Here is a 458,186-nt window from a genome sequence, read left to right on the forward strand (position 1 = left end):
CCATCCCAGGCCGAAAAACTTTCCACCACCAACCATGCGGTCAGAGGTCCTATTGGTATTAGCCCCGGTTTCCCGGGGTTATCCCAAAGCCTAGGGCAGGTTGCTCACGTGTTACTCACCCGTTCGCCGCTCGAGTACCCCGAAGGGCCTTTCCGCTCGACTTGCATGTGTTAAGCACGCCGCCAGCGTTCGTCCTGAGCCAGGATCAAACTCTCCAACAAAAACTTGTTGAAAAACTGTCCCGACAACAAAAAGTGTTGCCAAAGGAATCCAAGACCAACAAACCACCGAAACAGTCTGCCAGCCAAGGGGTATAAATCAATTTGGCACTGGCTTATCAAGCACCCTGTTGAGTTCTCAAAGAACAACCACACACCGCCCGGAAACCCCACATTGTGGAGCCCCCGACCCGGGGCATTTCGTTCACGTCCCCGCCGCTTCCCGCGCCGGGCACTTTTACTACGTTACCCGGTGATTTCCGCCGTGTCAAACCGCTTCGCAGCGATCCGCACCACTTCAATCCCATTTCCGGGCACCACCCGACAACGGCTCGCGCCGTTGGCGACAGTGGATTCCGACAGGCCGGCCGCCACGGTCTCCCGCGAACTCGCCCGGTTCCCTACCGGCGGTGAACCATACCCGGTCGGTTCCGCCTCGCCAAATCCGCCTCCCGGCGGATCCGGGGCACCGCCCGGTCCGGACGCCGACGAGTCATCACACCGCCGGTCCCGAAGCTCGTTGCCGCGCCCGGCCTCCGGTGTGTTTGCCCCGGTTCGTCCGTTCCGCGCTGGCAGAGAGAAAGTTACGCCCCCGGCGGATCGATCGTCAAATCCGCCGGGGGCGTCCCGCGTCACACGTTCCTTCGTACGGTCAGCCGCGCAGCTCGACCCCGGCGAACGACCGCTTGCCGCGGCGCAGCACCAGGTACCGGCCGTGCAGCAGGTCCCCGGGGCCCACGATGGCGTCGGTCTCGGTGACCCGGGTGTTGTTCACGTAGGCGCCGCCCTCGGCGATCACCCGCCGTGCCTCCTTGAGGCTCGGCACCAGCCCGGCGTCGCGCAGCAGCCCGGCGACGTCGGGCAGCTCGTCGACGTGGACCAGGCCGGCCTCGGTCAGCGCGGCCCGCAGCGTCGCCGGCGCCAGCTCGTCCAGCGAGCCCCGACCGAAGAGCGCCTGGCTCGCGGCCACCACCTGCGCCATCTCGCGCTCGCCGTGCACGAGGGTGGTCAGCTCCTCGGCGAGCGCCCGCTGCGCCGCCCGGGCCGCGGGCCGCTCGGCGGTCTCCTTCTCCAACGCCTCCAACTCCTCGCGGGAACGGAAGCTGAAGTAGCGCAGGTAGCGGCTCACGTCCCGGTCGTCGATGTTGACCCAGAACTGGTAGAAGGCGTACGGGCTGGTCATCTCGGGGTCGAGCCAGATGGCGCCGCCCTCGGTCTTGCCGAACTTCGTACCGTCGGACTTCGTCACCAGCGGCGTGGTGAACGCCTGCACCGGGCCGGCGCCACGCCGGCGGATGTAGTCGACGCCGGCGGTGATGTTGCCCCACTGGTCCGAGCCGCCGAACTGGAGCTGGCAGCCGTGCCGGCGGTGCAGCTCGAAGAAGTCGTTGGCCTGGAGCAGCTGGTAGCTGAACTCGGTGAAGCTGATGCCGCTCTCCAGCCGCGCCCGGACCACCTCCCGGGCCAGCATCTTGTTGACCGGGAAGTGCTTGCCGACGTCGCGGAGGAACTCGACCACCGACATCTCGCCGGTCCAGTCCAGGTTGTTGACCAGCTGGGCCGCGTTCCCCCCCTCGTACGAGACGAAGGGGGCGAGCTGGTCGCGGATCCGGGCCACCCAGCCGGCGACCACCTCCGGTGGGTTGAGGGTGCGCTCGGCGCTCTCCTTCGGGTCACCGATCTGACCGGTGGCGCCGCCGACGAGCAGCAGCGGGCGGTGCCCGGCGAGCTGGAGCCGACGCGCCGTGGCGACCTGCACGAGGTGGCCGACGTGCAGGCTCGGCGCCGTCGGGTCGAAGCCCACGTAATAGACGGCGGCATCTCCGTCGAGCAGCGTACGCAGCTCGTCGAGGTCGGTGGAGTCCTGGATCAGGCCCCGCCACTGCAGGTCATCGGTCAGGGAGTCCCGCCTGGGCGGCGGGAGGCTGCTGTCGGTCACGGTCACCGATTCTCCCCCATGACCGGGGACGCGACGTAGCGGGTTTGCCGGGCGACCCGGCGGCGTAGGCTGGCGGCGCCGTGATCGAGGAGGGAAACGCCGTGGACATGCCGGATCTGACGGGTGGCTTCGTCGCCCTGCTCGGCCTCGAACTCGACGAGGTGGGCCGCGACCGGGTGGTGATCCGTTGGCAGGTCCGGCCCGAGCTGCACCAGCCGTTCGGGATCCAGCACGGCGGCGTCTACTGCTCGGTGGCCGAGACCGCCGCCAGCATCGGCGGGGCGCTGTGGCTGGGCGAGCGGGGACGCGTCGTGGGTGTGTCGAACCAGACCGACTTCCTGCGCGCGGTGCACGACGGCGAGCTGACCGCCGTGGGCACGCCCGTGCACCGGGGGCGCAGCCAGCAGCTCTGGCAGGTGGAGATCACCGATGCCGACGCCCGGCTCGTGGCCCGGGGACAGGTCCGGTTGCAGAACCTCTATCCGGCCTGACCGTTCAGCTGCGGGCCTCGTCCAGCACGGCCTCGGTGTCGTCGTCGGGCACCGGCTCGGCGCGCCGGCGCAGTCGTACCCCGGTGATGGCCCGGTGGTCGATGCGGGCGACCTCCAGCTCCCAGCTGTCGACGACGACGCTCTCCCCCGCCACGGTGGGGATGTGGCCGAGGCAGGCGAGCACGAGGCCGGCGATGGTGGTGTAGTCGCCGCCGGGACGGCCGGGCAGCTCGACGCCGACGTCGGCCAGGTCGTGCACGGGGAAGGTGCCGGGGAGCCACATCGTGCCGTCCGGCTCGGTGCGTACGGAACGCACGTCCCGGTCGGTCTCGTCGTAGATCTCCCCGACGATCTCCTCCAGGATGTCCTCCAGGGTGACGATCCCGTCGACCGCGCCCCGCTCGTCCACCACCAGGGCGATGTGCTGGCGTTCGGCCTTGAACTGCCGCAGCGCGTCCACCACCGGCAGGGAGTCCGGCAACAGCATCGGCGGGCGGGCGCACTCGTCGACCGGCCGGTCCTCGGGGACGCCGACCAGGTCACGCAGGTGGATCACGCCGACCGCGTCGTCGAGGCCGCCGTGGCGCACCACCGGCGCCCGGGAGTGGCCGGTGGCCGCCAGCAGCAGCCGCGCGGCCTCCGCCGTGGTCCCGCTGTCGAGCGTGAAGACCTGCAACCGGGGTACGAGCACCGCCCGCAGCTGCCGGTCGGCGATCTCCACGGCGCCGGCGATGATGGTGCGCTGCTCCTTGGTGAAGCCGTGGTTGCCGGAGACGATGTCCCGCAACTCGTCGGGGCCGATCTCGTCGGGCTCGTGCTTGGGATTGAGGCCGACCAGGCGTACGACCAGGTCGCTGGTGGCGCCGAGCGCCCAGACGGCCGGCCGGGTCACGGAGGCGAGCAGGTCCAGCGGACGGGCCACCAGCAGCGCCCACCGCTCGGCCGCCTGCATGGCGATCCGCTTCGGGGCCAGCTCGCCGAAGACCAGGGTGACGAAGGTCAACGCGAGGGTGACCACCACGATCGCGACGGTCTCGGCGGCGCCGCCGAGCGCGCTGAGCAGCGGCACCAGGGGCTTGGCCAGCGACACCGCCGCCGCGGCCGACGCCAGGAAGCCGGCGAGGGTGATGCCGATCTGGATGGTGGCCAGGAAGCGGTTCGGGTCCTTGGCGAGGCGGGCCAGCACCCGGCCGGCCCGGCTGGTGCGTTCCAACCGCTGGATCTGGCTGTCCCGCAGCGAGACCAGCGCCATCTCGCTGCCGGCGAACACCGCGTTGAGGACGACCAGGACACCGACCAGGGCCAGTTGGGTCCAGATGCTCTGCACTCCCGGCTCTCCTCACGCGGGACCGGTGCCCGCCGGCACGACGGGCACCGCCGGCCGAAAGGTCACGGCCGGCGTAGGCCAGTCTGTGCCCACCGGGCCGGCCGGCGAACCCTCCTGCGGCGCGCGATGTGATCAGGCGCGCCCGGCGACCGGCGGGGCGGGCAGGTCGAGGACGTACGAGCGGCCCTCGGGGCGGAAGCCGAGCCGGTGGTAGTACGGGGCGACCATGCCGGGCGGGGTGACGACCCGGCGGAACCCGCGATCGGTGAAGAGGCTGCTGCGCCGGTAGACGAACTCGCCCGGGGTGAAGTCCCGGAACCGCCGGGTGACGTAGTCGAGGTCGACCTGCGCCACGCCGTCCGCCGCGGCGTGCGACAGCACCACGCCGACCACCTCGTCGGCGCGCACCACCAGGAAAGCGGAGCGTTCGGCGGCGCTGCCGGGGGGCCAGCGGAAGCCGGGGTTGAACCGGGCGATGTCGGCGGCGTGCACCTTCAGGGTGTGGGCCAGGAACTGGTCGTCGACCCCGACCTCCACCACCTGGTAGGTGGCCTCGTCGTGGCGGGTGGCGAGCATGGTCCGCAGGTACCAGACGTTGATCACGGCGAGTACGACGTTCAGCCCCACCATGGGCCAGACCTGCACGGCGGCGTTGTAGCCGATCAGGATCAGGCAGCCGACCAGGTTCAGGGCACGCAGCCGGAGGATGCGCGTCTGCAGCAGCGACCAGACCAGCAGCGCCGAGCCGGTCCAGCCGATCAGTTCCAGCCAGTTCACGCCGCGAGAGTAGTGGGCGCCCCGAGCCGGCGGCCCGGCGGGCGGCGGGTCAGTCCGCGGGAAGCTCCAGCACCCACTCCTCCACCTCGGCGCCCCGGCCGTCGGCGTACCCCTTGTCCTCGCCGATGACGACGAAGCCGCACTTGCGCAGCACGGCGAGCGAGGCCCGGTTGTCCTTGGCGGCGCGGGCGTGCACGGGCCGCCGGGGCAGCTCGCGCAGCAGCGCGGTGAGCGCGGCGGTGGCGTAGCCCCGGCCCCAGCGGCCCGGGTCGATCCAGTAGCTGACCTCGGTGCGCTCGTCGACGGGGAAGGCGACCACGTGGCCCACGACCTCGCCGTCGACGACCGCCGTGCGGGCGACGATGCGCTCGTCGGCGCGCACGCGGCGCCAGTGCGCGTCGAAGCGCTCCCGGTCGGTCGGGTCCTTCGGCCCGAAGGCCGCCATCCAGTTGGCCTCGACGTCCTGCTCGTGGGCGAAGAAGGCGGGCAGGTCGTCGTCGCGGACGGGACGCAGGCGCAGGTCGGCGGTCACCGCCCGAGGATAGGGCCCGGGTACGACACGTCCGGGACCTCCGGCCCGGTCGGTGTCCCTTCCGGCCCTGTCGTGGGTGGCTGCCGCGTTGCTACCAACGAGGAGGGACGAGGTTCCCGGCGGAAGCGGAGGAGGCCGGCACCATGGCGAAGTACGTCTACGACTTCATCGAGGGCGACCGGAGCAGGGCAGACCTGCTCGGCGGCAAGGGCGCCAACCTGGCCGAGATGACCCGGCTGGGGCTGCCGGTGCCGCCCGGGTTCACGGTGACCACCGAGGCGTGCCGGGCGTACCTGGCCGACGACCGGCCGCCGGTGGGGCTCTTCGACGAGGTCAACGCACACCTGCGGGAGGTCGAGGCACGCCTTGATCGCCGGCTCGGGGACCCGCACGACCCGCTGCTGCTGGCGGTCCGCTCCGGTGGGCGGTACTCCATGCCGGGGATGATGGAGACGATCCTGGACATCGGGCTCAACGACACGACGGTGGCGGGGCTGGCCGCGCAGAGCGGAGACCCGCGCTTCGCGTGGGACTCCTACCGTCGGCTGATCCAGATGTTCGGCCGGACCGTGTACGGGGTGCCGGCCGAGGAGTTCGAGCGGGAGCTGGCGGCGGTGCGCGCCGCGGCGGGGCCGGCCGGACCCGACGCGGCACAGCTGCGCGCGCTGGTCGAGACGTACAAGAAGGTGTTCGCGGCGCAGGTGGGGCACGACTTCCCGCAGGCCCCGCACGAGCAGCTCTACCTGGCGATCCGCGCGGTGTTCGAGTCGTGGAACGCCGAGCGGGCGGTGCTCTACCGCCGGCAGGAGCACATCCCGGGCGACCTGGGCACAGCGGTCACCGTGATGGCGATGGTCTTCGGCAACCTGGGCCCGGACTCCGGCACCGGCGTGGCGTTCACCCGTGACCCGGCGACCGGGCAACCCGGCGTGTACGGCGACTACCTCGCCGACGCACAGGGCGAGGACGTGGTGGCCGGCGTCCGCAACACCGTCGCGCTGCCGGAGCTGGAGCGGATCGACCCGACCAGCTACCGCCGGCTGACGGAGATCATGGCGACGCTGGAGCGGCACTACCGGGACCTCTGCGACGTCGAGTTCACCGTCGAGCGTGGCCGGCTGTGGATGCTGCAGACGCGGGTCGGCAAGCGGACCCCGGCGGCGGCGTTCGTGATCGCCGCGCAGCTCGTCGACGAAGGGCTGATCACCCTGGACGAGGCGCTGCACCGGGTCACCGGTGCGCAGCTGGCCCAGCTGATGTTCCCCGCCTTCGACCTCGCCGCCGCGCCGGCACCGCTGGTCACCGGAGTGGGCGCCTCGCCGGGCGCGGCGGTGGGCACGGTGGTCTTCGACTCGGTGGCCGCCGCGGCGGCCACCGGGCCGGTGATCCTGGTTCGCCCGGAGACCAACCCGGACGACCTGCCCGGCATGATCGCCGCCCAGGGGGTGCTCACCTCCCGTGGCGGGAAGACCTCGCACGCGGCCGTGGTCGCCCGCGGCATGGGCCGGACCTGCGTCTGCGGGGCCGACGCGCTGCGGATCGACGCGGAGCGCGGCGAGTTCACCGTCGGCGACCGGGTGGTACGCACCGGCGACCTGATCTCCATCGACGGCACCACCGGCCGGGTCTACCCCGGGCGGGTGCCGATGCAGCCCTCCCCCGTCGCCCGCTACCTAGCCGGCGAGGTGACGCCGGAGGGCGACCGCCTCGTCGCCGCCGTGGACCGGCTGCTCTCGCACGCCGACGCGGTGCGCCGGCTGGGCGTACGCGCCAACGCGGACACCCCGGAGGACGCACGGCGGGCGCGCGGGCTGGGGGCCGCCGGGATCGGGCTCTGCCGCACCGAGCACATGTTCCTCGGCACGCGCCGGGAGCTGGTGGAGCGGCTCATCCTGGCCGAGGACCCGGCCGAGCGGGACGCCGCCCTGGACGCGCTGCTGCCGTTGCAGCGGGCGGACTTCGTGGGAATCCTCGCCGCGATGGACGGGCTACCGGTCACCATCCGGCTGCTCGACCCGCCGCTGCACGAGTTCCTGCCCCCGCTGCACGAGCTGACGGCCCGGGTGGCCCGCGCCGAGGCCTTGGGCGAGAACCCGGGCCACGACGCCACGCTGCTGGCCGCGGTGCGCCGGATGCACGAGACCAACCCGATGCTCGGCCTGCGCGGAGTGCGGCTCGGCCTGGTGGTGCCCGGCCTGTTCGCCATGCAGGTACGGGCCGTGGCCGAGGCGACGGCGCAGCGGGCGCGCGACGGCGGCGACCCCCGCCCGGAGATCATGGTGCCGCTGGTCGGCGACGTCCGGGAGTTGGCCGCGGTGCGCGCCGAGGCGGAGGCGGTGCTGGCCGGGGTGCCGGGTATCCCGCCGATCCCGGTCGGCACCATGATCGAGACACCGCGCGCCGCGCTGACCGCCGGCGAGATCGCCGCCGAGGCGCACTTCTTCTCCTTCGGCACCAACGACCTGACGCAGACCACCTGGGCCTTCTCCCGCGACGACGTGGAGGGCTCGTTCTTCGGCACCTACCTGGAGCGTGGGGTGTTCGGCGTCTCCCCGTTCGAGACCGTCGACGCCAAGGGGGTCGGCCGGTTGGTGCGGCTGGCCGTGGCCGAGGGGCGGGTCACCCGCCCGGAGCTGACCGTCGGCGTCTGCGGGGAACACGGAGGTGACCCCGACTCGATCGGCTTCTTCGCCGACGCCGGTCTGGACTACGTCTCCTGCTCGCCGTACCGGGTGCCGATCGCCCGGCTGGCGGCCGGGCAGGCCACCACCGGGGGCGGCGCCGTCCCCGATTCCCGCTAGGAGGTGCCCGCGATGACCGCCATCCTCAACCCCACCGGCCCCCCGTTCGCGCCGTCGGTGCGTCCGGCCGACCTACCTGCCCGCAGCGCCACGCCCGCGCCCGGGCGGCCACCGGCGCCCCCCGTGCCGATGGGACCGGTGTTGGAGCTGCCGGGCACGCCCACGGCCGCGCTGGTGCCGGTGACTCACCGGGGCCGCCCGGTCGGCGCGTTCGTCCTGCACGACGGCCGGGTCCGCTACCGTCCCGTGTTCGACCCGGACCGCCTGCTCGGCGCGACCGTCGGGGTGCTCGCCGTCGGTCTGGCCGCCGCCGCGGTGGCGGCGCGGGGCCGGCGCCGGCCGCCGGCGATCGGCGCGCTCACCATGGGACCGGGCGGATGGGTCAGCCTCAGGGGCCTGCCCGCCCCGACGCCACGCGCCCCCCGTCCGTGGTGGGCCCGCGTCCTGCGCGCCCGCCGGCTGGTGATCGAACACTGAGCCCGGCGGGCGACCTGTCGACAGGGGTCGGAGGTCCCGGGCCGGGACGGTCCTGAGCCTCTGCCCGGCCCCGGCCCCGGTCGGCACGATGGTGGGTGGAAGCGAGACAAGAGCTGGGAGGCCCCCGATGCGAGCCACGGTCGTCACCGCGTTCGATCGTCCGCTGGAGATCTTCGACGTGCCGGTGCCGGAGCCCGGCCCCGGCCAGGTACTGGTCCGGATCGAGGCCAGCGGGCTGTGCCACACCGACATCCACGCCGCCCGCGGCGACTGGCCGGTCAAGCCGAACCCGCCCTTCGTCCCCGGCCACGAGGGGGTCGGCATCGTCGAGCGGGTCGGCCCCGACGTCACCGAGCACGCCGTCGGCGACCGGGTCGCGCTGCCCTGGCTCGGCTGGGCCTGCGGCACCTGCGAGTACTGCGTCAGCGGCTGGGAGACGCTGTGCGAGTCGCAGCGCAACACCGGCTACGCGATCGACGGCGCGCACGCCGAGTACGCCCTCGCGTCGGCCCGCTACGCCGTCCGCGTGCCGGCCGGCGTCGACCCGGTGGAGGCGGCCCCGCTGACCTGCGCGGGCGTGACCACGTACAAGGCGGTCCGGGTGGCCGGGGTGCGGCCCGGCGAGCGGGTGGCGATCTTCGGCATCGGCGGGCTCGGGCACCTCGCGCAGCAGTACGCCCAGCTGCACGGCGCCGAGACCGTGGCCGTGGACGTCACCGGGGAGAAGCTGGACCTGGCCACCTCCCTCGGCGCGACGCACACGGTCGACGCGTCCCGGGTCGACCCGGTCGAGGCGATCACCGCCCTCGGCGGCGTCGACGTGGCGGTCGTGCTGGCCGCCAGCCCGACCGTGATCGCGCAGGCGCACGCCTGCCTGCGTCGCGGCGGCCGGCTGGTGCTGGTCTCGCTGCCGAAGGACAACACGATGAGCCTGCCGGTCTTCGAGACCGTCCTCAAGGGGATCACCGTGATCGGCTCGATCGTCGGCACCCGCGCCGACCTGGCGGAGGTGTTCCGCCTGCACTCGGCCGGCCGTACCCGGGTCGTCCACGAGGTGCGCAAGCTCGACGAGATCAACGAGGCGATGGAGGACGTGCTCGCCGGGCGGGTCGCCGCCCGGCTGGTGCTCCAGCCCTGACCCGCCCGCCCGGCCGCCGTGGTCACGGCGGCCGGGCCCCACCCACCGGCGCTCGGAAGGGACCGATCATGGCCGCGAACCAGCACCTGGACCCGTGGCGGGGCTTCGCCGCCGGCACCTGGCGGGAGTCCGTCGACGTGGCGGACTTCATCCGGCGCCACCACGAGCCGTACACCGGGGACGGATCGTTCCTCGTCGGACCGACCGACCGGACCCTGGCGGTCTGGGGGGCGTTGCAGGAGCTCTTCGTCGCCGAGCGCCGCCGGGGAGTGCTCGACGTGGACGCCGCCACCCCGTCGACGATCACGTCGCACGGTCCCGGGTACATCGACCGGGAGAGGGAACTGATCGTCGGCCTCCAGACCGACGCGCCGCTGCGGCGGGCGATCATGCCCGCCGGCGGGCTCCGGATGGTGGAGGCCGCCCTCGAGGCGTACGGCTTCACGCCGGACCCCGTCGTGCACCGGATCTTCACCACGTACCGCAAGACCCACAACGACGCGGTCTTCGACGCGTACCCGGCCGACGTGCTGGCGGCCCGCCGCTCGCACGTCATCACCGGGCTGCCGGACGCGTACGGTCGCGGGCGGATCATCGGCGACTACCGGCGGGTGGCCCTGTACGGGGTGGACCGGCTCGTCGCCGAGCGCCGGGCGCTGAAGGCGGCGCTGGACGCGCGGCCGTCGACCGACGACGTGATCCGGGAGCGGGAGGAGCTGGCCGAGCAGGCCCGGGCCCTCGGCGAGCTGAAGGAGATGGCCGCCGGCTACGGCTTCGACGTCTCCGTGCCCGCCGCCACCGCCCGGCAGGCCGTGCAGTGGTTGTACTTCGCGTACCTGGCGGCCACGAAGGAGCAGAACGGGGCCGCGATGTCGCTGGGGCGCACCGCGACCTTCCTCGACGTCTACCTGCGGCGGGACCTGGCCGAGGGCCGGCTGACGGAGACGACCGCCCAGGAGCTGGTCGACGACTTCGTGATCAAGCTGCGGATCATCCGGTTCCTGCGCACCCCCGAGTACGACCAGCTCTTCTCCGGCGACCCGACGTGGGTGACCGAGTCGCTGGGCGGGATGGGCGCCGACGGCCGGCCGCTGGTGACCCGGACCAGCTTCCGCTACCTGCAGACCCTGTACAACCTGGGCCCGGCGCCGGAGCCGAACCTGACCGTGCTCTGGTCGCCGCGGCTGCCGAAGGGGTTCAAGCGGTTCTGCGCGCAGGTGTCGCTGGACACCAGCGCCATCCAGTACGAGAACGACGACCTGATCCGCCCGGCGTACGACGACGACACCGCGATCGCCTGCTGCGTGTCGGCGATGCGGGTGGGCCGCGACATGCAGTTCTTCGGCGCGCGTGCCAACCTCGCCAAGGCGCTGCTCTACGCGATCAACGGCGGCCGCGACGAGCTGACCGGCGAGCAGGTGGCGCCGGCCGCGCCGCCGGTCGGCGGGGAGGTCCTCGACCACGCCGAGGTGCTGGCCGCGTACGACCGGACGCTGGACTGGCTGGCCGAGACGTACGTGGACGCGCTGAACGTCATCCACCACATGCACGACCGGTACGCGTACGAGCGGCTGGAGATGGCCCTGCACGACCACCCGGTGCGCCGGTTCATGGCCACCGGCATCGCCGGCCTGTCGGTCGCGGTGGACAGCCTCGCGGCGATCCGGTACGGCCGGGTGAAGGTGCTGCGCGACGCCACCGGCCTGGCCGTCGACTACGTCGTCGAGGGCGATCCCCCCACCTTCGGCAACAACGACGACCGGGCCGACGAGATCGCCGTGTGGCTCGTGGAGACGTTCACGGAGAAGCTGCGCCGGCAGCGCACCTACCGTGACGCCGAGCTGACGCTGTCGGTGCTGACCATCACCTCCAACGTGGTGTACGGCCGGCACACCGGTGGCACCCCCGACGGGCGGCGTGCCGGCGAGCCGTTCGCCCCCGGCGCGAACCCGATGAACGGGCGGGACACGCACGGCCTCGTCGCGGCGGCGCTGTCGGTGGCGAAGCTGCCGTACGACGCCGCCCGCGACGGCATCTCGCTGACCGGCACGGTCACCCCGGACGGGCTGGGCCACACCCGCGAGGAGCGGATCACCAACCTGGCGGGGGTGCTCGACGGGTACGCCGACGCGGGCGGGTTCCACCTCAACGTCAACGTGCTCGACCGGGCGACGCTGCTCGACGCGATGGCCCACCCCGAGCGGTATCCGCAGCTGACCGTCCGGGTGTCCGGCTACGCGGTCAACTTCGTCCGGCTCACCCCCGAGCAGCAGCGCGACGTGGTGTCCCGCACGTTCCACGGCGCGCTGTGAGCACCGCCGAGCGGGAGCTGACCGGGGCCGTGCACTCCTTCGACCTGTCGATCGGGGTGGACGGCCCCGGCACCCGGTTCGTGGCGTTCCTCGCCGGGTGCCCGCTGCGCTGCCGCTACTGCCACAGCCCGGACACCTGGTACCGGCGCAGCGGCCAGCGCCGGAGCGTCGACGAACTGGTCGCCGAGATCGAGCGGTACCGGCGGTTCATCACGGTCGCCGGCGGCGGGGTGACGCTCAGCGGCGGGGAACCGTTGCAGCAGCCCCGGTTCACCGGGGAGGTGCTGCGCCGCTGCCACGAGCTGGGCCTGCACACCGCCCTGGACACGTCCGGCTTCCTGGGCGAGCGCGCCGACGACGCCCTGCTCGACGCCACCGACCTGGTGCTGCTGGACGTCAAGTCGTGGGACCCGGCGACGTACCGGGCCGTGACCGGCACGGGCGAGGTCGCGCCGACGCTACGGTTCGGCCGCCGGCTGGCGGACCGGGGCACCCCCATCTGGATCCGCTTCGTGCTGGTGCCGGGGCTCACCGACGCCGTGCCCAACGTCGCCGGGGTGGCGGACTTCGCGGCCTCGCTCGCCACCGTCGAGCGGGTGGAGGTGCTGCCGTTCCACCGCCTCGGCGCGCACAAGTACGCGGAGCTGGGGCTGCGGTTCCCCCTCGCCGACACCGAGCCGCCCACGCCGGAACTGCTGGAGCGGGTCCGTGGGCAGTTCGCGGCGCGCGGCCTGACCGTCTGCTGAGGCGGGGCGCGCGGCCCCACGGTGTGCCCCGCCGGGGCGACGGGAGCGCCGGCGCGGGCCCGGCGGGTCAGCCGGCGGGCGGGGCGTCCACCGGGTAGCCGTACAGGTCGAGCAGCCGGCCCCGGGCCGCGTGCAGCCGGTCGACCACCACGCTCATGAAGCGGGTGGTGAGCTGTCGGCCGAGCGCGTCGTCGGACTCCATCAGGCGGCGCACCCCCTCGGCGGTGAACTCCACCGCCGTGCTGCGCTGGGCGGCCACCGCCCCGAACTGCCAGCGGTACGGCGGGAACAGCCACGACCAGCCCAGCACCCCGCCCGGGCCGATGGTCTCGATCTCCACGTCGCCCCGGCCGGGCACCGCGAAGTCGAGCGCCACCCGACCGTCGCGGACCAGCCAGAAGCGCTCGGCGGGCCGGTCGACCCGGAACAGCCGGTAGCCGGGGTGCCAGACCACCGGCCGGGCGTGGCCGGCGAGCCGGGGCAGCCACGGCTCGGGCAGCCCGGCGAGGAACGGGTGCTCGCGCAGCACGTCCAGGGTGGTCATGCGGTGCCCCTTTCGTCGGGCGGGGCCGGCGGTCACCGGTGCCCGCGACGGGTCGTTCCGGCTCCCCATTGGACCGCGCGGCGGGTGCGGGCGGCAGGGCCGTTGGTCCCGGGTCGCGCGGGCGCAACTCCCCTGGCGGGTGCCGCACGAGAGGGGCGAGGGTGGAATCGGCAGGGTGCGCCGCGACGGCGCCACGGCAGGGTGGAGGACGATGTGGGACAGTCCGGACGGCGGCGAACCACGGGGCGTACCGGTGCCCGCTGACACCTCGACCAGGCCGGCGGCCGGGCTCAGCGCGGCGGAGGCCGCCGCGCGGCTGCGCGCGGACGGGCCGAACGCTGCGGTCGCGCCGCCCCGCCGGCACCTGGGCGGCCGGGTCCTGCACCAGCTCACCGATCCGCTGGTGGCGTTGCTGCTGGCCGCCGCCGTGGTCACCGCCGTGCTGCGCGACTACCCGGACACCGCGGTGATCGTGCTGGTGGTGCTGGTGAACACCGCCATCGGGGTGGTGCAGGAGGTCCGCGCGGACCGGGCGATCGCCGCGTTGGACCAGCTCGCCGCGCCTACGGCCCGGGTCGTACGGGACGGCCGCGACATGGTCCTGCCCGCCGCCGACCTCGTCCGTGGCGACCTGGTGCGCGTCGAGGCGGGCGACGTGGTCCCCGCCGACCTGCTGCTCGACGAGGCGGCGCGGCTGAGCGTCGACGAGTCGGCGCTGACCGGCGAGTCGGTGCCGGTGGCGCGCAGCGCGGGCGAGGAGGCCAGCGCGGGGACGGTGGTCACCACCGGGCGGGCCACCGGCACGGTGGTACGCACGGGCGCCGCCAGCGCGCTCGGCCGGATCACCGCCCTGGTGGCGTCCACCCGGCCCGCCGCCACCCCGTTGCAGCGCCGCCTCGCGGGGCTCGGCCGGATGCTCGGCTTCGCCGCGGTGGTGCTCTCGGGACTGGTCTTCGTCATCGGCGTCGTCGGCGGGCGGCCGGTGGTCGACATGGCGGTCACCGCGGTGAGCCTGGTGGTGGCGGCCGTGCCGGAGTCGCTGCCGGCGGTCGTCACCCTCGCCCTGGCCCTCGGCGCGCGCCGGATGGCCGGGGCGCGGGCGATCCCCCGCCGGCTGCACGCGGTCGAGACGCTCGGTTCCGTCACCGTCATCGCCTCGGACAAGACCGGCACGCTGACCGAGGGCCGGATGGCGGTGCAGCACGCCGTCACCGGCGACGGTTCCCGCTACGGCGTCACCGGCAGCGGCTACGCGCCGCATGGCGGGGTGCACCAGCGGGGCGCGCCGGTGGCCGTACCGGACGACCTGCGCCGCCTGGCGCGGGCCGGGCTGCTCTGCAACGACGCGACCCTGGCGCCGCCCACCGACGAGCGGCCGGAGTGGACGGCCGTCGGGGACCCGCTGGAGGCGGCGTTGGTCGCCTTCGCCGCCCGGTGCGGGCTCGACCCGGAGCGCACCCGGTCGGCGTGGCCGCGCGTCGCCGAGCATCCCTTCGACCAGGAGCTGCGCCGGATGACCACCGTGCACCGCTCCTGCGACCAGCGGTACCTGGTGGTGTGCAAGGGCGCCCCGGAGAACGTACTGGCCGCGCCGCTGGTCGACGCCTCCGCCGAGGAGATCGCCGAGCTGACCGCCGCCGCGCACCGGCTGGCCGCCGAGGGGCTGCGGGTGCTGGCGGTCGCGTCCACCGTGGTGGACGCGCCGCCGGCCGACCCCGCCCGGCCGGTCGGGCTGCGGCCCGTGGGGCTGGTCGCCGTCGGCGACCCGTTGCGAACGGGCGCGGCCGACATCGCGGGCAGCTTCGACGACGCCGGGGTCCGGCTGGTGCTGATCACCGGCGACCACCCCGCCACCGCCGCGGCGATCGGCGGCCAGCTCGGGCTCTGGCGCGAGGGCGACCCGGTCGTACGCGGGGACGACGGCGACCCGGCGCGGGCGCACCCACAGGTACGGGTGTTCGCGCGGACCCAGCCGGAACAGAAGCTCGACATCATCGCCGGCCTCCAGTCGCGGGGGCACGTGGTGGCGATGACCGGCGACGGGGTGAACGACGCTCCGGCGCTGCGCCGGGCCGACATCGGGGTGGCGATGGGCGGCGGCACGGAGGTCGCCCGGCAGGCCGCCGACCTGGTGCTCGTCGACGACGACCTGTCCACCGTCGCCGCCGCGATCGGCGAGGGCCGCCGCATCTACGACAACATCCGCCGGTTCCTGCGCTACGCGCTCTCCGGCGGGGTCGCCGAGATCGCGGTGATGCTGCTCGGTCCGCTGTTCGGGCTGGCCGTGCCGCTGCTGCCGGCGCAGATCCTCTGGGTGAACCTGCTCACCCACGGCGTGCCGGGGGTGGCGCTGGGCGCGGAGCCGGCGGAGCCGGGCACGCTGCGTCGGGCACCGCGCTCCCCGTCCGAGTCGGTGCTCGGTGCCGGCCTGGGCCGCGACGTGCTGGTCACCGGCGCGCTGATCGCCGCCGTGGTGCTCGGCGCCGGGGTGCTCGCCGCGCACTGGGACCGGCCCTGGCAGTCGGTGGTCTTCGTGGTGCTCGGCCTGGCCCAGCTCGGGGTGGCGCTCGCGGTACGGGCGCCGCGACCACGCGGCGCCCGGCACGGCAACTGGGCGCTGCCGGTCGCGGTGGCGGTCTCCGCGCTGCTCCAGGTCGCCGGGGTGCTGCTGCCTCCGCTGCGGGAGCTGCTCGGCACCGAGCCGCTCGGCGCGTCGGAGCTGCTGGCCTGCGCCGCCGTCAGTGTGCTGCCCGGGCTGGTGCTGCGGCTGGCCCGCCGGCCGGCCGGCGGCACCCCGACGGGCGTGGGGACGGACGCCGCCGGGACGGACGCCGCCGGGACGGGCGCGGGGACGGAGGCCGCCGATGCCCGCTGGCCTGCGATTCGGGACCAAGGTCCCACCGGTCGGGACGCCCGACCCTGACCGGTAGCGTTCGGAGGGAGCAGGCTGGAGTCGGACAGAAGGAGGAGTCGATGACCATCAAGACCGGTGCCCCCGTCGTGGTGGGTGTGGACGGTTCGGCCGCCGCACTGGACGCGGTCCGGGTGGCGGCGCGGGAGGCGGCCGACCGGCAGCGTCCGCTGCGGGTCGTACACGCCTTCATCTGGCCCCTGACGCGCGCCCCGCTCGGCGCCGCGGAGGGCGCGCCGGCCGGCGCCGGCCTGCGCAACCAGGCCGAGCGGTTCGTCGCCGAGGCCATCGCCGAGGCCAACAAGACCGCCCCGGACGTGCCGGTGACCGGCGTGGTGGTCGACGGCGCGGCGACTCCCGTCCTGCTCGCCGAGTCCCGGGACGCCGCCCTGCTGGTGCTGGGCCACCGGGGCCTGGGCGGTTTCGCCGGGCTGCTGCTCGGCTCCGTCACCGTGCAGGTCGCCGCCCACGCGGAGGTCCCCGTCCTGGTGGTGCGCGGCGAGCAGCGCGCCGACGGCCCGGTCGTGGTGGGCGTCGACGGCTCCGAGTGCTCCCTCGAGGCCGTCGCGTTCGCCTTCGAGGAGGCGAGCCGCCGGGGCGCCCCGCTGGTCGCGGTGCAGGCCTGGCTCTACCCGACGCCGGTCGGCCCGGGCGACATCCTGCCCCTGGTCTACGACCTGGACGCCCTCGCCGCGGACGAGGAGCGCGCCCTCGCGGAGGCTCTCGCCGGCTTCGCCGAGCGCTACCCCGACGTGCCGGCGCAGCACCGGCTGGTCCGCGGCTCCCCCGGCGGCGTACTGGTCGAGGAGTCGAAGAAGGCCCAGCTGGTGGTCGTGGGCGCGCGCGGGCGGGGCGCGCTGGGCGGGCTGCTGCTCGGCTCGGTCAGCCACGCGGTCCTGCACCACGCGCACTGCCCGCTGGTGATCGTGCGGCACCCCAAGCAGGTCGACGCGTCCTGACCCGGCCACCGCACCACGACGCCGTCGCGTCGGCCGCTCCCCCGGCCGGCGCGACGGCGTCGGCGCAAATGCCGGCGCCCCGGCGGTGCCGCGTCGACAATGACCTGATCGACCTCTGGGAGGGCTCATGAACCGACCCGTGGTGGCGGGTGTGGACGGATCCCCGGCGAGCCTGCTGGCGGCGGAGCACGCCGCGCGGGCCGCCGTGCTGCGGTCGCGCCCCCTGCACCTGGTGCACGGCTACCTGCACCCGCTCGGCTACGGCGTGCCGATCAACCCGTACGACGTGGGGTTGCCGGCGCCGACCGAGGAGGCGCAGAAGATGTTGGAACACACGGCCGTCGACCTCGAGGGGCGTTGTCCGGGGCTGACCGTCGAGGTGCGCCAGGTGGCGGGCGGGCCGGGGGCGACCTTGGTCGAGGAGTCCCGACGGGCCGAGCTGGTGGTGGTGGGCAGCCGGGGGCTGGGCGGCTTCGCCGGGCTGCTGCTCGGCTCGGTCGGCACGCAGGTGGCCGCACACGCGCACTGCCCGGTGCTGGTGGTGCGCCCCGCCGAGGAGCCGATCCCCGTCGCCGGGCCGGTGCTGGTCGGGGTGGACGGGTCGGAGTCCGCCGAGCTGGCGGTGGGGTACGCGGCCGACGAGGCGACCCGCCGCGGTGACGGGCTGGTGCTGGTGCACGTCCAGCCGCCCGACGGGGACGGCCCGGCGGACGGGGGGCCCCGGACGCCGGACGCGGAGTCCGCCGAGCTGCTGGCCACCGCCGAGGCGGCCGTGCGGGGCAGCCACCCGGGGCTGGCCGTCGAGGCGCGGGTGCTCCGGGCGCCGAAGGCCGAGCAGGCGCTCGTCGAGGCCAGCGCGGACGCGGCGCTGGTGGTGGTCGGCTCACGGGGCCGGGGCGGCTTCGCCGGGCTGCTGCTCGGGTCGGTCAGCCAGGCCCTCGTGCAGCACGCGCGCTGCCCGGTGCTGGTGGCCCGCCCGTACGCTCACGCCCGCTGACGTGCCCCGGCCCGCCGGCCCCGGGTGGGGTCGGCGGGCCGGCGGCCCTCAGCGGTCCCGGCCGCCGAGCAGCTCGTCGAAGCTGGTGGTGAGCGCGAACGGGTCGGCGGGACCGGCGGACGCCGGCCGCCGGTGGACCTGCTCGGCCAGCTCGTTGCCGGCGCGGACGATCCGCGCCCGCAGCGCGCCGTCGGCGACCCCGACGGACCAGTCCTCCGGGGCGGCGAAGACGGCGGTGGGCACCACGATCGAGCGCAGGTGGGCGAACATCGGCCGGACGGCGTGCTCCAGCGCCAGCGAGTGCCGGGCCGTTCCGCCGGTGGCCCCGGCCAGCACCGGCCGGTCCGCCAGCGCGCCGGGCCCGACCAGGTCGAAGAACGACTTGAACAGCCCGTTGTACGAGGCGTGGAAGATCGGCGTGACGGCGATCAGCCCGTCCGCGCCGGTGACCGTGTCGAGCACCTGGCGCAGTGCGGGCGACGGGAAGCCGGTCAGCAGGTGGTTGACGACGTCGTGGGCGTGCTCGCGCAGCTCCACGGGGCGTACGTCGACGTCGTCGCCGCGCCGGGCCAGCTCGTCGCGGGTGGCTGCGGCGAGCTGGTCGGCGAGCAGCCGGGTCGACGAGGGCTGCCCCAGCCCGGCCGACACCACGGCGAGGGTACGGCTGCTCATCGGCCGGCCTCCGCCCCGGCCCGCTCGGCGTCCCGCAGCGCCGCGTGGGTGGGCGCGGCGGGCACGTGCGCCGGGCGCAGCGACTCGAACTCCTTGCGCAGCACGGGCACGACCTCCTCGCCGAGCAGGTCGAGCTGCTCCAGCACGGTCTTCAGCGGCAGGCCGGCGTGGTCCATGAGGAACAGTTGGCGCTGGTAGTCGCCGACGTAGTCGCGGAAGCCCAGCGTGCGGTCGATGACCTGCTGCGGGCTGCCCACGGTCAGCGGCGTCTGGGCGGTGAACTCCTCCAGCGAAGGGCCGTGGCCGTAGACGGGCGCGTTGTCGAAGTACGGCCGGAACTCCCGCACCGCGTCCTGCGAGTTGCGCCGCATGAACACCTGCCCGCCGAGGCCCACGATGGCCTGGTCGGCGGAGCCGTGGCCGTAGTGGGCGTAGCGCTGCCGGTAGAGCTCGACCATCCGCTGCGTGTGCTCCGGGGGCCAGAAGATGTGGTTGGCGAAGAAGCCGTCGCCGTAGTAGGCGGCCTGCTCGGCGATCTCCGGGCTGCGGATCGAGCCGTGCCAGACGAACGGTGGCACGCCGTCGAGCGGACGCGGCGTCGACGTGAACGACTGCAACGGGGTGCGGAAGCGGCCCTTCCAGTCGACGACGTCCTCACGCCAGAGCCGGTGCAGCAGGTCGTAGTTCTCGATGGCGAGGGGGATGCCGTTGCGGATGTCCTGGCCGAACCACGGGTAGACGGGCCCGGTGTTGCCGCGCCCCATCATCAGGTCCACCCGGCCGTCCGAGAGGTGCTGGAGCATCGCGTAGTCCTCGGCGATCTTCACCGGGTCGTTGGTGGTGATCAGCGTGGTGGAGGTGGAGAGCAGCAGGCGCTCGGTGCGGGCGGCGATGAAGCCCAGCATGGTGGTGGGTGACGACGGCACGAACGGCGGGTTGTGGTGCTCACCGGTGGCGAAGACGTCGAGGCCGACCTCCTCGGCCTTGAGCGCGATGGCGACCATCGCCTTGATCCGCTCATGCTCGGTCGGCTCGCGACCGGTGGTCGGGTCGACCGTGACGTCGCCGACGGTGAAGACTCCGAACTGCATGACCAGCTCCTCGTGTCGTCCCTGGCCGGGGCCCGTACGGCTCCCGGACGCACGGCACAACATATTTGACGAGTCAACTATTCCGCCGGCGGAGGCGCCGCCGGTGGCCGCCGTCACGCCGCCCGCGCCGATCGCGCGGCAGGCGCCCCGGGCAGGTCAGCGGCTGCGCGGCACGTGCCGGCGGTAGGCGCTCACGGTGGCATCGCCGGCGATCCAGAACCGCCACGGCACGTCGTGCGCGCCGGTCACGCCCACCCGGGGCCCGGCCGCGACCGCCTCCGCGGGCACCGGGGCGTCGGCCGGGCGCAGCCGGACGGGGCCGTCGCCGAGCAGCCAGCGGCCGTAGGCGCCCTTGTCGATACCCAGCGCCGCACAGAGCCGGGCGGGCCCGCGCGCCAGGTCGACGTCCCGGCGTACGGCGGGGCGCCGGGCGCGGGCCGCCTCGACGCCGTCGACCACCTCGCCGGCGCGCAGCAGCACCGCCGAGGCCTCCCCGTCCGGCCCGGTGACGACGTTCATGCACCAGTGCATGCCGTAGGTGAAGTAGACGTAGGCGTGCCCCGCCGGCCCGAACATGACGGCGTTGCGCGGGGTGCGGCCCCGGTGCGCGTGCGACGCCGGGTCGCCGGCCGTCCCGGCGTACGCCTCGACCTCGGTGACGCGGACGGTGACGCCGCCGGCGGTGAGTCGGCAGCCCAGCAGGCCGCGCGCCGCCGGCACCACGTCCCCGGCGAGCAGGTCGGCCAGCCCCGCGAGGTCGGCGGGGCGACGGTCGGAGTACGCCACCACGGCAACGACCCTATCCCCCGGCGGCGGCCGGCGCCGACCGCGTATCAACATCTCGTTGACAACGAATCATTGGCATGCTGGAGTGTGGGGATGACCGACTCCTTCACCCCGCCCGACGCCGGCGCGTCCCGGGCGCACCGCACGTACGCCGCGCTGCACCGCATCAGCGAGCGGCACGCCGACACCGAGGCGCGCCGCCGCCGGCACACCAACCCCTACCTGCCGGACACCTACGAGGCGGTCGCGCTGGTCACCGCCCTGGCCGCCGGCGGGGCCGCGGTCGAGCCCGGCGAGGAGCCGGTCGACGACGCGGACCTCGTCGCGGCGCTCACCCTCGTGCCGCACCTGCGTGCCGAGGTCGACACGATGGAGGCGGGCCTGCTGACGCTGGCCCGCAGCCGCGGGCTGACCTGGCAGCAGATCGCGTACGGGCTCGGGCTGGGCAGCGCGCAGGCCGCCAAACAGCGCTACGAACGACTCTCCGCCCGCACCGCCACCACCGACTGACCCCGCCGATGGGCGAGACTGGGCCCGGGAGCGGTGTCGAGGAGGACGCGATGACGCGCGAGGAGATGCTGGCGTACTGCCTGGGCAAGCCGGGCGCCCGGCTGGACCAGCCGTGGGAGGACGACGAGGTGGTGAAGGTCGGCAGCCGGATCTTCGCCTTCCTGGGCTCCTCCGGGGCCGACGACCCGACGGTCGGGGTGAAGTGCGGGCCGAGCCGGGAGGTGGCCGACGAGTGGCTGCACCGGCACCCGGGCGACGCACGGCCGTCGCCGTACATCGGACGCTCCGGCTGGAACAGGCTGCGCCTGGCCGGCGGGATCGACGACGAGGAGCTGATCGAGGCGGTCGACGCCTCGTACGACGCCGTGGTGGCGAAACTGCCGAAGCGCGAACGCCCGGCGGGCTGAACCCCGCGCGGCGCCACCCGGCGCCGCGCGGGGTCGGCGACTCAGCGCGGTACGACCCGCTCGGCGGCCCACTCCCGCCAGCCGACGAGCTGGTCGGCCGCGGTGGCGAGTTGGTCGGCGACCGGCCCGGGGCCGGTCGAGCCGGGCGTGATCCGGGCGGCGAGCGCCGAGCGGACCGAGAGCACGTCGCGCACCGACGGGTCGAGGTGCTCGCTGACCGCCGCGAGGTCGTCGTCGCTGACCTCGTCGAGGGCGCAGTCCCGGGCCACACAGAGCGCCACCAGCTTGCCGGTGATCTCGTGCGCGTCGCGGAACGGCACGTTGCGGCGGACCAGCCAGTCGGCCACCTCGGTGGCGAGGGAGAAGCCCACCGGCGCTGCCGCGACGAGGCGGTCGGCGCGTACGGTCATCGTGGAGATCATCCCGGCGAGTGCGGGCAGCAGCAGCTCCAGGGTGTCGACCGCGTCGAAGGCCGGCTCCTTGTCCTCCTGCATGTCCCGGTCGTAGGTCATCGGCAGGCCCTTGAGCATGGTCAGCACGCTCATCAGCCCGCCGACGAGCCGACCGGACTTGCCCCGGGCCAGCTCGGCGATGTCCGCGTTCTTCTTCTGCGGCATGATCGACGAGCCGGTGGCGAACGCGTCGTCCAGCTCCACCCAGCCGAACTCCTGCGACGTCCAGAGCACCACCTCCTCGCCGAGGCGGGACAGGTGCACCCCGGTCATCGCGGTGACGAAGAGGAACTCCGCGACGAAGTCCCGGTCGGCCACGGCGTCCATCGAGTTGGCGAAGGACGTGCGGAAGCCCAGCTCCTTGGAGACGGCCACCGGGTCCAGCGGCAGGCCGGAGCCGGCGAGCGCGCCCGCGCCGAGCGGGCTGACCGCCGTGCGGTGGTCCCAGTCACGCAACCGCTCCAGGTCACGCAGCAGCGGCTGCACGTGCGCCAGCAGCCAGTGCCCGAAGGTGACCGGCTGGGCGTGCTGCAGGTGCGTCATGCCGGGCGCGGCCGTCTCCACGTGCCGCTCGGCCTGCTCCACCAGGGCCTCGGCCAGCTCGACCAGCCGGCCGGCCACGCCCCGGGCGTGGTCGCGCAGGTAGAGCCGCAGGTCGGTGGCGACCTGGTCGTTGCGGGAGCGGCCGGCGCGCAGCTTGCCGCCGAGGCTGCCGAGCCGCTCCAGCAGCCCGCGCTCCAGGGCGGTGTGCACGTCCTCGTCGTCGACCGTGGGACGGAACTGCCCGGAGGCGCAGGCCGCCTCCAGGTCGTCCAGGGCGGCGAGGATGCGGCCCAGCTCCTCCGGGTCGAGCAGGCCGGCCCCCGCGAGCACGCGGGCGTGCGCGCGGGACGCCGCGATGTCGTACGGGGCCAGTCGCCAGTCGAACTGCACGCTCACCGACAGGCGGGCCAGGGCCTCGGCGGGGCCGCCGGCGAACCGGCCACCCCACAGGCTCGTGCGGTTGGTCGCGGCGCTGTTCTCGGTCAGGCTCTTGTCGTCCACGCCGCCCATTGTGGTGCCCATGCTCAGCAGCCTCCCAGCCGGGCGTCCCGCGCGGCGGCCAGCTTGCTCGGCAGGCCCCAGAGCTGCACGAAGCCCTTGGCCAGGGACTGGTCGAAGGTGTCGCCGGTGTCGTAGGTGGCCATGCCGAAGTCGTACAGGCTGGCCTCCGAGCGGCGCCCGGAGACGGTGGCCCGACCGCCGTGCAGGACCAGCCGTACCTCGCCGGTGACGTGGCGCTGCGCGTCGTCGATGAACGCGTCCAGGGAGCGCTTCAGCGGGGAGAACCACAGGCCGTCGTAGACCAACTCGCCCCAGCGCTGGTCGACGCCGCGCTTGAACCGGGCCAGGTCCCGCTCCACGGTCACCGCCTCCAACTCCTGGTGGGCGGTGACCAGCGCGATCGCGCCGGGCGCCTCGTACACCTCGCGGCTCTTGATGCCCACGAGGCGGTCCTCGACCATGTCGAGCCGGCCGACGCCCTGGGCGCCCGCGCGCCGGTTGAGCTCCAGGATCGCCTGGTACGGGGTGACGGTCTCGCCGTCGATCGCCACCGGGACGCCGGCGTCGAAGGTGATCACGACCTCGTCGGGGTCGCGCTCCTGCGCCGGGTCGCAGGTGTACGCGTACAGCTCCTCGACGGGTGCGTTCCAGATGTCCTCCAGGAAGCCCGTCTCGACGGCGCGGCCCCACAGGTTCTGGTCGACGGAGTACGGCGACTTCGCCGACACGTCGATCGGCAGCCCCTTCTCCTCGGCGAAGGCGATCGCCTTGTCCCGGGTCCACGCGAAGTCCCGGGCCGGCGCGACGATCCTCAGGTCGGGCGCGAGCGCGCCGAGGCCGACCTCGAAGCGGACCTGGTCGTTGCCCTTGCCGGTGCAGCCGTGCGACACGATGGTGCCGCCGTGCCTGCGGGCCGCGGCCACCAGGTGCTTGACGATCAGCGGCCGGGACAGCGCGGAGACCAGCGGGTAGCGGTCCATGTAGAGCGCGTTCGCGCGGATGGCCGGCAGGCAGTACCCGGCGGCGAACTCGTCGCGCGCGTCGATGACCTCGGACTCCACGGCGCCGCAGTCCAGCGCGCGCCGCCGGATGGCGTCGAGGTCCTCGCCGCCCTGCCCGACGTCGACCGCCACCGCGATCACCTCGGCGCCGGTCCGGTCGGCCAGGTAGGGAATGGCGACGGAGGTGTCCAGCCCTCCCGAATAGGCGAGTACGACCCGCTCGGTCATGGTGTGGCGTTCCCTTCCACGTTCTCCTCCCGGCGGGCCCACCCGGTGAGCTTGTCGCCGAGCGCGGCGCCGCCGACGGCCTCGCGGGCCACGACGAGGATGGTGTCGTCGCCGGCGATGGTGCCGACGATCTCGGGCAGGCCCGCCCGGTCCAACGCGCTGGCCAGGTAGTGGGCTGCGCCCGGCGGGGTGCGCAGCACGGCGATGTTGCCGCTGGCGTCGACCCCGTTGAGCAGCTCGCGCAGCAGCCGGACCAGCCGGGCCGGCGCCGCCTCCGCGTCGCGCAGCGGCCGGTGGCCGTCCTCGGGGATCAGGTAGACGGCCCGCCCGTCGCCGCCGCGCGCGGTGACCGCGCCCAACTCCTTGAGGTCCCGGGAGAGCGTGGCCTGGGTGACCTGGATGCCGTCGCCGGAGAGCAGGTCGGCCAGCTCGGTCTGCGAGTGGATCGCCTTGTCGCGGATCAGCTCGACGATGCGGGCGTGCCGGGCGGCGCGGGTCAGCGGGGCGGTCATGGTGTCTCCCTGGTGGCGGCGACGCCCGGCCCTGCTGCGTCCGGGGCGGCGGGCGCGGCCCCGAGGAGGAACGTCAGCAGCGCCTTCTGGGCGTGCAGTCGATTCTCCGCCTGGTCGAACACCACGCTCTGCGGGCCGTCGAGCACCTCGTCGGTGATCTCCTCGCCCCGGTGCGCGGGCAGGCAGTGCAGCACGACGGCGCCGGGCGCGGCGTGCCCGAGCAGCGCGGCGTTGACCTGGTACGGCAGGAACGGGGTGATCCGGTCCAGCCCGTCGTCCTCCTGGCCCATCGAGGTCCAGGTGTCCGTGGCGACCACGTCGGCGCCGGCCACCGCCGCCACCGGATCGGTCAGCGCCCGCACCGAGCCCCCCGTCCCGTCGGCGATCTTGGCAGCCCGGTCGACCACCTCCGGGTCGGGGCCGAAGCCGACCGGCCCGGCGACCCGGACGTGCATGCCGGCCATCGCCCCGGCCAGCAGGTACGAGTGGGCCAGGTTGTTCGCGGCGTCCCCCACGTACGCCAGCGTCCGCCCGACGGTGCCGCCGCAGTGCTCGCGGACGGTGAGCAGGTCGGCCAGGAGCTGACAGGGGTGGAAGCCGTCGGTCAGCGCGTTGACCACCGGCACGGACGCGCCGTCGGCGACCTCGGCGATCCGGTCGTCGCCGTGGGTACGCAGCACGATCGCCGCCACGTAGCGGGACAGCACCCGGCCGGCGTCGGCGAGGGTCTCGCCCCGCCCGAAGTGGGTGACCTGGGTGTCCACCACGAGCGGATGCCCGCCCAGCTCCGCGATGCCGACGTCGAACGAGAACCGGGTACGCAGGCTCTGCTTGTCGAAGAGCACCGCCACCGACCGGGGCCCGGCCAGCGGCCGGTGACCGAACCGGTCGGCCTTCATCCGCGCCGCGAGGTCGAGCACGGCCGACTGCTCGGCGGGGGTCAGGTCGTCGTCGCGCAGGAAGTGCCGGATCACGCGCTCGCCTCCGTAGCGTTCGGCATCGCCGCTACGGTCGGCGCGGTCGGCGTCGAGATCTTGGTAGGTTCCGGCCCCTCCAGGGGCCGATTCGTACCAAGATCTGAAACGGGATCGGGGGTGGCGGCAGGGGTCGGGACGGGGCCGGCGGTCGGGACGGAGCCGGCGGTCGGGACGGAGCCGGCGGTCGGGACGGGGCCGGCGGTCGGGACGGAGCCGGCGGCGGCGGGGGTTGCGGCGTCCAGGGCGGCGGGGAGGGCGGCCAGGAGGGCGTCGGCCTGGGCGACGGTGAGGATCAGCGGCGGGGCGAGCCGTACCACGCCGGGCTGCACCGGGTTGACCAGGAAGCCGGCCTCGCGCAGCGCCTCGGCGAGCACCTTCGCGACGGGCGCGGCCAGCACCACACCGAGCAGCAGGCCGGCGCCGCGTACGCCGTCGACCAGCGGGTGGCCCAGCGCCTCGATCCCCCGGCGCAGCCGCTCGCCGACCCGCTTGACGTGGTCGAGCAGCCCTTCGCTGGCGATGGTCGACACCACCGCGAGGGCGGCGGCGCAACTCACCGGGTTGCCGCCGAAGGTGGTGCCGTGGGAGCCGGGGGCGAGCAGTTCGGCGGCGCGGCCGAAGGCCAGGCAGGCGCCGATCGGCAGCCCGCCGCCGAGCCCCTTGGCCAGGGTCACCACGTCGGGCTCGACACCATCGGCCTGGTGCGCGAACCAGTGGCCCGTACGCCCGACGCCGGTCTGCACCTCGTCGAGCACCAGCAGCGCGCCGTGCCGGGCGGTGATCCGCCGCGCGGCGGCCAGGTAGCCGGCCGGCGGGACCACCACGCCGTTCTCCCCCTGCACCGGCTCCAGGATCAGCATGGCGGTGGCGTCGCTGACCGCCGCCTCCAGGGCGGCCACGTCGCCGTAGTCGACGTGCGTCACCTCGCCGGGCAGCGGGCGGAACGGGTCGGCCTTGGCCGGCTGGCCGGTGAGGGCGAGCGCGCCCATGGTGCGCCCGTGGAAGCCGCCCCGGGTGGCGACCACGTGCGAGCGGCCGGTGAGCCGCGACAGCTTGAACGCCGCCTCGTTGGCCTCCGCGCCTGAGTTGGCGAAGAAGACCCGTCCGGGCCGCCCGGCCAGGGCCAGCAGCAGCTCGGCGAGGGCCACCGGCGGCTCGGCGACGTACAGGTTGGAGACGTGCCCGAGGGTGGCTACCTGCTTCGACACGGCCGCCACCACCGCCGGATGGGCGTGCCCGAGCGCGTTGACCGCGATGCCGCCGACGAAGTCGACGTACTCCCGGCCGGCGTCGTCGACCACGACGGCGCCGGAGCCGGAGACGAGGGCGAGCGGCGGCGTACCGTAGTTGTCCATCATGGACTGCGCCCAACGCTCGACGAGCGTGCTCATCCGGCGGCCCTGCCTTCCTGGTTGACGACCGCGGGGCCCGCGGATCCACTGCTCGCGCTCACGGCGCCTGCGTCGTTCCCGACTGCGGGGCTCGCAAGCTCACTCCTCGCGCTCACCACACCGCCCTCGTTCCCGACTGCGGGGCTCGCAAGCTCACTCCTCGCGCTCACCACACCGCCCTCGTTCCCGACTGCGGGGCTCGCAAGCTCACTCCTCGCGCTCACCACACCGCCCTCGTTCCCGACTGCGGGGCTCGCAAGCTCACTCCTCGCGCTCACCACCATGGTGCCGAATCCTTCGGAGGTGAAGACCTCCAGCAGCGTGGAGTGGGCGACCCGGCCGTCGACGACGTGCGCGGCCGGAACCCCCTGTTGCACCGCCCGCAGGCACGCCTCCATCTTGGGGACCATGCCGCTGGACAGGGACGGCAGCAGCGCCGCCAGTTCGTCCACGGTGATCTCGCTGACCAGGCTGTCGGTGTCGGGCCAGTCGGCGTAGAGGCCGGGCACGTCGGTGAGGACGACCAGCTTGCGGGCGTCGAGGGCGACGGCGAGGGCGGCGGCGGCCGTGTCGGCGTTCAGGTTGTGCAGCACCCCGTCGGCGTCGGGCGCCACCGTGGAGATCACCGGGATGCGGCCGGCCGCGATCAGGTCGGTGACCGCCGAGGCGTCGACCGACTCCACGTCGCCGACCTGCCCCACGTCGACCGCCTCCCCATCGACGTACGCGGGCCGCCGCACGGCGGTGAACAGGCCGGCGTCCTCGCCGGAGAGGCCCACCGCGAACGGCCCGTGGGCGTTGATCAGCCCGACGAGCTCCCGGCCGACCTGGCCGACGAGGACCATCCGGACCACGTCCATCGCCTCCGGGGTGGTGACCCGCAGGCCGCCCCGGAACTCGCTGGCGATGCCCAGCCGACCGAGCATGGCGGAGATCTGCGGGCCGCCGCCGTGCACCACGACCGGCCGGAGGCCGGCGTAGCGCAGGAAGACCATGTCGGCGGCGAAGGCCCGCTGGAGCTCGGGGTCGATCATGGCGTTGCCGCCGTACTTGACCACGACGGTCGAGCCGGAGAAGCGGGCCAGCCAGGGCAGCGCCTCGATCAGCGTGGCCGCCTTGACCTGGGCGCGGGCGAGATCGGTGGAGAGGCTCATGTCGAGTAGGCCGAGTTCTCGTGCACGTACGCGTGGGACAGGTCGTTGGTCCAGATCGTCGCCTCGGCGGCGCCGGCGTGCAGGTCGATGCGGATGGTGACGTCCCGTCCGCTCAGGTCGACCTTCGACCGGTCCTCGGCGGCGGCGCCGGAGCGGCACACCCACACGCCGTTGACCGCGACGTCGACCCCGTCGGGCTCGAACGCGGCGGCGGTGGTGCCGACGGCGGCGAGGATCCGCCCCCAGTTCGGGTCGTTGCCGAACAGCGCGGTCTTGACCAGGTTGTTGCGCGCCACCGACCGCCCCACCTCGACGGCGTCGTCCTCGCTGGCCGCCCCGACCACGTCGATGGCGATCTGCTTGGTGGCGCCCTCGGCGTCGGCGATGAGCTGCTGGGCCAGGTCGTGGGCGGCGGCGGTGACGGCGGCCGCCAGCTCGGCGGGGGTCGGCGCGATGCCGCTCGCGCCGCTGGCCAGCAGCAGCACCGTGTCGTTGGTCGACATGCAGCCGTCGGAGTCGATCCGGTCGAAGGTGACCCGGCACGCCTCGCGCAGGGCGGCGTCGAGGGCCTCCGGCCCGGCCACCGCGTCGGTGGTCAGCACGCAGAGCATGGTGGCCATCGCCGGGGCGAGCATGCCGGCGCCCTTGGCCATGCCGCCGACGGTCCAGCCGCTGCCCCGGGCGACCGTGGTCTTGGGCCGGGTGTCCGTGGTCATGATGGCCTCGGCGGCCGCCGCGCCGCCGTCGCGCGACAGCCGGCGGATCGCCGAGCGTACGCCGGGGAGCAGCTTCTGCATGGGCAGCCGCTCGCCGATCAGGCCGGTCGAGCAGACCGCCACGTCGGCGGCGCCGAGCATCAGCCGGGAGCTGGCCGAGGTGAGCGCGGCGGCGGTGTGCTCGGCGGTGGCGTGGGTGTCCTGGAAGCCGGCCGGCCCCGTGCAGGCGTTGGCGCCGCCGGAGTTGAGCACCACGGCCCGGGCGACCCCGCCGCGCACCACCTGCTGCGTCCAGAGCACCGGCGCGGCCTTGACCCGGTTGGCGGTGAACACGCCGGCGACGCCGGCGTCCGGGCCGTCGTTGACGACCAGCGCGACGTCGCTCGCGCCGCTTGTCTTGAGCCCGGCGGCCACCCCGGCCGCCCGGAACCCCCGCGGAGTCGTGACGCTCACCGCGCTCCCCCTTCGTCCGCGACCGCCCGGCCGCGCCGCGCCGCGCTCACAGCTACTGCTCCCTCGTTCACGACCGCCCGGATCCGCCGCGTCGCGTTCCTCGCGCCCGCAGGTACCGCTCCCTCGCTCGCGTACGCCGGGCTGCGCCGCGTCGTGCTCCGCGCGCTCACGGTGCGACGCCCCAGACGGACAGGCCCGTGGTCTCCGGCAGGCCGCACATGAGGTTGGCGTTCTGCACCGCCTGGCCGGCGGCGCCCTTGCCGAGGTTGTCCAGCGTGCTCAGCACGATCATCCGCCGGGAGTCGACGTCGACGGTGGCCTGGAGGTGGCAGGAGTTGGAGCCGAGGGTGGCGGCGGTGTGCGGCCAGGCCCCCTCCGGCAGGACGTGCACGAAGGGCGCGTCCGCGTACGCCTCGGCGAGCACCGCCCGCGGGTCGACCCCCCGGGCCGGCACGGCCGTCACCGTGGCGAGGATGCCCCGGGGCATCGGCGCGAGCACCGGCGTCAGCGACAGGCCGGTCGCGCCGGTGGCCTGCTTGATCTCCGGTACGTGCTGGTGGGTGCCCACGCGGTAGGGCGACAGGTCGCCCATCACCTCGCTGCCGAGCAGGTGCGGCTTGGCCGCCTTGCCCGCGCCGGAGGTGCCCGAGGCGGCGACGACCACCACGTCGGCCGGGGCGGCGGCGCCGGCGGCGACCAGCGGGGCGAGGGCCAGGATGATCGCGGCGGCGTAGCAGCCCGTGTTGGCGACCCGGGTGGCACCGGCGATCAGCTCCCGCTGGCCGGGCAGCTCGGGCAGGCCGTAGGTCCACGGGCCGGCGTGGGTGCCGCCGTAGTAGTTGGCCCAGGCGTAGGGGTCGGCGAGCCGGTGGTCGGCGCCCAGGTCGACGACGCGCACCTCGGGCGGGAGCTGGGCCGCCAGGGCCGCCGACTGCCCGTGCGGCAGGGCCAGGAAGACCAGGTCCGCGTCGGCCAGCGTCGCCGCGTCCGTCTCGCCGAGGATCAGGTCCAGGCCGGCGAGCTGCGGATGTACGACGTCGAGCCGGTGCCCCGCCTGGCTGTGCGCGGTGGCGGCGACCAGCTCGAACTCCGGGTGCCCGGCGACCAGGCGGATCAGCTCGCCCCCGGCGTAGCCGCTCGCCCCGGCAATCGCAACCCGGATACCCATTCCCACCTCCGCATGACTATGCAGGAAGCCTAGCAATGACGGACCGCCCTCTGCAAGTTCATGCAATTGACCGTATGGCAATGAGAGACGTGACCCCCGTCATGGCGGAGGCCCGCGCCGCGGTGCGCGGACACGGGCCTCGAACCGGCGGGGGACCGTTCAGAGGCGGCCCTCCTCGACCGCACGGGTCACCCACGGGATCACCTCGTCGAGCATCTCGTCCAACGAGGTGCTCGCCGTGAAGCCCAGCACCTCACGGGACTTGGTCACGTCCGGCACCCGCTTCTGCACGTCGTACCGGTAGGGCTCGTCGGAGACGTACTGGAAGGGAACGTGCTCGCCCTTGATCTTGCGCCAGATCAGCTCGGCCAGCTCCAGGACCGTGGTCGACTCGGCCGTGGAGAGGTTGAAGTCCTCGTTGCGCGCCGCCGGGTGCTCGATCGCCGTGGCGATGCCCCGGGCCAGGTCACCGCCGTAGGTGTAGTGCCGGACCTGGTTGCCCTCGCCGAGGATGTGCAGCGGGTCCTGCCCCTTCACGATCTTCTGCACCAGATCGGGCACGACGTGCGACATGGCCAGCTTGACGTTGCCGGAGAGCACCTCGGCCTGCCCCAGCGCCCGCCCCTCCCCCACGCCGACGCAGTTGAACGGCCGCACGATCGTGTACGGCAGCTGGTACTGCTCCCAGGCCGCCCGGGCGTAGTACTCCACGGCCAGCTTCTGGAAGCCGTACGACGACAGCGGCGGCGGGATGCGGCGCTCGTCGCCCTCCCGGCTGGGCCAGTGCCCGGTGGACTCGAAGACCATCGAGGAGGAGAGGTAGGTGACCTTCGCCAGGCGGCCGTCGCGGTGGGCGCGGATCGCCGCGTCGCAGGTGGCCGCCATGATCCGCTCGTTCGTGGCGAGCAGGTCGTAGGCGTACGCGTGGAAGTAGGAGATGCCGCCGATCATCGCCGCACCGGCGACCAGGTGGTCGCAGCCGTCCAGCAGCTCGGTGAGCAGGTCCGCGTCCCGGGCGTCGCCCTCGACGAACCGGAACCGGGGGTGCTGGTCGTAGCTGTGGGTGACCGGGCCGTACTTGGAGAAGTCGTCCACACCGACGACCTCGTGGCCCCGGTCCAACAACTCGGAGACGAGATAGCCGCCGATGAAGCCGGCCGAACCAGTTACCAGGACCTTCGCCACGTGCGCTCCTATGCGGTCGTCTCGAACTCGGTGCTGTCCTGCGGGTCGCGCTGGGCCGGCACGGCCCCGCTCGGGGCGGCGCGGCCGGCCAGTCTCTCCCGGCTCAGCCGTCGACCGTAGGCGAAGAAGTACCAGCGCAGGTAGCCGGGGAGGAAGCGACCGAGGTCGAAGTGGGACTCCCCCAGCGGCCGGTCGAGCCAGATGGTCGGGATCTCGGCCACGGGCAGCCGCAGCCGGGTCGCCTTCGCGGTCAGCTCCAGCCCGATCTCGAAGCCGGTCCGCGACTCGATCCCCACCTCCCGCACGAACGCGGTGTCGTACGCCTTGAAGCTGTTCGTGGCGTCGCGGGTGCCGACGCGGGCGAGGGTGTAGAGGCTGCGTCCCGCCCAGCGCGACATGATCCGCTTCAGCCGGGGCCCGCCGACCTGCTGGCCCCCGGGCATGTAGCGGGAGGCGGCCGCGACCACCACCCCCCGGTCGACCAGCCGGGCCAGCTCGTCGATCTGGCGGGGATCGTCACAGCCGTCGGCCATGGTCACGACCACCACCGGGGCGAGCGCCGCGTCGATGCCGAACCGGATCGCGTTGGCCGGACCGCGACCGTAGGTGTTGAGCACCGCCCGCACCCGCGGGTCCGTGCGGGCGACCTGCTCGACGTACGGCACGGTGGTGTCCTCGGGCATGTCGTGTACGACCAGCACCTCGGCGGGCAGCAGCATCTCGCGCAGCATCCGCTCGAGGCAGCGCAGGATCGCCTCGCCCTCGTTGTAGACCGGCACGATCACCGAGACCCGGGGCTTCACACCCGCACCCCCTGCCCGGTCAGGCCCCACATGTCGATGATCGGCTTGTCGGTCTCCAGGCGGGCGTACTGCTCGTGCGGGGCGGCGATCACCAACAGGTCGGCCCGGCGCAGCACCTCGTCCAGGTCGACGAACCGCTCGTCGACCACGTGGGGGTCCGTGCAGAGCGTCTCGCGGGTCTTCAGCGCCAGGATCTTGCGCAGCTTGTACGCCAGGCTCTCCCGGGGATCGTCGCTTCCGCCCTTGAAGGCCATCCCGAGGATGCCCACGGTCAGCTCGGACAGGTCGAAGCGGTCCTCCAGGCGGGACACCAGGTAGAGCGGCAGTCCCTCGTTGATCAACATGGCGGAGTGGCCGAGCACGAAGTTGTTCCGGTTGAACGCGGCCAGCTGCATGGTGTCCTTGAACAGGCACGGCCCGGCCGCGAACCCGGGCATCGGCAGGTCCGCCGCGCGCGGGTAGTCGTGCGCCACGGCGTGCCGGATCCGGGCGAAGTCCAGACCGAAGTCGTTGGCCATCATCCAGAACTGGTTGGCGGTGGCGAACTTGATGTAGCGCCACGTGTTGGTGAACAGCTTCGCCAGCTCGGCCTCCTCGGGCTCGAGCGGCACGATCTGGCTGGTGAGGTGCCGGAACAACTTCTCGGCGCGGGCGAGCGCCCCCGGCGTACGGGCGGCGACGATCTGCGGCAGCGTGAACAGCTCCGTCATCGCCCGCCCCTCGGCGATGCGCTCCGGACAGAACGCCACGTCGGCGCGGATGCCCTTGCCGGCGAGCAGCTTCTCGGTCAGCGCGGTGACCCCGGGGTAGACGGTGCTGCGCAGCACGACGAGCTGCCCGTCGCGCAGGTGCTCGGCGCAGCGCTCCAGGGCCCGGGGCACGGCGCCCAGGTCCGGGTTGAGGTGCTCGTCGACCGGGGTGCCGACCACCACGACGAGGTGCTCGGAGGCGCCGACGCTGGCCGGGTCGGTGCTGGCGCGCAGCCGGCCGGCGGCCACCGCCTCCGCGAGCGCCTCGGCCGCGCCGGGCTCCGCGAAGGGCAGCCTGGCCGCGTTGACGGTGTCGACCGCGTCGGCGTTGATGTCGTACAGCACGACGGAGAGGCCGCGCGAGGCGAAGGCGATGCCCAGCGGCAGCCCCACCCGCCCGCAGCCGCCCACGATGCAGACATCGACGGTGGTGATCGGCGGATCCTCGGACATGACTCGACTCCCGTGGGGGCGGCGGGGGTGTGACTCCGGCTACACCTGGAATCAAAGCAGGTTAACCGCTCGGATGTGACTGGCGGGTAGCCAAAAATTTCGAGGCCCCTGACCTTTCAGCCGATACGTCGGAGGTGATCTTGGACAGCAGCGCGGGCTGGCGGGCGGCCACACGAGTCCGGCCAGGCACGTACCGTGACACCCGGTCAGGCTCGCTCCTCGAGGAGCAGGATCTCCGGGTGCATGACGAATGCCCCTCCCGCGTCGGCGGAAGGGGCATTCGCCGTCACTCAGGCGCCGCGCAGGGTGGCGCCGAAGCGCTCCGCGGCGCGGGCGACCGCCGCGTCCCGGGCGGCCACCGCCTCCTCCACGGTCAACGTCCGGTCCGGCGCCCGGAAGGTGAGCTTGTACGCCAGCGACCTGCGGTCCGCCCCGAGCTGCTCCGAGGCGTACACGTCGAACAGGCGCACGCCCTCCAGCAGGCCGCCGGCACCCTCGACGAGGGCCTGCTGCACCTGCGCCGCCGGCACCGAGGAGTCGACGACCAGCGCCACGTCGATCAGCGCCGGGGGGAAGCCCGACACGACCGGCGCGGACGCCACCGGGGCGGCCGGCAGCGCGTCCAGGTCGAGCTCCATGGCGCTGGTGCGCCGGGGCAGCTCCAGCGCCGCCAGGACCGCCGGGTGCAGTTCGCCGGCGTACCCGACCACGGTGCCGTCGACCAGCAGCTCGGCGCACCGGCCGGGGTGCCAGGGGGCGTGCTCGGCGGCCTGGACCTCGATCCGCTCAGCGGGGACCTCGGCGGCGTCCAGTACGTCCCGGCCGGCCTGCACGGCGTCGGCCCAGCCGGCCGGGCGGCCCGCGCCCCACCAGCCCGCCGGCTCCACGTCGCCGGTCAGGACGACGGCGACGTGCCGGGGCTGCTCGGGCACCACCGCGTCGGCGGCGGCGAACTCCTCGTCGGTGGGGCGCCGGTCCACGCCCATCGCCGGCGGGCTGCCAGCGCCGGTACGCGGGTGGAACACCGCGCCGATCTCGTAGAGGGCGAGGTCGCGCTGGCCCCGGCCGAGGTTGCGCTTGACGATGCCGAGCAGCGGGCCCAGCAGCGTGGTGCGCAGCAGCGGCTCCTCCTCCGACAGCGGGTTGGCCAGCCGCACCGCGCGCCGACGCGGGTCGTCGGCCGGCAGGCCGAGCTGGTCGGCCAGCCCGGGGGCGACGAACGGGTGCGCGAGCACCTCGACGTACCCCCGCTCGGCCAGCGCCCGGGCCACGGCCCGGCGGCGCCGCTGCTGCCAGGTCAGGCCGCGTCCGGGCGGCGCGGTCGGCAGCACCGACGGCACCCGGTCGTACCCGTCGAGGCGGACCACCTCCTCGACCAGGTCGGCCGGGTCGGTCAGGTCGGGCCGCCAGGTCGGCGGGGTGACGCTGAGCGCGTCGTCGGCACCGGCGGTCACGCCGACCTCGCCCGGGTCCTCGGTCAGCCGGTCTGCGCCCCGCGCGACGGTGCAGCCGACCTGCTCCAGCAGGGCGACCACCCGCGCCGGCGGGTAGTGCACGCCGACCCGCTGGCTCGGCAGGTCGACCGGCAGCACGACGGGGGTACGCGGACGCACGTGGTCGATGTCGAGGATCTCGTCCCCGGCCGCGCCACCGGCGTGCTCGGTGAGCAGCCCGACCGCCCGCGCGATGGCGACCAGCGGCAGGGCCGGGTCGACGCCCCGCTCCCACCGCTTCGCCGCCTCGCTGAACAGCTTGTGCCGGCGGGCGGTGCGCCCGACCATCACCGGGTCCCAGTGGGCGGCCTCGAAGAGCACGTTCGTCGTCTGGGCGACGACCTCGCTGGTCTCGCCACCCATCACGGCGGCCAGCGAGATCGGGCCGGTGTCGTCGCAGATCACCATGTCCTCGGGCGCGAGGGCGCGGGTGACCCCGTCCAGGGTCGTCAGCTTCTCCCCCGCCTCGGATCGCCGGACCACCAGCGGCCCGGCGATCCGGTCGGCGTCGAAGGCGTGCATCGGCTGGCCCAGTTCGAGCATCACGTAGTTGGTGATGTCGACCGGCAGCGAGATGCAGCGGATGCCGGCGGCGGTGAGCCGCCGCTGCATCCAGCCGGGGGTGGGCGCCGCCGGGTCGACGCCGCGCACGAGGCGGGCGGCGAACCGGTCGCAGCCGACGGTGTCGCGCACCTCGACCGGGTACGCGGGCGTGTCGGTGCCGCCGGGCGCGGGCGCCAGGCCCGGGTCGCGGAACGGCACGCCGAGGGCGTGCGACAGCTCCCGGGCCAGGCCGCGCACGCTCATCGCGTACCCCCGGTCGGGGGTGATCTCCAACTCGACCACGACGTCGTCGAGCCCGACGACGGGCCGCGCGTCGTCGCCCGGCTTGGCCGGTACGTCCCCGGGCAGCACGATGATGCCGTCGTGGTCGTCGCCCAGGCCCAGCTCCCGCGCGGAGCAGATCATGCCGTTGGAGTTGCGCCCGTACGTCTTGCGCGCGCCGATGGCGAAGCCGCCGGGCAGCACGCCACCGGGCAGGATCACCACGACCCGGTCGCCGGGGGCGAAGTTGCGCGCCCCGCAGACGATCTCCTGCGGCTCGCCGGTGCCGTTGGCGTCGCCGACGTCGACCCGGCAGAACCGGATCGGCTTCTTGAAGCCGGTCAGCTCCTCGATCTCGCGGACCTCACCGACGACCAGCGCACCGGTGACGGTCTCCCGCAGGTCCACCACGGACTCGACCTCGACGCCGAGGTCGACCAGGGCCTGCTCCAGGTCGGCCGTGGGCAGGTCGGCGGGGAGGTCGACGTACTCCCGCAGCCAACTGACAGAAACTCGCATGACTCAGACCACCGTCTCCGTGACTCGTACCCGCATCGCCTACGCCCCGACCCCGAACGCGCGGGTGAACCGCACGTCGCCCTCGGCCATGTCCCGCATGTCGCTGACCCCGTGCCGGAACATCACCGTCCGGTCGATGCCCATGCCGAACGCGAATCCGGAGTAGACCTCGGGGTCGATGCCGCAGGCGCGCAGCACCCGCGGGTTGACCATGCCGCAGCCGCCCCACTCGACCCAGCGCGGGCCGTCGCGGTGCTCGGGGAACCAGACGTCGAACTCGGCGGACGGCTCGGTGAACGGGAAGTAGTGCGGCCGGAAGCGGGTCTTCGCGCCCGCGCCGAACATCGCCCGGGCGAAGTGGTCCAGGGTGCCGCGCAGGTGCGCCATGGTGATGCCCCGGTCGACCACGAGGCCCTCCACCTGGTGGAAGACCGGCGCGTGGGTGGCGTCCAGCTCGTCGGTGCGGTAGACCCGGCCCGGCACGATCACGTAGATCGGCGGCTTGCGGGTCAGCATGGTGCGCGCCTGCACCGGCGAGGTGTGCGTACGCAGCACCAGGCCGGAGCCCTCCGTGCCCTCCGGCGGCGCGACGTGGAAGGTGTCCATCAGGCCGCGCGCCGGGTGGTCGGCGGGGATGTTGAGGGCGTCGAAGTTGGTCCACTCCAACTCGACCTCGGGCCCCTCGGCCACCTCGTAGCCCATGCCGACGAACAGGTCGCTGACCTGCTCCATCAGCGTGCTGATCGGGTGCCGGGCACCGCGGGGCCGCCGGTCGTTCGGCAGCGTCACGTCGACGCGCTCCTCCACCAGCACCCGCTGCGCCTGCTCCCGGTCCAGCACCTCCTGGCGGGCGGCGTACGCGGCCTCGACGGCGCGGCGGGCCTCGTTGACCCGCTTGCCGGCGTCGGACTTCGCGGCCGGCGGCAGCGCGCCGATCTCGCGGCGGGCCAGCGAGATCGGCGACCGGTCGCCGAGGTGCGCCGGGCGCAGCGCGGTCAGCGCGTCGGGGTCGGCGGCCTCGGCGAACGCCTTCTCGGCGGCGGCGACGGCCTCGGCCAGGGCGGCCGGGTCGAGCAGGGCGACCTGCTTCGGATCGTACGGATCGTTGCGGTAGCTCATGACGTACGGGCACTCCCTCACGGCGGCGCCAGCCCTCACTCAGGCGGCGAAGCGAGTCTACGGACGCGCGGCTGTGCCGCAGCCCGCCGGTGGGAGTTGTGCGGGGAGCAGGTCAGGCCCGCCGCCCGCCGACACCGGCGGGCTGGCTAAACGAACGCCGTGGCGCGTTCATGGGCGGACGCTCTCCTCTGCTGGACGGCTCGCGGGACCGGCGACCGGTCACCGCTGCGCTCTCGCTGAAGCGTACAGGCAGACCGCGGCGGCCGCAGCCAGGTTCAGGCTCTCGGCGCGCCCGTGCAGGGGTACCCGGACCCGGGCGTCGGCGGCGGCGGTGAGCGCCTCGGGCAGGCCGTGCGCCTCGGAGCCGAAGAGCCACGCGGTGGGGGCGGCCAGCCGCCCCTCGTCGGCCAGGTCGTCGAGGTCGTCCTCGCCGTAGCCGGTGGTGGCGAGGACGGTGAGCCCGGCGGCGCGCAGCGCCGCGACGACCTCCACCGGGTCGGGGGCGCGGACCACGTCGACGTGGAAGAGGCTGCCGGCCGAGGCCCGCACGCACTTGCCGTTGTACGGGTCGACGGCCTCACCGGCGAAGACGACCGCGCTGGCGCCCGCGGCGTCGGCGGTGCGCAGCACGGTGCCGGCATTGCCCGGGTCACGGATCCCGGCGAGCACCGCCACCAGGCGGGGCCCGTCGGCCAGGGCCCGCTCCAGGGGCACGTCGAGGTGCCGGCAGACGGCGACGAGGCCCTGCGGGGCCACGGTCTCGGCCAGCGCGGCGAGCGCCTCGTCGGTCGCCTCGGAGACGGGCACGTCGGCGCGGGCCGCGACGGCGGCCAGGTCGGCGTGGCGGTCCAGGGCGGCGGGCGTACCGAAGAGTTCGGTGACCACCCCCGGGCGGGCCAGGGCCTCGCGGACCGCCTGCGGCCCCTCGGCCAGGAAGCGGCCGGCGGCCTCGCGGTCCCGGCGGCGCTGCAACCGTCGGGCGGCGACCACCCGCGGCGTACGCGGGGTGAAGGGGCCGGAGACAGCGTCGAGGCGTCTCCCGCGCGATGGTGACTGCATGGGAGACGCCTCGATCTGCTGGTGCGCGGGGATCAGGCGGCCTGGGCCGCCGCGCCGCCGGTGCCCTCGGCCGCGACCGCGGCCCGGGCCAGCTCGACGATCGCCGCGAAGGCGGCAGCGTCGTTGACGGCCAGGTCGGCCAGGATCTTGCGGTCGACCTCGATGCCGGCCAGGCGCAGGCCCTGGATCAGGCGGTTGTAGGTCATCCCGTTGGCGCGGGCGCCCGCGTTGATCCGCTGGATCCACAGCTGCCGGAAGTCGCCCTTGCGGTCGCGACGGTCCCGGTAGGCGTACTGCATCGAGTGCAGCACCTGCTCCTTGGCCTTGCGGTAGAGGCGGGAGCGCTGACCGCGGTAGCCGCTCGCGGTCTCCAGCAGGGTACGGCGCTTCTTCTGGGCGTTCACAGCCCGCTTGACGCGTGCCATCTCAACTCCTAGTTACGTAAGGTGGCGCGCGTCAGCGGCCGAGCAGCTTCTTGATGCGCTTGACGTCGGCCTTGGCCAGCACCACGGTGCCGGTCAGCCGACGGGTCTGGGTGGAGGGCTTCTTCTCCAGGTTGTGCCGGAGGCCGGCCTGCTGGGCAACGATCTTGCCCTTGCCGGTCACCTTGACCCGCTTGCCCATCCCCGTGTGGCTCTTCATCTTCGGCATGTGGAACGTCTCTCCCCTGTTACTCGCCGCTGTTGTCGGCGACTGTGCCGGTGTCACCGGCCGCTGCGGGCTCGCCGGCCGGGGCGCCCTCGGCGTCCCGCTCCCTCGGCCCGCCTCGGGTGGCCGTGGCGGCGACCGCTGCGGCCTTGGTGGCGCGGTGCGGCGCGAGCACCATGATCATGTTTCGACCGTCCTGCTTGGGAGCGGCCTCGACGTACCCCAGCTCCGAGATCTCCGACTCGAGCCGGCGCAGGAGCCGGTAACCCAGCTCCGGGCGGCTCTGCTCGCGACCGCGGAACATGATCGTCACCTTGACCTTGTCGCCGGCCTTCAGGAACCGCACCACGTGACCCTTCTTGGTCTCGTAGTCGTGCGGGTCGATCTTCGGCCGGAGCTTCATCTCCTTGATGACGGTCTGCTGCTGGTTACGCCGCGCTTCGCGCGCCTTGAGTGCGCTCTCGTACTTGAACTTGCCGAAGTCCATGAGCTTGCACACCGGCGGGCGCGCCATCGGCGCAACCTCGACCAGGTCCAGGTCGACGTCCGCGGCCAGCTGAAGGGCGCGCTCCAGCGGGACGATGCCCACCTGCTCACCCTCGGGGCCGACCAGTCGGACCTCACGTGCCCGGATCTGCTCGTTCACGCGTGGTTCGACGCTGATGGGGCCTCCTCGAGTCAAAATCTCTGCGTGGCCGACCCCGCGGCTCCCGGGTGGGAGCCGACCTGGAAAGCAGAAGGCCCCGGCGCATGCCAGGGCCCGCTCGACCGGTCGGCACGATCACATGATCGCGCATCCGGTGCCGGGACGTGCCCGGAACCGGTGACCGGACCCGGCCACCGTGGTGGCGACTCGGGTGGGAGCAGGCGCTCCTCTTTCAAGGCTGTCGTGCATGGCGCGACTGCGCACACGCGGGACAGCCTGGTCGACTTGCCCACACTACACCCTCACCGGGGCGAGCACCCACCCGGCACCCGGTCAGCGGCCGGTGGCGCCCTCGGCGAGCCGGGCCTGGTGCGCCTGGTGCAGCCGGCGCAGGGCGCGGACCCCTTCCACGGCCCGCTCCTTGTCGGCGGCCTGGAGTGCGACAATCGGCAGCAGGTCGTCGTCGTGCAGCTCCAGGCTGGCCCACGGCGCGCCCCGGTCGAAGCGGACGCCCCGGACGACCTCCCACGGCAGCTCGTACGAGCCGACGAGATTGCGGACACGCACGCCCCGCGCGGTCGCGTCGACCCGGGGGCGGGTGAAGATCAGGAGGGCGAGCGCGCCCAGGATGCCGAGCCCGACCATCGCGATCTGGTCGCCGCGCTGGAAGCTGCCGTAGCCGTTGCCGGTCGCGCCGCTCAGCGTCGTCGCCAACAGGCTGAACACCACGAACAGCACGGCTGCGGAGACCCAGCAGACCAGCCGGACGCGGTGCGGACGGAGGTGGACGGACTCGGTTTCGCTCACCCCACCAGTCTGCCACCCGCACCCGGCCGCTCCCGCGCCGCCACACGTTCCACAGGCGGGGCGGCCTTCCCGGGACCCCGCCGACCGCGCCCCCGGCCGGCGACCAGGGCCGCCGTCAGGGTGAGCAGCGCCCCGGCGAGCACCGGCAGCCGCAGGCCGGGGCCGCCCGGCAGCAGCGCGTCCAGCAGCAGGGCGCCGCCCAGCTGGCCGGCGACCAGGGCGAGCCCGGTCCGCAGCACGCCGACCACCGGGACCCCGACCAGCAGGGCCGCCACGATGACGACGCCGAGCAGGCCGCCGGTGTAGAGGTACCAGTCGCCCGGCCAGGTCGGGCGCGGCCCGGTGAGGGCCCCGGCCAGCGCCGCGACCAGCAGTACGACGGGCGTGGCCGTAGCGAAGTTGACCACCATCCCGGCGGCGGCAGAGCTGGCGGCGGAGACGCGTGCGTTCAGCGCGGACTGGAGCGCGACGCCCAGCCCGCCGGCCACGGCGAGCAGGACCAGACCGAGGGCGAGGTCGCCGACGGGCTGGCCGAGCTGGGCCAGCGTCACGGCCGCCACGCCGAGCAGCGCCCCGGCCACCCGTGCCCGGGTGAGCGCCAGCCGTCCCACGGGTGCCAGCCCGGCCCGGTCGACGGCCAGCCCGCCGAGGCTGCCGCCGGCGACCTGGGCGATGGTGAAGACCGCCACCCCGAGCACCGGCACGATGTACGCGCCGGCCAGCACGATCGCCGCCCCGCCGAGCCCGCCCAGGTACGTCCACCAGGGCAGCCGGGCCCGGCGTAGCGCGGCGAGGCCGGTGCGGGCCGACGGCAACGCCAGCACCCCGAGGCCCACCAGCAGGGCCCCGCCGAGGTTGTTGACCACCGCGCCGAGGGTCGCGTTGCCGGCCCGCTCGCCCAGCTCGGCGTTGGCCGCGCCCTGGGCCGCCGAGGCGACGCCGGCGAGGGTGACCAGGGTCAGCGCCGCCCACGGCGGCAGGGCGCGCGACACCGCCGACGGCGCCGCGGCGCCCGCCGCCGTGGGCGGGTGGCTCACAGCCGGCAGGCGTGGATGTTGGTGACCAGGATCGCGCGGGCGCCGAGCTCGTACAGCTCGTCCATGATCCGGTGCACGTCGTCGCGGAGCACCATCGCCTGCACCGCCACCCAGCCCTCGCGGTGCAGCGGCGAGACGGTCGGCGACTCGATGCCCGGGGTCAGCGAGCTGGCCCGGTCGAGCAGGCCGGCGGGCACGTCGTAGGCGAGCATCACGTAGCGGCGGGCGACCAGCACCCCGTGCAGCCGGCGCAGCAGCTGCGCGGACTGCGGGTGGCTCTCGGCGGCGGCGCGGCGCACCAGCACCGCCGACGAGCGCAGCAGCGGCTCGCCGAAGACCACCAGGCCGGCCTGGCGCAGCGTGGCGCCCGTCTCCACCACGTCCGCGACCACGTCGGCGACGCCGAGGCGTACGGCGTTCTCCACCGCGCCGTCGAGGCGGATCACCTCGGCCTCGAGCCCCAGCTCCGTGAGGTGCCGCTCGACCAGCCCCGGGTACGCGGTGGCGATGCGGTGCCCGCCCAGCTCCCGCACCGAGGCGATGTCGTCGGGGCGGGCGGCGAAGCGGAAGGTGGCCCGGCCGAAGGCGAGGTCGACGACCTCCTCGGCGGGGGCGCCGGAGTCGATCAGCAGGTCCCGGCCGGTGATGCCCAGGTCCAGGTCGCCGGAGCCGACGTAGGTAGCGATGTCCTTCGGGCGCAGGTAGAAGAACTCGACGTCGTTCGCCTCGTCGCGGCAGACGAGGTCCTTCGGGTCGGTGCGCTGACGGTAGCCCGCCTCGCGCAGCATCTGGGCGGCCGGCTCGGCCAGGGTGCCCTTGTTGGGGATGGCGACACGCAGCATGACGGAGTGCTCCTTCGATCGAAACTGATCAACGACGGGGCGCACTCACAGATGTCGGTAGACGTCCTTCAGGTCGAGACCGCTGGCCAGCATCAGCACCTGGACCTGGTAGAGCAGCTGGGAGATCTCCTCCGCCGTACGCTCCGGTCCCTCGTGCTCGGCGGCCATCCACGACTCGGCCGCCTCCTCGACGACCTTCTTGCCGATGAAGTGCACGCCCTTCTCGAGCGCGGCGACCGTGCCCGAGCCGGGGGTGCCCGCAGCGGCCTTGGCCTGCAGCTCGGCGAACAACTCCTCGAACGTCTTCACGCCGCGATTCTTCCAGCCGCCCCGACGACCCCGGTGCGCCGGGTAGGGGCCCCGTTCACCGACCGGGAACGCCGCACGGCGGTGCGTCCCCGGTCGGGCGCGGGATCAGCCGCCGAAGCCGACCCGGTGGCCGTTGCCGGCGAGGTCGCGGATCGTCAGCGCGGCGTCCAGGGCGGCGACGGTGGCCGACCAGCCCTTGTCCTCCGCCGAGCCGGGCAGCCCGGCGCGGTCCCGGGCCTGCGCGAGGGTGTCGACGGTCAGCACGCCGTGCGCGACCGGCTTGCCCTCGTCCAGCGCCACCCGGGTCAGCCCGTCCGTCACGGACCGGCAGACGTAGTCGAAGTGGGCCGTGGCGCCCCGCACCACCACACCGAGGGCGACCACGACGTCGCAGCGCCGCGCGAGGGCCTGGGCCACCACCGGCAGCTCGACCGAGCCGGCCACCCGTGCGGTGACCGCCCGGGCCCCGCACGCCTCGGCGGCGGCGACCGCCCGGTCGAGCATGTGGTCGGTCAGCTCGCCGTGCCAGCGGGCCGCGACCACGCCGACGGTCATCCCGGCGGCGTCGACCGCCGTCACTCCCGGTTCACCGAAACCCGCCACGCCTACGCTCCGATCTCGTCGCCGAGGACGGGGCGGCCCATGGGTGCCTCGGTCACCTCGTCCAGCTCGTCCAGCAGGTGTCCCATCCGGTCCCGCTTGGTGCGCAGGTAGCGCACGTTCTCCGGGTGCGGGCGCACCGGCAGCCCCTCGCGGCCGGTGACGGTCAGCCCGTAGCCCTCCAGCCCGGCGCGCTTGGCCGGGTTGTTGGTGAGCAACCGCATCGAGCGCACCCCGATGTCGTAGAGGATCTGCGCGCCGGTGCCGTAGTCGCGGGCGTCGGCCGGCAGGCCCAGGTCGAGGTTGGCGTCGACCGTGTCGCGGCCCTGGTCCTGGAGCTGGTACGCCTGGAGCTTGTGCAGCAGGCCGATGCCGCGCCCCTCGTGGCCGCGTACGTAGAGCACCACGCCCCGCCCTTCCCGGGCGACCCGGTCCAGGGCGGCGTCGAGCTGCGGGCCGCAGTCGCAGCGCACCGAGCCGAACACGTCGCCGGTGAGGCACTCGGAGTGCACCCGCACCAGCACGTCGCGCCCGTCGCCGATCTCACCCGCGACCAGGGCGACGTGCTCGGCCGAGTCGTGCTCGCTGCGGTAACCCAGGGCCCGGAACACGCCGTGGCGGGTGGGCATCCGGGCGTCGGCGACCAGCTCGACCTGCTTCTCGGTGCGCCGCCGGTACGCGACGAGGTCGGCGATCGTGATCAGGGTCAGCGAGTGCTCGGCGCAGAACTTCTCCAGGTCCGGCACCCGCATCATGGTGCCGTCGTCGTTGACCAGCTCGCAGAGCACGCCGGCGGGGCGCAGCCCGGCCAGCCGGGTCAGGTCGACGGCGGCCTCGGTGTGCCCGGGCCGGCGCAGCACGCCGCCCTCGCGGGCCCGCAGCGGCACCACGTGCCCGGGGCGGGCCAGGTCGGCCGGGCCGGTGCCGGGGTCGGCGAGCAGCCGGATGGTGTGCGCCCGGTCGGCGGCGGAGATGCCGGTGCTGACGCCCTCGCGGGCGTCGACGGTCACCGTGTAGGCGGTGCCGCGCCGGTCCTGGTTGGTGTGGTGCTGCGGCGGCAGGTCCAGCCGGTCGCACTCGCTCTCGGTCAGCGGCGCGCAGATGTAGCCCGACGTGTGGCGCACCATGAACGCGAGCAGCTCCGTCGTCGCCAGCTCGGCGGCGAAGATCAGGTCGCCCTCGTTCTCCCGGTCGGCGTCGTCGACCACGACGACGGGCCGGCCGGCGGCGATGTCGGCCACCGCCTGCTCGATGCTCGCGAAGATGGTCATGCCGGCACTCCGCTCCGCCGCGTGCCGCCGTGAGGCAGCACCGCCCCGTGCCCGATGATTCGCTCGCTCATGCCACGGCCTCCGAGTAGGTCGACGGGATCGGGGCGGGCGCCGGGCGGGCGACCCGAGAGGTGCGCCACCAGGCCACCAGGCCCCAGGCGCAGAAGGCGCCGTAGACGAGGTACATGGCCGCCGAGGGGTAGAAGCCGCCGCGCAGCAGCAGCGGCACGCCGACCGCGTCGACGGCGATCCAGATGAGCCAGAAGTCCACCCAGCCGCGCGCCATCCCGTACGTGGCGAGCAGGCTGCCGGTGAGGATCCAGGCGTCCGGCAGCGGCCCCCAGGAGCCGAGGGCGGCGAGCACCGGGTACGCCGCGGCGGTGCCGATCACGGCCGCGAGCAGCAGGCCCAGCCGTTCCCGGCCGGTGGCCCAGCGGGGCGCCACCGCGCTCCGGTCGCCGTCGACGCCCCGGCGGCGGTGCTGCGACCAACGCCACCAGCCGTAGACGCTGACCGAGAAGAAGAAGACCTGCCGGCCGGCCTGCCCGTAGAGGTCGTGCGCCTGCGGGGTGGCGAAGACGCCGCCCAGGAAGACGGTGAACAGCAACGCGTTGCCGATCATGCCGACGGGCCAGGCCCAGACCAGCCGGCGCAGGCCGAACACCGCCGAAGCCAGCCCGAAGCCGTTGCCGACGATCTCGCGGACCAGCACCGGCGAGCCGGCGACGTCGACCTGCGCGTCGAGCAGCCAGCCGAGCGGGCCCATCAGGCCGCTCCGCCCGGCAGCCCGGCGACCGGCAGCCCGCCGGGCGGGTCGGCGTCGGGGACGGCGGGCCCGGCCAGCCGGGCGCCCAGCAGTCGCTCGACGTACTTGGCGAGCACGTCCACCTCGAGGTTGACCGGGTCGCCGACACGGCGGGCGCCGAGGGTGGTCAGCTTCAGCGTGGTGGGGATCAGCCCGACCGCGAACCAGTCCTCCCCGACCCCGGCGACGGTCAGCGAGACGCCGTCGACCGTGATCGAGCCCTTCTCCACCACGTACCGGGACAGGGCGGCAGGCAGCCGGAACCGGACGGTCTCCCACTGCGCGGCCGGCTCGCGGGCGACGACCTCGCCGACGCCGTCGACGTGCCCCTGCACGAGGTGCCCGCCGAGGCGGCTGCCCAGCGCGGCGGCCCGCTCCAGGTTGACCGGGTCGCCGGCGCGCAGCGCGCCCAGCGCGCTGCGGCGCAGGGTCTCCCCCATCACGTCCGCGGTGAAGGTCCCGTTCTCGACGTCGACCACGGTCAGGCAGACGCCGTTGACCGCGATCGAATCGCCGTGCCGGGCGTCCGAGGTGACCAGCGGGCCGCGGACGGCGACCAGCGCCGAGTCCCCCGCCGTCTCGGTGACGCGGACGACCTCACCCAACTCCTCGACGATGCCGGTGAACATGTCAGCCCTCCCTCTTCCGGGGCAGCGCGGTGATCCGCAGGTCGGGTCCGACCTGCGTGACGTCGACGTACTCCAGGTCGATGGCCTCGGCGATGGTGGTCACGCCGGCGTCGACGAGGGCGGTCGGGCCGGCGCCGAGCAGCCGGGGCGCCACGTAGCCGACGATCTTGTCGACGAGGCCTGCGGCCAGGAAGGCGCCGGCCAGCTTCGGACCGCCCTCCAGCAGCGCGGCGCGGACCCCGCGCCCGTGCAGCGCGGCGAGCAGCGCCGGCAGGTCGACGCGGCCGTCGGGGCCGGCGCCGACCTCCGCGGCGGTGGCGATCCAGGTGCGGGCCGCGCCGTCGCGGACCCGGGCGTCGGCCGGCGTACGCCCCTCGGTGTCCACCACCACCCGCAGCGGCTGCCGGATGGCGAGCGTGCCGTCGCGCAGGTTGCGGGCGGTGAGCCGGGGGTCGTCGGCGAGGACCGTGCCCACCCCGGCGAGGACCGCGTCGACGGTGCCGCGCAGCGCGTGCACGTCCATCCGGGCGGCCTCGGAGGTGATCCACATGCTGGTGCCGTCGGCCGCCGCCGACCTGCCGTCCAGCGTCGCGGCGAACTTCCAGATGACGTACGGCCAGCCGCGGCGCATCGAGGTGAGCCAGGCGATGTTGCCGGCCTCCGCCTCGCAGGCGCGTACCCCCGTGTCGACCTGGACCCCGGCGGCGCGCAGCGTGGCGGCGCCCCCGGTGGCCAGCGGGTTGGGGTCGGGCACGGCGATGACGACGCGGGCCACGCCGGCCCGCACGAGCGCGGTGCTGCAGGGGCCGGTGCGGCCGGTGTGGTCGCAGGGTTCCAGGGTGACCACGGCGGTGCCGCCGCGGGCCCGCTCCCCGGCCTGGGCGAGCGCGACGATCTCGGCGTGCGGCCCGCCGGCGTAGGCGTGGAACCCCTCGCCGACCACCTGCCCGTCCGCGTCGAGCAGCACGCAGCCGACCACCGGGTTGGGGCTGGTCGTGCCGAGACCGCGCGCGGCGAGTTCCACCGCGCGACGCATCGCCTCGTCGACGGAGACGCCGGCCATGCCCTGCCCTCTCACTCGCCGGTCGACGCGCGGGCGGTGACGGGAGGCAACGGCATGGGGCCGCGAGCGTGCGGCGGCGGAGATCCGGGTACGGCGGAGCCGCCCCGGGGGGCGCGCACGGCACGCTGAACTCAGCGGCCGGGCAGGCCCGTCCGTCCCGCGCGCTGTCTCCCATCCGGACTGTCTGGGGGCGGGGGTTGCCCGCTCCCAACCGTCGGCCCCGGATTCTCACCAGGTCCACCGGGCGGCACGAGGCCGACCGGGTCGCGGGCTTACCACGGTCACGCCGTGGATCACCGCCGGTTCGGAATTACACCGAGTCCCGCCAGCGCGTGGTGGGTACACGGGAAGTGTTACACGCCGCACGGGGGGTCGCGCCACCCGGGCGGTGCACTTCACAGCAACAGCGCACGAATCAGGTAACGCCGCGCCGCCGGTCCACCGCCACGTACGAGCCGGGCTGGCTCTTGGCCACGGTCTTCATCTCGGAGGCGACGGCGATCGCCTCCAGCGGGTTGGTGAAGCGCTTGCCGGAGTCGGAGAGGCAGACGCCGATCGAGAGGGTGACCAGGGCGGCCCGCCGGATGTTGCCCCGGCGGTCCTTCAGCTCCACGTAGCCGCGCGCGGCGTCCACGGGGTCGTAGAGCGAGTCGGCGGCCTTCTCGAAGTCGGTGGAGACCCGGGAGGTGAGCGGCCGGACCTGCTCCGGCGCGCAGACGATGACGAAGTCGTCCCCGCCGACGTGCCCGAGGAAGGCCGGCGGCAGCCCCACCGAGACCACCGCCCGGTGCAGGCTGCGGGCCAGGGCGGAGATGAAGTCGTCGCCCCGGACGAAGCCGTAGCGGTCGTTGACGCTCTTGAACCGGTCGATGTCGATGTAGCCGACGGCGTAGTCGACCCCGCTGCGGACCCGGTCGGAGATCTCCCGGCGGATCCGGCTGTTTCCGGGCAGCCCGGTCAGCGGCGAGACCTCGCGGAACTCCTTGTTGCGGCGCAGCGTGGAGCTGACCCGGGCGACCAGCTCGGCGGTGTCGAAGGGCTTGACCAGGTAGTCGTCGGCGCCGGCGCTGAGCCCGTGCACCTTGTCCACCGTCATGCCCTTGGCGGTCAGCATGATCACCGGCAGTGCCGAGGTCATCGGGTCGGCCCGCAGCCGCCGGGTCAGCTCCAACCCGTCGATGCGCGGCATCATCAGGTCGACCACCGCCAGGTCGGGGCGCTGGCGCTCGATGACCTCGAGCGCCTCCTGCCCGTCGCTGGCGTGGATCACCTCGAAGCCGTGCAGGCGGAGGTTGAACTCGACGAAGCGCGCGATGTCCTCGTCGTCGTCGACGACGAGGATCACGTCCTGGCGGTCGTCGGCGGGTTCCACCTCAGGCCCCGGAGGCGGCGCGTTCCGCGAGCGCCCGCAGCTTCCGCACGGCCTCGGCCGGGTCGTCGGCGCCGTAGACCGCGGTGCCGGCGACGAAGGCGTCGGCCCCCGCCTCGGACGCCTGGGCGATGGTGTCGGCGGCGATGCCGCCGTCGACCTCGATGCGCAGTTCGAGGTGGCCGGCGTCGACGTGCCGGCGGGCCGTACGCACCTTGTCGAGCAGTTGCGGGATGAACCGCTGCCCGCCGAAGCCGGCCTTGATCGTCATGATCAGCAGCGTGTCGAAGCTCGGCAGCAGCTCCAGGTAGGGCTCGATCGGGGTGTCCCGGTCGATCGCCAGCCCGGCCTTGGCACCGGCCGAGCGCAGGTCCTTGGCCAGGGCCACCGGGTCGTCGCACGCCTCGGCGTGGAACGTCACGTTGTACGCCCCGGCGTCGGCGTACCCGGGCGCCCACCGGCGCGGATCCTCGATCATCAGGTGCACGTCGAAGGGCAGCTCGGTGGCGGCCCGCAGGCTCTGCACCACGGGCAGCCCGATGGTCAGGTTGGGCACGAAGTGGTTGTCCATGACATCCACGTGCAGCCAGTCCGCGGCGTTCTCGACGGCGCGGACCTCTTCGGCGAGACGGGCGAAATCGGCGGCGAGGATGCTGGGCGCGACGATCGGCGGCGGTACGGTCACCGGGCCAGTGTACGAACGCGGCCGACGGCCGCCCGCAGCGCGCCACCACCCGGGACACCCGGTGACCCGACGGTGACCAGTGGTGCAGAATTGGCCCTCCCGGTGCGGCGAAACCGGACGAAGGGCCATCCGTGACTGGCCGAACGACGGAAACGCGGCAAGACTCCATCAGGGACGGTGACGTGAGCCGCACGCCCGCGCGGTGCCCCGGCGGCGGTCGACGCGTCAGCTCCCGGAAAGGGCGGACGATGCGACGGTGGCTCGCGGCGCTGGCGCTGGCCGGCACCCTGACGGTCCTGCTGTCCGGGTGCGTACGACCGGGCGGCTCCGACGGCGACCTCACCGACGACTGGCCGGCGCTGCGGGCGCCGCAGCTGTTCGTGCCGGCCACGGACGCCTGCCTGCCCCGGATCACCGCCGTCGTGCAGGCGCGCACCTACGAGGCGGTGGACTGCTCCCGCAGCCACCTGGCCGAGACCGTGCACGTCGGCAGGTTCGCCGGGCCGACCGCCGACGGCGACCGGCCCGAACCGGGATCCGCCGCCCTGCGTCCCGCCCGCGCCGAGTGCGACCAGCGCGCCCGCGAGGTGCTCGGCGGCGACTGGCACGCCGCCCGCATCACCCTGACGGTCGCGCTGCCCGCCACCTCGGCCTGGCGCGGGGGCGCCCGCTGGTTCCGGTGCGACCTGAGCGAGACCGGCAGCATCGACAACACCCGGCCGGTGAACCGCACGGGCAGCCTGCGGGGCGCGATGATCGGCGACTCCCCGCTGCTGCACCGCTGCTTCGACCCCAAGCTGATCGGCGACAACCTGAACTACATGGCCCCGGTGCTGTGCACCGAGCCGCACCGCGCCGAGTTCGTCGGCGTCTACGTGGAGCGGGACATGAGCTGGGCCGAGTTCGGCCGGTCCCACCAGCGGGCGCACACCCGCTGCATGGCGCTCATCGCCGCCTTCGCCGAGGTGCCCAACAACAGCGACCTGCCGTACCGGGCCGGTTCGATCTTCTATCCGCCCTCGCGGCGGGAGTGGCAGGAGGGCGACCGCGGGGTGCGGTGCTTCCTGTGGAGCGACGACCGGAAGCTGACCCGCTCCATGCGGGGCGCGGGTCCGCAAGGGTTGCCCGCGAGCTGAGCGGGGGTGCCGTATGCTGCCGCACCGTGGCGTGTCCGGCCGCCCGCGCGCCGGTGGGACCGCCGCGACGGCCGCCGCCGGGTGCGGCCCACGGACGGCGGGAGGTCGGGATGCGACGGTGGTGGACGGCGGCCACGGTCGGCGCGGTGGCGGCCCTGGCGCTCACGGCCTGCGCCACCCCGGCCGGCACCGACCGTGACCTGACCGACGACTGGCCGGCGCCGGCCGCGCCGCAGGCGTTCGTCCCCGCCGCCGGGGTCTGCCACTCCGGTGTGCAGGACGTCGGCTACCTCTCCGCCTACCGCCCCGTCGACTGCGCGCTGCCGCACCGCACGGAGACCGTGCACGTCGGCACGCTGACCGGCGCGGGAGCCGAGCGCGCCACGCCCCCGCCGGCCGGCTCGGCCGGCGTGCGGGCCGCCCGCGCCGAGTGCGACACGAAGGTCAGGGCGGTGCTCGGCGGCGACTGGCGCTCCGGGCGGCTCGGGCTCACCGTGGTGCTGCCGTCGCCGCAGGCGTGGGGTGGCGGCGCCCGCTGGTTCCGCTGCGACCTGAGCGAACAGACCAGCCTCGACGAGGCCGGCGCGAAGGACCGGACGGGCAGCCTGAAGGGCGCGCTGACCGGCGCCGCCCCCCTCGCCCACCGCTGCTTCAACCCGAAGACGCGCGGCGACGAGGTCCGCGAGATGGTGCCGGTGGCCTGCACCAGCAGGCACCGTGCCGAGTTCGTCGGCGTCTGGCAGGCCCCCGACACCAGCTACGACGCCTTCAGCCGCGACACCCGCAAGGTGCACCGGGCGTGCCGGACGCTGATCGCGAAGTACGCCAGGGTGCCGGACAACGGCGACCTCCAGTACCGGGCCGGCTCGATCTACTACCACCCCTTCGAACGGGAGTGGCGCAACGGCAACCGGGGCGTGCAGTGCTTCCTGTGGGTCAGCGACCGCCACCTCACCAGGTCGGTCAAGGGCGCCGGCACGAAGGGCCTGCCGGTCACCTGAGCGGGGCGGTCAGCGTCGCCGACCGCCCCGACCCCTGTGGTGGTCAGCTCGCCTGGAGCGTCACGTCGTCGATGACGAAGCTGGTCTGCAACGAGGCGTCCTCGGTGCCGGTGAACTTCAGCGTCACCGTCTGCCCCGCGTACCCCGCCACGTTGAACGACCGCTGGGTGTAACCCGCCGCCGCGTTCAGGTTCGAGTACGTCGCCAGGGTGGCCGTGCCCACCTGCACCACCAACCGGTCGTACGCGGTGCTCGTGGTCGTCTCCGCCGTGTCGACGTGCAGCCAGAAGGACAGCGTGTAGCTCGCGCAGCCCGCCGGGATCGTCACCGACTGCGACAACGTGTCGGTGCGCGTCGAGCCGTACCCCACCAGCCACGCCTTGTACGAGCCGGTCCGCGCCGGCTGGTCGGCGTCGTTGGTGATGACGCCCGACGACGCCGTCCACGGCGACGACCCGCTCTCGAACCCGCCGTTGCCGATGAGCTGCCCACCGGCGCACCCGCCGCCGCCACCGACGGTCAGGGTGTAGCTGGCCGAACGCGAGACGCCGCCGGAGCCTGCGCCCCTGACCGTGACGGAGTAGGTGCCCACCGCGGCCGAGGCCGACGCGCTCAGCGTCATGGTGGCGGAGCCGCCGGAGGTGACCGAGGACGGGCTGAACGACGCGGTGACGCCCGCCGGAAGGCCGGTCGCCGACAGGCCGACCGTCTGGGCCGTGCCGGCGGTGGTGGCCGTGGAGACCGTCGCCGTGGTCGACGCGCCGCGCTGCACCGAGCCCGACGCCGGGCTCACCGCGACGGAGAAGTCGTTGGTCGCCGAGCCCACGGCGGTCTGCCAGATGGCGTACGCGATCCCGTCGGCGCTGCGGTTGAGCACCGTGGCGCTGACGTTCGAGGTGGTGTCGCAGGAGCGGTGGTAGCACGGGTCGTACGCCGAGCCGGAGGTGCCACCCCACTTGGCGGCCTGCGCCGAGGTCTTGCGGGCGCTGGCGCCCGCGGCGTACCCGGAGGTCTGGATGCCGGCCTGCGCGAACGGGTAGTCGTCGGAACGGCCCTGGCCCTCGACGTTCTCCTCCGGCTGGATGTTCAGCGAGTCCCAGTACGCCTTCAGCGGAGCGGCCGTGGCGGAGGTGATCCGGTTGATGAAGTAACCGCCGTTGACGGAGCCGATCATGTCGAAGTTGTAGTAGCCCTTGATGTAGCCCCGCTGGGTGGCGCTCAGCGAGCGGACGTAGAAGTCCGAACCGTTGAGGCCCTGCTCCTCGTCGGTCCACCAGGCGAACCGGACCCGCTTGGTCATCGTCGGGTTCTGCTGGGCCAGCACCAGCGCGTTCTCCAGCAGCGCCGACGAGCCGGTGGCGTTGTCGTTGATGCCCGGGCCGGCGGAGACGCCGTCGAGGTGCGAGCCGAACATGACGACCTGGTCGGCGGGCCCGCCCGGCCACTCGGCGATCAGGTTGTTCGACCGGTAGGTGCAGTCGGTGCAGACCTGCTCCGTCACCGTGTAGCCGGCGGCCTGGAGCCTCGTCTTGACGTACGCCACGGAGGCCGTGTAGCCGGCGCTGCCGGCACGCCGGTTGCCGCCGTTCTGGGTGGCGATGGTCTGGAACTGCGCAAGGTGGGCCTGAACGTTGGCCACCGCGATGTCCGGCGCGGCCAGGGCCTGCGCGGCGGGCGCGAGCACGCCGGCGGCCGGGGCCGCCGACGCCGGCGCGACAGCCGTCGCCACGCCGCCGGTGAGGACGGCGAGCGCTAGCCCAGCGGTCAGGATTCTTCGCTTCATGGACACTCCTCGATAAGTGGTGGCCTGATCATGCCATCGAGGAGTGCGAATGGGCGATAGGCCCGGGCGGGCAGATCCGAGTCCACCCGCCCGGGCGCCACCCGCGAAGGGCCGGCCCTGAGCCGCCCGCTCAGGTGCGACGCAGCATCGCCAGGAACATCGCGTCGGTGCCGTGCCGGTGCGGCCACAACTGCACCGTCGGCCCGTCGCCGAGACCGGGCATCCCCGCCGGCAGCAGCGGCCGGGCGTCGACGAAGTCGACGGGCACCCCGGAGCGGCGGGCCGCCTCGGTCACCGTCACGTGCGTCTCCACCGTGTGCGGGGAGCACGTCACGTAGGCGACCAGCCCGCCCGGACGGGCCGCGCGCAGCGCCGCGGCCAGCAGCTCGCGCTGCAACCGGGTCAGCGGCGGCAGGTCCGAGGGCTGGCGCCGCCACCGGGACTCCGGCCGGCGGCGCAGCGACCCCAGCCCCGTGCAGGGCGCGTCGACGAGCACCCGGTCGAAGTGTCCCTCCGGCAGCTTCGGGTCCGCGCCGACGGTGCGGCCGTCGGTGTGCAGCACGGTCACCGGCAGGCCCCGGGTGGCCTGCTCGACCAGCCGGGCCCGGTGCTCGGAGACCTCGACCGCGGTCAGTCGCGCGTCGCGCTGGGCGGCGAGGGCGCCGAGCAGGCCGGACTTGCCGCCCGGGCCGGCGCACAGGTCCAGCCAGCGCCCGTCCGGGCCGTCGAGCGGAGCCACCGCGAGGGCGTTGGCCACCAGTTGGGAGCCCTCGTCCTGCACGTGGGCACGGCCCTGCGCGAGCGCCGGCACGTCGCCGGGCGCCCCGCCGGAGAGATAGACGGCGTACGGCGAGAAGGCCCCCGGTGCGCCGCCGACCTCGTCGGCCAGCTCCGCCGGGTCGGCCAGCCCGGGCCGCGCGCACAGGTGCACGGGCGGACGCTCGTTGTCCTCGATCAGCAGCCGGGTCGTCTCGCCGAGGTCGCCACCGAGCGCCTCGGCGAAGGCCCGCACGATCCACTGCGGATGGCTGTACGTCAGGGCGAGGTGCCCGATCGGATCGCTCTCGGCCGACGGGGCCAGCTTGGCCACCCAGGCGTCGGCGTCCCGGCCGGCGACCTCGCGCAGCACCGCGTTGGCGAAGCCCGTCGCGCCGGCACCCACCGACTTGACCAGGTCGACGGTCGAGGAGACCGCGGCGTGCGCCGGCACCCGCGTGTGCAGGAGCTGGTAGGCACCCAGCCGCAGCGCGTCGCGTACCGGCGGGTCGATGCGCTGCACGTCGCGCCCGGCGGCGTCGCCGAGGATGGCGTCGAGGGTGCCGAGGCGGCGCAGCGTGCCGTAGGTCAGCTCGGTGGCGAAGGCGGCGTCGCGGCCGACCAGTCCCGCGTCGCGCAGCAGCGACGGGAGCACCAGGTTGGCGTACGCGTCGTCGCGGTGCACCGCCGCGACCGCCTCGTAGGCCACCTGGCGCGGCAGGTCCACCGTCGGCCGGGCCATGGGGCGCCGGCCGCCGTCACGGCGGTCACCGCCGGACCGGGCGCCCCACGGGCCGCCCCGCGCCGGCCGCTCGCCACGCTGGCCGCCCGAGGGACGCTGGTCGCGCCCGCCGGACCGCTCGTCGCGTCGTCCACCGTCGAAGCGCTCGTCGCGTCGCTCGGCGGCGAAGCGGTCACCCGAGGGCCGTTCCGATGGGCCGGTCACGCGAGCTCCTCCCCCGCGGCGACCCGGACGCCCCGCGCCCAGTCGGTCGCCGGCATCGCCCGCTTGCCCGCCGCCCGGACCTCGCCGAGCCGCACCGGGGTGGTCGCCGTGCCGGCCAGCACCCGCGACTTCTCCACCAGCAGCTCACCCGGCTTCAGCTCCGGGCCGTCGGGCACCGGGGTGACCGGGCCCAGCTTGACGCGCTCGCCCCGGAACGTCGTCCACGGGCCGGGCGCCGGGGTGCAGGCCCGCACCCGCCGGTCGACCGCGAAGGCGGGGTCGGACCAGCGCACCCGGGCATCCTCCACGGTCAGCTTCGGCGCCAGCGACACCCCGTCGGCGGGCTGCGGCTCGGCCCGGGCGGTGCCGTCGTCGATCGCGTCGAGGACAGCCACCAGCAGGCCGGCGCCGGAGTGCGCCAGCCGCTCCAGCAGGTCGCCGGACGTGTCGGCGGGACGGATCTCGTCCGTCAGCGTGCCGTAGACCGGGCCGGTGTCCAGCCCCTCCTCCAGTTGGAACACGCTCGCCCCGGTCAGCTCGTCGCCGTGCAGCACGGCGTGCTGCACGGGCGCGGCACCGCGCCAGGCGGGCAGCAGCGAGAAGTGCAGGTTGATCCACCCGTGGCGGGGGATCTCCAGGGCCGCCGGCGGCACCAGCGCACCGTAGGCGACCACGGGGACGCAGTCGGGGGCCAGCTCGCGCAGCCGGTCCTGGAACTCCGGCTCGCGCGGCCGGGCGGGGGTCAGCACCTCGACCCCGTGCTCGTCGGCCCACGCCCCCACCGGGGAACGGGCCAGCCCGCGACCGCGCCCCGCGGGGGCGTCCGGCCGGGTGACCACGGCGACGAGTTCGTGCCGGGAGGCCGCCACGGCGGCCAGGGCGGGGACGGCGACGGCCGGCGTGCCGGCGAAGATCACGCGCACGGGCTCACCGACCCAGGCCGAAGGGGCTGCCGGAGGCGTGCGGGTTGAGCTTGACCGTCGGCGGGGCGCCCGGGTCGTACCACTCCGCCTGGCGGATCGCCTTCATCGCCTCCTTGCGTCCGGCCGGGTCCAGCCGGTCCACGAAGAGCACCCCGTCGAGGTGGTCGGTCTCGTGCTGCACGCAGCGCGCCATCAGGCCGGTGCCGACGATCTGCATCGGGTCGCCGTAGCCGTTGAAGCCCTTGGCGACCACGTTCTGCCGGCGCTTGGTGTCGAAGTAGAGCCCGGGGATGGACAGGCAGCCCTCGGGGCCGTCCTGCTCCTCGGCGTCGGGAAACTCCAGCACCGGGTTGACCAGGTGGCCGACCACGTCGTCGACGTCGAAGGTGAACACCCGCAGGCCCACACCGAGCTGCGGCGCGGCGAGGCCGGCGCCGTTCTGCTCACGCATCGTGTCGGTCAGGTCGGCGATGAGCTTGCGCAGCTCGACGTCGAAGTCGACCACCGGGTCGGCCGGCGTGCGCAGCACCGGATCTCCGAACAGACGGATGGGCTGGACGGTCACTCGGCATTGCTCCTTCGGCGGGCGGACTGCTGCCGTACCAGTCTACGGAGTGCCGCCGGCCGCCCCGGCCGGCGTACCGTCACGCGGCGCGGGCGGCGGGGTGTCGATGGTCACCGGCAGGCTCTCGTAGCCGCGCAGGACCAGCCTGGACCGGTGCCGCGGCGGGGCGACGAGGGCCAGCCCGGGCAGCCGGCGCAGCAGCTGTGGGAAGGCGACCTGCGCCTCCAGCCGGGCGAGGCCGGCGCCGAGGCAGAAGTGCGGGCCGGCGCCGAAGGACAGCGGGTGGCTCTGGGCCCGCCACGGGTCGAAGCGCTCCGGCTCGGGGTAGCGCCGGGGGTCCCGGTTGGCGGCGGCGAGCAGCAGCAGCACCCAGCCGTCGGTGGGCACCTCGACGCCGCCCACGGTGACCGGCGCGCTGGCCAGCCGGGTGGTGAGCTGCACCGGCGGGTCGTAGCGGAGCAGCTCCTCGACGTACGCCGGGGCGAGCTGCGGGTGCCCGCGCAACGCGTCGGCCGCGCGCGGGTGCGCCAGCAGCACCGCCAGGCCGTTGCCGAGCAGGTTGGTGGTCGTCTCGAAGCCGGCGACCAGCAGCACCACCAGGTTGGCCAGCAGCTCGTCGCCGGAGAGCCGCTCGCCGTCGGTGTCGTGCACCCGCACCAGCGCGGTGGTCAGGTCGTCGGCCGGGGCGCGCCGACGGGCCGCGACCAGCTCGGCGAAGTAGTCGCGCAGCTCGACCGCGCCCCGGTCGGCCACGGCCAGCTCCTCCGGCGTGATCACCGGCTCCAGCACCCCGGTCAGGTCGGCCGCCCAGCGCCGGAACAGCGGCCGGTCTGCCGCCGGTACGCCGAGCAGCGCGCAGATCACCCCGACCGGCAGCGGGTAGGCGAACTCGGCCAGGAAGTCGACGGGCTCGCCGCCGTCGCCCCGCCGCAGCATGGCGTCGATCAGCTCGTCGGCCTGGGCCGCCACCACGTCGCGCATCGCGGCGATCCGGCGCGGGGTGAAGGCGCCCGCCGCGAGCCGGCGCATCCGGCTGTGGTCGGGCGGGTTGGTGCGCAGCATCGACCGGGAGATCGACGCGATGGCGGGGCTGTCCCGCCAGCCAGGCAGGAACCGGTCGCGCAGCGCGTCGTCGAGCACCCCGAGCCGGGGATCGCGGAGCAACTCGTCGGCCTCGGCGTAACCGGTCACCGCGAACATGGCCGGGCCGGCCTGGACCACCGGCCCGAAGGCGCGCAGCCGCTCGTACGCCGGGTAGGGGTCGATCCGGCCCTGCGGCGACATGAGCAGCGCGACGGTGTCGGCGGCGTCCATGGTCGGCCTCCCGTCCGTAGCCGAGAGACCCATCATGCCCCCGACGGCCGCATCCGGCTGTCCTGTGCGGCGCGGGCGGGGCACGGGCGCCGGCACCCACCTCCCCACCCGGGGCGGCGCGGGGTGGCGCGGGGTGGCGCGGGGGCTCAGACGCCGGTGCCCGGCTCCCCGGCCAGGACCGCGTCGCCGCCGAGCAGGGCGTGCTCGGGCAGCGGCAGCTCGATGGAGTGGGCGGCCTCCCAGTCGTGGATCAGGCCGGGGCGCGCCTGGGCGGCGAAGTAGTCCACCGCGCTCATCCCGCCGACCACCGGCTCGTCCACCTCGGCGACGAGCAGCGCCGGCACCAGGTGGAAGCCGCTCTGCAGGGCGGCGCTGAGGCGGCGGTGCCCGTCGACGACGAAGAAGTACTCGCCGGTGTAGCCGATCCGCAGGGGATCCAGCGCCTCGTCGCCGGCGGCGGCCACCTCGCCGACGAACTCCGAGTCCCACAGGTCGCGCAGGTGGGCGATGTCCTCGGTCGGGTAGACGCGGGCCGGGTCGAGCAGCAGCAGCGGCGGCGCGTCGCGCAGCACGTCCGCGCACAGCCGGCCCTCGTACGCGTCGATGATGTGCTCGATGACCTCGGCGGCCGAGGCACGGGTGGTGTCGCAGACCAGGTCGTAGTTGCGCAGCCGGGCCTTGTCCACGCCGTAGCGGACGATGAACCGGCCCCGCTCGCTCTCGCTGCGCTCGCGCAGCTTGGCCTTGGCCTCCTCCATCGAGGCGTAGCTCTCGGCCGGGCCGGAGGGGCGGTCCAGCACCCGGCGGGCCGCCTCGCCCGGCTCGGTGATCATGTGCACCTTGAGCGCGTCGGTGAAGAAGTGCCAGGCCAGCCGGGAGTCCATGACCAGCCGCTCGCCCGAGGCCGCGATGTCGCGCTGGAGCTGGTCGACGTAGCCGTCGACGGCCTGGTCCAGCTCCGCGTGCAGGTTGAGCTGGAGGGCGGTCATCTGCCGCTCCTGCGCCATCTGCCGGTAGAGGTCGCCGACGCTGACCCGGCGCAGGCCGAGCCGCTCGGCGATCTTCACGGAGACGGTGCTCTTGCCGCTGCCGAGGTCACCATTGAAGACGATCGACTGACGAACGGTCACGACTGGTCCACCCCTGCTCACCGGCTGTTTGGCATCATCGACATCGCGCCGGACCGACGCGCTCCCGCCATCGTCGCGCGAGCCCGCGACGGCCCCGGCTCGGCACCTGCGGCGCCGCGCCGCGACCTGGAGCCGTCGTACGCCCGGGCATGACGGGCGATGCTATCACCCGCGCGGCGACGCCCCGCCGGACACGGCGTGCGACGACGGGCCAGGTCGGGCGGTCGGGCACCGCGTCCACCGGTCAGAAGAGGGCCAGCGGATCGACCTGGAGACGGACCGGGTCGACGGCCTTGCGGGCGGCCCGCACCCCGGCCGCCGAGTGCAGCGCGTCGGCCAGCGCGGCGGCCCAGGCCCGGGGCACCCGCACCAGCATCCGCTCCCGTTCCCCGTCGGCCGGCACCGGCCCGAGCAGCTCCGCCTCCGCCGGCAGCCGGGCCTCGGCCAGCAGGTCGGCCACCGCGGCGGGCGCGCCGGTCACGCTCGCCATCCGCACCGCCGGCGGGAAGCCCAGCTCGCGCCGTTCGGCCAGCTCCCGGGCGGCGAACCAGCCCGCGTCCCAGCGCAGCAGCGCCTGCACGGGGGCCAGCGCCCCGTCGGCGACCACCACGACCCGGCCGCCGGCGGCGGCGGGGCGGGCCAGCGCGGCGGCCGCCAGCCAGCGGCGCAGCGCCTCCTCACCCGCCCGCAGGTCGGCCCTGGTGAGCAGGGCCCACGAGTCGAGCAGCAGCACCGCCCCGAAGCCGCCCTCGGCGACCGGTTCGGCGCCGGGGGTGGCGATGACCAGGCCGGCGCCGCCCGGGACCGTGGCCAGCACCTCCTCCCGCCCGGAGGTGCGCACCGGCACGCCGGGAAAGGCCCGGCCCAGTTCCTCGGCCGTGCGCCGGGCGCCGGTGACGGAGGCGCGCAGCCGCCGCCCGCCGCACTCCGGGCAGGCGTACGCGGCGGCGACCCGCCCGCACCAGCGGCAGGCGGGGGTGCCCTCGGCCGACGGCAGCGCGAGCGGCCCGGCGCAGTGCGGGCACCGCGCCGGGGTGCGGCACTCGGCGCAGGCCACCGAGGGCAGGTAGCCGCGGCGGGGCACCTGGACCAGCACCGGCAGGTCGGCCCGCAGCGCCTCCCGGGCGGTGGTCCAGGCCAGGCTGGGCAGCCGGGCGGTGGCCGCCCCGGGGTCCCGGGCCAGTTGCGGGTCGTCGCCGGTGGGTGCGATCGCCGGCATCCGGGCCCGTACGGTCGCCCGGTCGGCCACCACCTCGCGGGCCCAGCCGGTCTCCACCAGCAGCTGCGCCTCGGCGGTGCGGGTGTACCCGCCGACGATGGCGGCGGCGTCGGCGAGCTGGGCGCGGGTGAGCAGCACCTCCCGGGCGTGCGGGTACGGGGCCCGGGGCTCGGCGTGCAGGTCGTCGCCGTCGTCCCAGATCGCCACCAGCCCGAGGCGGGCGACCGGGGCGAACATCGCGGCCCTGGTGCCGACGACCACCGCCACGTCGCCGCGCCGGGCGGCCAGGAAGGCCCGGTAGCGCCGGGCGGGACCGAGCGCGGCGGAGAGGCTGACGTGCCGCCCGGGGCCCAGGGCGTCGTGCAGGGCGGCGTCGAGGCGGTCCAGGTCGCGGTTGTCGGCGACGACCAGCACCGCGCCCCGGCCGCCGGCCACGGTGGCGGCGACGGCCTCGGCGTACCGGGCGGGCCAGTCCTCCCCGGGCAGCGCCGACCAGACCGCCCGGGGTGCCCGCCCGTCGGCGAGCGCCCGGAGCAGGGCCGGCCCGGCGGGATAGTCCGGCCACCCGTCGGCACCGGGCCCGTCCGGCGCGTCGGGACCGGGGCCGTCTGCGGCGGCGCGGGCGCGCACGTCCTTCTCCACCCGGGCGTGCCGGGGCGGGACGGCGAGGCGGAGCACGTCGGCGAGGCTGCCGGCGTAGCGGTCCGCAACCGTCCGGGCCAGCCGGGCGACCTCCGGCGCGAGGACCGGCTCGGGCGAGACGACCTTCTCCAGGTACGCCAGCCGGCCGGTGTGCCCCGAGTCGTCGGCCCGCTCCAGCAGCCAGCCGTCGACGAGCTGACCGGCGAAGCGGACCTTCACGCGCACGCCGGGGACGGCGTCGGCGTCCAGCTCGGCCGGCACGAGGTAGTCGAAGGGGCGGTCCAGGTGGGCCAGGGGGACGTCGACGCAGACACGAGCGACCGGCGACCCGTCCGCGGGTCGCCGGTCGCTGCGCCTGGTGCCGGTCAGGCTCCCGCGGCCGACTTGAGGTCGGCGGCCCGGTCGGTGCTCTCCCAGGTCAGCTCCGGCAGCTCCCGGCCGAAGTGGCCGTAGGCGGCGGTCTGCTGGTAGATCGGGCGGAGCAGGTTGAGGTCCCGGATGATGGCGGCCGGGCGCAGGTCGAAGACCTCGGAGACGGCCTTCTCGATCGAGGCGACCGGCACGGTCTCGGTGCCGAACGTCTCGACGAAGAGGCTGACCGGGTGGGCCTTGCCGATCGCGTACGCGACCTGCACCTCGCACCGCTCGGCCAGGCCGGCGGCGACCACGTTCTTGGCCACCCAGCGCGTCGCGTACGCCGCCGAGCGGTCCACCTTCGACGGGTCCTTGCCGGAGAACGCGCCGCCGCCGTGCCGGGCGTAGCCGCCGTAGGTGTCAACGATGATCTTGCGGCCGGTCAGGCCGGCGTCGCCCATCGGCCCGCCGATCTCGAACCGGCCGGTCGGGTTGACCAGCAGCCGGTAGCCCTCGGTGTCGAGCCCGAGGCCCTCCAGCTCGGGGCCGATGACGTGCTCGCGCACGTCGGGGGTGAGCAGCGAGTCCAGCGAGATGTCGGCGGCGTGCTGGCTGGAGACGACCACCGTGTTGAGCCGGACGGGGCGCAGTCCCTCGTACTCGATCGTGACCTGGGTCTTGCCGTCGGGGCGCAGGTACGGGATCGTGCCGTCCTTGCGGACCTGGGACAGCCGCCGGGCCAGCCGGTGCGCGAGGGCGATCGGCAGCGGCATCAGCTCCGGCGTCTCGGAGCAGGCGAAGCCGAACATCATGCCCTGGTCGCCGGCGCCCTGCGCGTCCAGCGCGCTCTCGGACGCACCGGTACGCAGCTCGAAGGCGTTGTCGACGCCCTGCGCGATGTCCTCCGACTGGGCGCCGATGGAGACGCTGACGCCGCACGAGGCGCCGTCGAAGCCCTTCTTCGACGAGTCGTAGCCGATGTCGAGGATGGTCCGCCGGACGATGGTCGGGATGTCGGCGTACGCCTTGGTGGTCACCTCGCCCGCGATGTGCACCTGACCGGTGGTGATCAGGGTCTCCACGGCGACGCGGCTGCGCGGATCCTCGGCGAGCAGGGCATCGAGGATGCCGTCGCTGATCTGGTCAGCGATCTTGTCCGGGTGGCCTTCCGTGACCGATTCGGAAGTGAAGAGGCGGCGTGTCACGGCACTCCTAAATTGTGGAAGTCGTTCCGCGGCAGTGTAGTCATCCGCGGCAGAGCCTGGCCCCCTCGGTCACGTCCGGTTCCAGCCGTCAGGAACGGCCGGGCAACCGGGCGACCACGAGGTCCCAGACACCGTCGGCGAGGTCCTCCTTGGACCGCTCGGGCATCCGGCTGACCGAACCGTCCGCGCCGATGACCGTCGCCGCGTTGGTCTCGGCGCCGAAGACCTTGTCGGACCCGACCTCGTTGATCACGACGAGGTCCGCCCGCTTGCGGGCGAGCTTGGCCCGGCCGTTGGCCTCGGCGTCGCCGGTCTCTGCGGCGAACACCACCAGCACCTGTTCCGGGCGCCGGCGTCGGCCCAGCTCGGCCGCGATGTCCGGGTTGGTGACGAGCTCGATGGTGGGCGCGCTGCCGTCGTCCGACTTCTTGATTTTGCCAGTCGCGTACGTCGCGGGACGGAAATCGGCCGGAGCCGCCGCCATCACCACCGCGTCGGCCTCGGCCGCCGCCGCCAGCGTCGCGTCGCGCAGCTCGCCGGTGGTGCCGACCCGGACCAGGTCGACGCCGGCGGGATCGGGCAGCGAGACGTTGGCCGAGATCAGGGTGACCCGGGCGCCCCGGGCCACCGCGCAGCGGGCGAACGCGTAGCCCTGCTTGCCCGAGGAGCGGTTACCCAGGAAGCGGACCGGGTCGAGGGGCTCGCGGGTGCCGCCGGCGGTCACCACCACGTGCCGTCCGGCCAGGTCGGCGGGGGCTCCGACGCCCCTGGCGAGGGCCCGGCGGGCGACCGCGAAGATCTCCGCCGGGTCGGGCAGCCGGCCCTTGCCGGTGTCGGCCCCGGTGAGCCGGCCGACGGCGGGCTCGACGACGCGTATGCCCCGGGCGCGCAGGGTCGCGACGTTGGCGACGGTGGCCGGGTGCTCCCACATCTCGGTGTGCATGGCCGGGGCCAGCACGACCGGGCAGCGGGCCGTCAGCAGCGTGTTGGTGAGCAGGTCGTCGGCGAGGCCGTGGGCGGCCTTGGCCAGCAGGTCGGCGGTGGCCGGCGCGACCACCACCAGGTCGGCCTGCTGACCGAGCCGGACGTGCGGCACCTCGTGCACGTCCGACCAGACGTCGTCGGCGACGGGCTGGCCGGAGAGCGCCGCCCAGGTCGGGGCGCCGACGAAGCGCAACGCCGAGGCGGTCGGCACGACCCGGACCTGGTGGCCCGACTCGGTGAAGAGTCGCAGCAGCTCACACGCCTTGTAGGCCGCGATGCCACCGCCGACCCCGAGGACGATCCGGGGGGACATCGACGCGCGGCGGGTTACGGCTGGTCGGTCGGCTCGGCGGTGAGCAGGCCCGCGTTGATCTCACGCATGGCGATGGAGAGGGGCTTCTCCTGCGGCGTGGTCTCGACCAGGGGGCCGACGTATTCCAGCAGGCCCTCGCCGAGCTGGCTGTAGTAGGCGTTGACCTGGCGCGCACGCTTGGCGGCGAAGATCACCAGCGCGTACTTCGAGGTCGTCTTCTCGAGAAGCTCGTCGATCGGCGGGTTGGTGATGCCTTCGGGGTTTGCGATGGATCCCACGAATTAACCTCTGCGTCTATCGCACCGCGCGCGGCGGTGCTGGCGGTCCACCCCGTACGGGCGGTGGCGCCGGAGCCAGGAAAGAAGAACCGGACAAGCCTACCAGCTCGTCGACGACCCGCCCGGTGAGGTCGTGCGCGAGGGTGTGTTCGAAGGCGGCCGGCGTGGCCTGCGCGGGGATGTTCCCCGGCGGGTGCAGCAGCACCAGCCGGGCGTCGGGCAGTACCGCCCGGACCAGCAGCGCGCCGGGGAGGTCGAGGCCGATCAGCACCGGTTGCCCGGCGGCGAGCCGCGACCGCAGCGGCGCGAGGGGGGTGCCACGCCGGTGGGGCCCGGCCCGGCTCCACTCCAGCAGCTCCCCGGCGGCGACCATCCGGTCGAACTCGGCGGGGGTCAGGAAGAGCCGGTCGACGCCGTCCAGCTCGCGCTCCCGGCGCGGGCGCGTGGTGGCCGGCACCGGGACCCAGACGGATGGAGAACGCGCCCGGACGCGCTCGACGACACTCTCCGTGCCGGAGCCCGAAGGCCCCGTCAGGACAGTGAGCCGAGCCGCCGGGCGCGCCTCGTCATCCGTGCTCACTGCTTGTTTCTACACGCAGCCAGCCTCAGTTGGCGGCGAACTCCCCAAGCAGTGCCTTGCGCTGCTGCTCGCCGAGGCCACGCAGGCGACGGCTGTCGGCGATCTTGAGCTTCTCCATGATCTGGGTGGCCCGGATCTTGCCGATACCCGGCATCGCCTGCAGTACGGCGGAGACCTTGAGCTTGCCGACGACGTCGTCGGACTCGGCACGCTCGAGGACGGCTCCGAGGGTGGTCTTGCCCTGCTTGAGCTGCTCCTTCAGCTCAGCACGGGCCTTGCGGATCTCCGCGGCCTTCTCCAGCGCGGCAGCACGCTGTTCGGGGGTCAGTGACGGGAGCGGCACCAGTTCTCCTCAGGTCCCTATAGCGACGGGCGGGACGCACCGCCGCATCTGTGAAACGTGGTGTCGCTGTGAACCAAGGGGTCCGTGGTTCCCAGCGCGGGGAAAACTAGCGTTCGTCGGCGCATTCGGCAACGTGGACGCGCGATGATCTTTACAAAGGTGACCGAGCCGTCAGTCAGTCACCAGTGGCGAGGGCGGCCCGACAGTCGGTCAGCGCCCGGTCGGCGGCGGCGCGCAGCGCGTCCGGATCCGGGCCCGCGCCCAGCACCTCGCGCGAGTACGAGGGCAGCACCGCGGGCAGGGCGGAGCCGAAGACGACGCGCAGATCCGCCGCGGTCGCGCCCTGCGCCCCGAGGCCCGGGGCGAGCAGTGGACCGTTCACTGCGGAGAGGTCGTGACCGGTGTCACCGATGGTCGCGCCGACCACCAATCCGACGCTGCCGAGCGGCTGCGCACCCGCGTTGAGCTGGGAAATCTCGTCGATGACGGTCTGCGCGACGGTGCGCCCGTCGGCGGTGCGGGCGCGCTGCACGGCGGCGCCCTCGGGGTTGGAGGTGAGCGCCAGCACGAAGACCCCGCCGCCGTGCTCGGCAGCCAGTTCGAACATCGGCGCGAGCGCGCCGACACCGAGGTACGGGCTCGCGGTCACCGCGTCCACATGGACCGGGCTGGATGGATCGAGGTACGCGGAGGCGTACGCGGCGACCGTCGAGCCGATGTCACCGCGCTTGACGTCAAGCAGAACGAGCGAGCCGGCCTCGCGTAACTGTCGGATAGTTGACTCAAGAATCTCCATGCCCTTCGAGCCGAACCGCTCGAAAAAGGCCGACTGGGGCTTGACCACCGCGACCCGGTCACCAAGGGCTTCCGTGACCGTCCGGGCGAACCGGTCAAGGCCCCGGACGTCGTCATCGAGCCCCCAACGGGCCAGCAGCCCTGGGTGCGGGTCGATGCCGACGCAGAGCGGTCCCCGCTCGGTGACGGCCCGGTGCAGGCGGGCGCCGAAGCTCTCCATCCGGTTCTCTCCCTCTCCTCGGCGCCCCGGGGCGTCCGCCGCCGGGGCACGCTCCTGTCGCGGGCGGCGCGCGCCGTCCGCGTACGGCCGCCGGACCGTGACCGGCGGCTCAGCCGGCGCGCACCGCGGCGGCGACCCCGGCGGCGATCCGGGCCAGGTCGGCGTCGTCGGTGACGTACGGCGGCATGGTGTAGACCAGGTCGCGGAACGGCCGCAGCCAGACCCCCCGGGCGACCGCGGCGGCGGTGGCGGCGGGCAGGTCCACCTCGTGGTCGAGCTGGACGACGCCGATCGCGCCGAGCACCCGGACGTCGGCCACCCCCGGCGCGCCGCGCAACGGCTCCAGGCCGGCCCGCAGGCCCGCCCCCACCCTCGCCACCTGCCCCGCCCAGTCCCCGGCCCGCAGCAGGCCGAGGGAGGCGTTGGCGACCGCGCACGCCAGCGGGTTGCCCATGAACGTCGGGCCGTGCGCCAGCACGCCGTCGGCGGAGATGCCCCGGGCGACCTCCGCCGTGCAGAGCGCGGCGGCCAGCGTCAGGTACCCGCCGGTGAGCGCCTTGCCGACGCACATCACGTCGGGCACGACCCCGGCGTGCTCCGCGGCGAACATGGTGCCCGTGCGGCCGAAGCCGGTGGCGATCTCGTCGAAGATCAGCAGCACCCCGTGCGCCCGGGTCACCTCGCGCAGCACCCGCAGGTAGTGCGGGTGGTGGAAGCGCATGCCACCGGCGCCCTGGACCACCGGCTCCACGATCACGGCGGCCAGCTCGTGGGCGTGCCGCTCGACCGCCTCGACCAGGGCGGCCTCGTAGGCCGCGTCGGGCGGGGTGTCGAAACCGCCGGGCGGCACGGGGGCGAAGACCTGCCGGGGCAGCACGTCGCCCCAGAGGTGGTGCATGCCGCCCTCGGGGTCGCAGACGCTCATCGGGTGGAACGTGTCGCCGTGGTAGCCGCCCCGCCAGGTGCCCAGCCGGCGCCGCTGCGGCCGGCCGGTGGCGCGCTGGTACTGCAGGCACATCTTGACCGCCACCTCGACGGCGACCGAGCCGGAGTCGGCCAGGAAGACGTGCTCCAGCCCCTCCGGGGCCAGCTCGACCAGGGTGCTCGCCAGGCGGACCGCGGGGGCGTGGGTGAGCCCGCCGAACATCACGTGGCTCATCCGGCCGAGCTGGTCGGTCACCGCCGCATCGAGCACCGGGTGCCGGTAGCCGTGGATCGCCGCCCACCACGACGACATCCCGTCGACCAGCTCCCGGCCGTCGGCCAGCCGCAGCCGCACGCCCCGGGCGCCCTCGACCACGTAGGGCGCGCTGGCCGGCGGCAGGGCCGCGTACGGGTGCCAGACGTGCGCCCGGTCGGCGGCCAGGATCTCCTCGGGTGTCACCCGTTCGACCCCGCGGCGCGGGCGGCGGCGCGGACCAGGGCCGGGCCGCGGTAGATGAAGCCGGTGTAGAGCTGCACCAGGGCGGCGCCGGCGTCGAACATCCGGGCCGCCGCGTCCGGGTCCACGATGCCCCCGACGCCGATCACCGGCAGCCGGCCGCCGGCCTCGCGATGCACGAAGGCGACCACCTGGCGGGCACGGTCGGCGAGCGGGCGACCGGACAGCCCGCCGGTCTCCGCGCCGCGCGCCCGGTCCGCCGGGGCGAGACCGTCGCGGGCCAGCGTGGTGTTGGTGGCGATCACCCCGGCGGCGCCCCGGGCCAGGCAGACCTCCAGCAGCTCGGCGATCGCCGGCTCGGTGAGGTCCGGGGCGATCTTCACCAGCACCGGCTTCTCCCCCACCAGCGCCGCCAGGATGGCGTCCAGGTGCGCCCGGTCCTGCAACGAGCGCAGGCCCGGGGTGTTCGGCGAGGAGACGTTGACCGCGAAGTAGTCGCCGTGCGCGCGCAGCGCCCGGTACGAGGCGAGGTAGTCCTGCACCGCCTCGTCCAGCGGGGTCACCTTTGACTTGCCCAGCGAGATGCCCAGCGGCACCCCGAGCGGGCGGGGCAGCGCCGCCAGCCGCGCCGCCAGGGCCTGCGCGCCGGCGTTGTTGAAGCCCATCCGGTTCACCACGGCCTCGCTGTCGCGCAGCCGGAACAGCCGGGGTCGGGGGTTGCCCGGCTGCGGGTGCGCGGTGACCGTGCCGACCTCGACGAAGCCGAAGCCCAGCGCCGGCCAGGCCGGCAGGGCCGCGCCGTCCTTGTCCATCCCGGCGGCGAGCCCGACCGGATTGGGGAACTCGACGCCGAACACGGTGCGCGGCGCCCGGACGGCGTAGCGGGCCCGCAGCACCGCCAGCGCCGCCGGCCGGCGGGACAGCCCCGCCAGCCGACGCAGCGTCCACTCGTGCGCGGCCTCGGCGTCGCCGCCTGCGATCCGGAACAGCCCCGGCCGCACGGCACGCTCGAACATCACGACCGACCACCCCCGTCGATCATGAAGTCGTCGCCGCGACCCGCCGTGCCGGCCGACAACAACCTCATGATCGACGCGTACGGGCGGGGGCGGCCGGTCACTGCGCGGCCCGCAGGGCGGCGTGCAGTTCCTGGAGCGGACGCACCTGCATGTCGCCCCGCATCCGCGCCTCGATGCCCATCACCGCCGCCGCCGCGCCCGGCACCGTGGTGATGCACGGGATGTCCGCCGTGACGGCGGCGCTGCGGATCTCGTAGCCGTCGGAGCGGGCGCTCGCCCCCGAGCCCTGCGGGGTGTTGATCACCAGCGCCACGTCGCCGCCCAGGATCAGCGACACCGCGTCCTCGCCCCCGCCGGACTCGTAGTGCTTGCGGATCTGCTCGCAGGCGATGCCGTGCCTGCGCAGCACCTCCGCCGTGCCGGTGGTCGCCACGATCTCGAAGCCGAGGTCGGCCAGGCGCATGATCGGGAAGATCATGCCGCGCTTGTCGCGGTTGGCGACCGAGACGAAGATCTTCCCGCTGGTCGGCAGCGAGCCGTACGCGGCCGACTGCGACTTGGCGAAGGCGTGCCCGAAGGCGGTGTCGATGCCCATCACCTCGCCGGTGGACTTCATCTCCGGGCCGAGCAGCGAGTCCACGCCCTTGCCGGTGGGCGTGCGGAAGCGCTTGAACGGCAGCACCGCCTCCTTGACCGCGATCGGGACGCCGGCCGGCAGCGAACCGCCGTCCCCGCTCGCCGGGAGCAGCCCCTCGGCGCGCAGCTCGGCGATGGTGGCGCCCAGCGCGATGCGGGCCGCCGCCTTCGCCAGCGGCACCGCCGTGGCCTTGGAGACGAAGGGCACCGTGCGGGACGCGCGGGGGTTCGCCTCCAGCACGTAGAGCATGTCGTCCTTCAGGGCGTACTGCACGTTGAGCAGGCCGCGCACCCCGACGCCCCGGGCGATGGCCTCCGTGTAGCGGCGCACCTGGGCCACGTGCGAGCCCGCCAGGGTGATCGGCGGCAGCGCGCAGGACGAGTCGCCGGAGTGGATGCCGGCCTCCTCGATGTGCTCCATCACCCCGCCGAGGTAGACCTCGCCGTCGGCGTCGCAGAGCGCGTCCACGTCGATCTCGATGGCGTCGTCGAGGAAGCGGTCGACCAGCACCGGGTGGTCCGGGGAGATCTCGGTGGCCCGCCCGATGTAGTCGCGCAGCGTGGCGTCGTCGTAGACGATCTCCATGCCCCGCCCGCCGAGCACGTACGACGGACGCACCAGCACCGGGTAGCCGATCTCGTCGGCGATGGCCTTCGCCTCGTCGTACGAGGTCGCCATGCCGTGCGCCGGGGCGCGCAGCCCGGCCCGGGCCAGCACCGCGCCGAACGCGCCCCGCTCCTCGGCCAGGTGGATCGACTCCGGGGAGGTGCCGACGACCGGCACGCCCGCGTCCTTCAGCCGCTGCGCCAGGCCCAGCGGCGTCTGCCCGCCGAGCTGCACGATCACCCCGACCACGCCCGGCCCGCCGGCCGCCCGGCCGGAGGAGTCCTCGGCGTGCCAGACCTCCAGCACGTCCTCGAAGGTGAGCGGCTCGAAGTAGAGCCGGTCGGCGGTGTCGTAGTCGGTGGAGACGGTCTCCGGGTTGCAGTTGACCATCACCGTCTCGTAGCCGGCCCCGCCCGCCCCACCGAGCGGCGCGCTTCGCAGCGCCTGTACCGCGTGCACGCAGGAGTAGTCGAACTCGATGCCCTGGCCGATCCGGTTCGGCCCCGAGCCCAGGATGATCACCTTCGGCCGGGCCGACGGCACGACCTCCGTCTCCTGGTCGTACGTCGAGTAGTGGTAGGGCGTGGTCGCCTCGAACTCGGCGGCACAGGTGTCCACCGTCTTGTAGACCGGGCGGACGTCGAGGCGGTGCCGCAGCGTCCGTACGCCGTCCTCGGCGGCCAGCTCCGGGCGCAGCGCGGCCAGCTGCCGGTCCGACACGCCGGCCCGCTTGGCCCGGCGCAGCAGCTCGGCGTCGAGCACCGGGGCGTCCACGATCTCGGCGCGCAGCTCGACGAGGGCGGCGATCTGGTCCAGGAACCAGGGGTCGATCCCGCCCGACGCGGCGGTCACCTCGGCGATCGAGGCGCCGAGACGCAGCGCCCGCTCGACGGTGTAGAGCCGTCCGTCGTGCGGCATCCGCAGCGCGTCGAGGGTATTCTCCTTCGTCGCGCCGGCCGGGTCGGGCAGCGTCCAGAACCCGCCCGCCTTCGTCTCCAGCGAGCGCATCGCCTTGTTCAGCGCCTCGCTGAAGTTGCGGCCCAGGCTCATCGCCTCGCCGACGGACTTCATCGTGGTGGTCAGCTCCGGGTCGGCGCCCGGGAACTTCTCGAACGCGAACCGGGGGATCTTCACCACCACGTAGTCCAGGGTCGGCTCGAACGCCGCCGGGGTCTTCAGGGTGATGTCGTTGGGGATCTCGTCGAGGGTGTAGCCGATAGCCAGCTTCGCGGCGATCTTCGCGATCGGGAAGCCGGTGGCCTTCGAGGCCAACGCCGACGACCGGGACACCCGGGGGTTCATCTCGATCACCACGATCCGGCCGTCTGCCGGGTTGACGGCGAACTGGATGTTGCAGCCGCCGGTGTCCACCCCGACCTCGCGCAGCACCGCGATGCCCAGGTCGCGCAGCCGCTGGTACTCGCGGTCGGTCAGCGTCATCGCCGGGGCGACGGTGACGCTGTCGCCGGTGTGCACGCCCATCGGGTCGACGTTCTCGATCGAGCAGACCACCACGACGTTGTCGTGCCGGTCGCGCATCAGCTCGAGCTCGTACTCCTTCCAGCCGAGCACGCTCTCCTCGATGAGCACCTCGTGCACGGGGCTGGCGGCCAGCCCGTCGCCGGCGATGCGGGCCAGGTCCTCCGGGGTGTGCGCCATGCCGGAGCCGAGGCCGCCCATGGTGAACGACGGCCGGATCACCACCGGCAGGCCCAGCTCGGCGACCGTCGCCTCGACCTCCGCCATCGAGTGGCAGACCCGGGAGCGGGGCACCAGGCCCGCCGGGTCGTCGAGCCCCAGGCGTACGCCGGCCTTGGCGACGATGTCCTTGAACAGCTGCCGGTCCTCGCCGCGGTTGATCGCCTCGATGTTGGCGCCGATCAGCTCCACGCCGTACTTCTCCAGCACGCCCGCCTCGTGCAGGGCGACGGCGGTGTTCAGCGCGGTCTGCCCGCCGAGGGTGGGCAGGATCGCGTCGGGGCGCTCCTTGGCGATCACCAGCTCGACGAACTCCGGGGTGATCGGCTCGACGTACGTGGCGTCGGCGAACTCCGGGTCCGTCATGATCGTCGCCGGGTTCGAGTTGACCAGGCTGACCCGGATCCCCTCGCTGCGCAGCACCCGGCAGGCCTGGGTGCCGGAGTAGTCGAACTCGCAGGCCTGCCCGATCACGATCGGCCCGGAGCCGATGACCAGGATGTGCTTCAGATCGGTCCGCTTAGGCATGTGTGCGCCCCTCGCTGTGGGTCCGGCCCTCGATGAGCTCCGCGAAGCGGTCGAAGAGGTAGTCCGCGTCGTGCGGACCGGCCGCCGCCTCCGGGTGGTACTGGACGGTGAAGGCGGGCACGTCCTTCGCCCGCAGCCCCTCGACCACGTTGTCATTGAGGCAGACGTGACTGACCTGGACGCCGCCGAACTCGGTCTCGATCACCGCATCGGGTACGACCGCGCCGTGGCGCGCGCCGGGGACCTCGACCGCGAAGCCGTGGTTGTGGCTGGTCACCTCGACCTTGCCGGTGACCCGGTCGAGCACCGGCTGGTTGATCCCCCGGTGGCCGTAGCCGAGCTTGTAGGTGCCGAAGCCCAGCGCCCGGCCGAGGATCTGGCTGCCGAAGCAGATGCCGAACAGCGGCACCTCGCGGCGCAGCACCTCCCGCGCCAGGGCCACCGGCCCGTCGGCGGTGGCCGGGTCACCCGGCCCGGGCGAGAGGAAGACCGCGTCCGCGCCGGTGGCGAGCAGGTCGTCGATGGTGGAGCCGGCCGGGAGCACGTGGGTGGTGACCCCACGGGCGGCGAGCCGGCGCGGCACGTTGCGCTTGATGCCCAGGTCCAGCGCGGCGACCGTGAAGCGGTGCTCGCCCTCGGCCGCCACCACGTACGGCTGCGCCGTGGTGACCTCGGCGGACAGGTCCGCGCCGACCATCTCGGGGGCCTGCCGCACCCGGGCCAGCAACGCCCGGGGGTCGGTCTCGACGCTGGAGATGCCGACCCGCATCGCGCCGCGCTCGCGCAGGTGCCGGGTCAGCGCCCGGGTGTCCACGCCGCTGATGCCGACGACGCCCTCGGCGGACAGCCGCTCCTCCAGCCCGCCCGTGGCCCGCCAGTTCGAGCCGATGCGGGCCGGGTCGCGGACCACGTAGCCGGCGACCCAGATCCGGCCCGACTCGTCGTCCTCGTCGTTGACGCCGGTGTTGCCGATGTGCGGGGCGGTCTGCACCACCACCTGACGGTGGTAGGACGGGTCGGTCAGCGTCTCCTGGTAGCCGGTCATGCCGGTGTTGAAGACCGCCTCGCCGAAGGTCTCCCCGACACTGCCGTACGCCTCGCCGTGGAACGTCCGCCCGTCCTCCAGGACGAGGATCGCGGAATGTCTGCGGGTCATGCTGTGTCTCCTTCGATCCGGACTGCGGGGCTCCGCTCCGCTGCACTCCTCGCTCGGATCACTTGAGGGCCTTTCCGTCCAGGACCGTCGGCTCGCCGCGCAGGAAGGTCGCCACGATGCGACCCGGCAGCGTCATGCGGGCGTACGGGGTGTTGCGGCTACGGCTGGCCAGCTCCGCCGGCTCGATGGTGCGGCGGGCGGCCGGGTCGACCAGGGTGAGGTTCGCCGGCACGCCGGGCGCCGGGTCGAGGCCGTGCTCCTCCAGCCCGGCGATGCGGGCCGGGGCGCGCGACATCCGCTCGGCGATCAGGTCCCACTGCGGGCCGAGCACGTCGAGGGCGATCGACAGCGCCGTCTCCAGGCCGAGCATGCCCGGCCGGGCGTACGCCCACTCGCACTCCTTGTCCTCCACGGCGTGCGGGGCGTGGTCGGTGGCGACGACGTCGATCACGCCGTCGACCAGGGCCGCCCGCAGCGCGGCGATGTCGGTCGCGGTGCGCAGCGGCGGGTTGACCTTGTAGACCGGGTCGTAGGTCTCGGCACGCTCGTCGGTCAGCAGCAGGTGGTGCGGAGTCACCTCCGCGGTGACCCGGATGCCGCGCGCCTTGGCCTGGCGCAGCACCTCGACGCTGCCGGCGGTGGAGACGTGGCACACGTGCAGGCGGCTGCCGACGTGCTCGGCGAGCAGCACGTCCCGGGCGATGATCGCCTCCTCGGCGACCGCCGGCCAGCCGGTCAGGCCGAGGCGGGTCGAGACCTCGCCCTCGTGCATCTGCGCGCCCTCGGTGAGCCGGGGCTCCTCGGCGTGCTGGGCGATGATCCCGTCGAACGCCTTCACGTACTCCAGCGCCCGGCGCATCAGCCTCGGGTCGGCCACGCAGTGCCCGTCGTCGGAGAAGATCCGCACCCGGGCCGCCGAGTCCGCCATCGCGCCCAGCTCGGCGAGGTGCTCGCCGGCCAGGCCGACGGTGACCGCGCCGATCGGCTGCACGTCCACCAGCCCGGCCTCCCGGCCGAGCCGCCAGACCTGCTCGACCACGCCGGCGGTGTCGGCCACCGGCGAGGTGTTGGCCATCGCGCAGACCGCCGTGTAGCCGCCGAGCGCCGCCGCCCGGGAGCCCGACTCGACAGTCTCGGCGTCCTCCCGGCCGGGCTCGCGCAGGTGGGTGTGCAGGTCGACCAGGCCGGGCAGGGCGACCAGCCCGGTGCCGTCGACGACGGTCGCCTCCGGGGCGGTCAGCCCGGCGCCGACGGCCGCGACGACGCCGTCGCGGATCAGCACGTCGGTCGGCGCGGCGCCGACGACGCTGACGTTGGAGATCAGGTACGAGCTCACCGGTTGTTCCCCCCGAGCAGCAGGTAGAGGACGGCCATCCGCACGGAGACCCCGTTGGCGACCTGTTCGACGATGGTGGAGCGGGGCGAGTCGGCCACCTCGGGCGTGATCTCCATCCCCCGGTTCATCGGGCCGGGATGCATGACGATCGCGTGCTCGGGCAGCCGGCGCATCCGCGGGCCGTCCAGGCCGTAGCGGCGGGCGTACTCGCGGGCGGACGGGAAGTAGGAGTCGTTCATCCGCTCGCGCTGCACCCGCAGCATCATCACCACGTCCGACTGCGGCAGCACCGCGTCGAGGTCGTAGGAGACGTCGGTGCCGGGCGCGAGGGCCTGCGCGATGTGCACGGGGATCAGCGTCGGCGGCCCGACCAGGGTCACCTTCGCGCCGAGCGTGGACAACAGCAGGACGTTGGAGCGGGCCACCCGGCTGTGCAGGACGTCCCCGACCACCGCGACCGACAGGCCGGCCAGCCGCCCCAGCCGGGAGCGCATCGTGTACGCGTCGAGCAGCGCCTGGGTGGGGTGCTCGTGGGTGCCGTCGCCGGCGTTGACCACCGAGCCGTCGACCCAGTCCGCCAGCCGGTGCGGGGCGCCCGAGGCGGGGTGCCGGACGACCACCGCGTCGGCCCCCATCGCCTGAAGTGTCAGCGCGGTGTCCTTCAGGCTCTCGCCCTTGGTCACGCTGGACCCCTTGGCCGAAAAGTTGATCACGTCGGCGCTGAGCCGCTTCGCCGCCGCCTCGAACGAGATCCGGGTCCGGGTGGAGTCCTCGTAGAAGAGGTTGACCACGGTGCGTCCGCGCAGCGCGGGGAGCTTCTTGACCTCCCGGCCGGCGACGGTGGCCATCTCGGCGGCCGTGTCGAGGATCTCGGTGGCGGTGGTGGCGTCCAAATCGGCGCCGGAGAGCAGGTGCCGGATCACGAGCGCTGCCGCCTTTCGTTCGCGACTGCGGGGCTCCGCTGCGCTGCACTCCTCGCGCTCACCGGTGTCCCCCGTACAACTTGACCTCGTCGGTGCCGTCGGTCTCCGCGAGGGTGACCTTCACGCTCTCCGCGAGGGACGTCGGGATGTTCTTGCCGACGTAGTCGGCGCGGATCGGCAGCTCGCGGTGGCCGCGGTCGACCAGGACCGCGAGCTGGACCGACGCCGGGCGCCCGACGTCGTTGAGCGCGTCGAGCGCGGCCCGCACCGTGCGGCCGGAGAAGAGCACGTCGTCGACGAGGACGACCCGCTTGCCGTCGATGCCACCGGGTGGCACCTGGGTCGGGCCGACCGCGCGGGTGGCGTGCCGGCGCAGGTCGTCGCGGTAGAGGGTGATGTCGAGCACGCCCACCGGGACGGTCACGTCCTCGAAGGTGCTGATCCGGGCGGCGAGCCGCCTCGCGAGGGGGGCGCCCCGGGTGGGGATGCCCAGCAGCACCGTGTTCTCGGCGCCCTGGGTCTTCTCCAGGATCTGGTGGGCGATGCGGTCGACCACGCGCTGGACGTCGGCGCTGGCGAGGATCACCTTCACCGAGGGTTGTCGCGGCGGCGGCAACTGGGCAGCCGGTGGGTAGGCCACGGCGGACCTCCTTCCCCGCCTCACGGGACGGGTCGTTAAAGGACGTCGGATGCCGGTACCGGGACGCGAGCGGCCCGGACCGGGGCTTCACGCCACGTTACCAGTGGTCACCGCGCTGAGCGCCGCCGGCCACTGACCCCCTGGTCAGCCCGGCGAAATGGGGACAACTCCCCCGGTGATCCCAACGGTAAGGTCACGACCACTTGACCAGTTGTGCCAATCCCCGTACCGTCACGCTCCGTAGCGATCGCTGGGAGAACCCCGAGCAGCACTGGGAGTGTTTAATGCCCTCTGAATACGCCAAGTCTCTGGGCGCCCGCCTGCGCTCCATCCGCCAGCAGCAGGGCCTCTCCCTGCAGGGTGTGGAGGAGAAGTCGAACGGGCGGTGGAAGGCGGTGGTGGTCGGCTCCTACGAGCGCGGCGACCGCGCCGTCACGGTGTCGCGCCTGGCGGAGCTGGCCGACTTCTACCGTGTCCCCGTCTCGGAGCTGCTGCCCGACGGCAGCGGGGTTCGCCACGAGCCCACCAGCAAGATCGTCCTCGACCTGGAGCGGCTCTACGACGAGGCCTCCGAGGACCTGGCCTACGTCGCCCGGTACGCGCGGGCCATCCAGCAGCAGCGCGGCGACTACAACGGCCGCGTGCTCTCCATCCGCGCCGACGACCTGCGCGCGCTCGCGATCGTCTACGACGCCTCGCCGTCCGGGCTGATCGAGCGGCTCACCGAGCACGGTGTGCTGGTCGCCGACCCGCGGGCGTTCTTCGCCAGCTGACCGCGACCACGCGAAAGGGCCCGTGCCGTCCGGCACGGGCCCTTTCTGTCGTACGTGTCGCGTTCCCCGTCCGCACCCGCGCCGCCGTCACCCGCAGGGTGTGACGCACGTCGGCGTGTGACGTGCGCCGCGTCAGCGCGTGGCGTACTCGGCGATACGGCCGAGGATGCCGTTGAGGAAGCGCGGCGAGTCGTCGGTCGACATCTGCCGGGCCAGCTCGACGGCCTCACTGATGGCCACCGCGTCGTCGATCTCGTCGACGTAGAGCAACTCGTAGACCGCGATCCGGGCGAGGTTACGGTCGACCGCCGGCATGCGGTCCAGCGTCCACCCCTCGGCGTAGCTCGCGATCACCTCGTCGATCCGGTCGAGGTGGGCGGCGACGCCCTCGACCAGGCTCACCGCGTATCCCAGGTGCTCGGGTCGGGGCTTCTCGATCCGCTCGATGTAGCCGGCGAGCACCTCGACCGGCGGGCGGTCCCGCAGGTCGGCCTCGAAGAGCACGTCCAGCGCCCGCTTGCGCGCCTTGCGGCGCGCTGGCATCTGCTGCTTGGGACCCTCGGCCATCAGGCGCGGCCGAGGTAACGGCCGTCGCGGGTGTCGACCTTGATCTTCTCGCCGGTGGTGACGAAGAGCGGCACCTGCACGGTCGCGCCGGTCTCGACGGTGGCCGGCTTGTTGCCGCCGGTCGACCGGTCGCCCTGCAGGCCCGGCTCGGTGTAGGTGACCTCCAGCACGACGCTGGTGGGCAGCTCGATGTAGAGCGGCACACCTTCGTGGGTGGCCACGGTCGCCTCGGCCTCGGGCAGCAGGTAGTTCGCCGCGTCGCCGACCGTGGCGTTCGGCACGGTGATCTGGTCGAACGTCTCCAGATCCATGAAGACGTAGTCCTCGCCGTCGGCGTAGAGGTACTGCATGGTGCGCTTGTCCACGGTCGCGGTCTCGACCTTGGTGCCCGCGTTGAAGGTCTTGTCGACCACCTTGCCGGACAGCACGTTCTTCAGCGTGGTACGCACGAACGCACCACCCTTACCGGGCTTGACGTGCTGGAACTCGACGACGGCCCAAAGCTCTCCGTCGAGGTTGAGTACCAGGCCGTTCTTCAGGTCGTTGGTGGTGGCCATTTCCTGCCTTGATCATCAATTGGCGGACAGACCTGGCAAGTCTACTAGTTGCGCCGAACGCCGCTGCCCGGCGCTGCCCGCGCCCCGCTCGATGCCGCCCGACACCGCCCCCGCTCCCCCGCCGGACGCGGCGCTCCCACCTGCACACTGCGCGCCGCCACCCGCCCGCGAGGCGTCGCGCCGCTGCCCCGGCGCTCCCCGGTGGGCCGGCAACGCGGTTCCCGCGGCGACAGCACACGCCGGGGCGTCACCCTCCGCATCCGCCCACCCCCTTGAGGGGATGACCACTCCCGCCCTTTGCTCTGCAGCCACCGACGCACCACTAACCGTCGGTGACATTCCGAGCTGGCGACGATTTCCCTGACGACAGGAAAACCGCAGGTCAATCCGATGGTGCGAATTCGTATGCAGAGCAAAGCGTCTGAAGGGCAGGATGGGTGAGGCGTCCGGACAACTACAGTGGGTAGCGCAGAGGGGTGTGACTCAGTGTCATTGGCAGCCGCGCGGCGCAGTCGCCCTGGCGGCAGACAGGCCCAGGTGACGGCGGCGGCACCCACGGCCGCCGTCCCGCGACCGCCGTCTCAAGGGGGAGCGCCACCCTGAGCCACCGTTCCGCGGCAGCCGATCTGGACGCCGTTGCACGGCCGGTGCCCTGGGTCGCCGTTGCACAGTCGCCGCAGTTACCGAATCGCCGCTCCCGCAGGGCCCGCGGCTCGCGCGCAGCACTCGCCTTCGCACGCGGTGGACAGGCGGCGGGGCGGGGCGTCAGGCGCTGCGGGCGGCCAGGTGGTGCAGGGCCAGGCGGTAGCCGTCCACCCCGAGTCCGCAGATCACCCCGGTGGCCACGGCCGACACCACCGAGTGGTGCCGGAAATCCTCGCGGGCGTGGATGTTGGAGATGTGCACCTCGACCAGCGGCCCGCGCAGCATGGCGCAGGCGTCCCGGACCGCGTACGAGTAGTGCGACCAGGCGGCGGGATTGAGCACCACGGCGGCGCCCTCGTCGGCGGCGGCGTGCAGCCAGCCCAGCAGCTCGTGCTCGGCGTCGGTCTGCCGGACCGTCACGTCCAGGCCGAGTTCCCGCCCGGTCGATTCGCAGAGCGTCACCAGGTCCGCGTAGCTGGTCGCCCCGTAGACGTCCGGCTGCCGGATGCCGAGCCGGCCGAGGTTGGGGCCGTTGAGCACGTAGACCTTCACGCGGCCACCTGGCGGTAGGCCGCCTCCAGCAGCTCGTCGTCCGGCCCCTCCAGGATCGCGGGCCGGGCCAGCCCCTCCAGCACCACGAAGCGCAGCTGGTTGCCCCGGGTCTTCTTGTCCACCCGCATCGTGGCCAGCAACCCCGGCCAGGCCCCCGCCGGATAGCCGGTGGGCAGGCCGAGCGCCGCCACGACCCGCCGGTGCCGCTCGGCGGTGGGGGCGTCCAGCCGGCCGGCCAGCCGGGCCAGCTCACCGGCGTAGACGAGGCCGACCGACACCGCGTGGCCGTGCCGCCAGCGGTAGCCCTCCGCCTTCTCGATGGCGTGGGCCAGGGTGTGGCCGTAGTTGAGCACCTCCCGTACGCCCGACTCGCGCAGGTCGCCCGAGACCACGTCGGACTTCACCCGGATCGCACGTTCGATCAGCTCACGGGTCACCGGGCCCGCCGGGTCGGTGGCCGCCGCCCGGTCCCGTTCCACCAGGTCGAGAATCACCGGGTCGGCGATGAAGCCGCACTTGACCACCTCGGCCAGGCCCGCGGTCAGGTCGGCCGGCGGGAGGCTGTCCAGCGTCGCCAGGTCGGCGAGGACGCCGACCGGCGGGTGGAACGCCCCCACCAGGTTCTTGCCGGCGGCGGTGTTGATCCCGGTCTTGCCGCCCACCGCCGCGTCGACCATGCCCAGCAGCGACGTCGCCACCGGCACCCAGCGCACCCCCCGCAGCCAGCAGGCCGCGACGAAGCCGGCCAGGTCGGTCACCGCGCCGCCGCCGACGCCCACCACCGCGTCGGTACGGGTGAACCCGGCCTCTCCCAGCCGGTCCCAGCAGGTCGCCGCGACGTCGATGCGCTTGCCCGCCTCGGCGTCCGGCACCTCGATCAGCAGCGGCGTGACGCCGGTCGCGCGCAGCCGCCCACCGATCGCGTCGGCCAGTTCCTTCAGCGGGTGCGCGTGCAGCACCGCCACCCGCGTCGCGTCCGGCAGCAGCCCGGGCAGCGCGTCGAGCAGGTCGCGTCCCACCAGCACGTCGTACGGGCGCTCGCCGCCGACCGGGATCCGGGTCACCTCGTCCATCGCCGGCAGCCTAGTGCAGCCGCCCGATCGCCGGCGGGAACTGTCCACTTCGTGGCCACCCGATCGCGTGCCCGGGCAGGGCCGCGCGGGCCGCCCTCCGGGCGGAATCACCCGGGCACGCGGGCCGCCCAGGCGGCCAGACTCCGGGCGTGCGCGGCGACCTCGGCGCGCAGCGCCTCGGGGCCTACGACGGTGAACGGCCAGCCCAGCCCCGCGAGCATCTGGGCCATCCCGGCCAGGTTCTCCGCGCGGGCGCGCAGCAGCACGCCGCCGTCGGTCGCGCTCAGTTCGGCCACGGTGGGCGGTAGGCGGCGTCGGGCGGCGGCCAGGTCGGCCTCCAGCAGCACCTCGACGTCGTGGGCGTACGGGACGCGGGCCAGCGATCGGGTCACCTGGGCGACCGGGTCGAAGCCGCCGGGGACGGTGAAGGTCTCCTCCCCCGGCAGCACCTCCCCCATCCGGTCCAGCCGGAACGTGCGCACCTCCCCGCGCAGGTGGTCGTGGCCCGTGACGTACCAGCGGCCGGAGTGGAAGACCAGCCCGTACGGGTCGAGCTCCCGGCGGGTGACCGCGCCGGAGGAGGAACGGTGCTCCAGCCGTACCCGGCTCCGGTGCCGGGCGGCGGCGCCGAGGGTGAGCAGCGTCCCGGTCGCCGGCCGGGCCTGCGGCGCCGATCGCCGCAGGGTGAAGCCGAGGTGCTCCTGCACCGCCGCGAGGCGGTCACCCAGCGTGGGCGGGAGCACCCTGCGGATCTTGGCCAGCGCGGTCGCGGTCGCCGGCTCCTCGGTGCCCAGCCCGAGCCGCTCGGCGGCGACCAGACCGAGCAGCACGGCGACGGCCTCGTCGTCGGTGAGCATCAGCGGCGGCAGCTTGTAGCCGGGACTCAGCCGGTAGCCGCCGTGGCGGCCCCGCTCGGCGGCGACCGGGATGCCCAGCTCGGCCAGGGTCGCGGCGTAGCGGCGCACCGTGCGCCCGTCCACCCCCAGCCGGCGGGCCAGCTCCGCCCCGGTGAGCCGGTGGTGGCTCTGGAGCAGTTCGAGCATGCCGAGCACCCGGGCGGCGGGATGCGACACGGACCACTCCTTCGAAAGCGGGCGGAAAGCGTCCGGATTCGATCGTACGGTGGTCGCGGACGACGAGAGAGGGAGGCCGTGATGGCGACGTTCGTACTGGTGCCGGGGTTCTGGCTGGGCGGTTGGGCGTGGCGCGACGTGACCGCGGCGCTGCGCGGGCAGGGCCACGAGGTCCACCCGGTGACGCTGACCGGGGTGGCCGAGCGTGCCCACCTCGCCGGCCCGGAGGTCGGCCTGGAGACACACACGACCGACATCGTCCGGCTGATCGAGGTGGAGGACCTGCACGACGTCGTGCTGGTGGGCCACTCCGGCGGCGGGCTGCCGGTGACCCAGGCGGCGGACCGCGTCGGAGAGCGGATCGCCCGGGTGGTCTACGTGGAGAGCGGGCCGATGCCCGACGGCATGTCGCAGTTCGACAGCAACCCGCCCGAGGAGCAGGAGCGGCTGCGCGTCGAGATCGGCGACGGGCACCTGCTGCCGCCGCCCGCGTTCGACCCGGCCCAGGACCCGCAGAACCTGGCCGGGCTGGACCCCGCCGCGCTCGCGCTGCTGCGGCGGCGGGCCACCGCCCACCCACTGCGCGCCGCCACCGACCCGGTCCGCCGCACGGGTGGGCGCGCGGTGCCGACGGCCCTGGTGGCGAGCACCTTCCCGCTCGAGGTGGTCGAGGACATGATCGCGCAGGGCCACCCGTTCTTCGCCGGGCTGGCCGGCGGCCGGCTGTACGCGCTGCCCACCGGCCACTGGCCGATGCTCAGCGAGCCGAAGGGCCTGGCCGACGTGCTCGACCGGATCGCCCGCGACTGACGGCCGCCGTCAGCGATTGAGCAGCGCGGCGATCTCGGCGGCGATCTCCGCCGGTTCCCGCCCGTCGGTGACGACCGTGGCGGTGGCCACCTCGGCGTAGAGCGGGCGGCGCTGATCCAGCAGGTACTTCAGCGTCGCCCGCGGGTTGATCGCCAGCAGTGGGCGGCCCGCGCCGAGCCCGACCCGCTTCACCGCGTCCGACAGCTCGACGGAGAGGTACACCACGGGGTGCCCGACCAGGGCGGCGCGGTTCTCCTCGGCGAGGACCGCGCCGCCGCCGAGGGCGAGCACGCCCTCGCACGAGGCCAGGCCCGCCGCCACCGCCGCCCGTTCGAGGGTACGGAAGTGCTCCTCGCCCTCGTCGATGAAGATCTCGGGGATCGGCTTGCCGGCCAGCCGCACGATGTCGAGGTCGGTGTCGCGGAACTCCACGCCGAGCAGCTCCGCCACCAGCAGCCCGACGGTGGTCTTGCCGGAGCCGGGCGCCCCGACCAGTACGCAGACCGGCGCCATCAGCGGCACCGCCGGCCGACCGTGCGCCCCGCCCGCCGTCGCGCGCTCACCGGATCACCAGCGCGTCGAGGTAGCCGGCCAGGTTGCGGCGGATCTCGGCGACCGAGTCGCCGCCGAACTTCTCGGTGGCGGCCTCGGCCAGCACCAGCGCCACCATCGCCTCGGCGACGACGGCGGCGGCGGGCACGGCGCAGACGTCCGAGCGCTGGTTGATCGCCGTGGCCGGCTCGCCCGTGGTGACGTCCACGGTGGCCAGGGCCCGGTTCAGCGACGAGATCGGCTTCATGGCGGCCTTCACCCGCAGCGGCTCGCCGGTGGTGATGCCGCCCTCCAGCCCGCCGGCCCGGTCGGTGACCCGACGCACGCCGGTGGCGGTGGGGATGATCTCGTCGTGCGCCTCGGAGCCCCGGGAGCGCGCCTGCTGCCAGCCGTCCCCGATCTCCACGCCCTTGATGGCCTGAATGGACATCAGTGCGGTGGCGAGCCGGGCGTCGAGCTTGCGGTCCCACTGCACGTGGCTGCCCAGGCCCGGCGGCACCCCGTACGCCAGCACCTCGACCACGCCGCCCAGGGTGTCGGCGGCCTTCTTCGCGGCGTCGACCTCGGCGACCATCCGGGCGCTGGCCTCCGGGTCGAGGCAGCGCAAGGGGTCGGCGTCGATGCGCTCGGCGTCGGCGGGCGCCGGGCGGAGGCCGGGCTTCGCGGCGACCGGGCCCAGCTCCACGACGTGCGAGACGATCTCGACGCCGAGGGCCTGCCGAAGCAGCGCCTTGGCGACCGTGCCGACGGCGACGCGGGCGGCGGTCTCCCGCGCGCTGGCCCGTTCCAGGATCGGCCGGGCGTCGGTGTGGCCGTACTTCTGCATGCCGGCCAGGTCGGCGTGGCCCGGACGGGGGCGGGTCAGCGGCGCGTTGCGGGCCTGGCTGGCGAGCTCCTCCGCGTCGACGGGGTCGGCCGCCATGACCGTGCGCCACTTGGGCCACTCGGAGTTGCCGACGCGGATCGCGACGGGGCTGCCGAGGGTCACCCCGTGCCGGAGCCCGCCGATGACCTCGACCTCGTCCTGCTCGAACGACATCCGGGCACCCCGGCCGTAGCCGAGCCGGCGCCGGGCCAGCTCACCGGCGATCTCCCCGGTGGTCACCTCGACGCCGGCGGGTACGCCCTCCAGCATCGCGACGAGGGCGGGTCCGTGCGATTCCCCTGCAGTCAACCAGCGCAACACAGCGGTCAGTCTGTCACGCCCGGTGGCCGCCGCCGTGCGGTGCCCGCCGTGTCCCGCCCTGCGGACGCCACGGTCGGCGGGAAACCGTACGATCAGCGCGGTGCGCCGGGAAGTCTGGTCGGCAGTGACTTCGTCGACCCCGATTCCTGGGAGCCCCGGTGCTGCTCTTCGCGTTCGCCGCCGCCCTGCTGCTGGCGGTCCTGCTCTCGAGCCTGGCCCACCGCACGATCCTGTCCACCGCCGTGCTCTTCCTGGTCGTGGGTTTCCTGTTGGGTCCGGAGACCACCGGCGTGCTGGACATCACCGCCGACTCGCCGATCGTGGCGACGCTGGCCGAACTGGCCCTGTTCACCGTGCTGTTCACCGACGGCATGCGGGTGGGCTGGGCGGACCTGCGCTCGGCGTGGCGGCTGCCCGGTCGGGCGCTGGGGTGGGGCCTGCCGCTGACGCTGCTGATCACCGCGCTGCTGGCGCACTACGTGGTCGGGCTGGGCTGGCCGGAGTCGCTGCTGCTCGGGGCGGTCCTCGCGCCCACGGATCCGGTGTTCGCCTCGGCGCTGGTCGGCAACGACCGGGTGCCTGGCAGGCTGCGGCACCTGCTCAACGTCGAGTCCGGGATCAACGACGGCCTGGCGCTGCCCTTCGTCATCCTGTTCCTGGCCGTCGCGGCCGGCTCGGACGACCTGCACCTGGACGAGCTGGGCCTGGAACTGCTGCTGGGGGTGGTCATCGGGGTCGGGGTGCCGTGGTTGGCGCTGCGTCTGGAGAAGACCCGCTTCTTCTCGGCCTCCACCCAGTACGAGCCGCTGAACGGCGTGGCGATCGGCCTGCTGGTGCTGGCCCTGGGCCAGGTCACCCACGCCAACCTCTTCCTCGCGGCGTTCGCCGCCGGCATCACCGTGGCCACCTTCGGCGAGCGGCAGCGGGAGAGCTTCGAGCACTTCGGCGAGCTGATCGCCGAGGTGTTCAAGCTCGCCGCGTTGCTGGTCTTCGGCGCGCTCATCTCGATCGAGTTCCTCGGCGAGATCTCCTGGCCCGGTTGGGTGTTCGCGGTACTCGCCATCGTGGTGGCCCGTCCGGTGGCGCTGGCCGTCTCGTTCCTCGGCTCCCGGCTGAGCCGCACCGAGCAGTTCGCCGCGATGTGGTTCGGGCCGAAGGGCTTCGCCTCGGTGGTCTACGGCCTGCTGGTGCTCCAGGCAGGCATCCCGGCCGGTGACGAGATCTTCCACCTGGTGGCGTTGACCATCGTGCTGTCGATCCTGGCGCACTCCTCCACCGACATCGTGATCGCCCGGATCTTCGATCCGGACACGACTCCGGCCTGGTACGAGAAGCTGCGACAGGCTTCGGCCGATCGCCGGGGGCGGCGCGAACGCCGGGTGACCGGCCGCCCCGACACGACCCGCCGTTAGGGTTCCCGCGCCCGAGGCCTGGCCGGTCCACGCCGGCCAGTGCCCCGGGCGGCGCCGGCTCAGATGCCCCGGCCGCGCTTGTGCAGGGTGCGCAGCACCGCGTCGGCGCGGACCATCCGCCCGGCGACGGCGAGGGCCAGGTACGCCCGCGGCTCGCGCGGGTTGCGTCGGATGGTGTGCCGGGCCCAGCGCATCGCGCCCCGCCGGTCACCGGACGCGGCGCGGGCGAAGGCGATCTGCCCGGTGACCCGCGCCTCGCCGGCCGGCTGCGTGCCGAACTCGGGGTAGCGCTCCAGCAGCCACTGCAACGCCTCGGAGATGGTGTCCCAGCGCTGCGCGAAGTAGGACCGCTTGTGCCAGCGCACCAGCACGTACGGCGTGCGCAGGTTGACCAGCGGCGCGCTGCGGGCGGCCCGCAGCAGGAACTCGTAGTCCTCCGCGTAGCTGCCCGGGATCTCCTCGTCGACCAGCCCGAACCCGTCACGCAGCGCGGCGGCGCGGATCAGGAAGGTCGACGGGTGCAGCTCCGTCATCCGGTCGCGCAGCAGGTCGGCCAGGGTGACCGAGTCCTTCGGCAGCGCCCGGTCGACGGTGTGCCCGTCGTAGCTGACCCGGATGCCGCAGCTGACGAACTCCGCGTCGGGGTGGGCGGCGAGCGCCTCGACCTGGGCGCGCAGCTTGCCGGGCAGCCACTCGTCGTCGTCGTCGCAGAACGCGACGAGCTCACCGGTGGCAGCCAGGACGCCGCTGTTGCGGGCGCCGGCCAGACCGGGGGCGCGCTCGTTGCGGATCACCCGGACCAGCCGGCCCGGGCGGGACAGCTCGGCCAGTGCGGCGTCCGGCTCGGACTGGTCGTAGACCACCACCACCTCGACCGGGCCGGGGTGGTCCTGGTCGAGGATGGCGCGCACGGCGGCCCGGAGCAGCTCCGGACGGTCCCGGGTGGGGACCACCGCGCTCACGCTCGGGTGTTCGGTCATCGCCGCTCTCCGTTCCGGCCCGACCGCGCCCACGGCCGCCACCTCGTCCCCTGCCGTCGTCCGGTCGACGCGGCCACCAGGTCCTCCACGATCCGCCCCACCCGCTCGACCGCCGCGCGGCGCGCCTCGGACGCGTCCGGGTCGGCCGCGACGGCGTACCGGGACGGGTCGGCGAGGCCGGCGGTGAGCGCCTCGAACAGCGCCTCCCGGGTCTCGGCGAGCGCCACCATGCCGGCCGCGCCCAGGCGGCGGGCGAACAGCTGCTGGTGGTCGTCGACGTGCTCGCCCCGGGTCGGGTCCCGGGGCACGACGATCGGCAGGTGGCCGTGGCGGCGGGCCTCCAGGATGGTGGCCGGGCCGCCGTGGCAGACCACGAGGTCGGCCTCGGCCATCGCGGCCTGCAGCTCTTCGTGGCCGAGGAAGGGCACCGCCCCGGGCACCCCGGGGGCCCGGGTGTGTCCGTGCTGGACGGTCAGCTCGACGTTCTCGCCGACCGTGGGGTGCCACTCCGCCAGCCAGCCGACCAGCCGGTCGAACGGGTGCTTGTCGGTGCCGACGGCGACCAGCAGCCGGGACCGGGCGAGGTCGCCGGGGTCGCGGGGCCGGGGCACCCGGTTGGCGGGCGCCGGCCGGGGGCGACCGGGGGCGACCCGGTGCGCGGGGGCGGTTCCGGTGCTCTCGACGTTCACAGCAGGGTCCCCACGACGGTGGCCTCCGGGTACTGCCGGCGCTGCTCGTCCCACTGCACGAGCATCGCGGAGAGGAACGGCCGGCAGAGCCGGGCGGTCAGGGTCGGGGTGTCGATGCGGTCGTACACCTCGATGTAGACGGTCGGCACGCGCCGGAGCCGGGCGAGCACCACGAACGGGACGGCCACCCCGGCGCCGGTGGTCACCACGGCGGCGACCCGCCGCGAGCGCAGCACCCGCCAGGCCAGGACGGCGTTGCGCAGCAGGTTCGGCACGTTGCGGGTGGTCGGGTGGTGCGCCGGGACGAGTTCCTCGCCGTCGAGCAGCGACAGCGCCTCGGGTGTGTCGAAGGTGACCCAGCACCGTCGCCAGCGTTCGTACCACGGGCGCAGGGCGAGCAGCTGGGCCAGGTGACCGCCGCTGGAGCCCACCAGGAGCAGGACTCCGGGCTCGCCGGCATCCTCGGTTGTCGTTTCCACGCGACTCCCCACACGTTCGCTTGGATGTTCGGTGGTCGCCACGCGACAGCAGATCACAGGTCCCCCGGCTGGTGAAATAGGGTGACCGGGCGACAAGTCGATCTCCGCGGGTGGCGGATCTGGTGCGCCGTACCGATCGCCGACATCGACGATCGTGACGACCTGGAGTTTCTCCGTCACCGTCCGGAGTCGGCGGCGCGCCGCTGGCTCCGGCGATTTCGGCGGATCAGCCGCTATGTCGTTTCTCGATGACGTCCAGCAGGGCGGGATGCAGCGCCGCGTTCCAGCCGGCGCCGGCGTCGGCCAGCCGCCAGGTGCGCAACCACATCTCCAGCAGGTAGGCGTCGGCCACCAGCCGCCCGGTCGCCGACCCGAGCCCCAGCCCGGCGCCGTGCCGGTCGAGCTGGGCGTCGACGGCCCGCGCCGCCACGGCGGCCGGCTCGCCCCGCAGCACCAGGGCCCGCTGGAACGCGTCGTGCGCCAGGTCGAAGCCGAGCGGCACGTCCGGCCCGCTGTGCTCCCAGTCCCAGGCGACGAGGCGGCCGGCGTGCACGCCGAGGTTCCAGGGCACCCAGTCGCCGTGCCAGTGCCCGAACTCGACGGCGGTGCCGCCGTGCCGGTCGGCCAGGGCGGCGACCGCGGCGACCGCCCGGGCCCCGTCCGGCGTGCCGACGGCGGCGCGCCCGGCCTCGGCGGTGAGCCGGGCCAGGAACGCCGACGCCGCCAGCGGGCGCGGCGGCGCTGGCGGGTCACCCCGGCGGGCCACGGCCAGCAGGGCCGCGATCCGCGGCGGGTCGTCGACCGGCACCCCCCGCACGTCCGGCGGCAGCGGCTCGACCAGCGCGACGACCTGCCCGGCGGCCGTGGTCTCGGCCAGCAGGCGGGGCGCCGCCGGATGGTCGGGCGTGCCGGTCACCGCCGGCAGCTCGCGCAGGGCCGCCGCCTCGGTGGTCACCAGCGCCCGGGTGGCGCCGTTCCAGCCGATCTTCGCGTAGCCGAGGGCCCGGCCGTCCGGGGCGAACAGTTGCAGGGTGGGCTTGTGGTTCGGGTCCGGCGGGCGGACCCCGCAGGCCGCGAGCACCGACGGCGCGCCGAGTGCGGCACCCAGCCGCCCGGCCAACAGCGCCTCGTCGACCGCGACCGGATCGGGCAGCGACACCGTCAGCCGGGGGAACGGGGCCAGGTCGACGGCGCCGACCCGCGCCAGCACGCCGAGCGCGGCCCGCACCGCCCGCACCTTCGGCGGACGCAGCGCGTTGTACGCCAGCAGCGAGGCGGCCGTGGCGCGGGGCGCGCCGAGCGGCAGCAGGAACCGGGCCCGGGCGAGCGACGGGACGACCGCGTACCGGGCGACCTCACGGTGCCCGGGCGGCGGCGGGGCGCCCACGGTCAGGGCGATCCGCTCGTCGCCGAACACGGCCCGGGTGACCCAGCCCAGCCCGTCGGTACGGGAGCGGGGGTCGGCGGCGTCGGTCGTACGCGCCGTCACGCGGCCCGGTCCGGCCAGTCGAGTTCCAGCCCCAGCCGCTGCCGCAACGCGTCGTTGTACGGGCGGTAGTACTCGGTCAGCTCGGCGCGTACGGCCGGCTCCAGCGGCGCCGAGCGGCGGTCGTTGTAGACCTTGAAGTCGGGCAGGTCGTGCGGCGGCAGGCCGAGGAAGTCCAGCGTCCGGCGGTAGGTGGACCGGGCGTCGCGGTAGAGGTCCTCACTGGGCAGGAAGAGGATCTGCTCCCGGTCGAAGCGCTCCAGCCAGGGTTCCAGGTGCTCCAGGTAGCGCCCCCGGGCCCGGTAGGTGTACCAGTCGTACGGCTCGCTGAAGTACTCCGGCTCGGCGATCAGCCGTTCCCGCTCCCCCGCCGTACGCTCGCCCTCGGCGGCCAGCGCGGCGGCGAAGTCGAGCGGCTCGATGCCGTGCGTGCGCCGCTCCTTCCAGTGCGAGTACGCCCGCTCCACCGGGTCGCGCAGCAGGACGATGAGCCGCACCGACGGCATCAGCGCGGCGACCCGCTGCGCCGCGAGGGGATGGAACATGTAGAGCGGCGCCGCCTCGCCGACGCGTACCGGCCCGCCGTGCCGCTTCTCCAGCGCCTCCCGGTGACGCTGGGTGGGAAAGTGCGAGCGGTACCAGGCCTCGCCGCGACGCCAGTGCTCCTCGAAGTAGTGCGAGGACTTGGTGTTCCAGGCCGGGAAGAGCCGGGGCACCAGCGGGTGCTGGATGAGGTAGTTCCACAGCGAGGTGGTGCCGCCCCGCTTGGTGCCGATGATGAGGAAGTCCGGCAGCGGTCGCCGGTCGCTGGTCCGCACCCCGTAGTCGACGAGTGACTCGCGCACCCGCTCCGTCACCTGGGTCGGTACGAGCTGCTTCACCCGGTCTCGGATGGACGGCACGACGACCTCACCTGCCCTTCGTATCCTCCGGGGCGGGCCCGGTGGCGGCCGGGGCCGCCTCCTGCCGCCCACGGACCTGCACCATGGTCACCCGGATGCGGTGCCGCACCCGGGGCAACGTCAACAAGCCGACGCAGCCGGCGGCCAGCACGCCCAGGGCCACGGCCAGGCCGCCGATCCCCCGGCCGCCGGCCAGCACCCCGATCCCCGCCGCGGCCCCGACCCCGGCGACGGTGGCCGCCCCGGCGCGCAGCATCGCCGCGTCGACCAGGGGCTGGCCGATGACGGCCCGGGCGCAGGCCACGGCGGTGAGGTTCTCGGTGGCGATGCCGAGCGCCCAGGCCAGCGCCGCCCCCGTCGCGCCGTGCGCCGGGATCAGCCACAGGCCGAGCGAGACGGTGACCAGCAGCCCGGCCAGCGTGGCGGCCAGGTGCAGCCCGCTGCGCCCGCCCATCAGCAGCAGGCTCTGCACGTTGCCGACCCCGGTGTTGACCAGCATGGCCAGCGCGAGCACGGTCATCGCGGTGGCGCCGGCGGTGAACTCGGGCCCGAAGAGCTGAAGGAAGGCCAGCCCGAAGACGGCCAGCAGCAGGTAGACCGGCCAGGACAGCACCAGCCCCCAGGTGGTCAACTGCCGGTGCACGGCCGCCGCCGCGGCCCGGTCGCCCCGCCCGAGCAGCCGGGACAGCTGCGGCGACACCGCCACCCGCAGCCCCTGCATGGCCAGCTGGCCGGCGAGGATGTAGCGCCCGACCGCGCCGAAGACGCCGGCATCGGCCGGCCCGGCGAGCACCGACGTGAGCAGCACGCCCACCCACATGTTGCCGGCGTCGATGGCTGCCGACGCGGCCCGGGGCAGCGCGAAGCGCCAGAACGCCGACCAGTCGCCCGGCGCGGGTCGCAGCGCCGCGCCCCGGCCGACGCCGAGCGGGCCGGCCACCAGCGTCAGGCACGCCAGCAGGGCGAGCGCCGCCGGCACCAGCCAGCCGGTCATGCCGGCCAGCAGACCCCCGCCGGCCAGGGCCGCCGCGCCGACCAGCACCGGCCGGGCCACCGGCAGCAGGAAGAACTGCACCCCGACGTACGCCCGGATCGGGCGTACGCAGCGCAGCGCGGCGAGCAGCAGCGTCATGGCCACCACCACCGGCACCGCGGCGAAGCTGACCGTCAGCAGGGCCGTACCGTCGACGCCGGAGCCGCCGAGCAGGCGCGGGGCGAGCGCGTCGGCGGCGAGCACCCCGCCCACGGCGACGACCACCGCCACCAGCAGCGGCGGGACCAGCGCCACCGGGAGCACCCGGGCGGCGTCGCCCCGGGCACCGAGGCGCCGGCGCGGCAGCGCCCACATCAGCCCGGTCTCCGCGCCGAGGGTGCACACGGCGGTGGCGACGGTGACCACCCCGATCGCGGCGAAGAACGCCCCGGAGCCGACCGTGCCGTAGCCGCGCGTGATGACGACCGCGAGCAGGAAGCCGAAGAGCCCGCTGGTGGCCGCGCCGACCAGCCCGGCGACGCCGCTGCGGACGCTGCGCCGGGTCTCCGTGTCGTCGGCGGGCGGCGCTGCGCCCGGGCCCGACGCGGCGGGTGCGGAGACCGGGTGGGGGCCGGACGGCCCTCGGGTGGTGGCGGTCATGCGGGCACCGCTTCCGGGCGCAGGGGTCGGGGGCGGTGGAGCCGGGCCGAGGTCTCGCGTTCGGTGAGCGCCATCGCGAAGGCGACCGCGAAGAAGGCGACCGCGAGGTTCTGGTTGGCCATGCCGTAGAAGGGGATCTGCACCAGGCAGACGACCGGCACCACGGCCAGCCACTGCCCGGCGGCGGACGTGGCGCGGGCGCAGATCAGCGCGGCGACCACGAACCAGGCCAGGAAGCACAGCAGCGCGGGGACGCCGTGGCTGAACAGCACCATCCACAGCTGCCCCTGGGTGCCGATCGGCGCCTGGGCGCTGACGGTGTCGACGTTCACCGGCGCGCCGTAGCCGAGCCAGGGCGACTCCCGTACCCGCCTGATCACCTCGACGTAGAGGGAGAGCCGGTCGGTGTTGGTGTCGCTGGACTCCACCCGGTTGCCGATCAGCTCGGTGACCGGGATGAACAGGGTGGTGAGGCCCCCGATGACCACCACCCCCACGATCGACGCGGCCACCCGGACGTTGCCGCGCAGGGCGGCCCGGACGCCGAGCACCGCCAGCCCGGTGCCGAGGCTGAGGAACATCGCCCGGTTGAGCGTGAGGAAGGCCGGCGCCAGCGACAGCGGCAGCGACGCCAGCAGCGCCCAGCGCAGCACGCCGCGCCGCCGCAGCATGGTGAAGGCCACCACGCAGGGCAGGGTCATCGCGTACGCGCTGCCGTAGTTGTTGGTGTACGCGAACGGCGCGGCCGGCCGGTAGATCGGGTTCAGCGACCGGGCGCTGTATTCAGCGGTGGTCAGATGGACCATGTCCTGGATGAACGGGGTGTTGGCCACCCCGCCGGGCAGCAGCACCTCCACCGGGGTGGTCAGCGCGAAGCGGGGCGCCAGCACGCCCAGCCAGCCCAGCGCGACCAGCGCGAACCAGAAGGCGCAGAGCGGTACGAGGACCGCCGCCTGGTCGGGGCGCTCGCGGGCGACCGCGTAGACGTAGACGCCGACCACGAGCGCGGTGAGGTAGAAGGCGAGCCGCAGCGCGAACGTCAGCACCGAGGCCGGCGTCTGCAACTGGGTGGCGCTGACCACCACGACGGCCAGGAACAGCAGCCAGATCCCGGCGGCCGGGGGCAGCGGCACGCGGCCCCGGATGACCAGCAGCGCGAACAGCAGCGCCCCGAGCAGCGGCCACCCCAGGTAGAACGCGCCGGCCAGCCACCACACCGGCACCATGCCGAACATCAACGCCAGCGGCCAGACCGGCAGCCGCGGCGGGGGTGGCGGCAGGGGCAGCGACGCGGCGCCGCCCGGGCCACCGGCGGGCTCGGTCGTCGCCGGGGCGCGGGTGACCGGCACGGTTCAGCCTCGGCCGCTACGGGTCAACACGAAGCCGAGCGGGGTGACCCCAGCGGCGCGCAGCCGCTCCACGAGCCGGCGCAGGTCGCCCTGCCGGGTGCGGTCCTGCTCGACCACCACGACCGCCGTGCCCTGCCGGGCGACGGCGACGCCGCGCTCGTCGGACTCGGCGGGCGGCGCGTTGAACAGCACCAGGGTGTGGTCGGCGCCCTGCCGCCACGTGCCGAACCGGACACTGCCCGCGCCCACGGACACCGGGTCGGTGCTGGTCACCTTGCCGTTTACGGCGCTCGCCGACGAGGTGACGCGGGGCAGGGTCAGCGTGGCGTCCGGGTCGGTGGACGGCCGGGCGCCGATCGGGTGCGGCGACGGGCGGCGGGCCGCTGCCGGCTCCGGCGTGCCGTCGCTCTTGCCCTCCGTCGTCGAGCCGGCGGGGCGGGGCTTCGGGACGAGCGGGCGGGACGGGTCGGCCGCGGCGGGCAGCCGCTCCCGGTCACCGAGCACGGTGGTCCGCAGCCGCTCGGCGCGCCCGCTGTCGTCGGCGACGAAGACCTCCCGGCCGACGGCGGCCAGCGCCACCGCCAGGCCGGCGGTGATGGCCGTGGGGTCCTCTTCCCGGGCGGTCAGAAGCGACACCCGGGCGGGCTGGCGCACCCGCTCGGCGATGGCCATCGCCACGTACCGGATGTCGGCGTCGACCGCCTCCTTGCCGCCGCGCCACCGGCGGCTGCGGACCGTGCCGAGCAGCGGCAGCCCGGTGGCGTCCCGGCCGTCGTCGACCGACCGGATCCGCCGGTCCATCGACTCCCAGGCGTACGCGAGCACAACCCCGAGCAGCGTCCCGCCGAGCAGGCCGGCGAGCAGGTAGAGCGGGCCGTTGCCGGCGGTGGAGGCCAGGGCCCGCTCGGCGCTCTGGGTGACCCAGCCGGGGTTGACGTCGACGGCGGCGATCTCGGTGCGGGCGGCGTTGAGCTGGGTGAGCTGGTTGTTGATGCCGGTCAGCTCGGTCACCGCGGCGTCGACGGTGCCCTCGCGGGCGTTGTTGACCCGCTTCTGGAGGGCGGCCTGTTGGGCGGCGACCTTGGCGATGCTCTCGTCGTACGAGCGCAGCATCTCCTCGCGCTGCTTCTCGTACATCGTCCGGCGCACGTCCAGGTAGGCCTGGGCGGCGAGGTTGACGCCCTCGACGGCCTGCTCGGCGGTGGGCGCCTGGTAGACGAAGCGCAGGATCTGCCCGCCGGTGGGCACCTCGACCTCGAGGGCGTCGCGCACCTCGCGCGGGTCCATGTCGCCCGAGTCGGCCAGCCGCTGCACCACGTCGGTGCCCGTGGCGATGCCGCTCTCCACGTTCATGTTCACCGCCCGGTCGGCGGCGGCCCCGCTGGGCGTGAACGCGTCGGTGACGACGGGACGCACCGCCACGACCGCGCTGGCGGTGACGGCGGCGGGGACGAGCACCACGTAGCCGATCGCGGCGAGCAGGCCGACCGCGGCGACGGCCCCGACGAGTCGGATGCGGTGCAGCGGTACGCGCAGCAGGTCGGTCAGCGTGACGGTGCGGCCCGGTGTGCCGCCACCGGCGGGGACGTCCGAGGGCCAGGAACCGGGGGATGCGTCAGTCATGGAACTTCTTCACCGTCTGTTGTGGATTTCCGGCGACCACGACCCGCGGCGGCACGTCCGTACGGACGACCGTGGCGGCGCCCACGACACTGTCCCGGCCGATCCGCACGCCCTTCATCACGAGGGCGTGCGCCCCGACCCACACGTTGTCCTCGATCGTGATCGGGGCGCGGGTGGCCGGGACGGGCGGGTCGTGCCGCTGCTCGGGTGGCAGGTTGTGGAAGTCGTTGTCCAGCAGCTCGCAGTCCGAGAGCAGGCACCGGTCGCCGATCGTGACCGACGTCCAGGTGCCGATCCAGGTGGCGTTCAACAGGCAGTCGGCGCCGACCCGCACCTCGCCGGGCCCGGCGAAGCGGACCAGCTTGTTGATCCGCGTGCGGTCGCCGATGCTCACCCGTACGCCCCGGCGCAACCGGATCCGGCCGCGGATCTCCACGCCCCGACCCAGCGTCAGCCGGGGATAGCGCAGCGTGTACCAGCCGCGCTTGACCGCGAAGACGGCCCGCACCGCGAGCCCTCTGCGGTTGCCACCCGCGCCGACCAACGACCCTCCCCACGTCGTGCGGGCCGGCGACGGCTGATCCGTCGCCGGCCCAACGTGAACAATCTACCGATGTTCCGTTACGAACAGTCGACCGTCACTGCACGGAGAAGAAGGTCGACGGCGTTGACCACGTCACGCCGGCGGCCGCCGGGACCACCGTCGCCGTCGTTCCGTCGACCGCCGGGGCGGCCGTCGGGTCGAACGGCACGCTGCGCAGCGTTCCGTCGGTGGCACCGTACACGATCCGGCCGGCGACCCAGGCCATGCCCCGCACGGTCGACCAGGTCACCCCGGTGGTGGGCAGCGTGAACTCGGTGGCGCCGAGGTAGTTGCCGTCGATCTCGAAGTAGCGGTAGTAGAGGCCGCTGGCGCCCGAGCGGGTGTAGTAGAGGCGCCCGTCGAGGTAGAACGCGCCGGTCATCAGCGCCGGGTTGAACCAGTCGTTGTAGCCGGAGGCCTCCCACGGCGCGCCGATCGCGCCGCCGTTGAACAGCGAGATGTCGATCCGGCTGCCCGTGGGGGTGCCGGCGACGGTGTGCGACCAGTAGATCCGGTCGGCCACCCGCCAGGTCGCGCCGGCCGCCGTGTAGTTGGGCTGGCTGACCGTGGTCGGGGTGCCCAGGCTGGCCCCGTCGAACGGCACCTTGGCCAGCTCGCCCGCGCCGGTGCCGACGTAGAGGTTGCCGGTGGCCGAGGTCGGCGCGTTCTTCGGGGTGATGGTGCGCCCGCCGGTCAGCGGGAACATCCCGAGCCGGCCGTGGTACTCGTTGCCCATGCCGTCGGAGTTGTGGCCGAAGTAGAGCCCGTCGCTGCCGCGCCAGAGCACCGGCACGGAGGAGCCCCAGTTGCTGGTGCCGGCCGGCATCGACGCGCTGCCGCTGCGGCGGGGGTTCCAGTTGACCGGCATGCCGGTGGCCGGGGTGACCGCCGCGATGCCGAGCCGGTCGATCGCGCCCTTGCCGGCGGTGTCGCTGGCGTTCGGGTTGTTCAGCCAGCGGAAGTGCCCGCCGAGGTAGATGACGTTGTCGGCGACCTCGACGGAGGTGATGGTGTCGTTGCCGGTGTAGTCGACCCAGGTGCCGAGCTGCCCGGCGCCCCGGGCGGCGGTCTCGAAGCGCACCAGCGCGTCGCAGTAGGCGGCCGGCCAGCCCGAGCCGCCGTTGGTGCCGACGACGAACCAGCTGCCGTCGCCGCCGAACTTGACGTCCTGCACGTAGTGCACGAAGGTCGCCGGCGACGCGCACGGCGGCACGAACTTCTCCGTGCTCCAGTCCAGCACCGTCGGGGTGCCGGTGACGTCGACCAACGCCATCTGGTTGCGCGGCAGGTCGTTGACGAGCGTGAAGTTGCCGCCGACGGCCAGGGTGCCGCCGTCCGGGGAGACGTCGATGGTCCACACGTACGAGGTGGTCTGGTGACGCCCGACGGTGGCGTTGACGTTGAAGGTCGGGTCGATCGCGCCGGTCGTGGCGTTGAGCCGGCCGAGCCCGGCGTGCGCGGTGCCGTTGAGCCAGTTGAACGCCCCGGCCACGTAGAGCCAGTTGCCGTGCAGCGCCAGGTCGCGCACGGTGCCGCCGTCGGAGCGGCCGACCCAGCTGTCGACGATCTCGCCGGTGGCGGGGTCGAGCGCCACCAGGTTCTTGCGGGAGACGCCGTTGACGTTCTTGAAGGTGCCGCCGACGATCAGCGTGCCGCCGGGCCCGGCGACCAGCGTGTTGACCGCGCCGTCCAGCACCGGCAGGAAGCTGGTGGAGATGGTGCCGGTGGCCCGGTCGTACGCGAAGAGGTAGCGCTGGGTGGTCCACGCCGCGCTGGCGGTCTGCCGGATCTGGGTGAAGCTGCCGCCGACGAACACCGTGGAGCCGACCTGCGCGAAGGCGCGGGTCTCGCCGTCCCTGGCGTGCGGTGTGGCGTCGGCCGGGTTGGCCGAGACCAGGGTCGCCGGTTCGGGCGCCGGCACCAGGGCGGCGGACGTCCCGGTCGGGACGGCCAGCACGGCGGCGGCGGTCACGAGGGCGATCACCGCCGTCCGGGTGCGGAATCCGGCGGATCGCCGAGAGAGCGGGATGTCGGGCACGCTACGCCTCCATGTCGGGAGAGAACCCGCGTAGCGTGCCTGGTCGACCCTGTCTGGCGATATCCGCCGATTGGGCGGTCACTGCATCGGCAACATGACACCGCACACAGCAGGTCGGATGTCCGACTCGCCCGTATCACTCCCGGTCAGATTGTGAACGCGTGACGTCAGCGGGCGCCCCCGGTGGGCTGCCTCAGGTAGCTGTCGCGCCCGGCGCGGGCGAAGCCCGCCACCGACGAGGCGTCGTGGTTCATGGTCATGTCGCAGGTGCTCGACCGGCGGGTCATCCCCGGGGAGTTGAAGTAGATCGCCGCCTTGATCTTCGGGTGCGCCTTGAGCGCCGCCGGGAACTCCTCGAACCAGCGCCGCTTCGCGTCCGGGTCGGCCGCGTCGAAGTTGGTGCCGAACTCCGCGAGCATCCGCGGCTTGCCGACCCCGAGACGGTTCTCGTCCAGCCAGCGGTAGAAGCCGCCGATCGTGGTGGCCGGGCTCTTCCAGACCTTGCTGCCGTTGCAGACGTGGAAGTTGTACGGGTCGTAGCCGACCCAGTCGACGTACCGGTCACCCGGGTAGAGGCCGGTGTAGCGGTCGTAGTGGCCCGACCAGCCCATCATCGTCCACACCCAGACCGCGTTGTCGGCGCCCGCCGCGGCGAACCGGTCGTGCACGTGCCGCCAGGCGCGGACGAAGTCGGCGTCGCTGCCCTTGGCCGGCTCGTCCTCCGGCTCGTGGTCGAAGCCCATGAACACCGGCACGCCGGTGTCGCGGATCCGCCCGGCGACCGCGTCGATGGTGGCGTCGTAGCGGCCACTGTAGACGTCCTGCCAGGTCAGCACCGTGCCGGAGGAGAAGATCCGCGACTCCCAGGCGAAGAACATCAGCCGACCCTCGCGCATCTGCTGCCGCTGGTAGGCGTCGGGGAAGGCGCCGTTGCTGCCGGCGTTGGAGAAGTCGTGGTAGCGGTGCACGATGTCGAACTTCCGCCCGACCTGCGCCTCCACCTCGGCGACCGCCGCGCCGTGGTCCCACCCGTCGCCGGCGCTCGACGGGGAGTACATCCCCCACCAGGCGCCGCAGGAGGGCACCAGCCTGCTCGACACCGCGCCGCACCGATCCGTCCCGCCCGACGGGCTCGCCGACGGGCTCGGGGTGGCGCGGGTGGGGCTCGTGCTGGGCGTCGGCCTCGGCGTGGGGCTGGGCGCGACCGTCCGGCTCGGCGACGGAGCGGCGCTGGTCACCACCGGGGTGGGTCGGGTGCCGACGTCGTAGCTGATCTCCAGGCGCGGCCGCAGGTCGGGGTTGCGGTTCTCCGTCGACGCCCAGTAGATCCTCGTCTCGAGGCCGGTCTGCGCCAGCGACACCGTCCAGGTGCCGTTGCCCTTCACCAGGGCCGAGACGTCCCACTCGTTGAAGCCCTTCGCCACCTTCGAGACGGTGTCCAGGGCCGCCCCCGGCAGCGCCGGTGTCGGCCGGGCCGCGCGGGCGTCCACCACGCTGGAGTGCGCGCTCACGGTCGCCGCGAACTCCTGCCACGCGTGCACCCGCAGCGTGGCCCGCACGTTGACCGCCGTCGCCGGCAGGGTGGTCACGGCGAACTGGACGACCGCCTCCCGGCCGCCCCGGGGGTTGCCGTCGCAGCGGGTCGCGCAGGTCGCCAGCGTCGTCTTCGCCCCGTTGTCGCCGTCCTGCGTCACCATGGTCGCCGTGGTGTCGGCGGTCGCCCGGATCGACAGGTCGTCGGCGGCCAGCAGCGGCATGGTGGTGGCCGCGATGCCGACCACCACCGTGGCCCCGGCCACGCCGAGGACGACGGCCTTGCGTCGCGGGCCGGGGTGCCGGGTGAGGCGGTGCAGTCCGTGCCGAGCCAAGGTGAACTCCCTGTGTGTCGGGCGGTGACGGTCAGCAGCGTAACCACGGCCGCAGCGTGACGTGGGGACGACAGCCGGACCTAAGCGCGTCTTAACCGTCGCCTAAGGATGCACCGGATGGCCACAGGGGACACATCCGTCCCGTCTGAGCGCTCAGATCGCGCGGGCGGCGGCGAGCGCCGCGGCCATCGCCGCCCGGGGCGCCGCGACGCCCGTGAAGTGCTCGAACTGGCCCACCGCCTGGGCCAGCAGCAGGTCGAGGCCGGAGACGATCCGGCAGCCGGCCGCCTCGGCCGACGCGGCCAGCGGCGTCGGCCACGGGTCGTAGAGCGCGTCGAAGAGCACCGTCTCCGGCCGCCAGGCCACCGTGTCGGCGAGCGGATCCGCCACACCCTTCGGCACCGTGGAGACCACCAGGTCGGCGCGGCAGCGGTCGGCCGCGTCGGTCCAGGGCGCGCCGGTCATCGGCACACCGACCGCGCGGGCCACCGGGCGCAGTTCGTCGACCGCCGCCGGGCGGCGGGCCACCACGGTCACCGCGTCGGCGTCGAGCCGCCCCGCCGCGGCAACCGCCGCGCGGGCCGTGCCGCCCGCGCCCAGCACCGTCACCGTCGCCCCCGGGCGCACCCCGGCGTCGGTGAGCACCTCGACCATGCCGACCACGTCGGTGTTGTCGGCGTACCAGGAGCCGTCCGGTCGGCGTACCAGCGTGTTGGCGGCGCCGACGGCGGCGGCGAGCGGCGAGACCTCGGCGGCCACCGCGAGCGCCGCTTCCTTGCCGGGCATGGTCACCGACAGCCCGGCCCACTCCGGGCCGAGGCCGGCGACCACGTCCGGCAGCTCCGCCGCCGCGCACTCGATCCGGGTGTACGACCACCCGGTCAGCCCCGCCGCCGCGTAGCCGGCGTTGTGGATCACCGGGGAGAGGGAGTGCGCGATCGGCGTGCCGAGCACTCCCGCCCGCCGTGCGGTCGTCATCAGATGATCCCGGCCTCCTTGGCCTTGACCTTGTTCCGCTCGTGCTCCTCGATAGTCTCGGCGAAGGCGGAGTGTCCCTCCTTGTCGATCGCCACGAAGAAGAGCCACTTGCCGGCCGGCGGGTCCATCGCGCCCTCCATGGCCTCCTTCCCCGGGTTGTTGATCGGGGTGGGCACCAGGCCGCGCAGCTTGCGGCTGTACGGGTTCTTGGTGTCGAGCAGCTCCTCCTCGGTCATCTGCCCGGACGTCTTGGTCTTCTGTCCGGTCAGCTCCAGGTAGTAGTTGACCGTGACGTCCATCTCCAGGCAGTTGCACGGGAACTCGCCGAAGACCCGGTTGTACGCCACCCGGGCGACCTTGCCCAGGTCGTCCTTGTTCCCCGCCTCGGCCTGTGCCAGCGACGCGACGATCAGCGCCTCGTACGGGCTGATCTTGCGCTCCTTCTGCACCCGGTCGGCGAACTGCATCTCGCTGGTCACGCTGAGGAAGTTCTCGACCATCTGCTCGATGATCGTCTCGGCGGTCGCCTTCGGCGGGATCTCGTAGGTGTCCGGGTAGAGGAAGCCCTCGATCGACGGCTTGACCTTCTTGTTGTCGGTGCGCTTGAACCACCAGTCCGGTACGCCCCGCGCGATCGGGTCCTTCGCCGCCGCCTCGAAGTCCTTCACCGGGATCTTGGTTTCCTTGGAGAGCAGCTGGTAGACGTTCTTCGCGGTCCGGCCCTCCGGGATCGTGACCCCGTTGACGATCCGGTTCTTCAGGTCGAGCATCGCGGTGACCGCGCTCTCGCCGCTCATCTGCTTGCGCAGCTTGTAGGTGCCCGGCTGGATGTTCTTGCTGCGGGCGTTCGCCTCGGCGGCCTCGATGAACGCCTTGGCGCTCTTCACCACGTCGGCGGCGACCAGCGCGTTGGCCATGTCGGCGATCAGCGCGCCCTGCTTGATCTCGACCGTCACCTCGCCGGTGCCCGCACCGTCGTAGTCGGGCGTCACGAAGTAGCTCTGGACGCGGTCGAAGCCGTAGAAGGCGCCGCCGCCGATCGTGCCCAGCAGGACGAAGGCGAGCAGCAGGGCCAGGGCGGTCTTGCCCCGGCCGCCACCACCGCCGGAGCCGCCCTTGCGCTTGCGCACCGCGCCGCGCCGGTGCTTGCCCTTCTCCCCCCGGTCCTGCTCGTCGAACCCGAGGTCAAGATCGTCCATCATCGCGTCCGCCTCCGCTGCGCGTCCAGCCAGCTCTGCAGAATCTCCACCGCGGCAGCCTGGTCGACCACCGCACGTTGCCGTTTCCCTCGGACACCACGCTCGGCAAGCCTACGAGACGCCACGACCGTGGACATCCTCTCGTCGGTGAGCGCCACCGGAACGGGCGCTATTACATCGGCCAGTCGGTCAGCGTACGCCTTCACGTGTACGGCGGCCGGACCGTGCTTGCCGACGAGATTGACCGGTAGGCCGACGACGACCTCGACCGCCTCGTGCTCGGCCACCAGCGCGCCGAGCGCGGCGATGTCGGCCGGCACCGCGTCCGGGGCGGCCGTGAGGTCGCGGGTGAGCGTCACCAGCGGGGTGGCCAGCACGCCGTGCGGGTCCGAGCGGGACACCCCCACCCGGACCTGCCCGACGTCCACCCCGAGCCGGACGCCTCGGGACAATTCGCTCACGGTCGGTGACTCCCCCTGAAACGGCGAACCAGGGCGGACCACGCGGGTCCGCCCTGGCCGCTGCGAGCACGTATCACGCGTCGGCGATCGCCTTCTCGACCGTGCGGAGCAGGTTCGGCGCCTCGGCGGCCGGCAGGCCGCCACCCTGGGCGAGGTCGGGGCTGCCGCCACCGCGACCGGAGAAGGCCGCCTTGACCAGGTCGGACGCGGCCAGGCCCCGGCTACGCGCGGCCGAATTCACCGCGACGACCAGCGACGCCTTGCCTCCCGCCCGCGCCGCCACCGCGACGACCGCCGGCCGCGCCGGGTCGATCTTGCCGCGGACCTCCTGGGCGAGGGTCCGCACGTCGTTGCCGGCCGCGCCCTCCGGCGCCTCGGTGCCCACGTACGCGACACCGCGCACGTCCTTCGCCTGCGCCGCGAGCGCCGCCGCGCCACCGAGCACCAGCTGGGCCCGCAGCTTCTCCAGCTCCTTCTCGGCGTCGCGCAGCTGCGTCACGGTCTGCTCGACCCGATCGGCGACCTGGTCGTTGGGCACCCGGTACAGCTCGGCGAGGCGGGACACCAGCAGGTGCTCCCGGGCCAGGAAGTTGAAGGCGTCCATGCCGACCAGGGCCTCGACCCGGCGCACCCCGGAGCCGATCGACGACTCGTTGAGGATCTTCACCAGGCCGAGCTGGCCGGAGCGGGAGACGTGGGTGCCGCCGCACAGCTCGCGGGCGTAGTCGCCGACCTCGACGACCCGCACCTCCTCGCCGTACTTCTCGCCGAACAGCGCCATCGCCCCGATGCGCCGCGCCTCCTCCAGCGAGGTGATGAAGGCGTGCACCTCCAGGTCGGCGAGGAGCACCTCGTTGACCTGCTGCTCGACGTCGCGCAGCACGCTCGGCGCCACCCCCGTCGGGGTGTTGAAGTCGAACCGCAGCCGCCCCGGGGCGTTCAGCGAACCCGCCTGGGTGGCGGACTCGCCGAGGAAGTTGCGCATCGTCTGGTGCACCAGGTGCGTCGCGGTGTGCGACCGGGAGATCGCCCGCCGGCGGGTGGTGTCGATCTCGGCGTAGCCGGTCTCCCCCGCCCGCACCTCGCCCCGCAGCACCCGGGCGCGGTGCACGATCAGGCCGGGCACCGGCTGCTGCACGTCGAGCACCTCGACCTGGCCGCCGCCGACGGTGATCATGCCCAGGTCGGGCTGCTGCCCGCCGCCCTCGGCGTAGAACGGGGTGGCGTCGAGGACCAGCTCGATCGTGTCGCCCTCGACCGCCGCCTGGCGGGGGCCGTCGACGCCGAGCACGGCCCGCACCGTCGACTCCCGGGACACCTCGCTGTAGCCGGTGAACGTCACCGGGCCGCCCGAGTCGAGCACCGACCGGTACGCCGACAGGTCCGTGTGCCCGGTCTTGCGCGCCTGGGCGTCGGCCTTGGCGCGGGCCCGCTGGTCGGCCATCAGCCGGCGGAAACCCTCCGCGTCGACCGCCAGGCCCTGCTCGGCCGCGATCTCCAGCGTCAGGTCGATCGGGAAGCCGTACGTGTCGTGCAGCTGGAACGCCTTCTCGCCCGACAGCGCCGGCTTGCCGGCGGTGCGGGTCTCGGCGATCGCCGTGTCCAGGATCGTGGTGCCGGCCCGCAGGGTGGACAGGAAGGCGTCCTCCTCCGCGTACGCGTAGTCGGCGATCCGGTCGAAGTCGGCGGCCAGCTCCGGGTACGACGGGGACATGCAGTCGCGGGCCACCGGCAGCAGCTCGGGCAGCGCCCGCTCCTGCCAGCCCAGCAGCCGCACCGACCGGATCGCCCGGCGCATGATGCGACGCAGCACGTAGCCGCGCCCCTCGTTGCTCGGGGTGACGCCGTCGCCGATCAGCATCAGCGCCGTACGCACGTGGTCGGCGATCACCCGCAGCCGCACGTCGTCCGGGTGCGACTCGCTGGCGACCTGGCCGGACCGGGCGCCGTAGCGCTTGTCGGTCAGCTCGGCGGCCCGGTCGAGGATCGGCCGGACCTCGTCGATCTCGTAGAGGTTGTCGACGCCCTGGAGGATGGACGCCATCCGCTCCAGGCCCATGCCGGTGTCGATGTTCTTCGCCGGCAGGTCACCGAGGATCGGGTAGTCCTGCTTGCCGGTGCCCGGGCCGCGCTCGAACTGCATGAAGACGAGGTTCCAGAACTCCATGTAGCGGTCCTCGTCGACCGCCGGGCCGCCCTCGCGGCCATACTCCGGGCCACGGTCGTAGAACAGCTCGGAGCACGGGCCGCACGGGCCGGGGATGCCCATCGACCAGAAGTTGTCCGCCTTGCCCCGGCGCACGATCCGCTCGGTCGGCACGCCGACCGCGCGCCAGATCTCGAACGCCTCGTCGTCGTCGAGGTAGACCGTCGGCCAGATCCGCTCCGGGTCGAGGCCGAACCCGCCCTGCTCCTGGGACTTGGTGACCAGGTCCCAGGCGAGCGGGATCGCCCCGTCCTTGAAGTAGTCACCGAAGGAGAAGTTGCCGTTCATCTGGAAGAACGTGCCGTGCCGGCTGGTCTTGCCGACCTCGTCGATGTCGGGCGTACGGATGCACTTCTGCACGCTGACCGCCCGCCGGTACGGCGGGGTCTGCTGCCCCAGGAAGTAGGGCACGAACTGCACCATGCCGGCGTTGACGAACAGCAGGTTCGGGTCGCTGATGGCGGGCAGCGGAGCGGACGGCACCACGGTGTGGCCGTTCGCCTCGAAGTGGGCGAGGTACCGCCGCTTGATCTCCGCCGTCTTCATCGCTGGTGGTCCTCCGGAAAGATCTCTCGGTCGCCGATGCGCGGGTCCTCCCGCAGCTCGGCAAACTGGTCGTCGAACGCCTCGCCATGGGCGAACGCCTCGTGGATCTCCTGCTCGCGCTCGGCCATCGCGATCCGGACGTCCTCCACGAAGCTACGCAGCGACTCCGCCAGCCCGCCAGCGGATTCGGTCACCGTGCTGGCGATGCCGGCCGGGGTGTACGCCTGTGCGGTGCGGGTGGCCTTGCGGACCACCACCACGCCGACGGCCAGCCCGATGCCGAGCCAGAACAACCGCCTCATCTCCGAGCTCCTCCTGGTCGTGCCGGATCAGCGGTTGCCGCGCTTGGCGGCCCGCCGCTGCTGCTTGATGGTGTCGCGCACCTCACGCTCGGTCTCGGCGTGCCGCCGCGCGGAGGCGGCCTTGCGGACGCCGTAGCCGAAGGCGGCCACCTTGACCAACGGGTTGGCGGCGGCGGCGGAGACGACGGTCGCCAGGTTCGCGACGTTGGCGGTGACGTTCTGCGCGTGGCTGGTCATGGTGTCGACCTTGGCGAGCTGGAGGTTGACCCCGTCCAGGGAGGTCTGCACCTGCTCCAGGGCGGTGTTGACGTTCTTCACCGTGGTGTTCACGTCGCCGAGCAGCGGCGCGGTCCGGTCGTTGAGGTCGTTGATCATCCGGGTGGTGGCGTCCACGGTGTGCCGCAGCCGCAGGATGGGCAGCGTCAGGATCAACACCAGCATCGCGAACGCGATCGCCGCGATCAGCGCCGCGACCTCGAAAAAGCCCACGCCTGTCCTCCTCAAGCAGAGTTCCGGGAACCCGACGTCCCCGCAACGCGCGACCGTCCTACCCACACCGCCGCTCGGCGACCCGGAGGGGTCGGACGGGGGCTGGCGGTCCGCCAGCCCCAGACCCTACCGTCCGTGATGGAAACCGGCTCAGGACGGTGAGGGTGTCGGTGTCGCGAGCGGATCCTCGGTGAGCGTCGGGAAGGGGTCCTCCCCGGTGAGTGACGGGTCGGTGGTGGGCTGGGGCCGGGTCCGCTCGTCGTCGATCGCGTTACGGACCTTCACCGACACCAACGAGCCGGAGCACTCCTGCGCAGCGGTCGCCGGGTCGGGCGACGGCACAACGGCCGGCTCCCCGTCCACCGGCGGCGGCACGCAGGCGGGCTCGCGTACCCACAGGTCGAGGGTGAGCTCGTCCCGGCGCCAGCACGTGTAGCTGCCCTTGGCCGGCTGCTCCGGGCAGCGACTCACCTTCCACGGCCGCCAGCCGTCGTCGGTCAGCGCCCGCTCGTAGACCTGGGCCGTCTCCGCGGGCGACCGCTCGGACGTGGCCGTACGTTCGCGCAGTCGGCAGTCGAGCAGGCACCACCGGCTGCCACTGACGTCGTCGACGGGCTGGACCGCCGCCCAGCCCGGCACGTCCAGCTCGTCGAGGGTGTCGAAGACCGGATCGCGGCTGAGCGTACGGATGCCGAAGTAGAGCGGGATGGCGCCGAGCAGCACGACGCTGACCAGGGCGAGGATGCCCATCCGCAGCCGGCGCCGCTCGCGCATCTGGCGGCGCAGTTCGGATCGGGCGCCGCGCAGCCCGCCGGGGCCGGCCGCGTCGTCGTCCGGCGACTCCGGCTCCGCGGGCCGGCGCAGCGCCGGTCCGTCGGTCGGCTCGGCAGGCGGTACGACCGCCGCGGCGGCCCGCGCCACCACGGGTTCGCCCGCCGGCGGCGGTACGGGCGCGACACCCGACGGCTCCAGCCGCCCGGGCTCACGATGCGGCGGGAGGGCCCGCCCGGCGGCGCGGTCCTCGGGCCCGGGGCGGGGCGCCGGGGCGGCTGCCCGGGCCACCCCGGGCGGACCAACGGGGCGGGGGCCCGCGCCGGACGTCGGCTCGGGTCGGTCCCGCCCGGCGACGGGGGGTCGGACGGCGCCGGGGACCGCACCAGGGCCGGCCGGAGCCGGCGCGGTGGCGGCGGGGCGGACCGGGCCGGTCTGGTCGGTCCGGCCCGGTCCGGGCGCGTTCCTTCCCGGACCGGGGGGTCCCGACGGGGCCTCGGGGCCGTGCGGGTCGGCCGGGCCGGGGCGGCGCGGACCGGGCGGCGCGCCCGGTCCGGCGGCGGGCGGCGGCACGGCGGCGGTGCCGGGCCGCGGCGCGACGGCCCGCGCGGCACCGGACGGACCGGCGTCGGGACGCGCGGCACCCCGGGCAGGACCCGCCGGACCGGCGTCGGGACGCGCGGCACCCCGGGCAGGACCCGCCGGACCGGCGTCCGGGCGCGCGGCACCCCGGGCAGGGCCCGCCGGGGCCGCGTCGGGACGCGCGGGGTCGACCGGGGCCGCGCCGGGGCGGGCCCGACCGGCCGGGGTCGGGGCGCCAGCCGGCGGCGGTGGGCCGGCCGGCGCGGGGCGCGCGGCACCCCGGGCGGGCGGGCCGGGATGAAGCTCGGCGCCGGGTCGGCCCCGGTCTGCCGGGGGCCCGGCCTCGACGGCGTCGTCGGGTCGCGGCGGCTGCGCGCCGGGCCGCGCCCGGCCCGCGGGGACCGCGCCGGTCTCGACGCCGCGCTGCGCCGGGCCGGGCGGCACCGCCGCCGGAGCACCCGGAACAGGCGGTACCGGCCGCTTGACCGTCGGCAGGGCCGGATCGGTGTGGTGGGCACGGCCCGCCTGCCGCAGCCAGTCGGCCGGGCGCTCCGGTCGACCGGCGCGGGACTCACCGGGCTGACGCCGGCGCCCCGACTCCCCGTCGACGGGACGCGGCCCGTGCGCGGGCTCCTCCGCCACGCCCGGTTCCGCCGGGCGGGGCGTCCCGTCGGGCGTACGGTGCGCGGGCGGCGGACCGCCCACCGTGGCGCGTCCGGCCCGGCCGGAGGTCTCGTCGTCGCCGGCCGCCCGCCGGCCCCGGCCCGCGATCTCGCCGTCGGGCACGGCACGCCGGCCCGCGATCTCGCCGTCGGGCACGGCACGCCGGCCTCGGGCGGCGGGGCCGGCGGGCGGGGTGGCCCCGGCGCCGGGCGGTGCGGCGGGCACACCGGGCGCGGGTGGTGCGATGCCGGGAGGCGGCAGCGGCGGGGCGTTGCCCGAAGCCGGTACGGGCGGCGCGTTGCCCGAGAGCGGCACCGGCGGCGCGTTGCCGGAGCGGGGCACCGCAGGGGCCGCTTCCTCGGTGGCACGGCGCCGACCGGTCGGCGGCGCGGGGCGTCGCTCCCGGTCGGCCCCCGCACCGCCCGGCACGGCGCCGGGCACCGGCGGGGTGACCATCGGCAGGGATCCGGTGCCGTCGGCCGGCGCGGGTGCGCCGCTGTCGGCCGGACCTCGCCGCATCCGGCCGGAGCGGGGGTCACGGCCCTCGGCCGACGCCCCGCGCAGCTCGCCGGTCGGCGGACCGGCCGGCGGTTGGGCAGCGCCGGGAGGCGGGACGCCGACCCGGGCGGCGCCCACGGCACCGCCCGGCCGCGCGGCGGCCGGCGGCGGCGTGCCGTCCGGCACCGCCGCCCGCCCGTCGGGACGTCGGCCCGGGGGCGCCCCGGCGGGGTGCGGCGCGTCCGGCGTCTCCGGGTACGGGGGCACCGCCGCACCGGGGCGGGGTCCGCCCGGCACACCGGCGTGGGGGTGCGGGGGCGTGCCGGGCTGCGATCCGACGGCCGGTCCGGGCTGCGGCCGAGTCCGGGGGTCGGCCTGTGGGTACGCCGGGAAGCCACGCGGATCCGGCGCGACTCCCTGCGGACCGGCCGGGGCGACCGGCTGCGGGCCCGTCGGGGCGCCGGCCGGCGGGGGCGACGAGGCTGCGGCCTGCGGCCCCGTCGGGGCGCCGGGGGTGGGGCGCGGCCGCCGGTCCGGGCCGTCCGGACCGGGTTGGGGGCGGCCGGCGGCCGGGGGCCGAGGGCCGGGCTGGTGCGTCGGGACCGGCCCGGCGGCTGCGGGGCCGGCCGGCCGGGGCGGTTCCGGCGCGCCCGGCCAGGGCCCGTCCACCGGGCGGGGGCGCGGCGGCTCGACCTCGCCGCGGCGTACCGGGGGCGTGGCGGTCGGGCCGGGGCCACGGTGGGGTGCGGGCCCGGCCGGGCCCGCCGTCGTCGGCTCACCCGGGCGGGGGCCGGGAGGCGAGGCGGGCTCCACCCCGTCGGGGCCCAGCTCGGTGCGCTGCTGCTTGGCCGAGCGCAGGTCGTCGATCCAGCCGAACTCCTCGCCGCTGATCGGCTCCTCGGGCTCGGCCTCGGCCTTGCCCCGCCCCCAGCGGCGCCCCTTGGCGCGGGAGTCGCGCCGCTCGTCCGGGCCGTCCTCCGGTCGCTCCGAACCACGCGATCTCACTGGTGACCCTCCCCGGCGGCGTCGCTGCCGCCCTCTCGCGTCGCGTCGGCGCCGCCCGTTTCCGTCTGTCGGCGGCCGTTGCCGGCCGATCCGCCTCCGACCGCCACCGGTGTCTCCGGGGGCGCGGCCGGTGCGGGCAGCCCCCGGACGATACGGCGCAGCAGCGGCAGCCGGGTGGCGACCGCGCGCTCCGCGCCGTGCTGGCTGGGCCGGTAGTAGTCGGTGCCGGCGAGGTCGTCGGGGGCGTACTGCTGGGTGACCACGCCGCGCTGGTCGTCGTGGGGGTAGCGGTAGCCGGTCCCGTGCCCCAGCCCCTTGGCGCCCGAGTAGTGCGCGTCGCGCAGCCCGCGCGGAACCGGCCCGCCCCGGCCGGCGCGTACGTCGGCGATGGCCGCGCCGATGGCGGTGGTCGCCGAGTTGGACTTCGGGGCGGTCGCCAGGTGGATCACGGCCTGGGCGAGGTTGAGCTGCACCTCGGGCAGCCCGACGTACTCCACGGCGTGGGCGGCGGCGGTGGCCACGCTCAGCGCCGTCGGGTCGGCCATGCCGACGTCCTCGCTGGCGAAGATGACCAGGCGACGGGCGATGAACCGGGCGTCCTCGCCGGCGACCAGCATCCGGGCCAGCCAGTGCAGCGCGGCGTCCACGTCGGAGCCGCGCATGCTCTTGATGAAGGCGCTGGTGACGTCGTAGTGGGCGTCGCCGGCCCGGTCGTAGCGCACGGCCGCCACGTCGACCGCCTGCTCGGCGGTGGCGAGGTCGATCCGCCCGGCGCCGAGGGCCGTGGCGGAGGCCGCCGCCGCCTCCAGTGCCGTCAGCGCCTTGCGCACGTCACCGGCCGCGAGGCGTACGAGATGGTCCTCGGCCTCGGTCTCCAGGGTGAGCGCGCCGCCGAGCCCGCGCTCGTCGGTGACCGCGCGGCGCAGCAGGTCGCGCACCGCCGCGTCGTCCAGCGGCTGGAGGGTGAGCAGCACGCACCGCGACAGCAGGGGCGAGATGACCGAGAAGTACGGGTTTTCGGTGGTGGCCGCGAGCAGCGTGACCGTGCGGTCCTCGACGGCGGCGAGCAGCGAATCCTGTTGGGTCTTGCTGAACCGGTGCACCTCGTCGATGAAGAGCACCGTCTGCGGGCCGCCGGAGCGGCGCTGACGGCGGGCGGTGTCGATCACCGCGCGCACGTCCTTGACCCCGGCGGTCAGGGCCGACATCGCCACGAACCGGCGGTCCGTGGAACGGGCCACCAGGTGCGCGATGGTCGTCTTGCCGCTGCCGGGCGGGCCCCAGAGGATGACCGACATCGGCGCGGTGGCCGAGACCAGTTGACGCAGCGGGGCGCCGGGCGCGAGCAGGTGGTCCTGCCCGACCAGCTCGTCGATGCTGCGCGGGCGCATCCGGACGGGCAGCGGCGAATCCTCCCCCACCGCCGTGAACCCGTCCACGCCGACGGAACCCGCGGGCGCGGGGGGCGCCGCGGCGGGCTCACCGAGGGAGAAGAGGGCGTCGGACTCCATCACGGGAACAGTACCGGGCCCGGCCGACGGCGCGGGAAGCGCGCCGTCGGGCCGGGCCCGTGATGATCGGTTGCGGTCAGCCGCGACCGGGGCGCCGGCCCCGGTACCACCGGCCGCCGCCCCCGCCGCCCCCGCCGCGCGGGCCCCGGCCGACCCCGGCCAGGTACAGGGAGAGCAGCAGCAGGCCGATGAGCACGAGGGTGTTCCAGTTGAACAGGTCCGGGGCACCGAAGTTGGTGTCCAGCAGGTCGATGAGCAGGGCGAAGCCGAAAACGACCGCCGCGAGAATGGCGAGCATGACGTTCCTCCGGTGGGGGTTACCAGTGGGTCGGCGCGGGATGTACCCAATCGGTCCGCTCGTCAATCTCCAGGGTGGAGCGACCCGCTCTCCGGGCGGCCCTGCCGACGGCCGGGGGCCGGGGTACGCCCGCCGCCTGCCCCCGGCGCCTCCTAGGCTGGAGGCATGATCATCGCCGACCAGGCCCTGGAGGGGCGCGACGCCATCCTGACGGCCGCCGGCCACCACCCGTACGCCCGGCACGCGCTCACCCGCGGCGAGGTGCCACGCGGCTGGCGGCGCGGCGAGGCGGTGGGCTGGCTGCTGCCGGCGGAGCACGGCCCGCGCGGCGGCGCGCTCGGCGCCCCCGGGCCGGCGGTCGAGCTCTTCGCCAACCTGCTCGCGCGCGGCGCCCTGCGGCCGGGTCAGTGGCTGCACCTGCCGCGGCTCGACCCGGCGGCGCTGCCCGGCCGGCTGGCCGTGGCCCGCCACGACGAGTGGGACTTCCTCTGGACCACCCAGGCGTCGCCGCGCCAGCCCGACGAGGAGCGGGTGGTCCGGCTCACCGAGGCCGACCATCCGGCGCTGACCGCCCTGATCGACGAGGCGTTCCCCACCACCACCTCCCGCCCGGGCGACCCGAGGATCGTCGACTGGTACGGCATCCGCGACGGCGACCGGATCGTCGCCTGCGGCGCCGACCGCAGCCGGGGCGACATCGGCTTCCTCGCGGGCCTGGCCGTCGCCCCCGACCGGCGGGGCCGAGGTCTGGGCGCGGCGCTGACCGCCGCGATGACCCGGGCCCTGCTCGCCCGCCACGACACCGTGGCGCTCGGCGTCTACAGCGTCAACGTCGGGGCGATCCGGCTCTACCGGCGGCTCGGCTTCGCCGCGAGCCTGGCCCGCAGCTCGGTGCAGCTGGCCTGAGCGCCCGGCACGGTCAGCCGCCGCGCGGCGCGGCGGCGGACGCCGGGTCGGAGACGGGGCCCGATCCGGTACGGGCACCCGGAGCCGCACCGGCCGCCGAGACCGCATCGGCTGCCGGGGCGCGGTGGCGGGCCCGCCAGGCCGGCAGGTAGAGCGGCGCGGCGAGGGCCAGCACCACGGCGCCGACCAGCATCGCGACGCTGACACTGACCGTGTCGGCGAGCGCCGTCAGCACGATGGCGCCGACCGCGAAACCCGGCTGGCCCATCATCGAGTTCAAAGAGATCACACTGGTCCGGTAGGGGCCGTCGACCTGCCGGTGCAGCAGCCCCATGTGCAGCGGGTTGGACGCCCCGTGCACCGTGTAGCAGGCGAGGTAGGCGACCAGCACCCCGACCGGGCCGGCCAGCAGGCCCATCCCGACGATCGTCGCGCCCTGCACGATCCGCAGCAGGGCGGCGCTCGGCGCGGCACCCAGCCAACGCAGCAGCAGCGGGGTGAGCGCCGCGCCGGCCCCACCGGCGAGCCAGGCCGCCGAGCTGGCGGGCCCCAGCAGCGCCGCCGCCCGGTCCGGACCGCCGACCACCTCGGCCAGCCGGACCGGCAGCAGCGACTCGAAGGTGACCATCCCGAAGCCCCAGAACAACTCCACGCAGACAAGGGCGAGCAGCACCCGGGAGCGGCGCAGCAGCCCGAACGCCTGCCGGACCATCCGGGGCGCCTCGGCGACCGACGCCCGCAGCGCGCCGGCGCCCCGGGCCGGGCCGACCTCCCGCAGCAGCACCAGCAGGGCAACCAGGGCCACCGTCTGGAGGGCGATCGCGACCAGCACCGGCACGGCCAACGCGCTGACCGGCCCGATCGGACCCAGCGCGACCAGGCCGCCACCGAGCAGGGCGCCGGCGGCCATGGCGACGCCGATGACGGTGCCGGCGTGGCCGAGGCCCGGCTCGTAGGAGGCGTCCGGGTCAGCGGCGAGGGTGGCGTCGACGTACCAGGCTTCCATCGGGCCGCTGTCGAGCGCCCGGAAGACGCCCTGCAAAGCCCAGACCAGGAAGAACAGCGCGAACGAGTCGGCCACGGCGAAGAGCGCGAGCGAGACGAGGTTGACCAGCCAGGCCACCACCAGGACGGGACGGCGCCCGAGGGCGTCGGCGAGGCCGCCGGTGGGCAGTTCCAGGGCCAGCACGACCAGGCCCTGGGCGACCGTCACAAAGCCGATCTGCGACAACGTCAGGCCGCGCTCCTGCATGAGCAGGATCATCACGGGGACCATCAGGCCGGTGGGCAGCCAGCGCAGGCCGTGCAGCAGCAGGAACCGGCGCCGGACCTGGCGTACGGACAACGTGCTCACCGTTTTCCCTCCACCCGGGGGAAGGCGGCCAGGAAGACGAGCACCGACTCCGCCTCGGGCTCGTCTGGCACCTGCTCGTCGCGGTAGCGCTCGAGCAACTGCCACAGCTCGTCGTTGAGTGCCCGCAGGCGCGCCGGGCCGAGCGTCAGCAGGACGTCGCTCATGCCGGCGGCGTCGCGCCACTGCCGGGAGTAGCCGTGCTCGGCGGCCATCCAGCGCTCGGCCAGCTCGGCCAGCAGCCGCACCTGGTCGGCCTGGATCCACTGCACGGCGGCCCGGGCGTCCGGGTCGTCGTCGAAGTCGGTCGGCTCGAAGTTGCTGATGTCGTGCGCCGCCCGCCACCACCGCTGCCGGCCGGTGCCCCGGTCGAGGTCCTCCGTCACCAGGCCCACCTCGGCGAGCTGGCGCAGGTGGTAGCTGGTCGCCCCGGTGTTGGTGTCCAACTTGTCGGCCAGCGTGGTCGCGGTTGCGGGACCGTCCGCACGCAACGTGCCGAGCAGCCGCATCCGCAGCGGATGGGCGAGGGTGCGCACCTGCCGGGCGTCCAGGTGGACCGTGCGCGGGGCAGCCGGTCGTTCATTCTGCATGGGTGCACAATAGCTCTGCACACTTCCTATGCACAATAGCCGTGCATAGGAAGTGTGCGTCGACCGAGCCAGCCCCCGGGCGGATCAGCGGGTGAGCAGTTCGCGCACCCCGCGCAGGCGGGTGCGGAGCAGCCCGGCGGCGCGGGTCGAGTCGAGGCGCACCTCCGCGGGGCGGAGCACGCCGGTGGCGACGCCGGTGGTGGTCTTCATGCCGGCCGGGTCGATGCCGGAGTGCGCGGCGACCAGCAGGCCCAGTTCCGCGCGGCTGACCGCGTCCGGACCGGCCACGTTGAGCGGGCCGGCGTAGTCGGTGCCGAGCAGTTCCAGCACGGCGGCGGCCAGGTCGGTGACGTCGATCGGACAGCGCAGTTCGTCGGTGAACAGGCTCGCCCGGCCGGCGAGCGCGTCGTGGCAGAGCTGGATCTGCTTGCTCCCCTCCCCGACGATCAGGGAGGTACGCACCAGCGCCGCGCCCGGGTCGAGCACGCGCACCGCGGTCTCGGCGGCCGCCTTGGCCGCCCCGTACGGGAACACCGGGCTGGGTGGCTCGTCGTCGGCGTACGGCTCGGGGCGGCCGGCGTGCAGCGCGTCGCTGGAGATGTGCACCAGCCGGGCTCCCGCCTCGGCGGCGGCGCATGCGACGTGCGCCGCGCCGTCCGCGGTGACCGCCCAGTCGCCGTACCGGTAGGGGGTGCCGACGACCGCGTCCGGGCGCACCTCGGCGACCAGCGCGCGGACCGCGGCGCCGTCGGTCACGTCCAGTCGGCGCGCCGCCACCCCCGGCGTCGCGATCGCCCCCGAGTGGTACGTCCCCACCACGGCCCACCCGGCACCCACCGCCTGCCGGCACACCTGGGCGCCCAGAAACCCACTACCCCCCACCACGAGCAGCCTCATCCCGCCCCACCTCCAGAGTTGACCATGAAGTTGTTGTCGCGACACGCCGGGGAGCAACGCAACAACTTCATGATCAACCCAAGGAGGTCGGCGGTGGGCCGGATCAGGTGGGGTCGGCGACCGGGGCGGCCGGGCCGGCCGTGCCGGTGTGCGGCGCCGCGGCCGGCTTCGGCTTGGCGTCGATGCCGGCCTCGGTGCGCTGCTGGGCGGTGATCGGCGTCGGCGCGCCGGTCAGCGGGTCGAAGCCGCCCCGGGTCTTCGGGAAGGCGATGACCTCGCGGATCGAGTCGGCGCCGGCGAGCAGCATGCAGACCCGGTCCCAGCCGAACGCGATGCCGCCGTGCGGCGGGGCGCCGTACTTGAACGCCTCCAGCAGGAAGCCGAACTTGTCCTGCGCCTCCTCGGGGGTGATGCCGAGCAGGTCGAAGACCCGCTTCTGCACGTCGCCCCGGTGGATACGGATGGAGCCGCCGCCGATCTCGTTGCCGTTGCAGACGATGTCGTAGGCGTAGGCCAGCGCCCGGTCCGGCGCCTCCTCGAACCGGTCGACCCACTCGGCGTTCGGCGAGGTGAACGGGTGGTGCACGGCCGTCCAGCCGCCCTCGTCGGTCTTCTCGAACATCGGCGCGTCGACCACCCAGCAGAACGCCCAGGCGCTCTCGTCGACCAGCCCGGCCCGCTTGGCGATCTCGATGCGGGCCGCGCCCAGCAATTCCTGCGCCTCACGGGCGTTGGCGCTGGCGGCGAAGAAGACCGCGTCGCCCGGCTTGGCGCCGACCGCGTCGGCGAGCCCGCCCAGGTGCTCGGCGGAGAGGTTCTTCGCCACCGGCCCGCGCGCCTCGCCGGTCTCGGCGTCGAGCACCACGTACGCCAGGCCGCGCGCGCCGCGCGCCTTCGCCCAGTCCTGCCAGCCGTCGAGCTCCTTGCGGCTCTGCGCCGCGCCACCCGGCATGACGACCGCGCCGACGTAGCCGCCCGCGTCGATCGCACCGGCGAAGACCCGGAACGCGGTGCCGCGCAGGTAGTCGGTCAGCTCGGTCAGCTCGACGCCGTAGCGCAGGTCGGGCTTGTCGGAGCCGTAGCGGGCCATCGCGTCGTGCCAGGTGATGCGCGGGATCGGCCGGGAGATCTCGTGGCCGGCCAGGTCCTTCCAGAGCGCCGAGACGATCGCCTCACCGAGGTCGATGACGTCGTCCTCGGTGACGAAGGACATCTCGATGTCGAGCTGCGTGAACTCCGGCTGCCGGTCGGCGCGGAAGTCCTCGTCGCGGTAGCAGCGGGCGATCTGGTAGTACCGCTCCATGCCGCCGACCATCAGCAGCTGCTTGAACAGCTGCGGCGACTGCGGCAGCGCGTACCAGCTGCCGGGCTGCAGGCGCACCGGCACCAGGAAATCACGGGCGCCCTCCGGGGTGGACCGCGTCAGCGTCGGGGTCTCGATCTCCAGGAAGTCCCGCTCGTGCAGCACCGTGCGGGCGAGCTGGTTGGCCCGCGAACGCAGCCGCATCGCCTTCGCCGGCCCGCTGCGGCGCAGGTCGAGGTAGCGGTAGCGCAGCCGGATGTCGTCGCCGGCCTCGACCTGGTCGTCCACCGGCAGGGGCAGCGGCGCGGCCTCCGAGAGCACCTCCAGCTCGGCGGCGGTCACCTCGATCTCGCCGGTCGGCAGCTCCGGGTTCTCGTTGCCCTCGGGGCGGCGGGTCACCTCGCCGGTCACCCGGACGCAGAACTCGTTGCGCAGCGCGTGCGCGTCCTCCTCGCGGAACACCACCTGGACCACGCCGGAGGCGTCGCGCAGGTCGACGAAGATCACGCCGCCGTGGTCGCGCCGGCGGGCCACCCACCCGGCGAGCGTCACCGTGGTGCCGGCGTCCGTCGCGCGCAGGCTGCCGGCGTCATGGGTACGGATCACGACTAGCGTCTCCTCATCTGCGGTACACCGTTACCCCTGGCATTCTGTCAGCCCTGCCGTGCGTGGGTCCGCGCCACCCGTCGAGGGTCATGCTCCGCGTCGAGTGGCCCGTCGGCTCCGCCGACGACGGCGGTGCGCCCGCAGCCTCAGTCCTCCGGGATGTTCCATGCGGTGGCCCGGAGGACGACCGAGCGCTCGTTGCTGATCGAGACGACCTCGATCAGCACCATCCGCCAGTCGTCGCGCCGCTCCCGGGCCTTGGCGTAGCTGGTGCTGACGCAGAGCCAACTGCCCTTGCGCAGCGGCACCTCCGCGTTCTCGGCGATCGGCGCGGCGCGGATCGCGTCCGCGCACTCCTGCGGCCGCATGCCGGCGCGCGCCATCTCGCTGCCGTCCACGCCCGCGCCCAACTGCACGTACGGCGCCCCCGCCTGGCAGTCCGGACTGAACGTCAGATCGGAGCTGCCGAGGCCGACGTTCGCCCGCGGCTCGTCGAGGTCGACGTACATCTCGGCGAAGCACTTCGCCGGGTTGAGCGTCAGACTCTGCGCCTCGTACTTCTCCTGGTAGACGGTCCGCTCGTTGAGCACCGGAGGCTGCCCCGGCGAGCGCGGCGCCTCCGCCGGCCCGGTTCCGCCGTCAGGTGTGACTGCCGGATCACTCGGCGACGGAAGGGAAGACGACTCGGAACCGGCGGGTGTGGCGGTGGGCACGACGATCGGCGAGCGGGCCGACGCGATGTCCCGCGCCGTGCGTGCCTGGTCGAGCGCCCGCCAGGAGACGACGGCGGAACCGAACGACGCCAGCAGGGCCAGCACCGCGATGCCGAGCACCACCGCGCCGAACCGGTTGCGCCGGGAACCGCCCGGCGAGGGCGCGGACGGGGGACGCGTCGCGCTCGACGCCCACGGCTGCGGGACCTCGGTGCCGCCGACAGGCGGGGAGGGAGGCGTCGTGCCGGGCTGGTGCGGCGTCGCCGGAGAATTCGCGGATGACTCCTGCGGGGGGTCGGACTGGTTCACACCTACCACCTCCTGCAATGGCAGAGGTCGATTCGACATCGCCGGGCCGCCAGTGCTCACCGGCTTGAGCCCGCACGTTATCAGGAATGCGTGACACCTCGGGCGGAGTAATCTTCGACAGCGCGAAGGTGACAATACTCCGACAGACATCTGCGTTGGACCGACACGGCCACGGCCATGGCGAAGGGACGATGCGAGGCATGGAAGACTCGGGCCAGCGCCGGGCGGCGAGCCCCTTCGTGCGGGTGACCCTGATATTCACCGCGCTGGGCGTGCTGTTCACCGCGCTCACTCTCGCGCGGGACGTCTCCGGCTGGGACCTCGGGTGGGGAAAGGCAGACCGCTCCGCCGCACCGACACGTACGCCGGAGGCCGGCCCGGTGAACCCGCCCGGCTCCGGGCCCGCCAAGGTCGCGCCGGCCGGATCGCCGACCGCGGTCCGACTGGACACGCTGCCGGTCGAGGCCGGTGCGGCCAATCTCGTGAAACTGCCACGGCAACTGGTCGGCCGCCCGGAATACGATCGGTCGATCGTCATCAATTGCCCGAGAAACACCGGATCGGACAAGCAGCGGGAAGTCACGTACCGGTTGCAGCGACGCTTTCTCGACCTGACCGCGACCGTCCGGCCGTATTTCCCGTCACCGGACGACCGCGACGGCGCGGTGCTCGTCTACGCGCAGGTGACGATCCACGAGAAGGACGACACCGTCACCCGCGTCGTACGGGGGCAGCAGTTCGAGGCACGGATGGACGCCCCCCGCGACCTCGTCGCGGACGTGGAGGGCGCCGACGAACTCGTACTGCGGATCCAGTGTGAGTTCCCGGATGGTGCGGTCGTGTTCACCGGCGCGAGCGTCACCGCCGGCTGACGCGGGGTCAGTCGCGTGGGTCGGCCGGCAGGAGGTGGTTCACCACCATCTCCCCGACGGTCGGCCCCCGGGCCCGCTCCTCGACCCCCCGGTCGGCACCGGTGAGCCGGCCGCCGTGCTGGCGCAGGTGCTCCGCCCAGGATGGCACCTGGTAGACTTCGACGTAGCCGTCCGCCCGTTCCCCCGTGCGGAACAGGTCCCAGCGCATCGCCCCCGTACGCCGTCGGGACCTGCCCACCAGGCACATCGCCGCGACGAACTCCGCCTGCCGCTCCGGCGGCACCGTGCAGGAGACGGTCACCAGCACCCGGCCCGGTTTGCGGGTCCGCCGGCAGCGTCAGGCACGGCTCGGGCCACCAGACCGCCGGGTCCCGGTCGAGGCCCCGGGTCTCCCGCAGCGGCCAGAGCGGCACGCTCGCCACGCCGACGGCCTGCATCCAGGTGCCCACGTTGCTGGCCAGCACCGCCAGCCAGAAACTGCGGAACGCGGCGAGCCGCAGCGGGGCCCAGGCGGGCGGGGGCGTCGGCGGCGGGCGGCGTCGCGGAGGCGCTCACCGGCCGGAACCTGCGGGGTCCAGTCCGGCGAACCGCTCCGGGCACGCGGACGGGCCGCCGGGATCACCCGACGGCCCGCTGCGGTGCGTTCGATCAGAAGATGCTGACGCCGTAGCGGCTCAGCGCCTCGCCGACCGGCTGGAAGTAGGTCGTGCCGCCGGTGCGGCAGTTGCCGCTGCCACCGGAGGTCAGGCCCAGGGCGGTCGAGCCGCTGAACAGCGAGCCGCCGCTGTCGCCCGGCTCGGCGCAGACGTTGGTGCGGATCAGGCCGGAGACCGAGCCCTCGGCGTAGTTCACCGTGGCGTTGAGCGCGGTCACCCGACCGCTGCGCAGGCCGGTGGTGCTGCCGGAGCGCTGCACCGACTGGTTGACGTAGGCGTTGCCGGCCGCGGTGATGTCGCGGTAGCTGCCGTTGTAGAGGTAGACGTTGCCGGCGGCGTTGGCGGAGTTGTTGTGCCGCACGATGCCGTAGTCGTTGCCCGGGAAGCTGCTGCCGGCGCGGCTGCCCAGCAGGTTGGTCTGGGCGGAGTTGCTGTACCAGCTCGACGAGATGTTGGTGCAGTGCCCGGCGGTCAGGAAGTAGTAGGTGCTGCCGCTGCGGACGTTGAAGCCGAGGGAGCAGCGACCGCCGCCACCGGCGTAGATGGCCTGGCCGCCGGAGATCCGGGTGCTGAGCACGCCGGCCTCGGACTCGATGCGGATCGCGCCGTTCATCCGCTCGGCGGCGGCCTTGACGCGCTCCAGCTTGGCGCCGGTGACGGTGCTGTCGACGGAGACGACGACCTGGTTGGTGGCCGGGTCGGTCCACCACGCGGTGCCGGGGATCTTGGCGGAGCGGTCCAGCTCCGAGGTGGCCCGGGCCAGCTCGCTGGCGCCCCGCTTGACCAGCTTCGGGGTGGCGCCGGCGGCGCTGACCTGGCGGGCGGCGAGCGCGTCGGTCACGGTGACGACCATCTTGCCGCTGGCGTCGGCGTACGTGCCGGCGGAGCGGTCGCCGAGGCGCTCGGCCAGGCCGGCGGCGGCGTCGGGGGAGGCGAACGAGGGTGCGGCCTGGGCGGGCGCGCCGATCAGCGAGCCGGCGACCATGGCACCGGCCGCGGCGACGACGGCGGCACGACGGAGCGAGGACCTCGTGGGTCGCATGTAACAAACCTCCAGGGAGGGGTCTCGGGCCCTCGTCGGGGCGACAAGGGCCTGGATCAGCCCGTCCGGCCTGGGGGAACCAGGCGGGCTGAGTGAAGTATTCACATACTTGAGTGAGTAGGCAAGACCCGGCTTTGTCCTTTTCGCCCCGGCTACGGCGGCCACTGGCCCGAAACATTGTGGACACTGACGTGTGTCTATACGCTCGACCCACCGTCCCACCATCCGGTACGCGCGATCCGGAGGCCACCATGAAGTCCGCCCGACGACTCCTCGCTCCCCTCGCCGCCCTCACCGCCCTCGTCCTGCTGGCCGCCAGCCCGGCCGCCGCCGACCCCGGCCCGCCCCCGAACTCGATGGCCAGCCTCGGTGACTCGATCACCCGCGGGTTCAACGCCTGCGGCTGGTTCGCCGACTGCACCTCCCGGTCCTTCAGCACCGGCGGCGACTCCACGGTGAACAGCCAGTACCTGCGCATCCGCGCGACCAACCCCGCCATCGACGGGCGCAACCACAACGACGCGCGCAGCGGCGCGAAGTCCGCCGACATGTACGGTCAGGCCGGCACCGCCGTCAGCCAGGGCGTCGACTACGTCACCATGCTGATCGGCGCCAACGACGCCTGCACCAGCACGGAGGCGGCGATGACGCCGGTGGCCACCTACCGCGCCAACATCGACGCCGCGCTCGGTCGCCTCAAGGCCGGGCTGCCCACGGCCCGGGTCCAGCTGATCAGCGTGCCGGACATCCACCGGCTCTGGGCCGTCGGCAAGGACAGCGGCAGCGCCCGCACCGCCTGGTCGCTGTTCGGCATCTGCCAGTCGATGCTGGCCAACCCGACCTCCACGGCGCAGGCGGACGTGGACCGGCGCAGCCGCGTACGCCAGCGGGTCGTCGACTACAACGCCCAGCTCGCCCAGGCCTGCGCCGCGTACGGGCCGAACTGCGACTTCGACGACAACGCCGTGTTCGGCTACCCGTTCACCCTCGGCCAGCTCTCCAGCTGGGACTACTTCCACCCGAACGCCTCGGGGCAGCGGGTGCTGGCGAGCGTCTCGTACGCCGCCGGGTTCGGCTGGTAGCGGGCCCGACCGACGCGCGGGCGGCGACCGCCGTCCGCGCGTCGCGGCACGGGCCCGCCGGCGGTTCAGCCGGCGCGGCGGCGCGCCCCGGGCCCCGGTCGCGGCACCACGTCGCGCGGCCGGGCGATCTCGTGCCCGCGCTCGCAGCGCAGCTCGACGCGGACCTCGGCGCCGCAGTCGCGGTGCGCGACCGTCAACGGCGACCCCTCCGGGTCGGCCAGGTAGCGGTCCCCCCAGCCGAGGACGGCGACCAGCACCGGCCACAGGTCGAGCCCCATCTCGGTCAGCCGGTACTCGTGGCGCTCGCGGCTGCCGGGCTCCCGGTAGGGCTCGCGCCGCAGGACGCCGCGTTCCACCAGCATCGCCAGCCGGTTGGCCAGCACCTGCCGGGGTACGCCGGTGCGCACCCGCATGTCGTCGAAGCGGCGGACGCCGTTGAAGACCTCGCGCAGGACCACGAGGGTCCACCGCTCGCCGAGGATCTCCATCGCGCGGGCGATGGTGCAGTTCTCCACCGACCAGTCCAGTGCCGCGGGTCTCATGCGCCCCAGGCTAGGTCTGATTGACAGACTCAGCAACGCGCTGCCAGGCTGAATCCATGACACAGACGCAGGATCCGGCGCGCAGCCGTACCTTCTCGTGGTCCGACCCGGGCATCAACGCCGCGCACGTCGGCCGGCGCGGCGGCCTGGAACTGCTCCGCGCGATGATCGCCGGCGAGCTGGCGGCGCCGCCCATCATGCACCTGGTCGACATGTCCCGCATGGAGGCCGACGAGGGGTGGGTGGCCGTCGAACTCGTCCCGCAGGAGTTCCACTACAACCCGCTCGGCACCGTGCACGGCGGGGTCATCTCCACCCTGCTGGACACCGCCGCGGCGTGCGCGGTGCACACCACCCTGCCGGCCGGGGTCGGCTACACCTCGCTGGACCTGAACGTGAAGTTCCTCCGCCCGGTCACCGTCGCGAGCGGCACCCTGCGCTGCGAGGGCACCGTCCTGCAGAGCGGCCGCCGCACGGCCCTGGCCGAGGCGAAGCTGCTCGACGCGAAGTCGCGCCTGGTCGCCCACGCCACCTCGACCTGCCTCCTCTTCCCCCTCGACCCCCCGCCCACCGAGTAGTCGATCACGCAGTTGTGGTGCCGGGATCCTGGTGGCTCAGGCGTTCCGTCCCCCGCCACGACTGCATGCTCGTCGGCTCTGGCGCCGGGCCGGGGTCAGCGGGAGGCGAGGCGGGCGGCGCGGGCGTCGCGCTTCTCCTCGAAGCGGGACGCGGCGCGCTCCAGGTCGTCCAGGTGCGCCGCGATCTGGTCGCGGGCGGCCTCGCCGTCGGCGTCGAGGCCGGTCACGTCGAAGACGTCCCACTGGCGCAGCACCGGGGCCACCACGTCGTCGCGGTGCTGGCGCAGGTCGTAGATGCCGGCGAGGGCGATCGCCACGGACTTGCGGGCGAAGCCGTCGATGCCGTTGCCGGGCATCTGGAAGTCGGCCACCACGTCGGCGACCGCGCGCATCGCCTGGCTCGGCGCCAGCTCGAAGGCCGCCGCCAGCAGGTTGCGGTAAAAGACCATGTGCAGGTTCTCGTCGGCCGCGACCCGGGCCAGCAGCGCCTCGCACGCCGGATCCCCGGTGACCCGACCGGTGTTGCGGTGCGAGATGCGGGTGGCCAACTCCTGGAACGAGACGTACGCCAGGGAGTGCAGGACCTCGTCGTCGTGCACGTTGGCGTAGCCGGCGGACATGTGCGTCATCCGGGCCCGCTCCAGCGCCACCGGGTCCACCGCCCGGGTGACGGTCAGGTAGTCGCGGATGGCGGTGCCGTGGCGCCCCTCCTCGGCGGTCCACCGGTGCACCCACGTGCCCCAGGCGCCGTCGCGGCCGAACAGGGTGGCGATCTCGTGGTGGTACGAGGGCAGGTTGTCCTCGGTCAGCAGGTTGACGATCAGCGCGGTACGGGCCACGTCGGGGATCGTCGAGTCGGACTCCGACCACGCCTCGCCGCCCAGCGGCCCGTCGAAGGTGCGCCCCTCGCTCCACGGCACGTACTCGTGCGGGAACCACTCCTTGGCGACGGCCAGGTGCCGGTCGAGGTTCTTCTCGACGACGGGTTCCAGCTCCCGGAGAAGGGCGGTCTGGCTGAGTGCGGTCACGACGATCTCCTTACGGTGGCGTAACTTACGCCACCGTAGGTCCGATCGCGCGTACGCGCCAGTAATGTCTCAGCTGACCAGCGGCCGCAGGTCCGCCCGGGGCGGCGTCCACTCCCCCGCCGCCGCGGCGACCTGCTCGCCGGAACGGATGTCCTTCACCTCGTCGGCCGCGCCGTCCGCCCCCGGGAACCACACGTACGGGATGCCCCGCCGCTCGGCGTAGCGGATCTGCTTGCCGAACTTCGCCGCGCTCGGCGACACCTCGGTCGATACGCCCCGCGAGCGCAGCGCCTCGGCCACCCGGTTGCTGGCGGCACGCCGCTCCTCGCTGGTCACCGCGACGAGGACGCAGGTCGGCACGTCGCGCGACACCGACAGCGCCCCGGCGCCGAAGAGCAGCCCGAGCAGCCGGGTCACCCCGATCGAGATGCCCACCCCCGGGAAGCGGGTGGCGCCGGCGCTGGCCAGGTTGTCGTACCGGCCGCCGGAGCAGATCGAGCCGAAGCGCTCGTAGCCGACCAGCTGCGTCTCGTAGACGGTGCCGGTGTAGTAGTCCAGGCCACGGGCGATGCGCAGGTCGGCCACGCACAGCCCCGGCGAGTGCGCGGCGGCCGTCTCGACGACCCGGACCAGCTCCTCGACGCCCTCGTCGAGCAGCGGGTCACTGACGCCCAGGGCGCGTACGGCGTCGGCGAAGGAGGCGTCCGGCGCGGAGATCTCCGCCAGCGCCAGACACGCCTTCGCCTGCGCCTCGCTCGCCCCGGCGGTCTGCGCCAGCAGCTCGGCCACCTTCGCCGGGCCGATCTTGTCGAGCTTGTCCACCGCGCGCAGGGCCGCCTCGGGGTCGGTCAGCCCGATGCCCCGGTAGAAGCCCTCGCAGATCTTGCGGTTGTTGACCTGGATCCGCACCGGCGGGATCGGCAGCGAACGCAGCGCGTCGCCGATCACCAGCGGCATCTCGGCCTCGTGGTGCGCCGCGAGGGTGTCCCGGTCGACGATGTCGATGTCGGCCTGGAGGAACTCGCGGTAGCGCCCCTCCTGCGGCCGCTCGCCCCGCCACACCTTCTGGATCTGGTAGCGGCGGAACGGGAACTGGAGCTTGCCGGCGTTCTCCAGCACGTAGCGGGCGAACGGCACGGTCAGGTCGAAGTGCAGGCCGAGCGCGTCGTCGCCGGCCGGGCCGTCGGTGTCGGCCTGAAGGCGCCGGATCAGGTAGACCTCCTTGGAGGTCTCCCCCTTGCGCAGCAACTGGTCCAGCGGCTCCACCGCGCGGGTCTCCAGCGGGGCGAAGCCGTACAGCTCGAAGGTGTCGCGGATCCTGTCGAGGACGTACTGCTCGATCATCCGCTGCGCGGGCGTCCACTCCGGGAAGCCGGAGATGGGCGTGGGCTTGCTCATGATGCTCCGTTCGCGGTCCCGCGCGGTCGGCGCGGGCGAAGAGTCGGCGCGGCCGGCCACGGCCGCGGGAGTCGGTGCGGCCGGTCAGAGGCCGCGGGCGGGGGCCGCCGGTCGCGCGCCGCCGCCCGCCACCTCGACGAGGTACGGGTTGGTCGCGCGCTCGCGGCCGATGGTGGTCGCGGGGCCGTGGCCGGGCAGCACGACGGTGTCGTCGGCCAGCGGGAGGATCTTGTCCCGGAGGCTGGTGACCATCCTCGTCATGCTGCCGCCCGGCAGGTCGGTGCGGCCGATGGAGCCGGCGAACAGGACGTCGCCGGAGAGGCAGAGCTGATCCGCCTCCCACGACGAGCCGGCGGCCGGCAGTCGGAAGAGCACCGACCCGCCGGTATGGCCCGGGGCGTGGTCGACGGTGATCTCCAGCCCGGCGAGGGCGAGCGTGGCGCCGTCGGTCAGCTCGGCCACGTCCTCCGGCTCGGTGTACGGCAGCCGCCCGCCGAAGAGCGCCCTGAGGTCCGCCGACAGCCCCTTGGCCGGGTCGGCGAGCATCTCCCGGTCGCCGGGGTGCACGTACGCGGTGATGCCGCGCGCGCCGCAGACCGGCGCCACCGAGAACGTGTGGTCGAGGTGGCCGTGGGTGAGCAGGACGGCGGCCGGGTGCAGCCGATGCTCGGCCAGCAGGGCGTCGAGCCGGTCGAGCACCCCGATGCCGGGGTCGACCACCACGCACTGCTCCCCCGGCGCGGCGGCCACCACGTAGCAGTTGGTGCCGAAGGCGTCCGCGGGAAAGCCGGCCACGAGCACGTCCGCTCCCCTTCCGTCGAATCCGTTGCCTGTCAGCAGCCTATCGGGCGGGGCGACCGGGTTCTGCGCGTGCGTCCGGGGCGTCCCGAGTGGCACCGGTCGCGTGCGTCCCGTGGGCCCGACCGGGCGCAGTGACGCGTTCCGATAAACCCGGCCCGGACCTCGTACACCACTTTCCCAGCCGGTAGCCGTACACTCTGGCGGGCGTGTGGCGTGGCGCACCCGCCGTCGAACGGGCGCAGGACGCCCGACCACCGGTGACGACCAGGGTAGAGGAAGGGGAGCACGGGTGGCTTCCAGCAGGGACCGGCAGCGCAAACTGGCGCGGGCCAAGCTCGACCGGCAACTCGCCCGCCGGGCCGCCGCAGTCAGACGCCGCCGGCAGATCCAGGCCGGTGTCGGCGTCGCCGTCGTACTCGTGCTCATCGTGGCCGGCTCGGCGTGGGCGCTGGGCGCCTTCGACGACGAGCCGAAGGAGAACACGGCCACCGAGGACGTCTGCCTGTGGACCCCGCAGGACGCCACCGCGAACACCAACCTCAAGGACGTCGGCACCCCGGCCACCCAGGGGCTGCCCACCGACGGCGTACGCCCGATGACCGTCACCACCAACCAGGGCGCGCCCATCACCGTCGAGCTGGACCTGGCCGGCGCCCCCTGCGCGGCGGCGAGCATCGCCCACCTGGCCAGCCGGTCGTTCTACGACAACACCAAGTGCCACGAGATCACCGCCGAGGGCGCGGTGCGCTGCGGCGACCCCAGCGGCACCGGGCTCGGCGGCCCCACCTACTCGTTCTACGACGAGAACGTCCCCACCGCGCCGTCGGCGAGCCCCGCGGCCGGCCAGCCCGCGACCTACCCGAAGGGCACGGTCGCGATGGTCGCCAACCCGCCGGGCGCCAACGGCAGCCAGTTCCTGATGTTCTTCAAGGACTTCACGACCGCCGACCCGAAGTACCCGATCATCGGCCGGGTCACCGGCGGGATCGACGTGGTGGCGAAGATCGGTGCCAAGCCGACCGTGGACAATGGGACCGGGGCCAAGGTCAAGCCCAAGGACGACGACGTGGTCGTGCAGAGCCTGACCATCGGTGAGCCCGTGGCGCAGGCGACCTCGGCGCCGACGCCGCCCGCCTCGGGCGCTCCGGCGGCCAGCCCGAGCGCCGGCTGACCCGGCCGCCCCACCAACCTCAGCGGCACCGACCGCGCCACAGACAGCCCAGGAGGATCCAGGCGTGACGTCCACCAGAGAGCGGCAGCGCGCGGCGGCGCGCGCCCGGCTCGAGAAGGAGATGGCCGAGCGCGCGGCCAGGGCCCGCAAGCGCCGGCAGACCCAGGCGATCGTGGGGGCCGCCTCGGTCCTGGTCCTCGTCGTCGCCGGCACGGTCTGGCTCGTCACCGCCCTCGGTGACGACGACAAGACCGACACCGCCGGCCCGGCGGCCGGCAACGTGCAGTGCGCCTGGACCGAGGTCCCCAAAGACCAGCGGTCCCCGCAGATCAAGGACGTCGGGCTGCCGCCCGTGCAGCAGTCGGCCACGGGCACCCAGACGATGACGATCGACACCGACCTGGGCCCGATCACCGCTACGATCGACCGGACGGCGGTGCCCTGCACCGCGGGCAGCTTCACCCACCTGGCGGAGAAGAACTTCTTCGACAACAGCAAGTGCCACCGGCTGGTGACCGAGGGCATCAAGGTGCTCCAGTGCGGTGACCCGAGCGCGACCGGCAAGGGCTGGCGCCAGACCGACGGCACCGGCGGCCCGAGCTACCGGCTCGCCGAGGAGAACCTGCCCACCGACAAGCGGCCCCCGTACCCGGAGGGCGTGATCGCGATGGCCAACTCCGGCCAGCCGGGCAGCACGGGCAGCCAGTTCTTCATCGTCTACGGCGACTCGCCGCTGGAGCCGAAGTACACCGTCCTGGGCACCATCACGGGCGGCATGGACCTCGTCAAGCAGATCGCGGCGGCGGGCGACGACAAGGCGTTCGCGAAGCAGGCCGGTGGCGGCCACCCGAAGAAGGAAGTCACCATCAAGAAGCTCACCATGAGCGCCCCCCAGGGCTGAGCCACAATCCTGACGTACGACGAGCGCCCGCCGGCAGTGCCGGCGGGCGCTTTCATCCGTCCTGGCCGGGCCGGCCGACGACCCCAGTCAGTGGGGCCGGTGGAGGCCGACCTCCGCCCGCTCCACGGCGGCGAAGGGGCTGACGTCGAGCCACTGCGGCAACGCGCGGCAGGCTGCGGTGTCGCCGGCGACGGTCAGAAGGCCGTCCCGCAGGGCTGCGGCCCAACTCATGTCCCCCATCCAGACCCGGGTGAGGGTGGGCACGTCGGTCTCCACCCACACGCTGACCGCAAAACCGGGGTCGGTGTCGCAGGCGTCAAGGCCACCGGAGCGGGACAACACCAGCCACCACCGCTGCTGACCGCTCCGCGCGTCCCGGAAGTAGAGCTGAACGGCGGTCGCCGTCTCCGGTAGGCGGCTGGACCGGGCCTCCCGTTTCATGTCGATCAGCAACATCGCCGGATCGAAGTCGTCCGACCGCAGGTCGTGGATCCAGCGCACGCCCCACGCGCCCATCTGCTCCAGCACCGGCCGCAACTCCAGCCCCGCCTGCGTGAGCCGGTAGCGGGGCTCGTCGTCATCCATGTCACGCCGGAGAAGGCCCGCCCGTTGCAGCTCGCGCAACCGGGTCGCGAGCAGCGACGGCGACATCCGGGGCACCCCGCGGGCGATGCCGTTGAACCGCTCCTCGCCCCAGAGCAACTCACGAAGGACGAGCAGCGTCCACCGTTCGGCGAGGATCTCCGCGGCCCGGGCCACCGGGCAGTACTGGTCGTAGTGCTTCGCCAACTCGCACCTCCGCCGGACCGAGCGCTACAGAAAACGTAGCGGGCGCACGGTCTGCGGTCACTCATCCTGGCGGACGACTAGCAATTTCGACGAGGAGGAGCGAGATGTCCGGACGAGCGGTTGTCAGCCTTACCACCGGCCTGGAGGACCCCGAGAAAGTCACCGTGGCGTTCCTGGTGGCCGTCGGCGCGGCCGAGCAGGGCCGGCCCACGCTGATGTTCCTGACCAAGGAGGCGGTCCGGCTCGCGACCGGCAGCGTCGCCACCGGGGTCGCCTGCTTCGGCTGCCCACCCCTGCCCGATCTGGTCCGGCGGTACCAGGACGCGGGCGGGACGTTCCTGGTCTGCTCGGTGTGCTTCACCGCCAAGGGCCTGGACGAGTCCCAGCTGATCAGCGCCGCCGAGATCGGCGGCACCGTCCAGTTGTGGCAGTGGATCGGCGACGGGGCGACAACGTTCAGCTACTGACGTCCGACCGGCGGCTCCCGGGTCGTCGACGCCGCCGGTACGGGCGGGCCGACGACCCGGAGTTGCCTCAGGCGCCGGAGGTGACGCGGTAGGCGTCGAAGACGCCGTCGACCTTGCGGACCGCGGCCAGCAGGTGGCCCAGGTGCTTCGGGTCGGCCATCTCGAAGCTGAACCGGCTCACCGCCACCCGGTCGCGCGTGGTGGTGACCGTGGCGGAGAGGATGTTCACCCGCTCCTCGGAGAGCACCCGGGTCACGTCGGCCAGCAGCTTGTGCCGGTCCAGCGCCTCGACCTGGATGGCGACCAGGAAGGTCGACGCCGAGGTGAGCTTCCAGCTGACCTCGACCACCCGCTCGGCCTGCGCCCGCAGGTCCTCGGCGTTGGCGCAGTCGTCGCGGTGCACGCTGACCCCGCCGGAGCGGGTGACGAAGCCGAAGACCGAGTCCGGCGGCACCGGCGTGCAGCAGCGCGCCAGCTTGATCCAGACGTCGCTGACCCCGCGCACCACCACGCCCGGATCGGCGCTGCTCTGCCGGCTGCGCGGCGGCCGGGTGGCGACGGCGGTCTCGGCGATGTCCTCCGCCGCGCCCTCCTCACCGCCGTACGCGGCCATCAGCTTCTGCACCACCGACTGGGCGGAGACCTGGCTGTCGCCGACGGCGGCGTAGAGCGAGGCGACGTCGGCGAGGTGCAGGTCGCGGGCGATCGCCATCAGCGCGTCGGAGGTGAGCATCCGCTGCAACGGCATGCCCTGCTTGCGCATCGCCTTGACGATCGCGTCCTTGCCGGCCTCGATCGCCTCCTCGCGCCGTTCCTTGTTGAAGTACTGCCGGATCTTCGTACGGGCGCGCGGGCTCTTGACGAAGCCCAGCCAGTCCTGCGTCGGGCCGGCCGTGTCGGACTTCGAGGTGAAGATCTCGATCACGTCGCCGTTGGACAGCGTCGACTCCAGCGGCACCAACTTGCCGTTGACCCGCGCCCCGATGCACTTGTGCCCGACCTCGGTGTGCACCGCGTACGCGAAGTCCACCGGCGTCGAACCCGTCGGCAGCGGGATGACGTCGCCCTTCGGGGTGAAGACGTACACCTCCTGGCTGGACAGGTCGAAGCGCAGCGCGTCGAGGAACTCGCTCGGGTCGGCCGCCTCCCGCTGCCAGTCCAGCAGCTGGCGCAGCCACGTCATCTCGTCGATGTGCGCCGGCGGGCCGACGATCTGGGTGCCCTTGTGCTCCTTGTACTTCCAGTGCGCGGCGATGCCGAACTCGGCGGTGCGGTGCATCGCGTACGTGCGGATCTGCATCTCGACCGGCTTGCCGGTGGGCCCGATGACCGTCGTGTGCAACGACTGGTACATGTTGAACTTGGGCATCGCGATGTAGTCCTTGAACCGGCCCGGCACCGGCTGCCAGTTGGCGTGGATCACGCCCAGCGCCGCGTAGCAGTCGCGCACCGTGTCGACCAGGATCCGCACCCCGACCAGGTCGTAGATGTCGTTGAAGTCGCGACCCCGCACGATCATCTTCTGGTAGATCGAGTAGAGGTGCTTCGGCCGCCCGGTCGTCTCCGCCTTGATCTTGGCGGCCTTCAGGTCCGTCTGCACCTTCTGGGTGACCTGGCGCAGCAGCGCCTCGCGCTGCGGCTGGTGCTCCCCGATGAGGCGGTTGATCTCCTCGTAGCGCTTCGGGAAGAGCGTGCCGAACGCGAGATCCTCCAGCTCCCACTTGATCGTGTTCATGCCCAGCCGGTGGGCCAGCGGAGCCAGGATCTCCAGCGTCTCCTTCGCCTTCTGCTCCTGCTTCGGGCGGGGCAGGAAGGTGAGGGTACGCATGTTGTGCAGCCGGTCGGCCAGCTTGATCACCAGCACCCGCGGGTCCTTGGCCATCGCGACGACCATCTTGCGGATGGTCTCGGCCTTGGCCGCGTCGCCCAGCTTGACCTTGTCGAGCTTGGTCACCCCGTCGACCAGCAGCGCCACCTCGCCGCCGAAGTCGGCGCGCATCTGGTCGAGGGTGTATTCCGTGTCCTCGATCGTGTCGTGCAGCAGCGCGGCGACCAGGGTGGTGGTGTCCATGCCCAGGTTGGCCAGGATCGTGGCGACCGCGAGCGGGTGGGTGATGTAGGGGTCGCCGGACTTGCGGTACTGCCCGGAGTGCCAGCGGGCCGCCGTGTCGAAGGCGCGCTGGAGCAGCCGCGCGTCCGCCTTGGGGTGGGCATCGCGGTGGGTCGAGATCAGCGGCTCCAGCACCTCGCTGACCTGCGAGGACTGCCAGGGCGCGTTGAACCGCGCCAGCCGCGCCCGGACCCGGCGGCCGGTGGGCGCGGTGGAGAGCGCGAAGCCGGCGCTCGGGATGTGGTCGCCGATGACGTCGGCGGGGAACGGGAGCACGACCCCCTCGGTCGCCGCGCCCGCGTCGCCGCCCGCCGCGAGCGGCGTGTCCGGGCGTACGGGATCGACCGCGCCGGTCGCACCGGACGTCTTCTCCGGGGCCTGCGCGTCACCGTTCCGTGCGGTCACCGAGCCGTCCGCGTCGCCTGTCGGGTGCACCGTGCCCTCCACCGGAGGGGCGACATCGTGGGACACCGGCCTCCTCACCGCTCGCCGGGAAGTCACCGACCGTGAGCCGGCCGGCCTGGTCTCGCGCCGCCCGGACGGGTCCCGCCCGGTCAGCAAAGGGCAATGCTACCCGCACGCACGGTGCCCCGCCGCTCCGCCGGACGGTCCGCGCCGGGTCGGCCCGACGGTCGGCCGCGTCAAACGGTCAGCAGGGCATGCACCGGACGCGGCGCCAGCCGCTCCCGGCCGCCGAGGAAGGCGAGTTCCAGCAGTACGGTGAAGCCGGACACGGTCCCGCCGGCCCGCTCCACCAGATCCAGCGTCGCCTCGGCCGTACCGCCCGTGGCCAGCACGTCGTCGACCACCAGCACCCGGTGCCCGGCCGTGAAGGCGTCCTCGTGCACCTCCAGCGTGGCCTCGCCGTACTCCAGGGCGTAGGAGGCCGAGTAGGCCGGACGGGGGAGCTTGCCGGCCTTGCGCACGGGCACGACGCCGACCCCGGTCGCGTACGCGATGGCCGCCGCGACCACGAACCCGCGCGCCTCGATGCCGACGACGACGTCGAACGAGTCCCGCCCGTGGTACGCCACGATCCCGTCGATCACCTCGCGGAACACGTCGCCGTCGGCGAACAGCGGCATCAGGTCCTTGAACATGACGCCGGGCTTCGGGAAGTCGGGCACGTCGAGCACCCGGCTGGCGACCAGCGCGGCAGTGCCCGGGCCGCTGTCTCCGCGTACCCCGGTGCTGTGGGTCTCCGTCACGGCAGTTCCGCTTCCCTTCACGACGACGGCGTCCTTCATGCTGTGCGCACAGCATGAAGGACGCCGTCGGATCGGTTCCTACCGGGTCTGCCCGGCCCGGCTCAGCGCCGCTTGCCGCCACCAGGGCGGTTGCCACCGCCGCCGGCCGGCCGGCCGCCCCGGGCGCCGGTCGGGCGCTTCCCGGCGGGTCGGGCGCCCACTCGCGGCGCGGCGCCGGCCAGCGCGGCCGACTCCGGGTCGACCGACTCGTCGTCGGAATCGTCGGTACGGGGAGCGGCACCCTTCGGGGTGACCTCGCCACGGGCGACGGCGCCCCGGCGGGCCAGCACCCGCTTGTTGTGCGCCTGGATGCGCGGCTCGTAGTTCTTGAGCAGCACCAGCAGCGGCGTGGCCAGCAGGATCGAGGTCAGGAACGCCACCGCCATACCGACGAAGAGCACCAGGCCGAGGTCCTTCAGGGTGCCCGCGCCGAGCAGGCCGGCACCGATGAAGAGCAGACCGCCCACCGGCAGCAGCGCGACCACCGAGGTGTTCAGCGACCGCATGAGGCTCTGGTTGATGGCCAGGTTGGCCGCCTCGCCGTACGTCTGGTTGTTGTTGGCGGTGATGCCGCGCGTGTTCTCCTGCACCTTGTCGAAGACCACCACCACGTCGTAGAGCGCGAAGCCCAGGATCGTGAGGAAGCCGATGACCGTCGACGGGGTGACCTCGAAGCCGACCAGCGAGTAGATGCCGGCGGTGAGGATCAGGTTCATGATCAGCGAGGTGACGGCGGCGACCGCCATCCGCCACTCGAAGCGCAGGATCAGATAGATCATCACCACCGCGATGAAGATGACCAGACCGAGCAGCGCCCGGGAGGTGACCTGGCTGCCCCACGCCTCGCTGACCTGGTTGCCGCTGATGGTGGTGGCGTCGATGCCGAACTCGTCGGCGATCTCGGTCTTGACGGCGTTGGCCTGCTCGGTGTCGAGCTGGGTGGTCCGCACCTCGTAGAACTCGCCGCCGGTGCCGCCGACCTTCTGCGTGGTGACGACCTTGGCGTCGTCGCCGGCCGCGGCCAGGGCCTCCTGGACCTTCACCTCGGTCTGCTCCAGCGTGCCAACGCTGGCCGGGATCTGGAACGAGTTGCCGCCGGCGAACTCGATGCCGAGGCTGAAACCGCGCAGCCCGAAGCTGAGTAGCGCCAGCAGGACCAGGGCGAGCGCCGCGCCGAACCAGACCTTGCGCCGGCCGATGATGTCGAGGCCGGCCTCGCCGCGGTAGAGGCGGCTCGCGAGACCATTCTTTGCCATCTCAGGCCTCCTTCACACGCTGGTTGCGCGGCTTGGCCGGCTCGGCCGTCCGCGGCGGGAGCGCCCGACCGAGGCCGCTGACCCGTGGGGACAGGAACGCGGAGGTGCGGGCGAACATCGTCATGATCGGGTGCCGGAAGAGGAAGACCACGACCAGGTCCAGCACCGTGGCCAGGCCGAGGGCGAAGGCGAAGCCCTTCACCGCGCCGACCGAGACCACGTAGAGCACCACCGCCGACATCAGCGTGATCGCGTTGGCCGAGATGATCGTGCGGCGGGCCCGGATCCAGGCGCGCGGCACCGCGCTGCGCGGGCTGCGGCCCTCCCGGATCTCGTCCTTGAGCCGCTCGAAGTAGATGACGAACGAGTCCGCCGCCACACCTAGCGAGACGATCATGCCGGCGATGCCGGCGAGGGTGAGGGTGAAGCCGATCTGCCGGCCGAGCACCACCAGCGCGCCGAAGACCAGCAGCGCCGAGAGGATCAGGCTCAGGAAGATGACCGAGCCGAGCAGGCGGTAGTAGAAGAACGAGTAGATGATGACCAGCGCCATGCCGATGCCCGCCGCGAGCAGGCCGGCCCGCAGGTGGCTGGCGCCCAGGGTGGCGGTGACGTTCTGCTGCTCCTGCGGCTCGAAGGTCACCGGCAGCGCGCCGTAGCGCAGCTGGCCGGCCAGGGCGCTGGCGTCCTTCTGGGTGAAGTTGCCGGTGATCTGCGAGTTGCCCGTCAGCACGCCCTGGATCTCGGGCGAGGAGACGATCTCGTTGTCGAGCACGACGGCGACGCGGCACTTGCCGTCCTGGCCGAGGGCGGTGGCGTCGCAGGCCTGGCCCGTGTTGTTGAACGCCTCGCGGGTCAGGTTGGTCCACTTGTCCTGGCCGGGACCGGAGAAGTCGAGGCTGACGACCCACTGGCTGGTCTGGTCCAGCACCGCGCTGGCGTCCTCGACGTCGGTGCCGAGCACCTTCGCCTGGTCGAGCAGGTACTTCGCGGCGCCGTCCTCGCAGGCCACCACCTGCTGGTCGGGGGCGGAGATGGAGGCCGGCGGGCGCTTGTCGAGCTGGGCGCAGCCGATCTGCGGCACGTTGAACTGCATCGCCGCCGGCAGCACCGCGACCTCACGCGCGTCGAGGCCCGCGAACGGCTTGAGCTTCTCCGCCAGCGACGGGTCGGCGGACAGGTCGGCCGGGGCCTGGAGACCGCTCGCGGCGGCCCAGGCGGCGGCGCCGACCTTCTGCTCGACGGCCTTGCGCTGCTCCTCGACGCTCTGCGGCACCGGCTCGGCGCTGGCGCTCGGCGTCGGGGTGGCGGCCGACGGGGTGGCGCTCGGCGCGGCCGACGCGCTGGCGCTCGGGGCCGGGGCCATGCCGCCCTGGCCGCCGCTCGGCGACGCGGTCGCCTTCGGCGCGGCGCTGCCCGACGGGGCGGCGCTGCCGGAGGGCTTCGCGCTGCCCGACGGGGCCGGGGTCGCGCTGCCGGAGGGGGCCGGGGTGGCGGCGGGCGGCGGGGCGGTGGCCGCGCCGCTGCCGTCGGCGGCCTTGAGGACCTTGCGGAAGCGCAGCTCGGCGGCGCTGCCCACCTCGGTCAAGTCGCGGTTCTCACCGGGCAGGGAGATCACGATGTTGCGGTTGCCCTCGGTGACCACCTCGGCCTCGGCGACGCCGAAGGCGTTGACGCGGCTCTCGATGATCTGGCGGGCCTCTTCGAGGTTCTCCGCCGTGGGGGGCCGGCCGTCGACGCTGTTGGTCGCCTCCAGCGTCAGCCGGGTGCCGCCGACGAGGTCCAGGCCGAGCTTGGGCTCGAGCCGGTCCTTCAAGCCGCCGCTGGCGCCGCCCGCGAAGAACACCAAAAGATAGAGGACGACGAAGATGAGCCCGAGCACGGCCAGTTGCCGTCCGGGGCGCATCTGTCCCTGAGGTGGTGCCACGGCTGTCCTGTCTCCCTGTACGGTCGCGCCGCTGGTGCGGCGGGTGTCGGCCGGTCCGGCCGGCGGGTCCGACGGGCCGGCGTCGGAGGCCGGCATCCGGCTCCGGGGCTCGGCGCGGGGGCGCCGGGCGGAACGGGACGAGCCGGCTTCCGGCGTCGGGCCCACTATCCAGTTTTCTCGTCGCCTCCGCTGCCCCGTCGGGGGAAGTCGTCACCGGAGTGCGGCGACCACCACCCCGTGCGGGCGGGAGCGACCGTCACTCCTTGACGACGTCCGCGTCCTCGGTGACCGGCTCGTCAGCCGGGCGCTCCGCCTGGCTGACCACCCGGGCGATGGCCGGACGGGCGTAGCGGGTCTGCACACCGGGCGCGACCTCGAGCAGGACGGTGTCGTCGTCCACGCCGGTGACCGTGCCGTAGAGCCCACCGATCGTGACCACCTCGTCGCCGGGGGCGAGGGCGGACTGCATGGACTCCGCCTCACGGCGGCGCTTCTGCTGGGGGCGGATCATCATGAAGTACATGACGCCGAAGAGCAGAGCGATCATGAGGATCGGCGTCAGGCTGCCGGCACCCCCGCCGCCCTCTGCTGCGTAAAGCACGGTGAAAGACCTTCCCATTGGCCGCCGTCCCGGCGCGGGCGCGCCGGAGCGGAGGCGGATTCTCACGTCCTGTACAGACCGGCGCGAGTCTAATCCCTGCACCTGGGAACGCCGAATGCGGCACAGATCACGTTCACATCACGGCTGATCGGCGTCCACCGAGAACAGATCGGGCACGGGAGGGGCATCCGTGCCGAATGTACCATTCGGGGGCGTACGGCCCAGGTGCCGCCAGGCGGCCTCGGTGGCGACCCGGCCCCGGGGCGTACGGGCCAGCAGGCCGGCCCGGACCAGGAACGGCTCGCAGACCTCCTCCACCGTGTCGGGCTGCTCGCCCACCGCCACCGCCAGGGTGGACAGGCCGACCGGCCCGCCCCGGAACGAGTCGACCAGCGCGGTCAGCACCGCCCGGTCCAGCCGGTCCAGCCCCAGCGCGTCGACGTCGTACACCGTGAGGGCGGCCCGGGCGGTCTCCAGGGTGACCACGCCGTCGGCCCGGACCTCGGCGAAGTCGCGGACCCGCCGCAGCAGCCGGTTGGCGATGCGGGGCGTGCCCCGGGAGCGGCCGGCCACCTCGGCGGCGCCGTCGTCGGTGATCGGCACGCCGAGGATCCGGGCCGAGCGGCGCAGCAGCACCTCCAGGTCGGCCGGCGAATAGAAGTCGAGGTGCGCGACGAAGCCGAACCGGTCGCGCATCGGGCCGGTGAGCAGGCCGGAGCGGGTGGTCGCGCCGACCAGCGTGAACGGCTCGACGTCCAGCGGGATCGCCGTCGCGCCCGGACCCTTGCCGACGATCACGTCGACCCGGAAGTCCTCCATCGCGCTGTAGAGCAGTTCCTCGGCCGGCTTGGCGATGCGGTGGATCTCGTCGATGAAGAGGACGTCGCCCTCCGCGAGACTGGTCAGGATCGCCGCCAGGTCGCCCGAGCGCTCGATCGCCGGGCCGCTGGTCACCCGGATGCCCGAGCCCAGCTCGGCGGCGACGATGTTGGCCAGGGTCGTGTTGTGGACGACGAGGTCGTTCACGGTGAAGGTGTGGTCGCCGTCGACCGTGAGGCATCGGCATTCGTGCAGGCCCGCGGGCTCTACGGAAGCGACGCGATCGGCGGCGAGCCGCTCCTCGAAGCGATCGCGTCGAGGGGCCCACTCCGCAAGCCTCAGGCCTCGCTCGCCGATCACCGTGACGCGCTGCACGAACCTGGCGACGTCGTCCTGGCTCGTGATGCTCAGCCGCCACGACTCGTGCGGTCTGCCCTGGTAGCGGCCCCGCTTGAGTTTCAGACGTGACTGGACGCCGATGCGCAGCAGGAGGTGCTGGACATCCGCGAGCAGGTCCCGCGAGACGCTGTAATATTCGACGACCAGGTCGTAGCGGTCGCGGCCGCGTCGGCTGACCGTTCCGTCGCAGGCGAAGTAGGCACCGAGAAACGCCGCCACCTGCCACGTGTCACCGCGGTAGACGAACTCGGGCACGCGCTTCTGCCAGGCGTTCTTGTCCAGCAGACCGTGCTCGGCCAACCAGGGCCGCAGGCCCGAGACGCGGACGAGCGAGCTCCGGGCGCTGTTGGGCCTGGTGTGGTGGACCAGGCCCAACCGATCACAGGTCGAGCGGAAGTCGGCGAGGACGTCCTCGTCGCCGCCGGTGAAGGTGACCTGGTTGGTCGTGCAGCCGTCCCCGACGAGGTAGCCCGCGAGCTTGTGCTCGCTGGTGTCCTCGGTACCGTCGGCGACCAGGTCGGGACGGAGCACGTTGGCGAGGAAGTCGTTCCCGGTGAGGTCCCCGGCCTTCGTCCACCCTTCGGTGGTCCAGAAGGGGTGGTCCGGAGCGGCGACGACCTCCCGGCCGCTGGTCGTCCGGATCCGGACCGAGTCCAACTCGCCCTGCTCGTGGACGGCGGTCACCGTCGCCCCCTCGCCGGTGCGGGTGATGACCCGGTCACCGACGACGATGTCGCCCAGGCGGCGTCGAGAGCCATCCTCCAGCAGCACCAGGGCGTCGACGGACACCGGCTTACCCAAGCCGGGCGGCCCCGACAGGAGGATGTGGTCGGGCGGGGAGCCGCGCCGCATCGCGCCCTGGAGCAGCAGGTCGAGCTGGTCGCGCACGCGGTGCTGGGCGATGAACTCCTCCAGCCGCTTCGGCCGTACGGTGGCCTCCGCGTCCAGGTCGGCGTCGTGCACGTAGGCGGAGACCAGCCCGCCGTCGGGGCCCGTCACCGGGTGCGACCCAGCAGCCGGATGGCCTGCTTGAGCAGGACCGGCACCGGCGGGACGTCACCGTCGACGGTCTCCGCCACCGCGGCCACCGCCTGGTCGGCCTGCCCGGCCGTCCAGCCGAGCCCGACCAGCGCCTGCCGGACCTGCTCGGGCCAGGCCCCACCGGTGACCCCGGCCGCGCCGTCGGCGCCGACCGGCACCGGGCCGACACGGTCACGCAGCTCCAGCACCAGGCGCTCCGCGCCCTTCTTGCCGATGCCGGGCACCCGGGTCAGCGCGGCGGTGTCGGCGTTGGCGATCGCCTTGCGCACCGCGTCCGGGGTGTGCACGGCGAGCACCGCCTGGGCCAGCCGGGGGCCGACGCCGCTGGCGGTCTGGAGCAGCTCGAACAGCTGCTTGGCGTCGTCGTCGGCGAAGCCGTAGAGGGTCAGCGAGTCCTCCCGCACGACCAGGCTGGTGGCCAGCCGGGCGGGCTGGCCGATCCGCAGGTCGGCGAGGGTGCCGGGGGCGCACTGCACCGCCAGGCCCACCCCGCCGACCTCCACCACGGCGTGGTCCGGACCGGTCGCGGTCACCACCCCGCGCACGCTGGCGATCATCTGGCTCCTCCTCGTCGTACCCGGTCGGCCGCGGCGGCCAGCTTGGAGCGCGTCCCGCCGCGCCACACGTGACAGATGGCCAGGGCGAGGGCGTCGGCGGCGTCGGCCGGCTTCGGCGGCTCGGCCAGCCGCAGCAGCCGGGTCACCATGGCGGTCATCTGCGCCTTGTCGGCCTGACCGGAACCGGTCACGGCCGCCTTCACCTCGCTGGGCGTGTAGGTCTGCACGGGCAGCCCGGCGCGGGCGCCGGCGAGCACGGCGATCCCGCTGGCCTGGGCGGTGCCCATCACCGTACGGACGTTGTGCTGGCTGAAGACCCGCTCCACCGCGACGCTGTCGGGCCGGTGCTCGGCGACCAGGTCGGTGAGCGAGCGGTCCAGGTGCAGCAGGCGCAGCGGCAGCTCGTCGGCCGGGTCGGTGTAGACGACGTAGTAGGCGACCAGCGTGCAGGGCCGCCCCGGCACTCCCTCGACCACGCCGACCCCGCACCGGGTCAGCCCCGGGTCGACGCCCAGCACCCGCACGCCGCCTCCTCCCCCAGCCGTCAGCAGTACGTGTGTTCGACACCCTACCGAGCCGGGCGACACCCCGCCGCCGGGGACACGCCGGGCGTGCCGACACGCCGCCCGGGGAGCGCGGCAGCCACACACTCCGGCCGCCGAGTATGTGTCGTCGGCCCATGTGCGCCCGCATACACAGCTCGTAACTTCATGCGCCATGACGGCAGAACCCGTGGCGGTCCCCCACGTCGTACACGTCGACCTCGCTGGTCGTACCGCCCTGGTGACCGGGGGCGGCAGCGGCATCGGCCGGGCGTGCGCCCTGCGGCTGGCCGCCGCCGGCGCCGACGTCCTGGTGGTGGACCGCAACATCGAGGCGGCCAAGGCGGTGGCGGCGGAGGCCGGCGGGCGGGCCGAGGGCGTGGACCTGGCCGACCCGGACGCGGTGGACCGGCTCGACGCCGACGTGGACATCGTGGTGAACAACGCGGGCCTGCAACACGTGGCGCCGGTGCAGGAGTTCCCGGCGGAGCGCTTCGCCCACCTGCACCGGGTGATGGTGGAGGCGCCGTTCCTGATCATCCGCCGGGCCCTGCCGCACATGTACGCCCAGGGCTGGGGCCGGATCGTGAACATCTCCTCTGTGCACGGGCTGCGCGCCTCGCCGTACAAGTCGGCGTACGTCTCCGCCAAGCACGCGCTGGAAGGGCTGTCGAAGGTGGTCGCGCTGGAGGGCGCCCCGCACGGTGTCACCGCCAACTGCGTCAATCCGGCGTACGTGCGCACGGCGCTGGTGGAGAGCCAGATCGCCGACCAGGCCGCCAGCCACGGCATCCCCGAGGCCGAGGTGGTCGAGAAGATCATGCTGGCGCGGGCGGCGATCAAGCGGCTGATCGAGCCGGAGGAGGTGTCCGAGCTGGTGGCGTACCTCTGCTCCCCGCCGGCGGCGTTCATCACGGGCGCGTCCATCGCGCTCGACGGGGGCTGGACGGCCAACTAGTGGCAAGCCGCACAATGTCGGTCATGTCGTCACCGGTGGAATTCCTGGAGCTGCTCGCCCGCGAGGCCGCCGCGGTGGAGTTCGAGGGGCCGCTCATCGCCGCGCGCGCCGCCGGCGTGCCGCCGGAGCGGCTCGCCGAGCTGGAGCAGGCCAAGACGGTGGCGCTGCGGGTCCGCGCGCTGCTGGAGCGTCGCCGCCGCCGGGAGGTCGAGCTCTCCGGGCTGTACGACACGGTCAGCGACCTGGCCGGGCTGCGCGACCTGGACGACGTGCTGCGCGCGATCGTGCACCGGGCGCGCAACCTGCTCGGCGCGGACGTGGCCTACATGACCCTCGACGACGACGAACGCGGCGACACCTACATGCGGGTCACCGACGGCTCGGTCTCCGCCCGCTTCCAGCAGCTGCGGCTGCCGATGGGCGCCGGCCTCGGCGGCCTGGTGGCCCAGTCCGGCGCCCCGTACGTCACCGCGAACTACCCGGAGGACGACCGCTTCCACCACACCGGCGAGATCGACGCCGGGGTGGGCGAGGAGGGCCTGGTGGCCATCCTCGGGGTGCCGCTGCGGCTCGGCTCGACCTCGATCGGGGTGCTCTACGCGGCCAACCGCTCCGCCCGGCCGTTCGTCCGGGAGGAGGTGGCGCTGCTGGTGTCCCTCGCCGCGCACGCGGCGGTGGCGATCGACACCGCGCGGCTGCTCGCGGAGACGCGGGCGGCGCTGGAGGAGCTGTCGGCGGCGAACACCACGATCCGCGCGCACAGCAGCTCGGTGGAGCGGGCCGCGGCGGCGCACGACCGGATGACCGCGCTGGTGCTGCGCGGCGGCGGCGTGGAGGACGTCGCCTCAGCGGTCACCGACGTGCTCGGCGGGGCGCTGCTGGCGCTCGACGCGGAGGGCCGGCTGCTGGCCCGGGTCGGCGAGATCGAGGAGCCGGACCGGGCGGACATGGTGGAGGCGGTGGCCGCGTCGCGTACGGAGGGCCGCAGCGTGCGCCGGGGCCGGCTCTGGTACGCGGCCGTGGTGGCCGGTGCGGAGAACCTGGGCGCGCTGGTGCTGCGCCCCGACGACGAGCTGGTCGACGCCGACCAGCGGATCCTGGAGCGGGCGTCGCTGGTGACGGCGCTGCTGCTGCTGTTCCGGCGTACCGTCGCCGAGGCGGAGGGGCGGGTCCGGGGCGAGCTGCTCGACGACCTGATCGCCCGGCCGCTGCGGGACACGGACGCGCTGCGCAGCCGGGCCCGCCGCCTCGGGGTGGACCTGGACGCCCCGCACGTGCTGGTGGCGGTCGGCGACGACGCGATCGCCGCGACCGGCTCGGCCCGGCAGCGGGTGCTCTCCTGGGCCACCACGTACGCCTCGACGCGCGGCGGGCTGGCGGCGGCCCGCGACGGGCGGGTGGTGCTGATGCTGCCCGGGCGGGACGCGGGCGGCAGCGCGCGGGCGGTGGCCCGGGACCTGTCGCGGGTGACCGGGCGGCCGGTGACCGCCGGGGCGAGCGGCCCGTCGACGGGTCCGGCGTCGCTGGCCGCGACGTTCGCCGAGGCGGAGCGGTGCCTGACCGCCCTCGGTGCGCTGGGCCGCTCGGGGCAGGGGGCGAGCACGGCCGAGCTGGGCTTCGTCGGGCTGCTGCTGGGCGCGGTCGGTGACGGGGGCGACAAGGACGTGAACCGGTTCCTGACCGCCACCGTCGGGCCGGTCGTCGACTACGACGCCCGGCGGGGCACCGCGTTGGTGAAGACGCTGGAGGCGTACTTCGGGGTGGGCGGCAGCCTGGCGCGCGCCGCCGAGCTGCTGCACGTGCACGTCAACACCGTCACCCAGCGGCTGGAGCGGGTCGGGCAGCTGCTCGGCGCGGACTGGCAGAAGCCGGAGCGGGCGCTGGAGGTGCAGCTGGCCCTGCGCCTGCACCGCCTGCGTACGCCCGCCGCCTGAACACCCGCCGACGGCACCTGGCCGCCGGCCGGGCCGTGTCCCCGGGCGACCGCCGGGCCGCCGCGCCGCGCGGCGGCCCGTCAGTGGGCGCGGATGCCGTCCAGTACGCCGTCGACGATGCGCTGCGGCAGGGTCGGCTCGTCGAGGTCGGGGTGCCACCGCATGACGCGCTGCACCAGCATCGGGCCGGTCAGCATCGCCATGACCACCTCGACGTCGAGATCGGCGCGCAGCTCGCCGCGGCGCACGCCGCGCCGCAGCACCTCGCGCATCATCTCGCGCCGGGGCTCGATGATGTTCTGGTAGAGCTGGTACTGCTCGGGGCTGCGGTTGACCTCCGGCACCAGGCAGGGCATGATCCGCGCCGCCCGTGGGTCGATGTGGTGCCCGACCGCCCCGACCAGCAGGATCAGGTCGTCGCGCACCGAGTGGCCGGCAGGCTCCGGCGGGGTGCCCTTGAGCCTCCGCAGGGCGTCGCGCAGCAGCGCTTCCTTGCCGGGCCAGCGGCGGTAGATGGTGGCCTTGCCGACCCCGGCGCGGGCGGCGATCGCCTCGATCGAGATCGCCTCGATCGTGCTGCCGTCGGCGAGCAGGTCGAGGGTGGCCTCGACGATCGCCTCGTCCGCGCGGACGCTCCTCGGCCGCCCGGGGGGCCGGGGAGCGTCGGCGGGGGAAGTCATGTCGGACATTGTGGCGAGGCTAGGCGGTGCCGGCCAACTCGGCCTCCCCCACCGGCGCCGGCTCCCCCGGTCGCGCGGCGGGACGGCCGGGCATCCAGCGCAGCACCACCACGATGCCGAGGGCGGCGGTCGCGGCGGCGAGGCCCGCCGCCCAGTGCATCGCGGCCAGGAAGGCGTCGTCGGCGACCGCGATCAGCTGCGGGCCCGCCGGCCCGAGCTGACCCGCGGCGGCGTACGCGCCGGAGATGGACTCGCCGGCCGCCTCGCCCGCACCGGCGGGCAGGTCCCGCAGGGCGGAGTCGACGTCGGCCCGGTAGACCGCGGAGAGCACCGACCCGAGCACCGCCACGCCGAGCGCGCCGGCCACCTGCCGGATCGTGTTGCTGACCGCCGAACCGACGCCGGCCTTCTCCCGGGGCAGCGCGGACATGATCGATTCCGTGGCCGGGGGCATGATGTTGGCCATCCCGGTGCCCTGGAGGAAGAAGACGACCAGCACCACCCAGATCGGAGTGGTCGCGTCGACGAAGGCGAACACGCCGAGCGCGGTCACGGTCAGCGCCAGCCCCACCGTCGCGACCGCCCGGCCGCCGTAGCGGCGGACCATCGCCGCGCTGCTCGGGGCGAAGATGAGCTGGGCCGCGGCGAAGGGCAGGTAGAGCAGGCCGGTCTCCAGAGGGCTGAACCCGCGCACCAGTTGCAGGTAGAACGAGCTGAAGAACATGACGCCCGTCGCGGCGAAGAAGATCAGCCCGACGATGGCCACCGGAGCGGCGAAGCGGGGCACCCGGAACAGCCGTACGTCCAACGACGGGTGGTCGCTGCGCCGCTCGTACGCCACGAACCAGGCCAGCACCGCCAGCCCGCCGACGATCGCGGCCCAGACCACCGGGCGGCCGAAGCCGTGCTCGCCGCCGTCGATGATGCCGTACGTCAACGCCACGAGCCCGACCACCGACAGCAGTACGCCGACGACGTCGACGCGGCCCGGATCCGGGTCCCGCGACTCCGGCACGAGCAGCGCCACCAGCACCACGCCGAGCACCACCACCGGCGCGTTGATCAGGAACACCGAGCCCCACCAGTAGTGCTCCAGCAGGGCGCCGCCGAGGATCGGGCCGATGGCCACGGCCAGGCCGACCGCGCCGGCCCAGACGCCGATCGCCCGGCCCCGCTCGCGGGGGTCGAACACGTTGGAGATGATCGAGAGCGTGACCGGCATGATGGCCGCACCGCCGACACCCATCAGCGCGCGGGCCGCGATCAGTTGCGCGGGGCTCTGCGCGTACGCCGACAGCACCGACGCCAGCCCGAAGAGCACCAGGCCGATCAGCAGGAAGCGCTTGCGCCCGGCGCGGTCGCCGAGGACGCCGAAGGTGAACAGCAGGCCGGCGAAGACCAGCGTGTAGGAGTTGATCGACCACTCCAACTCGCCCTGGCTCGCGCCGAGGCCGTGCACCGGGTCGGCGAGCGTACGCAGCGCGACGTTGAGGATCGTGTTGTCCAGGACGACCACGAGCAGGCTGATCACCAGCACCCCGAGGATCGCCCACCTCCTCGGGTGTCCCGTGTGCTCGTGCGGCGGCATCAGCGTTCTCCCCCCGGCCCCGTTTCGATACGGGCCAGACTCGTAATCCGGGTGTGAGCGTAGGCGGGCGATTATCGATACGGAACCGGTTCGTATCTTATGTGACCGCGGTCACCCCTGTCCTCTTCACGGTTGCGCTACGCCGCTCGGCTGGGTTGCGCGGGCGCGCGTCGAGAGGTGCGCCTACGCCCGTGTCGGCGAGTGTGGCGTCGGACCGCTGCGCCGGGTCCGGGTCGGGGTCGGGGCCGGGGTCGGGGTCGGGGTCGGGGTCGGGGAGATCTTGGTAAGAACGTGCCCCTCCAGGGGCCGGTATCTACCAAGATCTGCTGCCGAGGCGTCGCCGCATCCGACTGCGTGGGGTGTCCGGTGTCGTGGCGGGTGTCCGGATGGCTTGGTCGGGTCTGCGGCGGCAGGTTTCGGATCGTGGGCGGTGTCCGGTTTGGGGGTGTGGTCGGGGGCACCGCCCGCCCCGACGGGGTGGCGAGCCGGCCCCGACGGGCAAGCGCCAAGGCGATGCCGCCCCGCCGGGATGGCGGGACCGCCCCGACGGGGTGGCGGGACCGGGGTCCCGGAATGTTGGCGGGCCGGTGGTCGTTACACATGGTCCGGCCGACGTGAGGGCAACCCCCGCCCCCGCGAAACAGTCCGGGTCCTTCCGACCCGCACAGGTCGGACATCCGGCCGACACGGCCGATCTGATCTTTCCTCCAGCGCGACGCGGGAGACCTTTCCTCCGGTACGACGCCGGAGAAATCTCCCCCGGTTCGACTGGAGATCCCCTGAGTTCCTTGGGCGCCGGACGGTGCTTGCACCCGCGTGAAGCCGATCCCCCTCGGCATTGTGGGTGCCGACCCCCGAATGGAGCATCTGCGATGAACACGATCATTCGTAACAGCGTTCTCGGTATCGCCGGTCTCGCGTTCGCCGGTGGTGTGGCCGCCGGTCCGATGACCGACACCGCCCACACCAGCGCCCCGAGCGTGGACACGACGGCTGTCGCCGTCGCCGCGGTGCAGGCCGACAAGCCCGACATGGGCAAGCTGGTGCCGCATGGTTTGCAGGGCGCCCAGTCGCGTATCGACCTGTCCGATGAGCAGGTCGGCAACGTGAAGGCGATCATCGCGGCGACGAAGAAGGCCGGCATGGACGAGCGGGCCGCGGTGGTGTCGATCGCGACGGCGTTGCAGGAGTCGAAGTTGGAGAACCTGGGTCACCTGGGTGACCGCAACGACCATGATTCGCAGGGCCTGTTCCAGCAGCGTCCGTCCAGTGGTTGGGGCACGGTGGAGCAGATCACCGACCCGGAGTACTCGACGACGGCGTTCCTGAAGGGTCTGAAGCAGGTCGACGGGTGGCAGGACATGCCCCTGACGAAGGCCGCGCAGACGGTGCAGGTGTCGGCGTACCCGGACCACTACGCCCAGTGGGAGCAGCAGGCCGCCGACCTGGTCGCCGAGCACTGGAACAGCTGACACACACGCACACAGACTTTCCACCACAAGGGGGATCGCTGGCCGGCACCCGAACCCGGGGTGCCGGCCAGCGGCACATCCATCCCCCGATCTCCGGAGTCCAGGCTGCCGATCGACTCCGCCGCCTGTTCAGCGGCCGTCCGGCCGTACCCGTGGAATAGGACCGGGGCAGCGACGGCGCGCAGCGGTCAGGGCAGAAGCGGCGCGGAGCAGGCGGCGACGGCGGCGGGCAGCGCCGACAGTCGGGTCGCCGGGTCGCCGAGCGGCTCGATCCAGCCCGGGCCGGCGCCGTACACCTGGATCGCCGGGAAGTCGCGGGCGAAGCGCACCAGGCGGTACGCGCGCCCGGTGACCGGCGTCTGCGCCCAGAGCACGACGATGCGCGGCCGGACGCGGCGGGCGGCGCTGGCGAGCGCCGTCCACGGCAGGGCCGGTCCGAGCAGCAGGCTGCCCCGCGTGCGCTCGCGCAGCGCGGCGGCGAGGGCGTGCAGGCCGAGGCAGTGCGTCTCCTGCTCGGCTCCGGCCAGCAGCACGCCGCCGGTGGGCAGGGGGCGGCCCGGTACGCGCCGGAACACGTCCAGGCCGACGCGCACGCCCTCGGCAAGGGCGTGCTCGACGGCGACCTCGATGGCGGTGTGCCCGGGCAACGCGGCCAGCATCGGCACGCAGACCTGCTCCCACAGCGCCGCCGCGCCCCACTCGTCGGCCGCCTCGACGACGAGCGCGGCGATCCGGTTGGCGTCGAGGTCCTCGGCGGCCAGGGAGAGATGCTTGCGCGCGGTCTCGACGGCTTCGACCGGCATGGGATCTGTCAGCACCAGACGTACCCCCGGGTAGACCTTCACTACCAGGGGGTTCGTCGGGAGGGTCGCGAATGGATGCGCCCGGGTGCGACTAACGGCGGCGGGACGCCGACCAGCGCGTCGCGAGGGCCGCGGCGCTGCCCCAGATGCCGCGCCGGAACACGAGTACGACGAGGACGAAGATGCCGCCGGTGACCAGGCCGATCGCCTCGAACCCGGAGAACGACAGCCAGTCCTCCAGGCGGACCAGGATGCCCGCGCCGAGCACCCCGCCCCAGAGGGTGCCGATGCCACCGAGCACCACCACGATGACCGCCTTGCCCGAGGTGGTCCAGTGCAGCACGTCGAGGGAGACGAAGCGGTGGCCGACGGCGAACAGCCCGCCGCCGAGCCCGGCGATGAAGCCCGACAGCACGAACGCGGTCAGCTTGTAGCGGTGCACCGGGTAGCCGAGCGCGCGGGCGCGGGCCGGGTTGTCGCGGATGCCGACCAGCACCCGGCCGAACGGCGAGTGCACGATCCGCCAGGCGGCGGCCAGTCCGAGCAGCACGATCGGCAGGATCGCGTAGTAGAAGTAGTAGTCGTCGGTCAGGTCCAGCCCGAACAGCTCGCGCGGCACGCCCTGGAGGCCGTTCTCGCCGCGGGTGACGGAGCGCCACTCGTTGGCCACGTAGTAGACCAGCTGCGCGAACGCCAGGGTGACCATGGCGAAGTAGATGCCCGTCCGCTTCACCGCCAGGTAGCCGATCGGCACCGCGAGCAGGGCGGCGGCGAGCGCCCCGGCCAGCACGGCCGCCGGGAACGGCAGGCCGAGGTGGATGGCCGTCAGCCCGGTGACGTACGCGGAGGCGCCCCAGAACGCCGCGTGCCCGAAGGACATCAGCCCGGTGAAGCCGAGCAGCAGGTCCACGGCGACGGCGAACAGCGCCCAGCAGAGGATGTCCACCGCCACCGCCGGGTAGAGCCCGTTGGGCAGCCAGAACGCCACCAGCAGCCCGACGGCGAGCAGCGCGTACCGGAGCCAGGCGGGGGCCCGGGTCACGGCGACCAGCCCGGACCTCGGCGCCGGTCGGCCGGCGTCGGTCGCGGTGTCGACGGTGCTCGTCATGCCGGTGCCTCCTCACGGCCGAACAGCCCGGCCGGGCGCCAGAGCAGCACGACGGCCATCACGATGAAGACGATCGTCTGCGACACGATCGGGACGTCGGACAGGTACGCCTCGCCCCACGCCTGTACGAGGCCGATGCCGAAGCCGGCGGCGACGGACCCGAAGATCGAGCCCAGCCCGCCGATCACCACCACCGCGAAGACCACGATGATCAGGTCGGCGCCCATCAGCGGGTTCACGGCCCGCATCGGCGCGGCCAGCACCCCGGCGAGACCGGCGAGGCCGATGCCGAAGCCGAAGACCGGGGTGACCCAGCGCCCGACGTCGATGCCGAAGGCCCGGGTCAGTTCGGGCCGCTCGGTCGACGCCCGGACCACCATGCCGATCCGGGTGCGGGTGAGCACCCACCAGACGCCGACGCAGACGGCGACCGCGAAGCCGAGGATGAAGACCCGGTAGGTGGGGAAGTCGAAGAGCCCGAAGTCGACCGACCCGGCGAGCGCGGACGGGGTCTCGTACGGGCTGGACTGCACACCGTAGCGGAGCTTAACCAGGTCCTGGAGGATGAGCGTCAGGCCGAAGGTGAGCAGGAAGTTGTAGAGCGGGTCGAGCCGGGTGAGCCGGTGGATGAGGGCCCGCTCCAGGGCCATGCCGACCAGGGCCAGCCCCACCGGCATGATCACCAACGCCGCCCAGAACGGCACGCCCGCCTCGGTGAGCAGCACGTACGCGCCGAAGGCACCCAGCATGTAGAACGCCCCGTGGGCGAAGTTGACGACTCTCAGCATGCCGAAGATGACGGCGAGCCCGAGGGCGAGCAGGGCGTAGAACGCCCCGCTCACCAGCCCGTTGAACGTGTTCTGCAGGAAGCCGGTCATGCCCTGGTCACATCTTGCAGTCCGCCGACGGGGCGCGGAACGCCTCGGCGGCGGGGATGGTCTTGAGGACCTTGACGTAGTCCCACGGCTCACTCACCTCGGACTGCGGCTTCACCTGGGCGAGGTAGGCGTCGTGGACGACCCGGTGGTCCTCGGCGCGGAACTTGCCGTTGCGCAGGAAGACGTCGTCGACCTCCTTGCCCTCCAGCTCCTTGACGATCGCGTCGGCGTCGTCGGTGCCGGCGGTCTGCGCGGCCTCCAGGTACTGCGTCGCGGCGGAGTAGTTGGCCGCGTGCGCGAAGGACGGCCGGGTACCGGTCTCGGACTGGAACCGGTCGGCGAACTCGCGGTTCTTCGCGTCGAAGTTCCAGTACCAGGCGTCGGTGTAGGTGGTACCGGCGAGCGCGGCCGGGGTGAGCGAGTGGATGTCGGTGATGAACATCAGGCCGACGGCCAGCCCGACGCCCTTGTCCCGCAGCTTGAACTCGTTGTACTGCTTGACCACGTTGACCAGCTCGGCGCCCGCCTGCATGGTGCCGAGCACCTGCGGCTTCGGATTGAGCGTCGGCGCCTTGAGCAGGAAGGTGGAGAAGTCGCCGCTGGTGTTCGGGAACGGCGCCCCGTCCTTGCCGACGACCTGCCCGCCGGCGGCGGTGATGGCGGTGGAGAAGCTCTTCTCCATGTCCTGGCCGAAGGCGTAGTTCGGGTAGAGGATGTACCAGTTCCTGCCGACCTGCTCGGTGGTGACCTTGCCCGTTCCGTTGGCCAGCATGTAGGTGTCGTACGCGTAGTGGAACGTGTACCTGTTGCAGCTCTTGCCGGTCAGGTCGGTGGTCGCGGCGCCGATGTTGAAGTAGAGCTTCTTCTTCTCCTTCGCCACGTCGGCCACCCGCAGCGCCGCCGACGAGGTGGGCACGTCGAGGATCAGGTCGACGCCCTGGCGGTCGTACATCTCCTGGGCCTTGCTGTTGGCGATGTCGGGCTTGTTCTGGTGGTCGGCGGTCTCCACGGTGATGTCGCCGGTCACCGCCTTGTCGCCGTGCCTGGCCTTGAAGTCGGCGATGGCCATCTGCACGGCCTTGACCGAGTTCTTGCCGGACAGCTCGGAGTACGCGCCGGACTGGTCGTTGAGCACGCCCAGCACGATCCTGCCGCCGGTCAGCTTCTGGTCGCCGCCCGACCGGGGACCACCGCCGCCGCAGCCCGCGACCAGCACCACCGCCGCCGAAGCGGCGGCCACACCCACCGTCCTACGCATGCCCATCCCTCCACCCCGCGCGCCGCGCGGGTCGTCGAATCGGAATTCAGATGCCGAGGTACGACAGCAGCTCCCGCTCCCGGGAGCGCACCTCGGAGTTGTCCATCGCCTCCACGACGCGTCCCTCGGCCAGCAGGTAGTGCCGGTCGGCGACGCCGGTCGCGAAGTGCAGGTTCTGCTCGACCAGCAGCACGGTCACCCCGTGCCGCTTGGCCTCGCGCAGCAGGTCACCGACCTGCCGCACGAGCAGCGGGGAGAGCCCTTCGGTCGGTTCGTCGCAGAGCAGCAGCCGGGCGCCCATCCGCAGGACCCGGGCCAGCGCGAGCATCTGCTGCTCGCCGCCGGAGAGCATGGTGGCCGCCGAGTCGCGCCGCTGGTGCAGGGCGGGGAACGCCTCGTACACGCGCTCCAGCGACCACGGGTCGGGGCCGACCCTCGGCGGCAGGGTGAGGTTCTCCGTCACGCTCAGCGTGGCGTAGCTGCCCCGGTCGTCGGGGACCCAGCCGAGCCCCAGCCGCGCCCGCCGGTACGCGGGCAGCCTCCCGACGTCGCGCCCGTCCAGCTCCACCGTGCCGCGCTGGCCGGCGTGCAGGCCCATCACGCAACGCAGCAGGGTGGACTTGCCGGCGCCGTTGCGCCCGACGAGGGTGACCACCTCGCCTGCGGCGACGTCGAGGCTGACCTCCCGCAGCACCTGCGCCTCGCCGTACCAGGCGGACAGGTTCTCAATGCGCAGCATCGGCGGCTCCCAGGTAGGCGGTGATGACGCGCTCGTCGGCGCGCACCTGCTCGTACGGGCCCTCGACGAGGACCTTGCCGGCCTGTAGGACGGTGACGGTGTCGGCGAGCCGCCCGACGACGCTCATGTTGTGCTCGACCAGCACCACCGTCCGGCCCCGCCGCACCCGCGCGACCAGCTCGACGGTGCGGTCGACGTCCTCCAGGCCCATCCCGGCGGTCGGCTCGTCGAGCAGCAGCACCTTCGGGTCCAGGGCGAGGGCGATGGCCAGCTCCAGCGCCCGCTTGCGCCCGTACGCCAACGCCTCGGCGGGGGCCTCGGACAGCTCGGCCAGGCCGACCATGTCGAGCAGCTCGCCGGCCCGGTCCGTGTAGCGGCGCATGAGCTTCGCCGAGCGCCAGAACCGCCAGCCCAGCCCGCTGCGGCTCTGCAACGCCAGCTCGACGTGCTCCCGGGCGCAGAGCTGCGGGAAGAGGCTGGTGATCTGGAACGACCGGGCCACGCCCAGCCGGGCGACCCGCTCCGGGGGCAGCCCGGTGATGTCGCGGCCGTCCAGCTCGATCCGTCCGCCGCTGGGCCGCAGGAAGCCGGTGAGCAGATTGAAGAGGGTGGTCTTCCCGGCGCCGTTCGGGCCGACGAGCGCGTGGACGCTCTCCGCCGCGATGTCGAGGTCGACCCCGTCCACCGCCCGGAAGCCCCGGAAGTCACGGGTCAGCCCGCGGGCCGACAGGAGCGCTCGCCCGGCCATCGCCTACTCCTTCGTAGGTCCGGCGACGACCGGAACGGTGACCGCGGTCACATGGCCGTCGCGTGCTGGAAACCTACGGCGGCGCCGGGATGTCGAACTATGTCGATGGCAGCCACATTCCGGTGCGTCGGGCCGTGCGGAACCTCCACGCCGCATCCCAGCTGCGCTTCACCTTGACCGGTGCCCCTAGGGTGATGGGCCCCCTCCCGCGAAAGGTGCCGAGCGAATGCCCTTCGGCTTCACTGTTGCGATCATCTTCACCGTCGGTCTGGCGATCTCCGGCCTGCTCGCCCTCGCCGCCCCGAGCAGGCCCACCAAGCGCACCGCCACCCTGGCGGCACTCGGCTGCCTCGTCGGCGCGGTCGTGTTCATCGTCGGCTCCAGCGCCCACTCCGTGCCGATCCGCTCGGTCGGCATCGTCACCAGCTTCAACAAGCCGACGGGCAAGGTCACCGGCTCGGGCCTGAAGTGGGTCGCCCCCTGGCACAAGGTCGGCGAGTGGGACGCGGGCCGGCAGAAGTACGACCACATCGGCGGCGAGGACTGCGTCCGGGTCCGCACCGGCACGCTCGCCGACGCCTGCGTCGAGGTGCTCGTGGAGTGGCAGGTCAAGCCGGAGAACGCGCCGAAGCAGTTCATGGACTACAAGGGCGACTTCGACAGCTTCCGGGGCCAGCGGGTGGGCGTGCAGCTCGACAGCGCCGTCAACGACGCCTTCGCGACGTACAACCCGCTGGAGAAGATCGACGCGAACACCGGCAACCTGAACGTGGACCTGAAGCCCTTCGCCGAGAGCATCAAGTCCAGCGCGGAGACGCGGCTCTCCAGCGACGTCGACATCCTGTCGGTCACGATCACCCGGGTCAACCACGACGACAAGACCGAGGGCAACATCAAGGCGTTCCAGGACAAGCTCGCCCAGACCCGCAACCTGGAGCAGGACCGCAAGAACGCCGCCATCCAGAAGCAGATCACCGAGACGAACGCGAAGGTCGACAAGGTGTCGCGGTGCCTGGAGATCGCCGAGCGCAACGGCAGCAACCCCGGCCTCTGCATCAACCCGGGGATCGTCACCGGCGCCAAGTGACCACCGGCCGGCGTCGACCCGCCCCGGAGGAGCCCCGGTTCAGCCGGTGAGCGCGTCCAGGGCGAGGTCGACGTCGTCCTCGGTGGAGTAGACGTGGAAGGACGCCCGCACCCGGCCGGCGCGCACGGCCGCCCGCACGCCCGCCCGCTCCAGCCGCTGCGCCGCGTCGGGCACCTCGACCGCGACGATGGCGCTCTCCCCCGGCGGCCGGCCCAGCCCGGCGAGGAACCGGTTGGCCAGCGCCACGTCGTGCGCGTGCACGGCCGGCACGCCGATCTCGGCGACCAACTCCAGGGCGGGCGCCGTGCCGACCCAGCTGAACCAGGCCGGCGAGATGTCGAACCGGCGGGCGTCGGCGGCCAGGCGCAGCGGCGGGCCGTAGTAGGAGGCGTGCGGGTCCTCCCCCGCGTACCAGCCGGCGGCGTCGGGGCGCAGCCGCTCCCGCAGCGCGGGCGCCAGGTAGGCGAACGCGGAGCCGCGCGGGGACATCAGCCACTTGTAGGCCCCGACCGCGACCACGTCGGCCAGGCCCGCGTCGAACGGCAGCCAGCCGCACGCCTGGGTGGCGTCGACCGCGACGAGGGCGCCGTGCGCCCGGGCCGCCGCGACGATCTCGGCGTACGCGGCGACCGCGCCGTCGGCCGACTGCACCAGACTGAACGCGACCAGGTCCGTGTCGGCGTCGATCGCGTCGACGAGCCCGGCCAGCGGCACGGTACGCACCCGCACGCCCCGCTCTGCCTGCACCAGCCACGGGAAGAGGTTGGAGGTGAACTCGACCTCCGGCACCACGACGGTCGCGCCGGCGGGCAGGGCGGCGGCGACCGGGGCCAGCAACTGCGAGACCGTGCTGCCGACCGTGACGTCGGCGGCCGGCACCCCGACCAGCCCGGCGAAGGCGGTTCGCGACCGCTCGGTGGCCCGGCCCCAGCCCTCCCACGACGTACGCCCGGCCCGCCAGTCGACCATCGCCTCCTGCACTGCGTCCCACGCCGGTTCGGGCGGGAGCCCGTAGCTGGCGGTGTTCAGCCAACCCGGCTGCGGCTGCCACAACTTCTGCGCCTGTGCGATCTCCACGCCGTCGACGCTAGCCACCCGCGCCGCGGACCGGGACGGCCAATCCGGCGCTCGCGGCTCCGGGTGCTGCCTTCCCGCCTCCCGCCCGTGCAGCCGCTCCAGGACACCTTCGAGATCGCCCACCCCGAGCAGGCCCAAGGACGGCAGGGGCGGGCGCAGGTGCGCGCCCGACCCGTCCGCGTCCTCGGGCCCGCCGGCGTCAGCTGACGTTGGCGGGGCCGAGGACGCTCTTCAGGTCGCCCATCAGCGCGGTGGTGGCCGCCACCCGGAACGGCCCCAGCCGCAGAGTGGTGGTCCGCCCGCCGTTGAGCAGCTTGACGTGCACCTCGGTGTCGCCCGGGTGCAGCACCAGGGTCTCCTTGAGCCGTTCCACCAGCGGCGGGGTGCACCGGTGCACCGGGATGGTCAGGGTGATCGGCTTGCTCCCCGGGGTGCTGCTGACGTCCGGCATGGACATGTCCATCGCCATGATCCGGGGCGTGTCGTCGCGCCGGTCGACCCGCCCCTTGACCACCACGATGGCGTCCTCGGCGATGTACTGCCCGATCACCTCGTAGGTGTTGGGGAAGAAGAGGGCCTCCACGCCGCCGGCGAGGTCCTCCAGGGTGGCCGAGGCCCAGGCCCGGCCCTGCTTGGTGACCCGCCGCTGCACTCCGGAGAGGATGCCGGCGAGGGTGACCACGGCCCCGTCCGGGACGGTGCCCTCCTCCGACAGGGCGGCGATGGTGCAGTCCGCCGCCGCGCCGAGGACGTGCTCCAGGCCGAACAGCGGATGGTCGGAGACGTAGAGGCCGAGCATCTCGCGCTCGAAGGCGAGCTTGTCGCGCTTGTCCCACTCCCCGTCGCCGATCACGGGCATCACCGTGGTGCTGTTGGTCTCCGCGTCGCCGAAGCCGGCGCCGAAGAGGTCGTACTGGCCGACGGCCTCCTTGCGCTTGACGTCGGCGTACGCGTCGATCGCCTCCGCGTGCACCGTGAGCAGCGCCTTGCGGGAGTGCTTGAGCGAGTCGAACGCCCCGGCCTTGATCAGCGATTCGATGGTCTTCTTGTTGCAGACCACCGCGTCGACCTTCGACAGGAAGTCGTAGAAGTCGGCGTACTCGCCCTTCTCGTCGCGGCAGCGCATGATCGCGGCGACGACGTTGGCGCCGACGTTGCGTACCGCGCCGAGGCCGAAGCGGATCTCCTTGCCGACCGGGGTGAACGGCCCGGCGGAGGTGTTCACGTCCGGGGGCAGCACCTGGATGCGCATCCGCCGGCACTCCGACAGGTAGAGCGCCATCTTGTCCTTGTCGTCGCCGACGGAGGTGAGCAGCGCCGCCATGTACTCGGCCGGGTAGTGGGCCTTCAGGTACGCCGTCCAGTACGACACGAGCCCGTACGCCGCCGAGTGCGCCTTGTTGAAGGCGTAGCCGGCGAACGGGACCAGCACGTCCCAGACCTTCTGGATCGCCTCGTCGGAGTAGCCCCGCTCGCGGCAGCCGTCGCGGAACGGGATGAACTCCTTGTCGAGGATCTCCTTCTTCTTCTTACCCATCGCGCGGCGCAGCAGGTCGGCCTGGCCGAGGGTGTAGCCGGCGAGGATCTGCGCGGCGCGCTGCACCTGCTCCTGGTAGACGATCAGGCCGTAGGTGGGCGCGAGGATCTCCCGCAGCGGCTCCTCCAGCTCCGGGTGGATCGGGGTGATCTCCTGGAGGCCGTTCTTGCGCAGCGCGTAGTTGGTGTGCGAGTCGACGCCCATCGGGCCGGGCCGGTAGAGCGCGAGGACGGCGGAGATGTCCTCGAAGTTGTCGGGCTTCATCATCCGCAGCAGCGAGCGCATCGGCCCGCCGTCGAGCTGGAAGACGCCGAGGGTGTCGCCCCGGGCCAGCAGCTCGTACGCGGGCTTGTCGTCCAGCGGCAGGGCCAGCAGGTCCAGCTCCTTGCCGTGGTTGAGCTGGATGTTCTTCACCGCGTCGTCGATGATCGTCAGGTTGCGCAGGCCGAGGAAGTCCATCTTCAACAGCCCGAGCGACTCGCACGTCGGGTAGTCGAACTGGGTGATGATGACCCCATCGGAGTCCCGGCGCATCAGCGGGATGTGGTCGACGATCGGCTCGGCGGACATGATGACGCCGGCGGCGTGCACGCCGGTCTGCCGGATCAGCCCCTCGATGCCCCGGGCCGTGTCGATGACCTTCTTGACGTCCGACTCGGCCTCGTACATGCCCCGCAGCTCGCCGGCCTCGGCGTAGCGGGGGTGCTTGGGGTCGAAGATCCCCTCCAGCGGGATGTCCTTGCCCATCACCGCCGGGGGCATCGCCTTGGTGATCCGGTCGCCGACCGCGTACGGGTAGCCGAGCACCCGGGCCGAGTCCTTGATCGCGGCCTTCGCCTTGATCGTGCCGAAGGTGGCGATCTGGGCGACCTTGTCCTCGCCCCACTTGTCGGTGACGTACTTGATGACCTCGCCGCGGCGGCGCTCGTCGAAGTCGATGTCGACGTCCGGCATCGAGACGCGCTCGGGGTTGAGGAAGCGCTCGAAGATCAGCCCGTGCTGGATCGGGTCGAGGTCGGTGATGCCCAGCGCGTACGCCACGAGCGAGCCGGCGGCCGAGCCACGGCCGGGGCCCACCGCGATGCCCTGGTTCTTGGCCCACTGGATGAAGTCGGCGACCACGAGGAAGTACGACGGGAAGCCCATCTGGGTGATGACGCCCAGCTCGTACTCGGCCTGCCTGACGTGCTCCTCCGGGATGCCGCCGGGGTAGCGCCGGTTCAGCCCGGCGAAGGTCTCCTTGCGGAACCAGGAATCCTCGGTCTCCCCCTCGGGAACGGGGAAGCGGGGCATCAGGTTGTGGAACTCGAACATCCCGGCGGGGTCGACCTTCTCGGCCACCAGCAGGGTGTTGCGGCAGCCCTCCAGCCAGAGGTCGGAGTTGTCGACGGCGCGCATCTCGTCGGCGGACTTGATGTAGTAGCCGCTGCCGTCGAACCGGAACCGGTTGGGGTCGGCGACGTTCGCCGCCGTCTGCACGCAGAGCAGCACGTCGTGTGCCTCGGCCTGGGCCTCGTGCGTGTAGTGCGAGTCGTTGGTCACCACCGGCGGGATGTCCAGCTTGCGCGAGATGTCGTGCAGCTCCTGGCGGACCCGGCGCTCGATGCTGATGCCGTGGTCCATGACCTCCAGGAAGTAGTTCTCCTTGCCGAAGATCTCCTGGTATCTCGCGGCGGCCTTGAGCGCCTCGTCGTACTGGCCCAGGCGCAGCCGGGTCTGCACCTCTCCGGAGGGACAGCCCGTCGTGGCCATCAACCCCTCGGAGTTGTCGGCCAGCAGCTCCGCGTCCATCCGCGGCCACTTGACGAAGAACCCCTCGGTGTACGACCGGCTGGTGAGCTTGAAGAGGTTGTGCAGCCCGGTCTTGTTCTTCGCCCAGATCGTCATGTGCGTGTAGCCGCCGCTGCCGGAGACGTCGTCGCTCTTCTGCTCCGGGCGACCCCAGCGCACCCGCTGCTTGTGGAAACGCGACTCGGGCGCCACGTACGCCTCGATGCCGAGGATCGGGGTGACGCCGGCGGCCATCGCCTGCTTGTAGAAGTCGTTCGCGCCGTGCATGTTGCCGTGGTCGGTCATCGCCACCGCCGGCATGCCCTGCCGCTTGACCTCGGCGAAGAGGTCCTTCAACCGGGCCGCCCCGTCGAGCATCGAGTACTCAGTGTGCACGTGCAGATGCGCGAACGAATCGCCCATGCGTGGCGCCCCCCGGGTCGGATCATGGGTTGGTCGAGCTCGGACGGCCTACCCTATCGCCGCCGCCGAACGCGGCTCCAGACGCCGCGCGGACCGGCCCCGGCCGGGGTGGCGCGGGTCTCTCCGGCCGCCCCGGGCGCGGGCCGCCGGCGGCCGACCGGGCTGCCCGGCGGCCTCCGACAGTCGGTTCCCGGACTCGTGACGCCGGGTGCGGCGGCGCCGGCCGTAGCCTGGGCGGACGGTATCCGGCGAGCATTGGACGACCTGATGCCCCTCCCGGACGGTGTCGAGGAGCTGGCCGCCTCGGCGTCGCGCGGCGACCCCGCCGCGCTGGACGCCCTGCTGGTCGCGGTGCGCCCCGAGGTGCTGCGCCTCTGCGCCCGCCTGCTGCCGCACCGGGAGGACGCCGAGGAGGCGTGCCAGGACACGCTGCTCGCGCTGGCCCGGGGCATCGGCCGGTTCGAGGGCCGCTCGTCGTTGCACACCTGGCTGTACCGGCTGGCGGCCAACCGGTCCCGCTCCACGTACCGGGTGCTGCGCCGGCGCTGGCTGGTGGAGGCGGGCGGCGTGCCGCTGCCGGAGCCGGTGGACCCGCGTCGCACGAGCGTGGTCGCCGGCACCCGGCTGGACCTGCTCGACGCGCTCGACGCGCTCCGTGGCGACCTGGCCGAGGCGGTCGCCCTGCGCGACGTCCTCGGGCTGGGCTACCGGGAGATCGCCGGCCTGCTCGGCGTGCCCGAGGGCACCGTCAAGTCACGCATCCACGAGGCCCGCCGGCAGCTGCGTCACCGGCTCTCCGGCGAGCCCGCCGCCGAGCGGGGGCGGCGGTGACGGCGCGGCGGTGCGGCGGGGGCGCGGTCGTCGCCCTGGTCGTGGCCGTAGCGGTGGCGGGGTGCGGCGGCGGGGACGCGCCCGTCTCGCCCCTGCCCTTGCAGGCGCCGGCCGCGCCGACAGCGCCGGCCGCCCACTCCCCCGGCCCGCCGTCGGCCGCCGCGTCGTCGGCGTCGCCGCCGCGACCGGGCGCCCCCGGCACGTCGGCCGTCGTCCCCCCGGCCCGCCGGCCCCCGCCGGCCGCGCGCCCCACGACCGCCGCCGGGCGTACGCCGAGCGCGACGGCGTCGCCGAGCGGACCGCCCGGCACCTGCCTCGGGGCGGTACGCCACGACGTGGTGCTGGCCGAGACCGAGCTGGCGCTGCTCACCTCGCTCTGCTTCGCCACCGGCGGGGTGCTGCGGCTCATCGGCATCGGCCCGGGCGAGGTGGGCGTGGACCGGGAGGACCTGGTCTCCCGCAGCTACGAGGCCGGGGTGGTCGACATCCGGTTCGTGCGCCCCGGCACCGTGGCCGTGCTGATCCCGCAGGGCGGCACGACGCACACGGTCACCGTGGTGGTGCGGTGACGGGCGGGCTCACCGCGCCCGCACCCCGGCCAGCAGGGTGTCGACGAAGTCGGCCCGACCGTTGGCCGGGGGCGTGACCTGCACGTAGATCAGGCCGGCGCGGCCGGGGGCGAGCCCGGCGGCCTCCACGATCTCGGGTCGCCCCTCGTCGCAGGTGAACCGGGCCACCACCCACTCGACGCCCGCCTGGCGGGTGCGGCGTACCGGCCAGGCGGCGCACGCCGCGTGCGGACGCCCGGCGACGAATCCGGCCGGGGTGCTGCGTGCCGCGATGTCGGCCGACAGCCCGACGAAGGCGCCCGGCACGCTCGGGTCGGCCGCCCACCGGTGCGGGTCGGGCGACATCACCAGCGCCGGTTCGAGCCGGCCGTCGGCACCGTACCGACCCGCCCAGCCGGTGCCGGCGGCCCGCCAGCCGGGCGGCAGCGCGACGGTCAACGCTCCGCTCGTCGCACTCCCGGCGTCACGCCCACCGGTCGTGTCGTCCCCGCCCGTGGCCCCGGCTGCGACGAACGCCAGCACGGCCAGCGCCAGTACGCCGAGGCGGCCGCGGATGACCGGCCGTCCCCGCGCGCGCACCCGTCGGGGCGGGGAGCCGGCCGGCGCGGGGGCGGCTCGCGGGTTGCCCGGTGACGCTCCGACGACGGCCCGGCCGGGCGACGGTCCGCCCGGCCCGGCTGCCGACGCCACGGGGACGGAACGGTCGGGCGCGGTGACGGCGTGCCGCAGGGCGAGGCGGAAGGCGGCGGCGTCCGGGTACCGGTCGGCGGGTCGGTGCGCGGTGGCCCGGCGCAGCACGGCGACCACCTCCGGCGGGACGCCCCTCCCCCGCCCCCCGACGCGCTCCCCGTCGCCGCCCCCAGTCGGGTCGGCGGCCGGGGCGAGGAGTCGCAGGCCGAGGCGGCCCAGGCCGTACACGTCGGCGCGGGTGCCCACGACGGCGAGCGGGTCGTCCTGCTCGGGGGCCATGTAGCCGGGGGTGCCGGCCCGGGCGGTGAGGCCGGAGGCGGCGGCGAGGGCCTTGGCCAGCCCGAGATCGGCGATGAGCACCCGCTCGCCGTCCGGGCCGGAGCGGAACAGGACGTTGCCCGGCGTCAGGTCGCGGTGCACCACGCCGTGGCGGTGCAGGACGGCCACCCCGGCGGCGATCTCGGCCAGCAGGTCCAGGGCGACGGGCGGAGGTATCGGGCCGGTCGCCAGCCGCTCGTGCAAGCTGCCGCCGTCGGCCCAGGCCATCACCGAGTACGGCCGGCCGTCGGGCAGCTCGCCGGCGGCGTGGACGCGGATCAGCCGCTCGTCGTCGAGCCGGCGCAGCAGGCGGGCCTCGTCGAGGAACCGCTCCCGCACCCGCAGGTCGTGGTGCCAGTTCTCGGCCAGCACCTTGATCGCCACCCGGGAGTCGAGCACCGGGTCGTGGGCCAGCCAGACCGTCGCGAACGACCCCGTGCCCAGCAGCCGCTCGATCCGGTAGGGCCCGATCCGCTCCGGACTGGTCACCGCACCACCCCCGACACCGGCACCGCCGGCCGCCGTTCCGCCTCGACAGTAGACGGCGCGTCGGTTCGGCGGCAGCCCTCGGCGGCGCGGCCGGCGCACACCAGGAGGCGTGTCGGTCGGGAACCCGACGAACCGATCGCGTCGGCGGGGAGACCAAGAGGACAAGGACATCCGCACCGTCGAGGAGGAGATCCCCGTGCACCGTCTCTCGTACACCGTCGCCACCGCCCTGCTGGCCACGGCCGGGCTCGTGCCGATCACCCTGGCGGCCCCGGCCGCCGCCGCACCCCTGCCGTCGGTCGCCGCCGGGCACCCGACGGACCGTCCCGGCAGTGACGCCGCCGCCGACCGGGACGAGGTCCGGATCATCAGTGTCCGGGGCGCCGGACCGTTCCGGATCGGGGCCGACCTGGCCCGCCTCTCGGCGGCCGGCCTCATCGACTCGATCGCGCCGGGCTGCGCCGGCACGGTCCACACCGGCGTCACCGGGGCCTGGGCGGGCAAGATCCTGCTGACCTTCCGCGACGGGCGGCTGGTCGAGGTGGGCACCGCCACCGCGCCGCCGCGTACGCCCGCCGGGGCGGGGGTGGGCATGTCCTTCGCCGCCCTGGAGGAGATCTACGGCCCGCGCGGCTCGATGATCCGCAACGACGCGGGCGACGCGTCGGCCTACCTCGTGCGGGTCGGTTCCCGGGTGGAGCTGTTCACCGGGCACCCGATCCGGCCCGGGGTCGGCTACCTCCAGGTCGGGCCGGCCTACGTCGTCGAGCGCGGTTTCCGGGAGGACCGGTCCTGCTAGCGACCGACACCATGGCGGCGGATCCGTTGGGGTCCGCCGCCGCCCGTTTCGCCCGAACACACTGTTGGTGGAGCGCACGATGTTATGGCGCTGGACGATAGTGTGTGCCACACAGTATCGTGTGACGCATGGTGAGCGATGAGATCCTGCGAACGCACCTCCAGGAGTTGCGTCGGGGAACCGTGGTGGTGGCGAGCCTCGTCGCGCTGCGCCGCCCCGACTACGGTTACGCGTTGCTGCAACGCCTCTCCGACCACGGTTTCCCGGTCGACGCCAACACGCTCTACCCGCTGCTGCGGCGCCTGGAGGAGCAGGGGCTGCTGACCAGCGAGTGGAACACCGAGGAGAGCCGGCCGCGCAAGTTCTACCGGACCAGCGAGGAGGGCGAGTCGGTGCTGGGCCGACTTCTCACCGACCTCGCCACAGTGCAGACTTCCCTGACCGGGCTGATCGAAGGAGCCGACCGATGACCACCCTGACCGACCGATACCTCGCCGCGACCCTGCGCTCGGTGCCGGTCGCGCGCCGCGCGGAGATCGCCACCGAGCTGCGCGCCTCGATCGACGACATGGTCGAGGGCCGTGCGGCCGGCGGGCAGGACGCGGCCACCGCCGAGCGGGAGGTGCTCACGGAGCTGGGCGACCCGGACAAGCTCGCCGCCCGCTACGCCGACCGCCGGTTGCAGCTCATCGGCCCGGCCTACTACCTGGCCTGGTCGCGACTGATGAAGCTGCTGCTCAGCTTCATTCCGGCCCTGGCCGGTGTGCTGGTCGGGCTGCTGCAGACCGCCGACGGCGGCGACGTCGGTGACGCGATCGGCGGGGGCATCTCCGCCGCCTTCCAGGTGGCCGTCCAGATCGCCTTCTGGGTGACCGTGGTCTTCGCGGTGCTGGAACGCACCAAGACGCCTCTGCACCTGCCCGAGTGGAGCGTCGACCAACTCCCGGAGGACACGACCGACCGGCAGATCACCCTGAGCGACATCGCCGCCTCGGTCACCTTCCTGGTGCTGATCATCGCCTACCTGCCGATGCAGCACTTCCGCTCGTTCGTGCCCACCGACGGCGGCGAGAACCTGCCGATCCTCGACCCCGCGCTGTGGAGCTTCTGGCTGCCGTTCCTGATCGCGGTGCTGGTGGCCACGATCGGCCTGGAGGTCGCCAAGTACCGCACGGGTCGCTGGACCTGGCCGCTGGTCGCGGTCAACGCGGTGCTCGGCCTGGCGTTCGCGGCGCCGGTGGCCTGGCTGATGTCGACCGACCGGCTGCTCAACCCCGAGTTCGTGGCCCGCTTCGAGTGGCTCGGCGAGGGCGACAACCTGAACCTGGTGGCGACGGCCGTGATCGCCGGCACCGTGCTCGTGACGCTCTGGGACATCCTCGACAGCGCCGTCAAGACGTGGCGCAACCGCACCTGATCCCGTCCACACCACCACCACGGCCCGGCAGGCCCCACGGCTGCCGGGCCGTGGCGCGTGCCGGCCTCTGGTGCCCGTGGGCACGGGCGTACGACCTCACCGCCGGGACGCAGCGCGCCGGTGCGGGCGCCGCCGCCCGGTGGCCCGAGCCGTCCCGGTCGGGTGCCGGACCGGCGGCGGCCGGCGGGATGAGATCCTGACCTGGATGAACAGCGAAGCCGACGAGGACTGGCAGCGGCCGGGGCCCACCCCCGAGCAGCGCCGGCTGGACGTCTACACCGGGCTGGCCGCCGCCGTCCTGGCGCTGTTCAGCCTGACCCTGGCCCGCAGCGCCGGGGCGTTCCTGCTCGGGCCGCCGCCCTCGGGGCCGGAGCAGATCTTCTGGACCGTCGCGGTGACCCTGCCGCTGATCTGGCGACGCCGGTTCCCCGCCGCCGTCACGCTGGTGGTCTCGGTCGCGTTCATCGCCGCGCAGGCCCGCTCCGCCCCGGAGACGCAGATCGCCTCGTGGGCGCTGTTCGCCGCCCTCTACACGCTGGGCGCGTGGGGCCGGGACCGGCGGCTGTCCCGGCGACTGCGGATCGGCGTCATCGCCACCATGTTCCTGTGGCTCGGGATCTACTACGCGACCACCTACACCACCATTCCCGCCGACGCGTTCGCCCGCGCGGTCGGGCCCGTGCCCCCGTTGCTCGCGGCGATGGTGAACGGGGTGCTGGTCAACGGCCTCTACTTCGGGTTCGCGTACTTCTTCGGGGAGACCGCGTGGCTGGCCGCCCGGCGTCAGCACGAGGTGCAGGCGCGGGCCGAGGAGCTGCGCCGCTCGCAGGCCGAGGTCCGCGAGCACGCCGTGGTGGGCGAGCGGGTCCGCATCGCCCGCGAGCTGCACGACGTGGTCGCCCACCACGTGTCGGTGATGGGGGTGCAGGCTTCCGCGGCCCGCCGGGTGTTCGACAAGGACCCGGTGAAGGCCCGCGCCGCGCTGAGCGCCATCGAGGAGACGGCCCGCACCGCCGTCGACGAGCTGCGCCGGATGCTCGGCCTGCTCCGCGCCCGCGACGGCGGCCCGGAGCGCGAGAACCAGCCGGGACCGGCCGGCATCGACCAGGTCGAGGCCCTGGTCGAGCGCGCCCGCGAGGCCGGGCTGCGGGCCACCCTCGGGGTGTACGGGGATCCGGGGCCGCTGCCGGAGTCGGTCTCGCAGGCCGCGTACCGGGTGGTCCAGGAGGCCGTGACGAACGCGCTCAAGCACGCCGCCGGGGCGACCGCGCTCGACGTGCGGATCCGCTACCTGGCCCAGGAGGTGGAGGTCGACGTGACCGATGACGGACGGGCCACCGGCCCGGCGAACGCCGACGGGCTCGGCCTGGTCGGGATGCGCGAGCGGGTCGCCACCCACGGCGGCGCGCTGGAGATCGGCCCGCGCGCGGGCGGCGGCTGGCGGGTGCGGGCCCGGTTCCCGCTGCCGCTGCCGGTGGGGCGGCCCGCGTGAGCGCCGACCACGAGGCGCCCGGGACCGACCGGCCGATCCGGGTGCTGCTCGCCGACGACCAGCACCTCGTGCGTACCGGCTTCCGGGTCATCCTCGAGGTGGAGGACGACATCGAGGTCGTCGGGGAGGCCGCCGACGGGGAGCGGGCCGCCAGCATGGCGCGGGCGCTGCGCCCCGACGTGGTGCTGATGGACGTGGAGATGCCCGGGGTCGACGGGCTGGAGGCCACCCGGCGGATCACCGCCGAGGACGACGGGCCGGGCGGACCGGCCGTGCTGATCCTCACCACCTTCGACCGGGACGACTACCTGTTCGCCGCGCTGCGCGCCGGGGCCAGCGGCTTCCTGCTCAAGAACGGCACCCCGGAGGACCTGATCGAGGCGATCCGGGTGCTGGCCCGGGGCGACGGCCTGCTCGCCCCGGAACTCACCCGGCGGGTGATCGCCACCTTCGCCCGGCCCGGCGGATCCGTCACACCGGGCGGCCCGCGCACCACTCCCGAGGCGGCGCTGCGCGACCTGACCCCCCGCGAGCGGGAGGTCCTGGTCCTGGTCGCCGGCGGCGCCAGCAACGGCGAGATCGCCGCCGCGCTGCACCTGGGCGAGGCGACGGTGAAGACGCACGTCAGCCGGGTGCTCGCCAAGCTGGGCCTGCGCGACCGGGTGCAGGCGGTGGTCTTCGCGTACGAGCACGGGGTGGTGCGCCCCGGCGGCTGACCGGTCTCCGCCACGAGGGGGACGGCACGCTCGATCTCGGGACGGACGGCGCGCCGCGCCCGACGATCTAGCGTGGACGCCGTGACCAATGTGCTCCGCCTCGACGGCGTCGACCGCAGCTTCGGCGACCGGCGGGTGCTCCAGAACGTGTCCTTCGACGTGGCCGCCGGCCGGATGACCGGCTTCGTGGGCGGCAACGGCGCCGGCAAGACCACCACCATGCGGATCATCCTCGGGGTGCTCGCAGCGGACGCCGGTGAGGTGACCTGGCGGGGTGCGCCGCTGACCCGCGAGGCCCGCCGACGCTTCGGCTACATGCCGGAGGAGCGCGGCCTCTACCCGAAGATGAGCGTCCGGGACCAGATCGCCTACCTGGGCCGGCTGCACGGCATGACCGCCGCCGCGGCGGGCCGCAGCACCGACGCGCTGCTGGAGCGGGTCGGCCTCGCCGAGCGCGGCGACGACCTGCTGGAGACGCTGTCGCTGGGCAACCAGCAGCGCGCGCAGATCGCCGCCGCCCTGGTGCACGACCCCGAGGTGCTGGTGCTCGACGAGCCGTTCTCCGGCCTCGACCCGCTGGCCGTGGACACGGTCGTCGCCGTCCTGCGCGAACGGGCGGCCACCGGGGTGCCGGTGCTCTTCTCCAGCCACCAGCTCGACGTCGTCGAGCGGCTCTGCGACGACCTGGTGATCATCGCCGACGGCGTGATCCGGGCCGCCGGCAGCCGGGAGCAGCTGCGCGCGACGTACACCTCACCCCGCTACGAGCTGGTGGTGCAGACCGACGCCGGCTGGCTGCGCGACGAGCCCGGGGTGACCCTCGTCGACCTCGACGGCGCGCGCGCCGTGTTCGACCTCGCGCCCGGCGCGGACGAGCAGCCGGTGCTGCACGCGGCGCTGGCCCGGGGCCCGGTGCGCGCGTTCCGCCCGGTCAGCCCGTCCCTCACCGAGATCTTCCGAGAGGTCGCACAGTGAACACCACGCAGGCCACCCGGCTGGTCGCCGCCCGGGAGATCCGGGTCAAGCTGCGCGACCGCACCTTCCTGTTCAGCACCCTGTTCTTCCTGCTGATCGCCGCCGCCGCGACCATCCTGCCGCCGCTGCTCTCCGGCGGCCCGTCGAGCGTGGCGGTGACCGAGGCGGCGGCCGGCCCGCTGCGCGAGGCGGGGCTCGAGGTGCGTACGGTCCCCGACGACCGCGCCGCCGAGCAGGCCGTACGCGCCGGCGACGCCGACGCCGCCGTGGTCTCCGGGCCGGCGGTGCTGGCCATGGACGAGGCCCCCGACGACGTGGTGGCGGCGCTGAGCACCCAGCCCGCGGTCCGGCTGCTGGACCCCGACGCGGTGGACCCGGTGGTGGCCTTCCTGGTGCCGTTCGCCTTCGCGTTCATCTTCTTCATCACCTCGCAGACCTTCGGCGTGCAGATCGCGCAGAGCATCGTCGAGGAGAAGCAGACCCGGATCGTGGAGATCCTGGTGGCCGCGGTGCCGGTACGGGCGTTGCTGGCCGGCAAGATGATCGCCGGAACCGTACTGGCGCTCGGGCAGATCGCCCTGGTCGCCCTGGTGGCCGTGATCGGGGTGCAGTTCGGCGACAGCGGCGGACTGCTCTCGCTGCTGGCCCCGGCGATCGGCTGGTTCCTGCCGTTCTTCCTGCTCGGCTTCGTGCTGGTCGCCGCGATGTGGGCGGCGGCCGGGGCGCTGGTCAACCGTCAGGAGGACATCGCCGGCGTGTCGACGCCGGTGCAACTGGCGGTCATGCTGCCGTTCTTCGCGGTGGTCTTCCTGAACGACAACGCGACGGCCATGCGGGTGCTGTCCTACCTGCCGTTCTCCGCGCCGACGGCCATGCCGCTGCGGCTGTTCACCGGCGACGCGGCCGGCTGGGAGCCGCTGGTGTCCCTGGCGCTGCTGCTGGTCGCCGCCGCCGCGTTCGTGGCCGCCGGCGCCCGGGTCTACGAGGGTTCGCTGCTGCGCACCAACGGCCGTACCTCGGTGCGGGCGGCGTGGCGCTCGCGCGAGACGCTGGGCTGAGCGACGTCGCGCCCGGCACGCCCCGGCGTGCCGGGCGCCGTCGCGTCCCCGATGGCGTGGCAGCCGGAGCACACCTCCCCGCGCCCACCACCAGACTGCCCGTCATCCACGTGTAGCGCTGCCTCTGTGAAGCCTCGGGCAACACAGAGCGCCCGAAGATCATCAATCATGCCCTGCTTGGACAGGTTGCGATCGTCGGACGCCCTGGACAGCCGAACGTACAGGCTTGCGCGCGGTGGGTTGCTCCTGCTCATGGCAGGAGACCAGACACCCTCAGGCGAGTTGTTCGACTATCTCGTCGGAGACGTCGAAGTTCGCGTAGACGTTCTGCACGTCGTCGCAGTCCTCCAGGACGTCGATCAGCTTGAAGATCTTGCGGGCGCCCTCCTCGTCGAGGGGGACGTTGACGCTCGGGATCAGCGACGACTCGGCCGACTCGTACTCGATGCCGGCGTCCTGGAGCGCGGTGCGGACCGCGATCAGGTCGGTCGGCTCGGAGACCACCTCGAACGCCTCGCCCAGGTCGTTGACCTCCTCGGCGCCGGCGTCGAGGACCGCCATCATCACGTCGTCCTCGGTCGTGCCGGCCTTGGGGACGAGCACGACACCCTTGCGGGAGAACATGTAGGACACCGAGCCCGCGTCGGCGAGCGAGCCGCCGTTGCGGGTCAGCGCGGTGCGTACCTCGGTGGCCGCGCGGTTGCGGTTGTCGGTGAGGCACTCGATGAGCATCGCCACGCCGCTCGGGCCGTAGCCCTCGTACATGATGGTCTGCCAGTCGGCGCCGCCGGCCTCCAGGCCCGAGCCGCGCTTGACGGCGCGGTCGATGTTGTCGTTGGGGACCGAGTTCTTCTTCGCCTTCTGGATGGCGTCGTAGAGCGTCGGGTTGCCGGCCGGGTCACCGCCGCCGGTGCGCGCGGCGACCTCGACGTTCTTGATCAGCTTGGCGAACATCTTGCCGCGCTTGGCGTCGATGACCGCCTTCTTGTGCTTGGTCGTCGCCCACTTTGAGTGGCCGGACATCTGCTACCTCCGTTGCTACCCGCCGTCTGCATCGACCGACCGCGCACGCCCCGCTCCCGCCGGCGCACGCGGTGGTGCCGGTCAGCCCTGCGGGAAAGCCGTGACGGGCAGCTGGCCCCGCCGAATCTCGGCAATCCTACCGACGACCGGCGGGTGGCTGTCACGCGCGGCACGGCGGCGGCCCGCCCCGAACCGTCCGGACGCCGACGACGGGGGCAGCCGGGCACCCGTGCCCGGAGGCCGGGTGAACGGCGCGGGCGGGGCCCCTCCCGAGGGAGGCGACCCCGCCCGACGTGCCACGGGAGCGCTCAGCGGGCGGCGCGGACCAGTTCGACGAAGTACGCGTGCACCCGCGCGTCGCCGGTCAGCTCCGGGTGGAACGAGGTGGCCAGCAGGTTGCCCTGCCGTACCGCCACGATCCGGCCGGCGGCCGGGCCCTCGGTCACCGTGCCGAGCACCTGCACGCCGTCGCCGACCCGCTCGACCCACGGCGCCCGGATGAACACGGCGTGGAACGGCCCGCCCTCGACGCCGGTGATCCCCACGGGCGCCTCGAACGAGTCGACCTGCCGGCCGAACGCGTTGCGCCGCACGGTCATCTCGATGCCGGCGAACCCGCGCTGGTCGGGGCGGCCGTCGAGGACCTCGGTGGCCAGCATGATCATGCCGGCGCAGGAGCCGTAGACCGGCATGCCGTCGGCGACGCGCTTGTCGATCGGCTCGCGCAGCTCGAAGATGTCGGCGAGCTTGCTGATCGTGGTGGACTCGCCGCCGGGGATCACCAGCCCGTCCACCTCGTCCAACTCCCGCGCGCGGCGCACCGGTCGGGCGTCCGCGCCGGCCGCCGCGAGCGCGGCGACGTGCTCGCGTACGTCGCCCTGGAGGGCGAGTACGCCGATGACGGGTGCGTCGCTCATGTCACCGTTCCTTCCGTCGTCGACCTGCGCATAGCTCCGCGGCGGTGGCCCCTCCGCCGCCCGGGGCGCGCGGACGGGGCCGTTGCTCACCAGGCGCGCTCGGCCAGCCGGTGCGGCTGCGGGATGTCGTCGACGTTGATGCCGACCATCGCCTCGCCGAGGCCCCGGGAGACCTTCGCCAGGACGTCGGGGTCGTCGTGGAACGTGGTGGCCTTCACGATCGCGGCGGCGCGCTGCGCGGGGTTGCCCGACTTGAAGATGCCGGAGCCCACGAAGACGCCCTCGGCGCCGAGCTGCATCATCATCGCGGCGTCGGCCGGGGTAGCGATCCCACCGGCGGTGAACAGCACCACCGGCAGCTTGCCGGCCTCGGCGACCTCCTTGACCAGCTCGTACGGGGCCTGCAGCTCCTTGGCCGCCACGTACAGCTCGTCGGTCGGCAGCGACTGCAGCCGGCGGATCTCCTGGCGGATCTTGCGCATGTGGGTGGTGGCGTTGGAGACGTCACCGGTGCCGGCCTCGCCCTTGGAGCGGATCATGGCCGCGCCCTCGGTGATCCGGCGCAGGGCCTCGCCGAGGTTGGTCGCCCCGCAGACGAAGGGGACGGTGAACGCCCACTTGTCGATGTGGTTGGCGTAGTCGGCCGGGGTCAGCACCTCGGACTCGTCGACGTAGTCCACGCCGAGCGACTGGAGGATCTGGGCCTCGACGAAGTGGCCGATGCGGGCCTTGGCCATGACCGGGATGGAGACGGCGTTGATGATGCCGTCGATCATGTCGGGGTCGCTCATCCGGGACACCCCGCCCTGGGCGCGGATGTCGGCGGGCACCCGCTCGAGCGCCATCACCGCGACGGCACCGGCGTCCTCGGCGATCTTGGCCTGCTCGGCGTTGACCACGTCCATGATCACGCCGCCCTTGAGCATCTCGGCCATGCCGCGCTTGACGCGGGCGGTGCCGGTGACGGGGCTGGCGCTAGCGTTCTGGGCAGTGGTTTCGGGCACGGGTCATCGCTCCTCGAACATGCTCGGGGGGTGGCTGCGGAAATGCTACGACGGTCCCAACACCGATCCGACAGCCAATCAGGCCCACGGTGGCCTGCACTGTGGCAGCCGTCACCGCCCCGCGTGCGCCCCGTCCGGTGATCAGGACGCCATCGACCTGAACGGGGCCGGATGACGTCCCTGGGGTCCTGATCACGCTGCGCCCGGCCTGCGGCGCCTGCGTCAGTTGGCGGGGACGTCGGCCGGGACGGCGAGCGTGGGGTCGTCGATGTCGAAGTAGCGCGGCCAGGGGCGGCGGCGCCCCATCCGCAACAGGCGCACCAGTGGGCGGCCACGCGCCGAGCGGGCGTCGCGTACCAGGTCGGTGTGCACCTGGCGGGCCAGGGCCAGCCGCCGGCTCGCGCCGATCACCGCCTCACAGTCCGGGTCCCCCGGGTCCAGGTCCACCGCCCGCAGCTGGCGGGTGAGGTCGTTCTCCGCCGCCTCCCGCTCGTCGGGCTCGGCGTCCAGGGCGATGCGCGCCGCCGCGTACAGCTCGACGCCGTAGCGGCGCTCGGCCAGGACGGCGGCGGCCGCCGCCCGGCGCAGCAGATGGGCCTCCAGGGCGCGGGCCGCCAGCTCGGCCCGCGCGTGCAGCCGGGCGACCCGGCCGGCGGTCCAGACGAGGTACGCCACGACCAGCCCGACGACCAGAGCCGCGAGCACCCACCAGAAGCGCGACATCGTCAGTCCAGCCCCACCCATTCGGTGTCCATGACCCGCCCGTCGGTGGCCTCGATCGCCGCCGCGTACACCTCCAGCACCCGCCGGGCGACCACGGGCCAGTCGAAGGTGGCCACCACCTGGTCGCCGCAGGCGGTCAGCGCGGTCCGGGCGTCGGGGTCGTCGAGCAGGTCGGCCAGGGCGGTACGCAGCGCCGCCGCGTCCCCGGTCGGGAACAGCCGGCCGGCCCGGCCGCCGTCGAGCACCCGGCGGAACGCGTCGAGGTCGCTGGCCACGACGGTCGTGCCCGCCGCGAGCGCCTCGGTGAGGATCATGCCGAAGGACTCGCCGCCGGTGTTCGGCGCCACGTAGAGGTGCACGCTGCGCAACATCCGCGCCTTGTCCTCCTCGGAGACCAGCCCGAGGAACGTCACCCGGTCACGCAGGTCGGCCGGAAACCGCCCGAACAGGTCGTCGGCGTCGCCGGGGCCGGCCACCAGCAGCCGCAGGCCGGGACGCTGCCGGGCCAACTCCACGAAGGCGTCGCGCAGGATCGGGAAGCCCTTGCGGGCCTCGGTGAACCGGCCGAGAAACCCGATCGCCCCGTCGTGGCCCGGCCGGCACTGCCCCGGCCAGCCCGGCAGCGGCTGCGCGTGACTGAACTTCGCCACGGCCACCCCGTTGGGGATCTCCACCGCGCCGCCGTCCATGTGCTCGACCTGCACCTTGCGCGCCAGCGCGCTGACCGCGATCCGGGCGGTGATCCGCTCCAGCACGATCTGGAGCACGCCCTGCGCGGCGGCCAACGCCCGCGACCGGGTCATCGCGGTGTGGAAGGTGGCCACCACCGGGCCACGGGCGGATAGCACGGCCAGCAGCGACAGGCTCAGGGTCAGCGGCTCGTGCACGTGCAGCACGTCGAACTCGCCCCGGATGATCCACCGTCGCACCCGGGCGGTGGAGACCGGGCCGAAGGCGATCCGGGCCACCGAGCCGTTGTACGGCAGGGGCACGGCCCGCCCCGCCGGCACCACGTACGGCGGCAGCGGGGAGTCCTCGTCGGCCGGGGCGAGCACGCTCACCTCGTGCCCGAGCCCGATCAGCGCCTCGGCGAGGTCCATGACGTGGTTCTGCACCCCACCGGGCACGTCGAAGGAGTACGGGCACACGATGCCGATGCGCACGCCTCAACGCCTCCCTTACGCCTGTCCGGCGGCCGGGGAGGGCAGGGTCGGGCCGCCACCCCTGCCGTGCTGGTCCAGCCACATCCGCTGCAACATGTGCCAGTCTTCCGGATGCCGGGCGATGCCCGCCGCCAGACCGTCGGCGATCCGCTGGGTCAGCGACCGGACCCGCTGGTCGAGCGGCCCCTCCTCCGGGCCGGGCAGCGGCAGCGGGCCCTCGATCGACGCGCACGCCGCGTCCGCTTCATACCACATCGAGGCGACGTAGAGGGGCGCCTGCGTACGCAGCGCGAGCAGGGCCGGGCCCGGAGGCATCCGGGTGCGGTGGCCGAAGAACTCGACCTCCACGCCCCGCGCGGAGAGGTCGCGGTCGGCCAGCAGGGGCACCACCGTGCCGGCCCGGACCCGGTCGACCAGCACGTCGAACGCGTTGCGCTCCCCGCCGTGGGTGGGCAGGATCTCCATGCCCAGGCTCCGGCGGAAGGCGAGGAACCGCTGGTAGACGCCCTCGGGCTTGAGCCGCTCGGCGACGGTGGTGATCGGCCAGCCGGTCGCCGCGACCCAGGCGCCGGCGGCGTCCCAGTTGCCGGCGTGCGGCAGCGCCACCACCGCGCCCCGGCCGGCCGCCACGTCGGCGGCGAGCTTCTCCTCGCCGTCGAGCCGGAAGCCGGCCAGGATCTCCGCCCGGCTGAGCGCGGGCAGCCGGAACGCCTCCAGCCAGTACCGGGCGTACGAGCGCAGGCCACGGCGCACCAGCTCGTCGAGCTCGGCCTCCGGCAGGTCGGGGCCGACCACCCGGCGCAGGTTCGCGCGCAGTCGGGCCGTACCGCCGCCGCCGCGACGGTGGGCGCGGTCGGCACCCGCCCGGAACGCCGCCGCCGCGACGGACCGGGGCAGCGCGCGGATGACGCGCCACCCGGCGAAGTAGCCGAGCTCGGTGAGGTTCACCGGCGCCGGCCCCCCGGCCACGGCCGACCGGCGCGTGTCGCGCTCACCCCTGTCCGCCCGGGGTGTGCACCCGCTGGGCCTGGCGGTAGACGTGCGCCATCCGCTGGCCGACGGTGAAGATCGACACGGCGGCGAGCAGCCACAGCGCGATCTCCAGCGCGGGGTCGACGTTGAAGCCGGTGAGCAGCCCGCCGACGCCGACGATGAGCAGCCGCTCGGTGCGCTCGGCGAAGCCCACGTTGCAGGTCATGCCGAGCCCCTCGGCGCGGGCCTTGACGTAGGAGACCAGCCCGCCGGCGGCCAGGCAGAGCAGCGCGGCGGCCACGCCGGAGTACTGGTGCTGGGTGGCCAGCCAGTACGCAACGGCGCCGAAGACGGCGCTGTCGGCCACCCGGTCCATGCTCGAGTCGAGGAACGCCCCGAACTTCGTGGCGCCCCCGCTCATCCGGGCCATCGTCCCGTCGAGCAGGTCGGTGAGCGCGAAGAAGGTGACTATCAGGGCCCCGGCGACCAGATGACCGCGGGCACCGAAGCCGAGCGCGCCGACGAGCACCCCGAGGGTGCCCGCCACGGTGACCGCGTTGGGAGTTACGCCCGCTCGGAGCAGGCGGCGTGCGACCGGCTCGACGACGCGGGTCATCCCCGCGCGGGCCGACACTTGGAAGATCTTCGCCATGGCGGTCCCACGATAACGGTCGGCGTGTCAGCAGCGGTACGGCCGGTCCGGCGACCCGCGGAAACGGAGCCTTGTGCCGGCCCCGGATCGGGTGTGAGATCGAGCCAGGGACGTGAGCCAGCTCACCCGCCCGCCCGTTGATTACCCGCAACCCGGCACCGCACCGGAGGATGTCGCCGCGGAACCCGACCGGGCCGCTTCCCCGTCGCGCGCGGCGGTCGCCACCAACCACGGCTGAGGGAGGTGCGCCCCATGGCGCAGAAGAGTCAGGAGAAGGGGGCCGCCGGCGACGCGCCGGTGGCGACCGAGCCCGGCAGGATCCGCAACGTGGTGCTCGTCGGGCACTCCGGCGCGGGCAAGACCACGCTGGTGGAGGCGCTGCTCGCCGCGAGCGGCACCATCGCCCGGGCCGGCGACGTCGCCGCCGGCACCACCGTCTGCGACCACGACCCCGCAGCCGTACGCCAGCAGCGCTCGGTCAGCCTGGCCTGCGCTCCGCTGCTGCACGACGGGATCAAGGTCAACCTGCTCGACACCCCCGGCTACGCCGACTTCGTGGGCGAACTGCGGGCGGGGCTGCGGGCCGCCGACGCGGCGCTGTTCGTGGTCTCCGCCGTCGACGGCATGGATGCCGCCACCGCCGCCCTCTGGGAGGAGTGCGCGGCCGTCGACATGCCCCGGGCGGTCGCCGTGGCCCGGCTGGACCACCCACGCGCCGACTTCGACGAGGCCGTGGCGCTGTGCCAGCGCGTCTTCGGCGACAACGTGCTTCCGCTCTACCTGCCGATGCTCGGCGACGACGGGGTCTCCACCGTCGGCCTGCTCGGCCTGATCACCCGCCGGGTCTTCGACTACACCGCCGGCCTGCCGGCGCAGGTGCGCGAGCCGGACCCGGAGCACCTGCCCGCCATCGTCGAGTCCCGCGACGAGCTGATCGAGGGGATCATCGCCGAGAGCGAGGACGAGTCCCTGATGGACCGCTACCTCTCGGGCGAGGAGATCGGCACCGACGTGCTCGTCGAGGACCTGGAGAAGGCGGTCGCCCGCGGCCACTTCTATCCGGTGGTGCCGGTCTGCGCCGCGACCGGCGTGGGGCTGGACGCGCTGCTGGAGGTGCTCACCGCCGGCTTCCCCTCGCCGCTGGAGCACGAGCTGCCCGCCGTCGCCGGGGTGGACGGCTCCCCCCGGCCGCCGCTGACCTGCGACCCCGACGGCCCGCTGGTCGCCGAGGTGGTCAAGACGACCGTGGACCGCCACGTCGGCCGGGTGTCCCTGGTGCGGGTCTTCTCCGGCACGCTGCGGCCCGAGCAGACCGTGCACGTCTCCGGGCACGGGATGGCCGAGCGGGGCCACCCCGACCACGACGCCGACGAGCGGGTCGGCCACGTCTACACGCCGCTGGGCGCGAGCCTGCGCGAGGTGGGCGCCTGCGTTGCCGGCGACATCTGCGCGCTCACCAAGTCGGGCAGCGCGGAGACCGGCGACACCATCTCCGCCAAGGACGACCCGCTGCTGATCGCCCCCTGGGAGATGCCCGAGCCGCTGCTGCCGGTGGCCGTCGTGGCCCACAGCCGCGCCGACGAGGACGCCCTGGCGCGCAACCTGGCCCGCCTCGTCGCCGCCGACCCGACCCTGCGGCTGGAGCGCAACCCGGAGACCCACCAGCTGGTGCTCTGGTGCATGGGCGAGGCACACGCCGACGTGGTGCTGGAGCGCCTGCGCGCCGGCGGGGTGCAGCTCGACACCGAGCCGGTCAAGATCGCGCTGCGCGAGACGCTGACCGTACCGGCCACGGGACACGGCCGGCACGTCAAGCAGTCCGGCGGCCACGGCCAGTACGCCGTCTGCGACATCGAGGTCGAGCCGCTGCCGCCCGGCGCCGGCTTCGAGTTCGTCGACCGGGTCGTCGGCGGGGCGGTGCCGCACAACTACGTCCCCTCCGTCGAGAAGGGCGTACGCGCCCAGATGGCGCGCGGCCTCGTCGCCGGCCACCCGGTGGTGGACCTGCGGGTGACCCTCGTCGACGGCAAGGCGCACAGCGTCGACTCCTCCGACGCGGCCTTCCAGACCGCCGGGGCGCTCGCCCTGCGCGACGCCGCCGAGAAGGGCCAGCCGGCGCTGCTGGAGCCGGTCGACGAGGTGCTGGTCCGGGTGCCCGACTCCTCGGTGGGCGCCGTGATGGGCGACCTGTCCGGCCGACGCGGCCGGGTGCTCGGCACCGAAGCCGACGCCGAGGCGGAGGGGCGCACCGTGGTCCGCGCCGAGGTACCCGCCACGGAACTGCTCCGCTACGCAGCCGAGCTGCGCTCGATGACCTCGGGCACCGGCACGTTCCGCCGCCACTTCGTCCGCTACGACCCGATGCCCGCCCACCTCGCCGACCAGCTCCGCACCACCCTCACCCACCCCTAGGTGTACTGCCCAGGCAGGTTGGTTGGGGCGTGTCTCGGAAGCGGTGGGGCCGATCGCAGTCCTAACGGCGTGACGCTGACTGAACCACCGCCACGAGAACGCTGATACCTGGGGGGCATAAAAATACCTCTGTGGTGTCGGGGCTAGGGACCACACCGCCGGCCGTCGAGGTCCGGCGTAGCCAGTCACGGTCGTGCCCCGCGGTTGTGTTCCGGGTGGGGCATACCGACCCGACACCCCCGTCAGGGGCGGGCGGTGGGCAGCGTCGGGGTCGGCCAGTGGGGGCGGTCGGCGTCGCGGAGGGCGGCCGAGCGCAGCGCGGCCAGCTGGCGCTCCACCTCGGCGAACTGGTCGGCGGGCAGCGGGCCTCGGTGCAGAGCGCCGGCGTTCTCCGCCACCTGGGCCACGGTGCGGCAGCCGGGAATCGGGACCGTACGGGCGCTACGCGCCCAGAGCCACCCGAGTGCGCCCTGCGCCAGGGTCCGCCCGTCGGCGGTCAGCGCGGCGCGCACGGCGGCCACGCGGCGCAGCCACTCCGGCGCCGGCCGCCCGCCCCGGAACCACTCCAACCAGCCGGGGGCGGCTCCACGTACGTCGTCCCGGGGCAGCGTGGTGCCGGCCGCGTACTTGCCGGAGAGCAGCCCCATGCCCAGCGGTGCCCGGTTGACGCTTGCGAGGTCGTACTTGTCGCAGACGGCGAGCAGTTCGGGGGCGTCCCGGAGCACCGACAGCGTGTGCTGCACGGCGGTGGCGTGCCGGGCGCCCTGGCCGAACGCGGCGGCCCGGTCGGGGCGGTCGGTGCTCCAGCCGTACGCCCGGATCAGACCTTCGGTGACCAGGTCCTCCAGGGTTCCCACGAGCGCCTCGGCGCGGGGCACCGGCAGGTCCGCGAGGTGCAGCTGGTAGAGGTCGATCCGGTCGGTGCCCAGCCGGCGCAGCGAGTGCGCGACGGCCTGCCGCAGGTACGCCGGGGAGGCGTCCTCGCCGGTGGCCTGGCGGGCGGCCTCGTCGAAGGTGTAGCCCCACTTGGTGGCGACGACAGCCTCGTCGCGTCGGCCGGCGAGGGCCCGGCCGAGCACCCGCTCCCCGTGCCCGGCCCCGTAGGTGTCGGCGGTGTCGAAGAGCGTCACCCCGAGGTCGAGTGCGTGCCGGACCGCCCGGACCGACTCGTCGTCGTCGACCGCGCCCCAGCCCAGCGGACGGGCGCCCTCGGCCCAGGGGCCGCCGATCGCCCAGCACCCCATGCCGAGGGCGCTGACCTCGATGCCGCTGCGGCCCAACGTCCGCGTCGTCACTGCCATCGCCAGATCGTGCCACCTCGCGCCCCGCCCCGGGGTGAGAAGTTCACCGCCGCCCCGACCGTCCACGTCGGCCGGGCGGGCCGGTCAGGTCGGCCAGGCCCGGGTGAACAGGTCGCGGGTGTCGGTGAGCAGTTGGGGCAGCACCTTCGTCCGCCCGATGACGGGCATGAAGTTGGCGTCCCCGCCCCAGCGGGGCACCACGTGCTGGTGCAGGTGTGCGGCGATGCCCGCGCCGGCCACGCCACCCTGGTTCATGCCCAGGTTGAAGCCGTGCGCGTTGCTGACCTTGCGCACCACCCGCATGGCGGTCTGGGTGAACGCCGCCAGCTCGGTGGTCTCGGCCAGGTCCAGCTCGGTGTAGTCGGCTACGTGCCGGTAGGGGCAGACCAGCAGGTGCCCGGGGTTGTAGGGATAGAGGTTGAGCACCGCGAAGACGTGCTCGCCCCGGGCCACCACCAGGCTCTCCTGCGCCGCGAGCCCGGGCGCCCGGCAGAACGGGCAGCCGGCGGGCCGCTCGTAGCCGCCCTCGGGCCGGTCCTCCCCGGAGATGTAGGTCATCCGGTGCGGAGTCCAGAGCCGCTCCAGGCCGTCGGCCATGCCGCTGTCCGCGTGCCGTTCCACCCCAGTCACGCCACCGATCCTACGTTCCCGGCGGGTGCCGCTCCCGATGCCGTACGCGGGCCCGCGTCCCGACCCCGACGACCTCTGGGGGTCGGGGTGCGTTCAGGGGGACGGATAGGGGGTGAAAGTTCTTGACCAAATGATGGACGTGAATGAAGAATCCATCCGCATACATCATCCCCCGTCGATGGGAGACACCGTGAGAACCGCACTCCGCCGGATCGGCCGGGCGTTCGCCGCCTGCACCCTCGCCGCGGTCACCACCCTCGTCGGGGTCGTGGCGACGAGCAGCGCCGCGCAGGCCGACGGCTGCTACACCTGGGGACGGGTCCTGACACAGGGCGCGACGGGCGAGGACGTCCGGCAGCTCCAGATCCGGCTCGCCGGCTATCCGGGATACGGCGGGGTGCTCGCCCTCGACGGGTCGTTCGGCCCGGCCACCCGCTCGGCCGTCATCCGCTTCCAGCAGGCGTACGGCCTGAGCGCGGACGGCGCGGCCGGCCCGCAGACCTTCAACCAGCTCTACGCGTTGCAGGACAACGACTGCACCCCGGTCAACTTCAGCTACGCGGAGCTGAACCGGTGCAACAGCACCTGGTCCGGTGGCGCGGTCTCCGCGAGCACCGCCCGGTTCAACGCCCTCGTGTCGATGTGGAAGCTCCAGGCCATGCGCAAGGCCCTCGGCAGCGTGTCGATCAACATCAGCAGCGGCTTCCGCAGCTACTCCTGCAACAGCGCGGTCGGCGGAGCCTCCAACAGCCGGCACCTCTACGGCGACGGCGTCGACCTCGTCGGGTCGCCCTCGTTCTGCCGGCTCGCCCAGCAGGCCCGCTACCACGGCTTCGGCAACATCCTCGGCCCCGGCTACCCGGGTCACAACGACCACACCCACGTCGGGGCGGTCGGCGGCTGGTCCGCGCCGACCTGCGGAATCTGACGCCCGACGACAGTCGACGAAGGCCCCCCGCGCGGGGGGCCTTCGGTGCGTGGCGGGTCAGGCGGCGGACGGCCCGGCGTTCGTCCGGGAGCCGACCACGTCCAGCACGTGGGCCACGGCGTCGGCGACCGGCACCCCGTTGCGCTGCGAGCCGTCCCGGTAGCGGAACGAGACGGTGCCCGCGGCCACGTCGTCGTCGCCGGCGATGACCATGAACGGGACCTTCTGCTGCTGGGCGGTGCGGATCTTCTTCTGCATCCGGTCGTCGCCCGCGTCGACCTGGGCGCGGACGCCCTCGGCCCGCAGGGTGGCGACGAAGTCGTGCAGGTAGTCGGTGTGGTCCTCGCGGATCGGGATGCCGACCACCTGCACCGGGGCCAGCCAGGCCGGGAACGCGCCCGCGTAGTGCTCGGTGAGCACGCCGACGAAGCGCTCGATCGAGCCGAACTTCGCGCAGTGGATCATGACCGGCTGCTGCCGGGTGCCGTCCGCCGCCTGGTACTCCAGCCCGAAGCCCTTGGGCTGGTTGAAGTCGTACTGGATGGTGGACATCTGCCAGGTGCGGCCGATCGCGTCCTTCGCCTGCACGGAGATCTTCGGGCCGTAGAAGGCCGCGCCGCCCGGGTCCGGCACGAGGTCCAGCCCGGTCTCCCGGGCGCACTCCTCCAGCACGGCGGTCGCCGTCGCCCAGTCCTCCTCGGTGCCGACGAACTTCTCCGGCTTGGACTCGTCGCGCGTCGACAGCTCCAGGTAGAAGTCGTCGATGCCGAAGTCCTTCAGCAGGCCGAGCACGAAGTTCAGCAGGTGCTTCACCTCGCCCGGCGCCTGCTCCTTCGTGCAGTACGAGTGCGAGTCGTCCTGGGTGAAGCCGCGCACCCGGGTCAGGCCGTGGATGACGCCGGACTTCTCGTACCGGTACACCGACCCGAACTCGAACAGCCGCATCGGCAGCTCCCGGTAGGAGCGCCCGCGCGAGCGGAAGATCAGGTTGTGCATCGGGCAGTTCATCGCCTTGAGGTAGTAGTCGGCGCCCTCGAACTCGATGGGCGGGAACATCCCGTCGGCGTAGTACGGCAGGTGACCCGAGGTGTGGAAGAGACCTTCCTTCGAGATGTGCGGGGTCCCGACGTACTGGAAGCCCTCCTCGATGTGGCGGGCCCGGACGTAGTCCTCCATCTCCCGCTTGATCACACCGCCCTTGGGGTGGAAGACCGGCAGGCCCGAGCCGATCTCGTCGGGGAAGCTGAACAGGTCCAGGTCCGCGCCGAGCTTGCGGTGGTCGCGCCGCGCGGCCTCCTCGAGCAGCTTCAGGTACGCCTTCAGCTCGTCGCGGGTCGGCCAGGCGGTGCCGTAGACCCGCTGGAGCTGCGGGTTCTTCTCCGAACCCCGCCAGTACGCGGCGGCCGAGCGCATCAGCTTGAACGCGCCGATGAGCCGGGTGTTCGGCAGGTGCGGGCCCCGGCACAGGTCCGACCAGCAGACCTTGTCCTCGTTGGCGGCGAGGTTGTCGTAGATGGTCAGCTCGCCGCCGCCCACCTCCATCACCTCGGAGGTGTCCAGCCCTTCGCCCTTGACGTCGATGAGCTCCAGCTTGAACGGTTCGGCGGCCAGCTCGGCCTTCGCCTCGTCGAGGCTGCCGAAGCGACGGCGGCGGAACCGCTGGCCGGACTTGACGATCTCCTGCATCCGCTTCTCGAGCTTGCCGAGGTCGTCCGGCTGGAACGGCTTGTCGACGGCGAAGTCGTAGTAGAAGCCGTTCTCGATGGGCGGGCCGATGCCGAGCTTGGCATCGGGGAAGACGTCCTGCACGGCCTGGGCGAGCACGTGCGCGGTCGAGTGGCGCAGCACGTCGAGCCCGTCCGGCGAGTCGAGGCTGACCGGCTCGACCTCGGTGTCGACCTGCGGGGCCCAGTCGAGGTCGCGCAGCTGGCCCTGCGGGTCGCGGACCACCACGACCGCCTTCGGGCCGGACGCGGGCAGACCGGCCGCGGCCACCGCGTCGGCCGCCGTGGTCCCGGCGGCGACGACGACGGGGTCGGCCACGGCGGGGGTACGGGGTGCGGACACGGTGACTCCTCCAGCAGACGGCACGGATGACGCCGAACGTTCGGCTCCTGCGATGCTATCGGTCGCCTCCGTCGCCACGGTGGCCGACGCCACCGCCCCGGGATCCGTGGGACGGGCGGCACCCCGTCGACGTCGGGCCCGGGCGGGTCGGGCGGTCGCGTTGAACCTTTCCGCCGCCGCATCCGAACTACCGGGTGTGGCCGGAGCCGATGCCGGCCCCGTGGAGACGGATGGGACCGACGATGGCGACGATGCACGGCACGCGCTCCCGCCGCCGGGCGGCGACGGTGGCGGTCCTGGTGGCGGCCGGGGTGCTGATCTGGCCCGCCCCGGCGTACGCGGCCGACGTGACGACCAGCCCGACACAGGCGCGCCAGGGCGGTTCGGTGAAGCTGGAGTTCGTGGTGCCCGACGAGCTGCCGGGCGCCCGCGCCGAGCGCATCGAGATCCGGCTGCCGGCCGACGCCCCGATCGCCGAGGTCTACCCGATGTCGGTGACCGGTTGGGCGCCCCGGATCACCTCCCGCAGGCTCGACCAGCCCCTCGCCGGCATCCACTCCGCCCGCGTCGACGAGGTCGCCAGCGCGGTGACCTGGATCCGGATGCCCGACGCGGCCCCCGGTCCGGCCCGGCTCACCCTCTCCATGGGGCCGCTGCCGCAGGCCGACCGGCTCACCTTCGAGGTGATCCGGACGTACGCCGACGGCACGGTCGTGCGCTGGGCCGGGCCGAGCGGGGCCCGCCGGGCGCCGGCGCTCACCCTGCTGCCGGCGGCCCCCGGCGCGGCGGCCGGACACGACGGACACGGCGCCGGTCCGGGGGCCGGAACGACCGGACACGGCGGCGGCCCGGCGGCCGGAACGCCGGCCGGCGGGGCTGACGGTGTACCGGGGGCGGCCGGCGGGGCTGGCGGCGTGCCGGGGACGGCGGCCGGGGGCGGGAACGCGGACGCGATGCTGGCCGCCGGGCTGCTCGCCGGCCTCGGCGGGGGCGCGGCGGTCGGCTGGCTGGTCAGCCGCTGGCGTCGCCGCGAGCCGGCCGACCCGGCCGACCTGTCGGTGCTGCGGGAGGTGCCGGCGGCTCCCGCCGACGCCGGGGCGCGATCCCCGGGCGGGCCGGCCGCCGCACACTGAGCGCGGCACGCGGCGTCGGCCGGTCGGTGCCGGACGCGGCGCGCGTCAGCCGGTCCAGTCCGGCAGGGGTTCGCGGGCGGCCAGCCAGTCGGTCGGCACCCCGCCCGGGGTACCGACCCCGGTGTGCGCGGCCACCACCGACCCGACGATCGCGGCGGTGGTGTCGACGTCCCCGCCGGCCTCGACGCAGGCGCGGATCGCCGCCGGGTAGTCGTCGAGGTGCACGGCGGCGACCCAGCAGGTGAAGGCGACGGTGTCCTGGGCGGTGACCCGGGAGCCGTTGCCGAGCACGTCGGCGGCCTCGGGGACCGACCGGTCGAGCAGGCCGGCCGCCCGGCGTACGCCCCGGTGCACCTCGGTGGTCGGGTCCAGCGCGGCGGTCACGCCGGCCAGCAGCCGGGCCGGGGCGGGCCGATGGCCGTCGAGGCGGGCGCGGGCGGCCAGCGACGCGGCCACCGCGACCGCCACCGCGCCGGCGACGCCCTCGGGGTGCGCGTGGGTCACCTCGGCCGACGCCCGGGCCTGCGCCGCCGCCCGTGGCGTGGAGTCGGCGAACCACGCGCCCAGCGGGCCGACCCGCATGGCCGCGCCGTTGCCGCAGGAACCCTGTCCGTCGAAGGCCGAGGCGGCCGCCACCGGCCACGGCGTGCCGGTGCGGATCAGCCGCAGGATGGTCACGGCGCCCGGCCCGTACCCCCGGTAGGGCTCGCAGCGCTCGGCGAAGGCCGTGGCGAGGGCGTCGGAGTCGATGCGGCCGCTGTCGGCGAGGGCGGCGACGACGGAGCAGGCCATCTCGGTGTCGTCGGTCCACTGCCACGGCGGCGGGGGCAGCTTCCCGGCGGCCAGGTCGCCGGGGTGCCGGCCGGGGACGAAGAACTGTGAGCCGAGCGCGTCGCCGACCGACAGGCCGGCGAGCGAGTCCCGGGCGAGCGCGAGACGGGTGTCGGGAAAGAGCGTGAAGGACATCGTTGTACCAGCTTGCGCCCTTGCCCCGTGCGCCGCAAACGCGATCGACTTGCCACCACGAGTACGGTCTTGCTGTGGCCACCGTGCTCCTGGTCGAAGACGATCACGTCGTACGCGGCGCGATGCTGCGATCCCTCGCCGACCGGGGGCACGCCGTGCACGCCGTCGGCACGGCGCTGGACGCGCTGCGCCGGGTGGCGGCCGAGACCCCCGACCTCGTGGTGCTCGACCTCGGGCTACCCGACCTCGACGGCTCGGACGCGCTGCGGATGCTGCGCGGCATCACCGACGTGCCGATCATCATCGCCACCGCCCGCGACGACGAGCAGTCGGTGGTCCGCCTACTGCGCGCCGGGGCCGACGACTACATGGTCAAGCCGTTCACCGGCGCGCACCTCGACGCGCGGATCACCACCGTGCTGCGCCGGGCCGGGCGGGCCAGCCGGACGGTGCAGCCGGCCGTGCACAGCGTCGGCGGACTGCGGGTGGACGTCGGCGAGCGCAGCGCCCACCTCGACGGTGAGCCGCTGGCGCTGACCCGCAAGGAATTCGACCTGCTGGCCTATCTCGCCGCCCGGCCGGGCCGGGTAGTGTCCCGCCGGGAACTTCTGGAGGAGGTATGGCGGCAGCCATCGGTCGGCGAGGACCAGACCATCGACGTTCACCTGTACTGGCTGCGCCGCAAAATGGGCGAGTCCGCGGCGAAGCCGCGCTACCTGCGCACCGTGCGGGGGGTCGGCTTCCGGCTGGTGGCGCCGGACTGAGGCCGTCGCTGGCCCTGCTCACGGCCGGCATGTGCACCCTGGTCGCGCTCGCGTTCCTCGTCCCGCTCGCCGTCGGTCTCGGTGACCGGGCGCGCGAGGAGGCCATCGCGGACGCGGCCCGGCGCAGCGCGCTGGTGACGGGCGCGCTCGCCGTCAGCACCGACCCCGCCGTGGTGCGGCGCGCCGTGGCGGCCAGCGGCGACGACCCGGCCACCCGGCCCGTCGTGCACGGGCTGGGGGTGGACGAGCCCACGGCCCGGGCCGACGCCGCGAGCCTGGCGCGGGCGCGGGCCGAGCGACGCTCCGTGGTCGTCGACGTCGAGGGTGGCGTGCTCCGGCTGGACCCGGTGGTGCTCGGCGACACCACGGCCGTGGTCGAGGTCTTCGTGCCCGAGTCGGCGCTGGCCGGCAACAGCCGGTGGCTGCTGCTGCTCGGGGTGGCCGCCGCCCTGGTGGGCGCCACGGTGCTGGTGGTCGACCGGGTCGCCGCCCGCGCGGTCGACTCGGCCCGGGGCCTGGTCCGCGCGGCGCTCGCGATCGGCGACGGCGACCAGGGCGTACGCGTCGACCCGAGCGGCCCGCGGGAGCTGGCCGAGGCCGGGCACGCCTTCAACAGGATGGCCGACCGGCTGGACGCGGCCCGTACCGACGAGCGGGAACTGGTCGCCGACCTGTCGCACCGCCTGCGTACCCCGCTGACGGTGCTGCGGCTCGACGCCGAGGCGCTGGAGTCCGACGACACCAGCGTGGGCTCGTTCAGCGAGGCGGAGCTGGACCGCCGCCGGGGCATCCGGCGGATCCGGCAGGCGATCGTCACCCTCGAGGGCGAGATCGACGTGCTGATCAAGACCACCCGCAAGGCCGTCGCGCACGAGGCCGGGCCGGCGATGTGCGACGTCAGCGAGGTGGTACGCGACCGGATGGTGTTCTGGGCCGCCCTGGCCGGCGACCAGAACCGCCCGCACCGGGTCAGCGGCGCCCAGCTGCGCATCCCCGCGCCGGTGCCCCGGGCCGAGCTGGCCGCCGCGCTGGACGCGGTGATCGGCAACGTCTTCCGCTACACCCCGCAGGGCACCGCGTTCGAGGTGGCGGTCTCCCGCCGCGACGGGTACGTGGCCATCCGGATCGACGACGCCGGCCCGGGGATCGCCAACCCGGACCGGGCCCTGCGCCGGGGCGCCAGCGACCAGGGCTCGACGGGGCTGGGGCTCGACATCGCCAAGCGGGTGTCGTTGCAGGCGAACGGCTCGGTGAGCATCGACCGGGCGCGGCTGGGCGGGGCGAGCGTGGTGATGCTGCTCGCCGACCCGGAGGCGACGCCCCGGCAGGTCAGCCGCTTCGGGCTGGTCGGCCGGCTGGCCCGGGAGCAGAAGACCGGCAGCCGCCGCTGGCCCCGGCAGCGGCCCACCGACGACTGACGCGGCGGCCCGCACGTCGGTCGGCTTTCCCGTCCCGGTTGTGCGGCGGCGCAAGTCTTCCTTAGATCGGAATTAACCGCGCTGCCGTGGCGTGCCGGCGCTGACAGGATCGAATCCGAACCCATCAGTTCCACCGGCCAATGCCTCGGGGCACCCCACCGGTCGGTGGAGCCGGGCGCGCGGCGGGAGACTCGGTCCCCCCACACCTCCTCCCGCCGCGCGCCGTCCCCTCTCCGCGCTCAGCGGGTGGCGGCCAGGTGGGCGTCGATCTCGGCGGTGATCCGCCGCTTCCCCGCCGGATCCAGGAACGAGGCGGTCACCGCGTCGCGGGCCAGCGCGGCCAGCCCCGCCGGCCCCGCGTCGAGCAGCCGGGCCGCGACGGCGTACTCGTCGTTGAGGGTGGTGCCGAACATCGGCGGGTCGTCGGAGTTGATGGTGACCAGCAGGCCGGCGTCGACCAGCTGCCGCAGCGGGTGCTCCTCGATGGCGGCGACCGCCCGGGTACGCACGTTGGAGGTCGGGCAGACCTCCATGCCGATGCGGTGCTCGGCGAGGTACGCCAGCAGCTCCGGATCCCGGGCGGCGGAGATGCCGTGCCCGATCCGCTCGGCGCCGAGCTCGCGCAGCGCGTCCCAGACGGTCTCGGGACCGGTGGTCTCGCCGGCGTGCGGCACCGAGCGCAGCCCGGCCGCCCGGGCCCGGTCGAAGTACGGCTTGAACTGCGGCCGGGGCACCCCGATCTCGGGGCCGCCGAGGCCGAAGCTGATCAGCCCGTCCGGGCGCTGCTCCAGGGAGATGCGCAGCGTCTCCTCGGCAGCCGCCAGGCCGGCCTCGCCGGGGATGTCGAAGCACCAGCGCAGCTCGATGCCGAAGTCGGCCTCGGCCCGCTTGCGGGCGTCCTCGATCGCCTCGCAGAAGGCGGGCGCGGGGATCCCCCGGTGCACGTGCGAGTAGGGCGTGACGGTCAGCTCGGCGTAGCGGACCTGCTGGCGGGCCAGCTCGCGGGCGACCTCGTGGGTGAGCAGCCAGACGTCGTCGGGGTCGCGGATGAGGTCCACGACGCTCAGGTAGACCTCGATGAAGTGCGCGAAGTCGCGGAAGGCGAAGTAGTCGGCGAGCGCGGCCGGGTCGGCGGGCACGGGGCTGCGGCCCTCGTGGCGGGCCGCCAGCTCGGCGACGATCCGGGGCGAGGCGGAGCCGACGTGGTGCACGTGCAGCTCCACCTTGGGCAGTCCGGCAATGAAGGTTTGCAGGTCGGTCACAGGTTCTCCTCTGCGCGGGCGCCGGTGCGGGCGACGAAGAAGACGCGGCGGAACGGGAAGTGCACCTGAGCGTGCCGCACCGGGTACGCCTCGGCGAGGCGTACGCCCAGCTCGGCCCGGAAGTCGGACCAGCGGTCGGCGTCCAGGGCCGCCCGGATTGGCCGCAGCGCGGTGCCCTCCAGCCAGCTCAACACGGGATGGTCCGCGTCGGCGCGGGCCGGCAGCAGGTGCACGTAGGTAGTCTCCCAGGCGTCCACCACGCAGCCGGCACCGGTCACAAGCTCCGCGTAGCCGACGGCGGTGTCGTCGGCCGGGGGCCGGCGCAGCAGGGGCGCCACGTCGGCGCGCCACGCCGGCCGATCGGCGACCTCGCGCAGCGCCCGGTGCGAGGGCGCGTCGAAGTTGCCCGGCACCTGCACGGCCAGCCGGGCGCCGGCGGGCAGTTCCCGGACCCAGCGGGTCAGCAGTTCCCGGTGCCCGGGCACCCACTGGAGCACGGCGTTGCTGACCACCACGTCCACGTCGGACGCGGGGCGCCAGTGCCGCACGTCGCCCACGGCGAAGCGGATCCCGGGGGCGGTGGCGGCGGCCCGGTCGATCATCTCGGGCGAGGAGTCGAGGCCGGCGACCCGGCTGTCCGGCCACCGCTGGGCGAGGGTGGCGGTCAGGTTGCCCGGGCCGCAGCCGAGGTCGACCACCGCGCGCGGTCGCTGCGCCGGGACCCGGGCGAGCAGGTCGTGGAAGGGCCGGGAGCGCTCGTCGCCGTAGCGCAGGTACGTCGTCGGATCCCACATCGTCGCCTCCCAAACCGTACGTCCGTCTTGTTAACCGTACGGGCCGACGCGCGGCACGACAAGGCGATCACTAGGCTCAGTCCCATGCAGCAGCGCACCTTCCCCCGGCTGGGGCGGCACGTCGGGGTGATCGGGCTGGGCGCCTGGCAGCTCGGCGCGGACTGGGGCGCGGTCAGCGAGGCCGACGCCACCGCCGTGCTGAGCACCGCCGTCGAGTCGGGGGTCACCTTCCTCGACACGGCGGACGTCTACGGCGACGGGCGCAGCGAGCAGCTCATCGGGCGGTTCCTGCGCAGCCGGCCCGACGCCGCGCTGACCGTGGCCACCAAGATGGGCCGCCGGGTCGCGCAGACGCCCGAGGCGTACACCGTGGCGCACTTCCGCGAGTGGACCGACCGGTCCCGGCGCAACCTCGGCACCGACATCCTGGACCTGGTGCAGCTGCACTGCCCGCCCTCCGCCGTCGTCGCCGACGACGCCGTCTTCGACGCGCTGGACACCCTGGTCGCCGAGGAGCGGATCGCCGGCTACGGGGTGAGCGTGGAGACCTGCGACCAGGCGCTCACCGCCATCGCCCGACCGGGCGTGGCCAGCGTCCAGATCATCCTCAACGCGCTGCGGCACAAGCCCCTCGACCGGGTGCTCCCGGCCGCTGCCGCCGCCGGGGTCGGCATCGTCGCCCGGGTCCCGCTGGCCAGCGGGCTGCTCTCCGGCCGGTACGACGAGCACACCACCTTCGCCGCCGACGACCACCGCACCTACAACCGGCACGGCGAGGCGTTCGACGTCGGCGAGACCTTCTCCGGCGTGGACTTCACGCTCGGCCTGGCCGCCGTACGCCGGCTGGCGCCGCTGGTCGGCGACGGGCGCACCATGGCCCAGTTCGCGCTGCGCTGGGTCGTCGACCAGCCCGGGGTCACCGTGGTCATTCCCGGCGCCCGGGACGCCACCCAGGCCCGGGGCAACGCCGCCGTGGCCGGTCAGGCGCCGTTGACGCGACGGGAACTGGCGGCGGTGGCGGAGGTCTACGACGAACTCGTCCGCCCCCGGGTGCACGACCGGTGGTGAGCCGGGCGACCGGGATCCGGACCGACGGAGGGGGAACGCGATGAAGGGCTGGCTGCCGCTGACCCTCGGACTGCTCGCCGTTGTCGGCGGTGCGTTGTGGACGGTGCAGGGCCTCGGCTACGTCGAGGGCAGCGTCATGACCGACCGGCGGTTCTGGGCCGCCCTCGGGCCGCTCGTCGTCCTGGTCGGACTCGTCGTGCTCTGGTTCGGACTGCGCGCCCGCAGGCGCCGCTGAGCGCCCCCACAGCCGCCCCACCGGTCCGGCGTCCTGGTACGCGGAAAGCCCCGCATCCCGGCCGGAATACGGGGCTTCGCTGTGATCCGGGCGCCGGATCACCACTGGCCGGCGGCTGCCGACCGGCACTGCTCAGATGGGGCGGACCTGCTCGGCCTGCGGACCCTTCTGACCCTGGGCGATCTCGAACTCCACCCGCTGGTTCTCCTCCAGCGTGCGGTAGCCGCTGGTCTGGATGGCCGAGAAGTGGACGAACACGTCAGCACCCCCGCCGTCGACGGTGATGAAGCCGAAGCCCTTGTCTGCGTTGAACCACTTCACGGTTCCCTGCGCCATGTGTATCTCCTTCTAAAACTGGCGGCCGAGCACGCCGTGCGGCCGATTGGCCGTTTTCGAGCAGCGGTGCCTGAGGCGGCCCCCACGAAGGAGACTTCACTCAACCCACGCCATCTCTCAACAGCGTGGAACAGCAAACCACGTAGCGAAAACTCTGCACAGACTACCGGACGAAATTCTTCGACATGTGACCTGACGGATGCCGAAGATCCGCTGGGTGGGCCCTTGCCCCCGTGCGAAAAGACCCCCGCACCATCGCGCCGGTGCGGGGATCCTTTTCGTCGTCTTCCGGTCAGTCCGGCCAGCTTCCGGTGAACCGGCGTACGCCCACCGCGCCACCCCGGTCGACGGCGGCCCGGACGACCGCGAAGATCGCGCCCTGCAACGCCGCCGCCGCCAGGACCTCGCCCCAGCCGCGGTCCTCGTCGGTGGCGCTGGGCGCCTCGCCGTCGCCCGCCGTCATCTTCCACACCTGCCGGAAGATCGCGCCCGCGACCGTACCGGCGGCGATGCCCATCAGCACGCCGACCGGCTTGTACGCGGCCTTCCCGATACCCCTGCTCACCGCTGCCTCCCCCGAACGATCACCAACACGATCACCGCGGCCACCGCCCCGGCCGCGAGGGCGACGAACGGCGTCGGGTTACGCCGTACGACCGCGCCCGTCTCCTGCGCCTGGCCCCGCGCGAGCTGCGCCTTCTGCGTCGCCTGCCCGCGCACCCGGGCCACGGTCTGCGCGGCCTGGTCCCGCACCCGCTCCTTCGCCTGGTCGGCGGAGGACCTCAGGCGCGCCTTGACGTCGGCCTTGGCCGCCAACGCCTCCATCGTCTCGCCCAGCTCGACCCGGGTCCGCCGGATCTCCTCCCGCAGCGCCTCGGTGTCGCCGGTGCCCCGGCCGTTGCCCGTCGTCATGCCCGTCCCCTGTCCTTCACGGCGGCGGCGACCGTGTCCACGTCCGCCCGGACGCTACGGACCGCGGCCTGCGGCACCGGTGGGACCGCCTGGCTGACCTGCTTCTTGCCCACCAGGGCCAGGATGCCGGCCATCGCGAAGAGCACCACCGCGACGATCAGGGCCGCCGCCCAGGCCGGCAGCACCAGGTCGAGCAGCAGGATCGCGGTGGCGACCAGGGCGCCCAGGCCGTAGAGCGCCAGCGCCCCGCCACCACCGAAGAGACCGATACCGATACCGGCGTGCTTGCCCTTCTCGGTCAGCTCCGCCCGGGCCAGGGCCAGTTCGTCGCGGACCAGGCGGGAGACCTGCTCCGTGGCCCGCTGCACCAGCTCGGCGGTGGACGGCTCGCTCCCGTCGCGGGATGTGCGGGCGTTCGCCACGTCAGCCATGCTGTCCTCCTTTCATCATCACCGCGCTGTATGCCCGGAGTCGTCGCCCGTCAATCCTTCGCCGGTGCACCCGGACCGCCGGGCCCCCGAGCCGCCGCACGGTGCACGGCGCGGAAGAAGGTGCAGAAGCGTCGCGCAGCAGGTCCCCACGAAACGCCCGGTCAAACTTCCCGAGCCAACCCACTCCGCCCGGTCACCCCAGGAGGCACAACCCCACCCACACCTCCAACCACCCCCGCCCCCCACAGGTCACGCCCAATCCGCCCGACCGAGGTGGGGGTGGGGATCGGCCGAGGTGGGGGTGGGGTGGGTCAGCGGCGGGCGTCGGCGGGTTCGTCGGGGCCGACGAAGGCCTCGCTGCGGGCGTCGCCGTCGTCGCTGCCGCCGAAGACCCGCGCGTCGTCGGGTACGTCGGCGTCGGTGCGGCGGCGCACCGGCCGGCGGGGGCGTACCCACTGCCACGGCAGGTTGCTCTCCACGTCCCCGATCTCGGTACGCATCCGGGGCATGGCGGTCGGCCGGTGGTCCCGGATCCAGGCGACCAGGTGCTCGCGCACCAGGCAGCGCAGGTCCCACAGGCTGCCGGCGTCGGCGGCGCTGACCAGGGCGCGCACCTTGACCGTTCCGCCGGTCGCGTCGGTCACCTGGAGTACGCAGACCCGGCCGTCCCACAGCTCGGTGCCCTCGGCGAGGCGGCGCAGCTCCTCCCGCATGGCCTGCACCGGGATCGCCCAGTCGACGTCGAACTCGGCGGTGCCCAGCACCGCCGCCTCGGTGCGGGTCCAGTTCTGGAACGGCTTGCTGGTGAAGTACGAGGTGGGCAGGATCAGCCGCCGGTCGTCCCAGATCTGCACGACCACGTAGCTGAGCGTCAACTCCTCGATGCGGCCCCACTCCCCCTCGACCACCACCACGTCGTCGAGGCGGACCGCGTCGCTGAAGGCGAGCTGGAGGCCGGCGAAGACGTTGCCCAGCAGGCTCTGCGCGGCCAGCGCGGCGACCACACCGACCACACCGGCGCTGGTCAGCACGCCGGCGCCGATGCCGCGTACGGCCGGGAAGGTCATCAGCATCACGCCGACCGCCAGCACCACGATGACCGCGATCGTCAGCCGGCGCAGCATGACCACCTGGGTCCGTACGCGCCGCGCGTGCCGGTTGTCCGGCACGTCGACCCGGAAGCGGGCCAGGGCGGTGTCCTCGGCCACGACGAGCAGCGAGGCGACCAGCCAGGCGACGCTGGCGATCACGCCGAGCACCAGCAGGTGCAGCAGCACCTGCCGCCACTGGTCGCCGACCGCGTAGCCGGTGCTGAACCGCACGGCGAACTGGACGGCGACGACGGTGGCGGCCACCTGGATCGAGCGGTGCGCGTGATCCGTCAGCTCGGTCAGCAGCAGCGAACGCCGGCCGACCCGCCGGATCACGCGGTGCGCGACCTCGACCGCGAACAGGGCGATCGCCGCCGCGGCGAGCGCGGCGACGATCGTCCCGAGGTAGCTCTGCACAGGTTCTTTCCTCCCCCTGACGCCGGATGCCCGTTTCGGGCAAAGGCCCAATGGTGCCCGGCGACACCGGAATCGACCAGGTCTCAGACCTTGCGATACCGGGACTGGAGGAAGCAGAAGACGCCGAAGGCGGCGATACCGAGCGCCACCAGGGTGAGCAGGATCTGGCCGTACGCCTGGTCGCGCAGCGTGCGCAGGGCCGCGTCCAGACCGCGGGCCTTCTCGGGGTCGTAGTTGACGGCGGCCAGGATGATCAGCAGGCCGGAGATGCCGTACGCGACGCCCTTGGCGATGTAGCCGGCCATGCCCAGCCGGCGGGTGAGCTGACGCGTCTTGGCGTTCATCTCGCCGGTCTTGAGGTGCTTCTCGAACCGCTTGATCAGCCCGTAGATCACCAGGCCGACGCCGATCGCGGCGAGGCCGAGCCCGGCCAGGCCGACCAGCCAGCGGCCACCGGAGGACTCCATGAGCTTGCCGGTCAGCGCCTCCTGCTGGTCGGCGCTGTTGGAGCCGGCGTCCTTGAAGACCTTGAAGGCCGTCCAGGCGAAGTAGAGGTAGACGATGGTCCGCCCCAGGGAGGCGAGCCGCTCCCAGACGCGCTCCTTGCCGCGCTCGGCGCGGTGCCCGACGGCCGCCTCCAGCGCCTGCCAGATCGCCATGGCGAGCAGGCCGACCGCGATGGTGATGACGAGGAACTTGCCCAGCGGCTGGGCGGCGAGGGTGCGCAGCGCGCCGGACTGGTCGCCGTCGTCGCCGGCCTTGCCGAACGCGATCTGCAACGCCAGCCAGGCGAACAGGAGGTGCACGATGCCATAGCCGATGAAACCGACTCTGGCCAACAGTTCGAGCCACCTGCTGTTCGCCGTGCGGGAGGCGGTGGCTTCGGCGTTCCGGGTGAGTGACATGGCGCCACAATCACCGAATACGAAGATTTCCAAACGTCGGGCCACCGCCGCCCCGGCCAGGTCAGTTGCCGGGGTTCTTCGACACCCTGATCTTGACTTCCTGGTCGGTGACGCTGTCCAGCGTCACCGCGAAGCCGCCGACCTCGGTGGCCTGCTGGCCCATCGTCAGCGACAGCTGCTCGCCGGCGACCTCGACGGTCACCTGGTCGTCCTGTGCGCCGATGAGCTTGGCCTCCACGCCGAGGATGTTGGCGCTGGCGTTCACGCCCCGGTCGAAGGTGACCGTGCAGGCGTCCAGGCCGCAGTCGGTGCTGGCGCCCTCGGAGCTGCAACCGGCGAGCACGGCGACGCCGAGCGCGAGCCCGGCCAGCAGGCCGGCAGCCCGGCGGGTGGGGGTCAGCGGGAAGGCAACACGTCGTCTCGTCACCCCGCCAAGGGTACGAGACGTCGGCCACTGCGGCAGCGCGTGATCATCCGCCGAGGTGAGGGGCCCGCGGCGGGGCGTTAGGGTCCCCGGCATGCCGTTCGACATCGCCCGCACCCGGGCCGCCTACCCCGCCCTCGCCGAGGGCTTCGTCCACCTCGACGGGGCCGGGGGCACCCAGACCGCCGCCGGAGTCGTCGACGCGGTCACCGCCGCCATGCGGGCGGCGGTGGGCAACCGCAGCGCCGCCTTCGCGCCCGGCCGGCGGTCGCTGGAGATGGTGGCCGCCGCCCGCTCGGCGGTGGCCGACCTGCTCGGTGCCGAGCCCGACGGCGTGGTGCTGGGGCCGAGCGCGACGGCGCTGACGTACACCCTGGCCCGGACCCTGGGCGCCGGGTGGCGGCCCGGCGACGAGGTCGTGGTGTCGCGGCTGGACCACGACGCGAACGTACGCCCCTGGGTGCAGGCCGCCGAGGCGGCCGGCGCGACGGTGCGCTGGGCCGAGTTCGACCGGGACACCGCGGAGCTGCCGGCGGCCCGCTACGCCGAACTGGTCGGCGAGCGGACCCGGCTGGTCGCGGTGACCGCGGGCAGCAACGCGACCGGCACCGTCCCGGACGTGGCGGCGATCGCCGCGACCGCGCACGCCGCCGGCGCGCTGGTCTGCGTCGACGGGGTGCACTCGGTGCCGCACGGCCCCACCGACGTCGCCGCCCTGGGCGCCGACTTCCTGGTCACCAGCGCCTACAAGTGGTCGGGGCCGCACCTGGCCGCGATGGTGGCCGCGCCCGCGACGTGGGAGCGGCTGCGTCCGGCGAAGCTGCTGCCCTCCTCCGACGCGGTGCCGGACCGCTTCGAGTACGGCACCCCGAGCTTCCCCCTGCTGGCCGGCGTGGCCGCCGCCGTGGACCACCTGGCGGGCCTGGACCCGACGGCCACCGGCAGCCGGCGCGAACGGCTGCTCGCCGGGCTGGGCGCCGCGCAGGCGTACGAGGAGGCGCTGCTTCAGCGGCTGCTCGCCGGGCTGGCCGCGCTGCCCGGCGTCACGGTGCTCGGCTCCCCCGTCCGGCGCTGCCCGACGGTGTCCTTCCGGCTGGCCGGGCTCTCGCCGCAGCGGACCCAGGAGGAGCTGGGCGCGGCCGGGTTCTGTCTCTCCGCCGGCGACTACTACGCGTACGAGTACTTCCAGGCGATGGGGCTGCGCGACAGCGGCGGGGCGGTGCGGGCCAGCCTCTACCACTACAACACGGCCGACGAGGTGGACCGGTTGCTCGGCGAACTGGACCGGCTCGCCGCCGGCGGGGGCAGAATGGCCGGGTGAGCACCCTGGTCGAGGACAACCCCGCCAAGCACCGGTTCGAGATCCTGGTCGACGACGCGCTGGCCGGGTTCACCGCGTACCTGCCGCGCGGCGAGGTGCTGGTCTTCACCCACACCGAGATCGACCCGAGGTTCCAGAACATGGGCGTCGGCGCGGCCCTGGTTCGGGGCACCCTCGACCAGGTGCGCAAGCGCGGCACGACGGTGGTGCCGCGCTGCCCGTTCATGGCGGCCTTCATCGACCGTCACCTCGAATACGCCGACCTGGTCACCCCCGAGCCGTAACCGGGGGCGCCGGGATGCTCCGGCGCCCCTCGACGGCGGGGGACGCCGGGGCACCGCCGCAACGGTCCGAGGAGGCGCGGGAGCGGTCAGCGGCCCGCCAGCAGGCCGGCGGCCGCGTGGGCGGCGGCCCGGGTGGCGCCGTGGGTGGCGACGTGCACCGCCCCGGTGACCAGCTCGGGAACGCCCAGCTCGACCACGACCGCGTCCGGGCGGGCCGCCAGCGCGCGGGTCACCGAGGCCCGCATCCAGTCGTGCCGGTGCAGGTCGCGGACCACCAGCACCACACACCGGCCGGCCGCCCCGGCGGTCGGGTCGGCGGGCACGTCGGCCTCGGCGTAGCGGACGGTGGTGGTGCCGGCGATCAGGTCGGCCAGCGGGGCGGCGACTCCCCACGGGGTCTCCGGACCGATCGCGATGTTGCGCGGCGGCTCGAACTCGACCACGTGCGCGGGGCCGGCCAGCGGCAGGGCGCCGACGCCGGCGGGCGCGGTGGTGACCCGCAGCGCCCGGCGGGCGGCGGCCAGCCCGACGGCCGAACCGGCGGCGGTGGGGCGGTGCCGGGGTGGCCGCTCGGCCCGGGCCGCGACGGTCCAGGCGGCGAGCTGCCCCACCCGCTTGGCCGCCTCGGTGAGCCGTTCCTCCGGCAGCTCGCCGGAGACGACCGCCGCGACGATGGCGTCGCGCAGCAGCCGGGCCGACTCCTCGTCGGCGCGTTCCCCGCCCACGCAGATCGCGTCGGCGCCGGCCGCGAGGGCGCGTACCGCCGCGCCCGCGAAGCCGTACCGGTCGGCGACCGCCCGCATCTCCACCGCGTCGGTGACGACGACGCCGGAGAAACCCAGCTCGTCGCGGAGCAGCCCGCCGAGGATCCGGCCGCTGAGGGTGGCCGGCAGCTCCGGGTCCAGCGCCGGCACCAGCAGGTGGCCGGTCATCACGGCCTGCACCCCGGCCGCCACGGCGGCCCGGAACGGGGCCAGCTCCACGGCGTCGAGGCGGGCCCGGTCGGCGGTGATGCGGGGCAGGTCGTGGTGCGAGTCGACCTTGGTGTCGCCGTGCCCGGGGAAGTGCTTGGCGCAGGCGGCGACCCCGCCCGCCTGGAGGCCGCGTACCCAGGCGGCGGTGTGCCGGGCGACCAGCGCGGGCTCGGCGCCGAAGGCGCGTACGCCGATGACCGGGTTCGCGGGGTTGGAGTTGACGTCGGCGTCGGGGGCGTAGTTGAGGGTGACGCCCAGCGCGGCGAGGTCGGCGCCCAGGTCGTGGGCGACCTCCTCGGTCAGGGCCGGGTCGTCCACCGCGCCGAGGGCAAAGTTGCCGGGCCGGGAGCTGCCCCGGGCAGACTCGATGCGGGTCACGTCGCCGGCCTCCTCGTCGATGGCGACGACGACGTCGGGGCGTTCGGCGCGCAGGGTGGCGGTGAGCGCGGCCACCTGCTCCGGATGGACCACGTTGCGGGCGAAGAGCACCACGGAGCCCAGGCCCTCGCCGAGCCAGCGGCAGATCCAGGGCGGCGGTGTGGTGCCGACGAACCCCGGTTGCAGGACGGCCGCGGCCAGGGCCGCCAGGCTCTCGTCGCGCCCGCTCACGCCGGCCCGCCCGCGTGGTGGCTGTTGTGTCGCTCGCTCATGCGGTCGTCGTACCCCCGTCTTCTCCGCGCCCGGCGGCCCGCCACCTGCGGCGGTGCTGACATGGTCACACCGCGCGAAAAAATAGTCAATAAACCTTACAGTTGCCGTCCGGCGCGGAGCTGGGGACAGTTCGGGGATGGATCCCCTGCTGCTGGCCGACGCGACGAGCCCGGCCGACATCCCCGGCGTACGCCTGCTCGGCCTGGTCGTCGGCGGCCTGCTGCTGCTCGCCGCGATCCGCGCGATGTTCCGGCGCTGAGGCGCCACCCGGCGCCGGCGCCCGCGGTTCGACGGCGGCCGTCGGGGTACCGCCTGCCTCGTTGGACCGGTAGGAAACCGCGAGGGGGAACGATGAGGATCGGGTACTTTCTGTCCACCGAGGAGTACACGCCGGCCGAGCTGCTCGAACAGGCGCGCGGAGCGGAGCGGGCCGGCTTCGAGGCGCTCTGGATCTCCGACCACTACCACCCGTGGACGGACGCGCAGGGCCAGAGCCCCTTCGTCTGGTCGGTCATCGGCGCGCTCAGCCAGGTCTGCCAGCTCCCGGTCACCACCGCCGTCACCTGCCCGACCGTGCGCATCCACCCGGCCGTCGTGGCGCAGGCGGCGGCCACCAGCGCGGTCATGCACTCCGGTCGGTTCGTGCTCGGCGTGGGCAGCGGCGAGGCGCTCAACGAGCACATCCTCGGCGACGCCTGGCCGCAGACCGACGTGCGGCTGGAGATGCTGGAGGAGGCCGTCGAGGTGATGCGCGAGCTGTGGCGGGGCGGCTTCGTCAACCACCACGGCAAGCACTACACCGTCGAGCACGCCCGGATCTACACCCTGCCCGAGACTCCCCCGTCGGTGTACGTCTCGGGCTTCGGCCCCAAGGCCGTCGACCTGGCCGCGCGCATCGGCGACGGCTTCGTCAACACCTCGCCCGACGCCGAACTCGTCCGGCGGTTCCGGGAGAACGGCGGCGGCGACAAGCCGTGCCAGGCCGGCTTCAAGGCGGCGTACGCGCCGACCGAGGAGGAGGGCGTGCGGATCGCGTACGAGCGCTGGCCCAACGCCGGGGTGCCGGGCGAGCTGTCCCAGGTGCTGCCCTCGCCGCGGCACTTCGAGCAGGCCGCCGAGCTGGTCCGGCCGGAGATGATGAAGGACGCGTTCGTCTGCGGGCGGGACACCGACGCGCACCTGGCGAAGATCGAGGAGTACGCCAAGGCCGGCTTCGACGAGGTCTACGTGGCCAACACGGGCCCGAACTGGCAGGGCCTGCTCGACCTCTACCAGCGCGAGGTCCTCCCCCGCGTACGCTGACCGCGACGCCTGCCGGGGCGCCCGGAGCAGGACCGGGCGCCCGCCGGCGGGCCGCCCGCGCGGCGGCGTCGGGAGGGCGGGACGCGTCACGTCGGCGGGCGGTTTCGCCGCTGATCACGGCGGGTACCTCCGGCCCTCGATGAAACTGTCCACGCACTCGACGACACTGCGCCGCGCGGCGAAGAGCCTCTTCGGCTGGACCGCACTGCGGCCCCACCAACTGGCCGCCATGCGGGCGGTGATGAAGCGCCGTGACGCCCTGGTGGTGCTGCCCACCGGTGCCGGCAAGTCGGCGATCTACCAGATCCCGGCCAGCCTGATCCCCGGCCCGACCGTGGTGATCTCCCCGCTGCTCGCCCTCCAGCAGGACCAGATCGCGGCGCTCAACGAGCGGCAGCGGCCGGAGTTGCGCGCCGTGCGGATCAGCTCGAACGAGTCGGCCGCCCAGCAGGCGGAGGCGATCGCCGAGATCCGCGACGGGCGGGCCGAGTTCCTCTTCATCACCCCGGAGCAGCTCGCCAACCCCGACCGGATGGCCGAGGTCAGGTCGCTGAAGCCGGCGCTGGTGGCGATCGACGAGGCGCACTGCATCTCGGCCTGGGGGCACGACTTCCGCCCCGACTACCTGGCGCTGGGCCACCTCATCGACGGCATCGGCCGGCCGCCGGTGGTGGCGCTGACGGCCACCGCCTCCCCGCCCGTACGTGACGACATCATCGCCCGGCTGCGGCTGACCGAGCCCGAGGTGGTGGTCTCCGGGCTGGACCGGCCCAACCTGTTCCTCGAGGTGGCGCACTGCCCGACGGAGGACTACCGGTGGCGGCGGCTGATCACCCTGCTGAGCGACGACACCCGGCCCGGCATCATCTACGTGCCCACCCGGCGCTCCGCCGAGGAGCTGGCGGCCCGGCTCACCGACGCCGGCTTCCCGGCCCAGTACTACCACGGCGGGATGGCGGCCGGGGCCCGCGCCGAGCTGCACGAGGCGTTCCTCGCCGACCAGGTGCCGATCATGGTGGCCACCTCGGCGTTCGGCATGGGCATCGACAAGCCGAACATCGCCTGGGTGGTGCACATGGCGCTGCCGGACTCGCCCGACAGCTACTTCCAGGAGATCGGGCGGGCCGGCCGCGACGGCGCCCCGGCCCGGGTGCTGCTGCTGTGGCAGGCCGAGGACGTCGGGTTGCAACGCTTCTTCAGCGGCGGCCTGCCGGACCCCGACGAGCTGCGCGACCTGTCCGCGCTGCTGCGCAAGAAGGCGCGCAACAAGAAGGAGCTGCGCGAGGTCACCGGCCTGGGCCCCCGCAAGCTCGGCCAGTACCTGGCCCTGCTGGAGCAGGTGGGCGCCGCCGAGCCGAGGGCGAAGCAGCGCATCGGCGCCCCCCGCTACTCCCCCGCGCCCGTGGACGCCGCCGCCGCGGCCCTCGCGGAGGCCGAGCGGCAGCAGACCGTGACCCGCTCGCGTACGGACATGATGCGGGCCTTCGCCGAGACCACCGCCTGCCGGGGGCAGACGCTGCTGGCGTACTTCGGCGAGCAGATGACCGAGGTCTGCGGGCACTGCGACAACTGCCACGCCGGCACCAGCACCCCCGACGACGGCTCGGTGGGGCCCTTCCCCGTGCACAGCCAGGTCCGGCACCCGGAGTGGGGGCACGGCCTGGTGCTGAGCTACGAGGAGGACCGGATGACGGTTCTCTTCGACGAGGTGGGGTACAAGACGTTGTCCGTCAGCGTGGTGTCCGAACAGGGCCTGCTGACCCTCGACTAGCCTGAGCCGGGCTCCCCCTGTGGGCCGCGGACGACGAGCGACATCAGTACGGAAGGGGCGTTGCCGTGATCGAGCAGCCGGCGTACACCGGGTTCGGTTTCTCCGACGAGGAGTGGGGGCTGCTGGTCGGCCTGCCGCAGTCGGTGCTGACCGCGGCGAGCGCCGCCGAGTCCGACGGCACCCGCCGCACCATGGCCGAGAACGCGGCCGGGCTGGAGACCATCGCCGCCGGCCGGGAGTCGGCCAGCCCGCTGGTCGCGGCCGTGGCCGGCGAGATCGTCTCGCGGGTCGGCGACCCGGAGGCGGGCGAGGAACTGCCGGTCATCGCGCCGTCCGACCCGCGCGCCTACCTCGAGGACGTGCTGGGCCGGGCCCGGGAGGCGGCGGTGCTGCTGGCCGCCCGGGCCGACGAGGGCGAGGCCGGCGCGTACAAGCACTGGCTCGTGGACATCGCCGAGCAGGTGGTGGGCGCGGCGTCCAGCGGCGGCATCCTGGGCCTCGGCGGGGACGTGGTCAGCGACTCGGAGCGGCGCTTCCGCGACCGGCTCTCCCAGGTGCTCAACGACTGACGCGTGAACGACGACGGCGGCACCGGACGAGGTCCGGCGCCGCCGTCGCGTACCCGGGGTGGCGGCGGTCAGGCCACGCGGCGGCGGAACAGCACGGCGGTCAGCGGCACCGAGACGGCCAGGACGCCGAGGCACCAGGCCACCGCCAGGGGCGGGGCCGTGCCCGTCGGGGTGCCCAGCAGCAGGGCGCGCAGCGTCTCGATGACGGGCGTGACGGGCTGGTGGTCGGCGAAGCCGCGGATCCAGCTCGGCATCGTCTCCACCGGCACGAAGGCGCTGCTCGGATAGGGCAGGAACATCGCCAGGAAGGTGAAGCCGCTGGCGGCCTCCGGGGTACGGACCAGCAGGCCGAACGCGGCCGACAGCCAGGACACGGCGAGCAGGAAGAGCAGCAGCACCCCGAACGCGGCCAGCCAGCGCAGCGGGTCCACGGCCGGCCGGAAGCCGATGGCGACGGCGAGGGCCAGCACCAGCACGGTGGAGACGGTGTTGCGGGCGATGCTGGCGACGACGTGCCCGCCGAGGATCGCGGTGGCGCTGACGTCCATCGTGCGGAACCGCTCGATGACCCCGTTGGTCAGGTCGGTGGTCACGCTGACGGCGGTGCTCGCCGCGCCGAAGCTGGCGCAGAGCAGCAGGACGCCGGGCACCACGTAGGTGACGTAGCGGGTGCCGGTGTCGATCGCGCCGCCGAACAGGTAGACGAAGAGCAGCATCAGCAGCACCGGCAGCAGCAGCGACGTGAGCAACGCGTCGACGTTGCGGCGGGACAGCCGCAGGCAGCGCGTCACCATGACGACGGCCTCGCCGGCGCGGGTCGGACGCAGGGTCAGCTCAGACACGGGCCACCTCCGGGTGGGCGGTCACCGGGTCGCCGGTGAGGGTGAGGAAGACGTCGTCCAGAGTCGCCTCGCGGACGATGAAGCGGGCGAGGCCCCGCCGGTCGGGGTCGGCATGGTCGAGCAGGTGGCGGATCTCCGCCGCGTCGCCGCCGGTGGCCACCGCCAGTTCCAGGCGGGCCTGGTCGCGGTGCGTGACCCGGTCGCCGAGCCGCTGCCCGGCGGCGGCGAAGCTCTGCGCGTCGCGCAGCGTCAGTTCCAGCCGGTGGGCGCCGAAGCGGCGCTTGAGGTCGGCCGCGCTCCCCTCGGCGGCGAGCCGGCCGCCGTGCAGCACGGCGATCCGGTCGGCGAGCCGGTCGGCCTCCTCCAGGTACTGCGTGGTGAGCAGCACCGTGACCCCGGCCCCGGCCAGCTCGGCGACCACCTCCCACAGGCCCTGCCGGCTGCGCGGGTCGAGGCCGGTCGTCGGCTCGTCGAGGAAGATCACGGACGGCTCGCCGACCAGGCTGGCCGCGAGGTCGAGGCGGCGGCGCATCCCGCCTGAGTAGGTCGCCACCCGACGGCCGCCGGCGGCGACCAGGTCGAAGCGCTCCAGCAGGTCGGCGGCCCGCCGCCGGGCGGCGGCCGGGGCCAGCCCGGCCAGCCGGGCCATCATGCGCAGGTTCTCCGCGCCTGTCTGCTGGTCGTCGAGCGCCGCGTGCTGGCCGGCGAGGCTGATCGCCCGCCGCACCCGGCGCCGGTCGCGGACCACGTCGTGGCCGTCCACCCGGGCCGTGCCCCCGTCGGGCGCGGTCAGCGTGGCCAGGATCCGTACGGTCGTGGTCTTGCCCGCCCCGTTGGGGCCGAGCAGGGCGTGCACGCTGCCCCGGGCCACCCGCATGGTCAGCCCGTCGAGCACCGCCACCCCGCCGTAGCGCTTGCACAGGTCGACGGTCTGCACCGCTGCTGTCTCCATCACCCCTCACCCTCCGCTTTCTGCGTACGACATACGCTGTTCTGCGTAGACCATACGCAGAAGTTAGGATGGCGGTCAACGACGCACCGGGAGGTGGGATGAGCGACGCCGACGTCGAGCTGCCGGAGAGCATCGAGCTCGCCTGGGGCCTGCGGGAGCGCCCCGGCAAGGGCCCCCGGCGCAGCCTCACCATGCAGCAGGTGGTGGCCGCCGGCATCCGGGTGGCCGAGGCCGACGGGCTGGCGGCGGTATCGATGAACCGGGTGGCCGGCGAGCTGGGCGTGGGGACCATGTCGCTCTACCGCTACGTCTCCGCCAAGACCGACCTGCTGGAACTCATGGCCGACACCGGCTACGGGGACCCGCCCGCGCCACGCGGCCCGGACGAGGGGTGGCGGCCGGCCCTCGCCCGCTGGGCGCACGCCAACGTCGCGGCGATCCACCGCCACCCGTGGATCCGGCAGATTCCGATCGGCGGCCCGCCGATGGGCCCAAACGGGGTCCGCTGGATGGAGCAGGGGCTCGCCGCCCTGCGCGGCACCGGCCTGCGCGGTGTCGAGCGGCTCTCGACGATCCTGCTGGTCAGCGGGTACGCCCGGTACTGGGCCACGCTCACCGCCGACCTCACCGAGGCCGCGGCGCGGGAGCAACTCAGCCCGGACGAGGTCGGCGCGCGGTACTGGCAGCAGCTCGAACGGCTGACCCGCAACGGCCCGTACCCGGCGGTCCGGGAGTTGCTGGCGGACGCCGAGGACGAGCTGGACGAGGAACTCGATGCGGAGTGGCGGTTCGGCCTCGACCGGATCCTCGACGGCGTCGAGGCGCTGATCCGCAGCCGCACGGCCACGCGCTGAGCCGCCGGCGCGCCCGGCCGCCTCGACGGGCGGGCCGGGAACGCCCTGGGCACGCGGACGCCCACGATGGACAATGGCCACTCGAACTGCGCGAGGACGGGGAGCGGATGCTGCTGCGCAACACCGTCGACACGACTGCGGTGCCGGCGGCCGAACGCTTCGAGATGTGGCTCGACCTGGTGGCGCGTACGGCGTCGCCGCTGCGCATCCGCACCGAGCACGCGCACGACTTCGCCGCCCGGGCCGAGATCGTCGAGCTCCACCCGATCCGGGTGGTCAACTACCGGTATCCGTCCCTGGATGCCGTCGGGAGCTCCCGGCTGGTGCGCGAGTCGGCCCCGGAGATCTACACGCTGGCGCTCACCGTCGACGGCGACGGCGCGGCCAGCCAGGCCGGTCAGAGCAGCGTGCTCGGGCCGCGCGAGTTCATCTTCTACGACGGGTCACGGCCGCACGGAGTGCGGCACGTCGGCGACGACGGCGGCCGCCAGCCGGCCCGCTCGGTCGTGGCGATCATCCCGCACGCCGCGCTGCCGCTGTCGCCGGACCGGCTGGCGCCGCTGCTCGGCGGCCGGATGTCGGGCACCGAGGGGATCGGCGCGCTGCTGGCCCAGTTCCTCCTCCAGATCGCCCGCCACCCCGAGCAGTACCACGCCGCCGACGCCCCCCGCCTCGGCACCGTCGGGCTCGACCTGGTGTCCACCATGCTGGGTCGGCACCTGGTGGCCGAGGACGCGATGCCGACGGAGGCCCGCCGGCGCGCCCTCGTCACCCAGATGCGGGCGTACATCCAGCGGCACCTCGGCGACGCGACGCTGAGCCCGCAGGTGGTGGCGGACGCTCACCACGTCTCGCTGCGTACCCTGCACCGGCTCTTCGAGGCCGAGGAGTCGACGGTCGCGTCGTACATCCGGGAGCTGCGGCTCGCACGGTGCCGGCACGACCTCGCCGACCCGGGCCTGCACGGCCAGCCGGTCCAGGCGATCGGGGCCCGCTGGGGCTTTCCCGACAAGGCGCACTTCAGCCGGGCCTTCCGCAAGGCGCACGGCGTCGGGCCGCAGGCGTGGCGGGCCGGCCAGGCGCAGGACGCGGCACGGGAAGTCAACCCGGCGGCGTCCACGGTCAACCCGGTCGCGGCAGACTGACGCCGAGGTGGCCGATCCCCGCCCGCCACGGCACCGGCGGAGCGGGATCGCCAACGGGGGCCGCGGCGAGCCGCCCGCCGCCACGGGGGAGGCGGGCGGCCGCCCGGTGACCACCGGGGACGGCCCCGCACCGGCGGCCGGCTCAAGCGTCCTGGAGCAACTCGAGCACGATCCGCTCGGCCTTCTCGCGGGGCGTCGCGGGCTCGACCGGGGCGACCACGCCGTCGTGGAAGAGGTCGACCACACGCGGGTCGACGTAGGACGTGCGCGCCACCGTGGGGGTGTTGCCGAGCAGCTCCGCGACGTCGCGCATCACCGCCGCCACCGCCCGCCTGCCGGCGGTGGCCGAGCGCGGCGGGCCCACCGTCGCCAGCTCGGTCGCCGCCAGCACCGTGGCGTGCCAGGTCCGGAAGTCCTTCGCCGTCATCTCGCCGCCGCTGGCGTCGCGCAGGTACTCGTTGACCTCGTCGCTGCGCACGTCGCGCCAGTCCCCGCCGTCGCGGTAGCCGAACAGCCGGTCGGCCGAGCGCCGCCGGCGGCGCAGGTTGATCAGCACCCGGCACAGCTCCGGGTCCTCGATGCGGCGCACCTGCTCGACGCCGCCCTTCGCGGGAAACTCGAAGACCACGCAGCCGCCCCGGGAACGGGCGTGCTCGGGGCGCAGGGTCGACACCCCGAACGTCGGGTCGTCGCCGGCCGCGTACTGGTCGCTGCCGACGCGGAACATGCCCATGTCGAGCAGCCGGGTCACCGTCGCCAGCACCCGGTCGCGGTACAGGCCCCGGCCGGAGATGTCCCGCCCGACCCGCTCGCGCAGCACCGGCAGCCGGCGGGCCACCTCCAGCACGTGGTCGAACTTCGCCTCGTCGCGCTTCTCGCGCCACTTCGGGTGGTAGAGGTACTGCTTGCGCCCCGCCGCGTCGATGCCGGTGGCCTGGATGTGCCCGTTCGGGTACGGACAGATCCACACGTCCCGCCAGGCGGGCGGGATCACCAGCTCACGCAGCCGACCCAGCTGGTCGGGGTCGCGTACCGGCTGCCCGGACGGGTCCAGGAAGAGCCAGCCCCGGCCGCGCCGGCGTCGCCCGTACCCCGGCCTGCCCGGATCACTACGCCGCAACCGCACCGGACACCCGCACCGCCCGTTCCACCTCGGCCACGGCGGCCACCACCTCGTCGACCCCGATGGCCGCCAACGTCGGATGGCTTCCTACCCCGTCCCACCTGGACAAACCCTGTCCACCCGCCCACAGCGCCCGGTGCCGGTGCCGGCCCGGCGGCGGCCCCCACCGCGTCGGGGGGACCGGCCCGAAGAGCACCACCGACGGGGTGCGGTAGCCGGTCGCCAGGTGCGCCACGCCCGTGTCCCCGCTGACCACCAGCCGGGCGTACGCCACCAGCGCCGCCAGCCGGCCCAGATCCGTCCGGCCGGCCAGCACCGCGTCGGCGGGCAGCCCCGCCCCCGCCGCGATCCGCTGCGCCGTCGCCCGCTCGTCGGGGCTGCCGGTGAGCACCACCCGGTGCCCCCGGGCGGCCAACTCCCGGGCCAGCGCGGCGAACCGCCCGGGCGGCCAGCGCTTGGCGGGGACCTTGGAGCCCGGGTGCAGCACGGTCACGCCGGTCGGGACGTCGCCGGGGGCCGGGCGCGTCAGGTCCAGGTCGGCGCGGTCGGCGGGGATGCCGTACCAGTCGAGCAGCCGGCACCAGCGGTCGACCTCGTGTTCGTGGGCGCGCCAGTCGGGGCCGTCGCGGTGACCGGCCTCCGGGCTGGCGTAGGCGAGCAGCCGGCCCGGGCGGGTGCCCGCGAGCATCCGGTGCGACTCGGGGCCCCGCCCGTGCAGGTTGACGGCGACGCGCGGCGCCCGCAGGGCCGCACCGGGGCGGCCCAGCCCGTCCGTGGGCACCAGCCGGTCGACGCCGCCGACCAGCTCCACCAGCGGCGCCAGCCAGCCGGGCGCGGCGAGCACGAGCTCCCGGTCGGGATGGGCGGCGCGCAGGGCGCGCAGGGCCGGGGCGGCGGTGGCGAGGTCGCCGACGCCGAGGGCGCGCAGGACGAGGATCACGGGTACGAGGTCTCCTGGTCGGCGCAGACGACCATCTCGCGTACGGCGCAGCCAGCGGGTTGGGACAGCGCGAACATGACGGCGGCGGCGGTGTCGGCGGGGTCGTTCAGCACGGCGTCGGGACCGGGCTTGTACGCGGCGTCGCGCTCGTCGAAGAAGGCCGTGCGCATGCCGCCGGGGACGAGCAGCGTGACGCCGACCCTGCCGGCCAGCTCGGCGGCGAGGGCCCTGGTGAAGCCGACGACCCCGAACTTGGCCGCGCAGTACGCGGTCGCGTCGGCGACGGCCTTGACCCCCAGCGTGGAGGCGACGGTGACGACGCTGCCCCGCGAGGTCTCCAGGAACGGCAGGGCGGCCCGCACCACGGCCGCCGTGGCGAGCAGGTCCACGGCCACGATCCGGTCCCAGGTCTCGCCCGGCACGTCCGCCAGCTTTCCCGGCACGTCCATCCCCGCCGCGGTGACCACCGCGTCCAGCCCGCCCGACCGCTCGGCGAGCTGCCGGGTGGCGGCCTCGGCGGCGCGGGTGTCGGCCAGGTCGCACTCCACCCACGGCACCCCGTCGGCGGGTGCCTGGCGGTCCAGCACCAGCGGCCGACCGCCGGCGCGGGCCACGGCCGCGACCACGGCGGCGCCCAGCCCGCTCGATCCGCCGGTGACCAGCACGGTGCGCCCCGCGCCGGGCGGCCCGCCGCTCATCGGGTGCCCTCCGCCGCGCCCGGTCCGCCGAGGGCCGGTCGGCCGGCCCGCACCCGTGTCGGCCCGTCGGCCGGTGTCCCTCCGGGGGCGGGGCCGGGCGGCGGCGCGCAGGCGGGCGGCACGGTGTCGGTGAGCGACGGCCCGGCGGTGCCGGTCGACCGGGCGGCGGCGATCAGCCCGGTGGTGGAGCGGCCGTCCAGGTACGGCACCACCACGGCGTTGCCGCCCCACCGGCGCAGCACCTCCGCCTCGGGCAGGGCCGGCTCGCCGCCGTCGCCGGCGTAGTCGCCGCCCTTGACCCAGACGTCCGGGCGCAGCCACGACAGCGCCGCGTGCGGGGTGGACTCGTCGAAGATCATGACCGCGTCGACGCAGCTCAGCGCCGCGAGCAGCCGGGCCCGGTCGCCCTGCGGGATCACCGGCCGGTCCGGGCCCTTCAGCCCCGCCACGCTCGCGTCGGAGTTCAGGCAGACCACCAGGCAGTCGCCGAGCTGCCGGGCGGCCTGCAACGTCGCCACGTGCCCGGCGTGCAGCAGGTCGAAGCAGCCGCCGGTGGCCACCACCGTGCCGCCGGACGCGCGTACCGCCGACACCACGCCGGCCGCCGCGGCCACGCCGACGCGCTCGCCGCCAGGGCTGGAGACCGCCGGCGGCAGCGGGCGCACCGGCCGCGGCAGCGCCGTCGCCACTCCCCCGCCGGCCACGTACGCCGACGCCTCGGCCACCGCCTCCTGCACCGCCTCGGAGACCAGCGCCCCCCGCGCCAGGGCGAGGCTGGCGGTGGCCGCGAACCGGTCACCGGCGCCGCACGTGTCCCCCTCGGCGGTGGCCGGGGCGGGCACCACCATCGGGGTCGCGCCGGCGTGGCAGAGCAGCGCGCCGTCCCCGCCGAGGGTCACCGCGACCGCGCCGGCACGCCAACGCTGGCGCAGTCCCTGCGCGCCCCGCGACGCCGTCGCCAGCCGGGTCGCGCCGGGCGCCACCGTGACCAGCTCCCGCACCTCGGACTCGTTGGGCGTGACGAGGTGCGCCCCCGGCACGGCCGCCGGTCCCCGCGGGTGCGGGTCCCAGACCACCGGCGCCCGGGTCGCGGCCAGCGCCGCCCGCAACGCGGGCTGCCGCGCGACACCCCGCCCGTAGTCGCTGACCAGCACGGCGGAGGCCCGCGCGACCACCCGCAGCACCGCCTCCGACGGCTCGCCCGGCGTGCCGGCCGCCCCGCCCCGGTCGTGGCGCAGCAGCACCCGTCCCCGGGCGCGCAGCCGGACCTTCTCCGGCGTGCCGCCGCGCAGCCCGAGGGGATAGACCTGCACGCCGGCGTCGGCCAGCAACGAGGCGAGCCGGGCGCCGCCCGCGTCGTCCGCCAGCGCGGTCACCAGCACCACGTCGACGCCCCGCGCGGCGGCGGCGAAGACCGCGGCCAGCCCGGCGCCGCCGGGCCGGTCGACGTGGGCGGTCTCGTCCAGCACCGGCACCGGCGAGTCCGGACAGAGCCGGTTCACCACCCCCTCGACGTCCCGGTCCAGCAGGGTGTCACCGACCACCACGACGGGTCCCCTCACGCTTCCCCCCTCATCACGCCCTGGGCCTGCTGACCTGCACCGCCGTCGAGCACCACCTCGACCCCGGTCCGTACGGGCGCCCCGGGCGCGGCCAGCGCCACCGGCAGCTCCCGCTCCACGTACTCGCAGAGGAGGTGGCTGGTCACGAGATGAAGCTCCTGCACGACCTGGCTGTCGGCCGAGCCGACGGCGAGCACGTCGTGGCACAGCTCCGCCAGCGGGTTGGGGGCGGGGCCGGTCAGGGCCCAGCAGGTGAGCCCGCTGTCGCGCCCGGCGCGCGCCGCGGCGAGCAGGTTGGCGCTGCTGCCGCTGGTCGACAGCAGCAGCAGGATGTCGCCGTCGCGGCCGTGGGCGCGTACCTGACGGGCGAAGACCTCGTCGTAGCCGTAGTCGTTGCCGATGGCCGTCATCGCGGAGGTCTCGGCGTGCAGGGCGATGGCGGACAGGGGCTGACGGTCCTCACGCAGCTTCCCGACCAGCTCGGCGGTGAGGTGCTGGGCCTCGGCGGCGCTGCCCCCGTTGCCGGCCACCAGCAGCCGGCCGCCGTCGACCAGCCGGCGGGCGAGCGCCGTCCCCCACCGGGACAGCAGCGACTCGTGCCGCCGGAAGGGCACCAGCGCCGCCGCCAGGTTCGTCAGGTGCGCGTCCAGCGGGGTGCCCGACGCCATCAGGCCACCACCCGGGTCGGCCGGCGCAGGGCCGCCACGTCGCCGTAGACCTCCACCAGCCGCTCCGCGGTGGCCGCCCAGGAGTACCGCCGCCGGGCCCGTTCCCGTGCCGCCGCCGCGTACGCGAAGCGACGGATCCGGTCGTCGATCAGCCCCTGGATCGCGGCGCCCAGCGCACGCGGGTCGCGGGCCGGCACCAGGTCGCCGGTGACGCCCCCGACCACGGTGTCCTTGATCCCGCCGACGGCGGTGCCCACCACGGGCACGCCGCACGCCATCGCCTCCAGCGGGGTGAGGCCGAACGGCTCGTACCAGGGGGCGGCCACCAGGACGTCCGCCGAGCGGTACCAGCGGCCCATCTCCTCGCGGGGCACCGCGCCGACCAGCCGCACCCGGTCGGCCACCCCGCAGCTGACCGCGAGGGCGCGCAGCCGGCGGGCGTACGGGTCGGTCTCCAGCAGGCCGGCGGGCGGGCCGCCGACCACCACGCACTCGGCCTCCGGCACGTACGCCATGGCCCGCACGACGGTCTGGAAGCCCTTGCGTTCGACCAGGCGGCCGACGGTCAGGATGCGCGGCCGGCCGTCCTTCCGCTCGGCGGTCGGCCCGAGCGGGGCGAACGTGCCCAGGTTCACCCCGGACGGCACGACCGTCATCCGGGACCGGGGCACGCCCATCCGGACCAGCTCACCGACCTCGTCGCGGCACTGGGCGATGATCCGGTCGACGGCCCGGCCCAGCTCCCGCTCGTAGCCGATCCGCCTGGCCGGGCTGGTGTCCTGCACGCCCTGGTGCCGCCGCTTGACCACCCCGAGGGCATGGTACGTCTGCACGACCGGCACCCCGGTCTGCCGGCTGGCGGCCAGGGCGGCGAGGCCGCTCATCCAGAAGTGCGCGTGGACCACCTCGGGCATCCAGTCCCCGCCCCGCCACCGCTCGACCAGCCAGCGGCTGAACTCCTTCATGTGCGGCAGCAGGGCGTCCTTGGCGACCGGCTCGGCCGGCCCCGCCGGTACGTGCACCACGTCGTAGCCGTCGGCGCTGCGTACGGTCACCGGCAGGTCCACGGCGTCGCGGCGGGTGTAGACCCGCACGTCGTGTCCGGCGGCCGCGAGGGCGGCGGAGAGCTCGGCGACATGCGTGTTCTGACCGCCGGCGTCCTCGCCGCCCAGGATGGCGAGCGGGCTGGCGTGCTCCGAGATCATCGCGATGCGCATACTTCCTCCTCCAGCAGCCGGTCCCAGTCGGCGAGGAAACGGTCGAGGCCGTAGCGGTCCCGGGCGGCGAGGCGGGCCCGCTCCCCCGCCCGGCGCGCCTGCGCCGGCTCGTCGATGAACCGGCGGGCGGCGTCGAGCAGGGTGTCGAGCCGGGTCGACAGGGCGCCCGCCCCTGGTGGCACCGCCATCGCCGCCTCCGTGGCGGCCAGGGCCACCACCGGCATCCCCATCGACATCGCCTCGATGAGGCTCAGCCCCAGCGAGGTCCACCGGCACAGGTGCAGGTACGCCCGCCGCCGCCCCAGCTCGACGTGCATCCGGTGCTGGGGCACGTCGTCGTGGCTGACCAACCGGTCGGCGGGCAGGCCCAGGTGCTCGGCCAGCCCGGCGACCTTCATGCCGAAGACGTCCAGCGGGGCGATCTCGGCGAAGCGGGGCAGCAGGTCGGTGCCCGTGACCCGCCAGCGGCGTACCGGCTCGTTGATCACCACCGCGAGCCGGTCGAGTTCGCCCGTGTACTCCACGGCCGGGGTGACGATGCCGTGGTCGACCACCGTGGTACGGGTGGCGCCGGTGTCCCAGAACAGCTCGTTGAACCCGGTGACGTGGGCGACGAGCAGGTCGTCGCGGTCGGCCATGGGGTGCCGGCTGTTGGGCACGTCGCCGTCCTTGGGCGTGTTGTGCTCGACGTAGACGGCGGGGACGTCGCGGCCGGGCCGGCGCCCGAGCCACCGCTCGGCGAGGTCGAGCTCCTCGGGGCGTTGCAGGACGACCAGGTCGACGTCGGCGGTGCGCAACTGCTCGGGAGTCACCTCGACGACCGTGTCGGGCCACGGGTAGGTGCGGGCCCGGCCGAGCCCGTACGGGCCGCGGTCCGGGGTGACGGGCACCAGGTACCGGTGCTTGCCGTGCACGAACGACGTGGTCCAGGAGCCGTGCACGTGCCAGAGCAGCAGGTTCATCGGCCGCTCCCGCCGGTGCTGGTCCCCGCCGGCACGCCGGCCGCCCGGTCGGCGGCCCTCGGCGCGGGTCGGGCCGGTGGGCCCACCCCGAGCAGCCGCAGCGCGTCGAGGACCTGGTCGGGTTCGAGGCCGCTGAGGCAGGGGTGTCCGGGCACCGGGCAACGCGCCGCGCGGGTGTCGCGGCAGGGCGCCTCCGCGTCGCCGAGCCGCACCGTGGGCACCCGCCACGGCCCCCACTGTCCGAACGGGACCGTGGGGGCGAAGAGACTGACCACCGGCACGCCGTGGGCGGCGGCGAGGTGGGCGGGGCCGGTGTTGCCGACCACGACCGCGCCGGCGCCGGCGACCGTCGCGGCCAGCCCGGCGAGCGTGGTACGCCCGCCCAGGTCGACGGCGACGTCGCCGGCCACCCACGCGGTCAGCTCCCGCTCGTCGGGGCCGCCGGTGACCACCACCCGGTGGCCGGCGGACGCCAGGGCGCGGGCGATCCGCGCGGCCAGCTCGGGCGGGCAGCCCCGGGCCTGCGCCGCCGAGCCGGGGTGCAGCACCACGTAGCCCGGCGCGCCGACCTCCGGCGGCGGCGCCGGCACCGGACGCAGGCGGGGCGCGGGTCCGTCGGGCTCGGCGGGGGCGAAGCCGGCGGCGGCGGCGAGCGACAACGCCCGCTCCGCTTCCGGTACGCCGGGCGGCACCCGGTGCCGCACGTCGAGCAGGCTGCCCGGGTAGTCGTCGCTGATGGCGCTGACCCGGTGGATCCCGGCCAGGCGCAGCAGCAGGGCCAGGGGCAGGGGCGACTGGTGGAAGCTGGTGAAGACGACCGCCTCGTCGGCGCCCACGGCGGCGAGCCGGTCGACGAGCCGGCGCATGTCGGCGGGGTCGACCGGGTCGGGCGCGGGGTCGATCCAGGGCAGCCGGTGTTCGACGATCTCGTCGACGCCGGGCAGCAGTTCCGCCGCGGCCCGCCCCCGTGGCCCGCACAGCAGCACCACGCGCCGGGCGCCGGCCGCCACCGCGCGGATGCCCGGGCCGGTGACCAGGACGTCCCCCGCCGAGTCGGCGCGTACCACCAGCACCGTCTGCACCCGCGGCGCGTCGACGTGCCCGTAGGTGGCCGGGTCGACCGCCGCCTGGCGGCGGAGGATCTCCGCCACGGCCGCCGGCAGGTCGGGCGCGACCTGCGGCGCGGCGGCCACCTCCCGAGGGCGGGTCACCGGCGTGGGCACCAGGATCCCCGAGGCCCCCGCGGCCGAGGCGGCGGTCATGTCCCGCCCGATGTCCCCCACCAGCACGCACCGCGCCGGCACGGTGCCCAGCTGCTGCGCCGCCGCGTACACCAGTCCCGGGGCCGGCTTGCGGCATCCGCATCCGTCGCCGTCGTCGTGGGGACACACCGCCCAGGCGTCGAACGGTCCCAGCAACTGCTCCACCCGGGCGTGCACCGCCCGCATCTGCGCCTCGGTGAACAGCCCTCGGGCCAGGCCGGACTGGTTCGTCACCACCGCCAGCCGCAGGCCCGCCGCGCGCAACCGGTCCAGGGCGTCCCGTGCCCCGGGCATCGGCCGCACCTTGTCGGGATCGCCGTTGTACGGCACGTCCTCGATGAGCGTGCCGTCGCGGTCCAACAGCACCGCGTCGAACAGGACGGGCCCGGACGCGGCCCGGCCAGCGCCGGCGAAAACCCGGGCTGACCTGCGCTGATCCGGCTCGACCTGGTCCTGTCGCACAGCCGGCGGGTTCCCGGCGCCCCGGGGAGTAAACGTCATCTTGAACGCGCCGCCGCGTCCTTCGCCGGCGGTGTCCCCACGCCGGCCCGCAGGTGCCGTTACCCGTCGCCCGGGAGAAGCTAACCCGCCGGCACCGTTAGCCCCCGGTACGGCCGGGGTATGGGAGCGCAGTGGCGATTGTGGAGAAAGTGATCGAGGCTGCCCCGGAGCAGGTCTGGGCGGTGCTGGCGGACGGGTGGACGTACAGCGACTGGGTCGTGGGCACCGCGCACGTACGCGACGTCGACGACGCCTGGCCCCGGGTGGGCAGCCAGCTGCACCACAAGGCCGGGCCGTGGCCGTTCTCGCTGCACGACTCGTCGACGGTGCTGACCTGCGAACCGCAGCGCCGGCTGGTCATCCGCGCCGGGCTCTGGCCGGCCGGGGAGGCCATCGTGGTGTTCACCCTCGAAGCGGCCGGCACGGGCGCGACCCGGGTGCGCCTCGGCGAGGACTTCGCCGCCGGCCCGCTGCGCTGGGTGCGCAACAAGGTCAACGACCTGGTGCTGCACCAGCGCAACAAGGAGACCCTCACCAGGCTGGCCGACATCGCGATGCGACAGAAGGGCGACGCATGACGCAGACCGTCGTCATCACGGGGGCGAGCGCCGGCGTGGGACGGGCCGTCGCCCGCCGCTACGCCGAGCGCGGCGCCCGGCTCGCGCTGCTCGCCCGGGGCGGGGCCGGGCTGGCCGCCGCCGAGCGCGACTGCCGGGAGCTGGGCGCCTCGGACGTACGCACGTACCGGGTGGACGTGGCCGACGCCGGCGCGGTGCAGCAGGCCGCCGACGACGTGGCGCACCGCTTCGGCGGCATCGACGTATGGGTGAACAACGCGATGGTCTCGGTCTTCGCCCCGGCGTGGGAGATCCCGGCCACCGAGTTCCGCCGGGTCACCGAGGTCAACTACCTCGGTACCGTGCACGGCACCCTCGCGGCGCTGCGGCACATGCGGGCCCGTGGCCGGGGCGCGATCGTGCAGGTGGGCTCCGCCCTGGCCTACCGTGGGATCCCGTTGCAGTCGGCGTACTGCGCGAGCAAGCACGCCGTCCAGGGCTTCAACGACTCGCTGCGGGCGGAACTGCTGCACGACTGCCCCGGGGTGAAGCTGTCGATGGTGCAACTGCCCGCGATCAACACCCCGCAGTTCTCCTGGGTACGCACCCGGCTGCCCCGGCACCCCCAGCCCGTACCACCGATCTTCGCGCCCGACGTGGCCGCCAGGGCGATCGTCTGGGCGGCCGAGCACGGGCCGCGCGAGCTGAACGTGGGTGGCCCGACCTGGCGGGCCCGGCTCGGCGACATCCTCGCGCCCGGCCTGCTCGACCGGAAGCTGGCGCGCGACGGCTACGACAGTCAGCAGACCGAGACCCCGATCGACCCGGCCGCCTGGCGGGACAACCTGGACAGCCCGGGCGACGACGAACGGGACCGGGGTGCGGAGGGCGTCTTCACCGACCGGGCCCGCGGCCGCTCGGCCGCCCTGTGGGTCGGTACGCACAAGCCGGCCGTCTCCGGCATCGCCGTGGCCGGGTTGACGGTGGCCCTCACCGCGCTCGCCCGACGCCTCCGCTGACCCGGATCCGGCCTCGCCGGGGGCGGGAAGACGGGGCGGTAGGGGTGGCCTTTTCGACCCGGATGTGGCAACTGGCTACGCTCTCAGGGAGCCCTGTCCGCCGACCGAGGATGTCCGACATGATCGAACCCGTGCAGTTGCCCGTGCCGTGGCGGGACGCACGCCTGACCGTCGTGGTTCCCACCTACAACGAGGCGGGCAACCTCCCGGTGCTGGTCGAGCGGCTGCTGGCCCTGCCGCTGCCGGGCCTGAAGATCCTGGTCGCCGACGACAACTCGCCGGACGGCACGGGTGAGGTGGCCGACAAGCTGGCCATCGAGCACCCCGACCGGGTCGAGGTCGTGCACCGGGCCGGCAAGGAGGGCCTGGGCCGGGCGTACGTGGACGGCATCGGGCGTGCCCTCGACGGCGGCGCCGAGTACGTGGCGCAGATGGACGCCGACCTGTCGCACCCGCCGGAGGCGCTGCCGGGCATGCTCGGCGCGCTGCTCTCCACCCAGGCCGGCGTGGTGATCGGCTCCCGCTACGTACCCGGCGGCGAGCTGGACGAGAACTGGCCGCTGTACCGACGGGCGCTCAGCGGCTGGGCCAACCTGTACGTGCACACGCTGCTGCGGGTCCGGATCCGCGACCTCACCGCCGGCTTCAAGATCTGGCGGGCGGACGCGCTGCGCGACATCGGCCTGGAGCGGGTGCAGTCCAACGGCTACAGCTTCCAGGTGGAGATGCACTACCTGGCCACCAAGCTGGGGCACACCATCCTGGAGGTGCCGATCCGCTTCGAGGAGCGGCGCGACGGCGCCTCCAAGATGACCACCGCAACCAAGATCGAGAGCGCGCTGATGCCGTTCAAGCTGCGCAGCAAGCACCGCAACATCGAACCCTGACCCCCGCCCCGTCCGTCGCCCCGCCCTGTCCCGCGCCTCTGCCCTGCCTGCTTCCGCCTGCCAGGCTCGGGCGCGGGGGGCGGCGGGCGCGGGGGTCGGCGGCGGAGCGGGCGGGGCGGGGCGGCTGGCGAACGACCTCAGGCACGCTGCCCCGACCATCCGATCACTGAGCATGCGGTTACCAAGCGTAATGTGACTCTAAGTAGCTCCCGCCGGGAAGCCCCGGACCGCCCCACCGGCCCTTTGCTCTGCAGCCATGGACGCACCAGTCCGCTGAACTGGCGTCATGCAATCGCCGACACGGGCGCGCAGTCGAGCATCGGTCACCTTCCGTAACCGGTGCGTATGTGGCTGCAGAGCAAAGGGCGGAGCGAGGGTCCCCGGCCGCCCGCAAGGTATGCACTCTGCGTAGCCAACGTGTCCAAGAGTTGCTCGCACCAGACCTTCTCCGCGTAGCGGGCGGCTGGTGCCAGGCCTACGCACGCGGATGCCGCCGAAGGCGATCGGCGATCGCGAGAAGACCCGGTTCACCCCGACCAGGTGCGCATCTTGGCTGGAGCGGCGGCGCAGCGTGGGTCGGGCGGGCCGCCGGCGTCAGCGGTAGACGGCGCGGTGCGCCGCGTCGATCCCGGCCGCGTACAGCGGGCCGGTGAGGGCACGGTCGCGGGCCAGGGCGGCGCGGGCGGCGTTCGCGCCGGGGGCGCCGTGCACGCCGCCGCCCGGGTGCGCCGACGCGCTGGCCAGGAAGAGCCGGTCCACCGGGGTGTCCGCGCGGCCCAGGCCGGGGATCGGGCGCAGGAACAGCTGCTGGTACGCGGCGGCGGTGCCGCCGCCCAACGCGCCGCCGACGAGGCTCGGGTCGCCCGCCTCCAGGTCGGCCGGCCCGGCCACGTGTCGCCCGATGACGAGGCTGCGGAAGCCCGGGGCGGCCTCCTCCAGCACCTGCTCCATCCGTTCGACGTGCGCGGCGACGTCCTCGGCCCGCCACTGCCGGCGGAACGGCAGGTGGGTGTACGACCACAGCGACTCGGTGCCCGGCGGCGAGTGGCTCGGGTCGGCCACCGACATCTGCCCGAGCAGCAGGAACGGGTCGCGCGGGATCTCCTTGCGGGCCAACGCGGCGGCGTAGCTGGTGAGCCCGTTTAGGTCCGCGCCGAGGTGCACCGTGCCGGCGGTGGCGACCGCCCGGTTGGTCCACGGCACGGGGGCCGACAGCGCCCAGTCCACCTTCAGCGTCGAGCCGTCCCAGCGGAAGTGCGCCAGGTCCTCCACCAGCCGGGGCGGCAGCGCCGCCGCGCCGACCAGGTCCAGGTAGAGCGCGGGCGCGGGGACGTCGGCGAGCACCGCCCGGCGCGCCCGCCACAGGGTGCCGCCGACGGTACGCACGCCCATCGCCCGGCCGCGCGCGGTCAGCACCCGGTCGACGTGTGCGCCGTAGAGGATCCGGCCGCCGCGCTCGGTCAGCCGGGCCACCAGCGCGTCGGTGATCTTCTGCGCGCCGCCGTCCGGCACCGGCCAGCCGACCTGCTGGCCGAGCATGGCGAGCAGCCAGCCGTACACGCCCGAGCCGGCCTCCTCGGGCGACAGGTCGGTGTGCAGGGCACAGCCGGCCAGCAACGCCGGGCCGCCCTCGCCCTCGAAGAGTTCGTCGCCGAGCTTGCGTACCGGCACCACCAGCCGCCGGGCCAGCCGCAGCGCCCCGGACACCCGCAGCCGGCGCAGTAGGCTCAGGCCCCCGCGCACCGGCGGGAACGGCCTGGTGATGGTCTCCAGCATCGGCTCGGCCACCTGGCGCCAGTCGTCGTACGCGTGCAGCCAGCGCTTGCCGTCGCCCGGCGCGAACGCCTCCAGCGACGCCGCCGTGGCCTCCGGGTCGCGGTTGAGCACCGCCGCCCGGCCGTCGGGCAGCAGGTGGGCCAGCACGTCCGGGGAGTGCCGCCAGCGCAGCCCGTAACGGTCGAGCCCCAGCCCGCGCAGCACCGGCGAGGCGTAGCCGAGCGGGTAGAAGGAGCTGTAGAGGTCGCTCAGGTAGCCGGGAGCCGTCACCTCGGCCGAGCGCACCGCCCCGCCCGGCGTGGCCGTGGCCTCCAGCACCAGCACGTCCCAACCGGCGTCGGCCAGCAGGTTGGCGGCGACCAGGCCGTTGTGTCCGGCTCCGACGACGACGGCGTCCGCGCTCTCCGCGCCGGGGGAACTCATCCGATCCGCCTACCCGGCCAGCAACCGGGCGAAACGCGTTTGCCGCGCCGGGACCGGGGCATGCACTGCCATGTACACGGTTGCGCAGCTCATTGGCGGAGTGTGGGGCGCGGGCGGCGAGGGTGGCGAGCTGGTCGTACACGATCCGGCCGACGGCTCCCCGGTCAGCTCCGCGCCGGTGGCGACGGCCGACGAGGTCGGCAAGGCGGTGGAGGCGACGCGCGGCGCCGCGGCGGAGTGGGCGGCGACCGCGCCCGCGGAACGGGCGGCGGCCCTGCACCGCGCGGCGGACGCCGTGGCGGCGGTCGCCGACGACCTGGCCCGGGCGACGACGGCCGAGATGGGCAAGCCCCTGTCGGACGCCCGCGGCGGTGTGGAGGCGGGGATCGGCACGCTGCGACAGTACGCGGAGCTGGCCCCCGTGCGCGGCGGGCGGACCCTGCACGGCGACACCCACGCCCTCGACTTCATGACGCCGCAGCCGCGCGGGGTGGTCGCCGCGATCACCCCGTGGAACGACCCGGTGGCGGTCTCCTGCGGGCTGCTCGGCGCGGCCCTGGTCACCGGCAACGTGGTGCTGCACAAGCCGAGCGAGCGCACCCCGGCGACGGGCTGGCTGCTGGCGAAGGCGCTGGACTCGGTGCTGCCGCCCGGGGTGCTGTCGCTGCTGACCGGAGGTCCGGAGGTCGGCGCGGCGCTGGCCGCACAGCAGGTGGACGTCGTCGCCCACGTCGGCTCCACCGCCACCGGGCGGGCCATCGCGGCCGCGGCGGCGCGGACCGGGGCGAAGGTGCTGCTGGAGAACGGCGGCAGCGACCCGCTCGTCGTGGACGGCGACGTCGACCCGGTGTGGGCGGCCGGGCAGGCGGCGCTCGGGGCGTTCGCCAACGCGGGGCAGATCTGCGTCGCGGTGGAGCGGATCTACGTGCACCGCGACGTCGCGGAGGACTTCACGCACGCGCTGGTGGAGCGGGCCGAGCGGCTGCGTACGGGCCCCGGCGGCGACCCGGACACCGAGCTGGGGCCGCTGGTGGACCGGCGGCACCGCGACCACGTGCACGGGCAGGTGACCGCGGCCGTGGCCCAGGGCGCACGGATCCGCACCGGCGGCACGCTGCCCGACGGCCCCGGGTCGTTCTATCCGGCGACCGTGCTGAGCGACTGTCGGCACGAGATGACGGTGGTGCGGGAGGAGACGTTCGGGCCGGTCGCCCCGATCGTCACCGTCGACTCGTTCTCCGAGGCGCTGCGGTGCGCCGCCGACTCCCCGTACGGGCTGGCCGCGACGGTGCTGACCGGGTCGATGAGCCACGCCCAGCGCGCCTGGCGGGAGCTGCCCGTGGGCACGGTGAAGGTCAACGCCGTGTTCGGCGGGGCGCCGGGCGGCGCCGCGCACCCGCGCCGGGGCAGCGGGCACGGCTTCGGCTACGGACCGGAGCTGCTGGACGAGTTCACCGCGACGAAGGCGGTGCACATCGAGGCGCCCGGTGGCGGGCACTGGTGAGGTCCGGCAGGGGCTCCTGAGACACGCGCAGGGGCTGTCCGCGCGCGGACAGCCCCTGCGTCGCGTACCCGAAAGGTGGGCTCAGCGGCCGCGGGCCTTGGCGGTCTGGCGGTTGTTCGCCTTCTCGATGGCCTTGACCAGTTCCGGCTTCGTCATCGTCGAACGACCGGGGACGTCCAGCTTGCGGGCCACCTTCATCAGGTGGTCCTTGGTGGCGTTGGCGTCCACCCCGCCGGCCGTGGGTGCCCGGCGCTCCGGTCCGCCGCCGGCCGCCTGGCGGTCGCTCGGTCCCTTGCGGCCCTTGGGCTCCCAGTGGTCGCCGACCTTCTCGAACTCGTGCTTGACGGCGGCGAAGGCGGTGCGGTGGGCCCGCTCCCCCTCGCCGTACGTCTCCACGGCCGAGTCGTGCGTCTTCTCCCAGGTGCGCTGCGCCTTCTTGGGGGAGCGTCGCAGCGTGCTGGGCAGTACCTCGCGCCCGGGCATCTCGTCCTCCTCCGCGTCGTGGGTTCCCGGTTGACCGTTCCCCCGCGCCCGGTCGGCAAACCGGGTGGTCGGGTTTGTCGATTTCCGGCCACGGGTACCGGCGGGGCCAGGCGACGCCGGATGCACCGGGTCATCCGGGGCCGGGCACAGGGAGCGGGCATGACGACGACGGAACCCGGCGCGGCGGCCACCGAGGAGCGGCGACCGCGGATGCCCCGCCGGGTTCGCCAGCTGAGCTGGCGGACGTGGCGCGGGGTGCTGGTACGCAGCGTGCGCAACTTCGTCAAGGACAACTGCGCGGACTGGGCCGCCGCGCTCACCTACTACGGGGTGCTCGCGCTCTTCCCGTCCACGATAGTGGTGGTCGCCCTGGTCGGGCTGGTGTCCAACGGCGAGCAGACCGTCGACACCGTGCTGGACCTGGCCCGGGACATGGGCGCGGGTTCGGTGGTGGCCAACGAGGGCTTCGTCGGCGTCGTACGGGGTGTGGTGGACCAGAACGACTCGGCCAGCGTGCTGCTGAGTTTCGGTCTGCTCGGTGCCCTCTGGTCGGCCTCCGGCTTCATCGGGGCGTTCACCCGGGCCTCCAACGCCGTCTACGGGGTCGAGGAGGGGCGGCCGGTCTGGAAGCTGCGGCCGATGCAGATCGGCCTGGCGGGGCTCTCGCTGGTACTGCTGGCGGTCGTCGCCACCGGGCTGATCGTCAGCGGGCCGGTCACCGACGCCGTGGGTGACCTGATCAACGCCGGCGGGCTGGCGCGTACGGCGTGGAGCGTCGCCAAGTGGCCCGTGCTCGCGCTGATCATGATGGTGCTGCTGAGCCTGCTGTTCTGGATCGCGCCCAACGTCCGGCAGCCCCGGTTCCGCTGGCTCACCCCGGGCGGCGCGGTCGCCCTGGTCGCCTGGGCCCTCGCCTCCTTCGGCTTCGGCCTGTACGTGGCCAACTTCGGCTCGTACGACGCCACGTACGGCAGCCTGGGGGCCGTGATCGCGTTCCTGGTCTGGCTCTACCTGTCCAACTCTGCGCTGATGCTCGGCGTGCAGATCAACGCGGAACTCCAGCGCGGCCGGGTGCTCCAGGCCGGCGAGCCGGACGCCGAGGAGCCCGTCCTGCCTCCGAAGACGCCCGCCACCACGTGACCCGCGACGGGTTTGGCGGCCCTCACCGTCGCCGCCCGCGCCAAGGAGCCACGCCGGACCGTTTACCGGCGGTGCCACCGGGTAGCGCAGAAGGCATGGAACGTGGCAGCAGCAAGCACGGACCGAGGGTCGACGAGCAGATGAGCCGGGAGGTCAGCGGCCTCGTGCAGGGGCCGGGGACCGGCGGCTCACGGGTCGACGAGTCCCGTGTGCCGGAGCCGGCGGGTGAGGACCAGCCGGAACCGACCACGGCCCCGGCCGGCGACCTGCGTACGGGCGCGCCCAAGGGGATGAGCTCCGAGGACGTCGAGCGACGCAGCCGGCTCGGACGGTTCATCACGATGACCGCCCTGCCCGGTGACCGGGAGACGCTGATCGCCAACGCGCGGGAGAACGAGGCGCCGGCGGACATCGTCGCCGAACTGGAACGGCTACCCGAGGGCACCCGCTACCAGACGGTCTCCGAGGTGTGGGCGGCGCTCGGCCACAAGAACGAGACGACCCGCTGGTGACCGGATCCCCGCACGATCCGGCCTGTCACCGGCGGACGAAGGAGGATGGCTGATGAGTGGCGTTACCGAACACGTGGACGTCTCCGTCCCGGTGCGCACCGCGTACGACCAGTGGACGCAGTTCGAGGACTTCCCCCAGTTCATGGAGGGTGTGCAGGAGGTCCGGCAGCTGACCGACACGATGACCCACTGGACGGTGGAGATCGCCGGGGTGAAGCGGGAGTTCGACGCCGAGATCACCGAGCAGCTTCCGGACGAGCGGGTCGCCTGGCGTTCGACGGGCGGCACCCAGCAGGCCGGCGTGGTCACCTTCCACCGGTTGGACCCGGAGACCACCCGGGTCACGCTCCAGCTCGAGTTCGAACCGCACGGCGTGGTCGAGCAGGCCGGCGACAAGCTCGGCATCGTCGACCGGCGCGCGAAGGGCGACCTGGAGCGGTTCAAGCAGTTCATCGAGCGCCGTGGTCAGGAGACCGGCGCCTGGCGCGGCAAGGTCGACCGGCCGCAGCCCTGATCTCCCGTCCCCCGAACGCGAACGTCCGATGGCCGCCGGCTCTTCCGGCGGCCATCGTCGTTTGCGTGCACCGGGCCGGGGTACCGCGATGGGCATGACGGACGACGACAAGGTGTGGCGGGACGAGGAACGCACTCCCCTGCGGGAACTGGACCGGGCCGTGGCGCGGTCGACGCTGGACGGCCAGGCCGACGACGTGACGGGGAACGACGCCGGTGAGGAGGCGGCCTTCGGCCACGGCCCGGAGGCGGTGGACCGGGGTGGGCAGGCCGCCGGCGCGGGCCGCGAGCCGACGGACCCGGACCGCGCGTACCGGCCCTCGACGACGGGGCGGACCGGGCCCGACACGATGTGAGCCGGGCGCCGTGCGGCGGGCGGGCCGGCTGGCGGAGGACGCGGAAGCCGCGGGAAGCTGACGAACCAGTGCCGCCGGAACGCTGATACCCCTGTGGCATAAATATGCCTGGGTGGTATCGGGACGAGCGGACACACCCCGGCCGTCGAAGTCGGGCGCAGCCGGTCACGGTTCATGAAACAGACCGTGGCCCCGCGCGCTCAGCCGGACGCCGGTCGGCGGGTCCCGGCCGTGTGCAGGGCGATCAGGCCCAGCGTGAGCACGACCAGCGCCGGCCCGAGCAACTCGACCGACGTGTTGCCGAGCAGCACCCCGATCCCGGCCGGCACCAGCGCGCCGCCCAGCCCGGCCGCGGCGATCTGCAGCCCGATGGTCCGGTCGGCGTGCGCCGTACCGACCCGCTCGACGGTGGTGAGGGTGAGCAGCGGGAAGACCGGGGCGGCGGCGAAGCCGACGACGAACAGCCCCGCCACGGCGACCCAGGCCGGTGCGGGCAACGCGATCAGGACCGCGCCGAGCGCCATCCCGACCAGGCTGCCCCGCAGCACCGTCGCCGCGCCCAGCCGCTCGGCCACCACGCCCTGCACCACGCGCCCGACGAAGAGGCTCCCCCAGTAGCCGGAGACGCAGACGCCGGCGACGGCCGCGCCGAGGCCACGCCCCTCGGTGAGCAGCAGGAACGCCCAGAGCCCGGCGGCCACCTCGATGGCCACGTAGACGGCGAAGGCCGCCGCGCCGAGCCAGACCGCCGGCAGGCGCAGCGTCTCGCGTACCCGGGTGACGGCCGGCGGGGCGACGGCAGCCTTCCCCGTCGCGGGCCCCGCGGGCCCCCGGGCCGGGGTGCGGTCCCGCCAGGCACGGACGGTGAGCGCGAACGCGGCGGCAAGCGCGAGCTGGGCCCCGGCGACCAGGCCGTAGCCCCAGCGCCAGGAGAGCCCGGCGCTGAGCGCGCCGGTCATGATGAGCGGCCCGAGCGCCACGCCGAGGCCGAAGAACGCGTGCATCCAGTTCATGTGCCGGGGGCCGAAGGCACCCGCCGCGTACGCGTTCAGGCCGGAGTCGATCGCGCCGGAGCCCAGACCGAGCACCAGCGCGCAGCCCACCATCAGGATCAGCCCGGGGGTCAGCGCGTAGCCGGTGAGCGCGAGGCTGGCCAGCAGCGTGCTGCCGGCGAGCAGCCAGCCGACGCCGAGCCGGGCCAGCGTGAAGCCGGCCAGCACGCTGGAGGTCAGGTAGCCGGCCGTGCCCGCCGTGAGCACGAGGCCGACGGCCTCGGTGGGTACGCCGAAGTCGGCCCGGATCGAGGGCCAACCCACGCCGATCAGGCCGTCGGGCAGGCCGAGGCTGACGAACGCGAGGTAGGCCAGCAGGAGCAGTGAGGCGCGGGGCGGGGCGGTGGACACGAGGGACCATCCTGCCCGGAGTCGGCGACGGTGCCAGTCCGCCTCCCCCGGTGGGACGAAGATTACGGTCCGGACGGGTGGTGAAACGGACAGCTCATCCAGAATCGGCCGTTCGGCTGACGGCAAGGCCCGGGTCACGCGCAAGACTTTCGGGATGCATCAGGGCTCCGGCATCCTCTCCACGCGTCAGCGCCGCCTGGCATGGCTCGGCTTTCTCCTCGCCGCGCTCCAGGCTCCCGTCTCCGCAAAACTGGTCTCGGACGACTCCTGGTTGTTCAGCCTCTGCGTGGCGCTGATGGTGGCGACCGTGATCATCGCCGACGACGCGGCCCGGCGCCGCCCGGCGGACGCCCGCCCCACGGACTGACGGGTCGGTTCAGCCCTCGCCGGCGGGGCGCGCCTCGTGCCCGGGCAGGCCCCGGGTGCGCCGCCGCTCCTTCATCTCCGCCTCGTAGAGGTGCCGGCGGCCGCCGACCAGTTCCTCGCGGGCGGCCCGGTCGAGGTCGCGGAAGAGGGCGTAGTAGCCGTCGTCGAAGTCCTCGACGACCTGGAACGTCCACCGCCCGGCGATGACGTTGCGACCCAGCAGGTCGGCGTCGATGCGGTCGGCGATGCGGTCGTGCCCGGCGGCGCGGAACATCTCCACGGCGTCGTCGAGCATCAGGTCGGCGTGCCCCACGAGCTGGTGCAGCGAGTAGAGGTGACCGCGCACCCGCTCGACGCACTCCAGCGCCTCGCTGAGCTTGCCCAGCGCCGCCACCGTCTCGTCGCTGACCCCGGCCGGCCTGCGGTGCCGCTCGTCCGGCCCGTCCCCGTGTCGTTCCATCCGTTCCTCCAGGTGTCGACTTCGCCCCGGCGGGGCGGTTCTCCTCCTGCCCCGCCCGGGCCGACTCAATCCCCCGTGGGCGGTTGACCGTTCGGGGGAGGGTCGAAAACCCGCCGACCGGCCGAGGTCGACCCTGGTCACGGCCGGATAGCCTCGGTCACCATGCGTGTGCCGTTCACCCGGGTCGAGGCCCGTTCCACCGCCAGCTCGGCGCGATCCACCCTCGCCCTCCTGTCCGCCTCCGTCGGTGCCGAAGGGCTGGCCGCCGCCGCCGCGCGTCCGGGCCTGCTGGCCCTGGTCGACCAGCACGCCGCGGCGGTACGGGAGAGCCTGGACGGCGACCGCCGGCCGCTGAGCGCCGCCGCGCTCGCCGGCTACGCGGAGGGCGTACGCGCCGCCGCGCTGGAGCACGGCTGGCAGCCCCCGGTGGCGCCGGTCGACTGGTCCGCGCCGGACTGGCTGCTCACCCGGCTGCTCGCGGTCTGCGCGCTGACCCGCTCGCTGGGCACCCCGGCGCCCGCCCCGCTCCCGCTGGTCTGAGCGACGGCCCGACCCGCCGGAGGGGCGCCCGCGGTCCGCAGACACCCCTCCCCGTCGCGTCGCACCGGTCAGCGGCGGAACTGCTGGGTCTCGTCGCCCATGTTCCCCGACTGGTAGGTGCCGCGCCCGCCGGCCGTCGCGGACTCCTGCCCGCGCGGCATGACCTCGGTCCGCTCGGCCGCCGTACGGTCGGCCATCTGCCGGCCGACGTCGACCTGGCCGGCCTCCCGGGCCCGACGGTGCTCCTGCACCGCCCGCGACTCCTCGGCCATCCGGTTCAGCCAGCCCTCCCAACGGTTCTGCATGGGCCGCACCAGACCGCCGCCGACGCCGACGATCAGGATGCCGGCCACTGTGGCGAGCACCGCGATCAGCACCGGCGTGGTCACCGCCGTGGCGATGCCGACCTGGTTCAGCGCGGCGATGACACCCAGCGCGATGATGAAGATCGCCGTCAGGTCGGCGAGGATCTTGCCGTACGAGAGGCCGCCCAGTGCCCCGGTGACGATGTCGCGGACGGCGTTGGCGATCGCGGCGGCCACGACGATGATGACGATCGCCACGAAGGCGCGTGGCAGCCAGGCGACCACGCCGCCGATCAGGTCACTGATCGCGTTGGGTCCCCACACCCCGAAGGCGAACTGCAGGGTGAACAGCAGCACCGCGTAGTACGCGAGCTTCGCCAGGATGTCACTGGCGTCGTACCTGGTGCGTTCCAGCGCGCGTTTGATGCCGCCCCGTTCCACCGCCTTGTCGAAGCCGACCCGTTCCAGCGCCGCGTCGACGATCTTGAGCACGGCCTTGGCGATGAGCCATCCGACCACGAGGATCGCGATGAACGCGATGGCCCGCGGTATGAACAGCAGCACCGACCTCCACATGTCGGCCACGGCGTCGCCGATGTCGACCTGCCTGACCGCGAGGCTATCCGGCATGATGTCCCTCCTGTCGCATGGACTGCGCCGCGCGCATACCCGGTCACCGACGCGGCACGCCGTACCGCTCCCCGAGTTTTTCCCGACATGTCACTGCAGAGCCGCCCTGAACTGCCCGAACGTCCAACCCGGGGGGCGCGCGGGGCATGATCGGAAACGGCCGGTAGGGGCTGCGGCTAGGCTGCGGTCATGCCAGGAACGGTCGGACGGGTCCCGAACCCCCCAGCCCCGGTCTCGGGAACACCCTCCGTGTCGCACACGGCGGCCACCGTCCTGCGCCACGACTGGGGCGGCACCCCGCTGGGCCCGTGGCGCGCGTGGGACCCGGCGGTCCGCGCCGCCGCCGAGTTGCTCCTCGCCTCGCCCGTACCGATGGCCCTCACCCTCGGCGACGAGCACCTGCTGGTCTACAACGACGCGTACGCCGACCTGATCGGTGACCGGCACCCCGACGCGGTGGGGCGGCCGGCGGCCGAGGTGTTCGCCGAGTCCTGGCCGCTGCCCGGCGTCGGCGACGCCATCGAGCACACCTACCGCTCGGGGGAGCCGTTCCTGGAGAAGGAGACGACCCTTCCGCTGCACCGCGGCCCCGGCCTGGTCGAGCAGTCCGTCTTCACCCGGGGCTACTCCCCCGTGCGCGACAGCGCCGGGCGGATCGTCGGCGTGCTGACCGTGGCCGCGGAGACCACCCAGGTCACCCAGCAGTTGCAGAGCCTTAGCGACTTCGCCGCGGCGCTCGCCGGCACCCTCACCCTGGACGACGTGGCCCGGGTCGCGCTGCGCTACGCGATCACCGCGTTCGACGCCGACCGGGTCACGTTCGCCGTCGACGAGGGCGGCGGCGGCTGGCGGATGGTCCGGCGCGTCCGGGGCGAGCTGATGGACGAGGCCGACGAGCGGCTGCCCCCGCTGTGGCGACGCATTCCGCCGGACTCGCAGGGACCGGTGGTGGCCGCCGCCCGCAGCGGGGTGCCGCACTTCGTCGACGACGGCCAGCCGCTGCGGGAGACCGCGGTGGACCGGCACGACCAGAAGGTCCGCTCGCTCGCGGCGGTGCCGCTGCGGGCCTCGGTGGTGCGCGGCGGGTTGACGGTCGGCTACCAGGTCCCGCATGTCTGGTCGGCCGCGCGACGCGCGCTGCTGGCCGCCTCCGCCGAACTGGTCGGCCAGGCCGCCGAGCGGGCCCGCCGGTTCGAGACCCAGCACGGCACCGCCCAGCTGCTGCAACGCAGCATGCTGCCGGAGCACCTGCCCGACCTGCCCCGGATGCGGATCGCCGCCCGCTACGACCCGGGCGTCGACGGCAACGCCGCCGGCGGGGACTTCTACGACGCCTTCCTGCTGCCCGACGGCGGTCTGGGCATCGTGCTCGGCGACGTCGCCGGCCACGACGTGCAGGCCGCGGCCCGGATGGGTCAGGTGCGCGCGGCGCTGCGGGCGCTGGCGCTGGCCGATCCCCGCCCGGACGCCGTGCTGGCCGGGCTCGACCGGCTGGTCACCAGCCTGGGTGCCGAGGGCGACACCCACGAGCTCTTCGTCACGGTGGTCTTCGGTGTCGTCGACGCCGACCGGCAGCGGCTCACGCTGGCCAGCGCCGGTCACCCCGCCCCGCTGATCCGCCGGTGCGCCTCCGACGGCGAGCCGGGCGCCGAATACCTCGACCTGCCCGCGGGCGCCCCCCTGGGCCTGGGCTGCCGGCCACCGACGGCAACGGTGCGCTTCGCCCCGGGCGACACGCTGCTGCTGTTCAGCGACGGGGTGGTGGAGCGGCGCTGGCAGGACCTGACGGCCGGCTTGGACGCCCTGTCCGCCGCCGTCGCCGGCGCGGGCAGCGGCGACCCCCGCGCGTTGTGCGCGGTGGCCACCGCGGCGGTGCCCGGCGCCACCGAGGACGACGTCGCCGTGCTGGCGGTGGAGTACGCGCTGCGGCCGTCGCGGTCGGCGAGCATGGAGGTGCCGGCCGAGCCGACGGCGCCGAGCCGGGTGCGGCACTGGATGACCGGGCAGCTCACGGAGTGGCAGGTGCCCGAGTCGATCATCGGCGCGGCCGTGCTCTGCACCAGCGAGCTGACCACCAACGCCCTGCTGCACGCGGGCACCGCCGCCCGGGTGGAGATCGACCTCAGCCCGGAGCGGCTGCTGGTGTCGGTCGCCGACTCGGGCACCCGGGGCACGGTGACCCGCGCGCAGACCGACACGCTCAGCAGCCGTGGCCGGGGGCTGGGGCTGATCGAGGAGCTGAGCGACGCCTGGGGGACGGACCCGACCGTACGCGGCTCGACGGTCTGGTTCGAGATCCTGGTCCCGTCCGGGTGAGCGGCGTCAGCCCCGTCCGGAGGGGGTAGGAGGAGGTCATGCCCACCGACAAGCCCGCCGGTGTCCTCTTCGACGTGGACGGCACCCTGGTCGACACCACCTACCTGCACACCGTGAGCTGGTGGGAGGCGCTGCGCCAGCTCGACCGGCCCCCGCCCATGGCGACGATCCACCGCGCCATCGGGATGGGCTCGGACAAGCTGCTCGACCACCTGCTCGGCCCGGAGCGCGACCGCGGCGCGGACGGGAAGCTGCGCGACGCCCACGACACCCTCTTCGCCGAGTACTGGGAGCGGCTGGTCCCGCTGCCCCGCGCCGCCGACCTGCTGCGGGCCTGCGCGGAGCGGGGGCTACGGGTCGTGCTCGCCACCTCCGCCGCCGAGCACGAGGTGGCCGCGCTACGTCGGGCGCTGGCCGCCGACGACGTGATACACACGGTCACCAGCTCGGCGGACGCGCGGGAGAGCAAGCCGGCGCCGGACATCCTGGTCGCCGCGCTGGAGCAGTCCGGGCTCGCCGCCGAACGGGTGGTCTTCGTCGGCGACTCGGTGTGGGACGTCGCCGCCGCCGGCGAACTGGACGTGCCCTGCGTGGGGCTGACCTGCGGCGGCACCAGCCGGGGCGAGCTGGCCGGGGCCGGCGCGGTGGCCGTCTACGAGGACCCGGCCGCGCTGCTCGCCGCCCTCGACGACTCGCCGGTCGCCCAGGTGAGGTGACCGGCGCCGGTTCCGTCGCTCCGGACAGGAATACGAGAAGTCCTCCGGGGGCAAGGACTTGCACCACCTGCCCGCACGCCGTGGGCGAGGCGGAGAGGTGGGGTCGTGGAGCCGGTAGACGTGGCGTTCGCGGTGGTCGGTCTGGGCGCGCTGTTGGCGGGGATCCTGCCCCGGGTGCTCGAGCACCGGCCGCTGTCCATGCCGATCGCGTTCCTCGGGCTGGGCATGCTGGTCTTCGCCCTCCCCGTCGGGCTGCCGAACCCCGACCCGCTCGCGTACCCGGACGTCGCCACCCACCTCACCGAGATCGGCGTCATCGTGGCGCTGATGGGCGCCGGTCTGAAGATCGACCGGCCGTTCAGTTGGCGCCGCTGGTCGTCGACGTGGCGGCTGCTGGCCGTCGCCATGCCGCTGTGCATCGCGGCGGTGGCGCTGCTCGGCTGGTGGTGGGCCGGGCTGGTGCCGGCCGGCGCCCTGCTGCTGGCGGCGGCCCTCGCGCCGACCGACCCGGTGCTCGCCGCCGACGTGCAGGTCGGCGAGCCCAACGACGTGGAGGACTCCGAGGACGAGGTCCGCTTCGCCCTCACCTCGGAGGCCGGGCTCAACGACGGGTTGGCCTTCCCCTTCGTGTACGCGGCCATCGCCATCGCCACCACCAGCCTGGCCCCGGCGGACTGGCTGGGTCACTGGTTCGGCGTGGACGTGCTCTGGAAGGTCGGGGCGGGCGTGGCGGGCGGTTGGCTGGTCGGCTGGCTGCTCGGCAAGCTCTTCTTCCGGGCCCCGAGCAAGCTGCGGTTGGCCCGGCACTCGGAGGGCTTCCTGGCGCTGGCCGCGACGTTCCTGGCGTACGGGCTGGTGGAGCTCGTCAGCGGGTACGGCTTCCTGGCGGTCTTCGTGGCGGCGCGGGCGATCCGGGCCGCCGAACGCACCCACGAGTTCCACTCCGTGCTGCACGGCTTCGCCGAGCAGGTCGAGCGGCTGCTCACCGTGCTGTTGCTGCTGCTCTTCGGCGGCGCCGTCGTGGGCGGCCTGCTGGGTCCGCTGACGTGGCCGGCCGCCGCGGTCGGGCTGGCGCTGGTCTTCCTGGTCCGCCCGCTGATCGGCTGGCTGTCGCTGCGGGGGGCGCCCGGCCGGCCGGCCGAGCACTGGGTGATCGCCCTGTTCGGCATCCGGGGCGTCGGCTCGTTCTACTACGTGGCGTACGCGACGACGAAGGCCGACTTCCCGCAGGCGGACCTGATCTGGGCGACCGTCGGCCTCGTCGTGATCGTCTCGGTGGTGGTGCACGGTGTCGCGGCGACGCCGGTGATGCAGTTGCTGGACCGGGCGGGACAGCGCACCTCCGACCCGTCGGAGCGGGGACGCGCCGGCGAACCCGTCCCCGCCGCGAGCTGACCCGGCCCGACGGTGCCCGTGAGGGCGGGCCCACGGTGAGCTTCGGGGCGGGACCGTCGGGGTCCTCACCCTCACCCGCCGCCCAGGCGGGTGACGAGGGCGCGGCCGAGGTCGCGGCCGGAGCGCCAGGCGCTCTGCACCCGGGGCTTGCCGAAGGCGTCGCCGGCCAGCCCGACGCCGTCGGCGTCGAGGTGGTACGTGCCGCCCGGTCCGGCCGTCGGCTTCGCGTACGTCCAGCGGTGCACGTGCACGTGCTCCGCCGGTTCGGGCAGCCCCAGCAGGTCCCGTACGGCCTCCTCGACCGCCGGCCCGGCCCCGGTGGGCAGGGCGAGATGGCCGGCGGCGTACTCGGGCGTGGTGTGGGCGACCAGCACCGGCGCGTCGTCACCGCGGCGGTCGCCGTCGTCGCAGACGAGGTTGAGCACCGGGTGGTCGTTGACGAAGGCGCCCCGGAAGGCGGCCCACCGGCGGGCCGGGAAGCGCAGCACCGCCGCCAGCGACGGCGACCAGCGCTGGTCCTGGGTGGTGCGGGTGGCCGCGGCCAGCGTCGGGGCGAGCAGCAGCGCCGCCTGCGGCCCCGGCATGGCGAGCGCCACCGCCTCGCAGGCCCGCCCGTCCACCACGGGTCCCGGCTCGACGCCGAGCACGAGCCGGTTCACGGTCACCGGCAGGTCCCGGGCCAGGTGCTCCACCAGCGAGCGCAGCCCCCGGGTCGCCGCCCAGCGCATCGGGCCGGGCGCCTCGCGCCGGCCGGCGGCGTCGTACGCGACGAAGGTGTCGGTCCACTCGCGGGCCAGGCCGGCAGACCGCCATCCCTCGGCCACCTGCGCGAAGTCCGGATCGTCGACCGTGAAGTACGCGGCGCCGAGGTCGGCGGGTCGGCCGTCGAAGCGGCGGCTGGCCATCCGGCCGCCGGGCACCCGGGCGCGCTCCCGGATCTCCACCGGGATGCCCGCGCGGGCCAACTCCGTCGCGCACGCCACCCCGGCGATGCCCGCGCCGACCACCACCACACCCGCCCGCTGCCGCGCACCCACCCGGTGATCGTATGCGGGCCGGGTCGCCGGGGCGGCCGAGTCGCCCCGGGGCGCGCCCGGGGACACGACGCGCCGGGGCGCCGCATGGATCGGCGCCGCGCGGGGTATTGGCACGTCTGTTCGAAGGAAGGTGGAGACCATGACGGACCGCACCAGCAGCCAGGCCAACCCGCAGGGCGCCATCAAGGACCCGGACGAGTGGGTCACCGGTGAGGAGCCGCCGACCGCCGCCCAGGAGTCCTACCTGGCGACCCTGGCCCGGGAGGCCGGCGAGGAGCCGCCGGAGGGACTGACCAAGGCCGAGGCCTCGAAGCGGATCGACCAGCTCCAGGAGGAGACCGGCCGGGGTCAGTGACCGGACGGGCGGCGCGGTGGCAGGCGGTGCAACTCGACCTCGTCGAGCCGGCCCGCCGCCACCCGCGCCGTCAGGTACGTGGCGTACGGCTGGGCCCGGCGGTCGGTGGGCGAGCCCGGGTTGAGCAGCCGCGGACCGCCCGGGGCGAGCGTGTCCCAGGGGATGTGCGAGTGCCCGAAGACCAGCACGTCGGCGTCGGGGAAGCGGGCCGCGCAGCGGCTCTCCCGACCGGCCTTCGGGCCGGTCTCGTGCACGACGGCGACCCGTAGTCCGTCCAGTTCGACCCGGGCGACCTCCGGCAGCCGGGCGCGCAGCGCCGGCCCGTCGTTGTTGCCGTACACCCCGACGAGGCGGCGGGCCCGGGCGGCCAGGGCGTCCAGCAGCGCCTCGTCGACCCAGTCCCCCGCGTGCAGCACCACGTCGGCGGCGTCGACCGCCGCCCAGAGCGGCTCCGGCAGATCCCTGGCCCGCTTCGGCACGTGGGTGTCCGCGGTGATCACCAGGCGCATCCCGCCATTCTCCCGGGCGGGCGCGTCACGCGTCGCGCCGGTGGGAAAAATGTCGCCGGCGGCGACGCGGACCCTTCACATCGTCGCCATCACCACGTAGTTTGACGGCGGTATATGGGAGCGCTTCCAGCGGTGCTCCTCGATGGAATGGGAGAGTCCCGTGAGAAGTAGACCCGCACTCGCCGCGGCGGGCGCCGCCGCGGCCGCGCTCACCGTCGCCGCCACCGTCGCCGTCGGCATCGTCCGCGCTCCCGCCGCCGTCGCCGCCGACTCGGCGTTCTACGTCGACCCGGCCACGGCCGCCGCGGCCTGGGTCGCCGCCAACCCCGGCGATCCCCGGGCCGCCGTCATCTCCGACCGGATCGCCAACGTCCCCCAGGGCCGCTGGTTCACCCGGACCAACACCTCGACCGTACGGTCCGAGGTCGACGCCCTCGTCGGGGCGGCGGCGGCCGCCGGCAAGGTGCCGATCCTGGTCGTCTACAACATCCCCAACCGCGACTGCAGCGGCGCGAGCGGCGGCGGCGCCCCCGACCACGCCACCTACCGGCAGTGGGTCGACCAGGTGGCGGCCGGACTGGCCGGGCGGCCGGCGACCATCGTGCTGGAGCCGGACGTGCTGCCGCTGATGACCAGTTGCCAGAACGCCGCCCAGCAGGCCGAGACGAGGGCCTCCATGGCGTACGCCGGCAAGAAGCTCAAGGCCGGCTCCGCCGCCGCCCGGGTCTACTTCGACATCGGGCACTCGGCGTGGCTCGCCCCCGGCGAGGCGGCCTCCCGGCTGCTCGGCGCGGACGTCGCCAACAGCGCGGACGGCATCTCGCTCAACGTCTCCAACTACCGGCGCACCGCCGACGAGGTCGCCTACGCCAAGGCCGTGATCGCGGCCACCGGGGTGTCCCGGCTCAGGGCGGTCGTCGACACCAGCCGCAACGGCAACGGGCCGGCCGGCTCCGAGTGGTGCGACCCGGCCGGGCGGGCCATCGGCACCCCGAGCACCACCGCCACCGGCGACTGGGCCATCGACGCGTACCTGTGGGTGAAGCTGCCCGGCGAGGCCGACGGGTGCATCGCGCCGGCCGGCCAGTTCGTGCCGCAGCGGGCGTACGACCTGGCCGTGGCCGCCGGCCCGGCCCCCACCACGGCGCCGCCGACCACCGCACCGCCCACGACGGCGCCCCCGACCACCGCGCCGCCCACGACGCCTCCGGCGACCACTCCCCCGCCGACCGGCGGCTGCGCGGTGTCGTACACCCCGAACTCGTGGTCCGGCGGCTTCACCGCCGAGCTGCGGGTGACCAACCATGGCGCCGCGCTCACCGGCTGGACCCTCACCTTCGCCCCCGGCGCCGGGGTCCGGCTGACCAACGGCTGGAACGGCGACTGGACCCAGTCGGGTGACCGGATCACCGTGCGCAACGCCACGTGGAACGCCGGCCTGCCCTCGGGCGGCACGGTCTCGATCGGCTTCCAGGGCACCTGGCCGGGCGGCACCCTGCCCGCCCCGACCGGGTTCACGCTCAACGGCACCGCCTGCTCCTGACCCCCGACGCCTCGCCCGCCCCGCACGGGCGGGCGAGGCGGCACCGGGGCAGCGCCTAGGATCGGCGCGTGAGCGCGGCGGTGGAGCAGCGGCGGGCGCCGGTAGGCACGCTGCTGCGGCAGTGGCGCAGGCGGCGCGGGCTCAGCCAGCTCGCCCTCGCGGTCGAGGCGGAGGTCTCCACCCGGCACCTCAGCTTCGTGGAGACCGGGCGCTCGGCGCCGAGCCGGGAGATGGTCCTGCGGTTGGCCGAGCACCTCGACGTGCCGCTGCGGGAGCGCAACCGGCTGCTGCTGGCCGCCGGGTACGCCCCGGTCTACTCCCACGCCCCGCTGGACTCCCCCGAGCTGCGCCGGGTCCTCGACGCGGTACGCCGGGTCCTGCGGGCGCACGAGCCGTACCCGGCCGTCGCGGTGGACCGGCGCTGGAACCTGGTCGCCGGCAACGCCGCACTGCCGCTGCTCACCGAGGGGGTGGCCGGGCACCTGCTCCGGCCGCCGGCCAACGCGCTGCGGCTGACCCTGCACCCCGAGGGCATGGCGCCCCGGATCGCCAACCTCGCCGAGTGGCGGGCCCACCTGCTCGGCCGGCTGCGCCGACACCTGGGGCTGACCGCCGACGCCGAGCTGACCGCGCTGCACGACGAGCTGCGCGGCTATCCGGGCGGGTCGGCCGAGCCGGACGCCGGGCTGCCGCGTGCCGGGGACGTGGTGGTGCCCCTGCGGCTGCGTCACCCGGCTGGCGAGCTGGCCTTCCTCAGCACCGTCTCGACCTTCGGCACCCCGCTCGACGTGACGGTCGAGGAGCTCTCCATCGAGTCCTTCTTCCCGGCCGACGAGGCCACCGCCGCGTGCCTGCGCGCCGCCGCCCGCTGAGCGTTACCTCGCGACGGCGGCGGGAACGCGGGCGGTCGACGAAGGAGGAACTCATGACCACACCGTCGAGTCCCACCTCGGCATGGCGGCCCGGGATGCCGGGCGCCGACACCCTGCCGTCCGGTCCCGCCGGCCGGCCCAGCGCCCCCGGTCAGGACGGGCACGGCCCGGAGACCGGCCCGCCCACCGTGACGATCGGGTCGTACCCGGACTATCCGTCCGCCCAGCGGGTCGTCGACTACCTGGCGGACAACCGGTTCCCGGTCGAACACAGCGCCATCGTCGGCACGAACCTCACCCTGGTGGAGACCGTCCTCGGGCGGATGACGACCGGGCGGGCGGCCCTGGCGGGCGCCGGGACGGGCGCCTGGTTCGGTCTCTTCATCGGACTGCTGTTCGGCATCTTCACGGCCGGCAACTGGCTCGCGGTGATCCTGGTCGGGCTGGTCGTCGGCGCGATCTGGGGAGCGGTGTTCGGCGCGGTCGCGCACGCGATGACCGGCGGGCGGCGCGACTTCACCTCCGCCAGCTCGCTGCGCGCCGGCCAGTACGCCGTGATCGTCGACGCGCAGTTCGCCGAGCAGGCCCGGCAGCTCCTCGGCCGGATGCACATGCCGGCCTCGTCACCTGGCCGCTGACGGTCCGGGGCCGGGACGCCCTCCGAGCGGACGGCGCCCCGGCCTGGCACGCAAGCAGATCGTTCAAAGCTGCACGACCATCCCCTGACAGCGGAGTGACCGCACTCACAAGCAGTAGTTAAATTTTGAAATAGTGCTACTGTCGTGACGTGACCGAGAGCCTGGACAATGCCCGCCTCGCCGCCTGGCGCGCCTACATCGAGGCCAGCCAGCGGCTCTACACGCGGCTGGAGGACGACCTGCGCGCCGACAGCGCGCTCACCTTCGCCGACTACCACGTGCTCGTCCTGCTCTCCGAGGCGCCGGGCCAGCGGCTGCGGATGGGCGAGCTGGCCAGCCGCCTGGTGTTCTCGCCGAGTCGGCTGACGTACCAGATCACCACGATGCAGCGGCGCGGCCTGGTCGCCCGGGAGTCCTGTCCGGACGACCGCCGCGGCAGCGAGGCCGTGCTCACCGCCGCCGGGCTGCTGGCCCTGCGCGAGGCCGCCCCGCACCACCTGCGGTCGGTACGCGCCCACTTCCTGGACGACCTCGACGACGCCGAGGTCGCCTGCCTCACCCGCATCTTCGAGCGACTCGGCCGGCGCCTGCGCGCGGACCGCGACGCGTCGACCGCCCACCCCCACAGCTGAGGAGTCCCCGATGCCCGCCATCACCGTCGACAACGTGCTCGTCCTGCCCCGCGTGCCCCGGCTCGACGAGTCCACCGCGTTCCGGCCGGTCCGCCGGCTGACCACCGCGCCCAGCGGCTACGAGGGCGAGGGCTTCCCGGTCCGCCGGGCGTTCGCCGGCGTGCCGGTGAGCGAGCTGGACCCGTTCATCCACCTGGACCAGATGGGCGAGGTGGACTACGCGCCGGGCGAGCCGAGGGGCACGGCCTGGCACCCGCACCGCGGCTTCGAGACGGTGACCTACATGATCGACGGGATCATGGACCACCAGGACTCGCAGGGTGGCGGCGGCACGATCACCAACGGCGACACCCAGTGGATGACGGCCGCGAGCGGGCTGCTGCACATCGAGGCGCCGCCGGAGCACCTCGTCATGAGTGGCGGGCTGTTCCACGGCACCCAGCTCTGGGTCAACCTGCCCCGGGCCGCCAAGATGAACCCGCCCCGCTACCAGGACATCCGTGGCCGGGAGGCGGCTCTGCTGACCACGCCCGACGGTGGCGCGCTGATCCGGGTCATCGCCGGGGAGATCGCCGGGCACCGGGGGCCGGGCTCCACCCACACCCCGATCACCATCACCCACGTGACGGTGCAGCCGGGCGCGCGCGTCGACCTGCCGTGGCGGCCGGACTTCAACGCCCTGGTCTACGTGCTGGGCGGGCGGGGCACGGTGGGCACCGACGGGCGGCCGGTGCACACGGGCCAGCTCGCCGTGCACGGCCCCGGCGACGCGCTGACCTTCGCCGCGGACGCCAGCCAGGACGGCCACACCCCGACGCTGGACCTCTACATCATGGGTGGCGAGCCCATCCGGGAGCCGGTGGCGCACTACGGGCCGTTCGTCATGAACACCCGCGACGAACTGCTCCAGGCGTTCGAGGACTTCAAGGCCGGTCGGCTCGGTGTCGTCCCCGCCGAGCGGCTGCCGCACACCGAGGGCCAGGCCCCGAGGCCCTGAGCCCACGGCCGGGCGGCGCCCATCGTCGCGGCGCGGCGTCAGGAGACGGCGAATATGCCCGCGACGCCCAGGATCACCATGAGCAACACGGTCACCAGCGCACCCCGCTCGCTCTCCACCGCCGGCTCGCGGTGCTCGGTCGCGGAGTTCGTCGTCTCGCCGGGCATGGTGTTGCCTCCTCGGTGTCGCGTCGTGATCGGGCGGGATGTCGGGGGTCGTCCGGCCGGGTCACCGGGGTGCCGGTCGGGATGCGGACCCGCGACGTGGGTCCTACCGTGAGGACGTTGTCGACCTCGGGGGGCTGGAACGTGGCACCACGCAACTGGTTCCTCAACGCAGCCGAACGCGCCAACCCGGTGTCAGAGTTACCCGTCTGGACCAGCGGTAACCTCGCCGAGCCGTTAATTCACGGTGTCGCGTACTTCGACCGGCTGGTCGACGAGGTGGAGGCCCTGGAGGCCGGCGACCACCTCTTCTTCACCGACTGGCGGGGCGACCCGGACCAGCGGCTGCGCCCGGACGGGCCGACCGTGGCGCAGCTCTTCGCGCGGGCCGCGCAGCGGGGCGTGGTGGTCAAGGGCCTGATCTGGCGCTCCCACCTCGACCTGCTGGCCTACAGCGAGGCGGAGAACCGCAACCTGAGTGAGACGGTCTCCGCCGCCGGCGGCGAGGTGCTGCTCGACCAGCGGGTCCGCCGGGGCGGCTCGCACCACCAGAAGCTGGTGGTGCTGCGGCACCCGCGGGCGCCGGAACGCGACGTCGCCTTCGCCGGCGGGATCGACCTGTGCCACAGCCGGCGTGACGACGCCGCGCACCGGGGCGACCCGCAGGCGGTGCAGATGTCCACCCGCTACGGGGCCCATCCGCCCTGGCACGACGTGCAGCTCGCGGTGCGGGGGCCGGCGGTGGGTGCGCTGGACACCACCTTCCGGGAGCGGTGGAGCGACCCGATGCCGCTGGACTCGGAGAACCCCCTCGCCTACCTGCGCGACCGGCTGCGCGGCGCGGACCTGCGGCCCGACCCGCTGCCGCCGCAGCCGGCCGACCCGCCGCCCTGCGGCCCGCACCACGTCCAGGTGCTGCGCACCTACCCGGCGGTACGGCCCCGCTACTCCTTCGCCCCGGACGGCGAGCGCACGGTGGCGCGCGGCTACACCAAGGCGGTCCGGCGGGCCCGGCGGCTGATCTACCTGGAGGACCAGTACCTGTGGTCCACCGAGGTGGCCGACCTGTTCGCCAAGGCGCTGCGCGACAACCCCGACCTGCACCTGGTCGCGGTGGTCCCCCGGTATCCGGACGTGGACGGCCGGTTGGCGCTGCCGCCCAACACGGTCGGCCGCGAGCAGGCACTCTCACTCTGCGAGCGGGCGGCCCCGGAGCGGGTGCACGTGTTCGACGTCGAGAACCACGCCGGCGCCCCGGTGTACGTGCACGCCAAGGTCTGCGTGGTCGACGACGTGTGGGCCAGCGTCGGCAGCGACAACTTCAACCGCCGTTCCTGGACGCACGACAGCGAGCTGTCCTGCGCCGTACTGGACGAGACCCGGGACGAACGGGCACCGACCGACCCGGCCGGCCTCGGCGACGGCGCCCGGCTCTTCGCCCGGGAGCTGCGGTTGCGGCTGTGGCGCGAGCACCTGGACCGCGACCCCGACGGCGGCGAGGAGGCCGACCTGGTCGACCCCGCCGACGCCGTGGCGGCGATCACCGCCGCCGCCGACGCGCTGCGACGGTGGTACGACACCGGGCGGGCCGGTCCCCGGCCGCCGGGCCGGCTGCTGCCACACCGGGCCGAACGGCTGCCCTGGTACACCCGGGCCTGGGCGCTGCCGGCGTACCGGCTGGTCTACGACCCCGACGGCCGGCCGCTGCGGGCCCGGCGGTCCGGCACGTGGTGAGCGCGCGGGTGGGCGTTCAGACGGGTACGGAGAGGGCGTCGATCCTGCCGAAGGCGGGCACGGCCCCGGTGCCGGCGTCGGTGGCGTGGACCGTCAGCCCACCGGGGTAGGCGAACGAGGCGCGCGGCGAGTAGAAGCCGAACCCGATGGTCAGCGGGTTCTCCGGGCGCAGCGCGTAGATCGGGTGGGCCGGCTCCAGGAACTCCAGCGACTCGATCACGAACGGGTCGACCGGTTCGGCGACGAACGGATGCACGGAACTGAGCAGCTGCCCGTCGCGGGCCGTGAAGTAGCGGTGGTGGCCCCGGCTGATCGCTCCGCCGGTCTCGCCCACCTGGCAGCGGGCGCGGATCACCGGCACGCCGTCGATTTCCGTCTCGGCGACGATGTCCCCGCCGTGGCGCTCGATGTGGGTACGGCCGACGACGGCGGGCGCGCCCCGCGCGGCGGCGTAGGCCCGGACCCGCTCGCTGCACGTCACGTAGTGCGTCCACCAGCCGCCGGGGTTGAGCCCGCCCGGCGCGTCCACCCCGGTCAGCGCCACGCCGAGGTAGGTCAGCGAGTACGCGCCGAAGCCGGAGGTCTGGCTGTCGTCGTCGACCACGTACTGGTTCATGAAGACCAGCCGCTCGGGCGACGGGCGCAGCCCGGCCGGGACCAGCGCCGCGACCGCGTCCGGGTCCGCCGGCAGCCAGCCGAAGTAGAGCGTGCGGCTGTTGACGACCAGGTGGGGAGCGGCGGGGTCGAGCACGGCACCTCCGGCGTGGGGCATGTACCCGCACGCTACGGGCCGTCCCGTTGACGGGACAACGACGGAAAGCCGACATTCGACGCCGGTCGTCCGGTGGACCGTGGCCGCCCGGCCGGCCCGCCGGGGCCACCCGGATGTGTCGACGTCGATGTGCGGCGGAGCTGGCCGGCCGCTCGCCGGCGTAACCCGGCCCACAATCCGCGGGCACGTTTGCCCGCTTTGCCGCTCTCATTGTCGAAAATCACTTAAGTACATCGTACTTTCGGCTAGATTTCGTCAGACCGATCGGGCTAAGGTGGCTCCCGAACGGACATCTGAAGTTAAACCTAAGCGTCACGTCTTTCATCCGCGGACGAGGTGCAGGGAGGACCACCCATGACCGCGCCAACGATCAGCGAACAGGCGACCACAACAACGCCGAGCACCACCGAGAAGCTCGATCCGCGTGCGCTCACCGACAGCGCCGCCGACCTGCTCAACGCGATGGCCGCGCTGCCGGCCGGCCACCCGTCCCGCGCCGCCCTGCGCGACCGCGCGATCGAGGCCTGGCTGCCGCTCGCCAACCACCTCGCGCACCGCTACAGCGGCCGGGGCGAGCCCACCGACGACCTGGCCCAGACGGCCGCCGTCGGCCTGATCAAGGCCATCGACAAGTTCGACCCGACCCGCGGCGTCGACTTCGCCGGCTACGCGATCCCCACCATCATCGGCGAGCTCAAGCGGCACTTCCGCGACCGCACCTGGGACATCCGGGTGCCGCGTCGCCTCCAGGAGCTGCGCCTGGCCATCTCCGACGCCAACAGCACGCTGTTGCAGACCCTCGGCCGCTCCCCCACGGTCGCCGACATCGCCGCCCACCTCAAGCTCACCGAGGAAGAGGTGCTGGAGGGCCTGGAGGGTGCCCGCGCCTACAACGCGGTCTCGCTCTCCACGCCGACCGGCGACGGCGACCGCGCGACCGAGCTGGGCGACATGATCGGCGGCGAGGACGGCGAGTTCGAGCTGGCCGAGCTGCGGGTGGCCCTCGGCCCGGCGCTGGCGACGCTCGACGAGCGCGAGCAGAAGATCCTCACGCTGCGGTTCTACGGCAACCTGACGCAGTCGCAGATCGCCGAGCAGATCGGCGTCTCGCAGATGCACGTCTCCCGGCTGCTGGCCCGCGCGCTGACCAAGCTGCGTGGGCAGCTCGACGGCACGTACTAGGGATACGACCCAGGGGTTCCGGTCGGGTCGCCCGGCCGGCGCACCCAGCCGGAAGTGGTGGCGAAGGCCTCCGGTCGTGGAGTGGGACCGTCCAGGTCCCGCTCCGCCGACCCGGAGGCCTTCGTGGCGCTCCGACGTGTCCCGGCCGGTCAGCGCCGCCCGTCGAGCCGCCCGGGTCGCCCCTGCGACGGGTGACCCGGGCGTCGGCGTTCAGCGGGCGGGCTCGCGCCACATCGGCCAGAACGGGGTGCCGTCCGGCAGGTGGAACGGCTCGGCGACCCGGTAGCCGTGCCGCGCGTACAGGTCGCGGCCCATCTCGCTGGCGGCCTCCAGGTAGCCGGGCACGCCCTCGGCGTCCAGTACGGCGTGGTGGTGCCGCAGCAGCACGCTGCCCAGCCCCTGCCCCTGCCGCTGCGGCGCGACGGCGAGGAACGCCAGGTGGTGGTGGTCCGCGTGCGGGTGGTGGGTCTCGAAGAGCTTGTCCAGGTGGGCGAACCGGTCCGTCCACTGCCCGCACGCCGCGGCGAGCCGGGCGTCGTAGTCCTCCGGCGGCGGGGCCGGGTCGCCCACCGACGGGAACCAGACCGCCACCCCCGCCCGGTCCGCGGTCGCGTACACGAGGCCGTGGCGCATCGCGTGGTCCACCAGGATCGCGAACTGGCCGGCCAGCACGGACTGCCGCCGCCCTTCGTCGGGCACCAGCCAGCGCGGCGCGTCCAGGGCCATGAACGCCTCGGCGATCCGGTCGGCCACCAGCGACGTCTCCGCCGGCCCGAGCCGCTCCACCCGTACGCCGCTCACCGCCGGGCCCCCGTCGCGCTCGGCACGGGCCCGCCCGCGTGCCCGGTCGTCGGCACCGCCGCCGCCACGCTCTCCGCGCCCAGGCCGATCCGGGCGTACGTGTCGGGGCGGCTGCCACGCAGCACCAGCGCCCACAGCAGGCCGAGCAGCGCGGCGACCGGATAGACCGCCGGGACCGCCCAGCGCAGGGGTGAGTCCGGCGCCACGCCGAGCAGGTCGGCGAAGTTGGCCACCGCCAGCGCGACGATCACGGTCAGGGCCACGGCGGCGAGGCCGGGGGCGACCGCGCGGCGCCACAGCGTCTCCTCCACCCGGCTGCGGGCGAAGAACGCGATCACCGCGACCGAGGTGGTGGCGATCAGCAGCAGCACGCCGAAGCCGCCGGCCGTGCCGACCCAGTAGAACAGCTGCACCACCGGGTCCCAGCCGTTGAGCGCGTAGAGCACGATCACCACCAGCCCGAGCGCGCTCTGCGCGAGGGACGCCGCCCGGGGCGACCCGGTGCGCGGCGAGGTCTGCCCGAACACGGCCGGCAGCACCCGCTCCCGGCCGAGCGCGAAGGCGTACCGGGCGGTGGTGTTGTGGAAGGAGATCATCGCGGCGAGCACCGAGGTCAGGAAGAGCGCCTGGCCGATGGCCACGGCGGTGCCCCCGAGGTGCGCCTCGGCCAGGTTGAAGATCAGCCCGATGCTCTGCTCACCCGCCTCGGCGGCGATCCGGTCCGGCCCGACGGCGACGGTCATGCTCCACGACGACAGCGCGTAGATCCCCGCGATGATGGCGATGGAGAGGTAGGTGGCCAACCGCACCGTCCGCTGGGGGTCCTTGCTCTCCTCGCTGAACACCACGGCCGACTCGAACCCGACGAAGCCCAGGATGGCCAGCACCAGCACCGCGCCCGCCCCGGGCACGACGAGGTTCTCCGGGGAGAGGGCGGCGAAGCTCACGTCCCCGCCGGCCGGGTGGGCCAGCTGCCCGAGGTCGAAGACGACGATCACCACCATCTCGGCGACCAGCAGCGCCGCCAGCACCAGGCCGTTGAGGTCGACCCGGAGCAGGCCGAGTACGCCGACCGTCGCCCAGGCGATCAACGCCACGAGCCACCACGCGGGGGCCACCCCGAACAGGCGGCCCAGCACCGGCTCCGCGGCGGCGCCGATGGTGCCGTACAGCCCCACCTGGAGGGCGTTGTACGCGATCAGCGCCACCCAGGCGGCGCCGACGCCGGCCGGGCGGCCCAGCCCCCGCGAGACGTAGGCGTAGAACGCGCCGGCGTTGGCCATCCGCCGCGCCATGGCCACGTAGCCGATGGAGAAGAGGGCGAGCACGGCGGCCACGGTCAGGAAGGCCACCGGGATGCCGAGCACCCCGACGACCCCGTAGCCGGTGGTGACGACGCCCGCCACCACGGTCAGCGGGGCGGCGGCGGAGAGGACGAAGAAGATCACCGACGGCACGCCGAGCCGGCCGCGGGCCAGGGCCTCGGAGACGTTGCTCGGTCGGCCGAGCGTTGGTGTCGACATACGCGGACTCCGGTTCGAGGGGAGGGGGTGGAGGGGCGGTCAGCCCACGCCGCGCAGCACGGCGGCGCCGACCGCGGCCTCGGTGTGCGCCACGAGTTCCCGCAGCGGCGGGGGCAGCGCCGGGATGAGCACGCCCAGCCGGTGGTGCGCCCGGGGGCCGGCGCTCCACAGCACCTCGCGGCTCAGCCCGGCGGCGACGACCAGACCCAGCAGCGTCCCGTCGGGCACGCTCGGCGGTTCGGGCCGGTCGAGCAGGGCGCGCAGCCGGGTGGCCGGCCAGGCCACCGCGTTGAGGTCGATCGGCAGGTAGCTGACGGTGGTGCGGAGCAGCCGGCGGCTCTCCTGCCGGCGCAGTACCCCCGCCCTGACCAGCCGCTCCCCCACGGAGATGGTGGCGGTCTGCGCCAGGAAGCTGAGCCAGGTGCGCACCGGGTGCTGCTGCGTCTCGCCGACCAACTGGTCGAGCACGGTGTGCGCCAGCGCGTCCGCCGGGGGGCGGCGGTCGAGCACCGTGACCAGTCCGGAGGAGACGGTGGCGTGGCCGTGGAGGACCAGTTCGGCGAGCAGCCCGCCGGCGAGTCCGAGGCCGGTCGCCGTGGGGTGCAGCTTCGCCTTGCCCCGACTGTCGTTGTGGATGATCAGGAAGAACTCGTCGGCGATGAGCAACCGGTCCTCCCACGCGGGTTGTCCACAGTGATCGCAACCGGGCAAGGATGCACCGGCCGTGACTGCAACGCAACTCCCGTTTGTGGAAGTTGCACTCCGTGCTGGCGCGACCTGCGGATCTTGCCGTGACAGACTCGGAGGGTGACCGCGAGCCCCACCGTCCGCCGCCGCCGCATCGCCCGGGAACTTCGCCAGTTGCGCGAACGCGCGGGCATGACCCTGGATGTCGCCGCCCGGCAACTGGACATGTCCAAGAGCAACCTGTCCCGTATCGAGAACGCCCAGATCGGCATCAAGCCGCGCGACGTCCGCGCCGCGCTGGCCCTGTACGAGGTGACCGGGGCGGATGCCGAGGCGCTGATCGAGATAGCCCGTGGGGCGCAGCAGCGCGGCTGGTGGCAGAGCTACAGCGACGTGCTGCCGGAGTGGTTCGAGTTCTACGTCGGGCTGGAGGCGGAGGCGGCGACCCTGCGCACGTACGAGGTCGAGGCGGTGCCCGGCCTGTTGCAGACGGAGGCGTACGCGCGGGAGGTCTTCCGGCGCACCGCGGGCGAGGACGGAATCGAGCGCAAGGTCGCCGCGCGGCTGCACCGGCAGAACGTGCTGCACGGCGACGATCCGGTCGAGCTGTCCGTGGTGCTCAACGAGGCGGTGCTCTGCCGACCCGTTGGCGGCGCGACCGTGATGTCCGATCAGATGGCCCATCTAGCGAAGGTTGCTCAGTTACCGAACGTCACTCTTCAGGTACTTCCGTTCTCGGCCGGCGGGCACCCCGCCATGAACGCGCCGTACGTCGTGCTGACGTTCGCCGACACCGCCGACGCCGCCGTGGTTTACCTGGAAAACCTCACGATGGGGCTGGCTCTGGAGGAGGCCGTACAGGTGCGCGGGTATAGCCTTGTGCACGAGGAGCTGTGCCGCCTGGCACTCGGTCCGGAGGCGTCTCTGACGCGCTTGGCGGAAGCTTCTCGTCACTTTTCGTGACCGCTGACGCGGCACGCCGGCACAGACGGGGGTACCGCCGATGACCGCGTTCGACCTCACCCGGGCCCAGTGGCGCACCAGCACCCGCAGCGTCGGCAACGGCAACTGCGTGGAGGTCGCCGTCGCGGCGGACCGGGTCGCCGTCCGCGACAGCAAGGACCGGTCCGGCCCCGTCCTGGCCTTCCCGGCGCCGGCCTGGCGCGCCTTCGTCACCAACGTCGACGGGGTACGCCCCGACTGAGCCGCGCCGGGCGGTGCGAGACTGGGCCGTGCTCTCGGACGTGCCCCTCGACCTGCCCGTACGGCCCGTGCTGCCGGAGCTGGTCGCGGCGCTGCGCGCCACCGGCGCCGGGGTGCTGGTCGCCCCGCCCGGGACAGGCAAGACGACCCTCGCCCCGCTGGCCGTGGCCGACGAGGTCGCCGGCCGCGTGCTGGTCGCGCAGCCGCGCCGGGTGGCCGCCCGCGCGGCGGCGCGCCGGATGGCCGCGCTGCTCGGCGAACCGCTCGGCGAGCGGATCGGCTACGCCGTACGCGGCGAGCGTCGCAGCGGACCGCGTACCCGCGTCGAGGTGGTCACCACCGGGCTGCTGGTGCGGCGGCTGCACCGCGATCCCGAGCTGGCCGGCACCGGCGCCGTGCTGCTCGACGAGTGCCACGAACGGCAGCTCGACGCCGACCTGGCGCTGGCGTTCACCGTGGAGGCGCGGGCCGCGCTGCGCCCCGACCTGTGGCTGCTGGCGATGTCGGCCACCCCCGAGGCGGACCGGTTCGCCGCGCTGCTCGGCGGCGGGGACGCGCCCGCGCCGATCGTACGGGCGTCCTCGGCCCTGCACCCGGTGGCCCGGATCTGGGCGCCGCCGTCCCGGCCGGTGGCCGCGCCGGGGGCCGGCCCGGTCGACCGGGGACTGCTCGACCACGTCGCGGCGACGGTGCGCCGGGCGCTGCGCGAGCGCACCGGGGACGTCCTGGTCTTCCTGCCCGGCGCCGGCGAGATCGGCGCCGTCGCCGGCCGGCTGGCCGACCTGCGCGACACGGTCGCCGTCCTGCCGCTGCACGGCCGGCAGCGCGGCGCCGACCAGGACGCGGCGCTGCGCCCGGCCGACCGGCGGCGGGTGGTGCTGGCGACCGCCGTGGCCGAGAGCAGCCTGACCGTGCCTGGCGTGCGGGTGGTGGTGGACGCCGGGCTGTCCCGGGTCGCCCGGATGGACCTGGCCCGGGGCCTGGGCGCGCTGGTCACCGTCCCGGTGTCCCGGGCGGCGGCCACCCAGCGGGCCGGCCGCGCGGGCCGGGAGGCCCCGGGGTACGTCTACCGCTGCTGGTCGGCGGCCACCCACGAGCGGCTCGCCGCGCAACCCGAGCCGGAGATCGCCACCGCCGACCTGACCGGCTTCGCCCTGGAGCTGGCCGCGTGGGGGTCGCCGGACGGCACCGGGCTGGCCCTGCCCGACCCGCCCCCGGCGGCGTCGATGACCGTCGCCCGCGACACCCTCACCACGCTCGGCGCACTCGACGCGGACGGCCGGATCACCGACCGGGGCCGGGCGATCGCCGCGGTCGGGGCGCACCCCCGGCTGGCCCGGGCGCTGCTCGACGGGGCCGCCCGGGTGGGCGCGGACCGGGCGGCGGAGATCGTGGCGGTGCTCGCCGAGGACACCGCCGCCGGGCCGGGCGACGACCTGACCGCCGCCTGGCGCCGGCTGCGCGCGGGCGCGGACCCGGGTGCCACCGCCCGCTGGCGCGCGGAGGTACGCCGGCTGCGCGCCGCCCTGCCCGACGCCGCGCCGACGGGGCGACACGGCCGGGCGCGCGCGCCCCACGGTGCGGCGACGGCGGAGGGCACCGGCCGGACGCGGCCGGACGCCGACGCGGGCCGGACCGGGGACACGGGCCGGGACCGGCTGACCGACGACCTGGCCGCCGGGCTGCTCGTCGGGCTCGCCCACCCGCAGCGGCTGGCCCGGGCACGGCGCGCGGGCGGCTCGGCGTACCTGATGAGCGGCGGAACCGCCGCGGAGCTGGCGCCCGGGTCGGGGCTGGCCGGCGCCGACTGGCTGGCCGTCGCGGTGGCGGACCGTTCCCCGGGCGCGCCGACGGCCCGGGTGCGGCTGGCCACCCCCCTCGACGAGGCGACCGCCCGGGAGGCGGGCGGGCCGCTGCTGCGCACCGAGCGGGAGGTCGGCTGGGCCGGCGACGACGTGGTGGCCCGGGAGGTGGTGCGGCTGGGCGCGATCGAGCTGGTCGAGCGGCCCCTCGCCCGGCCCGACCCGGCGCAGGTGGCACAGGCGCTGCTGACGGGCCTGCGGCGTACCGGCCTGGGCCTGCTGACCTGGAGCCCGGCGGCGCGGGCCCTGCGCGAGCGGCTGGCGTTCTGCCGGCACGCGCTCGGCGGCGACTGGCCCGACGTGGGCGACGAGGCGCTGCTCGCCGACGCGCCCGCCTGGCTGGGCCCGGAGCTGGCCCGCGCCCGGCGCCGCGCCGACCTGGCCCGGGTCGACGTGGCCGGGGCGCTGCGCCGGCTGCTGCCGTGGGCGCTGGCGGCCCGGCTGGACGAGGTCGCGCCCGAGCGGATCGCCGTGCCGAGCGGATCGCGGATCCGGCTCGACTACGCCGACCCGGCGGCGCCGGTGCTCGCGGTCAAGCTCCAGGAGACCTTCGGCTGGCGCGACGCGCCCCGCGTCGCCGACGGCCGGGTGCCGGTGCTGCTGCACCTGCTCTCGCCGGCCGGGCGGCCGGTGGCGGTCACCGCCGACCTGGCGTCGTTCTGGCGGACCGGCTACCCGCAGGTGCGGGGCGAGCTGCGCGGACGCTACCCGCGCCACCCGTGGCCCGAGGACCCGACCACGGCCCCGCCCACCCGGCACGCCACGCCGCGACGCCGCTGAGCGGGCGTACGCCTCCCGGCGGTGACCGCCGGGCGCCGGGACGCCCGCTCATTCCTCCAAGACGTCGGCGACGACCACCGTGACGTTGTCCGGTCCGCCCGCGCGCAGCGCGAGGTCGATGAGCCGGCGGGCGCAGTCCGCGCGGTCCGGGTGCTCCGCGAGCACCTCGGCGAGGGTGTCCGGGCGGACGACGTTGGACAGCCCGTCGCTGCACAGCAGCCAACGGTCGCCGGGCCACGGCACCATCGTCGCGTACGCCGGGGAGACCTCCTCGCCCTGCAACGCCTGGGTGACCACCGCCCGGCGGGGGTGGCTGCTGGCCTGGTCGGGGGTGATCACCCCCTGGTCGACGAGCAGCTGCACGAACGTGTCGTCGCGGGTGATCTGCTTGAGCACGCCTTCGCGGAACAGGTAGGCGCGGGAGTCGCCGACGTGGGCGAGGGCCAGGCAGCTGCCCGTACGGGCGAAGAGCAGGGCGGTGAGCGTGGTGCCCATGCCCTGCCGCTCCGGATCCTCGGCGACCGCCTGGTGGATCCGCGCGGTGGCCTGCTCGATGCCGCTCTGCAGTGCGGCCACCAGCGCGTGCTCCGGGGTCTCCACGTCGAGCGGAGCGACCGCCTCGATGGCGATCGCGCTGGCCAGGTCGCCGGCCGCCATCCCGCCCATGCCGTCGGCGACGGCGACGAGCCAGGTCCCGGCGTGCAGGGCGTCCTGGTTGCCACTGCGGATCAGCCCACGGTCGCTCGTTCCCACGGAACGCAGCTTCAGGGTCATGGGTGGCAGCCTGCCAGGCGGAGGGCTCGGTTGTCTCTAGGAGATCGGGACCTCGGCGCGTCGCGCGGCGAATCTCACTGTCCCGGGGGCCTCCCGGGGCGGTTCCGAACCATCCAGCCGGATCGATTGACAGGGCGGCGGAGGCACTGGAACCATCGAGGCGACCTGGGAGCGCTCCCAGGTCGCCACCACCTTCCCGTCCCCACAGCCGTCCGGAAGGAACCCCCGTGACGCCATCCCCACGCCGCCTCGCGCTGCTCGCGGCCGCGACCGCCGTCGCCCTGACCGCAGCCACCGCCGGCGCCGCCCACGCCGAACCACCCCCCGACGCCCCCGAGCAGATCGACAACGGCGACTTCAGCGCCGGCGTGTCCCCCTGGTTCTCCTACGGCACCGGCCCGCTCGGCGTCACCGACGGCCGGCTCTGCGCCACCGTGCCCGGCGGCCTGGCCAACCCGTGGGACGCCGGCATCGGCCAGGACGGCGTGCCGCTGGTCGCCGGGGCGGAGTACACCCTCGGCTTCGACGTCTCCGCCACCCCCGGCACCGCCGTCAAGGCCGTGCTGCAACTGGGCACCGCCCCCTACACGACGTACGCCAGCGTCGACGCCACCGCCGGCGGCACCGCCCAGCGGTTCGAGAAGACGTTCACGGTCGCCGAAGGCAACCCGGCCGCCCAACTGATCTTCCAGGTCGGCGGCAGCGCGGCCGAGCAGACCGTCTGCCTGGACGACGTCTCCCTGCGCGGCGGCGACCCGCCCGAACCGTACGTGCCCGACACCGGGCCACGGGTGCGGGTCAACCAGGTCGGCTACCTGCCCGGCGGGCCGAAGAACGCCACCGTAGTGACCTCGGCGACCGAGGCCCTGCCCTGGCAGCTCCGCTCGGCCGCCGGCGCCATCCTGGCCAGCGGCACCACCACCCCGCGCGGCGTCGACGCCGCCTCCGGGCAGAACGTGCAGACGCTCGACTTCTCGTCGTACCGGACCCCGGGGGCGGGGCTCACCCTGACCGTCGACGGCGAGACCAGCCACCCCTTCGACATCTCGGGCACCCTCTACGACCGGCTGCGCGCCGACTCCCTCCAGTTCTTCTACGCCCAGCGCAGCGGCATCACCATCGACGGCGACCTGATCGGCGCGGAGTACGCCCGCCCGGCCGGGCACCTCGGCGTGGCGCCCAACAAGGGCGACACCTCCGTGCCCTGCCAGCCGGGCGTCTGCGACTACTCGCTGGACGTGCGCGGCGGCTGGTACGACGCCGGTGACCACGGCAAGTACGTCGTCAACGGCGGCATCGCCACCTACCAGCTGCTGAACACCTTCGAGCGGACCCGCACGGCCGCCACCGCCGGACACGGCGCCGCCCTCGGCGACAGCACGCTGCGGGTGCCCGAGCGCGGCAACGGCGTACCGGACGTCCTCGACGAGGCCCGCTGGGAGCTGGAGTTCCTGCTGCGCATGCAGGTGCCGGCCGGCAAGCCGCTCGCGGGGATGGCCCACCACAAGATCCACGACCGGAACTGGACCGGGCTGCCGCTCGCCCCGCACGACGACCCCGAGCAGCGCGAGCTGCACCCGCCGTCCACGGCCGCCACGCTCAACCTGGCCGCCGTCGCCGCGCAGTGCGCGCGGCTGTTCGCCCCCTACGACGCGGCCTTCGCGAAGCGCTGCGGCACCGCGGCGAAGACGGCCTACGCCGCCGCGAAGGCCAACCCGGCGCGGTACGCCAGCCCCGCCGACAGCACCGGCGGCGGCGCGTACGACGACACGAACGTCACCGACGAGTTCTACTGGGCCGCCGTCGAGCTCTACCTGACCACCGGCGAGCAGGCGTACCTGGTGGACCTCACCGCGTCGGCGCACCACACCGGCGACGTGTTCGACCCGCGCGGCTTCGGCTGGCAGGGTGTCGCGGCGCTGGGCCGCCTCGACCTGGCCACCGTGCCGAACGGGCTGCCGGCCGCCGACCTGGCCCGCGTGCGCGCCTCGGTCACCGCCGCCGCCGACGCCCACCTCGCCGAGGCGGCCCGGCAGGCGTACGGGCTGCCCATGCCCGGCGACGCGGGCAGCTACTTCTGGGGCGGCAACAGCAACATCATCAACAACGCGGTCGTGCTGGCCACCGCCTTCGACCTGACCCGCGACGCGAAGTACCGCGACGGCGCGGTGCAGGCGATGGACTACGTCCTCGGCCGCAACGCCCTGAACATCTCGTACGTGACCGGGTGGGGCGAGCACGCGGCGGAGAACCAGCACAGCCGGATCTTCGGCCACCAGCTCGACCCCGACCTGCCGAAGCCGCCCGCCGGCTCCCTGGCCGGCGGCCCGAACGCCGCCCTGCAGGATCCGTTCGCCGCCAAGCTGCTCGCCGGCTGCAAGCCGATGTTCTGCTACGTCGACGACATCAACTCGTACGCGACCAACGAGGTGGCGATCAACTGGAACTCGGCGCTGGCCTGGATCGCCTCGTTCCTGGCCGACCAGGGTGACTCGGCGGCGGTGCCGGCGCCCACCTGCTCCGCCACGTACACCAACTACGGCACCTGGCAGGGCGGCACCGGATTCACCGCCCAGGTGACCATCCGCAACACCGGCACCAGCACCGTCGACGGGTGGACGGCCCGCTTCGCCTTCACCGGCGATCAGCAGGTACGCGAGGCGTGGCTGGCGAAGGCGGCCCAGGCGGGGGCCACGGTCACCGCGAAGAACGAGTCGTACAACGCCAGGATCGCCCCGGGCGGCACCGTCACCTTCGGCTTCAACGCCGTGACCGGCGGCGGCGCCAACCCGGCACCCGGCCTGATCACCGTCAACGGCGCGGCCTGCACGCTCTCCTGACGGTCCGGTCCGGGCGGTCCGCCGCCCGGACCGGCGAACACCCTCGCGAGCCGGGAGGAGGCGGGCCGCCGCCTCCCCCCGGCGTCGCCGCCGGAACGGCCCCGGCCGTCGATTTTCGGTGGACGGCGGCCCGGGGCGTACGACAGGGTGGCCGGCATGGACGACGCGGAGCGGCGGGTCTGGTCGCGACTGCCCGACGGCACCCGGAGCGCCCTGGCCGGCCTGGCCCCGGCGGACCTGCGCACGCTGCTGCTGGCGGTGGCCCGGGACCGGGCGGCGGCGGTACGCCCCGCGGACCTGGTCCGCCGCTGGCGCACGGACCGCTTCACCCGGCCGGCGGCGGCCGACCCCCGCGCGCTGGCCGCCGTCGAGGCCCGCATGTGGCAGTTGTTGCCCGCCGAGTTCGCCGGCGTCGACCTCTCCCCCGTCGCGCCGCTCGGCACCTGCTCGGTCGTCACGCCGATGAGCCAGAACCGCATCGTGACCACTTTTCGCGCCACCGAGGTGCTCAGCGACCCCACCAACGCGCTCGCCATCGAGGCCGCGGTACGCCGCCGGGAACAGCAGGCCGACGGCGCCGTGCACCTGGCCGCGTGCCACCGGGTGCTGCGGGCTCAGGACTTCGGGCCGGGCTGGTCGTCGCACTTCCGGCTCTTCACGCTGGTCTCCAGCGCCCGCGACGGCGGCTCGGGGCGCACCGAGGCACGGCTGCTCACCCTGCACCTGGCGTACTGGCGGACGGTGCTCGCCACCCTGCTGCCGCAGTCGGCAGCGCCCCGGGTGCGCCTGACCGTGCTCGACAGCCCGGTCGTCGGGGAACGGATCGAGGACACCGTCCGGCCGGCGCTCGGCCCGTCGGGCGTACCGCTGGTGGACGAGCCGGAGCGCCGACGCGGCCGGGGCTACTACGTCGGCGCGGCGCTGCGGATCACCGCCGGCGACGGCGCCGACGAGGTCGCACTCGGCGACGGCGGCTTCACGGACTGGACCGCCCGGTTCACCAGCGACGCCAAGGAACGCTGCCTGACCTCCTGCCTGAACACGGAACGCCTGACAGGGGCGGGGACGGGTGTAGCAGCATGTCCGTCATGAGCGAGCAGCGGAGCCCTGGCCTGCGCCCCGGCGGGTCGACGGACGCGCCCGCCGTGCTGCGGCTGCTCGACGACGCCACCGCCTGGCTGGTGGCGCGGGGTCGCACCGGCCAGTGGGGCACCGCCCCGGCCTCGACCGACCCGCGGCGGATCGCGCAGGCCGAGGCTTGGGCGACCGGCGGCGGGTTGTGGCTGGCGACGCTCGCCGACCGGCCGGTCGGCGCACTGGTGGTCGGGACGGCGACCGAGTACGTGCCGCCCGCCACCGAGCCCGAGCTGTACGTGAACCTGCTGGTCACCGACCGCGCGCACGCCGCGTCGGGCATCGGCGGCCGGCTGCTGGCGCACGCCGCCGAGTTGGCCCGGGAGCGTGGGCTCGGCCTGCTGCGGGTGGACTGCTACGCGGGCGGCGACGGCGCGCTGGTCCGGTGGTACGAGCGGCAGGGCTTCACGGCCACCGACGCGTTCACGGTCGAGCGCCCGGGCCGCGACCCGTGGCCGGGACAGGTGCTCGTGCGCCGCCTGCCCTGACCCGGGCCGCTCGGTCCGGGCCGGGACCGCTCAGGCTCCGGGCCGGGCCCGGCTCAACCGGCGCTGCGCAGCTTCGGCAGCACCTCGGCGCCGAACGCGTCGATGAAGTCCCGCTGCTCCTGCCCGACGTGGTGCAGCGCGATCTGGTCGAAGCCGAGCTCCAGGTACTCCTCCAGCCAGCCGACGTGCCGCCCGAGGTCGGCGGAGACGTTCACGACGTCGTGGACCTTCTCCATCGGCATGTCCTGCGAGATCACGTCGAAGTGCTCCGGGGTCTCCAGGTCCCAACAGACCGGCGGGGCGAAGACGTTGCTGCGCCACTGGTCGTACGCGACCCGCTCCGCCTCGGCCTGCTCCGGCGCCCAGCTCACGTGCACCTGGAGGTGCAGCGGCCCGCGCCCGCCGGCCTCCCGGTACGCGCCGATCATCTCCCGCAGGTGCGCGGTCGGGGCGTTCACCGTGATCAGACCGTCCGCCCACTCGGCGCACCAGCGGGCGGTGGCCACGCTGACCGCCGCTCCGATCAGCGCCGGCGGCTGCTCCGGTCGGGTCCACAGCTTCGCCCGGTCGACCCGTACCAGGCCGTCGTGGCTGACCTCCTCGCCGGCCAGCAGCGCGCGGATCACGTCCACGCACTCGCGCAGCCGGGCGTTGCGGACGTCCTTGCGCGGCCAGGCGTCGCCGGTGATGTGCTCGTTGCTCGCCTCGCCGGTGCCGAGGGCGGCCCAGAACCGGCCCGGGTACATCGCGCCCAGGGTGCCGATCGCCTGGGCGATGATCGCCGGGTGGTAGCGCTGCCCGGGGGCGTTGACCACCCCGAACGGCAGGTTGGTCGCCTGGAGCGCGGCCCCCAGCCAGGACCAGGCGAAACCGGACTGGCCCTGCCGCTCGCTCCAGGGCGCGAAGTGGTCCGAGGACATGGCGGCGTCGAAGCCGGCCCGCTCGGCGTGGATCACCGCCTCCAGCAGGGCGCGGGGATCGATCTGCTCGTGGGACGCGTGGAAGCCGAACACCGTCATGGCGTCACTCCGTACCCATGACGGCGCCCGGCTACGCCGGCGAACCGGAGCGGGCTACTCCGCGTGCGCCCCGGCGCCGGCCGAGGCGGCCCCCTCGCCCACCCAGACGGTCTTCGTGTTGCAGAACTCCCGCATGCCGAGCGCGGAGAGTTCGCGGCCGTAGCCGGAGTTCTTCACCCCGCCGAAGGGCAGTTCGGGGTAGGAGGTGGTCATCCCGTTGACGAAGACGTTTCCGGCGTCCAGGTCGGTGGCGAAGCGCTCCTGCTCCTCGGGGTCGCGGGTCCAGGCGTTGGAGCCCAGGCCGAAGGAGGTGCCGTTGGCCACCTCGATCGCCTCCTCGTACGACGACACCCGGTAGAGGCCCGCGACGGGGCCGAAGACCTCCTCGGACCACATCCGCATCTCGGGGCGCAGGTCGGTGACCACCGTCGGCGGGTAGTACCAGCCGGGGCCGGCGGGCGGCTCGCCGCCGCAGAGGACGGTGGCGCCCTTGTCGACGGCGTCGCGTACCTGGGCGTGGACCTCGTCGCGCCCGCCCTCGCTGGCCAGCGGGCCGACGTCGGTGTCGGGGTCCATCGGGTCGCCGACCCGCAGGGCCGACATGTTCGCGGCGAATCTCTCGGCGAAGGCGTCGAAGATGTCGGCGTGCACGATGAACCGCTTGGCGGCGATGCAGGACTGGCCGTTGTTCTGGCAGCGGGCGGTGGTGGCGACCTCGGCGGCCCGGTCGAGATCGGCCGACGGCATCACCACGAACGGGTCGCTGCCGCCGAGTTCCAGCACGGTCTTCTTCAGCTCCCGGCCGGCGATCTGGGCGATCGACCGGCCGGCGCCCTCGCTGCCCGTCAACGTCGCCGCGCGCACCCGGGGGTCGCTGAGCACCCGGTCGACCTCGGCCGAGCCGACGAGCAGGGTGGTGAACGCCCCCTCCGGGAAGCCGGCGCGGCGGAACAGGTCCTCCAGCAGCAGCGCGGTCTGCGGCACGTTGGAGGCGTGCTTGAGCAGGCCGGTGTTGCCGGCCATCAGGGCCGGCGCGGCGAAGCGCAGCACCTGCCAGAGCGGGAAGTTCCACGGCATCACCGCGAGCACCGGCCCGATCGGCTGGTAGCGGACGAAGGCCCGGGTGGCCTTGACCGCCCCCGCGTCGGCGGGCTCGTCGGCGAGGAAGTCGGCCGCCTTCGCCGCGTAGAAGCGGCAGGCGGTGGCGCACTTGGTGACCTCGGCCCTGGCCGACGCGTACGTCTTGCCCATCTCGGTGGTCATCAGCCGGGCGATCTCGTCGCGTTCGGCCTCCAGCAGGTCGGCCGCCGCGTTCAGCCAGCGACCGCGCTGGTCGATCGTGGTGCCGCGCAGCTGCCGGTACGCCAGGTCGGCCCGCTCGATCGCGGCGTCGATCTGCTCCGCCGACATCGGGTCGTAGGACTTGAGCGTCTGTCCGGTCGCGGGATTCGTGGTCGCGATGGGCATCTCGTACTCCTGTCACTCGAAGAGTGAGTGGCGGGCGCCCGGCTCCTCCCGGCGGCGGGCGGCGCGGCGGCGCTGGATGATGATCAGGTCGACCACGGCGACCACCGCGAAGACCACGCAGAGGACCCCCAGCCACACCAGGTCGGCGTTGAACGCCAGCACCGCGAAGACGGTCATGGTCACCAGCCCGAACCCGGCCAGCAGGAGCCGCATGTTGAGCGCGCTGTAGGCGTGGCCGACCGTGCCACGGGCGCGCCGGGGCTGCGATCTCGTCATTGCACCGACCTACCCCCGATCGACCCGCTTAACCCGCCCCGGCCGGTCGGCTCCCCGGGGCGTCCTCGTCCGTGCGCCAGGCGCCCCGGGCCGCCGCGTCGGCGGCGTACGCCGTGAAGTCCTTCGGCGCCCGCCGCGTGGACAGGTCGACCGCCACCCTGCCGGTCGCCCACGTCGCCCCCCGGCGGCGCACCGCCGTCCGCCCTGCCGGTGGGCCGCGTCACCCCGCTGGTGGGGTGCGTTACACCGGCGACCGGTGAGCCTGTCGAACCGGCTCCGACCGGAGAGGATGGCCGGTATGACGATGACCCACGCGCTGCCGGTGACCGTCGCCGTCGCCCGGCGCACCGACCCCGCCCGGACCAGCGAGATGGTGGCCTGGATGCGGGCCGGCACGGCGCTGGCCGAGGCGTTCCCGGGGTTCCTCGGGTCCGGCTGGGTACGCAGCGCGCCCGGCTCCGGGGAGTGGCACATCATCTACCGCTTCGCCGACCACGACACGCTGCGCCGCTGGGAGGAGTCCCCGCAGCGGCACTGGTGGCTCTCCTCCGCGCAGGGCATCGTCGAGCACACCCGGGTCGAGCGGCGTACCGGCGTCGAGGGCTGGTTCGACCCGCCGCGGGAGCACGTGGCGCAGACCGTGCCGGTCAGCGCCGAGCCGACGGTCCCGCCGCCCTCCCCACCGCGCTGGAAGCAGGCGGTGACCATCTGGCTGGCGTTCTTCCCGCTCAGCCTGACCGCGACGCTGCTCACCAGCCGGTTCCTCCCGGACGTGCCGCTGGCCGCCCGGGTGCTCCTGATGACCCTCACGCTGACCCCGCTGATGACCTACCTGGTGCTGCCCCGGATCACCCGGACCCTGCACTGGTGGCTGCACGGCCAGGCCGCGCCCTGGCGCCTGGCGCGCTGACCGCCGCCTGCCGCGCTGGTCCCGCCCGACACGCCGACCGCCGCCTGGCCCGCGATCCGCGCGCCTAGCACGCGCAGCCGCGCCGGAACAGCCGTCTGCCGCATAGCCGACAGCGGCGGGCCACCCCACCGCAGCCACGCTTAGAGTTGCCGCGCTGTCGCTCTCCGCTGCGGGACTGGGGATGGTATGCCTCGACGCTGGGTCACCGTGGCCGCCTGCCTGCTGGCGCTGGTCGCGCTCGCCTGCGAGGGCGGCGGGGAGCCGGGCTCCCGCCCGCCCCGGGAGACCCCGTCGCCCGGCTCGCCCGGCGGCATCGCGGCCCTCGGCGACTCGATCAGCACCGGGTTCGGCTCCTGCCTGGTGCTGGTCTCGTGCGAGCGCAACTCCTGGTCCACCGGTGACGGGCTGCGCGTCGACAGCCTCTACCGGCGCCTGCTCGACCGGAACCCGGCGATCCGGGGCCGGGCCCACAACCACGCCAGCCCCGGGGCCCGCGCGGCGGCGCTGGAGGGGCAGGCCAAGCGGGCGGTACGCGACCGCGTCGACCACGTCACCGTGCTGATCGGCGCCAACGACGTGTGCCGGGGCGGCATCGAGGCGATGACCCCGGTCAAGCAGTTCCGCGCCGACGTCGACCGCGGCCTGCGGGTGCTGCGGCAGGGCCGGCCGAAGGCCCGGGTGCTGGTGGTGAGCGTGCCGAACCTGCACCGGCTCTGGGAGGTCGGGCACACCGACGCGCGGGCGGTGCGGGCCTGGAAGCGGGGCGTCTGCCCGGCGCTGCTGGCGAACCCCACCTCGACGGATCCGCTCGACCGGGCGCGTCGGGCGGCCGTGCGGGAGCGCATCGCCGACTACAACACGCAGCTCGTCGCCGCCTGCAAGGCGTACGGCTCGCGCTGCCGGCACGACGGCGGGGCGGTGCACCGGGTGCGGTTCGACCTGGAGCTGGTCAACCCGCTGGACTGGTTCCACCCGAACGCCGCGGGGCAGGAGCGCCTGGCCGACGTGGCGTGGCGCGCCTCGGGCCTCGGCTCCTGACCCCGCCACCCGGCGCACCGGCCCGTACGGACCGGGCGCGCAGGCGGCGTCGAGGACGCCGGATCAGGGCCGGCGGGGTTCGGGGACGGTGGGTCCGCCGTGCTGACGGTAGAGGGCGCGGGAACGCACCGCGAGGTCCTTGGTGGCCGACGAGTTGGCCCACGTGCCCAGGACGATCGCCGCACCGGGCACCACCTTGGCGAAGATCCGCTTCGCCGCGCGCACCCCGGCCATCTGGGCCAGGCGTACGCCGAGGCGCAGCATCACCTTGCCGAGCGGGTTCTGCCCGCCGCTGCCGAAGAGAGCCCCGGCGCGCTCCCGGCCGGCCGCCACCCCGAGCGCGAGCCGGGCGCTCTCGGCGACCTTGTGCACCTTCTGCAACACCAGCAGGTCGGTGGCCCGGTCGCCGTTCAGCGGGTCGACGCCGTACGCGGCGGCGATGTGCAGCACCATCCGGGCCTGGGTCCAGGCCAGCACCCCCACGTCGATCACGGCACCGGGCAGCCCGGCGGCGCCCGAGACCGCCCCGGAGAGGCGGGCGTGGTTGACGAACTTGCGTACCGCCTGCTCCGCCAGGGCCTCGGCGGTGGCCCCGGGCTGCTCGGCCCGGGCCCGCGCGGCCCACTGCGCCGCCTCCGGCCCCAGCCGGCGTACGGCCTCCAGGGCGAGGTGCTCCGGGGCGTACTGCGGGTCCTCCCGCATCCGGTCCCAGAGCTTCAGCGGCGGCGCCTCGGTGGCCTCCTGCGTCGGTGCCGGAACCACGGCCGGCGGCTGCGGTCCCCCGGCGACGGGCTGGTCGTCGGTGGGCACGGAATCGGTCACAGGGTCTCCCGGGGGTCGGAGAGGGCGTCGGTGACGGTCAGCGGCGGTTCTGGAACTTGGCCGCGAGGCCCCTCAGCTTCTGCTGGGTGCCGGGCTTGGCCAGCTCGCGCCGGCCACGGTCGACCATCTGCTGGCCCTTGGGCGAGCGCAGGAAGGTGGTGATCCGCTGCATCAGTGACATGTCGTCCTCCAGTCGGTGGCGCCTGTTCCATGTGTACCTCGGAGCGACAACACCTGTACCCCGGATGCCCGAACCGCAACCGTCCACTATGGTCGTTCAGAGCCTACTGTCCGGCCTCCAGGCACGCCGCGACGACCTTGGTGGCGCGCCACTCGTGCTTGGCGTAGTGCTCCGGGTAGGCGGAGATCTGCACCGCCTGGGCGGCATCGGTGAGCCGCATCTGCTGCCAGCCCGGCACCCGCGCCAGCGCCGAGAGGAACTGCCGGGTGGCGAACTCCGGGTCCATCAGGTCGCCGACCTCGCCCCAGCCGCTGCTGGAGCGCTGCTGGAACAGCCCGACCGAGTCGTGGTCCCACCCGATGCCCTGGTGCGGGTACTCGCGCGACTCGGGGAGCACCCCGCTGGCGACGTTGTAGAGGTTGCTCTCCTGCATCGCGGTGGCGACCGCGATCACCAGCGCGCGCCGGGGCATCCCCATCTCGCGTCCGGTCCGCACGATCTCCTCGGCGTTCTCCATCTGGGCGTTGTCGAGCCCGACCACCGGGGCGGGGTCGACCGGCTTGCGGGTGGTCTTCTTCGGGGCGGGGGTGGTGGTGTCCGGGTCGACGGTTCGGGTGGGGCTGGCGGAGACGGCGACGCGTTCCAGACCGCGAGAGGCCGGGTCCGGCTCGGCGCGCTCGGCGAGCGCGGAGGGGGCAGCGGCGGGTGTGGCGTCGGCGGATCCGTCCCGCGCGCCCTGCGCGACGGCGGTCAGTCCGAGGCAGCAAAGGACGCCGGTGGCGAGGACGATCCGGGCCCGGGCGGGCCCGCGCGTCAGCAGGCGGGCGTACGCCGCAGCGGCGCGCAGGCTGGTTGACCGATCGCACGAGGGGGTATCGTCCGAACGGTCGATCGGCTCGCTCGGGGTGAGCTGGTCATCGAGGGTGCGGTCGTCAGGCATCAGCCGAGGCTAGGCAGGCCGACAGGCTGAGCACCCGAGGTGATCTCGTGGCTTTCCTCACGATATGGCCCAGGTCGGGTGGACGCCCGCGCCGAGCCGGGCAGCCCTCGGGACACACCTCGCGGACCGGTCAGACCTCCGGAGGCCCCCGGAGCGGCCCGGCGCACCCGGAACGCGGACAAACCACCGGCGACCGGCCCATGATCTACAAACTCCCCCGTTCGGTCGATAGTCTGGTCACCCTGACGGCCATGCCTCGTCGCCCGACGGTGGACTTGCGGGCATACGCCCGATTACTGGTCGGATGGCGACCCGTGGCGGGGCGCGGCGCGGAATGCACGAGGATGGCGGGTACGTTTCCCGAACCGGGTGCCGTCCCCGCACGGCGACCCCGTACGCACAACCAGGGAGGTCCGCACCGGTGCTCGACCCACACGAGCTCTACGAGCTCACCGACGATCTGCCCGACCTCGGTCAGCCGGTGCTGATCCAGACCCTCACCGGCTTCGTCGACGCCGGCAGCGCCACCCGACTGGCCAGGGAGCAGCTGCTCACCTCCCTGGACGCCCGCCCCATCGCCCGGTTCGACGTCGACCAGCTCTTCGACTACCGCTCGCGCCGGCCGGTGATGACCTTCGTCGAGGACCACTGGGAGTCGTACGACGCCCCGGCGCTGGAGCTGCACCTGCTCCGCGACGACGACGAGACGCCCTTCCTGCTGCTCACCGGCCCGGAGCCGGACCTTCAGTGGGAGCGTTTCGTGGCCGCGATCGCCGGAATCTCGGCGCGGCTGGACGTCCGGCTCACCGTCGGGCTCAACTCGATCCCGATGGCCGTGCCGCACACCCGGCCGGCCGGGGTGACCGCGCACGCCACCCGCCGCGAGCTGATCGCCGGCTACGAGCCGTGGTTGCAGCGCGTGCAGGTGCCTGGCAGCGTCGGCCACCTGCTGGAGTACCGCCTCGGTGAGCTGGGCCGCGACGCCCTCGGCTTCGCCGCCCACGTGCCGCACTACGTGGCGCAGACCGAGTACCCGGCCGCCGCCGAGGTGCTGCTCGCCTCCGTGTCGCGCAGCACCGGGCTGCTGCTGCCCCGCGACGGCCTGCGCTCGGCGGCCGAGGTGGTCCGGGTAGAGATCGACCGGCAGGTCGCCCAGACCGACGACGCCGCCCAACTGGTGCAGGCCCTGGAGGAGCAGTACGACGCGTTCGCGCGCGGCCGGGGCGAGAAGAACCTGCTCGCCGCCGAGGTCGGGCCGCTGCCCACCGCCGACGAGCTGGGCGCCGAGCTGGAGCGGTTCCTGGCCGAGCAGACCCGCCCGGGCGACACCCCGGGCAGCTGACCCGGCGACGCGCGCGGGGATGGGGCAGGCTGGTCACATGCGTCTGGCGACCTGGAACGTGAACTCGGTGAAGGCCCGCCTGCCCCGGCTGCTGGACTGGTTGGCCGGCACCGGGCCGGACGTCGTCTGCCTCCAGGAGACGAAGTGCCCGGACGGCGCCTTCCCGACCGCCGAGGTGGGCGAGCTGGGCTACACGGTGGCCAGCCACAGCGACGGCCGGTGGAACGGGGTGGCCATCCTGTCCCGGGTCGGCCTGGCCGACGTGACGGTGGGGTTCCCCGGCGAACCGGGCTTCCCCGATCCGGAGGCCCGGGCCATCTCGGCGACCTGCGACGGGGTCCGGGTCTGGTCGGTGTACGTGCCGAACGGCCGGGCCCCGGACGACCCGCACTACGCGTACAAGCTGGCCTGGTTCGCAGCGCTGCGCGACGCGCTGGAGGCGGAGCTGACCGGCGGCCTGCCGTTGGCGGTCTGCGGCGACTTCAACGTGGCGCCCACCGACGCCGACGTCTGGGACCCGGCGGTCTTCACCCACTCCACGCACGTCACCCCGGCGGAGCGGGCGGCCCTCGCGGCGCTGCGCGACCTCGGGCTCTCCGACGTGGTGCCCACCCCGATGAAGGGCCCGCACCCGTTCACCTACTGGGACTACCGGGCGGGCATGTTCCACCAGAACAAGGGCATGCGGATCGACCTCGTGTACGCCTCGGCGCCGTTCGCCCGGGCGGTCCGCTCGGCGTACGTGGACCGGGAGGCCCGCAAGGGCAAGGGCCCCTCCGACCACGCGCCGATCGTCCTCGACGCCGACCTGGTTCCGGCGGTCGAGTCGTTCTGAGCCCCCGCGTCGTCGCCAGGGCGTCCTCCCGAGGGCACGCCCAGGCTGATGGACCACCGCCACCGGAACGCTGATACCTGTGTGGCATAAAAATACCTGTGTGGTATCAGGGTGAGCGGCTACACCGCCGGCCGGCGGGGTCCGGCGCAGCCGGTCACGGTTCTTGGGACAGACCGTAGGGTGGAGCCATGGCAGTCGTGAAGATCAACGCGATCGACGTCCCGCCCGGTGCCGGCGAGGAGCTGGAGAAGCGGTTCGCCGCCCGGGCCGGGGCGGTGGAGAACTCCCCCGGATTCCTCGGCTTCGAGCTGCTGCGCCCGGTGGCCGGGGAGAACCGGTACTTCGTGTACACCCGCTGGGAGAGCGAGGAGGCCTACCAGGCATGGGCGGCCGGCCCGTCGCGCGCCGCCCACGCCGGCGAGAAACGTCCCCCGGTCGCCTCCGGCGCCACCCTCCTGGAGTTCGAGGTCGTCCAGCAGGTCCCCGGCCGATCCTGACCCGCCCTCCCGCCGCTCAGGCGGGACGGGAGGAGAGCAGGGTGGCGAAGGCGATGATGTTGTCGGCGTAGCCCGTCCGGCCGCCGAGCCAGTCGCCGCCGCAGGTGATCAGGCGCAGTCCCGGCGGGCCCTCGTCGCCGTAGACCCGTTCCGCCGGCAGCCGCTCCTTGGGGAAGTGCTCCACGGAGTCGACCTTGAACACCACGACCGAGCCGTCGGCCCGGGTCACGTCGACGGTGTCGCCCGGGCGCAGTTTGTGCAGGTCGTGGAAGACCGCCGGGCCGCGCTTGGTGTCCACGTGCCCGACGATGACCGACGGGCCCGGCTCGCCCGGGGTGGGGCCCCGGTCGTACCAGCCGGTCTCGTCGGCGCGCTCCAGCGGCGGTACGGCGATCGACCCGTCCCGGGCCTGACCCACGGGGGCGACCGCGGCGGACACCTCGATCGCGGGAACCGACAGGCGCACCGGCCGGCTGGCCGACAGTGCCCCGCTCTCGCTGCGCGCCGGCCGCTCCTGCCCGCCGCCGGCGGCCCAGTCGAGCGGCCCGGCGGTGCGCCCCAGTCCCGCGCCGGTGGCGAAGACCCCGGCCAGCACCAGCACCACCGCCAGCGGCACCGACCAGGGGCGGCGTCCGGGCGGCCGTGGCCCCCGGGCCGCTGCGGCGGCCGGCTGCGGGGCGGGCGTGGTGGCCATGAGGCGGCTCAGCGTCGGGCGGCGCCACGGGCGGTACGCGGACGGCGCGCCGCCCGGACCGCGAGCACGATGCCGGTCACGGTCAGGGCGAGGCCACCCGGAAGCAGCAGCCCGCCGGTGAAGCCGCCGGCGCCACCGCCGAACCCGGTCGCCGGGCCGCGGCTGGGCTGCACGGCCTTGACGACCTGGAGCATGGTCGAGGCGGTCTCGCCGTCGCGGCACTCCAGCTTGATCCGGTAGTTGCCGGGGCGGGTGCGCTCCCGCACCATCGGCGCGGCGGTCAACGTGCCGCCCTGCGGCTGCACCTGCACCCGACCGAAGGCGTCCGAGACCACGGTGGCGGGTACGGAGTTGTTGCGGCAACTGGCCCGGATCCCCACGAGAAACCCCGGCTCGACCGTGCTCGGGCTGACCTCGACGAAGACGTTCGGCCCCGGCGGCCCCGGCTGGGGCGCGCCGGCGAGGGCGGGCGCGGCCGCGAGCAGCGGCCCGACGACCACGGTCGCGATCGCGAGCGCCACACCGCCACGGTGCACCGACACGACGCCCCCTCCCGGCGCGTTGGGGCAGCGCCGGGGCAACACCAGGCACCCGGTCTGCCGTACGGGATGGATCCTCTCATCCCCGGGCGAACATCACATCCGATTCGGCGCGGTCGTCGCGTACCCTCAGGTCGTTGTGACCTCCACCGACTTCCCCGCCGCCGTCCCCGCGCCGCCCGCCGCCCGGACGATCCGGACCTTCCACCCGCGCCGTGGCCGGATGAGCAGCCGCCAGACGGAGGCCCTCGATCGGCTCTGGCCGGTCTACGGCCTGCACGTCCCGGAGCGGCCCGGCACGCCCGTGGACCTGGCCGCCCTGTTCGGCCGACGGGCCCCGCTGGTGCTGGAGATCGGTTCCGGGATGGGCGACACCACGGCCGAGATGGCCGCCGCCGACCCCGACCGAGATTATCTGGCGGTCGAGGTGCACACGCCCGGAATCGCCAACCTGCTGGACCTGGTGGAGCGGCACGGCCTGCGCAACGTACGGGTGGCCCAGGGCGACGCCCTTGACCTCGTGGCGGGCCTGCCGGAGGCGTCGCTGGACGCCGTGCACGTCTTCTTCCCCGACCCCTGGCCCAAGTCCCGGCACCACAAGCGGCGGATCATCCAGCCGGCCCACGTCGCGCTGCTGCGCTCCCGGCTGGCGCCCGGCGGCACCCTGCACTGCGCCACCGACTGGGCCGAGTACGCCGAGGCGATGCGGGCCACCCTGGACGCCGACCCGGGGCTGGTCGACGCGCACGACGGCTTCGCGCCCCGCCCCGCCCACCGCCCGGTCACCAAGTTCGAGCGCCGGGCCCTGCGGGCGGACCGCCCGATCTTCGACCTGATCCACCGCCGGTCGTGACGGCGGAAGCCGCTCCGGCGCCGAAGCGGCCCTTTCCCGTCTCTCCCGCCCGGCCGGTTGGCGCTCGGGGGCATGATCCAGGCACCATGGACGCGCTATGACGCTCACCGCCGCGCTGCCGACAAGCGCCGACCCCGACACCCTCTTCGACGCGTTCGCCGGCTGGGCGAAGGAGCGCGGCCTCGACCTCTATCCCCATCAGGAGGAGGCGGTCATCGAGATCGTCTCCGGCGCCAACCTGATCATGAACACGCCGACCGGGTCCGGCAAGAGCCTGGTCGCCATCGCGGCGCACTTCGCGGCCCTGGCCGACGACCGGACGACCTTCTACACCGCCCCGATCAAGGCGCTGGTGTCGGAGAAGTTCTTCGCCCTCTGCGAGGTCTTCGGCGCCGACAACGTCGGCATGCTGACCGGCGACGCCAGCGTCAACGCCGACGCGCCGATCATCTGCTGCACCGCCGAGATCCTGGCCAACCTCGCGCTACGCGAGGGCGAGCGCGCCGACGTCGGCCAGGTGATCATGGACGAGTTCCACTTCTACGCCGAGCCCGACCGGGGCTGGGCGTGGCAGGTGCCGCTGATCGAGCTGCCGCAGGCGCAGTTCGTCCTGATGTCCGCCACGCTGGGCGACACCACCCGCTTCGTCGACGACCTGACCCGGCGCACCGGCCGGCCCACCGCCGTCGTCCGCTCCGCCGAGCGGCCGGTTCCGCTGATCTTCTCGTACGCGATGACGCCGCTGCACGAGACCCTCGAGGAGCTGCTGGAGACGAAGCAGGCACCCGTCTACGTCGTGCACTTCACCCAGGCCGCCGCCCTGGAACGCGCACAGGCCCTGATGAGCGTCAACGTCTGCACCCGCGCCGAGAAGGACATGATCGCCACCGCGATCGGAAACTTCCGGTTCACCTCCGGCTTCGGCAAGACCCTGTCCCGGCTGGTGCGGCACGGCATCGGCGTGCACCACGCCGGGATGCTGCCCAAGTACCGCCGGCTCGTCGAGACCCTGGCCCAGGCCGGCCTACTCAAGGTCATCTGCGGCACCGACACCCTCGGGGTGGGCATCAACGTGCCCATCCGCACCGTGCTGTTCACCGGCCTGTCCAAGTACGACGGGGTGCGCACCCGGCTGCTCAAGGCCCGCGAGTTCCACCAGATCGCCGGGCGCGCCGGGCGGGCCGGGTTCGACACCGTCGGCCGGGTCGTCGTGCAGGCCCCCGAGCACGTCATCGAGAACGAGAAGGCGCTCGCCAAGGCCGGCGACGACCCGAAGAAGCGGCGCAAGGTGGTGCGCAAGAAGCCGCCGGAGGGGTCGATCGGCTGGGGTAGGCCCACCTTCGACCGCCTCGTCGAGGCCGAGCCGGAGCCGCTGACCTCCAGCTTCCACGTCAGTCACTCGATGCTGCTCAACGTCATCGGCCGCCCCGGCGACGCGTTCGCCGCGATGCGCCACCTGCTCACCGACAACCACGAGGAGCGTGCCGCCCAGCGCCGGCACGTCCGCCGCGCCATCGCCATCTACCGGGCGCTGCGCGCGGGCGGCGTCGTCGAGCAGCTCGACGAGCCCGACGAGACCGGCCGGCGGGTCCGCCTCACCGTCGACCTCCAGCTCGACTTCGCCCTCAACCAGCCGCTCTCCCCGCTGGCGCTGGCCACTATCGAGCTGCTCGACGTCGAGTCCCCCGCGTACGCCCTCGACGTGCTCTCGGTGGTCGAGTCGATCCTCGACGACCCGCGCCAGGTGCTCTCCGCGCAGCAGTTCAAGGCCCGCGGCGAGGCGGTCGCCGCCATGAAGGCGGAGGGCATCGAGTACGAGGCCCGCCTCGAACTGCTCGACGGCGTGACCTGGCCGAAGCCCCTCGCGGAACTGCTGGACTCGGCGTACGAGATGTACCGGCAGGGGCACCCGTGGGTGGCCGACCACCAGCTCTCCCCCAAGTCGGTCGTGCGGGACATGTACGAGCGGGCGATGACCTTCACCGAGTACGTGCAGTTCTACGGGCTGACCCGATCCGAGGGCCTCGTGCTGCGCTACCTCGCCGACGCGTACAAGACGCTGCGGCAGACGGTGCCCGAGGACGCCAAGACCGAGGAGCTGATCGACCTCATCGAGTGGCTCGGCGAGCTGGTCCGGCAGGTGGACTCCAGCCTCATCGACGAGTGGGAGCGGCTGCGCAACCCCACCGACGCCGCCGAGGCCGCCGAGGCGCTGGACGACCGGGTGCCGGCGGTCACCCGCAACGCCCGCGCCTTCCGGGTGCTGGTGCGCAACGCCCTGTTCCGCCGCGTCGAGCTGGCCGCCCTGCGCCGCTGGTACGACCTCGGCGAGCTGGACGCCGCGTCGGGCTGGGACGCGGACGCCTGGGCCGACGCCCTGGAGCCGTACTTCGAGGCGTACGACTCCATCGGGGTGGGGCCGGACGCCCGCGGCCCCGCGCTGCTGATGATCGAGCAGGGTCGGGAACGGTGGACGGTCCGGCAGATCCTCGACGACCCCGACGAGGACCACGACTGGGGCATCAGCGCCGAGGTCGACCTCGCGGCCTCCGACGAGGCGGGCGCGGCGGTCGTCCGGATCACCTCGGTCGGGCAGCTCTGACCCTCGCGGCGGCTGTGGTCGGAGGCCGCTCCCACGGTCACGTGGTGAGGACGACGAGTTGCCGGGTCGCCCGGGTCATCGCCACGTAGCGGTCGACCGCTCCCTCGACGCCTGCGCCGAAGGCCTCCGGGTCGACGAGGACGACCAGGTCGAACTCGAGCCCCTTCGCCAGCTCCGGCGTCAGCGACCGGACCCGGGACGTCGCCCGGAACGTGGGATCGCCGATGACGCACGCGGTCCCCTCGGCGTGCGCGGCGAGCCACGTGTCGAGGATCGGACCCAGGTCGGCGGCGGATCCGCGTACGACGGGAGCGCCGCCGCCGCGGATGGAGGTCGGCACGTTGGCGTCGGGGAGCACGGCCCGGATGACGGGCTCGGCCTCCGCCATGACCTCTTCCGGCGTCCGGTAGTTGACGGTCAGGGAGGTCAGGGTGATCCGGTCGAGCCCGATGCGCTCCAGCCGTGCCCGCCACGACTCGGTGAACCCGCGCCGGGCCTGGGCGCGGTCCCCGACGATGGTGAAGCTCCCCGACGGGCAGCGCAGCAGCAGCATCTGCCACTCGGCGTCGGTCACCTCCTGAGCCTCGTCCACCACGATGTGGGCGAACGGTCCGGCGAGCAGGTCCGGTTCGACGTGGGGCAGGGCGGTCTCGTCGACCAGGGCGTCCTGGAGGTCCAGCTGGCGCAGGCTCGACAGCACGCCCTCGCCGTCGTCGTAGGTGTCGGCCTCGATCAGGTCGTCGACGACGGCGGCCATGCGCGCGCGTTCGACGGCGACGACGGCCTCCTGCCGGCGCCGGCGCCCGGACGCCTCCGCGTCGCCGAGCCGTTGCCGTGCCGCGTCCAGCAGCGGCAGGTCGGACACCGTCCACGCCCGGGCGTCGGGGCGCTGCAACGTGCGGACCTCGTCGGGGCTGAGCCAGGGAGCGCACCGGCGCAGATAGGCGGGCACCGACCACAGGTCGCCGACGAGGTCGGTCGCCTCGATCAGCGGCCAGGCCCGGTTGAACGCCGTACGCAGCTCCCGGTTTCGCAGCAGCGAGGCGCGGACCAGGTCGTCGGGCTCGTCGCCGTCGTACTTCTCCACCAGGATCGTGAGCAGTTCCTCCCAGACCTCGTCGCGCGCCTCGTTGTGGGGCGTACCGGGTCCCGACGCCTCGAACGCCTCGGCCCAGTCGGCGGCGCGCAGCCGGATGTGGGCCTCGTCCGTGCTGACCGTCAGCGGTGCGCTCGGCGGCTCCTCGTAGAACCTGACGGCCGACTCGATCGCCTTCACCATCGCCGCCGACGACTTCAGCCGGGCCACCTCCGGGTCGGTCTCGACGCCCGCCGAGGCGCCCTCGGGCACGAGGTCGCGCAGGGTGCAGGTCTGCACCTCCTCCTCCCCCAGGCTGGGCAGCACGTCGGAGACGTACGCCAGGTAGGGCTGGTGCGGCCCGACGAACAGCACGCCGCCCCGGCGGTGACCGAGGCGCGGGTCGGCGTAGAGCAGGTACGCGGTGCGGTGCAGCGCGACGACGGTCTTGCCGGTGCCGGGACCGCCGTCCACGACGAGCGCCCCGCTCGATCCCGCGCGGATGATGGCGTCCTGGTCGGCCTGGATCGTGCCGAGCACGTCGCGCATCCGCGGCGACCTGCTGGCGCCCAGGCTGGCGATGAAGGCGGACTGGTCGTCGAGCGTGGCGGCGTGCCCCGCGAGGGCGTCCGGGGTGAACACCTCGTCCCAGTAGTCGGTGATCCGGCCGCGCGTCCAGCGGTACCGGCGGCGGCTCGCCAGGCCCATCGGGTTGGCGTGGGTCGCCGCGAAGAACGGCTCGGCCGCGGGGGAACGCCAGTCGAGCAGCAGTCGTCCGCCCGCGCCGTCGGTAAGGCCGCGTCGCCCGACGTACACGGGCGCGCAATCGTCGGCGCGGACCATGCGGCCGAGGCACAGGTCCACGCCGAAGCGGCGCAGTGTGCGCAGGCGGGCGGCCAGCCGACGGACCTCCATGTCCCGGTCCACCGCCTGCCGGCCCTTGCCACCGGGGGCCCGGCGCTCGGCGTCGAGGCGGTCGGACAACTCGGTGCCCGACTGCTCGATGCTGCGCGCGACGGCCGCGAAGTGCCGCTCGTCGGCGGCGATCAGCGTCGGATCGGCCTTGGCGGCGAGGTGGTCGGGAAGGTCGAACGCGCTGGCCGTCAGAGGATTCACGGCAACTCCGATCTCGTTCAGGGTCCTGGCTCGCGATGCCGCGCGGTTCACGCGGCATACGCCCGGGCGCGCCACCGTCGGCCCGACGTTTCCGCGCGGGCCGCACGACGACGACTCATCCATTTCATGGGATTCCGTTTCCGCAGCTCGCGGCCTCGGCCGGTGATTCTGCGGCACGGACCGGGTCTTGCCGCAAGCCCCCCAGTGCGATATACGTTGAGAAGGGAAAGGGGCGGACGCTCTCCTTTCCCTTTATTTCTGTCCGGGGCGGAAAACCCTTCGCGAATGGGTGCCGCGCGCCACGGCGCAGCGGCCAGGCGGACATTCCCCGGCCCGGCACGTGCGACGGCGCCGCAGCGCGCCCCGGCGGGGGCCGCCGGCATGGTGTGGATCTTCCGCGACGCAGGGGTGACCTGCCATCGTGCCCGCCCTCGCCAGGACGCCTGAGGAACGCTCCGCAAAGCCTGGGAGATGTCACACCCGTCGATTAGAATGTGTGTACTAATCGAGGTCCTGACCTGGGAGGACGCCCGTGACCACGCCCGCCTCCGCCCCACCCACCCCCTACGCCACCCTGCTCGGCTTCACCCGCTACGTCGACCGCACCGGCCCGACGAAGGCCACCTTCGTCGGGGGGCTGCGCAAGCAGCGGGTCAGCCGCTCCGGCTTCAACCCGCACGGCCAGTTCGTCAAGGCGCTCAAGGCCGACATCGCCTTCCACACCGGCGGCACCCATCTCGACCAGGTGGTCGACGTGGTCAAGCCCCGCTGGCGACCGCTCTACCAGGCCCTCGTCCCCGGCGCGACGGCCTGGCTGCGTTCCCTCGGCGAGCCGAGGGACGTCGACCTCGCCCAGACCCGCGACGCGCTCGCGATGCTGGGCGACCTCCCCGTCAAGGTCAACCCCCAGTTCGGCGTACGACACGCCGACGGTCGCGTCGAGGCCGTCCGACTGCACTTCGACGAGGCACCGCCCAGCGAGGAGGCGACGCTCGCCACCCTGCACCTGATGGCCCGGCACATGGACGCGGTGCTCCCGCACGCCGAGCCGGTCCTGGTCGACGTGCGTCGGGGCGAGGCCCACCGCATGCCCGCCGACGCCCGCCCCGAGCAGATCGAGCGCTGGCTGGCCGGCGAGGCGGCGGCCTTCCGGGCCATCTGGGCCACCGCCGCCTGATCCCTTCCCACCACCCGATCCGCTCGCCCGGCCCGGCCGACATGGCCGGGCCGGGCGCCAACCGGGGATCCGCGCGGAAGCCCACATCCCGGGCGGCGGATCGACACGGCGCCCAGCATCGTGAATCATCTATCTTCATGACCACCGGGTCCATGGACGCCCGTCCACCCGCCGAGATCGCCGAAGACGACCAGGTGCCCGCCCCCGGGCCCGCCGGCCGGCGGGAGCGGTGGCGATGGCTGTGGCACGAATGGACGCTGGCGGTGCTCGGCGGGCTGCTGCTGGCGGTGGTGCTGACCTGGCCGACGATGCGGCATCCGGCGAGCACGATCCCCGGCGACATCGGCGACCCCACGTTGCAGACGTGGCAGATGGCCTGGGCCGGGCACGCCCTGCTGAACAACCCGGCCGGCCTCTGGCACTCCAACACGTTCTTCCCCGAGACCCACACGTACGCCTACAGCGACACCCTGCTCGGCTACGCCCCGCTCGGCATGCTCGGCTCGGGTTTCGAGGCCGCCCTGGTCCGCTACAACGTGGCGTACGTGCTGGTGCACGCGCTGGCCTTCGTCGGGGCGTACGCGCTGGCCCGGCAGCTCGGGGCGGGCCGGCTGGGCGGGGCGGTCGCCGGGGTCGCGTGGGCGTACGCGCCCTGGCGCCTGGCGCACGCCGGGCACCTCAACATCCTCTCCAGCGGCGGGATCGCGCTGTGCCTGGCGATGCTGGCGCGCGGGCACGGCTGGTCGTTGCGGCACGGGTACCGCCCGCAGCGCCGGCGACCGGGCTGGGCCCTCGCGGGGTGGCTCGTCGCCGCCTGGCAGATCAGCCTGGGCTTCGGCATCGGGCTGCCCCTGGTGTACTTCCTGCTGGCCGCGGTGCTGGTCGGGGCCGGCGGCTACGGCTGGTCGTGGTGGCGGCGGGGGCGACGGCCCGCGTTCGGCCGGCGGTTGCTGGTCGCCGACCTGGCCGGCGGGGCCGTCTTCGGGGCGGGCACGCTGCTGCTGGGCCTGGTCTACCTGCGCGTCGTCGACCTCAATCCGCAGGCCGAACGGTCGCTGGCCTGGACGGAGATGTTCTCGCCGCCGCTGATCGGCTTCGTCACCGCCCCGGCGGACTCGTGGTGGTGGGGCGAGCGGCACGCGGCGGCCCGCGAACAGCTGACCTGGCCGCCGGAGATGGCGCTGCTGCCCGGGATGGTCCTGCTCGCGTTGGCCGCGGCGGGGCTGTTCGTCTCGGTCTATCCGGCCCGGCGTCGGGTCGCGGTGGCGCTCGGCGTGCTCGGCACGGTGCTGCTGGGCCTGGGGGTCACCCTCGGCGGCGACGGCGATCCGGGTTACCTGACGCTGTCGAAGCACCTGCCGGGCTGGGACGCGTTGCGCACGCCGGGGCGGATGATGCACTGGACCAGCCTGCTGCTGGCGCTGCTGGCGGCGGGTGCGGTGACGGTGTTCGCCACGGCGGTACGCCGGTGGGCGTCCCACGGTCGGGCGAGGTTCCTGGCGCCGGTGCTGCTGCTGGTGCCGCTGGCCCTCGTCGGGCTGGAGGGGGTCAACCGGACGGCGCACCCGGTGGTGCCCCCACCACCGGCGGCGATGCGTACGGCGGCGGAGCCGATGCTGGTGCTGCCCGCCGGCGGCGCGCTCGATCTGATCTTCATGTCCTGGACGACGGACGGGTTCCCCCGGGTGACGAACGGGCTCGCCGGGTTCGAGCCGGTCACCCAGGCGCAGACCCGGGCCGCGACGGCCGCCTTCCCCGACGCGGGCAGCGTGGCGTACTTGCGGGGCATCGGGGTGCGCTCCGTGGTGGCCCTGCCGGGCTGGGCCGCCGGCACGCCGTGGGAGGGCATCGCGCAACGGCCGTACGACGGGCTGGGCATCACCCGGGAGGAGATCGATGGTGTGCTGGTCTACCGCCTCTGACCGGGCCGGCGCGCGGCGGCGCGGTGGGCGCCGCCGGGCGTCCTCGGGCGCCGGCCGGACGGGGTGACGGACGTGCGCCTGTCGGTGGTGGTGCCCTGCTTCAACGAGGAGGCCTCGGTGGAGCGGCTGCACGCGGCGGTGAACGCCGCCGTCGCGGAGCTGACCGACGTCGAGATCGAGGTGGTGTACGTCGACGACGGCAGTTCCGACGGCACCCTCGTGGCGCTGCGCCGGCTCGCCGCCGCCGACCCCCGCGTGCGGTACACGTCGCTGAGCCGCAACTTCGGCAAGGAGGCGGCGATGCTGGCCGGGCTGGAGCGGGCCACCGGCGACGCGGTCGTGATCATGGACGCCGACCTCCAGCACCCGCCGTGGCTGCTGCCCGACATGGTGGCGCTGTACCGGCAGGGCTTCGACCAGGTGATCGCCCGCCGGGACCGGCGCGGTGACCGGTTCGTACGGATGCTGGCCTCGCGCTCCTTCTACCGGCTGGTCAACTGGTGGATCGACGTGCGGCTGCTGGACGGGGCGGGCGACTTCCGGCTGCTGTCCCGGCTCGCAGTGGACGCGGTGCTGGCGATGCCCGAGTACAACCGCTTCTCGAAGGGGCTGTTCTCCTGGATCGGGTTCCGCACTGTGGTGGTCGCGCACGGCAACCAGACCCGGCAGGCGGGCCGGAGCAGGTGGACGTTCGGCAAGCTGTTCAACTACGCGTTCGACGGGCTGCTGTCGTTCAACAACCGGCCGCTGCGTCTGGCGATCTACGGCGGCCTGTTCCTCACCCTGATCGCGGTGGTCTACATGGCCTGGGTGGTCGCCGACGCCGTCAGCAAGGGCATCGACGTTCCCGGCTACACCACCATCATCGTCAGCGTGATCGGTCTCGGCGGCATCCAGATGACGATCCTGGGCGTGATCGGGGAGTACATCGGCCGGATCTACTACGAGACCAAGCGTCGGCCGCACTACCTGGTCCAGGAGACCGAGGACCTGGTCACGCAGGGCGGGGAGGCACCACGGGTGCCGGACCAGCCGGCGGTGCGGCCGGCGGAGCGGATGCGCCGGGACGGGCCGGCCCGCGAGGACCTGCCCCGGTACCGCTCACTGCGGCGCGCCGCCGGCGAGTCCGTGACGGGTGACGCGCGGCAGCCGTAGGGGGCTGCCGCGCGCGTACCGGTCAGGCGGTGAGGTACTTGGCCAGGTCGTCGAGGATCTTGTTGGCGGCGCCGATGCCGATGCCGGTCATCCAGATCTCGTCGGACACGACGTGCGCCTTGCCCGCCTTGACCGCCGACAGCCCCTTCCAGAGCGTCCCGCCGGTGACCTTGGCCTGCTCGGCGGCGGCCTTCTCGCCGTACGCGGTCACGAAGATGACGTCGCCGTCGACCTCGCCGACGCGCTCCGGGCTGACCCGGTCCATCCTCCGGTCCTCCTTGCCGGTGAGCTGCTGGCGCTCGGGGCGGCCCAGGCCGGTGTCGCCGATGACGATGCCGGAGAACGAGTCCGGCCCGTACACCCGGATCTCGGTCGGCATGAAGCGGACGATGGAGACCTTGCGGGTGGCGGCGTCGCCGAGCTTGCCGCCGAACTCCCTGGCCCGCGTCTCGTACGCGGCCAGCAGATCCTTGGCCTGCTGCTCCTTGCCGAGCGCCGCGCCGTCGAAGAGGAAGTTCTCCTTCCAGGTGATGCCGACCTTCTCGGTGAAGACGGTCGGCGCGATGGCGGCCAGCTCGTCGTAGAACTTCTCCTGGCGGAACTTGCTGCCCAGGATGAGGTCCGGCTTGAGGGCGTTGATGGCCTCCAGGTCGGGCTCGGTGAGCACCCCGACCTCCTTGATGCCGGCGAGCTTCTCCTCGCCGAAGTAGGTCGGCCAGCTCCTCGCCTCGCCGGCGGTGGCGGCGCCGACCGGTGTGACGCCGAGGGTCAGGGCGGTGTCGATCTTGTCGGTGTCGAGCACGACGACCCGCTTGGGCTCCGTCGGCACCTTGGTGGTGCCCATGGCGTGGGTGATCTCCCGGGTCTGCCCGGTGGTGGTGTCGGCGACCGGGTCGCTCTCACCACAGGCGGTGAGACCGACGCCGAGAGCCAGGGCCGCGGTGAGGGCGGCAGCGAGACGACGCATCAGATTCCTTTCGAGAGGTACGAGCCGGTCAGCGGCGTCGCCGCGTCCCCGGCCGAGGGGCGAGGCAGGGAGGCGCCGGTGAGCGCGGGCACCACCAGGGGCGCCCCGGTCACCGGGCAGGGCACGACCACGCAGTCCAGGCCGAAGACGTCCCGGACCAGGTCGGCGGTGAGGATCTCCCGGGGCGGCCCGGCGGCCACCACCGCGCCGGAGCGCATCGCGATCAGGTGGTCGGCGTACCGGGCGGCCTGGTTGAGGTCGTGCAGCACGGCGACGACGGTGCGGCCCCGCTCGACGCGCAGCCGGTGCAGCAGGTCCAGCACCTCCACCTGGTGGGCGAGGTCGAGGAAGGTGGTGGGTTCGTCCAGCAGCAGCGCCTCGGTGTCCTGCGCGAGGGTCATGGCGATCCAGACGCGCTGCCGCTGACCGCCGGAGAGGGTGTCCACCGGCCGGTCAGCCAGCCCCGTCACGTCGGCGAGCGCCATGGCCTGCTCGACGGCGACGCCGTCGGACTCCGACCACTGCCGCCACCACCGCTGGTACGGCTGCCGGCCCCGGCCCACCAGGTCGGCCACGGTGACGCCCTCCGGCACCAGCGGGCTCTGCGGCAGCACGCCGAGGCGGCGGGCGACCTCGCGGGTCGGCAGGTCGCGGATGGCGGTGCCGTCCAGCAGCACGGCGCCGCGCCGGGGCGTGAGCAGGCGGGCCATGGTGCGCAGCAGGGTGGACTTGCCGCAGGCGTTCGGCCCGACGATCACCGTGAACGCGTCGCCCGGCAGCTCCAGGTCGAGCCCGTCCAGCACGGTCCGCTCGTCGTAGCCGGCGACCAGGTCGCGGGTGGAGAGCATCACGCCTCCTTGTCAGGGTCGGACTTCACGAGGACCGCCGCCGGCCGCGCAGCAGCAGGAAGATCAGGTACGGGCCGCCGATGGCGGCGGTCAGCACGCCGGCGGGCAGCTGGGTGGGGGCGAACAGCCGCCGGCCGCCCAGGTCCGCCAGCACCAGCAGCAGCGCCCCGAGCAACGCGGCGCCGACCAGCGGCGGGCGCTCGGCGCGGACCAGCCGGCGGGCCAGCTGCGGGGCGACCAGGGCGACGAAGTCCACCGCGCCCACCTGGGCGGTGACCATCGCGGCGGCCAGCACCCCGGTCCCGGCGAGGCCGACCCGGCGGGCCGTCGGACGCAGGCCGATCCCCCGGGCGGTGTCGTCGTCCAGGGCGGTGCTGTTCAGCGCCCAGCCGGCCCAGGCCAGCACCGGCAGGAGCGCGGCCAGGGTGAGGGCGATCCACAGGCTCTCGGTCCAGCCCTTGCCGGCGAGCGTGCCGATCAGCCAGATCTGCGCGCGCAGCCCGTCGATCGGGTCGGCGGTGAGCATGACCACCTCGGTCAGGGCCCGCAGCGCGAAGGCGACCGCCACGCCGGCGAGCACGAACCGCTGGGCGGCCAGGCCGTGCCGGGCGCCGAGGGCGAACAGCAGCGCGGCGGCGACCAGCCCGCCGACCAGCGCGGCCGGCGCCACGAGCACGGCGGCGACGCCGCCGGTCAGGGCCACCGTCGCGGCGAGGCCGGCGCCCTGGGTGATGCCGACGACGTCGGGGCTGGCGAGCGGGTTGCGCGCCACGCTCTGGATCAGCGTGCCCGCCACCCCGAAGGCCGCGCCGGCCACCGCCGCCAGCACCAGCCGGGGCAGCCGCAGGTCCAGGACCACCAGGTCGTACGGGGTGCCGGCACCGGAGAGGGCGCGCAGCACGTCGACCGGGGCGACGTACGGGGTGCCCAGCGAGAGGCTGAGCAGCCCCGCGGCGAGCAGCAGCACGACCAGCACGGCGGCGACCAGCACCGAGCGGCGGCGGACCTGCACGGCGACCGGACCGATCCGCACCAGCGAACGCCCGGGCAGCGCGGTGACGCCGACGCGGGGTCGCCGCGCCGGCCGTCCGACGGCCGGGGCGGTGGGGGCGGTCACGCCGTCACGACCTTCGCGCGGCGCACCAGGAAGGCCAGCAGCGGGGCGCCGACCAGGGCGGTGACGATGCCCGCGGGCACCTCACCGGGCGGCGCGACGAGCCGGCCGACGACGTCGGCGCCCAGCAGCAGCCCGGGCCCGAGCAGCGCGGAGACCGCGAGGGTCCACCGGTGGTCGGCGCCGACCAGGGCGCGGGCCAGGTGCGGCACCGCGAGCCCGACGAACGCGATGGGGCCAGCGGCGGCGACGGCCGCCCCGGTGAGCAGGACCGCGGCGAGACCGCCGCCGAGGCGGACCAGCCCGATCCGGTGCCCGAGGCCCCGGGCCACGTCGTCGCCGAGGGCCAGCGCGTCCAGGCCCCGGGCGACCAGCGCGGCCAGGAACAGCCCGGCCAGCACGAACGGCACCACCTGGACGGCCACCGTGAGGTCCCGGCCGGTCAGCCCGCCGACCACCCAGAAGCGGTACTCCTCGAAGGTGCGGGCGTCCATGCTGAGCAGCGCGTACACCATGGAGGCGAGACTGGCGTCGAGGGCCGCGCCGACCAGCGCGAGGGTGACCGGGCTGGCGCCCTCGCGGGCCTTGGCGGCGACGGCGAAGACCAGCACGCCGGCGCCGAGCGCGCCGCCGATGCCGAACCAGACGTAACCGGCCAGGGTGCTCACGCCGAAGACGGAGATGGCCAGCACCACGCCGAACGAAGCGCCGGCGCTGATGCCGAGGATCCGCGGCTCGGCCAGCGGGTTGCGGGTGAGGGCCTGGAAGAGGACCCCGGCGACGGCGAGGGCGAGCCCGACGGCGAGGCCCAGCGCGGTACGCGGCATCCGCAGTTCCCGCACGATGGTGGCGGCCTCGCCGCCGTCGGGGGCGACCAGCGCGCGCCACACCTCGTCGGCGGCCAGCGCCCGGCTGCCGAGCGCGAAGCTCGCCAGTACGGCCAGCCCCAGCACCACGGCGGCGGCCACGGTGACCGCGAGCCGACGACCGCCACGTGCCCGGGGCCGGGTGCCGGCAGGCGCCGGTCGGGTGGCGAGGCTGGTCACGAGGCTCCTGCACGTTCGGGCTTAGGGTCGCCTTACCTTAGCGGAACGCACTGGCCGGGCCTAACTCGCCGTCGTCGATCCGAGCGGCGCTGAGCAGGGCGGACGGCGCGGATCCGGGCGGACGGCGGCCCCGGCCGCCCTAGTGTGTGGGCATGCGATCCGACCAGCACACCGTGGTGCTCCTGCTCCGGCCGGCGGACGCGCCGGACCTGCCGCTGGACGCGGCCGACCGGTTGCAGGACGCCCACCTGGCGCACCAGGCGGGGCTGGTGGAGCAGGGGCTCGTCCTGGCCGCGGGGCCGTTCGTCGACGCCGACGACGAGCGGCTGCGCGGGTTCGTCGTGCTCTCCGTCTCGCCGCAGGAGGCCCGCGAGCTCTACCACAACGACCCGGCCGTGCGGGCCGGACGGCTCGGCGTGCAGGTGATGAGCTGGATGGTGCCGGAGGGCATCGTGCGCTTCGAGAGCGTGCCGCTGCCCCGGTCGGTCCTGGAAGCCGCCGCCGGCGACTGACGGCCGGCGGCCGGCGTCAGCGGGCGCCGGGCCGGCCGCCGTCGGCGGGCCGGGCGTCAGTCGGCCGGTCGCGGCGCGGGGACCGGGCCGGTCGGCCCGTCGAGCTGCTGGTCGGCCCAGACGTACGTCTCCGGCAGCAGCTCGGCGACGTGCACCACGCGCAGCGCGTCCATCGGCCCGACGATGACCCGGACCGTGGGGAAGTAGTCGCGCAGCACCTGCCGGCAGCGCCCGCAGGGCGGGATCACCCCGCGCCCCCGGTCGCCCACCGCGACGATCGTCTCCAGCTCGGTGACGCCCTGCGTGGCGGCGGCGCCGACCGCGACCACCTCGGCGCAGGGGCCGCCGGTGAAGTGGTAGACGTTGACCCCGGTGAAGACCCGGCCGTCGGTGGTCCGCGCGGCGGCGGCGACCGTGTGGTTCTCGCTGCGGCAGCGCAGCTTGGCGACCGCCGTGGCGGCCTGCACCAGGGCCCGGTCGGTGTCGCGCATCGTCATCCAGTCCCCCGTGGCCAAGGTCGGTCGACGCCCCACTCTAGTCCGAGGCGACGCCGCCGCGCGCCCCGGCGGCCGGTCCGAGGCGACGCCGCCGCGCGCCCCCGACGGGCGTGGGCGCGGGCGGGCCGGGGCGGTGCGGCGGTAACCCGGGGGCGGTCCGGCCGGCGGCTGCCTATCCTTGGCGACGACATGCAGAATCCAGCCGCACCCGCCGCGACCGACCCCGTCCGCGAGCTGCACCGCCGCCTCCGTCCCCTGATGTTCCGCGACCAGCGCCGCCTGCAACGGCGCCTGGACGGGGTACGCCGGCTGCGCGACCCGCAGCGCCGGGAGTCGGCGCTCGACGAGATCGCCGCCGACGTGGCGCGGGCCGAGGCGGTGCTCGAGAACCGGCGCGCCGCCGTACCGGTGATCACGTACCCGGCCCAGCTGCCGGTGAGCGAGCGCAAGGACGACATCGCCGCCGCGATCCGCGACCACCAGGTGGTGATCGTGGCCGGCGAGACGGGCTCCGGCAAGACCACCCAGCTGCCGAAGATCTGCCTGGAGCTGGGGCGCGGGATCACCGGCCTGATCGGGCACACCCAGCCGCGCCGGCTGGCCGCGCGTACGGTGGCGGACCGCATCGCCGAGGAGCTCGGCACCGAGCTGGGCGACGTGGTCGGCTACAAGGTGCGCTTCGCCGACCAGGTCAGCGACCGCAGCCTGGTCAAGCTGATGACCGACGGCATCCTGCTCGCCGAGTTGCAGACCGACCGGATGCTGCGCCAGTACGACACGCTGATCATCGACGAGGCGCACGAGCGCAGCCTCAACATCGACTTCATCCTCGGCTACCTGCGCCAGCTCCTCCCCCGCCGGCCCGACCTCAAGGTCGTCATCACCTCGGCGACCATCGAGACCGAGCGCTTCGCCCGGCACTTCGCGGGGCCGCCCACCGCCGACGAGCCCGACGGCGTACCGGCGCCCGTGGTCGAGGTCTCCGGGCGCACGTACCCGGTCGAGGTGCGCTACCGGCCGCTGGTCGAGGTGGCCGAGGGCGACGACGACGGCGAGGACGAGGAGAACGTCCGCGACCAGGTGCAGGCCATCGGCGACGCCGTCGAGGAACTGGCCGCCGAGGGCCCCGGCGACGTCCTGGTGTTCCTCAGCGGCGAGCGGGAGATCCGCGACACCGCCGACGCGCTGGGCAAGCTGGTGGAGAAGAGACCGGCGCTGCGCGGCACCGAGATCCTGCCGCTGTACGCCCGGCTCTCCACCGCCGAGCAGCACCGGGTCTTCGCCCCGCACGCCGGACGCCGGGTGGTGCTGGCGACCAACGTGGCGGAGACCTCGCTCACCGTGCCCGGCATCAAGTACGTGGTGGACCCGGGCACGGCCCGCATCTCCCGCTACAGCAGCCGGCTCAAGGTGCAGCGGTTGCCGATCGAGCCGGTGTCGCAGGCGTCGGCCAACCAGCGCAAGGGGCGCTGCGGGCGCACCTCGGACGGCATCTGCATCCGCCTCTACGACGAGCAGGACTTCCTGTCCCGCCCGGAGTTCACCGACCCGGAGATCCTGCGCACCAACCTCGCCTCGGTCATCCTCCAGATGACCTCCATCGGGCTGGGCGACATCGCCGCGTTCCCGTTCATCGACCCGCCGGACCGGCGCAACGTCGCCGACGGCGTGAACCTGCTGCACGAGCTCGGGGCGCTCGACCCGGCCGAGGCCGACCCGGCGAAGCGGCTCACCCCGCTGGGCCGGCGGCTGGCGCAGCTCCCCGTCGACCCGCGGCTGGCCCGGATGGTCGTCGAGGGCGAGCGCAACGGCTGCGCCACCGAGGTGATGGTGATCGCCGCCGCGCTGTCGATCCAGGACCCGCGCGAGCGGCCCGCCGAGAAGCAGGCCCAGGCCGACCAGGCGCACGCCCGGTTCACCGACCGCGAGTCGGACTTCGTGACACTGCTCAACCTGTGGCGGCACCTGCGCGAGCAGCAGCGCGAGCTGTCGTCCAGCGCGTTCCGGCGGATGTGCAAGGCCGAATACCTCAACTACCTGCGGGTACGCGAGTGGCAGGACATCGTCAGCCAGTTGCGTCAGGTGCTGCGTACCCCCGAAGAAGGGCGACCGGCGCGCGACGCTGGCGGCGGGCGCCGGGGCGGCGCGGACCTGCCGGAGGAGATCGACACCCCGAAGGTGCACCAGTCGCTGCTGGCCGGCCTGCTGTCGCACGTCGGGCTCAAGGACGCGCAGAAGCACGAGTATCTCGGCGCCCGGGGCGCGAAGTTCGCGCTCTTCCCCGGCTCGGCGCTGTTCAGGAAGCCGCCGCGCTGGGTGATGGCCGCCGAGCTGGTGGAGACCTCCCGGCTCTGGGGCCGGGTGGCCGGCCGGGTCGAGCCCGAATGGGTCGAGCCCCTGGCGACGCACCTGGTCAAGCGCAGCTACAGCGAGCCGCACTGGGAGAAGAAGCAGGCGGCCGTGATGGCCTACGAGAAGGTGACCCTCTACGGCGTCCCGCTGGTCACCTCGCGGAAGGTCAACTTCGGCCGGATCGACCCGGCGATGTCGCGGGAGCTGTTCATCCGGCACGCCCTCGTCGAGGGCGACTGGCAGACCCATCACCACTTCTGGCGGGACAACCAGCGGCTGCTGACGGAGATCGAGGAGCTGGAGCACCGGGCCCGGCGCCGCGACATCCTCGTCGACGACCAGACCGTCTTCGACTTCTACGACGCCCGCATCCCGGCCGACGTGGTCTCCGGACGGCACTTCGACGCCTGGTGGAAGAAGACCCGACGGGAGCAGCCCGACCTGCTCACCTTCACCCGGGAGCTGCTGGTCAACGCCGGCCGCACCGGCGTGGACGAGGCCGACTACCCCGACGAGTGGTCCGCCGACGGGGTGACCCTGCCGCTGACCTACCGCTTCGAGCCGGGCACCCCCACCGACGGCGTGACCGTCGACATCCCGCTGCCCCTGCTCAACCAGGTGCCGGCGGAGAGCTTCGACTGGCAGGTGCCCGGGCTGCGCGAGGAACTGGTGATCGCGCTGATCCGCTCGCTGCCCAAGGCGGTACGCCGCAACTTCGTACCGGTGCCGGACTTCGCGCGCGCGGCGCTGGCCGCGATGCCGGCCGGCGAGGAGCCACTGCTGGACGCGCTGACCCGGCAGCTGCGCCGGATGACCGGCGTCACCGTGCCCCGCGACGCGTGGGACACCGAGCGGCTCCCCGCGCACCTGCGGGTCAGCTTCCGGGTGCTCGACGAGGAGAACAAGCCGGTCGCCGAGGGCAAGGACCTACCGGCCCTGCAACGCCGGCTCAAGGCGGAGGTACGCCAGGTCGTGGCCGCCGCCGCGCCGGACGTCGCCCGGACGGGCCTCCGCACGTGGAGCATCGACGATCTTCCTCGCACCATCGAGCAGGTGCGCGCCGGGTACGCCGTGACCGCGTACCCGGCCCTGGTCGACGAGGGCGACACCGTCGGGGTGAAGGTCTTCGACTCGCCCGCCGAGCAGGAGGCGGCGCACTGGGCGGGTACGCGGCGGCTGCTGCGGCTCACCGTGCCGTCGCCGGCGAAGTTCCTCCAGGGGCGGCTGAGCAACGAGGCGAAGCTGGCGCTGAGCCGCAACCCGCACGGCGGCGTACAGGAGCTGATCTCGGACGCGGCGGGGGCGGCGATCGACAAGCTGATCGGTGACGCCGGCGGCCCGGCCTGGGACGCCGAGGGCTTCGCCGCCCTGCGGGAGAAGGTCCGGGCCGACCTGGTGGACACCGTGGTCGAGATCATGGACCGGGTCCGCCGGGTGCTCGCCGCCGCGCACGCGGTGGAGCAGCGCCTCGGCGCCACGCGGAACCTGGCGGTGGTGGCCGCGCTGGCCGACATCCGGGCCCAGCTGAGCGGCCTGGTGCACAAGGGGTTCGTCACCGAGACCGGGTACGCGCGCCTGCCCGACCTGCTGCGCTACCTCACCGCGATCGAGCGGCGGCTGGACCGGCTGCCGGGCAACCCGCAGCGCGACAAGCAGCAGCAGGACCGGGTCGCGGTGGTGCAGAAGGAGTACCAGGAGATGCTGGCCGCGCTGCCGCCGAGCCGTCGGCAGTCGACGGCGGTCCGGCAGATCCGCTGGATGATCGAGGAGCTGCGGGTGAACGTGTTCGCCCAGGCGTTGGGCACCCCGTACCCGGTGTCGGAGCAGCGGATCTACCGCGCGATGGACGAGGCGGAGGGCAGGTAGGGCGGCGCGCACGCCGGGACGGTCATCGCGCCGACGCCGGGGCGCCGCGCAGCACCCGCAGCAGCACCGGCGGGGAGAGCAGCCGCGTCGGCGGGTCGACGAGGTTCACCACCCGCAGGAACGCCGCGCCCAGCGCCGGGTCCCGGGTCGCCGCCGCGTGCAGCCGGCCCACGTACGCGTTGACCAGGCGTACCCGCGGCGAGCGGCGGCCGGGCACCTCGGGGAAGCGCAGGTCGGTGCCGACCGCGATGGACCACGGGCCGTCGATCAGCCGGGCGGCGCCCCGGAAGAACCGCCGGGCGAGCCGGTCGGGCGAGCGCCGCAGCAGCCGGCGCAGCAGCAGGGCCTCCAGCGCGGCCACCGTCATGCCCTGCCCGTACACCGGGTTGAAGCTGCACACGGCGTCGGCCACCACCAGGTAGCCGGCCGGGAAGCGACGCAGCCGCTCGTAGCGTCGCCGCACGCTGGCCGGGAACTTCATCGTCGCCGGCGGGCCCTCCGGCTGCGCCGTACGCAGAAGTTCGGCGATCTGCGGGGCGGCGAGGGTCTCGGCGAAGGCGGTCATGCCCTCGTCGTCGGCCGGCGGCTCCTCGCCGAGCATGCCGCTGAGCGCCACCGCGAACCGGCCCTGTTCCTGCACGGCGACGATGCCGCCCCGGGGCCGGCCGGGCACGGCGTTGGTGAGCGCGCCGAGCAACCCCTCCAGGTGGTGCGGCTCCCGGCGGTAGGTGCGGGTGAGGTAGGTGACGCCGACCTTGACCCGTTCCTCCGGCGCGGGCCGGTAGCCCAGCTCGGCCAGCCACACCGGGCTGCGGGTGCCCCGCCCACCGGCGTCGACGACGAGGTCGGCGGCGACGGTCGTGGGCTCTCCGTCGCGGGGGTGCAGCCGCACCCCGGTGACCCGCCGCCGGTCGACGGTGGTGGTCAGGCCCGCCACCTCGCAGTCCGAGACGATCCGCACCCCGGGCAGGGCGGCCACCCGCTCCCGGACGACCTGTTCCAGCAGCGGTCGGCTGACCCCGAGGGCGAACAGCGGCGACGGGGCGCGGCGCATCCGGTGGCCGTTGTTGTACCAGTGGACCTGCTCGTGCAGGTCGACCGTGGGCACGCCGCGCGCGGCCAGCTCCGCCGAGATGCCCGGCAGCAGCTCCTCGAACGCCTGCCGGCCCCGGGTCAGCAGGACGTGCAGCTGCCGCCCCTGGGGTACGCCCCGGCGGCTGTCCGCCCGCTCGGGCAGCAGGTCGCGGTCCACGAGGGTGACCCGCTCGTACGCCTCGGTGAGAGCGCGCGCCGTCAGCAGGCCGCCCATGCTGGCGCCGATCACCACGGCGCTGCCCGTTGCCATGCGGGCAGCGTAGGCACGCCGACGGGGGCCGGTCGTCTTCCGTCGTGCGCACCTGGCGGCGTGGGACCGGCGCGGCCGGTCGTGCGGCGGCCGGCCTCCGCGCGGCCCGACGGCCGGCGGCGGAGCTCAGAGCGGTTCGACGCCCGGCGGCAGGTCCCCGTCGGTGGTGGCGTCGCGGACGTAGTCCAGCAGTATCCTGCGCAGCTCCCGGCCGGCGTGGGTGGGCACCACGTCGCGGCGCCGGGCGACCGCGATGGTGCGCCGGACGCCGGGCGGGGCCAGCCGGGTGACGCGTACGCCCGGCCGGCGGGCCACCACGATGCCGGGGACCAGCGCGACGCCCAGCCCGGCCTCGACGAAGCTCAGCACCGCGTCCATCTCGCCGCCGTCGACGGCGATGGTCGGCTCGAAGCCGGCCTCCCGGCAGGCCTGGAGGGTGGCGTCGCGCAGGTCGTAGCCCTCCCGGAACATGACCATCGGCTGGTCGCGCAGGTCGGCCACGCGCAACTGCCCGGTCTCCGGGACCACCGACAGCTCCTCGACGGAGGCGACCACCAGGCTCTCCCGCAGGATGGGGTCGGCGCGCAGCCCGGGGTCGGTGCCCTGGGCCGGCATGATGATCAGGGCCAGGTCGAGGTCGCCGCGGAGCAGGTCACGGACCAGGTCCTGCGAGCCGTTCTCCTCCACCCGCAGGTCGATGGTGGGGTGGGCGTCGCGGAAGCGGCGCAGCACGGGCGGGGCGAGCGAGGTGGCGAGGCTGGGGGTGGCGCCGAGCCGGACCCGGCCACGGCGCAGGCCGACCAGCTCCTGCACCTCGCGGGTCGCGGTGTCGACGTCGGCGAGGATCCGCTTGGCCAGCGGAAGCAGCACCTCACCGGCCGCGGTGAGGGTGATGTTGCCCCTTACCCGCTCGAACAGCGGGGCACCGAGGCCCTCCTCCAGGGCGTGAACTTGCTTACTCAACGACGGCTGGGTGATGCCCACGATGTCAGCGGCCTGGGTGAAATGTCGTACTTCTGCCACCGCAACGAAGTACTTCAGCTGATGGAGCTGCATCTACATAGCCTATAGCTATCAAGACTGCGAGTTCGATGCATTGGACGACTGAATCAAGTGCTCCTAGCGTCGATCGCGTGGTAGTCACGAGAACTCGGTCGCCCATCCGTTCCAGCGTCGGCCTCAAGGCCGTCATGGCGGTGACGGGCATCATCCTGGTGTCATTCCTGATCGCGCACATGCTCGGCAACCTGAAGATCTTCACGGGGGCGACCTCGTTCGACCACTACGCGCACTGGCTGCGCGAGATCGGCACCCCGCTGCTGCCGGGCGTGTGGTTCCTGTGGATCATGCGGATCGGCCTGGTGGTGGCGGCAGTCGGCCACATCTGGGCCGCGACCGCCCTCGCCGTACGCGCCCGCGCCGCCCGCCCGGTGCAGTACGCGCACCGCAAGAAGGTGCAGGGCAGCTACGCCGCCCGCACGATGCGCTGGGGCGGCGTGATCATCCTGCTGTTCGTGATCTACCACCTGCTGGACCTCACCACCGGCACGCTCAACCCCGTCGGCGACCCCGGCCGGCCGTACGCCAACGTGGTGGCCGACTTCGCCCCGGAGCGCTGGTACGTGACGCTCTTCTACACCCTGGCGATCGTCACCCTCGGCTTCCACCTGCGGCACGGCCTGTTCAGCGCGCTGCGCAGCCTCGGCCAGCAGAGCCCGCGCGGCGAGCGGCGGGCCCGGGCCGTGGCCCTCGGCTTCTCCGTCGCGCTCTGCGTCGGCTACCTGGTGGTCCCGTTCGCCGTACTCACCGGATTGGTGTCCTGACATGGATCTCTACATCGAGGGCGACCCGATCGCCGACACCAAGGCTCCCGACGGCCCGATCGAGACCCGGTGGGAACGCCGCCGCTTCGAGGCCAAGCTGGTCAACCCGGCCAACCGCCGCAAGATGACCGTGATCGTGGTCGGCACCGGTCTGGCCGGCGGCTCGGCCGCCGCCACGCTGGGCGAGCAGGGCTACCGGGTCAAGACCTACTGCTACCAGGACAGCCCGCGCCGGGCGCACTCCATCGCCGCGCAGGGCGGCATCAACGCCGCCAAGAACTACCGCAACGACGGCGACTCGGTGCACCGCCTCTTCTACGACACCGTCAAGGGCGGCGACTTCCGCTCCCGCGAGTCGAACGTGCACCGGCTCGCCGAGGTCTCGGTCAACATCATCGACCAGTGCGTCGCGCAGGGCGTCCCGTTCGCCCGCGAGTACGGCGGCCTGCTGGACACCCGCTCCTTCGGCGGCGCGCAGGTGCAGCGCACCTTCTACGCCCGGGGCCAGACGGGCCAGCAGCTGCTGCTCGGCGCGTACCAGGCGCTGGAGCGGCAGATCGGCCTCGGCAACGTGGAGATGAACACCCGGCACGAGATGCTGGAGCTGATCGTCGTCGACGGCAAGGCCCGCGGCATCGTGGTCCGGGACATGGTCACCGGCGAGATCGCCACCGAGTTCGCGGACGCGGTCGTCCTCGCCTCCGGCGGCTACGGCAACGTCTTCTACCTCTCCACCAACGCCAAGGGCTGCAACGTCACCGCCACCTGGCGGGCCCACCGCAAGGGCGCGTACTTCGCCAACCCCTGCTACACGCAGATCCACCCGACCTGCATCCCGGTCTCCGGCGACCACCAGTCGAAGCTGACCCTGATGAGCGAGTCGCTGCGCAACGACGGCCGGGTCTGGGTACCCAAGGCCAAGGGCGACACCCGCAGCCCGAGGGACATCCCCGAGGACGAGCGGGACTACTACCTGGAGCGGATCTACCCCTCCTTCGGCAACCTGGTCCCCCGCGACATCGCCTCCCGCGCCGCGAAGAACGTCTGCGACGAGGGGCGCGGCGTCGGCCAGACGGGGCTCGGCGTCTACCTGGACTTCGGCGACGCGATCGACCGGCTCGGCCGCAAGGCCATCGAGGCCAAGTACGGCAACCTCTTCGAGATGTACGAGCGGATCACCGGCGAGGACCCGTACGAGGTGCCGATGCGCATCTACCCCGCCGTGCACTACACGATGGGCGGTCTCTGGGTCGACTACGACCTCCAGTCGTCCATCCCGGGCCTCTTCGTGATCGGCGAGGCGAACTTCTCCGACCACGGCGCGAACCGTCTCGGCGCCTCGGCGCTGATGCAGGGCCTGGCCGACGGCTACTTCGTGCTGCCGAACACCATCGCGCACTACCTGGCGTCCGGCCCGATGGAGAAGGTCGACGCCACGCACCCGGCGGCCGTGCAGGCCCGCGCCGACGTCGAGGACCGGATCCAGCGGCTGCTGGCCGTCGACGGCGACCGGACCGTCGACTCGTTCCACCGCGAGCTGGGCCAGATCATGTGGGAGCACTGCGGCATGGAACGCAGTGAGGCCGGGCTGCGCAAGGCGATCGACGAGATCCGCGCCCTGCGCGAGCAGTTCTGGCAGCGGGTCCGGGTGCCGGGCAGCGGCGAGGGGCTCAACCAGTCGCTGGAGAAGGCCGGCCGGGTGGCCGACTTCTTCGAACTGGCGGAGCTGATGTGCATCGACGCCCTGCACCGCGAGGAGTCCTGCGGCGGTCACTTCCGGGCCGAGCACCAGACGCCCGACGGTGAGGCGGAGCGCGACGACGACCGCTTCGCGTACGTGGCGGCCTGGGAGTTCACCGCCACCGGCGAGCCCTCGGTGCTGCACAAGGAAGACCTGAACTTCGAATACGTCCACCCCACGCAGCGGAGCTACAAGTGAACCTGACCCTGCGCATCTGGCGCCAGTCCGGCCCCGAGGACAAGGGTCGGATGGTGACCTACAAGGTCGACGACGTCTCCCCCGACATGTCCTTCCTGGAGATGCTCGACGTCCTCAACGAGCGGCTGATCCTCGCCGGCGAGGAGCCGGTGGCGTTCGACCACGACTGCCGCGAGGGCATCTGCGGCATGTGCGGCCTGATGATCAACGGCGACGCGCACGGGCCGCAGCGCGGCACCACCGCCTGCCAGCTGCACATGCGGCAGTTCTCCGACGGCGAGACGATCGACATCGAGCCGTGGCGGGCCCGGGCCTTCCCGGTCATCAAGGACCTGGTGGTCAACCGGGGCGCGTTCGACAAGATCATCGCGGCCGGCGGCTACATCACCGCGCCGACCGGCAGCGCCCCCGAGGCGCACTCGACCCCGGTCGCCAAGGCCAACGCGGACGCCGCCTTCGAGGCGGCGGAGTGCATCGGCTGCGGCGCCTGCGTGGCGGCCTGCCCGAACGGCTCCGCGATGCTCTTCACCGCCGCGAAGGTCACCCAGCTCTCGCTGCTGCCGCAGGGCCAGCCGGAGCGCTACACCCGGGTGGTCGGCATGGTCGACGCGCACGACGAGGCCGGCTTCGGCGGCTGCACCAACGCCGGTGAGTGCACCGTGGTCTGTCCCAAGGGCATCCCGCTGAACACCATCGGCCGGCTCAACCGCGACTTCCTGATGGCCACCTCGAAGCGGGGCGACAACACCCCCGGTTCCTGACGACACCGGGTTCCTGGCAACCGGACCCGACCGGACGGGCGGGCCACCACACCCCTGCGGGTGCGGCGGCCCGCCCGTTTCCCGGTACGGGACCCGTCGGCCGGTGGTGGGCCCTGTCGGTTCCACGGCCGCGGGCGGGGTGAGTCGGGACCCCCGACGGTGCCTGTCGAGCTGCCCCGTCCATGGGACCGCCCATCCACCCGAACCGTCCACCCGCCCGCCCGGCGACACGACCGCCCACCCGCCCGGCCATGCGACCGCCAGCCCGCCGGGCAGCTCGGCGGCGGACGCACCGCCAGCCCCACCGCACTGCCAGCCCGCCCCCACCGCACGGGCTGCCCCACCGCACGGGGCAGCTCGACAGCGTCCACGCGATGCACCCGGCCAGCCGGGCAGAACCAGAACCACAGCCCTCGACGGACCGGACGAAGGGGCGGCGGCCAGGCCCGACGAAAGAGGGCGGCCGGCCCGGACGGATGGGGGGACGGCCGGGACCGGTCGTCCGGTGGCGGCCGGTTCAAGCCCGCACGGGCGGGTAGCACTCCTGGGAGCCGGCACAGGAGGGACGACGGACATGAAGGCGCTGACCTGGCAGGGCAAACGGGACGTACGGGTGGAGGATGTGCCCGATCCGCGGATCGAGGAGCCGACCGACGCCGTCGTCCGGATCACCTCGACCGCGATCTGCGGCTCGGACCTGCACCTGTACGAGGTGCTCGGGCCGTTCCTGAAGCCCGGCGACGTCCTCGGCCACGAGCCGATGGGCATCGTGGAGGAGGTGGGCCCGGGGGTGACCCGCCTCAAGCCGGGCGACCGGGTGGTGGTGCCGTTCAACATCTCCTGCGGCTCCTGCTGGATGTGCGACCGGCAGCTGTACGCGCAGTGCGAGACCACGCAGGTCACCGCCGAGGGCAAGGGCGCCGCGCTGTTCGGCTACACCTCGCTCTACGGCTCGGTACCCGGCGGGCAGGCCGAGTACCTGCGGGTGCCGCACGCCCAGTTCGGCCCGATCAAGGTGCCCGACGCCGGGCCCGACGAACGCTGGCTCTACCTGTCCGACATCCTGCCGACCGCCTGGCAGGCGGTGAAGTACGCCGACACCCCGCGCGGCGGCACCCTCGCCGTCTTCGGGCTCGGGCCGGTCGGCCAGTTCTGCGCCCGTATCGGCCGGCACCTCGGCGCGGACCGGGTCATCGGGCTGGACCTGGTGCCGGAGCGGTTGGCGATGGCCCGCCGGCACGGCATCGAGGTCCTCGACGTCAGCGAGCTGGACGACGTGCCCGGCGCGCTGATCGACCTCGTCGACGGGCGCGGCCCCGACGCGGTCATCGACGCGGTGGGCATGGAGGCCCACGGCGCGCCCCTCGGCAAGCTCGCCCAGACCGCCGCCGGGCTGCTGCCCGACAAGCTCGCGCAGACCATGACCGACAAGGTCGGCGTCGACCGGCTGGTCGTACTCAAGGCCGCGCTCAAGGCCGTGCGCCGGGGCGGCACCGTCTCCGTCTCCGGCGTCTACGGCGGCGAGGTCGACCCGATGCCGCTCATGGAGATGTTCGACCGGGGCGTCCAGCTGCGCATGGGGCAGTGCCACGTACGCCGGTGGACCGACGAGATCATCCCGCTGCTCTCGGGCGACGACGACCCGCTGGGCGTGGCGGACCTGCGTACCCACCGGGTGCCGCTGGCGCAGGCGCCGCAGGCGTACGAGATGTTCCAGAAGAAGGAGGACGGCTGCGTCAAGGTCGTGCTGGCACCGTGACCCGGACGGTGGTCGTGACCGGCGCGACCAGCGGGATCGGCCGGGCGGCGGCCCGGGCCTTCGCCGAACGCGGAGACCGGCTCGTGCTCGCCGCCCGTTCCCCCGTCGCACTCGCCGCCGTCGGCGACGAGTGCCGGGCCGCCGGCGCGCAGGCGCTGGAGGTGCCCACCGACGTCACCGCCGACGGCGCGCTCGCGGCGCTCGCCGACGCGGCCCTCGGCCGGTTCGGCGGCGTCGACGTCTGGGTGCACACCGCGGCGGTGATGGCGTACGGCCGGTTCGAGGAGACCCCGGAGCGGGTCTTCGAGCAGGTGGTACGCACCGACCTGCTCGCCGCCGCCGCGGTGGCCCGGGTGGCGCTGCGCCGGTTCCGGGCCGACGGCGGGGGGACGCTCATCCTCACCGGATCGGTGCTGGGGCACATCACCGCGCCGTACATGAGCGGCTACGTGGCGAGCAAGTGGGGGTTGCAGGGGCTGACCCGCACGTTGCAGCAGGAGGCCCGGGAGACCCCGGGCGTGCACGTGTGCATCGTGAACCCCGGCAGCGTGGACACCCCGGTCTACCAGCGGGCCGCAAACTACCTCGGCCGCGTCGGCCGACCCCCGCTGCCGGTCACCACCCCGGAACGGGTGGCCCGGGCCATCGTGGACTGCGCCGACCGGCCCCGCCGGGAGGTGTCGGTGGGCCGGGTCAACACGGTCATGCGGGTCGGCTTCACCGTGTTCCCCGGCGTCTACGACGCCCTCGTCGGGCCGTTGATGCGGCTGGCCGGGCTGACCGACCGTCCTATCGCGCCGCACGACGGCACGGTGTTCGCGCCGGACCCGGCCGCCGCGTCGGTACGCGGCGGCTGGCTGCCCGACCTGGCACGGGTGGCGCGGGCCGTCGGGGAACTGCCCGGCCCGGTCGTCGCGGCCGTCCGGCGTCGGCTGCGGTGAACCCCGCACGGGATCACCGGCGTCGATCGTTTCGCCTAGGGTGGTGGGCCGGTAAGCGCTCCGGCCCACCACGACGGGAGAGACGATTGACTATCCGGGTGAACCGCAGGACCGCGCTGGGACTGGGCACGGTGGCCACGGCGGGAACGGTGCTCGGCGCCGCGACGCCGGCCGTCGCCGCCCCCGAGGTCGCCGAGCCGGCTCCGACGACGCCCCGGCAGGCGGCCCGCCGGGTGGCCGCGATCTACGAGCGGGAGACGGTGGCAGCGGGGGGCAACTGGCAGGCGTACGTCAGCGTCGCCGACCCGGCCGGCGCACCGCAGGTGGCGGTCTCCGACGAGCCCGACCGGCGCCTCGAGGCGTACAGCGTCAACAAGATCGCGGTGGCCGTGGCGGTGCTCGACAAGGTCGACCGGGGGCTGCTGACGCTCGACCAGCGGGTCGAGGTGACCGAGGCGATCGTGGTGCCCGGCGGCGACGGCATGTTCAGCCTCGACGGGGCGTACCCGAGCTTCGTGACGCTCGGCCACGTGCTGGCCAACCTGCTGACCGTCTCCGACGACACGGCCGTGCGGCTCTGCGGCCTGGTCTGCCCCGCCGCCGAACTCAACGACATCCTGCGCGGCAAGGGCTTCCCGAACACCCAGGTGCAGCCGGTGGCCAACCCCAACCGGTTCTTCCTCGGCACCAGCACGCCCCGGGAGACCCACGACCTGCTGCGCGCGCTGGTGGCCGGCACGCTGCTCTCGCCGGCCGGCACGGCGTTCGTGCTGCGGCTGCTGCGCGCCCCCGTCGCGTACACCGACGGGATCCGGCGGGTCATGTCCTCCACCGAGCGGGCCCGGGTCGCCACGAAGGCGGGCTGGTTCGCCGACGCCCGGCACGAGGCCGGGGTGATCTTCGACATGGCCGGCGCGCCCGTGCTCACGTACGCCCTCTTCGCCGACGGCCAGGCCGAGCCGGACGACTACGGCGCCACGCACCCCGCCGTCGCGGCCCGCGCCCGGATGGGCCGGCGCTTCCTCGCCGCGGTCGACCGTCTCACCGGCACCGGCGTCACCCACCGACCGACCGCGCAGCGACCCAGCAACGGCGGCTGAGCCGCCCCTCGACGCCCGGGGCCCGCCTCGACGGCGGGCCCCGCCGACCTTCCGGCGCTCCCCCGACCGCCGGGCTACCGTGTACGACGGGACACGGCGGAGGGACGACGATGGGCGCACCAGCGGAACGTGCGGGACCCGAGGGGACCCTCGGACGGCGGCTGCGCGGGGCGGCCGGGCTGGCCGCGCTGGCCGGGCTCGCGTGGGTGGCCCGGGACGTGCCGGCGGCGCTCGGCGGCCGGCTCACCGGCGCCCGCGCGGAGCGGGCCGCCCGCTCGCCCCGGTTCCACGACGGCGCCTTCCGCAACCCGGGTGGCTCCCGCTCGATGGCCGGCACCCCCGACCGCAACCTGGTCCGCGAGCTGCTCTTCGGCAAGCAGAAGCGCCGGCCGAGCGTCGCCGTGCCGCTGCTGCGCCCCGGCACCGCCCCGGCCGCCGACGCGGGACGTGAGCTGAACGTCGTCTGGTACGGCCACGCCTCCGCCCTGATCGAGATCGAGGGCCGACGGGTGCTGCTCGACCCGGTGTGGAGCGACCGGTGCTCCCCGTCGAGCCTCGTCGGTCCGCGCCGCCTGCACCGGCCACCGGTGCGCCTCGACGAACTGCCCCCGGTCGACGCGATCCTGATCTCGCACGACCACTACGACCACCTCGACATGGCGACCGTCCAGGCGCTGCTGGGCAGCCAGTCGGCGCCGTTCCTCGTGCCCCTGGGCGTGGGCGCGCACCTGGACCGCTGGGGCGTACCGGCCGGGCGGATCGTCGAGCTGGACTGGGCGGAGAGCCACCGGGTGGCGGAGCTGGAGATCACCGCCACCGCCGCCCAGCACTTCTCCGGCCGGGGGCTGCGCCGCGACGGCACGCTCTGGAGCTCCTGGGTCGTCGCCGGCGCGCACCGGAAGGTCTTCTACACCGGCGACTCCGGCTACTTCGACGGCTACGCCGAGATCGGCGAGCGGCACGGGCCGTTCGACGTGACGCTGATGCAGATCGGCGCGTACGACCGGGCCTGGCCGAGCATCCACATGTTCCCCGAGGAGGCCGTCGCCGCACACCTCGACCTGCGCGGCGGGCTGCTCGTGCCGGTGCACTGGGCGACGTTCAACCTGGCCCTGCACGACTGGTCCGAGCCGGTGGACCGGATCTGGGCCGAGGCGAAGGCCCGGGACGTGCGCCTCGCCGTGCCCCGCCCCGGCGAGCGGGTGGTGGTGGACGACCCGCCCGCCGTCGACGGCTGGTGGCAGGCCGTCGCCTGAGTGCCGTGGGGTGGGCCGTGGCGCCACCCCTCAGGCCGTGGGCCTGCCGTGGCGCCGCCCCTCAGAGCACGAAGGCGTCGGTCCAGAGCGCCCCGGAGCGGCCCGACAGGGCGTCCAGCATGGCGACCGCCTGGCCGTCGGTGAGCTGGGCGACGAAGTCAACGATCGCCCGCCCGCGCGCCTTGCCGATCCGGTCCGGCGTACGCGGGTGCAGCTCCGCCTCGGCCAACTCCACCAGGTCGTGCAGCCGGCGCGGCAACCGGGACTCCTCCTCGGGGTCGAGGAGCCACTCCAGCAGCGCCTCCACCAGGGTGCCCAGCAGCCGGGCCTGCCCGCGCTGGTGCAGGGCCAGGTCGGGCCGGGCCAGCACGAACCGGTGGTGGACGAACTTGAGCACCTGCACCTCGTGCCACTGTGCGGGGGCGAGCAGCACGTGCCCGGAGCGCACCGCCGGCTGTTCGACCACCGTGATCGCATCGACGAAGCGGGTCGTCCAGCGGGCGGAGAACCGGGCCACGTACTGCTCGGCCTCGATGGAGCCGTCGAAGGGCATGGCCAGCAGCCCCTCCACCAGCTCCTCGCGGACGTGCTCGACGGCGGCGGCGAACGCCTCGTCGTCGGCGATCCAGGCGTCCTTGCGGTGCAGTTGGCGGCGCAGCCGCTCGATCGCCGAGCCGGGTCGGCGGGCGGCGGCGGCCAGGGCCGCGTCGGTGATCGCTCGCAGGTGCCCGCTCTCGCGCTGCCAGGCCATCAGCTCGGCGGCCACGGCACCCTGCTGGAGCACCCCGACCCGGTAGAAGTCCTCGACGTCGTGGATCGCGTACGCGATGTCGTCGGCGGTGTCCATGATCGACGCTTCGGGGGTCTGCTGCCAGTCCGGGATGCGCCCCACGAACGGCTCCCGGGCCTGCCGCAGGTCGCCGATCTCCGTGCGGTACGCCCCGAACTTCGACGAGCCGCTGCCCGGGTCGTCCGGCGGCGGGGTGGCGCCGCGCGGCGGCGGGTCCAGCAGCCGGGGGTGCGGGTCGGGATGGTCCAGCCGCGTCCACGGGTACTTCAGCAGCGCGGCCCGCACCGCCGCCGTGAGGTCCAGGCCGGTGGTCGCCGCGCCGCGGATCTCGGTGCTGGTGACGATCCGGTACGACTGGGCGTTGCCCTCGAAGCCGTCGGTCAGCCCGAGGCGCTGGCGGGCCAGCCGGTCCAGCACCCGCTCCCCCAGGTGCCCGAACGGCGGGTGGCCGAGGTCGTGGGCGAGCGCGGCGGCCTCCACCACGTCCGGGTCGCAGCCGCCCAGCTTCTCCAGCAGGTCGCGGTGCCGGCCGTCGGCGGTGAGCCGCTCGGCGATGGCCCGCGCGACCTGCGCCACCTTGAGGCTGTGGGTGAGCCGGTTGTGCACGAGCAGGCCGGAGCCGCCGGGGCTGACGACCTGGGTGACGCCGTTGAGCCGGGCGAAGAACGGCGAGGCCACGATGCGGTCGCGGTCGGCCCGGAACGGGCTGGCGGCCAGGTCGCCGAGCGCCCGGGCACTGCCGCCGAAGAGCCGCCGGGCGCGCGGGTCCGCGGGAGGTTCCATGATCGCCACGCTAGCGCAGCGTGGGCCGTGGCGCCGACGGTCACCGCCGGCACGCCGGGCCGGGGGCGGCGACGGACGTCGGTGCGGGCCGGCAGAATGCACAGCGGAACCCACACCGAAGGCGGATCGAGATCGTGACCCTCTCTGTTCATCAGCGGATCGCCGACGAGCTCGGCGTCGCCGAGCGTCAGGTACGGGCGGCCGTGGAGCTGCTCGACGGCGGCGCCACCGTGCCGTTCATCGCCCGCTACCGCAAGGAGGCCACCGGCCTGCTCGACGACACCCAGCTGCGCACCCTGGAGGAGCGGCTGCGCTACCTGCGCGAGCTGGACGAGCGGCGCGCGGCGGTGCTGGAGTCGGTCCGCGGGCAGGGCAAGCTCGACGAGGCCCTGGAAGCGCAGATCATGGCGGCCGACTCGAAGTCCCGCCTGGAGGACATCTACCTGCCCTACAAGCCCAAGCGCCGCACGCGGGCGCAGATCGCCCGCGAGGCCGGGCTTGAGCCGCTGGCCGAGTCGCTGCTGACCGACCCGTCGCAGGACCCCCGGGAGGCCGCCGCCGGCTACGTCGACGCGGAGAAGGGCGTGGCCGACCCGGCCGCCGCACTGGAGGGCGCCCGGGCCATCCTCATCGAGCGTTTCGCCGAGGACGCCGACCTGATCGGCACGCTGCGCGAGCAGATGTGGTCGCGGGGCCGGCTGGTCTCCCGCGTACGCGACGGGCAGGAGGCGGCCGGCGCCAAGTTCGCCGACTACTTCGACTTCGCCGAGCCGTACCCGAAGCTGCCCTCGCACCGGATCCTCGCCATGTTCCGGGGCGAGAAGGAGGGTGTGCTCGACCTGACGATGGAGCCCGAGGAGGCCGGCGACGCCGACGCGGTGCCGACCGGGCCGAGCCGCTACGAGGCGGTGATCGCGGGGCGGTTCGGCGTCACCGACAAGGGCCGGCCGGCGGACCGGTGGCTGGCCGACACGGTGCGCTGGGCCTGGCGCACCCGGATCCTCATCCACCTCGGGGCCGACCTGCGGATGCGCCTGTGGCAGGCGGCCGAGGAGGAGGCGGTACGGGTCTTCGCCACCAACCTGCGGGACCTGCTGCTCGCCGCGCCGGCCGGCACCCGGCCCACCATGGGGCTGGACCCGGGCCTGCGTACCGGGGTGAAGGTCGCCGTCGTGGACGCCACCGGCAAGGTGGTCGCCACCGACACGATCTACCCGCACGAGCCGCGCCGGCAGTGGGACGCCTCGATCGAGACCCTCGCCCGGCTGGCCGGGGCGCACGGCGTCGAGCTGGTCGCCATCGGCAACGGCACCGCCAGCCGGGAGACCGACAAGCTCGCCGGTGAGCTGATCAAGCGGTACCCGCAGCTCAACCTGACGAAGGTGGTGGTCTCCGAGGCCGGCGCGTCGGTCTACTCCGCCTCCGCGTACGCCTCGCAGGAGCTGCCCGGGCTGGACGTCTCGCTGCGCGGCGCGGTCTCCATCGCCCGGCGTCTGCAGGACCCGCTCGCCGAGCTGGTGAAGATCGACCCGCGCTCGATCGGCGTCGGCCAGTACCAGCACGACCTGTCCGAGGTGAAGCTCTCCCGGTCGCTGGACGCGGTGGTCGAGGACTGCGTCAACGCGGTGGGCGTGGACGTCAACACCGCCTCCGCGCCGCTGCTGACCCGGGTTTCGGGCATCGGCGCCGGGCTGGCGGAGAACATCGTGCTGCACCGCGACGCGAACGGGCCGTTCCGCACCCGCGCGGAGCTGAGGAAGGTCGCCCGGCTCGGGCCGAAGGCCTTCGAGCAGTGCGCCGGCTTCCTGCGCATCCCCGGCGGCGACGACCCGCTGGACTCCTCCAGCGTGCACCCCGAGGCGTACCCGGTGGTGCGCCGGATCCTGTCCAAGACGGGGCAGGACCTGCAGTCGCTGATCGGCAGGAGCAACATCCTGCGGGGGCTGCGGGCCACCGACTTCGTCGACGACACCTTCGGTCTGCCCACCGTCACCGACATCCTCGCCGAGTTGGAGAAGCCGGGCCGCGACCCGCGGCCGGAGTTCCGCACCGCCACCTTCGTCGAGGGGGTGGAGAAGATCAGCGACCTGGTGCCGGGCATGGTGCTGGAGGGCGTGGTGACCAACGTGGCCGCGTTCGGCGCGTTCGTGGACGTCGGCGTGCACCAGGACGGGCTCGTGCACGTCTCGGCTATGTCCCGCACGTTCGTCAAGGACCCGCGTGAGGTGGTCAAGTCCGGCGACGTGGTCCGGGTCAAGGTGCTGGACGTCGACGTACCCCGCAAGCGGATCTCGCTCACCCTCCGGTTGGAGGACGACGCGGAGGCGGGGCGCGGCGAACCGCAGGGCGGTGGCCGGCGGGAGCGCGGCGGCGGGCAGGGCGGCGGCGGGCAGGGCGGCGGCCGTGGCGGCCCGGGCGCCGGTGGCCGCGGTGGACAGGGCGGCAGTCGCGGCGGGCAGGGCGGTGGCCGGGAGGGCCGCGGCGGCGGGCCGCAGCAGCGGCAGGGCCGCGGCGGTGGCGCGGCGGCGCCGGCCAACGACGCGATGGCGGAGGCACTGCGCCGCGCCGGCCTCGCCTGAGCGCCGGCCGGGGCACGGCCCCGCCGCAGGAACGGACGCTGTCGGGCTGACGCCGCCGGTGGGCCAGCCCGCCGTGTCGTGTGCGGCTCAGCTCGACAGCGTCCGACACCACCATCCCGTCCGATGGCAGGGCGCCTCATCCGCCCGGCGGCGGACAGGGCGTCACACCCGTCCGGCGGCGCGGGGCGTCGCGTACCTTCGGGGTCGTGGCATCCGACGACGGCCCGGACTGGCGGGAGCGGCAGCGACAGGCGGTGCGGGCGCACGCGGCGGCCGACGAGCAGCGCCGTGCGGCGGAGCGGGCCGAGGCGGCTGAGCTGGTGGCCCGGTTCGTCGCCGAGGCCGTCCGGCGCGGGCTGCCGCCGACGCCCCTGACCGCGCGGTCCTACAACGGGCGGGGTCGGTACCGGACGCGGTTGCGCGGCTGGTACGTCGACCGGGCCCGGAGCCGCGCCGTGGACACCGACGGACGGTTCCATCTGCTGACCGTGCCGGGCGGTCTGCGCGCGCGGCTGTTCGGCGCCGATCCGGAGCCCAGCCCGCCGCCGCTGGTCGTCGGCGCGGGCGGTCGCGACGGCGAGTCGATCCCGCTGGAGGTCCTGCTGGCCCGGCGGCTCGACGGGAACGACGGCCCCTGACGCTGGTCAGCGCGGAGCGCTTGCCTGGCGCTCCCCTGCCGGCGACCGATCACCGGAACAGACCCTCGGACTCCGGACCACGTCGGTCAGCGGTCGCTCCGCGACCGCCACTGTCCCTTCCCCGTCGATCATCCGCCGGGCACCCCGCTGCCCTCAGCTGCCCGGGCCGGGTACGAAGGTCGGCCGGGTCGAAGCCGTGTCCTCGGCGGGACTTTCGAGGTTGATCCGACGGATTGCGGGGGGAGTGTCGAGGTTGTCGGCTCTCCGAGTGCAATTCACTGATAGGACTGTTTCGTAGTCTTTGACGGTTTTGCCGGGAGGTCGGATCGGTGTCGGTGTCTGGACTCGTGAACGCACCCGAGCGCTCCGCACCCGCCCCGGCACGGCCGGAGCGGGGCAAACGGGTCCTCGACGTGACCGTGGCGATCGCCCTGCTGGTCCTGACCGCGCCGGTGCTCGCGGTGGTCGCCGCTCTCGTCGCGGTGGGACTCGGCCGGCCGGTGCTCTTCCGGCAATGTCGTGCGGGGCGGCACGGTCTCCCGTTCGAGCTGGTCAAGTTCCGGACCATGCGTCCCATGGACGCGCGCCGCGGGCTGGTGACCGACGCCGAACGGCTCACGCCACTGGGGCGTTGGCTGCGGGCCACCAGCCTGGACGAGCTGCCCACGCTGTGGAACGTGCTGCGGGGCGACATGAGCCTGGTCGGTCCCCGGCCGCTGCTGCCCGAGTACCTCACCCGGTACTCGCCCACCCAGGCCCGCCGGCACGAGGTCCGCCCCGGTGTCACCGGCCTGGCCCAGGTACGCGGACGCAACAGCCTGAGCTGGGAGGACAAGCTGGAGCTCGACGTGACCTACGTGGACACCCGGAACCTCCGTCTCGACCTGGCGATTCTCGGCGCGACGGTGCGGACCGTCCTGCGCCGCGAGGGCATCTCCGCGAACGGATCGGCGACCGCACCCGAGTTCCTCGGGAGCCCGCGGTGAGCCGGACCATCTACCTCTCCCCGCCCGACGTCGGGCCGCTGGAGGAGTCGTACGTCCTCGCGGCCCTCCGGTCGGGCTGGGTGGCCCCGGTCGGCCCGGACCTCGACGCCTTCGAGAGCGAGGTGGCCCGGCGGGTCGGCACGCAGGGCGCGGTGGCGGTCAGCTCCGGAACCGCCGCGTTGCACCTGGCCCTGCTCGGTGTCGGCGTCGGCCCCGGAGATGTCGTCATCGTGCCGACGTTGACCTTCGTCGCCACGGCCAACGCGGTCCGCTACATCGGCGCGCGGCCCGTCTTCGTCGACTGTGATCCGCACAGTGGCAACATCGACGTCGCCCTGCTGGCCGAACTGCTGGGTCGACTGCGCGAGCGGGGTGAACGGATCGCCGCCGTGGTTCCGGTCGACATGTTCGGCAGCTGCGTCGACTACACGGCGCTGCTGCCGGTGTGCGCCGAGGCGGACGTGCCGGTGGTCGAGGACGCCGCGGAGGCGTTGGGCGCGCACCACCACGGCCGGGCCGCCGGCTCGTTCGGTCGGATCGGCGCGCTGTCGTTCAACGGCAACAAGATCATCACGACGTCGGGCGGCGGCATGCTGGTCTCCGACGACCCGGCGCTGCTGAGCCGGGCCCGGCACCTCGCGACCCAGGCGCGGGAACCCACGCCGCACTACGAGCATCGTGAGACCGGCTTCAACTACCGCCTGAGCAACCTGCTCGCCGCGCTGGGTCGGGCCCAGCTGGTACGGCTGGACGGGATGATCTGGCGCCGCCGGCAACTCCGCGAGCACTACGCCAAACTGTTCGCGTCGGTGCCGGGCGTCGAGCTGGTCGGTGCCGAGGACGCCGAAGCCAACTGCTGGCTCACGTGCATCCGCGTCGACCCGCAGCGGTCCGGTTGGCGTGCCGCCGAACTGGGTGCGCACCTGGCCGGCCGGGACATCGAGACGCGCCCGGTGTGGAAACCGATGCACCGCCAGCCGGTCTTCGCGGGTGCCGAGAGCCTGCTGACCGGTGCCGCCGACGCGCTCTTCGCCGACGGGCTCACGTTGCCGAGCGGCAGCGCGCTCACCGAGCAGCAGGTGACGTCGGTCCTCGGGGCGATCGACGAGTTTCTGACCGCCCGCGTGGGCGCGACGACAGCGTGACGATCCCACTGGTGGTCGTCGGCTGTGGCGGCCACGGCCGGGAGGTCCTCACGATCGCCCGCGCGATGGACGTCGACGCGCGCCGGCCGCGCTGGCGACTGCTCGGCTTCGTCGACGACCGCCCCTCGGAGGAGAACCTCAAGCGGGTGCAGCGGCTCGATGTGCCCTTCCTCGGCGGAGTCGCCTGGCTCCGGGACGCGCCGCCGGACACGCACCACGTGATCGGAATCGGCGACCCCCGCATCCGGCGTGCGGTGGCTCGGCGCGTCGAGGACCACGGCACCGCGGCGGCCAGCGTCGTCCACCCGGCGGCCACGATCGGGCCGGACATCGTGCACGGGCCGGGCTTCGTCGCGTTCCCGGGAGCCCGGGTCACCACCAACGTCACTCTCGGTCGGCACGTGCACCTCAACCAGAACGCCACGGTCGGGCACGACAGCACGCTCGCCGACTTCGTGTCCGTCAACCCGCTGGCCGCCGTCTCCGGTGACTGCCACCTGGCCGAGGGCGTCCTGATCGGTACGACCGCCGCCGTGTTGCAGGGCCTGCGGGTCGGACGGGACAGCACGGTCGGTGCGGGCGCCTGCGTGGTCCGGGACGTCCCCGACGGCGTGGTGGTCAAGGGCGTCCCGGCCCGCTGAGCCGGAAGGCGGGCCCGGTTCCGCCGGTCTCACCAAACCGCCCAAAACGCCATAAAAAGGTAGTAGAAACCTTTATGTAACGAATTTGCCCCGCCCGTGTGTGCGGGAAGTGGTCGACATACGCGACAAGGAGCACACATGCCGCTGGAGACGGACACCTCGCGACGCACACCGGCCGCCGATCGTCGTGCCCGGGCCCGACGCCGCACCGCCGGCTTCCTGGCCACGGACACCACCGCCTGGCTCGGTGGCTTCCTCGCGGCGGCGTGGACGCGCTACGAGTTCCACCTGCCACCGGGGCTGTTGCCCAGGGCCGTCGGCATCGGCGTCGCCGCCGCGCTGGTGCACATCGCCGTCGCGGCGGTCCGCCGGCTCTACTCCGGACGACACCCGCTGGGCAGCCTCCAGGAGGTGCAGGGTGTCGCCGGAACGGCGATCACGACCTCGGGAATCATGCTGCTCGCGCTGCTCCCGTCGGCGGACCGGCCGGTCCCGGCGAGCACGCCGCTGGTCGCCGGCGCGTTGGCCCTGCTGTTCATGCTCGCCACACGGTTCGCGTACCGGCACCGTCGCGACCTCGCCATGCGGCCGGACGTACGCTCCGCGACACCGGTGCTGCTGTTCGGGATGGGGGAAGCGGGACAGGGCCTGCTCCGGGCGATGCTCGGTGACCCGCGCAGCCGGTACCTCCCCGTCGGCGCCCTCGACGACGACCCGGACAAGCGAAACCTCCGTATCGGTGGCGTACGCGTCCTCGGTGGGCGGCAGCACATCGCCGCCGCCGTCCGCCGCACCGGCGCGACGACGGTCATCTTCGCGGTGGCCAACGCCGACGCCGCCCTGATCCGTGAGATCCGCGAGGCGACGCTGGAGACCGGGGCCGCGTTCAAGGTGCTGCCGCCCATGCGGGACCTGGTGGACCACCGGATCACCGTCACGGACGTGCGGGACGTCCGCATCAGCGATCTGCTCGGCCGCCGTCAGGTCGTCGGTGACCTGCCGCTGAGCACCAGCAGCCTCACCGGCCGACGGGTCCTCGTCACCGGTGCCGGCGGCTCGATCGGCTCGGAGCTCTGCCGGCAGGTGATGAAGGCCGATCCGGGTGAGCTGATGATGCTGGACCGCGACGAGTCCGCCCTGCACGGACTCCAGATGTCCCTCGACGGCCGGGCGCTGCTGGACGGGCCCGAACTCATCCTCGCCGACCTACGCGACGACGAGGGGATCCGGCGCATTATCCGGGAACGCCGGCCGGACGTCATCTTCCACGCGGCGGCGCTCAAGCACCTCCCCCTGCTCCAGCGGCACCCCGGTGAAGCGGTCAAGACGAACGTCTGGGGCACCCTGTCGGTGCTGGACGCCTGCCGTGAGGTGGAACGGTTCGTCAACATCTCCACCGACAAGGCCGCCAACCCGATCAGCGTGCTCGGCTACTCGAAGCGCATCACCGAGCGACTCACCGCGCACGCCGCCTCCCGGTTCCCCGGCACGTTCCTCAGCGTCCGGTTCGGCAACGTGCTCAGCAGCCGCGGCTCGGTGGTCACCGCGTTCCAGCGGCAGATCGAGGCCGGCAATCCCCTCACGGTCACCCACCCTGACGTGACCCGCTACCTGATGACCGTCGAGGAGGCGGTGCACCTGGTGCTCCAGGCCGCCGAGATCGGGCGCGACGGCGAGGCGCTCGTGCTGGACATGGGTGAACCGGTCCGGATCCTCGACATGGCCCGGCAGCTGATCGAGCAGGCCGCCAGCTCGGTGCCGATCGTCTACACCGGGCTCCGCGTGGGCGAGAAGCTGCACGAGGACCTGCTGGGCAGCGGGGAGACCGACACGCGACCGTTCCACCCGCTCGTCTCCCATGTCCCGGTTCCGGCGCTGGACCCGATCGAGATCACCGGGCTGGACCCGTACGACGACCCGGAGAAGGTCATCGAGCAGCTCGCCCTGCTCTGCGTCTCGCCGCTCGACCCGCTTTTCGACCTCGCGCAGGAGACACCGCTGCGCCGCTGACGTGTGAACCGAGCGGCCCGGCGCGCCCAGGAGGCGACCGCCGGGCCGCTGCCGGCGCCCCCACCGGTGTGTCGGCGAGCAGGACGAAGGGAGTTCCTCCAGGTGACATCGACCGACGAGAAGCAGGCGCCGGGGCGGGAGCGGCAGCCGGCGAGCAGACCACTCCGGATCGCCGTTCTGATCAAGACGAACGACGGTGGGCTCTGGATCCTGCCGCAGGTGGAGGCCATGCGTCAGCGGGGACACGAGGTCGTCGTGGTGCTCCCACCCGGCGCCGGCCGGCTCAGCGACGAGCTGCGCCGGCGCCACTTCGACGTGGTCGACTGCCCGTTCCCCTTCCGGCCGGGGCCGTCGATGCTGGCGGGGCTGTGGCGGCTCCGGCGCCTCATCCGCCAGCTGCGACCCGACGTGCTGCAATACCACCTGATCGCGTCCGCGTACGTGGCCCGGATGGCGACGGTCGGCCTGCCGGTGCGCCGGGTGCACACCGTGGCGGGGCCGCTCTACCTCGACTCCCCCGTGATCAGAGCGGCCGAACGTCTGCTGTGGCGGTTGGACGACACCATCATCTGCGGCTGCGCGAACGCCTCCGAGCGGTACGGCGCCCTGGGCTGTCCCGCGCCGCGCCGGGCCGTCGCCACGTACGGGGTGGACACCAGCGCCTTCGACCCCACGAGCGCGGGCCCCGGGACCCGGCTGACCGCCCGCGCCGAACTGGGCATCCCCCGCGACGCCTTCCTCGCCGTCATGGTCGCCTACGTGTACCCGCCGAAGCGGCTCGTCCACGGCGGGCGCGGCATCAAGGGACACGACGTGCTGCTGGCAGCGTGGCCGGAGTTCCGACGGCGGCACCCGGACGCACACCTGCTGCTGGTCGGCGGCGGTTGGACGCCGGCGGGAGTGGCGCACCGCCGGGAGCTGATCGAACGGTTCCGGGTCGCCGAGGATCCGACCATCACCTGGTTGGAGACCGTGCCCGACGTCCGTCCCTGCTACCACGCCGCCGACGTGAGCGTGAGCCCGTCGTTGAGCGAGAGCCACGGCGCGGCGGTCGAGGCGGGGGCGATGGGCGTGCCGAGCATCGTCAGCGACGCCGGCGGTCTCCCGGAGACGGTCGACGAGCGGTCCGGCTGGGTGGTGCCGCGCGACGATCCGGCGGCGCTGCTGGACGCGCTGGAGCACGCCTACGGCGAGTTCGAGGCCGGCACGCTGGCGGGCCGAGGCAAGGCTGCCCGGGACCGGATGGTCGAGCTGTTCGACAACCGGCGGACCGCCCGCACGGTCACCGACGTCTGCGAGCGGGTCGCGACCGGGGCGGGGCACCGGTGAGCGGCCCCGGCGGCGACCTGCCGACCCGGGTCGTGGTGACGACCGAGTCGCGGTTCAGCCGTACGCCCGATGGGCGGGTCTGGGTCGAGGCCGGACCGGACCACTCGGTCTGGCGGCGCTACCTGGTCGCGTTCGACCGGGTGCGGATAGCCGCCCGCACGCGTGACGTCCCCGAGGCCCCCGCCGGCGCCGCCCGGGTGGACGGTGACGGTGTCGAGGTCTGGCCGCTGCCGTACTACGTCGGTCTCGGCCAGTACGTGCGGCAGCGCCGGGCGCTGGCCCGGGCGGCGGCGTCGGCGGCCGGCCCCGGTGACGCGGTCATCCTCCGGGTGCCGTCGCCGGTCGGGTCGCTGCTGGCCGTGGCGCGGGAGCGCGCCCGCCTGCCGTACGCCCTCGAGGTGATCGGTGACCCGTACGACGTGCTGGCCCCCGGCGTGGTCCGGCATCCGCTACGGCCGGTGCTGCGGGCCACGTCGACGCGGCGGTTGCGACAGCAGTGCCGCAGCGCCGCAGCGGTGGCGTACGAGACGGAGCGGCACCTGCAGAGCCGCTACCCCTCGCTGCCGACGGTCCCGACGGCCGGCATCTCCAGCGTGGACCTCCCCCCGGCGGCGTACGTCCCCCGGGCGCGGCCGGTCCGCCCGCGCCTACGGGCGGCGACGCTCGTCTCGATCGGCTCGCTGGAGCAGCTCTACAAGGGCATCGACACCCTCATCGAGGCGCTCGCGCTGCTGACCGGCGACGGTCCGGCCGTCCGGCTGGTGCACGTGGGGGTCGGCGCGTACCGTCCGCAGCTCGAACAGCTCGCGGCACGGCTCGGTGTCGCCGACCGGGTCACCTTCACCGGGCTGCTGCCCACCGTCGAGATGGTCCGCGCGCAGCTGGACGCGGCGGATCTGTTCGTGCTGCCGTCGCGGACCGAGGGCCTGCCGCGCGCCCTGATCGAGGCCATGGCCCGCGCCCTGCCGGCGGTCGGATCCACCGTCGGCGGCATCCCGGAGCTGCTCGCCCGGGGCGACCTGGTCCGACCGGACGACCCGGCGGCGCTGGCCGACAGGATCGCCACCTTCCTGGCCGACCCGGACCGGCTGGCCGCGGCGTCCGCCCGCAACCTGGCCCGGGCCCGCCGGTACGCGGCCGGGGAGCTGGACGCACGGCGCGCCGCCTACTACCGCGCGGTCGCCGAGGCGACGCGCCGCCGAGCGGGACAGGGTGTCCCGGTGCCGGTCCCCCGCTGAGCGACGCACCCGTCACGACGACGACGTCCCGGCACACCGCTCGTGGTGTGCCGGGACGCTGCCGTGCGGTGCCTAGTGGCGACGGCTGGTGGTCGCGGCGCGTGCCCGCGAGCCGGGCACGCCCCGCTCCGCGGCCTCCCGGAGGATCTCCAGGAACCCGCTGAGCTGGTCCTCCCGGTAGAGGCCGTCGAGGGCGGAGGCCGCAACGGCGGGAACCCGCCCGGTGCGGTCCTTCACGGCGAGCCACTCGCGCAGCCGAGCCGCGATCGACTCCCGGTCGTTGCCGACCACCCCGGCGCCGCGGGTACGCAGCAGCTCGGCGGCCACGCCGCCCTCGTAGCCGAGCAGCAGGATCGGGCGGCCGGCGAGGAGATAATCGAAGATCTTGCCGGTGTACGTGCCGGCGTCGCGCGGGTCGTTCCACATCAGCAGGACGAGCACGTCCGCCTCGACCTGGATACGCCAGGACTTCTCGGCGGAGACGTGGCCGAGGAGCGTGACGGAGTCGACGACGCCGGCCCGCTCGGCAGCCGCCCGGACGATGCCGTGGTCGTCACCGGCGAAGACCACGTGCACCCGGGCCGCGTCCGGGCCGAGCAGCGCGATGGCGTCCAGGAGCGGCCCGGGGTCGCGTTTGCCGGGATAGACGTAGCCGGTGTGGGCCAGGGTCAGCGTGGCCGCCGACGGGATCGTGGGGCCCCCGGCCGGCGACGGGGCCGGACGTCGGTCGATCCCGTTCATCACCACGCGGGCGTCGACGCCGAAGGTGCTCCGCAACGCGTCCGCCAGCGGCTCCGAGACGGTCACGCAGGTGGTGACCGTCCGCAGCACCCGCTGCTCCAACCGCCGGTCGAGGGCGCGGCGGGGCCCGGACCGGACCCAGTACTCGTTGCCGACCGACCAGAGATCCCGGTAGTCGGCCACCCAGGGAACGCCGAACCGCCGGGCCAGGGACGACGCCACGACGAACCCGGAGAACGGTGGGCCGGAGGCGACGATCACGTCCGGACGCCACCGGTCCGGCCCGCGCAGGAATCCCCGGACGGCCGCTCTGATCCAGTTGACCTGCGGGTCGGGAACGAGCAGTTCCATGCCGGCCTTCCAGACCCAGCCCTTCGCGACGGCGCGGACCGACGCGAGTGTCGTCGGCGCCGGTGCCGCGCCGCTGGTCGCCGACGTGCCCGTACCGGCCGACCGGTTCAGCCGGGGCAGCCGCGGCGTCGGTTCCGCCCGGACGATCGACGCCTCCGCCAGGCCGGCGTCGCCCGCCTCGGGGGACGGCGCGATGGCGGTGAGGACGCGGACGTCCCAGCCGTGGTCGCGGGCGAACCGGGCGAGGGCTGCCGGCCGGCGTGCGCCGACCGTCTCCGCCGGCGGGAAGTGGTACGACACGAGGAGCAGCCGCGGCGCGTCGCGGCTGTCGGACGGCACGGGCGTCGGCAGGTCGGCGGGCTTGGTGTCGCCCGTACCGGCCCCGTCCGAGGGGTCACGTCTCATCGACGGCACCCCGCACCGGTGGTGACTGGCGTCTCGCCGTGGCGGTACGCATAGCTTCGGGCTCCTCTCCACTTCGACAACTGATCAACGAGCCGCCCGGCGGCCAGGACGCGCCGGAATCCGCCGGGCGTCCCCGTCGCCGGCATCCTCACCCTCTCGGGAGGAGTTCCCGCTCAGGCCGGACGACCGGCACCACGCGGCCGGCGGCCGTGACCGCGCGCAGCGCCATCCACCACGACACCACGTACGCGAGGGCACCTGTGACGCTCATGGACCAGATCGCGGCCAGCGGCGGCAGACCGCTCACGGCGACCACGGTCACCGCGCCCGGGACGAGCAGGGTCCGGCCCACGTCCCAGCCGAGCTGCCGGCCGTGGCGCTCGAAGACGACCAGTGTCTGGGACAGCGGTGCGGCGACGAACTGGGCGGCCATGAAGAGGGCCAGGGCCTGCGCGTACGTGCCGCTGGTCCGCCACTGCGCGCCGAAGAGGAACCCGAACGCGGTGGGTGCCACGACGACGACGGCCGTGGCGCTGGCCACGCCGATCAGCACGAGCTTCCTGGTCGCCCGAACGAAGATCAGCCGGGCCGCGCCGGGGTCCTCCCGGACCGCCCGGGACATCTCCGCGAGGTAGACCTGCGCGACGGCGGACGCTATCAGAGCGGCGGGTACGGCGATGATGCGCTGGGTCATGCCCAGCCACCCGGCGACGGCACCGCCGTACCAGGCGGCGACGAGGAGGACGGGAAGCTGTGTCCCGAGGACGTTCAGCAGCCCCGAAGGCGCGAGCAGGAGCGGGAAACGCCGGTAGCGGCGCGCGACCCGCAGCAGATCACGCCGCCCGGCGCGGGCCTGGCCGGCACGCAGGCCCGCGCCGCGCAGCAGCACCAGCGCCGAGGCGATCTGCCCGACCCCGAGGCCGAGCGCCAGCCCACCGGGGCGCAGCCCGGCCAGGCCCGCCGCGAGCTGGGTGGCCACGATGGCGGTGGACTGCGCCAGGTTCCGTCGGCCGATCGCGCCGTAGCGCCGGCGACGCACCGCGAGCTGGTTCAGCACCAGGACCACACCCATCGCCGCCGCCGTGGGCGGCACCACCCACAACCAGTGCTCCAGCGTGGGCTGGCCGAACAGGACCGCGAGCCGGTCGCCCCAGACCCCGACGACCACCGCACCCACCACGGCCGTGGTGCAGGCGGCGACGCAGCCCAGCGTGACCAGGGCGTACGCGTCACGCTCCCGCTCGGGAAGCGGGACGGCCATCTCGAAGCGGAGGGCCGCGACCGTGCCGATGATCGCCACCAGGGCCGCGACGACGGCGAACGTTCCGAAGTCGGTCGGGCGGTAGAGCCGGGCCAGCAGAGGCACGGCCGCCAGCGCGAGCAGTTGCCCCCCGGCCGAGCCGGCGGCGATCGCGAGGACACCTCGCCGGCTCGCCGACATCCGCGCCGATGGCAGGCCCCTCACCAGCGGACGGGCTCCCGGTCCTCGCGCCGGTGCGCCGCGGGCCGGGAGCGCCACGGCAGACCCGCCCCGATCGGGGCGGTGTCCGCCGCCCTCCGCACCCGCAGCAGCACCAGCAGACCGAGGGCCAGCGACACGAAGAGCCCACGGCTGGCGTTGACGTCCCCCGACGTCGACACGGCGACCGCGTTGAACGCCAGCATCGCGAGGACGAACCCGGCGAGGGCGTCCGACCGCGCCGCGCCCCACAGCCGCACCGCCATCACCAGACAGAGCAGGATGAAGGCGCCGCCCACCAGCCAGCCCGCCTCGGCGAGCAGTTCCAGCCAGATGTTGTGCGGGTAGTTGTGCTCGAGCATCCAGGAGTGGCTGGTCCAGTTGCCGTAGCCGACGCCTCCCGGGTGCTCGGCGATGATCGACATCGTGCGGTCGCGCATCTCCGTCCGCGCGGTCCCGGCCAGTTCGTTCGACGGATCCACGACGAAGGCGTACATCCGCGGCGGAAGCAGCGACGGCAGCGCCAGCACCACGACGACCAACGCGCCCAACAGGCCGACGCCGACCCACTCGCGGCGCCCGTGGCGGATCTTCCGCCGCAGGCCGGACAGGACGAGGACGAACAACGCGACGACCGTCGCCACCAGCGGCCCACGGGATCCGGTGGCGAACAGCCCCAGCGCGAGCAGCACGACGAGGCCGGAGGCGACCGCCATGGACAGTCGCCGACAGAAGTAGAGCCAGATGCAGGCGACGACCGCGATGCCGATGGCCCGGGCCAACCAGATGGGATTGGAGCCGAATCCCGCCGCCCGATCTTCACCCGAACCGCTGGCCAGCGCGGCGACGGCCAGTACGCCGCCGCAGCCGACCAGGGCCAGGGCGAACGCCTCGATGTCCCGCTGGCTCCGGATGACCGCGACGGCCGCGGTGGCGAGCAGGGTCACGGTGACGAGCAGGAAGAACTTGAGCTGGCCGTACTCCGTCTCCGGCCGGTGCAGGACGCCGGGCAGGGCGAGGACACCGAACACCACCACGGCCCAGAGGACGACGACCCGGGCCCGCGACTCCGGCCGCAGGATCTCGTTGAAGATGATCAGCACGGCGAGGGCCGCGGCGGTGAGCAGGAAGGCCCGACCGATCTGGCGTGGAAACTGGTCGAAGTTAAGCAGGAGCATCACGGTGACCGCACGCAGCAGCGTGGACCAGGTGCCCGTGCGGCGTCCGGGTCGCGTCGTCGGGAGCGGGCCGGCCGCCACCGGCATGACGAGCCGGCTCACACCGCGCGCTCCGCCCGGTACCGGGCCAGGTTGGCCGGGTCGAGGAACCACTCCACGGTCGCCTTCAGACCATCGTCGAGCGTGGCGACGGGCTGCCACCCGGTGGCCGTACGCAGCAGACGGTTGTCGCCCACCAGCCGCTCCACCTCGGAGTCGGCCGGGCGCAGCCGCGCCTCGGAGACCCGGATCTGCGGTTCGCTGCCGAACATCGCCGCGATCCGGCGCACGAGTTCCCCGATGGCCGTCTCCTGACCGGTGGCCGCCTGGAAGACCCGACCCACCACGGCCGACTCCGGCGCCATGCCGACGGCGCGGAACGCGGCCACGGTGTCGGTGACGTAGAGCAGGTCCCGGGTGGTACGCAGCGCGCCCAGCTCCACCGCACCGGTCCCCCGCGCCAACTGGCTGACGATGGTCGGGATGACCGCCCGGGTGGACTGCCGGGGACCGTACGTGTTGAAGGGCCGCAGGGTGACCACCGGCAGCCCGAAGCTGAGGTGGTAGCTCTCGGCCAGCTTGTCGGCGCCGATCTTCGTGGCGGCGTACGGGGACTGCCCACGCAGCCGGTGTTCCTCGGTCATCGGTACCGTCGTCGCGGTGCCGTACACCTCGCTGGTGGAGGTGACCACGACCCGTCCGGTGCCGGCGGACCGGGCGCTCTCCAGCACGTTCAGGGTGCCGGTGATGTTGGTGTCGACGTAGGACTGCGGCGCGAGGTAGGAGTACGGGATGCCGCCCAACGCGGCCAGGTGGTAGACGACGGAGGCGCCGTCGACCAGGCGTTGGACCATGCCGCGGTCCCGGATGTCCCCGGCGACCACCTCGACGTCGGCGAGCTGCTCGGGGCTGAACGTGTCCAGCCAGCCGTGCGTGCCGGCACCGTTGTAGTGCACGAAGGCGCGCACCCGGTGACCGGCGGCGGCGAGGGCCTCGACCAGGTGCGAGCCGATGAAGCCGCCCGCACCGGTGACCACCACCGGATCCGCGACGGGGTGTGCCGTCATGTCCTCTGCTCCTTCTTCTGCTGGCGGCCCGCAGGGGCCGGGGTGGCGTCAGCCGGCCGGTGCGAACGGGCGGACCTCGGACGCGGCGGCCGCCGCGTGCCAGACGGTCCGGATCGAGTCGGCCAGGTCGTGTCGGGGCGCCCAGCCCAACGTGGAGCGGGCACGGCGGATGTCGGCGCGGATCCAGTCGACCGCCGCCGACCGGGTTGGTGGGGTGCGGTCCTCGGTGAGGCGTACCGTCGTGCCCGCCGTCTCGACCAGGAGCCGCACCGCGTCGCGGACCCCGACGGCACGGCCGCTGCCGACGTTGACGAGCCGGACCGGGAGGGCGGGGGCGTGTACGGCGGCGCGCACCGCCGCCGCCACGTCGCGGACGTCGACGAAGTCGCGGTGGGCGTCCAGTGGACCGGTGCGCAGCTCGGCGCCGGGGGTGGGCCGGCCGAGCTGCGCGGCGACCCGCCCGAGCAGCGTCGTCGCCGGGAGTCCCGGACCGATCGGGTTGAAGACCCGCAGCACCACGGCGTCGACCCGGCCCGCGCGGGCCGCCAGCTCGGTCAACCGGGTGGCCGCGGCCTGGCTGACGCCGTAGTCGCTGACCGGTTCCGCCGGGTCGTCCTCGCTCACCGACGCCCCGAACGGTGTCGGTCCGTACTCGGCCGCCGATCCGAGCCGCACCAGGCGGGCCATGGGCGCCGCGACCGCGACCGCCTCCACCAACCGCGCGGCGACGACCGTGTTCGCCAGCACGAGGTCGGCCGCGGTGCCGCTCACCGCGCCCGCGCAGGTGACCACCGCGTCGGGGCGTACGGAGGTGAGCAGTGCGCGCAGCTCCTCGGTGTCGCAGCGGGTGAGGTCGCACTCGGCGCGGGTGGGGCAGACCAGGTCGCCGTCGACTTCCAGGGCCCGCCGGACATGTGTCCCGAGGAAGCCCGAGGCGCCGAGGACGAGGATCCTTTTCATACCGCGGAGGGTGCCCGCGCGGGCAGCAGCATCGGCTCCACCTCGGCGAAGCAGCGGTTGGCCTCGTCGTAGTCCTCGGGGCGGCCGATGTCGAGCCAGTAGCCGTCGAACGCGTAGCCGGCTGGCGGCTCACCCCGGCGCAGCAGGTCCAGCACCAGTTCGTCGAACCCGAAGGGCATGCCGGCCGGGTACCCGGCGATGGTGCTGCGGGAGAGCCCGTAGACGCCCATGCTGACCCGGTAGTCCAGGACCGGCTTCTCCGAGAAGGAGGAGATCTTGTCACCCTCCAGCTCGAGCACACCGAAATCGATCTTCACCGTCCGCCGGTAGGTGGCGACGGTCAGCGGCGCCCCGGAGAGCCGGTGCGTGGCGAGCAGGTCGGCGTAGTCGAGGTCGGTGAGGACGTCGCCGTTCATGACGAGGAAGTGCTCGGGAAGCTCGTCGCGCAGGTTGAACAGCGGGCCGATGGTGGACAGTGGCTCCCGCTCCTCGGCGTACCGCACGACGAGCCCGAAACGCGAGCCGTCGCCGACGAACGCCCGGATCAGCGAACCGAGGTGATTGATGGCCAGCGTGACATGGGTGAAGCCACGTGCCGCCAACTGCCGGAGGATGATCTCCAGGATGGCGTAGTTCTCGCCGATCGGCACCAGTGGCTTCGGCAGCGTCGACGTGTAGGGGCGCAGTCGTACGCCCGCACCGCCGGCCATGATCACGACATGCATCGCCCCTCCGCTCGTCGCGCGACGCCTTTCATTGCCTGGTCAACGAGCAGGGCAGACGCAAGGTACGCATGACGCCCGCTCTTGTCACCCCGGCTGAAGGCGGCCGACAGAGCCGATCGGTCCCGCGGACCACGCCGCACCTGTGCGTTCCGGCCACCCGGCAGGCCCGGCCTGTGGTGAGCTGTAGCCATGGAACGGATCCGGCTCGGGCTGGTGCTGCACCCGACCCGGGACGTGACCGAGGTGGTGGAGATCATCGAACGCTGGGCGGACCGGCAGGGGGTGACCCTCGCGGTCCGCGCCGAGGACAGCCACCGGGTGCCGGCGAGCGTCGAGCCACTGCCCGTCGACCAGGTGCCGGTGGTCTGCGACGCGCTGATCAGCATCGGCGGGGACGGCACGATGCTCGGCGCGCTGCGTTCGGCCGTGAACGACCCGAAGCCGGTGCTCGGCGTGCACCTGGGCCGGCTGGGGTTCCTGGTGGAGGTCGAGCCGCCGGAGCTGCCGGCGGCGCTGGACCGGCTGGCCGCTCGGGACTTCACGGTGGAACGGCACAGCTGCCTCGTCTGCGACGTGTGCGGCGACGACGTCGTGGCCTTCAACGACATCGCGCTGGTGCGGCAGCCCGGCGCCGGCTTCGTGTCCGCCACCCTCGCGGTGGACGGTCAGCGGTACGGCTTCTACCGCTGCGACGCGCTGGTGGTGAGCACCCCGAGCGGCTCCACCGCGTACAGCTACGCCGCCGGCGGCCCCCTGGTCTCGCCCGCCAGTGATGCCGTGGTGGTGACCCCGTCGGCGCCGATGGCGGGCATCTCAAGGGCGGTGGTGCTCTCCCCCGACGAGGCCATCCAGTTGGAGCTGACGCCGGGCTCCGCCCCGGTCGCGGTCGAGATGGACGGCCGGATCTTCCGGGAGGCCGCCACCTCCGGCGCGTTGCAGGTGCGCTACCGCCGCGACGCCGGCCTGGTGGTACGCCTCGACCCGCGCCGCTACCAGGAGCGCAACCAGCTCAAGCTCAGCCTGCTGGACCTGCCGCTACTGCCCGAGCAGTTGCGCGAACTGCTCCCCGAGAACCTGCGCGAGCAGCTCAACCGTCGCCAGCTTCCGCCGCCCCGCTGACCGGTGGGTCAGGGCTTGGCCAGGACGCTGGACACCAGCTCCTTCGCCTCGGTCTGGATGCGGGCCAGGTGCTCCGGTCCCTGGAAGGACTCGGCGTAGATCTTGTAGACGTCCTCGGTGCCCGACGGCCGGGCGGCGAACCAGCCGGACTCCGTGGTCACCTTCAGCCCGCCGATCGGCGCGTCGTTGCCCGGCGCGGTGGTGAGGGTCGCGGTGATCGGCTCGCCGGCCAGCTCGGTGGCGGTCACCTGCTCCGGCGAGAGCTTGCCGAGCACGGCCTTCTCCTCCCGGGTGGCGGGCGCGTCGATGCGGGCGTACGCGGGCGCGCCGAAGCGCTCGGCCAGCTCCGTCCAGTGCTGGCTGGGGGTGCGTCCCGTGGTCGCGATGATCTCGGCGGCGAGCAGGCAGAGCAGGAGGCCGTCCTTGTCGGTGGTCCACGTGCCGCCGTCGCGGCGCAGGAAGGACGCCCCCGCGCTCTCCTCGCCGCCGAAGCCCACCGCGCCGTCGAGCAGCCCCGGCACGAACCACTTGAAGCCGACCGGCACCTCTAGCAGCGGGCGGCCCAGGTCGGCGGCGACCCGGTCGATCATCGAGGAGGAGACCAGCGTCTTGCCGACGGCGGCGGCCGGCCCCCACTCCGTCCGGGTGCGGAACAGGTGGGCGATCGCCACCGCGAGGTAGTGGTTGGGGTTCATCAGGCCGCCGTCGGGCGTGACGATGCCGTGCCGGTCGGCGTCGGCGTCGTTACCGGTGGAGACCTGGTAGTCGGCGCGGGCGGCGATCAGCGAGGCCATCGCGTTCGGCGAGGAGCAGTCCATCCGGATCTTGCCGTCGCCGTCCAGGGTCATGAACCGCCAGGTCGGGTCGACCGTCGGGTTGACCACGGTCAGGTCCAGCCCGTGCCGCTCGGCGATCTCGCCCCAGTAGGCCACGCTCGCGCCGCCGAGCGGGTCGGCGCCGATGCGCACCCCGGCGTCGCGGATCGCGGCCACGTCGATCGCCGCCGGCAGGTCGTCGACGTAGCGGGCGAGGAAGTCGTACGACCCGGTGGTGTCGGCGGCGCGTGCCCGGGCGTACGGGATGCGCCGGACCTCCTTCAGGCCGCCGGCGAGGATCGCGTTGGCGCGGTCCTGGATCCACCTCGTGACGTCGGAGTCGGCGGGGCCGCCGTGGGTGGGGTTGTACTTGAAGCCGCCGTCGTCGGGCGGGTTGTGCGACGGGGTGATGACGATGCCGTCGGCGAGCCCGCTGGTGCGCCCCCGGTTGTGGGCGAGGATGGCGTGCGACACCGCCGGGGTGGGGGTGTAGCCGTCGCGGCTGTCCAGCAGCACGGTGACCTCGTTGGCGGCGAGCACCTCGATCGCGTCCACGGCGGCCGGGGCCGAGAGCGCGTGGGTGTCGCGGCCGAGGAAGAGCGGACCGTCCAGGCCCCGCTCCCGCCGGTAGTCGCACAGCGCCTGGGTGACCGCGAGGATGTGGTCGGAGTTGAACGCGTTGCGCAGGCTCGACCCGCGGTGCCCGGACGTGCCGAAGGAGACCTGCTGCGCCGGGTCCTGCGGGTCGGGGTGCTCGGCGTAGTAGGCGGTCACCAGCCGCGGCACGTCGACCAGGTCGGCGGGCTGGGCGGGCTTGCCGGCCCGGGGATGACTGCTCACGGTTCCACCTTCTGTCCCTTGCCGATGACCACGATGCCGTTGTCGGAGACGGTGTAGCGCTGCCGGTCCTTCTCCAGGTCGACGCCGATCTCCGCGCCCTCGGGCACGACCACGTTCTTGTCGAGGATGGCCCGGCGGACGACCGCGTGCCGGCCGATGTCGACCCCCTCCATGAGCACCGCGCCGTCCACGTGCGCCCAGGAGTGCACCTTCACCTTGGGCGAGACGACCGAGTTCTCCACCAGGGAGCCGGAGATCACCGCGCCGGGCGAGACCATCGAGGCGACCGCCCGGCCGACCCGCTCGCCCCACTGGTGCACGAACTTGGCGGGCGGGTAGGTGAGCTGCCCGGTGTAGATGGGCCACTCGAAGTTGTAGAGGTTGAACACGGGGTGCACGTTGATCAGGTCCATGTGGGCGTCGTAGAAGGAGTCGAGCGTCCCCACGTCGCGCCAGTAGCCGCGGTCCCGGTCGGTGCTGCCCGGCACCTCGTTGTCGCGGAAGTCGTAGACGTTGGCCTCGCCGCGCTCCACGAGCATCGGGATGATGCTGCCGCCCATGTCGTGCTTGCTGGTCTTGTCCTCCGCGTCGCGCTCGACCGCCTCGCACAGCGCCTTCGTGCTGAACACGTAGTTGCCCATCGAGGCGTAGATCTCGTCGGGCGCGTCGGGCAGGCCGACCGCGTCGGTGGGCTTCTCGCGGAACGCCCGGATCCGCCGGCCGTCCTCGCCGACCTCGATCACGCCGAACTGGTCGGCCATCGACAGCGGCTGCCGGATGCCGGCCACGGTGACGCCGGCGCCGGAGGCGATGTGGTCCTCCACCATCTGGCGCGGATCCATCCGGTAGATGTGGTCGGCGCCGAAGACGATCACGTGGTCCGGCTGCTCGTCGTGGATCAGGTTGAAGCTCTGGTAGATCGCGTCGGCGGAGCCGGCGAACCACCACGGGCCGCGCCGCTGCTGCGCCGGCACGGGCGTGACGTAGTTGCCGAGCAGGGTCGACATCCGCCACGTCTTGGTGATGTGCCGGTCCAGCGAGTGGGACTTGTACTGGGTCAGCACGACGATCTTCAGATAGCCGGCGTTCGCCAGGTTGGACAGAACGAAGTCGACCATGCGGTACATCCCGCCGAACGGGACGGCCGGCTTGGCCCGGTCCGTGGTGAGCGGCATGAGGCGCTTGCCTTCTCCGCCGGCCAGGACGATCGCGAGCACCTTGGCAGCCATGTCCAGACGCTATCTACCGCGCCGTCACTTCACCACTCGTACGGGCACAGTTCCACAGCCGGTGCGGCGGCGCCATCTGCACTAGGGTGCCGTTCATGAACGACTCCGCCGGGCTGCGCGTCGACCTGCTGACCCGTGAGTACCCGCCCGAGGTGTACGGCGGCGCCGGCGTGCACGTCGAGTACCTGGCCCGTGAGCTGCGCCGACTCGCCGACGTACGGGTGCACTGCTTCGGCGCGCCACGCTCGGAGCCGGGCGTCGCCGCGTACGCCGAGCCGGCGGGCCTGACCGGCGCGAACGCCGCGCTGCGGACGATGGGCGTGGACCTGGAGATGGCGGCGGCGTGCGCCGGCACCGACGTGGTGCACAGCCACACCTGGTACGCCAACTTCGCCGGGCACACGGCGAAGCTGCTGCACGGCGTGCCGCACGTGGTGACCGCGCACAGCCTGGAGCCGCTGCGGCCGTGGAAGGCCGAGCAGCTCGGCGGCGGCTACGCGCTCTCCTCCTGGTGCGAGCGCACGGCGTTCGAGGCGGCCGACGCGATCATCGCGGTCAGCGAGGGGATGCGTCGCGACGTGCTGACCGCCTACCCGGCGGTCAACCCGGACCGGGTGCGGGTGGTGCACAACGGCATCGACACGGCGCAGTATGCCCCGGACCACGGCACGGACGTCGTGGACCGGCTCGGAATCGACCCGGCCCGGCCCAGCGTGGTGTACGTGGGGCGGATCACCCGGCAGAAGGGCCTGCCCTACCTGCTGCGCGCGGCGCGCGACCTGCCGGCGGACACCCAACTGGTGCTGCTCGCCGGCGCGCCGGACACCCCGGAGATCGCCGCCGAGGTGGAGGGCCTGGTGAGCGAGCTGCGGGCGAACCGCTCCGGCGTGGTGTGGGTGGCCGAGATGCTGCCGAAGCACGAGGTGATCCAGGTGCTCACCCACGCCACCGTCTTCGTCTGCCCCTCCGTATACGAGCCGATGGGCATCGTGAACCTGGAGGCGATGGCGTGCGAGACGGCGGTGGTGGCCACCGCCACCGGCGGCATCCCCGAGGTGGTCGCCGACGGCGAGACCGGGCTGCTGGTCGGAATCGAGCAGGCCACCGACGGCTCCGGCCGGCCGCTGGACCCGGGTCGGTTCGTCGCCGACCTCGCGGCGCGGATCAACGAGGTGCTCGCCGATCCGGGCCGCGCCAAGGAACTCGGGCTGGCGGGCCGGAGCCGGGCGGTCGAGCACTTCTCCTGGGACGCCCTCGCCCGACGGACGCTCGAGGTCTACCACTCAGTGCGGTGAAGACCGTCGGCCGTGACCCGACGCGTGTTCGTCGCGGTACCGGCCCCGCCGGGGCCGGTACGATGCCGGCATGAGCGCAGAGGCGGTTGGCAGGTCGATGCCCCCGGTCGTGACGCTCGACGATCTGGCCGCGATGATGGCCGCGGACGAGCATCACCGGTACGAGATCAGCCCTGAGGGAGTTCTCTCGATCATGCCGCCGCCGGGATATGCCCATGCGATCATCGCGACCCGGCTCATGGTGTGGCTCGCCCAGGGCGATGTGCCGGCGGACCGCATCGCCCAGGCGGTCGGGCTACGCATCCCGGGCCGCAGCGGCGGGGTCGGCGGGCGCATCCCCGATCTGGTTGTCTGGAGCAAGACCCAGTCCGACGGGGTGTGGCTGCCGGCCGGTGACGTCCTTCTCGTGGTCGAGATCGTTTCGCCCGGGTCCGAGGGCATCGACACGGTGACCAAGCGCGGCGAGTACGCCACGGCCGGCATCCCGCAGTACTGGATCGTGGAGCAGGACCCGGCACAGACCGTCACGATGCACACCTTGGACGGCGAAGACTACGGCGTACGGGCACGCATGCCGCTCGCCTGGGTGCTCAACACCAGTCCCGCCGAGCACGACCTCGGCTGACCGGAGGCGGAGCCGGCGGTAGGGTCGCCGGGTGCCCGATGCGATCTTCGCCCATCCGCTGCTCGCACCGGTCTACGACGCCTTCGACGGGGACCGCGACGATCTGGCCGCCTACCTGGCGATCGCTGACGAACTGAACGCCAGGATGGTGCTCGACGTCGGCTGCGGAACCGGGTCGCTGGCGATCCAGCTCGCCGAACTCGGCCACCCGGTCGTCGGCGTCGACCCGGCCGAGGCGTCGCTCGAAGTGGCACGGTCGAAGGATCCGACGGGGAAGGTCCGCTGGATCCGTGGCGACGCCACCGCGCTGCCGGCGATCGGGGTCGACCTGGCCACGATGACCGGGAACGTCGCCCAGGTCTTCCGCACCGACGCCGACTGGGTACAGGCCCTCCGGGGCATCCACGGCGCTCTCCGCCCGGGCGGCCACCTCGTCTTCGAGACCAGACGCCCCAAGCGTCGCGCGTGGGAGGCGTGGGCGGACGCCGCTCCGGTCAGTCGTGACGTCCCGGGCGTCGGGCCGGTGGAACAACGGCTGGAGGTCACCGAGATCGACCTGCCGTTCGTCTCCTTCCGGCACACGTACCGGTTCCTGGCCGATGGTGTGGTCGTCACGTCGGACTCGACTCTCCGGTTCCGCAGCCGCGACGAGGTCGAGTCGAGTCTGGCCGCCAACGGCTACCGGGTCCTCGACGTGCGGGATGCACCCGACCGCCCGGGTCGGGAGTTCGTGTTCGTCGCGCAACGGTCGAACTAGACCCTCAGGGTCGCGGCGAGGCGGGCCAGGCCGGCGGGGGCGGCGGCGTACCGGGCCACGGTGGCGACCAGGTCGCGCACCGCCGGCCGGTCGTGCACCTCGCTGTGCGCGGTGCGTTCGGCGTCCAGCAGCGCCCGCCCCGCCCGGACCATGTCGCCGGCGAGAGCGTGTACGCGGGCCACGTCGAGCAGGTACGCCGCCCGGTGCTCGGGCGGCAGCCAACCCCACTGCTCACCGCAGACCAGCCGCTCGTGCCGTACCGTCGCAGCCTGCACGTCTCCGACGGCGGCCTCGGCCACCACCCGCGCCGCCTCGACCGACGCCCGGCCGAAGCCGCCGCCGACCGCTGCCGCCGCCTCGGCCTGGTCGAGCAGGGCGGCCACCCGGCGCTCGTCTCCCCGGCCGGCGGCGGCGAGGGCGGCCTGGAGCAGCAACGTCACGTGCAGCGACGGGGCACCGTCACCGGCCGGCGGCAGGGCACCCTCGGCCGACTCGCCCGGCGGGAGACGGCGGGCGGCCACGAGCGCCGTCTCCATCGCGGAGCGCCGCAGTAGATCTTGGCAGGAAACGGCCCCTCAAGGGGCCGATTCGTACCAAGATCTACGCCGCCACTGCCCACGCCCGCCAGCCACCGCGCCCTGAGGGGCTGCGGGCACCAGGTATCCGCGGCCCTGACCGGACCTCTGATGAACAAGTCAGGAGGGAGGGCGATGGGGTGCTTGGCCGCGCGCGAAAGGATCTCGCGCAGTAGGTTGAACCGGTGACTGGACGGTTCCCGATCGAAGACGTCTCCCCCGTCGTCTCCTGCGGTCGCTACCCGGCCAAGGCGGTGGTCGACGAGCCGGTGCCGGTGTCGGCCCGCGCCTACCGGGAGGGCCACGACGCGCTCGGCTGCAACGTGGTCTGGCGCGGCCCCGACGGGCGGGCGCGGCCGTTCACCCGGATGCGCCCCGGCGAGCCGGGGCAGGACCGCTGGCACGCCGTGATCCGCCCCGACGCGGTCGGCGAGTGGACCTTCACGGTGGAGGCGTTCCAGGACCCTTACCTGACCTGGCAGAACGCGGTCACCAAGAAGATCGCCGCCGGGCAGGGGCCACAGGAGCTGGCCAACGACCTCGCCGAGGGCGTACGGCTGCTGACCGCCGCGGTCGAGCTGGTGCCGGCCGGCGACGCGGGGCGGATCCGCGCGGCGGTGGCGGCGCTGGGTGACGCCGGGAAGGAGCTGCCCGGACGGGTGGCCCCGGCGCTGGAGCTGGCCACCCTGCTCTGGGAGCACCCCGTCCGGGAGCTGGTCACCGCCGGCGAGGAGCACCGGCTCTGGGTGGACCGGCGGCGGGCGCTCTTCTCGGCCTGGTACGAGTTCTTCCCCCGCTCCGAGGGGGCCGTCCCGGCGACCGTCGATGCCCCGGCGCGCTCCGGCACGTTCGCCACCGCCGTCGAGCGCCTGCCGGGCGTCGCCGCGATGGGCTTCGACGTGCTCTACCTGCCGCCGATCCACCCGATCGGCCGGGTCAACCGCAAGGGCCGCAACAACGCGCTCACCGCCGGGCCGGACGACGTCGGCTCGCCGTGGGCGATCGGCGCCGCCGAGGGCGGCCACGACGCCATCCACCCCGATCTGGGTACGCCGGAGGACTTCCGGGACTTCGTGGCCGCCGCCGCCGAGCAGGGCCTCGAGGTGGCGATGGACCTGGCGTTGCAGTGCGCGCCGGACCACCCGTGGGTGACCGAGCACCCGGAGTGGTACACCACCCGGGCCGACGGCAGCATCGCGTACGCGGAGAACCCGCCGAAGAAGTACCAGGACATCTACCCGCTGAACTTCGACAACGATCCGGAGGGCATCCGGGCGGAGGTCCTGCGGGTGGTGCTGCACTGGGTCGGCGAGGGCATCCGGATCTTCCGGGTCGACAACCCGCACACCAAGCCGTTCGACTTCTGGCACTGGCTGATCGCCGAGGTGAAGGAGGTCGACCCGGACGTGCTCTTCCTCGCCGAGGCGTTCACCCGGCCGGCGATCATGCACGGGCTGGGCAAGATCGGCTTCACCCAGTCGTACACGTACTTCACCTGGCGCACGTCGGCGGCGGAGATGCGGGCGTACTGCGAGGAGCTGGTCGAGGCGGCCGACTACATGCGGCCCAACTTCTGGCCCAACACGCCGGACATCCTGCACTCCTCGTTGCAGCACGGCGGCCCGCCGATGTTCAAGATCCGGGCGGTGCTGGCCGCGCTGCTCTCCCCCTCCTGGGGCATGTACGCCGGCTACGAGCTGTTCGAGCACACCGCCCGCCGCGGCGCGGAGGAGTACCTCGACAACGAGAAGTACGAGCTGCGCCCCCGCGACTGGGCCGGCGCGCAGGCCCAGGGCCGCTCGCTGGCCCCGTTCATCGCCGTGCTGAACCGGGTGCGCCGGGAGAACCCGGCCCTGCACCAGCTGCGCAACCTGGTCTTCCACGAGATCGACAACCCGGCGCTGCTCTGCTGGTCGAAGCACGACCCGGGCACGGGCAACACGGTCCTCGTCGTCTGCTCGTTCGACCCGCAGGGCGTGCAGTGGGGCAACACCACGCTGGACATGCCCGCGCTCGGGCTGGACTGGCACGACCGGTTCACGGTGCGCGACGAGCTGACCGGCGCCAGCTACGACTGGGGCCAGCGCAACGCCGTACGCCTCGACCCGTACCTGCAACCGGCGCACGTGCTGACGGTGCGGCTACCCGCGCCCGCTGTCGGCCCCGTACCGGCCCAGGCGGCGCCGGACCTGACCGTCGAAGACGTTCCCGACGACCTCTCGGGCGGCACCGCGCCCACCGTTCCCGCCCAGAAGGACGACGCCCGATGGACCAGCTGATCGCCGGCGCCACGCACGACCCGCACGCCGTCCTCGGCGCGCACCCGGCCGACGGGCGGACCCTCGTCCGGACGCTGCGCCGGGGCGCCGCCGACGTCGCCCTCGTCGTCGACGGCGAGCGGCACCCGATGCGGCGGGTGCACGACGTCGGCGTGTTCGAGGCGGAGGTCGCGGACGAGGTGCTCGACTACCGCGTCGAGGTCGACGGCCGGCTCCACGACGACCCGTACCGCTACCCGCCCACCCTGGGCGAGCTGGACCTGCACCTGATCGGCGAGGGCCGGCACGAGCGGCTCTGGGAGGCCCTCGGCGCGCGGGTCTTCGACGAGGGCGTGGCGTTCTCCGTCTGGGCGCCGAACGCGCGCGGGGTCCGGGTGGTCGGGGACTTCGCGGGCTGGGCGCCGGACGACGGCTGGCCGATGCGCTCGCTCGGCGGCAGCGGGGTGTGGGAGCTGTTCGTCCCCGGCGTCGGGGCGGGCGCCCGCTACAAGTACCGCATCCTGGGCGCCGACGGGCAGTGGCGGGACAAGGCCGACCCCCTGGCGGCGTACGCGGAGGTGCCGCCGGCCACCGCGTCGGTGGTGCACCACTCGACGTACGAGTGGGGCGACGCCGACTGGCTGGCGCGGCGGGGCCGGCGGCAGCCGCACCAGGAGCCGATGAGCGTCTACGAGGTGCACCTCGGCTCGTGGCGCCCCGGGCTGAGCTACCGGGAGCTGGCCGAGCAGCTGACCGCGTACGTCACCGAGCTGGGCTTCACGCACGTGGAGTTCCTGCCCGTGATGGAGCACCCGTTCGGCGGCTCCTGGGGCTACCAGGTCACCGGCTACTACGCGCCCACGTCCCGCTTCGGCGACCCCGACGAGTTCCGGCACCTCGTGGACGCCCTGCACGCCGCCGGGATCGGCGTGATCCTGGACTGGGTGCCCGCGCACTTCCCCAAGGACGAGTGGGCGCTGGCCCGCTTCGACGGCACCGCCCTCTACGAGCACCCCGACCCGCGCCGGGGCGAGCACCCCGACTGGGGCACGTACGTCTTCGACTTCGGCCGCCCGGAGGTGCGCAACTTCCTCGTCGCCAACGCGCTCTACTGGTGCGACCAGTTCCACGTCGACGGGCTGCGGGTGGACGCGGTGGCCTCGATGCTCTACCTGGACTACTCGCGCCAGGAGGGGCAGTGGCTGCCCAACCGCCACGGCGGCCGGGAGAACCTGGAGGCCATCGCGCTCATGCAGGAGGTGAACGCGACGGTCTACAAGCACCACGCCGGGGTGGTGCTGATCGCCGAGGAGTCCACCGCCTGGCCGGGCGTCACCCGCGCCACGGCCGACGGCGGGCTCGGCTTCGGGTTCAAGTGGAACATGGGCTGGATGCACGACACCCTGCTCTACACCTCGAAGGACCCGGTCTACCGGCAGCACCACCACCATCAGCTCACGTTCTCCCTGGCGTACGCCTGGAGCGAGAACTACGTGCTGCCGATCAGCCACGACGAGGTGGTGCACGGCAAGGGCTCCCTCGCGGGCAAGATGCCCGGCGACACCTGGCAGCGGCTGGCCAACGTGCGCGCCCTGCTGGCGTACATGTGGGCGCACCCGGGCAAGCAGCTGCTCTTCATGGGCTGCGAGCTGGCCGACGACCGGGAGTGGAGCGAGGAGCGCGGCCTCGACTGGTACCTGCTGCACGACCCGGCCCGCGCCGGCGTGCAGCGGCTCGTCGCCGACCTGAACCGCGTCTACCGGGACACCCCGGCGCTGTGGGCGCAGGACACCGAGCCGGCCGGCTTCCGGTGGATCGCCGGCGACGACGTCGCCAACAACACGGTCTCGTTCGTCCGGATCGCCCCCGACGGCGCGACCCTGGTCTGCGTGGCGAACTTCTCCGCCCGACCGCTGGAGGACTACCGGGTGGGGCTGCCGGCCGGCGGCACCTGGGCGGAGGTGCTCAACACCGACGCCCACCACTACGGCGGCTCGGGGGTCGGCAACCTGGGCGAGGTGCACGCCGAGGACGTGCCGTGGCACGGGCTGCCCGCCTCGGCGGCGCTGCGGGTGCCCCCGCTCGGCGTGCTCTGGCTGCGCCGCGACTGAACGTACGACCTGCCGCCCTACGGGGACGTGTACGTCGAGAGGCGACATCCCGTGTCGCGGTGGGGCGTAGGGGCCCGCCCGCAACCGACGAGATCCGACCGACGCCCCGACTAGCAGGCGAACCTAGCCTCGGGACATGACCTCATCCCGGCCTCTCCGACGCCTCAACCGGCCCCCTGGTGATCGGGCTTGCCGCGTTGGCGCTTGTCCGGCCGATCTTCTCCATCGTCGGCCTGATCGACGCTCTGGGTGAACCGGCGGCTCCGCTCCTCCTCACCCTGGCCTGGGCGCTCATCGTGGGCCTCAGCCGGGTACGCGAGCCGCTGCTGACCCTCGTGGCTGCCGGGCTCAGCTACGCGGTCGCGACGATCCTGCTCAGCGCGGTGCTGTCGCCGATCCTCACCGGTCACCCGCAGGGGCCCCTCGCCACGCCGTTCGCCATCGTCCCGTTGCTGGTCGTCGACACGATGTGGGGCCTGATCGCGGGCGGGCTGGCGGTGCTCGACGCCGGCTGCGCGACGGGCGTCGCCCCACCGGGCACCTCGCCGCCACCGACCAGCCCGGCGACGGCCGCGGGCGGCGGTAGGAACCAGCCCGACGGGCCGGTGGTGGCGTCGACCGCCAACCCGGCCGAACCGCATCACGCCGCGGCAGCACCCGCACAATCGAATCCGCACGGGAGACCGTAATGACACACCCTCCAGCGACTCCACACGATGCCGAACGACGGGCACTGCTGCGAGTCGGCGCCGTGTGCGCGATCGCCGGGCCGATCATGCTCGGCATGTCGTTGGCCCCGCACGGCGATCTGGCCACGAAGGAGGACAGCCTCGTCGGCGAGGAGGCGGCGCTGAGCTACGTCGCCGACCATTCGACCTGGTTGCTCATCCACCTGGGGACGATCGTCGCCGGGTTGATCTGGCTGGGCGCCCTCGTGGCGCTCGCGGGCACCCTGACGCGGGGCTCCGCGCGGGCCACCGGCCGGTTCCTGGTACCCAGCGCGATCGTGGGCGTCGTGTTCGTCGTCTTCGACTACGGAGTCGACGGCTACGCGCTCAAGGTCCTCGCCGACGAGTGGGCCAACGCCACAGGCCCGGAGCGGGAGGCGTTGCAACGCATAGCCGAGACCGGGCTGTGGTTGCTCAACGGCACCTTCCACAGCGAGATCGTCGTCTTCTACGGGTTGACCATGCTGCTGGCCGGCCTCGCCGTCGCACTCGACGGCCGCTTTCCACGATGGTTCGGCGTCGCCGGAGCGGTTGCCGGCGCGGCGGTGCTCGTGAACGGCCTGCTGGCCTTCGCCGGGCTGGAGTTGGGGCCGGCCGGCGGCACCGATCAGCTGGTCTTCGTCATGATCCTCCCATTGGAGGCGCTGTGGCTCATGGTCCTCGGAATCCTCATGTGGCGACACTCCAGCCGCTGATCCGCACCGCAGCCGGTCCGGAAGCCACGTTCTCCGACGCGCTCACAGTCGGGTGATCCGGACGGCGTCGGCGACGACGTAGCCCTGGGTGCTGGTCCAGCGGCTGACCCCGACGACCTGGCGCGTCCCCGCGGCGAGGTCGTAGGTGCCCAGCACCCGCCACTGGCCGCCGCCGGTGCGCTGGTCGACCCTGACCGTCACGGTCCCGCTCGCCGTCGTCACCAGGTACGGCGTGGCGCTGTTGTAGCCGGGGTCGGCCGGATACCAGACCTCGACGCGGTACGAGCCGGCGGCGGGCAGCGTCGCGCTGAACCAGGCCGGGTCGCTGACCGCCTGCGGGCTGGCGAACCGGTAGTTGGCGCCGTAGCGCGCCGGCAGGTACGACGACGTGCCCCAGGTGGTGGCGGCCGTGAAGCCGCCGGCCGTGGCGTTGTCCACGATCACGCTGAACGTGCCGCCGGAGCCGGTGACCACCCGCGCGTTGCTGGCCGGGCTCTCGTGGTGCAGCCGGTCGAGTGCCGTCACCAGGTAGCGGTACGTCGAGCCGGCCGCGGCGGTGGCGTCGGTGAACGTCCCGGTCGTGCCCGAGGCGCGGACCGTGCCGAGCAGGTGGCGGGCGTCGGCCAGGTCGCAGGCGTCGACCGCGCCGTCACCGGGCAGCCGGTACACCGCGTACGCGGCGGTGCTGCCGGTCGCGCCGCGCTGCCAGGTGAGGGTCACGCCGCCGCTGCCGCGTACCGCCGAGGTGAGGTTGGGTGCGGCGGGCGCGGCGCCGCCCACCCCGGCCGGTGCCAGCGCGGGCCGGCGGTAGTGGTCGGTCGCCACCCGGGAGACGGCGCCGATGCGGTCGGCGCGGACGTCCTTGGCGCTGAAGTGGATGTCGCCGACGATCCTCGGGTGGCTGCGGTTCAGCGTCAGGTGGTCGGTCAGCTCGGCCGGGTCCTGCCAGGCGGCGTCCTGGCCGGACGCCCCGGCCCGGTAGGTGGCCTGCCCGACGAGCAACTGCACGTCGGTGCCGGTCACGGTCTCGGACCACCAGCGGACCAGCTCCGCGTAGTCGGCCGCCGGGTGGCCGATGTGCCAGTAGATCTGCGGGGCGATGTAGTCGACCCAACCCTGCCGCACCCAGCGCCGGGTGTCGGCGTAGATCGCGTCGTACGACTGGAGGCCGGTGGTACGCGAGCCGAGCGGGTCGGTGCCGGCGTTGCGCCAGATGCCGAACGGGCTGACGCCCAGCTTCACCCACGGCTTGGCCGCCCGGATCTTGTCGCGCATCTCCCGCACCAGCAGGTTGACGTTGTTGCGCCGCCAGTCGCCGATGGTGCTGAAGCCGGCGCCGTACTGGGCGTAGGTCGCCTGGTCGGGGAAGCCCCCACCGCTGCCCGGGTACGGGTAGAAGTAGTCGTCCCAGTGCACCGCGTCGATGTCGTAGCGGCGAACCGCGTCCATCATGGCGTCCTGCACGAAGGCGCGGACGGCGGGAATGCCGGGGTTGTAGTAGAGCTGACCGTTGTAGGCGACGGCCCAGCCCGGGTTCTTGCGTGCCGGATGGCTGGCGGCCAGCTTGGTGAGGTCGGTGTGGGTGGCCACCCGGTACGGGTTGAACCAGGCGTGGAACTCCAGGTTGCGGGCGTGCGCCTCGGCGACCATGAAGGCCAGCGGGTCGTAGCCGGGGTTGGTGCCCTGGGTGCCGGTCAGCCACTGCGACCACGGCTCGTACGTCGACGGCCAGAACGCGTCGGCGGCGGGGCGGACCTGCACGACGACGGCGTTCATCCGCCGTTGCTGGGCCAGGTCGAGCCAGCCCCGGTACTCCGCCTGCTGGGCCGACGGGGTGAGCCCGGTGCGGCTGGGCCAGTCGATGTTGGCCACGCTGGCGATCCACATGCCGCGCAGCTGCCGCTTCGGGGTGGCCGGGTCGGTCACGCAGGCCGCCTGGGCGGCGACGGGCACGGTCTCCGGCGTGGCGGGACGGGAGGCGGGGGCACCCGTGGGAACGGCCGCGCCGAGCGCCAGCGCCGCCACCAACGCCAGCCCGGACAGGTATCGACCATAATCTCTGCGCACGAAAAGATGTTCAACTGTGCCGCGCTATTTCGCAAGTATCCTTCACAGGATTCACGGACCGGGGTCACCGGACGACCGAGGGTGAGAGGCCAACCGGACGCGGGGCCGGCGACGACGAGTCGACGCACGGCGGTGGCTCACCGGCCGACAGGCTGCCCACCGCCACCTCTTCGCCGCTGCGAACCTCAGGAGGTCGCAGGAGGCGCCGGTCTCAGCCGCTTCCGCTCGACGGCGCTCGTCGCCGTCACCACGCTCAGCGGCAGCACGTCCTTCGCGACGACGGCGCCCGCGCCGACGACCGAGCCGCGACCGATCGTCACTCCAGGGGTGATCGTGGCCGCGGCACCGATCCACACGTCGTCCTCGATGACGATGGGCGCGTGCGTGATGAAGTCGTACCGTTCGCCGAGCTCGACCGGGTGCCCGGACGTGCTCAGGGTGACCCGGGGACCGATCATGACGCGGTCACCGATGGTGATTCCCCCGTAGTCGAGGAAGAAGCATCCCTGATTGATGAACACGCGCTCTCCGAACGACGCTCCGAGCCCGTAGTCGCAGTAGAACGGGGGCAGGATGGACAGCGAGTCGGGGACCGGCCCACCGAAGATCTCGGTCAGCATCATCCGGCGCGCGTCGAGGTCGTCGAACGGCAGCGCGTTGAGGCGCGCGGTCAGGTTCATGACGAGCCGTACGCGCTCCGCAAAGGCTCGTGACTCTGGAGTCCGCGTCCGTAGGCGTTGCTCGTTGCGCACGAGGCGATGCTGGCACAGCGGGTCAGCGCCCCGGTGACGACCCTCGGCGGGGAACGCGTCACCGCTCGATGCCGGTCGGATGCCGTCGGCGCTGGTCGGCGACCGGCTCGAAGCGGTGTGGGGCATCATCGTTCCGGCGTGCACATCGATCTCGAATTCGGTCGGCCCGCCAGCCGGCTCCCCGGCCCGTCTGTCGGGGCCCCTGCCTAGGGTGTGGGGGTGGTTGATCCGCGTCAAGTGATGAAGTTCCGCGTTCAGGCGCAGCAGCTCGACCGGGTCGAGGGCACGCTCGCAAGCACCGCGCTGCTCGACATCGGGGTGCAGGAGACCGGTCCGGACGGCGCCAGGTGGGCGCTGGCCGTTCGCGGGGTCGATGTGGCGGCGCTGTCCGTGGCGGATCTGATCCTGCTGTGGACCGTGCGAGGCGCTCCCCACCTCTACCGTCGCGCCGACGTGGGGAGGGTGGCGGCCGCGGTCGAGCCGTTCTCCGACGCCGACGCGGGCAAGCGCATCTACGACGCCGCCAAGCCGTTGAAGGCGGCTGGCATCGCCATCCTGACCGCCCTCGATGAGGTGGCCGCCCAGATGCGGGACATCGTCACCCGGCCGATGGTCAAGGGGGATGTCTCCGGGCGCCTGGCCGAAGTGATGCCCGAGCCGTATCTGCGGTCCTGTCGGCCGTGCGACGCTACCCACCTCTTTGAGATGCCGTTCCGGTTGGCCGCCGTGCGGGCCGGGCTGGAGCTGCGACTCGACACGTCGCCGCCGGTCCTGCAGCGCATCGCGGGGTTCGAGAAGGCCGCCGCCTCCGGCGACAGGTTCGACCTCATCCGCGCGTACCTTCGTCTGCTCGGCCCGGCCACCCCCAGACACGTGGCCGACTATCTCGATGCCCCGGTCAAGGAGGTGAAGGCGTGCTGGCCCGAGGATGTGATCGAGGTGAGGGTCGGTGGCGAGGCACGCTCGCTCCTGGCCGCCGACGAACAGGCGCTGGAATCGGCCGACACCAACGGAACCTGGCTGCTCGGCCCGTTCGACCTGTTCCTCCAGGCCAAAGACCGGGCAACGCTGGTGCCGGACCCGGCCCGCGCCAAAGAGCTGTGGCCGGTGCTGGGCCGGCCCGGCGCCGTCCTGGTCGACGGTGCACTGGTCGGCACCTGGCGTCCCCGCAAGTCCGGCAGGACGTTGAAGGTCACCGTCCAGCCGTGGCAGAAGCTGCCCGCCACCACGCGCGACAGCATCGTCGAACAGGCTGAACGCCTCGCCGCCCACCGGGCCGTCTCCCTCGGCGGCGTCGAATTCACCGCCTAGCGGGGGATCGACGAAGTCCGCGCCGATCCGAGCACGCGGGCGGCCGGACGCTAGGGTGCCCGGCCGGCGGGCAGGTCGGCCGGGCCAGACGGGCCGACCCGGCCAGCCTCACGTTCAGACCAGGCCGGCGTCGCGCAGCAGTTTCCACAGCCCCGCGCCGTCGGGCGCGGAGAGCCACTTCTGCCCCACCGGCCCCGCCGACGACTCGCCGGCCGGGGTGGGCAGGCTACCGGCCAGCACCGCCTGGGTGGGCGAGAGCCGGCGGATGCCCACGCCGGCCACGTTCTGCGGGTGGGCGGCGGCGAACTCGCGGTAGATCTCCGGGTCGTGCTGCCCGTCGTCGCCGACCAGCAGCCACTTCACGTCGGGGAACTCCCGGGCCAGCCGGGCCAGGGTGACCCGCTTGTGCTCCCGCCCGCTGCGGAACCAGCGGTCGGCGGTCGGCCCCCAGTCGGTCAGCAGCAGCGGCCCGGCCGGGTAGAGGTGTCGGGACAGAAACCGGGTCAGCGTCGGCGCCACGTTCCAGGCGCCGGTGGAGAGGTAGAAGACCGGGGCGCCGGGGTGCGCGGTGACCAGCCGCTCGTAGAGCACCGCCATGCCGGGCACCGCGTTGCGGGCGTGCTCGTCGAGGACGAACGTGTTCCAGGCGGCGAGCAGCGGCCGGGGCAGCGCGGTGACCATGACCGTGTCGTCGATGTCGGAGAGGATGCCGAAGCGCACCTCCGGGTCGAGGATGCGTACCGGCGCCTCCACCGGCTCGGCGTCCGGCAGGCTGATCCGCACCGAACCCCAGCCGGGCGGCAGGTCCGCCTCGACCACGGCGTCGACGAAGCCGCTGCGGTCGGCGCGCGCCTCGTGCCGTTCTCCGCCGGCCTCGATGGTGACCGTGACGTGCTTGGCCGGCAGCGTGGTGAAGCTGCGCCACCCGCGTACCTTCTCCAGCCGGCCGCGCTGGCGGGTGTCCGGCCGGCCCAGCAGCACCCGGCACATCACCCGCACCCAGCCGGGCGCGCCGTAGCCGGTGTACGCGATGACGTTCGTGCGCCAGCCGGTGCGCCGCAGCCGGCGTTCGACCAGCGAGTGCACGGCGTCCTCGATCCGCGCGGCCCGGTGCAGGTTGGTTACGGCCAACTGGCCGGCGGGAGTGGGTGGCACGTCAGCAACCCTGCCACAACCCGGCCACCTCGGCCACGCGAGGCGATCTTCCTCGGCCGCCGGGAAGCCCGACGCCACGCCCGCCGTGGTCCGGCAGATCGTCCGCGCTGCGCCGATCCGCCCCGCCCGGCCCCGGCGGCGTGAAACACTCCGGTCGGGACGACGACGGGGGCGTTGGTCGTGTCGCAACCAGTGCGCAAGCGTGGGCGGTGGCGCCCGCAGCTCGACCGGCCGGCGCTCGTCGCGCTCCTGTTCGGGCTGGCCGGGGTCGGCTACCGGCTGGTCCTGACCCTGTTCACGGTGCCCGTCTCCAACAGCGACGAGGCGACGTTCGGGTTGGCCGCGCTGCACATCGCGCAGGGCCGTGAGCTGCCGGTCTTCCTCTACGGGCAGCGCTACATGGGGATGCTGGAGTCCTACCTGGCGGCGCCGCTGATCGCGGTGGCCGGACCGAGCTGGCCGCTGCTGCGCCTGCCGCTGCTGGTGCTCTACGCCCTCTTCCTGTGGCTGATCCACCGGCTGACAAGGCGGATCTGCTCGCCCTGGTTCGCCGCCGGGATCGTCGGCCTGCTGGCGCTCGGCGGGGAACGGGTGGTGCGCGACCAGCTGACCGTGGTCGGCGGCCGTCCCGAGGTCAAGGTCGCGGTGCCGCTGATGCTGCTGATCGCGGTGGGGCTCGCCCGGGGCACGGTGCGGCACCGCCGGCTGGCCGTCGGGCTCTTCGGCCTGCTCGCCGGGGTGGCCGCCTGGTCGGACTGGCTGATCCTGCCGTATCTGGCGGTGGCCGCGCTGGCGCTGCTCTGGGTGGCCCGCCGGGAGCTGCTCGGCCTGGCCGGGGTGCTGCTGCTGGCCGGGTTCGCCGTCGGGATCGCGCCGATGATCCGGGACAACCTCCTCGCTCCGCCCGGCGAGGACTCGCTGTCGGTGTTCCGCGAGATCAGCACCAAGGCCGGGCCGACGCCGCCGTGGTCGCGCCGGCTCGACGGCGGGCTGCTGGAGGGGGTGCCGCTCGCCGCCGGCCTCTGCCCGGTGGACGGCTGCGCCCGCTGGCAGGGGTGGTTCGGGCTGCTCTATCCCGTACTGCTGGTGGTCGCCGCCGCGCTCGCCGTCGTCGCGTACCGCCGGGCCCCGGGCGCCCCGCGCGGCGAGCGGGTCGGCCCGGTGGTGCACCTCGCGCTGGTCGTCGGCGCGGCGCTGACCCTGCTGTCGTACGTGCGCAGCCCGCTCGCCGCCACCAGCCCGCTGGACAACGCCCGCTACCTGTCGGTGCTCCAGCTCTCCCTGCCGGCGGTGCTCTGGCCGCTCTGGCTGGCGGCGGTCGCCTGCTGGCGGGGCACGGTCGGGGCGCTCGGCCGGCTGGCCGGGGCGCTCGCCACCGCCGTGCTCGCCGCGCTGACCGCGACCACGCTGGTGGTCACCGTGCTGTTCGCCGTCACCGGCGCCGGGGCGTCCCGGGTCGAGGAGCGGCAGGCCCGCGAGCTGGCCGACCGGCTGCGCGCGGGCGGCCCCCGCGAGGTGTACGGGGACTACTGGACCTGCAACCGGCTGATCTTCAACACGGCCGAGTCGGTGGTGTGCGGGGTGCTCGACGGCGACCTCACCCCCGGGCAGAACCGCTACCCGGCGTACTGGCGGCAGGTGGGGCGGGCCGACCGGCCCGGGTACGCGCTGGAGGCCGGATCGGCGGCGGAGCGGCGCCTGCGCGGACTGCTGGGCGACCGGGCCGACGCCGCGCTCGTCGCCGAGGTCGGCGGGTATCGCGTGTACCACCCGCAGACGCCGGTACGGCCGTGGCGGTAGGGCCGGCCCGTACGCTGGCCGCACCGGCGCGCGGATGCCGCGCCGAGCCGAGGAGTCCACCGATGCTCATCCTGCTGCCGCCCTCCGAGGGGAAGGCCGACGCCGGCACCGGCCGACGGCTGGACCTCGCCCGGCTCTCCCTGCCGGAGCTGACCGGTGCGCGGGAGGAGGTGCTGACGGCCCTGGTGGCGCTCAGCGCCGACGGCGACGAGGAGGCGGCCCGGGCGGCGCTGGGGCTCAGCGAGGGCCAGCGCGGCGAGTTGCGCCGCAACGCGCGGCTGCGGGCGGCGGCCACCGCGCCCGCCGCCCGCGTCTACACGGGGGTGCTCTACGAGGCGCTCGACCTCGCCTCGCTACCGGCGACCGCGCAGCGGGCGGCCCGCCGGTCGGTGCTGATCAGCTCGGGCCTCTGGGGGGCGGTACGCCTCACCGACCGGATCCCGCCCTACCGGTGCCCGATCGGGGCGAGGCTGCCGGGGATCGGCGCGCTGTCGGCGTACTGGCGGCGGGCGCTCGCCCCGGCGATGGCCGCTGCGGCCGGCGACGGGCCCGTGCTCGACCTACGCTCCGGCGCGTACGCGGCCACCTGGGCGCCGCGGGACGAGGTGGCCGAGCGCACGGTGACCGTCCGGGTGCTGCACGAGCGGGAGGTCGACGGGGTGCCCGTCCGCTCGGTGGTGAGCCACTTCAACAAGGCGACCAAGGGCCGGCTGGTCCGCGACCTGCTGACCGCCGGCGCCCGGCCGCGTACGGTCGACGGGCTGCTGACCGCGTTGCGCGACCTGAAGTATCCGGTGCTGGAGCAGCCCGGCGTGGCCGGCCGGCCACGCCAGGTCGACGTGGTCGTCACGGAGTTGTAGGACAGCCGCAAGATTTCCTCAAGGCTGGGGCCGATCGGTTTCCCCCTCGGCGTCGACGGGCCACGGTAGGAGGACCCCCGACGCCGACAAGGAGTGCCTGAGTTGGCTCCCGAACAGATCCTGCTCGACCGGCCGCGCCTGCCCTCGACCCCGCCGCCGCTGGACTGGTCGACCCTGGCCGACGCCTTCGAGGCCGCCTGCCTGCTGCGCTGCACGCCCCCGCCGGCCGTCGCCGGCACCCGCCGGCCGGTGCCGGAGCACCGTCCCCCGTCGGTGGAGTTCAACCGGGCGGAGGCGGCGCACCGGATGAGGCAGCTGCTCGGCCGGCTGGACGTCCCCATCGCGCACGAGGTGACCGTCGGCGGGCTGCGCCGCCGCTTCGAAGTGCACCGGCTCTCCGTGCCGCTGGAGCACCGGCCGGCGTACGCCCGGACGTTGGAGGCCGGCTGGCGGCAGGGCCGGCGCGAACTGCTGGGCGGGCCGGTTCCGGGCGCGTCGACCGTACGGCGGGCGTGGCGGCCCCGGCTGGCCGCGGCGGCCTGGCGGGCCGCCCTGCTCGCCGGGGGACGCCACGTCCGCCGGCACATCCTCGGCATCCGGATCACCGACCGGGAGTTGGCCGCCATCCTGGTACGCGGTGCCGCCCTGCTGGACGTGCCGGCGCTGCTGCGTCCCGGCACCGGGTGCTACCTGGTCTGCGTCGCGGACGGCCCGGACCGCGAGCGGATCCTGCACAGCACCGCCCTGGATCCCGCCCACCTGCGCGAACGGTCATGATGGCCGGATGAGCACGTCCGGGTGGTGTCGGGCGTCGGCGAGCCGCCCGACGGGGTCGCCCCGGCCTCGGTCGCGTACCGCCGCGAACTGACCATCGCCACGGACGCGCCGCCGGTGTCCTAGCCCGACGGATGGGCGGCGGGTTGCGGCGGCGGCCCGCACGGCGCAGAGTGCAGCCCGTGAGTCGCACCCGGTCCCGCCGTGTCCGCCCGCGCCCCGTCCGTATGCCGGCACTGCTGGCGTTGCTGCTGCTGGTGACGTCGCCCGGCCTGGCCGGCTGTCAGGACGCCCCCGACGCGCCGGTGCGGATCCGGATCGCGACCGGCAGCCCGACGGCGGTCTACCACGCCTTCGGGCAGTCGCTGGCGACCGTCCTCAACCGGGAACTGCCGGGCGTGCAGGCCAGCGTGGTGGTGACCGCCGCCTCGGCGGAGAACGTCCGGCTGGTCGGCTCCGGCGAGGCCGAGCTGGGTTTCACCCAGGCCGACGTGCTGCCGGCGGCGCCGGCGGCGCACCCCTCGGTGGTCGCGGTCGCCCGGGTCTACGACGACCTGCTGCACCTGGTCACCACCGCCGGCGGGCCCGTCCGCACGCTGGCCGACCTGCGCGGCCGGCGGGTGTCCGTGGGCGCGCCCGGCTCCGGTACCGAGATCACCGCCATCCGGCTGCTGGAGGTGGCGCGCCTGGGCGGCAACCGGGTCCGCCAGGAGCGGCTCGGCCTCGACGACTCGGTGGCGGCGCTGCGGGCCGGCACGATCGACGCGTTCTTCTTCTCCGGCGGGCTGCCGGTCCGGGCGGTGGAGCAGCTCACGGACGACAGCGCGACCCGGATCGTCGACCTCGGCGAGTGGACGGGGCCGCTGCGCGCCAGCAACCCGGAGGTCTACGTGTCCCGGGACATCCCCCGCTCGGTGTACGGGACGGACCCGGTGACCACGGTGGCCAACCCGAACTTCCTGATCGTCCGAGCCGACCTGCCGGCGCCGCTGATCCGGGAGGTGACCCGGCTGCTGATGGAGCGCCGCCAGGAGTTGGCCGCCGCGCACCCGGCCGCCGGCCGGATGAGCCCCCGGTCGGCCATCGCCACCGCCCCGCTGCCGCTGCATCCCGGCGCCGCCGACTGGTACCGCAACGCCAAGCCCTGACCCGCCACCCCCGACTGCCACCACGCCGCCGGGCCCCTGACCGCCCCACCCCGGCGTCGCCGACGTCGGCCTGACCGAGCACATCGGGGTGCGCGACTGCCACCGCACCCTCGAACCCCTGACCGGCCACCCTCTGGCGTCGCTGTCGAGCTGCCCCGTGCAGCGGGGCAGGTCTCATGGACGGGGCAGCTCGACAGGCCCGACGGGCTCAGCGCTCGGCCGCCCCCGCCGGGAGCGACTCGGCAGCGTCGTCGCGGGCCGGCGCGGCAGGAGCACCGGACACGGGGTCGGCGGGAGCACCGGACACGGGGTCGGCGGGAGCGGCGTCGCCACGCGCGGGGTCGGTGGGGGCGGGGGCGTCAGGGGCGGGGAACCAGAGGCCCGCGACCAGCCCCCGTGGCTCGCCGCCGCGCATGGTCAGCCGCCCGTCCGAGGCGTCGACCAGCACGGCGACGATGGTGAGGCCCAGCCCGGCCCCGTCGACGTTCTGCACCTCCGGGGCCCGCCAGAACCGCTCGGTCGCCTGGCCGAGCTGGCTCGCCGTCATGCCCGGCCCGGTGTCGCGGACCTCCAACGCCGTGCCGTCGCCGTCGTGCCGGACGGTCACCGTCACCTCGCCACCGGCGTCGCTGAACTTCACCGCGTTGTCGATCAACGCGTCCAGGGCCTGGTCGATGGCGGTCGGCACGGTGCGCGCGTACGCCGGGGCGTCCTCGGCCACCAGTCGCAGGGCGATGCGGCGGTGCCGGGCCAGCGGGTCCCAGGCGGCGACCCGGGACGCGGCGACGGCCGCCGCGTCGACGGTGACCCGCTGGTTCTCCCGCCGTTCGGCGCGGGCCAGGGTCAGCAGCGCGTCCAGCACGAGCGCCAGCCGGTCGGTCTCCTCCAGGGCCAGCTGGTGCTCGGCGCGCCCGTCGGCGTCGGTCAGGCTCGGTCCCAGCTCCTCCACCCGCAGCCGCAGCGCGGTCAGCGGGTTGCGCAGTTGGTGGCTGGCGTGCGCGACGAACGCCCGCTGCCGGTCCATCACGTCGGAGACGACGTCGGCCATGTGGTTGAAGCTGGCCGCCAGGCGGCGCAGTTCCGGCGGGCCGAGCCGGTGCTGCACCCGCGCGCCCCGGTCCCCCTCGGCGATCTCGTGGGTGACCGCGTCCAGCTCGGTGACCGGGCGCAGCACCCATCCGGCCAGCCCGAACGCGGTCAGCACGCAGGCCAGCACGGCGAGCAGCCCCGTGCCGGCCAGCGCCAGCCACCACACCGTCACGGCCCGCCGGACCGCGTCTGCGGGCGTGGTGATGACCACCGCCCCGAGCACCTCACCGCCGTCGTTGATCGGCACCGCCACCACGATCGGCCCGTCGACCCAGGGCCAGACCGACTCCGGCCCGCTGGCCTGCTGGCCGGAGAGCGCGGTGTCCAGCGCCTCGTGGGAGCCGGGGGCCGGCTGCCAGCTCTCCGAGGCCGCCACCGTCCGGCGGTCCCGGTCCACCACCGCCGCGCCGATGCCGTACAGGGCGTCGTAGCTGCGCAGCTCGTTGTCGAGCGGGCCGGGGGTGCCACCCCGCAGTGCCGGCCCGGCCAGCGAGGCGAACCGGGTGGCGTCGGCGAGCCGGTCGGCGCGTACCCGGTCGGTCTCCCGGGTCGCCAGGGTTATCGCCAGCGGGGTCTCCAGCGCGATCAGCACCAGCACCATGAGCAGCAGGTAGCTGATCACCAGTCGACGTCGCACGGCGTCACCTCACTCGCCGCGCAGCCGGTAGCCGACCCCGCGTACGGTCTCCACCAGGCCGGGGTCGCCCAGCTTGCCGCGCAGCGACCCGACGTGCACCTCGACGGTGTGCCCGTCGCCCCAGGTGGTGCCCCAGGCGTCGAGCAGGATCCGGTCCCGGGCGACCGCCACCCCGGGCTGCCGGGCCAGGGAGAGCAGGACGTCGAACTCCTTGCGGGTCAGCGCCACCGCCCGGCCCTCGACGGTGACCGTACGGGCGGCGACGTCGACGCGTACGGGCCCCACCTCGATCAGGTTGCGCTCCGGGACGGCGTGCGCCGCCCGCCGCAGCACCGCCTCGATGCGCGCCTGGAGCTCGGTCATGGAGAAGGGCTTGACCACGTAGTCGTCCGCGCCCAGCCGCAACCCGAGCACCCGGTCCCGTTCCTCGCCCCGGGCGGTGACCGCGATGATGCCGAGCTGGCTGCTGCGCCGCCGCAGCTCCCGGCACAGGTCGGTGCCGTCCCCGTCGGGCAGGGTCAGGTCCAGCAGCACGAGGTCGCAGGGGGCCGCGCAGAGGGCGGCGGCGACGGTCGCGGCGTGCTCCACCTCGTACCCCCGGCGGGTGAGGGCGGCGGAGAGCGCGGCGGCCACCCGGCGGTCGTCCTCGACCAGCAGGATGCGCACCCGGGGCCCCCATTCGTCGGTCTGTCGACCCGAATGGTGGCAGAAGTACGCCCGCCACGGGAGAGCCGGCCCCGCACGGACCGCTCCCGGGACGGGGCGGGCGGGGCGGCCGGGGCGGGCCGGCAGCGGGCCGGCCGGCAGGTCAGAGGCCGAAGACCTCGTCGGCCGTGGCGTCGCGGACCCCGTCGACGAACCCCCGGAAGCCTGGGTCGTCGTGGCTGGCGGGCACGCTGGTGACGAGCTCGCCGGTGGCCTGGGTGACCGCGTCGACCAGGGGCGGGTAGTCGACCTCGGCGTCCGCGAGGGTGTCGTCGTCGGCCTGGCCGAGGTTGATCACGTGCTGCACGTCGTCGGTCGGCGTGTCCGGGTCGGCGGCCCACTCGCCGCCGGCCCGGTGGCACTCGTCGTACAGCGCCCGCTGGCTGTCGGTCCAGTCCTCGTCGTAGCTCTCCATCGCCATCCCTCCGCGACCCGCTGCCCCGAGCATGCCCGTCGGCGGCGGCCACCCGGGGCGGTACCGGGAAACCGGGACGGCCGCGGGCGGGACCGGCCGCGCGTAGGCTGCCCGGGTGATCTACAAGCTGCTCACCACCACCGAGTGGGACGACGCGCTGGCCGCGGGCCACTTCGAGGGTACGGCGGCGGACCGGCAGTCCGGGTTCGTCCACCTCTCCGGCGCCGACCAGGTGGTCGAGACCGCCCGGCGGCACTACGCCGGCGCCACCGGGCTGACCCTGCTGACCGTCGACCCGGACCGGCTGGGCGTCGCGCTGCGCTGGGAGCCGTCGCGCGACGGCGCGCTCTTCCCGCACCTGTACGGCCCGCTGCCGGTGCCCGCCGTCGTGGCCGCCGACGCGCTGCCCGCCGACCGGCCGGCCGCCGACGCGGTGGCGGCGCTGCTCGGCTGAGGGGTCGCTATGCTACGCCGAGTCCGCTCCCCCGGGCTCGCCTCCGCGCCCCGGGGCGGGTGTGGCAGAACCGATCCGCGCGATCGACGCCCGCCCGGCGTACGCCGACGTGGATCACCGACGGCGCGACGCCGCGCCCCGAGCCATGCGAGTTGAAGGATGACTGACAGCAGTTCCCTGTCCCCCTCCGTCTTCGTCCACCCGACGGCCGACGTCGAGGAGGGTGCCCGCGTCGGCGACGGCACGAAGGTCTGGCACCTGGCCCACGTCCGGTCCTCGGCGCAGGTCGGCGCCGGCTGCGTCATCGGCCGCAACGTGTACGTCGACGCCGGCGTCACGGTCGGCGACCTGGTGAAGATCCAGAACAACGTCTCGGTCTACCAGGGCGTCACCATCGAGGACGAGGTCTTCGTGGGCCCGTGCGCCGTCTTCACCAACGACTTCCGGCCCCGGGCGCAGAACCCGGACTGGACGATCACCCCGACCCTGGTCCGCAGGGGCGCGTCGATCGGCGCCAACGCCACCCTCGTCTGCGGCATCGAGGTCGGCGAGTACGCGATGATCGCCGCAGGGTCCGTGGTGACCCGGGACGTGGCGCCGTACCAGCTCGTCGCCGGCAACCCGGCGCGCCCGAAGGGCTGGGTCGACGAGCGCGGCGAGGTCGTCTCGCGGGACGTGGACAACCCGCCGCAGCGGGGCTGAACGGACGCGGGGGCGGCGCCCGGCACCGGCCGGACCCCGCCCCCGCGTCGACACGTCAGCCGCAGAGGCGGTCGACCTCCGCCCGGAACCGGTCCATCGGGTTCGGCTCGTCCGGGCCCAGCAGGTACGTCTTCAGCTCCCGGCGCGCCTCGGTCATCGGGTCGTCACCGGCCCGGGTCACCGCGACGATCTTCGCCAGCTCGCCGCAGTCCGCCCCGAGCAGGTACGCGGCCCGCGCCGTCGGGTACCGGCGGCGGAACTCGTCCTCGGGCAGCCCGGCCGGGTTCGCCACGACGTACGGCCGCTGGCTCTGCATGAAGTCCGAGACCACGCTGGAGATGTCGCTGACCAGCAGGTCGGTCTGGTTGAAGCAGTCGAACAGCCCCGGCGCCCGGCCGGTGACCACGAGGTGCGCCCGACCGGTCAGCGAGGTCGCGTCGGTCTGCCCGCCGGCGGCCCGGATCCGCCGGACGATCCGGTCGTTGACCGACCGGGCCTTGGCCGACCGGCTGCCGGTGAGCGGGTGCGGCTTGTAGATCACCCGCACCCCCGGGGTGGCGATCAGGCCGGCGACGATCCGCTCGCCCATCAGCACCACGGAGGTGTGGTAGACCTCCTCCTCCAGCCAGCCCTCCCAGGTCGGTGCGTACAGCACGGTGAACGGTCGGTCGGTGGCCGCCGAGCCGAAGGTGTGCACGCCGGCGAGCTGCGGCCGGCCGATCTCGACGATGTCGCGGTCGAGCACGCCGACGCCGCTGAGGGCGTACCGTTCCCGCCCCGCCGGGCCGGCCACCCAGACCTCGTCGTACACCTTGCTGTAGGGGTTGACGCTGGCCTGCTTGTCGCTGTCGCCGTGGCCGACGAAGACGTGCTTCACGCCGGGCTCGCGCAGCAGGTGGATGTTGGCGCCCACGTTCGCCACGTAGAGGGCGGCCCGGAGGCTGCCCAGTTCGAGGTTCATGAAGTCGGTACCGGCGGGTACGCAGACGACCGGCAGGCGGGTGTCCGCGAGCGCCCGGAACGCCTCCTCCTGGCGCATCAGCACCACCGCCCGGCGGCCCGTCGCCTCGACCGGGGCGAGCCACATGTTGGCCTGGTAGACGTCCTTGACCGGGCCGGCGAAGTAGAGGGCGAGGTCCGGCTGCTCCCGGGCGAGCCAGCTCTGCACGACCGGCAGCGCCGAGGTGGCCCGGCCCCGCCCGCGCAGCCACGTCAGCGCGAGCACCGCGGCGACCAGCGCCCCCGCCACCAGAGTCACCGCCGCGGTGAGCACCACCGGCGCCGCCTCGTCGGCCAGCACCGCGACCACGGCGGCCGGCACCAGCAGCAGGTTCAGCAGGGGCAGCCGCTCCCCCTCGACGGCGACGGCCCAGGCCGGCGGTCGGGGCGCCCCGGAGGACCCCCCGAGGTCGATGTTGCGGACGAAGGCGACGGCGGCGGCGCCCCGCTCGCCGAGGCGCGCCAGCACCCCCGTGCCGAGGGCGAGCGCCAGCAGCACCGCGGGCAGCAGCAGGACCAGGACCAGCGCCGTCGGGCCGGGGCGCAGCGCCGTCACGATCAGCAGGACGACCGCCAGGTCCCGGGCCAGGTGCCGGTGGAGCTGCCCGATCCCGGCCTTCTCCAGCAGTTCGGCGCCGGCCGGCCGGCGCAGCAGGGTGAGTTCGCCACCGATGGCGGCCAGGCCGGCGAGCGAGAAGGGGATCACCCAGCCGAGGGCCCCGGCCAGCACCATGACGGCGTACGACAGCAGCAGCGCGCCGATGAGGCCGGCGTCCGGCTGCCTGCGCAGTTTGCTGAACAAAGACACTCTCCCCTGTCGATCACCGGCGAATCCGGGCAGGTGCGACCTTAACGTGGCATGTCCTTCGAGTATTGCCGGGGTGTCGCGTGGCCCACCGGCGGGCGGCGTGCCGGCCCACGGCGGCACCCCGCTCGACGCGACGGCACCCCCGTTCGACGCGACGGGGCCCCGGCCGTTGTCGACCGGGGCCCCGTGACGCGACGGCGGATCAGCCGCCGATGACCACCCGCCGTACGCCCGCCCAGCGGGCCGGGTCGGTGACCCGACGGCCGTCCACCAGGACGGTCACGCCGGGCAGGTCGGACGGGCTGAGGGTGCGGTACTCCGCGTGGTCGGCCTGCACCACGGCCGCGCCCAGGGACTCGCCGGCGTACGGCGGCAGGCCGTGCGCGGTGAGCTCCTCGGCGGTGTACATCGGGTCCGAGACGTAGGGCCGGGCGCCCCGCTGCCGCAGCGCCTCCACGGTCGGGAAGACACCGGAGAAGGCGGTCTCCTTGACCCCGCCCCGGTAGGCGGCGCCCAGCACCAGCACCCCGACGTCGGTCAGGTCGCCGTACGCGGCGGCGAGCAGGTCCACCGCGTACTCCGGCATGGCCGCGTTGGCCTCGCGGGCGGAGCGGACGACGGTGGCCGCCGGGTCGTTCCACAGGTACATGCGGGGGTAGATCGGGATGCAGTGCCCGCCGACCGCGATGCCCGGCCGGTGGATGTGGCTGTACGGCTGCGAGTTGCACGCCGCGATGACCTTCGTGACGTCCACGCCGACGGTGTCGGCGAACCGGGCGAACTGGTTGGCCAGGCCGATGTTGACGTCCCGGTAGGTGGTCTCGGCCAGCTTGGCCAGCTCGGACGCCTCGGCGGAGCCGAGGTCCCACACGCCGTTGGGGTGCTCCAGGTCGGGCCGCTCGTCGAAGTCCAGCACCGCCTCGTAGAAGCGCACGCCGTGCGCCGCCGACGCCTCGTCGATGCCGCCGACGAGCTTCGGGTAGCGGCGCAGGTCGGCGAAGACCCGACCGGTGAGCACCCGCTCGGGGCTGAACACCAGGTGGAAGTCCTTGCCCGCAGTCAGCCCGGAGCCCTGCTCGAGCATCGGCGCCCAGCGGTTGCGGGTGGTGCCGACCGGCAGCGTGGTCTCGTAGCTGACGAGGGTGCCCGGCTTCAGGCCGGCGGCGATGGCGCGGGTCGCGTCGTCCATCCAGCCGAAGTCCGGCACGCCCTCGGCGTCCACGAAGAGCGGGACGACCACCACGACCGCCTCGGACTCGGCGACCGCGGCGGCGGTGTCGGTGGTGGCGGTCAGCAGCCCGGCGGCCACCGTCTCCTTAAGCTTGACGTCCAGGTCGGTCTCGCCCGGGAAGGGCACGGCCCCGTCGTTGACCAGCCCGACGACCCGCTCGGAGACGTCGGCACCGATCACCCGGTGGCCCTTCGTGGCGAACTGCACGGCGAGCGGCAGGCCGATCTTCCCCAGCGCGACGACGCAGATGTTCATGGAACTACTTTCCTCCTAGTGGAAGCCTGCGCCGCAGGCGGGCCACCACCCGGCGCAGCGTCACCGGCGAGACGGCGATCACCAGGTGGCCCTTGTGGTTCGTGGTCGTGGTGAACACGTACAGCTGTCCGCCGTGTCGGTGGAGCACCCGCTGCCGGACCGGCGGACGTGGCCCACGCAGCGGGGTGGAACCGCTCTCCCCGGCCGCCACGGCGGTGACCCGGACGGTCCGGGTCCGCCCTCCCGGCGGGAGGCCGGCGAGCAGGTCGACGGCCCGGAACGTGACCCGGACGGTGGTCCCCAGCGGGTCCTCCGTCAGGCCGGTGACCGTGCCGGCGGCCGAACCCACCTTGAAGGTGAGCCCGCCGTCGGCGAGCTCGGCGAGCTCCGGCCAGGGGCTGCGCGCGACGACCGTCAACGTCCTCTCCCCGCCCCGGTCGGGGGACCAGGTCGCGGAGACCGCCTCCAGCCGGGCGAGCCACTTGGGGTCGGACCGGCTGACCTCGAACCACTCCTCGGACAGGGCGGATCGGGGGTCGCCGAAGCCAGGGTACAGGGCGTACCAGCGCTCGTCCTGCACCACCGTGGGCGGCAGGCCCTCCTCGACGTCCTGCCTGATCACCGCGCGCAGGTCGGCGAGCGACCCGAGCCAGGCGGCGCCGATGCGGACCCGGGCGGTGACGCCCAGCCGGTCCCGGATGGAGTCCGTGAGGTGCTTGCGGGCCAGGTTGGCCACGCCCGCGCGGACCTGCTCCTGGACGTCGGGCTCCAGCGTGAGGAAGTCGTCCTGGAGCAGCTTGGCGATCTCCCAGGTGAAGTGGCGGTACAGGATCGCGTCGCGCCGCTCGCCGGGCTCGATCAGTTCCGCCACCACGTCGACGATGCGCTCGACGCCGCGCAGCCGGGCCAGGTGGTTGCTGCGGTAGGTGATGTTGCCGGCGTTGAGCCGCTTGACCGCGTAGTAGTAGTCGTAGTCGGCGAGCACCGAGATGCGCCCGGCCCGCAGGCAGGCCTCCAGGGTGAAGGGCTGGTCGCTGCCGACCGGCATGTCCTCCGGGAAACGCAGCCCGTGCTTCTCGATCAGGTCGCGCCGGAACAGCTTGGTGTTCGACAGGGCGAACGGCAGCGCGGAGGCGAAGAGGTCCACCTCGTCGCGGGTGCTCTCGAAGATCGCCTGGTGGACGTAGCGCTCGTTGACCCCGACCATCCGGCCGAGCAGCACGTCGGAACCCCACTCGTCGGCGGCGGCCACCATCCGGGCCAGCGCCTCCGGCCCGAGGTGGTCGTCGGCGCCGATGAACAGGACGTACCGGCCGGTCGCGTGCTCCAGCGCCCGGTTGCTGGGGGCGGCGGGGCCGCCCGAGTTGGCCTGGTGCAGCACCTTCACGGTGCCCGGGTACGCCGCCGCGAAGCGGTCCAGCTCGGCGCCGCTGCCGTCGGTGGAGCCGTCGTCGACCGCGACGACCTCCAACCGGTCCAGCCCGATGGTCTGCTCCACCAGGGAGGTCAGGCACCGGGTCAGGTCCGGCATCGTGTTGTAGACGGCCGTCACCACCGTCACGTCGGGCGTGGTCACGCGCCGACCCGCAGGGCTGGCGGCTCGGCGCCCGGGTTGGTGTCGTCACCGCCGGCGCCGCGACCGGCGGGCAGCAGCCGGGAGTAGACCCCGTCCAACACCCGCGCCTGCGCCTCCCACGTCCACGACTCCAACAACCCCGGACGCTCGTACACCTCCCGATAACGCCCCGGATCCGCCAACACACCCCGCACCACCCGCACGAAGTCCCCCACATCCTCCGCCCGGAACACCTCACCCTGACCCGTCGACCGCACCGTCTCCGCCATCGTCCGCACATCACTGACCACCAACGGCAACCGCGCATGCGAATACTCGAAGAACTTCGTAATCAACGCGATCTCATGATTCGGCCAATGATGAATCGGAATGACCCCCACCGAAGCCCCCGACAAGAACGGCACCACCTGATGATGCGGCACGTACGACAACACGTGCACCCGCCCCGCCACACCCAACTCCCCCGCCCGCACCACCAACCCCTTCACGTACGCGGATTCGGGCTTGTTGACCACGAAGGCGACGTGCGCGTCGGGCAGCTGCGGCAGCGCCTCGACCATGACGTCGAGGCCCCGCCGCGCGGCGGCCACGCCGCTGTAGACCAGCAGCGGCACGTCCGGCCCGATCCCGCACAGCTCGCGGATGTCCGGGGCCGGCTCGTCGCCGGGGCCGGGCAGCTCGGCCAGCGCGGGGGCGTTGAGCACCACCTCGGGGCGTTCGGCCAGGCGGTGCTCCTGCTGCAACAGGTCGGCCAGCCCGCCGGAGACGGTCATCGCCGCGTCGGCGTACGGCACGAACTCCCGCTCGTGCGCCATGTTGCCGGGCAGCCAGCGGACGTTGTCGCGCCACGCCTGCACGCCGGGCAGGTACTCGTGGGCGTCCCAGACGACCGCGATCCGGCGGCCCTGTGCGGCGGCGCGCAGCTTGGCCCGGGCGGCCACGCCGAGCATCCGGAAGTCGTTGGCGTGGATCAGGTCCGGCCGCAGTTCGTCGACCGTCGGGCCGTAGGCCAGCTCGTAGTCCCACAGCCCCGGCTCCAGCCGCCGCCAGGCGCCGTCGCCCTGCACGGTCTGCCAGAACTTCGTGTACGCCCGGTCCAGCGGGCCGTCGAGCTTCTTGCGGCCCTGCCGGGACCGGGTGAGCTGCCAGTGGCGCAACGAGACCCAGCGACGGGCCACCCCGGCGGCCAGCTCCTCGGCGCGCAGCGCGTGCCACCGCAGCGGTGACGGGCGGGTGCCACCGTCGCGCGCGGCCACCGTCAGCGCCGCCCGCCGGAAGGTCAGGTCCGCCCGCCAGGCCTTCATCGCCTGGCTGCGGTGCGCGGCGACGCCGGTGGGCGGGTACGCCAGTGGCCAGCGCAGCCAGCCGCGGCGGAACTCGTGCCGGCGCTTGGCCAGCGGCTCGGGCATCGGCAGCAGGCGCACCTCGGCGTCGCCGAGTCGCCAGCTCTGGGAGCGCCCGGCGGCTGTGCGACCGAGCAGGACGACCTCCCAGCCGGCGTCGGCGGCCGAACGGGCGGCCTTCTGGACCCGGGAGTCACCGTTGACCCCGTTGTCGACCAGCATGACAACACGCCCCCGGGCGCCGGCGCCGCCGTTCAGCCCCATCGTCTGCTTCTCCGCCTCTGCCCGGTGCCGTCCGGCCGGGTCACCCGGCCCGGATCCCGAGCGATTGTACGAGACCGCCGGCCGGCGCCCCCGCACCATGGATTGTGGGAAAGCGCGGGTCGGCATCGCCTCCGCGCGCCCCGGAGCGTACCCTCCCCGCTGTCCGTCCCGGCGCCGACCGCGTCGTTGCGCACCCCACGCGAGGAAACTGTCAGCCGGATACGTTCCGCCGGAAGTAGGGCGAGATGTCGACCAACCAAACATTCGGTGCCGCACCGGCGGACGGTCGGCCGACCGCGCCCGACGTCCGCCGGGCCCGCGTCCGGCTGGTGCTCGGCCTGCTCGCCGCCGCCGTGCTCGGCAGCCTGCTGTGGTGGGGCCGCTGGGAGACCGCGCCGCAGCACGCCTACCCGGACACCTACTGGTACGCCCGGCAGGCGGCCACCATGACCGGTACGCCCTCCGCCGAGGCGGACCGGTTCGCCGCCCGGCTGGTCTGCCGTAAGGGCATGCCGAGTCCGCGCCGGGGTGTCTCCTGCGTCGCCGGGACCCGGCAGTGGGCGGCCGACATGCCCCCGCGCTACCAGCGGATCTTCACCACCCGACCCGGCTACTCGCTGACCGCGGCGCCGTTCGTACTGGTCTTCGGGGAGCGGGGGATGGTGCTGGCCACCGCGGCGCTCGCCGTACTGGCCGGCGTGTTGGCGGCCCTGGCGGTGCGGCTGCTCGGTGGGGGCCTGGTCAGCTCGCTCGCGGCCACCGCGCTGCTCTTCCTGCTGCCCACCGGCTTCTGGCTGAGCCGGCTGCTGGCCGAGGCCGGCGCGACGGCGTTCGCCCTGGCCGCGCTCTGCGCCGCCGTACCCCTGCTCCGGCCGGGCGGGACGGCGCGCGGCCGGCTGCTGCTCGGCGGCGCGGTGCTGGCCGGGCTGCTCGCCTCGACCGTCACCCGGCCGGCCACCGGCCTGCTGCTGTCGGCGGCGCTGACGGCGGTGTTCGCCGCGCTGACCCTGCTCCGCCGCCGCCGGGCCGGCTGGGAGCCGGGGCTGGTCGTGCTCACCGTCGCGTGCGGCGTGGCCACGGCGGTCTGGCTCGGCCTCAGCGCCGCGCTGGACATCCCCGGCGCCGCCGAGACACTTCAGGACAAGTTCACCGTGCACTTCACCCGGCCGGACGTGCCCGACCCGTGGCCGCGCCTGGTGGAGCTGAACCGGGACTTCTGGCCCGCCCAGCTCAACGCCTGGTGGAACGGGGGCGCGCCGCTGGCCGCCTCGCCGTTCCTGGCCCTGCTGCTCGTCGGCTTCGCCGCCCTGTTCCGGGCGCTGCCCGGGCGGGCCGCGCTGCTCTTCGCCGCGACCGGAGCGACCGGGCTGCTCACGCTGGTGGCCCACCCGAAGGAGTCCGAGGCCGACCGGCTGGTCCTGGTCATCTGGCTGCCGGTGGTGGTGGGCCTCGCCATGCTGCTGGGCAGACCCGCCCGGCCCGCCCCGGACATCGCAGGCGAACCGGGGCAGCCCCCGGCGTAGGAATCAGCGGGTCAGCGGGCGGACGTCCCAGAGCCAGACGTCGTCGACGCGCCGGCCCGGACCGAAGCACGCGTCCAGCGCTGAACGGAGCGCCTCGGCGCGGGGATGCCGCGGCAGCGCCACGGCGTCCGCCCGCCAGTGCCGCACGTCCAGCTCCGCCTGCGCCCGTTCCGCGGGGGTGATGGTGACCGGTGCCGGGCGCCTGCCGGTGGCCACCTCTGTCAGCAGGGCGGCGGTGGGCCGGGGATCCACCCCCCACCGGCCGGTGTCGTCGGTGGGCGAGGTCGGCCCGAGGAAGTAGCCCTGCGGTACGGCGAAGCCGGCGCCCCCGGCGGCGCCCCACCGCACCGAGGTCATGTTCTCCACCGGCACCGGCACGAGCGTCCGCCCGGGCGCCACGTGGTCGCGCCATCCGCCGGCCGTGACGAACCGGGGCACCTCCGGGCGTCCCACGGCCGGCAGCGGGGTCGGCAGCAGCGGCACCAGGGCCACGGCCAGCGCCACCGCTACCAGCGGCCGGAGCGGTACGACGCCCACCCAGGCCGGAATCCGACCGGAGAGCAGCCGGTCCATCACGATCGCGACGAGCACCCCGAGCGCGGCCGTGGTGATCAGCGCGAAGCGGGCCACCACCATCGCGTCGACCACCGGCAGGCCGTTCAACAGGCGGAACGGGCCGGGAACCCCCGGGCCGCGGACCGCCCAGTTGATCGTGTTGCCCAGCGAGAAGAGCGCGGCCAGCACCGCCGTGAAGCCCAGGACCCGGACCAGGTGCTCCCGGCGCAGCCAGGCCACCGCGGCGACCGCCAGCAGCACGAGCGGCCAACCGTAGAAGCTGGCCTCCTCGGTCACGTTGGCGGCCAGCCGGCGGTCACCCTGCGGGCCGCCGGCCAGCGATTCCGTCGCGTAGCTGAAGTAGGAGGCGAGCCGCAGCGCGTACTTGTCCGGGTCGGTGGGGTGGCCGCTGCGGTGCTGCGGGCCGAGGAACTGCATCCAGAGCGGGTACGCCGTCACCAGCAGGGTCAGCGCGCCGGCCACCCCCAGCACGGCCAGCGCCCGGGGGGCCGCCGCCAACGCCGCCCGGGGTCGGAACAGCACGTGCCCCAGCAGCGCCATCGCGCAGGCCAGGGCGAGGATGAAGAGGATCTCGACGCTGACGAAGAACTGCGCGGAGACCAGGGCGCCGAGGATGAGCCCGTCGCGCAGCGGACGCCCGCCCCGGGTCAGTCGGGCCACCCGCCACACGATGAAGGGGATCAGCCACTGCGCGGTGATGTGCGGGTGACCGTTGCTGTGCGAGACCAGGGCCGGCGCGAAGGCGCAGCAGGCGGCGCCGACCAGCGCCGCCGCCCGGTTGCCGACCACGTGCCGGGAGAGCACCCAGTACCAGGCGAGGCCGGTGCCGGCCAGGTTGAGGGTCATCAGCACCAGGTAGGACAGCGCGGCGCCGCCGAGCAGGGTGACGGGCGCGAGCAGCACGCCGGGCAGTTGGATGCCGACGTTGGTCATCAGGTTCACGCCGTCGGGCGCGTTCTGCAGCCGGGTGAAGAAGGGGTTCTCCAGGTTGGCCACCACGTGCGCCGCGTGGGCCAGCATCCACTCGTTGAAGTCCTGGTCCGCCGGCTGCGCGCCGAGCACCCGGCCGCGCACGTCCCGCCAGCCCCGGCCAGTCACCCACAGCGCGCCGGCGAGGAGGACGAGCACGGCGACGAGGTCCGGCCGGCGTCGGCGCGGCTCCCGGGGCGGATCAGCCGGCGCGCGCTCCTCGGCGGCGTCGGTGGACAGGTCGGTCGCCGGGGGTCGCGCTGCGGTCACGGTGCCCGATCCTACTCATGGCGACATGCTCCACACTGCCCCCGCTCCGGCCGCGTCGCCGCCCGCTGCACGTCCCGTCGCCGCCGGCGGCCGGGCCGTGCGGTCAGACCTCCGCCTGCGGGGACGCCTCAGGGGCGGGGCCGTCCGGTCAGACCCCCACCTGCCGGGACGGGTCGGGGGCAGAGCCGACGGCGGGGCCGTGCGTCGGGGCGGGCGGGTGGTCCGGCAGCAGCCGGGAGTAGACCCCGTCCAACACCCGCGCCTGCGCCTCCCACGTCCACGACTCCAACAACCCCGGACGCTCGTACACCTCCCGATAACGCCCCGGATCCGCCAACACACCCCGCACCACCCGCACGAAGTCCCCCACATCCTCCGCCCGGAACACCTCACCCTGACCCGTCGACCGCACCGTCTCCGCCATCGTCCGCACATCACTGACCACCAACGGCAACCGCGCATGCGAATACTCGAAGAACTTCGTAATCAACGCGATCTCATGATTCGGCCAATGATGAATCGGAATGACCCCCACCGAAGCCCCCGACAAGAACGGCACCACCTGATGATGCGGCACGTACGACAACACGTGCACCCGCCCCGCCACACCCAACTCCCCCGCCCGCACCACCAACCCCTTCACGTACGGGGCGGCCGGGCGGGGCACGACCAGCGCCACGTGGGCGTCGGGCAGTTCGGTGAGCGCCTCGACCATGATGCCGAGGCCCCGCTGCTCGGCGGCGGCGCCGCTGTAGACCAGCAGCGGCACGTCCGGCCCGATCCCGCACAGCTCGCGGATGTCCGGCACCCCGTCGCCCGCGCCCGCCGCGTCCGCGCTGCTCGGGGTGTTCAGCACGACGGTGGGCTGCTCGGGCAGGCGGTGCCGCTCGCGCAGCAGGTCGGCCAGCCCGTCGGAGACGGTGAGCACCGCGTCGGCGTACGGGGCGTACTCCCGCTCGTGCGCGGTGTTGGCCGGCAGCCACCGCGGGCTGTCGTTCCAGCGCCGGATGCCGGGCAGGAACTCGTGGGCGTCCCAGACCAGCGCGACGCGCCGGCCCTTGGCGGCGGCCCGCAGCTTGGCCCGCGCGCCGACCCCGAGCATCCGGAAGTCGTTGGCGTGGATCAGGTCCGGCCGCAGCTTGTCGACCACCGGCCCGTAGGCCAACTCGAAGTCCCACAGCGCCGGGTCGAGCCGTCGCCAGGCGCGGTCGCCGGCCACCGTCTGCCAGAACCGCGTGTAGAGCTGGTCCACCGGCGTGGCCAGGCCCTTGCGTGCCTCCTGGGCCCGACTGAGCTGACGGCGCCGCAGCGACACCCAGCGGCGCGACACCTTCGTCGCCAGCAGCTCACCGCGCAGCAGTTGCCGGCTCAGCGTCAGCCCGGCTGAGGAACGCCCCTCCCCGCGGGCCTGGCTCAGCGCGCCGAGCCGCGCCTCCAGGTCGGCGCGGCGGGCGCGTACCTCCTGCTCGCGGCGGGCCGCGATCCCGGTGGGCGGGTAGGCCAGCGGGCCGCGCACCCAGTGGCGGCGGAACTCGTGCGGCGGCCGCGCGAGCGAGGTGGTCATCGGCAGCAGCCGGACCTCGGCGCCGCCGAGCTGCCAGGTCTGCACCTTGCCGGTGGCCGAGCGGCCCAGCAGGACCACGTCCCAGCCGGCCTCGGCGGCCGAGGCGGCGGTCTTCTGCACCCGGGAGTCGCCCTCGACGCCGTTGTCCACGAGCATGACCACCCGGCCCCGGGTGGCGGGGGCGGCCGGTCCGGCGGCGCCGTCGGTCATGGTGCCTCCTCGTTCTGTGCGGCCCCGTCGGGCCCCGGCGAGTGTACGGCAGCGGCAGCCGTCCGGGACGCCACGCTGCCGGTGCGCCGGGGGCGGCCGACGGCTGTCGACCCACCGGCCGCAGCATCGTCGACGGACGTGACCGGCCGGGGCACTAGCATGGCCCGGTGACCGCCTCCCACCCTGTCAACGTCGCGCCGGCCACCGGGTCCGGCCCCGCTCCGTCGCCGGCGCCGCACCGGCCGGATGCAGCCGCCGTCACCACGGAGCCGGGCCCGCAGCGCCCCGCCGGCGGCCCACCGCCACGCGAGTACGGGCTGGACGCGCTGCGGGTCGTGGCGATCTGCGGCGTGGTGGCGATCCACGTCTTCGGCGTCATCGTGGGCCAGGACGACCTGCGCGGCAACCTCGGCTGGTGGGTGGCCACCGCGATCGACATCGGGGCGATCTGGACCGTGCCCGCGTTCATCATGATCAGCGGGGCGTTCGTGCTCGACCCCCGGGCGCACCGGGCCGGCCCGGCGGCGTTCTACCGCAAGCGGTTCACCCGGATCCTCCCCGCCATGATCGTGTGGCACGTGGTGTATGTGGTCGTGGTGCGGATGGCGATGCGCGGCGAGGAGATGAGCCTCACCCTGCTGACCCGCCTGCTGATCGATGGCAAGGTCTTCACCGCGCTGTACTTCCTCTGGCTGATCGCCGGGCTCTACGTGCTCGCGCCCGTCCTCGCGCCGTTCCTGCACGCAGGCGGGCGGCACCGGGCGCTGATCACCGCCGGCGTCGCGCTGGGCTGGACGATGGTCGCGTACATGATCCCGGGCATCGCCCTCATCCTCGGCGACTCCCGGCCCAACATCCTGACCAGTTGGAACCGGTGGTGGCCGTACGTCGGCTTCTTCATCGCCGGCTGGGCGCTGCGCCGGGTCGTGCTCAACCGGCTCTGGACGGCGCTCGCCCTGCTCGGCGCCGGCCTGCTGCTGGCCGAGGCGATCTGGCAGTTCGGGGTGGCGCCCCAGCACCGCCTGCTCCAGGCCACCTTCCCGGTGATGGCGACCGGCACCCTGGTCGCCGCCGCCACCCTGCTGATCTTCATGGCCTCGGTGAGCATCGGGTCCCGGGTCACCTGGCGCCCTGGGGTGGGCCGCCTGGTGACGCGCCTCTCCGACGCCTCGTTCGGCGTGTTCCTGATCCACCTGCTGGTCTTCGAGGTCTTCCGGCAGCTCATCCCCGACGTGGAGGCCGGGCGGTCGCTGGAGGTCATCGGGCTGACCTACCCGGCCGTGCTGGTGATCTCCTTCGCCGTCTCCATGCTGGCGTCCCGGATCCCGTACGTCCGCGCGGTCTTCTGACCGCCCGCACCGCAAGCGCCGACGGCGGCCCGGACGATTCGGAATCGTCCGGGCCGCCGTCGCTCGTGGGCCCGGGCCTGACGGCCGACGGCCGCCCGCCGCCCGCCGCAGCGGGGGACGGACGGCCGACGGCGCGTCGTCTCAGCGAAGGAACGAGGTGAGCTGACGGGCCGTCCAGGTGCCGTCGTGGTAGGTGCGGGCGTACTCGGCGGAGGCCAGGCCGATCTTGGCAGTCGCCTCCCGGTCGTCGAGCAGGGACTCCACGACCGAGGTGAGGTTGGTCGGGGTGGCGTTGACGATCGGCAGGTCGCCGCCGACGGTCTTCGTGACCTGCTCGCTGAGGTAGGCCACCACCGGCTTGCCGGCGGCCATCGCCTCGACCGCGAAGGTGCCGAAGCTGCCCGTGGTGAACTGGTCGAGCACCAGGTCGCAGTCGCGGACCAGCTCACGCATCTCGGCCCAGGCGACCCCCTCGGCCAGCCGCAGCTCGATGACGCCCCGGTCGTGCAGGGCCTGCATCGCCGGCAGGATCCGGTCGGTGCCCTTGGTCCACCGCTTGGACGGCGCGTGCAGCACCAGCGGCCGGGGCCGCTGCATCACCGGCCGGTCGCAGGCCCAGGCGTCGACGTCCACCACCAGCGGGGCCCACGTCGCCCAGGGCAGGTCCTCGAGCAGGTCCGGCGTGGTCACGAAGGCCGGCAGCCCCGACTCCTCCGCCACCCGGCGGTTGCGCTCGGCCTTCTTGCGCAGCTTCGCCGCGATCCCGTCGGGCGCGTCGCTGAACAGGGAGAACTCGTGGCGCTGCTGGTGGCGGTCCGGGTGCCGGATCTCGCTGCCGTGCGCCAGCAGCGCGACCTTGATCCCGGCCTTGCGCAGCGCCGGCAGGTCGCCCTCGATGTTGTCGCCGTTGAGCTGGCCGAACAGCGGCATGAACGCGTCCACCAGCACGTGGGTGTACTGGCTGAGCACCCGGTTGAGCTGCTCCAGCTGGAAGTCGAGTTCCGGCTGCCGCAGCGAGTCGAGGTAGACGTCCGCCGGGTAGTCGAACGAGCCGGGCAGCTTGTTCATCACCACCTGCACCGACACGTCGGTGTTGTCGCGGCAGATGGCCCGGGCGAAGGCGGCGGCCTGGCCGGCGTAGTTGGCCGGGCCGAGACCGAGGCGGATCGGCGTGTCACCGAGCTCGCGCCAGCCGCCCAGGGGCCGCGGCTCGGCGGTGCCCGTCGACGGCGCGGTGACCGGGCGCTCCTGCACCGTCCACGGCACGTCGCGCGGGCCGGCGGGCGCGACGCCGGAGAGGTCCCGGTAGAGCTGGAGCAGCTTGCTGCTCTGCCGCTCCCAGGACAGGTCGTCGAGGATCGGCTCGTCGATGTGCGCGGCCAGCTCGGCCCGGCGGGCGGTGGCCCGGCGTACCGCCTCCGTGAAGCCCGCCACGTCGCCGGAGGTGAAGGTCTCCCCGATGTCGTGCCCCTCGACGAACGCCCGGACGACCTGCACGTCGCTCGTGACCAGGGGAAGGCCGGCGTGCAGGTACTCGGAGACCTTCGTCGGCAGGGACAGCTCGCAGTTCGGGGTCCGCTGGAACGGGATCAGGCCGAGGTCGGCGGAGCTGAGGTAGTCGGCGACCTCGTACGGGGCGACGTAGGGAACCACGTGCACCCGGTCGCGCGTACCGTTCGCCTCGGCCCGGGCGAGCAGCTCCTCCAGCAGCGGGGTCATCCGGCCGCTGACCAGGGCCAGGTGGTGCTCCGGCAGCTGCGGCAGCGCCGCGATGACGGTGTCCAGCCCGCGTTCCTTGCCGATCCAGCCCGCGTACACCATCAACGGCACGCCCTCGGCGACGCCGGCACGCTCCCGCACGGAGGCGGTCACGGCGCCGCTGCGGATGCCCTCGCGCACCGGCGAGTTTCCCACCACCATCGGGGTCTTCGGCAGCCCGTACTCGGTCTGGAGCTTCTCCGCGATCTGCTCGGAGACGGTGACCACCGCGTCGGCCCGGCCGATGAACTCCCGCTCGGCGGCCCGCACGCCGCTGGCCTGCTGCGGCTTGGGCCAGGCGACGCCCTGCACGTACTCGTGGGCGTCGTACAGCCAGACGCAGCCGCGCCCGCGCGCCCGCAGCCGCGCGGCGCTCATCGCCGCGGTCGGGATCGTGTTGATGTCGTTGGCGTGGATGACGTCCGGCTCCAGCTCCTCCAGCACCGGCCCGAACGCCAGGTCGATGTCGAGCAGCGTCGGCCAGTCGGTCCGCCAGTCGCCGGTCGGCGGCAGCGGCTGGGTGCTGTGGAACTGTTCCCAGCCCCAGGCCCGCAGCCGGAACTGGTGGACCGCCTCGTGCGCCCGCAGCCAGGCGCGCGGCGGAGGGTTGCGCTTCGCCGTCTGCGACCGGAGCCAGGCCTGGTGCGAGGCGCGGTAGCGTGCCAGCGCGGACTTGTCCGGGATGCCGAACTGCGTCAGCGTACGGCGGACCCGGTGCTCGCGGGCCGGCCGGCGCGACAGGGTCTGCGGCACCGGCACCCGGATGACCTGGATCGGCCCCATGGCGGAGCGCTCCAGCTCGCCCTTCTTGCGGCTGCTCCGGCCCACCAGGACCACGTCCCACCCGTCCCGGGCGGCGGCGATGGCGGTCTTCTGTACGCGGGAGTCGCCGGTGATGCCGTTGGCGACCAGTACGACGAGCCGCGGCGCTCGGCGGGGCGTTGACATGCGCTGTCCTTCGTGGAGGAGGGCTGGCGGTGGAGGGTGCCCGACCGCGGTCCGCCGGACGCGGACCGCGGTCGCCCCGGGTCAGCGGGTGGAGAGGGTGTCCCCCGCCGGGGACGGGGTGCCCGTGCCCACGGCGATCGTGCTGCCATCGGTCGCGGAACGCAGGACGGCGCCGGCCACCTCGACCGTACGCAGGCCCTGGCGCAGGGTCACGATGTCGCTCTCCTTGCCCTCGACCGCGTCGCGGAAGCGCTCGTGCTCGACCAGCAGCGGCTCCCGCTTCGGGATCGCGTAGCGCACCATGTCGCCCTCGGCGACGCCCCGGAACGCGCGCAGCGCCTCCCACTCGGTGTCGATGGCGCCGTTGGCGTAGAAGGTGAGGTCGGCGGTGAGGGTGTCGGCGATGAAGCAGCCCCGGTCACCGGTGATCACCGTGGACCGCTCCTTGAGCGGGCTCAGCCAGTTGACCAGGTGGTTGACCATGGTGCCGTCGGCGAGCTGCCCCACCACGGCGACCATGTCCTCGTGCAGCCGGCCGCTGCGCGAGACCGTCCGGGCCGACACCGAGGTGTATTCCTGGCCGGTCACCCAGCTGGTCAGGTCGATGTCGTGGGTGGCCAGGTCCATCACCACGCCGACGTCGGCGATGCGGTGCGGGAACGGGCCCTGTCGGCGGGTGACGACCTGGTAGACCTCGCCCAGCTCGCCCGCCTCCAGCCGGGTGCGCAGGTTCTGCAGGGCGGGGTTGTAACGCTCGATGTGCCCCACCCCGGCCACCAGGCTGGCGGCCTCGAACGCCTCGACGAGCCGCAGCGCCGCGTCCACGCTCTGCGCGAGGGGCTTCTCGATCAGGGCGCTGACGCCGTTGGCGGCCAGTTCCAGGCCGACCTGCTCGTGCAGGGCCGTCGGGCAGGCCACCACCGCGTAGTCGACGCCGAGGGCGAGCAGGTCGCCGAGCTCGGGTACGACCGGCGCGCGCAGCGTGCCGGTGGTGTCGCCGGCCGGGTCGACGATGCCGACCAGCTCGACGCCGTCCAGGCCGGCGAGGACGCGGGCGTGGTTGCGGCCCATCGCGCCGAGGCCGATCAGGCCGGCGCGCAACTTGCGGCCGGCGCTCATCGGGCACCCCCGGCGAGGTTCGCGCCCTCGGCGATGCGCTCCAGCTCGGCCTCGGTCAGCGAGGGGTGCACCGGCAGGGAGACGACCTCGGCGGCGGCCCGCTCGGTCTCCGGCAGGTCCCAGGGGCCGGGCTTGCCGTCCTCGCTCAGGTAGGGCTTGAGCCGGTGGATCGGGGTCGGGTAGTAGACGGCGTTGCCGATGCCCAGCTCGGTGAGGCGCTGCTGGGCGGCGTCCCGGTCACCCTGCACCCGCACCGTGTACTGGTGGTAGACGTGCCGGGCGGCGTCGGCGACCGGCGGGGTGACCATGCCGGTGATCTTCGAGTCGAGGAACTTGGCGTTGGCCCGGCGCTGCTCGGTCCACTCGCCCAGCTGGCCCAGCTGGACCCGGCCGATGGCCGCCGCGACGTCGGTCATCCGCATGTTCGCGCCGACGATCTCGTTGGCGTACCGCTGCTCCATGCCCTGGTTGCGCAGCAGCCGCAGGGTGCGGGCCAGCTCGGCGTCGCCGGTGCTGACCATGCCGCCCTCCAGGGCGTGCATGTTCTTGGTCGGGTAGAAGCTGAAGCAGCCGGCGGTGCCGAAGGCGCCGACCGGGGTGCCGTTCAGCGCGGCGCCGTGGGCCTGGGCGGCGTCCTCGACGACGGCCAGGCCGTGCCGCTCGGCGATCGCCATGATCCGGTCCATCGCGGCGGGGTGGCCGTAGAGGTGGACGGGCATGATCGCCACGGTGCGCGGGGTGACCGCGGCGGCGACCGCCTCGGGGTCGAGGCAGAAGCTGCCCGCCTCGATGTCCACGAAGACCGGCTCGGCGCCGACCAGCCGGACGGCGTTCGCGCTGGCCGCGAAGGAGAACGACGGCACGATGACCTCGTCACCCGGGCCGAAGCCGAGGGCCATGAGGGTGAGCTGCAGGGCGGAGGTCCCCGAGTTCACCGCGACGCAGTGCCGCCCGGCGACCAGCTCGCCGAACTCCTCCTCGAAGGCCGCGACCTCGGGACCCTGCACCACCCGGCCGCTGCGGAGCACCCGAACAGCCGCTTCGATCTCGGCGTCACCGATGATCGGCCGCGCTGGGGGAATGAACTCTGGGTGCGGCCCAGCCATGGGGCATCCTCCTGTGTCAGATGGTGCTCGGGTGGGGTTCGGGGTGCGATACTAGCCCGTTGCAGATCGGGTCGAGACCGACGAGGCCAACGTTCACGCACCGGCCCGGTGGGGTTCAGAAGCGGTCAGGGACCGGGTGTCCCACACCGCCGGTTCGTCGAGGGACGGACCGGTACATGCTACCCGTAGGGCCGCGACGATCGCGGCGGCCATGCGGGCGATCTCCGGCGTGTCAAGAGGTGTCCGCGAAATCGCCAGCCGCCAGTAGACCGGCCCGACGATCAGATCCGCCGCGCCGCGCCGGTCGGCTCCCGCCGGCAGTTCGCCCCGCTCGACCGCTCGGCCGATGACGAGCTCGCCGACCCGGTCCTGGTAGCCGGCCAACGCGCGCTGGAGGGTCTCGGCGATCTGCGGGTTGCGCGCCGCCTCGGCGAGCAGGTCCGGAATGATCTGCGAGGCCAGCGGGTGGCGCAGCGCCCCGGCGGCGACGAGCAGCAGCAGCTCCACGTCCCCGCGCAGGCTCCCGGCGTCGACCATGGGCAGCTTGCGGCCGGCGACCGCGGAGACCATGTCGAGCACCAGTTCGAGCTTGGAGCGCCACCGGCGGTAGATCGCCGTCTTGCTGACCCCGGCCCGCCGGGCCACCGCCTCTATCGACAACCGGCCGTAGCCGACCTCCGCCAGCTCCTGCGTGACCGCGCGGCGGATGGCCGTGGTGATGTCGTCACGGAGCACCGCCGCACCGGCCGGCACCCGCCTCTTATCGGTCTTCACGTGCAACAATGTAGCGCAGCGACGGTACGGTTGCGTCCCGACGTGTTTTCCACTACGGTTCGCCCGGCGACGAGGCGGCGCTCCGCACTGGCCACGCTCTCCCGTCGTCGCGCGCAACCCGTTGGCACGAAAGAGATCGGAGCGCCAAACCATGGCCAACACCACGGTGGCCGACCCGGATTCCGGGCTCACCGGGGCCCAGCTCGCCAAGCGGTACGGGCTCCGGTTCGCCGGCGAGCGGCCGTCCCTCGGCGAATACGCGGGGCAGCTCTGGCGCTACCGGCACTTCATCGCCGCGTACGCCAACGCCAAGCTGGTGGCGTCGTTCAGCAACGCCCGGCTCGGGCAGCTGTGGCAGGTACTCACCCCGTTGACCAACGCGGCGGTCTACTACCTGATCTTCGGCGTGGTGCTGGCACAGAACAGGACCCCGAACTTCATCGCCTACCTCTGCACCGGTCTGTTCATCTTCAACTTCACGCAGACCGCGGTGCAGACCGGCACGCAGTCGATCACCAGCAACCTGGGCCTGATCCGGGCGCTGCACTTCCCCCGGGCCTGCCTGCCGCTGGCCGTGACCGTCACCCAGTTCCAGCAGCTCCTCGGCTCGATGGTGGTGCTCGCCGTCATCGTGCTGGTGACCGGCGAGCCGATCACCCTGGCCTGGCTGATGCTGGTGCCGGCGATCCTGCTCCAGACGGTCTTCAACGGCGGGCTCACGATGGTGGTGGCCCGGATGGGCTCGAAGCTGGCGGACCTCAAGCAGGTCATGCCCTTCGTCATGCGCACCTGGATGTACGGCTCCGGGGTGCTCTACAGCGTGGAGCTCTTCCGCGATGAGCTGCCGCCCTGGGCCTCCGGGCTGGTCGAGCTGAACCCGGCGCTGGTCTACATCGAGTTGGCCCGGTACTCGCTGCTGGAGAACACGCCACTGCTCAGTTCCTCCCTGCTCCAGCTCTGGGTGACGGCGCTGGGCTGGGCGATCGTGATGGGCGTCGGGGGTTTCATCTACTTCTGGCGGGGCGAACAGGAGTACGGCCGTGGTTGAGCAGTTCGAGTCGTCCAACGACGTGACGGTGACGCTGCCCCAGGTGCGGGAGCGCATCCCCACCGTGGTGGTGGACGACGCCCACGTCATCTACCGGATCCACAAGGGCGCCGGCGGGGGCGGCGGCCCGGTCGGCGCCCTCAAGCGGATCGTGAGCCGCACCTCGGCGCCGAACATCCGGGAGGTGCACGCGGTCAAGGGGGTCAGCTTCACCGCGTACCGGGGCGAGGCGATCGGGCTGATCGGCAGCAACGGCTCGGGCAAGTCGACCATGCTGCGCGCCATCGCCGGCCTGCTGCCGGTCAACCGCGGCGCGGTCTACACGCAGGGGCAGCCGTCGCTGCTCGGGGTCAACGCGGCCCTGCTCAACGACCTCTCCGGCGAGCGCAACGTCGTGCTGGGCTGCCTGGCCATGGGCATGTCGCCCGAGGAGGTGCAGCGCCGCACCCCGGAGATCATCGACTTCTCCGGCATCAACCAGCGGGGCGACTTCGCCTCGCTGCCGATGCGCACCTACTCCTCCGGCATGGGCGCCCGGCTGCGGTTCTCCATCGCCGCGGCCAAGAAGCACGACGTGCTGCTCATCGACGAGGCCCTCGCCACCGGCGACAAGATCTTCCGCAAGCGCAGCGAGCGGCGGGTACGGGAGCTGCGCGAGGGCGCCGGCACGGTGTTCCTCGTCAGCCACCAGCTCTCCTCGATCCGGGACACCTGCGAGCGGACGATCTGGCTGGAATCGGGCGTCCTGCGCATGGACGGCCCGACCGACGAGGTCGTCCGGGAGTACGAGGCGTTCAGCGGCAAGTAGCGCCCCGGCGCACGTACGGCATCCGCCCGGTGCCGGCCGACCGCGTCGCCCCGTGGGGGCGGCGCGGTCCGCGCGTTAAGGTTCATCCGGTCGCCGCCCGGGCGGAACCTTCTGTTCACGCACCCTGAGAGTGAGGCTTCGGCAATGACGCAGGACCACACCGCTGGCCCGACCGCCGCACCGGAGAACCCGGCACCGTGGCGGCCCTCGCGGACGGTGGCGGTGGTGCTGGCCGGCGGCACCGGGACCCGGCTGGGCCTCGGCATCCCGAAGCAGCTGCTCAAGATCGCCGGTAAGCCGATCATCGAGCACACCCTGGCGGTCTTCGAGGCGGCGCCCGAGATCGACGAGATCGTCGTGCTGATGGCCACGGGCCACCTCGCCGACGCCCAGCAGATCGTCGACAAGGCCGGCTTCCGCAAGGTCACCAAGGTGATCGAGGGCGGCGACACCCGCAACGCCACCACCCGGATCGCGCTCGACGCCGTCGGCGAGGGCGACTGCAACATCCTCTTCCACGACGCGGTGCGGCCCCTGGTCAGCGGCCGGATCGTCCGGGAGTGCGTGAACGCGCTCTGGACGTACTCGGCGGTCGACGTGGCGATCCCGTCGGCCGACACGATCGTCCAGGTCGACGAGGACGACTGCATCACCGACATCCCGGTGCGCTCCTCGCTGCGCCGGGGCCAGACGCCGCAGGCGTTCCGCTCGGGCACCATCCGCGAGGCCTACCGGCTCGCCGAGGGCGACCCGCACTTCGCCGCCACCGACGACTGCGGGGTGGTGCTGCGCTACCTGCCCGGCACGCCGATCAAGGTCATCGACGGCTCCGACGAGAACATCAAGGTCACCCACCCCGTCGACGTGCACCTGGCGGACAAGCTGTTCCAGCTCGCCGCCGCGCAGGCGCCCCGGGTGACCGACGAGCGCAGCTACACCGAGGAGCTGACCGGCCGGACCATCGTCGTCTTCGGCGGCAGCTACGGCATCGGCCACGACCTCGCCGAGCTGGCCCGCCGCTACGGCGCGCAGGTCTTCCCGTTCAGCCGCTCCAGCACCGGCACCCACGTCGAGCGCGCCGAGGACGTCGAGGCGGCGCTGAAGACCGCCTTCGAGGCCACCGGCCGGATCGACCACGTGGTGGTCACGGCCGGCATCCTGGAGAAGGGCGCCCTCGCCGAGATGGACCAGGACACCATGGACCGGGTGCTCCAGGTCAACTTCGTGGGGCCCGTCATCGTCGCCCGCCAGTCGCTGCCCTACCTCCAGCAGACCAAGGGCCAGCTGCTGCTCTACACCTCCAGCTCCTACACCCGGGGCCGGGCCCGCTACGCGCTCTACTCCTCCACCAAGGCGGCCCTGGTCAACCTCACCCAGGCGCTGTCGGACGAGTGGGCGGAGTTCGGCGTACGGGTCAACTGCATCAACCCCGAGCGGACCGCGACCCCGATGCGCACCAAGGCGTTCGGCGAGGAGCCGGAGCACACCCTGCTCGCCGCCGAGACCGTCGCCCAGTCGTCGCTGGACGTGCTGATCTCCGACCTGACCGGGCAGGTCATCGACGTGCGCCGCGCGCCCGGCGAGGTGCCGGCCCAGCCGGGGCCCGCGCGGGCCGAGCGGGACGCGAGCCTCGCCGACGCCGGCTGACGGCGGATTTCGGGCCACGGCGGGAAACGGAGCCGACATGCGTGGTGACCTGGTTCGGAAGCTGCTCGCCCGCGCGCTGGCCACCGGCCTGGCGGTGCTGGCGTTCCTCGTGGTCGCGCTGACCGGCGCGACCGGCTGGGGGCTGGGGCTGGCCGTGGGCGCCCTCGCGGCGGCCGCCTGGGAGCGGCGGGTGCGCCCGGGCGCCGACAACGCGGCGGAGACCGCGCTGGTCGCGGCGGCGATCCTGGTCGGCTACGCCCGCCGCCTCGACGCCGGCTTCGATCCCGCGCTGGCCGCGACCGCGCTGGTCCTGCTGGGGCTGGTGCTGCTGGTCAATCCGCTGCGGGACGCGGGCGGCCTGGAGGTGCGCGCCGCGAACCTGCCGGTGCGCTCCTGGACGCCGCTGGTCGCCGCCCGCCTCGGCGACGCCCTGGCGGGGCTGCTGGCCCTGCTGGCGCTGGCGGCCGTCGCGAACCTGCCGGCCGGCGTCGCGCTGGCGGCCGTGCTGCTGGTGGCCACCGGCGCCGGGGCGGTCGGGCTGGACCTGGCCCGGCGCCGGTTCCGCCCGGGGGCCGGCGGTTCGGCGGTGTCCCGCGCGCTGCGCCGGCACCAGCCCGAGTTCCTGCTGCACTTCTCCGCGCCGCCGGGCTCGGAGTACCAGGTCACCATGTGGCTGCCGTACCTGGAGCGGATCGGCCGGCCGTTCCTGGTGATGGTGCGCGAGCCGGAGTTCCTGCCGTTGATCGCGGCGGCCACCAGCGCTCCCGTGGTCTACTGCCCCACCACCAGGGCGATGGACGAGGCGCTGGTGCCCAGCCTGCGGGTGGCCTTCTACGTCAACCACGGCGCGAAGAACAGCCACTGCATCCGCTTCACCCAGCTGACCCACGTCCAGCTGCACCACGGCGACAGCGACAAGGCGCCCAGCGCCAACCCCGTCTCGGCGATCTTCGACCGGATCTTCGTCGCCGGCCAGGCCGCCATCGACCGGTACGCCCGCGCCGGGGTGGACATCCCGGCGGAGAAGTTCGTCGTCGTCGGCCGCCCGCAGGTCGAGTCGATCGAGGTACGCCCCGAGCCGGCGCACGGCCGGGCCAACCCGACCGTGCTCTACACGCCGACCTGGACCGGGCACAACGCGGACGCGAACTACTGCTCCCTGCCGGTGGCCGAGACCCTGCTGCGCCGGCTGCTCGACCGGGGCGCGACGGTGATCCTGCGCGCCCACCCGTACACCTCGCAGAACCCGGCGTCCGCCCGGCAGCTGGGCCGGCTCACCGAACTGCTGGCCGCCGACCGGGCGCGCAGCGGCCGGCAGCACGTCTTCGGCGCCGCCGCCAGCCGGGAGCTGACCCTGACCGAGTGCGTGAACCGCTCGGACGCGCTGATCTCCGACGTGTCCGGGGTGATCTCCGACTACCTCTACTCGGGCAAGCCGTACGCGGTGACCGACATGGTGGGCTCCGGCGACCGGTTCTGCGAGCAGTTCCCGCTCGCCGGGTCGGGCTACGTGCTGCGGCGCGACATGTCGAACGCGGACGAGGTGCTGACCGCGCTGCTGGACACCGATCCGCTGGCGTCGGCCCGCTGGGTCACCCGGAGCCGCTACCTGGGCGACTTCCCCGCCGAGACGTACGCCGAGGCGTTCCTGACGGCCGCGCGGCGCCAGCTCGACGAGGGCTGGATCCCGCCGGCCCCGCGTACCGCCGGCGGGCCCGGCCTGCCGGTCGATCCGGACGAGGCGACGCTCTCCCCCGCCACCTGACACGCCCGGCCGGCGGGGACGGGTCAGCGGTAGGGCTCGACGAGGTCCAGGACCGTCCCGGGGGCCTCGACGTGGGCGTTGTGCCCGAGGCCGGGCAGGGTGGCGACCGGCACGCCCAGCTCCTTGAGCTGGGCGTCGGTGACCATCGGGTCGTGCTCGCCACGGGCCAGCAGCACCGGCACGTCGGTCGCCGCCAGCAGGGCCGGCAGCTCCGGCTCGCCCACGTCGAACGCGGCGGGGTCCATCGCCAGCCGCCAGCGACCGTCGACCTGCCGCAGCCCGGCCTCCACGACGTGATGGTCCGGTGCGAAGAGCCCGGTAAGGCCGGCCACCCGCAGGTAGCGGCGGGCCGCCTCGTCCCGGCTCGCGAACCAGGTCACCGGACGGGCCGCCAGCTCACCCGCCTTCGCCAGCTCGGCCGGCGACCAGACCGCCTTGATGCCGAGGCCGACCACGGCCTCGACCGGCACCCCGGCGCCACGGGCGGCGAGCGCCAGCCCGACCACCCCGCCGAGGGAGTGCCCCAGCACGACGAGCCGGTCGCCTGCCGTCAGCCCGGCGGCGATCCGCGCGGCCAGGCCCGCGAACGAGTACTCCGGCAGCGGCGGCGACCAGCCGTGACCGGCGAGGTCCGGCGCCAGCCAGCGTCCCGCCCAGCGGCGCTCCAGCAGCGGCGCGCAGGGCAGCCACACGTCGCCGGTCGCGCCCATGCCGTGCAGCAGCAGGAGCACCCGCCGGCCGTCGCGGTCACCCGATTCATCGACCATGCCGCGCAGTCTGTCACCCACCGGGGCGCCGGGCGAGGGCCGTGACCCGGGCACGACAACGGGCGCCGGCCCCCGGGATGGGGGGCCGACGCCCGTCGGGGTCGCTCAGGCGGAGTAGCCGCGGGTGGCGGCCCAGTTCGCCAGGGCGATGGTGCTCATCCAGTACGACGCGGTCGCCGGGTTCGCCGAGTCGGCGATCTTCACGAGCCGTCCCTCGTCCTGGTAGCCGACCACGGCCACGTAGTGGCCGCCGGGGAACGAGTGCCAGCCGCCGTCGGTGTCCGTGGCGCTGCCGGCGACGTTCACCACGACGCCCCGCCCGTCGCCGATGGCCGCGACGACGTCGGCCTGGAGCCGGTCCATCTGCGCCGGGGTGGCGGCGCCGCCGGGGATCATCCGGGTCCGGTACGGCTCGCCCTTCACCGTCGCGTTCAGCACGCGGGTGGTGTCCTGGGCCGAGTCGGTGCCCATCTGGTCGGTGCCCAGCTGGGCACCGAGAGCGTCCTGGCTGCGTGCGATGCCGGCGGCGCTGAGGGCGTGCCGGACGGCCGCCGGACCGCAGTTGTAGAACGTGGTCTGGGCCTGGTAGTCGTAGTCCAGGCTCTTCGCGGCCGGTGGCTTCGGCGGCTCCGGCTTGCGGGTCAGGTCCGGGTCCGGGGCGGTGCTGGTGGCGCTGGCCGAGGGGGCGGCGCTGGCGGTGGCCGGGGCCGCGCTGGACGGGGCCGTCGCGATCCGGGCCTGGCCGCGCGAGGCCGCGGTGTCCTCGCGGGGCTCGCTCGCGGCGACCGGGGCCTGCGCGGCGGCGGGGGCCTCGTCGGCTCCGGCCAGCAGCGCGCCCGTGCCCGACGCCAGCACGAGCGCCGCGACGGACGCGGCGGCAAACTGGTACGGACGATCGGACGTGAGGCGACGTAGCTGTCGCCTGAGGTGGTGCTTCACGGTTTCCTCCACGGGCTCGGGGTGAGCGGCCGGCGGTCCGCGCCGCGGGCAGGGCGGACCGACCGCGCGGACGGGCGTCCGTGCGGGTCGTGGGCCACTCAGGGGATGCGCCCGGGATGCCGGGCGACGAACGGTGACCGGTCGGTCAGCTCGCTACCTGCGAAGGGGCGAGCGCGGGCACCGCGGCGCCGTGGAGACGGCGGAACAACCGAGGGGTGGGTGGGTGCTGCACGAGGATGGAACTCCTTCCGACGCCGCCGACCGGGTTAGCTGACGGATTCGGGCGGGAAGAACGCCCTACCACAGGCCTGCGGCCCACGGATTCACCCCACGAAGCACTGGGTCCCCGGCTCGTCGTTCACGATTGGGCGGGTCGGTGCGGCGTCGCCTCTGGGCGATCGGGTACCGCACCGGACGCGCCGACATTACTGGCCGGTCCGCGCCCTGCCAACCCCGCCCCACCTGCTTAAACCCTGATCGGGACGCAATTTTTGCGGGCAGCCCGCCACTGACGTGACTCAATGGGACGACCGTTTCGGCCGGCGCCCGAGGGTGACAACGGGACGAGTGGCGGGCATCGACCCCGAAACCCCGGCGGGAAACGACCCGGCCACGCCCTATGACCGGTTCGGCGTCGCGGTGACCGGCGTCACGGAAACGGTCGGGCTTTCTCGACCGGTGGGATTCCGCCGGGCGCTGGCCGCCCCGGTCGGAGCGGCCCGAGCCCGGGGCGGTCAGCGCGAGTCGACGTACGCCGCCGGGTGGTCGGCGGGCCGGGGACGCGGCACGGCGTCGCCCCGCTTCCCCGGTGGTGGCCCGGAGGCGCCGGGGTCCGTCCCGCCGTCGTCCCCGCCGCGCGGTGTCGGGCGGGCCGTCCTGCGCGGGGTGAGCAGCCGCATCATCGGCGTCTCGACGAAGCGGTGCAGCAGGGCGGCCAGGGCCAGGTTGACCAGCAGGAAGCCGAGCACCACCGCCAGCCCCCACCAGCCGGGGAACCCGACACCCCAGTCGCCGGTGAACCGCAGGACGCTGATCATCACCAGGACGTGCACCAGGTAGAAGGCGAAGGAGACCTCGCCGAGCCAGACCATCGGGCGGGACCGCCACGGCGAGCGCCGCCCGCGTACGTCGGCGTCCGCCGCCGCCGCGATGACCAGGATGTACGCCACCGAGAGCAGCGCCGCCCACAGTTCGGCGCGGACCCACTGCGCGGCGAGCACCCAGGTCGCCACGAACACCAGGCTGGCCACCGGCAGGCTCGGGCCCCGCCACCGGCCGCGCCGCATCAGCTCGGCGGCGGCCACGCCCATCCAGAACTCCAGCGACCGCACCGGCGGGAAGACCTGGGTGAACCACCACCGGCTCTCCTCCGGCACCAGGGACTGGGCCGGCCAGAGCGCCAGGATCAGCAGCGGGACCGCGACCACGACGGCCCACAGCGCCCACGGCCGGGCCCGGCGGATGAACGGCAGGGCCAACGGCAGGCAGAGGTAGAAGAAGAACTCGCAGGACAGCGACCAGCTGACCGTGTTGATGCTGTAGAAGTGGCCCGGCCGCGGGTCCCAGGCCTGGAGGAGGAAGAGGTTCTCCACCGCGACGACCCGGTCCACGGGGTCGGCGAACCAGGCCGCGACCGCCAGGGCCGCCACCCACAGGACCACGTGGCTCGGCCAGATCTTGGCCACCCGGCGGCGCCAGAACGCCCGGCGGGTGTCGCTGGGCCGGGCCGACCAGACCAGCACGAAGCCGCTGAGGATGAAGAAGAACTGCACGCCGGAGAGGCCGAGGGCGAAGGCCCAGTCCACGACGGCCTTGTGGCCGGGCTCGGCGATGATGCCCATCGTCGCGACGTGGAAACCGAAGACGAGCAGGGCGGCGACCCAGCGCAGCCCGGTCAGCGACGGCAGGCGGCTGGCCGGGGACGCGGGTCGGGCGGCCGGCGCGTCGGTCGCGGTCCCCGTCATGCCGGCATCCCGACGATCCGCAGGGTCACCAGCACGTACGTCTCCTCCTCGGCCTGTCGTGGGCACCTGCGCGGGGGGCCCGTCGGCGGCCCACGGTCGGCGCCGCCCCGCCGGGCACCCTACCCGGCGCCCCTGAGACTCTTTTCCGTCCCGTCCGTGAGTGTCCGTTCCGTCCCACCGGGTGGCGCGCGTTCCCCCCGCCCCTCGGTAACCGTTGCGTCCCGAACCGTGACGGGCGGCGACAGCCTCCGGATCCGCACCGACCGGTGGCTAGTATTCCGGGACCCGGAGGCCACGAGAGGCAGGGACGGATGCACCAGCGGATCCTGATGCGGGCGAAGAAGGGCCCCTTCGACGTCTACTCGCCGGAGGAGACGCACGAACGGAACTGGATCGGCGACAACAACGGCAACCTGGTCTTCAGCCACGCCGCCCACAAGCTCCTGCATACCGCCACCGCCGAGATCACCTCGACGGAGTTCAGGATCGACCCGCGCGACGCGGACATGATCAACGAGCGGTACGACGTCTACGTGGTGCCGCTCGCCAACGCCTTCCGGCGCAGCTACGCCCACCGCGTCGAGGTCATGACGAAGCTCATCGAGCAGCTCAAGATCCCGGTGGTGGTGCTGGGGGTGGGCGTGCAGACCGACATCCACGGCGACCGGGAGTACCTGCGCCCGATCGACGACGTCGTGACCCGCTTCGTACGGGCCGTCCTCGACCGCTCGCACAGCATCGGCGTACGGGGCGAGATCACCCGCGACTACCTGCGCACCCTGGGCTTCTCGGCCGTCGACGTGATCGGCTGCCCCTCGATGTTCCTGCACGGCGACGGCCTGCGGGTGGAGAAGCGCAAGGCCGCGCTGGAGCCGGAGGACCGGCTCGCGCTCACCGTCTCGCCGTACGTCACGTCGATGGCGGAGATCATCGCCAGTCATCACGCGCGGTACCCGAACCTGCGCTACCTGCCGCAGGACCTCAAGACGCTCGGCACGCTGCTCTACGGCGACGCCCCCGGGGACCGCGGCCGGTCCAGCAAGATCCCGATCCACACCTCACACCCGCTGTTCACCGAGGACAAGGTGCGGATGTTCGTCGACCCCTGGACCTGGATGGACTACCTGTCCGGGTTCGAGTTCGCGTTCGGCACCCGGATCCACGGCACCATCACCGCGCTGGTCTCCGGCACGCCCGGCTACCTCTTCGCCCACGACTCGCGCACCCTGGAACTCGCCCGGTACTTCGACATCCCGCACCGGGTGATGAAGGAGGTGCCGGTCGACGTCGACGCCGCCCAGCTCTACGAGGAGGCGGACTACACGGCGCTCAACGCGGGCCACAAGTCGCGCTACGAGACCATGCTCGCCTTCCTGACCAAGCACGACCTGGGCAACGCCTTCGCCGACGGCGACAGCGCGGCCCGGTTCGACGCGCAGGTGCGCTCCACCGCCTTCCCGCCGGCCGTACGCCCCGCCGCCGCGACCGCCACCGACGCGCTGCTGGAGCGGATCCAGTGGCTGCGCGACCGCAACGCCGCACTGCGCAAGGAGACCGAGACCCTGCGCGGGCAACGGCTCCAGACCCGGGTGAAGCAGGTGATCGGCGGCCGGGTGCGCCGGATACTGAACCGCTGAGCCCCGCACCACCGCCCCGGGCCGCCGGGCGGTCGCCGACCCGCGTGGTGGCCGGCGGGCGGCCGCGCATCCGTACACCTGTACCAACGCGGCGGGTACGCTGGGCGGATGACCGGGGCCACCTACCAGCCGTCGATGCTCGACCTCACCGCCGCCGGACCGTCGCTGTCCCCGCTGGCCGGCCGGCTGCGCCGGCACCCGCTCAGCCACGGCGCGTGGGTCGACCACCTCCCCGGCTGGGTCACCGGCTCCGACGAGGTCTTCGACGTCCTGCTGCGCGACGTCCCCTGGCGTGCCGAGCGCCGCACGATGTACGACGCCGAGGTCGACGTGCCCCGGCTGCTCTGCTGGTACGCCGGGCACCGACCGCTGCCGCACCCGCTGCTGAGCGAGGCGCGCGCCGCCCTCACCCGGCACTACGCCCCCGAGCTCGGCGAGCCCTTCGTCACCGCCGGCATGTGCCTGTACCGCTCCGGCCGGGACAGCGTCGCCTGGCACGGCGACACCCAGGGCCGTTCCGCGCACACCGACACGATGGTCGCCATCGTCTCGTTCGGCTCGCCCCGCCCGCTGCTGCTGCGGCCCCGCGGCGGCGGCGACAGCCTGCGCTTCCCGCTCGGCCACGGCGACCTCGTGGTGATGGGCGGCTCCTGCCAGCGCACCTGGGAGCACGCCGTGCCCAAGACCTCCCGACCCGTCGGGCCCCGCGTCAGCGTCCAGTTCCGCCCCGCCGGCGTCGCCTAGCCAGGGCGGCCCGCAGGGCCGCACCGGGCCTCTGCTAGAAACGACTCCTGGGTTTCACCTGCGCCCCCGTCACCTCTTCACGACGCGAAGGGCGTTCCATGACCCAGTCCTCCACCGAGCCGCGCTCCCGTTGGTCCGCGTGGGCGGTCCACGGCGACGGCCGGTCCATCCGCCCCGGCGACGTGGTCCACCCCGGCGAACGCCTCTCCTGGCCGCGAACCCTCGGCGTCGGCGTGCAGCACGTCGTGGCGATGTTCGGCGCCACCTTCACGGTGCCGCTGATCACCGGATTCCCGCCCGCCACCACGCTCTTCTTCTCCGGGCTCGGCACGCTGCTGTTCCTGCTGATCACCGGCAACCGGCTGCCCTCGTACCTCGGCTCGTCCTTCGCCTTCATCGCGCCGGTGCTGGCGGCGAAGGCCGGCGGGGACATCGGCCCGGCGCTCGGCGGCATCGTCGTCGCCGGCGCGGCGCTGGCCGTCGTCGGGCTGGTCGTCCAGCTCGCCGGGTCGCGCTGGATCGACGCGCTGATGCCACCCGTGGTCACCGGGGCGATCGTCGCGCTGATTGGCCTGAACCTCGCCCCGGTGGCCTGGGACGGCGACGGCAGCGGCACCGGCGTGAAGGCGCAGCCGCTGATCGCGGTGGTGACCCTGGCCGCGATCCTGCTCGCCACGGTGGCGTTCCGGGGCTTCCTGGCCCGGCTGTCCATCCTGCTCGGGGTGGGGGTCGGCTGGGCCCTCGCCGCCGCGCTCGGCGACCTGGATCCGAAGGCGGTCGACGGGCTGCGCGACGCCGCCTGGGTCGGCCTGCCCGAGTTCCACGCGCCGAGCTTCAGCCTGCGCGCGGTCGTGCTGGTGATCCCGGTGATCCTGGTGCTGATCGCCGAGAACGCCGGGCACGTCAAGGCGGTCGCCGCGATGACCGGCCGCAACCTGGACCGGGACATGGGCCGGGCGTTCATGGGCGACGGGTTGGCCACGATGCTCGCCGGCTCCGGCGGCGGCTCCGGCACCACCACGTACGCGGAGAACATCGGCGTGATGGCCGCGACGCGGGTCTACTCCACCGCCGCGTACTGGATCGCCGGCCTGACGGCGGTCCTGCTGGGGCTGAGCCCGAAGTTCGGGGCGCTGATCCTCACCGTGCCGGCCGGCGTGCTCGGCGGCGCCACCACCGCCCTGTACGGCCTGATCGCCATCCTCGGCGCGCGGATCTGGATCGAGAGCCGGGTGGACTTCCACGACCCGGTGAACCTCATGACCGCCGCCGTCGCGGTGATCGTCGGCGCGGCCAACTACACCCTCACCGCCGGCGACCTCTCGTTCAACGGCATCGCACTGGGCACCGCCGCCGCCCTGATCGTCTACCACGGCATGCGCCTGGTCGCCCACCTGCGCGGCACCACCCCCACCCCAGCACCCTGACCCCGCCGCCTGTCCCGCCCCGGCCCCTGCTCCGTCGATCATGAAGTTGACCGACGGGAACCGGACATTCCACACCGCTGACCTCATGATCAACGGGCAGGGGGCGGGACAGGCGGCGGGGCGGGGCAGGGGGTGGGTGGACACGGAAAGGGGGCCGGCCGCAGTGCAGCCGGCCCCTTCCGTGGGCGGTCAGTCGCGGTCGATCTGGTGGCCGACGACCGTGGGGCCCAGCATCACGGCGAAGCCGGAGCCGTCGCGGCGCGGGTCCGCCGCCGGCAGTTCCACCGGCTCGCCGGTCGCCGTGGCGCCGACCGGCCGGGGCCCGACCCAGGCGACGGCCACGTCCGTCTCACCCTTGAGGAAGCGATGGGCGCGCACGCCGCCGGTCGCCCGCCCCTTCGCCGGGTACGCCTCGAATGGCGTGACCTTCACCGTGGCGCCCGTGGAGGTGACCACCATCGGCTCGCCGTGACCCGGGTCGTCGGTGCGTACGGCGCCGAAGAACACCACGCGGGAACCGGCGGGCAGGTTGATGCCCGACATGCCGCCGCCCTTGATCCCCTGCGGCCGGACGAGTCCGGCGGCGAAGCGCAGCAGCGACGCCTCCGAGGTGACGAAGGTCAGCGTCTCCGCGCCGTCGGTGAGCCAGGTCGCCCCGACCACCTCGTCGCCCTCCCGCAGGCCGATCACCTCGAACTCGTCGGAGCGCACGGGCCACTCCGGCGCGCAGACCTTGACCACGCCCTGCCGGGTGCCCAGGGCCAGGCCCGGGGATCCCTCCGCGGTGGGCCCCAGCGGTGCCAGCCCGACCACGGTCTCCCCCGGCTCCAGCGGCACCACCTCGGCGGCGGCCATCCCGCCGCGCAGTGAGACCGTGCCCGCCTGCTCGGGCAGGACCGGCAGCGGCAACACGTCGACCTTGAACGCCCGGCCGGCGCTGGTCACCAGCAGCACCCGCCCCCGGGCGGTGGAGTGCACGACGGCGCGTACGGCATCGTGCTTGACCCGGCCGTGCCGCCGGCGGCCCTCGGAGGCCTCCTCCGACTCGGCCGCCGTCCGGGCGACCAGCCCCGTCGCGGAGAGGATCACCTGGCAGGGATCGTCGGCCACCTCGAGCGGGCCGGCCGGCGCGGACGCGGCCAGCACCTCCTTGAGGTCGCCGTCGACGAGCGTGGTGCGCCGCGGCGCACCGAACTGCTTGACCACCGCCGCCAGCTCGTCGGAGACGACCTTCTTCAGCACCTTGGGGTCGTCGAGGATGGTGGAGAGCTCGGCGATCTCCTTGCGCAGCTTCTCCTGCTCGGCCTCCAGCTCGATGCGGTCGTACTTGGTCAGCCGGCGCAGCGGGGTATCCAGGATGTAGGTGGCCTGGATCTCGGAGAGCCGGAACTTCTGCATCAGGCCGTCCTTGGCGGCCTGGGCGTCCTCGCTGGCCCGGATGAGCTTGACCACCTTGTCGATGTCGAGCAGGGCGATCAGCAGGCCGTCGACCAGGTGCAGCCGCTCCTCGCGCTTGCGGCGGCGGTAGGAGCTGCGCCGGGTCACCACCTCGTAGCGGTGGGCCAGGAAGACCTCCAGCAGCGCCTTCAGCCCGAGGGTCCGCGGCTGCCCGTCGACCAGCACCAGGTTGTTGACGCCGAACGACTGCTCCAGCGGGGTGAGCCGGTAGAGGTCGGCGAGCAGCGCCTGCGGGTTGACCCCGACCTTGCACTCGACCACGAGGCGGGTGCCGCTCTCCCGGTCGGTGAGGTCCTTGACGTCGGCGATGCCGGTGAGCCGCTTGGTCTTGTTGACCTCGTTGGTGATGGCCGCGATGACCTTCTCCGCGCCGATGCCGTACGGCAGCTCCACGACGGTGATGGCCTGCCGGCCCCGGCTGCCCTCCAGCGGACCGATCTCGACCTTGCCCCGCATCCGGACGACCCCGCGCCCGGTCTCGTAGGCCCGCCGCACCTCGTCGAGCCCGAGCAGCAGGCCGCCGGTGGGCAGGTCCGGACCGGGGACGAACTCCATCAGCTTGTCGAGCGTGGCGTCCGGGTGGTTGATCAGCCACCGGGCGGCGGAGACGACCTCGCCGAGGTTGTGCGGGATCATGTTGGTCGCCATGCCGACCGCGATGCCCGAGGCGCCGTTGACCAGCAGGTTGGGGAACGCGGCGGGCAGCACCGTGGGCTGGGTCAGCGAGCCGTCGTAGTTGGGCTCGACGTCGACCGTGTCCTCGCCCAGCTCGCCGACGAGCAGCATCGCCTCCCGCGACATCCGCGCCTCGGTGTATCTCGAGGCCGCCGGCCCGTCGTCCGGGCTGCCAAAATTTCCATGCCCGTCGATGAGCGGCGCGTTCAACGAGAAGCTCTGCGCCAGCCGCACCATCGCGTCGTAGATGGCCGTGTCGCCGTGCGGATGATACTTGCCCATCACGTCGCCGACGATGCGCGCGGACTTCACGTGCCCCCGGTCGGGGCGGTGCCCCTGCTCGTACATCGACCAGAGGATGCGCCGGTGCACCGGCTTGAGGCCGTCGCGGGCGTCGGGCAGGGCCCGCGAGTGGATCACCGAGAAGGCGTACTCCAGGTAGGAGTCGGAGACCTCGGTGACCAGCGGGTTGTCGAAGACCCGCGCGCCGGCCTGGTCGAAGGCGGACAGGTCCACCTTGGCGCGGTCGTCCTTACGGCGTGCCATGGTTCAGCTTCCCTCTCGGCGGGCGGTGCTCATGCGTCGATCGCCTCGCGGTCGACGCGGTCGGCGGAGTCGATCAGCCAGTTGCGACGCGGCTCGACCTTCTCCCCCATCAGCAGTTCGAGGATCCGCTCGGCGGCGTCGACGTCGTCGAGGGTGATCCGGCGGACGGCCCGGGTGGCCGGGTTCATCGTCGTCTCCCACAACTCGTCGGCGTCCATCTCGCCGAGACCCTTGAAGCGCGGGATCGGGGTGACGATCTGCTTGCCGGACTTCTCCAGCTTGCGGACCGTCGCCTCCATCTCCGCCTGCGTGTAGGTGTAGATGGTCTGCGGGTTGCGCCCCCTGGTGGTGATCTTGTGAAGGGGCGGCATGGCCGCGTAGAGGCGGCCGGCCTCGATCAGCGGCCGCATGTAGCGGGCGAAGAGCGTGATCAGCAGGGTGCGGATGTGCGCGCCGTCCACGTCGGCGTCCGCCATGATCAGCACCCGGCCGTAGCGCATGGCCGACAGGTCGAACGTGCGGCCGGAGCCCGCGCCGAGCACCTGCACGATGGCGGCGCACTCGGCGTTGTCGAGCACCTGCTGGAGGTTGGCCTTCTGCACGTTGAGGATCTTGCCGCGAATCGGAAGAAGCGCCTGATATTCGGCAGATCGGGCAAGTCGCCCTGTTCCGAGGGCGCTGTCGCCCTCCACGATGAACAGCTCGCTACGCTCGATGCCCGCCGCGCGGCAGTCGACCAGCTTCGGCGGCATCGACGCGCCCTCCAGGGCGGTCTTGCGCCGGGCGGCGTCCTTCTGCTGCTTCTGGGTCAGCCGCACGCGCGCCGCGTCGACGACCTTCTGCAGGACCGTGCGCGCCTCGGCCTTGGTCCGGCGGTCCTCCAGCCAGGCCTTCAGGTGCTGCTCCACCAGCGTCTGGATCACCTTGGTGATGCCCGCGGTGGAGAGCTCGTCCTTGGTCTGCGAGGTGAACTGCGGCTCGGGGATCCGCACGTGCACGACGGCCGTCATGCCCTCCAGGACGTCGTCCAGGGTGGGCGGATCCTCCTTGGCCTTGAGCAGGCCACGGGTGTTGCGGACGGCGTCGGCGAGGGTACGCGCCAGACCCCGCTCGAAGCCCTTGCGGTGGGTGCCACCGTGGGCGTTGCGGATGGTGTTGGTGAAGCACTCGACGGTGCGCTCGTAGCCGGTGCCCCAGCGGAAGGCCACCTCGACCTCGGCCCGACGCTGCACGTTGGACTGCATGACGCCGTTGGCGTCGGCGGCGTTCTCGCGGTAGGTGCCCTCGCCGGTGACCATCAGCATGCCCGAGACGGGCCGGTCGCCGGCCGGCGCGAGGAACTCCACCATGTCGGTCAGGCCGTTGGGGTAGTGGAAGCTCTCCTCGGTCGGCTCCTCGCCGGTGTGGTCGCGCAGCGTGTAGCTGACGCCCGGCACCAGGAACGCGGTGTTGCGCAACTTCATCCGCACCGCGTCGGCGTCCAGCGTGGCGCCGGTCTCGAAGTAGCGCGTGTCGTGCCACCAGCGGATCGACGTGCCGGTGCGCTGGCCGCGCTTCATCGCGCCGACGATCTGCAGCCCGGGCCCCGGGGTGAACGCGGCGTCGGGCCCGTCGCCGTCGAAGACCCCGGGCACGCCGTGCCGGAAGGACATCGCGTGGACCTTGCCACCCCGACGCACGGTGACGTCGAAGCGGCGGGACAGCGCGTTGACCGCCGAGGCGCCGACGCCGTGCAGACCGCCGGAGGTCTTGTAGCCGGAGCCGCCGAACTTGCCGCCGGCGTGCAGCCGGGTGAGCACCAGCTCGACGCCGGAGATGCCGGACTTGGCGTGCACGTCGGTGGGGATGCCCCGCCCGTCGTCGTCGACCTGGACCGAGCCGTCGGCGTGCAGCGTCACCTCCACCTTCGTGGCGTGGCCGGCGACGCCCTCGTCCGTGGAGTTGTCGAGGATCTCGTTGACGAGGTGACCCACGCCACGACTGTCGGTGGAGCCGATGTACATGCCGGGCCGCTTCCGGACGGCGTCCAGCCCCTCGAGGTGCGTGAGGTCGTCGGCCCCGTACAGGGTCTCAGGGTCTGCGGTCAACTGGTCGTACTCCCAGGTCTCGGCGATGTGGTGCCGCGTCCGACGTCGCGGGTCGGCCGGCGCGCCGCAGCGAGCCTAACCGGGAGATGCGACAGGACGACGGCGCCCCGCAGCGAGGCACGCGGCTGGTGGCGGGGCGGGTCCGGGCGGCGGGGTCGCGCGCTCCGTCCGGTTCCGGCGTATCGGAGCCACCGTGACCGGTTTGCGAACGAGCCGGCGACGGGTGGGTCCAGCCGTGACAACAACGGTGCCCCGGCCGGCCTTCCCGGCGCGGCCCGCCGGGGCGAACGTGTCCGCCGTCGAAAGATTCTGTTACCGGTCCATTGACGCCCGTCGCGTCCGGATGATGTGATCTCGCTCTCAGAGGATCTTTCATATTTCGATGGACAGATGGAGGACGTGATGTCCAGGTTCCGTCGTACCGCGCTCGCGGCGGCGCTCACCGTGGCCACCGCCACACTGTCGACCGCCGTCGGGCTGTCCGCCCCGGCCTCGGCAGCCCCGCCCACCGCCGCGGTGGCGCTCGGCGACAGCTTCATCAGCGGCGAGGGCGCCGGGGCGTACACCCCGGTCGCCGACGTCAACGGGGTCGCCCAGGGCTTCCCGGGTTGGACCGCGGCGAACAGCAACGCGTTCTTCTGCCACCGCTCGGCGAACGCCTCGCTGCACCGGGCCAACCTGCCGGGCATCCAGGACCGGTTCAACCTCGCCTGCTCCGGCGGCCAGCCGCACGACATCGCCGCCGCCTCCTCGGCCCGGGCCAACGGCCGCCAGGTGGCCGCCCAGCTCGACCAGCTCCGCGCCGTCGGCCGGACCCACGACATCGACCTGGTGCTGCTCGGGCTCGGCTCGAACAACAGCTCGTTCACCTTCGGCAGCGTCGCGGAGAAGTGCGCGAACCGGTTCATCGCCGACGCCTGGACCGGCTGGTGGGAGTTCTGGGCCTACCTGGGCGGACCGGTGGAGCAGAAGCCCTGCACCGACGCCGACCTGGCCACCGCCGCCCAGTGGAGCGCCGCGACCGCGGAGACCACCTCGGCCGTACGCCAGCTGCTCACCACGCTGCGCGAGATCGACGCCGACGGCCAGCACCGGATCGTCCTGCAGGACTACACCAACCCGCTGCCGTTCGACCTCGAGCCGCGCTTCCACGAGGAGGACAGCAGGGACGACACCCGGGACAAGTTCCGCGCGCTGGGCGCCGAGCGGTACGCGGCCGGCTGCCCGATCCACCGGGCCAGCCTGCTACCGGGACACCGCTTCTCGCAGGGGCTGGGCACGATGGTGAAGTCCACGCGGGACACCCTGGCCGCGGAGTTCCCCGGCGCGGACCTGGTCTACCTCAACGTGCAGCGGGCCTTCGACGGTGCCCGGCTGTGCGAGTCCGGCACGAGCCCCACCGGAGCCCTCGCCACCCCGATCCGCCTGCAGGACAGCCCGCCGAACGGCGTCTTCGTCACCAGCCTCTCCGGCAAGGACAAGATCGCCATCCAGCGGATCGCGAACACCTGCGTGAGCTACTTCCAGACCTGCCAGGAGTCGTGGCACCCGAACGCCGCCGGTCACCAGGTGCTCGGGCAGTGCCTGACGGGCGCGGCCACCACGGGTGCGCGCTCCGTGGCCTGCGTCCGCGCCGGGGACGGCTCGATCACGGTCTCCTGACCACGACACCTCCCGGAACCGGAACCCCGTGCCGCTCGGCGCGGGGTTCCGTGCTCCGGGGACGGGTCAGTCGCGGGTGGCTGCGCCCAGCACGTGCGGGGCGGCCGGGGCCGGGAGCGCGCTGTCGGGGAAGCGGAACGCGTCCAGCTCGGTGACGGTGAAGCCCGCCGCCCGGATCGCGGCCACCGTGTCGCGGCCGGCGTGGCAGCCGCCGCAGAGCAGCGGCCACACGGTCGCGTCGACCAGCCGCTGGACGCGGCGCAGGCCGGGGGTCTGCGCGCGTACGTGCTCGAAGAATCGCACCTGCCCGCCGGGCCGCAGCACCCGGCGGGCCTCGCGCAGCGCGGCGGCCTGGTCGGCCACCGAGCAGAGCACCAGGGACAGCACCACCGCGTCGGCGTCGCCGTCGGGCGCCGGCAGCGCCTCGGCGAGGCCGTCGACCACCTCGACGGGTACGGGCGCGTCGGCCGCCGCCACCAGCGCCGCCGCCCGCAGGCGGGGTTCCGGCTCGACCGCCAGCACCCGCTCGACGGTGCCCGGGTAGTGCGCGAAGGTGCGGCCGTTGCCGGCACCGACCTCGACCACCCGGCCCGCGAGGCCGGCCACGAGCCGGCGGCGGTGGGCGGCCGCGCCGGCGGCGTCCATCGCCACGCTCGCCCGCGCGAACACCCGCGCGAACACCGGGCGGGAGACCGCACCACGGGACATCGTCGCTCCTCAGACCGGATCGGGTACGGCCCGCCGGCCGACCGGGGACGACGGCGCGACCGACAGAGGTGGCTCCCCGGGCGACGGCGCGACAGGCGTCGGCGCCGGGCGGGGGCGGGGCAGGCCGAGGGCGAGCAGCACCGGGCCGGTCGGCCCGTCGACGAGACCGCCGAGGGTCACGCCGTCCAGTACGGCGAGGAAGGCGTCGCGGGCCCGGCGCAGCTCGCCGCGCAGCCGGCAGGCCGCGCGCAGCGAGCACGCCGGCTCGTCGCAGGACACCACCTCGTCGTCGCCCTCGAAGGCCCGCACCACGTGCCCGACCGTGGTGTCCCCGCCGTCCTCGGCGAAGGCCACCCCGCCGGAGCGGCCCCGGATGGTGACGAGCACGCCGAGCCGCTGCAACCGCTGCACGACCTTGGCGACGTGGTTGCGGGGCAGGTCGAGCTGGTCGGACAGCTCGTCCACGGTCATCCGTCGCGGGTTCGCGGCGGCGAGCATGGCGATACGCAGCGCCATGTCGGTGGACCGGTTGAGCTTCACGTCTCGACCCTAGCCACCGCGGTCGAGCCCCCACCACGGTCGACCGGGCCCGGGATGTGATCCGGACGACCCCCGACCCGGGACCTTCGGCCCTGAAGAGGTATCTCGAATACCTGTTTTGCTGTCCGGGTTCGAGCGGTTCACCTCAGAAGGAGACAGTCGTGCTCTCGGAGTCCTCAGCAGCAGTGGTGACGGCGACCCTGCCCGCCGTGCAGGCGCACGGCGAGGCGATCACCGGCCGGTTCTACCAGCGGATGTTCGACGCGCACCCCGAACTGCTCGACATCTTCAACCGCAGCAACCAGGCCACCGGCACCCAGAAGGCCGCGCTCGCGGCCGCCGTGGTCGCGTACGCGGAACACCTGACCGGCGGCAGCCACGCGCCGTGGGGGCCGATCCTGGACCGCATCGCGCACAAGCACGCCTCGCTCGGCATCACCGCCACCCAGTACACGATCGTCGGCCGGCACCTGCTCGCCGCCGTCGGCGAGGTGCTCGGCGACGCCGTCACCGCCGAGGTGGCGGCGGCCTGGGACGAGGTCTACTGGCTGCTGGCCTGTGAGCTGATCGCCCGGGAGGCCCGCCTCTACACCGTGGCCGGGCTGGCCGAGGGCGAGCCCGTGTGGCGCGACTGGCGGGTCACCGCCCGGACCAGCGAGGCGCTGGACGTCGTGTCGTTCACCCTGGTCCCGGCCGACGGCGGCCCGGTGCCCACCTTCGTCCCGGGCCAGTACACCTCCGTCGCCGTCGACCTGGACGGCGGGCGCGGTCAGCAGATCCGCCAGTACAGCCTCTCCGGCTGCCCCGGCGCCGAGCACTGGCGGATCACCGTCAAGCGCGTACGCGGCGTCGGCGGCGCCCCCGACGGCATGGTCTCGACCTTCCTGCACGAGCGCGTGGGCGTCGACGACGTCCTCCGGCTCAGCCCGGCGTTCGGCGAGGTCAGCGCGGTGGCCGGAGAGGGCCCGCTGCTGCTGGTCAGCGCGGGCATCGGCCTGACCCCGGCGATGGCCGCGCTGGAGCACCTGGCCGCCACCGAGCCGCAGCGCCCGGTGGTGCTGGTGCACGCCGACCGGGCCGGCGCGGCGCACGCGTTCCGCGGCGAACTGCCGCGCCTGCACGCCGCGCTGCCCAACCTGCGCACCGCCCTCTGGTACGAGGACCTCACCGACGGCGAGCTGGCCGGGGTGACCGCCGAGGTCATCGCGGGGCGGGTCGACCCGGCACTGATCCCGCTCTCCCCCGACGCCCACGTGCACCTGTGCGGGCCGTTGCCGTTCATGAACACCGTCCGGGGCGGCCTGCTGCGCCGTGGGGTGCCCGTGGAGCGGATCGCCTACGAGGTCTTCGGGCCGGGCATGCTCCACGACGACCGGTCCTGACCGACTATCGTCGGCCGGTCACGGGCGGTGGGGCGGTTCGCCCCGCCGCCCGTCGGCGTCTCCACACCCGACGGAGAGTCCCCCACGACGAGCCGGGCGGGCGGCGGTTAGGAGGGGAGGTCCAGGGTAGGGACTCCTGCGGCGGGGTCCGCCAGGCGGCGAGGAGACGCCCCGGGGCTCGACCGGGTCCCCGCCGACGGGCCGGCCGATGGAGGAAGCACATGCGTATCGCGATGATCTCGGAGCACGCCAGTCCGCTCGCCGTCGGAGGGGCGGAGGAATCCGGCGGTCAGCACACGCACGTGGCGGAACTCGCCGCCGCTCTGGTGGGCGAGGGGCACGACGTGCGCGTCTACACCCGGCGCGACTCCACCGCCCCGCCCGACTCCGTGCTCACCTCCGACGGCTACCAGGTGTGCCACGTGCCGGCCGGGCCGGCGCTGCGGGTGCCGGGGGACGAGCTGCTGCCGCACCTGGGCGAGTTCGGTCGCTGGCTGGCCGGCCAGTGGCGCGACGGCGACTGGGTGCCGGACGTGGCGCACGCCCACTACTGGACGAGCGGACTGGCCACCCTGCACGCCGGCCGGCGTACCGGGGTGCCGGTGGTGCTGACGTACCACAGCCTCGGCTCCGTCAAGCGGCATACGAAGGGCGACCGGGACACCAGCCCACCAGGCCGGGTGGGCTACGAGCGGGCCCTGGGCCGGGCCGCGGACCGGGTCATCGTGCAGTGCCAGGACGAGGTGGGCGAGCTGGTGCGCCTCGGCGTGCCCCGGTCCCGGATGACGCTGGTCCCCGCCGGGGTCAACCAGGAACTGTTCCGGCCCGAGGGGCCCGTCGCCCCGCGCGACCCGGCCCGTCACCGGATCATCACCGTGGGGCGGCTGGTGGAACGCAAGGGCATCCAGGACGTCGTACGCGCCCTGCCGGCCGTCCCGGACGCCGAGTGCGTGGTGGTGGGCGGACCGCCCGCGAAGCTGCTGCCGGCGGACGGCTTCGCCCGCCGCCTCCGCGCGCTCGCCGAGTCCTGCGGCGTCGCCGACCGGGTGAAGCTGCTGGGCGGGCTGCCCCGGGAGGAGCTGGCCCCGTGGTACCGCTCGGCGGACCTGCTGGTGGCCGCCCCCTGGTACGAGCCGTTCGGGCTCACCCCGTTGGAGAGCATGGCGTGCGGGGTGCCGGTCGTCGGCACGAACGTCGGCGGGATCGCCGACAGCGTGGTCGACGGCCTGACCGGCGACCTCGTGCCGCCGCGTGACCCCCGGATCCTCGGTTCCACGGTCCGCCGGCTCCTCGCCGACAAGGTCCGTCGTTTCACGTACGCGACGGCGGCGCTGGACAGGATCCGCAACCGGTACTCGTGGAAGCGCTGCGCCGAGCAGCTGAGCGCGGTCTACGCCACGGTCAGCACGGTCGGCCGCCCCGCTCCGGCGGTGGCGTGACGCGGACGACCCAGGGGCGTCACGCGGACGACCCAGGGGTGTCACGCGGGCGATCCGACGCGCGTGACGCCCACCACCCGGTGGTTACCCGTCGGTAGCCTCGGGCCGTAGCCTGGGGCGGTGAACGCGACGGGGGAATACCGGCAGGAGTTCGTCGAGGTCGACGGGGCCCGCATCGGGCTACAGGTGTATCCCGATCCGGACGGCGTCACGGACGCCCCGCTGGTGCTGATCACGCCCGCCATGGGGGTCCGGGCGCGCTACTACCGCCCGTTCGCCGCCGCGCTGCGGGCCGCCGGCCTGGCCGTGGCCGTGGCCGACCTGCGCGGCACCGGGGAGAGCACCCCGAAGCCGAGCCGCGCCTGCCGGTACGGCTACGCGGAGCTGACCGCCGACGTGGGCGCCGCGCTGGGGGCGCTCAAGGCCCGGCGGGACGGGCGCAGGACGCTGCTGCTCGGGCACTCCCTCGGCGGGCAGGCCGCCCTGCTGCATCTCGCCGTGCACGGCGGGCATGACGTCGACGGGCTGGCGCTGGTCGCCGTCGGCGTGCCGTGGTGGCGCAGCTACCCGGGCCTGCGCGGGTACGGCGTCCTGCCGTACACCCAGGGGATCGCGGCGACCGCCCGGCTGCTCGGCGTCTGGCCGGGCTGGGGCTTCGGCGGCCGGCAGGCGCGCGGCGTCATCCGGGACTGGGCGCACACGGCGCGGACCGGGCGCTTCCCGCACCTGGACGGGGTGGACGCCGAGGCGGCCGTGCGGGCGCTGCGCACCCCTGTGCTCGCGGTCAGCGTCGACGACGACCAGTACACCCCGCACGAGACCCTCGACCACCTGTGCGCGAAGCTGGCCGCGGCGCCCGTCGCCCGCGAGCGCTACACGGCGGCGCAGGCCGGTGCCCGGATGGACCACTTCACCTGGGTACGCGCGAGCGGGCCGCTGGCGGCCCGGGTGGCCCGCTTCGCGGCGGACCTGCCGGCCCGCTGACCGCCCTCAACCGACCCGCAGCACCAGCAGGGCGACGTCGTCGTCCGGCGCGGCGGTGAGCCCGGCGAGCAGCGCGTCGCAGAACGCCTCCAACGGCAGGTGGCACAGCCGTCCGGCCGCCGCCCGCAGACGTTCGATGCCGGCGTCGATGGGCAGGTCGCGGCGCTCGACCAGCCCGTCGGTGTAGAGCACCAGGGTCGCGCCCGGTTCGAGGTCGGTCTCGTGGTCGCGGCGCGGCAGCGGCCCGACACCGAGCAGCGGGTCCGGGTCGGTGACCAGCAGCCGCGCGGTGCCGTCCGGGTGCACGAGCACCGGCGGCGGATGGCCGGCGTTGCACCAGGTGAGGTGCGCCGAACGCGGGTCGCCTGCGGCGCCCGGAACGCGCACGTGCCCCACCATGGCCGAGGCGAACGTCGACACACCCAGCCCGCGCAGGGCCCGTTCGAGTCCGGCGAAGATGGCCGCCGGCGGCTCACCCAGCACGTACGCGACGCCGCGCAGCGTGCTGCGGATCTGGGCCATCGCGGCCATCGCGGCGCGGTCGTGCCCGGTGACGTCGCCGATCACGACGGTGGTGGCCCCGTCGGCGGCGGGGAACGCGTCGTACCAGTCCCCGCCGACCTGCTCGTGCTGCACCGCCGGGTGGTACCGCACCGCGATGTCGAGGCCTGCCACCGGCGGCGGGTCGGAGAGCAGGCTGCGTTGCAGCGTCTCCGAGGTCCGCCGCTGTTCCCCGTGCACCCGGATCCGGTCGAGCGTCTGCGCGCACTGCGCCGCGAACGCGCCCAGCACCTCCACCTCGCGCCGCTCGAACGGGTGCGGCGCGCGCCAGCCGACGGTCAGGGCGCCGAGCAGCCGCTCCCCCACCCGCAGCGGCAGTGAGGCCCACGCCTCCAGTCCCGTGGTGTCGACGACCTCCGCCATCTCCGGCGCGAAGTCCAGCGCGGCGGCCCGGTCGGGCAGGAAGACCGTGCGACCCGTGTACGCCGAGACGCTGGACGGCAGCGGACCGGTCAGCGGCAGCTCGGCGTAGCGGGCGCGGGCGCCGCCGCCGAGGCTGTCCGTCAACGTCAACCGCAGCAGGTCGGTGTCGTCGCGCACGGCGACGGCGCCGCCGTCGGCGCCGAGCGCCCCGAGTCCCCGGTCGACGACCACCTCGGTCAACTCGGCGACGCTCTCGCAGCCGGCGAGGTCGGCGGCCAGGTCGACCAGGGTGGCGAGGCGGCGGTTTGCCACCGCCTGTGCCTCCAGCGCGCCGCGCAGTTCCTGCGCGCGGGCGTACAGGTCGGCCTCGGCCGCCTCCATGCGCCGCCGGAAGCTCTCGCCGCGGGCCTGTTCGTCCCTGGTCCGCTGCCGTTGCCGGACGAAGTCCGTGACGTCCTCGGGCCGGTGCAGCAGCAGCACGACGCGCCCGTGGTCGTCGAGGATCGGCACGTTCATCGGGCTCCAGTACCGCCGCACGAAGCCGCCGGCGCCGTCGGGGATGTCGTAGCGCTGCAACGCCATCGTGTCCGCCCGCCCCGTCTCCCGCGCCCGCAGCAGGGAGGCCCGCAGGTTCGGCACCCCGGTGCCCTCCGGGTCGTCCGGGTTCGCTGGGAACGCGGCGAACACCTCCCGCCCGAGCAACTCCTCCCGGGTACGGGCGGTGGCGCGCAGGTACGCCTCGTTGACCTCGACGATCACCAGGTCCGGATCGAGCACCAGGTACGGCGACGGCGCGGCGTCGAAGATCCGCACGTGGTCCACCGCCGCCGGTCCGCCCGACCGGTCCCGCCCGTCGCCCACGTCCCTCGCTCCCGACCTCGCCCGTCCCCGTACGCCCGTCCCGGGCGGCCTTCCGCCGCCCGGGACGCCGCTGATCATTCGTCGGTGTCGACGGGCACCATCTCGCCGTCGCGCTCCACGCGGGTCTCGCCGCGCTCGGCCGGCGGCGGCACCTGGGCCGTGGTCTTGCGCGGATCGTTGTCCGGGTGCATCAGCACCGCGTCGGTCGACGCGGTCTTCTCCCGGCTCTCCTCCGGCTGCGACATCGGCTACCCCTCTCGTCGGGTCGTCCGATGACCTACCCGCCACCGGCCCCGCCGACTCCTCCCGGCCCCGTCCCGTCGTCGACCGGGTACGGACGCCGGGCCCGGTATCTGCGCTGCCGGGGCGTATCAGCAGGTGACGGGCGGGATTAGCCGACCGGGCGGCGGGTATGCCGCACCGCCCGACACGGTGGAAGGGGATCAGATGTCCGAACGACACACCGCACTGCGCTCGATGCACGATCTGGGCCTGGCGGCCTGGTTCGGGGGCTCCCTGATGGGAGCGTTCGGGGTCAACGGCGCGGCGGCACAGATGAACGACTCGACCCAGCGGTTGCCGATGGCCTCGGCCGGCTGGGCCCGGTGGACCCCGGTGAACGCCGCGGCGATCGGCGCCCACCTGGCGGGGGCCGTCGGGGAACTGGTGACGGAGAGCCCTCGGGTGGCCGCCCAGGCGGGAGTGGCCCGGGCCAGCACGCTGAAGACGGCGTTGACGGTCGGCGCGCTGGCGGTGACCGGCTACAGCCGGCTGCTCGGCATGAAGCTGGAGAAGGCCGGCGGGCCGGCGGTCGAGGGGGTCACCGAGCCGAACTCGCACACGCCGTCGAACGTGGCGTCGTGTCAGCGGCAGATGCGGATGCTCCAGTGGGCCATCCCGGCGATGACCGGGGCGCTCATCGTGATGACCGCGTACATGGGCGAGCAGCAGAAGCCCGGCGAGGTGTTCCGGGGGATGCTCGGGCGCGTCGGCGGGATGCGGAACGCCCCGAAGGGGATGGGCGCGCTCATGGCCATGGGCGCGGCCAACAAGAAGCGGATGGCGAAGTCCGGCCGCTGCTGACCGGCGTACGCCGAGGGGCGTCCCGCCGACTCCTCGGCGGCGGGGCGCCACTCCGTGTCTCCTCCGCCCGCCGGGATCCGGCGCCGGGAGGCATGACCGCCCCGGCGACGGGGATTCGGAGCCCCTACCGGCGGACCGAGTAGCGAGGTGGCCATGACGGCAGGAGACGGACGCGGCGGGGACGGACGCCCACCGGAGGCGACCACGCCCTGGGTGACCAGGGACGGGCTGGACGCGGAGCCGCCGTGGGGCACCGGCGGGCACGACCCCATGGACGAGGGCAGCGAGGAGACCGCCGTACCGGAGGGGCGGCGCGGGGAGCGGCGGGCCGGTGAGCCGGCGGGAGCGTCCGGGCCGGCCGGGCGGCACGGTTTCGGCCCGGTCGAGCCGACGTCCACGCGGCCGGCAGGCCCCGGCGCGCCGCCGGACCCGGCGCCGGCCCGCCGGTCCTTTCCCGACGCCGCCGACGTCGAGCCCCGGACGGAGGACGCGTTGCGGGCCCGGGGCCGACGGTCGTGACGGGTACGGACCCGGGCGCGGCGTGCCGGATCACCCGGCGCGGGCGTCCGGCGGTCAGCCGCGTTCCGCGACGCGGAGCAGCCGGAGTTGGCCGATCTCGGCAGCGTTCTTCATCAGCTCGGCGTTGACCCAGGCGAGCATGTGCCCGACCGTGTGCCCGGCGTCCTCCTGCCACGGGAACGACGCGGGGGCGTCGAGGTCGGCGTCGGTGAGCCGGTCGAGCTGACCGAGCCACTCGGCGCGCAGCCCCCGCAGCCAGGCGATCGTCGGCCCGCCCGGGCCCGGCCATCCGACGTCGGTGCGCTGCCGCGGTGGCCGTCCCCCGAGATGGTCCATGGCCACGGTCCACCACCAGCCCATGTGCCACGACAGCCAGCCGATCGTCGGAACCGGCACGGGATCGGGTTCGGTGTCCGCCCAGTCGGGGGTCCACCCGCCGGCAGGGCCGGGACGCATCGTCCAGCAGCGCGCCGCCGGTTCCCAGAGGAAGTCCGCCGCCTCGAGGCGTTCAAGGTGGTATTCGAACAGCGACCAGGTCAGGTCGAACTGCCAGCGCAGGAGCGCACGGGAGGTTGCCGCCATCGGGCGATCATGCTCGAGGTCGGCGGCCCGGTCGACGCAATAAGGCCGCGTGCCGGGCCCCTCCCGGCGGTCGGCTCAGCCGCCGGCGGTGTCCTCCCCGGCGACCTCGGTGGGGTCGTCCGCCACCGGATGGCCGGTGTCGTCCACCAGGCCGGGCGCCATGCTTCCGCCGTGCGCGTCCTGCGCCTGCCGGGTCTCGCGCGCCGCCGCGTCCTGCGGTACGCCCGGCGTCGCGTCCTCGCCGTGTTCCTGCCGCCGCTCACCCATCACCGCGTCCCCTTCCGTCGCTCACGCCCCGGGCGGTACCCGGGCGGCCGGTGGGAAAACCTCCCGCCGACGCCCGCCCGGGCCGGACGACACGTGGCGCGGCGTGCTCAGGAGGAGGAGCCGGCTGCGGCCCGCTCCGCCCGACCACGACCCGCCGGCCGCACGCCCAGCAGCTCGGCGAGCCGGGCGGCGTCGCGTTGGGCCTGGTCCTCGCAGCAGTTGTTGAACAGCGCGTGCAGCTCCTGCGCCTGCCCGGCCAGCTCGACCAGCAGCTCCGACCAGCGGCGCAGCTCCTCGTCGCCGTACGCGTAGCGGAACTTCTCCTGCTTGTCCCCGGTCTCCCAGGCGGTGCTGTGCCCGTGGAACCGCACGACCGCCAGCTCCGCCGTGGCGAAGAGGATGGGCGGCACCGACGACGGGTGCCCCTGCGGCATGTCGACGCAGACGAACGACAGGTCCCGCTCCCGCAGGAACGCGAGCGTGTCCAGCACCGCGGTGCCGTCGAACCAGGACCCGTGGCGCAGCTCGACGGCGACCCGCCACGGCCGGCACCGCTCCGCCAGTTCGGCGATGCGCCGCTCGGCGGCGGCTCCCCGGGCCAGCCACGGTGGAAACTGGAGCAGGACCGCGCCGAGCCGGTCGGCCGCCGCGATCGGGTCCAGCGCCGCCCGGAACCGGTCCCACAGCTCGTCGTACGCGGCAGCCGGCAGGTCGCGGCGGCGGATTCGACTCGGGCCGCCGGCCGGACGCAGGTCGCGCGGCAACGCCGCCACCGGTGTGGGGTGGCCGGTGAAGAGGCTGAATGCCTTGACGTCGAAGGTGAAGCCCTCGGGCGTGGCGTCGACCCAGCCCTGCGTCGTCTCCGGCACGGGGACCGCGTAGTAGGAGGTGTCCACCTCGACCATCGGGAAGTGCCCGGCGTAGAAGTCGAGCCGGCCGGCCGGGGTGTTCGCCGCGCGGGGATACCAGCCCGAGCGCAGCAGCATCCGGTCCGCCCAGGAGGACGTGCCCACCTTGATCACACCCATGTGGTTCAGTGCACCCCGGAGCGGACGAAACGGCAACCGGTGGCGGAAACCCGGCGGGGGCGTTCCTGTCGGTGGGCGGTCCTAGGCTCAGCCGCGTTCCGAAGGATCCCAGGAGGGAGCGTGGCGATGTCCACGACCGATCAGTTGACCGGTGAGCGGGCCGACCTGATGCAGACGCTGCGCCTGCATCGCGGCTTCCTGCGGCAGACCGTCGAGGGCCTGACCGACGAGCAGGCCGCCGCGCGCAGCACCGTCAGCGAGCTGTGCCCCGGCGGTCTGATCAAGCACGTGACACAGGTCGAGCAGCGGTGGATGCGGTTCGCCGTCGGCGGTGCCGACGCGATGAACAGCGAGCCGCTCGACTGGGTCGGCCAGTTCCGCATGGACGAGGGCGAGACGCTGGCGGGGCTGCTCGACGACTACGCCCGGGTGGCCGCCGCGACCGACGAGTTGGTCGGCACCCTCGACCTCGACGCCAACCACCCGCTGCCGCAGGCCCCCTGGTTCCAGCCCGGCGCGAGCTGGTCCGTCCGCCGCGTCCTGCTGCATCTCGTCGCCGAGACGTCCCAGCACGCGGGGCACGCCGACATCCTGCGCGAGGCGATCGACGGCGCCAAGACGATGGGCTGAGCCAGGCCCCGGTCCCCGATCCGGCCTTTGTCGGCCGTCACACCCCGACCCGTGTGACGGTCCGGCGGCCTGTGGCGCTGAGGGACACGAGATGAAATCACATCGGATGGACCAGGAGACCGTCGAGCGGCTGCTCGGCGGTCCGGTCCTCGACCCGCAGGACGGCCCACGTCCCGTCGCCTCGCTGTTGACCGCGGTGCGCGCCGCACCCCACCCCCGGGAGCTGGCCGGCGAGGAGGCCGCCGTCCGGGCCTACCGGCTGGTCCGGGCCGGGCACCCTCCCGAGCTGCCGCAGCGACGCCGCCCCGCCCTCGCGGGCTTCGGCGTGCGCGCCGCACTCGCCGGTGCGGCGCTCGCGCTCACGGGCGGGGTGGCCCTCGCCGCCACCGGGGGCACCCTGCCCCACCCGTTGAGGGCTCCGGCGCCCACCACCGCGGCTGTCCAGCCTGCCCCCGACCGGGACGCCTCCCGCACGGCGGCTCCCGACCCTTCGCGGGCGCCGACGGGCGGGGTGGACGGCCGGCCGGAACCCGACGCGGCCGTACGGGAGTCCTGCCGGGCATACCGGGCCGACGGCGACGACGGCCCGGGCGGCGCGCTCGACGACGCCGCCTTCGCCAACCTGATCCGCGCCGCCGGTGGCCGCGAGAAGGTGGCCGGCTACTGCGAGCGGGTGCTGGCTGACGAGCCGCGGAGCCCCGACCCGGCCGGCAGCCCGTCCGGTCGGCCCGGCGCCGAGCCGACCGGGCCACCGGGAGCGGGACCGACCGGGCGCCCCGGAGCCGACCCGACGGCCCGCCCCGGAGTGGGACCGACCACCCGCCCGGGCACGGAGCCGACCACCCGCCCGGGCACGGAGCCGACCACCCGCCCGGGCACGGAGCCGACCGCCCGGCGCTCGGGGCCGTCCACGTTGTCACCGTCGGAGGCGGCCACCCGGACGACCCACCCCCGGCCCGCCGTGGCCCCCGCCCTCGACGGGGTGGCCTCCCCCTGAGCCGCCCGCCCTCGGCGGACCGACCTCCCCCTGAGCCGCCCGCCCTCGGCGACCCGGGCGCCCCCGCCGACGACCGCGTTCCCGGGTCACCCGGAGGGGGTGAGCCGACCCGCCGCGGGACCCGTTTGGCCGGTCGCTGAACGGGCAGCCGGCAGTCGGACCGGAAGCGGGAGAACAGGAGGCGTCTGATGCGCGCACTGCGGTTGCCGGGCTGGAAGTCCGAGCCCGAGTTGGTCGAGGTCGACGAGCCGACCCCCGGCCCGGGTCAGGTGGTGGTGAAGATCGGCGGTGCCGGGGCCTGCCACTCCGACCTGCACCTGATGCACGACTTCGAGGCCGGCGCGGTGCCCTGGAACCCGCCGTTCACCCTCGGCCACGAGAACGCCGGCTGGGTGCACGCGCTGGGCGACGGGGTCACCGGGCTGACGGTGGGCCAGCCGGTGGCCGTGTACGGGCCGTGGGGCTGCGGCACGTGCACCCGCTGCCGGGTGGGCGTCGACCCGTACTGCGAGAACGTCGCCGAGGCTCCGGTGCCCGGCGGGGGCGGCGGCCTCGGCCTGGACGGCGGCATGGCCGAGTACCTGCTGGTGCCGCAGGCCCGGCAGGTGGTGCCGCTGCCCGACGGGCTCGACCCCGTGCTGGCGGCGCCGCTGACCGACGCGGGGCTCACCCCGTACCACGCGATCCGCCGTTCCTGGGCGAAGCTCGGCCCGACCAGCACCGCCGTGGTGATCGGCGTGGGTGGGCTCGGGCACGTCGGCGTGCAGATCCTCAAGGCCACCACCGCGGCGCGGGTGATCGCGGTGGACACCCGCGAGGAGGCGCTGCGGCTCGGCGAGGAGTGCGGCGCCGATCTGACCATGCTCTCCGGCGCGGACACCGCCCAGGAGATCCGCCAGGCCACCGGCGGCCGGGGCGCCGACGTGATCCTGGACTTCGTCGGCGCCGACCCCACCCTCGCGCTCGGCGCCGCCGCCGCCCGCACCGTCGGCGACCTCACCATCGTCGGCATCGGCGGCGGCACCCTGCCGGTGGGCTTCTTCTCGGTGCCGTACGAGGTGAGCATCCAGACCACGTACTGGGGCAGCCGGCCGGAACTCATCGAGGTGCTCGAACTGGGCGCCCGGGGCCTGGTGAAGCCGAAGGCCACCACCTTCTCGCTGGACGAGGCGGTCGACGCGTACCGGAAGATGGCCGACGGCACGCTGGAGGGCCGGGCCGTCGTCGTGCCGTGACCACCGCGACCCTAGAGTGATCATGTGGTCGCGGCGCTGGAGCTCTACCTGGACACCGACGCCACCCGACGGATCCGGGTGCTCTGGGACGCGCTGGAGTCCGAGGGCGTGCAGAGCATGCGGTCGCTGCTGGAGCAGCGTCACCGGCCGCACGTCTCGCTCGCCGTCGCGCCCCGCTTCGATCCGGAGCGGGTCGCGGCGGCGCTGCGCGGGACGGTGGTGGCCGCGCCGCTGCGGCTGAGCTTCGAACACGCCGGGCAGTTCGTCGGCCGGGTCCTGTGGCTGGGCCCGACCCCCACCGTCGAGCTGCTCGCGCACCACGCGCGGGTGCACGGCCGGCTCGCCGAGGCCGGCATCCCGCTGGTCGAGCACTACCAGCCGGGGCGTTGGGTGCCGCACTGCACGCTGTCGATGCGGGTGCCGAACGTCCTGATGGCCGCCGCCGTACGCCGCTGCCTGGAGGTCCTGCCGCTGGAGGCGACCGTGGTCGGCGCCGCCCTCACCGACCACGCCCGGGGCATCTCCCACCCGCTGCCGTAGCCGGGCCGCCCCGATGCCACCGACGTCGTCGCCGTCGGTGGCATCCGCACGAGCCGGACCGACCGGCCGCTTGTCCGCGTCACGCCCGGGGGTGGATCCTGTAGGGAATCGACAGAAACGAATCTTTGGAGGTTCGATGCGTCGTTTCCCGCTCGCCCTGCTCCTGCTCGCCGCGCTGCTGCTCGGCCTGTCGGCGCCCGCCCACGCCGCCCCCACCCCCACCCCCGCCGACGCCGACGCCGACCGCGCCGCGACCGCGCTCGCGCAGATCCGCACCACCGGCACCGCCTGGGGCATCGACCCCGCGACCGGCCGGATGACCCTGACCGTCGACGACACCGTCTCCGCCCGGGACGTGGCCGCGCTGCGGGCGACCGCCGCCCGGGCCGGTGCGGTGCTCCGGCACGAGCCGGGTGAGCTGCGGCTGCTCATCGCCGGCGGTCAGGCGATCTACGGCGGCGGCGGCCGGTGCTCCCTCGGCGCCAACGTCCGCAGCGGCAGCACCTACTACTTCGTCACCGCCGGGCACTGCACCGCCGCCGGCGCGACCTGGTACGCCAACAGCGCGCAGACCACCGTGCTCGGCAGCCGGGTGGGCAGCAGCTTCCCCGGCAACGACTACGGGCTGGTCCGCTACACGAGCCTGGTCGCCCACCCCAGCGCCGTCTACACGTACCCCGGCCTCGTCACGATCAACGGTGCCGGCAACGCCTACGTCGGCCAGACGGTCTGCCGCAGCGGCTCCACGACCGGCGTCCGCTGCGGCACGGTCACCGGCCTCAACGTGACCGTGAACTTCGCCGACGGCGCCGTCACCGGGCTGATCCGGACCAACATCTGCGCCGAGCCGGGCGACAGCGGCGGGCCGCTCTACGTCCCCGGCACCGGCGTCGTCCTCGGCATCCTCTCCGGCGGCAGCGGCAACTGCACGACCGGCGGCACCACGTACTACCAGCCGATCGTCGAGATCCTGGCCGCGTACGGCGTGACGATTCCCTGAGCCGGCACGCGCCCGGCCCGACCCGTACGACGGGCCGGGCCGGGCGCGGCGGGGTCAGCCCTTGCGGCCGGTGGTGGCGATGCCCTCGACGAAGTGCCGCTGGGCGAGGAAGAACAGCACCAGCATCGGCACGGTCGCGATGACGCTGCCCGCAAGCACGATCTCCCACTGCTGCTCGCCGCCGTAGCCGAAGCGGTCCAGCACCACCTTGAGCCCGCGCGGGAGGGTGTACAGCTCCTCGTCGCGCAGGTAGATCAGCGGCTTCATCAGGTCCGTCCAGCTCGCCTTGAACTCGAAGATGAAGGCCACCAGCAGGGCGGGCCGGATCAGCGGGAAGGCCAGCTTCCAGAACAGCTGCGGGTAGCTGGCCCCGTCGACCCGGGCCGCCTCGAAGTACTCGCGCGGCAGCGAGAGCAGGAACTGCCGCAGCAGGAAGATGTAGAACGCCGAGCCGAACAGGTTGCCCGCCCACAGCGGCACCTGCGTGCCGGTCAGCCGCAGTTCCGTCCAGATCAGGTACGTCGGGATCATGGTCACCGCGAACGGCAGCATCATCGTCGCGAGCACCAGACCGAACAGGACATCGCGCCCCGGGAACCGGAAGTACGCGAAGCCGAACGCCACCCACGCGCTGGACAGGGTCACCGCGAGCGCCGCCGCCGTGCCCACCACCACGCTGTTGAACAGCCAGGTGACCATCGGCACCGCCTGCCACGCGTCGGCGTAGTTCTCCGGCGCGAACGGGGTGGGCAGGAACCCGCCGGAGAAGACGTACTCGCGGGGCCGCAGCGAGGCGCCGATCAGCCAGACGAACGGCAGCATGAACACCACGGCGGCGCCGACGAGCGCGACCACGAACAGCACCCGCTGCCACAGCGGGCGACCGCTCTCCTCGGCCGCCGCCCGCCGGTCGGCGCCTCCCGGCGCGCTCGCGGGTACGGGCGCGGCGACGGCCCGCTCCACCGTGGCCGTCACGGCTGGTCCCCCTCGTAGTACACGAACCGGTTGCCGAGCTTCACCTGCACCAGCGTGATGATCAGGATGATCACGAAGAGCAGCCAGGCCATCGCCGAGGCGAAGCCCATGTGCAGGAACTGGAACGCCTCCTGGAACAGGTGGATCACGTAGAACGACGCGGCGTCGCTGTTGAACGATCCCTGCGTCTGCCGGTTGCCGAAGTACATGGTGTAGACCTCGGTGAACATCTGAAGCGACGAGATGGTGTTGACGATCAGCGTGAAGAACAGCGCTCCCGAGATCATCGGCAGCGTCACGTGCCGGAACCGGGCCCAGCCGCCGGCGCCGTCGATGCTCGCCGCCTCGTACAGGTCGCGCGGCACGTTCTGCAGGGCGGCCAGATAGATGATCACGGTGGAGCCGAGGCTCCACAGGCCCATCAGGACGATGCCGGGCATCACCCAGTCCGGGTCGGTGGTCCAGCTCGGGCCGTCGATCCCGACCAGGGCGAGGCCGCGGTTGATCAGGCCGTCCTGGGTGTTGAGCAGGAGCAGGAACAGGATGCCCACGGCCACCGCCGGGGTCATCACCGGCAGGTAGAAGACGGTACGGAAGAAGCCCTGCAACCGCCCCACCCGCTTGAGCAGCAGCGCCAGCCCCAGCGAGATCGCCATCACCAGCGGCACGTGCAGGAGCGTGTAGTACACGGTGTTGCCCAGGCTGCGCGCCACCATCGGGTCGGCCATCAGCTCCCGGTAGTTGTCCAGGCCCGTGTACCGGGGGGCGTTGATGGCGTCGTACTCGGTGAGGCTCAGCCAGGCGCTGGCGATCATCGGCCCGGCGTTGAAGATCAAAAACCCGACGATCCACGGCGCCAGGAAGAGGTACGCCCAGCGCGCCTCCCGCCGGGCCAGCGGCGTACGACGCCGCCGGCCCGTGGGAGCGGGGACGGTGGTGGTGGCCATCCCCCGGGGCCTACTTCGAGGCCTTGTCGAGGGCGGCGGTCGCCTCCTGCTGGGCGCGGGCCAGCGCCTCCGCCGGCTGCGCCTGACCCGAGAGGACCCGGTTGACCGCATCCGTCCAGGCCTTGTCGAACTCGGCGCCGGCGGGCGAGGCCGGCATCGCGAACGCGGCGTCCTGCACGGAGCGGATGGTGGCCACCGCGTCGTCGAAGCGCTTGTTGCCGATGGGCTGGTACAGCTCGTCGAAGATCCGCTTGTCGGCGGCGACGTTGCCCGTGTAGACGCCGGTGAACGGCTGGCCGGCGGCCTTGCGCGCGTCGGCGCGGGCCTTGGCGGCGGCGACCCAGGTGTCGGTGGCGGTGACCTTCTTCATGAACGCGCACGCGGCGTCCGGGTTCTTCGCACCCTTGGGGACCACCCAGGCCAGCCCGGAGGAGAGGGTCACCGGCCTACCCTGCCGGTCCACGAACGGCTTGACCACCAGTTCGGCCTTCGGGGTGTTCTTGGCGGCCTGGTTGAGGAACCACTCCTCCATGGGCCAGGCGACGATCTGGTTCTTCGCGAGCGGGTTCTGCGCGCCGAAGAAGTCGAAGGTGTCCCGGAAGGACTTGAACTTGCCCCAGCCGGCCTGGTCCTGGATCAGCCTGACCCCGGTGGTGAGCGCCTCGACCACCTTCGGGTCGGCGAGGTTGGCCTTCGTGCCGTCGGCGGAGAGCATGTCGACACCGTTGGCCTTGGCCCACATCGGCAGGAACTCGGGGATCTTCGGGTCGATGCCGATGCGGGAGAGCCGGCCCCCGGAGACGGTGGCGAGCCTGGCGTTGAGCGCGGGCAGCCCGGCCCAGTTCGCGAGGTCGACGTCGTCGACGGTCAGGCCCTTCTGCCGCAGCAGCGCCTCGTTGAGATAGATCACCCGGACGCTGGAGAACTCGGGGACGCCGTAGACGGTGCCGTCGAGGGTGACCTGTTCCTTCGCCGCCGGCCGGTACTGCCCCATGTCGATGTCCTGCTTGTCGACGCAGTCGGTCAGCGGTTGGATGGAGCCGCGCTTGGCGTAGGTGCCGATCAGCTTGCGGTCCATGTAGACCAGGTCGGGCGGGTTGCCGGAGGCGACGGCGGAGAGGAACTGCTGCTCGTCGAAGGCCCCCTCGGTGATCTTCAGGTCGACGCCCGGGTTGTCGCGCTTGAACGCGTCGACGCGCGTGGTCGCGATCTCGTCGGAGAGGCCGAAGCCCATCGTGGACAGGGTGCCCTCGGTGGCGGTACCACCGCCCTCGTCGCCGTCCCCGCCGACGCCTCCGCATCCGCTGACCGCCAGGGCGAGCACCCCGACGAGCGCGGCAGCACGCACCATCCGTGTCATTGACTCTTCCTCCTGCCGATCGGCGGGCGCCGATGCCCGCTCCGACCGGCACTTCTCCGGTCAACGCCCGCGCTAAACGTCTTTCAAGGAGGAATTGGCGTTTGTGGGAGACCCGGGTCGAAACGGGGCGCGTCCGCAACGACGCCGCCGGGCGGCAGTTGCTCAGGCGGCCCGGGGGGTGAGGAGGTAGTCGTCGGCCTCGGGGCTCCACCGCAGGTCGATGACGCCGCTGGTGGCGGCCGCCTTGCAGAACTGGAGGAAGCTGCGGTAGCCCAGCTTCTTCTCGCTGAAGTCCGGCCGCGCCCGGCGCAGCTGGTTCTTCAGGCCGGAGAGGGCCACCGCGCCCTCGTCGCCGACGAGGTCCGCCACCACCGAGCCGAGCAGCCCGAACGCCACCTCGCGGTCGCCGTGCTCGGGCAGGGACACCTCGGGGTCGCCCTTGGCGGGCCCCTCCGCCAGCTCGACCACGTTGTGCCCGGCGAGGTGCCGCAGCAGCTCCCCGAAGGTGCGGAACCCGTAGTCGGACTCGCTGAACGTCGGATCCTTGCGCAGCAGGGTGCGCTTCAACGTCGAGGCGGTCACCTCGCCGCTCGAACTGCCCTGGAGGCCGGCGACGGTCTGGGCCACGAGCACGGCGAGCGTGTCGACGTCCCGGGCGGCCTCCTCGGCCGCCGGCGGCGCCTCGGGCTCGGGCTCGGGCTCCTGCTCCACCCGCGGCACGTCTGGGCTGGGCAGGCGGGCCGGGCGGCCGCGCCGGACCCGGGCGGGAGGGATGTCGACGCCCTCCAGCCGGTCGTAGTAGAGGAACTCGTCGCACGCGGGCGGCAGCAGCGCCGAGGTCGAGTTCTCCACTCCGACGCCGATGACGCGCTTGTTCAGCTCGCGCAGCTTGTGGACCAGCGGAGTGAAGTCGCTGTCGCCGGTGCAGATGACGAAGGTCGAGATGTAGCCGCGCTCGAAGGCCAACTCCACGGCGTCCACGGCCATCTTGATGTCGGCGGCGTTCTTGCGCGACGCCCCCATCCGCTGGGGAATCTCGATGAGCTCGACGTGCGAGCGGGTGAGCATCCGCCGGTCCTCGTCGAAGTAGGACCAGTCCGCGTACGCCCGGCGCACCACCACCCGGCCGCGCTCGGCGAGGGCGTCGGCGATGGGGCGGAAGTCGAAGGTCACCCCGCCGAGGTGGTCGCGGGCCCCCAGCGCGAGGTTCTCGTAGTCGAGGAAGAGGGCGATGCGGTCTTCGTGATCCACGCAGGTCAGCCTACCCCCGGCGAGCGCCGGGCAGCCCGGTCCGTCGCCGCCCGGCGCGGTGCCCGCCGGGTGCTGGCGACCCTGACCTACCTGCGTGCCGCCCCGACGCCCGGGTAGCATGCTCCGGCCGGTGCTCCGCCCGGTGGTCAGGTACGCGCCGACGAGGTGCTGGCCGAAAGTTGCGCTCCCGCTCTCCCGGCGTTCACGCCCGCACCGCTAGCATCGCTGCTCATGAATATGAGGAGCAGTGCCCGCTCGGGGCCCAGAAGGCTGGCGATGGCGTTCGCGCTGGCCGTCGTGCTGGTGGCGCCCGTGGCGGTGACGGCGGCGGCGTCGGCCGCCACCACCCTGACCGTGGCCCAGGCGCTCGCCGCCCAGGACGGTCGGACGGCCACCGTGACCGGCTACGTCATCGGCCAGCCGACCAGCAACACGACGGTACTCAGGTCCGGTTTCACCTCGGACACCGCGATCGCGATCGCCGACACGGCGGCCGAGACCGGGCCGAGCCGGATGCTCTACGTCCAGGTCACCACCGCCTACCGCAGCACGTTCGGGCTGCTCACCAACCCGGGCCTGCGGGGCCAGCGGGTCACCGCCACCGGCGCGCTCACCGCGTACTTCAGCCACGGCGGCCTGAAGAACCCGACGGCGATGACCCTCGGCGGCACCGCTCCCTCGCCGAGCCAGTCGCCGACCCCGGTCCCGACCACCACCCCGGTACCCGGCGGCGACTACGACTCCACCTACTACGCCAACGCGATCGGCAAGTCCGGCACGGCGCTGCGCAGTTCGCTGCACTCGATCGTCAAGGTGCAGACGAAGCTCTCCTACGACCAGGTGTGGGAGGCGCTGCGCGACACCGACCAGGACCCGGCGAACAGCAGCAACGTCATCCTGCTCTACACCGGTCGCTCCCAGAGCAAGACCAGCAACGGCGGCGGCGTCAACGACTGGAACCGCGAGCACGTCTGGGCCAAGTCGCACGGCGACTTCGGCACCGCGACCGGGCCGGGAACCGACGTGCACCACCTGCGGCCGACCGACGTCTCGGTCAACTCGACGCGCGGCAACAAGGACTTCGACAACGGCGGCAGCCCGGTAACCGAGGCGCCGGGCTGCTACACCGACGCCGACTCGTGGGAGCCGCGCAACGCCGTCAAGGGCGACGTGGCACGCATGATCATGTACATGGCGATCCGGTACGAGGGCACCGACGGCTGGCCGAATCTGGAACTGAACCAGTCCGTCAACAACGGCACCGCGCCGTACCACGGCAAAATGTCGGTGCTGCTCCAGTGGAACCAGGCCGACCCGCCGGACGCGTTCGAGAAGCGCCGCAACCAGCGGATCTACGAGCGCTGGCAGGGCAACCGGAACCCGTTCGTCGACCACCCGGAGTGGGCGGGCGCCATCTGGGGCTGAGCCGTCCCCGCCCGACGTCGCGGCCGGCCCCCGATCCCGGGACCGGCCGCGCGTCGGGACGGCGCGGGTGGGACTTCCTACCCGATGAGTAGGAACGAAGCCCCGTGCCGCTCTTGGGCGGGTGCGCTGCGCTCAGCCCGTGGACGCGCTGCGCTCAGCGCAGGCGGGCGTACGCCAGGGGCAGCGGGGTGGGCTGGTCGCTCCACGTGCCGGTCAGCACGGCGCCGTCGGACGCGGTGCCGCCGTCGAGACGGCGCACGACGGCCAGTTCCACGGAATCGGTGACGATGAGGGTGAGGTCGTCCTCCACCACGCGGCGTACGGTGCCGACGGGCGGGACCTCGGTGCCCCGGGTGCCGCTGCCGGCGATGTCCATCGTGGGCGCACGGTGCTCGCGCCGGCCGTCGACCTCGAAGAACTCCTCCGCCTGCCCGGCGTCGGCGAGGACGGCCGCCGCCAGCGTGGCGGCGTAGACGGGGTCGGCGCAGCCGTCGTAGACCCAGCGGCGGCCGAGCACGGAGTGCTCGGTGGTGCCGACGAGCCAGTCGTCGCCGCCGTCGAGGGGCGCGCCGCGATAGGTCAGCGGCACCTGGTGGACCGGCCCGTCGCCGGCCCTGACGAGCATCGTCTCGACGCCGACGGCGCCGGCCGGATCGTCGAACCGGTAGGACGCGACACGCTCGACGTCGGCCGGCCCCTGGTACCACGGCCGGCCGGGCAGCCACGCCGCCAGCAGTGCGAACTTGGTGGGGTGCATCTCCGCCCGGTGCAGCAACGCCATACGTCGCATCGTAGGGGCACGACCGCACCCCCCGCTGACCCGCCCGCGCCCGGCGGCCCCGCCCCCGAGGTGCCGGGGTCCCGTACCCGCGCGCGGTCAGGCGGTGGCGTAGCGACGCACTCCCCCGGCGTCGGAGCGGGTCAGCCGGCCCTGGGCGACCAGGAGTTCCAGGTGCGCCGCCGTCTCGGTGACCGCGAGCATCGCGTTGAACACGTCGAGGTCGCCCAGCCGGCGCTCGCGCCGGGTCCAGCGCAGCTGGGCGGCCACCTCGTACGCCGAACTCGCCCCACGGGCGACGGCGGCCTCCGTCTCGTCGAGCCGCGCGCCGTGGTGCGCCACGAGTTCGTCGACCCGCGCGTGCACGCTGGGCGTCACCGGCCCGTGCGCCGGCAGCAGCCGCGCGTCCGGTCGTCGCCGGACCAGCGCGAGCGAGCCGAGGAACTCGCCGAGCGGGTTCGCGGAGAGGGCGGCCTCGAACCCGATCGACGGCGTGATGGTGGGCAGCACGTGGTCACCGGCGAACAGCAGGGCCGAGCCGGTGTCGTGGAAGACGACGTGGCCGCGCGTGTGGCCCGGCGTCTCGACGACGTGCAGGGTGCGCTCGCCGTGGGTGATCCGCTGACCGTCGTGGAACCAGTCGTCCGGCAGTTCCCAGTCCTCGGTGCTCAGCCGCACCCCGGTCAGCGCCGCCAGGGTGTCGGCCAGCTCACCGGCGCCGAGCAGGCGCAGGTGGTCGAGCTGCTCGGCGAGCGGGTTGCGGTGCGGGGTCATGGACACCGTCAGGCTCGCGCGCTCGCCGGCGCCGAGGCTCACCCGCGTGCCGTACTCGCGACGCAGGTGCACGGCCTGCGTGTAGTGGTCGCGGTGGACGTGCGTCACGAGGAACCGGCGGACGTCCGCCAGCGAGCAGTCCAGCTCCTTGAGCGCCGCCTCGAGCGCGGACCTCGCCTCGGCGACCGCCCAGCCGGAGTCGACGAGGACGAGCCCGTCGTCGTCGCGCAGGACGTACACGTTCACCGCGCGCAGGCCGTCGTTGGGCAGCGGCAGCGGTACGCGATGGACGCCGGGGGCGACCTCGTACGTCCCGGGCCTGGTCCAGTCGTCGCGGTTGCCGGTGTCCGGGGCCATGACGCCGACCATAGCCCCGGCGTGGCGTGCCCCGGGCGGCCGGCCGCCACGCACCCCCGCCTTGCCGGGCCGGCCGGGCGTGTGGTTGGTTTCGGGGACAGGCCAGATCAGCAGCACACCGAGGAGACGCGCGTGGACGACCCGGTTCTCGTCGAGCGGGACGGGCACGTGGAGACGTGGACGATCAACCTGCCGGAGGCCCGCAACCCCATCTCCGGCGACGACGTGATCGACGCCCTGGTCGCCCGGGTCGACGCGGTCAACGCCGACCGGACGGTCCGGGCGGTCATCCTCACCGGCGCCGGCAGCGCCTTCTCCGCCGGCGGCAACGTCAAGGACATGGCGGAGCGGGTCGGCCTCTTCGGCGGCGCCCCGCACGAGCTGCGCGACGGCTACCGCCGCGGCATCCAGCGGATCCCCCGGGCGATGTACGCGTGCGACGTGCCGCTGATCGCGGCGGTCAACGGGGCGGCGGTCGGCGCCGGCTGCGACCTGGCGCTCATGTGCGACCTGCGGATCGCCTCGGAGCGGGCGTTCTTCGCGGAGAGCTTCGTCAAGCTCGGCATCATCCCCGGCGACGGCGGCGCCTGGCTGCTGCCCCGCGCCGTCGGGGCCGCCCGGGCCGCCGAGATGGCGCTGACCGGGGACCGGGTCGACGCCGCGACCGCCCTCGAGTGGGGGCTGGTCTCCCGGGTCGTGCCGCACGGGGAGCTGCTCAGCGAGGCGCGCCGGCTGGCGGACCGGGTGGCGGCGAACCCCCCGCACGCCGTACGGATGGCCAAGAAGCTGCTGCGCGAGGCCCAGCACCAGAGCCTCGACAGCATCCTGGAGCTCTCCGCCGCGATGCAGGCGCTGGCGCACCAGACCCGCGACCACGACGAGGCGGTCCAGGCCTTCCTCGACCGGCGCGACCCGCACTTCACCGGGGAGTGAGCGGGCCGGCCGGTGACGGCTGTGCCGCCGGGCCGGCCGCCCTGCGGAGGCCGGCCGCGTCGCGTCGGGTGGCCCGCCGCCGGGGCCCGGGAGGCGCATCCCTGCCGGACCGGTCGGCGGGCCCCGCCGTCGGTCAGCGCTGCACGCGCGCGCCGGCGCCCCGTACGAGCGCCTCGACCTCCCGGAGACTGGCCATCGAGGTGTCGCCGGGCGTGGTCATCGCCAACGCGCCGTGCGCCGCGCCGTACTCGACGGCCGTGGCGAGGTCGCCCTTCTCCAGCAGGCCGTAGATCAGGCCGGAGGCGAAGCTGTCGCCGCCGCCCACCCGGTCCATGATCTCCAGACCGGGCCGGTGGGTCGCCTCGACGAACTTCCCGTCGCCCCAGGCGATCGCACCCCAGTCGTTGACGGTGGCGGTGCGCACCGTACGCAGGGTGGTGGCGACGACCTTGAAGTTGGCGTACGCCTCGGTGGCCGCCTCGATCATCCGCTGGAAGTTGGCCACCTCAAGCTGCGACAGGGAGGCGTCGGTGTCGGGCACCTCGAAGCCCAGCGAGGCGGTGAAGTCCTCCTCGTTGCCGATCATCACGTCGACGTAGCGGGCGAGCCGGCGGTTGACCTCCCGCGCGCGGTCCTGCCCGCCGACCGCCCTCCAGAGGCTGGGCCGGTAGTTGAGGTCGTACGAGACGACGGTGCCGTGCCGGGCGGCGGCGGCCATCGCGGCCTCCATCGTCTCCGGGGTGGTCTCGGACAGGGCCGCGTAGATGCCGCCGGTGTGCAGCCACCGCACCCCCAGCGTGCCGAACAGGTGGTCCCAGTCCACCTGGTCGGCCCGCAGCTGGCTGGCGGCGCTGTGGCCGCGGTCGGAGGTGCCGACGGCCCCCCGGACGCCGAAGCCGCGCTCGGTAAAGTTGAGCCCGTTGCGCACGGCGCGGCCGACGCCGTCGTAGGGCAGCCAGGTCACCAGTGACGTGTCCACCCCGCCCTGGAGTACGAGGTCCTCCAGCAGCCGACCCACCTCGTTGTCGGCGAACGCGGTGACCACCGCGGTCCGCAGCCCGAAGCAGCGGCGCAGCCCTCGCGCCACGTTGTACTCGCCGCCGCCCTCCCAGGCCCGGAAGGTGCGCGCCGTACGCACCCGGCCCTCGCCCGGGTCGAGCCGCAGCATGATCTCGCCCAGGGAGACCAGGTCGTACCGGCACTCGCCGGCCGGACGGATCGACAGCACGGCTCAGGCCTCCACGGTGGGTCGGGCGGCCTCGACGGCCGCAGCGGTGCGGGCGGCGACCTCGTCCCAGCGCCCGGCGGCGATCAGGTCGGGGGCGACCATCCAGGTGCCGCCGACCGCCAGCACAGCGGGCAGGGCGAGGTAGTCCGCGAGGTTGCCGGTGTTGACCCCGCCGGTCGGGATGAACCGCACCGAGCGGAACGGCGCGGCGAGCGCCTTGATCATCCCGACGCCGCCGAGCTGCTCGGCGGGGAAGAACTTGACCGTGTCGAGCCCGGCGTCGAGGGCCATCTGGATCTCGGTGCCGGTGGCGACGCCGGGGAAGACGGGCACGCCCCGCTCCTGGCAGCGTGCGACGACCTGCGGGGAGAAGCCGGGGGTGACGACGAACCGGGCGCCCACCTCGACGGCCCGGTCGACCTGGTCGGGGGTCAGCACGGTGCCGGCGCCGACGAGCAGGTCGGGTCGCTCGGACATGACGCGGATCGCCTCGGCCGCGGCGTCGGTGCGGAAGGTCACCTCGGCCGAGCGCAGCCCGCCGCGGACGAGGGCGTCGGCCAGCGGGGCAGCGTCGCGGGCGGCGTCCAGCACGACGACCGGCAGGATCCGGGCCGCACCGACGGCCGCGACGACCGCATGCTTCTGTTCATCATTCTGTACGCCAGTCACATATGTGACCCTAGCCGCGCCGCCCGGCCTGTCAACCCCGCTAGAGTGGCGCCCATGACGCTGCCCGGCGGGTTCCAACCGGTGAAGTCCTCCACCCGGACGCTGGAGGTGCTCGAGGCGCTCGCCGCCTCGCCGCAGCGGCGCTCGCTGGTCGACCTGGCCCGCGCGCTGGACATCCCGAAGAGCAGCCTGCACGGCATCCTGCGCACCATGGCCCAGCGCGGCTGGGTCGAGAGCGACCCGACCGGCACCCGGTTCGGGCTCGGGGTGCGCGCGCTCCAGGTCGGCGCCGCGTACCTCACCAGCGACGACACCGTGGGCCTGCTCGGTGGGGTGCTCGACGACCTCTCCCGGCAGTTCGGCGAGACCGTCCACCTGGGACGCCTGGACGGCGCGCACATCGTCTACCTCGCCAAGCGTGAGTCGGTGCACCCGCTGCGGCTCTACAGCGCGATCGGCCGGCAACTGCCGGCCCACGCCACCGCCCTGGGCAAGGCGCTGCTCGCCGAGCGCCCGGACGACGCGCTCGAGGGGCTGCTGAGCTGGCCGCTGCCCGCGCTCACCCCGCACACCGTCACCGACCGCGAGGCGCTGCGCGCCGAGCTCGCCGCCGTCCGCGAGCGCGGCTACGCGGTCGACCGCGAGGAGAACACCGAGGGCATCGTCTGCTTCGCGACGGCCGTACCCCTGGCGGCGCCGGCGTCCGACGCGATCAGCCTGTCGGTGCCGGTGGCCCGGCTCGACGCCGCCGGCGAGGACCACATCGTCGCCGCCCTCCGGCGGGCCGTCGACCAGGTCCGGGCGGCGCGCGGCCTGCTCTTCACCGCCTGATCACACGCCGTCCCAACCCCACCGCCCTCGACGGGGCCGCAGTGGGCGGGCCGACGCCGTCGCCGAGGGCGACAGCCGGGCCACAACTGGCAACCTTCTTGACAGATGCGGCGGGACATCGACAGACTTCTTTTTTAGAGAGCGCTCTCTGCACCCGTCCACCACCCCTCGCCGCATCCCCGGGAGGATCTCCCTTGTCTCGAAGACTGCGCATGCTCGTCCCCGCCGCCGCCGGCCTCCTGCTCCTCGGCCTGACCCCGGCGGCCGGCCATGCGAGCGACACTCCCCCCGCCGCCCCGGCCCCCGCCGCGGCGGCCACGGCCGACCTCAGCCCCGCCCTCGTCGAGGCGATGCGCCGCGACCTCGGCCTCACCCCCGCCCAGGTCGACGAACGCCTGCGCACCGAGGCGGCGGCGCCGGTGGTCGAGCGGCGCCTGCGGGCGAAGCTCGGCCCGGCGTTCGCCGGCGCGTGGATCCCGTCCGGCGGGCAGCGCCTCACCGTCGCCGTCACCGACGCGGCGCTCGCCCCGACCGTCCGCGCCGAGGGCGCCGACGTCACGGTGGTCGCCCGCAGCGAGCGCACCCTCGACACGGTCAAGCGCGCCCTCGACCGGCGCTCCGCCGCCGCGGACCCCCGCGACGTGCACGGCTGGCACGTCGACGTCGCCGGCAACAGCGTCGTCGTGTCGGCCCGGCCCGGCGCCGCCGACGAGGCGATCGCGTACACGAAGGCCAGCGGCGTCCCCACGGACGCCATCCGGGTGGTCACCTCCCGCGACGCGCCGCGCCCGCTCTACGACATCCGGGGCGGCGACCAGTACGTCATCAACGGCAACACGCTCTGCTCGGTCGGCTTCGCGGTCGTCGGCGGCTTCGTCACCGCCGGCCACTGCGGCGGCGTCGGCAGCCCCACCCTCGGCTTCAACAACGTCTCGCAGGGCACGTTCGCGGGCTCCTCGTTCCCCGGCAACGACTACGGATGGGTACGCACCAACGGCTCCTGGACGCCCCAGCCCTGGGTGAACAACTACGCCGGCGGCAACGTGACGGTGGCCGGCTCGCAGGACGCGGCGATCGGCAGCTCGGTCTGCCGCTCCGGGCGTACGACCGGCTGGCGCTGCGGCACCATCCTCGGCCGCAACGAGACCGTCAACTACCCGCAGGGCGCGGTGTCGGGCCTGACCCGCAGCAACGCCTGCGCCGAGGGTGGCGACTCCGGCGGCGCCTGGGTCTCCGGCAACCAGGCCCAGGGCGTCACGTCCGGCGGCTCCGGCAACTGCTCCACGGGCGGCACGACCTGGTTCCAGCCGGTCAACGAGATCCTCGGCGTCTACGGCCTGTCCCTGGTCACCACCGGTGGCGGCGGCGGAAGCCGGCTGATCAGCAACTGGAACAACCGCTGCATCGACGTGCCGAACTCCAACTTCTCCGACGGGGTGCCCCTGCAGACCTGGACCTGCAACGGCACCGCCGCGCAGTCCTGGACCTTCACCGGCGGCACCCTGCGTACGCAGAACAACAAGTGCATGGACGTGGCCTGGGGCTCCACCGCCAACGGCGCGACGATCCAGATCGCCAACTGCAGCGGCAACCCGGCCCAGCAGTTCGTCCTCTCGGCGGCCGGCGACCTGGTCAACCCGCAGGCGAACAAGTGCGTCGACATCAAGGAGTGGAACAACTCCGACGGCGCCCGCCTGCACCTGTGGGACTGCGTCGGCGGCGCCAACCAGAAGTGGCGGCGCGGCTGACCCGGTCCCGCCGCCGGGTCACCGCCGCTCGTCCCGCCGTCGCCGCGCGAGACGTCGCGCCGGCGCAGTTGCCAAGGAGGTCCTACATGTTCAGAGTCCGTACCCGTCGACGGCCGTGGGCGCTCGCCCTCGCCGCGACCGCGATCATCGGTGCCACCACGGCCCTCGCCGTGCCGGTCCACCCCGAACCGGCGCAGGCCGCCATCGGGGGGATCACCTGGCAGGACGAGTTCAACGCGCCGGCCGGCACGCCCGTCGACCAGAGCAAGTGGCGCTTCGACATCGGCGGCGGCGGCTGGGGCAACAACGAGCGGCAGTACTACACCAACAGCACGAGCAACGCCGTCCACGACGGCCAGGGCAACCTGGTGATCACCGCCCGCCGGGAGAACCCGGCCAACTACCAGTGCCACTACGGCCGGTGCGAGTACACCTCGGCCCGGCTGCTCACGGCGGCCACGTTCACCCAGGCGTACGGCCGCTTCGAGGCCCGCATCAAGATCCCCCGGGGTCAGGGCATCTGGCCGGCGTTCTGGATGCTCGGCAACGACATGGGCAGCGTGGGCTGGCCGAACGCGGGCGAGATCGACATCATGGAGAACATCGGCCGGGAGCCCAACACCGTCTACGGCACCATCCACGGCCCCGGCTACTCAGGCGGCGGCGGCATCACCGGCAGCCGCACCATCGGCCAGCCGCTCGCCGACGCCTTCCACACCTACCGGGTGGACTGGGAACCGAACTCGATCGTCTGGTACCTGGACGGCGTCGAGTACCACCGGGTGGACCCGGGTCGGCTCGGCGGCAACCGGTGGGTGTTCGACCATCCGTTCTTCATGCTCCTCAACGTGGCGGTGGGCGGGAACTGGCCCGGCTACCCCGACGCCTCCACGCAGTTCCCGCAGCAGATGCTCGTCGACTACGTACGCGTCTCGGGCTACACCTCGGGGGGCAACCCGCCGGGCACCACAGCGATCAGGGGCGCGCTCAGCGGTCGCTGCATCGACATCCCGAGCGCCAACCCGGTCGACGGGGCCAAGCTTCAGATCTGGGACTGCAACGGCACCGCCGCGCAGGCCTGGACGTTCGCCTCCGACGGCACGATCCGGGCGATGGGCAAGTGCATGGATCCGGCCTGGGCCGGCACGGCGAACGGCACCGAGGTCAACCTCGTCACCTGCAACGGCAACCCGGCACAACGCTTCACGCTCAACGCCGCCGGTGACCTGGTCAACCTCAGCGCGAACCGCTGCGTCGACGTGCGCGACCGCAACACCGGCAACGGGGGCAAGCTGCAACTGTGGGACTGCACCGGTGACGCCAACCAGAAGTGGTCGCGCGCCTGACGGAACCCACGCGGGTGACGGCACCCGTCGGCGACCCGCCCAGCGGCGGGGTCGGCCGAGGCACCCGGCCTCGACCGGCCCCGCCGCCTGCTGTCCACTCTCGCACCGGGCGGGTAGGGCGACACGGGGACCTGCTGTGGATGCTGCCGCACCGATGGCCGCCGGGCCCGCCCGGTTGCGCACGTGAGGAGGTGTCGGAAGCGCCATCGAGATGTGAGGATCCGGTGGACCTTGGCGTACGCGATCAGGAGGCCGCCGTGAGTACCGGTTTGTCGCTCGTGCTCTTCCCTGTCGCGTTGGGCATCGTGATGCTCGGCCTCGGCCTCACCCTGACCGTGGCCGACTTCCGCCGCGTCGTCGCCTATCCCCGGGCGGTGATCGTCTCCCTGGTCTGCCAGATGCTGGTCCTGCCGGCCATCTGCCTCGGCCTGGTGCTCGCCGCCGACCTGCGCCCGGAACTGGCCGTCGGGATGCTGCTGCTGGCCGCCTCCCCGGGCGGCAGCACGGCCAGTCTCTACAGCCACCTGTTCAAGGGCAACGTCGCGCTCAACGTCACCCTGACCGCCATCAACTCGGTGCTCGCCCTGTTCACGCTGCCCCTGGTCGTCAACCTCTCCGTCGCCGCGTTCATGGGTTCGGACAGCTCGCTCGGCCTCCAGTTCGACAAGGTGATCCAGGTCTTCGCCCTGGTGCTCATCCCGATCGTGATCGGCATGGCCGTCCGGCGCCGTCGCCCCGGGTTCGCCGCGCGCATGCAGCGACCCGTGAAGATCCTCTCCGTCGTGGTCCTCGCCGTCGTGATCACCGGCGCGGTGCTCGGCGTCAAGGACGAGTTCGCCGCCACCATCGGCGCGGTCGGCCTCGTCGCCCTGCTGTTCAACCTGCTCAGCCTGGGCATCGGGTACGCGGCGCCGCGGCTGCTGCGCGTCGGGCACCGGGACTCCGTCGCCTCGTCGTTCGAGATCGGCGTCCACAACGCCACCCTGGCCATCACGATCGCGCTCAGTCCCGCCCTGCTCGACAACACCGACATCGCCATGCCGGCCGCGATCTACGGCATCCTGATGTTCTTCACCGCCGCCGCCTTCGGCCTCGTCGCCGCGCGCCGGGGCAGCGCCGCCGCCGAGCCCACCCGGCCGTCGGCCACGACGGTGTGACCGGCGCGCTGCGCGCCCGCGTACGGGAAGCGAGGGCTTCCCGCGGGTAGCCGGGGACCCACCGGAGTTCGCAGCGCCTCTCCCGCTCCGGGGACGGAGCGGCGCGTCGCTCGACGGTGCCCACCGGTGGCCGTTCGACCCGGTGGGCCGGCACGCCGGAGCCGTCGGGGTCCGTCCGTTGCAGCCCAGCGTCGCGTGTGCAATCGATCACCCTCCGCGGTCGGCGTCTCCGTACGCTCCTGGCACGGTCGTCCCGCCGAGAGAGGAACCGCCATGAAGCGTCGGCCAGCGGGGCGTCGAGCGTCCTGACGGCGCGGAGCCGGCGAGTGTCGCCCTTCCGGGTGTCCCGCCGGCTCCCTCGTCGCTCGTAGACTCGAACCAGGCCGGGCAGGGCCACGGAGGCGATGGGCATCCAGATGTCGCTGACAGCTCGACGTACGGACCGCGTCTTCTTCGACGAGCGTGTGGCGTGGATGCTGCGGGTCAACCGCACCCTCGGCGCCGACAGCCGGTGGGTCAGGGCCAAGCGCTTCGCGGCGGCCTTCCACGGTGGTTCGTGGGAGAGGCTGGTCAGCGAGAGCAGCGTGTCGCGGTGGGAGACCGGCGGCAGCCGCCCGAGCCGCGCCGCCATCAGCCGGTACGAGGAGATCCTCGAACTCGATCCGGGCGAGATCACCGCGACGGTCGACACGATCCGGCGCTACGTCGACACCCCCGGATCCCCGAGCGCGGCGCCCACCGGCGCCGCGGACGGCGCCGCCACGGCCGAACTCGACGCGCTGCTCGACCGCGCCCTGTCCCGGGAGATCATGACCGGCGCCGGGTGGGACCGGCTCTCCGCGCTGGTCACGGCCGCCCCGCACCTCGTCATCGCCCCGAGGTCCGCCCGGGAGAGCGTCACCCAGCGCCTCGTCAGCGAGATGATCATCGCGCACGGTCGGCCGTGGCGGCAGCGCTTCGAAGCCCTCAACCGGCTGTTCGGCCACGAGACGCTGGGGCGGGAGGCGGTCGCCGCCTGCGCGGCGCTGGGCGCCGACCGGGAGAACCAGATCTTCATCGAGACCGTCGGTGCCCTCGACGGCAGCCGGCACCCCGACGCCAGCGCCCACGTGCTCGCGCAACTGAACGACCCGACGAACGACCGTGCGCTGCGGGGTGCGCTCCTCGCCTGTCTCCGCAAGGTGCGGTTCGGGCACTTCACGCCCGGGCAGCGCCGGATGCTGGTGCCCCGGATCACCGATCTGCTGCGGGATCCGCTCTTCCACGCCGACGCCGTCCCGGTCGCGGCCGCCCTCCAGGCGGGCGCGGGTGTCCCGCTGGGCGGCCCGCAGGTCGCCCCGGCGCTGCCCCACCCGGTCCCGCACGTGGCCGCCACCGTCGCCCGCCGGGTCTTCGACGCCACGACCGCGCGGCTGCCGCGCGAGCCGCAGTCCGACTGCCGCGACGCGACGCTGCTCACGCTGATCGGTGAGATCCTGCTCCATCCGGCCAGCGACCGGCGCCTCTACGCGGCGATGCTCGTCGCCTCCACCCCGTACGGCCCGTCGCTCGCCGCCGCCCTGGCGGCCGAGGTCGTGCCCACCGCCGCCGACCGCGTGGAACTCAACGTCCGGCTGCTCGCCGGCCTGCGGGTGCTCGGCGGCCAGGCCGAACGGCCGACGGTCGAGCGCCTCGTCACCGCGGCCCGGCTACCGCGAAGCGTCGTCGATGCCGCCGCGTTCGCGATCGGGCACCTGCGGGGCACCAGCGAGCGGGGGTTCTGGGAGGCCGCGCTGCGGCACCACGCGCGTCGCTGGCAGGCCCGGCGCGACGCGCCGTCGGCCGCCGCGCTCACCGGCATCGTCTACAGCCTCGGCATCGCCGGACAGCGGCAGATCCTGGCGGACGTACGCGACGACCCGGGGTCACCTGAACCGAGCCGGGCCGCGGCCCGTTGGTGGCTCAACCTGCCCGGCCACGTCTACGACAGCTCACGCCTCTGAGAACAGCTCACGCCTCTGAGCCGGGCGGGCACCGGCGCCACCTCGACGAGGCGGACTCCCCCGCCGGACGCCCGACCCCCGCAGCGTTGCCAGGGGCCGGGCGTCCGGACCGACCTTCCGGGGCCCGGGTGACGCGTCAGTGGATGATGACGGGGGCCTTCGCCTGCCCCGGCTGCTCGTCGTCGAGCAGGTGCGACGGCTCACGCCGGCGGGGCAGAAACGCGGCCGGGATGAACGTGAGCAGCACCAGCGCGAACGCGACCCAGAACGTGGTGGCGAAGGAACTGGCGGCGAAGTCGAGCCCACGGGAGAGCAGCGACGGGTCGACCGGGAACCGGTCGGCGAGCTCCGGCTGCTGCTGCACGACGATGGCGACCTTCGCCTCGGTCAGCGGCTCACCGTCCGGGCCGACGGCGCCGGGGATCTGCCGGGAGCCGTTCATCTCGCTGGTGAGGATCACCGACATCGTGGCGGCGCCGACGGAGCCACCGATCTGCTGGAGGATGTTGACCAGGGTGGAGCCGCGCGCCACCTCGTGGGCCTTCAGGGTCTTCAGCGCCGAGGTCATGATCGGCATCATGGTGCCGCCCATGCCGAGGCCCATGACGAACAGCGACCCGCAGAGCAGCACGTACGACGTCTGCGGGTCGATCTGGGTGAAGGTGAAGAACCCGAGGGCGATGAGCACCAGCGCGAACGGCACGGTACGACCGACGGGGACCCGGTCGGCCAGCATCCCCGCCACCGGCATGGTCACCATCGCGCCGAGGCCCTGCGGCGCCATCAGCAGGCCGGCGGTCAGCGTCGACTCGCCGCGGATCTGCAGGAAGTAGCTGGGGAACAGCAGGCCGGCGCCCATGAACGCGATGATGAACACGAACATGGTCACCGTGGCGATGGTGAGGTTGCGGTTGGCGAACAGCCGCAGGTCGAGCAGGGGGTGCTGGGGCCGGAAGGAGTAGCGCACGAAGGCGACGACGAGCACGCCGCCGACCAGCATGGGAGCCCACACCTCGGGGTCGGCGAACGTGCCGGCGTCGGGCAGCGAGGAGACGCCGTAGAGGAAGAGGGCGAGCCCCGGCGAGAGCATCAGCATTCCGACGAAGTCGAACGACTCGGAGGGCTCGGGGTTGTCCTTCGGCAGCGCCAGGGCGGCGTAGACGAGCGCCACGGCACCGATCGGCAGGTTGATCAGGAAGATCCAGTGCCAGCTCGCGATGTCGATCAGCCAGCCGCCGAGGATCGGCCCTCCGATGGGCCCGAGCAGCATCGGGATGCCGAGGACGGCCATCAGCCGGCCGATCCGGTGCGGGCCCGCCGCCCGGGTCATGATCGTCATGCCGAGCGGCAGGAGCATGCCGCCGCCGAGGCCCTGGAGCACGCGGTAGCCGACCAGTTGCCCGATCGTGTCGGCGTTGGCGCACAGCCCCGACCCGATCGTGAACAGCGTCAGGGCGATCATGTAGAGCCGCTTGGTGCCGAACCGGTCGGCGGCCCAGCCGCTGAGCGGGATCACCGTGGCCAGCGCGAGCGTGTAGGCCGTCATGGTCCAGGCGACGTCGGCGTACGACGCGTCGAACTCGCGCTGGAAGGTCGGCAACGCGACGCTGACGACCGTCACGTCGAGGATCGACATGATCGCGCCGAGGACGACGACCCCGGCCACCTTGAGCACCGAGGCGTCGAGTTTGTCCGAGGTCGCGATGGATTGCTGTGTCACGAATTCTCCTGAAGTCCCCGTTGTGGCCGGCGCCGGGCCATGCCTCGACCTGTCACCTGCCGAGCAGTGTCCGCAGGCAGACTAACGAGCGACACCGACGATCGGCCGACGATTTTCGACCGGCAGGAACGGCGGGTGCCGACCGGCGGAAGCGGCGACCCGTCCCGGCGGTGACGTCGGCGGCGTCCCGGCGGCGCGCGGCTACGCCGGGAACGTGCCCGCCAGTTCGAGCCGGCTGCGCACCCCCAGCTTGTGGTACGAGCGCTGGAGGTGGTTCTCCACCGTGCGCACCGACAGGCGCAGCCGGTGGGCGATCGCGGTGTTGTCCAGCCCCGTGGCGGCCAGCTCGCAGATCTCGCGTTCCCGGCCGGTCAACGGGCTCGGCGCGGACTCGACCCGCCCGCACCAGGCCGGCCAGTACGCGTCGCAGTGCCCGCGTAGCTTCTCGGCGCGGGCGGCGTGGGCGTTGGCGGCGCGGTGGTCGCCGCGCCGGCGCCGGGCCGCGCCGGCGGCGATCGTCGCCTCCAGCTCCAGGGTGGTGTATCCCCGCTGCCCGAACGTCGCCGCCAACTCCTCCAGCGCGTCGGGATCCGCCCCCGCCAGCGCCGCGGCCAGGTCGGCGTAGAGCCCGAAGAGCGGACTGTCGCAGGCGTCGGCGACCTGACGGAGCGCCGAGGCCGCCGAGGTGGACGGCGCCACCCGGGACAGCAGGTGCAGCGCCTGCGCGGCGATGGTGCGTACGCCGTTCTCGCGGGCCTGCGCGGCCAGCGCGGTGAGCTGCCCGGCCGCGACGGCGAGGCGCCCCTCGGCGACGTTCGTCCAGGCCTCGGCGAGGCCCCAGAAGTCGGCGGGCCCGCTGTGCGTGGGGAAGCTCCCACCCAGCTCGTCGCGGACCTCCCGGACGTCGCGCGCCGCACCGGCCTGCGCGGCGAACCAGGCGCTGACGGACAGGACGTAGCCCCGGATGGGAAACAGCGTGTGCCCGTCGACGAGGGCACGCGCCTCGCGCAGCCAGCGCAGCGCGTCCCCCAGGCGCCCCCGGTGGTAGCGGCAGTTGCCGACCATCAGGGCGAGCAGGGCCACGCCATCGGCGGAGCCGCGGTCGACCGCGTCCAGGTAGTAGGCCTCCGCCGACTCCGTGGCCTGGGTCAGGTTCCCCGACATCACCAGCGCCTGCACGTGCAGGGCCTGGGTGGCGGCGCGCATGGTGGGCCAGGCCTGCGGGAAGGTGACCTCGTCGCCGTCGAACATCGCGGCGGCGCGGGCCGGCTGACCGGAGAAGACCAGCAGGTAGGGCAGGAGCGGGGCGCCGGCCATGCCCAGCAGCGGGTCGCGCGGCGGGTGCTGGCCGAGCCGGGTGACGGCGTCGCGCCCCTCGGCTATCCGGCCGTCGAAGACGGCCATCGCGGCGACGGCGGTCAGCAGCCCGTCGTGCACGGCGGCGGGCAGCGCCGACGCCGCGTCGGCGAGCACGGTGCTGGCGGCCCCGGGCCGGCGCAGCCCCCAGAACAGGTTCACCGCCCGCAGCGCCGCCGTCTCGGCGCGGTCGCGGGGGTCGTCCAGCGAGTCGTACGCGCGGCGGAGGTGCTCGTCGGCCTCCTCGCCGCGCCCCTGCGCGACCAGGGCGCGGCCGAGCTGGCGCGCGCCCCGGGGCGAGGCGACCCGCCGGGCGAGCCGCTCGGCGAGGCGGGCCCCGCGTCGCAGCAGCGCCGACTCGGAGGCGGCCAGCAGGTCCGCGTCGTCGACCGCCAGGTCGGCCTCGCACCGCCACGACACCACCCGCAGGTGGTCCTCGTACTGGGCCGGCGAGGTGTCCTCCAGGGCGTCCGCCAACTCGCGCAGGATGCGGCGGGTACGCAGCGCGCCGGTGCTCGCCCGGGCCGCCTCGGCGTAGAGCGGGTGCGCCACCCGGACCAGGCCGCGCTGCTCGCCGGTGGTCAGCTCGATGAGCCCCCGCTCCTCCAGCCGCTCGGCGACCTGCGCCGGGACGAGCCGCTCGACGACGGGCAGCGGCGCGGGCTCGCCGTGCGCCACGTACTGCAACGCCTCGATCTCGTCGGGACCGAGCTGGCCGAGCGTCTCGGCGATGAGGTCGCTCAGGTGCGGGTGTTCCAGCGGGGTGCTGCGCCAGGTCCACACGCCGCGCCGTCGGGCGAGGGCGTCGGTCTGCCGCCCGCCGCGCAGCATCTCCCGCAGGAACAGGGGGTTGCCGCGTACCGCCTGCCAGACGGTGGCGAGGGTCAGGCCGTCGGTGGGCCCGCCGAGCATCGCCTGGATCAGCTCGGCCGTCTCCTCCTGGCTCATCGCCGCCAGCTCCACCCGCTCGACGGGGCCGAGGCGGCGCAGGGCGGTGACGGCCGGGCTGGCGACCGCCTCGCTGCGGGCGGTGGCGAGGACCCGCACCCCCTCGCCGGCCACGAGCCGCTCCAGCAGCGCCGACGACGCGTCGTCGAGCCAGTTCACGTCGTCGACGACGACGAGGACGGGCCGGTCGGCGGCGATGGCGCGCAGCCTGGCGGCCACGTCGCGGAAGGCCTCGACGACCGACGGACCCACCGGCTGGGCGACGAGCTGGGCGAGTACGCCGAAGGGCACGCTCTGCCAGCCCGGCGTCGCGGTCACCCGCAGCGCCAGGAAGCCGCGCCGCCCCGCCTCGGCCAGCACCTCCGTGGCGAGGCGGCTCTTGCCGATGCCGGCCTCCCCGGTCACCAGGGTGCACCGGGTCACGCCGCTGTCGAGGCTGTCGAGCAGCCGGTCCAGCTCCCGCCGCCGCCCGACGAGTGGCCATGGTGTGGACAACGGGTCCCTCCCCACAAGACGTCTGCCGTGACAGACGCTGTCAGCGGCGCACGAGGTTGTCGGCCGGGATGACGGTAGGGCAACCGCGATCGTTGAGTACCGAATTCCGCCGGCCCTGAGTAGCCCCGCCGGCACCCGCGTACGCATGCTGACCTGCGCATGTAGTTATCTTTCAGCGCGCCCCCCGTATGTGGCGTCAGGTTTCAGACACCGTCGCGCACGTCGCCACACGCGGTCGGCGGTGACCGGTTCGCGACTGCGGTGGAGTAGCCGCTACTCAAGCCCCGGCCCGCGCCCCCGGCCAGTCTCGAAGGGACGGACCGCGGCATCCGGCCGCCGGTCGCGACCAAGGAGGAACCTGATGTCGATCACCGACGTCGTCCGTGCCTGGAAGGACGAGTACCACCGCGGCGAGGCGTCGCCCGACCACCCTGTCGGCCTGGTCGAGCTGAGCCGCGAGGAGCTGGAGACGGTCGCCGGCGGCATGCCGCCGATCGACGGGCACACCGAGAAGTGCTGCCACTGCATGTCGCCCTGCTGACCTGTCCATCACGGCGACCGCGCCGGAGCCCGGCGAGCTGCCGGGCTCCGGCCCCGCCCCGCACCCGAGGATCGGCGATGACCGTTGGGTTCCTACCCGCCCTCTCGCTCACCGAGCGCGTCCCGGTCGACGGGGCCGGCGCGTACCCCGTCTCCGACCGCGCCCGCTGGCGGCTCTCCCGGTGGCGCGACTCGCAGGCCTTCGCCACCGCCGGGGCCTGGCAGCGCCGCCTCGCCGCCGACGCGTGCGACGAGGACGTCCTGCTGCGCCTGCTCGACGAGCCCGCCACGGTGATCGCGGCCCGGCTCGCGCGCCCCCCGGAGTGGTCGCGACGCTTGCAGGGCCTGTACTCCGGGCCGGCCCCCGACGACTGGCGCCCGGAACGGCTGCCGGGCCGCCCGCTCGACGACGCGCTGGTCGTCGCCGCCCCGCTGCTCGCCGACGCCCGCCGCCGCGTGCGCGAGGCCGCGGCGGAGCTGGCCGGCCCCGCCACGCCCGTCGACCCCGCCGCCGTCGACGCGCTCGGCCTCGCCGAGCTGCTCGACGAGCTGGTCCGGCTGCTCAGCCGCGCGAGCGTGCTCGAGCTGAACGTCGCCCGCGTGCGCGGCGAGCTGACCGGGCCGACGCCGGCGCGGCGCTTCGCCACCTTCTTCGCCCGGATGGCGCAGCCCCGCGTCGCGCTGGACTTCCTCACCGAGTACCCGGTGCTGGCCCGCCAGCTCCTGACCGTGGTCGACGCCTGGGCCTCGTCCACCGTCGAGTTCCTGCGCCGGCTGCACGACGACTGGGCCGCGATCGCGCCGGCCCTCGGCGTACGCCCGGACGCGCGGCTCACCGGGCTCACGCCCGCCGGCGACGCCCACCGGGGCGGGCGGCGGGTGTGCGTCGCCCGCTTCGACGACGGCTCGCGCGTGGTCTACAAGCCCCGCGACCTCGCCGTGGACGCCCGCTTCCAGCGGTTGCTGGGCTGGCTCGCCCGGCGCGACGCCGGCCTGGGCCTGCGCCCCTTCGGGGTGCTGACCCGCGACGGCTACGGCTGGACGGAGTTCGTCGCCGCCGCCGCACCGACGTCGCTGCCCCGCTACGCCCGCCACTACGGCAGCCTGCTCGCCCTGCTGCACGCGCTGGGCGCCGGCGACTGCCATCCCGGCAACGTGGTGGGTGCCGGCGACACACCGGTGCTCGTCGACCTGGAGACCCTGTTCACCCCGGCGCTGGAGCGCGGTGGCGGCGCCGCCGACGGCGGGGCCGTGGCGTCCTGTGTCCTCGCCGTCGGGCTGCTGCCGGCCGGCGAGCCACCGGCGGGCGAGACGGGTGCGTGCAACTGCGCCGAGTGGCTCGGCGCGGGCACCGACGAGATGCAGTTGCACGTACCCGGCGTGCACGTCGGGCACGGGGCACCGGCCGCCGTCGAGGGCGTCCGGCCGGCGGACCTGCGGGCGTACGAGGCCGACGTCGTCGCCGGCTTCCGCCGCGCGTACGACGTGCTCAGCGCCGAGACCGGGGCGCTGGCCGACCGGGTACGCGCCTTCGCCGGCGACGAGATCCGGGTGGTGCTGCGCCCGACGCGCACCTACGCCCGGCTCCAGGAGGCGCTGCTGCACACCGACCACCTGCGCGACGCCCTCGACCGGGACCGGCTGCTGGACTGGCTCTGGGTCGGCGTGGAGGAGCTGCCGGTGCTGGCCGCGACGATCGCCGCCGAACGCGCTGACCTGGCGGCCGGGGACACGCCGCTGTTCACCGCCCGGGTGGGCTCGCGCGACCTGTGGGCCGGCCGCGACCGGCGGCTGCCCGGCGCCCTGGCCGGCTCGGCGCTGGACGGGGCGCTGCGTCGCATCGCCGGCCTGGGCGGGGCCGACCGGGAGCGGCAGGTGTGGCTCATCCGCGCCACGTTCGCGTCCCTGGCCGAGACGCCCGACGCCCCGCACGCCGAGGTCCGCTGGCGTCCCGGGCCGGTGCCGGCGGAGCCGTCGACGTTCCGTCCGCTGCTGGCGCAGGCCGCCGAGATCGGCGAGCGGGTCGCGGCGATGGCGCACGGCGGGACGTGGTTCACGTTCGGTCCCACCGCCGGGGCCCGCTGGGCGCCGGTGCCGATGGGGGCCGGCCTCTACGACGGCCTGTCGGGCCTGGCCCTGTTCTACGGCTACCTGGGCGAGGTCACCGGGCACGGAGACTTCACCGACCTGGCCGCCGGGATCGCCCGCCGGCTGAACCAGCGGCTGCGCGCCGACGGGTTCCCCCTGACCGCCGTCGGGGCGTTCAACGGCTGGGGCGGCCCGTGCTACGCGTACGGCCATCTGGCCGCCCTGTGGGGCGACGACCCGACCGTCCACGCCGGACTGGACCTGGCGCTCACCCGGCTGACGGCGCTGACCGACGACGCCGGCGACGCCGACGTGGTCGACGGGCTGGCCGGCGCGGTGCTCGCGGTGCTGGCGTGCGGCGCGGAGCCGCAGCGCGCGGTCGACCTGGCGCGTCGCCTCGGCGACCGGCTCGTCGCGGCGCTGCCCGCCGCGCTCCGGCTGGGCGGCCTGTCGCACGGCGCCGCCGGGATGGCGACGGCGCTGTTCGAGCTGTGGAGCGTCACCGGCGTGGAGCGCTACGCCGAGGCGGGGCGCCGCGCCCTGGAGTTCGACCGCTCGCTGTTCGACCCGGCCACGGGCAACTGGGCGGACCTGCGCCGGCCCGGCCTGCTCAGCAACGCCTGGTGCCACGGCGCACCCGGCATCGGGCTGTCGCGAGTGCGCATCCGGCGGGCGCTGTCCCGCCGCCCGCTGCCGCAGGTCGACGGCCTCGACGCCGAGATCGCGGTGGCGCTGCGCACCACGTTCGGGCACGGCTTCGGACGCAACCACAGCCTGTGCCACGGCGACCTCGGCAACCTCGACCTGCCCCTGCTCGCCGGGGCGGACCCGGCGGCGGTCGGTGCGGTCGTCGACGGCGTGCTGCGCGACGTGGCCGCCCACGGGTGGCGCTGCGCCAACCCGGCCGGGCTCGACTCGCCGGAGCTGATGACCGGGCTGGCCGGCATCGGCTACCAGCTGATGCGGCTGGCGGAGCCGCAGCGCGTCCCGTCGCTGCTGACCCTGGCGGGTGCCCCGTGAGGCGGCGCGGCCGGGTGCCCGTCGTGTTGCAGATGACCGACACCGACTGCGGCGCCGCCTGCCTCGCGATGATCCTGCGCCACGCGGGCGTACGCGCCTCGCTCGCCGGGTGCCGCGAACGCCTCGGCGTGGGCCGCGACGGGGTCAGCGCGCTGGCCCTGCTGGACGCGGCGCGGGAGCTGGGGCTGCGCGCCAACGCCTACCGGGCGGCCCCCGAGGACCTCGCGTCGCTGCCGATGCCGCTGATCGCGCACTGGGAGGGCTCGCACTTCGTCGTGGTGGAGCGCCGCACCCGGCACGGGTTCTCGATGGTGGACCCCGCCCTCGGGCGCAGGACGGTGCCGTTCGCCGAGGCCGCCGAGTTCCTCACCGGCACCGTGCTGGTCTTCACCGGCCGCGCGACGACGCCCGGCCCGGCCGGACGCGCCGGGGCCGCCCGTACGCCGTGGCTGCGCCGGGGTTACCGGCTGGCGCGGGGGTTCCTGCCCGCGCTGGGGACCGTGCTGTCCGTCTCCGTCGCCCTGCAACTGCTCGGCCTCGCCCTGCCGCTGGCCATGTCGACGGCCCTCGACGCGATCCTGCCGGCGCGGGAGACCGGGCTGCTGCCCTACCTCGGCCTGGCGGTGCTGGCCCTGGCCCTGACCCAGTTCGGGCTGGCGCACCTGCGCTCGATGCTGCTGGTGAACCTCCAGTCGCGGGTGGACCGGGAGCTGATGACCCGGCTGTTCGCCCACCTGATGAGCCTGCCGTTCCGCTTCTTCCAGCAGCGCTCCAGCGGCGACCTGATGCAGCGGCTGGCGAGCAGCGTGCTGCTGCGCGAGATCGTGACGACCCAGGTGCTGACCGCCGCCATCGACGGCGCGCTGGTGCTCGGGTACCTCGCGGTGCTCTTCGCCGCCGACACCGGGTTCGCCGTGGTGGCGCTGGGGATCGGCCTGATCCAGGTCTGCGCGGTCGCGGCCGTCAACCGCCGCCTGCTGCGGCTGAACCACCGCCAGCTCACCGTGCAGGCGGAGGCGGAGAGCGTGCTCATCGAGGCGCTGTCGGGCATCGCCACCATCAAGTCGATGGGCGCCGAGAAGCAGGTGTACGACCACTGGCTGGGCCGCTACTCGGCGGCGCTGGCGGTGGACCGCGCACGCAGCCGGCTGTCGTCGACCGTCGACAACGTGGCGGCGACCGTACGGCTCGTGGGCCCGCTGGCCCTGCTCTGGCTGGGCATGTACCGCATCTTCGCCGACGGCATGAGCCTGGGCGACGCGATGGGCCTGCAGATGCTGGCCCTGGCCGTGATCGCCCCGCTGGGCTCGCTGGTCGCCAGCGCGCAGGTGCTCCAGTCAGTCGCCTCGACCGTGCAGCGGCTGCGCGACGTGTTCTCCGCCCGGCCCGAGATCGAGGACCCGTCGCGGCTGCTGTCGCCGACGCTGCGCGGCAAGGTCGAGGTGCGCGGGCTCAGCTTCCGCTACGACGGCACGGGCCCGTACGTGCTGCGGGACGTCTCGTTCACCGTGCAGCCGGGCCGGACGGTGGCGGTGGTCGGCGCCTCGGGCAGCGGCAAGAGCACCCTGGCGATGCTGCTGACCGGGCTCTACCGGCCCAGCGGCGGCCAGGTCCGCTTCGACGGGGTGCCGCTGGAGCGGATCGCCCCGGACGCGCTGCGCCGCCAGTTCGGCGTGGTGTTCCAGGAGAGCTACCTGTTCCGCGACTCGATCCGGCGCAACATCGCCCTCGCCCGGCCGGACCTGCCGATGGCGGACGTGCGGCGGGTCGCCCGGCTGGCCGCCATCGACGCCGACGTCGAGGCCATGCCGCTGCGCTACGACACCCGGGTGGCCGAGCGGGGCCAGGCGCTCTCCGGCGGGCAGCGCCAACGCCTCTCCATCGCGCGGGCGCTCGCCGGGGAGCCGGTGGTCCTGCTGCTCGACGAGGCCACCAGCCACCTGGACGTGGCCACCGAGCGCCGGGTGAGCCAGGCCGTGGCGGCCCTGCGCTGCACCCAGATCGTCATCGCGCACCGGCTGAGCACGGTGCGCCACGCCGACGAGATCCTCGTGCTCGACGGCGGCACGGTCGCCGAGCGCGGCAGTCACGACGAGCTGCTTGCGCTCGGCGGCAGGTACGCGGCGCTGGTCCGCGCGCAGCTCGACGGCCAGGCCGCCGACGACGCCGCCGAGGTCGTACGCGGCAGCACGGGAGCACCCGTGGAACACGAGCCGGTCGTCACCGGAGGGAGTCACCGATGAGCGTCACGTTGCCGTTCGAGCGGGTCCTCGTCGCCGCCTGCGGATCCAGCGGCGCCATGTCGCTGCCGCAGTCGTTGCTGGCGATGAGGCACGCGCTCCACCTCGAGGTGCGGGTGGTGATGACCGGGGCCGCCGCGACGTTCGTGACCCCGACGGCGCTCGCGGCGATCACCGGCCACCCGGTGACCGTCGAGGAGGCCCAGGGGCAGCCGGGTGTCCCCCACCTGGACCTGACCGGATGGGCGCAGCTGGTGCTCGTACTGCCCGCCACGGCCAACACCCTGGCCAAGGCGGCGGCGGGGATGGCCGACAACCTGGTCACCGCGTGCGTGCTGGCCTCCGCCGCGCCCGTGGTGTTCGTCCCCGCGATGAACGTACGGATGTGGGAGAAGCCCGCCGTCCAGCGCAACGTGGCGCAGCTGCGCGCGGACGGGCACGGCGTCGTACCGCCCTCGCGGGTCCTCGCGCTCAGCTCCGGCACGGCCACGGGCATCGGGGTGCCCGGCATCGAGACCGTGCTGGAGTGGACGGTGGCCCACCTGGCCTCGGCGGCCTCCGATGCCTGACGCGATCGACCGGGAGGCGCGGGCGACGCGGTGGGTGGCGGGGCTGATGGCGCTGCTGGGCGTCGGCCTGGCGGGCTGGGTGGCGGCGCCGATCGCGCGGCAGCGGCTGGCTCCGCCCCCGCCGATCGCGTCGTTCGGGGTGCCCGAGGCGGCGGCCGGCTGCGATCCGGAGCTGACGGACCCGGTGTCGGGCAAGGGCGTCCACGTCGGGCGGGGCGCCCGCGTCGCCTACCTCACCGTGCCGCCGTCGTCGGGGCCGCACTACGAACTGCCCGCGCCGCTGCGCCGGTTCTACCTGGCCGGCGACCGGCCCCCGGTGGAGGTGCTGGTGCACAACCTGGAGCACGGCTACACGGTGGTGTGGTACTCCGCCGACCTGCCGGTGCCCCAGGTGGAGGCCCTGCGCGGCCTGGCCGCCCGGCTCGGCGCCGACGAGCGGACCGCCAAGTTCGTCGCCGCGCCGTGGGACGCCTCCTACGGCCGGTTCCCGCCGGGGCGCCGCGTCGGCATCAGCCGCTGGGGCGCCACCGCCGGCTACCGCCTGCTGTGCGGGTCGGTCAGCGGCGCCGTCATCGAGCGCTTCCTCGCCGCCCACCCGGCGACCGACTCGCCCGAACCGGAGGGGGCGTGACGGCGGCCGGCGCCGCCGCCGGTCAGCCCACCTCGGGCACCGCGCGGGCGATGATCGCGGCGAAGTCGACGCCGCGGGGCAGCGTGCCGTACGCCTGGCCGTGGTCGCCGTCGAGCCGCGAGGCGCAGAAGGCGTCGGCGACGGCGGGGTGGCCGTGGCGCACCAGCAGCGCGCCCTGCAGGACCAGGGCGAGGCGCTCGACGACGCGGCGGGCCCGCAGCTCGACGTCGTCGGGATCGACCAGCTCGGCCCGAACCCGGCGTACGGCGGCGTCGAGCCGGGCGTCGGCGCCGGCCGCGGCGGCGACCTCGGCCTGGAACGCCGCCATGACCTCGGGTTCCCTGGCGAGGGCGCGCAGCACGTCCAGCGCGGCGACGTTGCCGGAGCCCTCCCAGATCGAGTTCAGCGGGGACTCGCGGAACAGCCGGGGCATGCCCGACTCCTCGACGTAGCCGTTGCCGCCCAGGCATTCGAGGGCCTCGGCGGCGTGCGCCGGCCAGCGCTTGCAGACCCAGTACTTGCCGACGGCGAGGGCGAGGCGCTTGAACGCGGTCTCGGCGGCGTCGCCGCGCGCGGACCGGTCGGTGGCCCCGGCGAGCCGCATCATCAGCACGGTGGCGGCCTCGCTCTCGACCGCGAGGTCGGCGAGCACGTTGCGCATCAGGGGCGCCTCGACGAGGTACCGGCCGAAGGCCTGCCGGTGGGTGGCGTGGTGGGCGGCGGTGATCACGCCCTGGCGCATCCCGGCCGCCGCGCCGATGACGCAGTCCAGCCGGGTCAGGTTGACCATGTCGATGATGGTGCGTACGCCGCGCCCCTCGTCGCCGACCCGCCAGGCGACCGCGTGCTCGTACTCGACCTCGGCGGAGGCGTTGGAACGGTTGCCGAGCTTGTCCTTGAGGCGCATCAGCCGCATGGGGTTGCGCGTGCCGTCGGGCAGGACGCGCGGCACGAGGAAGCAGGTGAGCCCGCCCGGCGCCTGGGCGAGGGTGAGGAAGACGTCGCACATCGGCGCGGACGTGAACCACTTGTGCCCGAGCAGGCGGTAGGTGCCGTCCGGCTCGGGGCGGGCGGTGGTGGTGTTGGCGCGTACGTCCGAGCCGCCCTGCTTCTCGGTCATCGACATGCCGGCCAGCAGTCCCCGCTTGGCCAGCGGCGCACGCAGCCCGAAGTCGTACGACGTGGCGGTGAGCAGCGGCTCGTAGCGCGCGGCCAACTCCGGGGCGTGCCGCAGCGCCGGCACGGCCGCGTAGGTCATCGAGATCGGGCAGCCGTGCCCGGCGTCGGGACGCCAGGTGTAGAACTTGGCCGCCCGCGCCACGTGCGCGCCGGGCCGATCGTCCGCCCACGGTGCGGCGTGCAGGCCGTGCGTGACCGCCGTGCGCATCAGCTCGTGCCAGGCGGGGTGGAACTCCACCTCGTCGACGCGGTTGCCGTGCCGGTCGTGGGTACGCAGCACCGGCGGGTGCTCGTTGGCCAGCCGCCCCTGCTCGATGGCCTGCTCGCCGCCGCCGAGGCGGCCCAGCTCGTGCAGCTCGGCGGCGGCCCAGCCGGCGCCCTCGCGGTCGAGCCCGTCGAGCAGGGCCGGGTCGTCGGCCGCGTCGTGACCGACCAGCGGCGGAACCTGGTTGAAGACCTCGTGCGTCGTCACGGCGACACTCCCAGCGCGCGGTGGAGGAACGTGATCAGGTGTGCGATGGTGCGCGGCCCGGCGACCCCGGCGGCCAGGGGACCGACCATGGCCTCGGCCAGGGCGCCGACCAGCGCGGTGGCGGTCAGCTCGGGATCCTGCGGGGGAAGCTCGCCGTTCGCCACCCCCTGCGCGACGTGGCCGGCGATCAGCTCGGCGTACGCGCGGCGGAAGACGAGCCGCTCGGCGTCGACCGCCGGGTCGGCCGGCTCGGCAAGCAGGGCGTACGCCAACCGGGGGGACCGCAGCGCCCGGCCGGAGAACGTCTCGATGACGGCGGTGACCCGCTCGGCGACCGTGTCCTCCCGCGCCGCCGCGCGCGCCACCGTGTCGACCTCGCGCTGCGAGGCCGTGCGGAACACCTCGGCGACCAGGTCGGCCTTGGTGGGGAAGTGCCGGTAGACGCTGCCGGTCGCCAACCCCGCCCGCTCGGCGACCGCGGCGACGGAGCAGCCGGCGTACCCGTGCTCGGCCATGATCTCCAGCGCGGCGGCGATGATCCGCTGCCGGGACGCGCTCAGCCGAGCCTGCACGCGCTCGGTGCTCCGGTAGACCACGCCAAGGATTGAACCATCGTTCACTCCTTGGCGGCAAGGCGCTCCTGGCCGGCGGAGGACCGCCCGCGACGCGGTCTAGGATCACTCTCTTCGGCAGGCGTACGCCCCGGAGTCCTCGAAGGCGGTCCCGCCGTGACCCCTGATCCGACCGACGTGAACCGCCGCCTGGACGCGGCGCTGGCGGGCGTGGCCGCCGCCTTCCGGGACATGACCGCCCACCGGCGGGAGACCAACTGCGAGTGCCACTGGGGCAGCGCCGAGGAACTGGCACTGCTCAAGACCCCCGACGTGCCGCTCGACGAGGACCTGCTGCGCCGCACGTACTGGACCACGGACTGGCGCTACCCGGGGCCGCTGCTGCGCCGCATCCTGCCCCCGGTGACCCGGCGCCTCGCGGCGGGTGAGGTGGAGTCGCTCTCCGGGATGGACCCCCTGTCCCGCCTGTTCGTGATGGGTCGCTGGCTGGACTGGCCCGCCGCGCAACGCGACGCGGTACGGGAGTTCCTGGACGCCTGGTGGCAGCACACCCTGGTGGACCCCGGGGCGAAGGTCCCCGCCCACGAGGCCCTGGCCTTCGTCGCCGAGGTCACCGGGCAGCTCGCCCCTTGGCTGAACACCTGGGCGCAGCTGCTGGCCGGCCCGACGGCGCGGCGGATGCTGGCCGCGGCGGCCGACGAGTGGATGTCCGACCTGCTCGGCGACCGCCTGCCCTGGTCGAGCTGGCGCGACGAGGAGGACACGCCGTGCCTCGCGCTGTCGATGTGGGTGCTACGGCACGCGCCGCCCGCGCTGCGGGAGCACGACGCGTCCGGCGAGCTGTGCGACCTCGTACGGCTGCTCGCCCTCCCCCACGCCGACCGGTGGGGCGGGCGCGGCTGAGGTCTGTTCCGCAAGCCGTGACTGGCTGCACCGGACTCGACGGGCCGGCGGTGTAGTCCCCCTCGCCTCGATACCGCACAGGCATTTTCATACCTCACAGGTATCGGCGTTCCGGCGGCAGCGGTCCGTCAGCCTCACGCGCCTTCCACGTCCTCCGTCAGCCAGAACGCCATCGCTGCCACGAACGGCGACAGGGGCACCCCCGTCTCCGGGAGGTGCCCCTGTCGCGGCGGCCGGTACGCGGCCCGATGAGCTGCGGTCAGCAGCCCTGCCGTCGGCTGTAGATCTGGTGACGCTCGCCCGCCCACCCGATGTAGCCGACTGCCTCGACGCAGTAGGACGCCACGCCGGTGACGCCGACCGGGCCGGCGTGGTAGCTGAAGTCGCCCGAGTCGGTGTCCGCGCTGCCCGAGCGGGTGCAGTGCGCGCCCTCGCCCGAGCGCTCGGCGCAGCGGTAGATCTGCACGAAGGTGGGCGCCGACTTCCCGTAGGCCGCGCCACGGTGGTAGAAGCACGCGCTGTTGGTGCCCCCGTTGCTGCTGTTGTAGTAGATCACCAGCTCGCCGAGGCCCGAGGACTGCACCTGGCTGTAGATGATCGTGCCCGAGCAGGAGCCGGCGGCCTGCGCGGCGGGCGCGCCGATCACCATGACCGACGCGATGGTCACCAGCGCCATCAGGGTCGAGAACAGTCTCTTCATGATCACCAAGCCTATCCACAGTCGACTGTCGCCTGTTGTGGATCATGATCGCACGACGCGGCCTCCGGCGGTGCCCCGGCCTAGCGCCACCAGGGGCGGTCGACGACGAGTTCCTCAAGGTCACGGACGTTCTCGGCGACCGCCCGCGCGGGGGTGTCCGGGCGTTGCAGCGCGACCCGGAGGTCCGAGGATAGATAGCTCGCCTCACGCACCTCGCACTCCTGGCGCAGGGCCGCCGGGACGTCTCCGCGAGTGGCCCGCGGCGTGGATGATCTTCACGACGACGTCGGCGCCGACGTAGACGTGGTGTGCGAGAGGCTGTCGGCCGTGGTCATCGGGCCGGGGTCGCGGCCCAGGGCCGTGGCGGCGATCGCATGGGCGACGTCGTGGGACTGTCGCAGGTCGGTCGTCGGCGGTGGCGGGGTCGCCTCACCCGCGTCCTGGCGGGAGTCGTCCCAGTCGAGTCGGTAGCGCTGTTCGAGGCGACCGCTGCGCGGGTGCGGGACGGCCTCGCCGTGGGGCAGCCAGCCGGCGGCCTCGTACAGGCTCACCGCCCGCGGGTTGTCGACGTAGACGCCCAGCTCGGCACGGGCGAAACCCGCCGCCGCGAGGTGGGCGGGGGCGGCCCGCAGCAACTGCCGGCCGACGCCCCGACCCCAGGCGGCGGGTTCCACGCCGAGGTACCGGATCTCGGCGGTCGAGCCGTCCGCCGGCACGGGCTCGACCGCCGCGAAACCGACGACCCTACCGGCGTCGAGGGCCACCAGCAGGAGCGAGCGGGGTGTGCCGTCGAGCACCGCCTGGATCAGGGGGCGGGCGAGGCGGAGCGGCGCGACCTCGGTGGCGCCGTCGCGGGCCGCGGTCGCCTCCGCCCAGATCCGGGCGGCCTCGTCGATGTGCCGTTCACGGGTGGTCGGCCGTACCTGCACGTCGCTCATCGACACAGTCTGTCGATGCGGCGTCCCGGTGGCGACCCGGTTTGTCGCGCCGCTCCGCGCGACGCCGGCCCCACACAGCGCGCTACGGGGCGACGGGGCGACGGGGCGACGGGGCAAGCTTCCAGGCGATCACGCCGGCCGCGACCAGCAGGACGGCGGCGAGGGCGCGTCCCACGCCCAGTCGAAGCCGCCTTCGGCCGCCCGACGCGTCAGGGCCGGGATCTCCCGGCCGACGGCGGCGAGTGGCCGAGCGCCCTCAGCCCGGTCCTGCCGGGCGTGACCCGCCCCGACAGGAGTAGCCGGTGCGGGAACGGGCAGACGGGGGCGGTGAGCCAGCGTCGCGACGTTCCCGACGGCCGGGCCGGTGCCGCGCGCGCCGACCCCGAGCCGGAGGTGGCGCAGGCGTTCGACCGGCTGGTCGAGGAGGGCGACGTCCGGCTCGCCCGGCCCTGGCCGGCGCTGATCGTCACCGGCCTGCTCGGCGGGATCGACGTGGGCACCGGGGTGCTGGCGTACCTGCTGGTCCTGGACGCCACCGGGCAGAAGCTGCTGGCGGGGCTCGCGTTCGGCATCGGGTTCGTGGCCCTGCTGCTGGCCCGCAGCGAGCTGTTCACCGAGAACTTCCTGGTGCCGGTGACGGCCGTGGCCGCCCGCCGGAACTCACTCGCCGCCCTGGGCCGGCTCTGGGCCGTCACGCTGACCGGCAACCTGCTGGGCGGCTGGCTGGTGGCGTGGTTGATCACCCGCGCGTTGCCCGGGCTGCGGGACACCGCCACCTCGGCCGGCACCCACTTCGCCGCGCTGGGCGTGAACCTGCACTCGTTCACCCTGGCGGTGCTCGCCGGGCTGGTGATCACCCTGATGACCCGGATGCAGCACTCCACCGAGAGCCTCGGCGTACGGCTGGTGCCGGCGCTGCTCTTCGGCGCGCTGCTCGCCGGCGGGGAACTCTTCCACAGCGTGCTCGACTCGATCCTGATGTTCACCGCGCTCACCGCCGGCCGGGCGCCGTTCGGCTACCTGGACTGGCTCGGCGCCCTCGGCTGGTCGGTGCTGGGCAACATCGTCGGCGGGGTGGGCCTGGTGGCCTTCCTCCGCATGGCCCGGGTGCCGCAAGAGCTCGCCCGGGAACGCGCCCGCAACCGCTGACCGGAGGCACCGCACGCCGGCGGGACGCGGGGAGGCCGTACGGAACGGCCCGGAACGCGGGCGAGCCCCGGTCGATGGTGCGATCGACCGGGGCTCGTCACGTGGTACGGGTCAGGCGAGGTCGAACCGGTCGAGTTCCATGACCTTCGTCCAGGCCGCGACGAAGTCGGCGACGAACTTCTCGCGCGCGTCCTGGCTGGCGTATACCTCCGCGAGGGCCCGCAGCTGGGAGTTGGAGCCGAAGACGAGGTCGACCGCGGTGGCGGTCCACTTCACCTCGTCGGTGGCCAGGTCCCGGATCTCGTAGACGTGCTCGTCGGACTGCGACGCCTTCCACCGGGTGCCCGGGGAGAGCAGGTTGGCGAAGAAGTCGTTGGTGAGCACGCCGGGCTTGTCGGTGAGGACGCCGTGCCGGCTGCCGCCGACGTTGGCCCCGAGCGAGCGCAGGCCGCCGACGAGGACGGTCATCTCGGGCGCGGTCAGGTTGAGCATGTACGCCCGGTCGAGCAGCAGCACCTCCGGCTGGGTCTTCTCGCCCGCCCGCAGGTAGTTGCGGAACCCGTCGGCGCGCGGTTCGAGGACCCGGAAGGACTCGACGTCGGTCTGCTCGAGGCTGGCGTCGGTGCGGCCCGGGTGGAACGGCACGGTCACGTCGACGCCGGCGTCGCGCGCCGCCTTCTCGACGGCCGCCGAGCCGGCCAGCACGATCAGGTCCGCGAGCGAGATCTTCGCCCCGCCGCCGGCGTTGAACTCCCGCCGGATGCCCTCCAGGGCCTCCAGGACCGTCGCGAGCTGCTCGGGCTGGTTGACCTCCCAGCTGCGCTGCGGCTCCAGGCGGATCCGCGCGCCGTTGGCGCCGCCGCGCTTGTCCGTGGAGCGGAAGCTGGCGGCCGAGGCCCAGGCGGTGGAGACGAGCTGGGCGGTCGTCAGGCCGGACTCCAGGACCTTCGCCTTGAGGGCGGCGACGTCGGCGTCACCGACCAGCTCGTGGTCGACGGCCGGCACCGGGTCCTGCCACAGCTGGGGCTCCGGCACCCACGGCCCGAGGAAGCGGCTGACCGGACCCATGTCGCGGTGCAGCAGCTTGTACCAGGCCTTGGCGAACGCCAACGCGAACTCGTCGGGGTGCTCCAGGAAGCGGCGCGAGATCTTCTCGTACGCCGGGTCGACGCGCAGCGACAGGTCCGTCGTGAGCATCGTCGGCTTGTGCTTCTTCGACGGGTCGTGGGCGTCCGGGATGATCGCCTCGGCGTCCTTGGCGACCCACTGCTTCGCGCCGCCGGGGCTGGTGGTCAGCTCCCACTCGTGGCCGAAGAGGATCTCGAAGAACCGGTTGCTCCACTGCGTCGGCACGTCGGTCCACGTCACCTCGAGGCCGCTGGTGATCGTGTCCGCGCCCTTGCCGCTGCCATAGGTGCTCAGCCAGCCCAGGCCCTGCGCCTCCAGCGGGGCGCCCTCGGGTTCGGGGCCCACGTGGTCGTCGGCGACACCGGCGCCGTGGGTCTTGCCGAAGGTGTGGCCACCGGCGATGAGGGCGACGGTCTCCTCGTCGTTCATGGCCATCCGGGCGAAGGTCTCGCGGATGAAGTGGGCCGCCGCGAGCGGGTCGGCGTTGCCGTTCGGGCCCTCCGGGTTGACGTAGATCAGACCCATCTCGGTCGCCCCGACCTCCGGCGCCATCTCCTTCTCGGAGACGTAGCGCTCGTCGCCGAGCCAGGTGTCCTCCGGGCCCCAGAAAATCTCCTCGGGCTCCCAGACGTCCTCCCGGCCGAAGGCGAAGCCGAAGGTCTTGAAGCCCATCGACTCCAGGGCGACGTTGCCGGCGAGCACGAGCAGGTCGGCCCACGAGATCTTCTGGCCGTACTTCTGCTTCACCGGCCACAGCAGCCGGCGGGCCTTGTCGAGGTTGGCGTTGTCCGGCCAGCTGTTGAGCGGGGCGAACCGCTGCCCGCCGTCGCCGGCGCCGCCGCGACCGTCGTGGATGCGGTAGGTGCCCGCCGCGTGCCAGCTCATCCGGATCATCAGGCCGCCGTAGTGGCCGAAGTCGGCCGGCCACCAGTCCTGCGAGGTGGTGAGGACCTCGACGATGTCCCGCTTGAGCGCCTCGACGTCGAGCTTGGCGAACTCCTTGGCGTAGCTGAAGTCCTCCCCCAGCGGGCTGGCCTTGGACGAGTGGGCGTGCAGCACCGACAGGTCGATCTGGTTGGGCCACCAGTCCCGGTTGGTACGCGGACGACCCCCGGTCTTCGGCGTCGGCGAGTCGATCGCCGGGTTCTCGCTCTCGCTGCCGTGCGCGGTCACGGAGTCGTGCGCGACCGGGCAGCCGGCCGCCTCCTTCTTGTCCACGCCCTGTGCGCTGGAGGGAGCGTTGTCCTGCATGTCGCTCATCTACTTCCTTCCGAACTGGCGGACCACTGGGAGGTGCGTTCGGCCGCACACCCGGGGCAGGTGCCCCAGAACACGACCTCCGCCTCGTCGACCGTGAAGCCGTGGTCGTCGGAGGCGGTGAGACAGGGGGCACGGCCGACAGCGCAGTCGACGTCGGCGATCGCGCCGCAGGAGCGGCACACGACGTGGTGGTGGTTGTCGCCCACCCGGCACTCGTAGCGGGCGGTCGCCCCGGCGGGCTGGATGCGCCGCACCAGGCCGGCGTCGGTGAGCGCGCGCAACACGTCGTAGATCGCCTGGTGGGAGACCGTGGGCTGGGCCACCCGCACCAGCGCGATCACCGTGTCGGTGTCGACGTGCGGATGGTCGCGCAGCGCTGCGAGCACCGCCAGTCGAGGCCGGGTCACGCGCAGCGAGACCGCCCGCAGCTGAGCCTCGAAGTCGGACGCCACGCGATGAATATAGTCGACTCTTCTGGAATGAATCAGGTTTTGCTTCGGCTCAACTCCGCGGCCCCGGGGGCACGGCCCGCCGGTCAGTCGGCCGCTTCGACGTACGCCGCCAGGTTGGCCAGCGAGGAGGCGATCCCGGCCTCGTGGTCCGCCTGGTCGATGCCGGGCGGCACGTCCGTGGCGGTGACGGTCACCCCGCTACCCTCCTGACCCGCAGAAGGCGTGCATGGCCGGGCCGCCGTGGGGCAGTAGGTGGCGATGGATGAACAGGTGATGGTGTTCGCGCCCGCGCCGCTCTTGACCGTGACCATCGAGCAGCAGGCCGACGCGGTCGAGCTGCACCTGCACCCCGGCGGGCAGGGGGTGTGGCAGACCCGCATGATCGCGGCCCTCGGCACGCCGGTCACGCTGTGCGTGGCCGTCGGCGGCGAGGTCGGCGACGCGCTGCGCAAGCTGCTCGTCGACGAGGACGTGACGGTACGCGTGGTGAACCGGCAGTCGGGGACGGGCTGGTACGTGCACGACCGGCGCGACGGCTCGCGGGCGGAGATCGCCGAGGACCCGGGTGCGCCGATGGTCCGCCACGACATCGACGAGCTGTACACGGTGACGCTGACCGAGGGACTGCGGGCGCCGGTGAGCGTCCTCAGCGGCCCGGCCGACCCGGACGTGGTCGACTCGGACATCTACCGGCGCCTGGCCGCCGACCTGAGCGCCAACGGCGGCACCGTCGTCGCGGACCTCTCCGGCCCGCACCTGGCGGCGGTGCTGGAGGGCGGCGTCGCCGTGCTCAAGGTCAGCCACGAGGAGCTGATGGACGACGGCTACGCGGACGACGACAGCGTCGAGTCCCTGCTCGACGCCGGCCGGCGCCTGCAACGGAAGGGCGCGAAATCGGTGCTGATCAGCCGGGCCGGGGAGCCGGCCCTGGCCCTGCTCGACGACGGTACGGCGCTACAGGTGCACGCCCCGCCGCTGGAACTGGCCGACCACCGGGGCGCCGGTGACTCGATGACCGCCGGCGTCGCCGCGGTGCTCGCCCGTGGCGGCGACCTGCGGGAGGCCATCCGCATCGGCGCCGCGGCCGGGGCGCTCAACGTCACCCGGCACGGCCTGGGCACCGGCCGGGCGGAGGCCGTACGGGAACTCGCCGGGCGGGTGCGGCTGACGTCGCTGCAGGACGCGTCGGGGGGCTCCGATGACGGGTGACCGGTCGGCGCGTGTCCTGGTGACCAACGACGACGGCGTGCTCGCCCCCGGCATCCGCTGGCTCGCCCGCGCCGCGTACGAACGCGGCCTCGACGTGGTGGTCGCCGCGCCGCAGTCCGAGGCGAGCGGAATGAGCGCCGCCCTGTCCGCGGTCACCGACGACGGGCGGGTGATGTTCACGCGGACGGAGCTGACCGGGCTGCCCGAGGTGCCGGCGTACGGCGTGGCGGCCTCGCCCGGCTACATCGCCATCCTGGCCGGGCTCGGTGTGTTCGGGCCGCCTCCGGAGCTGGTGCTCTCGGGCATCAACCGGGGCGCGAACGCGGGACACGCGATCCTGCACTCGGGCACCGTGGGCGCGGCGTTGACCGCCGGCAACGGCGGCGCCCGGGCCTTGGCCGTGTCGCTGGACGTGCTGTCGCCGGCGACGGCGAGCGCGGGCAGCGCGGGCGCGGCGATCGACGTGCTGGACACCGTCGACGACGAGGCCCGCCACTGGTCCACCGCCGCCGGGCTGGCCGGGCACCTGCTGCCCTGGCTGCTCGACGCGACCCCCGGCACGGTGCTGAACCTCAACGTTCCCGACCTGCCGGCCGAGCAGGTCGCCGGGCTGCGCCAGGCCACCCTCGCCCCGTTCGGGCAGGTGCAGGTCGCCATCGCCGAGAGCGGCCACGACTACGTCCGTACGGCCATCGAGGAAAACGGCGCCCGCCACGTCCCCGGCACCGACCTGGCCTGGCTGGCCGACGGCTACGCCGCCGTCACCGCCGTACGGGCCCTGGGCGACCTGCCCGACGTGCGGATACCGATGGCGCAGGCCGGCGGCCCGGTCGTCGGCTGATCCGTCCCGGAAGCGACCCCGCCCCGGCGGTGGCCGGCGGGGCGGTGCCATGTCTCGTCGGGTCAGACTCCGCCGGTGGCGCGGTCGCGGTCGCGGTCGGCCTCGGCGTCGGCCGCGCCTGTCGGGACGCCGTCGCTGTCGCGGCTGGCCCCGGACAGGTCCACGTCGGCACCGGCGCGGGCGGCGTCGGCGGCCGCGTAGGCCGTAGTCGGCTCTCGCGCTCCCCGGCCCGTGATCGGGCGCCGCGACAGTTTCCTGCGGGTGGACCGGGCCCAACCGGGCTCCGCAGCGGCCTCGCGGGGGCGAGCATCAGCAGCATGGGGCTTCGGGGAGGCGGCGGGCGGGACCTGCTGGAACGCCGGGAGGACGTGCGGCAGGCGAACTTCCTGGAACTCTTCGTCGACCTGGTGCTGGTGTTCGCCCTCGCCGGGGTGGTCGACCGGGTGATGCAGGACATCAGCGCGGGCGACCCGGTCGTACGGTGGCGGTCGCTGGCGTACCTGCTGGTCCTGGCCATGCCGCTGATCTGGTTGTGGATCACCACGGCGCACATCACCAGCTGGTTCGACCCCCGCCGCCGCAAGATCCAGTGGATCGTGCTGGCCAGCGCGTTCGGCCTGCTGGTCATGGCCTCGTCCCTGCCGTACGCGTTCGCCAGCCGGGGTTGGGCGTTCGTGCTGCCGTACCTCGTCCTGCACTGCGCCCGCCCGCTGCTCCTCCTGCCCAGCCTGCACGGGCACGCCCTGCGCGACCTCTACCTCCGGTCGGTGCTGTGGTGCACGGCCCCGGCGGCGATCTGGATTGCCGGCGCACTGGTCGGCGGCGTCGCCCGGGCCACCCTCTGGGCAGTCGCGGTGACGGTGGACATCGTCGCCGCGCAACTGCGTTGGCCACTGCCCCGCCGGGCCCGGCCACCGGTCAGCGCGTGGGCGATGGACAGCGGCCACCACCTGCCCGAGCGCTACCAGCAGCTGCTGCTGATCGCCCTCGGCGAGACCGTCCTGGCCGCGGGCATCACCTTCACGGACCAGCCGGCCACCGCGGCCACGTCGGCCGCGCTGGTGGTGGCGTACCTGTCGACGGTGCTGCTCTGGCGGATCTACTTCTACCGCTCCGGGCAGGTCCTCACCGAAGCGGTCGCCGCCGCCGGGGACCGGCTGGCCGCCGGCCAGGCCACCGGCATCGCCCACGTCGTCATGGTGGTCGGCATCGTCACCACCGCCGTCGGCTACGAGATCGTGCTGGAACACCCCGGCGGCCGGCCCGAACCGGTGTGGCTCGCGGTGGTCCTCGGCGGTCCGGCCCTGTTCCTCTACGGTCGCATCCGCCTGGAACGGGTCGTGTTCAACCGGCTGTCGATCCGCCGGGTCGCCGCCATCGCCACCCTCGCGGCGGCTGCCGTACCGCTGCGTCTCGCCCCACCGCTGATGGCCGCCGTGGTGGCCGCGATCGTGCTGCTCGGGGTCGCTCTGGCCGATGCCGGCCACGCCGCCCGCCGCCCACCCGAGCGGCCCTCCCCAGCGCACTGACCGGGAGGGCACGGCCACACCCTGGCTGTCCTCGAACACCCAGACGATCTCCGCCAGGGTCTCCGGGCCACCAGGCGGTTGCCCTGCGCCGCGTGACCCGGCCCGATGTGGTGCCCCGCACCTCCCGACCCGGGTCCCGGGCCAGCAGCTCGGTCAGGACGTCCTGCGGCGAGCGGCCCTCGGCGAGCAACGGCAGGCCGTCGTACGCCAGGAAGGGGTTGCGGGTGGCCGGGGTCGCCACCGCGCCGCAATCAGAAAGGTCATGATCGGCAGTTACCCGGCCGGACGCCCGCCATGCGGGAGCGGCATGAGCGGACGTCGGCGCGCTACTCGTTGGTGAGCTGCTCGCGAAGGATGTCGGCGTGCCCGCAGTGCTGGGCGAGCTCGCGCAGCACGTGGAGATACACCCAGCGCAGCGGAAGCGGGCCCCGCCGGTGCCCGTGGAGGATGTCGTCCAGGCCCAGGGACGACGTCGCACGGCGTGATGCCGCGCAGGCTTCGCGGTGCGCGTGCCGGACGCTGGCGATCGTGTCGTCCTCAGCGAGGACGAACGAGTCCTCCGACCTCGCCGGGATGCCGATCTCCGAGCGCGAGCGGCCGGTGACGGCTTCGTCGAACCAGACCTTCTCCACGAAGGTCGCGTGCTTCACGAGACCGAGCAGCGTGGTCCGGGAGGCCACCAACGAGCGACGCGCCTGTTCCTCGGTCAGCCCGTCCAGGCAGCCGTTGAGCGCGCCACGGTGCTCGTCGAGGAACGCCTCGAACTGGTCGCGGGCCGGCTGCGCGACGATCCGGTCGTCGAAGGTGGGCGGGTAGGAAGGCATGGGCAGAGCATTCCAGACCGTGACCCGGTCTCCGCCCCTGCGGTCAGTCGTCGATCGCCTGGTGGACGGCGGTCGAGACGAGCCCGCCGCCAAACGTACCTGTTGCGCGACGCCCGCAGGGTCCCCGACACCGTCCACAGGCACACGAACAGCCGTGTCACGTCCGGTCGGCCGCGCCGAACAGGTAACGCAGCTCGTCCAGCATGACGACCAGCACCCCGGCGACCAGCGCCCCGACGGCGGCCAGCACCGCTTCACCAGGGCGTACGGGCCCGGCCGGGGCGAGCGCGCCAGCGATCGCGCAGCCGATGAGCAACGCGTTGCGCCACACGTGGTGCCGGCCCAGGGGCGCGGCCGTGCGGCCGAAGCAGCGGCAGGTGGCGCCGCCCCGCCGCAGGTTCGCGGCGATGGCGACGGTGAAGGCGAGCAGCAGGGCCGCTGACAGGAGGAAGCCGGCCATCGGGAACACGGCCAGCAGGACGACGGCGCTGAACTCGGCGGCGATCACGGCCACGGCGAGCGGACCTGCCGGCTGGTAGCCCATGTCGTGCACCGAGCGCGTGAACTCCCGGTAGGCGGCACGCCCGGAGACCTTGCCGACCGCCGCCGCCAGCAGGACCGTGCCGAGCAGCACGCGGCACGCGATGTCGACGTACACCTGTCATCGCCTCCCTCTGGCCACGCCGAGGATCGCCTCGCGCGGCACCGCCCCGAAGTGCCGCGAGTCCTGACTGTGGGGGTTGTCTCCGCGTACGGTCACGGCACCGTCGGGCTCGACCCGATGCACGCGCTTGACCATCCACGTCAGGTCGGAGTCGGGTACGACGTCACGGGTCCGGAAGACGAGGAGGTCACCGGCGGCCGGCGGCCGCCCGACGCGGACGACGAGCCGGTCGCCGTCGCGCAGCGTCGGCGCCATGCTGTGCCCGCGTACGACCATCAGGCGCCAGCGGCGGCGCAGCCAACCGGTCATGACACCGCCAGCTGGTAGCCGCCGGCCTGGAGGCGGAACAGCCGCGCGTACTCGCCGTCGGCCGCCATCAGCTCGTCGTGCGCGCCCGACTCGACGACGCGTCCGGCGTCCAGCACGACGATGCGCTGCGCGTCACGCAGGGTGCTGAGCCGGTGGGAGATCAGCAACCCGGTGCGGCCGTGACGGATCCGGGCCAGCGACGCGTGCACGCGGGTCTCGGCGTCGGCGTCGAGCCCGGAGCTGGGCTCGTCCAGGATGAGCAGGTCGGCGTCGGCGCGCATCAGGGACCTGGCGAGCGCGACCCGTTGCCACTGCCCCCCGGAGAGCGTCACCCCCGGCTCGCCGTCCTGGTCGGCGAACGTACGGCTGAGCAAGGTGGCGTACCCATGGGGAAGGGCGCGGAGCCGGTCGTGGATCTCGGCACGCGCGGCGGCCTCCTCGACCTGCTCGGCCGTGTACGGCAGCCGGCCGATGCCGACGTTCTCCGCCGCGCTGAGGTCGTAGCACATGAAGTCCTGGAACACCGCGCCCATCCGCTGGCGCAACGCCTCGACCCGCAGCTCGCGCAGGTCCATGCCGTCCCAGGTGATGCGCCCACGGTCGGGGTCGTAGAACCGGCAGAGCAGCTTTACGAGGGTGCTCTTGCCGGCGCCGTTGAGGCCGACGAGCCCGATGGCCTGACCGGCGGGGATCGTGAGGTCGACGCCCCGCAGGACCCAGGGGCCACCCTCGTCGTAGCGGAACCACACGTCCTCGAACCTGATCCCGGTCCGCAGCGGCGGCGCCGGCAGGGTCCCGTCGGCCAGGTCGGCGGGACCGTCGAGGACGGCGACGTAGTGCCGGAACAGCCGGATGGCCGCGCCAGCCTCGCCGAGCTGCGCGGCGATGCCGGCCAGGCCGGCGTGCGCGGCGCCGAAGGCGGCCAGCAGGAGGGTGAGGTCGCCGAGGCTGAGGCGGCCGCGTACCGCGGCGTTCACGGCGATCACCGTCGCGGTGAGCGTCACGGCGGCGCCGGCCAGCGCCCAGCAGCTCTGCACCGTGGTGGCGTGCCGCGCGGCGGCCAGCTCGATCCGGCCGGCCGCCCGCAGGGTGCCCGTGAGCCGATCGCGGAAGAACCGGCCGAGCTGGTAGAGGCGTACCTCCCGGACGGCGCGCAGGTCGGTCAGGACGGCCTGGAACAGGAACCGGGCCCGGAACAGGCCAGCGCCGTCCTCCACGGCACGCGCCGCTCGCCGGGACAGCCGCAGTTGGATGAGGAACTCGGGGACCGCCACGGCGAGCAGGAGCAGGCCGGCCGGCGGCCAGAGCGACGCCAGGATCACGGCGAAGCCGCCGATGGTGACGACGCTCTGGGCCACGTCTACCGCGAACATGACGACCGCGTACGGCGCCTGGGTGGCGGCTTGCTGGGCCAGTGCGAGCCGATCGCGCATCGCCGGCTGCTCAAAGGGGCGCAGGCCGAGGAAGGCGTCCAGTTTCCGGTACAGCCGCACGTCGGCTGCGATGGCGATCGCGTTCTGCATCGCGGTGGTGAAGTAGCCGGACAGGCGGTTGGCGATCGCCGCCAGGGCTCCCAGGAGGGCGATCGCCACGGCGTACCAGGTGGCCGTTGACGGGCTGGCCGAGCGGCCCTTGCCGACCTCGTCGAACAGCAGCTTCGTGAACCAGGCGACGCCGAGCGGCGGCGCCGCGCCGACCACCACGAGGGCGACCATGGTGGTGAGCGCCTTCGGGTCGGCGCAGCCCAGCCGCAGGGCGGTTCGCAGCGTGGTCACGGTCAGGCCGGAACCGGGAGCTGGTGGCTGGACCCGACGACGACGCCGTCGACGACCGACAGCACGGCGGGGAAGCCCTTGACCTGGAACTTCCTCTCCGCGAGCAGTTCGGAGATCGTCGCCGTGTCGAAGCCGGCCAGGCGTGGCGCCATCGCCGCCGTTTCCTCGGGCGTGCCGATCATGAACACGAGGGTGTCGTGACGGAAGCGCTCGGCGTCGGCGGTGAGGGTGTCCAGGAGATCCTGACACGGCGGACAGGTCGGGGTCAGCATGACCACGGTGCGGCGGCCGGTGCTCAGGTCGGCGTACGGGAGGCCGGTGACCTCCAGTCCCGGGGCGGGCAGCACCTCGGGGACGGCCTCGCCGTCGTGGGCGTGGCCGGTCCCCACCTCGCGCAGCCGCCGGGCGAGGGCAAGGGTCAGGACGAGGTTGAGCGCGGCGACCGCGCCGACAAGGGCGATGGCGGCGTACGCGAAACCCGGCATGGGAACTCCTCGGCGAGTCAGCGGGGTGGGGGGCCGCGCCGGTCGGCACGGCCCCCGGGGAAAGCCAGGTCAGCAGGCGCCGACCTTCTTGACGTAGCAGAGCGTCCGCGTCGTCGAGGTCACGCAGGCGCCGTTGCAGTTGTAGTAGCCCTGGCGGTAACGGCGGAAGTAGTCGCCGCCCGAGCAGTAGCCGTCGGACGCGACGCACGCGCACTTCTGGCCGTGCTCCGGCACGCAGGCGCCGGCCTCCTCGCGGCCGAGCACCTTGCCGAGGACGACGTCGCCGACACGGGTGAGGACCCTGGTCATGGGCAGACCTCCTTTGTGGGTGGTTGCCCGCCACTGTGCCGGTCGCCGCTGCGCTCGCCCTGCGCTTCTACTGCGCGTGGGCTGCGCTCCGCCAGTCCGTCAGCCGTTCGCGCAGGTCGTCGGCGTACGCGGCGTCGAAGTGCTCGAAGATGCGCAGCGCCTCCTCGCCCAGCGCGGCCGCCCGATCGTGCCGTGCGAGGGTGGCGTGCGCCCGCGCCAGCAGGCTCAGCGAGTTCGCCAGCGGAAACGGCTGCCCGATGCCACGCAGCATCGCCACCGAGCCCTCCAGCTCGGCGACCGCCCGCTCGGCGTCGCCCTCCTCGAGGTGCACCTTGCCGAGGAGCCGGCGGGAGATCGCCTCACCCCACTCGTGGCGCAGCTCGCGGAACGCGCAGACCGTACGGGTCAGCAGCCGGCGCGCCGAGGCCCTGTCCCCGGCCGCGAGGTACGTCGCGGCCAGCGCCTGCTCGGCGGTGGTCACGCTCATCCGGTCACCGAGCCGGCCGGCGTCGGTCACCGCCTGCCGCAGGTGCTCCAGTGCCTGCGGCCACTGCTCGGCGTGCCGGTGTAGCAGGCCGATGCTCTCCCGTGCGAGCGCCGCACCCCACAGGTCGCCGCCGTCAGCCAGGAGCCGCAGGCCGGCCTCGCAGGCGGCGTAGGCGAACGGGGACATGTGCTGGTACTGCCCGTACTGCATGCCGAGGGTCAGCAGCACGTGCCCGTCGACCGGGCCGACCGGCCAGTGCGCGGCGCACGTGCGCACCATCAGCAGCAGTGCGGCGTCCGCCTCCCGCAGCCGGCCGAGCTGACGGCAGCACAACGAGTATCCGTGCAGCGCGACGAGCCGGTGCGCCACCAGTGGTCCTCGGCTGTCGCGGTGCGCCGCTCGCAGCAGCGGCACGGCTTCGGCGTACCGGTTGAGCATCCGGTAGGCCGCGCCCAGGTGCAGCCGCACCGACATCCGGGTCGGCGACGGCAGGTCGGCGTGGCGGTCGAGCACACCGCGCAGGCAGTCGACGAACTCGGGCAGGTGCTGGCTGCGCATCATCACGAAGTTGCCCATCGTGCAGGCCAGCCGCCCGGCCAGGTCGACGGCGTCCAGCCCCAGCAGGTCCCGCACCGCCGCGAGGAGGCTCTCCCGCTCCGCCTCGAACCACTCGACGGCGTCCCAGGCGTCGATCACGCCCGGCGCGTCCGCGACCGGCAGGGCCTTGCAGGGCAGCGAGGCGGCGGCGCGTCCGGCGTGCGCGTGCAGCCGCGCGTAGAAGGCGATCACCTGGTCGGCGTCGACGTCGGTACGCTCCCGCGCGTGCAGCCGGACCAGGTCGTGCATGCGTACCCGGCCGTCGGGGTCGGCGGTCAGCAGGTGGGCCCGGCACAGCTGCTCCAGCAGCGGCTCGGTGCTCTCGTCCGACATGCCGAAGCTGCGCAGCGACGTGCGGCTGAGCACGCCGAGCAGCCGCGCGGCGGGCGGCGCCATCCGCTCGAACCCGACGGTGAAGCTGGTGCGCACGTCGAGCCCGTCGAGCGACAGCTCGTCGAGGCGGCGCCGCTCGTCGCGCAGCCGGTCACGCAGCCGCGCCACGGTCATGGCCTCCCGCTCGGCCAGCCGTACCCCGGCGATGCGCAACGCCAGCGGCAGGCGACCGCAGAGCTCCACGACGTCGGTCGCCGCGGCGGCCTCCCGGTCGATCCGATCGGCGCCGGCCAGCCCGGCCAGCAGCTCCAGGCCGTCGTCGAGCGGCAGGACGTCGAGCGCGACCACCTCGGTGCCCGCCAGTCCGGGCAACGCCGCCGTACTGGTGACGAGGGCGGTGCTGCCGCCGGGCGGCAGCAGCGGGCGCACCTGCGCCGCGTCCGCCGCGCTGTCCAGCATCACCAGCATGGCCTGGTCGGCGAGGATGGACCGGTACAGCGCGGCGCGTTCCTCGGCCGCCGTCGGGATGGCCTCGCCGGCCACGCCGAGGGAGCGCAGGAAGGCGCCCAGCACCGCACCGGGCCGGGCCGGATCGACGGTGTTGCCGCGCAGGTCGGCGTACAGGCAGCCGGCGGAGAACCGGTGGCGGCTCGCGTGCGCCGCCCGCAGCGCCAGCGTGGTCTTGCCCGTCCCCGCCAGCCCGGTGACGACGACGACCTGGGCGGCCCCGGCCGGCGGGGTACGCCCCAGCAACGACAGCAGCAGCCCGAGTTCCTTGTCCCGTCCGACGAAGTCACCGGTGACGCCGGGCAGCTGGTGGGGCCGTACCCAGGCTCGCGGGGACGTCTCCTGCTCGCTGCCGAGGATCTCCCGGTGCAGCTGCCGCAGTTGCGGCCCCGGGTCGATGCCGTGCTCCTCGGCGAGGATCCGGACGCCGTCCCGGTACACGGCTAGCGCCTCCGCCTGCCGGCCGCTGCGGTGCAGGGCCACCATGAGCTGACCGCGCAGCCGCTCCCGCAGGGGCCGGTCACGCACCAGCGTGGTCAGCTCCGGCACGACCTCCCGGTGCAGTCCGAGCGACAGCAGCGCCTCGACGCGCAGCTCGATCGCGTGCTCGCGCAGCTCGCGGAGCCGGTCGCGCTCGACGTCGACCAGCGTCGCACCGACGTCGACGAACGCGTCGTCGCGCCAGCGGGCCAGCGCCTGGTCCAGCAGCGTCACGGCGCGGCGGGCGTCGGTGGTGGCGGTGGCGGTCTGCACGGCGGCGGCGAACTCCGCCGCGTCCACGATCACCGCGGCGTTCAGCTGGTAGCCGGGTGACCTGGTGAGGATCAGCTCCGGCGTCGCGTTGCGCCGGACCGAGGCGACGATCGCCTGGACGCGGTTGCGTGCTCCCGCGGGCGGACGATCGGGCCACAGTCCGTCGATCAGGCGCTCGACGGAGACGATGCGCGCACGCTGGGCCGCCAGGCTCGCGACGAACGCCCGCTCCAGCGGGGCGAGCGGCACAGCGGTCCCGTCGACGCTCAACTCGACCCGTCCGAGGACGGCGATCCGATACCCGCGCACCGCGCAAAGCTAGCGCGCGGGCCGACCGGTCGTGCTCGGGGCGTTCCGGGAGGCCGGTGCCAGCACGGATCGCGGCGGATCCGGACACGAATGTCGAGGTCACCGGACGACGACGGTCCGGCTCGGGCACGATGGGCTGGTCGGAGCGGAAGGAGGACGGGATGCAGGCCATCCAGAAGGTCCGCCATCGACGGGCCGACGTCGACGGGCTGGAGGTGTTCTTCCGCGAGGCCGGGCGCCCCGACCAGCCGGCGGTACTGCTGCTGCACGGCTTCCCCAGCTCGTCGCACACGTTCCGCGAGGTCATGCCCACACTCGCCGACGTCGCGCACGTGATCGCGCCGGACCTGCCCGGCTTCGGGATGTCGTCGTCGCCGACCGTCGACACCTACGACTACACGTTCGAGAACCTCTCCCGCACGATCGGGAACCTTCTCGACCAGCTCGGGATCGAGCGGTTCTTCGTCTACCTGCACGACTTCGGCGCGCCGGTGGGATACCACCTGGCCACCCGCGCCCCGACCCGCATCCACGGCCTCATCGTCCAGAGTGGCAACGCGCACGACGACGGCCTCGGCGGGCAGTGGGACAGCGCCAGGGCCTACTGGGCCGACCCGACCGACACCAAGCGCGCCGAACTGCCGGACTGGTTGAACTTCGAAGGCACCCGCGAGCAGTACCTGGCCGGGCTGCCCGAACACCTGCGCACCCTGCACGCCCCCGAATCGTGGCACCTCGACTGGGAACGCATGAGCCGACCCGGCAACGTCGACGCGCAGTTCGCGCTGTTCACCGACTACGCCAACCACGTCGCCCGCTTCGACGAGCTCGCCGCATACCACCGCGCCCACCAGCCACCAGCGCTCGTACTGTGGGGACGGCACGACGCGTACTTCGACGTCGACGAGGTCCTCGCCTACCACCGCGTCCTCGACCGCATGGACGCACACATCTACGACGGCGGCCACCTGCTGTTGGAGACGCACGCGGCGGAGTGCGCGCAGCTCATGCGAGCGTTCGTACTCGACAACACGTGAGCCGTTGGCGCACCGGTCCACGGGCTGCCGTCGGGCGCTGGGGCCGGGCCGGCGGATCAGCGTTGCGGAGAGCGTAACAACCTGGTTACCCTTTCGGCGTGGACGAGGTGGCGGCAGCGATCGCCGATCCGGTGCGGCGGGAGATCCTGCTGATGCTGCGCGACGAGCCGCTCTCGGCCGGCCAGATCGCCGACCGGTTCGTGATCAGCCGGCCGGCCGTCAGCCGTCACCTGCGCGTGTTACGCGAGGCCGGCCTGGTGCGCGACACGGCCGACGGCCGCAGGCGGGTCTACGCACTGGTCACCGCGCCGCTCGACGAGCTGGCCGGGTGGCTGGGACGACTGACCCGCCCGTCCGGCTGGCAGCACCGCCTCGACGCGCTGGAGACCGAGGTCCACCGCACCCGCCGCGAGCGGCAGACGGCCGCCGGGCGGCACCCAGCCCAGAAGGAGACCGCATGAGCCCGACACCCACCGGCCGACTGGTCGGCGACGACCTCGTACTGACCCGCACCTTCCGCGCTCCCGTGGCCGACGTCTGGGCCAGCCTCACCGATCCGGCGCGCACGGCACGCTGGTTCGGCCCGTGGCAGGGCGACGCCGCGCCGGGACGCACGATCAAGGTCCAGATGGCGTACGAGGAGGGCACGCCCTGGATGGACATGACCATCGACGCGTGCGACCCGCCGCGCCGGCTGGCGGTCTCCGCGGTGGACGAGCACGGCAGCTGGCACCTGGACATGACGCTGGTCGAGAGCGCGGGCGTGACCGAGCTTCGGTTCACGCAGCACCTGACCGGCACGGAGGGCGTCGGCGAGGTCGGACCGGGCTGGGAGTACTACCTGGACGCCCTGGCAGCCTCGCACGACGGCCAGCCGGCACCGGACTTCGACGACTACTACCCCGCCATGAAGGAGCACTTCGAAGCGCAGCGGTAGCGGGATCAAGCGGTGTGACCAGGACGTCGATCCGAAGGGGGCACGGTGGGGCGCAGAGCGATCATCTTCCACGGGACCGGGGGCAACCCGGACATCTGCTGGTATCCCTGGCTGGCAGGGCGGCTCGCGGCCCGGGGATACGCCGTCGAGGTGCCGCACCACCCGGGCATCAACGTCGAGCCGATCGCCACGTTCCTGCCGAAGGTGCTGGAGGCGCACCGCTTCACCGAGGACACGGTCCTCGTGGGCCATTCCGGCGGCGCGGCCCTGCTGCTCGCGCTCCTGGAACACCTGGACGTGACCGTCGACCAGGCGATCCTGGTCGCCGGCTACCACACCCCGCCCAACACCGAGCAGGAACCGGTCCTCCAGCAGGACTACGACTGGGCCGCGATCCGGTCGCACGTGCGGGACATCTACTTCATCAACTCCCGGGAGGACCCGTACGGCTGCGACGACCGGCAGGGACGCGCCATGCTCGAGCGGCTCGGCGGCACCCAGATCGTGCGCGACGACGGGCACTTCGGCGACTACAACCAGCCGTACGAGCGGTTCGAACTGCTCGACCGGCTCATCCACTGACGGCCACGCCGCGCTGTTCATCCCGGTTCTGCTGGCACGGGTTCTCCTCATTGGTCATGGTCGGCTGTAATTGACGTATGCCGCTTCGTGGTCAGCCGGGTACTGGAAACCGTCAACGTGTGTCCGCTTCGCAGCGGCGTTTGAGAGCTGCAGGCCAATACCCGGACGGGCTGCGGGCACCACGTTCCTCGCGGCCAGCGGCGACCCGGCTGGAGGTCGGGCCGATCGACGTCAAGCCTGACCCGTGGCAGCGTTTGGTGGCCATCGGCAGCATCCTGTCGGTGTTGTTCGTGGCCATCGGCCTGTACATCACCAATGAGGCCAACCGTGAGACCAGCGAGGCCAACCGCGAGCAGCATCGCCTCACCGCTCAGGGGCAGATCACTGATCGGTTCACCAAGGCGGTGGAGCAGCTCGGCCAGCCCGGCGCGGAGAAGGTGGACGTTCGTCTGGGTGCGATCTACGCCTTGGAGCGCATCATGCGCGACTCAGCCGTGGACCAGCCTGCCGTCGTCGACATCCTCGCCGCGTTCATCCGGGTCCACGCCCCCGCACCCACGCGGACCACAGCTCCGCCTTCTTCGGCTCCTCGCCCACCCGTCGATATCCAGGCCGTCGTGACCGTGCTGGGCCGCCGCGACATCACCCGCGACGGCACCATCGGAAATGAGATTCTGCCCATCCGCCGTCTCGACCTCTCCAACATAGATCTGGCCCACGCGAACCTGGCCTACGCGAACCTGAATGGCGCGAGCCTGGCAGGCACGGAGCTGGCCCGCGCGACCTTGATCGAAGCGAGCCTGACCGGCACGAACCTGAGCGACGCGAACCTGAGCCGCGCGGTTCTGCACAACACAAGGCTGGCCGGCGCGATCCTGACCGACGCGAACCTGACCCAGGCGTTCCTGTTTGGCGCGGACCTGACCCGCGCGAACCTGACCCGCGCGAACCTGAACCAAGCTTTCCTGAACGGCACGAACCTACAAGGCCGGGTCAGCGCGAGAACCGCGAACGCGGTCGCGAACTTGACCGCGAACCTGGCCTACGCGGACTTGACCGACGCGGTCCTGACCGGCGCGGACCTGACCGGTGCGGACCTGACTGGCGCGAACCTGACTGGCGCGAACCTGACCGGCGCGAACCTGACCGACGCGAACCTGACGTGCGCCAAGACCGATCACCGCACGTTGTGGCCTACGGGGATGCCGCGGCCGGTGCCATGTGATGACTGACGTCCACCGGGCCCACATCACGTCACATCCAACGATCATCGACCACAGAGACCGAGGTCTACCCGGCCCGACTACGAAGGAGCACCGTCTCGTGCCTGCCCGCGAGGACCCACCGATGGGGCTTCGTCTCACGCCCCGCGATCTGCGATGATTGGTGCCGCGCATCGCCCGGTGCCCCTTTTTGCAGGAGCGAGGCTTTGAGTTCCGACGATGCTACGGTCCCGACAGCGGCGTCCGGCAATCGCAAGGACTACGCGCTCGATCCGCGGCCGATCGCCCGTGGCGGGCAGGCCACGGTCTTCGCCGCCACGCACAAGCGGAGCGGCCGCCGGGTGGCGTTCAAGCGGGTGAATATTCGGCACGTGGACATGATCGCGCGCATGAAGCGGGAAATCGAGGCGGCAACGCTTTTCGGCGATCATCCCAATGTCATGCCGGTGCTCGACCACGATTCGGCCTTCGAATGGTTCGTCATGCCACTCGCGGAGGCTACCGCGCTCACCCTGGCCAAGGACCTGGCCGAGACCGGGGCACTGCGGGACCTGGTGAGCGCGATCTGCCAGGCTCTGCGCCTGCCGCACGAACAGGGCTGGATTCATCGGGACCTCAAGCCGGACAATCTGCTGCGGCTCGACGGGCGCTGGGTCGTTGCCGACTGGGGTCTGGGGCGGCGTCCGCGGGGGCAGACGACCGACGCGCGCCGCACGCGGATGGGCACCGCGTTCGGCACCGAGGGCTTCGCCGCACCCGAGCTCGCCGTAGACGCCCACGCTGCCGGTCCGCCGGCCGACATCTACAGCATCGGGCAGATCATCGGTTGGGCGCTGACCGGTGTTCCGCCGCATGCCAACATCCCGCTGTTGCCCGCTGGCGGTCCATGGCGGGCCATCGTCAAGGCGGCGACCTTGCACGACGTCGATCGTCGCATCGCCAGCGTTGACGATCTGCTCGCGATGATCGCCGACGAGTTGGACAATCCGGAAGTGGTGGTCCACCGTGGTGGCCAGCTACTCGCCCGGGCGCGGACCGGGGACCCCGCAGCGCCGCTGGAACTGTTGAGACTGGCAGCCCAGTCGGACGAGAACTGCCGGATCCTATGGGATGGCGTGCTCGGTCTTCCCGACGAGCAGACGCACGGGGCGATCACCGCCGATCCGGGGGCTGCGGCCGAGGTCGTACGCCTGCTGCGCGTGCCGGCCAGCCGAGATCCCAAGGCTGCGACAACCCCGCCTGACGTGATCCGGTGGTTGCTGGTCGTGGCTCACCAGGCCGAGGAGGGTGAGCACTGGGATCTGCTGGACGACACGATCGAGAGTCTCCTGCTGCTGAGCGCGCGAGTCGATGACCGCAAGAGCCTCGCGGAGGTCTCGGAGTGGATGGGCAGCCGCACCGGACAAGCGGCCTCCAGCCTCGCCGTCGCTCTGCGCCGTTGGCCCGCGCATCCGCGGATCCGCGAGGAGCTGTCCGGACGCAGCGACGTGGACTACAGGGTCAGACAGAACCTCCGGATCCAGCCGAGCAAGGGTCCGCGGCCCGTCCGGCAGCGCGGCGTTCTTCGGCGACCGCGGGCCTGGCTCCTGGTCGGTGCGGTGGCTGCCACGCTGGGGGTCTCCGCTCCGGTCCTGGTGGACCAGCTGAACGGTAACGGGTCCCCCGGTGAAAACGGCTCCGCGCCAGAGCCCGGGGAACCGAAGAATCCCTTCGCTGGCCTGCCGAAGACGCCGGGGGAGCTGGCGTTGTTCGTGATGGCCGATTTCGTGGCGCCCTGGAACAGCTATCCGAGCTGGGCGGGTTGCCGCAGTGGTTCAGGCGACACGGTCGTCAACGGGAGCTTCCCCTCGCAACCGGGTCCGAAGATTGCCCCGTCAAAGAGCATCCACTGCGACAACGGCGGAAACTTGGCGGTGATGTTCGCCGAGTTCAGGGACAGCAGAGATTTCACCGCTGTCCATAACCGCTACCTCGCTGCGGAGCTTCCGGCCAATCCGAGGCCGGGTGAGGCCGCTCCTCCCCCAGGCTTGCACGTCTTCGAATGGAGTCAGACAGAACGGGCGGTCGTCTGGACGGATCCGAAGAACAAGCTCATCGGACTCTTGATCACGGGTAGCAGCCGTACGGACCTTGTCGAACTCTGGACCAGGTACCAGACCTGACCCCTCTCCTAGAGAATCTGATCCATGCGTACGTAGCCGCAGATCAGCTCCTTGCCACGGGCCGCCCTCGCCAGCACCCAGTCCCCTCTCTGCTCCTCGGGCAGGTAGGGCGACACCGCGAGCTCACTCACCAACAGGCTGTCGTACTTCTGCGCGGGCTCGACGATCGGCGCGCGGTCGTCGGTATCGACGCGTAGCTGGACCACTCCGCCGGGGCGCAGCGGCACGATCAAGCTCTGCGGGTCACACGTCGCAAGTGGCCCGTACGTCGGCCTGACCCGGACCGGCCATCCATCACGCACACCTGCCACGTACGAGATCGGCACGACGCCACCGCCCCCGCAGTTGTCCTGGTCGGATTGAAAGAGGAACGCTCGCACCTCGAACCCGCCCGTCACCGCGGTTACCGCCTCGATTGGGCGATCGCACCTGGTCGTCGACACAATTGGCTGCTGCAGTTGGAGGGCGGAGCCGTCGCTCCACAGCCAGATGTACCAGGCAACATTCACGGATTGCCCGCCCGATGTACTCAAACCCACCGCAGCATCTTCGTCGCCGTCGCCATCCGCGTCCGCGAAGCGCGGCGCGTCGAGAAGCTTCCACGAACCGCCACCGTCCATTGGACTGATGGAGGCGTCGTCGCTCCGCTTGGCGGAACCTCGTTCGAGTTTGATGGTCTCCGCCACCGACGTGTCGAACCACTCGGCGTTGGCGAAGTCGAAATCCCGGATCTCACGGGATGGTGACGGTGTGGGTGACCCGTCAGGGGAGGAGCAACCCGACATCGCCAACAGCGCCCAGGCCAGCGAGCCAGTCACGAACCGGGGAACAGTCGCAAACACATCGATAGGTTATCGCTCGATCGAGCGGGATCAACCCATCCGCGAACGCTTCGCTGACGATCCGCTGACGCCCGACGACGCGGCGTCGCCGTGGATCCGATGGTGCGACCGCGACTGGGGAGGCGTCACCGACAGTCACAGGCACGCGACGACCAGCGCACCCTGGCTGCGGCACGAGCGCGCGCCCCACCAATCCGTCAGTATTCCTTGACAAGAATATTCTCGATCGAGAATCCTTTTCCCCATGGACGCACTCCTCACCGCACTGGCCGACCCGGCCCGCTGGCGGCTCGTGAGCCTGCTGGCCGAGCGGCCCCGCTCGGTCGGCGTCCTCGCCCAGCTCGCCGAGGCGCGCCAGCCGCAGACGACCAAGCACCTGCAGACCCTCGAGCGCGCTGGCGTCGTCACGTCCCAGCGCACCGGCCAGCGTCGCATCTACGCGCTCCGGCCCGCTCCTCTGCGGGACCTGGCGGCTGTGCTCGGCCGGCTCGCCGACACCGCGGATCAGGTTGGTGGCCCGCGCGCGACCTACGACCGTTACGGGCTCAACCTCCAAGCAGAGCGACTCGCCGCGGAGGCGTCGGGGTGGGCAGACGGCCGCTCGTTCAGGTTCTTCCGGTCGCTGACGGGGTGCCCTGAGCTGGTTTGGCGGCACCTGACCGAGGCCTCCCTGCTCGCCGGATGGTGGACGCCCGACGACCTCCGCGTCTCCGAGCTCGTATTCGAGGCGCGAACGGGTGGGCGGATCGTCCAGGAGTACCGCGATGCCGAGGACGCCGACGGCTCCGACCTGGTCGCCGGACGCGCGGAGGGAGTCGTCGACGACGTACGTCCCGGTGAACGCCTCGCCTACCGGCTCTCCCCTCTGCTTCCCGACGGCGGCCTCGCCTTCACCGCCCACATCGACATCGGCCTCCGACCCACCGACACGGGCACGGACCTCGACGTCCACTGGCGGATCACCGACAGCACCGTCGACTCCGCGGACTTCATCGCAGGCATCGAGGTCGGCTTCGGCCAGAGCCTCGACAAGCTCGCGGCGATCCTCGCCACGGATTCCGACAGCACTGACGACACCGACACAAGGAGCACGAAGTGACAGAGCAGACCGCTGGCCGCAGAGTCGTTACCAACATGAGCATCTCCCTCGACGGCCACTACGCCCGGCCGGGCGATCCAGAGGACATGGGCTGGGTGATGCCGTACGCCATCACCGACGTCGCCCGCGACCACCTGACCGGCCTCTGGGAGCCGGCGACGACGGCCCTGCTCGGGCGGGTCAACGCCGAGGGGTTCCTCGGTTTCTGGCCCACCGTCATCGGCATGGAGGGGGCCGACCCACGCGACGAGGGCTTCGCGAAGTGGCTCATCGACACCGACAAGGTCGTCCTCTCCTCCACCCTCGGCGAGGCGCCGTGGGAGCGGACGACGATCATCGACAAGCCGACCGCCGAGGTGGTCGCGGACCTGAGGGCGACCGAAGGCGGCGACATTCTCGTGCTCTCCAGCGCAAGCGTCATCAAGGCGCTGCTGGCGGCCGACAAGGTCGACCGGCTCGCGCTCACGGTCTTTCCCGTGTTCCTCGGCGGCGGGCCCCGCCTCTTCGACGACGGCCTGCCCGCAGGCCAGTGGGCGCTCGCCAGCCAGGCCGCCGGCGAGCATGGCACGTTGGCTCTCGTCTACGACCGGGTCCGCTGAGCCGAGGACGTCGTCGCCCTCGCCTGGTCCGTCAATGACGCCGGGCACCTCGCGCGTCGTTGACGGACCAGACGGTTTCGCGCCCGCGGTCGACCGGGCTCGGTCCGAGTTTGGGCCGCCCTTGAGCGCCCGCACGTGGGAGCCGTCCATCACCGCCCGGGGACATGTCCAACTGCCCAGCGGGCCGCAGCCTGCAGAGGAGGATCTCATGCAGTCGTTGCCAGACGCCGGCGTCGTTCCAGCCCCGCAGGCGGCGCCCGCAGGTCATGCCCGACCCGCACCCTCTCGGGGTAGGTACTCCCACGGGCTCGCGGTGTAGAGCACGAACAGGATTTCGCACGACACCTTGCGGTCATCGAGAGGCCTTGCGGGCCGGGTACCGATGCCGCCGGGGCGGACGGGGTGGCAGCAGCGGTGCGACTGCGGCCCAGAGTTCGTGCAAACGCGCGGATCGCTGCATGGGAGTGCCCGGTGCCGGCCCTCGACGCGGCGAAGCGAAGCACCCGGATGCCGGGCGACGTAGCGCGAGGAAGCGTGGGCTCAGCGGGCGGAAGCCGGCTCGGACGACGGCCGCCACTCCCGCCTGATCAGCCCGTAGACCCATGAGTCGGAGACCTCGCCGTTCACGACGCAGTCTTCCCGCAACGTCCCCTCACGCACGAACCCGAGCTTCTCCAGCACGCGGGCAGATGCCACGTTGCGGGTATCGGTCTCAGCCTGGACGCGATTCAGGTTCAGCGTGTCGAATGCCCACCGCAGCAAAGCGCGCGCTGCCTCCGTCGCGTAGCCGTGGCCCCACGCTGCATCGTCGAAGCAGTAGCCCAGCGATGCGCTGCGGTAGTCCGGGTTCCACGGGTTCAGGCTGCACCAGCCGATGAACGCCCCGTCGGAGACACGATCCACGGCCAGCCCCGCTCCGGTGCCTCCCTCTGCCATCCGTCGGCAAGCCGTGATGAACCGCTCGGCGCGCACGCGGTCGCTCCACGGCGGCGCGTCCCAGTAGCGCAGCACGTAGGCGTTGCTGTGCAGCGCGAAGAGGTCGTTCGCATCCGCGTCGTCGAAGGGACGCAGTCGAAGGCGAGGGGTGTCCAGCGTGGGGGTGGGCAGCGACACGGGGGTCATGTTGCCTCCTGTGAGCGATGGCCGATCAATCCGACATCCGGTGCCGGCCACTCGCAATGGGTTTTCTCGGCAGGGCGGGAGGAACGATGTGCTCGCTCATCGGTAGATCCGTGCACATCAACTGGCGGTGGGCGAATTCTCCGCGCCTCTGACCGAGGCGGCACCCGGCGTCGTTGAGGTCTGGCTCTCCGCCGGTTGGGGTGGCTGCTTGTCGTCGGGCGGTTGCGGCGGTGATATCCAGGTGACCAGCACGACAGAGATGATCATCAAAAGGAACCAGGAGGCCAGCTTTGTCAGCGAGACCGGATGCCAGCCGTCCGTCTGGCTCGGGTAGAGCCAGGCGTTGGACCAGGTGGCGATGTTCTCCGCGAGCCAGATGAAGAAGGCGACGAGGACGAAGGCCAGCAGCAGAGGCATGCGCCACCGTGCCCGGAAGATGCGGAAATGCATGACACAACGTCCGAACACGAGTGCGACGGCCGCGATGAGCAGCCACCGCAGGTCGTGTACGTAGTGGTTGGCGAAGAAGTTGAGATAGATGGCGGCAGCCACCACGGCCGTCCACCAGCGTCTCGGGTAGCGCGTGAAGCGCAGGTTGAAAAGCCGATTCACTCGCACCATGTAGGAGCCGACCGCGGCGTACATGAAGCCGCTGAAGAGGGGCACTCCTCCGAGCCTTAGCACGCCGTCGGGCTCGTAGGCCCATGAGCCGATGTGGGTCTTGAACAGTTCCATGAGGGTGCCGACGAGGTGGAACAGGACGATCACTCGTAGCTCGCGCAGGGTCTCCAGGCGTCCGGCGAGCATCGCGACCTGGATGACGACGGCGGCGGCGGTGAGGGCATCGTTGCGGGCGAGCACGGCGTCGTCCGGATACCACAGGTGCGCCGCGCAGATGACCGCGAGCATGGCGGCACCGAAGACGCATGCCCAGGCCTGTTTGAGTCCGAAGGCCACGAACTCGGTCAGCCACCCGGCCGGCCCGTGACGTGGCAGCCGGGCCAGCGCGGCACGGAGGTGGGCATCGATCGCGCGTTCGGCCGTGGTGAGCGTGGCCGTTGCGGCGGTGTCGTGTCGCATCGCCAGAGGTTAGGCCGCGTCCCATAATTCGACCGGTACGGGCGAGCCGTTGTTGGTCCTGGCACGGCGGGGACAGATCCGTGCCACGGGTAGTGCCGGACCAGACCGCGCGGTGGCGGGCTTCGGGAGCTGCGTTGGGCGATGATGCCAGCTGCATTCGTTTAAGACCATCGATAGAATGACGCAATGACCGTTCGACGACTGCTACTACACACGACGGCGGCCTGCCTCGCGGCGACCGCGCTGACGGCTCTCGTACCGGCCGGGACGGCCCAGGCGGCCTGCACGACGAGCAGCTTCACCGTCGTCTGGGACTACGCGGGCATGTATACCGCCCCCAACGAGTCGACCCTGTACGGCACCCGCCGCTACGGACAGGTCGTCACCGGCCCCACCGGGAACACCGCCAACGGCTGGACAATCACCTACGACTACTGGAACGGCATGGCACTCTGGGCCTACATGAAGGACGCCGCCTTGCAGTACCGCGGCTGCGCCTGAAGCGGAACCGACGGGTGAAGTGACGCCAATCGGCCGGACTGTGTGTCAGAGGGGCAACAATGCGAAAGCCCGTTACCGGTGGTTCCGGTGACGGGCTCGCTTACTGCAACTATTAACGGCGGGCGATACTGGGATCGAACCAGTGACCCCGTCGGTGTGAACTGTCGGCGAGCGGGTCGGATCGGGCTGGATGCGAGGTCGAGCGGCCTGCTGACGCACTATTCGACCCGGTTCAGTTGGCATGGTTGCTGTACTTCACTGCTGTACTTTCGCCCCGCGCCCGAAGGGCACCCACGCTCAGACCAGGCCCAGACTGGTGGCGAGATCAGTGATCGCCGTAGGCGCGTTCGGATGTTGGGCAACCTCGACGACGACGTTCCGCGCCGTCGGTCGGTGCCGTATCTCCGATGGCGCTATGTTGTCGGCCTGCATCAGAGTCCGAGCCGCCTCGGTTACATCGCCGATCTGGAGGTACGCACGCGCGGCGTTGATCAGATGCGCGGCACGATGTTCGAGCGGCAGCCATCGCCATCCGTCTCGCACGATGGTTCTCTCGTGCTGGGCAACCGCACCGGTCCCCTCGTCCAGTTCGACTGCGGCGGCCACTCGGGCCAGGTCGACGGCCGTCGGTCCAAAGGCCGTCTGATGGTGGTCCTGCCCGTCGCCCACCCGGGCAGCCATCTCCGTCGCCTCGTCCAGCAGGTCACCGGCGGCGCGGTCGTCGCCCGCTCTGGCCGCTGTCAGGGCAGCCTGCATGAGTAGCGAACCGCACAGGGACAGCTCCTGCGGTGTGCCATCGTCCAGGTCGGCTGGAGCAACCCGGTACGCGGCGGCCAGCAGCATCGTCTTCGCCCGCGCCGACGCGCGCAGCACCTGGCCGAGCTGCACCGCCGCGCAGGCCAGCAGCACCCGGTCACCGGTCGCGGCGGACATCGCTCGGTCGGCGGTCAGCCAGGCGAGGCTTACCTCGTCGAGCTTGACCAGCAGCGCCGCCGTCACCCGGTACGCCTGCACCACGGCCGTACGGTCAGCATTCGGGTTCCGCGCCTGAAGCCGTTGGACATCCGTCAACAGCGTCGGCAATCGCTCGATCAACTGCGGATACCGGGCGTGCTGGTAGGTGGTCCACGCGTGTCCCACCGCCCGGCTCAACTGGTCAGGTGACGCGTCCCGGCAAGCAACCGGTTGACCGAACGCCATCCCGTACGTGGACAGGGCCGCCCGGATCCGGGAAATGCCTTCGGTACGCTCGGCCAGCTCGGCGGACTGAGCATCACGTCCGAGCAGTGCCGCGGTGTCGACCCGAAGAACCGCGGCAATTTCCCGGATGGTCGACACCCGCTCCAAGGACCGCACCCCGCGCTCGACCTTGTCCACCCAGCTCTTGGATTTCCCCAGGCGATCCGCGAATGACTGCTGTGACAGCTTGCGCCGTGCCCGCAGGTAGGCAACACGCCGACCGATCGGCACCGAATCACCGGTCACGACGCCACCGCCGATCCGGCACAGCCCGAGTCGTTTCCTCGACTGGTATGCGCTCAGCCTCGGCCTGCTCCAGAATCCGCCTCTTGGCCGCCTCCTGCTCCGCTGCCTGGGTCCGCTCGCCCGCCCCGTCGCCTGCGGTGTTGTCGCTCATCCCTGCCTCCGCAGTGCTTCCGCTCCCGCTTCATGTGGGATCTACTCTGGTGACCGCGCGACTACGCTCGGAAGCACCTCGATGCTTTCAGGACCTTTCACAGGGGATCCGATGGATGACCTCGGTGTGCAATTGAGGCAGGCTCGGATTGAGGCAGGCGTGACCCTGGCCTCCATCGCGACCCGTACCTGCTACTCGGCCTCGCACCTCAGCAACGTCGAAGCGGGACGCCGGACCGCGACGCCAGACATCGTGCTCGCGTACGCGCGAGCGTTGGGAGAAGCGGACGTGAGACGCAGAGACCTCCTCGCCGCAGCCACCATCGGCCCCATCGCCGCCAACGAGTTGATACGCAACGGCTTCACCGCCGCACTCGCCGGCCACCGCGACAGCACCGACCGCTGGCGTGACCGCGTCGACCAGTACGGCCGCGACTACATGGAGATCGGCGCGGATTCCCTGCAAACACGGCTCGCGAGCGACCTCGTCGTCATGCAACAGCAACTCGACAACCCGGCCATGTGGGCGACCGCCGCCCGTGCCCTGACCACCTACGGCAAGACGACCAAGGACCCGACCGAGGCGATCGGCTGGTACGACACCGCCCGGGTCGCCGCCGACCGCTCCGACGACCTCGCCGTCCGTGTCTGGGTACGCGGTCGAGCCGCCATCGCTCTGGCCTACGAGGGCGCCGCACTCCCCGTCGCACAGCGCTACGCGGACGAAGCCATCGCATTGTCTGACCGTCCCTCACTCGGTCGGCTCCAGGCACTGATGGCCCGCGCACACGTCGCCGCTGGACGCGGCGACACCGCCGCAGCCATCGCCTCGGACGAGGACGCGCAACGGGTCTTCGACCACACCGCCTCACCCGACGGCGAAATCTCCGACGCCGCCGTCCCGGCCTGGCGCATGGCGACCTTCCGGTCCATGCTCTACGCCCGCCTCGGGCTGATCCAACCCGGCGAGCAGGCCCAGACCGACGCCGACCGCCTCCGGCCCGCCTCGCTGACACGCTTCGCCACCCACATCGAACTCCATCGCGCCCTCATGATGGCCAAAGCCGGCGACGGACCCGGCGGACTGGCACACGCCCGACGCGCATGGGCAGCACTACCGACCAACCGCCGCTCGCAAACCCTCGGCCTCGTTCTCCGCGAAGTCGAGAAGGCCGCCCGACAGCGACGCTGAACCACCAGAAACTCGACCCCTCGTTGGTAAGTTCTGGGCGCTCCGTCCGGCGGAGTCCGTCCGCGTCCGCGACCTCGGACGGCTGTCTGCGTCCGGCCGGCGGCGGCTGCCCTCCTCTCGGCACGTTGCTGTCACTGCTGCTGTCAGCGACCTCCGCGCGAGAGCGATCAAATCCGGCGTCGAGGTTCCTTCCCGGGAGCGTCGCCGTACGGGAGCGAGACGCCCAAGGCTCGCCAGAGGTCGTAGAGCACCCGCCCGAGCCTTTCGCTGTCGTCACTCGACAACTGAGCGATGGGCATGCCGGCGGCCTGGTGCTCGCCGATGTTGTAGATCAGGTCCGCGAGCGACGTGGCTGTCGGTCGGTCAAGGCGAAGAACAACTTCCTTAGGCATGTCCCGCACCCTACGGCTGTCTGACAGCCCAGCCACGGTCCCGACGGCCCGTCCACGGCCCGAAGTCGGTGAGTTGAAGCGGAACCTAGACCGGGCCTCCCGTGACCTGCGCTGACCTGACCGGCGCACTGGTCACGCCCCATCTTGGGCTCACGTCATTGGTCGCTGGTTGCCGACGTTTCACGCCGTCTTGTGCCCCGTGTGTGCCCCAGAACCTGGCAGTTGTTTCTCGGGGCGTTGGTGCTTCCTGGCACCCCGGATGCCAACTCCCGTCAACGCACCACCGACCGCGCACAAGGTTGGAGCAGACAAGGGCCAACCTCCTTCGGGCACATACGCCAAGGTCATGGCGAGTGCAGTGGCGGCCATCAGTGCACCGACTACCGCTAAGAGCAGGTACAAACGGCGTCGCCTACGCATGGGACCAGTAGAGCATGGGCGGGCGGCCCCAGGGCGTGCGGCTGACTCCTTGACCCCCAGGCAACCAGCACCGCCACGTGAGCTGCTGTTGCATGGTCCTTGACCTGGGAGCGCGGTCCGCCATCGTCCGTGCGTGTCCACTGGCGTCCGCCCCGATCGTCACTCGGTTAGTCACCCAGCCGGCCCATCATCCCAAAGAGATCAGGAAGCTAGGCTTCGTAGACGGTCTGCGATTACGAAGGCTGCGTCGTCCGAGCCCTGACGCACCCTTGTGCCGGTTATAGCGTCGGCCAACGCGACCAACTCCTCCGGTGGCAGGCTGTTCACTCCTCGTACGGGCAATTTCACCTGGATTTCCGGGTTCGGAGCAGCGACCAGCAGTGACATGACGCCTCGCCTTGGGTCATCCTCCGTGTCGATATTCGCCGTGGACAGGTCCACCCACCGCGTCCGGAGCCACAGGCGCTCACCGAGCAACGTCCCGTCCAGCCACGCTCCATACGGAATCACAGCGACCATTGCCAAGCTGACCGCTCCTACGATGTAGGCCCCCAAGAAGCACCAGGCAGAGACGAACAGGTGAGGTAGCAGCGAGCCCCACACGTTGATCGGGCTCTCCGTAAGCGACTCAAAGATCAGGTCAAAGGGCACCCAGAGCAGGAACCCTCCCACGACGATAAACGGCAGACTGAACCCGAACGCCCGGGCCTTCCTCGCTGCACCGGCACCCACCGACAGCCGAACCTTCGAACGTCGTCGCATGCCCGCCGATCCTATCTCCGTAGAACCAAAGCACTGTCTGCCGCCGACCCGCCGTCTGGGCAGCGGTCCGCCGTCCGGCCCACCACGTCAAGCGGGCCTTGACGCACGTACGGACCCTGCCACCGGAACAGACTGAGTCGGCTCTCGTGTCACGGACCGCGCCCCCGGCGGACACCGCCACAGTGGCGCAGTTGACCTAACCTTGCCCGGCACGGACCCGGCTCCCGGGGTCGGAGCTGGCCACCGGCGGCCACCCCTCCCCCTCCCAGGTGAGCGGTTGACCTAACCTTGCCCGGCACGGACCCGGCTCCCGGGGTCGGAGCTGGCCACCGGCGGCCACCCCTCCCCCTCCCAGGTGAGCGGTTGACCTGACCCTGAGCGGCTGCGAGCCCGCTCCTGGGCGACCGGCAAGCCGCCGCGCGGACACCGCCCCCATGCTTGGGGCTTGCCGCGCGGACCCGGCGCGCGCCCTCCCTGCGCCGCGCTGCTCGGGCGCGGCGCGGCCGGCTGCCGGCGACGGACCTCCACCACTCTCTGAGCCACCCCCGTCTGCGGCGGCCCCTCCGGGCTTTCCGCTCTCCGCGCCAGCCGCAGGGCGTGTTGCGTGGCCGGAGTCGGAGCGCCAGCGAAGCGACGGACACGCGCCCAGGCGGCGGCGCGTGCGGCCCGTTCAGGGCCGCCTTGATAGACGTAAGGAAAGTCCTCACACACGGCCGGCAGCCGGCTTGTCCTCCGTCGGCTGATGTGCGACACGCGTCCGCCAGGTGATCTGCGACAGTGGTCGGTTTCGGCACTCTGAGCCCGACGTCTCCGCGGGGCGTCGGGACTCGGGGAGGCCGGGATTGGCGCTGGTTGTCTTGTCGGTTGTCGAGCAGCGGTTGGACGCGGTCCGTGCGGTGCTGGCCGGGTCGGATGTGGTGGAGGTGGCCGCCAACTGTGGGGTGCATCGGTCGACGGTGCATCGGTGGGTGGGCCGGTATCTGACTGAGCAGTTGGCGGGGTTGGCTGACCGGTCGCACCGGCCTCACTCGTGCCCTGGTCAGGTGGCGGAGGCGGTTGAGGTCGCGGTGGCGGAGATGCGTCGGGAGCATCCCCGGTGGGGGTCGCGGCGGATCCGGTTGGAGATGCTGCGCAAGCCCGGCCCGTGGGTGGTCGAGGACCTGGCGGTGCCGTCGGAGCGGACGATCGACAGGATTTTGCAGCGGCAGGGGCTGCTGCGGGTCCGGCCCCGGAAACGGCCGAAGGACTCGTATAAGCGGTGGGAACGGCCTGCGCCGATGCAGTTGTGGCAGATGGACATCGTCGGCGGAGTGCAGTTGGTCAACCCGGCCACTGGTGTAGTGCGGGAGGCGAAGCTGGTCACCGCCGTTGACGACCACTCCCGGTACTGCGTGATCGCGAAGGTCGTCGAACGGGCCACCGGCCGGGCGGTGTGTCTGGCGCTGGCGGAGGCCCTGACCCGGTTCGGGGTCCCGGAGGAGATCATCACCGACAACGGCAAGCAGTTCACCGACCGGTTCGGCAAGTATCGTCCCCGCACCGGTGAGGTGCTGTTCGACAAGATTTGCCGCCATAACGGCATCACGCACCGGCTCACCGCGCCGGCTTCACCGAACCAGAACGGCAAGGTGGAACGGTTCCACGGCACCGTCCGCCCGGACTTCCTCGACACCGCCGAGGCGTTCACCAGCCTCCGGGAAGCCCAGGCCGCGGTGGACGCGTATGTGTTGCACTACAACACCGACCGGCCCCACCAGGCCCTCGACCCGAGAACACCGGTCACCCCTGCTGACCGGTTCCAGCCGGTCGGAGCCCAGCAGCGGACGCTGGTCGACCTGTGGCTGCCGCCCACCCTGGACCCCGTCCCCTCCACCGAGGTCCAGCCGGTGGCAGCCGACGCACCACCGGTCCAGGCCCAGGAGACGGCGGTGGAGCCGGGTGGACCCGTGGAGTTCGACCGGGTTGTCCCGGCATCGGGCAATCTGATGGTCTGCCAACGCCAGTTCTGGATGGGCACCCACCGGGCCGGCATGGTGGCCCGGATCTGGGCCGACTGCGACCTGATCCACGTCCTCATCGCCGGCATCCGGATCAAGACCGTCCGGTCTCACCTGAGCGTCAACGACCTGGCCACCCTCGTTCGCCAGGGCGCCGTCCCGGCCGGCCCCGCACCGCTGCCGCCGATCGAGGACGGCGACGCCATCGAGGTCGAACGCTGCGTCAACCGAGGCGGCGGGGTCTCACTGGGCCAACACATCGTCCTGGCCGCAGAGATCCTCGCCGGCCGCCGCGTCGGCATCCGCATCGAGCCGACCACCCTTATGTTCTACGACCTGGACACCCGCGAACTGCTGCGCACCCGCGCCAACCCGCTCCGCCCGGAACAGATGAAGCGCCTGCGTGGCGCCCGACCGGCAGGACCACCACCACGACCCTCCGTCGAACCCGTTCGGGTGCAACGGAGGGCTTCCAACAGCGGGATCATCATGGTCGCCGGCCAGAAAGTAGCCCTCGGCCGGCTGCACCGCCACCAGACAGTCACCGTGACCGTGTCCGAAACGACCCTGGCCATCGAACTCACCGACGGCGACACCAAGGTCATCCGACGCACGACCACGCAGCCAGTCCGTAGCATCAAAGGCCAGCGACCGCGGATCGCTACCTCAGTTTCCTAGACCACCCGTCGCACATCACCTGGCAGAGCTGCGTCGCACATCAGCTGTCGGATCACAGCGGCAGCCGGCTTCCCCAGGCCGCTACTC

Annotated in this window: 407 protein-coding genes, 1 rRNA gene, 6 pseudogenes and 2 riboswitches (2 of these 416 cut by a window edge); of the genes and pseudogenes, 168 read left to right on the top strand and 246 right to left on the bottom strand. The window is 73.7% G+C overall.

What is annotated here, in order from left to right:
• Together GA0070610_RS16780 and tyrS are read right to left on the bottom strand one after the other, a co-directional pair.
• A 16S ribosomal RNA gene (locus tag GA0070610_RS16780) occupies window positions 1-221 on the bottom strand; it reaches 1,293 nt to the left of the window's first position.
• Between the two features lie 649 nt (window positions 222-870).
• Window positions 871-2,157, bottom strand: coding sequence for a tyrosine--tRNA ligase (gene tyrS, locus GA0070610_RS16785; protein ID WP_089003557.1), 1,287 nt, complete (start codon window positions 2,155-2,157; stop codon window positions 871-873).
• An 83-nt stretch (window positions 2,158-2,240) separates the two neighbouring features.
• On the opposite strand from tyrS, the gene GA0070610_RS16790 reads away from it, so the two are divergent.
• Entirely contained in the window at window positions 2,241-2,648 is a 408-nt protein-coding gene (locus GA0070610_RS16790; RefSeq protein ID WP_172896682.1) for a PaaI family thioesterase, read from the top strand.
• Between the two features lie 4 nt (window positions 2,649-2,652).
• Here the strand turns inward: GA0070610_RS16790 and GA0070610_RS16795 are convergent, their stop codons facing one another.
• The 3 genes from GA0070610_RS16795 to GA0070610_RS16805 all read right to left on the bottom strand — a co-directional run bounded on the left by GA0070610_RS16795 (window position 2,653) and on the right by GA0070610_RS16805 (window position 5,284).
• Window positions 2,653-3,975 carry a hemolysin family protein gene (locus GA0070610_RS16795; RefSeq protein WP_089000913.1) on the bottom strand — a complete coding sequence of 441 codons (1,323 nt, stop codon included), beginning with the start codon at window positions 3,973-3,975 and terminating at the stop codon, window positions 2,653-2,655.
• A 132-nt stretch (window positions 3,976-4,107) separates the two neighbouring features.
• The gene (locus GA0070610_RS16800) at window positions 4,108-4,752 is read right to left on the bottom strand and encodes a hypothetical protein (RefSeq protein WP_089000914.1); all 645 of its coding nucleotides are present in this window, start codon (window positions 4,750-4,752) and stop codon (window positions 4,108-4,110) included.
• Window positions 4,753-4,801: 49 nt separating this feature from the next.
• Complete coding sequence (locus GA0070610_RS16805) at window positions 4,802-5,284, bottom strand: GNAT family N-acetyltransferase (protein WP_089000915.1); 483 nt, start codon at window positions 5,282-5,284, stop codon at window positions 4,802-4,804.
• A 143-nt stretch (window positions 5,285-5,427) separates the two neighbouring features.
• Between GA0070610_RS16805 and ppdK the strand changes: the two genes are divergently transcribed.
• The 5 genes from ppdK to pflA all read left to right on the top strand — a co-directional run bounded on the left by ppdK (window position 5,428) and on the right by pflA (window position 12,758).
• Window positions 5,428-8,085 (top strand): pyruvate, phosphate dikinase, encoded by a 2,658-nt coding sequence (gene ppdK / locus GA0070610_RS16810; RefSeq protein ID WP_089000916.1) that lies wholly within the window; start codon window positions 5,428-5,430, stop codon window positions 8,083-8,085.
• A 12-nt stretch (window positions 8,086-8,097) separates the two neighbouring features.
• The gene (locus tag GA0070610_RS16815; protein ID WP_089000917.1) at window positions 8,098-8,562 is read left to right on the top strand and encodes a hypothetical protein; all 465 of its coding nucleotides are present in this window, start codon (window positions 8,098-8,100) and stop codon (window positions 8,560-8,562) included.
• A 127-nt stretch (window positions 8,563-8,689) separates the two neighbouring features.
• Window positions 8,690-9,700, top strand: a complete 1,011-nt coding sequence (locus GA0070610_RS16820; protein ID WP_089000918.1) for an alcohol dehydrogenase catalytic domain-containing protein — start codon at window positions 8,690-8,692, stop codon at window positions 9,698-9,700.
• Between the two features lie 68 nt (window positions 9,701-9,768).
• On the top strand, window positions 9,769-12,012 hold the full coding sequence (gene pflB, locus GA0070610_RS16825) for a formate C-acetyltransferase (protein WP_089000919.1): 2,244 nt from the start codon (window positions 9,769-9,771) through the stop codon (window positions 12,010-12,012).
• Window positions 12,009-12,758, top strand: coding sequence for a pyruvate formate-lyase-activating protein (gene pflA / locus GA0070610_RS16830; protein ID WP_197697749.1), 750 nt, complete (start codon window positions 12,009-12,011; stop codon window positions 12,756-12,758). Before pflB ends, pflA begins: the two co-directional genes overlap by 4 nt.
• 67 nt (window positions 12,759-12,825) lie before the next feature.
• Here the strand turns inward: pflA and GA0070610_RS16835 are convergent, their stop codons facing one another.
• Window positions 12,826-13,302, bottom strand: coding sequence for a cyclic nucleotide-binding domain-containing protein (locus tag GA0070610_RS16835; RefSeq protein ID WP_089000920.1), 477 nt, complete (start codon window positions 13,300-13,302; stop codon window positions 12,826-12,828).
• Window positions 13,303-13,513: 211 nt separating this feature from the next.
• On the opposite strand from GA0070610_RS16835, the gene GA0070610_RS16840 reads away from it, so the two are divergent.
• From GA0070610_RS16840 to GA0070610_RS16850, 3 genes are all read left to right on the top strand, one after another.
• On the top strand, window positions 13,514-16,225 hold the full coding sequence (locus GA0070610_RS16840) for a cation-translocating P-type ATPase (RefSeq protein WP_089000921.1): 2,712 nt from the start codon (window positions 13,514-13,516) through the stop codon (window positions 16,223-16,225).
• A 50-nt stretch (window positions 16,226-16,275) separates the two neighbouring features.
• Complete coding sequence (locus GA0070610_RS16845; protein ID WP_089000922.1) at window positions 16,276-17,172, top strand: universal stress protein; 897 nt, start codon at window positions 16,276-16,278, stop codon at window positions 17,170-17,172.
• Between the two features lie 127 nt (window positions 17,173-17,299).
• Window positions 17,300-18,169 carry a universal stress protein gene (locus GA0070610_RS16850; RefSeq protein WP_089000923.1) on the top strand — a complete coding sequence of 290 codons (870 nt, stop codon included), beginning with the start codon at window positions 17,300-17,302 and terminating at the stop codon, window positions 18,167-18,169.
• Between the two features lie 48 nt (window positions 18,170-18,217).
• Here the strand turns inward: GA0070610_RS16850 and GA0070610_RS16855 are convergent, their stop codons facing one another.
• From GA0070610_RS16855 to GA0070610_RS16865, 3 genes are all read right to left on the bottom strand, one after another.
• Window positions 18,218-18,841 (bottom strand): FMN reductase, encoded by a 624-nt coding sequence (locus GA0070610_RS16855; RefSeq protein WP_089000924.1) that lies wholly within the window; start codon window positions 18,839-18,841, stop codon window positions 18,218-18,220.
• Window positions 18,838-19,932 (bottom strand): LLM class flavin-dependent oxidoreductase, encoded by a 1,095-nt coding sequence (locus GA0070610_RS16860; protein WP_089000925.1) that lies wholly within the window; start codon window positions 19,930-19,932, stop codon window positions 18,838-18,840. The genes GA0070610_RS16855 and GA0070610_RS16860 overlap by 4 nt, the downstream gene beginning before the upstream one ends.
• 156 nt (window positions 19,933-20,088) lie before the next feature.
• Window positions 20,089-20,718, bottom strand: coding sequence for a DNA-3-methyladenine glycosylase (locus GA0070610_RS16865; protein WP_392567328.1), 630 nt, complete (start codon window positions 20,716-20,718; stop codon window positions 20,089-20,091).
• Window positions 20,719-20,811: 93 nt separating this feature from the next.
• Between GA0070610_RS16865 and GA0070610_RS16870 the strand changes: the two genes are divergently transcribed.
• Both GA0070610_RS16870 and GA0070610_RS16875 read left to right on the top strand, forming a co-directional pair.
• Window positions 20,812-21,228, top strand: coding sequence for a DNA-binding protein (locus tag GA0070610_RS16870; protein ID WP_089000927.1), 417 nt, complete (start codon window positions 20,812-20,814; stop codon window positions 21,226-21,228).
• 50 nt (window positions 21,229-21,278) lie between these two features.
• The gene (locus tag GA0070610_RS16875) at window positions 21,279-21,635 is read left to right on the top strand and encodes an MmcQ/YjbR family DNA-binding protein (RefSeq protein ID WP_089000928.1); all 357 of its coding nucleotides are present in this window, start codon (window positions 21,279-21,281) and stop codon (window positions 21,633-21,635) included.
• A 41-nt stretch (window positions 21,636-21,676) separates the two neighbouring features.
• On the opposite strand, the gene argH is transcribed toward GA0070610_RS16875, so the two are convergent.
• The 28 genes and pseudogenes from argH to rpe form a co-directional block, all read right to left on the bottom strand.
• Window positions 21,677-23,140 (bottom strand): argininosuccinate lyase, encoded by a 1,464-nt coding sequence (gene argH / locus GA0070610_RS16880; RefSeq protein WP_089000929.1) that lies wholly within the window; start codon window positions 23,138-23,140, stop codon window positions 21,677-21,679.
• 14 nt (window positions 23,141-23,154) lie between these two features.
• Window positions 23,155-24,360 (bottom strand): argininosuccinate synthase, encoded by a 1,206-nt coding sequence (locus tag GA0070610_RS16885; protein ID WP_089000930.1) that lies wholly within the window; start codon window positions 24,358-24,360, stop codon window positions 23,155-23,157.
• Complete coding sequence (locus tag GA0070610_RS16890; protein WP_089000931.1) at window positions 24,357-24,872, bottom strand: arginine repressor; 516 nt, start codon at window positions 24,870-24,872, stop codon at window positions 24,357-24,359. The genes GA0070610_RS16885 and GA0070610_RS16890 overlap by 4 nt, the downstream gene beginning before the upstream one ends.
• A complete protein-coding gene (gene argF / locus GA0070610_RS16895) occupies window positions 24,869-25,846 on the bottom strand; it encodes an ornithine carbamoyltransferase (RefSeq protein ID WP_089000932.1) in 978 nt (325 codons plus the stop codon). Before argF ends, GA0070610_RS16890 begins: the two co-directional genes overlap by 4 nt.
• The gene (locus GA0070610_RS16900; protein ID WP_231925637.1) at window positions 25,843-27,240 is read right to left on the bottom strand and encodes an acetylornithine transaminase; all 1,398 of its coding nucleotides are present in this window, start codon (window positions 27,238-27,240) and stop codon (window positions 25,843-25,845) included. Before GA0070610_RS16900 ends, argF begins: the two co-directional genes overlap by 4 nt.
• A 269-nt stretch (window positions 27,241-27,509) precedes the next feature.
• Window positions 27,510-28,394 (bottom strand): annotated as a pseudogene (argB, locus tag GA0070610_RS16905) (acetylglutamate kinase); the annotation flags it as partial.
• The gene (gene argJ, locus GA0070610_RS16910) at window positions 28,391-29,563 is read right to left on the bottom strand and encodes a bifunctional glutamate N-acetyltransferase/amino-acid acetyltransferase ArgJ (protein ID WP_089000933.1); all 1,173 of its coding nucleotides are present in this window, start codon (window positions 29,561-29,563) and stop codon (window positions 28,391-28,393) included. The pseudogene argB and the gene argJ, both read right to left, overlap by 4 nt.
• A 166-nt stretch (window positions 29,564-29,729) precedes the next feature.
• Window positions 29,730-30,731 carry an N-acetyl-gamma-glutamyl-phosphate reductase gene (argC, locus tag GA0070610_RS16915; RefSeq protein WP_089000934.1) on the bottom strand — a complete coding sequence of 334 codons (1,002 nt, stop codon included), beginning with the start codon at window positions 30,729-30,731 and terminating at the stop codon, window positions 29,730-29,732.
• Window positions 30,732-30,890: 159 nt separating this feature from the next.
• The gene (locus GA0070610_RS16920; RefSeq protein ID WP_089000935.1) at window positions 30,891-31,916 is read right to left on the bottom strand and encodes an NAD-dependent epimerase/dehydratase family protein; all 1,026 of its coding nucleotides are present in this window, start codon (window positions 31,914-31,916) and stop codon (window positions 30,891-30,893) included.
• Window positions 31,917-31,924: 8 nt separating this feature from the next.
• On the bottom strand, window positions 31,925-32,719 hold the full coding sequence (locus GA0070610_RS16925) for a glycosyltransferase family 2 protein (protein WP_231925639.1): 795 nt from the start codon (window positions 32,717-32,719) through the stop codon (window positions 31,925-31,927).
• Window positions 32,716-33,921, bottom strand: coding sequence for a nucleotide sugar dehydrogenase (locus tag GA0070610_RS16930; protein WP_089000936.1), 1,206 nt, complete (start codon window positions 33,919-33,921; stop codon window positions 32,716-32,718). The genes GA0070610_RS16925 and GA0070610_RS16930 overlap by 4 nt, the downstream gene beginning before the upstream one ends.
• A gap of 290 nt (window positions 33,922-34,211) precedes the next feature.
• On the bottom strand, window positions 34,212-36,758 hold the full coding sequence (pheT, locus tag GA0070610_RS16935; RefSeq protein ID WP_089000937.1) for a phenylalanine--tRNA ligase subunit beta: 2,547 nt from the start codon (window positions 36,756-36,758) through the stop codon (window positions 34,212-34,214).
• Between the two features lie 39 nt (window positions 36,759-36,797).
• A complete protein-coding gene (gene pheS / locus GA0070610_RS16940; protein ID WP_089000938.1) occupies window positions 36,798-37,877 on the bottom strand; it encodes a phenylalanine--tRNA ligase subunit alpha in 1,080 nt (359 codons plus the stop codon).
• Between the two features lie 219 nt (window positions 37,878-38,096).
• Window positions 38,097-38,936, bottom strand: coding sequence for a TrmH family RNA methyltransferase (locus tag GA0070610_RS16945; RefSeq protein ID WP_089000939.1), 840 nt, complete (start codon window positions 38,934-38,936; stop codon window positions 38,097-38,099).
• 32 nt (window positions 38,937-38,968) lie between these two features.
• Window positions 38,969-39,361 carry a 50S ribosomal protein L20 gene (gene rplT, locus GA0070610_RS16950; protein ID WP_030335718.1) on the bottom strand — a complete coding sequence of 131 codons (393 nt, stop codon included), beginning with the start codon at window positions 39,359-39,361 and terminating at the stop codon, window positions 38,969-38,971.
• A gap of 31 nt (window positions 39,362-39,392) precedes the next feature.
• Window positions 39,393-39,587, bottom strand: a complete 195-nt coding sequence (gene rpmI, locus GA0070610_RS16955) for a 50S ribosomal protein L35 (RefSeq protein WP_007458415.1) — start codon at window positions 39,585-39,587, stop codon at window positions 39,393-39,395.
• A gap of 19 nt (window positions 39,588-39,606) precedes the next feature.
• The gene (gene infC / locus GA0070610_RS16960; RefSeq protein ID WP_089000940.1) at window positions 39,607-40,230 is read right to left on the bottom strand and encodes a translation initiation factor IF-3; all 624 of its coding nucleotides are present in this window, start codon (window positions 40,228-40,230) and stop codon (window positions 39,607-39,609) included.
• 333 nt (window positions 40,231-40,563) lie between these two features.
• Window positions 40,564-41,037, bottom strand: a complete 474-nt coding sequence (locus GA0070610_RS16965) for a PH domain-containing protein (RefSeq protein WP_089000941.1) — start codon at window positions 41,035-41,037, stop codon at window positions 40,564-40,566.
• Complete coding sequence (locus GA0070610_RS16970) at window positions 41,034-42,074, bottom strand: DMT family transporter (protein WP_231925641.1); 1,041 nt, start codon at window positions 42,072-42,074, stop codon at window positions 41,034-41,036. The genes GA0070610_RS16965 and GA0070610_RS16970 overlap by 4 nt, the downstream gene beginning before the upstream one ends.
• Entirely contained in the window at window positions 42,071-42,916 is an 846-nt protein-coding gene (gene hisG / locus GA0070610_RS16975; RefSeq protein WP_089000942.1) for an ATP phosphoribosyltransferase, read from the bottom strand. Before hisG ends, GA0070610_RS16970 begins: the two co-directional genes overlap by 4 nt.
• A 45-nt stretch (window positions 42,917-42,961) precedes the next feature.
• Window positions 42,962-43,225 carry a phosphoribosyl-ATP diphosphatase gene (locus GA0070610_RS16980; RefSeq protein WP_088947482.1) on the bottom strand — a complete coding sequence of 88 codons (264 nt, stop codon included), beginning with the start codon at window positions 43,223-43,225 and terminating at the stop codon, window positions 42,962-42,964.
• A gap of 105 nt (window positions 43,226-43,330) precedes the next feature.
• Window positions 43,331-43,828 (bottom strand): 6,7-dimethyl-8-ribityllumazine synthase, encoded by a 498-nt coding sequence (gene ribH / locus GA0070610_RS16985; RefSeq protein ID WP_089000943.1) that lies wholly within the window; start codon window positions 43,826-43,828, stop codon window positions 43,331-43,333.
• Window positions 43,829-43,830: 2 nt separating this feature from the next.
• Window positions 43,831-45,096 (bottom strand): bifunctional 3,4-dihydroxy-2-butanone-4-phosphate synthase/GTP cyclohydrolase II, encoded by a 1,266-nt coding sequence (locus tag GA0070610_RS16990; protein WP_089000944.1) that lies wholly within the window; start codon window positions 45,094-45,096, stop codon window positions 43,831-43,833.
• Window positions 45,097-45,163: 67 nt separating this feature from the next.
• Complete coding sequence (pnuC, locus tag GA0070610_RS16995) at window positions 45,164-45,862, bottom strand: nicotinamide riboside transporter PnuC (RefSeq protein ID WP_089000945.1); 699 nt, start codon at window positions 45,860-45,862, stop codon at window positions 45,164-45,166.
• Complete coding sequence (locus GA0070610_RS17000; protein ID WP_089000946.1) at window positions 45,862-46,530, bottom strand: riboflavin synthase; 669 nt, start codon at window positions 46,528-46,530, stop codon at window positions 45,862-45,864. The genes pnuC and GA0070610_RS17000 overlap by 1 nt, the downstream gene beginning before the upstream one ends.
• 1 nt (window position 46,531) lies before the next feature.
• A complete protein-coding gene (gene ribD / locus GA0070610_RS17005; protein WP_089000947.1) occupies window positions 46,532-47,593 on the bottom strand; it encodes a bifunctional diaminohydroxyphosphoribosylaminopyrimidine deaminase/5-amino-6-(5-phosphoribosylamino)uracil reductase RibD in 1,062 nt (353 codons plus the stop codon).
• Between the two features lie 159 nt (window positions 47,594-47,752).
• Window positions 47,753-47,927: riboswitch (FMN riboswitch) on the bottom strand.
• An 81-nt stretch (window positions 47,928-48,008) separates the two neighbouring features.
• Window positions 48,009-48,965: a GGDEF domain-containing response regulator gene (locus GA0070610_RS17010; RefSeq protein WP_089000948.1), complete on the bottom strand. Its 957-nt coding sequence runs from the start codon at window positions 48,963-48,965 to the stop codon at window positions 48,009-48,011.
• A gap of 1 nt (window position 48,966) precedes the next feature.
• Window positions 48,967-49,647: a ribulose-phosphate 3-epimerase gene (gene rpe, locus GA0070610_RS17015; protein ID WP_089000949.1), complete on the bottom strand. Its 681-nt coding sequence runs from the start codon at window positions 49,645-49,647 to the stop codon at window positions 48,967-48,969.
• Window positions 49,648-49,895: 248 nt separating this feature from the next.
• Here rpe and GA0070610_RS17020 point away from each other — a divergent pair, with 248 nt between their 5' ends.
• Window positions 49,896-50,783 (top strand): septum formation family protein, encoded by an 888-nt coding sequence (locus GA0070610_RS17020; RefSeq protein ID WP_089000950.1) that lies wholly within the window; start codon window positions 49,896-49,898, stop codon window positions 50,781-50,783.
• Between the two features lie 110 nt (window positions 50,784-50,893).
• On the top strand, window positions 50,894-51,784 hold the full coding sequence (locus GA0070610_RS17025) for a septum formation family protein (RefSeq protein WP_089000951.1): 891 nt from the start codon (window positions 50,894-50,896) through the stop codon (window positions 51,782-51,784).
• A 43-nt stretch (window positions 51,785-51,827) separates the two neighbouring features.
• Here GA0070610_RS17025 and GA0070610_RS17030 read toward each other — a convergent pair whose 3' ends face one another.
• The 20 genes from GA0070610_RS17030 to pyrR all read right to left on the bottom strand — a co-directional run bounded on the left by GA0070610_RS17030 (window position 51,828) and on the right by pyrR (window position 76,058).
• Window positions 51,828-53,567, bottom strand: coding sequence for a M28 family peptidase (locus tag GA0070610_RS17030; RefSeq protein ID WP_089000952.1), 1,740 nt, complete (start codon window positions 53,565-53,567; stop codon window positions 51,828-51,830).
• 130 nt (window positions 53,568-53,697) lie between these two features.
• Window positions 53,698-55,269 carry an RsmB/NOP family class I SAM-dependent RNA methyltransferase gene (locus GA0070610_RS17035; RefSeq protein WP_231925649.1) on the bottom strand — a complete coding sequence of 524 codons (1,572 nt, stop codon included), beginning with the start codon at window positions 55,267-55,269 and terminating at the stop codon, window positions 53,698-53,700.
• A complete protein-coding gene (gene fmt / locus GA0070610_RS17040; RefSeq protein ID WP_089000953.1) occupies window positions 55,266-56,192 on the bottom strand; it encodes a methionyl-tRNA formyltransferase in 927 nt (308 codons plus the stop codon). Before fmt ends, GA0070610_RS17035 begins: the two co-directional genes overlap by 4 nt.
• Before the next feature lie 4 nt (window positions 56,193-56,196).
• Window positions 56,197-56,757 (bottom strand): peptide deformylase, encoded by a 561-nt coding sequence (def, locus tag GA0070610_RS17045; protein WP_089000954.1) that lies wholly within the window; start codon window positions 56,755-56,757, stop codon window positions 56,197-56,199.
• A gap of 42 nt (window positions 56,758-56,799) precedes the next feature.
• The gene (locus GA0070610_RS17050) at window positions 56,800-58,071 is read right to left on the bottom strand and encodes a cytochrome P450 (protein WP_089000955.1); all 1,272 of its coding nucleotides are present in this window, start codon (window positions 58,069-58,071) and stop codon (window positions 56,800-56,802) included.
• Window positions 58,072-58,217: 146 nt separating this feature from the next.
• On the bottom strand, window positions 58,218-59,201 hold the full coding sequence (locus GA0070610_RS17055; RefSeq protein WP_089000956.1) for an AAA family ATPase: 984 nt from the start codon (window positions 59,199-59,201) through the stop codon (window positions 58,218-58,220).
• A 244-nt stretch (window positions 59,202-59,445) separates the two neighbouring features.
• A complete protein-coding gene (locus GA0070610_RS17060) occupies window positions 59,446-61,431 on the bottom strand; it encodes a primosomal protein N' (RefSeq protein WP_089003562.1) in 1,986 nt (661 codons plus the stop codon).
• Window positions 61,428-62,621: a methionine adenosyltransferase gene (gene metK, locus GA0070610_RS17065; protein ID WP_089000957.1), complete on the bottom strand. Its 1,194-nt coding sequence runs from the start codon at window positions 62,619-62,621 to the stop codon at window positions 61,428-61,430. The genes GA0070610_RS17060 and metK overlap by 4 nt, the downstream gene beginning before the upstream one ends.
• An 88-nt stretch (window positions 62,622-62,709) precedes the next feature.
• Window positions 62,710-63,918: a bifunctional phosphopantothenoylcysteine decarboxylase/phosphopantothenate--cysteine ligase CoaBC gene (gene coaBC / locus GA0070610_RS17070; RefSeq protein WP_089000958.1), complete on the bottom strand. Its 1,209-nt coding sequence runs from the start codon at window positions 63,916-63,918 to the stop codon at window positions 62,710-62,712.
• Between the two features lie 14 nt (window positions 63,919-63,932).
• Complete coding sequence (rpoZ, locus tag GA0070610_RS17075; RefSeq protein WP_007075826.1) at window positions 63,933-64,196, bottom strand: DNA-directed RNA polymerase subunit omega; 264 nt, start codon at window positions 64,194-64,196, stop codon at window positions 63,933-63,935.
• A 16-nt stretch (window positions 64,197-64,212) separates the two neighbouring features.
• The gene (locus GA0070610_RS17080; protein WP_089000959.1) at window positions 64,213-64,776 is read right to left on the bottom strand and encodes a nucleoside/nucleotide kinase family protein; all 564 of its coding nucleotides are present in this window, start codon (window positions 64,774-64,776) and stop codon (window positions 64,213-64,215) included.
• Window positions 64,777-64,801: 25 nt separating this feature from the next.
• The gene (mihF, locus tag GA0070610_RS17085) at window positions 64,802-65,119 is read right to left on the bottom strand and encodes an integration host factor, actinobacterial type (RefSeq protein ID WP_007458370.1); all 318 of its coding nucleotides are present in this window, start codon (window positions 65,117-65,119) and stop codon (window positions 64,802-64,804) included.
• 175 nt (window positions 65,120-65,294) lie between these two features.
• Window positions 65,295-66,134, bottom strand: a complete 840-nt coding sequence (gene pyrF, locus GA0070610_RS17090; protein ID WP_089000960.1) for an orotidine-5'-phosphate decarboxylase — start codon at window positions 66,132-66,134, stop codon at window positions 65,295-65,297.
• A gap of 109 nt (window positions 66,135-66,243) precedes the next feature.
• A complete protein-coding gene (locus GA0070610_RS17095) occupies window positions 66,244-67,518 on the bottom strand; it encodes an adenosylmethionine--8-amino-7-oxononanoate transaminase (protein ID WP_089000961.1) in 1,275 nt (424 codons plus the stop codon).
• A complete protein-coding gene (locus tag GA0070610_RS17100) occupies window positions 67,515-68,534 on the bottom strand; it encodes a quinone-dependent dihydroorotate dehydrogenase (RefSeq protein WP_089000962.1) in 1,020 nt (339 codons plus the stop codon). Before GA0070610_RS17100 ends, GA0070610_RS17095 begins: the two co-directional genes overlap by 4 nt.
• 97 nt (window positions 68,535-68,631) lie before the next feature.
• Window positions 68,632-72,003, bottom strand: a complete 3,372-nt coding sequence (gene carB / locus GA0070610_RS17105) for a carbamoyl-phosphate synthase large subunit (RefSeq protein ID WP_089000963.1) — start codon at window positions 72,001-72,003, stop codon at window positions 68,632-68,634.
• Window positions 71,996-73,159 carry a glutamine-hydrolyzing carbamoyl-phosphate synthase small subunit gene (carA, locus tag GA0070610_RS17110; RefSeq protein WP_089000964.1) on the bottom strand — a complete coding sequence of 388 codons (1,164 nt, stop codon included), beginning with the start codon at window positions 73,157-73,159 and terminating at the stop codon, window positions 71,996-71,998. The genes carB and carA overlap by 8 nt, the downstream gene beginning before the upstream one ends.
• 58 nt (window positions 73,160-73,217) lie before the next feature.
• A complete protein-coding gene (locus GA0070610_RS17115) occupies window positions 73,218-74,495 on the bottom strand; it encodes a dihydroorotase (RefSeq protein WP_089000965.1) in 1,278 nt (425 codons plus the stop codon).
• Window positions 74,492-75,418 carry an aspartate carbamoyltransferase catalytic subunit gene (locus GA0070610_RS17120; RefSeq protein WP_089000966.1) on the bottom strand — a complete coding sequence of 309 codons (927 nt, stop codon included), beginning with the start codon at window positions 75,416-75,418 and terminating at the stop codon, window positions 74,492-74,494. Before GA0070610_RS17120 ends, GA0070610_RS17115 begins: the two co-directional genes overlap by 4 nt.
• Before the next feature lie 58 nt (window positions 75,419-75,476).
• Window positions 75,477-76,058, bottom strand: a complete 582-nt coding sequence (gene pyrR / locus GA0070610_RS17125) for a bifunctional pyr operon transcriptional regulator/uracil phosphoribosyltransferase PyrR (protein WP_089000967.1) — start codon at window positions 76,056-76,058, stop codon at window positions 75,477-75,479.
• Window positions 76,059-76,342: 284 nt separating this feature from the next.
• Between pyrR and bldD the strand changes: the two genes are divergently transcribed.
• Complete coding sequence (gene bldD / locus GA0070610_RS17130; protein ID WP_013285505.1) at window positions 76,343-76,831, top strand: transcriptional regulator BldD; 489 nt, start codon at window positions 76,343-76,345, stop codon at window positions 76,829-76,831.
• A gap of 132 nt (window positions 76,832-76,963) precedes the next feature.
• Here bldD and nusB read toward each other — a convergent pair whose 3' ends face one another.
• The 5 genes from nusB to GA0070610_RS17155 form a co-directional block, all read right to left on the bottom strand.
• The gene (gene nusB / locus GA0070610_RS17135) at window positions 76,964-77,374 is read right to left on the bottom strand and encodes a transcription antitermination factor NusB (RefSeq protein WP_172896683.1); all 411 of its coding nucleotides are present in this window, start codon (window positions 77,372-77,374) and stop codon (window positions 76,964-76,966) included.
• A gap of 23 nt (window positions 77,375-77,397) precedes the next feature.
• A complete protein-coding gene (efp, locus tag GA0070610_RS17140) occupies window positions 77,398-77,955 on the bottom strand; it encodes an elongation factor P (protein ID WP_089000969.1) in 558 nt (185 codons plus the stop codon).
• Between the two features lie 765 nt (window positions 77,956-78,720).
• Window positions 78,721-79,152 carry a type II 3-dehydroquinate dehydratase gene (aroQ, locus tag GA0070610_RS17145; RefSeq protein WP_089000970.1) on the bottom strand — a complete coding sequence of 144 codons (432 nt, stop codon included), beginning with the start codon at window positions 79,150-79,152 and terminating at the stop codon, window positions 78,721-78,723.
• Window positions 79,149-80,225 carry a 3-dehydroquinate synthase gene (gene aroB / locus GA0070610_RS17150; RefSeq protein ID WP_089000971.1) on the bottom strand — a complete coding sequence of 359 codons (1,077 nt, stop codon included), beginning with the start codon at window positions 80,223-80,225 and terminating at the stop codon, window positions 79,149-79,151. The genes aroQ and aroB overlap by 4 nt, the downstream gene beginning before the upstream one ends.
• 107 nt (window positions 80,226-80,332) lie before the next feature.
• Entirely contained in the window at window positions 80,333-81,298 is a 966-nt protein-coding gene (locus GA0070610_RS17155; RefSeq protein WP_089000972.1) for a helix-turn-helix transcriptional regulator, read from the bottom strand.
• Between the two features lie 81 nt (window positions 81,299-81,379).
• Here GA0070610_RS17155 and GA0070610_RS17160 point away from each other — a divergent pair, with 81 nt between their 5' ends.
• On the top strand, window positions 81,380-82,108 hold the full coding sequence (locus tag GA0070610_RS17160; RefSeq protein WP_089000973.1) for an alpha/beta fold hydrolase: 729 nt from the start codon (window positions 81,380-81,382) through the stop codon (window positions 82,106-82,108).
• Window positions 82,109-82,117: 9 nt separating this feature from the next.
• Here GA0070610_RS17160 and GA0070610_RS17165 read toward each other — a convergent pair whose 3' ends face one another.
• Complete coding sequence (locus GA0070610_RS17165; RefSeq protein WP_089003563.1) at window positions 82,118-82,621, bottom strand: shikimate kinase; 504 nt, start codon at window positions 82,619-82,621, stop codon at window positions 82,118-82,120.
• A 46-nt stretch (window positions 82,622-82,667) separates the two neighbouring features.
• On the bottom strand, window positions 82,668-83,846 hold the full coding sequence (gene aroC / locus GA0070610_RS17170) for a chorismate synthase (RefSeq protein WP_089000974.1): 1,179 nt from the start codon (window positions 83,844-83,846) through the stop codon (window positions 82,668-82,670).
• Window positions 83,847-84,004: 158 nt separating this feature from the next.
• Here aroC and GA0070610_RS17175 point away from each other — a divergent pair, with 158 nt between their 5' ends.
• Complete coding sequence (locus tag GA0070610_RS17175; RefSeq protein WP_089000975.1) at window positions 84,005-85,258, top strand: cation:proton antiporter; 1,254 nt, start codon at window positions 84,005-84,007, stop codon at window positions 85,256-85,258.
• Between the two features lie 59 nt (window positions 85,259-85,317).
• Here GA0070610_RS17175 and GA0070610_RS17180 read toward each other — a convergent pair whose 3' ends face one another.
• The 20 genes from GA0070610_RS17180 to GA0070610_RS17275 all read right to left on the bottom strand — a co-directional run bounded on the left by GA0070610_RS17180 (window position 85,318) and on the right by GA0070610_RS17275 (window position 110,397).
• Window positions 85,318-86,238: a glycosyltransferase family 2 protein gene (locus GA0070610_RS17180; RefSeq protein ID WP_089003564.1), complete on the bottom strand. Its 921-nt coding sequence runs from the start codon at window positions 86,236-86,238 to the stop codon at window positions 85,318-85,320.
• A complete protein-coding gene (locus GA0070610_RS17185) occupies window positions 86,235-86,849 on the bottom strand; it encodes a glycosyltransferase (protein ID WP_231926203.1) in 615 nt (204 codons plus the stop codon). The genes GA0070610_RS17180 and GA0070610_RS17185 overlap by 4 nt, the downstream gene beginning before the upstream one ends.
• 74 nt (window positions 86,850-86,923) lie before the next feature.
• A complete protein-coding gene (locus GA0070610_RS17190) occupies window positions 86,924-87,406 on the bottom strand; it encodes a glycosyltransferase family 28 protein (protein WP_089000977.1) in 483 nt (160 codons plus the stop codon).
• A gap of 226 nt (window positions 87,407-87,632) precedes the next feature.
• Entirely contained in the window at window positions 87,633-88,895 is a 1,263-nt protein-coding gene (locus tag GA0070610_RS17195) for a hypothetical protein (RefSeq protein ID WP_089000978.1), read from the bottom strand.
• On the bottom strand, window positions 88,892-89,794 hold the full coding sequence (locus GA0070610_RS17200) for a sulfotransferase domain-containing protein (protein ID WP_089000979.1): 903 nt from the start codon (window positions 89,792-89,794) through the stop codon (window positions 88,892-88,894). The genes GA0070610_RS17195 and GA0070610_RS17200 overlap by 4 nt, the downstream gene beginning before the upstream one ends.
• Window positions 89,795-89,801: 7 nt before the next feature.
• Complete coding sequence (locus GA0070610_RS17205; RefSeq protein ID WP_089000980.1) at window positions 89,802-91,427, bottom strand: lipopolysaccharide biosynthesis protein; 1,626 nt, start codon at window positions 91,425-91,427, stop codon at window positions 89,802-89,804.
• Window positions 91,424-92,662 carry an O-antigen ligase family protein gene (locus GA0070610_RS17210; RefSeq protein ID WP_392567329.1) on the bottom strand — a complete coding sequence of 413 codons (1,239 nt, stop codon included), beginning with the start codon at window positions 92,660-92,662 and terminating at the stop codon, window positions 91,424-91,426. The genes GA0070610_RS17205 and GA0070610_RS17210 overlap by 4 nt, the downstream gene beginning before the upstream one ends.
• 117 nt (window positions 92,663-92,779) lie before the next feature.
• Window positions 92,780-94,399 carry a lipopolysaccharide biosynthesis protein gene (locus tag GA0070610_RS17215; protein ID WP_089000982.1) on the bottom strand — a complete coding sequence of 540 codons (1,620 nt, stop codon included), beginning with the start codon at window positions 94,397-94,399 and terminating at the stop codon, window positions 92,780-92,782.
• Entirely contained in the window at window positions 94,392-94,943 is a 552-nt protein-coding gene (locus tag GA0070610_RS17220) for an acyltransferase (RefSeq protein ID WP_089000983.1), read from the bottom strand. Before GA0070610_RS17220 ends, GA0070610_RS17215 begins: the two co-directional genes overlap by 8 nt.
• Before the next feature lie 94 nt (window positions 94,944-95,037).
• Window positions 95,038-96,966 carry a hypothetical protein gene (locus tag GA0070610_RS17225; RefSeq protein ID WP_089003565.1) on the bottom strand — a complete coding sequence of 643 codons (1,929 nt, stop codon included), beginning with the start codon at window positions 96,964-96,966 and terminating at the stop codon, window positions 95,038-95,040.
• Window positions 96,967-97,187: 221 nt separating this feature from the next.
• On the bottom strand, window positions 97,188-98,888 hold the full coding sequence (locus GA0070610_RS31700) for a glycosyl hydrolase (RefSeq protein WP_089000984.1): 1,701 nt from the start codon (window positions 98,886-98,888) through the stop codon (window positions 97,188-97,190).
• Between the two features lie 153 nt (window positions 98,889-99,041).
• Window positions 99,042-99,866 carry a shikimate dehydrogenase gene (locus GA0070610_RS17235; RefSeq protein WP_089000985.1) on the bottom strand — a complete coding sequence of 275 codons (825 nt, stop codon included), beginning with the start codon at window positions 99,864-99,866 and terminating at the stop codon, window positions 99,042-99,044.
• Complete coding sequence (gene mltG, locus GA0070610_RS17240) at window positions 99,866-101,068, bottom strand: endolytic transglycosylase MltG (protein ID WP_089000986.1); 1,203 nt, start codon at window positions 101,066-101,068, stop codon at window positions 99,866-99,868. Before mltG ends, GA0070610_RS17235 begins: the two co-directional genes overlap by 1 nt.
• Window positions 101,065-101,526 carry a Holliday junction resolvase RuvX gene (ruvX, locus tag GA0070610_RS17245; protein ID WP_089000987.1) on the bottom strand — a complete coding sequence of 154 codons (462 nt, stop codon included), beginning with the start codon at window positions 101,524-101,526 and terminating at the stop codon, window positions 101,065-101,067. The genes mltG and ruvX overlap by 4 nt, the downstream gene beginning before the upstream one ends.
• Window positions 101,527-101,599: 73 nt before the next feature.
• The gene (gene alaS, locus GA0070610_RS17250) at window positions 101,600-104,278 is read right to left on the bottom strand and encodes an alanine--tRNA ligase (protein WP_089000988.1); all 2,679 of its coding nucleotides are present in this window, start codon (window positions 104,276-104,278) and stop codon (window positions 101,600-101,602) included.
• The gene (locus tag GA0070610_RS17255; RefSeq protein ID WP_089000989.1) at window positions 104,275-104,580 is read right to left on the bottom strand and encodes a hypothetical protein; all 306 of its coding nucleotides are present in this window, start codon (window positions 104,578-104,580) and stop codon (window positions 104,275-104,277) included. The genes alaS and GA0070610_RS17255 overlap by 4 nt, the downstream gene beginning before the upstream one ends.
• Window positions 104,581-104,607: 27 nt before the next feature.
• Entirely contained in the window at window positions 104,608-105,069 is a 462-nt protein-coding gene (locus tag GA0070610_RS17260) for a DUF948 domain-containing protein (protein WP_089000990.1), read from the bottom strand.
• Between the two features lie 150 nt (window positions 105,070-105,219).
• Complete coding sequence (locus tag GA0070610_RS17265; protein WP_089003566.1) at window positions 105,220-105,843, bottom strand: hypothetical protein; 624 nt, start codon at window positions 105,841-105,843, stop codon at window positions 105,220-105,222.
• A 2,741-nt stretch (window positions 105,844-108,584) separates the two neighbouring features.
• The gene (locus GA0070610_RS17270; protein WP_089000991.1) at window positions 108,585-110,099 is read right to left on the bottom strand and encodes a replication-associated recombination protein A; all 1,515 of its coding nucleotides are present in this window, start codon (window positions 110,097-110,099) and stop codon (window positions 108,585-108,587) included.
• A 76-nt stretch (window positions 110,100-110,175) separates the two neighbouring features.
• A complete protein-coding gene (locus GA0070610_RS17275) occupies window positions 110,176-110,397 on the bottom strand; it encodes a hypothetical protein (protein WP_089000992.1) in 222 nt (73 codons plus the stop codon).
• A 165-nt stretch (window positions 110,398-110,562) separates the two neighbouring features.
• On the opposite strand from GA0070610_RS17275, the gene GA0070610_RS17280 reads away from it, so the two are divergent.
• The gene (locus GA0070610_RS17280; RefSeq protein WP_089000993.1) at window positions 110,563-111,303 is read left to right on the top strand and encodes a GNAT family N-acetyltransferase; all 741 of its coding nucleotides are present in this window, start codon (window positions 110,563-110,565) and stop codon (window positions 111,301-111,303) included.
• Between the two features lie 13 nt (window positions 111,304-111,316).
• On the opposite strand, the gene GA0070610_RS17285 is transcribed toward GA0070610_RS17280, so the two are convergent.
• The 5 genes from GA0070610_RS17285 to GA0070610_RS17305 form a co-directional block, all read right to left on the bottom strand.
• A complete protein-coding gene (locus tag GA0070610_RS17285) occupies window positions 111,317-112,657 on the bottom strand; it encodes an MFS transporter (protein WP_089000994.1) in 1,341 nt (446 codons plus the stop codon).
• Window positions 112,654-113,244, bottom strand: a complete 591-nt coding sequence (locus GA0070610_RS17290; protein WP_089000995.1) for an ArsR/SmtB family transcription factor — start codon at window positions 113,242-113,244, stop codon at window positions 112,654-112,656. The genes GA0070610_RS17285 and GA0070610_RS17290 overlap by 4 nt, the downstream gene beginning before the upstream one ends.
• A gap of 84 nt (window positions 113,245-113,328) precedes the next feature.
• Window positions 113,329-114,141, bottom strand: a complete 813-nt coding sequence (locus GA0070610_RS17295; RefSeq protein WP_089000996.1) for a sugar nucleotide-binding protein — start codon at window positions 114,139-114,141, stop codon at window positions 113,329-113,331.
• Between the two features lie 103 nt (window positions 114,142-114,244).
• Window positions 114,245-116,050, bottom strand: a complete 1,806-nt coding sequence (gene aspS, locus GA0070610_RS17300) for an aspartate--tRNA ligase (protein WP_089000997.1) — start codon at window positions 116,048-116,050, stop codon at window positions 114,245-114,247.
• Window positions 116,051-116,196: 146 nt separating this feature from the next.
• Window positions 116,197-117,072: a hypothetical protein gene (locus GA0070610_RS17305; RefSeq protein WP_157747178.1), complete on the bottom strand. Its 876-nt coding sequence runs from the start codon at window positions 117,070-117,072 to the stop codon at window positions 116,197-116,199.
• An 86-nt stretch (window positions 117,073-117,158) separates the two neighbouring features.
• Here GA0070610_RS17305 and GA0070610_RS31195 point away from each other — a divergent pair, with 86 nt between their 5' ends.
• The gene (locus GA0070610_RS31195) at window positions 117,159-117,944 is read left to right on the top strand and encodes a hypothetical protein (RefSeq protein ID WP_197697750.1); all 786 of its coding nucleotides are present in this window, start codon (window positions 117,159-117,161) and stop codon (window positions 117,942-117,944) included.
• A gap of 7 nt (window positions 117,945-117,951) precedes the next feature.
• On the opposite strand, the gene GA0070610_RS31200 is transcribed toward GA0070610_RS31195, so the two are convergent.
• Window positions 117,952-118,251 carry an MFS transporter gene (locus tag GA0070610_RS31200; RefSeq protein ID WP_089001000.1) on the bottom strand — a complete coding sequence of 100 codons (300 nt, stop codon included), beginning with the start codon at window positions 118,249-118,251 and terminating at the stop codon, window positions 117,952-117,954.
• Between the two features lie 341 nt (window positions 118,252-118,592).
• The gene (locus tag GA0070610_RS17320) at window positions 118,593-119,642 is read right to left on the bottom strand and encodes a S1 family peptidase (protein WP_089001001.1); all 1,050 of its coding nucleotides are present in this window, start codon (window positions 119,640-119,642) and stop codon (window positions 118,593-118,595) included.
• Window positions 119,643-119,893: 251 nt separating this feature from the next.
• On the opposite strand from GA0070610_RS17320, the gene GA0070610_RS17325 reads away from it, so the two are divergent.
• Window positions 119,894-120,724, top strand: a complete 831-nt coding sequence (locus GA0070610_RS17325) for a GDSL-type esterase/lipase family protein (protein WP_089001002.1) — start codon at window positions 119,894-119,896, stop codon at window positions 120,722-120,724.
• Between the two features lie 65 nt (window positions 120,725-120,789).
• Here GA0070610_RS17325 and GA0070610_RS17330 read toward each other — a convergent pair whose 3' ends face one another.
• Window positions 120,790-121,266, bottom strand: coding sequence for a winged helix-turn-helix transcriptional regulator (locus GA0070610_RS17330; RefSeq protein ID WP_089001003.1), 477 nt, complete (start codon window positions 121,264-121,266; stop codon window positions 120,790-120,792).
• Window positions 121,267-121,322: 56 nt separating this feature from the next.
• Here GA0070610_RS17330 and GA0070610_RS17335 point away from each other — a divergent pair, with 56 nt between their 5' ends.
• Window positions 121,323-121,844: a PaaI family thioesterase gene (locus GA0070610_RS17335; protein WP_089001004.1), complete on the top strand. Its 522-nt coding sequence runs from the start codon at window positions 121,323-121,325 to the stop codon at window positions 121,842-121,844.
• Between the two features lie 95 nt (window positions 121,845-121,939).
• Here GA0070610_RS17335 and GA0070610_RS17340 read toward each other — a convergent pair whose 3' ends face one another.
• The 3 genes from GA0070610_RS17340 to GA0070610_RS17350 all read right to left on the bottom strand — a co-directional run bounded on the left by GA0070610_RS17340 (window position 121,940) and on the right by GA0070610_RS17350 (window position 125,071).
• On the bottom strand, window positions 121,940-122,872 hold the full coding sequence (locus GA0070610_RS17340) for an acyl-ACP desaturase (protein ID WP_089001005.1): 933 nt from the start codon (window positions 122,870-122,872) through the stop codon (window positions 121,940-121,942).
• Between the two features lie 69 nt (window positions 122,873-122,941).
• A complete protein-coding gene (gene hisS / locus GA0070610_RS17345; protein WP_089003567.1) occupies window positions 122,942-124,270 on the bottom strand; it encodes a histidine--tRNA ligase in 1,329 nt (442 codons plus the stop codon).
• 84 nt (window positions 124,271-124,354) lie between these two features.
• Window positions 124,355-125,071 (bottom strand): MBL fold metallo-hydrolase, encoded by a 717-nt coding sequence (locus tag GA0070610_RS17350; protein WP_089001006.1) that lies wholly within the window; start codon window positions 125,069-125,071, stop codon window positions 124,355-124,357.
• A gap of 289 nt (window positions 125,072-125,360) precedes the next feature.
• Between GA0070610_RS17350 and GA0070610_RS17355 the strand changes: the two genes are divergently transcribed.
• Window positions 125,361-126,242, top strand: coding sequence for a peptidylprolyl isomerase (locus GA0070610_RS17355; protein WP_089001007.1), 882 nt, complete (start codon window positions 125,361-125,363; stop codon window positions 126,240-126,242).
• Between the two features lie 64 nt (window positions 126,243-126,306).
• Entirely contained in the window at window positions 126,307-127,143 is an 837-nt protein-coding gene (locus GA0070610_RS17360; RefSeq protein WP_089001008.1) for a peptidylprolyl isomerase, read from the top strand.
• Window positions 127,144-127,230: 87 nt separating this feature from the next.
• Here the strand turns inward: GA0070610_RS17360 and GA0070610_RS17365 are convergent, their stop codons facing one another.
• The gene (locus GA0070610_RS17365; protein ID WP_089001009.1) at window positions 127,231-127,932 is read right to left on the bottom strand and encodes a winged helix-turn-helix transcriptional regulator; all 702 of its coding nucleotides are present in this window, start codon (window positions 127,930-127,932) and stop codon (window positions 127,231-127,233) included.
• Between the two features lie 104 nt (window positions 127,933-128,036).
• On the opposite strand from GA0070610_RS17365, the gene GA0070610_RS17370 reads away from it, so the two are divergent.
• A complete protein-coding gene (locus GA0070610_RS17370; protein ID WP_089001010.1) occupies window positions 128,037-128,399 on the top strand; it encodes a DsrE family protein in 363 nt (120 codons plus the stop codon).
• Between the two features lie 67 nt (window positions 128,400-128,466).
• Here the strand turns inward: GA0070610_RS17370 and GA0070610_RS17375 are convergent.
• From GA0070610_RS17375 to ruvC, 9 genes and pseudogenes are all read right to left on the bottom strand, one after another.
• Window positions 128,467-130,797 (bottom strand): annotated as a pseudogene (locus tag GA0070610_RS17375) (RelA/SpoT family protein); the annotation flags it as partial.
• 353 nt (window positions 130,798-131,150) lie between these two features.
• Window positions 131,151-131,717 (bottom strand): adenine phosphoribosyltransferase, encoded by a 567-nt coding sequence (locus tag GA0070610_RS17380; protein ID WP_089001012.1) that lies wholly within the window; start codon window positions 131,715-131,717, stop codon window positions 131,151-131,153.
• 101 nt (window positions 131,718-131,818) lie between these two features.
• Window positions 131,819-133,012 carry a protein translocase subunit SecF gene (gene secF, locus GA0070610_RS17385; protein ID WP_089001013.1) on the bottom strand — a complete coding sequence of 398 codons (1,194 nt, stop codon included), beginning with the start codon at window positions 133,010-133,012 and terminating at the stop codon, window positions 131,819-131,821.
• A gap of 1 nt (window position 133,013) precedes the next feature.
• Complete coding sequence (secD, locus tag GA0070610_RS17390) at window positions 133,014-134,939, bottom strand: protein translocase subunit SecD (protein WP_172896542.1); 1,926 nt, start codon at window positions 134,937-134,939, stop codon at window positions 133,014-133,016.
• Window positions 134,940-135,195: 256 nt separating this feature from the next.
• Window positions 135,196-135,540 (bottom strand): preprotein translocase subunit YajC, encoded by a 345-nt coding sequence (gene yajC / locus GA0070610_RS17395; RefSeq protein ID WP_172896543.1) that lies wholly within the window; start codon window positions 135,538-135,540, stop codon window positions 135,196-135,198.
• 138 nt (window positions 135,541-135,678) lie between these two features.
• Window positions 135,679-137,547: a Holliday junction branch migration DNA helicase RuvB gene (ruvB, locus tag GA0070610_RS31980; protein WP_392567330.1), complete on the bottom strand. Its 1,869-nt coding sequence runs from the start codon at window positions 137,545-137,547 to the stop codon at window positions 135,679-135,681.
• Window positions 137,548-137,550: 3 nt separating this feature from the next.
• A pseudogene (locus tag GA0070610_RS30570) lies at window positions 137,551-137,757 on the bottom strand (Holliday junction branch migration DNA helicase RuvB); the annotation flags it as partial.
• The gene (ruvA, locus tag GA0070610_RS17405; RefSeq protein WP_089001017.1) at window positions 137,754-138,356 is read right to left on the bottom strand and encodes a Holliday junction branch migration protein RuvA; all 603 of its coding nucleotides are present in this window, start codon (window positions 138,354-138,356) and stop codon (window positions 137,754-137,756) included. The gene ruvA and the pseudogene GA0070610_RS30570, both read right to left, overlap by 4 nt.
• Window positions 138,353-138,880 carry a crossover junction endodeoxyribonuclease RuvC gene (gene ruvC, locus GA0070610_RS17410; protein WP_089001018.1) on the bottom strand — a complete coding sequence of 176 codons (528 nt, stop codon included), beginning with the start codon at window positions 138,878-138,880 and terminating at the stop codon, window positions 138,353-138,355. The genes ruvA and ruvC overlap by 4 nt, the downstream gene beginning before the upstream one ends.
• A gap of 193 nt (window positions 138,881-139,073) precedes the next feature.
• On the opposite strand from ruvC, the gene GA0070610_RS17415 reads away from it, so the two are divergent.
• Both GA0070610_RS17415 and GA0070610_RS17420 read left to right on the top strand, forming a co-directional pair.
• Window positions 139,074-139,856 carry a 3-hydroxybutyrate dehydrogenase gene (locus tag GA0070610_RS17415; protein ID WP_089001019.1) on the top strand — a complete coding sequence of 261 codons (783 nt, stop codon included), beginning with the start codon at window positions 139,074-139,076 and terminating at the stop codon, window positions 139,854-139,856.
• Between the two features lie 14 nt (window positions 139,857-139,870).
• The gene (locus GA0070610_RS17420; RefSeq protein ID WP_089001020.1) at window positions 139,871-141,790 is read left to right on the top strand and encodes a helix-turn-helix domain-containing protein; all 1,920 of its coding nucleotides are present in this window, start codon (window positions 139,871-139,873) and stop codon (window positions 141,788-141,790) included.
• 80 nt (window positions 141,791-141,870) lie between these two features.
• Here GA0070610_RS17420 and GA0070610_RS17425 read toward each other — a convergent pair whose 3' ends face one another.
• Both GA0070610_RS17425 and GA0070610_RS17430 read right to left on the bottom strand, forming a co-directional pair.
• Window positions 141,871-142,479 (bottom strand): TetR/AcrR family transcriptional regulator, encoded by a 609-nt coding sequence (locus GA0070610_RS17425; protein ID WP_089001021.1) that lies wholly within the window; start codon window positions 142,477-142,479, stop codon window positions 141,871-141,873.
• Window positions 142,480-142,489: 10 nt separating this feature from the next.
• Window positions 142,490-144,058, bottom strand: coding sequence for an MFS transporter (locus GA0070610_RS17430; RefSeq protein ID WP_089001022.1), 1,569 nt, complete (start codon window positions 144,056-144,058; stop codon window positions 142,490-142,492).
• An 872-nt stretch (window positions 144,059-144,930) separates the two neighbouring features.
• Between GA0070610_RS17430 and GA0070610_RS17435 the strand changes: the two genes are divergently transcribed.
• Window positions 144,931-145,530, top strand: coding sequence for a hypothetical protein (locus GA0070610_RS17435; protein WP_089001023.1), 600 nt, complete (start codon window positions 144,931-144,933; stop codon window positions 145,528-145,530).
• Between the two features lie 188 nt (window positions 145,531-145,718).
• On the opposite strand, the gene GA0070610_RS17440 is transcribed toward GA0070610_RS17435, so the two are convergent.
• The 6 genes from GA0070610_RS17440 to GA0070610_RS17465 form a co-directional block, all read right to left on the bottom strand.
• A complete protein-coding gene (locus tag GA0070610_RS17440; RefSeq protein ID WP_231925651.1) occupies window positions 145,719-146,348 on the bottom strand; it encodes a transcriptional regulator in 630 nt (209 codons plus the stop codon).
• A 76-nt stretch (window positions 146,349-146,424) separates the two neighbouring features.
• Window positions 146,425-147,441: a branched-chain amino acid ABC transporter permease gene (locus GA0070610_RS17445; RefSeq protein ID WP_089001024.1), complete on the bottom strand. Its 1,017-nt coding sequence runs from the start codon at window positions 147,439-147,441 to the stop codon at window positions 146,425-146,427.
• Complete coding sequence (locus GA0070610_RS17450; RefSeq protein ID WP_089001025.1) at window positions 147,438-148,319, bottom strand: branched-chain amino acid ABC transporter permease; 882 nt, start codon at window positions 148,317-148,319, stop codon at window positions 147,438-147,440. Before GA0070610_RS17450 ends, GA0070610_RS17445 begins: the two co-directional genes overlap by 4 nt.
• A gap of 7 nt (window positions 148,320-148,326) precedes the next feature.
• Window positions 148,327-149,583 carry an ABC transporter substrate-binding protein gene (locus GA0070610_RS17455; protein ID WP_089001026.1) on the bottom strand — a complete coding sequence of 419 codons (1,257 nt, stop codon included), beginning with the start codon at window positions 149,581-149,583 and terminating at the stop codon, window positions 148,327-148,329.
• 40 nt (window positions 149,584-149,623) lie between these two features.
• Window positions 149,624-150,316, bottom strand: coding sequence for an ABC transporter ATP-binding protein (locus GA0070610_RS17460; RefSeq protein WP_089001027.1), 693 nt, complete (start codon window positions 150,314-150,316; stop codon window positions 149,624-149,626).
• Window positions 150,303-151,064: an ABC transporter ATP-binding protein gene (locus GA0070610_RS17465; RefSeq protein ID WP_089001028.1), complete on the bottom strand. Its 762-nt coding sequence runs from the start codon at window positions 151,062-151,064 to the stop codon at window positions 150,303-150,305. The genes GA0070610_RS17460 and GA0070610_RS17465 overlap by 14 nt, the downstream gene beginning before the upstream one ends.
• A 226-nt stretch (window positions 151,065-151,290) precedes the next feature.
• On the opposite strand from GA0070610_RS17465, the gene GA0070610_RS17470 reads away from it, so the two are divergent.
• Complete coding sequence (locus tag GA0070610_RS17470) at window positions 151,291-152,151, top strand: SPFH domain-containing protein (protein ID WP_089001029.1); 861 nt, start codon at window positions 151,291-151,293, stop codon at window positions 152,149-152,151.
• A gap of 39 nt (window positions 152,152-152,190) precedes the next feature.
• Here GA0070610_RS17470 and GA0070610_RS17475 read toward each other — a convergent pair whose 3' ends face one another.
• A complete protein-coding gene (locus GA0070610_RS17475) occupies window positions 152,191-153,228 on the bottom strand; it encodes an aminotransferase class V-fold PLP-dependent enzyme (RefSeq protein ID WP_089001030.1) in 1,038 nt (345 codons plus the stop codon).
• A gap of 199 nt (window positions 153,229-153,427) precedes the next feature.
• Window positions 153,428-156,958, bottom strand: coding sequence for a DNA polymerase III subunit alpha (gene dnaE, locus GA0070610_RS17480; RefSeq protein WP_089001031.1), 3,531 nt, complete (start codon window positions 156,956-156,958; stop codon window positions 153,428-153,430).
• A 267-nt stretch (window positions 156,959-157,225) separates the two neighbouring features.
• On the opposite strand from dnaE, the gene GA0070610_RS17485 reads away from it, so the two are divergent.
• Complete coding sequence (locus GA0070610_RS17485) at window positions 157,226-157,789, top strand: RNA polymerase sigma factor (protein WP_089003569.1); 564 nt, start codon at window positions 157,226-157,228, stop codon at window positions 157,787-157,789.
• Window positions 157,786-158,358, top strand: a complete 573-nt coding sequence (locus GA0070610_RS17490) for a hypothetical protein (protein WP_231925656.1) — start codon at window positions 157,786-157,788, stop codon at window positions 158,356-158,358. The genes GA0070610_RS17485 and GA0070610_RS17490 overlap by 4 nt, the downstream gene beginning before the upstream one ends.
• 9 nt (window positions 158,359-158,367) lie before the next feature.
• Here the strand turns inward: GA0070610_RS17490 and GA0070610_RS17495 are convergent, their stop codons facing one another.
• Window positions 158,368-159,855: a serine/threonine-protein kinase gene (locus GA0070610_RS17495; RefSeq protein WP_089001032.1), complete on the bottom strand. Its 1,488-nt coding sequence runs from the start codon at window positions 159,853-159,855 to the stop codon at window positions 158,368-158,370.
• A gap of 196 nt (window positions 159,856-160,051) precedes the next feature.
• Here GA0070610_RS17495 and GA0070610_RS17500 point away from each other — a divergent pair, with 196 nt between their 5' ends.
• The 7 genes from GA0070610_RS17500 (at window position 160,052) to GA0070610_RS17530 (ending at window position 166,312) form a co-directional block, all read left to right on the top strand.
• Window positions 160,052-160,654: a hypothetical protein gene (locus GA0070610_RS17500; RefSeq protein WP_089003571.1), complete on the top strand. Its 603-nt coding sequence runs from the start codon at window positions 160,052-160,054 to the stop codon at window positions 160,652-160,654.
• 128 nt (window positions 160,655-160,782) lie between these two features.
• Complete coding sequence (locus tag GA0070610_RS17505) at window positions 160,783-161,124, top strand: PadR family transcriptional regulator (RefSeq protein ID WP_089001033.1); 342 nt, start codon at window positions 160,783-160,785, stop codon at window positions 161,122-161,124.
• Window positions 161,121-162,071: an HAAS signaling domain-containing protein gene (locus GA0070610_RS17510; RefSeq protein WP_089001034.1), complete on the top strand. Its 951-nt coding sequence runs from the start codon at window positions 161,121-161,123 to the stop codon at window positions 162,069-162,071. The genes GA0070610_RS17505 and GA0070610_RS17510 overlap by 4 nt, the downstream gene beginning before the upstream one ends.
• Before the next feature lie 205 nt (window positions 162,072-162,276).
• On the top strand, window positions 162,277-163,563 hold the full coding sequence (locus GA0070610_RS17515; RefSeq protein WP_089003572.1) for a sensor histidine kinase: 1,287 nt from the start codon (window positions 162,277-162,279) through the stop codon (window positions 163,561-163,563).
• The gene (locus tag GA0070610_RS17520; RefSeq protein WP_089001035.1) at window positions 163,560-164,279 is read left to right on the top strand and encodes a response regulator; all 720 of its coding nucleotides are present in this window, start codon (window positions 163,560-163,562) and stop codon (window positions 164,277-164,279) included. The genes GA0070610_RS17515 and GA0070610_RS17520 overlap by 4 nt, the downstream gene beginning before the upstream one ends.
• Window positions 164,280-164,360: 81 nt before the next feature.
• Window positions 164,361-165,254, top strand: a complete 894-nt coding sequence (locus tag GA0070610_RS17525; RefSeq protein ID WP_089003573.1) for an ABC transporter ATP-binding protein — start codon at window positions 164,361-164,363, stop codon at window positions 165,252-165,254.
• Window positions 165,251-166,312 carry an ABC transporter permease gene (locus GA0070610_RS17530; protein ID WP_089001036.1) on the top strand — a complete coding sequence of 354 codons (1,062 nt, stop codon included), beginning with the start codon at window positions 165,251-165,253 and terminating at the stop codon, window positions 166,310-166,312. The genes GA0070610_RS17525 and GA0070610_RS17530 overlap by 4 nt, the downstream gene beginning before the upstream one ends.
• A gap of 273 nt (window positions 166,313-166,585) precedes the next feature.
• Here the strand turns inward: GA0070610_RS17530 and GA0070610_RS17535 are convergent, their stop codons facing one another.
• From GA0070610_RS17535 to pgsA, 7 genes are all read right to left on the bottom strand, one after another.
• A complete protein-coding gene (locus GA0070610_RS17535) occupies window positions 166,586-167,335 on the bottom strand; it encodes a YebC/PmpR family DNA-binding transcriptional regulator (RefSeq protein ID WP_089001037.1) in 750 nt (249 codons plus the stop codon).
• Between the two features lie 308 nt (window positions 167,336-167,643).
• On the bottom strand, window positions 167,644-168,252 hold the full coding sequence (gene pdxT / locus GA0070610_RS17540) for a pyridoxal 5'-phosphate synthase glutaminase subunit PdxT (protein ID WP_089001038.1): 609 nt from the start codon (window positions 168,250-168,252) through the stop codon (window positions 167,644-167,646).
• Between the two features lie 86 nt (window positions 168,253-168,338).
• Window positions 168,339-169,256 (bottom strand): pyridoxal 5'-phosphate synthase lyase subunit PdxS, encoded by a 918-nt coding sequence (gene pdxS, locus GA0070610_RS17545; RefSeq protein WP_089001039.1) that lies wholly within the window; start codon window positions 169,254-169,256, stop codon window positions 168,339-168,341.
• Window positions 169,257-169,478: 222 nt separating this feature from the next.
• Entirely contained in the window at window positions 169,479-169,979 is a 501-nt protein-coding gene (locus GA0070610_RS17550) for a hypothetical protein (RefSeq protein ID WP_089001040.1), read from the bottom strand.
• A 2-nt stretch (window positions 169,980-169,981) separates the two neighbouring features.
• Window positions 169,982-171,142 carry a glycosyltransferase family 4 protein gene (locus GA0070610_RS17555; protein ID WP_089001041.1) on the bottom strand — a complete coding sequence of 387 codons (1,161 nt, stop codon included), beginning with the start codon at window positions 171,140-171,142 and terminating at the stop codon, window positions 169,982-169,984.
• 15 nt (window positions 171,143-171,157) lie between these two features.
• A complete protein-coding gene (locus GA0070610_RS17560; protein ID WP_089003574.1) occupies window positions 171,158-172,090 on the bottom strand; it encodes a phosphatidylinositol mannoside acyltransferase in 933 nt (310 codons plus the stop codon).
• A 43-nt stretch (window positions 172,091-172,133) separates the two neighbouring features.
• Window positions 172,134-172,766 (bottom strand): phosphatidylinositol phosphate synthase, encoded by a 633-nt coding sequence (gene pgsA / locus GA0070610_RS17565; RefSeq protein ID WP_089001042.1) that lies wholly within the window; start codon window positions 172,764-172,766, stop codon window positions 172,134-172,136.
• Between the two features lie 252 nt (window positions 172,767-173,018).
• Between pgsA and GA0070610_RS17570 the strand changes: the two genes are divergently transcribed.
• Window positions 173,019-175,178 (top strand): elongation factor G-like protein EF-G2, encoded by a 2,160-nt coding sequence (locus GA0070610_RS17570; protein ID WP_089001043.1) that lies wholly within the window; start codon window positions 173,019-173,021, stop codon window positions 175,176-175,178.
• Between the two features lie 242 nt (window positions 175,179-175,420).
• Here the strand turns inward: GA0070610_RS17570 and GA0070610_RS17575 are convergent, their stop codons facing one another.
• Window positions 175,421-176,479 (bottom strand): aldo/keto reductase, encoded by a 1,059-nt coding sequence (locus tag GA0070610_RS17575; protein ID WP_089001044.1) that lies wholly within the window; start codon window positions 176,477-176,479, stop codon window positions 175,421-175,423.
• Window positions 176,480-176,563: 84 nt separating this feature from the next.
• Window positions 176,564-177,076: an HIT family protein gene (locus tag GA0070610_RS17580; RefSeq protein ID WP_172896686.1), complete on the bottom strand. Its 513-nt coding sequence runs from the start codon at window positions 177,074-177,076 to the stop codon at window positions 176,564-176,566.
• A gap of 211 nt (window positions 177,077-177,287) precedes the next feature.
• Between GA0070610_RS17580 and GA0070610_RS17585 the strand changes: the two genes are divergently transcribed.
• The gene (locus GA0070610_RS17585) at window positions 177,288-178,037 is read left to right on the top strand and encodes a D-Ala-D-Ala carboxypeptidase family metallohydrolase (protein ID WP_089001046.1); all 750 of its coding nucleotides are present in this window, start codon (window positions 177,288-177,290) and stop codon (window positions 178,035-178,037) included.
• A 57-nt stretch (window positions 178,038-178,094) separates the two neighbouring features.
• Here GA0070610_RS17585 and thrS read toward each other — a convergent pair whose 3' ends face one another.
• The gene (thrS, locus tag GA0070610_RS17590; protein WP_089001047.1) at window positions 178,095-180,104 is read right to left on the bottom strand and encodes a threonine--tRNA ligase; all 2,010 of its coding nucleotides are present in this window, start codon (window positions 180,102-180,104) and stop codon (window positions 178,095-178,097) included.
• A gap of 230 nt (window positions 180,105-180,334) precedes the next feature.
• On the opposite strand from thrS, the gene GA0070610_RS17595 reads away from it, so the two are divergent.
• Complete coding sequence (locus GA0070610_RS17595) at window positions 180,335-181,237, top strand: DUF1775 domain-containing protein (RefSeq protein WP_172896544.1); 903 nt, start codon at window positions 180,335-180,337, stop codon at window positions 181,235-181,237.
• Window positions 181,238-181,282: 45 nt separating this feature from the next.
• Here the strand turns inward: GA0070610_RS17595 and GA0070610_RS17600 are convergent, their stop codons facing one another.
• Window positions 181,283-182,203 (bottom strand): ADP-ribosylglycohydrolase family protein, encoded by a 921-nt coding sequence (locus tag GA0070610_RS17600; protein ID WP_089001049.1) that lies wholly within the window; start codon window positions 182,201-182,203, stop codon window positions 181,283-181,285.
• 74 nt (window positions 182,204-182,277) lie between these two features.
• Between GA0070610_RS17600 and GA0070610_RS17605 the strand changes: the two genes are divergently transcribed.
• Both GA0070610_RS17605 and GA0070610_RS17610 read left to right on the top strand, forming a co-directional pair.
• Window positions 182,278-182,967 carry a response regulator transcription factor gene (locus GA0070610_RS17605; protein ID WP_089001050.1) on the top strand — a complete coding sequence of 230 codons (690 nt, stop codon included), beginning with the start codon at window positions 182,278-182,280 and terminating at the stop codon, window positions 182,965-182,967.
• A 29-nt stretch (window positions 182,968-182,996) separates the two neighbouring features.
• Window positions 182,997-184,385 (top strand): HAMP domain-containing sensor histidine kinase, encoded by a 1,389-nt coding sequence (locus tag GA0070610_RS17610; RefSeq protein ID WP_172896545.1) that lies wholly within the window; start codon window positions 182,997-182,999, stop codon window positions 184,383-184,385.
• A gap of 239 nt (window positions 184,386-184,624) precedes the next feature.
• Here GA0070610_RS17610 and GA0070610_RS17615 read toward each other — a convergent pair whose 3' ends face one another.
• Window positions 184,625-185,647 (bottom strand): adenosine deaminase, encoded by a 1,023-nt coding sequence (locus GA0070610_RS17615; RefSeq protein WP_089001051.1) that lies wholly within the window; start codon window positions 185,645-185,647, stop codon window positions 184,625-184,627.
• On the bottom strand, window positions 185,644-186,441 hold the full coding sequence (locus tag GA0070610_RS17620; protein ID WP_089001052.1) for a trans-aconitate 2-methyltransferase: 798 nt from the start codon (window positions 186,439-186,441) through the stop codon (window positions 185,644-185,646). The genes GA0070610_RS17615 and GA0070610_RS17620 overlap by 4 nt, the downstream gene beginning before the upstream one ends.
• Window positions 186,442-186,525: 84 nt before the next feature.
• Between GA0070610_RS17620 and GA0070610_RS17625 the strand changes: the two genes are divergently transcribed.
• Entirely contained in the window at window positions 186,526-187,509 is a 984-nt protein-coding gene (locus GA0070610_RS17625; RefSeq protein ID WP_089001053.1) for an aldo/keto reductase, read from the top strand.
• Window positions 187,510-187,549: 40 nt separating this feature from the next.
• Window positions 187,550-187,744, top strand: a complete 195-nt coding sequence (locus GA0070610_RS17630) for a hypothetical protein (RefSeq protein WP_089001054.1) — start codon at window positions 187,550-187,552, stop codon at window positions 187,742-187,744.
• Window positions 187,745-187,876: 132 nt separating this feature from the next.
• Here the strand turns inward: GA0070610_RS17630 and GA0070610_RS17635 are convergent, their stop codons facing one another.
• From GA0070610_RS17635 to GA0070610_RS17665, 7 genes are all read right to left on the bottom strand, one after another.
• Window positions 187,877-188,080 carry a cold-shock protein gene (locus GA0070610_RS17635; protein WP_007075740.1) on the bottom strand — a complete coding sequence of 68 codons (204 nt, stop codon included), beginning with the start codon at window positions 188,078-188,080 and terminating at the stop codon, window positions 187,877-187,879.
• Between the two features lie 292 nt (window positions 188,081-188,372).
• Window positions 188,373-188,645: a DUF4235 domain-containing protein gene (locus GA0070610_RS17640; protein ID WP_089001055.1), complete on the bottom strand. Its 273-nt coding sequence runs from the start codon at window positions 188,643-188,645 to the stop codon at window positions 188,373-188,375.
• A complete protein-coding gene (locus tag GA0070610_RS17645; protein ID WP_089001056.1) occupies window positions 188,642-188,992 on the bottom strand; it encodes a DUF3618 domain-containing protein in 351 nt (116 codons plus the stop codon). Before GA0070610_RS17645 ends, GA0070610_RS17640 begins: the two co-directional genes overlap by 4 nt.
• Complete coding sequence (locus GA0070610_RS17650; protein ID WP_089001057.1) at window positions 188,989-189,423, bottom strand: phage holin family protein; 435 nt, start codon at window positions 189,421-189,423, stop codon at window positions 188,989-188,991. Before GA0070610_RS17650 ends, GA0070610_RS17645 begins: the two co-directional genes overlap by 4 nt.
• A 311-nt stretch (window positions 189,424-189,734) precedes the next feature.
• Window positions 189,735-190,931, bottom strand: coding sequence for a mechanosensitive ion channel family protein (locus GA0070610_RS17655; RefSeq protein ID WP_089001058.1), 1,197 nt, complete (start codon window positions 190,929-190,931; stop codon window positions 189,735-189,737).
• Window positions 190,932-191,014: 83 nt separating this feature from the next.
• Window positions 191,015-191,836 (bottom strand): DUF1206 domain-containing protein, encoded by an 822-nt coding sequence (locus GA0070610_RS17660; protein ID WP_089001059.1) that lies wholly within the window; start codon window positions 191,834-191,836, stop codon window positions 191,015-191,017.
• 61 nt (window positions 191,837-191,897) lie between these two features.
• Window positions 191,898-192,263 (bottom strand): hypothetical protein, encoded by a 366-nt coding sequence (locus GA0070610_RS17665; protein ID WP_089001060.1) that lies wholly within the window; start codon window positions 192,261-192,263, stop codon window positions 191,898-191,900.
• Window positions 192,264-192,354: 91 nt separating this feature from the next.
• Between GA0070610_RS17665 and GA0070610_RS17670 the strand changes: the two genes are divergently transcribed.
• Together GA0070610_RS17670 and GA0070610_RS17675 are read left to right on the top strand one after the other, a co-directional pair.
• On the top strand, window positions 192,355-193,581 hold the full coding sequence (locus GA0070610_RS17670; RefSeq protein ID WP_089001061.1) for a cysteine desulfurase-like protein: 1,227 nt from the start codon (window positions 192,355-192,357) through the stop codon (window positions 193,579-193,581).
• Window positions 193,578-193,865, top strand: a complete 288-nt coding sequence (locus GA0070610_RS17675; RefSeq protein ID WP_089001062.1) for a GNAT family N-acetyltransferase — start codon at window positions 193,578-193,580, stop codon at window positions 193,863-193,865. Before GA0070610_RS17670 ends, GA0070610_RS17675 begins: the two co-directional genes overlap by 4 nt.
• Window positions 193,866-193,951: 86 nt before the next feature.
• Here GA0070610_RS17675 and GA0070610_RS17680 read toward each other — a convergent pair whose 3' ends face one another.
• Window positions 193,952-195,448 carry a glycoside hydrolase family 3 protein gene (locus GA0070610_RS17680; protein ID WP_089001063.1) on the bottom strand — a complete coding sequence of 499 codons (1,497 nt, stop codon included), beginning with the start codon at window positions 195,446-195,448 and terminating at the stop codon, window positions 193,952-193,954.
• 178 nt (window positions 195,449-195,626) lie between these two features.
• Here GA0070610_RS17680 and GA0070610_RS31705 point away from each other — a divergent pair, with 178 nt between their 5' ends.
• From GA0070610_RS31705 to GA0070610_RS17695, 4 genes are all read left to right on the top strand, one after another.
• Window positions 195,627-195,749 carry a hypothetical protein gene (locus GA0070610_RS31705; RefSeq protein ID WP_255474757.1) on the top strand — a complete coding sequence of 41 codons (123 nt, stop codon included), beginning with the start codon at window positions 195,627-195,629 and terminating at the stop codon, window positions 195,747-195,749.
• Between the two features lie 92 nt (window positions 195,750-195,841).
• Entirely contained in the window at window positions 195,842-196,792 is a 951-nt protein-coding gene (locus GA0070610_RS17685; protein ID WP_089001064.1) for a TIGR03557 family F420-dependent LLM class oxidoreductase, read from the top strand.
• Window positions 196,793-196,931: 139 nt separating this feature from the next.
• Window positions 196,932-198,563: a RecQ family ATP-dependent DNA helicase gene (locus GA0070610_RS17690; protein ID WP_089001065.1), complete on the top strand. Its 1,632-nt coding sequence runs from the start codon at window positions 196,932-196,934 to the stop codon at window positions 198,561-198,563.
• Between the two features lie 65 nt (window positions 198,564-198,628).
• Window positions 198,629-199,132: a hypothetical protein gene (locus tag GA0070610_RS17695; protein ID WP_089001066.1), complete on the top strand. Its 504-nt coding sequence runs from the start codon at window positions 198,629-198,631 to the stop codon at window positions 199,130-199,132.
• A 68-nt stretch (window positions 199,133-199,200) separates the two neighbouring features.
• Here GA0070610_RS17695 and GA0070610_RS17700 read toward each other — a convergent pair whose 3' ends face one another.
• Window positions 199,201-199,974, bottom strand: a complete 774-nt coding sequence (locus GA0070610_RS17700; protein ID WP_231925664.1) for an ABC transporter permease — start codon at window positions 199,972-199,974, stop codon at window positions 199,201-199,203.
• Complete coding sequence (locus GA0070610_RS17705; protein WP_089001067.1) at window positions 199,967-200,926, bottom strand: ATP-binding cassette domain-containing protein; 960 nt, start codon at window positions 200,924-200,926, stop codon at window positions 199,967-199,969. Before GA0070610_RS17705 ends, GA0070610_RS17700 begins: the two co-directional genes overlap by 8 nt.
• Before the next feature lie 98 nt (window positions 200,927-201,024).
• Between GA0070610_RS17705 and GA0070610_RS17710 the strand changes: the two genes are divergently transcribed.
• Both GA0070610_RS17710 and GA0070610_RS17715 read left to right on the top strand, forming a co-directional pair.
• Window positions 201,025-201,780: a TetR/AcrR family transcriptional regulator gene (locus GA0070610_RS17710; protein WP_197697751.1), complete on the top strand. Its 756-nt coding sequence runs from the start codon at window positions 201,025-201,027 to the stop codon at window positions 201,778-201,780.
• Window positions 201,781-201,887: 107 nt separating this feature from the next.
• A complete protein-coding gene (locus GA0070610_RS17715) occupies window positions 201,888-202,925 on the top strand; it encodes an AraC-like ligand-binding domain-containing protein (RefSeq protein ID WP_089001069.1) in 1,038 nt (345 codons plus the stop codon).
• 142 nt (window positions 202,926-203,067) lie between these two features.
• On the opposite strand, the gene GA0070610_RS17720 is transcribed toward GA0070610_RS17715, so the two are convergent.
• The 8 genes and pseudogenes from GA0070610_RS17720 to GA0070610_RS17755 all read right to left on the bottom strand — a co-directional run bounded on the left by GA0070610_RS17720 (window position 203,068) and on the right by GA0070610_RS17755 (window position 211,723).
• Entirely contained in the window at window positions 203,068-204,051 is a 984-nt protein-coding gene (locus tag GA0070610_RS17720; RefSeq protein ID WP_089001070.1) for a DNA topoisomerase IB, read from the bottom strand.
• Window positions 204,035-204,988, bottom strand: coding sequence for a glycosyltransferase family 9 protein (locus GA0070610_RS17725; protein WP_089001071.1), 954 nt, complete (start codon window positions 204,986-204,988; stop codon window positions 204,035-204,037). The genes GA0070610_RS17720 and GA0070610_RS17725 overlap by 17 nt, the downstream gene beginning before the upstream one ends.
• Complete coding sequence (locus GA0070610_RS17730) at window positions 204,985-205,686, bottom strand: SDR family oxidoreductase (RefSeq protein ID WP_089001072.1); 702 nt, start codon at window positions 205,684-205,686, stop codon at window positions 204,985-204,987. The genes GA0070610_RS17725 and GA0070610_RS17730 overlap by 4 nt, the downstream gene beginning before the upstream one ends.
• Before the next feature lie 86 nt (window positions 205,687-205,772).
• A pseudogene (locus GA0070610_RS17735) lies at window positions 205,773-207,248 on the bottom strand (PfkB family carbohydrate kinase); the annotation flags it as partial.
• Window positions 207,245-207,916: a D-sedoheptulose-7-phosphate isomerase gene (locus GA0070610_RS17740; protein ID WP_392567256.1), complete on the bottom strand. Its 672-nt coding sequence runs from the start codon at window positions 207,914-207,916 to the stop codon at window positions 207,245-207,247. The gene GA0070610_RS17740 and the pseudogene GA0070610_RS17735, both read right to left, overlap by 4 nt.
• On the bottom strand, window positions 207,916-209,133 hold the full coding sequence (locus GA0070610_RS17745) for a glycosyltransferase (protein ID WP_089001074.1): 1,218 nt from the start codon (window positions 209,131-209,133) through the stop codon (window positions 207,916-207,918). The genes GA0070610_RS17740 and GA0070610_RS17745 overlap by 1 nt, the downstream gene beginning before the upstream one ends.
• Window positions 209,118-210,095, bottom strand: coding sequence for a glycosyltransferase (locus GA0070610_RS17750; RefSeq protein ID WP_089001075.1), 978 nt, complete (start codon window positions 210,093-210,095; stop codon window positions 209,118-209,120). The genes GA0070610_RS17745 and GA0070610_RS17750 overlap by 16 nt, the downstream gene beginning before the upstream one ends.
• Window positions 210,092-211,723, bottom strand: coding sequence for an HAD-IIIA family hydrolase (locus tag GA0070610_RS17755; RefSeq protein WP_392567257.1), 1,632 nt, complete (start codon window positions 211,721-211,723; stop codon window positions 210,092-210,094). The genes GA0070610_RS17750 and GA0070610_RS17755 overlap by 4 nt, the downstream gene beginning before the upstream one ends.
• Window positions 211,724-212,007: 284 nt before the next feature.
• Between GA0070610_RS17755 and GA0070610_RS17760 the strand changes: the two genes are divergently transcribed.
• From GA0070610_RS17760 to GA0070610_RS17770, 3 genes are all read left to right on the top strand, one after another.
• Window positions 212,008-212,436 carry an SRPBCC family protein gene (locus tag GA0070610_RS17760; RefSeq protein ID WP_331716469.1) on the top strand — a complete coding sequence of 143 codons (429 nt, stop codon included), beginning with the start codon at window positions 212,008-212,010 and terminating at the stop codon, window positions 212,434-212,436.
• Complete coding sequence (locus GA0070610_RS17765) at window positions 212,433-213,434, top strand: SDR family oxidoreductase (RefSeq protein WP_089001078.1); 1,002 nt, start codon at window positions 212,433-212,435, stop codon at window positions 213,432-213,434. The genes GA0070610_RS17760 and GA0070610_RS17765 overlap by 4 nt, the downstream gene beginning before the upstream one ends.
• Window positions 213,435-213,553: 119 nt before the next feature.
• A complete protein-coding gene (locus GA0070610_RS17770) occupies window positions 213,554-214,321 on the top strand; it encodes a polyprenol monophosphomannose synthase (RefSeq protein WP_089001079.1) in 768 nt (255 codons plus the stop codon).
• A gap of 594 nt (window positions 214,322-214,915) precedes the next feature.
• Here GA0070610_RS17770 and GA0070610_RS17775 read toward each other — a convergent pair.
• Entirely contained in the window at window positions 214,916-216,520 is a 1,605-nt protein-coding gene (locus GA0070610_RS17775; RefSeq protein ID WP_089001080.1) for a phytoene desaturase family protein, read from the bottom strand.
• Window positions 216,521-216,590: 70 nt separating this feature from the next.
• Between GA0070610_RS17775 and GA0070610_RS17780 the strand changes: the two genes are divergently transcribed.
• A complete protein-coding gene (locus tag GA0070610_RS17780) occupies window positions 216,591-218,024 on the top strand; it encodes an aldehyde dehydrogenase family protein (protein ID WP_089001081.1) in 1,434 nt (477 codons plus the stop codon).
• A gap of 81 nt (window positions 218,025-218,105) precedes the next feature.
• On the opposite strand, the gene GA0070610_RS17785 is transcribed toward GA0070610_RS17780, so the two are convergent.
• Window positions 218,106-218,507 (bottom strand): ChaB family protein, encoded by a 402-nt coding sequence (locus GA0070610_RS17785; protein ID WP_089001082.1) that lies wholly within the window; start codon window positions 218,505-218,507, stop codon window positions 218,106-218,108.
• Between the two features lie 159 nt (window positions 218,508-218,666).
• Here GA0070610_RS17785 and GA0070610_RS17790 point away from each other — a divergent pair, with 159 nt between their 5' ends.
• The 4 genes from GA0070610_RS17790 (at window position 218,667) to GA0070610_RS17805 (ending at window position 221,028) form a co-directional block, all read left to right on the top strand.
• A complete protein-coding gene (locus GA0070610_RS17790; RefSeq protein WP_089001083.1) occupies window positions 218,667-219,647 on the top strand; it encodes a YihY/virulence factor BrkB family protein in 981 nt (326 codons plus the stop codon).
• A 95-nt stretch (window positions 219,648-219,742) separates the two neighbouring features.
• Window positions 219,743-220,159 (top strand): DUF2795 domain-containing protein, encoded by a 417-nt coding sequence (locus GA0070610_RS17795; RefSeq protein ID WP_089001084.1) that lies wholly within the window; start codon window positions 219,743-219,745, stop codon window positions 220,157-220,159.
• A 52-nt stretch (window positions 220,160-220,211) separates the two neighbouring features.
• Complete coding sequence (locus tag GA0070610_RS17800) at window positions 220,212-220,673, top strand: SRPBCC family protein (RefSeq protein WP_089001085.1); 462 nt, start codon at window positions 220,212-220,214, stop codon at window positions 220,671-220,673.
• Window positions 220,674-220,767: 94 nt separating this feature from the next.
• On the top strand, window positions 220,768-221,028 hold the full coding sequence (locus GA0070610_RS17805) for a hypothetical protein (protein ID WP_089003578.1): 261 nt from the start codon (window positions 220,768-220,770) through the stop codon (window positions 221,026-221,028).
• Window positions 221,029-221,228: 200 nt separating this feature from the next.
• On the opposite strand, the gene GA0070610_RS17810 is transcribed toward GA0070610_RS17805, so the two are convergent.
• The gene (locus GA0070610_RS17810; protein ID WP_089001086.1) at window positions 221,229-222,431 is read right to left on the bottom strand and encodes an MFS transporter; all 1,203 of its coding nucleotides are present in this window, start codon (window positions 222,429-222,431) and stop codon (window positions 221,229-221,231) included.
• A 154-nt stretch (window positions 222,432-222,585) separates the two neighbouring features.
• Here GA0070610_RS17810 and GA0070610_RS17815 point away from each other — a divergent pair, with 154 nt between their 5' ends.
• Window positions 222,586-222,798 carry a hypothetical protein gene (locus GA0070610_RS17815; RefSeq protein ID WP_089001087.1) on the top strand — a complete coding sequence of 71 codons (213 nt, stop codon included), beginning with the start codon at window positions 222,586-222,588 and terminating at the stop codon, window positions 222,796-222,798.
• A 9-nt stretch (window positions 222,799-222,807) separates the two neighbouring features.
• Here GA0070610_RS17815 and GA0070610_RS17820 read toward each other — a convergent pair whose 3' ends face one another.
• Window positions 222,808-223,257, bottom strand: coding sequence for a hypothetical protein (locus GA0070610_RS17820; protein ID WP_089001088.1), 450 nt, complete (start codon window positions 223,255-223,257; stop codon window positions 222,808-222,810).
• A 162-nt stretch (window positions 223,258-223,419) separates the two neighbouring features.
• Between GA0070610_RS17820 and GA0070610_RS17825 the strand changes: the two genes are divergently transcribed.
• Window positions 223,420-223,797: a DUF6401 family natural product biosynthesis protein gene (locus GA0070610_RS17825; RefSeq protein ID WP_089001089.1), complete on the top strand. Its 378-nt coding sequence runs from the start codon at window positions 223,420-223,422 to the stop codon at window positions 223,795-223,797.
• A 68-nt stretch (window positions 223,798-223,865) separates the two neighbouring features.
• Here GA0070610_RS17825 and GA0070610_RS17830 read toward each other — a convergent pair whose 3' ends face one another.
• The gene (locus tag GA0070610_RS17830; protein WP_089001090.1) at window positions 223,866-224,732 is read right to left on the bottom strand and encodes a mechanosensitive ion channel family protein; all 867 of its coding nucleotides are present in this window, start codon (window positions 224,730-224,732) and stop codon (window positions 223,866-223,868) included.
• 189 nt (window positions 224,733-224,921) lie between these two features.
• Here GA0070610_RS17830 and GA0070610_RS17835 point away from each other — a divergent pair, with 189 nt between their 5' ends.
• From GA0070610_RS17835 to GA0070610_RS17845, 3 genes are all read left to right on the top strand, one after another.
• Window positions 224,922-227,048 (top strand): ATP-binding SpoIIE family protein phosphatase, encoded by a 2,127-nt coding sequence (locus GA0070610_RS17835; protein ID WP_089001091.1) that lies wholly within the window; start codon window positions 224,922-224,924, stop codon window positions 227,046-227,048.
• Window positions 227,049-227,086: 38 nt separating this feature from the next.
• Window positions 227,087-227,764, top strand: coding sequence for an HAD family hydrolase (locus GA0070610_RS17840; protein WP_089001092.1), 678 nt, complete (start codon window positions 227,087-227,089; stop codon window positions 227,762-227,764).
• Between the two features lie 105 nt (window positions 227,765-227,869).
• Entirely contained in the window at window positions 227,870-229,159 is a 1,290-nt protein-coding gene (locus GA0070610_RS17845; RefSeq protein ID WP_089001093.1) for a cation:proton antiporter, read from the top strand.
• Between the two features lie 71 nt (window positions 229,160-229,230).
• On the opposite strand, the gene GA0070610_RS17850 is transcribed toward GA0070610_RS17845, so the two are convergent.
• Window positions 229,231-230,172 carry an NAD(P)/FAD-dependent oxidoreductase gene (locus GA0070610_RS17850; RefSeq protein WP_172896687.1) on the bottom strand — a complete coding sequence of 314 codons (942 nt, stop codon included), beginning with the start codon at window positions 230,170-230,172 and terminating at the stop codon, window positions 229,231-229,233.
• Window positions 230,173-230,335: 163 nt separating this feature from the next.
• On the opposite strand from GA0070610_RS17850, the gene GA0070610_RS17855 reads away from it, so the two are divergent.
• A complete protein-coding gene (locus GA0070610_RS17855; protein WP_089001095.1) occupies window positions 230,336-230,551 on the top strand; it encodes a DUF3072 domain-containing protein in 216 nt (71 codons plus the stop codon).
• Here the strand turns inward: GA0070610_RS17855 and GA0070610_RS17860 are convergent.
• The gene (locus GA0070610_RS17860; protein WP_089001096.1) at window positions 230,545-231,060 is read right to left on the bottom strand and encodes a metallophosphoesterase family protein; all 516 of its coding nucleotides are present in this window, start codon (window positions 231,058-231,060) and stop codon (window positions 230,545-230,547) included. The genes GA0070610_RS17855 and GA0070610_RS17860 overlap by 7 nt on opposite strands.
• 160 nt (window positions 231,061-231,220) lie before the next feature.
• Here GA0070610_RS17860 and GA0070610_RS17865 point away from each other — a divergent pair, with 160 nt between their 5' ends.
• The 5 genes from GA0070610_RS17865 (at window position 231,221) to GA0070610_RS17885 (ending at window position 235,742) form a co-directional block, all read left to right on the top strand.
• On the top strand, window positions 231,221-232,603 hold the full coding sequence (locus GA0070610_RS17865; RefSeq protein ID WP_231925675.1) for a glycoside hydrolase family 6 protein: 1,383 nt from the start codon (window positions 231,221-231,223) through the stop codon (window positions 232,601-232,603).
• Between the two features lie 80 nt (window positions 232,604-232,683).
• Window positions 232,684-233,475, top strand: coding sequence for a helix-turn-helix domain-containing protein (locus GA0070610_RS17870; protein ID WP_449288798.1), 792 nt, complete (start codon window positions 232,684-232,686; stop codon window positions 233,473-233,475).
• A 53-nt stretch (window positions 233,476-233,528) separates the two neighbouring features.
• A complete protein-coding gene (locus tag GA0070610_RS17875) occupies window positions 233,529-234,113 on the top strand; it encodes a general stress protein (RefSeq protein ID WP_089001099.1) in 585 nt (194 codons plus the stop codon).
• A 149-nt stretch (window positions 234,114-234,262) separates the two neighbouring features.
• Window positions 234,263-234,745 carry a MarR family winged helix-turn-helix transcriptional regulator gene (locus GA0070610_RS17880; RefSeq protein WP_089001100.1) on the top strand — a complete coding sequence of 161 codons (483 nt, stop codon included), beginning with the start codon at window positions 234,263-234,265 and terminating at the stop codon, window positions 234,743-234,745.
• A 10-nt stretch (window positions 234,746-234,755) separates the two neighbouring features.
• Window positions 234,756-235,742, top strand: coding sequence for a pirin family protein (locus GA0070610_RS17885; protein WP_089001101.1), 987 nt, complete (start codon window positions 234,756-234,758; stop codon window positions 235,740-235,742).
• A gap of 38 nt (window positions 235,743-235,780) precedes the next feature.
• On the opposite strand, the gene GA0070610_RS31710 is transcribed toward GA0070610_RS17885, so the two are convergent.
• Complete coding sequence (locus tag GA0070610_RS31710) at window positions 235,781-235,909, bottom strand: hypothetical protein (protein ID WP_269458852.1); 129 nt, start codon at window positions 235,907-235,909, stop codon at window positions 235,781-235,783.
• Between the two features lie 141 nt (window positions 235,910-236,050).
• Here GA0070610_RS31710 and GA0070610_RS17890 point away from each other — a divergent pair, with 141 nt between their 5' ends.
• Window positions 236,051-237,640, top strand: coding sequence for a phospholipase D family protein (locus tag GA0070610_RS17890; protein WP_089001102.1), 1,590 nt, complete (start codon window positions 236,051-236,053; stop codon window positions 237,638-237,640).
• A gap of 16 nt (window positions 237,641-237,656) precedes the next feature.
• Here the strand turns inward: GA0070610_RS17890 and GA0070610_RS17895 are convergent, their stop codons facing one another.
• Window positions 237,657-238,412, bottom strand: coding sequence for an acetoacetate decarboxylase family protein (locus tag GA0070610_RS17895; protein ID WP_231925677.1), 756 nt, complete (start codon window positions 238,410-238,412; stop codon window positions 237,657-237,659).
• A 354-nt stretch (window positions 238,413-238,766) separates the two neighbouring features.
• Between GA0070610_RS17895 and GA0070610_RS17900 the strand changes: the two genes are divergently transcribed.
• Entirely contained in the window at window positions 238,767-239,594 is an 828-nt protein-coding gene (locus GA0070610_RS17900; protein ID WP_089001103.1) for a SigB/SigF/SigG family RNA polymerase sigma factor, read from the top strand.
• 210 nt (window positions 239,595-239,804) lie between these two features.
• Here the strand turns inward: GA0070610_RS17900 and GA0070610_RS17905 are convergent, their stop codons facing one another.
• The 3 genes from GA0070610_RS17905 to GA0070610_RS17915 are packed head-to-tail and all read right to left on the bottom strand — an operon-like array spanning window position 239,805 to window position 242,584.
• A complete protein-coding gene (locus tag GA0070610_RS17905; RefSeq protein WP_089001104.1) occupies window positions 239,805-240,395 on the bottom strand; it encodes a GNAT family N-acetyltransferase in 591 nt (196 codons plus the stop codon).
• Window positions 240,392-241,918, bottom strand: coding sequence for an APC family permease (locus tag GA0070610_RS17910; RefSeq protein WP_089001105.1), 1,527 nt, complete (start codon window positions 241,916-241,918; stop codon window positions 240,392-240,394). Before GA0070610_RS17910 ends, GA0070610_RS17905 begins: the two co-directional genes overlap by 4 nt.
• Window positions 241,919-241,957: 39 nt before the next feature.
• Entirely contained in the window at window positions 241,958-242,584 is a 627-nt protein-coding gene (locus GA0070610_RS17915) for a GOLPH3/VPS74 family protein (protein ID WP_089001106.1), read from the bottom strand.
• Window positions 242,585-242,725: 141 nt separating this feature from the next.
• On the opposite strand from GA0070610_RS17915, the gene GA0070610_RS17920 reads away from it, so the two are divergent.
• From GA0070610_RS17920 to hrpB, 3 genes are read left to right on the top strand one after another with little or no spacing between them, the layout of a single operon-like run.
• Window positions 242,726-243,568, top strand: coding sequence for a helix-turn-helix domain-containing protein (locus GA0070610_RS17920; RefSeq protein WP_089001107.1), 843 nt, complete (start codon window positions 242,726-242,728; stop codon window positions 243,566-243,568).
• 40 nt (window positions 243,569-243,608) lie between these two features.
• Window positions 243,609-243,809: a DUF397 domain-containing protein gene (locus GA0070610_RS17925; RefSeq protein WP_089001108.1), complete on the top strand. Its 201-nt coding sequence runs from the start codon at window positions 243,609-243,611 to the stop codon at window positions 243,807-243,809.
• Window positions 243,810-243,837: 28 nt separating this feature from the next.
• Window positions 243,838-246,450, top strand: coding sequence for an ATP-dependent helicase HrpB (hrpB, locus tag GA0070610_RS17930; protein ID WP_089003579.1), 2,613 nt, complete (start codon window positions 243,838-243,840; stop codon window positions 246,448-246,450).
• Between the two features lie 48 nt (window positions 246,451-246,498).
• On the opposite strand, the gene GA0070610_RS17935 is transcribed toward hrpB, so the two are convergent.
• Entirely contained in the window at window positions 246,499-247,224 is a 726-nt protein-coding gene (locus GA0070610_RS17935; protein WP_089001109.1) for a PP2C family protein-serine/threonine phosphatase, read from the bottom strand.
• 227 nt (window positions 247,225-247,451) lie between these two features.
• Here GA0070610_RS17935 and GA0070610_RS17940 point away from each other — a divergent pair, with 227 nt between their 5' ends.
• The 3 genes from GA0070610_RS17940 to GA0070610_RS17950 all read left to right on the top strand — a co-directional run bounded on the left by GA0070610_RS17940 (window position 247,452) and on the right by GA0070610_RS17950 (window position 251,686).
• The gene (locus tag GA0070610_RS17940) at window positions 247,452-250,064 is read left to right on the top strand and encodes a glycoside hydrolase family 9 protein (RefSeq protein ID WP_089001110.1); all 2,613 of its coding nucleotides are present in this window, start codon (window positions 247,452-247,454) and stop codon (window positions 250,062-250,064) included.
• Window positions 250,065-250,220: 156 nt separating this feature from the next.
• Window positions 250,221-251,156, top strand: a complete 936-nt coding sequence (locus tag GA0070610_RS17945) for a hypothetical protein (RefSeq protein ID WP_089001111.1) — start codon at window positions 250,221-250,223, stop codon at window positions 251,154-251,156.
• On the top strand, window positions 251,153-251,686 hold the full coding sequence (locus GA0070610_RS17950) for a GNAT family N-acetyltransferase (protein WP_089003580.1): 534 nt from the start codon (window positions 251,153-251,155) through the stop codon (window positions 251,684-251,686). Before GA0070610_RS17945 ends, GA0070610_RS17950 begins: the two co-directional genes overlap by 4 nt.
• 53 nt (window positions 251,687-251,739) lie before the next feature.
• On the opposite strand, the gene GA0070610_RS17955 is transcribed toward GA0070610_RS17950, so the two are convergent.
• The 3 genes from GA0070610_RS17955 to GA0070610_RS17965 are packed head-to-tail and all read right to left on the bottom strand — an operon-like array spanning window position 251,740 to window position 254,448.
• Window positions 251,740-252,705, bottom strand: a complete 966-nt coding sequence (locus GA0070610_RS17955; protein WP_089001112.1) for a TIGR03885 family FMN-dependent LLM class oxidoreductase — start codon at window positions 252,703-252,705, stop codon at window positions 251,740-251,742.
• Window positions 252,706-252,759: 54 nt separating this feature from the next.
• A complete protein-coding gene (locus GA0070610_RS17960) occupies window positions 252,760-254,172 on the bottom strand; it encodes an NADP-dependent succinic semialdehyde dehydrogenase (RefSeq protein WP_089001113.1) in 1,413 nt (470 codons plus the stop codon).
• 12 nt (window positions 254,173-254,184) lie between these two features.
• Complete coding sequence (locus GA0070610_RS17965) at window positions 254,185-254,448, bottom strand: DUF6343 family protein (protein WP_089001114.1); 264 nt, start codon at window positions 254,446-254,448, stop codon at window positions 254,185-254,187.
• A gap of 298 nt (window positions 254,449-254,746) precedes the next feature.
• On the opposite strand from GA0070610_RS17965, the gene GA0070610_RS17970 reads away from it, so the two are divergent.
• Entirely contained in the window at window positions 254,747-255,358 is a 612-nt protein-coding gene (locus tag GA0070610_RS17970; protein WP_089001115.1) for an antibiotic biosynthesis monooxygenase, read from the top strand.
• 186 nt (window positions 255,359-255,544) lie between these two features.
• On the top strand, window positions 255,545-256,396 hold the full coding sequence (locus tag GA0070610_RS17975; protein WP_089001116.1) for a GDSL-type esterase/lipase family protein: 852 nt from the start codon (window positions 255,545-255,547) through the stop codon (window positions 256,394-256,396).
• Between the two features lie 63 nt (window positions 256,397-256,459).
• On the opposite strand, the gene GA0070610_RS17980 is transcribed toward GA0070610_RS17975, so the two are convergent.
• From GA0070610_RS17980 to GA0070610_RS17985, 3 genes are all read right to left on the bottom strand, one after another.
• On the bottom strand, window positions 256,460-257,218 hold the full coding sequence (locus GA0070610_RS17980; protein WP_089001117.1) for an EcsC family protein: 759 nt from the start codon (window positions 257,216-257,218) through the stop codon (window positions 256,460-256,462).
• Between the two features lie 37 nt (window positions 257,219-257,255).
• Window positions 257,256-257,399 (bottom strand): hypothetical protein, encoded by a 144-nt coding sequence (locus tag GA0070610_RS30935; protein ID WP_172896546.1) that lies wholly within the window; start codon window positions 257,397-257,399, stop codon window positions 257,256-257,258.
• A gap of 103 nt (window positions 257,400-257,502) precedes the next feature.
• Window positions 257,503-258,339, bottom strand: coding sequence for a peptidase M23 (locus GA0070610_RS17985; protein ID WP_089001118.1), 837 nt, complete (start codon window positions 258,337-258,339; stop codon window positions 257,503-257,505).
• Window positions 258,340-258,760: 421 nt separating this feature from the next.
• Here GA0070610_RS17985 and GA0070610_RS17990 point away from each other — a divergent pair, with 421 nt between their 5' ends.
• From GA0070610_RS17990 to GA0070610_RS18000, 3 genes are all read left to right on the top strand, one after another.
• The gene (locus tag GA0070610_RS17990) at window positions 258,761-259,681 is read left to right on the top strand and encodes a proteasome assembly chaperone family protein (RefSeq protein ID WP_089001119.1); all 921 of its coding nucleotides are present in this window, start codon (window positions 258,761-258,763) and stop codon (window positions 259,679-259,681) included.
• A gap of 37 nt (window positions 259,682-259,718) precedes the next feature.
• Window positions 259,719-260,516: an exodeoxyribonuclease III gene (locus tag GA0070610_RS17995; RefSeq protein ID WP_089001120.1), complete on the top strand. Its 798-nt coding sequence runs from the start codon at window positions 259,719-259,721 to the stop codon at window positions 260,514-260,516.
• A gap of 188 nt (window positions 260,517-260,704) precedes the next feature.
• A complete protein-coding gene (locus tag GA0070610_RS18000; protein ID WP_089001121.1) occupies window positions 260,705-261,013 on the top strand; it encodes an antibiotic biosynthesis monooxygenase family protein in 309 nt (102 codons plus the stop codon).
• A gap of 16 nt (window positions 261,014-261,029) precedes the next feature.
• Here GA0070610_RS18000 and GA0070610_RS18005 read toward each other — a convergent pair whose 3' ends face one another.
• On the bottom strand, window positions 261,030-261,707 hold the full coding sequence (locus GA0070610_RS18005) for a class F sortase (RefSeq protein WP_089001122.1): 678 nt from the start codon (window positions 261,705-261,707) through the stop codon (window positions 261,030-261,032).
• 8 nt (window positions 261,708-261,715) lie between these two features.
• Window positions 261,716-262,243, bottom strand: coding sequence for a hypothetical protein (locus tag GA0070610_RS18010; RefSeq protein WP_089001123.1), 528 nt, complete (start codon window positions 262,241-262,243; stop codon window positions 261,716-261,718).
• 142 nt (window positions 262,244-262,385) lie between these two features.
• On the opposite strand from GA0070610_RS18010, the gene trmB reads away from it, so the two are divergent.
• On the top strand, window positions 262,386-263,099 hold the full coding sequence (gene trmB / locus GA0070610_RS18015) for a tRNA (guanosine(46)-N7)-methyltransferase TrmB (RefSeq protein ID WP_089001124.1): 714 nt from the start codon (window positions 262,386-262,388) through the stop codon (window positions 263,097-263,099).
• A gap of 97 nt (window positions 263,100-263,196) precedes the next feature.
• Window positions 263,197-265,701, top strand: coding sequence for a DEAD/DEAH box helicase (locus GA0070610_RS18020; protein ID WP_089001125.1), 2,505 nt, complete (start codon window positions 263,197-263,199; stop codon window positions 265,699-265,701).
• Window positions 265,702-265,738: 37 nt separating this feature from the next.
• Here the strand turns inward: GA0070610_RS18020 and helR are convergent, their stop codons facing one another.
• On the bottom strand, window positions 265,739-267,883 hold the full coding sequence (gene helR, locus GA0070610_RS18025) for an RNA polymerase recycling motor ATPase HelR (RefSeq protein WP_197697900.1): 2,145 nt from the start codon (window positions 267,881-267,883) through the stop codon (window positions 265,739-265,741).
• 541 nt (window positions 267,884-268,424) lie between these two features.
• On the opposite strand from helR, the gene GA0070610_RS18030 reads away from it, so the two are divergent.
• The 3 genes from GA0070610_RS18030 (at window position 268,425) to GA0070610_RS18040 (ending at window position 272,146) form a co-directional block, all read left to right on the top strand.
• A complete protein-coding gene (locus GA0070610_RS18030) occupies window positions 268,425-269,069 on the top strand; it encodes a hypothetical protein (RefSeq protein WP_089001127.1) in 645 nt (214 codons plus the stop codon).
• A gap of 152 nt (window positions 269,070-269,221) precedes the next feature.
• Entirely contained in the window at window positions 269,222-270,991 is a 1,770-nt protein-coding gene (locus GA0070610_RS18035; RefSeq protein ID WP_392567331.1) for a hypothetical protein, read from the top strand.
• Window positions 270,992-271,054: 63 nt separating this feature from the next.
• The gene (locus GA0070610_RS18040) at window positions 271,055-272,146 is read left to right on the top strand and encodes a glycosyltransferase family 2 protein (RefSeq protein WP_231925679.1); all 1,092 of its coding nucleotides are present in this window, start codon (window positions 271,055-271,057) and stop codon (window positions 272,144-272,146) included.
• A gap of 22 nt (window positions 272,147-272,168) precedes the next feature.
• Here the strand turns inward: GA0070610_RS18040 and GA0070610_RS18045 are convergent, their stop codons facing one another.
• The 4 genes from GA0070610_RS18045 to GA0070610_RS18060 are packed head-to-tail and all read right to left on the bottom strand — an operon-like array spanning window position 272,169 to window position 276,121.
• Window positions 272,169-273,113 (bottom strand): ABC transporter substrate-binding protein, encoded by a 945-nt coding sequence (locus tag GA0070610_RS18045; RefSeq protein ID WP_089001129.1) that lies wholly within the window; start codon window positions 273,111-273,113, stop codon window positions 272,169-272,171.
• Entirely contained in the window at window positions 273,113-273,961 is an 849-nt protein-coding gene (locus GA0070610_RS18050) for an ABC transporter ATP-binding protein (protein WP_089001130.1), read from the bottom strand. Before GA0070610_RS18050 ends, GA0070610_RS18045 begins: the two co-directional genes overlap by 1 nt.
• A gap of 25 nt (window positions 273,962-273,986) precedes the next feature.
• Window positions 273,987-275,078: a FecCD family ABC transporter permease gene (locus GA0070610_RS18055; protein ID WP_231925687.1), complete on the bottom strand. Its 1,092-nt coding sequence runs from the start codon at window positions 275,076-275,078 to the stop codon at window positions 273,987-273,989.
• Window positions 275,075-276,121, bottom strand: a complete 1,047-nt coding sequence (locus tag GA0070610_RS18060; protein ID WP_089001131.1) for a FecCD family ABC transporter permease — start codon at window positions 276,119-276,121, stop codon at window positions 275,075-275,077. Before GA0070610_RS18060 ends, GA0070610_RS18055 begins: the two co-directional genes overlap by 4 nt.
• A gap of 152 nt (window positions 276,122-276,273) precedes the next feature.
• On the opposite strand from GA0070610_RS18060, the gene GA0070610_RS18065 reads away from it, so the two are divergent.
• Entirely contained in the window at window positions 276,274-276,633 is a 360-nt protein-coding gene (locus GA0070610_RS18065) for a YciI family protein (RefSeq protein WP_089001132.1), read from the top strand.
• Between the two features lie 56 nt (window positions 276,634-276,689).
• Here the strand turns inward: GA0070610_RS18065 and GA0070610_RS18070 are convergent, their stop codons facing one another.
• The gene (locus tag GA0070610_RS18070; RefSeq protein WP_089001133.1) at window positions 276,690-277,130 is read right to left on the bottom strand and encodes a cytidine/deoxycytidylate deaminase family protein; all 441 of its coding nucleotides are present in this window, start codon (window positions 277,128-277,130) and stop codon (window positions 276,690-276,692) included.
• 189 nt (window positions 277,131-277,319) lie between these two features.
• On the opposite strand from GA0070610_RS18070, the gene hrpA reads away from it, so the two are divergent.
• A complete protein-coding gene (hrpA, locus tag GA0070610_RS18075) occupies window positions 277,320-281,348 on the top strand; it encodes an ATP-dependent RNA helicase HrpA (protein WP_089001134.1) in 4,029 nt (1,342 codons plus the stop codon).
• A 22-nt stretch (window positions 281,349-281,370) separates the two neighbouring features.
• On the opposite strand, the gene GA0070610_RS18080 is transcribed toward hrpA, so the two are convergent.
• On the bottom strand, window positions 281,371-282,693 hold the full coding sequence (locus GA0070610_RS18080; RefSeq protein WP_089001135.1) for an FAD-dependent oxidoreductase: 1,323 nt from the start codon (window positions 282,691-282,693) through the stop codon (window positions 281,371-281,373).
• A 126-nt stretch (window positions 282,694-282,819) separates the two neighbouring features.
• The gene (locus GA0070610_RS18085) at window positions 282,820-283,749 is read right to left on the bottom strand and encodes a LysR family transcriptional regulator (protein ID WP_089001136.1); all 930 of its coding nucleotides are present in this window, start codon (window positions 283,747-283,749) and stop codon (window positions 282,820-282,822) included.
• A gap of 35 nt (window positions 283,750-283,784) precedes the next feature.
• Here GA0070610_RS18085 and GA0070610_RS18090 point away from each other — a divergent pair, with 35 nt between their 5' ends.
• From GA0070610_RS18090 to GA0070610_RS18120, 7 genes are all read left to right on the top strand, one after another.
• A complete protein-coding gene (locus GA0070610_RS18090; protein WP_089001137.1) occupies window positions 283,785-284,516 on the top strand; it encodes a succinate dehydrogenase cytochrome b subunit in 732 nt (243 codons plus the stop codon).
• Between the two features lies 1 nt (window position 284,517).
• Complete coding sequence (locus GA0070610_RS18095; RefSeq protein WP_089001138.1) at window positions 284,518-286,455, top strand: fumarate reductase/succinate dehydrogenase flavoprotein subunit; 1,938 nt, start codon at window positions 284,518-284,520, stop codon at window positions 286,453-286,455.
• A complete protein-coding gene (locus tag GA0070610_RS18100; protein ID WP_089001139.1) occupies window positions 286,452-287,216 on the top strand; it encodes a succinate dehydrogenase/fumarate reductase iron-sulfur subunit in 765 nt (254 codons plus the stop codon). The genes GA0070610_RS18095 and GA0070610_RS18100 overlap by 4 nt, the downstream gene beginning before the upstream one ends.
• A 574-nt stretch (window positions 287,217-287,790) precedes the next feature.
• Window positions 287,791-288,975, top strand: a complete 1,185-nt coding sequence (locus tag GA0070610_RS18105; RefSeq protein ID WP_089001140.1) for a zinc-dependent alcohol dehydrogenase — start codon at window positions 287,791-287,793, stop codon at window positions 288,973-288,975.
• Window positions 288,972-289,916 (top strand): SDR family NAD(P)-dependent oxidoreductase, encoded by a 945-nt coding sequence (locus GA0070610_RS18110; RefSeq protein WP_089001141.1) that lies wholly within the window; start codon window positions 288,972-288,974, stop codon window positions 289,914-289,916. Before GA0070610_RS18105 ends, GA0070610_RS18110 begins: the two co-directional genes overlap by 4 nt.
• Window positions 289,917-290,014: 98 nt before the next feature.
• Window positions 290,015-291,016 carry a serine hydrolase gene (locus GA0070610_RS18115; protein WP_231925689.1) on the top strand — a complete coding sequence of 334 codons (1,002 nt, stop codon included), beginning with the start codon at window positions 290,015-290,017 and terminating at the stop codon, window positions 291,014-291,016.
• A 110-nt stretch (window positions 291,017-291,126) separates the two neighbouring features.
• Complete coding sequence (locus GA0070610_RS18120; protein WP_089001143.1) at window positions 291,127-292,272, top strand: MBL fold metallo-hydrolase; 1,146 nt, start codon at window positions 291,127-291,129, stop codon at window positions 292,270-292,272.
• Between the two features lie 61 nt (window positions 292,273-292,333).
• Here the strand turns inward: GA0070610_RS18120 and GA0070610_RS18125 are convergent, their stop codons facing one another.
• The gene (locus tag GA0070610_RS18125) at window positions 292,334-293,845 is read right to left on the bottom strand and encodes a deoxyguanosinetriphosphate triphosphohydrolase family protein (protein WP_089003582.1); all 1,512 of its coding nucleotides are present in this window, start codon (window positions 293,843-293,845) and stop codon (window positions 292,334-292,336) included.
• Between the two features lie 134 nt (window positions 293,846-293,979).
• On the opposite strand from GA0070610_RS18125, the gene GA0070610_RS18130 reads away from it, so the two are divergent.
• From GA0070610_RS18130 to GA0070610_RS18165, 8 genes are all read left to right on the top strand, one after another.
• Entirely contained in the window at window positions 293,980-296,424 is a 2,445-nt protein-coding gene (locus GA0070610_RS18130) for a Tex family protein (protein ID WP_231925691.1), read from the top strand.
• A 206-nt stretch (window positions 296,425-296,630) separates the two neighbouring features.
• Complete coding sequence (locus GA0070610_RS18135; RefSeq protein ID WP_089001144.1) at window positions 296,631-297,062, top strand: hypothetical protein; 432 nt, start codon at window positions 296,631-296,633, stop codon at window positions 297,060-297,062.
• 347 nt (window positions 297,063-297,409) lie between these two features.
• On the top strand, window positions 297,410-298,048 hold the full coding sequence (locus GA0070610_RS18140) for a sugar transferase (RefSeq protein WP_089001145.1): 639 nt from the start codon (window positions 297,410-297,412) through the stop codon (window positions 298,046-298,048).
• Complete coding sequence (locus GA0070610_RS18145; protein WP_231925704.1) at window positions 298,045-299,193, top strand: aminotransferase class I/II-fold pyridoxal phosphate-dependent enzyme; 1,149 nt, start codon at window positions 298,045-298,047, stop codon at window positions 299,191-299,193. Before GA0070610_RS18140 ends, GA0070610_RS18145 begins: the two co-directional genes overlap by 4 nt.
• Window positions 299,190-299,834, top strand: coding sequence for an acetyltransferase (locus GA0070610_RS18150; RefSeq protein ID WP_089001146.1), 645 nt, complete (start codon window positions 299,190-299,192; stop codon window positions 299,832-299,834). Before GA0070610_RS18145 ends, GA0070610_RS18150 begins: the two co-directional genes overlap by 4 nt.
• Window positions 299,835-299,972: 138 nt before the next feature.
• On the top strand, window positions 299,973-301,844 hold the full coding sequence (locus GA0070610_RS18155) for a nucleoside-diphosphate sugar epimerase/dehydratase (RefSeq protein WP_089001147.1): 1,872 nt from the start codon (window positions 299,973-299,975) through the stop codon (window positions 301,842-301,844).
• Between the two features lie 102 nt (window positions 301,845-301,946).
• Complete coding sequence (locus tag GA0070610_RS18160; RefSeq protein WP_231925705.1) at window positions 301,947-303,173, top strand: glycosyltransferase family 4 protein; 1,227 nt, start codon at window positions 301,947-301,949, stop codon at window positions 303,171-303,173.
• Window positions 303,170-304,411, top strand: a complete 1,242-nt coding sequence (locus GA0070610_RS18165) for a glycosyltransferase family 4 protein (RefSeq protein ID WP_231925707.1) — start codon at window positions 303,170-303,172, stop codon at window positions 304,409-304,411. Before GA0070610_RS18160 ends, GA0070610_RS18165 begins: the two co-directional genes overlap by 4 nt.
• 72 nt (window positions 304,412-304,483) lie before the next feature.
• Here GA0070610_RS18165 and GA0070610_RS18170 read toward each other — a convergent pair whose 3' ends face one another.
• The 6 genes from GA0070610_RS18170 to GA0070610_RS18195 form a co-directional block, all read right to left on the bottom strand.
• Window positions 304,484-305,908: a glycosyltransferase gene (locus GA0070610_RS18170; protein ID WP_089001148.1), complete on the bottom strand. Its 1,425-nt coding sequence runs from the start codon at window positions 305,906-305,908 to the stop codon at window positions 304,484-304,486.
• Window positions 305,909-306,056: 148 nt separating this feature from the next.
• Window positions 306,057-307,349, bottom strand: a complete 1,293-nt coding sequence (locus GA0070610_RS18175) for an oligosaccharide flippase family protein (RefSeq protein WP_089001149.1) — start codon at window positions 307,347-307,349, stop codon at window positions 306,057-306,059.
• Between the two features lie 20 nt (window positions 307,350-307,369).
• Window positions 307,370-308,647: an O-antigen ligase family protein gene (locus tag GA0070610_RS18180; RefSeq protein ID WP_089001150.1), complete on the bottom strand. Its 1,278-nt coding sequence runs from the start codon at window positions 308,645-308,647 to the stop codon at window positions 307,370-307,372.
• A complete protein-coding gene (locus GA0070610_RS18185) occupies window positions 308,644-309,651 on the bottom strand; it encodes an SDR family NAD(P)-dependent oxidoreductase (protein WP_089001151.1) in 1,008 nt (335 codons plus the stop codon). The genes GA0070610_RS18180 and GA0070610_RS18185 overlap by 4 nt, the downstream gene beginning before the upstream one ends.
• A gap of 48 nt (window positions 309,652-309,699) precedes the next feature.
• A complete protein-coding gene (locus tag GA0070610_RS18190) occupies window positions 309,700-310,611 on the bottom strand; it encodes an NAD-dependent epimerase/dehydratase family protein (RefSeq protein ID WP_089001152.1) in 912 nt (303 codons plus the stop codon).
• Window positions 310,608-311,336, bottom strand: coding sequence for a nucleotidyltransferase family protein (locus tag GA0070610_RS18195; protein ID WP_089001153.1), 729 nt, complete (start codon window positions 311,334-311,336; stop codon window positions 310,608-310,610). Before GA0070610_RS18195 ends, GA0070610_RS18190 begins: the two co-directional genes overlap by 4 nt.
• 189 nt (window positions 311,337-311,525) lie before the next feature.
• On the opposite strand from GA0070610_RS18195, the gene GA0070610_RS18200 reads away from it, so the two are divergent.
• Entirely contained in the window at window positions 311,526-312,455 is a 930-nt protein-coding gene (locus GA0070610_RS18200) for an NAD(+)/NADH kinase (RefSeq protein WP_089001154.1), read from the top strand.
• A gap of 8 nt (window positions 312,456-312,463) precedes the next feature.
• Here GA0070610_RS18200 and pgm read toward each other — a convergent pair whose 3' ends face one another.
• Entirely contained in the window at window positions 312,464-314,110 is a 1,647-nt protein-coding gene (pgm, locus tag GA0070610_RS18205) for a phosphoglucomutase (alpha-D-glucose-1,6-bisphosphate-dependent) (protein WP_089001155.1), read from the bottom strand.
• A complete protein-coding gene (gene glgC / locus GA0070610_RS18210) occupies window positions 314,107-315,339 on the bottom strand; it encodes a glucose-1-phosphate adenylyltransferase (protein ID WP_089001156.1) in 1,233 nt (410 codons plus the stop codon). Before glgC ends, pgm begins: the two co-directional genes overlap by 4 nt.
• A 95-nt stretch (window positions 315,340-315,434) precedes the next feature.
• On the opposite strand from glgC, the gene glgA reads away from it, so the two are divergent.
• From glgA to GA0070610_RS18225, 3 genes are all read left to right on the top strand, one after another.
• Complete coding sequence (gene glgA, locus GA0070610_RS18215; protein ID WP_089001157.1) at window positions 315,435-316,634, top strand: glycogen synthase; 1,200 nt, start codon at window positions 315,435-315,437, stop codon at window positions 316,632-316,634.
• Between the two features lie 70 nt (window positions 316,635-316,704).
• Entirely contained in the window at window positions 316,705-317,259 is a 555-nt protein-coding gene (locus tag GA0070610_RS18220) for a Uma2 family endonuclease (RefSeq protein WP_231925709.1), read from the top strand.
• A gap of 31 nt (window positions 317,260-317,290) precedes the next feature.
• Window positions 317,291-318,016 (top strand): class I SAM-dependent methyltransferase, encoded by a 726-nt coding sequence (locus GA0070610_RS18225; protein ID WP_089001158.1) that lies wholly within the window; start codon window positions 317,291-317,293, stop codon window positions 318,014-318,016.
• Here GA0070610_RS18225 and GA0070610_RS18230 read toward each other — a convergent pair.
• Window positions 318,013-318,552, bottom strand: a complete 540-nt coding sequence (locus GA0070610_RS18230; protein WP_089001159.1) for a hypothetical protein — start codon at window positions 318,550-318,552, stop codon at window positions 318,013-318,015. The genes GA0070610_RS18225 and GA0070610_RS18230 overlap by 4 nt on opposite strands.
• A gap of 224 nt (window positions 318,553-318,776) precedes the next feature.
• Here GA0070610_RS18230 and GA0070610_RS18235 point away from each other — a divergent pair, with 224 nt between their 5' ends.
• From GA0070610_RS18235 to GA0070610_RS18250, 4 genes are all read left to right on the top strand, one after another.
• The gene (locus tag GA0070610_RS18235) at window positions 318,777-320,870 is read left to right on the top strand and encodes an alpha-1,4-glucan--maltose-1-phosphate maltosyltransferase (protein WP_089001160.1); all 2,094 of its coding nucleotides are present in this window, start codon (window positions 318,777-318,779) and stop codon (window positions 320,868-320,870) included.
• Entirely contained in the window at window positions 320,858-322,960 is a 2,103-nt protein-coding gene (glgB, locus tag GA0070610_RS18240; RefSeq protein WP_089001161.1) for a 1,4-alpha-glucan branching protein GlgB, read from the top strand. The genes GA0070610_RS18235 and glgB overlap by 13 nt, the downstream gene beginning before the upstream one ends.
• A gap of 197 nt (window positions 322,961-323,157) precedes the next feature.
• Complete coding sequence (locus GA0070610_RS31210) at window positions 323,158-323,649, top strand: hypothetical protein (RefSeq protein ID WP_197697752.1); 492 nt, start codon at window positions 323,158-323,160, stop codon at window positions 323,647-323,649.
• A 95-nt stretch (window positions 323,650-323,744) separates the two neighbouring features.
• Window positions 323,745-324,383 carry a hypothetical protein gene (locus GA0070610_RS18250; RefSeq protein WP_157747180.1) on the top strand — a complete coding sequence of 213 codons (639 nt, stop codon included), beginning with the start codon at window positions 323,745-323,747 and terminating at the stop codon, window positions 324,381-324,383.
• 42 nt (window positions 324,384-324,425) lie between these two features.
• Here GA0070610_RS18250 and GA0070610_RS18255 read toward each other — a convergent pair whose 3' ends face one another.
• Window positions 324,426-326,450, bottom strand: a complete 2,025-nt coding sequence (locus GA0070610_RS18255) for a family 10 glycosylhydrolase (RefSeq protein ID WP_231925711.1) — start codon at window positions 326,448-326,450, stop codon at window positions 324,426-324,428.
• Between the two features lie 185 nt (window positions 326,451-326,635).
• The gene (locus tag GA0070610_RS18260; protein WP_172896547.1) at window positions 326,636-327,202 is read right to left on the bottom strand and encodes a sugar O-acetyltransferase; all 567 of its coding nucleotides are present in this window, start codon (window positions 327,200-327,202) and stop codon (window positions 326,636-326,638) included.
• 219 nt (window positions 327,203-327,421) lie between these two features.
• Here GA0070610_RS18260 and GA0070610_RS18265 point away from each other — a divergent pair, with 219 nt between their 5' ends.
• Entirely contained in the window at window positions 327,422-328,513 is a 1,092-nt protein-coding gene (locus GA0070610_RS18265; protein ID WP_197697753.1) for a winged helix DNA-binding domain-containing protein, read from the top strand.
• Between the two features lie 114 nt (window positions 328,514-328,627).
• On the opposite strand, the gene GA0070610_RS18270 is transcribed toward GA0070610_RS18265, so the two are convergent.
• Window positions 328,628-329,668: an App1 family protein gene (locus tag GA0070610_RS18270; protein WP_089001164.1), complete on the bottom strand. Its 1,041-nt coding sequence runs from the start codon at window positions 329,666-329,668 to the stop codon at window positions 328,628-328,630.
• Between the two features lie 180 nt (window positions 329,669-329,848).
• Between GA0070610_RS18270 and GA0070610_RS18275 the strand changes: the two genes are divergently transcribed.
• From GA0070610_RS18275 to GA0070610_RS18290, 4 genes are all read left to right on the top strand, one after another.
• On the top strand, window positions 329,849-331,468 hold the full coding sequence (locus GA0070610_RS18275; protein ID WP_089001165.1) for a hypothetical protein: 1,620 nt from the start codon (window positions 329,849-329,851) through the stop codon (window positions 331,466-331,468).
• Between the two features lie 62 nt (window positions 331,469-331,530).
• Entirely contained in the window at window positions 331,531-332,328 is a 798-nt protein-coding gene (gene yaaA, locus GA0070610_RS18280; protein WP_089001166.1) for a peroxide stress protein YaaA, read from the top strand.
• A 102-nt stretch (window positions 332,329-332,430) separates the two neighbouring features.
• The gene (locus tag GA0070610_RS18285) at window positions 332,431-333,105 is read left to right on the top strand and encodes a hypothetical protein (protein WP_089001167.1); all 675 of its coding nucleotides are present in this window, start codon (window positions 332,431-332,433) and stop codon (window positions 333,103-333,105) included.
• A 224-nt stretch (window positions 333,106-333,329) separates the two neighbouring features.
• Window positions 333,330-334,250 (top strand): TAXI family TRAP transporter solute-binding subunit, encoded by a 921-nt coding sequence (locus GA0070610_RS18290; RefSeq protein WP_231926210.1) that lies wholly within the window; start codon window positions 333,330-333,332, stop codon window positions 334,248-334,250.
• A 208-nt stretch (window positions 334,251-334,458) separates the two neighbouring features.
• Here the strand turns inward: GA0070610_RS18290 and GA0070610_RS18295 are convergent, their stop codons facing one another.
• The 3 genes from GA0070610_RS18295 to GA0070610_RS18305 all read right to left on the bottom strand — a co-directional run bounded on the left by GA0070610_RS18295 (window position 334,459) and on the right by GA0070610_RS18305 (window position 337,096).
• Window positions 334,459-335,976, bottom strand: a complete 1,518-nt coding sequence (locus GA0070610_RS18295) for a sensor histidine kinase (RefSeq protein ID WP_089001169.1) — start codon at window positions 335,974-335,976, stop codon at window positions 334,459-334,461.
• Between the two features lie 9 nt (window positions 335,977-335,985).
• A complete protein-coding gene (locus GA0070610_RS18300) occupies window positions 335,986-336,642 on the bottom strand; it encodes a response regulator transcription factor (protein WP_089001170.1) in 657 nt (218 codons plus the stop codon).
• A gap of 142 nt (window positions 336,643-336,784) precedes the next feature.
• Window positions 336,785-337,096: a hypothetical protein gene (locus tag GA0070610_RS18305; protein ID WP_089003589.1), complete on the bottom strand. Its 312-nt coding sequence runs from the start codon at window positions 337,094-337,096 to the stop codon at window positions 336,785-336,787.
• A 115-nt stretch (window positions 337,097-337,211) separates the two neighbouring features.
• Between GA0070610_RS18305 and GA0070610_RS18310 the strand changes: the two genes are divergently transcribed.
• Both GA0070610_RS18310 and GA0070610_RS18315 read left to right on the top strand, forming a co-directional pair.
• Entirely contained in the window at window positions 337,212-337,550 is a 339-nt protein-coding gene (locus GA0070610_RS18310; protein WP_089001171.1) for a DUF952 domain-containing protein, read from the top strand.
• 159 nt (window positions 337,551-337,709) lie between these two features.
• Complete coding sequence (locus tag GA0070610_RS18315; RefSeq protein WP_089001172.1) at window positions 337,710-338,252, top strand: acyltransferase; 543 nt, start codon at window positions 337,710-337,712, stop codon at window positions 338,250-338,252.
• 55 nt (window positions 338,253-338,307) lie between these two features.
• Here the strand turns inward: GA0070610_RS18315 and GA0070610_RS18320 are convergent, their stop codons facing one another.
• From GA0070610_RS18320 to GA0070610_RS18335, 4 genes are all read right to left on the bottom strand, one after another.
• Window positions 338,308-340,053, bottom strand: a complete 1,746-nt coding sequence (locus GA0070610_RS18320; RefSeq protein ID WP_089001173.1) for a CDP-glycerol glycerophosphotransferase family protein — start codon at window positions 340,051-340,053, stop codon at window positions 338,308-338,310.
• 208 nt (window positions 340,054-340,261) lie between these two features.
• Window positions 340,262-341,545: a nucleotide sugar dehydrogenase gene (locus GA0070610_RS18325; RefSeq protein ID WP_089001174.1), complete on the bottom strand. Its 1,284-nt coding sequence runs from the start codon at window positions 341,543-341,545 to the stop codon at window positions 340,262-340,264.
• A gap of 4 nt (window positions 341,546-341,549) precedes the next feature.
• Window positions 341,550-343,121: a glycosyltransferase family 2 protein gene (locus GA0070610_RS18330; protein ID WP_089001175.1), complete on the bottom strand. Its 1,572-nt coding sequence runs from the start codon at window positions 343,119-343,121 to the stop codon at window positions 341,550-341,552.
• Window positions 343,118-344,686 carry a glycosyltransferase family 4 protein gene (locus GA0070610_RS18335; RefSeq protein WP_089003590.1) on the bottom strand — a complete coding sequence of 523 codons (1,569 nt, stop codon included), beginning with the start codon at window positions 344,684-344,686 and terminating at the stop codon, window positions 343,118-343,120. Before GA0070610_RS18335 ends, GA0070610_RS18330 begins: the two co-directional genes overlap by 4 nt.
• Before the next feature lie 287 nt (window positions 344,687-344,973).
• Between GA0070610_RS18335 and GA0070610_RS18340 the strand changes: the two genes are divergently transcribed.
• Entirely contained in the window at window positions 344,974-346,251 is a 1,278-nt protein-coding gene (locus tag GA0070610_RS18340) for a hypothetical protein (protein WP_089001176.1), read from the top strand.
• 3 nt (window positions 346,252-346,254) lie between these two features.
• Here GA0070610_RS18340 and GA0070610_RS18345 read toward each other — a convergent pair whose 3' ends face one another.
• Together GA0070610_RS18345 and GA0070610_RS18350 are read right to left on the bottom strand one after the other, a co-directional pair.
• Entirely contained in the window at window positions 346,255-348,066 is a 1,812-nt protein-coding gene (locus tag GA0070610_RS18345) for a hypothetical protein (protein WP_089001177.1), read from the bottom strand.
• 148 nt (window positions 348,067-348,214) lie between these two features.
• A complete protein-coding gene (locus tag GA0070610_RS18350) occupies window positions 348,215-349,786 on the bottom strand; it encodes a glycosyltransferase family 4 protein (RefSeq protein WP_089003591.1) in 1,572 nt (523 codons plus the stop codon).
• A gap of 221 nt (window positions 349,787-350,007) precedes the next feature.
• On the opposite strand from GA0070610_RS18350, the gene GA0070610_RS18355 reads away from it, so the two are divergent.
• Window positions 350,008-351,189 (top strand): acyltransferase, encoded by a 1,182-nt coding sequence (locus tag GA0070610_RS18355; protein ID WP_089001178.1) that lies wholly within the window; start codon window positions 350,008-350,010, stop codon window positions 351,187-351,189.
• 141 nt (window positions 351,190-351,330) lie between these two features.
• Here GA0070610_RS18355 and GA0070610_RS18360 read toward each other — a convergent pair whose 3' ends face one another.
• The 4 genes from GA0070610_RS18360 to GA0070610_RS18375 all read right to left on the bottom strand — a co-directional run bounded on the left by GA0070610_RS18360 (window position 351,331) and on the right by GA0070610_RS18375 (window position 356,894).
• The gene (locus GA0070610_RS18360) at window positions 351,331-353,895 is read right to left on the bottom strand and encodes a glycosyltransferase (protein WP_089001179.1); all 2,565 of its coding nucleotides are present in this window, start codon (window positions 353,893-353,895) and stop codon (window positions 351,331-351,333) included.
• A gap of 81 nt (window positions 353,896-353,976) precedes the next feature.
• Window positions 353,977-355,014 (bottom strand): Gfo/Idh/MocA family protein, encoded by a 1,038-nt coding sequence (locus tag GA0070610_RS18365; protein ID WP_089001180.1) that lies wholly within the window; start codon window positions 355,012-355,014, stop codon window positions 353,977-353,979.
• On the bottom strand, window positions 355,011-356,120 hold the full coding sequence (locus GA0070610_RS18370) for a DegT/DnrJ/EryC1/StrS family aminotransferase (protein ID WP_089001181.1): 1,110 nt from the start codon (window positions 356,118-356,120) through the stop codon (window positions 355,011-355,013). Before GA0070610_RS18370 ends, GA0070610_RS18365 begins: the two co-directional genes overlap by 4 nt.
• A gap of 93 nt (window positions 356,121-356,213) precedes the next feature.
• Window positions 356,214-356,894 carry a TetR/AcrR family transcriptional regulator gene (locus GA0070610_RS18375; RefSeq protein WP_089001182.1) on the bottom strand — a complete coding sequence of 227 codons (681 nt, stop codon included), beginning with the start codon at window positions 356,892-356,894 and terminating at the stop codon, window positions 356,214-356,216.
• A gap of 151 nt (window positions 356,895-357,045) precedes the next feature.
• Here GA0070610_RS18375 and GA0070610_RS18380 point away from each other — a divergent pair, with 151 nt between their 5' ends.
• The 4 genes from GA0070610_RS18380 to GA0070610_RS18395 all read left to right on the top strand — a co-directional run bounded on the left by GA0070610_RS18380 (window position 357,046) and on the right by GA0070610_RS18395 (window position 362,162).
• Window positions 357,046-357,942, top strand: a complete 897-nt coding sequence (locus GA0070610_RS18380; protein ID WP_089001183.1) for an ABC transporter permease — start codon at window positions 357,046-357,048, stop codon at window positions 357,940-357,942.
• Window positions 357,935-358,750 carry an ABC transporter ATP-binding protein gene (locus GA0070610_RS18385; RefSeq protein ID WP_089001184.1) on the top strand — a complete coding sequence of 272 codons (816 nt, stop codon included), beginning with the start codon at window positions 357,935-357,937 and terminating at the stop codon, window positions 358,748-358,750. The genes GA0070610_RS18380 and GA0070610_RS18385 overlap by 8 nt, the downstream gene beginning before the upstream one ends.
• Before the next feature lie 144 nt (window positions 358,751-358,894).
• Complete coding sequence (locus GA0070610_RS18390) at window positions 358,895-360,397, top strand: bifunctional cytidylyltransferase/SDR family oxidoreductase (RefSeq protein WP_089001185.1); 1,503 nt, start codon at window positions 358,895-358,897, stop codon at window positions 360,395-360,397.
• A gap of 37 nt (window positions 360,398-360,434) precedes the next feature.
• Window positions 360,435-362,162 carry a CDP-glycerol glycerophosphotransferase family protein gene (locus GA0070610_RS18395; RefSeq protein ID WP_089001186.1) on the top strand — a complete coding sequence of 576 codons (1,728 nt, stop codon included), beginning with the start codon at window positions 360,435-360,437 and terminating at the stop codon, window positions 362,160-362,162.
• Window positions 362,163-362,185: 23 nt separating this feature from the next.
• On the opposite strand, the gene GA0070610_RS18400 is transcribed toward GA0070610_RS18395, so the two are convergent.
• From GA0070610_RS18400 to GA0070610_RS18410, 3 genes are all read right to left on the bottom strand, one after another.
• Entirely contained in the window at window positions 362,186-362,929 is a 744-nt protein-coding gene (locus GA0070610_RS18400) for an alpha/beta fold hydrolase (protein WP_089001187.1), read from the bottom strand.
• A 105-nt stretch (window positions 362,930-363,034) separates the two neighbouring features.
• Window positions 363,035-363,880 carry a C39 family peptidase gene (locus GA0070610_RS18405; RefSeq protein WP_089001188.1) on the bottom strand — a complete coding sequence of 282 codons (846 nt, stop codon included), beginning with the start codon at window positions 363,878-363,880 and terminating at the stop codon, window positions 363,035-363,037.
• Window positions 363,881-364,108: 228 nt separating this feature from the next.
• Window positions 364,109-364,249: riboswitch (cyclic di-AMP (ydaO/yuaA leader) on the bottom strand.
• A 353-nt stretch (window positions 364,250-364,602) separates the two neighbouring features.
• On the bottom strand, window positions 364,603-365,832 hold the full coding sequence (locus GA0070610_RS18410) for an acyltransferase family protein (RefSeq protein WP_089001189.1): 1,230 nt from the start codon (window positions 365,830-365,832) through the stop codon (window positions 364,603-364,605).
• Between the two features lie 311 nt (window positions 365,833-366,143).
• Between GA0070610_RS18410 and GA0070610_RS18415 the strand changes: the two genes are divergently transcribed.
• From GA0070610_RS18415 to GA0070610_RS18425, 3 genes are all read left to right on the top strand, one after another.
• On the top strand, window positions 366,144-367,469 hold the full coding sequence (locus tag GA0070610_RS18415; protein ID WP_089001190.1) for a polysaccharide pyruvyl transferase family protein: 1,326 nt from the start codon (window positions 366,144-366,146) through the stop codon (window positions 367,467-367,469).
• A 108-nt stretch (window positions 367,470-367,577) separates the two neighbouring features.
• Window positions 367,578-368,213 carry an alpha-ketoglutarate-dependent dioxygenase AlkB gene (locus GA0070610_RS18420; RefSeq protein ID WP_089001191.1) on the top strand — a complete coding sequence of 212 codons (636 nt, stop codon included), beginning with the start codon at window positions 367,578-367,580 and terminating at the stop codon, window positions 368,211-368,213.
• A 98-nt stretch (window positions 368,214-368,311) separates the two neighbouring features.
• Entirely contained in the window at window positions 368,312-369,640 is a 1,329-nt protein-coding gene (locus tag GA0070610_RS18425; protein WP_089001192.1) for a uracil-xanthine permease family protein, read from the top strand.
• A gap of 189 nt (window positions 369,641-369,829) precedes the next feature.
• Here the strand turns inward: GA0070610_RS18425 and GA0070610_RS18430 are convergent, their stop codons facing one another.
• Window positions 369,830-372,319, bottom strand: coding sequence for a DNA gyrase/topoisomerase IV subunit A (locus tag GA0070610_RS18430; protein ID WP_089001193.1), 2,490 nt, complete (start codon window positions 372,317-372,319; stop codon window positions 369,830-369,832).
• 29 nt (window positions 372,320-372,348) lie between these two features.
• A complete protein-coding gene (locus tag GA0070610_RS18435) occupies window positions 372,349-374,433 on the bottom strand; it encodes a DNA gyrase/topoisomerase IV subunit B (RefSeq protein ID WP_172896690.1) in 2,085 nt (694 codons plus the stop codon).
• 375 nt (window positions 374,434-374,808) lie between these two features.
• Here GA0070610_RS18435 and GA0070610_RS18440 point away from each other — a divergent pair, with 375 nt between their 5' ends.
• Window positions 374,809-376,068 (top strand): SGNH/GDSL hydrolase family protein, encoded by a 1,260-nt coding sequence (locus GA0070610_RS18440; RefSeq protein WP_089003592.1) that lies wholly within the window; start codon window positions 374,809-374,811, stop codon window positions 376,066-376,068.
• A gap of 66 nt (window positions 376,069-376,134) precedes the next feature.
• Here the strand turns inward: GA0070610_RS18440 and GA0070610_RS18445 are convergent, their stop codons facing one another.
• A complete protein-coding gene (locus GA0070610_RS18445; protein WP_089001195.1) occupies window positions 376,135-376,776 on the bottom strand; it encodes a class I SAM-dependent methyltransferase in 642 nt (213 codons plus the stop codon).
• 9 nt (window positions 376,777-376,785) lie between these two features.
• Window positions 376,786-377,316: an RrF2 family transcriptional regulator gene (locus GA0070610_RS18450; protein WP_089001196.1), complete on the bottom strand. Its 531-nt coding sequence runs from the start codon at window positions 377,314-377,316 to the stop codon at window positions 376,786-376,788.
• 113 nt (window positions 377,317-377,429) lie between these two features.
• On the opposite strand from GA0070610_RS18450, the gene GA0070610_RS18455 reads away from it, so the two are divergent.
• The 3 genes from GA0070610_RS18455 (at window position 377,430) to GA0070610_RS18465 (ending at window position 381,121) form a co-directional block, all read left to right on the top strand.
• Window positions 377,430-378,698 (top strand): globin domain-containing protein, encoded by a 1,269-nt coding sequence (locus tag GA0070610_RS18455; protein WP_357661616.1) that lies wholly within the window; start codon window positions 377,430-377,432, stop codon window positions 378,696-378,698.
• Window positions 378,699-378,919: 221 nt separating this feature from the next.
• Window positions 378,920-380,137 carry a glycosyltransferase gene (locus GA0070610_RS18460; protein ID WP_089001198.1) on the top strand — a complete coding sequence of 406 codons (1,218 nt, stop codon included), beginning with the start codon at window positions 378,920-378,922 and terminating at the stop codon, window positions 380,135-380,137.
• A gap of 120 nt (window positions 380,138-380,257) precedes the next feature.
• Window positions 380,258-381,121, top strand: a complete 864-nt coding sequence (locus GA0070610_RS18465; RefSeq protein ID WP_089001199.1) for an alpha/beta hydrolase family protein — start codon at window positions 380,258-380,260, stop codon at window positions 381,119-381,121.
• A 6-nt stretch (window positions 381,122-381,127) separates the two neighbouring features.
• On the opposite strand, the gene GA0070610_RS18470 is transcribed toward GA0070610_RS18465, so the two are convergent.
• Together GA0070610_RS18470 and GA0070610_RS30940 are read right to left on the bottom strand one after the other, a co-directional pair.
• Window positions 381,128-382,906: a SpoIIE family protein phosphatase gene (locus GA0070610_RS18470; RefSeq protein ID WP_172896548.1), complete on the bottom strand. Its 1,779-nt coding sequence runs from the start codon at window positions 382,904-382,906 to the stop codon at window positions 381,128-381,130.
• Between the two features lie 74 nt (window positions 382,907-382,980).
• Window positions 382,981-383,151, bottom strand: a complete 171-nt coding sequence (locus GA0070610_RS30940) for a hypothetical protein (protein ID WP_172896549.1) — start codon at window positions 383,149-383,151, stop codon at window positions 382,981-382,983.
• Between the two features lie 202 nt (window positions 383,152-383,353).
• Here GA0070610_RS30940 and GA0070610_RS18475 point away from each other — a divergent pair, with 202 nt between their 5' ends.
• Window positions 383,354-383,989 (top strand): hypothetical protein, encoded by a 636-nt coding sequence (locus GA0070610_RS18475; protein ID WP_089001201.1) that lies wholly within the window; start codon window positions 383,354-383,356, stop codon window positions 383,987-383,989.
• A gap of 153 nt (window positions 383,990-384,142) precedes the next feature.
• Entirely contained in the window at window positions 384,143-384,508 is a 366-nt protein-coding gene (locus tag GA0070610_RS18480; RefSeq protein ID WP_089003593.1) for a hypothetical protein, read from the top strand.
• Window positions 384,509-384,562: 54 nt separating this feature from the next.
• Here the strand turns inward: GA0070610_RS18480 and GA0070610_RS18485 are convergent, their stop codons facing one another.
• The 3 genes from GA0070610_RS18485 to GA0070610_RS18495 all read right to left on the bottom strand — a co-directional run bounded on the left by GA0070610_RS18485 (window position 384,563) and on the right by GA0070610_RS18495 (window position 386,385).
• On the bottom strand, window positions 384,563-385,090 hold the full coding sequence (locus tag GA0070610_RS18485) for a DinB family protein (RefSeq protein WP_089001202.1): 528 nt from the start codon (window positions 385,088-385,090) through the stop codon (window positions 384,563-384,565).
• 75 nt (window positions 385,091-385,165) lie between these two features.
• A complete protein-coding gene (locus GA0070610_RS18490) occupies window positions 385,166-385,357 on the bottom strand; it encodes a GTPase activator (protein ID WP_157747181.1) in 192 nt (63 codons plus the stop codon).
• A gap of 107 nt (window positions 385,358-385,464) precedes the next feature.
• A complete protein-coding gene (locus GA0070610_RS18495) occupies window positions 385,465-386,385 on the bottom strand; it encodes a DUF72 domain-containing protein (RefSeq protein ID WP_089001203.1) in 921 nt (306 codons plus the stop codon).
• A 126-nt stretch (window positions 386,386-386,511) separates the two neighbouring features.
• Here GA0070610_RS18495 and GA0070610_RS18500 point away from each other — a divergent pair, with 126 nt between their 5' ends.
• The 5 genes from GA0070610_RS18500 (at window position 386,512) to GA0070610_RS18520 (ending at window position 390,787) form a co-directional block, all read left to right on the top strand.
• A complete protein-coding gene (locus GA0070610_RS18500; RefSeq protein WP_089001204.1) occupies window positions 386,512-387,015 on the top strand; it encodes a DinB family protein in 504 nt (167 codons plus the stop codon).
• 106 nt (window positions 387,016-387,121) lie between these two features.
• Window positions 387,122-388,012 carry a hypothetical protein gene (locus GA0070610_RS18505; protein ID WP_089001205.1) on the top strand — a complete coding sequence of 297 codons (891 nt, stop codon included), beginning with the start codon at window positions 387,122-387,124 and terminating at the stop codon, window positions 388,010-388,012.
• Between the two features lie 188 nt (window positions 388,013-388,200).
• On the top strand, window positions 388,201-389,247 hold the full coding sequence (locus GA0070610_RS18510; protein ID WP_089001206.1) for an NAD(P)-dependent alcohol dehydrogenase: 1,047 nt from the start codon (window positions 388,201-388,203) through the stop codon (window positions 389,245-389,247).
• Between the two features lie 24 nt (window positions 389,248-389,271).
• The gene (locus GA0070610_RS18515) at window positions 389,272-389,787 is read left to right on the top strand and encodes a 2'-5' RNA ligase family protein (protein WP_089001207.1); all 516 of its coding nucleotides are present in this window, start codon (window positions 389,272-389,274) and stop codon (window positions 389,785-389,787) included.
• A 136-nt stretch (window positions 389,788-389,923) separates the two neighbouring features.
• Window positions 389,924-390,787 (top strand): S1 family peptidase, encoded by an 864-nt coding sequence (locus GA0070610_RS18520; protein ID WP_089001208.1) that lies wholly within the window; start codon window positions 389,924-389,926, stop codon window positions 390,785-390,787.
• Between the two features lie 54 nt (window positions 390,788-390,841).
• Here the strand turns inward: GA0070610_RS18520 and GA0070610_RS18525 are convergent, their stop codons facing one another.
• The 4 genes from GA0070610_RS18525 to GA0070610_RS18540 form a co-directional block, all read right to left on the bottom strand.
• Window positions 390,842-391,762, bottom strand: a complete 921-nt coding sequence (locus GA0070610_RS18525) for a carbohydrate ABC transporter permease (protein WP_089001209.1) — start codon at window positions 391,760-391,762, stop codon at window positions 390,842-390,844.
• On the bottom strand, window positions 391,759-392,709 hold the full coding sequence (locus tag GA0070610_RS18530) for a carbohydrate ABC transporter permease (protein ID WP_089001210.1): 951 nt from the start codon (window positions 392,707-392,709) through the stop codon (window positions 391,759-391,761). Before GA0070610_RS18530 ends, GA0070610_RS18525 begins: the two co-directional genes overlap by 4 nt.
• Before the next feature lie 10 nt (window positions 392,710-392,719).
• Window positions 392,720-394,069 carry an extracellular solute-binding protein gene (locus GA0070610_RS18535; protein ID WP_089001211.1) on the bottom strand — a complete coding sequence of 450 codons (1,350 nt, stop codon included), beginning with the start codon at window positions 394,067-394,069 and terminating at the stop codon, window positions 392,720-392,722.
• Window positions 394,070-394,231: 162 nt separating this feature from the next.
• The gene (locus GA0070610_RS18540; RefSeq protein ID WP_089001212.1) at window positions 394,232-395,320 is read right to left on the bottom strand and encodes a PIN domain-containing protein; all 1,089 of its coding nucleotides are present in this window, start codon (window positions 395,318-395,320) and stop codon (window positions 394,232-394,234) included.
• A 276-nt stretch (window positions 395,321-395,596) separates the two neighbouring features.
• Here GA0070610_RS18540 and GA0070610_RS18545 point away from each other — a divergent pair, with 276 nt between their 5' ends.
• Window positions 395,597-396,745: an endonuclease gene (locus tag GA0070610_RS18545; RefSeq protein WP_231925722.1), complete on the top strand. Its 1,149-nt coding sequence runs from the start codon at window positions 395,597-395,599 to the stop codon at window positions 396,743-396,745.
• 154 nt (window positions 396,746-396,899) lie between these two features.
• On the opposite strand, the gene GA0070610_RS18550 is transcribed toward GA0070610_RS18545, so the two are convergent.
• Both GA0070610_RS18550 and GA0070610_RS18555 read right to left on the bottom strand, forming a co-directional pair.
• A complete protein-coding gene (locus tag GA0070610_RS18550) occupies window positions 396,900-397,526 on the bottom strand; it encodes a CG0192-related protein (RefSeq protein ID WP_089001214.1) in 627 nt (208 codons plus the stop codon).
• A gap of 96 nt (window positions 397,527-397,622) precedes the next feature.
• Window positions 397,623-398,654 carry an MBL fold metallo-hydrolase gene (locus tag GA0070610_RS18555; protein ID WP_089001215.1) on the bottom strand — a complete coding sequence of 344 codons (1,032 nt, stop codon included), beginning with the start codon at window positions 398,652-398,654 and terminating at the stop codon, window positions 397,623-397,625.
• A gap of 132 nt (window positions 398,655-398,786) precedes the next feature.
• Between GA0070610_RS18555 and GA0070610_RS18560 the strand changes: the two genes are divergently transcribed.
• Window positions 398,787-399,587: a crotonase/enoyl-CoA hydratase family protein gene (locus GA0070610_RS18560; RefSeq protein ID WP_089001216.1), complete on the top strand. Its 801-nt coding sequence runs from the start codon at window positions 398,787-398,789 to the stop codon at window positions 399,585-399,587.
• A gap of 133 nt (window positions 399,588-399,720) precedes the next feature.
• Here the strand turns inward: GA0070610_RS18560 and GA0070610_RS18565 are convergent, their stop codons facing one another.
• Entirely contained in the window at window positions 399,721-400,815 is a 1,095-nt protein-coding gene (locus tag GA0070610_RS18565) for a sugar kinase (RefSeq protein ID WP_089001217.1), read from the bottom strand.
• 3 nt (window positions 400,816-400,818) lie between these two features.
• The gene (eda, locus tag GA0070610_RS18570) at window positions 400,819-401,484 is read right to left on the bottom strand and encodes a bifunctional 4-hydroxy-2-oxoglutarate aldolase/2-dehydro-3-deoxy-phosphogluconate aldolase (protein ID WP_089001218.1); all 666 of its coding nucleotides are present in this window, start codon (window positions 401,482-401,484) and stop codon (window positions 400,819-400,821) included.
• A 54-nt stretch (window positions 401,485-401,538) separates the two neighbouring features.
• Here eda and GA0070610_RS18575 point away from each other — a divergent pair, with 54 nt between their 5' ends.
• From GA0070610_RS18575 to GA0070610_RS18595, 5 genes are all read left to right on the top strand, one after another.
• The gene (locus tag GA0070610_RS18575) at window positions 401,539-402,315 is read left to right on the top strand and encodes an IclR family transcriptional regulator (protein WP_231925730.1); all 777 of its coding nucleotides are present in this window, start codon (window positions 401,539-401,541) and stop codon (window positions 402,313-402,315) included.
• A 194-nt stretch (window positions 402,316-402,509) separates the two neighbouring features.
• The gene (locus GA0070610_RS18580; RefSeq protein WP_392567258.1) at window positions 402,510-404,063 is read left to right on the top strand and encodes a ricin-type beta-trefoil lectin domain protein; all 1,554 of its coding nucleotides are present in this window, start codon (window positions 402,510-402,512) and stop codon (window positions 404,061-404,063) included.
• 86 nt (window positions 404,064-404,149) lie between these two features.
• The gene (locus GA0070610_RS18585) at window positions 404,150-405,409 is read left to right on the top strand and encodes a glycoside hydrolase family 16 protein (protein WP_089001221.1); all 1,260 of its coding nucleotides are present in this window, start codon (window positions 404,150-404,152) and stop codon (window positions 405,407-405,409) included.
• A 257-nt stretch (window positions 405,410-405,666) separates the two neighbouring features.
• On the top strand, window positions 405,667-406,566 hold the full coding sequence (locus GA0070610_RS18590; protein ID WP_089003594.1) for a bile acid:sodium symporter family protein: 900 nt from the start codon (window positions 405,667-405,669) through the stop codon (window positions 406,564-406,566).
• A 404-nt stretch (window positions 406,567-406,970) separates the two neighbouring features.
• A complete protein-coding gene (locus GA0070610_RS18595; protein ID WP_089001222.1) occupies window positions 406,971-408,548 on the top strand; it encodes a helix-turn-helix domain-containing protein in 1,578 nt (525 codons plus the stop codon).
• Between the two features lie 136 nt (window positions 408,549-408,684).
• Here the strand turns inward: GA0070610_RS18595 and GA0070610_RS18600 are convergent, their stop codons facing one another.
• Both GA0070610_RS18600 and GA0070610_RS18605 read right to left on the bottom strand, forming a co-directional pair.
• Complete coding sequence (locus tag GA0070610_RS18600; RefSeq protein WP_089001223.1) at window positions 408,685-410,268, bottom strand: DHA2 family efflux MFS transporter permease subunit; 1,584 nt, start codon at window positions 410,266-410,268, stop codon at window positions 408,685-408,687.
• A 201-nt stretch (window positions 410,269-410,469) separates the two neighbouring features.
• The gene (locus GA0070610_RS18605) at window positions 410,470-413,067 is read right to left on the bottom strand and encodes an AAA family ATPase (RefSeq protein ID WP_172896550.1); all 2,598 of its coding nucleotides are present in this window, start codon (window positions 413,065-413,067) and stop codon (window positions 410,470-410,472) included.
• A gap of 361 nt (window positions 413,068-413,428) precedes the next feature.
• Between GA0070610_RS18605 and GA0070610_RS30575 the strand changes: the two genes are divergently transcribed.
• From GA0070610_RS30575 to GA0070610_RS18630, 5 genes are all read left to right on the top strand, one after another.
• Window positions 413,429-413,608: a mersacidin/lichenicidin family type 2 lantibiotic gene (locus tag GA0070610_RS30575; RefSeq protein WP_157747182.1), complete on the top strand. Its 180-nt coding sequence runs from the start codon at window positions 413,429-413,431 to the stop codon at window positions 413,606-413,608.
• Window positions 413,609-413,685: 77 nt separating this feature from the next.
• Complete coding sequence (gene lanM, locus GA0070610_RS18615; protein WP_089001226.1) at window positions 413,686-416,715, top strand: type 2 lanthipeptide synthetase LanM; 3,030 nt, start codon at window positions 413,686-413,688, stop codon at window positions 416,713-416,715.
• Window positions 416,716-416,738: 23 nt separating this feature from the next.
• A complete protein-coding gene (locus GA0070610_RS18620) occupies window positions 416,739-418,958 on the top strand; it encodes a peptidase domain-containing ABC transporter (RefSeq protein ID WP_157747183.1) in 2,220 nt (739 codons plus the stop codon).
• Window positions 418,955-419,524, top strand: coding sequence for a flavoprotein (locus tag GA0070610_RS18625; protein ID WP_089001228.1), 570 nt, complete (start codon window positions 418,955-418,957; stop codon window positions 419,522-419,524). The genes GA0070610_RS18620 and GA0070610_RS18625 overlap by 4 nt, the downstream gene beginning before the upstream one ends.
• The gene (locus GA0070610_RS18630) at window positions 419,517-420,155 is read left to right on the top strand and encodes a DUF3105 domain-containing protein (protein WP_089001229.1); all 639 of its coding nucleotides are present in this window, start codon (window positions 419,517-419,519) and stop codon (window positions 420,153-420,155) included. The genes GA0070610_RS18625 and GA0070610_RS18630 overlap by 8 nt, the downstream gene beginning before the upstream one ends.
• A 22-nt stretch (window positions 420,156-420,177) precedes the next feature.
• On the opposite strand, the gene GA0070610_RS18635 is transcribed toward GA0070610_RS18630, so the two are convergent.
• Together GA0070610_RS18635 and GA0070610_RS18640 are read right to left on the bottom strand one after the other, a co-directional pair.
• Window positions 420,178-421,806 (bottom strand): isovaleryl-CoA dehydrogenase, encoded by a 1,629-nt coding sequence (locus GA0070610_RS18635; RefSeq protein ID WP_089001230.1) that lies wholly within the window; start codon window positions 421,804-421,806, stop codon window positions 420,178-420,180.
• A complete protein-coding gene (locus GA0070610_RS18640) occupies window positions 421,803-422,402 on the bottom strand; it encodes a TetR/AcrR family transcriptional regulator (RefSeq protein WP_089001231.1) in 600 nt (199 codons plus the stop codon). The genes GA0070610_RS18635 and GA0070610_RS18640 overlap by 4 nt, the downstream gene beginning before the upstream one ends.
• 132 nt (window positions 422,403-422,534) lie before the next feature.
• Here GA0070610_RS18640 and GA0070610_RS18645 point away from each other — a divergent pair, with 132 nt between their 5' ends.
• Entirely contained in the window at window positions 422,535-423,281 is a 747-nt protein-coding gene (locus GA0070610_RS18645; protein ID WP_089001232.1) for a hypothetical protein, read from the top strand.
• Window positions 423,282-423,540: 259 nt separating this feature from the next.
• On the opposite strand, the gene GA0070610_RS18650 is transcribed toward GA0070610_RS18645, so the two are convergent.
• Both GA0070610_RS18650 and GA0070610_RS18655 read right to left on the bottom strand, forming a co-directional pair.
• Complete coding sequence (locus GA0070610_RS18650; protein WP_089003595.1) at window positions 423,541-423,981, bottom strand: hypothetical protein; 441 nt, start codon at window positions 423,979-423,981, stop codon at window positions 423,541-423,543.
• Between the two features lie 275 nt (window positions 423,982-424,256).
• Window positions 424,257-424,919, bottom strand: coding sequence for a GNAT family N-acetyltransferase (locus GA0070610_RS18655; protein ID WP_089001233.1), 663 nt, complete (start codon window positions 424,917-424,919; stop codon window positions 424,257-424,259).
• A 327-nt stretch (window positions 424,920-425,246) separates the two neighbouring features.
• Here GA0070610_RS18655 and GA0070610_RS18660 point away from each other — a divergent pair, with 327 nt between their 5' ends.
• The gene (locus tag GA0070610_RS18660; RefSeq protein WP_089001234.1) at window positions 425,247-426,068 is read left to right on the top strand and encodes a formate/nitrite transporter family protein; all 822 of its coding nucleotides are present in this window, start codon (window positions 425,247-425,249) and stop codon (window positions 426,066-426,068) included.
• Window positions 426,069-426,179: 111 nt separating this feature from the next.
• Here the strand turns inward: GA0070610_RS18660 and katG are convergent, their stop codons facing one another.
• Window positions 426,180-428,456, bottom strand: coding sequence for a catalase/peroxidase HPI (gene katG, locus GA0070610_RS18665; RefSeq protein ID WP_089001235.1), 2,277 nt, complete (start codon window positions 428,454-428,456; stop codon window positions 426,180-426,182).
• On the bottom strand, window positions 428,453-428,908 hold the full coding sequence (locus GA0070610_RS18670; protein WP_089001236.1) for a Fur family transcriptional regulator: 456 nt from the start codon (window positions 428,906-428,908) through the stop codon (window positions 428,453-428,455). Before GA0070610_RS18670 ends, katG begins: the two co-directional genes overlap by 4 nt.
• A gap of 258 nt (window positions 428,909-429,166) precedes the next feature.
• Here GA0070610_RS18670 and GA0070610_RS18680 point away from each other — a divergent pair, with 258 nt between their 5' ends.
• The 3 genes from GA0070610_RS18680 (at window position 429,167) to GA0070610_RS18690 (ending at window position 432,487) form a co-directional block, all read left to right on the top strand.
• Window positions 429,167-430,117, top strand: coding sequence for a PfkB family carbohydrate kinase (locus GA0070610_RS18680; protein WP_231925731.1), 951 nt, complete (start codon window positions 429,167-429,169; stop codon window positions 430,115-430,117).
• Window positions 430,107-430,958 (top strand): 5'/3'-nucleotidase SurE, encoded by an 852-nt coding sequence (gene surE / locus GA0070610_RS18685; protein WP_089001238.1) that lies wholly within the window; start codon window positions 430,107-430,109, stop codon window positions 430,956-430,958. The genes GA0070610_RS18680 and surE overlap by 11 nt, the downstream gene beginning before the upstream one ends.
• 317 nt (window positions 430,959-431,275) lie before the next feature.
• Window positions 431,276-432,487: a low temperature requirement protein A gene (locus GA0070610_RS18690; protein ID WP_089001239.1), complete on the top strand. Its 1,212-nt coding sequence runs from the start codon at window positions 431,276-431,278 to the stop codon at window positions 432,485-432,487.
• Between the two features lie 73 nt (window positions 432,488-432,560).
• Here the strand turns inward: GA0070610_RS18690 and GA0070610_RS31985 are convergent.
• From GA0070610_RS31985 to GA0070610_RS18725, 8 genes and pseudogenes are all read right to left on the bottom strand, one after another.
• Window positions 432,561-432,890: pseudogene (locus GA0070610_RS31985) on the bottom strand (DUF1028 domain-containing protein); the annotation flags it as partial.
• Window positions 432,814-433,311: a DinB family protein gene (locus GA0070610_RS18695; protein WP_089001240.1), complete on the bottom strand. Its 498-nt coding sequence runs from the start codon at window positions 433,309-433,311 to the stop codon at window positions 432,814-432,816. The pseudogene GA0070610_RS31985 and the gene GA0070610_RS18695, both read right to left, overlap by 77 nt.
• A 157-nt stretch (window positions 433,312-433,468) precedes the next feature.
• Window positions 433,469-433,969, bottom strand: a complete 501-nt coding sequence (locus GA0070610_RS18700; protein ID WP_089001241.1) for a MauE/DoxX family redox-associated membrane protein — start codon at window positions 433,967-433,969, stop codon at window positions 433,469-433,471.
• Window positions 433,970-433,972: 3 nt separating this feature from the next.
• On the bottom strand, window positions 433,973-434,284 hold the full coding sequence (locus GA0070610_RS18705; protein ID WP_089001242.1) for a S24/S26 family peptidase: 312 nt from the start codon (window positions 434,282-434,284) through the stop codon (window positions 433,973-433,975).
• Window positions 434,281-436,059: an ABC transporter ATP-binding protein gene (locus GA0070610_RS18710; RefSeq protein ID WP_089001243.1), complete on the bottom strand. Its 1,779-nt coding sequence runs from the start codon at window positions 436,057-436,059 to the stop codon at window positions 434,281-434,283. Before GA0070610_RS18710 ends, GA0070610_RS18705 begins: the two co-directional genes overlap by 4 nt.
• 2 nt (window positions 436,060-436,061) lie before the next feature.
• Window positions 436,062-436,544: a hypothetical protein gene (locus GA0070610_RS18715; RefSeq protein WP_089001244.1), complete on the bottom strand. Its 483-nt coding sequence runs from the start codon at window positions 436,542-436,544 to the stop codon at window positions 436,062-436,064.
• 69 nt (window positions 436,545-436,613) lie between these two features.
• Window positions 436,614-436,853, bottom strand: coding sequence for a hypothetical protein (locus GA0070610_RS18720; RefSeq protein WP_089001245.1), 240 nt, complete (start codon window positions 436,851-436,853; stop codon window positions 436,614-436,616).
• Window positions 436,854-436,920: 67 nt separating this feature from the next.
• Window positions 436,921-439,839, bottom strand: coding sequence for an AfsR/SARP family transcriptional regulator (locus GA0070610_RS18725; protein ID WP_089001246.1), 2,919 nt, complete (start codon window positions 439,837-439,839; stop codon window positions 436,921-436,923).
• A 56-nt stretch (window positions 439,840-439,895) separates the two neighbouring features.
• Between GA0070610_RS18725 and GA0070610_RS18730 the strand changes: the two genes are divergently transcribed.
• The 6 genes from GA0070610_RS18730 to GA0070610_RS30945 all read left to right on the top strand — a co-directional run bounded on the left by GA0070610_RS18730 (window position 439,896) and on the right by GA0070610_RS30945 (window position 445,780).
• Window positions 439,896-440,876: an alpha/beta fold hydrolase gene (locus GA0070610_RS18730; protein WP_231925733.1), complete on the top strand. Its 981-nt coding sequence runs from the start codon at window positions 439,896-439,898 to the stop codon at window positions 440,874-440,876.
• Window positions 440,877-440,974: 98 nt separating this feature from the next.
• Window positions 440,975-441,337 (top strand): metalloregulator ArsR/SmtB family transcription factor, encoded by a 363-nt coding sequence (locus tag GA0070610_RS18735; RefSeq protein WP_089001247.1) that lies wholly within the window; start codon window positions 440,975-440,977, stop codon window positions 441,335-441,337.
• Window positions 441,334-441,813 (top strand): SRPBCC family protein, encoded by a 480-nt coding sequence (locus tag GA0070610_RS18740; protein WP_089001248.1) that lies wholly within the window; start codon window positions 441,334-441,336, stop codon window positions 441,811-441,813. The genes GA0070610_RS18735 and GA0070610_RS18740 overlap by 4 nt, the downstream gene beginning before the upstream one ends.
• 45 nt (window positions 441,814-441,858) lie before the next feature.
• A complete protein-coding gene (locus tag GA0070610_RS18745; RefSeq protein WP_089001249.1) occupies window positions 441,859-442,395 on the top strand; it encodes an RBBP9/YdeN family alpha/beta hydrolase in 537 nt (178 codons plus the stop codon).
• A gap of 119 nt (window positions 442,396-442,514) precedes the next feature.
• Window positions 442,515-443,627, top strand: a complete 1,113-nt coding sequence (locus tag GA0070610_RS18750; RefSeq protein WP_172896551.1) for a pentapeptide repeat-containing protein — start codon at window positions 442,515-442,517, stop codon at window positions 443,625-443,627.
• Between the two features lie 197 nt (window positions 443,628-443,824).
• Window positions 443,825-445,780, top strand: a complete 1,956-nt coding sequence (locus GA0070610_RS30945) for a serine/threonine protein kinase (RefSeq protein ID WP_172896552.1) — start codon at window positions 443,825-443,827, stop codon at window positions 445,778-445,780.
• Window positions 445,781-445,788: 8 nt separating this feature from the next.
• Here GA0070610_RS30945 and GA0070610_RS18760 read toward each other — a convergent pair whose 3' ends face one another.
• Window positions 445,789-446,622, bottom strand: a complete 834-nt coding sequence (locus tag GA0070610_RS18760; RefSeq protein ID WP_157747185.1) for a hypothetical protein — start codon at window positions 446,620-446,622, stop codon at window positions 445,789-445,791.
• A 244-nt stretch (window positions 446,623-446,866) separates the two neighbouring features.
• Between GA0070610_RS18760 and GA0070610_RS18765 the strand changes: the two genes are divergently transcribed.
• Together GA0070610_RS18765 and GA0070610_RS18770 are read left to right on the top strand one after the other, a co-directional pair.
• On the top strand, window positions 446,867-447,721 hold the full coding sequence (locus tag GA0070610_RS18765) for a metalloregulator ArsR/SmtB family transcription factor (RefSeq protein ID WP_089001253.1): 855 nt from the start codon (window positions 446,867-446,869) through the stop codon (window positions 447,719-447,721).
• Entirely contained in the window at window positions 447,718-448,320 is a 603-nt protein-coding gene (locus GA0070610_RS18770; RefSeq protein ID WP_089001254.1) for a dihydrofolate reductase family protein, read from the top strand. The genes GA0070610_RS18765 and GA0070610_RS18770 overlap by 4 nt, the downstream gene beginning before the upstream one ends.
• 79 nt (window positions 448,321-448,399) lie before the next feature.
• On the opposite strand, the pseudogene GA0070610_RS31470 reads toward GA0070610_RS18770, so the two are convergent.
• The 3 genes and pseudogenes from GA0070610_RS31470 to GA0070610_RS18780 form a co-directional block, all read right to left on the bottom strand.
• Window positions 448,400-448,780 (bottom strand): annotated as a pseudogene (locus GA0070610_RS31470) (transposase); the annotation flags it as partial.
• An 80-nt stretch (window positions 448,781-448,860) separates the two neighbouring features.
• Window positions 448,861-449,433 carry a GNAT family N-acetyltransferase gene (locus tag GA0070610_RS18775; RefSeq protein ID WP_197697754.1) on the bottom strand — a complete coding sequence of 191 codons (573 nt, stop codon included), beginning with the start codon at window positions 449,431-449,433 and terminating at the stop codon, window positions 448,861-448,863.
• 126 nt (window positions 449,434-449,559) lie between these two features.
• Window positions 449,560-450,522 carry a DUF817 domain-containing protein gene (locus GA0070610_RS18780; RefSeq protein WP_089001256.1) on the bottom strand — a complete coding sequence of 321 codons (963 nt, stop codon included), beginning with the start codon at window positions 450,520-450,522 and terminating at the stop codon, window positions 449,560-449,562.
• Window positions 450,523-450,708: 186 nt separating this feature from the next.
• On the opposite strand from GA0070610_RS18780, the gene GA0070610_RS18785 reads away from it, so the two are divergent.
• Window positions 450,709-451,023, top strand: a complete 315-nt coding sequence (locus GA0070610_RS18785; RefSeq protein WP_089001257.1) for a hypothetical protein — start codon at window positions 450,709-450,711, stop codon at window positions 451,021-451,023.
• Window positions 451,024-451,320: 297 nt separating this feature from the next.
• Here the strand turns inward: GA0070610_RS18785 and GA0070610_RS18790 are convergent, their stop codons facing one another.
• Complete coding sequence (locus tag GA0070610_RS18790; protein ID WP_231925735.1) at window positions 451,321-452,508, bottom strand: helix-turn-helix domain-containing protein; 1,188 nt, start codon at window positions 452,506-452,508, stop codon at window positions 451,321-451,323.
• A 262-nt stretch (window positions 452,509-452,770) separates the two neighbouring features.
• On the opposite strand from GA0070610_RS18790, the gene GA0070610_RS18795 reads away from it, so the two are divergent.
• A complete protein-coding gene (locus GA0070610_RS18795; protein WP_089001258.1) occupies window positions 452,771-453,850 on the top strand; it encodes a helix-turn-helix domain-containing protein in 1,080 nt (359 codons plus the stop codon).
• A gap of 167 nt (window positions 453,851-454,017) precedes the next feature.
• Here GA0070610_RS18795 and GA0070610_RS18800 read toward each other — a convergent pair whose 3' ends face one another.
• Both GA0070610_RS18800 and GA0070610_RS18805 read right to left on the bottom strand, forming a co-directional pair.
• Window positions 454,018-454,242, bottom strand: a complete 225-nt coding sequence (locus tag GA0070610_RS18800) for a hypothetical protein (protein WP_089003598.1) — start codon at window positions 454,240-454,242, stop codon at window positions 454,018-454,020.
• A 621-nt stretch (window positions 454,243-454,863) separates the two neighbouring features.
• A complete protein-coding gene (locus tag GA0070610_RS18805; RefSeq protein ID WP_157747186.1) occupies window positions 454,864-455,424 on the bottom strand; it encodes a hypothetical protein in 561 nt (186 codons plus the stop codon).
• An 878-nt stretch (window positions 455,425-456,302) separates the two neighbouring features.
• Between GA0070610_RS18805 and GA0070610_RS18810 the strand changes: the two genes are divergently transcribed.
• Window positions 456,303-458,099, top strand: coding sequence for an IS481 family transposase (locus GA0070610_RS18810; RefSeq protein WP_269458884.1), 1,797 nt, complete (start codon window positions 456,303-456,305; stop codon window positions 458,097-458,099).
• 81 nt (window positions 458,100-458,180) lie between these two features.
• Here GA0070610_RS18810 and GA0070610_RS18815 read toward each other — a convergent pair whose 3' ends face one another.
• A protein-coding gene (locus GA0070610_RS18815; protein ID WP_231925736.1) for a cyclic-phosphate processing receiver domain-containing protein crosses the window boundary here: on the bottom strand, window positions 458,181-458,186 show its 3' portion. 363 nt of this gene lie beyond the right edge of the window; 6 of the gene's 369 nt are visible here — the last part of the coding sequence; its start codon lies beyond the right edge, outside the window — the gene reads right to left on this strand; it ends in the stop codon at window positions 458,181-458,183.

This window comes from Micromonospora echinofusca (assembly GCF_900091445.1).
Classification (GTDB): Bacteria; Actinomycetota; Actinomycetes; order Mycobacteriales; family Micromonosporaceae; genus Micromonospora; species Micromonospora echinofusca.

Bases quoted from the DNA above. Each gene is read 5' to 3' on its own strand.
- ppdK (WP_089000916.1), top strand. From the start codon at position 5,428: ATGGCGAAGTACGTCTACGACTTCATCGAGGGCGACCGGAGCAGGGCA.
- GA0070610_RS16815 (WP_089000917.1), top strand. From the start codon at position 8,098: ATGACCGCCATCCTCAACCCCACCGGCCCCCCGTTCGCGCCGTCGGTG.
- GA0070610_RS16820 (WP_089000918.1), top strand. From the start codon at position 8,690: ATGCGAGCCACGGTCGTCACCGCGTTCGATCGTCCGCTGGAGATCTTC.
- pflB (WP_089000919.1), top strand. From the start codon at position 9,769: ATGGCCGCGAACCAGCACCTGGACCCGTGGCGGGGCTTCGCCGCCGGC.
- GA0070610_RS16835 (WP_089000920.1), bottom strand. From the start codon at position 13,302: ATGACCACCCTGGACGTGCTGCGCGAGCACCCGTTCCTCGCCGGGCTG.
- GA0070610_RS16840 (WP_089000921.1), top strand. From the start codon at position 13,514: ATGTGGGACAGTCCGGACGGCGGCGAACCACGGGGCGTACCGGTGCCC.
- GA0070610_RS16845 (WP_089000922.1), top strand. From the start codon at position 16,276: ATGACCATCAAGACCGGTGCCCCCGTCGTGGTGGGTGTGGACGGTTCG.
- GA0070610_RS16850 (WP_089000923.1), top strand. From the start codon at position 17,300: ATGAACCGACCCGTGGTGGCGGGTGTGGACGGATCCCCGGCGAGCCTG.
- GA0070610_RS16855 (WP_089000924.1), bottom strand. From the start codon at position 18,841: ATGAGCAGCCGTACCCTCGCCGTGGTGTCGGCCGGGCTGGGGCAGCCC.
- GA0070610_RS16860 (WP_089000925.1), bottom strand. From the start codon at position 19,932: ATGCAGTTCGGAGTCTTCACCGTCGGCGACGTCACGGTCGACCCGACC.
- GA0070610_RS16870 (WP_089000927.1), top strand. From the start codon at position 20,812: ATGACCGACTCCTTCACCCCGCCCGACGCCGGCGCGTCCCGGGCGCAC.
- GA0070610_RS16875 (WP_089000928.1), top strand. From the start codon at position 21,279: ATGACGCGCGAGGAGATGCTGGCGTACTGCCTGGGCAAGCCGGGCGCC.
- argH (WP_089000929.1), bottom strand. From the start codon at position 23,140: ATGGGCGGCGTGGACGACAAGAGCCTGACCGAGAACAGCGCCGCGACC.
- GA0070610_RS16885 (WP_089000930.1), bottom strand. From the start codon at position 24,360: ATGACCGAGCGGGTCGTACTCGCCTATTCGGGAGGGCTGGACACCTCC.
- GA0070610_RS16890 (WP_089000931.1), bottom strand. From the start codon at position 24,872: ATGACCGCCCCGCTGACCCGCGCCGCCCGGCACGCCCGCATCGTCGAG.
- GA0070610_RS16900 (WP_231925637.1), bottom strand. From the start codon at position 27,240: ATGAGCACGCTCGTCGAGCGTTGGGCGCAGTCCATGATGGACAACTAC.
- argC (WP_089000934.1), bottom strand. From the start codon at position 30,731: ATGGGTATCCGGGTTGCGATTGCCGGGGCGAGCGGCTACGCCGGGGGC.
- GA0070610_RS16930 (WP_089000936.1), bottom strand. From the start codon at position 33,921: ATGTCCGAGGATCCGCCGATCACCACCGTCGATGTCTGCATCGTGGGC.
- pheT (WP_089000937.1), bottom strand. From the start codon at position 36,758: ATGCGAGTTTCTGTCAGTTGGCTGCGGGAGTACGTCGACCTCCCCGCC.
- pheS (WP_089000938.1), bottom strand. From the start codon at position 37,877: ATGAGCTACCGCAACGATCCGTACGATCCGAAGCAGGTCGCCCTGCTC.
- GA0070610_RS16945 (WP_089000939.1), bottom strand. From the start codon at position 38,936: ATGCAGTCACCATCGCGCGGGAGACGCCTCGACGCTGTCTCCGGCCCC.
- rplT (WP_030335718.1), bottom strand. From the start codon at position 39,361: ATGGCACGCGTCAAGCGGGCTGTGAACGCCCAGAAGAAGCGCCGTACC.
- rpmI (WP_007458415.1), bottom strand. From the start codon at position 39,587: ATGCCGAAGATGAAGAGCCACACGGGGATGGGCAAGCGGGTCAAGGTG.
- hisG (WP_089000942.1), bottom strand. From the start codon at position 42,916: ATGCTGCGTGTCGCCATCCCCAACAAGGGCACCCTGGCCGAGCCGGCC.
- GA0070610_RS16990 (WP_089000944.1), bottom strand. From the start codon at position 45,096: ATGACCATCTTCGCGAGCATCGAGCAGGCGGTGGCCGACATCGCCGCC.
- pnuC (WP_089000945.1), bottom strand. From the start codon at position 45,862: ATGGGCCCGCTCGGCTGGCTGCTCGACGCGCAGGTCGACGTCGCCGGC.
- GA0070610_RS17000 (WP_089000946.1), bottom strand. From the start codon at position 46,530: ATGTTCACCGGCATCGTCGAGGAGTTGGGTGAGGTCGTCCGCGTCACC.
- ribD (WP_089000947.1), bottom strand. From the start codon at position 47,593: ATGGCCGGCGTCTCCGTCGACGAGGCGATGCGTCGCGCGGTGGAACTC.
- GA0070610_RS17020 (WP_089000950.1), top strand. From the start codon at position 49,896: ATGCGACGGTGGCTCGCGGCGCTGGCGCTGGCCGGCACCCTGACGGTC.
- GA0070610_RS17025 (WP_089000951.1), top strand. From the start codon at position 50,894: ATGCGACGGTGGTGGACGGCGGCCACGGTCGGCGCGGTGGCGGCCCTG.
- GA0070610_RS17030 (WP_089000952.1), bottom strand. From the start codon at position 53,567: ATGAAGCGAAGAATCCTGACCGCTGGGCTAGCGCTCGCCGTCCTCACC.
- GA0070610_RS17050 (WP_089000955.1), bottom strand. From the start codon at position 58,071: ATGGACGCCGCCGACACCGTCGCGCTGCTCATGTCGCCGCAGGGCCGG.
- coaBC (WP_089000958.1), bottom strand. From the start codon at position 63,918: ATGTCCCCCCGGATCGTCCTCGGGGTCGGCGGTGGCATCGCGGCCTAC.
- pyrF (WP_089000960.1), bottom strand. From the start codon at position 66,134: ATGGAGAGCTTCGGCGCCCGCCTGCACCGGGCCGTCACCGAGCGGGGA.
- carB (WP_089000963.1), bottom strand. From the start codon at position 72,003: ATGCCTAAGCGGACCGATCTGAAGCACATCCTGGTCATCGGCTCCGGG.
- carA (WP_089000964.1), bottom strand. From the start codon at position 73,159: ATGACCCGCAGACATTCCGCGATCCTCGTCCTGGAGGACGGGCGGACG.
- bldD (WP_013285505.1), top strand. From the start codon at position 76,343: ATGCCCTCTGAATACGCCAAGTCTCTGGGCGCCCGCCTGCGCTCCATC.
- nusB (WP_172896683.1), bottom strand. From the start codon at position 77,374: ATGCCAGCGCGCCGCAAGGCGCGCAAGCGGGCGCTGGACGTGCTCTTC.
- efp (WP_089000969.1), bottom strand. From the start codon at position 77,955: ATGGCCACCACCAACGACCTGAAGAACGGCCTGGTACTCAACCTCGAC.
- aroB (WP_089000971.1), bottom strand. From the start codon at position 80,225: ATGGACGAGGTGACCCGGATCCCGGTCGGCGGCGAGCGCCCGTACGAC.
- GA0070610_RS17160 (WP_089000973.1), top strand. From the start codon at position 81,380: ATGGCGACGTTCGTACTGGTGCCGGGGTTCTGGCTGGGCGGTTGGGCG.
- GA0070610_RS17165 (WP_089003563.1), bottom strand. From the start codon at position 82,621: ATGGCGCCGGTCTGCGTACTGGTCGGGGCGCCCGGCTCCGGCAAGACC.
- GA0070610_RS17180 (WP_089003564.1), bottom strand. From the start codon at position 86,238: ATGACCGAACACCCGAGCGTGAGCGCGGTGGTCCCCACCCGGGACCGT.
- GA0070610_RS17205 (WP_089000980.1), bottom strand. From the start codon at position 91,427: ATGACCGCCACCACCCGAGGGCCGTCCGGCCCCCACCCGGTCTCCGCA.
- GA0070610_RS17210 (WP_392567329.1), bottom strand. From the start codon at position 92,662: ATGTTCGGCATGGTGCCGGTGTGGTGGCTGGCCGGCGCGTTCTACCTG.
- GA0070610_RS17215 (WP_089000982.1), bottom strand. From the start codon at position 94,399: ATGACTGACGCATCCCCCGGTTCCTGGCCCTCGGACGTCCCCGCCGGT.
- GA0070610_RS17235 (WP_089000985.1), bottom strand. From the start codon at position 99,866: ATGACGACCGCACGGCGGGCGGGAGTGCTCGGCACGCCGATCGCGCAC.
- mltG (WP_089000986.1), bottom strand. From the start codon at position 101,068: ATGATGGACGATCTTGACCTCGGGTTCGACGAGCAGGACCGGGGGGAG.
- alaS (WP_089000988.1), bottom strand. From the start codon at position 104,278: ATGAAGACGGCGGAGATCAAGCGGCGGTACCTCGCCCACTTCGAGGCG.
- GA0070610_RS17255 (WP_089000989.1), bottom strand. From the start codon at position 104,580: ATGAGGCGGTTGTTCTGGCTCGGCATCGGGCTGGCCGTCGGCGTGGTG.
- GA0070610_RS17265 (WP_089003566.1), bottom strand. From the start codon at position 105,843: ATGCGCGAGCGGCGCCGGCTGCGGATGGGCATCCTCGCCCTGGTCAGC.
- GA0070610_RS17270 (WP_089000991.1), bottom strand. From the start codon at position 110,099: ATGGAGTCCGACGCCCTCTTCTCCCTCGGTGAGCCCGCCGCGGCGCCC.
- GA0070610_RS17275 (WP_089000992.1), bottom strand. From the start codon at position 110,397: ATGCTCGCCATTCTCGCGGCGGTCGTTTTCGGCTTCGCCCTGCTCATC.
- GA0070610_RS17280 (WP_089000993.1), top strand. From the start codon at position 110,563: ATGATCATCGCCGACCAGGCCCTGGAGGGGCGCGACGCCATCCTGACG.
- GA0070610_RS17290 (WP_089000995.1), bottom strand. From the start codon at position 113,244: ATGCAGAATGAACGACCGGCTGCCCCGCGCACGGTCCACCTGGACGCC.
- GA0070610_RS17295 (WP_089000996.1), bottom strand. From the start codon at position 114,141: ATGAGGCTGCTCGTGGTGGGGGGTAGTGGGTTTCTGGGCGCCCAGGTG.
- GA0070610_RS31195 (WP_197697750.1), top strand. From the start codon at position 117,159: ATGCGTGACACCTCGGGCGGAGTAATCTTCGACAGCGCGAAGGTGACA.
- GA0070610_RS17320 (WP_089001001.1), bottom strand. From the start codon at position 119,642: ATGCGACCCACGAGGTCCTCGCTCCGTCGTGCCGCCGTCGTCGCCGCG.
- GA0070610_RS17325 (WP_089001002.1), top strand. From the start codon at position 119,894: ATGAAGTCCGCCCGACGACTCCTCGCTCCCCTCGCCGCCCTCACCGCC.
- GA0070610_RS17330 (WP_089001003.1), bottom strand. From the start codon at position 121,266: ATGAGACCCGCGGCACTGGACTGGTCGGTGGAGAACTGCACCATCGCC.
- GA0070610_RS17335 (WP_089001004.1), top strand. From the start codon at position 121,323: ATGACACAGACGCAGGATCCGGCGCGCAGCCGTACCTTCTCGTGGTCC.
- hisS (WP_089003567.1), bottom strand. From the start codon at position 124,270: ATGAGCAAGCCCACGCCCATCTCCGGCTTCCCGGAGTGGACGCCCGCG.
- GA0070610_RS17370 (WP_089001010.1), top strand. From the start codon at position 128,037: ATGTCCGGACGAGCGGTTGTCAGCCTTACCACCGGCCTGGAGGACCCC.
- secF (WP_089001013.1), bottom strand. From the start codon at position 133,012: ATGGCAAAGAATGGTCTCGCGAGCCGCCTCTACCGCGGCGAGGCCGGC.
- ruvA (WP_089001017.1), bottom strand. From the start codon at position 138,356: ATGATCGCCAGCGTGCGCGGGGTGGTGACCGCGACCGGTCCGGACCAC.
- GA0070610_RS17415 (WP_089001019.1), top strand. From the start codon at position 139,074: ATGACGGCAGAACCCGTGGCGGTCCCCCACGTCGTACACGTCGACCTC.
- GA0070610_RS17420 (WP_089001020.1), top strand. From the start codon at position 139,871: ATGTCGGTCATGTCGTCACCGGTGGAATTCCTGGAGCTGCTCGCCCGC.
- GA0070610_RS17425 (WP_089001021.1), bottom strand. From the start codon at position 142,479: ATGTCCGACATGACTTCCCCCGCCGACGCTCCCCGGCCCCCCGGGCGG.
- GA0070610_RS17430 (WP_089001022.1), bottom strand. From the start codon at position 144,058: ATGCCGCCGCACGAGCACACGGGACACCCGAGGAGGTGGGCGATCCTC.
- GA0070610_RS17435 (WP_089001023.1), top strand. From the start codon at position 144,931: ATGAACACGATCATTCGTAACAGCGTTCTCGGTATCGCCGGTCTCGCG.
- GA0070610_RS17445 (WP_089001024.1), bottom strand. From the start codon at position 147,441: ATGACGAGCACCGTCGACACCGCGACCGACGCCGGCCGACCGGCGCCG.
- GA0070610_RS17450 (WP_089001025.1), bottom strand. From the start codon at position 148,319: ATGACCGGCTTCCTGCAGAACACGTTCAACGGGCTGGTGAGCGGGGCG.
- GA0070610_RS17455 (WP_089001026.1), bottom strand. From the start codon at position 149,583: ATGGGCATGCGTAGGACGGTGGGTGTGGCCGCCGCTTCGGCGGCGGTG.
- GA0070610_RS17460 (WP_089001027.1), bottom strand. From the start codon at position 150,316: ATGCTGCGCATTGAGAACCTGTCCGCCTGGTACGGCGAGGCGCAGGTG.
- GA0070610_RS17465 (WP_089001028.1), bottom strand. From the start codon at position 151,064: ATGGCCGGGCGAGCGCTCCTGTCGGCCCGCGGGCTGACCCGTGACTTC.
- GA0070610_RS17470 (WP_089001029.1), top strand. From the start codon at position 151,291: ATGCCCTTCGGCTTCACTGTTGCGATCATCTTCACCGTCGGTCTGGCG.
- dnaE (WP_089001031.1), bottom strand. From the start codon at position 156,958: ATGGGCGATTCGTTCGCGCATCTGCACGTGCACACTGAGTACTCGATG.
- GA0070610_RS17485 (WP_089003569.1), top strand. From the start codon at position 157,226: ATGCCCCTCCCGGACGGTGTCGAGGAGCTGGCCGCCTCGGCGTCGCGC.
- GA0070610_RS17505 (WP_089001033.1), top strand. From the start codon at position 160,783: ATGGTGAGCGATGAGATCCTGCGAACGCACCTCCAGGAGTTGCGTCGG.
- GA0070610_RS17510 (WP_089001034.1), top strand. From the start codon at position 161,121: ATGACCACCCTGACCGACCGATACCTCGCCGCGACCCTGCGCTCGGTG.
- GA0070610_RS17515 (WP_089003572.1), top strand. From the start codon at position 162,277: ATGAACAGCGAAGCCGACGAGGACTGGCAGCGGCCGGGGCCCACCCCC.
- GA0070610_RS17535 (WP_089001037.1), bottom strand. From the start codon at position 167,335: ATGTCCGGCCACTCAAAGTGGGCGACGACCAAGCACAAGAAGGCGGTC.
- pdxT (WP_089001038.1), bottom strand. From the start codon at position 168,252: ATGAGCGACGCACCCGTCATCGGCGTACTCGCCCTCCAGGGCGACGTA.
- GA0070610_RS17550 (WP_089001040.1), bottom strand. From the start codon at position 169,979: ATGTCGCGCTTCTGGTGGGTGCTCGCGGCTCTGGTCGTCGGGCTGGTC.
- pgsA (WP_089001042.1), bottom strand. From the start codon at position 172,766: ATGGCGAAGATCTTCCAAGTGTCGGCCCGCGCGGGGATGACCCGCGTC.
- GA0070610_RS17570 (WP_089001043.1), top strand. From the start codon at position 173,019: ATGGCGCAGAAGAGTCAGGAGAAGGGGGCCGCCGGCGACGCGCCGGTG.
- GA0070610_RS17575 (WP_089001044.1), bottom strand. From the start codon at position 176,479: ATGGCAGTGACGACGCGGACGTTGGGCCGCAGCGGCATCGAGGTCAGC.
- GA0070610_RS17580 (WP_172896686.1), bottom strand. From the start codon at position 177,076: ATGGCCGACGGCCTGGAGCGGCTCTGGACTCCGCACCGGATGACCTAC.
- GA0070610_RS17585 (WP_089001046.1), top strand. From the start codon at position 177,288: ATGGGAGACACCGTGAGAACCGCACTCCGCCGGATCGGCCGGGCGTTC.
- GA0070610_RS17595 (WP_172896544.1), top strand. From the start codon at position 180,335: ATGGGACCGACGATGGCGACGATGCACGGCACGCGCTCCCGCCGCCGG.
- GA0070610_RS17600 (WP_089001049.1), bottom strand. From the start codon at position 182,203: ATGTCCTTCACGCTCTTTCCCGACACCCGTCTCGCGCTCGCCCGGGAC.
- GA0070610_RS17610 (WP_172896545.1), top strand. From the start codon at position 182,997: ATGTGCACCCTGGTCGCGCTCGCGTTCCTCGTCCCGCTCGCCGTCGGT.
- GA0070610_RS17620 (WP_089001052.1), bottom strand. From the start codon at position 186,441: ATGTGGGATCCGACGACGTACCTGCGCTACGGCGACGAGCGCTCCCGG.
- GA0070610_RS17625 (WP_089001053.1), top strand. From the start codon at position 186,526: ATGCAGCAGCGCACCTTCCCCCGGCTGGGGCGGCACGTCGGGGTGATC.
- GA0070610_RS17630 (WP_089001054.1), top strand. From the start codon at position 187,550: ATGAAGGGCTGGCTGCCGCTGACCCTCGGACTGCTCGCCGTTGTCGGC.
- GA0070610_RS17635 (WP_007075740.1), bottom strand. From the start codon at position 188,080: ATGGCGCAGGGAACCGTGAAGTGGTTCAACGCAGACAAGGGCTTCGGC.
- GA0070610_RS17645 (WP_089001056.1), bottom strand. From the start codon at position 188,992: ATGACGACGGGCAACGGCCGGGGCACCGGCGACACCGAGGCGCTGCGG.
- GA0070610_RS17650 (WP_089001057.1), bottom strand. From the start codon at position 189,423: ATGGCTGACGTGGCGAACGCCCGCACATCCCGCGACGGGAGCGAGCCG.
- GA0070610_RS17660 (WP_089001059.1), bottom strand. From the start codon at position 191,836: ATGTCACTCACCCGGAACGCCGAAGCCACCGCCTCCCGCACGGCGAAC.
- GA0070610_RS17670 (WP_089001061.1), top strand. From the start codon at position 192,355: ATGCCGTTCGACATCGCCCGCACCCGGGCCGCCTACCCCGCCCTCGCC.
- GA0070610_RS31705 (WP_255474757.1), top strand. From the start codon at position 195,627: ATGGATCCCCTGCTGCTGGCCGACGCGACGAGCCCGGCCGACATCCCC.
- GA0070610_RS17685 (WP_089001064.1), top strand. From the start codon at position 195,842: ATGAGGATCGGGTACTTTCTGTCCACCGAGGAGTACACGCCGGCCGAG.
- GA0070610_RS17690 (WP_089001065.1), top strand. From the start codon at position 196,932: ATGAAACTGTCCACGCACTCGACGACACTGCGCCGCGCGGCGAAGAGC.
- GA0070610_RS17705 (WP_089001067.1), bottom strand. From the start codon at position 200,926: ATGGAGACAGCAGCGGTGCAGACCGTCGACCTGTGCAAGCGCTACGGC.
- GA0070610_RS17710 (WP_197697751.1), top strand. From the start codon at position 201,025: ATGAGCGACGCCGACGTCGAGCTGCCGGAGAGCATCGAGCTCGCCTGG.
- GA0070610_RS17715 (WP_089001069.1), top strand. From the start codon at position 201,888: ATGCTGCTGCGCAACACCGTCGACACGACTGCGGTGCCGGCGGCCGAA.
- GA0070610_RS17730 (WP_089001072.1), bottom strand. From the start codon at position 205,686: ATGAGCGGCGGGCCGCCCGGCGCGGGGCGCACCGTGCTGGTCACCGGC.
- GA0070610_RS17740 (WP_392567256.1), bottom strand. From the start codon at position 207,916: ATGGCGTCGGGCACCCCGCTGGACGCGCACCTGACGAACCTGGCGGCG.
- GA0070610_RS17745 (WP_089001074.1), bottom strand. From the start codon at position 209,133: ATGCGCATCGCGATGATCTCGGAGCACGCCAGCCCGCTCGCCATCCTG.
- GA0070610_RS17750 (WP_089001075.1), bottom strand. From the start codon at position 210,095: ATGAACCTGCTGCTCTGGCACGTGCACGGCTCCTGGACCACGTCGTTC.
- GA0070610_RS17765 (WP_089001078.1), top strand. From the start codon at position 212,433: ATGACGCAGACCGTCGTCATCACGGGGGCGAGCGCCGGCGTGGGACGG.
- GA0070610_RS17770 (WP_089001079.1), top strand. From the start codon at position 213,554: ATGATCGAACCCGTGCAGTTGCCCGTGCCGTGGCGGGACGCACGCCTG.
- GA0070610_RS17775 (WP_089001080.1), bottom strand. From the start codon at position 216,520: ATGAGTTCCCCCGGCGCGGAGAGCGCGGACGCCGTCGTCGTCGGAGCC.
- GA0070610_RS17780 (WP_089001081.1), top strand. From the start codon at position 216,591: ATGTACACGGTTGCGCAGCTCATTGGCGGAGTGTGGGGCGCGGGCGGC.
- GA0070610_RS17785 (WP_089001082.1), bottom strand. From the start codon at position 218,507: ATGCCCGGGCGCGAGGTACTGCCCAGCACGCTGCGACGCTCCCCCAAG.
- GA0070610_RS17790 (WP_089001083.1), top strand. From the start codon at position 218,667: ATGACGACGACGGAACCCGGCGCGGCGGCCACCGAGGAGCGGCGACCG.
- GA0070610_RS17795 (WP_089001084.1), top strand. From the start codon at position 219,743: ATGGAACGTGGCAGCAGCAAGCACGGACCGAGGGTCGACGAGCAGATG.
- GA0070610_RS17800 (WP_089001085.1), top strand. From the start codon at position 220,212: ATGAGTGGCGTTACCGAACACGTGGACGTCTCCGTCCCGGTGCGCACC.
- GA0070610_RS17805 (WP_089003578.1), top strand. From the start codon at position 220,768: ATGACGGACGACGACAAGGTGTGGCGGGACGAGGAACGCACTCCCCTG.
- GA0070610_RS17815 (WP_089001087.1), top strand. From the start codon at position 222,586: ATGCATCAGGGCTCCGGCATCCTCTCCACGCGTCAGCGCCGCCTGGCA.
- GA0070610_RS17820 (WP_089001088.1), bottom strand. From the start codon at position 223,257: ATGGAACGACACGGGGACGGGCCGGACGAGCGGCACCGCAGGCCGGCC.
- GA0070610_RS17825 (WP_089001089.1), top strand. From the start codon at position 223,420: ATGCGTGTGCCGTTCACCCGGGTCGAGGCCCGTTCCACCGCCAGCTCG.
- GA0070610_RS17830 (WP_089001090.1), bottom strand. From the start codon at position 224,732: ATGCCGGATAGCCTCGCGGTCAGGCAGGTCGACATCGGCGACGCCGTG.
- GA0070610_RS17835 (WP_089001091.1), top strand. From the start codon at position 224,922: ATGCCAGGAACGGTCGGACGGGTCCCGAACCCCCCAGCCCCGGTCTCG.
- GA0070610_RS17840 (WP_089001092.1), top strand. From the start codon at position 227,087: ATGCCCACCGACAAGCCCGCCGGTGTCCTCTTCGACGTGGACGGCACC.
- GA0070610_RS17855 (WP_089001095.1), top strand. From the start codon at position 230,336: ATGACGGACCGCACCAGCAGCCAGGCCAACCCGCAGGGCGCCATCAAG.
- GA0070610_RS17860 (WP_089001096.1), bottom strand. From the start codon at position 231,060: ATGCGCCTGGTGATCACCGCGGACACCCACGTGCCGAAGCGGGCCAGG.
- GA0070610_RS17875 (WP_089001099.1), top strand. From the start codon at position 233,529: ATGACCACACCGTCGAGTCCCACCTCGGCATGGCGGCCCGGGATGCCG.
- GA0070610_RS17885 (WP_089001101.1), top strand. From the start codon at position 234,756: ATGCCCGCCATCACCGTCGACAACGTGCTCGTCCTGCCCCGCGTGCCC.
- GA0070610_RS31710 (WP_269458852.1), bottom strand. From the start codon at position 235,909: ATGCCCGGCGAGACGACGAACTCCGCGACCGAGCACCGCGAGCCGGCG.
- GA0070610_RS17895 (WP_231925677.1), bottom strand. From the start codon at position 238,412: ATGCCCCACGCCGGAGGTGCCGTGCTCGACCCCGCCGCTCCCCACCTG.
- GA0070610_RS17900 (WP_089001103.1), top strand. From the start codon at position 238,767: ATGACCGCGCCAACGATCAGCGAACAGGCGACCACAACAACGCCGAGC.
- GA0070610_RS17910 (WP_089001105.1), bottom strand. From the start codon at position 241,918: ATGTCGACACCAACGCTCGGCCGACCGAGCAACGTCTCCGAGGCCCTG.
- GA0070610_RS17925 (WP_089001108.1), top strand. From the start codon at position 243,609: ATGACCGCGTTCGACCTCACCCGGGCCCAGTGGCGCACCAGCACCCGC.
- GA0070610_RS17935 (WP_089001109.1), bottom strand. From the start codon at position 247,224: ATGACCCTGAAGCTGCGTTCCGTGGGAACGAGCGACCGTGGGCTGATC.
- GA0070610_RS17945 (WP_089001111.1), top strand. From the start codon at position 250,221: ATGGACGACGCGGAGCGGCGGGTCTGGTCGCGACTGCCCGACGGCACC.
- GA0070610_RS17950 (WP_089003580.1), top strand. From the start codon at position 251,153: ATGAGCGAGCAGCGGAGCCCTGGCCTGCGCCCCGGCGGGTCGACGGAC.
- GA0070610_RS17955 (WP_089001112.1), bottom strand. From the start codon at position 252,705: ATGACGGTGTTCGGCTTCCACGCGTCCCACGAGCAGATCGATCCCCGC.
- GA0070610_RS17960 (WP_089001113.1), bottom strand. From the start codon at position 254,172: ATGCCCATCGCGACCACGAATCCCGCGACCGGACAGACGCTCAAGTCC.
- GA0070610_RS17965 (WP_089001114.1), bottom strand. From the start codon at position 254,448: ATGACGAGATCGCAGCCCCGGCGCGCCCGTGGCACGGTCGGCCACGCC.
- GA0070610_RS17970 (WP_089001115.1), top strand. From the start codon at position 254,747: ATGACGATGACCCACGCGCTGCCGGTGACCGTCGCCGTCGCCCGGCGC.
- GA0070610_RS17975 (WP_089001116.1), top strand. From the start codon at position 255,545: ATGCCTCGACGCTGGGTCACCGTGGCCGCCTGCCTGCTGGCGCTGGTC.
- GA0070610_RS30935 (WP_172896546.1), bottom strand. From the start codon at position 257,399: ATGTCACTGATGCAGCGGATCACCACCTTCCTGCGCTCGCCCAAGGGC.
- GA0070610_RS17985 (WP_089001118.1), bottom strand. From the start codon at position 258,339: ATGCCTGACGACCGCACCCTCGATGACCAGCTCACCCCGAGCGAGCCG.
- GA0070610_RS17995 (WP_089001120.1), top strand. From the start codon at position 259,719: ATGCGTCTGGCGACCTGGAACGTGAACTCGGTGAAGGCCCGCCTGCCC.
- GA0070610_RS18000 (WP_089001121.1), top strand. From the start codon at position 260,705: ATGGCAGTCGTGAAGATCAACGCGATCGACGTCCCGCCCGGTGCCGGC.
- GA0070610_RS18005 (WP_089001122.1), bottom strand. From the start codon at position 261,707: ATGGCCACCACGCCCGCCCCGCAGCCGGCCGCCGCAGCGGCCCGGGGG.
- GA0070610_RS18020 (WP_089001125.1), top strand. From the start codon at position 263,197: ATGACGCTCACCGCCGCGCTGCCGACAAGCGCCGACCCCGACACCCTC.
- GA0070610_RS18035 (WP_392567331.1), top strand. From the start codon at position 269,222: ATGGACGCCCGTCCACCCGCCGAGATCGCCGAAGACGACCAGGTGCCC.
- GA0070610_RS18045 (WP_089001129.1), bottom strand. From the start codon at position 273,113: ATGCGTCGTCTCGCTGCCGCCCTCACCGCGGCCCTGGCTCTCGGCGTC.
- GA0070610_RS18050 (WP_089001130.1), bottom strand. From the start codon at position 273,961: ATGCTCTCCACCCGCGACCTGGTCGCCGGCTACGACGAGCGGACCGTG.
- GA0070610_RS18065 (WP_089001132.1), top strand. From the start codon at position 276,274: ATGCGATCCGACCAGCACACCGTGGTGCTCCTGCTCCGGCCGGCGGAC.
- GA0070610_RS18070 (WP_089001133.1), bottom strand. From the start codon at position 277,130: ATGACGATGCGCGACACCGACCGGGCCCTGGTGCAGGCCGCCACGGCG.
- hrpA (WP_089001134.1), top strand. From the start codon at position 277,320: ATGCAGAATCCAGCCGCACCCGCCGCGACCGACCCCGTCCGCGAGCTG.
- GA0070610_RS18080 (WP_089001135.1), bottom strand. From the start codon at position 282,693: ATGGCAACGGGCAGCGCCGTGGTGATCGGCGCCAGCATGGGCGGCCTG.
- GA0070610_RS18085 (WP_089001136.1), bottom strand. From the start codon at position 283,749: ATGCAGCTCCATCAGCTGAAGTACTTCGTTGCGGTGGCAGAAGTACGA.
- GA0070610_RS18090 (WP_089001137.1), top strand. From the start codon at position 283,785: ATGCATTGGACGACTGAATCAAGTGCTCCTAGCGTCGATCGCGTGGTA.
- GA0070610_RS18095 (WP_089001138.1), top strand. From the start codon at position 284,518: ATGGATCTCTACATCGAGGGCGACCCGATCGCCGACACCAAGGCTCCC.
- GA0070610_RS18105 (WP_089001140.1), top strand. From the start codon at position 287,791: ATGAAGGCGCTGACCTGGCAGGGCAAACGGGACGTACGGGTGGAGGAT.
- GA0070610_RS18120 (WP_089001143.1), top strand. From the start codon at position 291,127: ATGGGCGCACCAGCGGAACGTGCGGGACCCGAGGGGACCCTCGGACGG.
- GA0070610_RS18125 (WP_089003582.1), bottom strand. From the start codon at position 293,845: ATGGAACCTCCCGCGGACCCGCGCGCCCGGCGGCTCTTCGGCGGCAGT.
- GA0070610_RS18155 (WP_089001147.1), top strand. From the start codon at position 299,973: ATGCCGCTGGAGACGGACACCTCGCGACGCACACCGGCCGCCGATCGT.
- GA0070610_RS18170 (WP_089001148.1), bottom strand. From the start codon at position 305,908: ATGAGACGTGACCCCTCGGACGGGGCCGGTACGGGCGACACCAAGCCC.
- GA0070610_RS18175 (WP_089001149.1), bottom strand. From the start codon at position 307,349: ATGTCGGCGAGCCGGCGAGGTGTCCTCGCGATCGCCGCCGGCTCGGCC.
- GA0070610_RS18185 (WP_089001151.1), bottom strand. From the start codon at position 309,651: ATGACGGCACACCCCGTCGCGGATCCGGTGGTGGTCACCGGTGCGGGC.
- GA0070610_RS18190 (WP_089001152.1), bottom strand. From the start codon at position 310,611: ATGAAAAGGATCCTCGTCCTCGGCGCCTCGGGCTTCCTCGGGACACAT.
- GA0070610_RS18195 (WP_089001153.1), bottom strand. From the start codon at position 311,336: ATGCATGTCGTGATCATGGCCGGCGGTGCGGGCGTACGACTGCGCCCC.
- GA0070610_RS18200 (WP_089001154.1), top strand. From the start codon at position 311,526: ATGGAACGGATCCGGCTCGGGCTGGTGCTGCACCCGACCCGGGACGTG.
- glgC (WP_089001156.1), bottom strand. From the start codon at position 315,339: ATGGCTGCCAAGGTGCTCGCGATCGTCCTGGCCGGCGGAGAAGGCAAG.
- glgA (WP_089001157.1), top strand. From the start codon at position 315,435: ATGAACGACTCCGCCGGGCTGCGCGTCGACCTGCTGACCCGTGAGTAC.
- GA0070610_RS18220 (WP_231925709.1), top strand. From the start codon at position 316,705: ATGAGCGCAGAGGCGGTTGGCAGGTCGATGCCCCCGGTCGTGACGCTC.
- GA0070610_RS18230 (WP_089001159.1), bottom strand. From the start codon at position 318,552: ATGGAGACGGCGCTCGTGGCCGCCCGCCGTCTCCCGCCGGGCGAGTCG.
- glgB (WP_089001161.1), top strand. From the start codon at position 320,858: ATGGACCAGCTGATCGCCGGCGCCACGCACGACCCGCACGCCGTCCTC.
- GA0070610_RS18250 (WP_157747180.1), top strand. From the start codon at position 323,745: ATGTCGTTGGCCCCGCACGGCGATCTGGCCACGAAGGAGGACAGCCTC.
- yaaA (WP_089001166.1), top strand. From the start codon at position 331,531: ATGCTCATCCTGCTGCCGCCCTCCGAGGGGAAGGCCGACGCCGGCACC.
- GA0070610_RS18290 (WP_231926210.1), top strand. From the start codon at position 333,330: ATGCCGGCACTGCTGGCGTTGCTGCTGCTGGTGACGTCGCCCGGCCTG.
- GA0070610_RS18305 (WP_089003589.1), bottom strand. From the start codon at position 337,096: ATGGAGAGCTACGACGAGGACTGGACCGACAGCCAGCGGGCGCTGTAC.
- GA0070610_RS18315 (WP_089001172.1), top strand. From the start codon at position 337,710: ATGACTGACAGCAGTTCCCTGTCCCCCTCCGTCTTCGTCCACCCGACG.
- GA0070610_RS18325 (WP_089001174.1), bottom strand. From the start codon at position 341,545: ATGAACATCTGCGTCGTCGCGCTGGGGAAGATCGGCCTGCCGCTCGCC.
- GA0070610_RS18335 (WP_089003590.1), bottom strand. From the start codon at position 344,686: ATGCTGGTCGACAACGGGGTCAACGGTGACTCCCGGGTCCAGAAGGCC.
- GA0070610_RS18340 (WP_089001176.1), top strand. From the start codon at position 344,974: ATGTCGACCAACCAAACATTCGGTGCCGCACCGGCGGACGGTCGGCCG.
- GA0070610_RS18350 (WP_089003591.1), bottom strand. From the start codon at position 349,786: ATGCTCGTGGACAACGGCGTCGAGGGCGACTCCCGGGTGCAGAAGACC.
- GA0070610_RS18360 (WP_089001179.1), bottom strand. From the start codon at position 353,895: ATGTCAACGCCCCGCCGAGCGCCGCGGCTCGTCGTACTGGTCGCCAAC.
- GA0070610_RS18365 (WP_089001180.1), bottom strand. From the start codon at position 355,014: ATGAGCGCCGGCCGCAAGTTGCGCGCCGGCCTGATCGGCCTCGGCGCG.
- GA0070610_RS18370 (WP_089001181.1), bottom strand. From the start codon at position 356,120: ATGGCTGGGCCGCACCCAGAGTTCATTCCCCCAGCGCGGCCGATCATC.
- GA0070610_RS18380 (WP_089001183.1), top strand. From the start codon at position 357,046: ATGGCCAACACCACGGTGGCCGACCCGGATTCCGGGCTCACCGGGGCC.
- GA0070610_RS18390 (WP_089001185.1), top strand. From the start codon at position 358,895: ATGACGCAGGACCACACCGCTGGCCCGACCGCCGCACCGGAGAACCCG.
- GA0070610_RS18395 (WP_089001186.1), top strand. From the start codon at position 360,435: ATGCGTGGTGACCTGGTTCGGAAGCTGCTCGCCCGCGCGCTGGCCACC.
- GA0070610_RS18400 (WP_089001187.1), bottom strand. From the start codon at position 362,929: ATGGTCGATGAATCGGGTGACCGCGACGGCCGGCGGGTGCTCCTGCTG.
- GA0070610_RS18410 (WP_089001189.1), bottom strand. From the start codon at position 365,832: ATGACGGGGACCGCGACCGACGCGCCGGCCGCCCGACCCGCGTCCCCG.
- GA0070610_RS18415 (WP_089001190.1), top strand. From the start codon at position 366,144: ATGCACCAGCGGATCCTGATGCGGGCGAAGAAGGGCCCCTTCGACGTC.
- GA0070610_RS18420 (WP_089001191.1), top strand. From the start codon at position 367,578: ATGACCGGGGCCACCTACCAGCCGTCGATGCTCGACCTCACCGCCGCC.
- GA0070610_RS18425 (WP_089001192.1), top strand. From the start codon at position 368,312: ATGACCCAGTCCTCCACCGAGCCGCGCTCCCGTTGGTCCGCGTGGGCG.
- GA0070610_RS18430 (WP_089001193.1), bottom strand. From the start codon at position 372,319: ATGGCACGCCGTAAGGACGACCGCGCCAAGGTGGACCTGTCCGCCTTC.
- GA0070610_RS18440 (WP_089003592.1), top strand. From the start codon at position 374,809: ATGTCCAGGTTCCGTCGTACCGCGCTCGCGGCGGCGCTCACCGTGGCC.
- GA0070610_RS18445 (WP_089001195.1), bottom strand. From the start codon at position 376,776: ATGTCCCGTGGTGCGGTCTCCCGCCCGGTGTTCGCGCGGGTGTTCGCG.
- GA0070610_RS18460 (WP_089001198.1), top strand. From the start codon at position 378,920: ATGCGTATCGCGATGATCTCGGAGCACGCCAGTCCGCTCGCCGTCGGA.
- GA0070610_RS30940 (WP_172896549.1), bottom strand. From the start codon at position 383,151: ATGTCGCAGCCGGAGGAGAGCCGGGAGAAGACCGCGTCGACCGACGCG.
- GA0070610_RS18475 (WP_089001201.1), top strand. From the start codon at position 383,354: ATGTCCGAACGACACACCGCACTGCGCTCGATGCACGATCTGGGCCTG.
- GA0070610_RS18480 (WP_089003593.1), top strand. From the start codon at position 384,143: ATGACGGCAGGAGACGGACGCGGCGGGGACGGACGCCCACCGGAGGCG.
- GA0070610_RS18485 (WP_089001202.1), bottom strand. From the start codon at position 385,090: ATGGCGGCAACCTCCCGTGCGCTCCTGCGCTGGCAGTTCGACCTGACC.
- GA0070610_RS18490 (WP_157747181.1), bottom strand. From the start codon at position 385,357: ATGGGTGAGCGGCGGCAGGAACACGGCGAGGACGCGACGCCGGGCGTA.
- GA0070610_RS18495 (WP_089001203.1), bottom strand. From the start codon at position 386,385: ATGGGTGTGATCAAGGTGGGCACGTCCTCCTGGGCGGACCGGATGCTG.
- GA0070610_RS18500 (WP_089001204.1), top strand. From the start codon at position 386,512: ATGTCCACGACCGATCAGTTGACCGGTGAGCGGGCCGACCTGATGCAG.
- GA0070610_RS18505 (WP_089001205.1), top strand. From the start codon at position 387,122: ATGGACCAGGAGACCGTCGAGCGGCTGCTCGGCGGTCCGGTCCTCGAC.
- GA0070610_RS18510 (WP_089001206.1), top strand. From the start codon at position 388,201: ATGCGCGCACTGCGGTTGCCGGGCTGGAAGTCCGAGCCCGAGTTGGTC.
- GA0070610_RS18520 (WP_089001208.1), top strand. From the start codon at position 389,924: ATGCGTCGTTTCCCGCTCGCCCTGCTCCTGCTCGCCGCGCTGCTGCTC.
- GA0070610_RS18530 (WP_089001210.1), bottom strand. From the start codon at position 392,709: ATGGCCACCACCACCGTCCCCGCTCCCACGGGCCGGCGGCGTCGTACG.
- GA0070610_RS18535 (WP_089001211.1), bottom strand. From the start codon at position 394,069: ATGACACGGATGGTGCGTGCTGCCGCGCTCGTCGGGGTGCTCGCCCTG.
- GA0070610_RS18545 (WP_231925722.1), top strand. From the start codon at position 395,597: ATGGCGTTCGCGCTGGCCGTCGTGCTGGTGGCGCCCGTGGCGGTGACG.
- GA0070610_RS18550 (WP_089001214.1), bottom strand. From the start codon at position 397,526: ATGGCGTTGCTGCACCGGGCGGAGATGCACCCCACCAAGTTCGCACTG.
- GA0070610_RS18555 (WP_089001215.1), bottom strand. From the start codon at position 398,654: ATGGCCCCGGACACCGGCAACCGCGACGACTGGACCAGGCCCGGGACG.
- GA0070610_RS18575 (WP_231925730.1), top strand. From the start codon at position 401,539: ATGACGCTGCCCGGCGGGTTCCAACCGGTGAAGTCCTCCACCCGGACG.
- GA0070610_RS18585 (WP_089001221.1), top strand. From the start codon at position 404,150: ATGTTCAGAGTCCGTACCCGTCGACGGCCGTGGGCGCTCGCCCTCGCC.
- GA0070610_RS18595 (WP_089001222.1), top strand. From the start codon at position 406,971: ATGGGCATCCAGATGTCGCTGACAGCTCGACGTACGGACCGCGTCTTC.
- GA0070610_RS30575 (WP_157747182.1), top strand. From the start codon at position 413,429: ATGTCGATCACCGACGTCGTCCGTGCCTGGAAGGACGAGTACCACCGC.
- lanM (WP_089001226.1), top strand. From the start codon at position 413,686: ATGACCGTTGGGTTCCTACCCGCCCTCTCGCTCACCGAGCGCGTCCCG.
- GA0070610_RS18625 (WP_089001228.1), top strand. From the start codon at position 418,955: ATGAGCGTCACGTTGCCGTTCGAGCGGGTCCTCGTCGCCGCCTGCGGA.
- GA0070610_RS18630 (WP_089001229.1), top strand. From the start codon at position 419,517: ATGCCTGACGCGATCGACCGGGAGGCGCGGGCGACGCGGTGGGTGGCG.
- GA0070610_RS18650 (WP_089003595.1), bottom strand. From the start codon at position 423,981: ATGAAGAGACTGTTCTCGACCCTGATGGCGCTGGTGACCATCGCGTCG.
- GA0070610_RS18655 (WP_089001233.1), bottom strand. From the start codon at position 424,919: ATGAGCGACGTGCAGGTACGGCCGACCACCCGTGAACGGCACATCGAC.
- katG (WP_089001235.1), bottom strand. From the start codon at position 428,456: ATGAGCGACATGCAGGACAACGCTCCCTCCAGCGCACAGGGCGTGGAC.
- GA0070610_RS18680 (WP_231925731.1), top strand. From the start codon at position 429,167: ATGGATGAACAGGTGATGGTGTTCGCGCCCGCGCCGCTCTTGACCGTG.
- surE (WP_089001238.1), top strand. From the start codon at position 430,107: ATGACGGGTGACCGGTCGGCGCGTGTCCTGGTGACCAACGACGACGGC.
- GA0070610_RS18690 (WP_089001239.1), top strand. From the start codon at position 431,276: ATGGGGCTTCGGGGAGGCGGCGGGCGGGACCTGCTGGAACGCCGGGAG.
- GA0070610_RS18695 (WP_089001240.1), bottom strand. From the start codon at position 433,311: ATGCCTTCCTACCCGCCCACCTTCGACGACCGGATCGTCGCGCAGCCG.
- GA0070610_RS18705 (WP_089001242.1), bottom strand. From the start codon at position 434,284: ATGACCGGTTGGCTGCGCCGCCGCTGGCGCCTGATGGTCGTACGCGGG.
- GA0070610_RS18715 (WP_089001244.1), bottom strand. From the start codon at position 436,544: ATGCCGGGTTTCGCGTACGCCGCCATCGCCCTTGTCGGCGCGGTCGCC.
- GA0070610_RS18720 (WP_089001245.1), bottom strand. From the start codon at position 436,853: ATGACCAGGGTCCTCACCCGTGTCGGCGACGTCGTCCTCGGCAAGGTG.
- GA0070610_RS18740 (WP_089001248.1), top strand. From the start codon at position 441,334: ATGAGCCCGACACCCACCGGCCGACTGGTCGGCGACGACCTCGTACTG.
- GA0070610_RS18765 (WP_089001253.1), top strand. From the start codon at position 446,867: ATGGACGCACTCCTCACCGCACTGGCCGACCCGGCCCGCTGGCGGCTC.
- GA0070610_RS18780 (WP_089001256.1), bottom strand. From the start codon at position 450,522: ATGCGACACGACACCGCCGCAACGGCCACGCTCACCACGGCCGAACGC.
- GA0070610_RS18785 (WP_089001257.1), top strand. From the start codon at position 450,709: ATGACCGTTCGACGACTGCTACTACACACGACGGCGGCCTGCCTCGCG.
- GA0070610_RS18795 (WP_089001258.1), top strand. From the start codon at position 452,771: ATGGATGACCTCGGTGTGCAATTGAGGCAGGCTCGGATTGAGGCAGGC.
- GA0070610_RS18800 (WP_089003598.1), bottom strand. From the start codon at position 454,242: ATGCCTAAGGAAGTTGTTCTTCGCCTTGACCGACCGACAGCCACGTCG.
- GA0070610_RS18805 (WP_157747186.1), bottom strand. From the start codon at position 455,424: ATGCGACGACGTTCGAAGGTTCGGCTGTCGGTGGGTGCCGGTGCAGCG.